Origin of the sequence: Actinocorallia herbida (assembly GCF_003751225.1) — a bacterium.
Taxonomy (GTDB): Bacteria; Actinomycetota; Actinomycetes; order Streptosporangiales; family Streptosporangiaceae; genus Actinocorallia; species Actinocorallia herbida.
In genome coordinates this window covers 9,358,132-9,800,715 of record NZ_RJKE01000001.1, presented here as the reverse complement: position 1 = coordinate 9,800,715, position 442,584 = coordinate 9,358,132, and the positions used below count along the sequence as shown (strand labels likewise).

The 442,584-nt window shown below is 71.1% G+C and carries 421 protein-coding genes, 9 tRNA genes and 1 pseudogene (1 of these 431 only partly in view); 142 read left to right on the top strand and 289 right to left on the bottom strand.

Translation table 11 applies throughout. The features are described from left to right. The 3 genes and pseudogenes from EDD29_RS47535 to EDD29_RS45150 form a co-directional block, all read right to left on the bottom strand. The coding region (locus EDD29_RS47535; protein WP_246053343.1) for a hypothetical protein at positions 1-432 on the bottom strand (432 nt) is incomplete at its 3' end. Between the two features lie 31 nt (positions 433-463). Then, positions 464-880 (bottom strand): annotated as a pseudogene (locus tag EDD29_RS48280) (DUF2637 domain-containing protein); the annotation flags it as partial. Further along, entirely contained in the window at positions 877-1,437 is a 561-nt protein-coding gene (locus EDD29_RS45150; protein ID WP_148086312.1) for a hypothetical protein, read from the bottom strand. The gene EDD29_RS45150 and the pseudogene EDD29_RS48280, both read right to left, overlap by 4 nt. A gap of 189 nt (positions 1,438-1,626) precedes the next feature. Between EDD29_RS45150 and EDD29_RS44820 the strand changes: the two genes are divergently transcribed. After that, positions 1,627-1,953, top strand: a complete 327-nt coding sequence (locus EDD29_RS44820; protein ID WP_148085817.1) for a hypothetical protein — start codon at positions 1,627-1,629, stop codon at positions 1,951-1,953. 60 nt (positions 1,954-2,013) lie between these two features. On the opposite strand, the gene EDD29_RS45145 is transcribed toward EDD29_RS44820, so the two are convergent. Continuing rightward, the gene (locus EDD29_RS45145) at positions 2,014-2,367 is read right to left on the bottom strand and encodes a hypothetical protein (RefSeq protein ID WP_148085816.1); all 354 of its coding nucleotides are present in this window, start codon (positions 2,365-2,367) and stop codon (positions 2,014-2,016) included. 399 nt (positions 2,368-2,766) lie between these two features. On the opposite strand from EDD29_RS45145, the gene EDD29_RS45140 reads away from it, so the two are divergent. Next, positions 2,767-3,285, top strand: coding sequence for a hypothetical protein (locus EDD29_RS45140; RefSeq protein ID WP_148085815.1), 519 nt, complete (start codon positions 2,767-2,769; stop codon positions 3,283-3,285). A gap of 19 nt (positions 3,286-3,304) precedes the next feature. Here the strand turns inward: EDD29_RS45140 and EDD29_RS44810 are convergent, their stop codons facing one another. After that, positions 3,305-4,072, bottom strand: a complete 768-nt coding sequence (locus EDD29_RS44810) for an Rv1352/Rv1906c domain-containing protein (protein ID WP_123661551.1) — start codon at positions 4,070-4,072, stop codon at positions 3,305-3,307. A 428-nt stretch (positions 4,073-4,500) separates the two neighbouring features. Between EDD29_RS44810 and EDD29_RS44805 the strand changes: the two genes are divergently transcribed. After that, positions 4,501-5,379 carry a helix-turn-helix domain-containing protein gene (locus EDD29_RS44805; RefSeq protein WP_123661550.1) on the top strand — a complete coding sequence of 293 codons (879 nt, stop codon included), beginning with the start codon at positions 4,501-4,503 and terminating at the stop codon, positions 5,377-5,379. Beyond that, positions 5,376-5,570, top strand: a complete 195-nt coding sequence (locus tag EDD29_RS44800) for a DUF397 domain-containing protein (RefSeq protein ID WP_123661549.1) — start codon at positions 5,376-5,378, stop codon at positions 5,568-5,570. Before EDD29_RS44805 ends, EDD29_RS44800 begins: the two co-directional genes overlap by 4 nt. Here EDD29_RS44800 and EDD29_RS44795 read toward each other — a convergent pair. From EDD29_RS44795 to EDD29_RS44775, 5 genes are all read right to left on the bottom strand, one after another. Continuing rightward, on the bottom strand, positions 5,560-6,348 hold the full coding sequence (locus EDD29_RS44795) for an SAM-dependent methyltransferase (RefSeq protein WP_123661548.1): 789 nt from the start codon (positions 6,346-6,348) through the stop codon (positions 5,560-5,562). The genes EDD29_RS44800 and EDD29_RS44795 overlap by 11 nt on opposite strands. 219 nt (positions 6,349-6,567) lie before the next feature. After that, a tRNA-Ala gene (locus EDD29_RS44790) sits at positions 6,568-6,641 on the bottom strand. A gap of 95 nt (positions 6,642-6,736) precedes the next feature. Beyond that, the gene (locus EDD29_RS44785; RefSeq protein ID WP_123670178.1) at positions 6,737-8,320 is read right to left on the bottom strand and encodes an SPFH domain-containing protein; all 1,584 of its coding nucleotides are present in this window, start codon (positions 8,318-8,320) and stop codon (positions 6,737-6,739) included. Further along, entirely contained in the window at positions 8,302-9,645 is a 1,344-nt protein-coding gene (locus EDD29_RS44780) for a protein kinase domain-containing protein (RefSeq protein ID WP_281281011.1), read from the bottom strand. Before EDD29_RS44780 ends, EDD29_RS44785 begins: the two co-directional genes overlap by 19 nt. A 267-nt stretch (positions 9,646-9,912) precedes the next feature. Then, entirely contained in the window at positions 9,913-10,455 is a 543-nt protein-coding gene (locus EDD29_RS44775) for a cysteine hydrolase family protein (protein ID WP_123670176.1), read from the bottom strand. A 155-nt stretch (positions 10,456-10,610) separates the two neighbouring features. Here EDD29_RS44775 and EDD29_RS44770 point away from each other — a divergent pair, with 155 nt between their 5' ends. Beyond that, positions 10,611-11,225: a TetR/AcrR family transcriptional regulator gene (locus EDD29_RS44770; RefSeq protein ID WP_123670175.1), complete on the top strand. Its 615-nt coding sequence runs from the start codon at positions 10,611-10,613 to the stop codon at positions 11,223-11,225. Here EDD29_RS44770 and EDD29_RS44765 read toward each other — a convergent pair. From EDD29_RS44765 to EDD29_RS44740, 6 genes are all read right to left on the bottom strand, one after another. Then, positions 11,222-12,040, bottom strand: coding sequence for an ABC transporter ATP-binding protein (locus EDD29_RS44765; RefSeq protein ID WP_123670174.1), 819 nt, complete (start codon positions 12,038-12,040; stop codon positions 11,222-11,224). The genes EDD29_RS44770 and EDD29_RS44765 overlap by 4 nt on opposite strands. Further along, positions 12,037-13,092 carry a FecCD family ABC transporter permease gene (locus tag EDD29_RS44760; RefSeq protein WP_123670173.1) on the bottom strand — a complete coding sequence of 352 codons (1,056 nt, stop codon included), beginning with the start codon at positions 13,090-13,092 and terminating at the stop codon, positions 12,037-12,039. Before EDD29_RS44760 ends, EDD29_RS44765 begins: the two co-directional genes overlap by 4 nt. After that, positions 13,089-14,132 (bottom strand): FecCD family ABC transporter permease, encoded by a 1,044-nt coding sequence (locus EDD29_RS44755; RefSeq protein ID WP_123670172.1) that lies wholly within the window; start codon positions 14,130-14,132, stop codon positions 13,089-13,091. The genes EDD29_RS44760 and EDD29_RS44755 overlap by 4 nt, the downstream gene beginning before the upstream one ends. Further along, on the bottom strand, positions 14,129-15,163 hold the full coding sequence (locus tag EDD29_RS44750) for an iron-siderophore ABC transporter substrate-binding protein (protein ID WP_123670171.1): 1,035 nt from the start codon (positions 15,161-15,163) through the stop codon (positions 14,129-14,131). Before EDD29_RS44750 ends, EDD29_RS44755 begins: the two co-directional genes overlap by 4 nt. 154 nt (positions 15,164-15,317) lie before the next feature. Beyond that, a complete protein-coding gene (locus EDD29_RS44745) occupies positions 15,318-15,530 on the bottom strand; it encodes a hypothetical protein (protein WP_123670170.1) in 213 nt (70 codons plus the stop codon). Then, positions 15,527-15,748, bottom strand: a complete 222-nt coding sequence (locus tag EDD29_RS44740; RefSeq protein ID WP_123670169.1) for a hypothetical protein — start codon at positions 15,746-15,748, stop codon at positions 15,527-15,529. Before EDD29_RS44740 ends, EDD29_RS44745 begins: the two co-directional genes overlap by 4 nt. A gap of 210 nt (positions 15,749-15,958) precedes the next feature. Here EDD29_RS44740 and EDD29_RS44735 point away from each other — a divergent pair, with 210 nt between their 5' ends. Further along, positions 15,959-16,771 (top strand): helix-turn-helix domain-containing protein, encoded by an 813-nt coding sequence (locus EDD29_RS44735; protein ID WP_123670168.1) that lies wholly within the window; start codon positions 15,959-15,961, stop codon positions 16,769-16,771. Continuing rightward, positions 16,768-16,959, top strand: coding sequence for a DUF397 domain-containing protein (locus tag EDD29_RS44730; RefSeq protein ID WP_123670167.1), 192 nt, complete (start codon positions 16,768-16,770; stop codon positions 16,957-16,959). Before EDD29_RS44735 ends, EDD29_RS44730 begins: the two co-directional genes overlap by 4 nt. Here the strand turns inward: EDD29_RS44730 and EDD29_RS44725 are convergent. Further along, complete coding sequence (locus EDD29_RS44725) at positions 16,956-17,750, bottom strand: helix-turn-helix transcriptional regulator (protein ID WP_211360183.1); 795 nt, start codon at positions 17,748-17,750, stop codon at positions 16,956-16,958. The genes EDD29_RS44730 and EDD29_RS44725 overlap by 4 nt on opposite strands. A gap of 114 nt (positions 17,751-17,864) precedes the next feature. On the opposite strand from EDD29_RS44725, the gene EDD29_RS44720 reads away from it, so the two are divergent. Continuing rightward, complete coding sequence (locus EDD29_RS44720) at positions 17,865-18,125, top strand: helix-turn-helix transcriptional regulator (protein ID WP_123670166.1); 261 nt, start codon at positions 17,865-17,867, stop codon at positions 18,123-18,125. Further along, on the top strand, positions 18,122-18,781 hold the full coding sequence (locus tag EDD29_RS44715) for a hypothetical protein (protein WP_123670165.1): 660 nt from the start codon (positions 18,122-18,124) through the stop codon (positions 18,779-18,781). The genes EDD29_RS44720 and EDD29_RS44715 overlap by 4 nt, the downstream gene beginning before the upstream one ends. Before the next feature lie 34 nt (positions 18,782-18,815). Here EDD29_RS44715 and sepX read toward each other — a convergent pair whose 3' ends face one another. The 6 genes from sepX to galU form a co-directional block, all read right to left on the bottom strand. Beyond that, complete coding sequence (gene sepX, locus EDD29_RS44710; RefSeq protein ID WP_123671081.1) at positions 18,816-19,502, bottom strand: divisome protein SepX/GlpR; 687 nt, start codon at positions 19,500-19,502, stop codon at positions 18,816-18,818. 202 nt (positions 19,503-19,704) lie between these two features. Continuing rightward, the gene (locus tag EDD29_RS44705; protein ID WP_211360434.1) at positions 19,705-20,310 is read right to left on the bottom strand and encodes a GNAT family N-acetyltransferase; all 606 of its coding nucleotides are present in this window, start codon (positions 20,308-20,310) and stop codon (positions 19,705-19,707) included. Between the two features lie 36 nt (positions 20,311-20,346). Continuing rightward, complete coding sequence (locus tag EDD29_RS44700; protein WP_123670164.1) at positions 20,347-20,835, bottom strand: MogA/MoaB family molybdenum cofactor biosynthesis protein; 489 nt, start codon at positions 20,833-20,835, stop codon at positions 20,347-20,349. Continuing rightward, positions 20,832-21,377: a cyclic pyranopterin monophosphate synthase MoaC gene (gene moaC, locus EDD29_RS44695; RefSeq protein WP_170201825.1), complete on the bottom strand. Its 546-nt coding sequence runs from the start codon at positions 21,375-21,377 to the stop codon at positions 20,832-20,834. The genes EDD29_RS44700 and moaC overlap by 4 nt, the downstream gene beginning before the upstream one ends. Next, the gene (gene glp, locus EDD29_RS44690; RefSeq protein WP_123670163.1) at positions 21,374-22,573 is read right to left on the bottom strand and encodes a molybdotransferase-like divisome protein Glp; all 1,200 of its coding nucleotides are present in this window, start codon (positions 22,571-22,573) and stop codon (positions 21,374-21,376) included. The genes moaC and glp overlap by 4 nt, the downstream gene beginning before the upstream one ends. A gap of 31 nt (positions 22,574-22,604) precedes the next feature. Then, entirely contained in the window at positions 22,605-23,510 is a 906-nt protein-coding gene (gene galU, locus EDD29_RS44685) for a UTP--glucose-1-phosphate uridylyltransferase GalU (RefSeq protein ID WP_123670162.1), read from the bottom strand. A 34-nt stretch (positions 23,511-23,544) separates the two neighbouring features. Here galU and EDD29_RS44680 point away from each other — a divergent pair, with 34 nt between their 5' ends. The 4 genes from EDD29_RS44680 to EDD29_RS44665 are packed head-to-tail and all read left to right on the top strand — an operon-like array spanning position 23,545 to position 27,102. Next, complete coding sequence (locus EDD29_RS44680; RefSeq protein WP_123670161.1) at positions 23,545-24,150, top strand: 5-formyltetrahydrofolate cyclo-ligase; 606 nt, start codon at positions 23,545-23,547, stop codon at positions 24,148-24,150. Positions 24,151-24,160: 10 nt separating this feature from the next. Next, entirely contained in the window at positions 24,161-25,144 is a 984-nt protein-coding gene (locus EDD29_RS44675; RefSeq protein WP_123671078.1) for an NAD(P)-dependent oxidoreductase, read from the top strand. A gap of 60 nt (positions 25,145-25,204) precedes the next feature. Then, the gene (locus EDD29_RS44670; protein WP_123670160.1) at positions 25,205-26,719 is read left to right on the top strand and encodes a potassium/proton antiporter; all 1,515 of its coding nucleotides are present in this window, start codon (positions 25,205-25,207) and stop codon (positions 26,717-26,719) included. A gap of 56 nt (positions 26,720-26,775) precedes the next feature. Beyond that, positions 26,776-27,102, top strand: a complete 327-nt coding sequence (locus tag EDD29_RS44665; protein WP_123670159.1) for an FmdB family zinc ribbon protein — start codon at positions 26,776-26,778, stop codon at positions 27,100-27,102. A gap of 94 nt (positions 27,103-27,196) precedes the next feature. Here the strand turns inward: EDD29_RS44665 and EDD29_RS44660 are convergent, their stop codons facing one another. Next, positions 27,197-28,204 carry a M15 family metallopeptidase gene (locus EDD29_RS44660; RefSeq protein ID WP_246053748.1) on the bottom strand — a complete coding sequence of 336 codons (1,008 nt, stop codon included), beginning with the start codon at positions 28,202-28,204 and terminating at the stop codon, positions 27,197-27,199. Between the two features lie 215 nt (positions 28,205-28,419). Between EDD29_RS44660 and EDD29_RS44655 the strand changes: the two genes are divergently transcribed. Continuing rightward, positions 28,420-28,492 (top strand) — tRNA-Arg (locus tag EDD29_RS44655). A 229-nt stretch (positions 28,493-28,721) separates the two neighbouring features. Further along, positions 28,722-29,183 (top strand): hypothetical protein, encoded by a 462-nt coding sequence (locus EDD29_RS44650; protein ID WP_148086311.1) that lies wholly within the window; start codon positions 28,722-28,724, stop codon positions 29,181-29,183. Between the two features lie 219 nt (positions 29,184-29,402). Here the strand turns inward: EDD29_RS44650 and EDD29_RS44645 are convergent, their stop codons facing one another. Continuing rightward, positions 29,403-30,221, bottom strand: coding sequence for a helix-turn-helix domain-containing protein (locus EDD29_RS44645; protein ID WP_123670156.1), 819 nt, complete (start codon positions 30,219-30,221; stop codon positions 29,403-29,405). Between the two features lie 310 nt (positions 30,222-30,531). Between EDD29_RS44645 and EDD29_RS44640 the strand changes: the two genes are divergently transcribed. Next, the gene (locus EDD29_RS44640) at positions 30,532-31,104 is read left to right on the top strand and encodes a sigma-70 family RNA polymerase sigma factor (protein ID WP_123670155.1); all 573 of its coding nucleotides are present in this window, start codon (positions 30,532-30,534) and stop codon (positions 31,102-31,104) included. Between the two features lie 198 nt (positions 31,105-31,302). Beyond that, positions 31,303-32,931 carry an alpha/beta hydrolase gene (locus tag EDD29_RS44635; RefSeq protein ID WP_123670154.1) on the top strand — a complete coding sequence of 543 codons (1,629 nt, stop codon included), beginning with the start codon at positions 31,303-31,305 and terminating at the stop codon, positions 32,929-32,931. 68 nt (positions 32,932-32,999) lie between these two features. Here EDD29_RS44635 and proS read toward each other — a convergent pair whose 3' ends face one another. Continuing rightward, positions 33,000-34,448 (bottom strand): proline--tRNA ligase, encoded by a 1,449-nt coding sequence (gene proS / locus EDD29_RS44630; protein WP_281281010.1) that lies wholly within the window; start codon positions 34,446-34,448, stop codon positions 33,000-33,002. A 414-nt stretch (positions 34,449-34,862) separates the two neighbouring features. Between proS and EDD29_RS44625 the strand changes: the two genes are divergently transcribed. The 8 genes from EDD29_RS44625 to EDD29_RS44590 all read left to right on the top strand — a co-directional run bounded on the left by EDD29_RS44625 (position 34,863) and on the right by EDD29_RS44590 (position 44,498). Next, positions 34,863-35,651 (top strand): ABC transporter permease, encoded by a 789-nt coding sequence (locus tag EDD29_RS44625; RefSeq protein WP_246053340.1) that lies wholly within the window; start codon positions 34,863-34,865, stop codon positions 35,649-35,651. Positions 35,652-35,661: 10 nt separating this feature from the next. After that, positions 35,662-36,468, top strand: a complete 807-nt coding sequence (locus tag EDD29_RS44620; protein ID WP_246053339.1) for an ABC transporter ATP-binding protein — start codon at positions 35,662-35,664, stop codon at positions 36,466-36,468. A 44-nt stretch (positions 36,469-36,512) separates the two neighbouring features. Continuing rightward, positions 36,513-37,025 carry a YbhB/YbcL family Raf kinase inhibitor-like protein gene (locus EDD29_RS44615; RefSeq protein WP_123670152.1) on the top strand — a complete coding sequence of 171 codons (513 nt, stop codon included), beginning with the start codon at positions 36,513-36,515 and terminating at the stop codon, positions 37,023-37,025. A gap of 235 nt (positions 37,026-37,260) precedes the next feature. Next, positions 37,261-37,644: a hypothetical protein gene (locus EDD29_RS44610; RefSeq protein WP_123670151.1), complete on the top strand. Its 384-nt coding sequence runs from the start codon at positions 37,261-37,263 to the stop codon at positions 37,642-37,644. A gap of 47 nt (positions 37,645-37,691) precedes the next feature. Continuing rightward, entirely contained in the window at positions 37,692-38,831 is a 1,140-nt protein-coding gene (gene plsX / locus EDD29_RS44605) for a phosphate acyltransferase PlsX (protein WP_123671075.1), read from the top strand. Then, complete coding sequence (locus EDD29_RS44600; protein ID WP_123670150.1) at positions 38,828-41,209, top strand: HAD-IC family P-type ATPase; 2,382 nt, start codon at positions 38,828-38,830, stop codon at positions 41,207-41,209. Before plsX ends, EDD29_RS44600 begins: the two co-directional genes overlap by 4 nt. 72 nt (positions 41,210-41,281) lie before the next feature. Then, positions 41,282-43,036, top strand: a complete 1,755-nt coding sequence (gene argS, locus EDD29_RS44595; RefSeq protein WP_123670149.1) for an arginine--tRNA ligase — start codon at positions 41,282-41,284, stop codon at positions 43,034-43,036. A gap of 106 nt (positions 43,037-43,142) precedes the next feature. Further along, complete coding sequence (locus tag EDD29_RS44590; protein WP_170201824.1) at positions 43,143-44,498, top strand: sensor histidine kinase; 1,356 nt, start codon at positions 43,143-43,145, stop codon at positions 44,496-44,498. A gap of 3 nt (positions 44,499-44,501) precedes the next feature. Here EDD29_RS44590 and EDD29_RS44585 read toward each other — a convergent pair whose 3' ends face one another. The 5 genes from EDD29_RS44585 to deoC all read right to left on the bottom strand — a co-directional run bounded on the left by EDD29_RS44585 (position 44,502) and on the right by deoC (position 50,035). Next, positions 44,502-45,170, bottom strand: a complete 669-nt coding sequence (locus tag EDD29_RS44585) for a L,D-transpeptidase family protein (protein ID WP_170201823.1) — start codon at positions 45,168-45,170, stop codon at positions 44,502-44,504. Positions 45,171-45,329: 159 nt separating this feature from the next. Further along, the gene (locus EDD29_RS45135) at positions 45,330-46,454 is read right to left on the bottom strand and encodes a hypothetical protein (protein WP_148086310.1); all 1,125 of its coding nucleotides are present in this window, start codon (positions 46,452-46,454) and stop codon (positions 45,330-45,332) included. A 292-nt stretch (positions 46,455-46,746) separates the two neighbouring features. Next, a complete protein-coding gene (locus EDD29_RS44570) occupies positions 46,747-47,592 on the bottom strand; it encodes an aldehyde dehydrogenase family protein (protein WP_123670144.1) in 846 nt (281 codons plus the stop codon). A 103-nt stretch (positions 47,593-47,695) separates the two neighbouring features. After that, positions 47,696-49,126, bottom strand: a complete 1,431-nt coding sequence (locus EDD29_RS44565; RefSeq protein ID WP_123670143.1) for an aldehyde dehydrogenase family protein — start codon at positions 49,124-49,126, stop codon at positions 47,696-47,698. A 3-nt stretch (positions 49,127-49,129) separates the two neighbouring features. Then, entirely contained in the window at positions 49,130-50,035 is a 906-nt protein-coding gene (gene deoC / locus EDD29_RS44560; protein WP_425455004.1) for a deoxyribose-phosphate aldolase, read from the bottom strand. 127 nt (positions 50,036-50,162) lie between these two features. On the opposite strand from deoC, the gene EDD29_RS44555 reads away from it, so the two are divergent. Then, on the top strand, positions 50,163-51,044 hold the full coding sequence (locus EDD29_RS44555) for a phenylalanine 4-monooxygenase (RefSeq protein WP_123670141.1): 882 nt from the start codon (positions 50,163-50,165) through the stop codon (positions 51,042-51,044). A gap of 6 nt (positions 51,045-51,050) precedes the next feature. On the opposite strand, the gene EDD29_RS44550 is transcribed toward EDD29_RS44555, so the two are convergent. The 6 genes from EDD29_RS44550 to EDD29_RS44525 all read right to left on the bottom strand — a co-directional run bounded on the left by EDD29_RS44550 (position 51,051) and on the right by EDD29_RS44525 (position 59,420). Then, positions 51,051-51,524, bottom strand: a complete 474-nt coding sequence (locus tag EDD29_RS44550; protein WP_123670140.1) for a hypothetical protein — start codon at positions 51,522-51,524, stop codon at positions 51,051-51,053. A 324-nt stretch (positions 51,525-51,848) separates the two neighbouring features. Continuing rightward, positions 51,849-54,065: a LuxR C-terminal-related transcriptional regulator gene (locus EDD29_RS44545; protein WP_148086309.1), complete on the bottom strand. Its 2,217-nt coding sequence runs from the start codon at positions 54,063-54,065 to the stop codon at positions 51,849-51,851. A gap of 98 nt (positions 54,066-54,163) precedes the next feature. Further along, complete coding sequence (locus EDD29_RS44540) at positions 54,164-54,895, bottom strand: class I SAM-dependent methyltransferase (RefSeq protein ID WP_123670138.1); 732 nt, start codon at positions 54,893-54,895, stop codon at positions 54,164-54,166. Positions 54,896-54,944: 49 nt separating this feature from the next. Beyond that, on the bottom strand, positions 54,945-55,697 hold the full coding sequence (locus tag EDD29_RS44535) for an IclR family transcriptional regulator (protein ID WP_123670137.1): 753 nt from the start codon (positions 55,695-55,697) through the stop codon (positions 54,945-54,947). Positions 55,698-56,059: 362 nt separating this feature from the next. After that, the gene (locus tag EDD29_RS44530; protein ID WP_123670136.1) at positions 56,060-57,208 is read right to left on the bottom strand and encodes an acetyl-CoA C-acetyltransferase; all 1,149 of its coding nucleotides are present in this window, start codon (positions 57,206-57,208) and stop codon (positions 56,060-56,062) included. Between the two features lie 196 nt (positions 57,209-57,404). After that, the gene (locus EDD29_RS44525; protein ID WP_123670135.1) at positions 57,405-59,420 is read right to left on the bottom strand and encodes an MFS transporter; all 2,016 of its coding nucleotides are present in this window, start codon (positions 59,418-59,420) and stop codon (positions 57,405-57,407) included. 168 nt (positions 59,421-59,588) lie between these two features. Here EDD29_RS44525 and EDD29_RS46115 point away from each other — a divergent pair, with 168 nt between their 5' ends. Further along, positions 59,589-59,747, top strand: coding sequence for a hypothetical protein (locus tag EDD29_RS46115; protein ID WP_170201822.1), 159 nt, complete (start codon positions 59,589-59,591; stop codon positions 59,745-59,747). 65 nt (positions 59,748-59,812) lie between these two features. Next, a complete protein-coding gene (locus EDD29_RS44520; RefSeq protein ID WP_123670134.1) occupies positions 59,813-60,493 on the top strand; it encodes a class I SAM-dependent methyltransferase in 681 nt (226 codons plus the stop codon). A gap of 21 nt (positions 60,494-60,514) precedes the next feature. Here EDD29_RS44520 and EDD29_RS44515 read toward each other — a convergent pair whose 3' ends face one another. The 3 genes from EDD29_RS44515 to EDD29_RS44505 form a co-directional block, all read right to left on the bottom strand. Next, a complete protein-coding gene (locus tag EDD29_RS44515; RefSeq protein ID WP_123670133.1) occupies positions 60,515-62,704 on the bottom strand; it encodes an ATP-binding SpoIIE family protein phosphatase in 2,190 nt (729 codons plus the stop codon). Between the two features lie 78 nt (positions 62,705-62,782). Continuing rightward, positions 62,783-63,484 (bottom strand): iron-dependent transcriptional repressor DtxR, encoded by a 702-nt coding sequence (locus EDD29_RS44510; protein WP_123670132.1) that lies wholly within the window; start codon positions 63,482-63,484, stop codon positions 62,783-62,785. A gap of 93 nt (positions 63,485-63,577) precedes the next feature. Then, the gene (locus EDD29_RS44505) at positions 63,578-64,678 is read right to left on the bottom strand and encodes a citrate synthase 2 (RefSeq protein WP_123670131.1); all 1,101 of its coding nucleotides are present in this window, start codon (positions 64,676-64,678) and stop codon (positions 63,578-63,580) included. 155 nt (positions 64,679-64,833) lie between these two features. On the opposite strand from EDD29_RS44505, the gene pdxH reads away from it, so the two are divergent. From pdxH to EDD29_RS44480, 5 genes are all read left to right on the top strand, one after another. Beyond that, positions 64,834-65,487: a pyridoxamine 5'-phosphate oxidase gene (gene pdxH, locus EDD29_RS44500; protein ID WP_246053742.1), complete on the top strand. Its 654-nt coding sequence runs from the start codon at positions 64,834-64,836 to the stop codon at positions 65,485-65,487. Next, positions 65,484-66,752, top strand: a complete 1,269-nt coding sequence (locus EDD29_RS44495) for an MFS transporter (protein WP_246053337.1) — start codon at positions 65,484-65,486, stop codon at positions 66,750-66,752. The genes pdxH and EDD29_RS44495 overlap by 4 nt, the downstream gene beginning before the upstream one ends. Positions 66,753-66,763: 11 nt before the next feature. Further along, positions 66,764-67,876, top strand: coding sequence for a phosphoserine transaminase (gene serC, locus EDD29_RS44490; RefSeq protein WP_123670129.1), 1,113 nt, complete (start codon positions 66,764-66,766; stop codon positions 67,874-67,876). A 134-nt stretch (positions 67,877-68,010) separates the two neighbouring features. Beyond that, positions 68,011-68,946, top strand: a complete 936-nt coding sequence (locus tag EDD29_RS44485) for a hypothetical protein (RefSeq protein WP_123670128.1) — start codon at positions 68,011-68,013, stop codon at positions 68,944-68,946. A 24-nt stretch (positions 68,947-68,970) separates the two neighbouring features. After that, the gene (locus EDD29_RS44480; RefSeq protein ID WP_123670127.1) at positions 68,971-70,809 is read left to right on the top strand and encodes a hypothetical protein; all 1,839 of its coding nucleotides are present in this window, start codon (positions 68,971-68,973) and stop codon (positions 70,807-70,809) included. 36 nt (positions 70,810-70,845) lie between these two features. Here EDD29_RS44480 and thpR read toward each other — a convergent pair whose 3' ends face one another. From thpR to EDD29_RS44455, 5 genes are all read right to left on the bottom strand, one after another. Beyond that, positions 70,846-71,406, bottom strand: coding sequence for an RNA 2',3'-cyclic phosphodiesterase (gene thpR / locus EDD29_RS44475; protein WP_123670126.1), 561 nt, complete (start codon positions 71,404-71,406; stop codon positions 70,846-70,848). A gap of 14 nt (positions 71,407-71,420) precedes the next feature. Further along, a complete protein-coding gene (locus EDD29_RS44470) occupies positions 71,421-72,998 on the bottom strand; it encodes a TerD family protein (RefSeq protein ID WP_246053336.1) in 1,578 nt (525 codons plus the stop codon). Positions 72,999-73,048: 50 nt separating this feature from the next. Beyond that, positions 73,049-73,621 carry a TerD family protein gene (locus EDD29_RS44465; protein ID WP_123670124.1) on the bottom strand — a complete coding sequence of 191 codons (573 nt, stop codon included), beginning with the start codon at positions 73,619-73,621 and terminating at the stop codon, positions 73,049-73,051. 77 nt (positions 73,622-73,698) lie between these two features. Further along, a complete protein-coding gene (locus tag EDD29_RS44460) occupies positions 73,699-74,928 on the bottom strand; it encodes an MFS transporter (RefSeq protein ID WP_123670123.1) in 1,230 nt (409 codons plus the stop codon). Positions 74,929-74,966: 38 nt separating this feature from the next. Then, positions 74,967-75,401 carry a MarR family winged helix-turn-helix transcriptional regulator gene (locus EDD29_RS44455; protein WP_123671073.1) on the bottom strand — a complete coding sequence of 145 codons (435 nt, stop codon included), beginning with the start codon at positions 75,399-75,401 and terminating at the stop codon, positions 74,967-74,969. A 103-nt stretch (positions 75,402-75,504) separates the two neighbouring features. Here EDD29_RS44455 and EDD29_RS44450 point away from each other — a divergent pair, with 103 nt between their 5' ends. Continuing rightward, positions 75,505-75,774, top strand: coding sequence for a DUF2530 domain-containing protein (locus EDD29_RS44450; RefSeq protein WP_123670122.1), 270 nt, complete (start codon positions 75,505-75,507; stop codon positions 75,772-75,774). 26 nt (positions 75,775-75,800) lie between these two features. On the opposite strand, the gene EDD29_RS44445 is transcribed toward EDD29_RS44450, so the two are convergent. Continuing rightward, on the bottom strand, positions 75,801-78,761 hold the full coding sequence (locus EDD29_RS44445; RefSeq protein ID WP_123670121.1) for a sacsin N-terminal ATP-binding-like domain-containing protein: 2,961 nt from the start codon (positions 78,759-78,761) through the stop codon (positions 75,801-75,803). Between the two features lie 8 nt (positions 78,762-78,769). Beyond that, on the bottom strand, positions 78,770-79,606 hold the full coding sequence (locus EDD29_RS44440; RefSeq protein WP_425455003.1) for a DUF3027 domain-containing protein: 837 nt from the start codon (positions 79,604-79,606) through the stop codon (positions 78,770-78,772). A gap of 145 nt (positions 79,607-79,751) precedes the next feature. On the opposite strand from EDD29_RS44440, the gene EDD29_RS44435 reads away from it, so the two are divergent. The 6 genes from EDD29_RS44435 (at position 79,752) to EDD29_RS44410 (ending at position 86,024) form a co-directional block, all read left to right on the top strand. Then, positions 79,752-80,375: an HAD family hydrolase gene (locus EDD29_RS44435; RefSeq protein WP_246053335.1), complete on the top strand. Its 624-nt coding sequence runs from the start codon at positions 79,752-79,754 to the stop codon at positions 80,373-80,375. A 110-nt stretch (positions 80,376-80,485) separates the two neighbouring features. Next, on the top strand, positions 80,486-80,881 hold the full coding sequence (locus EDD29_RS44430; protein WP_123670118.1) for a cold-shock protein: 396 nt from the start codon (positions 80,486-80,488) through the stop codon (positions 80,879-80,881). A gap of 33 nt (positions 80,882-80,914) precedes the next feature. Continuing rightward, complete coding sequence (locus EDD29_RS44425) at positions 80,915-81,517, top strand: TetR/AcrR family transcriptional regulator (RefSeq protein WP_170201821.1); 603 nt, start codon at positions 80,915-80,917, stop codon at positions 81,515-81,517. A gap of 50 nt (positions 81,518-81,567) precedes the next feature. Next, positions 81,568-83,844, top strand: coding sequence for a helicase-associated domain-containing protein (locus EDD29_RS44420; RefSeq protein WP_123670117.1), 2,277 nt, complete (start codon positions 81,568-81,570; stop codon positions 83,842-83,844). A 112-nt stretch (positions 83,845-83,956) separates the two neighbouring features. Continuing rightward, complete coding sequence (locus tag EDD29_RS44415) at positions 83,957-84,340, top strand: hypothetical protein (RefSeq protein WP_211360182.1); 384 nt, start codon at positions 83,957-83,959, stop codon at positions 84,338-84,340. Positions 84,341-84,389: 49 nt separating this feature from the next. Next, positions 84,390-86,024 (top strand): DNA repair helicase XPB, encoded by a 1,635-nt coding sequence (locus EDD29_RS44410; RefSeq protein WP_123670116.1) that lies wholly within the window; start codon positions 84,390-84,392, stop codon positions 86,022-86,024. Positions 86,025-86,035: 11 nt separating this feature from the next. On the opposite strand, the gene EDD29_RS44405 is transcribed toward EDD29_RS44410, so the two are convergent. Next, the gene (locus EDD29_RS44405) at positions 86,036-86,974 is read right to left on the bottom strand and encodes a GlxA family transcriptional regulator (protein WP_123670115.1); all 939 of its coding nucleotides are present in this window, start codon (positions 86,972-86,974) and stop codon (positions 86,036-86,038) included. Between the two features lie 86 nt (positions 86,975-87,060). Between EDD29_RS44405 and EDD29_RS44400 the strand changes: the two genes are divergently transcribed. After that, the gene (locus EDD29_RS44400; protein WP_123670114.1) at positions 87,061-88,356 is read left to right on the top strand and encodes an MFS transporter; all 1,296 of its coding nucleotides are present in this window, start codon (positions 87,061-87,063) and stop codon (positions 88,354-88,356) included. A gap of 40 nt (positions 88,357-88,396) precedes the next feature. Here EDD29_RS44400 and EDD29_RS44395 read toward each other — a convergent pair whose 3' ends face one another. Then, a complete protein-coding gene (locus EDD29_RS44395; RefSeq protein WP_211360181.1) occupies positions 88,397-89,809 on the bottom strand; it encodes an FAD-binding protein in 1,413 nt (470 codons plus the stop codon). A gap of 199 nt (positions 89,810-90,008) precedes the next feature. Here EDD29_RS44395 and EDD29_RS44390 point away from each other — a divergent pair, with 199 nt between their 5' ends. Both EDD29_RS44390 and EDD29_RS44385 read left to right on the top strand, forming a co-directional pair. After that, positions 90,009-90,638, top strand: coding sequence for a class I SAM-dependent DNA methyltransferase (locus EDD29_RS44390; protein ID WP_123670112.1), 630 nt, complete (start codon positions 90,009-90,011; stop codon positions 90,636-90,638). Between the two features lies 1 nt (position 90,639). Then, entirely contained in the window at positions 90,640-92,145 is a 1,506-nt protein-coding gene (locus tag EDD29_RS44385; RefSeq protein WP_211360180.1) for an ATP-binding SpoIIE family protein phosphatase, read from the top strand. Here the strand turns inward: EDD29_RS44385 and tsaD are convergent. The 13 genes from tsaD to glmS form a co-directional block, all read right to left on the bottom strand. Further along, positions 92,142-93,170 carry a tRNA (adenosine(37)-N6)-threonylcarbamoyltransferase complex transferase subunit TsaD gene (gene tsaD, locus EDD29_RS44380; protein WP_123670111.1) on the bottom strand — a complete coding sequence of 343 codons (1,029 nt, stop codon included), beginning with the start codon at positions 93,168-93,170 and terminating at the stop codon, positions 92,142-92,144. The genes EDD29_RS44385 and tsaD overlap by 4 nt on opposite strands. Continuing rightward, positions 93,167-93,622, bottom strand: a complete 456-nt coding sequence (gene rimI, locus EDD29_RS44375) for a ribosomal protein S18-alanine N-acetyltransferase (protein WP_211360179.1) — start codon at positions 93,620-93,622, stop codon at positions 93,167-93,169. The genes tsaD and rimI overlap by 4 nt, the downstream gene beginning before the upstream one ends. Beyond that, the gene (tsaB, locus tag EDD29_RS44370; RefSeq protein ID WP_123671069.1) at positions 93,619-94,299 is read right to left on the bottom strand and encodes a tRNA (adenosine(37)-N6)-threonylcarbamoyltransferase complex dimerization subunit type 1 TsaB; all 681 of its coding nucleotides are present in this window, start codon (positions 94,297-94,299) and stop codon (positions 93,619-93,621) included. Before tsaB ends, rimI begins: the two co-directional genes overlap by 4 nt. Before the next feature lie 27 nt (positions 94,300-94,326). Next, positions 94,327-94,995: a hypothetical protein gene (locus EDD29_RS44365; protein ID WP_123670110.1), complete on the bottom strand. Its 669-nt coding sequence runs from the start codon at positions 94,993-94,995 to the stop codon at positions 94,327-94,329. 152 nt (positions 94,996-95,147) lie between these two features. Beyond that, a complete protein-coding gene (tsaE, locus tag EDD29_RS44360; protein ID WP_123671068.1) occupies positions 95,148-95,585 on the bottom strand; it encodes a tRNA (adenosine(37)-N6)-threonylcarbamoyltransferase complex ATPase subunit type 1 TsaE in 438 nt (145 codons plus the stop codon). Between the two features lie 20 nt (positions 95,586-95,605). Continuing rightward, entirely contained in the window at positions 95,606-96,730 is a 1,125-nt protein-coding gene (locus tag EDD29_RS44355) for an alpha/beta fold hydrolase (RefSeq protein ID WP_123670109.1), read from the bottom strand. A 55-nt stretch (positions 96,731-96,785) separates the two neighbouring features. After that, the gene (gene alr / locus EDD29_RS44350) at positions 96,786-97,898 is read right to left on the bottom strand and encodes an alanine racemase (protein ID WP_123670108.1); all 1,113 of its coding nucleotides are present in this window, start codon (positions 97,896-97,898) and stop codon (positions 96,786-96,788) included. Positions 97,899-97,961: 63 nt separating this feature from the next. Beyond that, positions 97,962-99,506, bottom strand: coding sequence for an NAD(P)H-hydrate dehydratase (locus EDD29_RS44345; protein ID WP_123670107.1), 1,545 nt, complete (start codon positions 99,504-99,506; stop codon positions 97,962-97,964). 68 nt (positions 99,507-99,574) lie between these two features. Then, complete coding sequence (locus tag EDD29_RS44340; RefSeq protein WP_123670106.1) at positions 99,575-99,928, bottom strand: holo-ACP synthase; 354 nt, start codon at positions 99,926-99,928, stop codon at positions 99,575-99,577. Positions 99,929-99,946: 18 nt separating this feature from the next. Beyond that, on the bottom strand, positions 99,947-100,960 hold the full coding sequence (locus tag EDD29_RS44335; protein WP_148086308.1) for an ABC transporter permease: 1,014 nt from the start codon (positions 100,958-100,960) through the stop codon (positions 99,947-99,949). 1 nt (position 100,961) lies between these two features. After that, positions 100,962-101,672 carry an ATP-binding cassette domain-containing protein gene (locus EDD29_RS44330; RefSeq protein ID WP_123670104.1) on the bottom strand — a complete coding sequence of 237 codons (711 nt, stop codon included), beginning with the start codon at positions 101,670-101,672 and terminating at the stop codon, positions 100,962-100,964. A gap of 37 nt (positions 101,673-101,709) precedes the next feature. Continuing rightward, positions 101,710-102,669 (bottom strand): hypothetical protein, encoded by a 960-nt coding sequence (locus EDD29_RS44325; protein ID WP_123670103.1) that lies wholly within the window; start codon positions 102,667-102,669, stop codon positions 101,710-101,712. A gap of 77 nt (positions 102,670-102,746) precedes the next feature. Beyond that, positions 102,747-104,588: a glutamine--fructose-6-phosphate transaminase (isomerizing) gene (gene glmS / locus EDD29_RS44320; protein ID WP_123671067.1), complete on the bottom strand. Its 1,842-nt coding sequence runs from the start codon at positions 104,586-104,588 to the stop codon at positions 102,747-102,749. A gap of 83 nt (positions 104,589-104,671) precedes the next feature. On the opposite strand from glmS, the gene coaA reads away from it, so the two are divergent. From coaA to EDD29_RS47530, 3 genes are all read left to right on the top strand, one after another. Next, positions 104,672-105,613, top strand: coding sequence for a type I pantothenate kinase (gene coaA / locus EDD29_RS44315; RefSeq protein ID WP_123670102.1), 942 nt, complete (start codon positions 104,672-104,674; stop codon positions 105,611-105,613). 129 nt (positions 105,614-105,742) lie between these two features. Then, positions 105,743-107,029 (top strand): MFS transporter, encoded by a 1,287-nt coding sequence (locus tag EDD29_RS44310; protein ID WP_123670101.1) that lies wholly within the window; start codon positions 105,743-105,745, stop codon positions 107,027-107,029. Between the two features lie 89 nt (positions 107,030-107,118). Next, a complete protein-coding gene (locus tag EDD29_RS47530) occupies positions 107,119-107,745 on the top strand; it encodes a helix-turn-helix domain-containing protein (protein WP_246053334.1) in 627 nt (208 codons plus the stop codon). A gap of 72 nt (positions 107,746-107,817) precedes the next feature. Here the strand turns inward: EDD29_RS47530 and EDD29_RS47970 are convergent, their stop codons facing one another. After that, positions 107,818-107,970 carry a DUF397 domain-containing protein gene (locus tag EDD29_RS47970; RefSeq protein ID WP_123670099.1) on the bottom strand — a complete coding sequence of 51 codons (153 nt, stop codon included), beginning with the start codon at positions 107,968-107,970 and terminating at the stop codon, positions 107,818-107,820. 65 nt (positions 107,971-108,035) lie between these two features. Continuing rightward, positions 108,036-108,779, bottom strand: a complete 744-nt coding sequence (locus EDD29_RS44290) for a GntR family transcriptional regulator (protein ID WP_123670098.1) — start codon at positions 108,777-108,779, stop codon at positions 108,036-108,038. A gap of 108 nt (positions 108,780-108,887) precedes the next feature. Here EDD29_RS44290 and EDD29_RS44285 point away from each other — a divergent pair, with 108 nt between their 5' ends. Both EDD29_RS44285 and EDD29_RS44280 read left to right on the top strand, forming a co-directional pair. Continuing rightward, a complete protein-coding gene (locus EDD29_RS44285) occupies positions 108,888-109,436 on the top strand; it encodes an ATP-binding protein (protein WP_170201820.1) in 549 nt (182 codons plus the stop codon). A gap of 162 nt (positions 109,437-109,598) precedes the next feature. Next, positions 109,599-110,066: a hypothetical protein gene (locus tag EDD29_RS44280; RefSeq protein ID WP_148086307.1), complete on the top strand. Its 468-nt coding sequence runs from the start codon at positions 109,599-109,601 to the stop codon at positions 110,064-110,066. Positions 110,067-110,069: 3 nt separating this feature from the next. On the opposite strand, the gene EDD29_RS44275 is transcribed toward EDD29_RS44280, so the two are convergent. The 9 genes from EDD29_RS44275 to EDD29_RS44235 all read right to left on the bottom strand — a co-directional run bounded on the left by EDD29_RS44275 (position 110,070) and on the right by EDD29_RS44235 (position 117,479). Next, entirely contained in the window at positions 110,070-111,203 is a 1,134-nt protein-coding gene (locus EDD29_RS44275) for an ABC transporter ATP-binding protein (RefSeq protein ID WP_123670095.1), read from the bottom strand. Positions 111,204-111,209: 6 nt separating this feature from the next. After that, positions 111,210-112,025, bottom strand: coding sequence for a carbohydrate ABC transporter permease (locus tag EDD29_RS44270; protein WP_123670094.1), 816 nt, complete (start codon positions 112,023-112,025; stop codon positions 111,210-111,212). Next, on the bottom strand, positions 112,025-112,960 hold the full coding sequence (locus tag EDD29_RS44265; protein ID WP_123670093.1) for a carbohydrate ABC transporter permease: 936 nt from the start codon (positions 112,958-112,960) through the stop codon (positions 112,025-112,027). The genes EDD29_RS44270 and EDD29_RS44265 overlap by 1 nt, the downstream gene beginning before the upstream one ends. After that, the gene (locus EDD29_RS44260; protein WP_123670092.1) at positions 112,957-114,201 is read right to left on the bottom strand and encodes an ABC transporter substrate-binding protein; all 1,245 of its coding nucleotides are present in this window, start codon (positions 114,199-114,201) and stop codon (positions 112,957-112,959) included. Before EDD29_RS44260 ends, EDD29_RS44265 begins: the two co-directional genes overlap by 4 nt. Before the next feature lie 121 nt (positions 114,202-114,322). After that, entirely contained in the window at positions 114,323-114,937 is a 615-nt protein-coding gene (locus EDD29_RS44255; protein ID WP_123670091.1) for a GTP-binding protein, read from the bottom strand. Beyond that, positions 114,918-115,313, bottom strand: coding sequence for a DUF742 domain-containing protein (locus EDD29_RS44250; protein ID WP_123670090.1), 396 nt, complete (start codon positions 115,311-115,313; stop codon positions 114,918-114,920). The genes EDD29_RS44255 and EDD29_RS44250 overlap by 20 nt, the downstream gene beginning before the upstream one ends. Positions 115,314-115,321: 8 nt before the next feature. Beyond that, complete coding sequence (locus EDD29_RS44245) at positions 115,322-115,747, bottom strand: roadblock/LC7 domain-containing protein (RefSeq protein WP_123670089.1); 426 nt, start codon at positions 115,745-115,747, stop codon at positions 115,322-115,324. A 492-nt stretch (positions 115,748-116,239) separates the two neighbouring features. Further along, the gene (locus EDD29_RS44240) at positions 116,240-116,815 is read right to left on the bottom strand and encodes a single stranded DNA-binding domain-containing protein (protein WP_148086306.1); all 576 of its coding nucleotides are present in this window, start codon (positions 116,813-116,815) and stop codon (positions 116,240-116,242) included. Between the two features lie 199 nt (positions 116,816-117,014). Beyond that, the gene (locus EDD29_RS44235) at positions 117,015-117,479 is read right to left on the bottom strand and encodes a hypothetical protein (protein WP_148086305.1); all 465 of its coding nucleotides are present in this window, start codon (positions 117,477-117,479) and stop codon (positions 117,015-117,017) included. 513 nt (positions 117,480-117,992) lie between these two features. On the opposite strand from EDD29_RS44235, the gene EDD29_RS44230 reads away from it, so the two are divergent. Beyond that, positions 117,993-118,814 carry an SAM-dependent methyltransferase gene (locus EDD29_RS44230; RefSeq protein WP_123670086.1) on the top strand — a complete coding sequence of 274 codons (822 nt, stop codon included), beginning with the start codon at positions 117,993-117,995 and terminating at the stop codon, positions 118,812-118,814. A gap of 3 nt (positions 118,815-118,817) precedes the next feature. On the opposite strand, the gene EDD29_RS44225 is transcribed toward EDD29_RS44230, so the two are convergent. Beyond that, positions 118,818-119,834 (bottom strand): hemolysin family protein, encoded by a 1,017-nt coding sequence (locus tag EDD29_RS44225; protein ID WP_123670085.1) that lies wholly within the window; start codon positions 119,832-119,834, stop codon positions 118,818-118,820. Beyond that, positions 119,831-121,144, bottom strand: coding sequence for a hemolysin family protein (locus EDD29_RS44220; RefSeq protein WP_123670084.1), 1,314 nt, complete (start codon positions 121,142-121,144; stop codon positions 119,831-119,833). The genes EDD29_RS44225 and EDD29_RS44220 overlap by 4 nt, the downstream gene beginning before the upstream one ends. Positions 121,145-121,337: 193 nt before the next feature. Between EDD29_RS44220 and EDD29_RS44215 the strand changes: the two genes are divergently transcribed. Next, positions 121,338-121,892, top strand: a complete 555-nt coding sequence (locus EDD29_RS44215; RefSeq protein WP_148086304.1) for a hypothetical protein — start codon at positions 121,338-121,340, stop codon at positions 121,890-121,892. A 193-nt stretch (positions 121,893-122,085) separates the two neighbouring features. Continuing rightward, a complete protein-coding gene (locus tag EDD29_RS44210; RefSeq protein ID WP_123670082.1) occupies positions 122,086-122,979 on the top strand; it encodes a sulfotransferase in 894 nt (297 codons plus the stop codon). 63 nt (positions 122,980-123,042) lie between these two features. Here the strand turns inward: EDD29_RS44210 and EDD29_RS44205 are convergent, their stop codons facing one another. The 4 genes from EDD29_RS44205 to EDD29_RS44190 form a co-directional block, all read right to left on the bottom strand. After that, positions 123,043-123,717: a response regulator gene (locus tag EDD29_RS44205; RefSeq protein WP_123670081.1), complete on the bottom strand. Its 675-nt coding sequence runs from the start codon at positions 123,715-123,717 to the stop codon at positions 123,043-123,045. Positions 123,718-123,889: 172 nt separating this feature from the next. Beyond that, positions 123,890-126,751, bottom strand: coding sequence for a sensor histidine kinase (locus EDD29_RS47520; protein WP_246053332.1), 2,862 nt, complete (start codon positions 126,749-126,751; stop codon positions 123,890-123,892). A 110-nt stretch (positions 126,752-126,861) separates the two neighbouring features. Continuing rightward, positions 126,862-128,370: a DUF6297 family protein gene (locus tag EDD29_RS44195; protein ID WP_148086303.1), complete on the bottom strand. Its 1,509-nt coding sequence runs from the start codon at positions 128,368-128,370 to the stop codon at positions 126,862-126,864. A gap of 11 nt (positions 128,371-128,381) precedes the next feature. Continuing rightward, positions 128,382-129,011, bottom strand: coding sequence for an ABC transporter ATP-binding protein (locus tag EDD29_RS44190; RefSeq protein ID WP_123670079.1), 630 nt, complete (start codon positions 129,009-129,011; stop codon positions 128,382-128,384). Between the two features lie 130 nt (positions 129,012-129,141). Between EDD29_RS44190 and EDD29_RS44185 the strand changes: the two genes are divergently transcribed. After that, the gene (locus EDD29_RS44185) at positions 129,142-129,480 is read left to right on the top strand and encodes a tetratricopeptide repeat protein (RefSeq protein ID WP_123670078.1); all 339 of its coding nucleotides are present in this window, start codon (positions 129,142-129,144) and stop codon (positions 129,478-129,480) included. A gap of 66 nt (positions 129,481-129,546) precedes the next feature. Here EDD29_RS44185 and EDD29_RS44180 read toward each other — a convergent pair whose 3' ends face one another. Beyond that, positions 129,547-131,073 (bottom strand): alpha/beta fold hydrolase, encoded by a 1,527-nt coding sequence (locus tag EDD29_RS44180; protein WP_123670077.1) that lies wholly within the window; start codon positions 131,071-131,073, stop codon positions 129,547-129,549. A gap of 151 nt (positions 131,074-131,224) precedes the next feature. Here EDD29_RS44180 and EDD29_RS44175 point away from each other — a divergent pair, with 151 nt between their 5' ends. Then, positions 131,225-131,581: an Imm51 family immunity protein gene (locus EDD29_RS44175; RefSeq protein WP_170201819.1), complete on the top strand. Its 357-nt coding sequence runs from the start codon at positions 131,225-131,227 to the stop codon at positions 131,579-131,581. Between the two features lie 52 nt (positions 131,582-131,633). Here the strand turns inward: EDD29_RS44175 and EDD29_RS44170 are convergent, their stop codons facing one another. The 11 genes from EDD29_RS44170 to kdpF form a co-directional block, all read right to left on the bottom strand. Beyond that, positions 131,634-132,590: an FAD-dependent oxidoreductase gene (locus EDD29_RS44170; RefSeq protein ID WP_425455022.1), complete on the bottom strand. Its 957-nt coding sequence runs from the start codon at positions 132,588-132,590 to the stop codon at positions 131,634-131,636. A 365-nt stretch (positions 132,591-132,955) separates the two neighbouring features. Further along, complete coding sequence (locus EDD29_RS44165) at positions 132,956-133,741, bottom strand: SDR family oxidoreductase (protein ID WP_123670074.1); 786 nt, start codon at positions 133,739-133,741, stop codon at positions 132,956-132,958. A 46-nt stretch (positions 133,742-133,787) separates the two neighbouring features. Further along, the gene (gene lysA, locus EDD29_RS44160) at positions 133,788-135,125 is read right to left on the bottom strand and encodes a diaminopimelate decarboxylase (protein ID WP_123670073.1); all 1,338 of its coding nucleotides are present in this window, start codon (positions 135,123-135,125) and stop codon (positions 133,788-133,790) included. A gap of 47 nt (positions 135,126-135,172) precedes the next feature. Then, positions 135,173-135,421: an Lrp/AsnC ligand binding domain-containing protein gene (locus EDD29_RS44155; protein ID WP_123670072.1), complete on the bottom strand. Its 249-nt coding sequence runs from the start codon at positions 135,419-135,421 to the stop codon at positions 135,173-135,175. Then, positions 135,418-135,765 (bottom strand): SAV_915 family protein, encoded by a 348-nt coding sequence (locus EDD29_RS44150; RefSeq protein WP_483902884.1) that lies wholly within the window; start codon positions 135,763-135,765, stop codon positions 135,418-135,420. The genes EDD29_RS44155 and EDD29_RS44150 overlap by 4 nt, the downstream gene beginning before the upstream one ends. A gap of 94 nt (positions 135,766-135,859) precedes the next feature. Beyond that, a complete protein-coding gene (locus tag EDD29_RS44145; protein ID WP_123670070.1) occupies positions 135,860-136,540 on the bottom strand; it encodes a response regulator in 681 nt (226 codons plus the stop codon). A 411-nt stretch (positions 136,541-136,951) separates the two neighbouring features. Then, entirely contained in the window at positions 136,952-139,480 is a 2,529-nt protein-coding gene (locus tag EDD29_RS44140; protein ID WP_123670069.1) for a sensor histidine kinase, read from the bottom strand. A 75-nt stretch (positions 139,481-139,555) separates the two neighbouring features. After that, positions 139,556-140,455, bottom strand: coding sequence for a potassium-transporting ATPase subunit C (locus EDD29_RS44135; protein WP_123670068.1), 900 nt, complete (start codon positions 140,453-140,455; stop codon positions 139,556-139,558). Beyond that, the gene (kdpB, locus tag EDD29_RS44130) at positions 140,455-142,563 is read right to left on the bottom strand and encodes a potassium-transporting ATPase subunit KdpB (protein WP_123670067.1); all 2,109 of its coding nucleotides are present in this window, start codon (positions 142,561-142,563) and stop codon (positions 140,455-140,457) included. The genes EDD29_RS44135 and kdpB overlap by 1 nt, the downstream gene beginning before the upstream one ends. Continuing rightward, positions 142,563-144,227, bottom strand: a complete 1,665-nt coding sequence (kdpA, locus tag EDD29_RS44125) for a potassium-transporting ATPase subunit KdpA (protein ID WP_123670066.1) — start codon at positions 144,225-144,227, stop codon at positions 142,563-142,565. The genes kdpB and kdpA overlap by 1 nt, the downstream gene beginning before the upstream one ends. Further along, a complete protein-coding gene (gene kdpF / locus EDD29_RS44120) occupies positions 144,228-144,317 on the bottom strand; it encodes a K(+)-transporting ATPase subunit F (protein WP_123670065.1) in 90 nt (29 codons plus the stop codon). A gap of 439 nt (positions 144,318-144,756) precedes the next feature. Between kdpF and EDD29_RS44115 the strand changes: the two genes are divergently transcribed. Further along, the gene (locus EDD29_RS44115; protein ID WP_123670064.1) at positions 144,757-145,158 is read left to right on the top strand and encodes a hypothetical protein; all 402 of its coding nucleotides are present in this window, start codon (positions 144,757-144,759) and stop codon (positions 145,156-145,158) included. Positions 145,159-145,299: 141 nt separating this feature from the next. Here EDD29_RS44115 and EDD29_RS44110 read toward each other — a convergent pair whose 3' ends face one another. Then, complete coding sequence (locus tag EDD29_RS44110; protein ID WP_123670063.1) at positions 145,300-145,794, bottom strand: YajQ family cyclic di-GMP-binding protein; 495 nt, start codon at positions 145,792-145,794, stop codon at positions 145,300-145,302. Positions 145,795-145,923: 129 nt separating this feature from the next. Between EDD29_RS44110 and EDD29_RS44105 the strand changes: the two genes are divergently transcribed. Both EDD29_RS44105 and EDD29_RS44100 read left to right on the top strand, forming a co-directional pair. After that, a tRNA-Tyr gene (locus tag EDD29_RS44105) sits at positions 145,924-146,005 on the top strand. Between the two features lie 134 nt (positions 146,006-146,139). After that, positions 146,140-146,472 (top strand): DUF2516 family protein, encoded by a 333-nt coding sequence (locus tag EDD29_RS44100; RefSeq protein WP_123670062.1) that lies wholly within the window; start codon positions 146,140-146,142, stop codon positions 146,470-146,472. A gap of 12 nt (positions 146,473-146,484) precedes the next feature. Here the strand turns inward: EDD29_RS44100 and EDD29_RS44095 are convergent, their stop codons facing one another. The 3 genes from EDD29_RS44095 to EDD29_RS44085 all read right to left on the bottom strand — a co-directional run bounded on the left by EDD29_RS44095 (position 146,485) and on the right by EDD29_RS44085 (position 148,715). Further along, positions 146,485-147,201, bottom strand: a complete 717-nt coding sequence (locus tag EDD29_RS44095; RefSeq protein ID WP_170201817.1) for an SGNH/GDSL hydrolase family protein — start codon at positions 147,199-147,201, stop codon at positions 146,485-146,487. Positions 147,202-147,445: 244 nt separating this feature from the next. After that, on the bottom strand, positions 147,446-148,327 hold the full coding sequence (locus tag EDD29_RS44090; RefSeq protein WP_123670060.1) for a M56 family metallopeptidase: 882 nt from the start codon (positions 148,325-148,327) through the stop codon (positions 147,446-147,448). A gap of 37 nt (positions 148,328-148,364) precedes the next feature. Then, complete coding sequence (locus EDD29_RS44085) at positions 148,365-148,715, bottom strand: BlaI/MecI/CopY family transcriptional regulator (protein ID WP_123670059.1); 351 nt, start codon at positions 148,713-148,715, stop codon at positions 148,365-148,367. 155 nt (positions 148,716-148,870) lie between these two features. On the opposite strand from EDD29_RS44085, the gene EDD29_RS44080 reads away from it, so the two are divergent. Both EDD29_RS44080 and EDD29_RS44075 read left to right on the top strand, forming a co-directional pair. After that, positions 148,871-150,382 carry a CocE/NonD family hydrolase gene (locus EDD29_RS44080; protein ID WP_123670058.1) on the top strand — a complete coding sequence of 504 codons (1,512 nt, stop codon included), beginning with the start codon at positions 148,871-148,873 and terminating at the stop codon, positions 150,380-150,382. Positions 150,383-150,486: 104 nt separating this feature from the next. Further along, on the top strand, positions 150,487-150,735 hold the full coding sequence (locus EDD29_RS44075; RefSeq protein WP_123670057.1) for a YxiG-like protein: 249 nt from the start codon (positions 150,487-150,489) through the stop codon (positions 150,733-150,735). A gap of 178 nt (positions 150,736-150,913) precedes the next feature. Here the strand turns inward: EDD29_RS44075 and EDD29_RS44070 are convergent, their stop codons facing one another. Further along, the gene (locus EDD29_RS44070) at positions 150,914-151,870 is read right to left on the bottom strand and encodes an asparaginase (RefSeq protein ID WP_123670056.1); all 957 of its coding nucleotides are present in this window, start codon (positions 151,868-151,870) and stop codon (positions 150,914-150,916) included. A 53-nt stretch (positions 151,871-151,923) separates the two neighbouring features. Here EDD29_RS44070 and dtd point away from each other — a divergent pair, with 53 nt between their 5' ends. Next, the gene (gene dtd, locus EDD29_RS44065; protein ID WP_123670055.1) at positions 151,924-152,349 is read left to right on the top strand and encodes a D-aminoacyl-tRNA deacylase; all 426 of its coding nucleotides are present in this window, start codon (positions 151,924-151,926) and stop codon (positions 152,347-152,349) included. A 46-nt stretch (positions 152,350-152,395) separates the two neighbouring features. Here the strand turns inward: dtd and EDD29_RS44060 are convergent, their stop codons facing one another. The 4 genes from EDD29_RS44060 to EDD29_RS44045 all read right to left on the bottom strand — a co-directional run bounded on the left by EDD29_RS44060 (position 152,396) and on the right by EDD29_RS44045 (position 155,123). Continuing rightward, positions 152,396-152,821 (bottom strand): hypothetical protein, encoded by a 426-nt coding sequence (locus EDD29_RS44060; RefSeq protein WP_123670054.1) that lies wholly within the window; start codon positions 152,819-152,821, stop codon positions 152,396-152,398. A 111-nt stretch (positions 152,822-152,932) separates the two neighbouring features. Next, complete coding sequence (gene ygfZ / locus EDD29_RS44055; RefSeq protein ID WP_246053331.1) at positions 152,933-153,877, bottom strand: CAF17-like 4Fe-4S cluster assembly/insertion protein YgfZ; 945 nt, start codon at positions 153,875-153,877, stop codon at positions 152,933-152,935. Continuing rightward, complete coding sequence (locus EDD29_RS44050; RefSeq protein ID WP_123670052.1) at positions 153,874-154,290, bottom strand: Fur family transcriptional regulator; 417 nt, start codon at positions 154,288-154,290, stop codon at positions 153,874-153,876. Before EDD29_RS44050 ends, ygfZ begins: the two co-directional genes overlap by 4 nt. Positions 154,291-154,589: 299 nt before the next feature. Continuing rightward, positions 154,590-155,123 (bottom strand): heme-binding beta-barrel domain-containing protein, encoded by a 534-nt coding sequence (locus tag EDD29_RS44045; protein WP_123670051.1) that lies wholly within the window; start codon positions 155,121-155,123, stop codon positions 154,590-154,592. Positions 155,124-155,357: 234 nt separating this feature from the next. Between EDD29_RS44045 and EDD29_RS44040 the strand changes: the two genes are divergently transcribed. After that, positions 155,358-155,963, top strand: coding sequence for a TetR/AcrR family transcriptional regulator (locus EDD29_RS44040; RefSeq protein ID WP_170201816.1), 606 nt, complete (start codon positions 155,358-155,360; stop codon positions 155,961-155,963). A gap of 71 nt (positions 155,964-156,034) precedes the next feature. On the opposite strand, the gene EDD29_RS44035 is transcribed toward EDD29_RS44040, so the two are convergent. From EDD29_RS44035 to EDD29_RS43930, 22 genes are all read right to left on the bottom strand, one after another. Continuing rightward, on the bottom strand, positions 156,035-159,925 hold the full coding sequence (locus tag EDD29_RS44035; RefSeq protein ID WP_123670049.1) for a DNA-directed RNA polymerase subunit beta': 3,891 nt from the start codon (positions 159,923-159,925) through the stop codon (positions 156,035-156,037). Positions 159,926-159,937: 12 nt separating this feature from the next. Next, on the bottom strand, positions 159,938-163,408 hold the full coding sequence (gene rpoB, locus EDD29_RS44030; RefSeq protein ID WP_123670048.1) for a DNA-directed RNA polymerase subunit beta: 3,471 nt from the start codon (positions 163,406-163,408) through the stop codon (positions 159,938-159,940). Between the two features lie 432 nt (positions 163,409-163,840). Next, the gene (locus EDD29_RS44025) at positions 163,841-164,638 is read right to left on the bottom strand and encodes a hypothetical protein (protein ID WP_123670047.1); all 798 of its coding nucleotides are present in this window, start codon (positions 164,636-164,638) and stop codon (positions 163,841-163,843) included. After that, positions 164,635-165,105, bottom strand: a complete 471-nt coding sequence (locus EDD29_RS44020; protein ID WP_148086300.1) for a hypothetical protein — start codon at positions 165,103-165,105, stop codon at positions 164,635-164,637. The genes EDD29_RS44025 and EDD29_RS44020 overlap by 4 nt, the downstream gene beginning before the upstream one ends. A gap of 14 nt (positions 165,106-165,119) precedes the next feature. After that, positions 165,120-166,490 (bottom strand): MCE family protein, encoded by a 1,371-nt coding sequence (locus EDD29_RS44015; protein WP_123670045.1) that lies wholly within the window; start codon positions 166,488-166,490, stop codon positions 165,120-165,122. Further along, entirely contained in the window at positions 166,487-167,689 is a 1,203-nt protein-coding gene (locus EDD29_RS44010; RefSeq protein WP_123670044.1) for an MCE family protein, read from the bottom strand. Before EDD29_RS44010 ends, EDD29_RS44015 begins: the two co-directional genes overlap by 4 nt. Further along, on the bottom strand, positions 167,689-168,957 hold the full coding sequence (locus tag EDD29_RS44005; RefSeq protein ID WP_170201815.1) for an MCE family protein: 1,269 nt from the start codon (positions 168,955-168,957) through the stop codon (positions 167,689-167,691). The genes EDD29_RS44010 and EDD29_RS44005 overlap by 1 nt, the downstream gene beginning before the upstream one ends. Positions 168,958-168,965: 8 nt before the next feature. Continuing rightward, positions 168,966-170,039, bottom strand: coding sequence for an MCE family protein (locus EDD29_RS44000; protein WP_123670042.1), 1,074 nt, complete (start codon positions 170,037-170,039; stop codon positions 168,966-168,968). Then, on the bottom strand, positions 170,036-171,082 hold the full coding sequence (locus EDD29_RS43995) for an MCE family protein (protein ID WP_123670041.1): 1,047 nt from the start codon (positions 171,080-171,082) through the stop codon (positions 170,036-170,038). The genes EDD29_RS44000 and EDD29_RS43995 overlap by 4 nt, the downstream gene beginning before the upstream one ends. After that, positions 171,079-172,347, bottom strand: a complete 1,269-nt coding sequence (locus EDD29_RS43990; protein WP_123670040.1) for an MCE family protein — start codon at positions 172,345-172,347, stop codon at positions 171,079-171,081. Before EDD29_RS43990 ends, EDD29_RS43995 begins: the two co-directional genes overlap by 4 nt. Further along, positions 172,348-173,163 (bottom strand): MlaE family ABC transporter permease, encoded by an 816-nt coding sequence (locus EDD29_RS43985; RefSeq protein WP_123670039.1) that lies wholly within the window; start codon positions 173,161-173,163, stop codon positions 172,348-172,350. Next, entirely contained in the window at positions 173,163-173,984 is an 822-nt protein-coding gene (locus tag EDD29_RS43980) for an MlaE family ABC transporter permease (RefSeq protein ID WP_123670038.1), read from the bottom strand. The genes EDD29_RS43985 and EDD29_RS43980 overlap by 1 nt, the downstream gene beginning before the upstream one ends. After that, complete coding sequence (locus EDD29_RS43975; RefSeq protein WP_123670037.1) at positions 173,985-175,016, bottom strand: ABC transporter ATP-binding protein; 1,032 nt, start codon at positions 175,014-175,016, stop codon at positions 173,985-173,987. A gap of 428 nt (positions 175,017-175,444) precedes the next feature. Next, a complete protein-coding gene (gene rplL, locus EDD29_RS43970) occupies positions 175,445-175,828 on the bottom strand; it encodes a 50S ribosomal protein L7/L12 (RefSeq protein WP_123670036.1) in 384 nt (127 codons plus the stop codon). Positions 175,829-175,894: 66 nt separating this feature from the next. Further along, positions 175,895-176,446, bottom strand: a complete 552-nt coding sequence (gene rplJ / locus EDD29_RS43965) for a 50S ribosomal protein L10 (protein WP_123670035.1) — start codon at positions 176,444-176,446, stop codon at positions 175,895-175,897. A gap of 363 nt (positions 176,447-176,809) precedes the next feature. Then, entirely contained in the window at positions 176,810-177,619 is an 810-nt protein-coding gene (locus tag EDD29_RS43960; protein WP_123670034.1) for an SCO4651 family lipoprotein, read from the bottom strand. Positions 177,620-177,767: 148 nt separating this feature from the next. Beyond that, a complete protein-coding gene (locus EDD29_RS43955) occupies positions 177,768-178,562 on the bottom strand; it encodes an SCO4651 family lipoprotein (protein WP_170201814.1) in 795 nt (264 codons plus the stop codon). 236 nt (positions 178,563-178,798) lie between these two features. Then, complete coding sequence (gene rplA, locus EDD29_RS43950) at positions 178,799-179,515, bottom strand: 50S ribosomal protein L1 (RefSeq protein WP_123670032.1); 717 nt, start codon at positions 179,513-179,515, stop codon at positions 178,799-178,801. A 96-nt stretch (positions 179,516-179,611) separates the two neighbouring features. After that, the gene (gene rplK, locus EDD29_RS43945) at positions 179,612-180,043 is read right to left on the bottom strand and encodes a 50S ribosomal protein L11 (RefSeq protein WP_123670031.1); all 432 of its coding nucleotides are present in this window, start codon (positions 180,041-180,043) and stop codon (positions 179,612-179,614) included. 192 nt (positions 180,044-180,235) lie between these two features. After that, a complete protein-coding gene (gene nusG, locus EDD29_RS43940) occupies positions 180,236-181,027 on the bottom strand; it encodes a transcription termination/antitermination protein NusG (RefSeq protein WP_123670030.1) in 792 nt (263 codons plus the stop codon). A 55-nt stretch (positions 181,028-181,082) separates the two neighbouring features. Next, a complete protein-coding gene (secE, locus tag EDD29_RS43935; RefSeq protein WP_123670029.1) occupies positions 181,083-181,325 on the bottom strand; it encodes a preprotein translocase subunit SecE in 243 nt (80 codons plus the stop codon). A 103-nt stretch (positions 181,326-181,428) separates the two neighbouring features. Further along, positions 181,429-181,501, bottom strand: a tRNA-Trp gene (locus tag EDD29_RS43930). Between the two features lie 156 nt (positions 181,502-181,657). Here EDD29_RS43930 and EDD29_RS43925 point away from each other — a divergent pair. Next, positions 181,658-182,680, top strand: a complete 1,023-nt coding sequence (locus tag EDD29_RS43925) for an adenosine deaminase (RefSeq protein WP_123670028.1) — start codon at positions 181,658-181,660, stop codon at positions 182,678-182,680. On the opposite strand, the gene EDD29_RS43920 is transcribed toward EDD29_RS43925, so the two are convergent. From EDD29_RS43920 to EDD29_RS43885, 8 genes are all read right to left on the bottom strand, one after another. After that, on the bottom strand, positions 182,677-183,738 hold the full coding sequence (locus EDD29_RS43920; RefSeq protein ID WP_123670027.1) for a UDP-N-acetylmuramate dehydrogenase: 1,062 nt from the start codon (positions 183,736-183,738) through the stop codon (positions 182,677-182,679). The two genes, EDD29_RS43925 and EDD29_RS43920, sit on opposite strands and share 4 nt — an antisense overlap. A gap of 104 nt (positions 183,739-183,842) precedes the next feature. After that, positions 183,843-184,268 (bottom strand): MaoC family dehydratase, encoded by a 426-nt coding sequence (locus EDD29_RS43915; RefSeq protein WP_123671066.1) that lies wholly within the window; start codon positions 184,266-184,268, stop codon positions 183,843-183,845. Between the two features lie 2 nt (positions 184,269-184,270). After that, on the bottom strand, positions 184,271-184,708 hold the full coding sequence (locus EDD29_RS43910; RefSeq protein WP_123670026.1) for a MaoC family dehydratase N-terminal domain-containing protein: 438 nt from the start codon (positions 184,706-184,708) through the stop codon (positions 184,271-184,273). A gap of 176 nt (positions 184,709-184,884) precedes the next feature. Further along, positions 184,885-185,049, bottom strand: a complete 165-nt coding sequence (rpmG, locus tag EDD29_RS43905) for a 50S ribosomal protein L33 (protein ID WP_123670025.1) — start codon at positions 185,047-185,049, stop codon at positions 184,885-184,887. 82 nt (positions 185,050-185,131) lie between these two features. Next, a tRNA-Met gene (locus EDD29_RS43900) sits at positions 185,132-185,205 on the bottom strand. A 109-nt stretch (positions 185,206-185,314) separates the two neighbouring features. After that, positions 185,315-185,387: transfer RNA gene (locus EDD29_RS43895), tRNA-Thr, on the bottom strand. 42 nt (positions 185,388-185,429) lie between these two features. Further along, positions 185,430-186,977: an alpha/beta hydrolase gene (locus EDD29_RS43890; protein ID WP_123670024.1), complete on the bottom strand. Its 1,548-nt coding sequence runs from the start codon at positions 186,975-186,977 to the stop codon at positions 185,430-185,432. 72 nt (positions 186,978-187,049) lie between these two features. Next, positions 187,050-187,736, bottom strand: coding sequence for a FadR/GntR family transcriptional regulator (locus tag EDD29_RS43885; RefSeq protein WP_123670023.1), 687 nt, complete (start codon positions 187,734-187,736; stop codon positions 187,050-187,052). Positions 187,737-187,797: 61 nt separating this feature from the next. On the opposite strand from EDD29_RS43885, the gene EDD29_RS43880 reads away from it, so the two are divergent. Then, positions 187,798-188,985: a CynX/NimT family MFS transporter gene (locus EDD29_RS43880; RefSeq protein WP_123670022.1), complete on the top strand. Its 1,188-nt coding sequence runs from the start codon at positions 187,798-187,800 to the stop codon at positions 188,983-188,985. Here the strand turns inward: EDD29_RS43880 and EDD29_RS43875 are convergent. Further along, positions 188,982-190,358 carry a sensor histidine kinase gene (locus tag EDD29_RS43875; protein WP_170201813.1) on the bottom strand — a complete coding sequence of 459 codons (1,377 nt, stop codon included), beginning with the start codon at positions 190,356-190,358 and terminating at the stop codon, positions 188,982-188,984. The genes EDD29_RS43880 and EDD29_RS43875 overlap by 4 nt on opposite strands. A gap of 132 nt (positions 190,359-190,490) precedes the next feature. After that, on the bottom strand, positions 190,491-191,636 hold the full coding sequence (locus EDD29_RS43870; protein ID WP_246053330.1) for a methyltransferase: 1,146 nt from the start codon (positions 191,634-191,636) through the stop codon (positions 190,491-190,493). A gap of 123 nt (positions 191,637-191,759) precedes the next feature. Between EDD29_RS43870 and EDD29_RS43865 the strand changes: the two genes are divergently transcribed. Then, positions 191,760-192,161 carry a nuclear transport factor 2 family protein gene (locus EDD29_RS43865; RefSeq protein WP_342774474.1) on the top strand — a complete coding sequence of 134 codons (402 nt, stop codon included), beginning with the start codon at positions 191,760-191,762 and terminating at the stop codon, positions 192,159-192,161. 70 nt (positions 192,162-192,231) lie between these two features. Here the strand turns inward: EDD29_RS43865 and EDD29_RS43860 are convergent, their stop codons facing one another. Genes EDD29_RS43860 through EDD29_RS43840 form a run of 5 tightly spaced genes read right to left on the bottom strand, consistent with a single transcriptional unit; the run spans position 192,232 to position 196,655 of the window. Continuing rightward, positions 192,232-192,948 (bottom strand): ABC transporter permease, encoded by a 717-nt coding sequence (locus EDD29_RS43860; RefSeq protein ID WP_123670020.1) that lies wholly within the window; start codon positions 192,946-192,948, stop codon positions 192,232-192,234. Next, on the bottom strand, positions 192,945-193,856 hold the full coding sequence (locus EDD29_RS43855) for an ABC transporter ATP-binding protein (RefSeq protein ID WP_123670019.1): 912 nt from the start codon (positions 193,854-193,856) through the stop codon (positions 192,945-192,947). The genes EDD29_RS43860 and EDD29_RS43855 overlap by 4 nt, the downstream gene beginning before the upstream one ends. Continuing rightward, complete coding sequence (locus EDD29_RS43850; RefSeq protein ID WP_123670018.1) at positions 193,856-194,782, bottom strand: ABC transporter permease; 927 nt, start codon at positions 194,780-194,782, stop codon at positions 193,856-193,858. Before EDD29_RS43850 ends, EDD29_RS43855 begins: the two co-directional genes overlap by 1 nt. Next, positions 194,779-195,672 (bottom strand): ABC transporter ATP-binding protein, encoded by an 894-nt coding sequence (locus tag EDD29_RS43845; protein ID WP_123670017.1) that lies wholly within the window; start codon positions 195,670-195,672, stop codon positions 194,779-194,781. The genes EDD29_RS43850 and EDD29_RS43845 overlap by 4 nt, the downstream gene beginning before the upstream one ends. 32 nt (positions 195,673-195,704) lie before the next feature. Next, a complete protein-coding gene (locus EDD29_RS43840; protein WP_123671063.1) occupies positions 195,705-196,655 on the bottom strand; it encodes a DUF389 domain-containing protein in 951 nt (316 codons plus the stop codon). Between the two features lie 97 nt (positions 196,656-196,752). On the opposite strand from EDD29_RS43840, the gene EDD29_RS43835 reads away from it, so the two are divergent. Further along, entirely contained in the window at positions 196,753-197,391 is a 639-nt protein-coding gene (locus EDD29_RS43835) for an HNH endonuclease family protein (RefSeq protein ID WP_123670016.1), read from the top strand. 17 nt (positions 197,392-197,408) lie between these two features. Here the strand turns inward: EDD29_RS43835 and EDD29_RS43830 are convergent, their stop codons facing one another. The 4 genes from EDD29_RS43830 to rplM all read right to left on the bottom strand — a co-directional run bounded on the left by EDD29_RS43830 (position 197,409) and on the right by rplM (position 200,542). Further along, on the bottom strand, positions 197,409-197,786 hold the full coding sequence (locus EDD29_RS43830; protein ID WP_148086299.1) for a luciferase family protein: 378 nt from the start codon (positions 197,784-197,786) through the stop codon (positions 197,409-197,411). A gap of 217 nt (positions 197,787-198,003) precedes the next feature. Further along, positions 198,004-199,344, bottom strand: coding sequence for a phosphoglucosamine mutase (glmM, locus tag EDD29_RS43825; RefSeq protein ID WP_123670014.1), 1,341 nt, complete (start codon positions 199,342-199,344; stop codon positions 198,004-198,006). Positions 199,345-199,481: 137 nt separating this feature from the next. Beyond that, positions 199,482-199,988 (bottom strand): 30S ribosomal protein S9, encoded by a 507-nt coding sequence (gene rpsI / locus EDD29_RS43820; RefSeq protein WP_123671062.1) that lies wholly within the window; start codon positions 199,986-199,988, stop codon positions 199,482-199,484. A 110-nt stretch (positions 199,989-200,098) separates the two neighbouring features. Next, positions 200,099-200,542: a 50S ribosomal protein L13 gene (rplM, locus tag EDD29_RS43815; RefSeq protein ID WP_123670013.1), complete on the bottom strand. Its 444-nt coding sequence runs from the start codon at positions 200,540-200,542 to the stop codon at positions 200,099-200,101. 325 nt (positions 200,543-200,867) lie between these two features. On the opposite strand from rplM, the gene EDD29_RS43810 reads away from it, so the two are divergent. Continuing rightward, complete coding sequence (locus EDD29_RS43810) at positions 200,868-202,613, top strand: hypothetical protein (RefSeq protein ID WP_123670012.1); 1,746 nt, start codon at positions 200,868-200,870, stop codon at positions 202,611-202,613. A gap of 66 nt (positions 202,614-202,679) precedes the next feature. Further along, complete coding sequence (locus tag EDD29_RS43805) at positions 202,680-203,933, top strand: hypothetical protein (RefSeq protein WP_123670011.1); 1,254 nt, start codon at positions 202,680-202,682, stop codon at positions 203,931-203,933. Between the two features lie 30 nt (positions 203,934-203,963). Here the strand turns inward: EDD29_RS43805 and truA are convergent, their stop codons facing one another. The 8 genes from truA to infA form a co-directional block, all read right to left on the bottom strand. Further along, a complete protein-coding gene (truA, locus tag EDD29_RS43800; protein WP_123670010.1) occupies positions 203,964-204,839 on the bottom strand; it encodes a tRNA pseudouridine(38-40) synthase TruA in 876 nt (291 codons plus the stop codon). A 181-nt stretch (positions 204,840-205,020) separates the two neighbouring features. Further along, positions 205,021-205,521, bottom strand: a complete 501-nt coding sequence (gene rplQ, locus EDD29_RS43795; protein WP_123670009.1) for a 50S ribosomal protein L17 — start codon at positions 205,519-205,521, stop codon at positions 205,021-205,023. A gap of 67 nt (positions 205,522-205,588) precedes the next feature. Continuing rightward, complete coding sequence (locus EDD29_RS43790; protein ID WP_123671061.1) at positions 205,589-206,605, bottom strand: DNA-directed RNA polymerase subunit alpha; 1,017 nt, start codon at positions 206,603-206,605, stop codon at positions 205,589-205,591. A gap of 125 nt (positions 206,606-206,730) precedes the next feature. Beyond that, positions 206,731-207,357 carry a 30S ribosomal protein S4 gene (rpsD, locus tag EDD29_RS43785; protein WP_123670008.1) on the bottom strand — a complete coding sequence of 209 codons (627 nt, stop codon included), beginning with the start codon at positions 207,355-207,357 and terminating at the stop codon, positions 206,731-206,733. A 16-nt stretch (positions 207,358-207,373) separates the two neighbouring features. Then, positions 207,374-207,778 (bottom strand): 30S ribosomal protein S11, encoded by a 405-nt coding sequence (rpsK, locus tag EDD29_RS43780; RefSeq protein WP_123670007.1) that lies wholly within the window; start codon positions 207,776-207,778, stop codon positions 207,374-207,376. Positions 207,779-207,860: 82 nt separating this feature from the next. After that, entirely contained in the window at positions 207,861-208,241 is a 381-nt protein-coding gene (gene rpsM, locus EDD29_RS43775; RefSeq protein ID WP_123670006.1) for a 30S ribosomal protein S13, read from the bottom strand. A gap of 170 nt (positions 208,242-208,411) precedes the next feature. Continuing rightward, positions 208,412-208,525, bottom strand: a complete 114-nt coding sequence (rpmJ, locus tag EDD29_RS43770; RefSeq protein WP_106402415.1) for a 50S ribosomal protein L36 — start codon at positions 208,523-208,525, stop codon at positions 208,412-208,414. 67 nt (positions 208,526-208,592) lie between these two features. After that, complete coding sequence (gene infA / locus EDD29_RS43765; RefSeq protein WP_123670005.1) at positions 208,593-208,814, bottom strand: translation initiation factor IF-1; 222 nt, start codon at positions 208,812-208,814, stop codon at positions 208,593-208,595. 307 nt (positions 208,815-209,121) lie between these two features. Between infA and EDD29_RS43760 the strand changes: the two genes are divergently transcribed. Further along, entirely contained in the window at positions 209,122-209,667 is a 546-nt protein-coding gene (locus tag EDD29_RS43760; protein WP_123670004.1) for a hypothetical protein, read from the top strand. Between the two features lie 40 nt (positions 209,668-209,707). On the opposite strand, the gene EDD29_RS43755 is transcribed toward EDD29_RS43760, so the two are convergent. The 30 genes from EDD29_RS43755 to EDD29_RS43610 all read right to left on the bottom strand — a co-directional run bounded on the left by EDD29_RS43755 (position 209,708) and on the right by EDD29_RS43610 (position 229,456). Continuing rightward, positions 209,708-210,136: a DUF1707 domain-containing protein gene (locus EDD29_RS43755; protein ID WP_246053329.1), complete on the bottom strand. Its 429-nt coding sequence runs from the start codon at positions 210,134-210,136 to the stop codon at positions 209,708-209,710. 68 nt (positions 210,137-210,204) lie between these two features. After that, a complete protein-coding gene (gene map / locus EDD29_RS43750; protein ID WP_123670002.1) occupies positions 210,205-211,020 on the bottom strand; it encodes a type I methionyl aminopeptidase in 816 nt (271 codons plus the stop codon). 29 nt (positions 211,021-211,049) lie between these two features. Continuing rightward, positions 211,050-211,691, bottom strand: a complete 642-nt coding sequence (locus tag EDD29_RS43745; RefSeq protein ID WP_123670001.1) for an adenylate kinase — start codon at positions 211,689-211,691, stop codon at positions 211,050-211,052. Next, a complete protein-coding gene (gene secY / locus EDD29_RS43740) occupies positions 211,691-212,989 on the bottom strand; it encodes a preprotein translocase subunit SecY (RefSeq protein WP_123671060.1) in 1,299 nt (432 codons plus the stop codon). Before secY ends, EDD29_RS43745 begins: the two co-directional genes overlap by 1 nt. Positions 212,990-213,158: 169 nt before the next feature. After that, the gene (gene rplO / locus EDD29_RS43735; protein ID WP_123670000.1) at positions 213,159-213,605 is read right to left on the bottom strand and encodes a 50S ribosomal protein L15; all 447 of its coding nucleotides are present in this window, start codon (positions 213,603-213,605) and stop codon (positions 213,159-213,161) included. Then, complete coding sequence (gene rpmD, locus EDD29_RS43730) at positions 213,602-213,787, bottom strand: 50S ribosomal protein L30 (RefSeq protein WP_123669999.1); 186 nt, start codon at positions 213,785-213,787, stop codon at positions 213,602-213,604. The genes rplO and rpmD overlap by 4 nt, the downstream gene beginning before the upstream one ends. Further along, a complete protein-coding gene (rpsE, locus tag EDD29_RS43725) occupies positions 213,784-214,422 on the bottom strand; it encodes a 30S ribosomal protein S5 (RefSeq protein WP_123669998.1) in 639 nt (212 codons plus the stop codon). Before rpsE ends, rpmD begins: the two co-directional genes overlap by 4 nt. 34 nt (positions 214,423-214,456) lie before the next feature. After that, positions 214,457-214,843: a 50S ribosomal protein L18 gene (gene rplR, locus EDD29_RS43720; protein WP_123669997.1), complete on the bottom strand. Its 387-nt coding sequence runs from the start codon at positions 214,841-214,843 to the stop codon at positions 214,457-214,459. A 2-nt stretch (positions 214,844-214,845) separates the two neighbouring features. Continuing rightward, positions 214,846-215,382 carry a 50S ribosomal protein L6 gene (rplF, locus tag EDD29_RS43715; protein ID WP_123669996.1) on the bottom strand — a complete coding sequence of 179 codons (537 nt, stop codon included), beginning with the start codon at positions 215,380-215,382 and terminating at the stop codon, positions 214,846-214,848. 18 nt (positions 215,383-215,400) lie between these two features. Then, the gene (rpsH, locus tag EDD29_RS43710; RefSeq protein ID WP_123669995.1) at positions 215,401-215,799 is read right to left on the bottom strand and encodes a 30S ribosomal protein S8; all 399 of its coding nucleotides are present in this window, start codon (positions 215,797-215,799) and stop codon (positions 215,401-215,403) included. Between the two features lie 237 nt (positions 215,800-216,036). Further along, a complete protein-coding gene (locus EDD29_RS43705) occupies positions 216,037-216,222 on the bottom strand; it encodes a type Z 30S ribosomal protein S14 (protein ID WP_123669994.1) in 186 nt (61 codons plus the stop codon). 4 nt (positions 216,223-216,226) lie between these two features. Then, positions 216,227-216,796: a 50S ribosomal protein L5 gene (gene rplE, locus EDD29_RS43700; RefSeq protein ID WP_123669993.1), complete on the bottom strand. Its 570-nt coding sequence runs from the start codon at positions 216,794-216,796 to the stop codon at positions 216,227-216,229. A 2-nt stretch (positions 216,797-216,798) separates the two neighbouring features. Further along, positions 216,799-217,101, bottom strand: a complete 303-nt coding sequence (gene rplX / locus EDD29_RS43695) for a 50S ribosomal protein L24 (protein ID WP_123669992.1) — start codon at positions 217,099-217,101, stop codon at positions 216,799-216,801. Continuing rightward, on the bottom strand, positions 217,101-217,469 hold the full coding sequence (gene rplN / locus EDD29_RS43690; RefSeq protein WP_123669991.1) for a 50S ribosomal protein L14: 369 nt from the start codon (positions 217,467-217,469) through the stop codon (positions 217,101-217,103). Before rplN ends, rplX begins: the two co-directional genes overlap by 1 nt. Positions 217,470-217,624: 155 nt before the next feature. Beyond that, positions 217,625-217,900 (bottom strand): 30S ribosomal protein S17, encoded by a 276-nt coding sequence (gene rpsQ, locus EDD29_RS43685; RefSeq protein ID WP_123669990.1) that lies wholly within the window; start codon positions 217,898-217,900, stop codon positions 217,625-217,627. Then, positions 217,897-218,124: a 50S ribosomal protein L29 gene (gene rpmC / locus EDD29_RS43680; protein ID WP_123669989.1), complete on the bottom strand. Its 228-nt coding sequence runs from the start codon at positions 218,122-218,124 to the stop codon at positions 217,897-217,899. Before rpmC ends, rpsQ begins: the two co-directional genes overlap by 4 nt. Further along, the gene (gene rplP, locus EDD29_RS43675) at positions 218,124-218,540 is read right to left on the bottom strand and encodes a 50S ribosomal protein L16 (RefSeq protein ID WP_106402397.1); all 417 of its coding nucleotides are present in this window, start codon (positions 218,538-218,540) and stop codon (positions 218,124-218,126) included. Before rplP ends, rpmC begins: the two co-directional genes overlap by 1 nt. 5 nt (positions 218,541-218,545) lie before the next feature. After that, entirely contained in the window at positions 218,546-219,385 is an 840-nt protein-coding gene (rpsC, locus tag EDD29_RS43670) for a 30S ribosomal protein S3 (RefSeq protein ID WP_123669988.1), read from the bottom strand. Next, on the bottom strand, positions 219,385-219,756 hold the full coding sequence (gene rplV / locus EDD29_RS43665; RefSeq protein ID WP_123669987.1) for a 50S ribosomal protein L22: 372 nt from the start codon (positions 219,754-219,756) through the stop codon (positions 219,385-219,387). The genes rpsC and rplV overlap by 1 nt, the downstream gene beginning before the upstream one ends. 29 nt (positions 219,757-219,785) lie before the next feature. Further along, entirely contained in the window at positions 219,786-220,067 is a 282-nt protein-coding gene (gene rpsS, locus EDD29_RS43660; protein ID WP_123669986.1) for a 30S ribosomal protein S19, read from the bottom strand. Between the two features lie 8 nt (positions 220,068-220,075). Beyond that, entirely contained in the window at positions 220,076-220,909 is an 834-nt protein-coding gene (gene rplB / locus EDD29_RS43655; protein ID WP_123669985.1) for a 50S ribosomal protein L2, read from the bottom strand. Positions 220,910-220,947: 38 nt separating this feature from the next. Further along, complete coding sequence (gene rplW, locus EDD29_RS43650) at positions 220,948-221,247, bottom strand: 50S ribosomal protein L23 (protein ID WP_123669984.1); 300 nt, start codon at positions 221,245-221,247, stop codon at positions 220,948-220,950. Then, positions 221,244-221,849, bottom strand: a complete 606-nt coding sequence (rplD, locus tag EDD29_RS43645) for a 50S ribosomal protein L4 (protein ID WP_123669983.1) — start codon at positions 221,847-221,849, stop codon at positions 221,244-221,246. Before rplD ends, rplW begins: the two co-directional genes overlap by 4 nt. After that, positions 221,846-222,502 (bottom strand): 50S ribosomal protein L3, encoded by a 657-nt coding sequence (gene rplC, locus EDD29_RS43640; protein ID WP_123669982.1) that lies wholly within the window; start codon positions 222,500-222,502, stop codon positions 221,846-221,848. The genes rplD and rplC overlap by 4 nt, the downstream gene beginning before the upstream one ends. Before the next feature lie 8 nt (positions 222,503-222,510). Beyond that, positions 222,511-222,819, bottom strand: a complete 309-nt coding sequence (rpsJ, locus tag EDD29_RS43635; RefSeq protein ID WP_012854632.1) for a 30S ribosomal protein S10 — start codon at positions 222,817-222,819, stop codon at positions 222,511-222,513. Between the two features lie 218 nt (positions 222,820-223,037). Beyond that, positions 223,038-224,231 carry an elongation factor Tu gene (gene tuf, locus EDD29_RS43630; RefSeq protein WP_123669981.1) on the bottom strand — a complete coding sequence of 398 codons (1,194 nt, stop codon included), beginning with the start codon at positions 224,229-224,231 and terminating at the stop codon, positions 223,038-223,040. Between the two features lie 90 nt (positions 224,232-224,321). Next, complete coding sequence (fusA, locus tag EDD29_RS43625) at positions 224,322-226,433, bottom strand: elongation factor G (protein WP_123669980.1); 2,112 nt, start codon at positions 226,431-226,433, stop codon at positions 224,322-224,324. Positions 226,434-226,476: 43 nt separating this feature from the next. After that, entirely contained in the window at positions 226,477-226,947 is a 471-nt protein-coding gene (gene rpsG, locus EDD29_RS43620) for a 30S ribosomal protein S7 (RefSeq protein ID WP_123669979.1), read from the bottom strand. Next, positions 226,947-227,321, bottom strand: a complete 375-nt coding sequence (rpsL, locus tag EDD29_RS43615; protein ID WP_123669978.1) for a 30S ribosomal protein S12 — start codon at positions 227,319-227,321, stop codon at positions 226,947-226,949. The genes rpsG and rpsL overlap by 1 nt, the downstream gene beginning before the upstream one ends. A 572-nt stretch (positions 227,322-227,893) precedes the next feature. Beyond that, positions 227,894-229,456, bottom strand: a complete 1,563-nt coding sequence (locus EDD29_RS43610) for a hypothetical protein (RefSeq protein WP_123669977.1) — start codon at positions 229,454-229,456, stop codon at positions 227,894-227,896. 165 nt (positions 229,457-229,621) lie between these two features. Here EDD29_RS43610 and EDD29_RS43605 point away from each other — a divergent pair, with 165 nt between their 5' ends. Then, positions 229,622-229,987, top strand: a complete 366-nt coding sequence (locus tag EDD29_RS43605; RefSeq protein WP_123669976.1) for a DsrE family protein — start codon at positions 229,622-229,624, stop codon at positions 229,985-229,987. On the opposite strand, the gene EDD29_RS43600 is transcribed toward EDD29_RS43605, so the two are convergent. The 3 genes from EDD29_RS43600 to EDD29_RS43590 form a co-directional block, all read right to left on the bottom strand. Continuing rightward, complete coding sequence (locus EDD29_RS43600; protein ID WP_123669975.1) at positions 229,981-230,277, bottom strand: hypothetical protein; 297 nt, start codon at positions 230,275-230,277, stop codon at positions 229,981-229,983. The two genes, EDD29_RS43605 and EDD29_RS43600, sit on opposite strands and share 7 nt — an antisense overlap. 98 nt (positions 230,278-230,375) lie before the next feature. Beyond that, positions 230,376-231,095 (bottom strand): type 1 glutamine amidotransferase, encoded by a 720-nt coding sequence (locus EDD29_RS43595; protein WP_123669974.1) that lies wholly within the window; start codon positions 231,093-231,095, stop codon positions 230,376-230,378. After that, entirely contained in the window at positions 231,085-232,317 is a 1,233-nt protein-coding gene (locus EDD29_RS43590; protein WP_123669973.1) for a MurT ligase domain-containing protein, read from the bottom strand. The genes EDD29_RS43595 and EDD29_RS43590 overlap by 11 nt, the downstream gene beginning before the upstream one ends. 520 nt (positions 232,318-232,837) lie before the next feature. On the opposite strand from EDD29_RS43590, the gene EDD29_RS43585 reads away from it, so the two are divergent. The 3 genes from EDD29_RS43585 to EDD29_RS43575 all read left to right on the top strand — a co-directional run bounded on the left by EDD29_RS43585 (position 232,838) and on the right by EDD29_RS43575 (position 239,372). Continuing rightward, positions 232,838-235,381: a hypothetical protein gene (locus EDD29_RS43585; protein ID WP_123669972.1), complete on the top strand. Its 2,544-nt coding sequence runs from the start codon at positions 232,838-232,840 to the stop codon at positions 235,379-235,381. An 89-nt stretch (positions 235,382-235,470) separates the two neighbouring features. Further along, entirely contained in the window at positions 235,471-236,562 is a 1,092-nt protein-coding gene (locus tag EDD29_RS43580; protein ID WP_123669971.1) for a hypothetical protein, read from the top strand. A 5-nt stretch (positions 236,563-236,567) separates the two neighbouring features. Continuing rightward, positions 236,568-239,372 carry an ATP-binding protein gene (locus tag EDD29_RS43575; protein WP_123669970.1) on the top strand — a complete coding sequence of 935 codons (2,805 nt, stop codon included), beginning with the start codon at positions 236,568-236,570 and terminating at the stop codon, positions 239,370-239,372. 2 nt (positions 239,373-239,374) lie between these two features. Here the strand turns inward: EDD29_RS43575 and EDD29_RS43570 are convergent, their stop codons facing one another. From EDD29_RS43570 to EDD29_RS43535, 9 genes are all read right to left on the bottom strand, one after another. Continuing rightward, positions 239,375-241,159: a coiled-coil domain-containing protein gene (locus tag EDD29_RS43570; RefSeq protein WP_148086298.1), complete on the bottom strand. Its 1,785-nt coding sequence runs from the start codon at positions 241,157-241,159 to the stop codon at positions 239,375-239,377. A 195-nt stretch (positions 241,160-241,354) separates the two neighbouring features. Continuing rightward, positions 241,355-242,437, bottom strand: a complete 1,083-nt coding sequence (locus tag EDD29_RS43565) for a hypothetical protein (RefSeq protein WP_123669968.1) — start codon at positions 242,435-242,437, stop codon at positions 241,355-241,357. A gap of 106 nt (positions 242,438-242,543) precedes the next feature. Further along, the gene (locus tag EDD29_RS43560; protein ID WP_123669967.1) at positions 242,544-242,852 is read right to left on the bottom strand and encodes a DUF1416 domain-containing protein; all 309 of its coding nucleotides are present in this window, start codon (positions 242,850-242,852) and stop codon (positions 242,544-242,546) included. A gap of 32 nt (positions 242,853-242,884) precedes the next feature. Next, positions 242,885-243,724: a sulfurtransferase gene (locus EDD29_RS43555; protein WP_123669966.1), complete on the bottom strand. Its 840-nt coding sequence runs from the start codon at positions 243,722-243,724 to the stop codon at positions 242,885-242,887. Continuing rightward, positions 243,724-244,158, bottom strand: a complete 435-nt coding sequence (locus EDD29_RS43550) for a DUF4395 domain-containing protein (protein ID WP_123669965.1) — start codon at positions 244,156-244,158, stop codon at positions 243,724-243,726. Before EDD29_RS43550 ends, EDD29_RS43555 begins: the two co-directional genes overlap by 1 nt. A gap of 80 nt (positions 244,159-244,238) precedes the next feature. Beyond that, positions 244,239-244,304, bottom strand: a complete 66-nt coding sequence (locus EDD29_RS48275) for a putative leader peptide (RefSeq protein WP_413774902.1) — start codon at positions 244,302-244,304, stop codon at positions 244,239-244,241. Between the two features lie 122 nt (positions 244,305-244,426). Beyond that, positions 244,427-244,738 (bottom strand): thioredoxin family protein, encoded by a 312-nt coding sequence (locus EDD29_RS43545; protein WP_246053717.1) that lies wholly within the window; start codon positions 244,736-244,738, stop codon positions 244,427-244,429. Between the two features lie 140 nt (positions 244,739-244,878). After that, positions 244,879-245,580: an LmeA family phospholipid-binding protein gene (locus EDD29_RS43540; protein WP_123669963.1), complete on the bottom strand. Its 702-nt coding sequence runs from the start codon at positions 245,578-245,580 to the stop codon at positions 244,879-244,881. A 72-nt stretch (positions 245,581-245,652) separates the two neighbouring features. Further along, positions 245,653-245,907, bottom strand: a complete 255-nt coding sequence (locus tag EDD29_RS43535; protein WP_123669962.1) for a MoaD/ThiS family protein — start codon at positions 245,905-245,907, stop codon at positions 245,653-245,655. Between the two features lie 172 nt (positions 245,908-246,079). On the opposite strand from EDD29_RS43535, the gene EDD29_RS43530 reads away from it, so the two are divergent. Together EDD29_RS43530 and EDD29_RS43525 are read left to right on the top strand one after the other, a co-directional pair. Then, positions 246,080-246,793: a winged helix-turn-helix transcriptional regulator gene (locus EDD29_RS43530; RefSeq protein ID WP_123669961.1), complete on the top strand. Its 714-nt coding sequence runs from the start codon at positions 246,080-246,082 to the stop codon at positions 246,791-246,793. Between the two features lie 318 nt (positions 246,794-247,111). Beyond that, the gene (locus EDD29_RS43525; RefSeq protein WP_170201812.1) at positions 247,112-248,758 is read left to right on the top strand and encodes an alpha/beta hydrolase; all 1,647 of its coding nucleotides are present in this window, start codon (positions 247,112-247,114) and stop codon (positions 248,756-248,758) included. A gap of 181 nt (positions 248,759-248,939) precedes the next feature. Here the strand turns inward: EDD29_RS43525 and EDD29_RS43520 are convergent, their stop codons facing one another. Then, a complete protein-coding gene (locus EDD29_RS43520; protein WP_123669959.1) occupies positions 248,940-250,739 on the bottom strand; it encodes a bifunctional metallophosphatase/5'-nucleotidase in 1,800 nt (599 codons plus the stop codon). A 155-nt stretch (positions 250,740-250,894) separates the two neighbouring features. Here EDD29_RS43520 and mshD point away from each other — a divergent pair, with 155 nt between their 5' ends. From mshD to EDD29_RS43485, 7 genes are all read left to right on the top strand, one after another. Continuing rightward, positions 250,895-251,734 (top strand): mycothiol synthase, encoded by an 840-nt coding sequence (gene mshD, locus EDD29_RS43515; RefSeq protein WP_123669958.1) that lies wholly within the window; start codon positions 250,895-250,897, stop codon positions 251,732-251,734. Positions 251,735-251,905: 171 nt separating this feature from the next. Further along, entirely contained in the window at positions 251,906-253,012 is a 1,107-nt protein-coding gene (pstS, locus tag EDD29_RS43510; RefSeq protein ID WP_123669957.1) for a phosphate ABC transporter substrate-binding protein PstS, read from the top strand. A 137-nt stretch (positions 253,013-253,149) separates the two neighbouring features. Then, positions 253,150-254,121: a phosphate ABC transporter permease subunit PstC gene (gene pstC, locus EDD29_RS43505; RefSeq protein WP_246053716.1), complete on the top strand. Its 972-nt coding sequence runs from the start codon at positions 253,150-253,152 to the stop codon at positions 254,119-254,121. Further along, a complete protein-coding gene (gene pstA, locus EDD29_RS43500) occupies positions 254,118-255,017 on the top strand; it encodes a phosphate ABC transporter permease PstA (RefSeq protein WP_123669955.1) in 900 nt (299 codons plus the stop codon). Before pstC ends, pstA begins: the two co-directional genes overlap by 4 nt. Before the next feature lie 20 nt (positions 255,018-255,037). Beyond that, the gene (gene pstB / locus EDD29_RS43495) at positions 255,038-255,814 is read left to right on the top strand and encodes a phosphate ABC transporter ATP-binding protein PstB (RefSeq protein WP_123669954.1); all 777 of its coding nucleotides are present in this window, start codon (positions 255,038-255,040) and stop codon (positions 255,812-255,814) included. A gap of 273 nt (positions 255,815-256,087) precedes the next feature. After that, entirely contained in the window at positions 256,088-256,705 is a 618-nt protein-coding gene (locus EDD29_RS43490; RefSeq protein WP_123669953.1) for a DUF47 domain-containing protein, read from the top strand. Then, positions 256,702-257,868 carry an inorganic phosphate transporter gene (locus EDD29_RS43485; RefSeq protein WP_123669952.1) on the top strand — a complete coding sequence of 389 codons (1,167 nt, stop codon included), beginning with the start codon at positions 256,702-256,704 and terminating at the stop codon, positions 257,866-257,868. Before EDD29_RS43490 ends, EDD29_RS43485 begins: the two co-directional genes overlap by 4 nt. Positions 257,869-257,936: 68 nt before the next feature. Here the strand turns inward: EDD29_RS43485 and EDD29_RS46110 are convergent, their stop codons facing one another. The 3 genes from EDD29_RS46110 to EDD29_RS43475 all read right to left on the bottom strand — a co-directional run bounded on the left by EDD29_RS46110 (position 257,937) and on the right by EDD29_RS43475 (position 263,383). Next, positions 257,937-258,107, bottom strand: a complete 171-nt coding sequence (locus EDD29_RS46110; protein ID WP_170201811.1) for a hypothetical protein — start codon at positions 258,105-258,107, stop codon at positions 257,937-257,939. 170 nt (positions 258,108-258,277) lie between these two features. Continuing rightward, positions 258,278-262,843 carry a hypothetical protein gene (locus tag EDD29_RS43480; RefSeq protein ID WP_148086297.1) on the bottom strand — a complete coding sequence of 1,522 codons (4,566 nt, stop codon included), beginning with the start codon at positions 262,841-262,843 and terminating at the stop codon, positions 258,278-258,280. Between the two features lie 18 nt (positions 262,844-262,861). After that, positions 262,862-263,383 (bottom strand): gamma carbonic anhydrase family protein, encoded by a 522-nt coding sequence (locus EDD29_RS43475; RefSeq protein WP_123669950.1) that lies wholly within the window; start codon positions 263,381-263,383, stop codon positions 262,862-262,864. A gap of 211 nt (positions 263,384-263,594) precedes the next feature. Between EDD29_RS43475 and EDD29_RS43470 the strand changes: the two genes are divergently transcribed. Further along, positions 263,595-264,557 carry a hypothetical protein gene (locus EDD29_RS43470; protein WP_123669949.1) on the top strand — a complete coding sequence of 321 codons (963 nt, stop codon included), beginning with the start codon at positions 263,595-263,597 and terminating at the stop codon, positions 264,555-264,557. Positions 264,558-264,584: 27 nt separating this feature from the next. Here EDD29_RS43470 and arfB read toward each other — a convergent pair whose 3' ends face one another. Continuing rightward, positions 264,585-265,025, bottom strand: coding sequence for an alternative ribosome rescue aminoacyl-tRNA hydrolase ArfB (arfB, locus tag EDD29_RS43465; protein WP_123669948.1), 441 nt, complete (start codon positions 265,023-265,025; stop codon positions 264,585-264,587). A 90-nt stretch (positions 265,026-265,115) separates the two neighbouring features. Between arfB and EDD29_RS43460 the strand changes: the two genes are divergently transcribed. Then, a complete protein-coding gene (locus EDD29_RS43460) occupies positions 265,116-265,949 on the top strand; it encodes an oxygenase MpaB family protein (RefSeq protein WP_123669947.1) in 834 nt (277 codons plus the stop codon). 145 nt (positions 265,950-266,094) lie between these two features. Here the strand turns inward: EDD29_RS43460 and EDD29_RS43455 are convergent, their stop codons facing one another. From EDD29_RS43455 to EDD29_RS43440, 4 genes are all read right to left on the bottom strand, one after another. Continuing rightward, on the bottom strand, positions 266,095-266,919 hold the full coding sequence (locus EDD29_RS43455) for a S1C family serine protease (RefSeq protein ID WP_246053328.1): 825 nt from the start codon (positions 266,917-266,919) through the stop codon (positions 266,095-266,097). 235 nt (positions 266,920-267,154) lie between these two features. Further along, on the bottom strand, positions 267,155-267,919 hold the full coding sequence (locus EDD29_RS43450) for a crotonase/enoyl-CoA hydratase family protein (RefSeq protein ID WP_123669946.1): 765 nt from the start codon (positions 267,917-267,919) through the stop codon (positions 267,155-267,157). Positions 267,920-267,934: 15 nt separating this feature from the next. Continuing rightward, entirely contained in the window at positions 267,935-268,708 is a 774-nt protein-coding gene (locus tag EDD29_RS43445) for an SDR family oxidoreductase (protein ID WP_123669945.1), read from the bottom strand. A gap of 156 nt (positions 268,709-268,864) precedes the next feature. Further along, positions 268,865-270,154: a glycoside hydrolase family 1 protein gene (locus tag EDD29_RS43440; protein WP_246053327.1), complete on the bottom strand. Its 1,290-nt coding sequence runs from the start codon at positions 270,152-270,154 to the stop codon at positions 268,865-268,867. 137 nt (positions 270,155-270,291) lie between these two features. Here EDD29_RS43440 and EDD29_RS43435 point away from each other — a divergent pair, with 137 nt between their 5' ends. Further along, the gene (locus EDD29_RS43435) at positions 270,292-271,446 is read left to right on the top strand and encodes a pentapeptide repeat-containing protein (RefSeq protein WP_170201810.1); all 1,155 of its coding nucleotides are present in this window, start codon (positions 270,292-270,294) and stop codon (positions 271,444-271,446) included. 49 nt (positions 271,447-271,495) lie between these two features. On the opposite strand, the gene EDD29_RS43430 is transcribed toward EDD29_RS43435, so the two are convergent. From EDD29_RS43430 to EDD29_RS43400, 7 genes are all read right to left on the bottom strand, one after another. Further along, the gene (locus EDD29_RS43430) at positions 271,496-276,247 is read right to left on the bottom strand and encodes a DNA repair ATPase (RefSeq protein WP_123669943.1); all 4,752 of its coding nucleotides are present in this window, start codon (positions 276,245-276,247) and stop codon (positions 271,496-271,498) included. Then, entirely contained in the window at positions 276,244-278,211 is a 1,968-nt protein-coding gene (locus EDD29_RS43425) for a flotillin family protein (protein ID WP_123669942.1), read from the bottom strand. The genes EDD29_RS43430 and EDD29_RS43425 overlap by 4 nt, the downstream gene beginning before the upstream one ends. 90 nt (positions 278,212-278,301) lie before the next feature. Beyond that, entirely contained in the window at positions 278,302-278,877 is a 576-nt protein-coding gene (locus tag EDD29_RS43420) for a hypothetical protein (protein ID WP_123669941.1), read from the bottom strand. A gap of 112 nt (positions 278,878-278,989) precedes the next feature. After that, a complete protein-coding gene (locus EDD29_RS43415; protein ID WP_123669940.1) occupies positions 278,990-279,565 on the bottom strand; it encodes a hypothetical protein in 576 nt (191 codons plus the stop codon). Between the two features lie 39 nt (positions 279,566-279,604). Continuing rightward, entirely contained in the window at positions 279,605-281,263 is a 1,659-nt protein-coding gene (locus EDD29_RS43410; RefSeq protein ID WP_123669939.1) for a thiamine pyrophosphate-binding protein, read from the bottom strand. Between the two features lie 3 nt (positions 281,264-281,266). After that, positions 281,267-282,037: a cyclase family protein gene (locus tag EDD29_RS43405; protein ID WP_123669938.1), complete on the bottom strand. Its 771-nt coding sequence runs from the start codon at positions 282,035-282,037 to the stop codon at positions 281,267-281,269. A 108-nt stretch (positions 282,038-282,145) separates the two neighbouring features. Beyond that, the gene (locus EDD29_RS43400; protein WP_246053326.1) at positions 282,146-282,946 is read right to left on the bottom strand and encodes an SAM-dependent methyltransferase; all 801 of its coding nucleotides are present in this window, start codon (positions 282,944-282,946) and stop codon (positions 282,146-282,148) included. Positions 282,947-283,102: 156 nt separating this feature from the next. Here EDD29_RS43400 and EDD29_RS45130 point away from each other — a divergent pair, with 156 nt between their 5' ends. After that, positions 283,103-283,336, top strand: coding sequence for a hypothetical protein (locus EDD29_RS45130; protein ID WP_148086296.1), 234 nt, complete (start codon positions 283,103-283,105; stop codon positions 283,334-283,336). Here the strand turns inward: EDD29_RS45130 and EDD29_RS43395 are convergent. The 6 genes from EDD29_RS43395 to EDD29_RS43370 all read right to left on the bottom strand — a co-directional run bounded on the left by EDD29_RS43395 (position 283,296) and on the right by EDD29_RS43370 (position 289,030). Next, a complete protein-coding gene (locus EDD29_RS43395) occupies positions 283,296-284,267 on the bottom strand; it encodes a histidine kinase (RefSeq protein WP_246053325.1) in 972 nt (323 codons plus the stop codon). The two genes, EDD29_RS45130 and EDD29_RS43395, sit on opposite strands and share 41 nt — an antisense overlap. A 657-nt stretch (positions 284,268-284,924) precedes the next feature. Continuing rightward, on the bottom strand, positions 284,925-285,344 hold the full coding sequence (locus tag EDD29_RS46105; RefSeq protein WP_170201809.1) for an HNH endonuclease signature motif containing protein: 420 nt from the start codon (positions 285,342-285,344) through the stop codon (positions 284,925-284,927). 232 nt (positions 285,345-285,576) lie between these two features. Next, a complete protein-coding gene (locus EDD29_RS43385) occupies positions 285,577-286,623 on the bottom strand; it encodes a CU044_5270 family protein (protein WP_281281009.1) in 1,047 nt (348 codons plus the stop codon). After that, positions 286,620-287,210: an RNA polymerase sigma factor gene (locus EDD29_RS43380; RefSeq protein ID WP_211360178.1), complete on the bottom strand. Its 591-nt coding sequence runs from the start codon at positions 287,208-287,210 to the stop codon at positions 286,620-286,622. The genes EDD29_RS43385 and EDD29_RS43380 overlap by 4 nt, the downstream gene beginning before the upstream one ends. Positions 287,211-287,369: 159 nt before the next feature. Further along, positions 287,370-287,442, bottom strand: a tRNA-Glu gene (locus tag EDD29_RS43375). A gap of 49 nt (positions 287,443-287,491) precedes the next feature. Next, positions 287,492-289,030 carry a metallophosphoesterase family protein gene (locus tag EDD29_RS43370; protein WP_123669933.1) on the bottom strand — a complete coding sequence of 513 codons (1,539 nt, stop codon included), beginning with the start codon at positions 289,028-289,030 and terminating at the stop codon, positions 287,492-287,494. Between EDD29_RS43370 and EDD29_RS43365 the strand changes: the two genes are divergently transcribed. Continuing rightward, the gene (locus EDD29_RS43365) at positions 288,951-289,292 is read left to right on the top strand and encodes a metallopeptidase family protein (protein WP_123669932.1); all 342 of its coding nucleotides are present in this window, start codon (positions 288,951-288,953) and stop codon (positions 289,290-289,292) included. The two genes, EDD29_RS43370 and EDD29_RS43365, sit on opposite strands and share 80 nt — an antisense overlap. A 96-nt stretch (positions 289,293-289,388) precedes the next feature. After that, a complete protein-coding gene (locus tag EDD29_RS43360) occupies positions 289,389-290,669 on the top strand; it encodes an MFS transporter (RefSeq protein ID WP_123669931.1) in 1,281 nt (426 codons plus the stop codon). Here the strand turns inward: EDD29_RS43360 and EDD29_RS43355 are convergent. Beyond that, positions 290,647-290,961 (bottom strand): PspC domain-containing protein, encoded by a 315-nt coding sequence (locus EDD29_RS43355; protein ID WP_123669930.1) that lies wholly within the window; start codon positions 290,959-290,961, stop codon positions 290,647-290,649. The genes EDD29_RS43360 and EDD29_RS43355 overlap by 23 nt on opposite strands. Positions 290,962-291,074: 113 nt before the next feature. Here EDD29_RS43355 and EDD29_RS43350 point away from each other — a divergent pair, with 113 nt between their 5' ends. Both EDD29_RS43350 and dapD read left to right on the top strand, forming a co-directional pair. Beyond that, positions 291,075-292,229, top strand: a complete 1,155-nt coding sequence (locus EDD29_RS43350; protein WP_123669929.1) for an acyl-CoA dehydrogenase family protein — start codon at positions 291,075-291,077, stop codon at positions 292,227-292,229. 59 nt (positions 292,230-292,288) lie between these two features. Next, positions 292,289-293,251 carry a 2,3,4,5-tetrahydropyridine-2,6-dicarboxylate N-succinyltransferase gene (dapD, locus tag EDD29_RS43345; RefSeq protein WP_123669928.1) on the top strand — a complete coding sequence of 321 codons (963 nt, stop codon included), beginning with the start codon at positions 292,289-292,291 and terminating at the stop codon, positions 293,249-293,251. Between the two features lie 28 nt (positions 293,252-293,279). On the opposite strand, the gene EDD29_RS43340 is transcribed toward dapD, so the two are convergent. Both EDD29_RS43340 and EDD29_RS43335 read right to left on the bottom strand, forming a co-directional pair. Further along, a complete protein-coding gene (locus EDD29_RS43340) occupies positions 293,280-294,593 on the bottom strand; it encodes a dipeptidase (RefSeq protein WP_123669927.1) in 1,314 nt (437 codons plus the stop codon). Positions 294,594-294,768: 175 nt separating this feature from the next. Further along, complete coding sequence (locus EDD29_RS43335; protein WP_123669926.1) at positions 294,769-296,001, bottom strand: MFS transporter; 1,233 nt, start codon at positions 295,999-296,001, stop codon at positions 294,769-294,771. Positions 296,002-296,103: 102 nt separating this feature from the next. On the opposite strand from EDD29_RS43335, the gene EDD29_RS43330 reads away from it, so the two are divergent. The 4 genes from EDD29_RS43330 (at position 296,104) to EDD29_RS43315 (ending at position 299,292) form a co-directional block, all read left to right on the top strand. Then, complete coding sequence (locus EDD29_RS43330) at positions 296,104-296,475, top strand: ArsR/SmtB family transcription factor (protein WP_123669925.1); 372 nt, start codon at positions 296,104-296,106, stop codon at positions 296,473-296,475. Positions 296,476-296,562: 87 nt separating this feature from the next. Then, on the top strand, positions 296,563-297,288 hold the full coding sequence (locus tag EDD29_RS43325; RefSeq protein WP_123669924.1) for a Clp protease N-terminal domain-containing protein: 726 nt from the start codon (positions 296,563-296,565) through the stop codon (positions 297,286-297,288). A 61-nt stretch (positions 297,289-297,349) separates the two neighbouring features. Then, a tRNA-Lys gene (locus EDD29_RS43320) sits at positions 297,350-297,424 on the top strand. Between the two features lie 230 nt (positions 297,425-297,654). Further along, entirely contained in the window at positions 297,655-299,292 is a 1,638-nt protein-coding gene (locus EDD29_RS43315) for an ABC-F family ATP-binding cassette domain-containing protein (protein ID WP_123669923.1), read from the top strand. Between the two features lie 314 nt (positions 299,293-299,606). On the opposite strand, the gene EDD29_RS43310 is transcribed toward EDD29_RS43315, so the two are convergent. After that, positions 299,607-300,869: an alpha/beta fold hydrolase gene (locus EDD29_RS43310; RefSeq protein ID WP_123669922.1), complete on the bottom strand. Its 1,263-nt coding sequence runs from the start codon at positions 300,867-300,869 to the stop codon at positions 299,607-299,609. Positions 300,870-300,929: 60 nt separating this feature from the next. Between EDD29_RS43310 and EDD29_RS43305 the strand changes: the two genes are divergently transcribed. Both EDD29_RS43305 and EDD29_RS43300 read left to right on the top strand, forming a co-directional pair. After that, positions 300,930-301,829, top strand: a complete 900-nt coding sequence (locus tag EDD29_RS43305) for a LysR family transcriptional regulator (protein WP_123669921.1) — start codon at positions 300,930-300,932, stop codon at positions 301,827-301,829. A gap of 92 nt (positions 301,830-301,921) precedes the next feature. Next, positions 301,922-302,545: a hypothetical protein gene (locus tag EDD29_RS43300; RefSeq protein WP_123669920.1), complete on the top strand. Its 624-nt coding sequence runs from the start codon at positions 301,922-301,924 to the stop codon at positions 302,543-302,545. Between the two features lie 304 nt (positions 302,546-302,849). Here EDD29_RS43300 and EDD29_RS43295 read toward each other — a convergent pair whose 3' ends face one another. From EDD29_RS43295 to topA, 4 genes are all read right to left on the bottom strand, one after another. Then, positions 302,850-304,523 (bottom strand): S8 family peptidase, encoded by a 1,674-nt coding sequence (locus tag EDD29_RS43295; protein WP_123669919.1) that lies wholly within the window; start codon positions 304,521-304,523, stop codon positions 302,850-302,852. A gap of 85 nt (positions 304,524-304,608) precedes the next feature. After that, positions 304,609-305,760 (bottom strand): DNA polymerase III subunit delta', encoded by a 1,152-nt coding sequence (locus EDD29_RS43290; RefSeq protein ID WP_123671056.1) that lies wholly within the window; start codon positions 305,758-305,760, stop codon positions 304,609-304,611. Between the two features lie 85 nt (positions 305,761-305,845). Then, a complete protein-coding gene (gene tmk, locus EDD29_RS43285; RefSeq protein ID WP_123669918.1) occupies positions 305,846-307,846 on the bottom strand; it encodes a dTMP kinase in 2,001 nt (666 codons plus the stop codon). Positions 307,847-307,874: 28 nt separating this feature from the next. After that, the gene (topA, locus tag EDD29_RS43280) at positions 307,875-310,589 is read right to left on the bottom strand and encodes a type I DNA topoisomerase (protein WP_246053324.1); all 2,715 of its coding nucleotides are present in this window, start codon (positions 310,587-310,589) and stop codon (positions 307,875-307,877) included. A 231-nt stretch (positions 310,590-310,820) separates the two neighbouring features. On the opposite strand from topA, the gene EDD29_RS43275 reads away from it, so the two are divergent. Further along, positions 310,821-311,018 carry a DUF5703 family protein gene (locus tag EDD29_RS43275; protein ID WP_123669916.1) on the top strand — a complete coding sequence of 66 codons (198 nt, stop codon included), beginning with the start codon at positions 310,821-310,823 and terminating at the stop codon, positions 311,016-311,018. 99 nt (positions 311,019-311,117) lie between these two features. On the opposite strand, the gene EDD29_RS43270 is transcribed toward EDD29_RS43275, so the two are convergent. Beyond that, complete coding sequence (locus tag EDD29_RS43270; protein WP_123669915.1) at positions 311,118-311,678, bottom strand: hypothetical protein; 561 nt, start codon at positions 311,676-311,678, stop codon at positions 311,118-311,120. A gap of 720 nt (positions 311,679-312,398) precedes the next feature. After that, positions 312,399-313,691 carry a M20/M25/M40 family metallo-hydrolase gene (locus tag EDD29_RS43265; protein ID WP_123669914.1) on the bottom strand — a complete coding sequence of 431 codons (1,293 nt, stop codon included), beginning with the start codon at positions 313,689-313,691 and terminating at the stop codon, positions 312,399-312,401. 205 nt (positions 313,692-313,896) lie between these two features. Between EDD29_RS43265 and EDD29_RS43260 the strand changes: the two genes are divergently transcribed. The 3 genes from EDD29_RS43260 to EDD29_RS47965 all read left to right on the top strand — a co-directional run bounded on the left by EDD29_RS43260 (position 313,897) and on the right by EDD29_RS47965 (position 315,574). Then, a tRNA-Leu gene (locus EDD29_RS43260) sits at positions 313,897-313,984 on the top strand. A gap of 205 nt (positions 313,985-314,189) precedes the next feature. Beyond that, positions 314,190-315,263 carry a hypothetical protein gene (locus EDD29_RS43255; protein WP_123669913.1) on the top strand — a complete coding sequence of 358 codons (1,074 nt, stop codon included), beginning with the start codon at positions 314,190-314,192 and terminating at the stop codon, positions 315,261-315,263. Between the two features lie 47 nt (positions 315,264-315,310). After that, the gene (locus EDD29_RS47965) at positions 315,311-315,574 is read left to right on the top strand and encodes an RNase H family protein (RefSeq protein ID WP_281281008.1); all 264 of its coding nucleotides are present in this window, start codon (positions 315,311-315,313) and stop codon (positions 315,572-315,574) included. Positions 315,575-316,037: 463 nt separating this feature from the next. Here the strand turns inward: EDD29_RS47965 and EDD29_RS43245 are convergent, their stop codons facing one another. Further along, on the bottom strand, positions 316,038-317,144 hold the full coding sequence (locus EDD29_RS43245; protein ID WP_123669912.1) for a hypothetical protein: 1,107 nt from the start codon (positions 317,142-317,144) through the stop codon (positions 316,038-316,040). 173 nt (positions 317,145-317,317) lie between these two features. Here EDD29_RS43245 and EDD29_RS43240 point away from each other — a divergent pair, with 173 nt between their 5' ends. Continuing rightward, entirely contained in the window at positions 317,318-317,887 is a 570-nt protein-coding gene (locus EDD29_RS43240) for a hypothetical protein (RefSeq protein ID WP_123669911.1), read from the top strand. An 81-nt stretch (positions 317,888-317,968) separates the two neighbouring features. Here EDD29_RS43240 and EDD29_RS43235 read toward each other — a convergent pair whose 3' ends face one another. The 4 genes from EDD29_RS43235 to EDD29_RS43220 form a co-directional block, all read right to left on the bottom strand. After that, positions 317,969-319,675 carry a proline--tRNA ligase gene (locus EDD29_RS43235; RefSeq protein WP_123669910.1) on the bottom strand — a complete coding sequence of 569 codons (1,707 nt, stop codon included), beginning with the start codon at positions 319,673-319,675 and terminating at the stop codon, positions 317,969-317,971. Between the two features lie 168 nt (positions 319,676-319,843). Next, positions 319,844-323,356, bottom strand: coding sequence for a WD40 repeat domain-containing serine/threonine protein kinase (locus EDD29_RS43230; protein ID WP_148086295.1), 3,513 nt, complete (start codon positions 323,354-323,356; stop codon positions 319,844-319,846). 122 nt (positions 323,357-323,478) lie between these two features. Next, positions 323,479-324,120, bottom strand: a complete 642-nt coding sequence (locus EDD29_RS43225) for a TetR/AcrR family transcriptional regulator (RefSeq protein WP_170201808.1) — start codon at positions 324,118-324,120, stop codon at positions 323,479-323,481. Between the two features lie 56 nt (positions 324,121-324,176). Further along, on the bottom strand, positions 324,177-325,499 hold the full coding sequence (locus tag EDD29_RS43220) for a cytochrome P450 (RefSeq protein WP_246053322.1): 1,323 nt from the start codon (positions 325,497-325,499) through the stop codon (positions 324,177-324,179). A 128-nt stretch (positions 325,500-325,627) separates the two neighbouring features. Here EDD29_RS43220 and EDD29_RS43215 point away from each other — a divergent pair, with 128 nt between their 5' ends. Continuing rightward, on the top strand, positions 325,628-326,281 hold the full coding sequence (locus tag EDD29_RS43215; RefSeq protein WP_170201807.1) for a TetR/AcrR family transcriptional regulator: 654 nt from the start codon (positions 325,628-325,630) through the stop codon (positions 326,279-326,281). Here the strand turns inward: EDD29_RS43215 and EDD29_RS46620 are convergent. After that, positions 326,274-327,752 carry a hypothetical protein gene (locus tag EDD29_RS46620; protein WP_211360176.1) on the bottom strand — a complete coding sequence of 493 codons (1,479 nt, stop codon included), beginning with the start codon at positions 327,750-327,752 and terminating at the stop codon, positions 326,274-326,276. The genes EDD29_RS43215 and EDD29_RS46620 overlap by 8 nt on opposite strands. A 97-nt stretch (positions 327,753-327,849) precedes the next feature. After that, positions 327,850-328,347, bottom strand: a complete 498-nt coding sequence (gene soxR, locus EDD29_RS43205; protein ID WP_211360175.1) for a redox-sensitive transcriptional activator SoxR — start codon at positions 328,345-328,347, stop codon at positions 327,850-327,852. Positions 328,348-328,403: 56 nt separating this feature from the next. On the opposite strand from soxR, the gene EDD29_RS43200 reads away from it, so the two are divergent. After that, positions 328,404-329,825, top strand: coding sequence for an MFS transporter (locus tag EDD29_RS43200; RefSeq protein ID WP_123669906.1), 1,422 nt, complete (start codon positions 328,404-328,406; stop codon positions 329,823-329,825). After that, the gene (locus tag EDD29_RS43195) at positions 329,822-330,808 is read left to right on the top strand and encodes an alcohol dehydrogenase catalytic domain-containing protein (protein ID WP_123669905.1); all 987 of its coding nucleotides are present in this window, start codon (positions 329,822-329,824) and stop codon (positions 330,806-330,808) included. Before EDD29_RS43200 ends, EDD29_RS43195 begins: the two co-directional genes overlap by 4 nt. A 10-nt stretch (positions 330,809-330,818) precedes the next feature. Here EDD29_RS43195 and EDD29_RS46100 read toward each other — a convergent pair whose 3' ends face one another. Beyond that, positions 330,819-330,971 carry a hypothetical protein gene (locus EDD29_RS46100; RefSeq protein WP_170201806.1) on the bottom strand — a complete coding sequence of 51 codons (153 nt, stop codon included), beginning with the start codon at positions 330,969-330,971 and terminating at the stop codon, positions 330,819-330,821. Between the two features lie 344 nt (positions 330,972-331,315). Here EDD29_RS46100 and EDD29_RS43190 point away from each other — a divergent pair, with 344 nt between their 5' ends. Together EDD29_RS43190 and EDD29_RS43185 are read left to right on the top strand one after the other, a co-directional pair. Continuing rightward, the gene (locus EDD29_RS43190; RefSeq protein ID WP_123669904.1) at positions 331,316-331,927 is read left to right on the top strand and encodes an ATP-dependent Clp protease proteolytic subunit; all 612 of its coding nucleotides are present in this window, start codon (positions 331,316-331,318) and stop codon (positions 331,925-331,927) included. Positions 331,928-331,929: 2 nt separating this feature from the next. Beyond that, positions 331,930-332,532, top strand: a complete 603-nt coding sequence (locus EDD29_RS43185) for a ClpP family protease (protein ID WP_123669903.1) — start codon at positions 331,930-331,932, stop codon at positions 332,530-332,532. A gap of 52 nt (positions 332,533-332,584) precedes the next feature. On the opposite strand, the gene EDD29_RS43180 is transcribed toward EDD29_RS43185, so the two are convergent. Further along, positions 332,585-332,932 carry a helix-turn-helix domain-containing protein gene (locus EDD29_RS43180; protein ID WP_123669902.1) on the bottom strand — a complete coding sequence of 116 codons (348 nt, stop codon included), beginning with the start codon at positions 332,930-332,932 and terminating at the stop codon, positions 332,585-332,587. Positions 332,933-333,216: 284 nt separating this feature from the next. On the opposite strand from EDD29_RS43180, the gene EDD29_RS43175 reads away from it, so the two are divergent. Next, on the top strand, positions 333,217-334,041 hold the full coding sequence (locus EDD29_RS43175; RefSeq protein ID WP_281281045.1) for an aldo/keto reductase: 825 nt from the start codon (positions 333,217-333,219) through the stop codon (positions 334,039-334,041). 404 nt (positions 334,042-334,445) lie between these two features. On the opposite strand, the gene EDD29_RS43170 is transcribed toward EDD29_RS43175, so the two are convergent. Further along, complete coding sequence (locus tag EDD29_RS43170; protein WP_170201805.1) at positions 334,446-335,363, bottom strand: alpha/beta hydrolase family protein; 918 nt, start codon at positions 335,361-335,363, stop codon at positions 334,446-334,448. A gap of 966 nt (positions 335,364-336,329) precedes the next feature. On the opposite strand from EDD29_RS43170, the gene EDD29_RS46095 reads away from it, so the two are divergent. The 5 genes from EDD29_RS46095 (at position 336,330) to EDD29_RS43140 (ending at position 341,444) form a co-directional block, all read left to right on the top strand. Then, positions 336,330-337,142, top strand: coding sequence for a putative protein N(5)-glutamine methyltransferase (locus tag EDD29_RS46095; protein ID WP_170201804.1), 813 nt, complete (start codon positions 336,330-336,332; stop codon positions 337,140-337,142). A 228-nt stretch (positions 337,143-337,370) separates the two neighbouring features. Further along, on the top strand, positions 337,371-338,234 hold the full coding sequence (locus tag EDD29_RS43155) for a hypothetical protein (RefSeq protein ID WP_123669897.1): 864 nt from the start codon (positions 337,371-337,373) through the stop codon (positions 338,232-338,234). Positions 338,235-338,460: 226 nt separating this feature from the next. Then, complete coding sequence (locus tag EDD29_RS43150) at positions 338,461-339,429, top strand: hypothetical protein (protein ID WP_123669896.1); 969 nt, start codon at positions 338,461-338,463, stop codon at positions 339,427-339,429. A 316-nt stretch (positions 339,430-339,745) separates the two neighbouring features. Further along, complete coding sequence (locus EDD29_RS43145; RefSeq protein ID WP_123669895.1) at positions 339,746-340,501, top strand: EI24 domain-containing protein; 756 nt, start codon at positions 339,746-339,748, stop codon at positions 340,499-340,501. A 91-nt stretch (positions 340,502-340,592) separates the two neighbouring features. Then, positions 340,593-341,444 carry a sulfotransferase family protein gene (locus tag EDD29_RS43140; RefSeq protein WP_123669894.1) on the top strand — a complete coding sequence of 284 codons (852 nt, stop codon included), beginning with the start codon at positions 340,593-340,595 and terminating at the stop codon, positions 341,442-341,444. On the opposite strand, the gene EDD29_RS43135 is transcribed toward EDD29_RS43140, so the two are convergent. Then, positions 341,432-342,448, bottom strand: a complete 1,017-nt coding sequence (locus EDD29_RS43135) for a PucR family transcriptional regulator (protein ID WP_123669893.1) — start codon at positions 342,446-342,448, stop codon at positions 341,432-341,434. The two genes, EDD29_RS43140 and EDD29_RS43135, sit on opposite strands and share 13 nt — an antisense overlap. 89 nt (positions 342,449-342,537) lie before the next feature. On the opposite strand from EDD29_RS43135, the gene EDD29_RS43130 reads away from it, so the two are divergent. Both EDD29_RS43130 and EDD29_RS43125 read left to right on the top strand, forming a co-directional pair. Beyond that, the gene (locus tag EDD29_RS43130; protein ID WP_123671053.1) at positions 342,538-343,458 is read left to right on the top strand and encodes a proline dehydrogenase family protein; all 921 of its coding nucleotides are present in this window, start codon (positions 342,538-342,540) and stop codon (positions 343,456-343,458) included. 145 nt (positions 343,459-343,603) lie between these two features. Then, positions 343,604-345,046 carry an MFS transporter gene (locus tag EDD29_RS43125; protein WP_246053321.1) on the top strand — a complete coding sequence of 481 codons (1,443 nt, stop codon included), beginning with the start codon at positions 343,604-343,606 and terminating at the stop codon, positions 345,044-345,046. Between the two features lie 79 nt (positions 345,047-345,125). Here the strand turns inward: EDD29_RS43125 and EDD29_RS43120 are convergent, their stop codons facing one another. Together EDD29_RS43120 and EDD29_RS43115 are read right to left on the bottom strand one after the other, a co-directional pair. After that, entirely contained in the window at positions 345,126-345,317 is a 192-nt protein-coding gene (locus tag EDD29_RS43120; protein ID WP_123669891.1) for a DUF397 domain-containing protein, read from the bottom strand. A gap of 15 nt (positions 345,318-345,332) precedes the next feature. Continuing rightward, entirely contained in the window at positions 345,333-346,220 is an 888-nt protein-coding gene (locus tag EDD29_RS43115; protein WP_246053320.1) for a helix-turn-helix domain-containing protein, read from the bottom strand. A 182-nt stretch (positions 346,221-346,402) separates the two neighbouring features. Between EDD29_RS43115 and EDD29_RS43110 the strand changes: the two genes are divergently transcribed. After that, positions 346,403-346,783: an ATP-binding protein gene (locus EDD29_RS43110; protein WP_123669890.1), complete on the top strand. Its 381-nt coding sequence runs from the start codon at positions 346,403-346,405 to the stop codon at positions 346,781-346,783. A 278-nt stretch (positions 346,784-347,061) separates the two neighbouring features. Here the strand turns inward: EDD29_RS43110 and EDD29_RS43105 are convergent, their stop codons facing one another. Together EDD29_RS43105 and EDD29_RS43100 are read right to left on the bottom strand one after the other, a co-directional pair. Continuing rightward, positions 347,062-347,886, bottom strand: coding sequence for an NAD-dependent epimerase/dehydratase family protein (locus tag EDD29_RS43105; RefSeq protein ID WP_123669889.1), 825 nt, complete (start codon positions 347,884-347,886; stop codon positions 347,062-347,064). A gap of 58 nt (positions 347,887-347,944) precedes the next feature. Next, positions 347,945-348,646 carry a TVP38/TMEM64 family protein gene (locus EDD29_RS43100; protein WP_170201803.1) on the bottom strand — a complete coding sequence of 234 codons (702 nt, stop codon included), beginning with the start codon at positions 348,644-348,646 and terminating at the stop codon, positions 347,945-347,947. A gap of 95 nt (positions 348,647-348,741) precedes the next feature. Between EDD29_RS43100 and EDD29_RS43095 the strand changes: the two genes are divergently transcribed. The 6 genes from EDD29_RS43095 to EDD29_RS43070 all read left to right on the top strand — a co-directional run bounded on the left by EDD29_RS43095 (position 348,742) and on the right by EDD29_RS43070 (position 354,463). Beyond that, complete coding sequence (locus EDD29_RS43095; protein WP_246053319.1) at positions 348,742-349,320, top strand: helix-turn-helix transcriptional regulator; 579 nt, start codon at positions 348,742-348,744, stop codon at positions 349,318-349,320. 68 nt (positions 349,321-349,388) lie between these two features. Further along, on the top strand, positions 349,389-350,993 hold the full coding sequence (locus tag EDD29_RS43090) for a peptide chain release factor 3 (RefSeq protein WP_246053318.1): 1,605 nt from the start codon (positions 349,389-349,391) through the stop codon (positions 350,991-350,993). Positions 350,994-351,077: 84 nt separating this feature from the next. Beyond that, complete coding sequence (locus tag EDD29_RS43085; protein WP_123669887.1) at positions 351,078-351,959, top strand: ABC transporter ATP-binding protein; 882 nt, start codon at positions 351,078-351,080, stop codon at positions 351,957-351,959. A 40-nt stretch (positions 351,960-351,999) separates the two neighbouring features. Further along, positions 352,000-352,743 carry an ABC transporter permease gene (locus EDD29_RS43080; protein ID WP_123669886.1) on the top strand — a complete coding sequence of 248 codons (744 nt, stop codon included), beginning with the start codon at positions 352,000-352,002 and terminating at the stop codon, positions 352,741-352,743. Next, entirely contained in the window at positions 352,743-353,861 is a 1,119-nt protein-coding gene (locus EDD29_RS43075) for a sensor histidine kinase (RefSeq protein ID WP_246053710.1), read from the top strand. Before EDD29_RS43080 ends, EDD29_RS43075 begins: the two co-directional genes overlap by 1 nt. Continuing rightward, positions 353,858-354,463 (top strand): response regulator transcription factor, encoded by a 606-nt coding sequence (locus EDD29_RS43070; RefSeq protein ID WP_170201801.1) that lies wholly within the window; start codon positions 353,858-353,860, stop codon positions 354,461-354,463. Before EDD29_RS43075 ends, EDD29_RS43070 begins: the two co-directional genes overlap by 4 nt. A 64-nt stretch (positions 354,464-354,527) precedes the next feature. On the opposite strand, the gene EDD29_RS43065 is transcribed toward EDD29_RS43070, so the two are convergent. Continuing rightward, positions 354,528-354,725 (bottom strand): DUF397 domain-containing protein, encoded by a 198-nt coding sequence (locus EDD29_RS43065; RefSeq protein WP_123669884.1) that lies wholly within the window; start codon positions 354,723-354,725, stop codon positions 354,528-354,530. 164 nt (positions 354,726-354,889) lie between these two features. Next, positions 354,890-355,774 (bottom strand): helix-turn-helix domain-containing protein, encoded by an 885-nt coding sequence (locus tag EDD29_RS43060; protein WP_123669883.1) that lies wholly within the window; start codon positions 355,772-355,774, stop codon positions 354,890-354,892. 513 nt (positions 355,775-356,287) lie between these two features. On the opposite strand from EDD29_RS43060, the gene EDD29_RS43055 reads away from it, so the two are divergent. Continuing rightward, the gene (locus tag EDD29_RS43055) at positions 356,288-357,286 is read left to right on the top strand and encodes a hypothetical protein (protein WP_148086294.1); all 999 of its coding nucleotides are present in this window, start codon (positions 356,288-356,290) and stop codon (positions 357,284-357,286) included. A 50-nt stretch (positions 357,287-357,336) separates the two neighbouring features. On the opposite strand, the gene EDD29_RS43050 is transcribed toward EDD29_RS43055, so the two are convergent. The 5 genes from EDD29_RS43050 to EDD29_RS43030 form a co-directional block, all read right to left on the bottom strand. Further along, complete coding sequence (locus EDD29_RS43050; RefSeq protein ID WP_123669881.1) at positions 357,337-357,822, bottom strand: ATP-binding protein; 486 nt, start codon at positions 357,820-357,822, stop codon at positions 357,337-357,339. Positions 357,823-357,879: 57 nt separating this feature from the next. After that, positions 357,880-358,722, bottom strand: a complete 843-nt coding sequence (locus EDD29_RS43045; protein WP_123669880.1) for a Scr1 family TA system antitoxin-like transcriptional regulator — start codon at positions 358,720-358,722, stop codon at positions 357,880-357,882. A gap of 77 nt (positions 358,723-358,799) precedes the next feature. After that, entirely contained in the window at positions 358,800-361,295 is a 2,496-nt protein-coding gene (locus tag EDD29_RS43040; protein WP_123669879.1) for a DEAD/DEAH box helicase, read from the bottom strand. 14 nt (positions 361,296-361,309) lie between these two features. Beyond that, positions 361,310-362,137 carry a patatin-like phospholipase family protein gene (locus EDD29_RS43035; protein ID WP_123669878.1) on the bottom strand — a complete coding sequence of 276 codons (828 nt, stop codon included), beginning with the start codon at positions 362,135-362,137 and terminating at the stop codon, positions 361,310-361,312. Between the two features lie 22 nt (positions 362,138-362,159). After that, positions 362,160-362,855, bottom strand: coding sequence for a hypothetical protein (locus tag EDD29_RS43030; protein ID WP_148086293.1), 696 nt, complete (start codon positions 362,853-362,855; stop codon positions 362,160-362,162). Positions 362,856-362,998: 143 nt separating this feature from the next. Here EDD29_RS43030 and EDD29_RS43025 point away from each other — a divergent pair, with 143 nt between their 5' ends. After that, positions 362,999-363,805 (top strand): GntR family transcriptional regulator, encoded by an 807-nt coding sequence (locus EDD29_RS43025; protein ID WP_123669876.1) that lies wholly within the window; start codon positions 362,999-363,001, stop codon positions 363,803-363,805. A gap of 94 nt (positions 363,806-363,899) precedes the next feature. Here EDD29_RS43025 and EDD29_RS43020 read toward each other — a convergent pair whose 3' ends face one another. Genes EDD29_RS43020 through EDD29_RS43010 form a run of 3 tightly spaced genes read right to left on the bottom strand, consistent with a single transcriptional unit; the run spans position 363,900 to position 366,546 of the window. After that, entirely contained in the window at positions 363,900-364,871 is a 972-nt protein-coding gene (locus tag EDD29_RS43020; RefSeq protein ID WP_281281007.1) for a serine/threonine-protein kinase, read from the bottom strand. After that, a complete protein-coding gene (locus EDD29_RS43015; protein ID WP_246053316.1) occupies positions 364,832-365,836 on the bottom strand; it encodes a lysylphosphatidylglycerol synthase transmembrane domain-containing protein in 1,005 nt (334 codons plus the stop codon). The genes EDD29_RS43020 and EDD29_RS43015 overlap by 40 nt, the downstream gene beginning before the upstream one ends. Next, the gene (locus EDD29_RS43010) at positions 365,833-366,546 is read right to left on the bottom strand and encodes a PIG-L deacetylase family protein (RefSeq protein WP_123669874.1); all 714 of its coding nucleotides are present in this window, start codon (positions 366,544-366,546) and stop codon (positions 365,833-365,835) included. The genes EDD29_RS43015 and EDD29_RS43010 overlap by 4 nt, the downstream gene beginning before the upstream one ends. Positions 366,547-366,674: 128 nt before the next feature. Here EDD29_RS43010 and EDD29_RS43005 point away from each other — a divergent pair, with 128 nt between their 5' ends. After that, positions 366,675-367,934, top strand: a complete 1,260-nt coding sequence (locus tag EDD29_RS43005) for a glycosyltransferase family 4 protein (protein WP_246053315.1) — start codon at positions 366,675-366,677, stop codon at positions 367,932-367,934. On the opposite strand, the gene EDD29_RS43000 is transcribed toward EDD29_RS43005, so the two are convergent. After that, entirely contained in the window at positions 367,901-369,475 is a 1,575-nt protein-coding gene (locus EDD29_RS43000; RefSeq protein WP_123669872.1) for an acyl-CoA synthetase, read from the bottom strand. The genes EDD29_RS43005 and EDD29_RS43000 overlap by 34 nt on opposite strands. A 247-nt stretch (positions 369,476-369,722) precedes the next feature. On the opposite strand from EDD29_RS43000, the gene sigE reads away from it, so the two are divergent. Beyond that, positions 369,723-370,286, top strand: a complete 564-nt coding sequence (gene sigE / locus EDD29_RS42995; RefSeq protein WP_123669871.1) for an RNA polymerase sigma factor SigE — start codon at positions 369,723-369,725, stop codon at positions 370,284-370,286. A 177-nt stretch (positions 370,287-370,463) separates the two neighbouring features. After that, entirely contained in the window at positions 370,464-371,153 is a 690-nt protein-coding gene (locus EDD29_RS42990; RefSeq protein ID WP_123669870.1) for an alpha/beta fold hydrolase, read from the top strand. On the opposite strand, the gene EDD29_RS42985 is transcribed toward EDD29_RS42990, so the two are convergent. Beyond that, positions 371,150-372,469, bottom strand: coding sequence for a sensor histidine kinase (locus EDD29_RS42985; protein WP_123669869.1), 1,320 nt, complete (start codon positions 372,467-372,469; stop codon positions 371,150-371,152). The genes EDD29_RS42990 and EDD29_RS42985 overlap by 4 nt on opposite strands. A 628-nt stretch (positions 372,470-373,097) precedes the next feature. On the opposite strand from EDD29_RS42985, the gene EDD29_RS42980 reads away from it, so the two are divergent. Beyond that, positions 373,098-374,360, top strand: coding sequence for a PucR family transcriptional regulator (locus EDD29_RS42980; protein WP_246053314.1), 1,263 nt, complete (start codon positions 373,098-373,100; stop codon positions 374,358-374,360). A gap of 102 nt (positions 374,361-374,462) precedes the next feature. On the opposite strand, the gene EDD29_RS42975 is transcribed toward EDD29_RS42980, so the two are convergent. Continuing rightward, positions 374,463-375,041, bottom strand: a complete 579-nt coding sequence (locus EDD29_RS42975) for a peroxidase-related enzyme (protein ID WP_170201800.1) — start codon at positions 375,039-375,041, stop codon at positions 374,463-374,465. 104 nt (positions 375,042-375,145) lie between these two features. Here EDD29_RS42975 and EDD29_RS42970 point away from each other — a divergent pair, with 104 nt between their 5' ends. Continuing rightward, positions 375,146-376,366: an SfnB family sulfur acquisition oxidoreductase gene (locus tag EDD29_RS42970; RefSeq protein ID WP_123669866.1), complete on the top strand. Its 1,221-nt coding sequence runs from the start codon at positions 375,146-375,148 to the stop codon at positions 376,364-376,366. Positions 376,367-376,468: 102 nt separating this feature from the next. On the opposite strand, the gene ccrA is transcribed toward EDD29_RS42970, so the two are convergent. Continuing rightward, a complete protein-coding gene (gene ccrA / locus EDD29_RS42965; RefSeq protein ID WP_123669865.1) occupies positions 376,469-377,785 on the bottom strand; it encodes a crotonyl-CoA carboxylase/reductase in 1,317 nt (438 codons plus the stop codon). 32 nt (positions 377,786-377,817) lie between these two features. Continuing rightward, positions 377,818-384,069 carry a type I polyketide synthase gene (locus EDD29_RS42960; protein ID WP_246053313.1) on the bottom strand — a complete coding sequence of 2,084 codons (6,252 nt, stop codon included), beginning with the start codon at positions 384,067-384,069 and terminating at the stop codon, positions 377,818-377,820. A gap of 190 nt (positions 384,070-384,259) precedes the next feature. Here EDD29_RS42960 and EDD29_RS42955 point away from each other — a divergent pair, with 190 nt between their 5' ends. Further along, positions 384,260-385,804: an MFS transporter gene (locus tag EDD29_RS42955; protein WP_170201799.1), complete on the top strand. Its 1,545-nt coding sequence runs from the start codon at positions 384,260-384,262 to the stop codon at positions 385,802-385,804. Continuing rightward, on the top strand, positions 385,789-387,030 hold the full coding sequence (locus tag EDD29_RS42950; RefSeq protein WP_123669862.1) for a glycosyltransferase: 1,242 nt from the start codon (positions 385,789-385,791) through the stop codon (positions 387,028-387,030). The genes EDD29_RS42955 and EDD29_RS42950 overlap by 16 nt, the downstream gene beginning before the upstream one ends. Before the next feature lie 68 nt (positions 387,031-387,098). Here EDD29_RS42950 and EDD29_RS42945 read toward each other — a convergent pair whose 3' ends face one another. After that, a complete protein-coding gene (locus EDD29_RS42945) occupies positions 387,099-387,767 on the bottom strand; it encodes a slipin family protein (protein WP_123669861.1) in 669 nt (222 codons plus the stop codon). Positions 387,768-388,194: 427 nt separating this feature from the next. Here EDD29_RS42945 and EDD29_RS46090 point away from each other — a divergent pair, with 427 nt between their 5' ends. Continuing rightward, entirely contained in the window at positions 388,195-388,635 is a 441-nt protein-coding gene (locus tag EDD29_RS46090) for an ATP-binding protein (protein ID WP_170201798.1), read from the top strand. 21 nt (positions 388,636-388,656) lie between these two features. Here the strand turns inward: EDD29_RS46090 and EDD29_RS42935 are convergent, their stop codons facing one another. From EDD29_RS42935 to EDD29_RS42915, 5 genes are all read right to left on the bottom strand, one after another. Next, on the bottom strand, positions 388,657-389,685 hold the full coding sequence (locus tag EDD29_RS42935) for an alpha/beta hydrolase (protein WP_123669860.1): 1,029 nt from the start codon (positions 389,683-389,685) through the stop codon (positions 388,657-388,659). 1 nt (position 389,686) lies between these two features. Continuing rightward, complete coding sequence (locus EDD29_RS42930) at positions 389,687-390,718, bottom strand: alpha/beta hydrolase (protein ID WP_170201797.1); 1,032 nt, start codon at positions 390,716-390,718, stop codon at positions 389,687-389,689. Next, a complete protein-coding gene (locus EDD29_RS42925) occupies positions 390,708-393,176 on the bottom strand; it encodes an MMPL family transporter (protein ID WP_123669858.1) in 2,469 nt (822 codons plus the stop codon). Before EDD29_RS42925 ends, EDD29_RS42930 begins: the two co-directional genes overlap by 11 nt. A 52-nt stretch (positions 393,177-393,228) precedes the next feature. Further along, positions 393,229-395,010, bottom strand: coding sequence for a fatty acyl-AMP ligase (locus tag EDD29_RS42920; RefSeq protein ID WP_123669857.1), 1,782 nt, complete (start codon positions 395,008-395,010; stop codon positions 393,229-393,231). A gap of 187 nt (positions 395,011-395,197) precedes the next feature. Continuing rightward, positions 395,198-396,985 carry a hypothetical protein gene (locus EDD29_RS42915; protein WP_148086292.1) on the bottom strand — a complete coding sequence of 596 codons (1,788 nt, stop codon included), beginning with the start codon at positions 396,983-396,985 and terminating at the stop codon, positions 395,198-395,200. A gap of 119 nt (positions 396,986-397,104) precedes the next feature. Between EDD29_RS42915 and EDD29_RS42910 the strand changes: the two genes are divergently transcribed. Continuing rightward, on the top strand, positions 397,105-397,845 hold the full coding sequence (locus tag EDD29_RS42910) for an IclR family transcriptional regulator (protein ID WP_123669855.1): 741 nt from the start codon (positions 397,105-397,107) through the stop codon (positions 397,843-397,845). A gap of 88 nt (positions 397,846-397,933) precedes the next feature. On the opposite strand, the gene EDD29_RS42905 is transcribed toward EDD29_RS42910, so the two are convergent. Beyond that, complete coding sequence (locus EDD29_RS42905; protein WP_123669854.1) at positions 397,934-399,055, bottom strand: hypothetical protein; 1,122 nt, start codon at positions 399,053-399,055, stop codon at positions 397,934-397,936. Positions 399,056-399,382: 327 nt separating this feature from the next. On the opposite strand from EDD29_RS42905, the gene EDD29_RS42900 reads away from it, so the two are divergent. After that, a complete protein-coding gene (locus EDD29_RS42900) occupies positions 399,383-400,087 on the top strand; it encodes a hypothetical protein (RefSeq protein WP_123669853.1) in 705 nt (234 codons plus the stop codon). An 81-nt stretch (positions 400,088-400,168) separates the two neighbouring features. Here EDD29_RS42900 and EDD29_RS42895 read toward each other — a convergent pair whose 3' ends face one another. After that, positions 400,169-401,260, bottom strand: coding sequence for a CapA family protein (locus tag EDD29_RS42895; RefSeq protein WP_123669852.1), 1,092 nt, complete (start codon positions 401,258-401,260; stop codon positions 400,169-400,171). Between the two features lie 112 nt (positions 401,261-401,372). Next, positions 401,373-402,227: a CapA family protein gene (locus EDD29_RS42890; RefSeq protein ID WP_123669851.1), complete on the bottom strand. Its 855-nt coding sequence runs from the start codon at positions 402,225-402,227 to the stop codon at positions 401,373-401,375. Positions 402,228-402,286: 59 nt separating this feature from the next. Here EDD29_RS42890 and EDD29_RS42885 point away from each other — a divergent pair, with 59 nt between their 5' ends. Beyond that, positions 402,287-403,459: an aminotransferase class V-fold PLP-dependent enzyme gene (locus tag EDD29_RS42885; RefSeq protein ID WP_246053312.1), complete on the top strand. Its 1,173-nt coding sequence runs from the start codon at positions 402,287-402,289 to the stop codon at positions 403,457-403,459. On the opposite strand, the gene EDD29_RS42880 is transcribed toward EDD29_RS42885, so the two are convergent. Both EDD29_RS42880 and EDD29_RS42875 read right to left on the bottom strand, forming a co-directional pair. Beyond that, positions 403,456-404,295 (bottom strand): hypothetical protein, encoded by an 840-nt coding sequence (locus EDD29_RS42880; protein ID WP_148086291.1) that lies wholly within the window; start codon positions 404,293-404,295, stop codon positions 403,456-403,458. The genes EDD29_RS42885 and EDD29_RS42880 overlap by 4 nt on opposite strands. 111 nt (positions 404,296-404,406) lie before the next feature. After that, positions 404,407-405,027 carry a TetR/AcrR family transcriptional regulator gene (locus tag EDD29_RS42875; protein WP_246053311.1) on the bottom strand — a complete coding sequence of 207 codons (621 nt, stop codon included), beginning with the start codon at positions 405,025-405,027 and terminating at the stop codon, positions 404,407-404,409. Positions 405,028-405,201: 174 nt separating this feature from the next. On the opposite strand from EDD29_RS42875, the gene EDD29_RS42870 reads away from it, so the two are divergent. Next, complete coding sequence (locus EDD29_RS42870; protein ID WP_123669847.1) at positions 405,202-405,630, top strand: Fur family transcriptional regulator; 429 nt, start codon at positions 405,202-405,204, stop codon at positions 405,628-405,630. A 16-nt stretch (positions 405,631-405,646) separates the two neighbouring features. Here EDD29_RS42870 and EDD29_RS42865 read toward each other — a convergent pair whose 3' ends face one another. Continuing rightward, positions 405,647-406,639 carry an alpha/beta hydrolase gene (locus tag EDD29_RS42865; protein ID WP_148086290.1) on the bottom strand — a complete coding sequence of 331 codons (993 nt, stop codon included), beginning with the start codon at positions 406,637-406,639 and terminating at the stop codon, positions 405,647-405,649. A gap of 167 nt (positions 406,640-406,806) precedes the next feature. Continuing rightward, positions 406,807-408,012 (bottom strand): phospholipase D-like domain-containing protein, encoded by a 1,206-nt coding sequence (locus EDD29_RS42860; protein ID WP_170201796.1) that lies wholly within the window; start codon positions 408,010-408,012, stop codon positions 406,807-406,809. Between the two features lie 164 nt (positions 408,013-408,176). Here EDD29_RS42860 and EDD29_RS42855 point away from each other — a divergent pair, with 164 nt between their 5' ends. After that, positions 408,177-410,273 carry a molybdopterin-dependent oxidoreductase gene (locus EDD29_RS42855; protein ID WP_123669844.1) on the top strand — a complete coding sequence of 699 codons (2,097 nt, stop codon included), beginning with the start codon at positions 408,177-408,179 and terminating at the stop codon, positions 410,271-410,273. Positions 410,274-410,323: 50 nt separating this feature from the next. On the opposite strand, the gene EDD29_RS42850 is transcribed toward EDD29_RS42855, so the two are convergent. Next, complete coding sequence (locus EDD29_RS42850) at positions 410,324-410,554, bottom strand: hypothetical protein (protein WP_148086289.1); 231 nt, start codon at positions 410,552-410,554, stop codon at positions 410,324-410,326. A gap of 295 nt (positions 410,555-410,849) precedes the next feature. Here EDD29_RS42850 and EDD29_RS42845 point away from each other — a divergent pair, with 295 nt between their 5' ends. After that, positions 410,850-411,779, top strand: coding sequence for a Rieske (2Fe-2S) protein (locus EDD29_RS42845; protein WP_246053310.1), 930 nt, complete (start codon positions 410,850-410,852; stop codon positions 411,777-411,779). Positions 411,780-411,786: 7 nt separating this feature from the next. Here EDD29_RS42845 and EDD29_RS42840 read toward each other — a convergent pair whose 3' ends face one another. The 3 genes from EDD29_RS42840 to EDD29_RS42830 form a co-directional block, all read right to left on the bottom strand. Then, positions 411,787-412,032: a hypothetical protein gene (locus EDD29_RS42840; RefSeq protein WP_246053309.1), complete on the bottom strand. Its 246-nt coding sequence runs from the start codon at positions 412,030-412,032 to the stop codon at positions 411,787-411,789. 23 nt (positions 412,033-412,055) lie between these two features. Beyond that, entirely contained in the window at positions 412,056-412,811 is a 756-nt protein-coding gene (locus EDD29_RS42835; RefSeq protein WP_123669841.1) for a sulfite exporter TauE/SafE family protein, read from the bottom strand. 82 nt (positions 412,812-412,893) lie between these two features. Beyond that, a complete protein-coding gene (locus EDD29_RS42830) occupies positions 412,894-413,682 on the bottom strand; it encodes an ABC transporter ATP-binding protein (RefSeq protein WP_123669840.1) in 789 nt (262 codons plus the stop codon). A gap of 87 nt (positions 413,683-413,769) precedes the next feature. Between EDD29_RS42830 and EDD29_RS42825 the strand changes: the two genes are divergently transcribed. Further along, the gene (locus tag EDD29_RS42825) at positions 413,770-414,498 is read left to right on the top strand and encodes a hypothetical protein (RefSeq protein ID WP_123669839.1); all 729 of its coding nucleotides are present in this window, start codon (positions 413,770-413,772) and stop codon (positions 414,496-414,498) included. A 54-nt stretch (positions 414,499-414,552) separates the two neighbouring features. Here EDD29_RS42825 and EDD29_RS42820 read toward each other — a convergent pair whose 3' ends face one another. The 4 genes from EDD29_RS42820 to EDD29_RS42805 form a co-directional block, all read right to left on the bottom strand. Further along, on the bottom strand, positions 414,553-416,154 hold the full coding sequence (locus EDD29_RS42820) for a protein kinase domain-containing protein (protein ID WP_123669838.1): 1,602 nt from the start codon (positions 416,152-416,154) through the stop codon (positions 414,553-414,555). A 66-nt stretch (positions 416,155-416,220) separates the two neighbouring features. Further along, complete coding sequence (locus EDD29_RS42815; RefSeq protein WP_123669837.1) at positions 416,221-416,895, bottom strand: RDD family protein; 675 nt, start codon at positions 416,893-416,895, stop codon at positions 416,221-416,223. Positions 416,896-416,949: 54 nt separating this feature from the next. Beyond that, on the bottom strand, positions 416,950-417,273 hold the full coding sequence (locus EDD29_RS42810; protein ID WP_123671045.1) for a DUF2752 domain-containing protein: 324 nt from the start codon (positions 417,271-417,273) through the stop codon (positions 416,950-416,952). 164 nt (positions 417,274-417,437) lie between these two features. Next, positions 417,438-418,205, bottom strand: a complete 768-nt coding sequence (locus EDD29_RS42805) for a PP2C family protein-serine/threonine phosphatase (RefSeq protein WP_123669836.1) — start codon at positions 418,203-418,205, stop codon at positions 417,438-417,440. Positions 418,206-418,586: 381 nt separating this feature from the next. On the opposite strand from EDD29_RS42805, the gene serB reads away from it, so the two are divergent. Beyond that, complete coding sequence (gene serB / locus EDD29_RS42800; RefSeq protein ID WP_123669835.1) at positions 418,587-419,774, top strand: phosphoserine phosphatase SerB; 1,188 nt, start codon at positions 418,587-418,589, stop codon at positions 419,772-419,774. Between the two features lie 53 nt (positions 419,775-419,827). Here the strand turns inward: serB and EDD29_RS42795 are convergent, their stop codons facing one another. From EDD29_RS42795 to EDD29_RS42775, 5 genes are all read right to left on the bottom strand, one after another. Beyond that, on the bottom strand, positions 419,828-421,900 hold the full coding sequence (locus tag EDD29_RS42795; RefSeq protein WP_123669834.1) for an FUSC family protein: 2,073 nt from the start codon (positions 421,898-421,900) through the stop codon (positions 419,828-419,830). Positions 421,901-421,938: 38 nt separating this feature from the next. After that, the gene (locus EDD29_RS42790) at positions 421,939-422,400 is read right to left on the bottom strand and encodes a SixA phosphatase family protein (RefSeq protein ID WP_246053308.1); all 462 of its coding nucleotides are present in this window, start codon (positions 422,398-422,400) and stop codon (positions 421,939-421,941) included. 179 nt (positions 422,401-422,579) lie between these two features. After that, positions 422,580-424,853 (bottom strand): sodium-translocating pyrophosphatase, encoded by a 2,274-nt coding sequence (locus EDD29_RS42785; RefSeq protein ID WP_123669833.1) that lies wholly within the window; start codon positions 424,851-424,853, stop codon positions 422,580-422,582. 132 nt (positions 424,854-424,985) lie between these two features. Further along, entirely contained in the window at positions 424,986-425,351 is a 366-nt protein-coding gene (locus EDD29_RS42780) for an ATP-binding protein (RefSeq protein ID WP_123669832.1), read from the bottom strand. 5 nt (positions 425,352-425,356) lie between these two features. Further along, positions 425,357-425,704 (bottom strand): STAS domain-containing protein, encoded by a 348-nt coding sequence (locus EDD29_RS42775; protein WP_123669831.1) that lies wholly within the window; start codon positions 425,702-425,704, stop codon positions 425,357-425,359. Between the two features lie 196 nt (positions 425,705-425,900). On the opposite strand from EDD29_RS42775, the gene EDD29_RS42770 reads away from it, so the two are divergent. Continuing rightward, on the top strand, positions 425,901-428,141 hold the full coding sequence (locus EDD29_RS42770) for a DEAD/DEAH box helicase (RefSeq protein ID WP_246053307.1): 2,241 nt from the start codon (positions 425,901-425,903) through the stop codon (positions 428,139-428,141). 608 nt (positions 428,142-428,749) lie between these two features. Here EDD29_RS42770 and EDD29_RS42765 read toward each other — a convergent pair. The 9 genes from EDD29_RS42765 to EDD29_RS42725 form a co-directional block, all read right to left on the bottom strand. Next, complete coding sequence (locus EDD29_RS42765) at positions 428,750-430,216, bottom strand: Ig-like domain-containing protein (protein ID WP_148086288.1); 1,467 nt, start codon at positions 430,214-430,216, stop codon at positions 428,750-428,752. Between the two features lie 223 nt (positions 430,217-430,439). Continuing rightward, on the bottom strand, positions 430,440-430,898 hold the full coding sequence (locus EDD29_RS47960) for an Rv3654c family TadE-like protein (protein WP_425455021.1): 459 nt from the start codon (positions 430,896-430,898) through the stop codon (positions 430,440-430,442). 468 nt (positions 430,899-431,366) lie between these two features. Continuing rightward, positions 431,367-431,753, bottom strand: a complete 387-nt coding sequence (locus tag EDD29_RS42755; RefSeq protein ID WP_211360174.1) for a TadE family type IV pilus minor pilin — start codon at positions 431,751-431,753, stop codon at positions 431,367-431,369. A gap of 29 nt (positions 431,754-431,782) precedes the next feature. Continuing rightward, the gene (locus EDD29_RS42750) at positions 431,783-431,956 is read right to left on the bottom strand and encodes a DUF4244 domain-containing protein (protein ID WP_123669827.1); all 174 of its coding nucleotides are present in this window, start codon (positions 431,954-431,956) and stop codon (positions 431,783-431,785) included. Positions 431,957-432,062: 106 nt separating this feature from the next. Beyond that, positions 432,063-432,704, bottom strand: coding sequence for a type II secretion system F family protein (locus tag EDD29_RS42745; protein WP_246053306.1), 642 nt, complete (start codon positions 432,702-432,704; stop codon positions 432,063-432,065). A 253-nt stretch (positions 432,705-432,957) separates the two neighbouring features. Continuing rightward, complete coding sequence (locus tag EDD29_RS42740; protein WP_148086287.1) at positions 432,958-433,638, bottom strand: type II secretion system F family protein; 681 nt, start codon at positions 433,636-433,638, stop codon at positions 432,958-432,960. 271 nt (positions 433,639-433,909) lie between these two features. Further along, positions 433,910-435,091, bottom strand: coding sequence for a TadA family conjugal transfer-associated ATPase (locus EDD29_RS42735; RefSeq protein WP_123669824.1), 1,182 nt, complete (start codon positions 435,089-435,091; stop codon positions 433,910-433,912). Positions 435,092-435,147: 56 nt separating this feature from the next. Next, the gene (gene ssd / locus EDD29_RS42730; protein ID WP_170201794.1) at positions 435,148-436,131 is read right to left on the bottom strand and encodes a septum site-determining protein Ssd; all 984 of its coding nucleotides are present in this window, start codon (positions 436,129-436,131) and stop codon (positions 435,148-435,150) included. Between the two features lie 664 nt (positions 436,132-436,795). Then, positions 436,796-437,551, bottom strand: coding sequence for a Fic family protein (locus EDD29_RS42725; protein WP_123669822.1), 756 nt, complete (start codon positions 437,549-437,551; stop codon positions 436,796-436,798). A gap of 150 nt (positions 437,552-437,701) precedes the next feature. On the opposite strand from EDD29_RS42725, the gene acs reads away from it, so the two are divergent. The 4 genes from acs to EDD29_RS42705 all read left to right on the top strand — a co-directional run bounded on the left by acs (position 437,702) and on the right by EDD29_RS42705 (position 441,419). Further along, positions 437,702-439,624 carry an acetate--CoA ligase gene (gene acs / locus EDD29_RS42720; protein ID WP_123669821.1) on the top strand — a complete coding sequence of 641 codons (1,923 nt, stop codon included), beginning with the start codon at positions 437,702-437,704 and terminating at the stop codon, positions 439,622-439,624. Positions 439,625-439,740: 116 nt separating this feature from the next. After that, entirely contained in the window at positions 439,741-440,139 is a 399-nt protein-coding gene (locus tag EDD29_RS42715; RefSeq protein ID WP_123669820.1) for a phage holin family protein, read from the top strand. Then, entirely contained in the window at positions 440,129-441,001 is an 873-nt protein-coding gene (locus tag EDD29_RS42710; protein ID WP_123669819.1) for an alpha/beta fold hydrolase, read from the top strand. Before EDD29_RS42715 ends, EDD29_RS42710 begins: the two co-directional genes overlap by 11 nt. A gap of 1 nt (position 441,002) precedes the next feature. Continuing rightward, positions 441,003-441,419 (top strand): DUF309 domain-containing protein, encoded by a 417-nt coding sequence (locus EDD29_RS42705; protein ID WP_123669818.1) that lies wholly within the window; start codon positions 441,003-441,005, stop codon positions 441,417-441,419. Positions 441,420-441,428: 9 nt separating this feature from the next. Here EDD29_RS42705 and EDD29_RS42700 read toward each other — a convergent pair whose 3' ends face one another. Beyond that, positions 441,429-442,584, bottom strand: the 3' portion of a protein-coding gene (locus EDD29_RS42700) for a MarP family serine protease (RefSeq protein ID WP_246053305.1). Its footprint extends 56 nt past the window's final position; only the last 1,156 of its 1,212 coding nucleotides appear in the window; the start codon falls outside the window, past its right edge — the gene reads right to left on this strand; it ends in the stop codon at positions 441,429-441,431.

Here is a 442,584-nt window from a genome sequence, read left to right as displayed (position 1 = left end):
CGGTCGCCGTGGGTGGCGAGGTAGACGATCGGATGGTGTAGCCCGTTGAGCAGAGCGCTCAGGTCTGCTCGATCGCCCTCGCGTCCGGCGAGTGCTCCGGTCGGTCGGGCGGTCGGGGCGGTGCGGGAGGATCGGGCCCCCGTGGTGGCAGATCACCGGCCGCGCGGCGGTGGTGCTCTGCCGGAGGTTGGCCATGTCCTGGACGGCCTGCAGGATCCAGGCGCGGACCGCGGTGGGCCGGTCCATGGCGTGCAGGACCGAGGTGGGGATGTCGCCTTCGGCGAGCTGGTGCAGGAGGGCCAGGGGGACGTGCTTGCGGGTGCTCCTCCAGGTCTTCTTGCCGTGCCAGGCGATGAGGACGGTGCGTGCGTAGAGCACGACGGCTTCGCGGGCGAGTGCCTCGCGGTAGGAGGTGGTCTCCCAGGCGACCATGCGAGAGCGGGATGCGGGCGGTGCGGATCGGGGCGACAAGGTAGCGGGCCCAGCGGATCCGGTCCATGAGGGCGCCGTCGTCGGGCAGGACGTGGCGGCGGGCGGCCTCGAAGAAGACCGCGGAGATGGCGGGGAGGACGGCGTGTAGGGCGCGAGCCCAGGGGTCGTCGCCGGGGGTAACGGCCCAGTTAGCGGCGACGGTGCCAGCGGTGATGCACCAGGCCGTCGAGCGCAGGAACAGGGACGGGCGGAGCGAGTCGAGGAGCAGCAGGGCCGGGATGGCGAGGTCGAGCCCGAGGGGCAGGACGATGCCGGGCGTGAAGAAGTGGAGTTCGGCCCAACGGGAGAGGTTGGAGAAGGAGCTGAAGAAGCCGATACCGGCGACCGCGGTGCCGAGGGCGACGGCGATGAAGTACCGGACGTTGAGGCGGCGGAGGCGGAGTTTCACTGGTCGTCTCCGTCTTCGTAGCGGCCGGTGCCGATCGAGCTGGTGAGGTGGGGGGCGAGCAGGACGAGGAGCGAGGCGCCGGTGGGCGCGCTGAGCAGGAGGAGTGTGGTCATCGGTTCTCCTGGCGGGGGCAGGCGTGTGCCGGGCCGCTGCCTCGGCGGACGCGCCCCGCGTAGTTGTGGTGGTCGGTGAGTAGGGCGGTGGTGGTGCAGCCGCAGGGACTGACGGCGACGAGGGTGGACAGCAGCACGCGGAGGGTGTGGGCGTTCATGACGGGGGTTCCGCCGGGCAGGTGTGCGGGGGTCGACCTCGGTGATGATGCGGCCGGCCTTGGTGGGGTCGTCGGTGAGCCAGGCCCGGGTGATGCAGGTGCAGTCACGGGCGATGGCGATGACGACGCCGATGCTGGGGGTGAGGAGCTGCTCGGCGAACTCGGCGATGGCGTCGAGGTGCCCGGCCGCGGTGGTGGTGGTGATGCCGCGCCTGGTGACGGATTGGCAGGCGTTGGGGGTGATGCCGAGGACGTGGCTGAGCAGGACGGGCAGGACGTTGGGCATGGCGGACCTCCCTGGGACGGGCGTTTTCCCTGGTGGGCGGGGGTGCTGCCTGATCGTTTTCAGCGGGGGCCTTGCGGACAGCAGCGCCTAATGGGTTATTGTGCAGACAGCATAAGCAAAGTGTTCAGACACTTTCAAGCCTGGAGGAGCCAGATGACCAACCACGTGCTCACGTGGGAGCATGAGCGCATGCCGAGACCAGCGACCGGAGAGACGCCCCGCCGCGGGCCCTTCCGCATCGAGGACTCGGTCTGGAAGCCCGCCGTCGAACGGGCCACCGGCGATGGCCTGACGATGACCGACGTCGTCAAGGCGCACCTCGCCCTCTACGGACGCGAACTCCCCGAGGGCGCTCCCGAGGCAGACCCCTGGACCGTGATCAACTTCGTGGTCCAGCACACCGGCCTGCAGCTGCGGCCCGGCCTGGACCTCGACGCCGCGGCCGACGCCTGCGCCGAGTTCCTCCGAGCGCTCGGCGTCCGCGCAACGGTCGACGAGGCCGGCAAGTCCTCGTAGCGCTCCCGCGCCTTCTCCCCCATCTGCACAGCAGCAGGAGCTTCTCTTTCCGCCCCGCGATCACCAGGGGTTTCTCAGCATGCCCGCATTCCTCCGCCCCATCGGCGCTGCCTGATGGGCTACGAACTTCGCCGCTGGCTGGCGGACCGGCTCCCCCCGGAGACGTCCTCCGGCGAGCGCCTTCTCGCGCTCGAGATCGCCGACCTGGCGAACGACCACACCCGGCGCGCGTTCGGCGTCGAGACCCTGTCCAAGCTCGTGCACCGCACGGGGTTCGCGGACATGAAGCAGGTCGGCAAGGTGCTCGGCAAGCTCGCGGCCCGCGGGATCGAGCTGCGCGCTCCGATCCTCGGCAAGGACGGCCAGGCCGTACGCGACAAGGCCGGCCGCCTGCTGTTCGCCGCAAAGGGTCACGGTCTTGAGTTCGTCGTGCCGACGGCGGAGTCTTGCCCTGCCCTCGTTAGGTCCCCTGCCTGGGGAAGCTTCGAAGGTCCCCGAACCGGGGGAGCTGACGAAAGGTCCCCCGACTGGGGGGGCTTTGGCGAGCAGAGGGATTCTTCTGACCTCGATAGCTCCCCTGTCGAGGGGAGCTATGACGGGGAAGGTCCCCCTGCGGGGGATCAAAGGTCCCCCGCAGGGTCCCAAAGCTCCCCCGCCTGGTCCTCAAAGGTCCCCCGTCAAGGGGACCCTTCTCCTCAGTCTCCTCAGGTCACCTCATCTCTCTCGCGAGACACTCACGTCCCGCACGAGGAGGCCGAGAGAGACGATCTTGAGGACCGACCCCTCAGCCCAGACCGGCTCACCACACGGCTCATGTCCGAGCACAGCGGCACCGCCGAGGAGGTGACTGCGGTCCTGGCCCTCGCCCGGCGCGACGGCATCCGCAATCTCGTCGCCTGGATGAGCACCCCTGCAGGGCAGGAGGACTTCCCCCGCCGCCTCGCCGAGCTGCGTGCCCGGCCTCTCGTCCGCGAGCGGCCTTCATGCGGACACCGTGACTCCGTCGATCCGGTTGGCGGAGGCTGCCTGCTCTGCGGGATCAAGACCGCCAGGGCGCAGCCCAGCCCCTCCGTCGCCGCCGATCACGATGCCGACGACGCTGCGGGCCGGGCGCTCCTGGAGCAGTACTTGGCCCGGGGCCGCACAGAGCGGGAGCGCAAGAACCAGCAGAGCAGCGCCCGCACGCGCAGGCCCTCAGCCCTTGGCGAGGTCCTCGCTTTCTCCCCTGAGGTCTGGCAGGAACGCGAGGCCTCCCTCGCCGCCGAGGACGGGTGCCGCCCGCTCCCCTACACCGATCCCGCCGCCCAGTGCGAAGGTCAGGAGACCGCGTGAAGGGAGTCCAGTGCCCAGCTCAGGCCTTCACCCAGTAGCCGCAGCCCTCGGAGGTGAACCCTCCATCGCTGGCCAGGACCGTCACCGTCACCCCGCCCGGCGCGTTCGTCACGAAGTCGTTCGCCAGCCGACCGCCACTCGAGGTCGACCGCTCCCAGTAGCAGTCCGAAGCCTTGCCGACGGTCCGGTAGGTGCCGGGCCGGATCGTGGTGCGGAAGCTCCCGATCTCGTCGTCAGGCTGCTCTGCGGTGACCTCGTACTGGCCGTCGTCGAAGCCGCCAAGTGCCTTCATCAGCATCTTGCTGTACTTCGGGCACAGCACCTCGACCGCGGTTTGGCCCAGGCCATCGGGCGGGTCTTCGATCCAGCCTTCGAGGGTCGGCCGCCTGGAGTCGAGGTCGGATTCGCCTTCGGTAAGCGCGCTGTCGACATAGCGCGGCTGGCCGCAAACCTCCCGGCCTTCGTTGGCGAGGCTGAGGTCTCCGACGGGACCGTCCGTACCGAGGTATGCCTCGTAGATCTCGTCGTCACCGGCGGCTCGCACGGCATCGACGAACGCTCTTTCCTTTTCAGGGAGGGTAACTGGCTCGCTAGCGGGGTCGAGGAGCGCGTCCAGCTCACGCGTGGGGCTGGGTGGGGTGGTGGGGGTGTCGCTCGTCGCGGAGGCTTGGTAGAAGATCGCGCCGATCCCGACTATGCCGAGCAGGGCAACGCCGACGATGGCCGGGAGGGCGGTCGGCCGGCGTTGACGTGGCTTGGTGGGGTGCTGCTGGGGGCTCTCCTGCACGAGCTGCTCCTGGCCGCCGGGCGGGTCGGCTGGGGGGCATCTGGACCCGCGCTGTGGCTGCATCTTGGCAGGGGCTGGCAGGCTACGTCTTGCGGATCAACCGTGCATGCACGATCGTGCTGGCCGGAATGTGGCTCTGGAGAGGGTTTGGCCTGGTCACCACGCGTGCATGTACGGCGTGTTTGGGACGCATGGCCCTACCAGGACAGGCAGGCGCCTTCGGTGAGAATCTCCCAGGGAGTAGAGTTCCCGGCAGACGCGGCGAGCCTCTCGGGCCACGAGGAGTCCCTGGTGAAGGGGCCTGGCTCGCCGCGTCTTTCCCGGATTTCCGGCGGATCTCCGAATCCTGACGGCATGCCCTACTATGCACCGCAGCTGAAAATCTGTCTAGGGACAGATCCGGCTACTTCTGGTGAAACGAGCGATACATGCCGACACGTAACATGAGACGGAGACGCCTCGGCAAAGCCCTTGAGGAGCTCCGACAAGCGACCGGACGAACTCCCGAGGACGTGGCCGAGGCCTGCGGCTGGCACCCCAAGAAGATCATCCGCTGGGAGGCCGGCGACGTCATCAAGCCGATGCTCAGCGGGGCAAGCGGCGGCATCCTGGACCTGCTCGATGAGCTCGGTGTTCACGACCAGGCCGAGCGGGACCGCATCGCCCAGCTCGTCGCCGACGCCCGCCAGCCCGACTGGTGGGACCGCGACGAATACCAGCCAGCCCTGACACCCGGCTTCATCACCCATTTGCGAAGCGAAGACGAGGCCGCAGAGATCCGCACATGGGAGCCCCGGCTCATCCCCGGCCTCCTGCAATGCCGTTCATATATGGAAGCCCAGATTGATGTCTACGAGGACACTGCGCCCGAGAAACGGGAAGCTCTCATCGCGCTCCGCCTTGAACGCCAGCGTCGCCTATTGCGCGGAGAGCACAAGCTAGAGAGCCTGTGGGCGATCATTGACGAGGCTGCGATCAGGCGTCTTGTCGGCGGAGTCCCCGTGATGAGGGAGCAGATAGCCCACCTGATCGAATGCTCTTGGCTCCCTAACGTGCAAGTTCTGGTGAGCCCGTTCAAGTCGGGGGCGATGCGCGCCTCGGAGCCGTTTACGATCTTCTCATCTCGCGTTCCGACCGATCCCGAGACTGTCAATGTCGAACTTCTCACGCAGACCAATGCCTGGTTCGATGATCCACAGCAAGTAGCCTCTTACTCTAATCTCTTCATCGCTACCACGAGGGCTGCGCTTGATCGGGAAAAGACAAGAGAACTACTCAAAGGATGGATGGGTGAGCTAGGGGGATGAGCGCAATTTTCACTGGATGGCGGAAGGCTTCCGCGAGCGGCGAAGGCAATTGCGTTGAGGTCGGGGCGATCGTCGATGCCCCTCGCAGGGCCCGCGACGTGCTGATCCGCGATTCGAAGAACCCAAGCGGCGGGAAGCTCTGTGTTGCTCCCGCCGCCTGGGGTCGCTTCTTGGGCAGCCTCAGGACTTGATGGCCACTGCGCCGAGCACCGGGAGGCTCCGCTCCTCCACCGCCGGCGCGTGGTCGGGCCGCCAGTGCTGAGGCGGCACCAGGCCAGGGTCTAGTACCTCCAGGCCGTCGAGGAAGCCGCGGATCTCCCCTCCGGTCCGCGGCCAAATCCCCCCAGCGAACGTCCCGGCGAAGACCGCGTTGAGCCCGTCCAGGAGCTCCGGGTCAAGGCCGTCGAGGCAGGCATGCGCGAGGACGAGGGAGCTTCCTGAGGGCACGGCGTCCATGTAGGCCTTCGTCGCCTGCAGGGGCTCGTCTCCGGGCACGTAGTGCCAGAGGTTGGACGCCAGGACGCATACGGGCCGGGTGAGGTCGAGGATCCGCTGAGCCTCCGGTGAGCCGAGGATGACGTCGACGTCGCGGCTGTCGGCCTCCAGGTAGGCGGTGGTGGCGCTGTTGAACAGGGCGCCGCCGACAGCGCGGATCTCAGGGTCCGCATCGGTGTGCAGCCACTGCCCGGGGAACAGGTCGTGAAGGTTCTTGCCCTCCTTCAGCGGCTTGCCCGCGCCCAGGTTCAAGAACTGGTCGACGCCGGTCTGACTGACGATGTGGCTGACAGACCTGAACGGGAACTCCTCGTCATCGGGCGCCGCGCCGGGGACTTTGGGCCAGCGCCGTGCGAACTCGGCGACGGTCTGGTGGTCTCGGCTGCGGTTGCGGCCGCCGCGGGCTGCGTCGGTCATGCCGGCGACGCTGTTGAGGCTGGTGTCGATTTCGTGCGGGGGGTACGGGTCGTCCATGCAGTGACCCTAGGCAAGGTGAGCCAAGTCACACAATGCTGGCCCCTGTGTTGTCCGTGTTGTCCGATTCCCCGGGGACGAGTGGGGACGGAGTGGGGACGAAAGACGTCGGGAATCCGACAGGAATGCAACAGGAATCCGCAAAGGATGGCATGAGAAAGCCCCCGGGGCCGTAGCGTTTCCGCTGGTCACGGCCCTCGGGGGCTTCTTTACCTCAGGTGGAGATGAGGGGATTCGAACCCCTGACCCCTTCGATGCGAACGAAGTGCGCTACCGGACTGCGCTACATCCCCTAGGAACGGGTTAACCTTAGCAAACATCCGGAGTGGTTGGCGCATCGGGCGTTGGCCGTGGGGTGGGGCGGTTCTGGTGGGGGTGGGGGCGGGGGTCAGGTTTCGTCCTCCAGTTCGGTGGCTTCCAGTTCGGTGTAGTCCGGGTGGGGGTCGACGGTGTGGTTGGCGCGGCGGGCGAGGTTGAGGACGAGATCCTTGATGTTGGCCAGGGGGATGCCGCTGCCCAGGCCGGTCGCGTCGCCCATGACGACGTCGGGGACGGGGATGTCCGCCAAGAGCGCCAGGACGCGTTCGAGCTGGACGTGCTCCTTGCCGAACAGTTCGATGAGCCGGCGCTGCTCGTCGTGGGAGACGCGGTTCTCCTCGTCGCGCAGGCGGAGCTTCTGGGCCTCGATGTCCACGATGATGCGCTCGTTGTCGCGGCGGAGGTTGAGCAGCTCGGTCAGGGCCTCCTCCTTGCGCCGCTTCTCGGCGACCAGGGCGATCTCCCGGCGCATCCTGTTGACCTCGGGTTCGTCGCACTCGAACTCCTCGAGCGTCGTCTCCAGCGCGATCACCCCGGTCGGGCCGAGCGCCTGGCGGACGTGGTCCTTCAGTTCGAGGCCCACCTCGTTGTAGCGGGTGATGAACTCCTGGATCCGGTACGTGGCCGCGATCCCGCGGAAGTAGCCGACGACCGCGGCGCCCAGCTCCTTCTCCACGAACTGCTGGACGGGGATCCGGCCGGCGGCGGCGCGCGCGCTGGCCCCGCCGCCCAGGTCCCCGAAGCGGCGGACGAGCCGGGGCGCCGCCTCGGGCGGGATGCGCAGCGTCTGCTTGAGGCTCATCCGGACCGTGTGGCCCTGGACGTCCAGGACGATCTGGTCGAGCGAGGCGTCCAGGTTGTCGGCGGACCTCCGCTCGGCCGTCCACTGCAGCACCAGCACCCGCGAAGGGATCTTCACCACGTGCGCGAACCACGGATTGATCGCGTAGGTGCCCCCTTCGTCCAGCGTCTCGCTCTGGACGCCGACCTGGCCGCCGCCCTCCAGGAACCGCCAGGGGAGCTGGAAGCCCCAGTGCCCGCCGACGCCGCGCCCCGTCTCGTTCCAGTCGCCGGGCGGGCGCTGCCCCAGGCGGGTGATCACCACCCCGGTCTCGCCGACCTTGACGTCGACCTCGCGCAGGTCGGCGGCGACGATGCCCTCCCGCTCCTCGCCGCCGAGCGTTTCGACGGTGAGGACATCGAAGATGAACGGGTTGATGGCGTAGTGGCCGCTGGTGAGCACCTCGAGCTGCGGCCCGCGCTGGCCGCCGCCGGCCAGGAAGCGCGCGCCGTCCTGGAAGCGGTCGCACTCGACGTACGCGGCGAGCGGCTCGTGCGGCGGACGCTGCGCCCCCGCCTTGGCGACGACGAGGCCGACGGTGCCTATGGGGACGTACGTCTGCGGAACGAACCGGACGTCGTAGAGACCCCATGGCAGCCAGGTGCGGGTGTTCTCGTTCAGGATGCCCGCCTGGGGCCCTGGACCGTCGAGGTGACTCACCCGGGGGTCGTCCCGGTTCGAGCGGATGCCGAACCGGCGGACGACGAGACCGACATGGCCGTCGGGCACCGTCCGCGTCCCCGTGACCACGGCTGCGGCGGCGAACGCGAGGACGAGCAGGGCCAGGAACACGATCACAGCGATCTCTCCCATCTGCGGAGGCGGGCGTGGACGGCCAGCACGTTCGTGGTCCAGACCCGGAACCAGCCCTGGTCCTGGCTCTGCGCCTCCTCGCGGCGCGGGCTGCGCAGGGTGGGGTAGAACGGGCCGGAGTCATCGGCTCGCCGGGCGAAGGCCGGATAGGGCGGGTAGGGGTCGTCGCCGTCGCGGCGCCAGCCCAGCGCGAGGGCGATCTTGCGAAAGTCGCGCGAGCCGCCGAGGCCTTCGGCGGCGAGGCGGGCGAGCTGCGCCCGGAATCCCCAGGCCGGCGCGGCCGCCGCCCACAGCGCGTCGAGCTCGTTGAGCAGCTCGGCGGGGACGTCCTTGGCGCCTTCCTCGCGGAGCCAGCCCTGGGTTCCCCGTCCGGCGGCCTCCAGGAGCACCTCGGTCGTCCGGCCGTCCGCCTCGGTGTGCCGGCCTTCGGCGAGGAGGCGGCGCAACTCGTCCAGCCCTTCCCCCACGGCGGGAGATTCCTGGACGGTCTCGGCCGGCGCGGTCCTGGTCGGATCGAGGGCGGTGATCATCTCCTGGACGGGCGGGGGCCAGCCCTTGGGGATGTCGGCGGCGTCCAGGAGGGCGAGCAGTTCGCCGAGCGCAGGGCGGTCGGCCGGGACCGGCGCGAGGCACGCCGCGACGATTCCGTGCAGTTCGCCGGTGAGTCCGTCCAGCCGTGGGGGTTCATTGACGATCGCGTATTGCACCGCCTCACGCGCCTCCCGTTCGAAAGGCGTCCCGCCCGTCGCGGCGAAGGTGAGCACCGAGCCCAGCGAGAAGACGTCCGAAGCATGAGTGATGTCGCGGGTGTGGCCTTTCACCTGTTCCGGTGACATATAGGCAGGCGTTCCCGGTTGTCTTCCGTCCGCCGTGAGGGTGCTCGCGTCGGTGAACCGCGCGACGCCGAAGTCGATGATGACCGCCCGGTCGGCGGCGAGCAGGATGTTCCCGGGCTTCAGGTCCCGGTGCACCAGCCGCGCCGCGTGGACGGCGGAGAGGCCCCGCACGAGGTCGGCGCCCAGCCTCCGCACGTTCCACGGGCTGAGCGGCCCGTGGTGCAGCACCGCGTCGCGCAGGGACGGCCCCTGGACGAACTGCGTGGCCATCCACGGCCGCCTGGCCCCGGGATCGGCGTCCAGCACCTCCGCCGTGTACCGCCCCCGCACCCGCCGCGCCGCCTGCACCTCACGCGCGAACCTCCGCCGGTACTGCGGATCGCCGCTCCGTTCCCCGGCGATCTGCTTGACCGCGTCCCATCCGCCCGCCGACCCGACCCGTCGGCCGAGGAAGACGACCCCCATTCCCCCCTCCCCCAACCGCCCCACCAGCCGATAAGGACCGATAACCTCCGGATCTCCCACCCACAACGGCTCCACCCCGCCTCCCCAATAACCTCAAATCCCCTCTCATCGTAAACGACCGAATCCCACCCCGATAACAAATAATCAAATCCAAAAAATACCGGAAATGCGCCATATGACATATTTCCCAGCACCAAGTCCCGCATCTTGCCGGACGACCGGCCGTCCACGTGACGAGCGGGCGGCCGCCGGCCCCGTCGGCGACTGCCCGCTCGGTTGAGCGCGGTTCGGTCAGGGCGCCCAGGTGGCGGTGTCCATGACGTCGGCCTGCATGGGGAAGACCTTGGTGGTGAGGACGGTGTGGACTTCGGGGTCGGCGTCCAGGCAGGCGTCGGCGAGGACGGTGAGGGTGTAGTCGAGGTCGGCGGCCTCGCGGAGGGTGGAGAGGACGACGCCACCGGTGGCGATGCCGGTCAGGACGAGGTGGGTGATGCCCTGGGCGCGCAGGAGGAGGTCCAGGTCGCTGCCGGAGAAGGCGCTGACGCGGCGCTTGACGACGATGGGGTCGCCGGGCTCGGGGGCGACGTCGGGATGGACGTCGCTGAGGGCGGGGTCGGGGGCGGAGGGCATGCGCTTGAGGCCGCCGAACATCCGGTTCTGCGGAGCGACCTCGGGGTAGCCGGGGCGGAAGCCGACGGTCACGTAGATGACGGGGAGCCCCGCGGCACGCGCCTTCGCGATGGCCTCCTGGAGCCGCGGCAGGTACGCCGGGTCGGGGAAGCGGGCGACGACGACGCGCTGGACGTCCATGACGAGGAGGGCCTGCTGGGCCAACGGAATACGCCTCCGACCTGGGCTGAACTATGTAATCAGTTGATGACTTGCGCACGTTAGCGCCGCCCGGGCGGGTATGTCAACGGATGATTACTTGACCGGAAAGGCTGCGGCTATGCTCATGCCCGGTCCGTCGCGCGAAAGGAGGACGTCCGATGGCCGACGCATCCGGAGCGCCCCGTAGGCGCGATGCCGCCGCCACGCGCCAGGCGCTCCTGGAGGCCGCGCGCCGCAGGTTCACGCGGCTCGGCTACGACGGGACGACGCTGCGGGAGGTCGCCGCCGACGCTGGGGTCAACCTCGCGCTCATCAAGCGCTACTTCGACTCCAAAGAGGGCCTGTTCAAGGCGGCCATCGCGAGCACGCCACGCGCGCTCGGCGGCCCGGCCGGGGTCCCCGGCGACCGTGCGCGCCTCGCCGACGCGCTGAGCCGCCAGCTCTCCGCCGACGCCTGGCCCGAGTTCGGCGAGCACCCCGTGCTGATGCTGCTGCGCGTCTCCGGCGACGAACAGGTCGACGCCCTGCGCCGCGCCGCCCTCCAGGACTTCACCCGCCAGATCCTCGACGGCTCGGGGACCGGCCCCGAGAAGGACCCGGAGAGGCTGCTTCGCGCGGAGCTCCTGGTGGCCCTCGGCGTGGGCGTCGCCGTCATACGCTCGGCCGTCGGCCTCCAGCCCTTGCGCGACGCCACGCCCGACGCCCTTCGGGGCCCGCTCCGCGACGTCATAGACGCCCTTCTCGGCCCGGAGAGCGAACCCGTCGAGGGCTAGGCGCCGGGAGCCTCCGCAAGGATGTGGTGGCGGCCGATCGGGAGCATCAGGGGCCGGCCGGAGACCGGGTCCTCGATGATGCGGCTGTCCAGGCCGAAGACCGTGCGGACGCATTCCTCGGTCAGGACCTCGTCCGGGGTGCCGGCGGAGTGGAGTCCACCGTCGGCGAGGGCGATGAGGTGGTCGGCGTAGCGGGCGGCGAGGTTGAGGTCGTGCAGGACCATGACGATCGTGGTGCCGCGGTCGCGGTTGAGGTCGGTCAGCAGGTCGAGGACCTCGACCTGGTGGCTCGCGTCGAGGAAGGTCGTCGGCTCGTCCAGGAGCAGGAGGTCGGTCTGCTGGGCGAGGGCCATGGCGATCCAGACGCGCTGGCGCTGCCCGCCGGAGAGCTCGTCGACGGCCCGGTCGGCAAGGTCGGTCGTCTGGGTGGCCTCCAAGGCGGCGGCCACGGCGACATCGTCCTTGTCGTTCCACCGGGAGAAGATCCCTTGATGGGGGTGGCGGCCGCGTCCTACGAGGTCGAGCACGGTGATGCCCTCCGGGGCCACCGGCGACTGCGGAAGGAGCCCGAGCGTACGGGCCAGTTCCTTGGCGTTCATCCGGTGCACCTCCTTGCCGTCCAGGACGACGCGGCCTTCACGGGGCGGGAGCAGCCGGGACAGCGAGCGCAGGAGCGTCGACTTCCCGCAGGCGTTCGCGCCCACGATGACGGTGATCCGGCCGGGCGGGATCGCGAGGTCGAGGGACTCCACGACGAGGCGGTCGCCGTAGCCGAGCGCGAGGTTCTCGGCGGCGAGGGTGTGGGATGTGGTCATAGCGAGCCTCCCGCCCGATGCGAACGGACGATCAGGTAGACGAGGTAGGGGGCGCCGAGGACGCCGGTGACGACGCCGACGGGGTAGCGGACGTCGAAGGCGTACTGGCCGATGAAGTCGGCGGAGAGCACGAGTAGGGCGCCGACGAGCCCTGCGGGCACCAGCAGCGAGCCGCCCGCGCCGACGAGACGGGCCGCGATGGGCCCGGAAAGGAAGGCGACGAAGGCGATGGGGCCGGACGCCGCGGTGGCGAACGCGATGAGGCAGACGGCAGCGACGATCAGGACGATCCGGGCGCGTTCGACCCGAACGCCGAGGGCCGAGGCGGTGTCGTCGCCGAGCTGCAGCGAGTTCAGGTCGCGCGCCTTCGCCAGCAGGACCGGCGCCAGGGCGAGGAGCACGACCAAGGCGGGGACGGTCTGCTCCCAGCCGACTCCGTTGAGGCTGCCGGTCAGCCAGCGGGTCGCCTCGGCGAGGTCCCATTCGGCGGCCTCGGACAGCACGTAGGAGGTGACGCTGTCGAGCATCGCGGAGATGCCGATGCCGATGAGGATCAGGCGGGTGCCGACGACCCCGTCGCGGAACGCCAGCGTGTACACGAGCAGCGCGACGACGAGGGCGGAGACGATCGCGATGACCGACACCTGGGCGCCGCCCAGCGACCACGACACGATCGCGATGGCCGCCGCCGCGCTCGCGCCGGAGCTGATGCCGATGATGTCGGGGCTGGCGAGCGGGTTGCGGAGCATCGTCTGGAAGGTCACGCCCGCGATGCCGAAGCTGAACCCGGCGACGACGGCCAGGACGCCGCGCGGCAGCCGGAGACGTCCGACGGTGAAGGTCGCGCCCGGCACCTGTTCGCCGAGGACGACCCGCCATACGTCTCCGGGCGGGTAGAACGTCCGGCCGACCATCAGCGTCACCGCGAACCCGAGGGCGACGAGGGCGGCGAGCAGGCCGATGACGGCCCGCCGCCGCGCCGCGCGCCTGCGGCGGCCTTCGGCGACGGCCTTGACGACGGCGGGCGGCGCTGCCAGGGCTGGGGCGCTCACAGCTCACGCACCTTCTGACGGCGGACGATGTGGATGAAGAACGGCGCGCCGATCAGCGCGGTGATGATGCCGACCTCGATGTCCTGCGGCCGGGCCACGACGCGGCCGACGACGTCGGCGGCGGTGAGCAGGGCGGCGCCGGTGATCGCGGAGAACGGCAGCAGCCACCGGTGGTCGACTCCGACGAGGAGCCGGCAGGCGTGCGGGACGACGAGCCCGACGAACGCGATCGGCCCTGCGACGGCCGTCGCGGACCCGCACAGCACGACCGCGCCGAGCGCGGCGCAGCCCCGGATGACGGCGACGCGTTCGCCGAGTCCCGCGGCGAGTTCGTCGCCGAGGGCCAGGGAGTTCAGGCCGCGCGCGGACAGCAGGCAGATCAGGAATCCGGCGATCAGGAACGGCAGCACCTGCCCGATCCGCTCGTAGGATCCACCGCCGACGCCGCCGATCTGCCAGAGCCGGAAGCTCTCGGCGATGTCGTTGCGGGGCAGCACGACGGCGCTGACGAGGCAGGCGAAGGCGGCCGAGGTGGCCGTCCCGGCGAGCGCGAGCTTGAGCGGAGTCGCGCCGCCCCGGCCGAGCGACCCGACGACGTAGACGAACACCGCCGACGCCCCGGCCCCGGCCATCGCGACCCAGATGTACCCGGTCGGCGAGCCGAGCCCGAAGAACGCGACGGCGACGACGACGGTGAGGGAAGCCCCCATGTTCACGCCGAGGATGCCCGGGTCGGCCAGCGGGTTGCGCGTCACGCCCTGCATGACCGCTCCCGCGAGCGCGAGCGCCGCCCCGATCAGGACCGCGAGGAGCGTCCGCGGCACCCGTTTGGCGACCGAGGCCTCCTCCAGCGTCCCGGTGGCCCCGCCGAGCCCCGCCCACACGTCGTCCCACCCGACGACCCGCGACCCGAAGGCGACCGACGCGAACATGACCGCGCCCAGCACCACGAGCCCGACCACCAGCCAGAGCACGCGCACGCGCGCCGGACGCCGCACGATGGCGGTGTCCGGCGCGCGCGATGCGTCCACCGCGGTCATTTGACCTTGTCGGCGGCGCCGGCGAGGGCCTTGACGTAGTCCTCAAGGACCCACGAGATGGAGAGGGGAGTCGGGTTGGCGGCGGTGCCGAGGGGCTCGGTGCTGGGGAGCAGGTAGGCCGAGCCGCGCTCGATGGCCGGGATCTTCGACAGGAGCGCGTCCTTCTGGAAGATGTCCAGGAGGCCGCCCTCGGCGGAGTCGTAGCCGGTGATGATGTCGACGTCGTCGAACACGTCGATCTGCTCGGCGCTGATGGTTCCGGCGAACTGGCCGTCCTTCGACGCCTCGACGATGCTGTCGGCGACCTTCAGGCCGAGGTCCTCGAAGAAGAGGGTGCGGGTGTCGGCCCTGGTGTAGAAGCCGATCTCGCTGACGTCACCCGGGTCGACATGCGTCATGAACATGATCGACTTGTCCTTGAGCTGCGGGTACTTGCCCACGACCTCGGTGATCTCGCCCTCGATCGAGGTGATGAGCTTGTCGCCCTCGGCCTCCATGCCCATCGCCTTGCTGTTCAGCTTGATGCTGTCGCGCCACGCGGTGCCCCAGGCGATCTCGGGGTAGGCGACGACGGGGGCGATGTCGCTGAGGGTGTCGTAGTCCTGCTGGGTGAGGCCCGAGTAGGCGGCGAGGATCACGTCGGGGTTCGTGTCGGCGACGGCCTCGAAGTCGATGCCGTCGGTCTCGTCGAACAGCACGGGGGTCTCGGCCTTGAGCTCGTCGAGGCGCTCCTTGACCCAGGGCAGGAGGCCGTCCTTGTCGTCGTCGCCGAAGTTCGCGGCGGCCATGCCGACCGGGACGACGCCGAGGGCCAGCGGCACCTCGTGGTTGGCCCAGTTGACGGTCGCGACGCGCTCGGGCTTCTCGGTGATCGTCGTCGTGCCGAGCGCGTGCTCGATCGTGATCGGGTAGGAGGCGGCCGCGGGGGCGGCGCTCGCGTTGTCGTCCTTGGTGTCCGAGGATCCGCCGCAACCCGCGACACCGGCCAGAAGGGCGGCCGTCACGAGGACTCGGCCGAGGGGGCGCTTCATCCGTACTCCACTTATCAGTCCACTGGGTGCCGGCCCTCGCGTGTCGCGGGACTCTTCCGCAGAGCGGTGCACCGTCGTCCCGGCAGGCCCCGAGTTAGGTAAGCCTTGCCTTGGCTGAACCCTAGGAGAAATGACCGAGTTGTCGCAATCAAGCTTATGAGACACCCGATATCGCGATCGGGACACTCCCATCGCGACGAGAACGCCGCGCCCGATGATGCCGCCCCTTCGGCTGAAGGTCCTCATAGACCACGGCCCCCAACATGACGGAGAACAGCCCGGCCACCGCCGCCAGCGCGACCGCCCCGGCGAGCCCGAACGGCGTCGCCACGACCGCCTCCAGGAAGTCGAGGATGCGAAGGCTCATCGCGCACTCTCGATCCGCGCCTGCCCCGCCAGCGCCTCGGCCAGCCCCTCGACGTCGTCCTCGATGAGCGTCATGGCCAGACCGGCGCCCAGCTCCTGCGAGCTGAGGTCGTACCGGTCGGCGCGCGTCGCCATGAACGACGCCCCCTGGGCGGTCGGCCGGATCATCCACGCGGGGTACTCGCCCCGCAGCTTCGCGAGGTCCAGCGAATCGCTCATGCACGTCCCTTTCTCAGGTCTCCGGCGTTTCGCTGACGAGCCTGGCATGCCGGGGTTACCGTCGGCTACGCAACAAGCACCCCCTGTGACGCAACCGCGCGAGCGCCGCACGCACCCCCGACGCACGCAACCCGCAACCCGCCGACGCCGACCACGCAACCGGCAGGCAACCAGCAGGCAACCAGCCGCAACCGACCGAAGGAGCCGAGGATGACGGCCGTAGGAGGCAGCGAGACATCGGGCCTGCAAAGAGCCTTCGCAGACGAGCTGACGGCGCGCAGAGAGGCCGCCGACATGTCCCGCGCCAAGCTCGCCGAGGTCCTCGGCTGCACCCGCCAGTGGCTCGACAAGGTCGAGACCCTGAAGAGCTCCGCGTCTTCGGCCCTGGCCGACGACCTCGACACCTACTTCGCGACCGGCGGCAGCTTCCGCCGCCTGTGGAACCGCTTCGACGACGCCCGCAAACAGGGCCTGATCCCCCGGGGCTATCGCCCGATCATCGACGCGGAGCAGTCCGCCAACAGGATCAGCGTGTTCGAGCCCGTTGTGATCACGGGGCTCATGCAGACGGAGGACTTGGCACGCCTCATGCACCAGTCCGCCGAGCGGCCTGAGCAGACCGACGAATTGGTCGCCATCCGCATGGAACGTCAGCGGCTGCTCGACAGGCCGGACGCACCCTGGTTCACGCTGGTCATGCGCGAGGCGGTACTGAGGGATCTGCCCAAGGCACTCAAGGAACAGCAGTGCAAACACCTGCTCGACCGCCTGGAGAATCCAAAGATATCCATCCAGATCGTGCCCAGGGAAGAGCCCGCTTTCACCGCTGCGGGGTTCCACCTCCTCTCCTTCGAGGATGAGCCTGACGTCGCCTACCTGGACGCGGCCGGAGGTCACGGCCAGATCGTCTCCGACTTCCGCGAAGTAGGTCTTCTCGCCGTACTCTTCAACCGGATCAGGGCGACCGCTCTGTCCGCGCGAGAGTCCGCGCGGCTGATCCATTTGATCTCGGAGGGCAAGTGAGCACACCCGACCCGACCCCGGCTTGGCGCAAGAGCAGCCGCAGCGACGGCTCTGGGGCTTGTGTCGAGCTGGTGGAACGCGGCTCCGCCATCGCGATCCGGGACTCCAAGAATCCTGGGAACGCGCACCTCACGTTCGGCCGTACGGCCTTGCGCGTCCTCGCGCGGGGGCTGCGCGGTGAGCGCTAGCTCGCCGTGTCCGCGCAGCGGAAGGTGCCCGGGGTGAGGCCGGTGGTGCGGCGGAAGGCGGCGCCGAAGGCGCTGGCGGAGCGGTAGCCGACCTCCTCGGCGACGACGTCGACCTCCCAACCGCGGGTGAGGAGTGCCACCGCGTGCTGGGCGCGGACCGCGGCGACCCAGCGGGCGAAACTCGTGCCGGTCTCGGTGTTGAAGGCGCGGGTGAGGGTGCGGGGGCTGACGCCGAGGTGGCGGGCCCAGTCCGTCAGGGTGCGCTGGTCTCCGGGGACTTCGCGGATCGCGTCGGCGATGGGGCGCAGGAGGTCCGACGTGGGCATCTGGAGCAGCAGCTCACGCGGCGACGGCGCGAGGACGTCGAGGACCATCGCCTCGGTCACCGCACGCGAGCGGTCCGGCAGCGACCCGTCGGCGAGGCGTTCCAGCAGGAGCCGCAGCAGCGGGGTGATCTCGACGGCGACGGGCGCGTCGGCGAGCGGCGTCATCGTGCCGAAGCCGAAGAAGTTCGCGCGGCACAGCGTTCCGGCGATCGCCGAGCCCGAGTGCAGCACCCCGGCGGGCATCCACATGCCGAGCGTCGGCGTGATCGTCCAGACCCGCTCGCCCACGACCGCGGTGGACGCGCCCCGCTCGTTCCACAGCAGCTCGTGGAACGGATGGGAGTGCTCGTTCCAGGTCGTGTCGCGGGCGATGAGCTCGCGCCAGCCCAGGATCACGAACGGGACCTCGACCGGCCCGGCCGCGAGCGCGGGCAGCGTGCGGGTCTCCCTGCTCATGACGGTCATGACAGGAAGTTAAACGACATCAGGGGCGTACCTCCACCTCAGCACCCACACCCCTCCCATCTCATTGTGAATCTGCGATGGAATGTAGTACAACTGCTATCAACGATCGAAGAGATGCGAGGCGTGATGTCCGTCGGCAGGAAGGACGAAGGAACCGTCCACAACCGGATCCCGATGCTGCGGGCCGAGCGCGGCGTCTCGCGCCGCGACCTCGCCACCGCCCTCGGCGTCCACTACCAGACCATCGGCTATCTAGAGCGCGGCGAGTACAGCCCCAGCCTTCACCTGGCCCTGCGCATCGCCGCCTACTTCGAGGTCCCCGTCGAGGTGATCTTCTCCCTCGAACCCTTCCCACGGATCGGGAGCACTTCATGACGCACGAAGAACGGCAGGCGAACCACGACCACCGAGGCCCCTCCTGGTGGCACGAGCAGAAGGCGAAGGCACGCCTTCGGCGCGCGGAGAGCATGCGCGTCCTGGACGCGGAGCTGGACCAGCGCATGCCCGCGCGGTACCGCAAGCGGCGCACGCGGCGCGCGCTGGCGGTCGCGGGCGGCGCCTGCCTGGCACTGCTCTGGGCGGACGCCGCGGCCTCCTGGGTGCTGGCCCCGAGCGACACCGCGATGATCGTCAACTTCGTCATCCTCGGCGTGCTGCTGGTGGCGGGCTTCCCGCTGGGCGGCGCGCTCATCGCGCTCACCCGCGGCATGACGTCGCGGCCCGAGCGGGAACTCGACGAACGGGAGCGGACCGCCAGGCTCCGCGCGTTCTCGACCGCGCACCGGTGCACGACCGTCGTCATGGCCGTCGCCCTCGTCGTGACGATGTTCGCCAACGAGGGACGGGACTCGCGGATCCCGGCCGCCGCGCTGTTCCTCATCCTGTTCGCCCTGCTGGGGACGCACGCCCTGCTGCCGCTCGTCGTGGCGACCTGGCAGGCCCCCGATCCCCTGGTGGACGAGGACGAGGACGGCGACGGGTTCGGCGACGGCGATGGCGACTCCCCCGACGCGCCCCCGCTTCCCGGCTGAGGCGGCCACCCGGCCGGCCCCGGCCCGGAGGGATTCAGTTGCCGACGGCCCTCGGCTGGTCGGCGAACTGGTCGAAGACCTCGACGGGCTCGGGGCGCGCGGCGAAGGGGAGGATGTCGGCGTTCGGGCGGAGTGCCGCGGCCTGGCGGGCCGCCGCCTCCGCGGCGCGGCGGGCCGCGGCGTCGGCCGCCGCGTCGGCGCGGCGCTCGGCCGCGCGGACCGCGTCGATGCGGGTGGCGGTGCGCAGGAGGGCCAGATGGGCGGCGAAGAGAAGGAACGGTGGGAGGGCGATCCACCAGGGGGCGAGGGTGAAGAGCGCGGAGAGGAGCGAGACCGCGGTGAAGAGGGTGAGGGTCGTGGTGTTGCGGCGGCGGCGGGCTATGACGGCCGAGCGGCGGGCGCGGCGGTGGCCATGGGTGAGCGGCTGACGGGCGGGGCGGCGGACGGGCTCGGGGACGTCCAGGTCGTCGTCCGGCTCCTCGGATCCGGCGGCCTCGACCGTCGGCTCCGGGGCCTGGAATCCGGGCTTCCGGCCCGTGACCTCGACGGACTCGGCCTCGCCCTGCTCGAACGGATAGTCGTCGTACTCGGCGGCCTGGGGGCGGCGGCCCAGCAGCCGGGTGAAGCCGGAGGACGCGTCGGAGTCGCGGTGCAGCCACATCGGCACGAGCACCACGGCCCAGACGGCGACGATCGCCAGGTAAAGGAGGGTGCTGCTCATCGACATCCCTCCCGGACCGGCTCTGGGCGAGCACTCCCGGGAGCGATGCGGCTCCGGGAAGTTGGCATGCTCACGTCCGTGACGGTAGGACCGGGGTCAGGTCTTGACGAGCACTGGGGGCGGTGTGTCGTGAGATCTCTCCAGTGATGACCCGTTCTTGAGCGAAGTTTTCTCGATCGTGAGGATCATCCGGGGTTTGCCGTTAGTGCCGTGCGCTCCTCGCCCGCCATCGGGCGGCCAGTCCGTCCGGTACGTCCTCAGACGTCAGGGCGTAGCAGATGTGGTCGCGCCACGCCCCGTCGATGTGCAGCTGGCGACGGCGCACCCCCTCGTCGCGGAAGCCGAGCTTCTCCACGACCCGCCGGGACGCGGCGTTCTCGGGCCGGATCGCGGCCTCCACCCGGTGCAGCCCGACGGTGAAGAAGGCGTGATCGACGGCGAGGGCGACGGCGGTCGGGGTGATGCCGCGCCCGGCGTAGGCGCGGTCGACCCAGTAGCCGACCTGGGCGCTGCGGGCCGAGCCCCACACGATCGCGCCGACCGTGATCTGCCCCACGAAGACGTCGTCGTAGGTGACGACCCAGGGCAGCGAGAGCCCGTTGCGCGCTTCCCGCCGCATCGTGTGGATCATGCTGTAGTACGGGCCGAGACCGCTGCGGAACAGCGGCGTCTCGGGGTTGGTGGGCTCCCAGGGCCGCAGCCACTCGGCGTTGCGCACCCTGACGTCCCGCCATGTCGCCGCGTCCCGCAACCGCAGGGGCCGCAACCCCACCGGCCCTTCGGTCAACGTGACCGGCCAGCCTCGCATCCGTTCCACAATCACCATGATTGCGCGGCGAAGGGCCTATCCGCCATCCGTCGGGCGCGGATGGTCTCCACCGTGGATCTGCGAGACGGCGTGGGAGAGCACCGGGCCGAGCACCGCCATGCCCTCGCGGACCCCGCCCGTCGAGCCGGGAAGGTTGACGATGAGGGTGCGCCCGGCGGTCCCCGCCAGGCCCCGGGAGAGGATCGCGGTCGCGACGGACCCGCGCTGCCGGATCGCCTCGGCGATGCCCGGGATCTCCCGTTCCAGCACCGCACGGGTCATCTCAGGCGTCTGGTCGGTCGGGGTGAGGCCGGTGCCCCCGGAGGTCACGACGACGTCGTAGGCGTCCTCGACGGCCTGCCTGAGCACCGTCAGGACGGCCTCCCCGTCGGGGACGACGCGGGGGCCCTCCACCTGGCAGCCCCACTCGCGCAGGAGTTCGGCGAGCAGCGGGCCGGAGCGGTCCTCGTAGACGCCGCCCGCCGCGCGGGTGGAGATGGTCACGGCAAGCGCGCGCACGGTCATGTGTCCTTGTCTTCGTCGGCTTCGTCGGCTTCTTCGGCTTCTTCGGCTTCGTCGGCTTCTTCGTCGGCCTCGTCGGCCGGCCGGTTCCAGGTCCCGGTCTTGCCTCCGGTCTTCTCCACGACCCGGACGTCGGTGATGACCGCGGCGGGATCGACCGCCTTGACCATATCGATCAGGGCGAGGGCCGCCACGGTGACGGAAGTGAGGGCCTCCATCTCTATGCCGGTCCTGTCCGCCGTCTTGGCGAACGCCTCGATGGCGACCCCTTCGTCGGTCACCTCCAGGTCGACCTTCACGCCGTGGATGGGGATCGGGTGGCACATCGGCACGAGGTCGGACGTCTTCTTCGCGCCCATGATCCCGGCGATGCGGGCGACGGCCAGCGCGTCGCCCTTCGGGACCGCGTTGTCGCGCAGGGCGGTGACGCATTCGGCGGACAGCCGGACGAAGCCGCGGGCCGTGGCGGTGCGGACCGTCACGTCCTTGGCCGAGACGTCGACCATGCGGGCCGCGCCAGAGGAGTCGAGATGGGAGAACTTCACGAGGGCAGCCTAAGGACTTCGATCTCGGCACCCGCAGGAAGCTCCGCCACATCGGCCGGAAGGACGATGAGGCCGGACGCGGAGGCGAGCGCCGCCGTCTGGTGCGAACCCTGCGCGGAGGCCGGCCGGACCCTGTACCTGCCGTCGGCGAACGTCAGCTCGGCGCGCAGGTACTGCTGGAGTCCTACGACCCCGGTCAACGGCGTCTCGGAGACCGCCGTCACGGACGGGAGCCCTTCGGGCGCGAGTCCCTGGAGGTAGCGCAGCGCCGGACGGACGAACACCTGGAACGACACGTAAGCGCTGACCGGGTTGCCGGGAAGGGTGAAGATGGGGACTCTCCCGTCGAGGAGGCCGAAGCCCTGCGGCTTGCCGGGCCGCATCGCGACCTTCTCGAACTCGACCTCTCCCCCTCGGGAGAGCACCTCCTTGACGACGTCGTACGCGCCCATGGACACACCGCCGGTCGTGATGACGACGTCGGCGTGCGCGAGCTGCTCGTCGAGGGTCGCCTTGACGGTGTCGGGATCGTCGCGCACGAAGGACTTCCGCACCGCGACGCCGCCCGCCTCGGTGATGGCGGCGGCCAGCATGAAGCTGTTGGAGTCCCAGATCTGGCCGTGCGCCAGCGGGGTCCCCGGGTCGCGCAGCTCGTCGCCGGTGGACATGACGACGACCCGGGGGCGGGGCCGCACCCGCAGGCGGGCGCGGCCCGCCGAGGCCGCGATGCCGATCTGGGGAGCGCCCAGCGGCGTGCCCGCCACCAGGACCACGTCGCCGCGCCGCACGTCGTCGCCCGCCCTCCGGATGCTGGTCCCGACCGGGGCGCCCCGGTCGATCCGCACCTCGCGCGCTCCGCCGTCGGTCCACTCGACCTGGACGACGGTGTCGGCGCCGTCCGGGAGCGGGGCGCCGGTCATGATGCGCGCCGCGGAACCCGGGCCGATACCCGTCGCCGCGAGGTCTCCCGCGGGAATGTCGGCGACGACGGGTAGCGTCACGGGGAGCGTGGCGAGGTCGGACGCGCACACGGCGTAACCGTCCATCGCGGAGTTGTCGAACGGGGGGAGGTCCACGGATGCGGACACTTCCTCGGCGAGCACCGTCCCGGCCGCCTCCAGCAGCGGAAGCTCCAGCGGGGGCAGGGGCGTGAGCCGGGCGACGATCGCGGCGAGGTGGTCGGAGACGCTTCTCATGCCCCCATGTATTTCACGCCGGAGGCGCTTTTCACGAAGAGCGGTCGGCCACGAACTCCTGGAGCCAGCCCAGGAAGTCGGCGCCGAGGTCCTCCCGCTCGGCCGCGAACTGCACGACCGTGCGCAGGTAGTCGAGCTTGTCGCCGGTGTCGAAGCGGTTGCCGCGGAACAGCACGCCGCGGACGCCGCCGCCGTTCTCCGAGGGCATCGTCGCGAGCGTGCGCAGTGCGTCGGTGAGCTGGATCTCACCACCGCGGCCGGGCGGGGTCTTGGCCAGGACGTCGAAGACCTCGGGGTCCAGGACGTAGCGGCCGATGACGATCCAGTTGCTCGGGGCGTCCTCGACGGAGGGCTTCTCGACCAGGTCGGTGACCTCGACGACGTCGTCCTCGACGTTGGCGGAGATGGCGGCGCAGCCGAACTTGTAGACCTGGTCGGCGGGCACCTCCATGAGGGCCACGACGCTGCCTCCGTACTGCTGGCGCACCTCGATCATGCGCTTGAGCAGCGGGTCGCTGGAGCCGATGAGGTCGTCGCCGAGCAGGACCGCGAAGGGCTCGTTGCCGACATGCTGGGCGGCGCAGTGCACGGCGTGGCCGAGGCCCTTGGGCTCGCCCTGGCGGACGTAGTGGATCTGCGCCAGCTCGGCGGACTCCTGGATGGAGGCGAGCCGCGCGGTGTCGCCCTTGTGCCGGAGGGCCTCTTCCAGCTCGTACGCGCGGTCGAAGTGGTCCTCGATGGAGCGTTTCGACCGACCGGTGATCATGAGGACGTCGGAGAGCCCTGCGGACACGGCCTCTTCGACGACGTACTGGATCGCGGGCTTGTCCACGATCGGCAGCATTTCCTTGGGCGTCGCCTTGGTCGCGGGCAAGAATCGGGTGCCGAGTCCTGCTGCGGGAACCACTGCCTTGGTTACGGGTGAGATGTCGGCCATAGGAAAAACCCTAGTCAACTGAAGGGAGTGTCGGGTGCAGGAAGACGTTAAGCCCTCGTTGCGAACCCATATACGTCATGCGAGGAGTGTCATACCCAGTCTCGAACAAGACCAGGCAAGCTCCGCGATACGCGACGTCCTCCTCACGGTCCCCGAGCTGGAGATGGCTTCGTCAATCGCAGCATATGTCTCAGTCGGTAACGAACCGGGCACGAGAAGCCTGCTGTTCGCGCTCTGGAAGCGTGGATCGTACGTACTCCTCCCTGTCGTCCGCCCTGACGGGGAATTGGACTGGGCCTCGTACGAAGGACCGGATTCACTGCGCGAGGGCCCCTACGGCCTTCTGGAGCCCACGGAGCCGGTACGTGGCGTCGACGCGATCAAGGCCACCGACGTCGTCCTCGTCCCGGCCCTCGCCGTCGACCGGCACGGCAGGAGGCTCGGCCGCGGCGGGGGGTTCTACGACCGGGCGCTGGCCCGCGTCGGCCCCGCGATCCTGACGGTCGGGGTCGTCTACGACGCCGAGTTCCTCGAAGAGGTGCCCGCCGAGCCGCACGACGTCCCGGTCCGCGCGGTCGCCACGCCATCGGGTTTCCACAGGCTGGGGACAGGGCCGGGAAACGTCGGCGCCGTCCCCTAGGGTGCGGTCCATGTGGAGGATCGCGGCGCTGCCGCCGCTGCCGGTGGAGCTCATCGACGCCCTGTTCGCCGAGGTGAGGGCGCACGCCGAGTTCGTCGTGCCGCGCACCCGTGACACCGCGGGCCTGCACGAGGCGCTCGCCGAAGCCGACGCCGTCGTCGGCGACTTCACCGGCGCGCTGGCCATGGACGCCGCCGCGGTCGCCGCCGCGCCGCGCCTGGTGTTCGTGCAGATGCCGCAGGTCGGCGTCGACAGCTGCGACCTCGACGCGCTGACCCGGGCCGGCGTCGCCGTCGCCAACACGCCGGGCGCCAACACCCGGGCCGTCGCCGAGTGGGCCGTCGGCGCGGCGTTCGCGCTCTGCCGCAGGCTCGCCTGGGCCGACCGGCGGATGCGCGAGGGCGGCTGGCCGCAGCTGGAGATCGGCGGCCGCGAACTGCACGCCCAGCGCGTCGGGATCGTCGGCCAAGGGGCCATCGGGGCCGAGGCCGCGCGGCTGTTCAGCGCGCTGGGCTGCCGGGTCTCCTACTGGAGCCGCACGCCCAAGCCGGAATCCGTCGCCGCCTACCTGCCGCTGGAAGAACTCCTCGCCGTCAGCGACATCCTCGTCGTCGCGCTGCCGCTCGCCCCCGAGACCGCCGGGCTCCTCGGCCCCCGCGAACTCGCGCTGCTGCCACCGGGCGCGCTGCTGGTCAACGTCGCGCGCGGCGGCATCGTCCCCGACGCCGCGGTGCTCGCCGCGCTGGAGTCCGGCGCGCTCGGGGGCGCCGCCCTCGACGTCTTCGAGACCGAGCCGCCGCCCGCCGGCGATCCGCTGCGCGCCCAGGAGAACGTCCTGCTGTCCCCGCACGCCGCGGGCGCCAGCGGTCAGGCCCAGATCGCCATCATCGGCGAGGTCGTGGCCAACCTCACCCGGCTCGTCCGAGGAGAGCCGGTCCAGCACGTCCTGAACGGCCTCGGCCCCCGCGTCATCCGCCGCCCGGCCGCCCCCTGAACGCCACGACGTCTCATCCCTCCTGATCCGTTCGGGATAATTGCCCGACGGAGGTGATCTGTGGGGCTTGACGAGTGGCTCGCGTTCGGCGCGGTGATGGTCCTTGTGGCGATCGTGGCGGTCCGGCTGTCGTACCGGCTCGGTCTGCCGAGTCTGCTCGCCTACCTCGGCCTCGGGCTCCTCCTCGGCGAATCCGGGCCGATCGGCATCCAGTTCGACGACGCCCAGCTCGCGCAGACCCTCGGGCTCACCGCCCTCGTCATCATCCTCATCGAAGGCGGCCTCACCACCAACTGGCGGCACGTGCGCGGCGGCGTCCCGGCCGCGCTGTCGCTCGCCATCGTCGGCACCTCGCTCAGCATCGTCATCGTCGCCGCGGCCACGCACTACCTGCTCGGCGCCGACTGGCGCATCGCGCTGCTGCTCGGCGCCGTCCTCGCCCCGACGGACTCGGCGGCGGTCTTCTCCGTGCTGCGCAGGCTCCCGCTGCCGCCTCGGCTCGCCGGCATGCTGGAAGCGGAATCCGGCTTCAACGACGCGCCCGTCGTCATCCTCGTCGTCATGCTCAGCAGCGTCGAGCACGACGCGACGGGCCCGGGAGAACTCTTCGGGGTCCTCTTCTACGAGCTCATCGTCGGCGGGCTCGTCGGCCTCGCCATCGGCTGGGCGGGCGCGCGGGTCCTGCGCGGGGTCGCCCTCCCGGCGTCCGGCCTCTACCCGCTCGCCGTGATGTCGCTCGGATTCGCCGCCTACGGCGGTGCGACCATGCTGCACGCGTCGGGCTTCCTCGCCTGCTACCTGGGCGCGCTCGTCCTCGGCAACTCCAAGCTGCCGCACCGGCCCGCGACCCTCGGCTTCGCCGAAGGCGTCGCCTGGCTCGCCCAGATCGGGCTGTTCATCATGCTCGGCCTCCTCGCCTCGCCTTCCGAGCTGCCCGGACAGCTCGTCTTCGGGGTCGTCGCCGGGCTCATCCTTTCCTTCGTCGCCCGTCCGCTGTCCGTCCTCGTCGCCACGACCGGGTTCGGGGTGAGCTGGCGCGAGAAGGCGTTCCTGTCGTGGGCGGGCCTGCGCGGCGCCGTCCCGATCATCTTCGCCACGGTGCCGATGACCGAGCACGTCGCGGGCGCGGACGCGCTGTTCTCCGCGGTCTTCATCATCGTGGTGATCTTCACCATGATGCAGGGGCCGACCCTGCCCTTCCTGGCCAAGCTGCTGAAGATCACCGACGAGGCCCACGCGACCGACCTCGGCGTCGAGGCGGCCCCGCTGGAGGAACTGAAGGCCGACCTTCTCCAGGTCAAGATCCCCGACGACTCCAAGCTCTCCGGCGTGGAGGTCTTCGAACTCCGGCTGCCCAAGGGCGCACAGATCACGATGGTGCTCCGGGAGACCGTCGGCGCAGGTCATCTGGTGGAAAAGCACAGCTTCGTCCCCGGTGACCACACCGTCCTGCAAGGCGGCGACCAGCTCCTGGTCGTCACCACCGCAGAGGACCGCGACGAGGCGGAACGGCGGCTGCGCGCGGTGAGCAGGCGGGGCAAGCTGGCGGGCTGGTTCGGAGAGCGCGGAGACTAGACGTACTATTGGCAGTCGGCGATGCCGAGTGCCAATAGTGTTGCGAAGGAGTGACCGTGCCCACGTACCAGTACGCGTGCGCTGATTGCGGCGAGGGGCTGGAAGTCGTCCAGAAGTTCTCCGACGACGCCCTGACCGAGTGCCCCAACTGCGGCGGCAACCTCCGCAAGGTCTTCTCCGCCGTGGGCATCGTGTTCAAGGGCTCCGGCTTCTACCGCAACGACAGCCGCGGCTCCGGCAAGTCCACGACCCCGGCGACGACCTCCGCGGAGAAGAAGACCGAGACGAAGACCGAGTCCTCGGCCCCGGCCAAGGCCGAGTCGTCGTCCTCGACCCCGTCGACCTCCTCGTCGTCCAGCGCGTCCAGCACCCCGTCCGCTTGACGGACGGGGCGGCCGGCGCCTGAAGAAATGCGCATGTCCCTCCGGGGATGTGCGCATTCGGCGTTTCCAGGCCCCGACCCGCCCCGGAAGGACGTCAGCGGTCCTCGGTGCCGAACTCCCAGTGCCACGGCTCGAACGGGCTGCTGTAGGCCCAGGACGGGTGGAACCAACCGTAGGTGCCCGCGTTGGCTTCCAGCCAGTTGAACTGGAGCGACCCCGACGTCTGCACCCCGCCGCACAGGTCGAGCGCCTGGCCGAGACCGTGGTTACTGTGCCCGGGAATCGCCGCGAAGCCGGGCCTCTCGTAGTAGAGGCGCTGCTGCTCGGCCAGATCCCGGTAGGCGTCCCGGACGCACATGTCCACGCCGAACCGCTTCTTGTAGGCCGCGTTGAGCTTCACGAACGCCAGGGCCGCGTCCGCGCGCAGCAGGTAGCCCTTCTGCGGGACCTTGCAGAGGTACTTGCCGGGGATGAGGCCATTGGGGAACTTCGTGGAGTCCTCGACGAGGCTCGTGTCGCACATCAGCGTCAGCTCGGTGTCGCGGTCGAGGTCGAGGTTCTTCAGCATCTTGGTGAGCTGGCCGTTCAGCTCCTCGATCCGCTTGAACAGCGTCTTCTGCTGTTTCTTGATCTTCGCCTGGTCGAGGTTGGTCTGCGACTGGAGGTTCTGCGCGTCGTCGGCGAGCCCTTCCCTGCGCTCCCTGAGCTCCTCCGCCGTGTCGAGCAGCGCCTCGTCGGCCCCCGCGAGGAACGCCACATCGGCGGAACCGTGCAGTGCGGCCTCCGCCCCTCCCGGCCCGAAGATCGACAGCGGCCCGGACGCGGCCGGCGCCTGATAAGCCGAGTTGGCGAGCTGCGCGAGCGGCCCCCGGATCTTCTCGAACTCCGCGTCGGCCTCCGCGAGCTCCGACAACGTCCCCCTGAGCTTCTTCTTGGACTGCTTGACGTCCTTACGCAGATCCTTGAGCTCCTGGTCCAGCCCCTGAAGCTCGTTCCGCGCCTTGGTCGCCTCTTTCCGCAGCCCCTCCACCTGATCGATCGACGGCTTCACCGCCGCCACTCCCGGCGACCCCACGACCACAATGAGCAACAACGACGCCACCGCCGCCCACACCAGCCTCACAAACCGAGAGGTCGGCACAGGTCCCCTCCGACGAACGTCTCCCAAACAACAACGCCCGAACCCTACTACTCCCTCACCCAAGCCCCGACCCGTTCCGCGCCCCCGCTTCCGCCCCTCCCCCGCCCCGAACCCGGCAGCCACACCCCCGCCAAACCCTGTAAGCTTTCCCCCGCCGAGTTCCTCACACCCGGCACGGCCCCGTAGCTCAGGGGATAGAGCATCGGTTTCCTAAACCGTGTGTCGGAGGTTCGAATCCTCTCGGGGCCGCTTCCTTGAACAGCGAAAACCCCCGTCCTACCAGCGCGAATGTTGGAAGGCGGGGGTTTCGTCGTGCGTCACGGAGTGCCACGCGAGGACGTCCTGGGCGGGCGGGATCGCCTTCGGCGGCCGCCGCGGCCGGGTGGGCCGGGAGGCCGCCGTGATCTTCGGGCATCCGTGATGGGGCGACGGCGGGGTGGGGGTTACGCTGTCGGCCGTGTCGGCAGGAGATCCGGTGATGGCGAAGCCGCCTGCGGTGTGGAACGCGATCGGCGGGCTTCGTCGTGAGATCGAATCCGCCGAGGTCGTCGGCGGTATGTCGGCCGACACCGCCTGGCGGGCTTTTCTGCGGTTCGCGCGGCTCCGCTACGACGTCGCGGAGGTTCCCGATGCCGATGGCCTGCTCTTCCAGTACGGAACGCACGCGGTCGCCGGAGCGAGGACGTTCGTCCTGAACTTCACCGGGCAGTTCGAGCTCACCGACTCCGATGGCGGGCACGACCATTACCTCCATGTCCGATGCGATCTGGAGTACGAGGCGGCCCCTGCCCTGGAGAGGCTCGGGACATACAGCGCGTGGTTCTTTCACGACAGCGGCGAAGACCTGACGAACTGGTGCGAATCCCTACGGGGCTCCCCTGTCTGGAGCGAGGTCGACCGGCTCCCGGTCGGGCTCACGGTGTCCGCCGACCGGGTCTAGCCGGGGCGTCCGGGAGATTCGGCGACACGCTCCGCCGGCCTGCGGCGAAGGCGAAGGGTCTGATGGTTCGGAGGGCGTCCTGTCAGTAGGAGGCTCGTATGGCTCGATGTCGACGACGTCCAGCGCCGCGATCACCTCTTGAGCGCTCCTCAGTCCTTCCTCCGACGAGCCCGTGAACCGAACTCGATCTCCGCCAGGCGCTCGGGGAGTCGTCGGGGGTCACAGGTGGGGGGTCAGGTGGGCGGGGGTGGTGGCGGGGGGGTGGGCCAGGACGCAGAGGTGCTCCATGGTCTGGAGGTGGGTGTCCAGGGAGGTGGGGGTGTCGTGGTGGGTGGAGGTGGTGAGGGTGTGGGTGAAGGCGGTGTCGGGGAGGTCGGGGTGGGGGAAGCGGAGGAGGGTGAAGGGGCCTGAAGTGGCGGGGTGGGCTCCTGCGGAGAAGGGGAGGATTTGCAGGATCACCCCCTTCAGCGTCAGGAGGTGGGCCAGTTGGGCCTTGTGGATTTCGGGGGAGCCGACGGGGCGAAGGAGGACCGATTCGTCCAGGACGGCCCAGAGGCGGGGACCGTCGGGGCGGAAGAAGGCCTGCTGGCGGCGGCGGACCACGGTGACACGGGCTTCCAGTTCGGCTTCGGAGGCCTTGGGGTGGGAGACGCGCAGGAGGGCGCGGGCGTAGTCCTCGGTCTGGAGGAGGTCCGGGACGAACTGGGGAGCGAAGACCCGCAGGAGGGAAGCGGCCTCCTCCAGCCCCAGGTAGGTCGTCATCCACGGGGGGATGAGGTCGGAGTACTCCTGCCACCAGCCGGGGCGGTTGGCCTCGGCGGCGAGTTCGAGGATGGGGAGGCGCTGCGCCTCGTCGGTGACGCCGTAGAGGGTGAGGAGGTCGGCGATGTCGCGTTCCTTGAAGCCGACCCGGCCCAGCTCCATCCGACTGATCTTCGACTCGGACGAGCGGATCGCGTAGCCCGCGTCGGCCCGGGTGATGCCGCCGGCCTCGCGGAGCCTGCGCAGACGTCCGCCGAGCTGGATGCGACGGGTCATCGAACCGGAACTCAATCTGCCGACCGCCCTCCACCGCCCCGAGGTGACCCGCCGGCTCGGATCGCGCGCCCAACGCGGCCGATCACCGGTGCACGTGCAGATGCACGCCCGCGGAAGCCTACCGAAAGCGCGGTGCGACGTCCATGGAACGCCGTTTCCCCGTTGAGACGCCGCCCCAGGCCAAGATTTTTGTCTGATAAATCATAATTTGAAGCTTTTTACCCCTCTTTTGTAGGTCGGTCACCCTCCCAGTGGTGGACTGGATGAGAGGTACGCGCCGAAACGGCGACCGGGGCGAAGAGGAGGGTTGATGACGACCACGATGACAGAGAAGACCGAACGCTACGAGCGGGACGTACTGCCCTTGGTCGATCCCCTTTACGCCAGCGCGGTGCGCATGACGCGCAACAGCGCCGACGCCGAGGACCTGGTCCAGGAGACACTGACCAAGGCCTATGTGAACTTCCATCAGTTCCAGGAGGGTACGAATCTCAAGGCCTGGCTGCACCGGATCCTCACCAACAACTTCATCAACTCCTACCGCAAGAAGCAGCGCGAGCCGCAGCGCACCGGCTCGGACGAGCTCGAGGAGTGGCAGCTCGCACAGACCGAGTCGTCGGTCTCCGGGCTGCGGTCGGCCGAACACGAGGCACTCGACCGCATCCCCGACGCCGACGTGGTCGCGGCACTGCGCGATCTGCCCGCGGATTTCCGGAACGCCGTCTACCTCGCCGACGTCGAGGGCTACGCCTACAAGGAGATCGCCGAGATGATGGGCACTCCCATCGGCACGGTGATGTCCCGGCTGCACCGCGGCCGCAAGCAGCTGCGCACGGCGCTCGCCGCCCATCAGCCGGGGGTCCCGCGCGCAAGGGCCGCCTGACACCCCGGAGCACGACGAACGCCGAGGCCGGTCCGATCGGACCGGCCTTACCGCTGTCCAGGGGCGATCCGTTAGCCAACGGAGACCGCGGGGCGGGACTGTGAGGAGCTTCTAGCCCTAGGATTCTCGGATCTTTTGCGGGATTTGCCGGTTTTTTCGGTGCTCGCTCTCCCCCCATCCGAGGAGTACCCCCCGACCATGCGCCGTCGTGCCCTTGTGGTGGCCGCCTCACTCGCGAGCGTCCTCTCCCTCGGAGTGGGTCCCGCGCTCGCGGATCCGCCCCCCGCCCCCTCCCCCGCGGCCGACACCGCCGTCAGGCTCCCCGCGCAGAAGCTCTCCTGGCAGAAGTGCTTCACCAACGCCGCGGCCAAGTACGCCAGGCTCCAGTGCGCCAAGGTGAAGGTCCCGCGCGACTGGGCCAAGCCGAACGGCCCCAAGATCACGATCGCGATCAGCCGGCTCAAGGCGCGCGCCAAGCCGAAGGGCGTCCTGTTCACCAACCCGGGCGGTCCGGGCGCCGGGGGGCTGCTGACTCCGCTCCTGTTCGTCGACGCCAAGCGCAACCGGCTGATGGACGCCCAGGACATCATCGGCATCGACGTGCGCGGCACCGGCTACAGCGCGCAGGCCCTGTGCCAGGAGCTGCCGGAGCCCCCGACCGACGCCAGGAACCGCTCCGCCGCGAACACCGAGCTGATGCTGGGCTACGGCACGAAGCTCGCCAAGGCGTGCCAGAAGGGCGGCGGGCTGCCTTCCCGTTATGTGACGACGGCCCAGACCGTCCGGGACCTCGAGTACGTCCGGCGGTCCCTGCGGACGTCGAAGGGCGCCGCGGTCGGCAAGATCAACTGGCTGGGCTACTCGGCGGGCACCTGGCTTGGCGCGCACTACGCCGCGGCCTACCCCAAGCGGACCGGACGGTTCGTGCTCGACTCGGTCGTGCAGTTCGCCGGGTCCTGGCAGCAGCACAACTACCTCCAGCCGGTGGGCTTCCAGCGCAGGTTCGCCCAGGACTTCGCCAAGTGGGCGGCCAAGCACAACGCCGTGTTCGGCCTGGGCGCGACCGCGGCCGACGTCGTCGCCCGCTATGAGGCGATCCGTACGGAGATCGGCAAGCTGGGCGGCGTCGATGTCGAGACCGTCGACGGGTACACGTTCACGCTCTACCCCAGCGACCTCGACGACATGATCGCCTTCTCGATCTACGCGAAGTTCCAGTTCACCTCGCTCGCGATGGACCTCCAGACGCTGTCCGGGATCCTCGCGAACCCCGCGCGCAGGCTGCCGGCCGAGCTGCACAGCGTCGTCGATCCGTCGACGAGCGAGATCGCGACGTTCTACGGCACCCAGTGCAACGACACCAAGTTCACCGGGACCCCCGCCCAGCACGCGGCGAAGACCGCACAGATCGGGGCGAAGCACCCGCTGATCGGCTACAGCGTGATCAGTGATCCGTGCGCGGCCTGGAACCGGCCCGCGGGCATCCCGCTCAAGCGGCCGGGCAAGGGCCTGCCGAAGATGCTGCTGGTCCAGTCGCGCAACGACCCCGCGACGCCCTACGAGGGCGCGGTGAAGGCGCACCAGCGGTTCAAGAACTCCCGGCTGGTGACGGTCAAGAACGAGGGCGACCACGGCATGTACGCCTCGGGCAACGCCTGCGTCGACAAGATCGTCGACGCGTACCTGATCGACGGCGTCTACCCCAAGGCCGACCGCTCCTGCGCGGGGACGCCCATCCCGGCCCCTGAGATCTGGCGGACCGGCGCCCCCTCCAGCAATCCCCTCCAGCACCTCAAGGAGCTCACCGAGGTCCTCAAGCCCGTCTGACCCCCGACGAGACGCCGAAGGCCGGCCCCCGCAACCGGGGACCGGCCTTCGTGTCGTTCACAAGGCGATCAGTACGACTTGCTGAAGATCACGCGCTTGCCGTAGGCGGAGGGGGTGCCGCACTTCACGCAGGCGCCCTCCGCGGCCTCTCCCGCGGCGGGGATGCAGCGGGGGGTCGCCGCGGTCTCGGCCTTGATCTCGTCCTCGCAGGAGGTCTGGCCGCAGTGCAGGGCGAGCGCCCAGCCGCCGGCGACCTGCTCGGTGAAGGCGTCCCAGGTGTCGACGGCCGCGGTGTGCGCCTCGCGGAACTCCTCGGCCCGGCGCAGCAGGAACGCCTGGAAGTCCTCGAGGATCGCCGGGACGCGCGCGGCGACCTCGCCGAGCGGGATCTGCTCCTTGCCCTGGCCCTCGACGGTCGGGAGCCGCCGCGCGAGGGTGACGACGCCGCCGTCGATGTCGCGCATGCCGAGCTCGAGCCGGACGGGGACGCCGCGCATCTCCCAGTCGTTGAACTTGAAGCCCGGGGAGAGCTGGGGCCGCTTGTCGTCGACATGGACGCGGACGCCCGCGGCCTTCAGCTCGGCGGCGAGCTCGTGCGCCTTGGCCGTGGTGGTCTCGGCCTGCTCCTTGCGGCCCAGCGGCACGATGACGACCTGATAGGGGGCCAGCCGCGGAGGCAGGACGAGTCCCTTGTCGTCGCCGTGGGTCATGATCACGCCGCCGATCATGCGGGTGCTCATGCCCCAGGACGTGGTGTGCGCGAGCGTCAGTTCGCCGTTCTCGTCCTGGTAGTCGATCTCGAACGCCTTGGCGAAGTTCGTCCCGAGGTAGTGGGAGGTGCCGGCCTGGAGGGCCCGGCCGTCCCGCATCATGCCCTCGATCGTGTAGGTGCGCACGGCGCCGGCGAAGCGCTCGCCCGGGGTCTTCTCGCCCGGCACGACGGGCATCGCGGCGAGTTCGCGGGAGACCTTCTCATAGGCGTCCAACGCCCAGAGGGTCTCGCGCATCGCGTCGTCCTCGTCGACGTGCGCCGTGTGGCCCTCCTGCCAGAGGAACTCGGTGGTCCGCAGGAACATGCGCGGGCGCATCTCCCACCGGACGACGTTCGCCCACTGGTTCAGCAGCAGCGGCAGATCGCGGTGTGAGTCGATCCACTTGGCCATGTACTCGCCGATGACCGTCTCGGACGTCGGCCGGACGACCAGGGGCTCCTCGAGCTGCTTGCCGCCCGCGTGCGTGACGACGGCGAGCTCCGGGGAGAAGCCCTCGACGTGCTCGGCCTCGCGCTTGAGGTACGACTCCGGGATGAACATCGGGAAGCAGGCGTTCTCGTGGCCCGCCTCCTTGATCTTCGCGTCGAGGTCGGCCTGGATCAGTTCCCAGATCCGGTACCCGTACGGGCGGATGACCATCGTGCCGCGGACCGGCCCCCGGTCGACGAGGAGCGACTGGAGCACCACGTCGTTGTACCAGGCGGAGAAATCTTCGGATTGCGGAGTTACACCTTCTCGACTCACGGCCCAAAGGCTACTGGACCGGAGGCCCCGCCGTACGTCCGCGGGCGCACCCCGCCCGACCAGGCCGTTCGACGGGCCCGATACCATGACCGAGAACACTGCTTCACTCGGCGTTCACAACTCCGACATAACGGTCTGACCAGGCCGTCGAAGGAAAGATCTACCGGGGGCGGATCACATGTCGGCTAATGTCCCATGCGCGCCTGTACCTGCAATAGGCTCAGCGCCATGAGTCACCCGGAACGGCCCGCAAGCGGCCCCACCGGCAGTCTCACGGCACCCCCCGCATCCCAAGGGAAGTCCGGCGAGTCACTAGCCGCGTTCGCCGCTCGCCATGGCCTGACCCAGAGCGCCGCGCGCCCCCCTCTGGGTCTCTATCTGAGCCGGCTCTGGGGCCGGCGGCATTTCATCTGGATGTTCGCCTCATCCAAGAGCAAGGCCATGTACACCTCGTCAAGGCTCGGGCAGCTTTGGCAGGTTCTGACGCCGATCCTCAACGCCGGTGTCTACTTTCTCATCTTCGGGCTGCTGCTCGGGACCCATAAGGGCATCCCGGACTATGTCCCCTGGCTGGTCACCGGCGTCTTCCTGTTCTCCTTCTCTCAGCGCTCGGTCACTTCGGGCGCCAAGTCGGTGGGCACGAACCTCTCGCTGATCCGCGCGCTGCACTTCCCGCGGGCCTCGCTCCCCCTGGCCTACACGGTCGTGGAGTTCCAGCAGGCGATGGTCGCCCTGGGCGTCCTGTTCGCCCTGGTGATGGCCTTCGGCGTCATGCCCGCCCTGAGCTGGCTGATGATCATCCCGGTCGTGCTGCTGCAGCTGCTGTTCAACGTCGGCCTCGGCCTGATCGTCGCCAGGCTCGGCGCGTTCTCCCGCGACATCTCCCAGCTCATCCCGTTCATCAACCGGACCTGGCTGTACGCCTCCGGGGTCATCTTCTCGGTCGCGAGCCTCTCGGAGCGCTCGGACTTCATCAAGGAGAACCCCTGGATCACCGACATCCTCGAGGCCAACCCCGGTTACGTGTTCGTCGAGCTGGCGCGGCAGGCCCTGCTGCCCGCCTATGTCGCGCAGACCGACCCGCAGGTCGCCATGAGCGACCCGGGCCTGCTGTGGATCTACGCGATCGCCTGGTCCGTCGTCGTGCTCGTCGGCGGCTTCTACTGGTTCTACCGGGCCGAGGAGAGGTACGGACGTGGGTAGGGGTGTCGACGTGGCCGAGAAAGAGCAGGTGAACCACGTTCCGCCGCCGGTGGTCATCGACCCCACCCGGCAGCCGATCGTGGTCGTCGACGACCTGCACATCAAGTACAAGGTCTACGGGACCGTCAAGGAGAAGGGCACCGGGGCGAGCGCCCTCGGCCGTCTCCTGCGCGGCCGTAGCCGTCCGCAGATGACGGAGATCCACGCCGTCCGCGGCGTGTCCTTCGTGGCCTACAAGGGCGACGCGATCGGCGTCATCGGCACTAACGGATCCGGCAAGTCGACGCTGCTGAAGGCCGTCGCGGGGCTGCTGCCCCCGGCGACGGGCGGCGTCTTCACCGACGGCCAGCCGTCCCTGCTGGGCGTGGGCGCGGCGCTGATGAAGGACCTCACGGGCGAGCGCAACATCATCCTGGGCTGCCTGGCGATGGGCCTCACGCCGGACGAGACCAAGGAGAAGTACCAGGAGATCGTGCAGTTCGCCGGACTGCGCAAGGGGTTCATCAAGTACCCGATGAACACCTACTCCTCGGGCATGGGGGCGCGGCTGCGGTTCGCGATCGCGTCCGCGCGCACCCACGACGTGCTGCTCATCGACGAGGCGCTGGCCACCGGCGACGCCAAGTTCCGGCGGCGCAGCAAGCGCAAGATCGAGGAGCTGCGCAAGAACGCCGGCGCGGTGTTCCTCGTCGCCCACCAGCTCGACGTCGTGGCCGAGACCTGCAACCGGGTGCTGTGGCTCGACGACGGCCAGCTCGTCATGGACGGCACGCCGGAAGAAGTGATCGCCGCGTACACCGAGGCGATCAACAAATAGCTCACTAAAGTGGCCTCCATCACCGGATGATGGAGGCCACTCTCATGCCCGCACCACTTCCGTTCGACTTCCTCCCGGAGGTCCCGTCCTTCGAGGTGACGAGCACCGACGTCACCGACGGGGGGACCCTCTCCGCCGCCCAGGTCTTCGACGGCTGGGGCCACTCCGGCGGGAACGTCTCGCCGGGGCTCGCCTGGTCGGGGTTCCCCGAAGGCACCCGGAGCTTCGCGATCACCGTCTACGACCCTGACGCGCCCACCGGCTCGGGCTTCTGGCACTGGCTGCTGTGGGACGTCCCGGCGCACGTGACGGAGCTGCCCGCGGGGATCAAGGCCGAGGACCCGATCGGGATCCAGGGCCGCAACGACTACGGCGACAACGCGTTCGGGGGCGCGGGGCCGCCCCCCGGCCCTGCCCACCGCTATGTCTTCGCGGTCCACGCGCTCGACGTACCGTCCCTGGGCGTCCCGGCGGAGGCCCCGGCCGCGCAGGTGGGCTTCAACATCACCGCGCACACCCTGGGCCGCGGGTACCTCGTGGCGACCTACGGGATCTGATCGGGGTCACGGGGAACGGGCACACGGGCGCTCGCCCCGGCCCGGTGCGGTCGAAGTCATCGCCCCGGGACGACCGCCCGTGTGCGTCCCTACTCCGACCCGGCTGCAAGGTGACGAAACAGGTGATCCCACGATGCACCGGGCCGCTATCAATCGGCTATCGGCCGGGCAATGGGCCGGAAAAGATGATCGTCTTCGCGTGTGGTGACCGACTGCGAAGGTGACATCATCGAGCGTGAACAAGAAGATCCTCGCCATCGCCGTCGCCGTGGCCGCGTGCGCCGGCGCCGCCGTCCTCGCCGTCGTCCTGCTCAAGGGCGGCGGGCACCGCTACGAGAACCAGGCCGCGATGCTGAAGGCGGTGCCCTCCGCGGCGAAGGCCGAACTCGGCACCCGGGGGCAGCCGCTCGCCGGTGAACTGGTCTGCGAGAGTATGGAAGGCGCTTCCGCGGAGAAGCTGCTGGTCAAATGCACCGGGGAGACGACGGCCAAGAAGCCGGTCCAGGTCTTCGGGGCGGCGCTGGCGAAGTCCGCGCGCGAGTACTACACGATTCTCGTGGGCGGACGGCCTCTGGTGAAGAACGCCTCCTGCCTGGGGGCGGACTGCGCGGCCGATTAGGTCAGACGTGAAGGAGAGGCCCGTTGCTGCCGGTGGTGCTGGACTGCATGGGAGGAGACCACGCGCCCCGGGAGGTGGTGGCCGGCGCCGTCGCGGCGGCCAGGGACCACGGAGTGCCGCTGATCCTGGTGGGCCCGGCCCGGCGGATCCGGGCCCTGCTCGCCGAGTACGGTGCCGGCGATCTCGGCGGTCGTGCCGCCGCCGGGCTGTCGATCGTGCACACCGACGAGTCGCTCGAGATGGGCGAGGGCGCGCTGGCGTCCTGGCGCAAACCGCGCTCGACCATCGCGATCGCGTGCGAGCTGATCAAGCACGGCAAGGCGGGCGCGCTGGTGTCGGCGGGCTCGACCGCGGGCGTGGTGGCGACCTCCGCGGTCCGGCTCAAGACCCAGCACGGCATCCTGCGGCCCGCGCTGGCGGTCACCCTGCCGACGATCCCGCGCCCGACGGTCCTGCTGGACGCGGGCGCGACCGCCGACGCCAAGCCGGAGATGCTCGTGCAGTTCGCGCATCTGGGGACGGCGTTCGCGCAGATCCGGCTCGGGATCGAAAGGCCGAGGGTGGGCCTGCTGACGATCGGGGCGGAGCCCGGCAAGGGCAACAAACTGACGAAGAAGGCCCATGAGCTGCTCGCGGCGTCCCCGCTGGAGTTCGCGGGCAACATCGAGGGCCACGACCTGCTGCGCGGCAGCGTCGATGTGATCGTCGCCGACGGGTTCACCGGCAACATCGCGCTGAAGACGATGGAGGGCACCTTGCGCGTCGCGGTGGGCGAGCTGAAGCGGGCGCTGTCGTCGAGCCGCACCGCGAAGCTGGGGGCGGTGCTCCAGCGCCGGGAGCTGCACGCGCTCACCGACCGGTTCGACAGCGACACCTACGGCGGCGGGGTGCTGCTCGGCCTGAACGGGGCGGTGGTGGTCGCGCACGGGGCGGCGACGGCCAAGGCGATCGCCGCGGCCTGCAAGCTGGCGTTCGACCTGTCGGAGGGCAGGCTGATCGACCGGGTGAAGGACCAGCTGGGGGCGGCGGCCAAGCCGTCGCGATTCCGGTTCGGGCACCACCCGGAGGCGAAGGGGGACGGTAAAGCCGTCGAGGGCAGGTCCACCGAGACGAGGCCGGATCTCAGAGCCGAGATCAGGGAGCCGGTGCCGGAGCCGCGCGAACAGCCCCCCGGCGACGGCGCGTGACCCTCGCCGAGCGGTCGGCGACCGGCCTCACCGCCGCGGAGGTCGCCGAGCGCGGGGCCGCGGGCCTGGTCAACCGGGTGCCGCGGCGCAGCAGCCGCAGCGTCGGGGAGATCGCGCGGGCGAACGTGCTCACCCGGTTCAACGCGCTGATCGGCACCCTGTTCGTGCTGGTGCTGGTGTTCGGGGACTGGCGGGACGGCCTGTTCGGCGGGATCATCCTGGCCAACACGCTGATCGGGATCGTCCAGGAGCTGCGGGCGAAGCGGACGCTGGACCGGCTCGCGGTGCTGGGCGAGCAGCGGGTGCGGGTGGTGCGGGACGGCCGGACGACCGAGGTCGCGCAGGCCACGGTGGTCCAGGACGACCTGGTGGTCGTCCGGGCCGGGGACCGGATCGTCGTGGACGGCCCCGTGGTGGACTCCCGGGCGCTGGAGGTCGACGAGTCGCTGCTGACGGGCGAGGCGGAGCCGGTGGCGAAGCTGCCGGGCGACGAGATGCTGTCGGGGAGCTTCGTGGTCGCCGGCGGCGGCTCGTTCGTCGCGCGGAAGGTGGGCGGGGAGGCTTACGCGGCGCGGCTGGTGGCGGAGGCGAGCCGCTTCAAGCTCGCGAAGTCCGAGCTCCAGGCGGGGATCAACAGGTTCCTCAAGTACGTGACCTGGCTTCTGGTGCCCGTGGGGGTGCTCCTCACGATCAGCCAGTTCCTGTCGACCCGGAGCCTGTCCGAGGCGGTCGTGGGGGCGGTCGCCGGGGTCGTCACGATGGTGCCGGAAGGGCTGGTGCTGATGACGAGCATCGCCTTCGCCGTCGGGGTGGTGCGGCTGGGGCGGCGGCGCTGCCTCGTCCAGGAGCTGCCCGCGATCGAGGGGCTGGCCCGGGTGGACGTGCTCTGCCTGGACAAGACGGGGACGCTCACCGAGCCCGGGATGGACCTGGAGGAGGTCGTCCCGCTGAAAGCGGGGCTGCCCGTGGACCGGGCCCTGCGCGCGCTGGTGGCCGCGGACCCTTCACCCAACCCGACGCTGACGGCCATCGCGGCTTCGCTTCCGGACGAGTCCGGGGCTCCGTGGGAGGCGGGCGAGATCGTGCCGTTCTCCAGCGCCCGCAAGTGGAGCGGCACCTCCTTCGGGGAGCACGGCGACTGGGTCCTCGGCGCCCCCGACGTCCTGCTGGCGCCGGGCTCCGCGGCGCTGAAGGAGGCGGGGAGGCTGGGCGCGACGGGGCGGCGGATCCTCGCCCTCGTCCACGGCCCCGAAGGGCGCCTGGCGGATCTGGCGCGCGACTCCGCGGTGTTCGCGGAGTCTGCGGCCCTGGAGCCCGCGGCTCTGATCGTCCTGGGGCAGCGGATCAGGCCCGAGGCGAAGGGCGCGCTCGCGTACTTCGCGCGCGAAGGCGTGGCGGTGAAGGTGCTCTCGGGGGACGACCCCGTCAGCGTCGGCGCCATCGCGGCGTCCTTGGGCGTGCCGGGGGCGGACCGCCCCTATGACGCCCGGGAGATCACCGAGACCGACATCCAGGACGTCCTGGAGAAGCACACGGTCTTCGGAAGGGTGTCTCCGCAGCAGAAGCGGGCGATGGTCCGGGCGCTCCAAGCGCGCGGCCACACGGTGGCGATGACGGGCGACGGCGTCAACGACGTGCTGGCGCTCAAGGACGCCGATCTGGGCGTCGCCATGGGATCGGGCAGCGGGGCGACCCGCGCGGTGGCCAAGGTCGTGCTGCTGGACGACAGCTTCGCCACGCTCCCGCACGTGGTCGCCGAGGGGCGGCGGGTGCTGGGGAACATCGAGCGGGTCGCGAACCTCTTCCTGACCAAGACGGTCTACTCGATCCTGCTGTCGGTGCTGGTCGGGGTCGTCGGAGTCCGGTTTCCGTTCCTGCCCCGGCACCTGACGCTCATCAGCGCGCTGACCATCGGGATCCCCGCGTTCGTCCTCGCGCTCGCGCCGAACCTGGAGCGGGCCCGTCCCGGGTTCGTGCCGCGGGTGCTGCGGTTCGCGGTCCCGGCGGGGCTGGCGCTCGGCGGCGCGACGTTCGCCGGGTACCTCCTGGCCATCGACGACCCCAGCACCGAGTTCGCCCAGGACAGCACGACCGCGACGTTCGCGCTGTTCCTGCTGTCGCTGTGGGTGCTGGCGCTCATCGCGCGGCCCTACACCTGGTGGCGGGTGGCGCTCGTGGTGACGATGGGCACGGCGTTCCTCGTGGTGCTCGCGGTGCCCGGATTGCGGGAGTTCTTCGCGCTCCAGCATCAGAACGCGCACAATGACGCGATAGCCCTGCTGATCGCGGTAGTGGCCGGCCTGCTGCTGTCTCATGCGCTGCGCCGGGATTGGTATGACCTGGCCCTGAATTACCTGCGGCGGCTCACGCGCCGGTAAGCGCGGGAAAGATCGTCCCCGCCCTGTGGATATCCAGTCGAGCGGCCCGCGCGAGGTCGCTAACCTTGGAACATGTCCGATCCACAGCTCGTCCTCGCCGCCCGGGTGCAGGCCGCGATCGTCGACGCCTACGGCGTCGAGTACGCGCACACCGACCCGGTGATCCGGCCGTCCCAGTTCGCCGACCTTCAAGCCAACGTGGCGCTGCCCTTGGCCAAGAAGCTGGGCGAGCGACCCCGGGACGTCGCGGACGAGATCGTCAAGCGGCTCGACGTCGCGGGCCTGTGCTCGGCCGTGGAGGTCTCCGGACCCGGCTTCATCAACCTGACCCTGGCCGACGAGTGGATCGCCGGCCAGGCCACCCCGATGGTCGGCGACCCGCGGGTCGGCGTCCCGGTGACCGACCGGCCGCAGGTCGTCCCGGTCGACTACTCCGCGCCGAACGTGGCCAAGGAGATGCACGTCGGGCACCTGCGCACCACGGTCGTCGGCGACGCGTTCTGCCGGGCCGCGGAGTTCCGGGGCCACCACGTCATCCGGCAGAACCACATCGGAGACTGGGGCACCCCCTTCGGCATGCTCATCGAGCACCTGCTGGAGATCGGCGAGGAGGAGGCCGCGGCCGAGCTGCGGACCGACCCGAACGTCTTCTACCAGGCCGCCCGCGCCAAGTTCGACGCCAGTGAGAAGGGCGAAGGCCACGGCGACTTCGCCACCCGCGCCCGGCGCCGGGTGGTGCTGCTCCAGTCCGGCGACCAGGCCACGCTGACGATCTGGCGGCGCATGGTCGACATGTCGAAGGTGTACTTCAACAAGATCTACGCCGAGCTCGACGTCACCCTCGCCGACGCCGACCTCGCGGGCGAGAGCAAGTACAACGACATGCTCGGCGCGGTCTGCGACGACCTGTACGAGCAGGGCATCGCGGTCGTCGACGACGGCGCCCTGTGCGTCTTCCTCGAGGGCCACATCGGCCGCGAGGGCAAGCCGGTGCCGCTGATCATCCGCAAGAGCGACGGCGGCTACGGCTACGCCACCACCGACCTCGCCGCGCTGCGGTACCGCGCCCAGACCCTGCACGCCGACCGCGTGGTCTACGTGATCGGCGTCCCGCAGGCGCTGCACCTGAAGATGGTCTACGAGACCGTCGAGAAGGCCGGATGGCTGGGCCGGACCCAGCCGTTCCACGCGGGCATCGGCAACGTGCTGGGCACCGACGGCAAGATCCTGCGGACCCGCTCGGGCAAGCCGATCAAGCTCGCCCAGCTGCTGGAGGAGGCGGTCGAGCGGGCCGCCAAGGTCATCGAGGACCGCGGGTACGACGCGGCGACCCAGGCCGAGATCGCCCAGGCCGTCGGGATCGGCGCGGTCAAGTACGCCGACCTGTCGGTGGCCCGCGACAGCGAGTACGTGTTCGACTTCGACCGGATGATCGCCCTCACCGGCAACACCGGCCCGTACCTCCAGTACGCCGCCGCCCGGATCAGGTCGATCTTCCGGCTCGCGGGCAGCAGCCCCGAGGCCGTCGACAGCCCGATCGTCATCACCCACCCGGCCGAGCGCGCCCTCGCGCTGCACCTGCTGGGCTTCGGCGCGGCGATCGACGCGATGATCGAGGACGTGGCGCCGCACAAGCTCGCCGCCTACCTGTACGGCGTCGCCGACGCCCTCACCGGGTTCTACGAGAACTGCCCCGTGGTCAAGGGCCCGGACGGCCCTGTCCCAGCGGAGGTGCGGGAGCCGCGCCTCGCCCTGTGCGCCCTGGCCCTGAACACGCTGGTCACCGGCCTCGGCCTGCTGGGCATCACGGTCCCCGAGCGGATGTGAGTGATCACGCGAGTGCACCCGGTGATTAACCGGGTGCACTCGCGTGTTTTACTGGATGTTAGATCCCCCGTGCACGGCATGCCCAGGCGACCACGGGGGGTGCAGGGTGAACCGCTGGTCCATCCGGACCCGGCTGACGGTTCTCGCGGCGACGGTCACCGCCCTGCTCTGTCTCGGCATGGGCATCCTGCTCACGCTCGTGCTGCGCAGCCGGGTCGTCGAGCTGCGCCGGGAGAACGTCGCCAACTCCGCCCTCGGCGTCATCCAGCTGATCAAGCGGGACACACTGCCCGAGGAGATCCCGAAGGTCGGGCCGCTCTCCGACGTGGACGGGCTCCAGGTCGTCAACGCCCAGGGAAAGGTCGTGGCGGGCACCGGGAACCTCGCCGCACTGCCCCGGGTCTCCTCTCTCACGCCGTCGATGGCGAACCCGCACCAGTCCGAGACGGTCTGCGGGACGTTGACGCCGGGCTGCAGGTCGGTCGTGGCCCTGCGGGTCTTCGAGGACCAGGGCGACTGGTTCATCTACGTCATCGACGACCCCGTCCCCTGGTACATCAGCCCTTCCTACGTCGCCCAGCTCGGGGTGGTCGCCCTGATGCTCGTCGCGCTCACCGCGGCGGGCGCGGCGCACACCGTCCGGGTCGCGATGGAGCCCATCACCGATATCCGCGCGCAGGCGACCCGGATCGCCCGCGACATCGGCGAGGGCCGCGGCCGCGGCATGCGGCTCCCGGTGCCGGAGCACGACGACGAACTGCGCGCGATGACCAAGGCCGCGAACCTGGCGCTCGCCCGGCTGGAGGCCACGATCGACCGGGAGCGCGAGTTCACCGCCAACGCCTCGCACGACCTGCGCTCCCCCATCACCGCGATGCGCGCCGAGCTGGACGGGGCGATGCTCTACCCCGACGAGGCCGACTGGCCGGAGACCGCGGAGAAGCTGACGGCGGGCCTCGACCGGCTGTCGGCGCTGGTGGAGGACCTGCTCGTGCTGAGCCGGCTCGACGCGGGCACCGAGGTGGGCAAGGAGCCGGTGGACCTCGCCGAGCTGGTCCGCGCGGAGATCGCGCGGCGGCCGGAGGACCCGCGGGTCCGGATCGACGCGCAGCCGGTGCTGGTGACGGGCGTGCGCGTCCACCTGGCCAGGCTGTTCACGAACCTGCTGGACAACGCGGTCCGGCACGCCAAGGACCGGGTGGTCGTGCGGGTCCGCCCGGACGGGATGCAGGCCGTCCTCGAGGTCGTCAACGACGGCGACACCGTGCCGCCGGAGATGCGCGAGGCGATCTTCGACAGGTTCACCCGCCTCGACGCCTCCCGCAGCAAGGACACCGGGGGCAGTGGACTCGGCCTGGCCATCTGCCGCCAGATCGCGCGCGCCCACAACGGCTCCGTGACGGCCGCGGACGCCGACACGGGTTCCCGGTTCGTCGTCCGGCTTCCGAGGGCGGCAGGGTGACGCTCAGCGCTTCCTGACGTACACCGGGGTGCCGACGGGAGCCATCTTGTAGATGCGCTTGGCGTTGTGCAGGGGGATGCGGATGCAGCCGTGCGACGCGTGCCGCGCCGGGACCTCCGTGGAGCCGTGCATGGCGATGCCGCCGACGAAGTACGCCGGGTAGTACATGGCCCCGAGCCGCCCGGTGTGCCAGCCCTTGACGCGGCGGGTCACCCGGAAGTCGCCGGTCGGGGTCCGGGCGAAGCCGCACACGCCGTGGTCGCAGTAGGACCTGTTGGCGCCGGTCGAGACGTGACTGATGAGGACGGGTCTGCGGCCCTCCCACACGACGAGGATCTGCGGCCGAAGGCGGATCTCGACCCTGCGCCCGTGCGCCGGGACGAGCGGGCGGATCCTGCGCGGGTGCCAGAGCGCGCGGCGGGTCTTGGCGCCGATCCTCGCGGACGGCTTGATCCCGTTGACCTTCTGGAACGCCCAGACCGCCGAGCGGGTCTCCTTGCCGTACCGGCCGTTGACGCGGCCCGGCGCGTACCCGAGCTCCTTCAGCCGCCTCTGGAGGACCCGCACGTCCCTGCCCGCGTCGTGGAACCCGGTCTCGGCCGCCGCCGATCCCCCCGGCACCAGCGTGAGCAGCACGGTCACAGATCCGACGGCGGCGATCCCCAGGCGCATGATCATGACGCTAGGCCGCCCTCCGCCCACCGCAACCCCGCCACACCGCCCACGCCAAGCCTTTACCCCCGCCCACCGCCCGGAACGCCGCGCGGCCCCCGCCTTGGAGGGGCGGGGGCCGCGCGGGACGCGCCGGCGTCTTCAGATCCGCAGACGCCTTCAGGTGCGGCTGAAAAGGCCGGAGAGGCCGCGCAGGACCGTGGACTCGCCGTCATTGGCCTCCGCCATCTCCTCCTTGATGACCTCGGGGTCGCCCGGCACGATCTCGTGCGCCTCGGTGCGGCGGGTGCCGCGGGTCCGCACGACGGGGCTGCGCGTCGTCGTGGCGGTGGCCGCGCGCGAGCGGGTCGCGGCGGGCTTGCGCGCCGCGGTGGTGCGGGTAGAGGCGGCGCGCGTAGTGGTCTTCGCCCGGGTGGCCGCAGGCTTGCGGGTGCCCGTGGTCGCGGCCTTGCGCGTCGTCGAGGCGGCCCGGGTCGTGGTCTTGGTGCCGGTGGCCCGGGTGCCCGCGGCCCGCGTCGCGGTCGTACGGGTCGCGGGCTTGCGCGCCGCCGCGGTCCGGGTGGACGCCGCCCGGGTGCCGGTCGCCCGGGTCGCTGCGGGCTTGCGCGCCGCGGCCGTGCGGGTGCCGGCCGCGCGGGTCGTGGTCTTGGCGGCGGCGCGGGTGCCGGTGGCACGAGCCGTCGTCGCGCGGGCGGCGGTGCCCGAGGTGGCCTTGACGGTCTTGAGCGCCTTGGCCGCGTCCGACATCGCCTTGGCGGCCGTCGCCATCGACTTCGTCGCCGACTTCATCGCGGTCATCGCGGTGTTCATCGACTTGGCCGAGGTCCCGGCCCTGGTGGCCGCGGCCGTCAGCTTGGTGGTGGCCGAGGTCATCTTGGTCGCCGCGGAGTTCACCTTGGTGGCGGCCCTCGCGGGCGTCAGGCCGGCGGCCGCCCTGGTCGTCGTGGCGCGCGTCGTGGTGCTGCGGGCCGCCGTGGTGCGGGTCGCGGGCTTGCGGGCCGCGGCCGTGCGGGTCGCGGGCTTGCGCGCCGCCGTCGTCCGCGTGGTGGTCGAGCGGGTGGCGGGCTTGCGCGCCGCCGCGGTCGTCCGCTTGGCCGTGGTGCGGGTCGCGGCGCCCGCACGGGACGCGGTGGTCCGCGAGGTGACGCGGGTGCCCGTCGTCTTGGCGGCGGCGCTGGTGCGCTTGGCCGCGGGTTTCCTTGCTGCCGTCTTCGTGGCGGCGGACGTGCGCTTCGTCGTAGAACTACGGCGAGTGGTCGCACGCCTCGTTGTATTGGTAGCCACTGATCCATCCCCCCGTAGTGATCAGGTACCGGGGAGATAGCCCGTGACCTGCGGCTTTAAACCGCAGAACGGCAAAATACCCACGCCGCGCCCACGACGGAGACAACCGCCATCACGCGGACAGCCCACGCGGCGTAGCGGAAAACAGCGCATCAAGCCGCCACGGTTTTTGTCCGGCGCGCGCACGCCGGACGGCGCGGCCGCACCGGGACGAACACGGCGCGCACCCGGTGCCCGGCCGCGCGATGAGCGCGGCCGGGCACCGGGGCGGGACGACCTTCGCCGGGTCCGGTCAGACGCCCAGCGGGTGCCAGACCGTGCGCGTCTCCAGGACCGCGGTCATGCGGCGGGTACCGGGATCGGCGGTCCAGTCCTCCTCGGCGGGGCGCAGGACGCGCTTGAGGTTGCCCGCGGCGGCGCGCTCGCAGTCGGCGGCGAGTTCCGGGGACGCGCCCGCGAGGTCGATCGCGTTGACGTCCATGTGCCCGGCCAGCCACGGCGCCAGTTCCTCGCGCACGCCGGTCAGGATGTTGACGACACCGCCCGGCAGGTCGGAGGTCGCCAGCACCTCGGCGAACGTGACGGCCGGGAGCGGCGCGTCGGCGACGACCACCGCGGTGCTGCCCGTCGCGATGACGGGCGCGAGCACCGACACCAGGCCGAGCAGCGGCGCGTCCCGCGGCGCGAGCACCCCGACGACGCCCGTGGGCACCGGCGCGGAGACGTTGAGGAACGGCCCGGCGACCGGGTTCGTCCCGCCGGCGACCGCCGCGATCTTGTCGGTCCAGCCCGCGTACCAGACCCAGCGGTCCACCGCGGCGTCCACCTCTGCCTCCGCGGCCTCACGCGCCAGGCCGCCCGCGCGCAGCTCCTCGACGAACTGGGCGCGCCTGCCCTCCAGCATCTCGGCGATCCGGTAGAGGATCTGGCCGCGGTTGTAGCCCGTGCGGGCCGCCCAGCCGTCGGCCGCCTTGCGGGCCGCCACGACGGCGTCGCGGACGTCCTTGCGCGAGGCGTGCGCGGCATGGGCGAGGAACTCCCCGCGCGCGTCGTTCACCACGAAGGACCTGCCGGACTCCGATCGCGGGAAGGCCCCGCCGATGAACAGCTTGTAGGTCTTGCGCACTGCCAGCCGCATCGGCCCGCCGTTCCCTTCGTCTCGCGGCGGCGCGGGCGCCGTCGCACTCCCGGCCGCATCCTTGCGCTCCTCGGCACGGCGCGCCTTCGCGCGCCGCTTCTTGTCAACTCTGGGCAAGGTAGGCCTCCAGCCCCTGCCTACCGCCCTCGCGCCCGTGACCGGACTCCTTGAACCCGCCGAACGGCGACGCCGGGTCGAACTGGTTGAACGTGTTGGCCCACACGACGCCCGCACGGAGCTTGTCGGCCACCGCGAGGATCCGGGAGCCCTTCTCCGTCCAGATGCCCGCGGACAGCCCGTAGGGGGTGTTGTTGGCCTTCTCGACGGCCTCGGCGGGGGTACGGAACGTCAGCACCGACAGGACGGGCCCGAAGATCTCCTCGCGGGCGATCCGGTGGCTCGCCGCGACCTCGGTGAAGACCGTCGGGGCGAACCAGAAGCCGCGCTCGGGCAGGTCGCACGAGGGCGCCCACACCTCGGCGCCCTCGGCGGTGCCCGCGTCGACCAGCTCCCGGATGCGGGCGAGCTGCGCGGCGGAGTTGATCGCGCCGACGTCGGTGTTCTTGTCCAGGGGGTCGCCGACGACCAGCGTCGCCATCCTGGCGCGCAGCCGGGCCAGCAGCTCCTCGGCCACCGACTCCTGCGCCAGCAGCCGCGACCCGGCGCAGCACACGTGCCCCTGGTTGAAGAAGATCGCGTTGACGATCCCCTCGACCGCCTCGTCCAGCGGGGCGTCGTCGAAGACGATGTTGGCGCCCTTGCCGCCCAGCTCCAGGCCGAGCCGCTTGGACGTGCCCGCGACCGACCTGGCGATGCTCTTGCCGACCGCGGTGGACCCGGTGAAGGCGACCTTGTCGACGCCCGGGTGCTCCACGAGCAGCCGGCCCGTCTCCCCCGCGCCCGTCACGATGTTGACGACGCCCGGGGGCAGCTCGGCCTGGCGGCAGATCTCCGCGAAGGCCAGGGCGGTCAGCGGGGTCGTCTCGGCGGGCTTGAGCACCACGGTGTTGCCGCACGCCAGCGCCGGGGCGATCTTCCAGGCCAGCATGAGCAGCGGGAAGTTCCACGGGATGACCTGCGCGGCGACGCCCAGCGGGGTGGTGCCGTACCCGGCGTGCTCCAGCTTGTCGGCCCAGCCCGCGTGGTAGAAGAAGTGCGCCGCGACCTGCGGAAGGTCGAAGTCGCGGGTCTCCCGGATGGGCTTGCCGTTGTCGAGCGACTCCAGGACGGCGAGTTCGCGCGAGCGCTCCTGGATCAGCCGGGCGATCCGGAACAGGTACTTGGCCCGTTCGGCCCCCGGCATCGGCCCCCAGACGTTCTCGAAGGCGGTCCGGGCGGCGGCGACGGCCCGGTCGACGTCCTCGGCCCCGGCCAGGGCCACCTCGGCGAGCACCTCCTCGGTGGCCGGGTTGACCGTCTCGAAGGTCTCCTTGGCGGCGGTGAACGCGCCGTCGATGAACAGGCCGTAGTCCGCGCGCAGGTCCACCACGGAGGTCGACTCGGGCGCGGGCGCGTAGCCGTCGGCGAAGGTCATTGATCAGTCCAGGGAGAAGTAGTCGGGGCCGGAGTAGACGCCGGTGGCGAGCTTCTCCCGCTGCATGAGCAGGTCGTTGAGCAGGCTCGACGCGCCGATCCGGAACAGGGCGGGGTCGAGCCAGCGCGGCCCGGCGACCTCGCGCACCTGGACGAGCATCTTGAGCGCGTCCTTGGTGGTGCGGATGCCGCCCGCGGGCTTCACCCCGACGATCCTGCCGCGCTCGGCGGCGAAGTCCCGGACCGCCTCCAGCATCACCAGCACGACGGGCGCGGTCGCCGCGGGCTGGATCTTGCCGGTGGAGGTCTTGATGAAGTCGGCCCCCGCGAGCATCGCCAGCCAGGACGCCCTGCGCACGTTGTCGTAGGTGGCCAGTTCGCCCGTCTCCAGGATGACCTTGAGATGGGCGTCGCCGCACGCGTCCTTCACCGCGGTGATCTCGTCGAAGACCTTCGCGTAGTCGCCCGCGAGGTAGGCGCCCCGGTCGATCACCATGTCGATCTCGGTGGCGCCGTCCAGGACGGCCTGCCGGGTGTCGGCGAGCTTCACCGCGAGCGGCGCCCGGCCGGACGGGAACGCGGTCGCGACCGAGGCGATGCCGACGCCGGTGTCCGCGAGCGCCTCGACCGCGACCTTCACCAGGTCGGGGTAGACGCAGACGGCCCCGACGGTCGGCGCGCCGGGCGCCGTGTGCACGGCCTTCCCGCACAGCGCCCTGACCTTGCCGGGGGTGTCGGCGCCCTCCAGGGTGGTCAGGTCGACCATGGAGATCGCCAGGTCGATCGCCGCGGCCTTCGACTCGTTCTTGACCGACCGGGTGGCCAACCGCGCGGCGCGCGCCCGCGCCCCGAACTCGTCGACTCCCGGCAGCCCGTACAGGACCCGCCGAAGCTCTGTGGTACTCGTCACCTGACACAGCATCCGCCATCCGGGCGCTCCGGCCAAATCTGCCCCCCGAACTGCGGAGATCCGGACAAACCTCTCGACGACTCAGCCGGGAGGTTTAGGGGAATCACCAAAGAGGGGGTGAAGCAACATGTTCGAGGAAGCTCAGTACTTCGCACCCGTCAAGCAGGACGAGCACGGCGGGGTGACGGTCGAACTCGGCCGCGATCACCCGGGGTTCGCCGATCCGGTTTACCGGGAGCGGCGGAACGCGATCGCCCGGCTGGCGCTGGAGTACCGCAAGGGCGATCCGCTGCCCGAGGCGACCTACACCGACGAGGAGCACGAGGTCTGGCGGCTGGTGTCGGCGGAGCTCGACGCCAAGCACCGGCGGTACGCGGCCGCGGAGTACCTCGCGGCCAAGGCGCGGCTCGGGCTGCCCGCGGACCGCATTCCGCAGCTCCAGGAGGTCACCGACGGCCTACGGCCGCTCACCGGGTTCGGATACCTGCCCGCTGCCGGGCTGGTGCCTCTGCGGGAGTTCTACGGCTCGCTGGCGGATTCCCTCTTCCACGCCACGCAGTACATCCGGCACCACAGCACGCCCTTCTACACGCCGGAGCCCGACGTCCTGCACGAGGTGCTCGGCCACGGCAACGCGCTCGCGTCCGACCGGTACGCGGCGCTGTACCGGGCCGCCGGCAAGGCGGCGCGACGGGTGGAGACGCCCGAGGCGCTGGAGTTCGTCTCCAGGGTCTTCTGGTTCACCATGGAGTTCGGGGTGATCGCCGAAGGAGCCGAACTCAAGGCGTACGGCGCAGGAATCCTGTCGTCCTACGGCGAGATCGAGGAGTTCCGCTCGATGGACGTCCACCCGCTGGACCTGCGCGTCATGGGCGCCACCGACTACGACATCACCAAATACCAGACCGACCTCTTCCGCGCCGAGTCCCTGGACCACCTGGAAGACGTCGCCGGTACCTTCTGGGACACCTGCACCGACGACTCCATCAGGTCCCTGACGCGCGCCTGAGGGCGCTCAGCCCACCTTTTTGAGGGTGCCGTCGTAGGAGGGTGCGTTCTCGGCGAGGTCGTCCTGGTCGGCGTACCACTGGTGGCGGAGGCCCTTGGCGATCGCGGTGAGGCGGACTATGCCGGATTTGTTAGGGGTGCAGTTGGGGGTCTGCTCGTCGAGGCGGAGTTCGTGCTTGCCCGCCTTGACGTACCGGACGGTGCCGGTGCACTGGATCTCGCCGTTCTGGTAGTACTGCACCGACCCGGTGTCCGCCCCTCCGGGGAGCGCGAGCTGCACCTCCCAGCCCTTTTCGTCGGTGGCCAGGGCGCCCCGCCAGGTGCCGGAGTAGGCCCGGGGGAAGGCGCCGGCCGCCTTCGGGGAGGCGACGAGGTTCTGGGTGGGCGACCGGCTTTCCCGGCGCTCGTCGTCATCGCTCAGCACCGCGAACAGCCCGACCCCGGCGAGGACGGCGCAGGCGCCGACGGCGACCCCCGCCACGAAAGCCGTCCGCGGGCTCGGGCGGCGGTGCCGGACGCGAACGCCGGGGGGCGGCTGGTGCACGTTCTGATCTCCCGGGGGCTGGAGCGCTACCAGCCCAGTATGGACCCGGCGGCCGGGAAACCCCCTCCCGTCTCTCGGCCGCCGGGCCGTCGGACCACACGGGAACTTGTGGCCGGCCGCGCAGGGACGGGGTCCGGGGAACCCGTCCTGAGGAGGGGCGGACCCGCCTTCCGCGGCCGAGATCCAGTCTGGGCTACCGAGACCCGTCCGCGCATCGGTAGAACTCCCGATATGGCGCGCGGTCTCAGCAACGAAACAGGCTTATCGCCCGCCGCGTCCGATCCAGGCGGCGACCTGGGCGCGGGAGCCGAACCCGAGCTTGCTCAGGATCTGCTCCACATGGGAGTCGACGGTCTTCTTGGCGATCGTCAGCCGCTCGCCGATCTGCCGGTTCGACAGGCCCGCCGCGACGAGCAGCGCGATCTCCCGCTGCCGGGGCGTCAGCGCGGGCCGCGAAGCCGCCTCACCGTCGCCCAGGGCGTAGGCGACGGTCTCGTCCAGGGACCGGCGGGTGCCCGCGGTGAAGGCCGTGTGGAAGGCGCGCGGACCGAGGAGCTCACGGGTCTTCGCCTCGCACACCGCCCTGTCCTCGACGTACTCGGTGAGGCCGGGGCCCATCCCGTAGTCGTCGCGCATGCGCTGGACCCCGCCGAGCAGCGCGGCCGCCCTCTCCGGGTCGTCCTGGGCGAGCGCGATCGCGGCGAACGCGTCGACGGCCATGGCCACGCCCAGGTGGTCGGACAACCTCCGCTTGACGACGACCGCGGCGCGCAACCGGGCCCCGGCGAGATCGGCCCGGCCCACCGCGAGTTCGGCCATCGCCTGCATCCAGTCGCCGAACGAGCGGGCGTAGACGTCGCCGCTGCGCGCGCACAGGGCGCGCTGCTCCTCCAGGAGCACGATCGCCTTCTCCGGGTGGCCCGTGCGCAGCAGGCAGGCGGCGTGCCCGACCATGCTGAGGGCGAGGCCGGGCATGGCGCCACCGGCCTCGGCGAACAGCGCGCAGCCGCGGGCGTACCAGCCCAGGGCCGCCTCCAGGTCGCCGACCGTGAACAGCGCGTTCCCGCAGTTGTAGGCGAACCACCCGCGCTCCTCCGGGGCGGCCCGCTCCGAGGCCTCCGCCCACAGGCCGAAGACGGATTCCGGCGGCAGCACGCCGAGGAAGGCCGACAGCCAGTGCCGGACCGTCCTGACGTCCGTGCACGACGGGCGCCTCTCCAGCACCTTGTCGAGGTAGTAGGCGCCCTCCCGGACGTACCCGCAGGCGACCCACAGGTACCGCAGCCGCCGGGCGAGCTCGTACCCGGCCTCCTCCTCTTCGGGGTCCGCGAGGCTGAAATCGAGGGCCGCGCGCAGGTTGGAGAACTCGGCGTTCATCCGGTCGAACCAGGCGTACTGCTCGGCGCCGGCCCAGCCCTCGTCGAACCGCCGGGCCATCTCCAGGAAGTGGTCGCGGTGCCTGCGCCGCAGCGCCGGCTCCTCGCCGAGCCCCGCGAGCCAGGTCGCGCCGTACTCGCGAACGGTGTCGAGCATCCGGAACCGCTCCCCGCCCGGCTCCCGGACGACGATCGACTTGTCGACCAGCCCGGCGAGCACGTCGAGCACCGCCTCGGCGGGCAGGGTGCCGTCGGCGCAGACGTGTTCGGCGCCCTCGAGGTCGAAGTCGCCGTTGAACACCGACAACCGCGCCCACAGCAGCCGCTCGCGCGGCTCGCACAGCTCGTGGCTCCAGCCGACGGCGGTCCGCAGATTGCCGTGCCTGCCTTCGCGGCCCGGCTCCTCCAGCAGGCGGAACCTGTCGTCCAGGCGGGCCACGAGCTGCCGGACGGTGAGGGTGCGCAACCGGACCGCGGCGAGTTCGATGGCCAGGGGCAGCCCGTCGAGCCGCTCGCACAGCGCGACGGCGAGATCGCGGTCCCGGTCGAAGCCGGGGTCCGCCTCGGCGGCGAGGGTGTGGAAGAGGGTGACGGCGTGGTCGCCCGGCGGCAGCGGCGCGAGCGCCAGGGTGCGTTCGCCCGGCACCCGCAGCGGCTGCCTGCTGGTGGCCAGGACGCGCAGGCCGGGCGCGGCGGCGAGGAGGCCGGAGACCAGTTCGCCGCACGCGCCGACCAGGTGCTCGCAGGTGTCGAGGACGAGCAGCGCCCGCCGCCCGGACAGATGGTCGCGCAGCACGGCCACGGGTGCGCGCAGGTCACGGTCGCGCAGGCCGAGCCCGGCGCGGACCGCGTAGGCGAGCAGTCCCTCGTCGCGCAGGGCCGACAGTTCGACGAACCAGACCCCGTCCGGGGCGGCGTCCGCCAGGTCGGCGGCCGCCGCGAGCGCCACCCGGGTCTTGCCTACGCCGCCGACCCCGGTCAGGGTCAGCAGTCTGCTCCCGGCGAGCAGCCTGCGGACGTCGGCCACCTCGCGGCGGCGCCCGATCAGCCGGGAGGCCGGGGCGGGAAGATTCCCGGCAGCGACAGGCGATGGTTCGTGCACCGGCTCACCTCAGACTCCGTCCGGGGTTTTCCGCGCATCGTATCCCGCCGGAGCGCTGCGGCACCGGCCGATCACCTACAGTTTCCGGTGCCGACTGGTCATCCCGGGACGCGGGCGACCGCGAAGACGGTCTGCCCGAACGGGGGCCGGACCAGCCGTTCGATGAACCGGGTGGTGGGGATCACCGTCCGGTCGTAGATCTTGACCAGGCGCGGGTCGGGGTAGCCGACGCCGCCGCGGCGGACCGCGGCCCACCAGGCGATGCCGCCGAGGAAGTTGATCGGCTTCAGCACCTCGGCCTCCAGACCGGCCCCGGCGATGGTCGCGCCGAGCGTCTTGGGGGTGTACCGGGTGACGTGGCCGACCTTGCGGTCGAAGTCCCCGTACAGCTGCATGTAGCCGGGCACCCAGATGACGATGCGGCCACCGGGCTCGACGACCGCGGCGAGGTCCTTGAGCGCCTGGACGTCCTCGGCGATGTGCTCGAGGACGTTCATCATCACGACGGTGTCGACCTTCTGGCGGATCTCGACCTTGGCCGGGAGCGCCAGCGAGAGCACCTCCACGGCGCCGTCGTCGGCGTACCGCTTGGTCAGCTGCTCGACGCAGTACGGGTCGTTGTCGCTCACGGCGAGGTAGTCGAGCCGTCCGGCGAACTGCTCGGAGAAGTGGCCGAGTCCCGACCCGATCTCCAGCAGCGACCGTCCGACGTGCGGCGCGACCATGTCGTATTCGTACTTGCGGTAGTTGCGCGCCTCGTCCCCGCCCAGGTGGTTCTCGAGGGCGCCTTCGCCCGCGGCGGGCTGGACCGGCTGGATGTTCTCGGACACGTCATGGAGCCTACAGTCAGGGCCCGGTCCTCGCCCCTCCTCCGGGGTTTCAGGCGAGCGTGAGCGCGCGCCCGACTTGCGCGGCCGCGCTGCGCAGGACCGCCGCGTCGGCGGCGACCCGGCCGAGCCGCTGGGGCCGGCACGACACGCCCAGCGCGCCGACCACGACGCCCTGGGCGTCGGTGACGGGCACCGCGGCGCAGCCCGTGCCGAGCGCGTACTCCTCGCGGTCGACCGACAGGCCGTCCAGGGTGAGGGCGTGCTCCAGCCTGGCGCGCTCGGTGATGGTGTTGCGGGTCAGCGACACCAGCGGGTGGCGCGCGAGGTAGTCGCGGCGGTGCTCGTCGTCGAGCTGGCCGAGCAGGCACTTGCCGATCGCGGTGGCGTGCGCCGACTCGTCGAAGCGGACCCACTCGTCGACGCGCGGGGTGCGCGGCGAGTCGGCGATGTCGATGAGCCGGATGCGGTCCTCCTCGTGCACGGCGAGGTAGGCGGCCGCCCCGAGGGTCTTGCGCAGCGCGTCGAGGATCGGGCGGACCCGGCTCAGCACGACCTGGCCGTGGCCTTTGCCGTGCAGTTCGCCGACCCGCTCCCCCATGACCCAGGCCCCGTCGGGCAGCTTGACGATGTAGCCCTCATGGGCGAGCGTGCGCAGCAGGTGGTAGGCCGTCGCGAGCGGCAGCGTGGTCTCGCGGGCGAGCTGCTTGGCCGGCGCCCCGGAGGGATGCTCGGAGATGCACTCCAGAAGATGGAGCGCGCGCTGAACCGACGCGATCAACGTGGGTCTGCGTGTCTCGTTCATCACGCAAAGCGAACACCGTGCCGAGCAGGACGGTCAAGCGGTTTCGCCAACTCCGTCCCGAACGGTGTCCTCAGCCTCTTCCACGCCGGGCAGGATCGGGGGCACCGACTTCCGCTTGCGCGTCTTGCCCGCCAGGCGGCGGGGGGTCGGCGCGGCGGCGCCGGGGTCCGGGGTGGTCGCTGGGGTGGTCTCGTCCGACATGGGTCACGACCTTAGCGGCGAATCCGTCTCGCCCTGGTGAAGCGATGGTGCCCTGCGGACAAAGACCGCGGGGGTGAAAGCCCGGAGGCCGGGACGGAATCCGTCCCGGCCGCCGTGTGCGCTCACGATACCGGTGCTCGCGCGCCGGGAACGTCGTCGTACTAGAGGCGCTCGATGATGGTGGCGTTGGCCTGGCCGCCGCCCTCGCACATCGTCTGGAGGCCGTAGCGGCCGCCGGTGCGCTCCAGCTCGTGCAGCAGCTTGGCCATGAGGATGCCGCCGGTGGCGCCCAGCGGGTGGCCGAGGGCGATCGCGCCGCCGTTCGGGTTCACCTTGGCCAGGTCGGCGCCGAGCTCCTTCTGCCAGCCGAGGACGACCGGGGCGAACGCCTCGTTGATCTCGGTGACGTCGATGTCGTCCATCTTCAGGCCCGACTTCTTGAGGGCCTTCTCGGTCGCCGGGATCGGGCCGGTCAGCATGTAGACCGGGTCCGAGCCCGCGAGGGCGAGGGTGTGGATGCGGGCCCGCGGGGTCAGTCCGTGGGTGCGCACGGCCTCTTCGGAGGCGATGAGCAGCGCGGACGCGCCGACCGCGATCTGGGAGGAGACGGCCGCGGTGATGACGCCGCCCTCGCGCAGCGGCTTCAGGCCCGCCATCTTCTCGAGGGTGGTGTCGGGGCGGGCGCACTGGTCGCGCTCGACGCCCGCGATCGGGGCGATCTCGCGGTCGAAGTAGCCGGCCTCGATGGCCTTGCCCGCGCGGATGTTGGACTCGAGGGCGAACGCCTCGAGGTCCTCACGGGACAGGCCCCACTTCTCGGCCATCAGCTCGGCACCGCGGAACTGGGAGATCTCCTGCTTGCCGTAGCGCTCGCCCCAGCCCTCGCCGTACGGGAAGCCCGCGACGGCGCCGTCGGCGGTGAACGGCACGGACGCGCCCATGGGCACGGCCGCCATGTTCTCGACGCCGGCCGCGATGACCAGGTCCTGGGTGCCGGACAGGACACCCTGCGCGGCGAAGTGGATCGACTGCTGCGACGAGCCGCACTGGCGGTCGATGGTGACGCCGGGCACGCTCTCGGGCAGGCCTGCGGACAGCCACGCGGTGCGCGCGATGTCGAGGGTCTGCATGCCGACCTGCATGACACAGCCCATGATGACGTCCTCGACCGCGGACGGGTCGATGCCCGTGCGCTCGACGAGGGACTTGAGCACGTGGGCGCCGAGGTCGGCGGAGTGGACTCCGGCCAGCGCGCCCTTCTTGGTCCCGACGGGGGTACGGACCGCTCCGACGATGTACGCCTCGGCCACTGCGCCTCCAAAGCTCTAAGGGGTGGGTTCCGTCCCATTGAACCGAATGGGGTTCGGTCAGAGATAGCTTACCCGCCGGTACCCCGCAAGTCGAAGGTGACCCCGGACACGGGCCGGAAAACCCCCGAAAACCCCTGGACAGGCGCCAGAAAAGGCCCTGACCTGGGGCGAAGGGCCTTCCGTAGGTCCCGCGGCCCTACCGGGGCAGCCCGGAGCGCTCCCGGGACAACTCCGCGAGGTCTCCCGAGGTGCCCAGGGACTCCTTGCTCATCCGGTCCAGCAGTTCGGTGAGCTCGGGATGCCGGTCGGGATCCCACCCTTCCAGAAGGTCGTCGAGGCCGCGGCGGCGGGTCTCCCAGACCCGCTCGGCGTACGCGCGGCCGGTGTTCGTGATCGCCAGGACCTCGCCCTCGCGGTCCACCAGCCCCTCGGCGACCAGCTCGTCGACGTAGTGCCGCCCGTGGGAGCGCGTGGTGTCGGCGTTCCCGGCCAGCTCGCGGCCGGTGATGCTGCCCGCCTGGGCGATCCGGCAGAGCGCCCAGATGCTGCCCGCCGGAAGGTCGAGGCCGCTGCGCGCCGCGAGCTGGGCGTACAGGACGCGGGCCTCGGGGTCGCGGCGCAGCAACCGGGCGAGGCACAGTTCGAGTTCCGCGCGCGACGACCGGGCCGAGGGCGCGCCCATGCTCTCGCCCATGCCCGCCTCGCGGGTGGCGGTCTTCAGGGGCACCTCGCGCAGGAACCAGCTCGCGATGAACGCGGTCGCGGCGACGGGCACCGCGCACAGGAAGACCGTCTGGATGGAGTCCGAGTACGCGCCGAGGATCGCCTCGGCCTGCGGGGCCGGAAGCCGCCGCAGGACCGCCGAGTTCTCCTGGACCTGCGCCGGATCGACGCCGGGCGGGAGAGTGATCCCGCGCAGCGCCTGGGCCACGTTGGTCGCGAGCTGGTTGCTGAAGATCGTCCCGAACACCGCGACGCCGAACGAGCCGCCGATCGAGCGCAGGAACGTGTTCCCGGACGTCGCCGCCCCCAGGTCCTCGTACGGGCTCGAGTTCTGCACCGCGATGATGAGCACCTGCATCACGCAGCCGAGGCCGACGCCGAGGGTCGCGAAGTACAGGCTCTGCTCCAGCACCGACGTCTCGGGCGACAGCCGCGAGCACAGCGCCAGCGCGACGGTCATCAGCCCCGTCCCGATGATCGGGAAGGGCCGGTAGTGGCCCGTGCGGGTGATCAGCAGCCCCGACGTGATCGACGCGACCAGCACGCCGGCCATCTGCGGCAGCAGGCTGAGCCCCGACATCGTCGGCGACTCCCCCTTGACGACCTGGAGGTAGACCGCGAAGTAGGTGACCGAGCCGAACAGCGCGAACCCGATGACGAACGCGAGGAACCCCCCGACGGAGAAGACCGGGTTGCGGAAGAGGTGCAGCGGGAGCACGGGCTCGGCGGCCCGCCTCTCCACGGACCACCAGACGACGATCAGGACGACCGCCGCCGCGAACAGCCCGATGATGACCGGGGAGTTCCACGGGTACTCGGTGCCGCCCCACGTCGTGCCGAGCACCAGGCAGACCGCGGCGCCGGCGATCGCCGCGGTGCCCGCGTAGTCGATCCGGTGCCGGGTCCCGTTCTTCTTGCCGTGCAGCACCACCGACACCAGCACGAGGGCGACGACCCCGATCGGCACGTTGACGTAGAACACCCACCGCCACGTCAGGTTGTCCACGAAGAAGCCGCCGAGCAGCGGCCCCGCGACGCTCGCCACGCCGAACACGCCGCCGAAGAAGCCCTGGTACCTGCCGCGCTCGCGGGGCGGCACGACATCGCCGACGATCGCCATGCCGAGCACGATCAGGCCGCCGCCGCCGAGCCCCTGGAAGGCGCGGAACACGATGAGCGACAGCATGTTCCAGGCCGCGCCGCACAGCACCGACCCGACGAGGAAGATGATGATCGCGGAGATGTACAGCCGCTTGCGCCCGTACTGGTCGCCGAGCTTGCCCCACAGCGGCGTCGAGGCGGTGCTGGCCAGCAGGTAGGCGGTGACGACCCAGGCCAGGTGGTTCAGCCCGCCGAACTCGCTGACGATCGTCGGCAGCGCGGTGGAGACGATGGTCTGGTCGAGCGCGCCGAGCAGCATGCCGAGCATCAGCGCGCCGATCACCACCCACACGCCGCCGCGCGAAGCCTCCCCCGTCTGCCCGCCCATCGCTTCCTCCCGACCGGACGCCTACCCTGCGGCGGTTCCGGGACAATCCCCGCAGGCCGTCAAGATTCCCCCGACCCGACCCGCGCTCAGCGGGCGGGGCGCCCCGGCGAAGCCGGTTCTCAAGCGCCCCTCCCGCTGAGCGCCGATAAATCCGTCTACTGTGGGCGCATGGACGGGATCGTCACCCTGGTTTTGCTCGCCATCCTCGCGACCTTCTGCATCCGCTGGGCAGCGGTCAAGCTGCGGCTGCCCGCACCCATGGCGAGCTCGGTCGCCATCGTCTTCGTGCTCGTGGTCCTCGGCTTGTGGGGCGAGACACTCAAATAACGGCGAACCGCCCAGCCCTCGGCTACGTCTCATCGTGTTGACCATGCCCTGGGGAGGGAGCCGCCGTGTCGACCACAGCCGCCTCAGCCGGGACCCTTTCCACGTTCCTCGTCCGGCTCGCCGACTTCGCCGAGCCGTCCCCGCACGACGACGTCCTCGACGTCGCGTGCGGACCGAGCCTGATGGCGCACGCGCTGGAGGGACGGGTCGGCCGGATCACCGTCGCGGGGATCGGGCCCGAACCGTCGGGACAGGGGTTTCCCGCCGATCCGTCCGCGCTGCCGTTCGCGGACGGGTCGTTCTCGCTCGTCACCGCCCGTTTCGCCCTGCACCGCCTGACCGACCCGGCCGCCGCCCTGCGCGAGATGCTGCGCGTCTGCCATCCGTCGGGCCGGATCGTGCTGGCCGACCTGGCCCGCACCAACCTGTCCAGCGACCACCGCGACGCCCTGGAACGCGTCCGCGACCCCGGATTCCGGAGCATCCCGCGCATAGACGGACTGCTGGCCATGGTCGAGGGGGCGGGCGCCCGGATCACCGGGATGGACCTGCTCAGCGTCGAGCGCCCGGCCGCCCCGTGGCTGGAGGCCGCGCCCAGCCCCGCGATCGCCGAACGGCTGCGCGAGGTGCTGCTCGCCGAGGTCGACGGCGGGCCGAAGACCGGGGCGAAGCCACGGGTCATCGGCGGCGAGCTGTGGTTCACCCAGACCTGGGCGCATCTCGTGGCCCGGCCCGCCGGGGCGTAGCCGCCGAGGGCGGGCCGCCGCTCAGTCGAGCGGCAGCTCGAACCAGACGGCCTTGCCGTTGGGTGTGGGGCGCGAGCCCCAGCGGGCGGCGATCTGGTCGACCAGGTACAGGCCGCGGCCGCCCTCATCGGTCTCGCCCGCGTTGCGGATGCGGGGGAGGCGGAGGTCGGGGTCGAAGACCTCGACCCAGAGGGCGCGGGCGCCTCGGCGGAGGCGGAGGCGGAACTCCGGCTTCACCGGCTCGGGGCGGCCCAGACCGCCGCTGAGGTCCCAGTCGTCCTCGTCGAAGGAGAGTTCGGGAGCGCCGACCAGGGCGCGTTTCTGGGCGGGGACGTTGGTGGCGTGCAGGACGACGTTGGTGACGATCTCCGACACCAGCAGGCAGGCGGTCTCGGCGGCGTCGTCGCCCAGGCCCCAGGCGGTGAAGGTGTCGGACGCGAGCCTGCGCGCCTCGGAGACCATGATCGGCTCTGCCGGGAAGGTGCGCTCGCGCACCGCGAGCTCCTCCGGCGCGGTCCGGATGACCACCAGCGCCACGTCGTCGTCGATCTCGCCGGGCACCGCGGAGAACACCGCGTGCGCGACGCCCTCGACATCGCCGCGCGACGCCCGGGAGACCGCGGCCCGCACGAGGCCGCGGGACTCCTCGCCGGTGAAGAACGAGCCGTCCGCCTTGGGCCGTCCCTCGGTGAGGCCGTCGGTGTAGAGCACCAGCATGCTGCCGGGCGCCAGGACGACGGTCTCCTCCTCGAAGGCGGCGTCGCCGCCGAGGCCCGCGTGGCGCATGCCGAGCATCGCGCCGGTCGACCTGCTGAAGTCGAGGTCGCCGACGATGTCGCCGACGGCCAGCAGGGGCGGGTGGTGGCCCGCGTTGGCCCAGGTCAGCTCGCGTGACCAGGCGTCGTAGACGAAGTAACTGCACGACACCACCGGTGGGCGCGGGGTGTCGGGACGGGCCATGCCGCGCGTCCACTCGTCCAGCTTGCGCATGATGTCGGCCGGGGACTTGTCGTCCTGGGCGAAGGCGCGCAGCGCGGCGCGCAGCTGCCCCATGACGGCCGCGGCACGGGCCCCGCGGCCCTCCACGTCGCCGATGACGATGCCGACCCGGCCGGCCGAGAGCGGGATCACGTCGTACCAGTCGCCGCCGACCTGGGTCTGCACGCCCTGGCCGTGGGACTCCAGCGGCGGGGCGGGCTCGTACCGCCAGGCGATCTTCAGTCCGTCGAGGTCCGGGGGTCGCTCGCCCGGCAGGAGCTGGCGCTGGAAGGCGAGCGCGGTCTGGCGCTCCTCCTCGAACAGCAGCGCGTTGTCGATCGACAGCGCCACCCGGGACGCGATCGCGCCGACGAGGGTGCGGTCGAACTCGTCGTAGTGCGGGTCGGGACGGCGGCCCAGGTTCGACAGGGCGAGGCTCATCACGCCGAGCACCTCGCCGCGCGCCACCAGGGGCGCCGCGATCATCGAGGTGACGCCGAAGGCGCTGTCCGGGCCCGTGGACTCGGCGAGGACCGCGTCCCTGCGCCGGATCGCCTTGGCCGCGTGGTCGTCGTAGGGGTAGTCGACCTGCTCGCCGGGCTCGGCCCAGGTGCCGGGCGGGGGCGTCCAGTCGCGCGCGTGCGCGGCCACCCTGCGCACCAGCTTGTCGCCGGTCACCAGGTCGATGAACAGGTGGTCGGCGAACTGCGGGACCAGGGTGCCGGCGACCGCGCGCAGCGTCACGTCGAGTTCCAGCGACGCGGCGAGGCGGGTGCCGATGCGGTCGAGCAGGCCGTACCTGTCCTGTTCGCGCTGGTTGCTGCGCAGCGCCTCGCGGGCGAAGATCGCCACCCCGTCGATCGAGCCCGACGGATGGCGCAGCGGGACGGCCTGGGCGCGCGTGTACACGGGCGTGCCGTCGTCGCGCAGGTTGCAGAAGGTGCCCTCCCAGACGCCGCCCTTGAGGACATGCCTGGCCAGGTCCATGGCCTGGTCGTGGTCCTCCTCGGCGATGCCCAGCGAGAGCACGCTCTGCCCGATGAACTCGTCGCCGCCGAAGCCGAACAGCTTCTTGGCGAAGGCGTTGATCGAGATGATGTTGCTGAAGCGGTCCGTGACGATGACCGCCATCTCCATCTGGCTGAAGACCGTCTCCGGCGGCAGCTCCGCGTCGAAGCCGGGTGCTCCGGCCATGGCCCGCGCCCCGTCCTCGGCGGCACTCCACTGGCTCATCCGCTCACCTCCGGCGCCCATTCAACGATGAACGCCGAGCATGCGGCGGGAAAAATATGGAGATCGTCGGCCAAGATGTCAGAGCTTCGCGACGAACACGTGCTCGGCGATACGCCGTGGCAGCTCTGTCTCAGGACCGTCCCCGGAGTCGTCACAGATAACTCGCACACCATCGTCGTCGCCTACCGCGAGAGTCACCTCGCGTCCGGGTTGTATCCCGATCTGCTTGAGTTTAAGCATTTGATCGTGATCCGCCTGGACCTGTTCACCGATCCGCCGGATCACGGCCGCCTGTCCGTCACGTGTGGCGGCGGTCGTCATGGCCGTCACGGGCTCCGCGGAGGCCGCGGCGCGGCCGCCCAGCTCCTCCAGCCCGGGGATCGGATTGCCGTGCGGGCACGCCGTCGGGTTGTCCAGCAGGGCGACCAACCTGGCCTCCACCTGCTCGGACATGACGTGCTCCCACCGGCAGGCCTCGGCGTGCACGTCCTCCCAGGGCAGGCCGATGACGTTCACCAGCAGGCATTCGGCGAGACGGTGCTTGCGCATCACCCGGACGGCGAGTTCACGGCCGGATTCGGTCAGCACCAAGTGCCGGTCGCCCTCGACGCGGAGCAGACCGTCGCGTTCCATCCTGGCCACCGTCTGGCTCACGGTCGGGCCGCTCTGTGAGAGCCGCTCGGCGATCCGTGCCCGGAGCGGGACGATGCCCTCTTCCTCAAGCTCGAACACCGTGCGGAGATACATCTCCGTAGTGTCGATCAGTCCGTGTGAGCTCAAGGTCCCTCCACTCTCCAGCTGGCAGTCTACTTCGCAGCCGCCCCCCGGATGCCCGAGTCTCCGGGCTTTGTTCAGCGTTTTGGGCCGACCGGGTTATTCCGCGTCGCCCGGAAGGCCCGCCACGGCATGGATCGGACGGTCGCCGGGTCCGACATAACGCGCGCTGGGACGGACGAGGCGGCCCGTTCGCTTCTGCTCGAGGATATGCGCCGCCCACCCCGCGGTCCGCCCGCAGGTGAACATCGCGGGCATCATCGCGGTGGGGACTTCGGCGAAGTCCAGGATGACCGCCGCCCAGAACTCCACGTTGGTCTCGATCGCCCGGTCGGGCCGCCGCTCCCGCAGGACGGCCAGGGCCGCGTCCTCCAGCTCCTTGGCCGCCGCGAAGCGGGGCGCGCCCAGTTCCCGGGCGGTCCTGCGCAGGACCCTGGCCCTGGGGTCCTCGGCCCGGTAGACCCGGTGGCCGAACCCCATGAGGCGGTCCCCGTGGTCCATGATCGCGGTGACGACCCCGCGCGCGTCGCCGGTCCGCTCGACCTCCTCGATCATCGGCAGCACCCGGGCGGGCGCCCCGCCGTGCAGCGGCCCGGACATCGCGCCGACCGCCCCGGAGACGGCGGCCGCGGCGTCCGCGCCGGTGGAGGCGATCACCCGGGCGGTGAAGGTCGAGGCGTTCAGCCCGTGCTCGGCGGCGGAGACCCAGTAGGCGTCCAGGGCCCTGACGTGACTCGGGTCCGGCTCGCCCCGCCAGCGGACCAGGAACCTCTCGGCGACCCCGTCCGCGGCGTCCACGACGCGCTGGGGGACGGCCGGGAGGACCGGACCGCGGGCGCTCTGCGCGGCGAAGGACAGGGCGAGGGACGACACGCGGGAAAGGTCCGCCCGGGCCTCCTCGTCCGAGATGTCCAGCAGGGGCCGCATCCCGTAGACCTGCGACAGGGTCGGCAGCGCGGCCTGGACGTCGACCCGGACGTCCCCGGACCGCAGCGGCAGCAGATGCGGCTCCGCCGGGGCCAGGCCCGGGTCGAAGGAATCGTCCACGAGCAGGCCCCAGACCTTGCCGTAAGGGACCTTCCCCACGAGCCCTTCGATGTCGACGCCCCGGTAACGCAGGGCGCCGCCCTCCTTGTCCGGCTCGGCGATCTCGGTCTCGAAGGCGACCACGCCCTCCAGCCCTGGCTTGAACTCACTCATGCGGCCCTGCCTTTCCGGTGCCCCAAGGCGGATCCCTGCGCTCGGCATCCCGGCCATTGGAACCCGTGGCGGGCCCGCCGGGAACCCCTCCCTCATGCCGACCACTACCCCCGCATGCCCGGGCCGTCGCACCGAGGATGAGAAGCTTGACCATCGTGGATCGTTCTCTCGCGGACCCCGCGCACCTCAGAATCTCCTACGACCGGGGCGAACTCGCCGAGGAGTCCGCGCCCGCGGAGCCCTTCGCGCTGTTCACGAGCTGGTTCGCGGACGCGGTGAGCGCGGGCCTCCCCGAGCCCAACGCCATGGTCCTGGCCACCGCCTCGGCCGACGGGGAACCCCGCGCGAGGACCGTCCTGCTCAAGGGCTTCAAGACCGACGGGTTCCGCTTCTTCACCAACCACTCCTCCCGCAAGGGCAGGGACCTCGCCGCCAACCCCCGGGCGAGCCTGCTGTTCCCCTGGCACCCGATCCACCGGCAGGTGATCGTCGGCGGGTCGTGCGAGCCGCTGCCCCCCGAGGAGTCGGCCGCCTACTTCCGGTCTCGGCCTTACGGGTCGCAACTCGGCGCGTGGGCCTCGCACCAGTCGGCGGTGATCGCCGACCGGGCGGAGTTGGAGAATCGGTTCGCCGAATCGGCCGGCAGATGGCCGGAAGCGGACAGCGTGCCCGTGCCCGACTTCTGGGGCGGCTACCTCGTGGTACCCGACTACGTCGAGTTCTGGCAGGGCCGCCCCGACCGGCTGCACGACAGGCTCCGCTACACCCGGGAGAGCGAAGGCTGGCTCCGGGAGCGGCTGGCCCCGTGAAGCTCCTGCTCGACGTCACCCCCCTCCGCAATCCCGCCTACCGGCGGCTGTGGATCGGCAACGGGGTCTCCTTCATCGGCTTCCAGGTCACCGGGGTCGCGGTGCCCGTCCAGGTCTGGCACCTGACCGCGTCGTCCTTCTGGGTGGGCATGCTCAGCATGGTCACCCTCGTGCCCCTGATCGTCTTCGGGCTGTGGGGCGGCGCCGTCGCCGACCACATGGACCGGCGCAGGCTCCTGATGTGGTCCTCGGTGCTCACCTGGGTCGCCACGCTCGCCCTGCTCGCCCAGGCGGTCCTGCGGCTCGACCAGCTGTGGATCATCATGCTGGTCACCGCCCTTCAGTCGACCGGCTTCGCCGTCTCCTCGCCCACCCGCGGCGCGATCATCCCCCGGCTGTTCGACGCGGCCCAGATCCCCGCGGCGAACACCCTCACCTACACCTTCACGCAGGCCGCGACCCTCGCCGGGCCGCTCCTCGCGGGCGTCATCCTCGCCACGGGCTCCTATGCGTGGGCCTACGCGCTGGACGCGGTGCTCTTCACCGTCATGCTCTGGGCCGCCTTCCGGCTCCCGTCCATCCCGCCGCAGGCGGGGGCCGCCCACGGCACCCCGGGCCTGCGCTCGGTCCTCGACGGGCTGCGGTTCCTGCGGAGCCAGCCGGTGCTGCTGCTGTCCTTCGTGGTGGACATCATCGCGATGGGCGTGGCGATGCCGCGGGCGCTGTTCCCCGAACTCGCCCAGACCCGGTTCGGCGACAGCCCGGACGGCGGCCCGGCCGTCGGCTGGCTGTACGCCGCCATCGGGATCGGCGCGGTGCTCGGCGGGCTGTTCTCCGGCTGGATCGGCAGGGTCCGCCGCCAAGGGCTCGCGCTGATCGTCGCGGTCGCGGCCTGGGGCGTCGCGGTGGCGCTCGCCGGGCTCCAGCAGTCCCTGTGGCTGGCGGTCCTGTTCCTGGCCTTGGGCGGCGTGGCGGACCTCGTCTCGGCGGTCTTCCGGCAAACGATCCTCCAGACCTACGCGCCGGACGAGATGCGCGGCCGCGTGCAGGGCATCTTCACCGTCGTCGTCGCGGGCGGGCCGCGGCTCGGCGACCTGCGGGCCGGCCTCATGGCGGTCGCCTTCGGCGCCGGAGTCTCCTGGGTCCTCGGCGGGATCGCCTGCGCCGTCCTCGTGCTCGTCGTCGGCGCCGTGTTCCCCGCGCTGGCCAGGTATCACGCGCCCGGCGGCGGACCGGAGGAACGATCCCCGGCGCAGGTCACGTAGGCTGTTGCGACGTGAGCGACATCGTCATCCCCGCTGAGATCAAGCCCGCCGACGGCCGATTCGGCTGCGGCCCGTCCAAGGTACGGCCCGAGCAGCTCAAGGCGCTGTACGAGTCCGGCAGCACCTACTTCGGCACCTCGCACCGGCAGAAGCCGGTCAAGTCGATCTTCGGCCGGATCCGCTCCGGGCTGAGCGACCTCTTCCAGCTCCCCGAGGGCTACGAGGTCCTGCTCAGCAACGGCGGGACCACCGCGTTCTGGGACGCCGCCGCGTTCGGCCTGGTCCGGGAGAAGTCCCAGCACCTGTCGTTCGGCGAGTTCTCCTCGAAGTTCGGCAAGGTCGTCGCGGGCGCCCCGTGGCTGGGCGAGCCGACGGTGATCTCCGCCGAGCCCGGCAGCCACCCGCAGGCCCGGCCCGAAGAGGGCGTGGACGTCTACGCGCTCACCCACAACGAGACCTCGACCGGCGTCGCGATGCCGATCAAGCGGGTCGTGGACGACGAGTCCCTCGTCTTGGTCGACGCCACCTCCGGCGCGGGCGGCCTGCCCGTCGACGTCTCGGAGACCGACGTCTACTACTTCGCCCCGCAGAAGTGCTTCGCCGCCGACGGCGGCCTGTGGGTGGCGCTCGTGTCGCCCAAGGCGCTCGCCCGGATCGAGGAGATCGCCTCCTCCGGCCGGTACATCCCCGAGTTCTTCAACCTGAAGACCGCGGTGGACAACTCCGCCAAGGACCAGACCTACAACACCCCCGCCGTCGGCACCGCGCTGCTCTTCGCCGAGCAGATCGAGTGGATGAACGGCAACGGCGGCCTGGCCTGGACGACCGCGCGGACCGAGGACTCCTCCTCGCGCCTGTACGGGTGGGCCGAGAAGTCCGAGGTCGCGACCCCGTTCGTCACCGACCCCGCGCAGCGCTCGCAGGTCGTCGGCACGATCGACTTCGCCGAGGGCGTCGACGCGGCCGCGATCGCCAAGACGCTGCGCGCCAACGGGATCGTGGACACCGAGCCGTACCGCAAGCTGGGCAAGAACCAGCTGCGCGTCGGCATGTTCCCCGCGATCGAGCCGGACGACGTCGAGGCGCTCACCGCCTGCGTCGACTACGTGCTCGAGCGGCTGTAGCGGACCGGGCACCCCAGGTCAGGGCATCCCGGACTCGGCAATAGGCTCGATGGCGTGTACCGCCCGACTCGCTGGCTCCTGCCGACCCTCCTGATCCTGCTCGTCCTTGCGGTGGTCCTGGGTACGTTCCTGCGGTGAGCCTTTTCACCAGCGCGCTGCTCGCCGCCGTTCTCCCCCTGGGGAACGGCGGCGACGCGCGAGTGGAGTTCTCCTTCACCGACGACCGGATCACCGAGTCCTCGGGACTCGCCGCCTCGACCCTGCATCCGGGGATCGTCTACACCCACAACGACTCCGGGGGCGAGGCGCGGGTCTACGCGGTCGACGCGAAGACCGGCGCGACCAAGGCCGTCCTGACCTTCGAGGGCCTCACCGCCCGCGACTGGGAGGGGATGGCCCTCGGCAAGGACGAGAAGGGCCGTCCCGCCCTCTACCTGGCCGACATCGGCGACAACCTGCACGGCGCCTGGCCGCACGTCGCGGTGTTCCGGATCCCCGAGCCCGCGAAGCTGCGCGACACGACCCTCCGCGTCACGGCCTTCCGGTTCACCTACGAGGACGGGCCGCGCGACGCGGAGTCGCTGCTCATCGACCCCCGCGACAACCGCCTCTACATCGCCTCCAAGCGCCTCGGGGGCGGCACCTTGTACAGGGCGCCCAAGAAGCTGCGCACGACCGGCATGAACGTCCTCAAGGCCGTGGGGGACGCCCCCTCGTTCGCCACCGACGGCGCGTTCGCCCCCGACGGCAGCACGTTCGTGATCCGCGGATACACCTCGGCGACCGTCTACAAGGCGCCGGGCGAGCGGGTCGACCGGATCTCGCTGCCCGTCCAGGAGCAGGGCGAGGGCATCACCTACACCCCCGACGGCAAGGCGCTCCTGATCAGTTCCGAGGGCGCCGACCGCGATGTGTGGCGGGTCCCTCTTCCCGAGGACGCCCTCCCTGAACCCTCCCCGACGGCTGAAACCGCCAATAAGGAAACTTCAGGAACTAATAAGGGCGTCGGATTGTTGCTTCTGGTTGGCGTCACGATGGCAGCGGTCTTCTTCGGGCGCAGACGAAAGTGAGTGGAGCGTGTCACTATTCCTTCCGTGGACCACGAGCTCGTCGGCCTGAGGGCCGAGGGCCGTCGCCCGCCCGGCGGCGCGCCCTTCGCCCTGCTGGCCTTCGCCGTCGCGCTGATCCCGCTCAAGCCCTCGTGGCTGTGGGCGTCCCTCGTGCTCGGCTTGGCCGCGCTGCCCTTGGTGCTGCCCGGCCAGCGCCCCGGACCCCGCTGGCGGCTGTCGCCCGCGGGGCTCCAGCTGATCGGCCGGGACGGCGGGATCGTCCAGTCCTATGAGCCCGGACGGGTGCAGGAGCTGTCGATCAGCGCGGACGAGCAGGTGCTCACCGTGCACCACAAGTTCGGCACCACCCAGCTCGGCACCCTTCCCGAGATGGGCTTCGAGCCGCACGCGTTCTTCGTGACCGCCCGGCGCGCCGGGATCCCCGTGCACGTCGTGGACAACGACTTCGCGCCCGACCCCGACGAGGAGCAGGACTACCTCGACGTCGAGGCGGCCCTGATGTCCGCGGTGATCGAGGCCGCGGAGCCGTCCGGCGGGCCGGTGACCCTGACGTCGCAGAGCGAAGGGGCGTCGCGGCTGCGCGCCGCGCTGCTCGGCGGCACCGCGGTCTGCCTGGCGTGGCTGATGGTGATCGTCTCGGCCGTCCAGGGCGTGGAGAGCGTCTCGGCGCGCTTCGGCGCGGGCCTGTGGGCGCTCGGCGGCACGCTCGCCGCCCTGGCCGTGCGGCGGCGGCTGCGCCGGACCTCGCCGGTGCACTGGGCGATCTCCGACGAGGCGGTCCAGGACATCCCCGCGGAGACGATCGGCGCGCTGCTGCTCGGCCCCGGCCCTGAGCTCAACCCGCTCAGCGGCGAGCCGGAGTACGCGCCGCTCACCGCGGTCGTCTTCGACCACAGGCTGCGGGTGATCGGCCAGCTCAACGCGCGCGGCATGGACGAGTTCCAGCTCGCGCACACCCTCGACGAGCACGGCTACCGGGTCGTGTCCACCGCGCCGGCGGCGATCCGGCCCTCGGAGTACGGCCTCGACGGGCTCCCGGAGATCTTCTCCCAGGTGCCGGGAGGCCGCCTGGTGGTCGGCGAGGACGGGCTCGGCTGGGCCGACATGGCCGGGGACGTCATGCTCAAGATGCCCGCCGACAGGATCGGCGTGGTGGAGCTGCTCACCGTGGACGGCCACGCGTGGCTGCGCGTCTACGACACCGATGGCGAGGAGTTCCTCGCCGCCCCGCTGAAGGCGCTGCGCATCGCCAGGACGGATCTGCGCGAGAAGGCGCGGGCGGTGGGCCTGCCCGTCACCGACGCCGAGTACGACGCCTACCTGAGCGCCGCCTTCCACGGCGCGGTCTCCACGATCGCCGCCGAGGACCCCTCGCCGCTGCCGACCCCCGAGAGCGGGCCGGGCGCGCTGCTCGACGTCACGCCGCGGGCCCGGCTGTGGGCCTACGGGGTGACCGCGGCGATCGCGCTCCTGGTGACGGTGACGATCGCCTGGGTGATCCTCGGATTCCGGCCGGTGATGGCCTGGTCGGTGCCGCTCGGGCTGCTGGTCGGCTTCCTCGGCGCCTGGTTCTACGACCGCAATCGCTCCCAGCTGCGGGTGTCGATGCACGGGATCGCCTCGGTGACCCGGCTCGGCAGGACCGACTGGAGCCTGCGGCGCGAGACCGTCGGCGGGGTCGGCATCGACCACTCCGGCGAGGGCGTTCCGCGGCTCGTCGTGTGGAGCCCCGCGGGCCGGGTGCTGCGGCGGGTCTCGTTCGCGCCCGACCTCGCCGAGCTGCGCCGCGCGTGCGAGCGCTACGGGCTGCCTTGGGGCCCGCCCGACGGCGCGGGGTCCGCGGCTCCCCCGCCGGAGATCTGAGGCGCTGACAAACCGCTGAGGGCCCGATGGGGGCCATCAGGCGTCGGCGAAGGGCAGTTCCCGCAGGAGCGTGTGGCCCGGCCTCGGAAAGTGGCTGATCATCAGGTCGACGGCCTCGGGGGTCCACGGCCGTCCGGCGAAGTCGCCCAGCAGAGCGGCGTGGCCGCGCAGGTCGCGGGGTTCGCGGCTGCGGGCCAGCGTCAGGTGCGGACGGAACTCCCGCTCGTGCCCCTGCGGCTTGAGGCCCGCGCGCGTCCCCGCCTCGGTGCAGCGCTCGGCCAGGGCGGCCAGCTCCGCGAGATCGCCTTCGACGCCCGCCCACAGGACCTTGGCTCGGCCGGGCGCGCGGGTGGGGAAGGCGCCCGCCCCCGCCAGCTCCAGGCGCGGCGCCGGGCCCGCCGCGACGGCCGCGGCCAGCAGCCCGGGCAGCGCCTCGGCCGCCGCGTCGTCGGCCTCGCCGTAGAAGGCGAGGGTCAGATGCCACTGCGTGCGCGAGGCCCAGCGCAGCCCGGGATGGGCGCGCTTGACCTCGGCGACGACCCCGGCCAGGGCGTCCAGCACGTCGGACGGCGGGTGGATCGCGGCGAACAGGCGCATGTTCCCCTCGGCGATCAGCCGAACACCCGGGCGTGGGCGTTCAGGACATGGCTGAGCAGTGCGGGGGGCCGGTCATGTGCGCCGTCGGGCAGCAGGTCGGGGGTGAGGGTCCAGGAGCCGCCCACCCACGGGTCGGACAGGGTGCCCCCGGACGGCGGCAGGGTGCTCCCGGCCATCTTGATCCGCATCGCCCTGACCGACTCGTCGGTGGGCGTGTCGGTCTCCACGAGCAGGACCGGGACGGCGAGGGGAGGTCCCTCGGTGGCCAGCCGGATCAGCCGGTCGCCGTGCTCCTCCAGCGCCGCGCCGACGTCGAAGACCACCACGAGGCGGACCGGGGGAGCGCCGTCGAGGAACATCTGCTCCTCGCCGCCGACCGCGCGGAGGTCGACGAGGTCGAGCAGCCGGTCGAGCCGTCTTCCCGCCTCTGCGCCGACCGCGACGCCGCCGCCGCACAGGAGGTCCCGGCTCGGCCCCGGCAGCCCGTTCAGCCAGCCCGCGCCCGACAGTCCCGTCGGGTCGATCACGTCGAGGGCGACCGCGCCGGGCGGGACCGCGGCGAGGAACCGGGTGACCAGCGACCAGGCGAAGGCCGCGGCGTCGCCGGGGGCGGTGCCCCGGTCGATCCACACCGGACGGCCGAACGGCACCCGAAGGATCAGCGGGATGCGCAGGGTGGACACCTCGTCGGCGTCCAGGTGGCCGAGGAGCAGGCCCTGGCCGACCTGGTCCGAAGGCTGCCAGGTGAGCCACGACGGCCCGGCGAACGGCGACACCTCCGCGCCGACCACTCCCTCGTGGACGGCGAGTTCGGTGGCGAGCTGGGCCATGTCGGCGGTCAGCCGCTCCATCCCGGCGTCCATGAGCTCCTGGGCGCGGCCGCGCGGCGCCTGCCCGGTGACCTCCTGGTCCCGGACGCCGAGCGCGTGCTCCAGCGAGCCCCGGTAGGAGTCGAGCGAGCGGCTGGCGTCCTCCCAGACCATCCAGACCCGGTCCACGAACGGCACGGCGCCGTCCTGCGGCGCGTCCTGCGACCCGTTCTGCGGCGCGCCCCCGAAGGGATCGGACGCGAAGGGATCGGACGCGATGGGATCGGACTCGACGGGATCCGGCGTGCCGGGATCGGGCATGACGGGATCGGGCAGCGCACGCGGCTGCGGGGACTCCTGCGGACCGGGGTCGGCCACCTCGACGCCGTGGTCGGCGAGCAGGGCGGCGAGTCCCCCGGCGTAGCCCTGGCCGACGGCCCTGACCTTCCACTCGCCGGCGCGGCGGTAGAGCTCCAGCGCGACGAGCGCGGTCTCCTCACCGAGCCCGCCCATCGCGAACGTGTGCCCGTCCACCAGGACGGTCGGGGCGGGAACCGTCGCGAACGGGGCGCCGTCGCCCAGGCTGAGCGCGACGAGCACGGCGTGCACATCCCGCGGCAGGGCCGCGAGGTCGATCTCCAGGGCCTCCTGGCTCCACCGCACCCCGGGACCGGCCGGGGCGTTGTAGAACACCAGGTCGTCGTCGGTGCGCACTCGCAGATCCCGGCCGACGAGCAGGGCGCTCAGATCGGCCGGGACCGCGCAGGTGTGCGTGACGGTCAACCGGGAGGCTCGAAGGGGGGCGTTGGCCCCTCGGACGAGGGCGGTCACTGTCAGGCGTGCGCCGCGATCGCCGGGAGCATGTCCTGGAAGGTCCGGCCCTGGCTTGGTTCGCCGATCGCGCCGAGCTTCCACTCCTGGCCGTGCCGGTAGAGCCGGGCCATCACCATGCCGGTGTGCGCGCCGCCCCCGGTGAGGGTGTAGCGGGCGAGCTCAGTGCCCGAGGTCTCGTCGACCAGGCGGCAGAAGGCGTTCTGCACCTGGTTGAAGTTCTGGCCCTGGAAGGAGCTGACGGTGAAGACCAGCGAGGTGACGTGGACCGGCACCCGGGAGAGGTCCACGATGATCGACTCGTCGTCGCCGTCGCCCGCGCCGGTGAGGTTGTCGCCGGTGTGCCGGATGGAGCCGTCACGGCTGGTCAGCTGGCCGAAGTAGACGACGTCGGCGACCTGCTGGTCGGCGAAGACCACGACCGAGGCGTCGAGGTCGATGTCCTGCTCGCGCGAGCCGAAGAACCCCTTCTTCTTGATCGCGTCCCAGCCGAGGCCCATCCGGACCAGCGTGAGGCCGCCCCCGCCCGGCTTGCTCAGCGAGATCCGCTGGCCTTTCTGCAAGGAAACAGTCACTGCTCCGCCCCTTCATCGCGTCTGCACCGGGACCAGCTTTTCAAGCGGCCGGGTCGGTTGTCACCTGGCTGATGAGACTATGCGTTGGCACCGACGGTTTCCTTCTCGATCTCCGCATCTTCCGCAGCCCCGCGGCGCAGCAGGATCGCCGCGAACCCCGTGAGCACCGCCACGGTGCCGCCGAAGACGATCGAGACCCGGCCGCCGAACTCGCCGGCCATCCAGCCGACGAACGGCGCGGTGATCGGGTTCACACCCATGAAGACCAGCATGTACAGGCCCATCACCCGGCCGCGCATGTCGGCGGCGACGCCGAGCTGCATCGTCGCGTTGGCGGCGGTGGTGAAGGTCATGAGCAGGACGCCGGTCGGCACCAGCATCGCCAGGAACAGGGGCCAGGTCGGCATGATCCCGACGAGGACCGCGGCGACGCCGAACAGCAGGACCGAGCCGTAGAGCAGCCGGTCGTTGGGGCGCACCCGCCGGGCCGCGAGCAGCGCGCCGGTGACCGAGCCGACCGCCATCGCGGTGCTGGCCAGGCCGAACTGGGACGCGCCCATGCCGAAGTCCTTGGTGGCCACCAGCGCCGTGGTGATCTGGAAGTTCATCGCGAATCCGGCGACCAGCGCGATGGTGACGAGGATCATCACCAGATCCGGCCGGTTGCGGACATAGCGCAGTCCCTCGCGGAGCTGGCCCTTCTGCCGGGGGACGGGTGGATGGGTGTGCAGCTCGCTCTCGCGCATCCGCCACAGCCCGTAGAGGACCGCGCCGAACGACGCGAAGTTGATCAGGAAGACCGGGCCGGTGCCGATCATCGCGATGAGCACGCCCGCGACGGCGGGTCCGACGACCCGGGCGCCGTTGAAGGTCGCGCTGTTCAGGGCGACGGCGTTGGGCAGGTCGTCCTTGCCGACGAGCTCGCTCACGAACGCCTGGCGGGCCGGGTTGTCGAACACCGTGGCCACGCCGAGCCCGAACGCCAGGACGTACACATGCCAGACCTGGGCGATTCCCCCGACGTCGAGCAGGCCGAGTACCAGCGCGGGCAGCGCCAGGCCGACCTGGGTGGCGGCGATGAGCTTGCGGCGCGGGATGCGGTCGGCGACCACGCCGCCCCAGAGCCCGAACAGCAGCATCGGCAGGAACTGGAGCGCGGTGGTGATGCCCAGGGCGGTGCCGCTGCCGTGGGTCAGCTGGAGGACCAGCCAGTCCTGGGCGATGCGCTGCATCCAGGTGCCGGTGTTGGAGATCACCTGCCCGGACAGGAAGTACCGGTAGTTGCGGTTGCGCAGGCTGCGGAACATCCCGGCCCGCGGCGCCCGCCGCTTCGGCTCCGGTGCCGTCAGCTCCGGCTGAGCTTGTCCAGGACCGGTGCCGCCTGTTCCAGCGCCGCCCGCTCCCCCGGCGTGAGCTCCGCCAGCCGCTGCGCCAGCCAGGCCTCCTTCAGCCTGCGGTGCTCGACGAGCAAGGAGCGCCCGGAATCGGTGAGGGCGAGCACCACCTGGCGTCCGTCGGTCGGATGCGCCCGCCGCGCGACGAGCCCCGCGGACTCCAGCGACGCGACGGTCCGCGTCATCGACGGCGGTTTCACGTGCTCGTGCTCGGCCAGCGCACGCGGGGTCATCTCCCCGTGCTTGCCCAGGGTCGCGAGCGTCGAGAACTGGGTGAGCGACAACTCGCTCCCGGCCTGTCGGCGCAGTCGCCTGGACAGCCGGGCCACCGAGATCCGCAGTTCCGCGGCCAGCCCGGCGAAGTCGGTCGTCTTCGTTGGTTCCATCGTCAACATCATTAGCAAAAGTCATTACTCTTGCTAACGATACTCCTCTCCCGGCGATTCCCCCAAGAGGGGGGTGGACGGCTTTCCCGGATAGTCTGACCGCATGTCACGCCCGCACCCGCCGCAACCGGAGCCGATCACGACGGACAACGTCCGGATCGCCGCCGCGGGCACGGTCGCCTGGGTCGTCGCGTTCGTGGTGCTGCTGATCGTCCGGCTGCCCGAGGAACACCGCTGGTGGCTGTGGGTGTGCGTGATGGGCACCGTCATCGGCGGCTTCGCCTGCGCGTACCTGCCGCGGTTCGAGCGCAAGCGCACCTCGCCCCGCGCCGAGACCGCCGACGCCGACCCGCCCGAGGGCGCGTCCGGCTGACCCCCGCGGCCGGGCCGGTCCTCGGCTCAGTCCAGGTCGGCCTCGGCGAGCAGGTCGCCCGCCTCCTCCGGCGCGGTGAGCAGCGCGGCGAGCAGCAGCCTGTCGCCCCAGCGGCCCATCTCCCAGGCGATCGCGCGGGCCAGGCCCTGCGGGGTCGCCGCGTGCGGCGCGCCGTCGTACCACCACGCCACCGCACGCCCGTCGACGACCAGTGCGTCATGGTGCAGGTAGGTCTCCGGCGCCTCGGGGAACAGCGCCCGGACATGGCCCGGCACCTCCCGCTCGACGCCCTCGCCCGCGATCTCCCCGGGGATCTCCTCCGACGCCACGCCGAGATCCAGCAGGTCGGCCAGGGCCGCGGCCCGGTCCAGCGGCAGCAGGACCAGCGGCTGGCCCTCCAGCAGCGGAAGCGCGTAGGGCACGTCGACGACGATCGCGTCCTCGGCCGGGACGACCTCGGGCACTCCCCCGGACAGGGCGCGGACCTGCGAAGGCGGCGCCGCCCCCTCGGTCCCGGCGAGCCACGCCCAGAGGGCGCGCAACTGCGGCCGGGTGACGGGCAGGGCGGGGTCGGCGAGCCGGTCGAGCAGCTCGTCCGGAGGCACATCGGCAAGGGCGGCCCGGACTCCTAGCGCGCGGGCGAACCCGGCATCGAGACCGGGAGGCGCGGGCGCATATAGGCCGTCGAGGAGGGGATCGGCGTCCTCGGTCCGGCGCGGCCCGCCGAGCACCTCGTGCTCGGCGAGCCACCAGGCGGTGTAGGACGGCGCGGTCTGCCCGTCCATGAACCGCACGGGCTCGATGATCGCCTCGCGGTAGGGCGGCCGGGACAGCAGCGTGAGAGCCGCCTCCCAGTCCTTGACGAGTTCGAGGTCGCGGACCGCCACCAGCTCCGGAATGTGCCCGGCAGGCAGGTCCCAGTCTTCTGCACCGTCGAGATCGAGGTCTTCGGGATCGGCGTCCTGCGCGCGCAGGAGGGCGAAGCCCCGCAGCACGCCCACGGCCGCCAGTGCGTCCTCGCCGTACTCCTCGATCAGCTCGGCGGCCACGACCCCGAAAGGCGAGTCCTCGCCCATGACGTCGCGGAGCGGGGCGTCGGGGAACATCAGCTCACCCGCCGGATACAGCTCTCCGTCTTCCGCGGGCAGCGCCAGCTCGGCCAGCCACGGCTCACCCGGCGTGATCAGGCCCCTGGCCAGGGACAGGACCGCGTCGGCGACGGCCTCGGGATCCTCGGCGTCCATCGAGCCCTCCACCGCGGCGCGCACCGCGGGGTCGGCGAGCACCTGCCGCGGCCCCGCCTCGACCGCGCCCAGGCGCAGCAGGAGCGGGTGCTCGGCCTCGGGATCGGCGACGCGCAGGCCCAGCACCTCAAGGTGCTCCGGCGAAGGCAGGTCGCGGCCCAGCAGCACGCCCCTGGGGCCCCTGACCAGCCGACCGTCGCTGAGCGGGACCGGCAGCGCGCCGAGTTCTCCGGCGTCGGCCGAGGCCAGCGCGGTGTAGATCTGCCGCCACCAGGACGGCTCGCGCTCGACCGCGGCGAGCGCGTCGGCGACGTCGGCGAGGCCCATCCGGCGCACCCCGAGCGCGCGCAGCGCCCGGTGCCCCGCGGGCCAGCCCGTCGGCAGCAGCCCGGGGACCACGCCCGTCAGCGCCGCCACGACGGGCGGGGGCGCGTCCACCACGACGGCGTCACGGCCCCTGACCCGGGCGCGGCCGTCCTCGGCGAGCGGCAGCAGCGGCCGGTCGGGCAGCGCGGCGAGGACGGCGGCGCGCAGTGCCCCGTCCAGGGCCGACGCGCCGACGGGGCCGGGCACGAGATCCAGCGCCTCGGGGCCGGTCGCGCCTCCGACGAGCTCGGTGTACGCCTCGGCGGCGCGGGCCACGAGGAAGTCGGTGAGCGGTCCCGGCTGGACGTGCCGCCGGTCCGGCGCGAGCGGGAAGCCCGCGATGAGCAGGGCGGGAAGGTCGAGGCCCTCGTCGCTCGGAGTGGGCGCGTACAGCACGCCGGGGCCCTTCGGCGGGCCGTCCAGCGGCCCGCGCGGCTCGGCGCGCACCGCCCAGCGCACCGACCAGTAGGGCCGGGCCCGCTCTTCGGTGGGGCGGTCGGCCAGCAGCTCGGGCGGGATGCCGCCCTGGTGCGCCACGGTGCGCCACTCGGTGACCGACGAGCCTTCCCCGCCGGTCTCCACGATCACCACGAGGCCGTCGCCCGCCTCGGACGCCTGGAGGACCCGGCTGCGCCCGTCCACGGTCACCGTGACCATGCCGAGCGCGGGCAGGCCGAGCATCAGCTCGGGGCCGAACTCCTCGAGCCCGGCGCGGACGCTCCGCTCGGCGGCCTCGTCGCGCAGCGGGAGCGTCACCTGGGTCGTGTGGCCCTCGGGCGGCGGGGCCGACGACGCGAAGGGCAGCCGCAGCACCGGCACCTGGTTCCCGCGCCGGGCGATCTCCTCGGCGAGTTCGGGGACCACCTCGACGAGCTGGAGGGTCTCCTCCGCCGACCAGGCCACCGAACCCGTCAGCGAGGAGATCGACGGCCGGTCGCAGACCGAGACGACCGCGGCGAAGCCCACGCCGAACCGCCCGGCGGTCGCGCGCAGGGCGTCTTCGCCGCTTTCCGGGACGCCGCCCTGAGCGGGGGTCTTCGTGGAGGCGCGCAGCGTGGACAAAGACTCGACGGCCGCCGCGGTGAGCGGCGCGCCGGTGTTGGCCGCGGTGAGGACGCCCGCGTTCAAGGTCAGGTGCAGCTCGCCGGGCACGCCCGCGCGGACCGCCGCGTCGGCGGCGTTCTGCGCGAGTTCGATCACCACGCGGTCGCGGTAGCCGCCGAGCGCGTGGTCCTCCTCGGTGTTGGCGTCCTCCCGGAAGCGCGCCGGGGACGCGGTCCACGCGGCGAGGACGCGGGCGCGGATCCCGGCGGTGCCGAACGGGTCGAGCGGATCGGCCGGGGTGGTGGCGCCGGCTTCCGCGGCGGGGTCGGTCATCCCGGCCCTCAGCCGTCGCCGTCCCGCTCCGCCGCGGCGGGCGGCGCGTCGGCGGCTTCCGGCTCGGCGGGCTCGTCCTCGTCCTCGGCCACCTGCGCGGCCGCCACCGCGAGTGCCGTCTCGGCCCCGGGAGTGAAGTTGGGCATGGAGTCGAAGCTCAGCTCGTCGAGGATCAGCGGCGGGGCCTCGGCGGCCGACGGCACGTGCACGGCCTCGGAGTGGCCGCCGCAGCCGTGGTCGGCGGCGACGACGCGGCCGTCGTCGGGCACGTAGGCGTTGGCGCAGACCCCGAACAGCAGGCGCAGCTCACCCGACAGCGGGATGAAGAAGCCGCAGGTGCTGCACGGCGCGGGCGCGGCGGCGGCGATCGGCGCGGCGGGGCCCGCGGTGCCCTCGTACCAGCGCTCCGCGGCCTGGTCGCGGCCCTCTGCGGACAGCACGCGGGCCCGGCCGAGGCCGAGCTCCCACTGCGCCTCGACGTCGCCGTCGACCTCGTCGGCCTCGGTGAAGCCGGGCGCCAGGCGCGCGTCGTCCTCGGCGGTGGGCAGGAGGTCGCCGGGGCCCATGTCGCCGGGGCGCAGCCGCTCCAGCCAGGGCACCCAGGGAGGCGGCATGATCGCCTCGTCGCCCGGCATGAGGGCGGTCTCGGAGATCGTGATGTTCTTGGCGCGGGACGCACGGGTGACCGTGACGGCCCAGCGCCAGCCCCTGTAGCCGGAGTCGGTGCAGGCGAAGTAGTGGGTGACCACACGGTCGCCTTCCACCGCCCAGCCGAGGTGCTCGCCGACCTCCGAAGGCTTGGCCGTCTCTTTCGCCGCCTCCAGAGCTGGCTCGACGGCCTGCACACATGCCGTGTCAGCGGCAGGGGTGCGGCTGCGGCGGGAAGCGGCGGGGTGGAGAGAGGTCACACACCGATTGTCGCTCATCCCGAGGTATGGCCGTGCACGCGCCCGCCGTCGGAGTCGGCCGCGCCGCCTATGCTGACGCGTTATGAGGGTGGGCTATGACGGGATGACGACGGGAATGATCGGGTTCGATCTCGACATGACCCTGGCGGACACCCGCCGGGGCATCGGCGCGGTCTACGCCGCCCTGGCCGCCGAGACCGGCGTCGCCATCGACGTCCCCGTGGTGACCGCGCGGCTCGGGCCGCCCCTGGACATGGAGCTCGCCCACTGGTTCCCGGCCGAGCACATCCCGGAAATGGTGGAAAGGTTCCGCGCCCTCTACCCCGACCTTGCCATTCCGGCGACCGATCCGATGACGGGCGCCGCCGAAGCCGTCCAGGCGGTGCGCGCCGCCGGAGCCGGGGTCCTCGTCGTCACCGCCAAGAACCGGCCCCACGCCGTCGCGACCCTGGCCCACCTCGGGCTGGAGGCCGACCTGGTCGTGGGCGGGCTCTGGTCGTCGGCCAAGGGCGCGGCCCTGCGCGAGCACGGCGCGCACACCTATGTCGGCGACCACACCGCCGACGTCGACGCCGCCCGCACGGCCGGGGCGTTCAGCCTCGCCGTCGCCACCGGCCCTTTCACCGCCGAGGCCCTGACGGCCTACGGAGCCGATCACGTCCTCCCCGACCTGACGTCGTTCCCCGCCTGGTTCGCCGCGCGTTGAGAGGGCTCCGGCGAGGGGAAGGATCGGCCGATAAGGTGTATCGCCCTTTCGCTGTAAGGCATTAACCTTGGAGATCCCAAGCACCCGCAGCCAAGACACAGAGGTCAACCGTGCCCACTGGCAAGGTCAAGTGGTATGACACCGACAAGGGTTTCGGCTTCCTCACCCGCGATGACGGCGGTGAGGTGTTCGTCCACTCCTCCGCACTCCCCTCGGGCGCCACGACGTTGAAGCAGGGCCAGCGGGTCGAGTTCGGCGTGGTGGAGGGCCGCAGGGGGCAGCAGGCGTTGTCGGTGCGCGTACTGGACACCCCGCCTTCGGTGGAGAAGACGATCGCGAAGGCCAAGCGCAAGAAGCCCGACGACATGGTGAACATCACCGAGGACCTGATCAAGCTCCTCGACCACGTCTCGGAGACGTATCGGCGCGGCAAGCACCCGTCAAGTGCGGAGGCGAAGAAGATCGCGACGGTGCTGCGCGCCGTGGCCGACGACATCGACGTCTGACCTGCCCTAGGCTTTTAGGGGAGGATCTAAGGCATGAGCACATCGACGCGCGAGCGGATCGTGGCCGAAGCGCTGCGTCTCTTCGCCGAGCGCGGATACGCGGCGACCTCGGTGGCCGAGATCGAGGCCGCGGCCGGCCTGTCACCGGGCGCCGGTGGCCTGTACCGGCACTTTCCTTCCAAGCAGGAGGTGCTGACCGCCGCCGTCCGGGAGCACATCGAGCGCACCCGGCACCAGGTGGTCACGGTCCTCGCCGAGTCCGAGCAGTACAAGGGCCGGCCGCTGGAGCTGCGGCTGCGCATGACCTGCGTCGCGGGCCTGGAGAAGATGCGCGAGGAGAAGGAGCTGGTGCGGGTCCTGTTCCGGGACCTCGACCAGTTCCCCCACCTCGTCGCCGACATGCGCGACGGCGTCGTGAACCCGCTGTACGAGGGCATCGCCCAGTGGATCTCCGCCCAGCCCGAGTTCGCGGGGGTCGACGAGGACTGGGACGCCATCGCGGCGATCCTCGGCGGCTCGGTCGTCAACTACTGGCTGGCCAACGAGTCGCTTTACGAGGCGCCGATCAAGACCGACGAGAAGCGCTTCACGTCGGCCTGGGCGCGGCTGGCCCTGGGCCTGCTGCCACGGCCCTGAAAACGCGCGCAAGGCAAGGCGGGGCAGGGGCACGGGGGACCGCAACGGACGTGGACAGCTACGGGGACTGGCTGCGCGGGCGCACCGACGAGGAGTTGGCGGCGCTCGTGCGGGCGCGCCCTGAACTGATCTCGCCGGTCCCGGCCGACCTCGGCGCGCTCGCCGCCCGCGCGGCGGCGCCCACCTCCGTCTCCCGGGCGCTGGACCGGCTCGACCGGGGCGCGCTCGCCACGCTGGAAGCCGCCATCGTGCTTCCCTCCGCGACCATGACCGCGCTGAAGAAGGCGCTCGGGCCCCGGGTGCCCGAGGTCGTCGACCGGCTGACGGAGCTCGGGCTGCTGTGGCCGGGGCGGCGCAGGTCGCACCAGGTCGCGCCCGGGGTGCGGGCCGCGCTGCGCGAGCCCGCGGGGCTCGGGCCGCCCGCCCGCGAGGCCCTCGCGGTGCTCCCGCTGGACAGGCTCGTCCCGCTCGCCGCCGATCTCGGCCTGTCCACCTCGTTCGCCAACGCGGTCGGCCTCGCCGAGGTCGTCGCGGAGCGGCTCGCCGACCCCGCCGCGCTCATCGACGACGCGGGTCCCGAGGCGCGCACCGCGCTCGACCGGCTGGTCTGGGGGCCGCCGTCGGGGCGGATCGAGAACGCGCGCCGCACCGTGCGGCTCGACACCGCGGCGAGCCCGATCGAGCGGCTGCTCGCCCGCGGCCTGCTCATCGCGACCGACGAGCGGACCGTCACGCTGCCCCGCGAGGTCGGGCTGTACCTGCGCGGCGGCACGCTGTTCCGCGCCGACGTCCTCACCGAGCCGCCCCTCCAGGGCCCCGAGCGGGCGCGGCGGCTCACCGACCAGATCGCCTCGGGCCAGGCGTTCACCGCGCTGCGCCTGATGGAGGGGCTCCTGGACGCGTGGGGGCTCAACCCGCCGCCGGTGCTGCGCAGCGGGGGCCTGGGGGTGCGCGACCTCAAGGCCGCCGCCGTCCTGCTCGACGTGCCGGAACAGGACGCCGCCCTGCTCGCCGAGCTGGCCCTCGCCGCGGGCCTGCTCGCCAGGGACGCCGAGTGGACCCCGACCCGCTCCTACGACCTGTGGATGCTGCGCGGCGCCGCCGAGCGCTGGGCCGACCTCGCGGGGGCCTGGCTGGACACCGACCGGGTGGCCGGACTCGCCGGCGGCAAGGACGATCGCGACAAGACCGTCAACGCGCTGTCCGACGAATCGATCAGGACCCACGCGCCGCGCGTCCGCCGGGAGACCCTCGCCGCGCTGGCCGAGGGCGTCGCGGCCACCGAGGAGTCCGTCCTGGAGCGGCTGGCGTGGCGCACGCCCCGCCGCACGGGCGGCCTCCACTCCCGGCTCGTCACCTGGACCCTGCGCGAGGCCGCCTTCCTCGGCGTCACGGGGTTCGGCGCCAAGGCGTCCTACACCGACGCGCTCCTCGCCGGGAAGGACGTCACCGAGCCGCTCTCCGCGCTGCTGCCGGAGCCCGTCGACCATGTGCTGCTCCAGGCCGACCTCACCGCCGTCGCGCCCGGCCCCCTCGTGCCAGACCTGGCCCGCGAACTCGCCCTCACCGCCGACGTGGAGTCGACGGGCGGGGCGACGGTCTACCGGTTCTCCCCCGAATCCGTCCGACGGGCCATGGACGCGGGCCGGACCATCTCGGAACTGATCGACCTGCTGACCAGGCACAGCGCCACCCCCGTCCCGCAGCCGCTCGCGTACCTGATCGAGGACGTCGGCCGCAAGCACGGAAGGCTCCGGGTAGGCACCGCCCTGTCCTACGTGCGCTGCGACGACCCCGCCGTCCTCGACGAGATCCTCGCCGACCGCAGGGCCGCGACGCTCCGCCTGTACCGGCTCGCCCCGACCGTCCTGGCCTCCCGGCTGTCCCGGCAGGACCTGCTGGAGGCGCTGCGCTCGGTCGGGTTCTCGCCGGTCCCCGAGTCGGCCGAAGGCGGCCTGGTCGTCACCCGGGCCGACGCGCACCGCACCGAGACGCCCGCCCGGCCGCCCCTCGAGCACGACCAGGCGGTCGACGCCGAGATGGCCATCGCGGCCGTGCGCGCGCTCCGCGCGGGCGAGGAGGCCGCCGCCATCGGCGCGCCCGACGGCGAGCCGCCCAGGACCCCCTCGATGGCGACGATCGAGCGGCTGCGCGCGGCCATCGGCACCCGGGTGTGGATCGGCTACCTGGATCAGCAGGGACAGGCCACGAGCCGGATCATCGAGCCCGTCAGGGTCGACGGCGGCTACCTCACCGCCTACGACCGGACGAAGGCGTCGGTGCAGCGGTTCACCCTGCACCGCATCACCGGCATCAAAGACGTGTGAGACTTCCCGCAACCAACCGCTACGCTGCAGAGTCAAACCCCCCGAACGACCCTTCAGCGAACGAACCATCCGCGTTCCCCCCGCTGAGTCCACGCGAGAAGGTGCTGCTCCCGTGAGCTACGGCTATCCCAATCCCGACCCGGGCTCCTACGGCTACGGCATCCCCGGGCATCCGAACCAGTACGGCGGCTACGGCCCGCCGCCTCCCCCGCCGAGCAACGGCGCCGCCATCGGCGCGCTCGTCGCCAACATCATCCTCACCATCACCTGCTGCGGGCTGTTCGCGATCCCCGGCATCGTGACCGCCGCGATCGCGATGGGCAGGTACCAGACCGACCCCGTCTCGGCCCGCAAGCTCACCACGGCGAGCTGGATCATCTTCGGCGTGGCGATCGTGCTCGGCATCCTGCTCGTCATCGTCTACGTCTTCTTCCTCGCGAGCTTCTCGGAAGGCGGCGGCAGCGATTGGGTCGACAACGGCGGTCAGCGGATCTAGGGCGGTGCGGAACACCGGTGGGGCCAAAGATGTTGCAGGATGAATGCCCATGAACGCTGGCCCGTTGATCGTGCAGTCCGACAAGACGCTCCTGCTCGAAGTCGATCATGAGCGCGCGGCGGACTGCCGCCGGGCGATCGCGCCCTTCTGCGAACTGGAGCGCGCGCCCGAGCACATCCACACCTACCGGGTGACGCCGCTCGCGCTGTGGAACGCCCGCGCCGCCGGGCACGACGCCGAGCAGGTCGTCAACGCCCTGATCGAGTTCTCCCGCTACCCCGTCCCGCACGCCCTCCTGGTGGACGTGGCGGACACCATGGGCCGCTACGGAAGGCTCCGGCTGGAGAAGCACCCGGTGCACGGCCTCGTCGTGATCTCCACCGACCGGGCCGTCCTGGAGGAGGTGCTGCGGTCCCGCAAGATCAAGCCGATGCTCGGCGACCGGGTCGCCGAGGACACCGTGGTCGTCCACCCCTCCGAACGCGGCTCGCTCAAGCAGGCGCTGCTCAAGATCGGCTGGCCCGCCGAGGACCTCGCCGGATACGTCGACGGCGAAGCGCACAAGATCGACCTCGCCGAGGACGGCTGGACCCTGCGCAACTACCAGAAGGACGCCGCGGAGGCGTTCTGGCAGGGCGGATCCGGCGTCGTCGTGCTGCCCTGCGGGGCGGGCAAGACCACCGTGGGCGCCGCGGCGATGGCCCACGCGGGCGCGACCACCCTGATCCTGGTGACGAACACCGTCAGCGTGCACCAGTGGAAGCAGGAGCTGCTGAACCGGACCTCCCTGACCGAGGAGGAGATCGGCGAGTACTCGGGCTCCAAGAAGGAGATCAGGCCGGTCACCATCGCGACGTACCAGATCATGACGTCGCGGCGTAAGGGCGTCTACGGGCACCTCGAGCTCTTCGACGCCCGCGACTGGGGCCTGGTGATCTACGACGAGGTGCACCTGCTGCCCGCGCCGATCTTCCGGATGACCGCCGACCTCCAGGCGCGCCGCCGCCTCGGCCTCACCGCGACCCTCGTGCGCGAGGACGGCCGCGAAGGCGACGTCTTCTCCCTCATCGGCCCCAAGCGCTACGACGCGCCTTGGAAGGAGATGGAGCAGCAGGGCTGGATCGCCCCCGCCGACTGCGTCGAGGTCCGGGTGACCCTGACCGACTCCGAGCGCCTCGCCTACGCGACCGCCGAGCCGGAGGAGCGCTACCGCTTCTGCGCGACGACCGAGACCAAGACGCGGGTCGTCGAGCGGCTCGTGGAGTCCCATCGCGACGAGCAGGTCCTGGTGATCGGCCAGTACATCGACCAGCTCGACGAACTGGGCGAACGACTCGACGCGCCCGTCATCAAGGGCGAGACGAAGATCAAGGACCGCGAGAAGCTCTTCCAGCAGTTCCGCACCGGCGAGATCTCCTGCCTCGTCGTCTCCAAGGTCGCCAACTTCTCCATCGACCTCCCCGAGGCCTCCGTCGCCATCCAGGTCTCCGGCTCCTTCGGCTCCCGCCAGGAGGAGGCCCAGCGCCTGGGCCGCGTCCTGCGCCCCAAGGCCTCCGGCAAGACCGCCCGCTTCTACTCCGTGGTGGCCCGCGACACCCTGGACCAGGACTTCGCCGCCCACCGCCAGCGCTTCCTCGCCGAACAGGGCTACGCCTACCGCATCACCGACGCCGACGACATCTGATGCCGAAAGGCTCAGTGGCGGAAGGAGCGGCGGTAAGAGAGGGGGGAGAGGCCTACGGCGGTGTGGAGGTGCTGGCGGAGGGTCACGGGGGTGGTGAAGCCGGAGAGGCGGGCCACCTCTTCGATGGGGAGGTCGGTGGCTTCGAGGAGTTCGCGGGCGTGGGCCAGGCGCTGCTGGGTGAGCCAGCGGGCGGGGCTCATGCCGGTCTCGTCGCGGAAGCGGCGGGTGAAGGTGCGGGGGCCCATGCCGGCGCGGGCGGCGAGGTCGGGGACCGAGACGGGGCGCGCGAGGTGGTGCAGCGCCCAGGTGCGGGCGGGGGCGGTGGACGTGCCGGACGGCTCCGGGATGGGGCGTTCGATGAACTGGGCCTGGCCGCCGTCGCGCATGGGGGCGGTGACGCAGCGCCGGGCGGTCCGGTTGGCGACGTCGGCGCCGTGGTCGCGCCGGATGACGTGCAGGCACAGGTCGATCCCGGAGGCGACGCCGGCGGAGGTGAGGATGTCCCCCTCGTCGACGAACAGCACGTCGGGATCCACCTCGACGGCGGGGAACAGCTCCGCGAGCCGGGCGGCGTTCCGCCAGTGGGTGGTGGCCCGGAGACCGTCGAGGAGGCCCGCGGCGGCGAGCACGAAGGCCCCCGTGCAGATCGACATGATCCGGGCGGAGCTCCCCCGCAGCGCGTCCCTGACGGGTTCGGAGATGACCCCGTCCATCACCGCGCCCCCGTGCACTCCGGGGACGACGACCGTGTCGGCGGTCGCGAGCAGGGACAGATCGTGGTCGGGGACGATGGCGTATCCGGCCTGGCACCGCACCGGGCGACCGCCGTCGGTGCAGGTCAGGACCTCGTAGTCGGCCGGCCCCCGGGCCGCCCAGAAGACCTGTCCCGGCACCCCGACGTCGAGGGTGGCGAAGTCGTCCATGACCAGTACCGCGACACGATGGGGCATGCCGCAGATCTTACTGTCCCGAATCTTGCGTTAGTTGTCCTTTGGGACACTCACGGGCATCCGCCCGGGTCGGCGAGACTTCCCGCATGAAGTTGCACAGAGCGTGGATCGTCGGAGGCGTCGCCCTCGTCGCGATCATGGGCGCGGCGGGGTTCCGCGCCACCCCCGGCGTCATGATCAACCCGCTGCGCGAGGAGTTCGGCTGGTCCAGCGGGACGGTCTCGCTCGCCGTCTCGGTGAACCTCGTGCTGTACGGGGTCACCGCGCCGTTCGCCGCCTCGCTCATGGACCGCTTCGGGATGCGCCGGGTCGTCGCCGCGGCGCTCGCGCTCATCGCCGCGGGCAGCGGCCTGACGGTCTGGATGACCGAGAGCTGGCAGCTCGTCGCCCTCTGGGGGGTGCTGGTCGGCCTCGGCACGGGGTCGATGGCCCTGGTGTTCGCCGCGACCCTGACCGACCGCTGGTTCACCCGCCGCAAGGGCCTGGTGATGGGCGTCCTCACCGCGGGCGGTGCGACCGGGCAGCTCGTCTTCCTGCCGCTCCTCGCCGCGCTCGCCGAGGGCCCCGGATGGCGGACCGCCTCCGTCGTGGTGTCGCTCGCCGCGCTGGCCGTGGTCCCGTTCGTCTGGTTCCTGCTGCGGGACTCCCCCGAAGAGGTCGGGCTCACCGCCTACGGCACCGACGTCCCCGTCACCCGGGTCAGGCGGGAGGGCGCGGCCGGGCACGCCCTGCGCACGCTGCGCGAGGCCGCCCGGCACCGCGGCTTCTGGTACCTCGCGATCGGGTTCTTCGTGTGCGGGGCGAGCACGAACGGCCTGATCGGCACCCACTTCATCCCGGCCGCGCACGACCACGGCATGCCCGAGCAGGCCGCGGCGGGCCTGCTGGCGGTCATCGGGATCTTCGACGTGGCGGGCACCATCTTCAGCGGCTGGCTCACCGACAGGTTCGACCCGGCCAAGCTGCTGCTCGTCTACTACGGGCTGCGCGGGCTGTCCCTGCTCGTCTTCCCGACCCTGCTGGCGTCCGGGAACCCGCCGAGCGCGACCTCGCCCGGGATCGTCCTGTTCATCGTCCTGTACGGGCTCGACTGGGTGGCCACGGTGCCGCCGACCGTCGCGCTGTGCGCCCGGCTCTTCGGCGCGGACGGCGCGATCGTCTTCGGCTGGGTGTTCGCCTCGCACATGATCGGCGCTGCGGCGGCGGCCGTCGCCGCGGGCGTCCTCCGGGACGAACTCGGGGCCTACGACGCGGCCTGGTACGGATCGGCGATCCTCTGCCTGCTGGCGGCGGGTGTCTCGGCCGCGCTGCGGGCCAAGCGCGCGGCTCCCGGCCTGGCCCCCGAGGAGGACCCCGACGGCAAGGCGCTCACGGACGCCTGACGAGGCGGGGCGCCCACCCCGGGCGCCCCGCCCGCGCCGGCTAGAAGACGCCCTGGCCGGGGGCGAGGATCTTCGACGGGTCGTACTTGGTCTTGGCCGCCTTGAACGCGGGCCAGGCGGGCCCGAAATGGGCCTTCCAGTCGGCCTTGCTCATCGGGTTGGACCCGATCGGGTACCAGCCGCCGCCGCGCGCCCGGGTCTGCTCGTAGAAGGCGCGGTTGAGCGCGGTCATCGCGGCGGGGTCGGCCGAGCCGGGCGACGAGGTGCGCAGCAGGGAGAACAGGAAGGCGTGCTCCTCCCCCGCCGAGCCGAGCCGCAGCAGCGGGGCCTTCACCTTGGCGGTCGGGATGGGGTAGAGCAGCAGGACGGCGCTGAGCCCGATGTTCGCGGGGGTGAGGCCGGGCAGCGCGGCGGTGACCAGCTCGTCGACGGCCGAGGCCGCGACGATGCTGTCCAGCCACGGGTGGGGCCGCTGCCACTCCCCGATGGCCTGGAGGATCCCCACGATCGGGGTGATCCGGTCGGCGAAGTCCCAGTAGGTGAGGTCGTCGATCGTGACGGACGTATGGGTGAGGTCGCCGATGAGGGCGGCGTCGTCGGCGGGGGTCGCGTCGAAGGCGACGGCCTCCATCATGAAGGTGTGGCCGCCCTCGACGACGGCGAGCGAGCCTTCCAGGTAGTCGAACCGCCCGTCCTCGGCCATCGCGATCTGCGCGGCGGTGAGGTCGGCGACGCTGCCGTAGTAGAGGTTGTAGCGGCGGACCGTGGCGGGCGCCGGGACGAGCCGCACGACCGCCTCGGTGATGATGCCGACCTGGCCGAGGCCGCTGCGGGCGGCGTCGAAGAGGTCCTTGCGCAGGGTCGGCGAGCAGCGCAGCACGTCGCCCTTGCCGGTGACGACCTGGAGTTCCAGCACGTTGTCGACCTGGGCGCCGTGGTGGATGACCGCGCCGCCCACCCCGCCCGCCGACAGGGTGCCGCCGACGGACAGGCCGAGGTAGTCGGTGAGGGTCGGCGGGGTGAGTCCCTGGGCGAGCGCGGCCTGGACCAGCGCTCCCCACAGGACGCCGCCGCCGACGACGGCCCGGTCGGCGCGGATCCGGATCCCGTCGAGCGGCGCGGTCTCGATGACGAGGCCCCCGGCCACCTGGGACTGCCCGTTGGTGGTGTGGCCCTGTCCACGTCCGGCCACCTTGAGGCCGCGCGCCCGGCAGAACTTCACCATCTTGGCGATGTCGCCGACCGAGCCCGGTTCGAGGACGGCGAGGGGGGTGCGGCTGACGATGTGTCCGAAGTCGTCGGCCGCGGCAGCCAAAGACGCGGCGTCGGTGCGGAGCGTGCCGTCGAGGGACGGGATGGCGTCGAAGGGGCCGCCGGCGTGCGCCGCGGTCACCCAGTTCCGGCTGACGGGGTCGAGCCCGACGACCAGGGCGCCCGCGACCAGCCCGGTCATGATCGAACGGCGGCTGATGGCGTGAGATTCGCGTTCCTGCATTGGAGAAGCCTCCCTAGGAAGATCCACTTTGGGAATCTTCGCAAGAAAGCCACATCACATAAGGGCGATTCGGGAACTTCTCCCTATTGGCTACAAAGACCTCTAAAGTGTCCACCCAGATCACCCGTCACCCGAGCCGACCCAGGGACCCCGCACCGTGACCAAGTGGGCTGAACGAGAAAGACGCCACGCCGCGGCCTTCGACGTCATCGGCGCCCGGTACGACGAGGCCTTCCCGCACAAGGAGGGGCAGCTCGCCGCAGGCTCCTGGCTCCTGGACCGCCTCTCCCCCGGCTCGCACGTCCTCGACCTCGGCTGCGGGACGGGCCTGCCGTCCGCCGCGCAGATCGCCGCGGGCGGGCACCGGGTCACCGGCGTCGACCTCAGCGCCGAGATGGTCAGGATCGCCGGACTGAACGTGCCCGAGGGCGAGTTCCGGCAGGACGACCTGCGCGACGTCACCGGCGAGTTCGACGCCGTCGTCGCGTTCTTCGTACTGCTCATGCTGCCGGTGCCCGGCATCCCCCGATCGCTGGAACTGATCCACCGCCTCCTCAAGCCGGGCGGGCTGTTCTGCCTCTCGATGGTCGAGGCCGACCTCGAGGAGTTCCCGATCCCGTTCCTCGGCCAGGAACTGCTCGTCTCCGGGCTGCTGCGCGACGAGCTGCGCGAGGCGGTCGAGTCCGCCGGGTTCGAGATCGAGGAAGAGAACGTGCTCAGCTACGCGCCGGCCACGACCCAGGCCGTCCCGGAGATCCAGCTCTTCTACAACTGCCGCCGGGTGTGACGTGAGCGAGACCGCCGAGAGCCTCAAGGAGCGCCTGGCGTTCCTCGGTGCCGCCGCCGCGCGCATCGGCACCCGGCTGGACCCCGCCGAGACCGCGCGGGCGCTGGTCGGCGCGCTGGTGCCCCGACTCGCGAGCAGCGCGACCGTCTACTTCGCCGAGAGCCTGTTCGGCCAGCGCGCGGAGTTCGGCGACGACCTTCGCCTGGTCGCCGGACCCAAGCAGCCCGAGGAGGCGGCTCAGCGGGCCGTGGCGTTCGGCGCCGCGGTGCACGAAGGGCGGCTGGTGGCCCTGCCGCTGCGGGTCCGCGGCAGGACACTGGGCGCCGTCCTGCTCGAGGCCCCCGGCGCCGACGAGATCGACGCGCTGATGACCGAGCAGCTCGTCGCCCAGGCCGCCCTGGCCGCCGACAACGCGCACAGGTACCGGCAGGAGGCGGCCGCCGCCGACACGCTCCAGCGCAGCATGCTGCCCAACCGGCTGCCGCGCTTCGCCGGGGTCGAGATCACCCACCGCTACCTGCCTGCCAGCGATCACGCCAGGGTCGGCGGCGACTGGTTCGACGCGATCGGGCTGCCCGGCAGCCGGGTCGCGCTCGTCGTCGGCGACGTCATGGGGCACGGGATGCGCTCCGCCGCGATCATGGGCCAGCTCCGCACGTCGGTGCAGACCCTCGCCGCCCTCGACCTGCCGCCCGACCAGGTGCTGCGCCAGCTCGACGGGCTGGCCCAGGGCCTCGGCGAGAACCACCTCGCCACCTGCATGTACGCCGTCTACGACCCGGTGGCCCGGCGCTGCACGTTCGCCAACGCCGGGCACCTGCCGCCGATCCTCGTCCACGCCGACGGCCGCGCCGAACTCCTCGAAGTGCCCGAAGGGGTGCCGATCGGCGTCGGCGGCGTCGCGTTCGAGCCGATGGAGGTGCCCGTCCACGACGGCGACCGGCTCGTCCTGTGCACCGACGGGCTCGTGGAGGTCCGCGGCCAGGACATCACCGAGGGCCTGGAGCAGCTCCGCGCCACGCTCGACTGCCGCCGCCTCACCCTCGACGCCCAATGCGACGACGTCCTGCGCAACCTCCAGATCGACGACCGGAGCGACGACGTGGCGGTCCTCATGGCCGATCTCACCGGCATTCCGGCCGCGAACGTCGCCCGGTGGATGCTGGAGCCGCGCCGGACCACGCCGTCGCGCATCCGGCGGCTCATCCGCGCGACCCTCAAGGCCTGGGACCTCGCCGACCAGATCGAGATCACCGAGCTGCTGGCCACCGAGGTCGTCACCAACGCCGTCCGGTTCGCCACCCGGCCGATCGAGCTGCGGCTCGTGCAGACCGAGCATCTGCTGGTCGAGGTGATGGACGACGAGTACACGCTGCCGGTCCTGCGGGACGCGCACGAGGACGACGAGGGCGGCCGCGGCCTCCAGCTCGTGTCGCGCCTCGCCCGGCGGTGGGGGGCGACCCGCACCGCCTCCGGCAAGATCGTCTGGTTCGAGCTGGGCGTCTAGAGCCGGACCGTCGTCACGGGCAGCGAGGAATCGGCGGGAATGTCCAGCCGCGAGTCCTCCAGACCCGCCGCGACGAGTTCCGCGCCGAGCGCCGCGACCATCGCGCCGTTGTCGGTGCACAGACCGGGCCGGGGCACCCGCAGCCGGACGCCCGCCTTCTCGCAGCGCTGCGCGGCCATCTCCCTGAGCCGCGAGTTCGCCGCGACGCCCCCGCCGATCTGGAGGTGGTCGACCCCGTTGTCCTTGCAGACCGCGATCGCCTTCCGCGTCAGCACGTCGACCACGGCCTCCTGGAAGGACGCGGCCACGTCGGCGATCGGCACGGACTCCCCGGCCCGCTCCTTCGCCTCGACCCAGCGCGCCACGGCGGACTTCAGGCCGGAGAAGGAGAAGTCGTAGGTCCCGTCGTCGATCTTGCCGCGCGGGAACGCGATCGCGCGCGGGTCGCCCTCCCTGGCCCTCCGGTCGATGATCGGACCGCCGGGGAAGCCCAGGTCGAGGACCCTGGCGACCTTGTCGAACGCCTCGCCCGCCGCGTCGTCGACGGTCGAGCCCAGCGAGCGGACGTCCCGGGCCACGTCGGGGACCAGCAGCAGCGAGGAGTGCCCGCCGGAGACCAGCAGCGACACGCACGGCTTGGGCAGCGGCCCGTGCTCCAGCTGGTCGACCGCCACATGGGCGGCCAGGTGGTTCACCCCGTACAGGGGCTTGCCGAGCGCGAGGGCGTACGCCTTGGCGGCGGCGACGCCGACCATCAGCGCGCCCGCGAGCCCGGGGCCCGCGGTGACCGCGATGGCGTCGAGGTCGCTGAGCGCCACCCCGGCCTCGGCCAGGGCCCGCTCGATCGTCGGGGTCATCGCCTCGAGGTGGGCGCGGCTGGCGACCTCGGGCACGACCCCGCCGAAGCGGACGTGCTCGTCGACGCTGGAGGCCACCGTGTCGGCGAGCAGGGTGTGCCCGCGGACGATGCCGATGCCCGTCTCGTCGCAGGAGGTCTCGATGCCCAGCACCAGGGGTTCGGTCACGGCTCGTCCCTCCGCATCATGATCGCGTCCACGCCGGACGGCTGGTAGTAGCGCTTGCGCACGCCGATCCGGACGAAGCCGAACCGCTCGTACAGCCTCTGGGCCGGCTCGTTGTCGGCCCGCACCTCCAGGAACACCCTGCGGCACCCGCGCCGGACCGCCTCGGCCAGCAGCTCGGTCAGCAGGGCGGCGCCGAGGCCCCGGCCCTGGCTGGCGGCCGAGACGCCGATCGTCTGCACGTCGCCGTCACCGCCGACGGCGGCCAGGCCCGCGTAGCCGACGACCGAGCCGTTCTCCTCCAGCACGATGTAGTGCCGGGTCCCCGGCATCGCGGCGAGCTCCTCGCGGAGCATGCCCTCGGTCCAGGACTCGTCGCCGAACAGCTCGTGCTCCAGCACCATCGCCGCGGGCAGGTCCGCGGTCGACATCGGCCGGATCCCGGTGTCGCTCATTGGCTCGCCTTCTTCCGTGCGCCGATCTCCTGGGCGTCGGGGCGGCGCAGGTAGAGCGGTTCTGGCGGCAGCAGCGGCAGTCCGGCGCGGCCCGACAGCCTGCTGATCGCGATCTCCGCGATCGCCCCCGCCGACGGCAGGAGCGGCGCCCGGTCAGCGGGACCTTCCCGCTCCTCGAACACCGCGGAGTACAGCGCGGCGCCCTCGCCGATCGCGGGCAGCCCGGAGGCCGCGGCATCGGCGGCCGGGCCGACCGACGGCTCGGTCACCCGCCGCTCGAAGGAGTCGTAGCGCGCCCAGTAGACCTCTTTGCGGCGCGCGTCGGAGGCCACCACGAAGGGCTGGGTGCGGCGGCTCGCCCAGGCGAGGGCGTCGAGCGTGCAGACCCCGTGGACGGGGAGGCGCAGCGCGTTGCCCAGGGCGTCGGCGGTCGCCAGGCCGACCCGCAGTCCCGTGTAGGGGCCGGGGCCGACGCCGACCGCGATCGCGTCGAGGTCGCCCGGGGACGCCCCGGCCTCGGCGAGGACGCGGGAGATCGACGGGGACAGCACCTCGGCGTGGCGCTGCCGGTCCACCCCGGCGACGACCGCCACGGGCCGGGCGGCGGCGCCAGGGAACCACTCGTAGAGAGCCGCGGTGACCGCCGAGGTCGCGGTGTCGAAAGCCAGTACCAGCACGACCGTCAAGCCTATACGGAGGCCGGGTCAGGCCGATCCCATCTTCTTGATCGCCTCGATGGCCTTCGTCGCCGCCTCGGTCGCCCCGTCCACGCAGTCGCCCTGGTCCAGCGGCGTGTCGTCGTCCTTGCTCCCGCCGTAGGAGACGGTCACGAGGACGTTGCCGACACGGGCGTTGACGACGGCCTGGGAGAACGCGGTCTCGGTGAAGTACAGCACGTAGGCCTGATCGCCGACCTCGTCGAGATCGTCGAAGTCGCGCAGGCGCTGGCTCGGCAGGAGGTTGTCGCCGGACTTGTCGCTCTCGTGCTCCTCGGTGAACATCCCCTCGGCGTCGGCCACCGGGTCGGCGCCGGGGACGCTGCGCAGCTCCAGGGACAGCTCGCGGGGATCGTCGCCGAGCCCCACGTCTCCCCAGGTGCAGCGGACCGAGGTGTCGGTGTCGGTGGCCGACGCCGGGGTGGGCTCGCCGCCGGGGACGAGCTTCTCGGGGGCGTCGGCGAGGACGGAGCACGCGTCCGGCGGGCCCTCCAGCGGGACGAACCCGCCGTCCTCGGCGCCCGACGGGGCCGCCTGATGGTTCGTGCCCGGCGCTAGTTGCGTGGGGTCTCCGCTCGCGTTACGCAGGATGAACAGACCGGCTATCGCGCAGACCACGAGCACGCCGGTGAGCGCACCGGCGAGCAGGATCGCCATACTCCGCTCAGAACCGGTGCTTCTACGCCTCTGACCACCCACTGGAGGACTCCTATACCCGTCTTGTCCCGGGAAAGTGCGCTCTTACCAAAGATGTTCGCTAGAGGTTACGGCACGCAAACGAGAAACTGCGAGTACCAGGGCATACCTATCTAATCTGGAACGATCCCGTTCAGTTCAGACCCGGCCCAGCGGCCCCCCACGCCGGTGATCGTCACGTCGCGGGACTCGGTGTCGCCGACCCGGCTCATCCGCACTTCGAGACGATCTTCGGCAAGGCCCTCGACCAGGCCCTCGCCCCACTCCACCACGGTGACCGCGGCCGCGAGGTCGGCGTCCAGGTCGAGATCGTCGACCTCGGCGAACCCGCCGAGCCGGTAGGCGTCCACATGGACCAGCGGCGGCCCCCCGGCCAGCGGCGGGTGCACCCGCGCGATGACGAAAGTGGGCGATGTCACCGGGCCGCGCACCCCGAGGCCCTCCCCGATGCCCCGGGTCAGCGTGGTCTTGCCCGCGCCGAGACCCCCCGTCAGGACCACGAGGTCCCCCGCGCGTAGCAGCCCGCCCAGGGCCAGGCCCAGGGAGTGCATCCGCTCCGCCGTGTCTATCCTCACCGCTCCTCCTTCACCGGCTCGTCCTCGACGCCCCGCGCGGGCCCCGGCACCCGGGGCGGGGCCGCCGTGACCCGTCCCGCGAGCGCCCGGACCGCCTCGGTCACCCGCGCGTGGTGCTCCATCGGCAGCAGATGCCCCGCGGGCTCGACCGCCACGTACACCACGTCCGTCAGGCCCGCCGCGATCTCCGCGCCGTGCGCCGCCGGGGTCAGCAGATCCGCGTCGCCCGTCATCACCAGCGCCGGAACCCGGTCCAGGACGGCCAGGGCGGCGCGCTTGTCGTGCCCGATCAGGGTCGGGTAGAACTCCGCGATCACCTCGAACGGGGTCGCGCGGACCATCCGCTCCACGAAGTCCACCACGGTCGGGCTGATCGTCCGGTCGGCGAAGCCCATACGGCGGATCACCCAGAACGCCAGATCCGCGCCGATCGCGCGGGAGGAGTCCACCAGCGCGCCCCGGCGGCCCAGCCCGCGGATGACCCGCGGCGCGAGCGGCTGCGCCACCTTGGCCAGGATCAGCGGCAACCCGAGCGTCATCTGCTGGATGTCGCCCATCGAGGTGTTGACCAGCGCGACCCCGCGCACCCTGCCGCCGAACTCCTCCGGATGGCGCTCGGCGAACGCCATCAGCGTCATCCCGCCCATGGAGTGCCCGACGAGCACCACGGGCTCGTCCCGGCCGACCGTCGCGCGCAGCACCGCGGCGAGGTCCGCGCCGGTCTGGTCGATGGTCGCCCGGCGCGGGTCGCTGCGCCCGGACCTGCCGTGGCTGCGCTGGTCCCAGGTGATCCGCCGGAACCCCGTGAGATCGCGCCGCTGGTAGTGCCAGGTGTGCAGGTTCAGGCAGTAGCCGTGGCAGAACACCAGGGTCGGGGTGCCCGGCGCCGGAGGCGTCTCGGGCTCCTCCACCTCGACGTACAGGGGCAGCCCGTCGTCGGCGAGGACGGTCAGGGCGTCTCCGCGCGGCTCCCCGAAAGGCTCGGCGGCCTCCGGGTCCGGCTGGGCCCTGACCCGGCCGACCGCGTACTGGCGGGCCGCGACCACGGCGCCCACGCCGGCCGCGCCCACCCCGGCGACGGCTCCGGCGATCCCGAGTCTTCTCTTGCTCCGTCCGTCCAAAGTCGTCCTCCCTGCGGGGCTGGGTACGGAAGGCCGCGGGCTCAGGCCGCGGCGGTCAGTCGGTGTGCACGCGCGGGACCCGGCCGCCCAGCCGGGTCACGATCTCGTAGGAGACCGTGCCGACGGCGTCGGCCCAGTCCGTCGCGGTGGCCTCGCCGCGGTCACCGGGGCCGAACAGGACGACCTCGTCGCCCTCCTCGATCGGATCGTCGCCGACGTCCAGCACGAACTGGTCCATGCAGACCCGTCCGGCGATCTTCCGGCGGCGGCCTGCCGCCAGGACCTCCAGCACGTTGCTGCCCGAGCGCGGGACGCCGTCGGCGTACCCGGCGGGGACCAGTGCGACCGTCGTCTCCCGGTCGGTGATGTAGAGGTGGCCGTAAGACACGCCCGACCCTGCGGGGACGCGCTTGGCGACCGTCACCGTGGAGGTGAGGGTCATCGCGGGGCGCAGGCCGGGATCGGGCAGCGCGGGCGCGGGGTTCAGCCCGTAGATCGCCAGGCCGGGACGGATGAGGTCCCAGCGCGTCTCGGGCAGGTGCAGGGCCGCCGAGGAGTTCGCCAGATGCCGTAGCTCGGGCCGGACGCCCGCGCGCTCGGCGTAGCCGACCATCTCGGCGAAGGCCGCCGTCTGCCGGGCCACCGACGGGTGCTCCGGCTCGTCGGAGCAGGCCATGTGCGACCAGAGCCCGATGATCCGGACGGCCCCCTCGGCCTCGGCCTTCAACGCGGCCTCGACCAGCGCGGGCCAGCCGTCGCGGGTCTGCCCGCCGCGCGACATCCCGGTGTCGGCCTTCAGATGGATCCGGGCGGGGACGCCCTTCGCGGCGGCGGCCGCCGCGACCGCGCGGACCAGCCCGACCGAGCCGACGCCCAGGTCGACCCCGCCCGCGATCGCCGCGGCGAAGTCGGTGTCCGGCGGGCAGACCCCGGCGAGCACCGGGGCGGTGATCCCCGCCGCGCGCAGCGCCAGGGCCTCGTCGGCGAACGCGACGCCGAGCCAGGACGCGCCGGCCTCCAATGCGGCCTTCGCCACCGGGACGGCCCCGTGCCCGTAGGCGTCGGCCTTGACCATCGCCATCACGGGCCGGCCCGCGGCCTCGGCGAGCAGCCGCACATTGTCCCGGATGGCCGAGAGGTCGACCAGCGCGCGCGTCGGATGCGTCATGGTCCCCAAGTCTGCCGCACCCGGCGGGGAGCTCGGGCAAGACCGCGCGCGGGTCGGCGCAGCTCAGGACAGTTGCGCGAACGCCTCTGGCAGCGCGGCGAGAACGTCCTCCGCGGTGATCGGCGCGGGCGCGAGGCCGCGCCGGGGCGCCGCGGCGATCCGGGCGGCCAGTCCGTGCAGGTGGGCGGCCCAGGCCCCGGCGTCGGCGGCGTCGACGCCCTGCGCGAGCAGCGCCCCGGCGAGGCCCGACAGGACGTCTCCGGAGCCCGCGGTGGCCAGCCAGGGCGTGCCCGTGAGATTGGCCCGGACCTGGCCGCCCGGATCGGCGACGAGCGTCGTGGAGCCCTTGAGCAGGACCGTCACACCGAGGCCGGCGGCCGCGGCGCGGACATGGACGAGCCTGCGCGCCTCGATCTGATCGCGGCCGACGTTCAGCAGCCGGGACAGCTCGCCCGCGTGCGGGGTGAGCAGCGTCGGGGCCCGGCGGTCCAGCAGGGCGCGGCGCACCCCGGCCGGGAGCCCCGCGAGGACGGTGAGCCCGTCGGCGTCGACGAGCACGGGCACCTCGCTGCGCAGGGTGGCCTTGACCAGGCGTTCTCCTCGCGCGTCGACGCCGAGGCCGGGGCCGACCACCCAGGCCTGGACCCGGCCGACGGCGTCGAGATCGGGCTCCGTGTCGTCGCCCGGGGCCGCCTCGGGCAGGACCGTGGTGACGGTCTCCGGCCAGCGCGCGTCGACCAGCGCGACCACCCGGGCGGCCGAGGCGAACCGGACCATGCCCGCGCCGCCGCGCAGCGCCGCGCCGACCGAGAGCAGCGCGGCCCCGGTGAACCGCGCGCCCCCGGCGATCACCCCTACGACGCCGCGCCGGTACTTGTCGGTCTCCGCCTCCGGGCGGGGCGGCCTGACGTCCGCGGTGGCCGGGGCGATGACGGCGGGCTCGGGCAGCCCGGTGAGGCCGATGTCGACGAGTTCGACGACCCCCGCGTGCGCGGCCCCCGGATCGATGAGCAGGCCGGGCTTGAGCGTGCCGAACGTGACCGTCACGTCGGCCCGGACCGCGGTGTCGGCGACCTCGCCGGTGTCGGCGTCGACCCCGCTCGGGATGTCGCACGCCACCACCGCGGCCTCCTCGGGCAGGGCCCTGACGAGTGCCCCGTACAGGCCGCGCAGGGCGCCCCGGCCTCCGATGCCGGTAAGGCCGTCGATCACCAGGTCGGTGCCTTCGAAGGCCCGCCTGGCCGCCGAGGAGGGCGCGGAGCCTTCTCCCGGGGACAGCAGGGACTCCAAACGGGCGTAATCCAGGACGCGGCCTCCAGCCGCCCTGAAATCGGCGAGCCCTTCGGGATGCGTCTTCTGCGCGGCCAGCGCGGCCGTCACGTGGGCGCCCCTGCGCGCCAGGCGCGCGCCCGCGTACAGGGCGTCGCCTCCGTTGTCCCCGCTGCCGACGAGCAGCAGCACGCGGGAGCCGTAGAGGCCGCCGAGCAGCTGCGCGCACACGGCGGCGAGCCCCGCCGCGGCCCGCTGCATCAGCGTGCCCTCCGGCAGCCGTGCCATGAGCGCCGCCTCAGCGGCCCGTACCTCGTCCACCGCGTGCGCGTACCGCACCGCCGCCTCCTGCGAAAAGGGATGAAGGGATGTCTCGCCCGTGGGCCCGTCTCCGGCGTCCTACCCGCTCAGCCCGCCTCGGCGATCACCATCGCGGTCGCGATCCCGCCGTCGTGGCTGAGCGACACATGCCAGGCGGTGATCCCGAGCGGGTCGGCGACCGCCGAGATCGTGCCCGTGACGTGCAGGGACGGCCGGCCCGCCGCGCCCCGCCGGATCTCCGCGTCGGTCCACAGCAGCCCGCCCGGTGCGCCCAGCGCCTTGGCCAGCGCCTCCTTGGCCGCGAACCGCGCGGCCAGGGACCGCACCGGAAGATCCCGCTCACCCTCGGTGAACAGCCGCTCCCGCAGCTTCGGCGTCCGCGCCAGCGCCGCCCCGAACCGCGCCACGTCCACCACGTCGATCCCCACGCCCACGATCACCCCCCGAGCGTACCGATCTCAGGGCAGGCGGGTCCTCGGGGCGGGATCGCGCATCGGCAGGCGCAACCTGCGGACGGTCAGGGCGACCGCGCCCGCGGCGAGCACCAGGTCGAAGCCCAGGCCGTAGTGCCAGACCGGCTTCAGCCCTTCGCCGCCCGGAGTCCCCTCGTCGGCCGAGGCCGCCTCGCTGTAGGCGTCGTAGATCACCTCGTCGGCCGCCAGGTCGCGGACGTCGAAGCTGATCATCGCGAGGAGGTCGAGGTCCGGCTCCTGCTGGGCGCAGCGGTCGATGCTCAGACCGGGTCCGGCGGGCACGCAGAGCATGCGGCTCTTCTCCTTGGGCACGGCGTCGGCGACGGTGACGAACGGATTCGCCGCGAGCAGCCACCAGGCGCCCCCGTCGTCCTGGTCGCCCGGATCCCCCGGCGTCAGGGGCCGGAACGCGGAGGTCGGCCAGTAGGCGATCAACGTGCCGAAGACCAGCCCGAAGACCGTCAGACAGGACAGCAGGACCGCGGTGACCGTCCGCGCGGCGACGGCGGAGAAGAACTGGCCGATCGCGCACACCACGCCGATGAGAAGCGCGCTCGACCCGAAGGACACGAGCGCGCGGAGCCCTCCGAAACCGTCCTGGACCAGGGGCCGGGCGAGGAACGGCGCGGTCAGCGAGAGCAGCAGCACACCGCTGCCCCAGGACGCCAGCAGCTTGCCCAGCGCGAGGTCCGCGGGAGTCAGCCGGGTGAGCTGGAGCAGCGCCAGCGTGTCCCTTTTGTGCTTCCCGTTGACCGACCGGGCACCGAGCGCCGACGCGGCGCACAGGACCGGCAGCAGGACGAGGAAGAGCAGCGTGCCTGAGAACGCGCGGTCGAGATCGGCGGCGTCGATCTCGCCGGCGAGGGCCCGGTGCAGGACGAAGGCGGTGAGCCCCACGCCCGCGGTCCAGAGGGCGAGCAGCCACCTCCAGCGGACCGAACGCATTCTGGCGCGCGTGTCCAGCCCGGCGACCAGCAGTACTCCCCGTGCACTCGGCATTTCAGCGCACCTCTCGCGGACCGAGATCCGGGAACGGGCCGGAGGCCGGCCGTTCACCCACCGCGCGGCCCCGGTCCAGGAGGACGACCCGGTCGGCGAGGCCGGCCATCTCGGTGAGCGCACCGCCGGACAGGAGGATCGCGGTGCCCTCCTCTGCCGCCAGCCGCAGCAGCAGGTCGCGCAGGGCCGCCCGAGCTGCGGAGTCGAGGCCGGAGAGCGGCTCGTCGAGTAGCAGCACCCTCGGCCGGTGCACCAGCGCGCGGGCGAGCCCGAGCCTCTGTCTCTGCCCGCGTGGAAGCGCGTGGACGCGCTCACGCGCCTGGCCGGCGAGCCCCGTGAGCGCCAGGAGTTCGCCCGTGCGGACCGCCACGTCGCGGGCGTGCAGCCGGTGCGCCGCGCCGAAGAGATCGAGGTACTCGACGACCGTGAGCCTGTCGTGGACGCCGAACGTGTCGGGCAGCCAGCCGAGTGCCGCCCGCGCCTCGGCCGGCCTGGCCACGGCGTCCACCCCGGCGATCTCGACCCGGCCCGTGTCGGGCGCGAGCAGCGTCGCCAGGACGAGCAGCAGCGTGGTCTTTCCCTCGCCCTTCTCCCCGACGAGGCCGGTCACCCGGCCGTAGGGGACGCTCAGATCCACCCCGGCGAGGACCTGGGTCCTCCCGAACGCGTACGCGACCCCGGTCGCCCGCACCCCGACCCCGATGTCCGCCATGCGAGCAGCCCTCCCGCCGAAGATCCACCGTGCTGGGTCAGACGCCGGAAGGGCCGGAAAAGTTCTGTCGCGGTGCTCGGACGGGACGCCGGAGGCGCCTTACGGTCAGGGTGAGCGCGCCGGCGGCGAGGGCCAGATCGATGCCCAGGCCGTAGGGCCAGACGGGGTTCAGGCCGGGGCCTCCCCGCCCTTCGTCGAGATCGACGTAGGCGCCGTAGGACTCGTAAGAGCGGTCTTCGGCCCTCAGGTCGCGCATGAGGAAGCTCATCTGGGACAGCAGGTCGCCGCCGCCCTCCCGCTCGCAGTGCTCGACGTTCGGTTCCACCCGCGCGCAGACGATCCGCGAGGAGTCCAGGGGCGCGGCGTCGGCGAGGACGATCAGCGGGTTCGCGGCGAGCAGCCACCACGGGCCGCCCTCTCCCTCGTCGGGCACCGCCGGGGGCTGGAGCAGGAAGCTCAGGAAGTAGGCGAGCACGGTGCCGAAGACCAGCCCGCCGACCGTCAGCGCCGACAGCAGGGCCGCGACGCCGCGCCGCCCGGCCGTCGAGCAGAGCCGGCCGAGCGCGCAGACCACGCCGACGAGCAGTCCCGCCACCACGAGGCAGGCCAGTGCCCGGAACGGCCCCACGGCCCCGGTGAGCACGGACACGGCGAGGAAGGGCACGGTCGGCGCCAGGAGGACGAGGCCCGTGCCCCAGGACGTCAGCAGCCCGCCCAGCGCCGGGGCGGGCAGGGAGCCCGAGCCCCGTCCGCCGCCGACCTGACGGGTGGCGAACACCGGCGCGGCGCACAGGACCAGCAGGAGGACGAGGGGCACCAGCGCCCCGCACACCCCGGCGTGGAGATCCGCGCCGTCGACCTCGGCGCCGAAGGTCCGGTAGAGGACCGTCGCCAGCAGGCCCACGACCAGCGTCCAGCCTGCCAGCAGGGCCTTCCAGCGGCCTTTGCGCACGCTGGCGCCCAGCTCCTGTCGGGCCACGAGCAGCGCCCCGCGCATGAGAACGCCCTCCCGTCGAAGATCCACCGTGGTGGGTCAGATGACGGGAGGGCGCGGAAAGTTCTGTGCGGCGTGATCTACTCCACGGTGACGGACTTGGCCAGGTTGCGCGGCTGGTCCACGTCGTGGCCCTTGGCCGTCGCCAGCTCGCAGGAGAACACCTGGAGCGGGATCGTGGTGACCAGCGGCTGGAGCAACGTCGGCACCGCAGGGACCTCGATCAGCGTGTCGGCGTAGGGGGCCACGGAGTCGTCGCCCTCTTCGGCGATGACGATCGTGCGGGCGCCCCGGGCGCGGATCTCCTGGATGTTGGAGACGATCTTGTCGTGCAGCACGTCGCGGGCACGCGGCGGCACCACCACGATCACCGGCAGGCCGTCCTCGATGAGCGCGATCGGCCCGTGCTTCAGCTCACCGGCGGCGAAGCCCTCGGCGTGCATGTAGGCGAGCTCCTTGAGCTTCAGCGCGCCCTCCAGGGCGACCGGGAAGCCCACATGGCGTCCGAGGAACAGCACGGACTTCTCGTCCGCCAGGGAGCGGGCCAGCTCGCGGACCGGCTCCATGGTCTCCAGGACCTTCTCCACCTTCTCCGGCATGGAGCCCAGCAGCTGGACCATGGCGAAGACCTCGTCGCCCCACTTGGTGCCGCGCACCTGCGCGATGTACAGGGCGATCAGGTAGACCGCGACGAGCTGGGTCAGGAAGGTCTTGGTCGCCGCGACGCCGACCTCCGGGCCGGCGTGGGTGTACAGGACGCCGTCGCACTCACGCGGCATCGTGGAGCCGTTGACGTTGCAGATGCACAGCACGCGGGCCTTCTGCTCGCGCGCGTGCCGGACCGCCATGAGCGTGTCCATCGACTCGCCCGACTGGGAGATCGCGATCACCAGGGTGCTCTTGGTGAGGATCGGGTCGCGGTAGCGGAACTCGCTGGCGAACTCCACCTCGCACGGCACCCCGGCCCAGTGCTCGATCGCGTACTTGGCGATCATGCCGGCGTGATAGGACGTGCCGCACGCGATGATGATGATCTTGTCGATCTCGCGGAGCTGCTCGTCGGTGATGTGCATCTCGTCGAGGTGCAGGCGGCCGTCGGCGCCGATCCGGCCCAGCAGGGTGTCGGCGACGGCGCGCGGCTGCTCGGCGATCTCCTTGAGCATGAACGCGTCGTAGCCGCCCTTCTCTGCGGCCGACACGTCCCAGTCGACGTGGTACTCGCGGACCTCGGCCGGGCGGCCGTCGTAGTCGGTGACGGTGACGCCCTCGCGGCGCAGCTCCACCACCTGGTCCTGGCCCAGCTCGATCGCGTCGCGGGTGTGCTCGATGAACGCCGCGACGTCGGAGGCCAGGAAGTTCTCCCCGACGCCCTTGCCGACGACCAGGGGCGAGTTCCGGCGGGCCCCGACGACCACGTCCGGGTCCTGGGCGTCGACCGCGACCAGGGTGTAGGCGCCCTCCAGGCGGCGGCAGACGCGGCGCATGGCCTCGGCCAGGCCGTGCTCGCCCACCTCCTCCTCCAGAAGGTGCGCGACGACCTCGGTGTCGGTCTCGGACTCGAACACGTGCCCGCGCTCGGTCAGCTCGGCGCGCAGCTGCGCGAAGTTCTCGATGATCCCGTTGTGGATCACCGCGACCCGCCCGGCGCAGTCGACGTGCGGGTGGGCGTTGACGTCGTTCGGCGCGCCGTGGGTGGCCCACCGGGTGTGCCCGAGCCCCACCGTGGAGGCGGGCGGGGGCTCTTCCTCCAGCACCTTGCGGAGGTTGATCAGCTTCCCGGCCTTCTTGGCCGTGGCGAGCCGCCCCTCCACGACGAGCGCGATGCCCGCCGAGTCGTATCCCCGGTACTCAAGCCGCGCCAGTCCGTCAACGACGACCTGCTCGGCCTGCTGACCACCGACGTAACCCACGATTCCGCACATGAACGCCACACTATCTGTCGATCCGTCAAAGACTGGAGCCCGCCGACCTGCGACGGCGACCCCTCTGGTTACCCTCGTCACCCATGAACGCGCCCTGGGAACCGATCCCCAGCCCCTACGTCGAGTTCTCCCGGGAGGCATGGAGACAGCTCAGGGCGAACACCCCGCTCACCCTGACCCAATCCGACGTCGACGAGCTGCGCGGCCTCCGCGATCCCATCGGCATCGACGAGGTCGAGGACGTCTACCTGCCGCTGACCCGGCTGCTGAACCTCTTCTTCACCGGGGACAGCGGCCTGCGGGACGCCCTGAGCACGTTCCTCAACGAGTCGGTGCGGCCCACCCCGTTCGTCATCGGGGTCGCGGGGAGCGTCGCGGTGGGCAAGTCGACGGTTGCGCGGCTCCTCCAGGCGCTGCTCGCGCGCTGGCCCGAGCACCCCCGTGTGGAGTTGGTCACCACCGACAACTTCCTCTACCCCAACGCCGAACTGCTGCGGCGCGGGCTGATGACCCGCAAGGGCTTCCCCGAGTCCTACGACCGGCGCGCCCTGCTGCGCTTCATCTCCCGGATCAAGGCCGGGGCCAAGGAGCAGTCGATCCCCGTCTACTCCCATCTGGAGTACGACATCCTGAAGGGCGAGCGGCAGACGGTCCGCACCCCCGACATCCTGATCTTCGAGGGCATCAACGTCCTCCAGGTCCCGCCGACGGGCTCGCTCAGCGTCTCGGACTACTTCGACTTCTCGATCTACGTCGACGCCAAGGTCGAGCACATCCGCGAGTGGTACGTCGAGCGCTTCCTCGCGCTGCGCCGCACCCGGTTCTCCGACCCGCGCTCCTACTTCCACGCGCAGGCCAGGGCGCAGAGCGACCCGGAGGCCGTCGCGTTCGCGCAGAGCATCTGGCGCGAGACCAACGAACGCAATCTCACCGAGAACATCCTCCCCACGCGCGCCCGCGCGACCCTCGTGCTGCACAAGGGGCCCGACCACGCCGTCCAGCGCATCCGCCTCAGGCGGATCTGAGCCCGTCTCCCACCCCTGGGACGGCTGTTCGCGGACGGCCCGGCCGGGCCCTTCCCCCTCTGCCTTCTACGACGCGGGCGGCCGGAAAAAGGTTGGCCCCGATCGCGACCGCCCTGCTACGAAGGGACGATGTCCGATCCGCTCTCGTCTCCGGCGAACGTCGAGTCGGGGGCGTCTTGGCGCGCCCTCGCCCCCCTGCGCACCCCCGCCTACCGGCCTCTGATCGGCTCGGTGGCGCTGTCCCTCGGCGCGGCGGGAATGTGGGCCGTCGTCCTGGTCTTCCAGGTGATCGCGATCAGCGACAGCGCGCTCGCGCTGTCGGCGGTCGCGCCGGGCCTCACCGCGGGGATGCTCGTCTTCTCGCTGGCGGGCGGGATCGCCGCCGACCGGCTGTCCAAGCGCGCGGTGCTCGTGGCGGTGCAGGCGCTGAACACAGCGGCCACCGCGGCGATCGCCGTGCTGTCGCTGACCGGCACGATCAGGCTGTGGCATCTCGCCCTGGCGTCGGTGGTGCTCGGCGCGGCGACGGCGTTCTATTACCCGGCTTACACGGCCTACCTCCCGTCGATCCTGCGGGAAGGCGACCTCCTGGCCGCGAACGGCCTCGAAGGCGCCCTGCGCCCGGCCCTCCAGCAAGCGGGCGGCCCGGCACTCGCCGGAATCCTGGTCGGCACCTATTCGCCGACCGCCGGAGCCGTGATCGTCACCGCCTTGTACGCGGCGGCCTTCGTCCTCGTCCTCTTCCTCCCGAAGGAGCCTCCGGCGAAGCCCGGGAAAGGCGATGCGGGGAAACCGAGCATCTTCGGCGAACTGCGCGAGGGCTTCGCCTTCACCCTGCGCACCCCCTGGCTGCTCTGGACGCTGCTGTTCGCGTGCCTGGCCGTCATGGTCGTCATGGGCCCGGTGGAAGTCCTGCTCCCGTTCCTGGCCCGCGACTCCTTCGCCGACGGCGAGCGCATGTACGGCCTGCTCCTCACCGCCTTCGGCACAGGCGCCGTCCTAGGCTCCCTCGCGGTTTCGTCATGGCGCCTCCCCCGCCGCTACCTGACCACCATGATCCTCGGCTGGGGTCTGGGCAACCTCCCTCTGGCCGTCCTCGGCTACACCGACTCCTTCTGGCTGATGGCGGCCGCCCTCTTCGTCGCCGGCCTCACCGACGGCTGCTGCATGGTCATCTGGGGCACCCTCCTCCAACGCCGGGTCCCCCCGCACATGCTCGGCCGCATAGCCAGCCTGGATTTCTTCGTCTCCCTGGCCTTCCTCCCCTTGTCGATAGCCCTGGCAGGCCCCCTGGCCCAGATCGTCCCCGTCCCCGTGATCTTCCTATTCGCAGGCCTCCTACCCCCCGTCTTCGCCGTGATCGCCGTCCTCGCCGGCCGCCTCCCCACCGACGAGAAAGCCCACCCCCTGACCTGACCCCTCACCGAGCCCATCCGCTCCCCGTCACCCGGGCTGGTTTTCTCAATCCATCCGACTTACCATCGAGGGTATATATCTTTGACGGTATGTTCGAGATCGCTCTGGAGCCTGCGGTGGAGACGTGGTTGGAGGGGCTGCCGTTCGGGCACTTCCAACGAGTGATGGCCAAGGTCGACCTCTACCTCGTGGAGAAAGGCGGGGTGGCCGATGGCGACCACGCGGATCACCTTCTGGAAGCCGGGCAGCCCGGCGATCGTGCTGCTCACGGTCTTCGCCAAGGCCCGCAACGGACCCCAGCACGACGACGTGAACCGAGCCGTCAAGGCCAAGAGAATCTGTCAGACGGAACACGACATGACCGTCACCCACACTTTCGACAGGAGATCGTGATGGCCGGACACAGCACCTGGGACACGCTCAAAGCCAAGCGGCTCCGGGGGGAAGCCGCCCAAGAACACCCGGAGTACACCCAGGCCGTCCGCGATATCGACCTCGGAAACAAACTCCGCGAGATCCGCACCAGCAGGAATCTGACACAGGCTGAAGTCGCCAAGAACGCCGGAATCACCCAGCCGGCGCTGTCCCGCATCGAACTCGGCGGAGGCGTGCCCACCCTCGACATGCTCGACCGCATCGGCCGAGCCATGGGGGTCCGGTTCGTGATCTCTGTGGGCGACTCCCAAGCCGACCCCATCGACCTCCTCGCCGGCTGACCGACGACCTCTCCCCTACCCTCGGCACGCCCGCCGCGCCGAGACACCCGAATGTCTTCGACGAGGCGGGGTTCAGCGGCGCTTGAGCCGACCCGCGAAGGTCGCCCACCCGCGCTTCGAGAAGGAGAGCTTCGAGCCCCCGGGGTTCTTGCTGTCGCGAACGGCCATGCGGCGTTCGCCCGGCACACCCAGCTCTACAGACCTCCCGGCAGATACTGAACATATGCGGCACCGGGGTCTGAGGGGTTTGGGCGGTCTTGTCGGCCTTATCGCGAAAGGGGGCAGGTGGTTCAGGGTTCGACGGGGATGACGTAGGCGAGTTCGTAGCGGTCCACGGGGACGATGATGTCGGCGGTTTCGACGGGGCGATCACCGGTGTAGGTGCGCTGGATGACGATGACGAGGGCGCCGGTGGGGATGCCGAGTTCGGTGGCCTCCGCGGTGAGGGCGGCGCGTGCGGTGACGACCTCGGTGGCGACGTCCACGTTGACGCCGATGGCGCGCATGCGTTCGGTCACTCCTCTGCCCGCATAGGGGCCGTCCTCGGGAAGCATGACGTCGGTGCCGCCGGTGAGGGCGAGAGGTTCCCAGCTCGTGGAGAGCATGACGGGCTCGTCGTCGGCGAGGAAGGTGTAACGGGTCCGCATGACCGCGTCCCCCTGCGCGATCGCCAGCCGTTCGGCGATGGCCGGCGGCGCCTCGGCCGTCTCCGACGCCGCGCGCCAGCCGCCGCTCTTGCGCTGCGCGGCCATATCCGCCCGGAAGGGCGACCCATCCCGCGACTCCCGGTACCAGCTCCTCGTGAGACGGCGAAGCTCCGGCTTCTCCCGCACGTAGGTCCCGCTCCCGGACCTCCCGACGACCAGCCCCTCGGACGCGAGAAGCCGCAAAGCCTGCAGAGCGACACTGTCGGCCACCCGGTACTCGGCCGCGAGAGCGGCCCGTGAAGGCAGCCGGGCCCCGGGCTCCAGCTCCCCGGACACGATCCGCTCCCGCAGTTCATCGGCGATGCGCTGATACGCGGGCTGAACCACGGCTCTCTCCGATCCGAACGGGTTTGTCGCCACAGCTTGACAAGCTGTACACACCGCTCGCAAGCTATGCGCACAGCTTTCCAAACTGTGCCCGCAGATTGGCGGTGCGTGACCGTGCAGACTGAGCAGGCGGCCTCCGACGCTTTGTCGAATGCCGAACAGCCCGGACGATCCTTCGTCGCGTTCGCCCGGCTGAAGCCGGGCAACCAGATGCCGAAGCGGGCCCGGGACTGGGTGACGGGTGTGGCCGCATCGCGCGTGGCGACGGACGTGCTCGACACACTGCGACTCCTAACGTCCGAACTCGCCACGAACGCGCTACAGCACGGCTTCGCCACAGGCATCGTCCGGGTGGCATTGCTGACCTGCCCGCAGGGGCTGCGCGTCGAGGTCACCAACGACGGCGACGGAACCCCGGCACCCCGGAGTGCGGCCGAGGGAGACGAGGACGGGCGGGGGCTCTTCCTCCTCGACGCGCTCGCGCGTGCCTGGGGCCATGACCGCAGGGCGAACGGCAAGGGACCGTGGTCTGGTTCGAGATCGACGCCCCGGCGTGCGCGTAGCGCGCTGCGACGTCGCGCCCCACATCAACGGAAAACGGCCCCGGCCGCTGCTGCGACAGCGGGTGCTCCGGGGCATCGGCCGGAAAGGGCCTGACTCATGCACGATCGTAGTACCGCAACCGGCGACGCACGGCTCGGGCAGGCGGGGCCGAGCCGTCCCGTGTCCATGCCGACGCCTCCGCTTCGGGCGCCGATGGCCGTCGGCCGCTCCGGGTCGTGGATCTCGGCCGATGCTCCGCTCGGGAAGGTCGTCGCGATGGGACGGGGTCGCGCGCAGCCCGTCACGGTCGGGATCCTGCGCCGGTCGTACCCCGAGGTCGTCAGCATCTGGTGGGGCAAGGCCACCTGCGTGTGGCGGGCGCTCGTCCACGTCGACGGGCTCGACACGTGGGCCATCGGCGAGACGCTCGACCGGCTCGGAAACGCGCTGTGGGCGCTGCTGCGCGGCCGCCACCGGCTCAGCGCCCCGCCCCGGTCCGCGGCGGGCGGGCGTCCCGTCGCTTCGGTGGGGACCGTCCCCGCCCTGCCGGAACCCCCCGTGTGCGGCGCCGACGCACCCGTTCCTCCCGCGTCGGCTTCGCGCCGGGCCGTTCCGGTCCCGAACTCCCTCGGCACCGATGACTACTGGCCCGGCGTTCCGGCACGGCGCGACCCCGGGCCGCGTCGTCCGGGCCTTCTCGTCCGGTTCGGCGGGCGGGTCCGGGGACGGCGGGCGGCTGCCTGACGGTCAGGTGAGGGAGCGGCCGGTGTCGGGGGCGAACAGGTGCAGGGCGTCGGGGTCGTAGACGAGGTCCAGGGGTTCGTTCTCGCGGGCCGGGGAGTCCGCGTCCAGCCTTGCGACGAGTTGGGGCGCGGCCGACTGGAAGAGGTCGGCCTTGCGGGTGTCGGGGAGGTTCAGGTAGGCGAATTTCTCCGCGCCCAGGGATTCGACGATGTCGGTGCGGGCGGTGAAGGACAGGAGCTCGCCCTGCTGGGAAGGCCGGGAGATCCGGGCGTCCTCAAAAGCCTCCGGGCGGATGCCCAGAACCACCTCGCGCGAGGCCCTGTGCGCGTCCAGGGCGGCATGGAGGCGAGAGGTGAGGGGGATCTCACCCAGAGGCGAGTGCAGGGCTCCGGCTTCTACGTGAGCCGGAAGGAGGTTCATGGCGGGAGAGCCGATGAAGCCCGCGGTGAAGAGGTTGACGGGAGTCCGGTACAGCTCGTCGGGGGTGCCGATCTGCTGTACCTCGCCCTTGTCGAGCAGCACTATGCGGTCGGCCAGGGTCATGGCCTCGGTCTGGTCGTGGGTGACGTAGACGGTGGTGGTGCCGAGGCGGTTCTGGAGGCGGGAGATCATGGTGCGCATCTGGACGCGGAGTTTGGCGTCCAGGTTGGACAGCGGCTCGTCCATGAGGAACGCCTTGGGGTCGCGGACGATCGCGCGGCCCATCGCGACGCGCTGGCGCTGGCCGCCCGACAGGTGCGCGGGCCGACGGTCGAGCAGATCTGAGATGTCCAGGATGCGGGCGGCCTCCGCGATCCGCCGCGCCGCCTCCGCCTTGTCGGTCTTGGCCAGGCGGAGCGGGAACCCGATGTTCTCCCGGACGGTCAGGTGCGGATACAGCGCGTAGGACTGGAAGACCATGGCGATGTCCCGGTCGCGCGGCGCCCGCTCGTTCACGCGGGTCCCGTCGATGCGCAGCTCGCCGTCCGAGATCGGCTCCAGCCCCGCGATCATGTTCAGCGTCGTGGACTTCCCGCACCCCGACGGCCCCACGAGGATGACGAACTCGCCGTCGGCGATCCGGAGGTCGAGCGCCTGGACGGCGACCGTGCCGTCCGCGAACCGCTTGGTGACCCCGTCAAGGACGATCTCTGCCACGACGGCCTATCCCTTCACCGCGCCGGACGTCAGCCCCGAGACGATCCGGCGCTGGAAGAACAGGACGAAGACCACGATCGGAATGGTGATGACGACGGCCGCCGCGGCGATCGATCCGGTCGGGTCCTCGAACTGGGACGCGCCGGTGAAGAACGAGATCGTCGCGGGCGCGGTGCGGGCCCTGCTGGAGGACGTCAGGGAGATCGCGAACAGGAAGTCGTTCCAGCAGACGATGAACGCGAGGATCGCGGTCGTCACCACGCCCGGCATGGCCAGCGGCGCGATGACCAGCCGGAATGCCTGGAAAGGGGTGGCTCCATCAATTTTCGCCGCCTTCTCCAGATCCCAGGGGATCTCCCGGAAGAACGTGGCGAGCGTGAAGATCGTCAGCGGGAGCGCGAACGTGATGTACGGGAGGATCAGGCCCGGCCAGGTGTCGAACAGGCCGAGCGACCGTTCGATCTGGAACAGCGGCGTCACCAGCGAGATCTGCGGGAACATCGAGACGAGCAGCGACACGCCGAGCACCGCGGCCCGCCCCGGGAACGCCAGCCGGGCCACCGCGTAGGCGGCCATGGTCCCGATGACGATCGCGATGGCGGTCGAGATGAGCCCGATCCCGATCGAGTTGGCGAGGCCGCGCGTGAACTCGCCGTCGGCGAAGATGCCGCGGTAGTTGTCCCAGGTCCACCGGGTCGGCCAGAACGAGCCGTCGGTGACCGTCGCGGGGTCCTTGCCCGACAGCGAGACGATCCACGCGACCGGGACCAGCGCGTAGAGCAGCACGAGGGCGTTCAGCGCCGCCCACCCGCCGCGCCCCATCAGCGCACCTCCCCTGGCGCGCTCGCGCCGAGCCCCTTGACGAACACGAACGCGACGAGCGCGACGACACCGAAGATCAGCACCGACATCGTCGAGCCGATGCCGAGGTTCAGTCCCCCGATCAGATTGTGATAAGCGATCACTGACACCGAGCTCGTGTCCTGCGCCCCGTTGGTGAGCACGTAGATGTTGTCGAAGACCCGGAACGCGTCGAGCACCCGGAACAGCAGGGCCGCGACGATCGCGGGCCGCATCAGCGGCAGGGTGACGAGCCGGAACCGCTGCCACGGGCCCGCCCCGTCCATCGCGGCGGCGCGCAGCGCGTCCTCCGGCACGAGCGCGAGCCCGGCCATCAGCAGCAGCGCCATGAACGGGGTGGTCTTCCACACCTCGGCCAGAATGATGACCCCGAGCGCGGGCCAGTGCTGCGTGAGCGGCGCCGACCCCTCGGGCAGCAGCCCTGCGAGCCAGCCGGTGCCGGGCGTCCAGGCGTACTTCCAGCCGTAGGCCGCGGCGACGGTGACGATCCCGTACGGGATGAGCACGACGGTCCGGACGAGCCCGCGGCCCAGGAGCGTCCGGTACATCACCAATGCCAGGGCCATGCCGAGCACGAGCTCCAGCGCGACGCTCACGACCGTGACGAGCAGGGTGACGCCCAGGGCGTTCCACCAGAACGGGCTGGCCAGGACCGTCCCGTAGTTGGCGAGGCCGATCCACGCCTTCTCGCCGGGGAAGCGCAGGTCGTAGCGCTGGAACGACAGCAGCACCGAGTACACGACGGGCCAGGCGGCCACCAGCAGCATCACCAGCGCGGCGGGCGCGCACAGCCATAGGCCGAGCCTGCGCTCGGCGCGCTGCCCTTCGCCCAGTACGGCCCGGCCCTTACTGACGACTTCTCTCGCATCCCCCTCCGCGATGCCGCCTTCGCTCACGGAAGCACCCCCTTGCTCTGCAGCGCGTCCCCGATGAGCTCCTTGAGCGTCGCCAGGGTGCGCGGCGGGTCGATCGCCGCGGGCGGCGAGAGCGTCACCGCGGTCACCGTCGAGACGTTCTGGTAGGTCGGCGTCTTCGGGCGCGGGGCCGCCGTCCGCAGCGCCTTCAGGATCGCGTCGCGCATCGGATAGGCCTCGGCCATCCCTTCCGCCCGGTACACGGCCTCGATCGTCGGCGGGAGGCCGTCCTTCGTCGCGGCGATCCGCTGGCTCTCCGGATCGCGCAGGCACAGCGCCGCCGCGAACGCCGCCTCCGGATGCGCCGAGAACCTGCTGACGGCGAAGTTGGCCCCGCCGAGCGGCGCCCTCCCCGGCCCGTCGAGGCCCGGGTAAGGCGCCCACTTGAAGTGCTTCACCATCTCGGGGCGGTCGGCGGCCATCGCGGCGTACACGAACGGCCAGTTCAGCTCGTAAGCCGCGCGCCCGCCTTCGACCGCGAGCCGCGCGTCGTCCTCCTTGGTGTTGGACAGCGAAGGGTCGGCCGCTTTCGACCGGGCGAAGGCGCGCATCACCCCTAGCGCCCGTTCCGCGGGCGGGCCCAGCGCGACCTGCTCGCCGTCCGGACTGAGGATGCTGCCTCCGGCGGACTCCACCAGGCTGTTGAACCAGACGACGAGGCCCTCGTACTGCGCGCCCGTCACCTCTCCGTAGTGCGGCTTGCCTTCGCCGGCCAGCCGTGCGGACTCCTTCATCAGCCCGTCCCAGGTGGCGGGGGGTTCCGGCATGAGGTCGGACCGGTACCAGAGCAGTTGCACGTTCGTCGTGTACGGCGCGGCGTAGAGCGCGCCGTGCCAGCGCGCGGTCTCCAGCGGCTGTTTCAGGGTCCCCTGCGCGGCCTGCTCCGCGTGGGCGCCCTTCCACTCCCTGATCCACCCCGCCTCCGCGAGCTCGGCGGTCCACGTCACGTCGAGCCCGAGCACGTCGAGCCCGGGATCCCCGGCCGCGAGCCGCCGCACGAGCTGCTCCCGCTGGTCGTCCGCCCCGCGCGGCAGCGTGTTCAACGCGATCCGGTACGCCCCCTTCGCCTCCCGGTCGCACCGTTCGACGATCACCGCGAGGTTCTCCTGCGGCGCGTTGTAAAGGTTCACCACGGGCACCCCGCCAGAGCCGCCCCCGCACCCCGCGGCCCCCGCCGCGAGCACCGCGCACAGGACGGCGCGGCTCCGCCTTCCCCAGCGCATCCCACCCCCGAGGTCACCGAGCGTGTCGTCGCGCTTACCTTGACCGCTCGGCCCCCGCGGCAAACCTCCGGAACGCCGAACGCCCCCCGCGCGATCGCGCGGGGGGCGTCCTCATAGCTGGTCAGTAAGGCGGGAGGGCGGGGGTGGGTTGGGCGGCGCCGGCGTCCTGGATCGCGAGCTCGATGAGGGCGATCAGGACCTCCTTGACGGACTCGCGGCGGCGGACGTCGCAGGGGACGACGGGGACCTTGGCGTCGATGTCGAGGGCGTCGCGGATGTCGTCGGGCGAATGCCTGGCCGCGCCGTCGAAACAGTTCGCGGCGACGACGAACGGGATGCCCCGGTGCTCGAAGAAGTCGATCGCGCCGAAGCAGTCCTCCAGGCGCCGGGTGTCGGCGAGGACGACCGCGCCGACCGCGCCGAAGGCGATCTCGTCCCACATGAACCAGAAGCGTTCCTGGCCCGGGGTGCCGAACAGGTACAGCCTGAGGCCGTCGGCGAAGGTGAGTCGGCCGAAGTCCATCGCGACGGTGGTGGTGGTCTTGCGTTCGACGCCGGTGAGGTCGTCGACGCCTGAGCCGACGTCGGTGAGGTCCTCCTCGGTGCGCAGCGGACGGATCTCGCTGACCGCGCCGACGAGGGTGGTCTTGCCGACGCCGAAGCCACCCGCGACGAGGATCTTCAGCGCCACGCGCGGGTCGTCGGCGCCGCCCGGCTCAGAGTTCTCGTAGGCCATTCAGGACTCTCATCAGTAGCCGGGCGTCGTGCCGCCCGGTGGGGGTCTGCTGCTGCTGCGGGACCTCCTGCAAGAGGCCGTGCTCGCACAGGTCGCCGAGCAGGACGTGGACGACCTTCAGGGGAAGGTCGATCTCCGACGCGAGGTCCGCGATGGTGATGGGCTTGCGGCACATGGCGAGCAGCCTGTGCTGCTCGCTGGTGAGGCGCATGTGGTCGCGCACCGGATTCCAGGTCGCGACGAGGATCGTCACCAGGTCGAGCCTGATGCCCGACGTCCTGGTCCTGCCTCTCGTGATGGTGTACGGGCGCACGAGCGGGCCGGCGTCCCGGCCGACCCAGCGCTCCTTGGGGCCGCGTTCTCTCGGACCGTCCATGGGTCCTCCTACCTGTAGCCCGCGGCCGGGCGGTGCTCTTGGACGCGGGGCGCCGCGGCGAGGTGCTGGCGGACGCGCTTGATGAGCATCGCCATCTCGTAGGCCACCAGGCCCGCGTTCTGCCCGGCGCCGGCCAAGACGGCGAGGCAGCTTCCGCTGCCCGCCGGGACGACGAAGAAGAGCTTGTCGTCGATCTCGATCACGGCCTGCCGGACCTGGCGCGCCTTGAAGTGGTCGCGGGCTCCGTTGGCGAGGCTGTTGAAGCCCGCCGAGAGCGCGGAGAGGAATTCCGCGTCGGCCCTGGAGACACCGCGGGACGCGCCCATCATCAGGCCGTCACGGGAGAGCAGGACCGCCTGGTGCACCTGCTCGACACGCTCCACCAGGTCGTCGAGGAGCCAGTTGAGCTTGGCGGTGGATTCGGGGTGGGTCATGGTTCCTGCCCGTCGTAGTGCTCGGTCGCCGGAGGGCGTCGGTCATCTCCCCTGCCGCTCGCCCACGGCCGTACGGTGCCGCACCCGACCGACCTGTGTGGACCAGCGAGGCAACCGCGGACAACTCTGGCTCAGGGTGTTACAGACGCATCTCGCCACGCCATGATTGCCATGCTTCGCCCGGATATCAACGCTTGCGCCCCACTCGATAGGGACTTTTCGTAAATACTCCTCAGTAACCTGGACTTGCCACGTTCCAGAAGCCGCTTCTGGCCGCGTCCGGCAGGGGGAGGAGGTGACCCCCTCGCGACGGGACCGCCGCGCCGCGACACGCCGGGAACCCGCGCCGTCAGAGCTTGAATCGGACGTCGAATTCGATGACACCGCTGTCACCGTTCTCGCCGGAGAACGAGCAGGTGCGGCGGCCTCCCGCCGCAGGTGACTTCGAGATCCGGCGCGGGACCCGCCGTGACGGATCCCGCGCCGAACGTTCTAGCGCTTGTACCAGATGTCGGCCTTCAGCGAGCCGGTCTCGTCCTTGAGCGTGAACCAGAGGTGCAGCGACTTCGTGCCGCAGGTGAACTTGCCGGCCAGCGGCGCGATCGGCTCGGCCTCGTTCTTCTTGTAGGCCGGCACCAGCTTGTAGGTGTCAGAACCGGGCACGCCCTTGGCACCGCTGGTGGCGGTCGCGGTGCCCTTGGCGGAGGAGCCCTTGTATCCGAAGGTGCCGCTCTTCTTGCCCTTGAAGGCGCCGTTGAGAGTGAACGACTTCTTGTACTGGGCCCAGATGGACACCTCGCCGTCGTCGAACTTGCCTGTCGCGTTGACCTTCGCGGACTTGGCGAAGTCGTACTTGACCGAACCGGCCTTCACCGTCAGCTTCGTGCCCTTGCCGCCCGAGCCCTTGAGGCTGAAGCCGTCGTCGGTGCCGGAGAAGGTGTGCTTGGTGAGCGTCCACGTGCCGAGCGCGCACGCCTTGGGCGCGGCCGACGCCGCACCGGGCGCCGCGACGACGCCACCGGCGACGAGCGCCACGGCGATTCCTACCTGACCGAGTTTTGCGAGCATGGCGAACCTCCAGGATCCGGGGGGAAAGTATCCGGAGGGAATTTACTACCGTTTTATGTCAGTGAACGCACTTTTCACTACTGAACATTGCGTGACTTCTGCCTCGCCGGACGACGACGGCCGCCCCCGGGCGGGGGCGGCCGTCGGACGTCGCGTCGTGTTCGCGTCGTCGTGTGTCGCCTTTTGTCGTGGCCGCCGGTCAGGAACGCCGGAACCAGGTGTCGAACCTCGACGAGTCCGTCGCGGACTTCGTCGCCAGGACGAGGTGAAGGGTCTTGCCGGTGCAGGTGAAGGCGCCGGAACCGAGGGCGATGGTCTCGGGCTTGCCCTTCTGGTAGTTCGGGGCCAGCGGGTACGTCGCGTCCGGAGTGCTCCTCCCGGCCTTGCCCGTGCGGGCGCTCGCGTCGCCCCTGGCCTTGCGCACGTCGGCCTGCAGCAGGCCCTTCCTGTTGCCCTTGACGGACGACGGGACGGTCAGCCGTCCCGTGTACCGGCTCCACATGGCGACCGCCGCGCCGTTGCGGGTGCCCTTGCTGGTCAGGGGCTTGGAGCCGCGGAAGTCCCACGCCAGGGACTTCTTGGCGACCTTCAGCCGCACCCCCTTGCCGCCCGTCCCGGTGAAGTCGTAGCCCTCCCCCTTGGCGGTGAAAGCGTGCTTCACCATCGTCCATTCACCGATGGCGCACGCCTTCGCGGCCGCCGAGGCGCCCCCCGGCACTCCCGCGATCGCACCGGCCGCCACCGCCGCGATCGCTGCCCCGCGCACAACATGTCCGAACAAAACGTCCCCCTCCGTCGGATGGCATGCCCGCAGAAACCTAGTACAGGCGGTGTTCCGCGACCGTCGATTTACCCGACGATAAGAAAAGCACTGCCCTATAGGAGGGTCATTGCGGGCGCGGTCACCGAATTGGTGGTTGATCCATCCGGAAACCGTCGACGCAGGTGGAACCCAGGTCGCCATGCTGGAATTCGGCGTTGTATATCGGGATTCTTCTGATGCTGCGGACGACGCGGGTCCGCGGCGATCCCGGGCGCGGCGCACTCGGTCGCGGCGCTCTCCGACCCGGCGCTTTCCGGTTGTCAACGTGATGTGGCGCGAACCGGCCACGTCTGCGGAGAGTCGGATGGTTCGTTATAGGTTGCGGTACTGCGCTAGGAGACGGGGGTGCGAGAGATGGTCGACGAAGAGGTGAACGAAAAGCGAGCCGCGCGAGATCTCGACCGCGCGACCGCGAACATCGCCCGGATGAACGACTACTTCCTCGGCGGCAAGGACAACTTCGCCGTCGACCGGGAGACCGCCGACGCGCTGCTCGCCCTCGCCCCGGAGATCAAGCCGATGGCCGAGGAGATGCAGGACTTCCGCCGCCGCCTCGTCCGGCACCTGCTCGCCGCGGGCGTCCGCCGCTTCCTCGACTTGGGCTCCGGGCTGCCCACCCGGGACGCCACCCACCAGATCGCCCACTCGGTCGACCCGTCGGCCCGCGTCGTCTACGTCAACGACGACCTCGTCGTCCTCGCGCACGCCCGCGCGCTGCTCGGCGGCGCCGCGGGCACCGCGGTCGTGGACGGCTCCGTCGTACGCCCCCGCGACCTGCTCTCCGAGCCCGCGGTCGGCTGCCTGCTGGAAGGCGGCGAACCCGTCGGGGTGCTGGCGCTCGGCACCCTCCAGTTCATCCCCGACGTGGACGGGCCGCTCGACGGCGTCCACACGCTGATGGCGGCCATGCCGTCCGGCAGCCACCTCGGCCTGTCACACGTCGTCTTCGACGGCCGGCCCGACCTCGCCGAGCCGATCGTGCAGATCTACCAGGCGGTCCTGTCCACCGAGGAGCCCGGCGCCCGCACCACCGCGGACGTGCTCCGCTACTTCGACGGGCTCGAACCCGTCGAGCCCGGCCTGGTGCACCTGCCGCACTGGCGGCCGGACAACCCGCTGGCCGCGCGGGCCGCCGAGCCGGGGTTCATGATCGGCGGGGCGGCCCGCAAGCCGTGACGGCTAGGCCGGCGCGAGCAGCCGGGTGAGCAGGTCGTCCAGGCTGATCATGCCGGTGATCTCGCCCGCCTCGTCCCGGACCAGCGCGAGCTGGCTGCGGTGCAGCCGCAGATCGGTGACGGCGTCGGCCACCGCGATGTCGTGCCGCACCACCGGGATCGGATGCGCCATCGTCCCGGCCGCGGGTGCCGCGCCCTTGGCCCTGGCCAGGTAGGCCTCCCGCGCGTGCACGACGCCCGTCACCTCGCCGTCCGCGGTGCACAGCAGGAGCCGGGTGACGCCCGAGCGGGTCGACACGTCGATCACCTCCTGCGGCAGCGCGTGCGCCGACACGGACACCGCGTCCGTCAGCCGGATCACCAGGTCGCCCAGGCCCGTCCGGGGCGCGTCCAGGGCGCGGCTGAGGAGGCTGCGGTCGGCCTCCTCGATGAGGCCGAGCCGCCGGGACTCCTCCACGAGATGCCTGAGCTGCTCGGGGGTCCGCGAGACCTCCAGCTGGTCACGCGGCTCCACCCTGACCAGGCGCAGCAACCCGTTCGTCACATGGTTGAGCGCGGTGAGCAGCGGCCGGAACAGCGACGTGAAGCCGCGGAACGGCACCGCGAGCAGCAGCGCGGAACGCTCCGGCCGCGCGATCGCCCACGACTTCGGGGCCATCTCCCCGACGACCATGTGCAGGAACGTCACCAGCGCGAGCGCGATCACGAACGAGACCACGTGCGCGACGCCGTCGGACAGCCCCGCGTCGTGGAACACGGGGGTGAGCACCTCGGCGATCACCGGTTCCGCGACCACACCGAGGCCGAGCGAGCAGATCGTGATCCCGAGCTGCGCGCCCGCCAGCATCAGCGACAGCTCCCGGATGCCCGCGACGGCCTGCGCCGCGGCCCGGCTGCCGCCTTCGGCGGCCTGCTCCAGTCTGGGCCGCTTCGCCGCCACCAGCGCGAACTCGGCGGCGACGAAGAAGCCGTTGCCCGCCAGCAGCAGGACGGTGAGGACCAAGCCCGTGGTGAGGCTCATCGCGCGCCCTCCCTGACCGGCTCCGCGGCCGCGACGGGCACGGACCGCAGTCTGATCTTCTCCGCGACATGGTGGTCGACGGAGATGACCTCGATCGCCAGGCCGTCCGCCTCGATCAGGTCGCCGGGACCGGCGATCCGGCCGAGCCGCTGCTGGAGCAGGCCGGCCACGGTGTCGTAGTCGCCCTCGGGCAGGTGCAGCCCGGTGAGCTGCGCGATCTCGTCGATCCGCAGGCCCGCGTCGGTGTGCCACCAGCCGTTGATCACCCGGGCGAGCGGCTCGTCGCCGTCGTCCTCGTCGGAGATCTCGCCGACCAGTTCCTCGGCGACGTCCTCCAGCGTGATCAGCCCGGCGAAGCCGCCGTACTCGTCGATCACACAGGCGATCTCGTCGCCGCAGGCCCGCATCTGGGCGAAGACCGCGGGGAGCGCCAGGCTGGTGGGCACCACCAGGGCGGGCCGGGCGAGGTCGCCCGCGAGCCTGGGGTCGCCGTCGGGCACCGGCATCAGCTCCGGCAGCCCGATGACTCCGACGATGTCGTCGACGCGCTCGCCGACGACCGGATAGTGGGTGTGGCCCTGTCTGGCGATCACCTCGGTGATCTCCGAGATGGTCGCCGACGCCTCGATCGTGGTGACGTCGACGCGCGGGACCATCGCGTTGCTCGCGGTCCGGTCGGAGAAGACCAGCGCCCGCTCCAGCAGGTCCACGTGATCGTGCGCGAGATGCTTCTCGGACTCGCCGATGATGTGCCCCAGCTCCTCCAGCGTCGCGCCGTGGTGCAGTTCCTCGACGGGCTCGATGCCGACCGCGCGCAGGAGCCGGTTCGCCGCGGAGTCGAACAGCACGATCACCGGGCGGGCCAGCTTGAGGTACACCAGCGTCGAGGGCGCGAGGACCCTGGCCAGCGTCTCGGGCTTGGCGAGGGAGAGGTTCTTGGGGAAGAGCTCGCCGAGGATCATCTGGACGACGATGGCGAGCACGAACGCGATGCCCAGGGAGATCCCGGCGGCCATCGCCTCGGGCACCCCGAGCGGGCCGAGCAGCGGTTCGATCACTCCGGCGATCGCGGGCTTGGCGATGAAGCCGACCACCAGCGTCGTCACCGTGATGCCGAGCTGGGCGCCCGACAGCATGAACGACAGGTGCTCGAGCACCTTGACGGCTCTCGCCGCCTTCTTGTCACCTTCCCTGGCCGCCTCTTGCAGGGCGAGCCTGTCGGCGGTGACGTAAGCGAACTCCTGGGCCACGAAGTACCCCGTGGCTGCGGTCAGCAGGACGACCGCGAGAAGACCGAGCGCGACCGTCACCGGCCCACCTCCCGAGCCTTCGGCCGCCCCCGTCTATGACCGGGGTCCGAGTCCACGGACACCAGCCCTCCTCTCCATGTTGTCTCGCTGCCCAGGATAAACGGACGGTCGCCCCTCGTGGTTACGACTGATCGTCCGTCTTCTGCAACGCCCGGGGCGCCGGATTCCGTCCCAGAAGCGGGAGGTGATCGTCATGGCGGCAGCGCGCCGGGCAAGGTCGTTCCGCCGGTGGTCCTGGCGGCGGTGGGCCGCGGTGGCGGCGGCGGTGCCCCTGGTGGCCGCGGGCGGGTTCGCCGGGGGTGTGCGGGCCGATCTGGTCCCGCGCCCGCTCGGGTGGCCGGAGGCGCTGAGCCCGCCGATCCTCGACGCACGGGGCTGCCCGACGGGCGTGGGCGACGCGCAGATCGACTGGGTGCCGTTCCTGTGGTTCGACGGGCGGCAGTACACGGCGTGGGGACCGGAAGGAAAGCTCGAACTCGTCGAGCCCGGGCGAGTGTCGGGGGCACTCGGCGAGATCACGTGCAGCGTGCCGTCGACGGGATCCGCCGATCTCGCCATGGAGCCGCACCCTTATCCCGATGGGTCCGCGCCGTTCGTGCCCGTCGGCACCCCGGTCCACGGGCTGCGCGGCCTTCCCGTGAAGTGCGCGGTCGCGATGGAACTGCACGGGAAGATGACCGTTTATCACGCGATCGCCGAGAACGCGGACCGGCCGAAGGAAGGTTGCTCCAGAAACCGGGTCTCATAGGCCGATACGGACGGCCCGGAAACCGGACGTTTGACAATTAACCACAACATGTCAAACGAACCGCGTCGTAATAGTGTGAAATTTATCAGTAACGTGGCTAGACCGGCGTCCGGCATCCGAGATTTGATGATCACGACGCGAAGTCTCCTCGCGCGCTCCCCCGTGTGCCCGCACCACACATCCGGAGGCCTACTTGATCATCTTTGTCAGCGGCTTCAACCGCAGCGGCACCACGGTGCTGCTGGAGGCGGTCGCGGCCGCGTCCGGAGGGACACCCTTCACCGTCGGCGACCTCATCCGGCACGGCTCCCCCGGCCTGTCCTCGCGATTGACCGCCCTCGTGGAGGCGCCGGAACCCGTCGACCGGGGCGTCGACGCCAGGCCCGTCACCGGCGCCACGCCCGAGGAGTACGGCTGGCTTCTCGTCGACCAGAAGGTCTCCTCGCGCCTCACCTCGCGCTTCCATCCGCGCGGCGCCGGCCTGCTGCGCCGGATCGCCGCGGAGATCGAGGAGCGCGCGGGCGTCGCGGTGCTGAAGAACCCGTCCGACACCGGGCGTGAGGCGCTGCTGCTCGAAAGCTTCCCCGACGCGAAGATCATCCTGTCCCGCCGCCCCCTCTCCGGAATCTACGGCAGCGCCGACCGCGCCCTCGCCCGCGGCGCCCGCAGCACCGCCTACGGCATGGCGCTCACCGACCGCAGCCTGTTCGTGCGCCTCGCCATCCGCGCCCAGCTCACCCGTCCGGGCGCCGCCTTCCTCTCCTTCCTCGGCCGCTGGAACCTGCGCCTGCGCGTCTTCGGCATGCTGCGCGCCACCGCCCGCCTCCCCCTCGACCGCGTCGCCTTCCTCGACTACGAGGAGCTCGTCCACGACCCCGAGACGGCCGCCGTCTGGGCCGCCCACGTCCTCGACCCGGACCGCCTCGCCAAGGAGTTCTCCCGCTCCCACTCCTTCCCCGGCAACCCCAGGCCCCCTTCCTCCCGCCTGGACCGCTACCTCGACGCCCGCTGGCACCGCCTCTGGACCGCCTCCCGCACCCGCCAGCTGTCCGAAGGCATCCTCCCCATCCCCGCCCACCACTCCTGACCTCCCCCGAACCCGACCTCCACTCGGGCCGGACACCGGACACCGGAGACGGGCGCTGACGGGTCAGGGCTGGTAGCGGTAGCCCATGCCCGGTTCGGTGAGGAGGTGCCGGGGGTGGGCCGGGTCCGGTTCGAGCTTGCGGCGGAGCTGGACCATGTACTGCCGCAGGTAGTGCGTCTCCCGCAGGTACGAAGGGCCCCAGACGGTCTTGAGCAGATGCTGCTGGGTGACCAGCTTGCCGGGATTGCGGAGCAGGACCTCCAGCAGGTGCCATTCGGTGGGAGTGAGCCGCACCGCCCCGTCCGGGCCCGCCGCGGTCTTGTCCGCGAGGTCGACCTCCACGTTCCCGATGCGGGCGCGCGCCGCGGTCTCCCCCTGCGCGGTCCGCCGGGTCACCGCGCGGATCCGCGCGATCAGCTCCTCGATGTTGAACGGCTTGGTCACATAGTCGTCGGCCCCCGCCTCCAGCGCGTCGACCTTGTCGCGGCTCCCCGACCTCCCCGACAGCACGATCACCGGCACGTCGGTCCACCCCCGCAGACCGTGGATCACCTCGACCCCGTCGAGGTCGGGCAGGCCCAGGTCCAGCACCACGAGATCCGGCTCGAACGTGCCCGCCAGCCGCAGCGCCCCCGTCCCGTCCTCGGCCGTCTCCACCTCGAACCCCCGCGCCCGCAGATTGATCCGCAGCGCCCGCACCAGCTGCGGCTCGTCATCCACCACCAGCACCCGCGTCATGGCCCCTCCCCCACCCGCAAATCCCCCGCCACCTCACCTTATTCCCCGCCCCATCGCACCCCCACTCCGCATCCGCCCGGCTTTGCGAGCGGGCGGACCGCCCGGCGCTGCGGCGGATCGAGGGAGAGACCACAGAATCGCCGCCTGCCTGTATCTCCCCGTGGGTGGACCGTCAGGTGACGGCGGTGTCGTGGGGTGGGGGTGGGGAGATCGCCGGGAGAGAGACGATCATGGTGAGGCCGCCGCCCGGAGTGTCCTCGGGGATGAGGGCGCCGCCCATCGCCTCGGCCAGGCCGCGGGACAGCGCGAGACCGAGGCCGACGCCCCGGTGATCGCCGCCGCCGCGGTCGTCGAGCCGCTGGAACGGAAGGAAGACACGTTCCCTGTCGGCGGCGGGCAGACCCGGGCCCCGGTCGGCGACGCGCAGCTCCACCCGGTCCCGGATCGTCCCCGCGGTGATCAGCACGGGGGCGTCCGGTGGGCTGTACCGCAGCGCGTTCGCCACGAGGTTCACCAGGATCCGCGCCAGCAGGGACGGGTCCGCGAGGACCTCGGGCAGGTCCGCGGGCAGGCCGACGCGCACGACGCCCGGTGGCGCACCGAGTTCGTCCAGCGCGCGGGGCACCGCGTCCTCCAGCGCCACGGGACCGACCATCATCCCGAGCGCGCCCGCCTGGAGCCTGCTCATGTCCAGCAGGTTCGCCACCAGCCGGTCGAGGCGGTCGAGTGACGCGGCGGCGGTGTCGGCGAGTTCGGCCCGTTCCTCGTCCGTCCACACCACGGTCGGCGAGCGCAGGCTCTCCACCGCTGCCTTCGCCGAGGCCAGCGGGGTGCGCAGGTCGTGGCTGACGGCGTTGAGCAGGGCCGAGCGCATCCGGTCGACCGCCTCCAGGGGCCGGGCCCGCTCGGCCTCGGCCTCCAGCCTCCGCCTTCGCAAAGCGGCCCCCGTCTGCACCGCGAACGCCTCAAGGATCCGCCGATCCCCCGCAGGCAGGATCCGCCCCCGCAACGCCAGCACCAGCCCCTCCTCCACCACCACCTCCGTATCCGCCTCCCCCGGCTCCGTACACGGCCTCCCCCCATCCGTGGCCACCACCCGCCACCCCCGCCCCCCACCCGAAACCCCATCAAAGCCTGTCACCCCACCCGAATCCGCCAGCCCGACCTCGACCGCGCTGGGACGGCCCCCCACAGACCCGGCTGACGCCTTCGTCGCCCCACCCGAAGACACCGGCCCGACCTCGGGCTCGCTTGGGCGGACCTCCGCAGGAGCGCCCGCCGACCCGTCCTGCGCGTTCGGCGGGCCGGCGTGGGGAGTGCTCGGGCCGTCCGTCGTGGAGGGAGGCGTCGGCGTGGTGGGCGGGTTCGGTGCGTCTCGTGGCGATGGACGGATCGGCGGCTCGGGTGTGGGAGAGGTGGGGCCGCGGTGGGTGGGGGCGGGTTCGGGGACGCGTTCCAGGAGCGTGGCGGACTCCAGGGAGAAGGTCTCGCGGAGGCGGTGCAGGAGGAGGCCGACGGCGTGCTCTCCGCGCAGGACGTCTCCGGCGAGGGTGGACAGGAGCTCGGCGTCCGCGCCGAGACGGGCGGCCTCGCGGGAGCGCCGGGCCGCCAGGTGGACGACCGTGCTGACGCCGACCGCGACGAGGATGAACACCACGAGCGCGATGAGATCGTCCGGGTCGGCGATTCCCGGGGCGTGGAACGGCTCGGTGAAGTAGTAGGTGAGCAGGCCGAACCCGCCGACGGCGGCGAACAGCGCGGGCCACAGCCCACCCGTCAGCGCCACCGCCACGACCGCCGCGAGGTAGAAGAGGATGTCGCTCGGCAGCCCCAGCGACCCGCGCAGCGCGGACAGGCCCCAGGTCAGCAGGGGCAGTCCCACCAGCGCCAGCAGGAACCCCAGCGCCTTCCGGCCCGGCGCGAGCCCGGCCGGGGCGGCCCTTGGACGGCTGCGGCCGACGTGCTCGTGCGTGACCATGTGCACGTCGATCGGCCCCGACAGCGAGGTGGTGGTCACCCCGACGCCCGGCGACAGGAGCTGCGCGAACCTGCCGCGCCGTGACACGCCCAGCACGAGCTGGGTCGCGTTCACCGCCCGCGCGAAGTCCAGCAGCGCGCGTGGCACGTCGTCTCCCACGACCTGGTGGTAGGTCGCCCCCATGCTCTCGGCCAGCTCCCGCAGCCGTGTCAGGGAGGCGGGCCCGGCCCCCGCGAGGCCGTCTCCCCGGGTGACGTGCACGGCCAGCAGATCGGCGCCCTTGCCGCGCGCGGCGATACGCGCGGCGCGCCGGATCAGCGTCTCGCCCTCCGGCCCTCCGGTGAGCGCCACGACGACCCGTTCACGCGCCTCCCAGGTACCGCCGATGCCGTGGGCCGCCCGGTATCCGGCCAGCTGCTCGTCGACCTTGCCCGCGAGCCACAGCAGCGCGAGCTCGCGCAGCGCCGTCAGGTTCCCGACACGGAAGTAGTTCGACAGGGCCGCGTCGACGTTCTCCGGGGCGTAGATCTCCCCGTGCGCCATCCTGCGCCGGAGCGCCTCCGGCGCCATGTCGACGAGGTCGATCTGATCGGCCCGGCGCACCACCTCGTCCGGCACCGTCTCGTGCTGCGCCACCCCCGTGATCTGCGCGACGACATCGTTCATCGACTCCAGATGCTGGATGTTCACGGTGGTCACCACGTCGATCCCCGCCTCGAGGATCCGCTCGACGTCCTGCCACCGCTTCGCGGCTCCGGCGCCCGGCACGTTCGTGTGCGCCAACTCGTCGACCAGCGCCACCCGGGGCGCCCGCGCGATGACCGCCGCGACGTCCATCTCGCTCAATACGGCGCCGCGGTACCCCACCTCGCGGCGCGGGACGACTTCGAGCCCTTCGGCCATCGCGAGCGTGCGAGGCCTGTCGTGCCCTTCCAGATACCCGATGACGACATCGGTCCCCCTCTCAAGCCTGCGCCGCCCCTCCGCGAGCATCGCGTAGGTCTTGCCCACCCCGGGAGCGGCGCCCAGAAAGATCCGCAACTGCCCCCTGGCCATGCCGAAATGCTATGCCGAACACCGCAACCCACGCTTCAGGCCCTGTGGGCAACTCCCCGATCCCCCACCAGGTCAGGCCGCACGCGGGGTGGTCCGCCCGACGGCGGCGGTCAGGCGGTGAGCGCTCGGGCGCCGCGGCGCGCTGCCCAGAGCGCCGCGAGCGCGGTGCCGGCCGCGAGCCAGGCCGCGCCCGCGGGGCCGCCGGGCAGCGCGACGAGGGCGATCACCGTGAGCGTGACCGGCCCCGCGCCATGCCAGAACGCGACCTGGAAAGGGACGCTGTTGCCGAAGGGGGTGTCGATCCCCGTCAAGGCGGCCTGAGGGAGGAAGCCTCGGTAGGCCCCGGCCAGGGCGGTCGCCACCGCGGCCGGGAGCAGGAGGGCGACACGGGCGAGCCCGGCCGGATCCGCGCCCAGGCCCGCCAGGGCGGCCGCGCCGACCGCGGTCAGCGTCCCGGCGACGGCCAGCGGGGTCAGCCCGAAGGCCAGCGCCAATGTTTCTGGACGCAGCGGCAGGTATCTGGTGCGGCCGGGGTCCCCCGCGCAGGACCGCGCCCCCTCCGTCAGCGCCGACACCGCGAGGTAGAGCAGCCCGCAGGACGCGGCGACGCCCGCCGGCCCCGGCGACTGCGCCGCGAGGAGCGCGAGCACGGTCAGGACCGCCGACCTGAGCAGCCGGTCGACGTCCCGAAGGAGCGTGACGAGATCGCGCCAGGCCGGGGCGAGCACAGGCAGCGTCGGCAGCGGAACCCGGACGGAGGCCGAGAAGTCGGCGCGCGCCGTCTCTCCGGTCCCCGCGGCCCAACCGGGGTCGACCAGCCACAACCCGGCCTTGAGTCCGCCCGTCAGCTCGGCGCCCCGCCTCAGCTCACCGAAGGTGCGCGACGAAAGGCGCCGCGCCGCGAAGACGAGCGCGCAGACCGTCACGACGGCCAGTGCGGCGAGCCCCGCCCAGGCGGACGGCTCCCCGACGACGCCCTGCGCCGCCCAGCCCCAGGGACCCGACCACAGAGCGCCGGACGCGCCGGGCACGCCCTTCCACGCGAGGGCCGCTGCACTGGCGAGCAACAGGAGCAGCGCCGCGTACCAGGAGCGTCGTATCCAGGTCGGCCCCGACGCTCTGAGCGCCGCGCTCAGGGTGCCAAGGAGAGCTCCCGCGAGCGCGCTGGTGGCCAGGGCCGCTCCCGGCACCGGAGGCAGCGGTAGAACCGTCCGCCACAGGACGAAGAGCACGATGAGGCACAAGGCCGCGCCCGCCGCGGCGCGCACGGCGACGCCCCGGGCGAACGCCGAACCGAGCACCGTCTCCCACCGGACGGGCGACGGCAGCACCCAGTCGATCACCGCCGCGTCCACCGAGACGGGCCCGCGCAGGACGCCCTCGCGCACCGATCCCCAGAGCACGGCCAGTGCCGTCACGGCCACCGCGAAGGGCGCCAGCGCCACGGCCCGCCCAGGATCCGCCGTGCTCTCCAGCGCGTCCCGGACCGAGGCCCACGCCGTCGGCCCTGCGACCGCCGCCACGAGCACGCCCACATAGACCTGGTAGGCGACGCCGCCTCGCCGCGCCCGCCTGCGCCCGCCGCGCACCAGCGCGAGCACCGCCCTCGTCTCATCCAACGCGGGCGGGGTCATCCGGGATCTCCGAGGTCGATGGTCGTGGAGGCTGCGGCGAGGAGTTCGGGGCTGTGGGTGGCCGCCAGGATGGCGGTCCCCGAGGCGCGCCGTGCGGTGAGGGTGTCGACCAGCCAGGCGCGGGCCCGGGCGTCGAGGTGTCGTTCCGGCTCGTCCAGGAGGAGCAGGCGGGTCTCCTCGGGGATCAGGACGGCGGCGATGCCGAGGAGCTGGCGCAGGCCCCTGCTGAGCTTGTAGGGGCTGACGTCGGCGTGGTCGGTGAGGCGGCAGGCGTCCATCGCCCAGGCCGTCCGGGCCGCTGCGCGGTCGCGCAGCCCGTGGCCGACCGCGACGAGCATCAGGTGCTCGCGGACCGTCAGGTCGGGGAAGGCGCTGACGTCGTCCAGCACGCCCACGCGGGCACGGAACCACCGCTCGGACCGGCGCGGTCTACGGCCCCAGACGGCGACCTCGCCTTCGTCGGGCAGCTCCTCCCCGCAGATGAGCCGCAGAACCGTCGACTTCCCTGAGCCGTTCCCGCCGCGCAGGACGGCCATCTCGCCCTCGCCGACCTCGAACGCCACAGGGCCGACCCGTCGTCCACCTCCGAAGTCCCGGACCAGCCGGTCCGCCGTCACCACGCCCATGCGCCCATCCCACCACGCGCGCCGGCGCCGTGGGTATGGGCATCCAGCGCCGTGGCCCCGACGGCCCCGGCCTCGGGGGCGGAAATATCCCCGGAAGGATCCTCGTTGAGTGCCGGTGAGAGGAGGGACGATGAGGATCGTTCCCGTTTTCCCCGGGGTGGGTTCGGAAGCCGAGCGCTGGGACCAGGCGAACCTGCTCTTCGAGGCCAAGGACTACCGCACGGCGATCGACCTGCTGAAGCCGCTGGTCGAGGAGTTCCCTGCGCAGTCCGGCACGAGGCTGCTCTTGGCGCGCGCCTACTTCCACACCGCTCAGCTGCGGCGTGCCGAGGCGGAGCTGCGACGCGTCCTGGAACTCGAGCCCACGGAGGCGTACGCGCACCTCATGCTGGGCCGCACCCTCGAACGGCAGAGCCGGGACGCCGAGGCGGCCCCGCACCTGCGGATGGCCGAACTCTGGGGCCTGTGACGCCCCACCTCCCCGCCGACGCGCTGATGGCCCGCCTCCTTCACGGAGGCGGGCCATCGGCGTCGGTCAGCCGCGCTCTCCCGGGACGGACAGCGGCACCGAGATCTTCGCCTCGAGCTCGACGGTCCCGGCCGAGCGCTGCCAGTCGAACAGCCCGGTGATCGGCACGATCTGGAGGACGAGATCGGATCCCGGCGTCAGGGTGTGCGCGATCGCCTCGAGGTCCCTGGTGACCGTGTGCCGACGCCCGTCGAGCACGACGGGCAGCGGCGTCGCCTGGTTGCCGACGACCTTGCCCGTCCTGCGGTCGACGATCTGCGCGAACAGCGCGGTCTTCGCCTTCTTGGCCTCGCCCTTGTAGTGCACGGTCAGCCGCGGGGAGCCGACGGTCTGGGCGGACCCGGACGGAGCCGGGATGGGCACGTTCACCGCTTTGTCCGCCGGTTCCGCAGCCATGACGTAGGACGGGAACGGAAGTCCGCTCTCGGACTTCTCTTCCTCGCGCGTCAGGTACGGGTAGATGTCGGCCCGGGAGAACTTCAGGGAGCCCGATCCCCGCGCGTCCAGGGATCCGGCCGAAGCGAGCGGGTAGGACGACGCTCCCCGGTAGACCCCGTACTGGTCGATGTACTCGAAGGCGGGTCCGGTGTCGGCCTTGCGGTCGCCGTTCAGGTACCTGTCGAGCCAGGCGAGGGTGGCCTTCTGGAGGTGGTCGTCAGGGCCGTCGTCCGTGGCGCAGCGGCCGTGGCCGCCGCAGAACCAGATCATCTTCGCGGGCGCCCCGTTGCCCTTGACCGTCCGGTAGGTGGCGATGCCCTCCCGGAGGGTGAAGAGCGTGTCCACGGTGCCCTGGAGCACGAGGGTCGGGATCTCGATGCGCTCGACGAGGTGGGCGGGACCGTGCGCGCGGAACCAGCGCTCGACGTCGTCGGGGATCTTCCCGCTCGCCAGCCCCGTGACGCAGCCCTTCTGGACCTGCCAGGAGAGCTTGTTCCCGTTGAGGAATCCTCCGCTGCACAGCAGCGTCCCCCAGCCGGCGCGGAAGATGCCGTCGGTGTACAGGGTGTCCACAAGGCTGTTGAAGGCGATGCTGGGGACGATCACGTCCACGCGACGGTCCAGGCCGGCCGTCACGAGCTGGATGGCGCCGCCGTAGGAGCCGCCCGTCATGCCGAGCCTGGGGTCGCCCTTCTTGTCCAGGCGTACTTCGGGCTGCTTCGCGATCCAGGTGATGAGCCGCTTCATGTCGCGGCCTTCGACGCGCGGATCGTCGACGTTCGCGCTGCCCTCGGAGCCGAACCCTCGGGCGTTCCAGGTGACGACGTTGTAACCGGCCTTCAACAGGTAGCCGAGCTGCCCGTCCTTGCGGTCGGTCTCTCCGCGGCCCGCCCATCCGTGGCCGAGAAGGACCACAGGGCGGCGCTCGCCCTTCTTCAGTCCCGGCGCGCGGAAGAAGTGCGTGGTGATGCGGACTCCGTCGAAGCTGCGTACCTTCACCGTCCGCTGCGCGGGCGCAGCGTGCGCGGGAGCGGCGGGGATAAGAGAGGCCGCGGTGAGCATGGCCGCGACAGCGGCCGAAAGGCGGCGTGCCATAGGTGACTCCTGGGGGGTGGTGAGCCGAACCGGCCCCCCGACCCGATCATTACCCGAGAGTAGGGTTCGGCCGCCGCACGTTCAAGAGCCCGAGATCGCCCTCTCTCCGTCCCACCGGGAAGTGACGGACCCCTCCTATAAGGTCGGCGGCGTGACCGATCGTTCCACCTACGCGCCTTTCGTCTTCTTTGAGTACGACCACAGGCCGGGCACGTACTGCCTCATGCTCAGCGACGACTGCATGGCGGACACCGCACCCGTCTTCAAGGAGTGCGACCGCGAAGGCGACGGCGGCGGCTGGAACGGCGTGGCCCGCTCGAGCCTGGAGTCCCGGTCCCCCGACCTCGCGCCCCTCATCACCCTGGAGTCGGAGCCGAACATGTTCGTCGCCCTCTCCGAAGACCCCTTCGCCCTCCAGACCCTGGCCCGCTACCTCCAGGAGGCCTTCCAGACCCCGCCGATCCTCCGCGCCCTGATCAACACCGCGTCACCCGCCTGGTTCGCCTGAGCCGGCTCCGGCGAACCAGGCGCGAAGCGCCCGCCGCTTCGCCCGTCCGTCCTCAGGTGTCGAGGGCGTGCGGGAGGCCACGGGCGAAGCGGCGGGCGTCGATCCGCTTCAGGCCGTCGAGCTGTGGCGGCTGGTAGAGGGGCCAAAGGGTGGGCGCGGCGGCGGCGGAACCGGCCTCTTGCAGGAGGGCGGCCACGGCCCTGCGGGCCGACTCGTTGGCCGACTCCATCGTGGCGAGGTCGGTGTGCGTGCGCAGGTAGTCGCCGGCCAGGAACAGGTTCGGTACGCCGGTGCGCGCCTCGGGCCTGTCACGCCAGCTCCCGATGGTGTTGACGGTGAGGAGCTCGTCATTGGAGTTCTGGCCGGTCGCGGCGTTCCAGGTGATCGCCGGGTCGATGAACCAGGAGTGCAGGATCGCGTCGGGCAGGACCGTGGCCCCGGTGTCCTCCAGGTGTGCCTTCATCTGCGCCCAGCACTCGGCGATGATCTGCGCCGGAGAGCAGCGCTTGGCGGGCTTGCCGTAGACCATGCCGGGGGTGTCCCAGTCGGAGACGTCCAAGGAGAGGCAGTCGGCTACCGAGCCGTCTCCGTAGTCGGCCTTGAAGTCCCTGTCCCAGAGACTGCTCTGGAGCACCGCCGTGATCTGCCAGGGCGAGTCCATGAAGCTGAGCAGTTCACCCAGGCCGCGTGGGCTCTCCCGCAGGTAGAACTGGACTCCGTTCATCCAGTCCGTCCTCAGCCTGCCGACGCCCTCCAGGGACGGCGCGAGCCGCAGCAGCTCCGGCGACCACAGGCGCACCGCCCGGTCCGGCGGCACCGCGCACACGAACCAGTCGGCATCGATCCGGTGCGCGGTTCCCGCGGCGTCGACGGACCTGGCCGACACGATCCGGCCGCCCGCCAGGTCGAAGCCCTCGACCGTCCGGTCCATGACGAACCGGACGCCGCGCTCCTTCAGCAGCGCCACCCACGGGTCGATCCACGCCTCGTTCGTCGGCCCGTTGAGCATCCGGGCGATGGCCGCGTCGTCGCCGTCCCGGCCGAGGCCGACGGCGGACAGCAGGAAGGCCTGGCCCATGTTCCCGACCGTCCGGGCGTAGGTGACGCGGTGGCCGCGCGCGACGAGCTCGCGGATGATCTCGAGACCGGGCAGGACGTGGCTGATGGCGGGAATGCCGATCATGGCGATATGGGCCATGGGATCACTCATTTCAGGGCTACGGGCGTGATCGGAAGCCGGTGCGGCAGGCGGGCGCGGCACCGGGAAGGCACGGCGGGCACGTGGCCCGCGGCGGGATCAGCCGTAGATCTGAATCTGCATGACCCGACCGTACCCGTCGGCCTCCGGGTGTCCGCAACCGGTTTTCCGGACCGTCAGTAGGCCTCGGCCTGGCCGCCGTCGATGGCGATCGTCGTGGCGTTGACGAACGACGCCTGGTCCGACAGCAGGAACGCGACCAGGTGGGCGACCTCCTCCGGCCTGCCGAAACGGCGCATCGGGTTCCTGCCGACGAGCTGGGCGCCCGCCTTCTCCGGATGCTCCGGGTCCATCTGCCTGAGCGAGTTCTCCACCATCGGCGTCAGGATCGCGCCGGGGGCGACCGCCGTGACGGTGATCCCATATCTGCCGTACTCGATGCCGGAATTGCGGGTCAGGCCCACGACACCGTGCTTGGACGCGGCGTAGCCGGACTGGTCGCCCACGCCGCGCAGGCCGCCCACCGAAGCCGTGTTGACGACCGAGCCGTGGCCCTGCGCGCGCATCTGCGCCAGCACGTGCTTGAGTCCGAGGAAGACCCCGCGCAGGTTGATCGCCACGACCCTGTCGAACTCGGCCTCGGAGTAGTCCTCCGTGAGGTTCTGCCTGCCTTCGACGTCCGCGTTGTTGAAGAACGCGTCGATCCTGCCGAACGTCTTCACCGTCTCGCTGACGTACCGCTCCACGTCGCGTTCCTTGGCCACGTCCGCGACGATCTGGACGATGTCGGTGCCCGTCGCCGCGGCCATGACGGCGTGGGCGGTCCCGGCGAGGCCGTCCGCGTCGACGTCCACCAAGACGAGCCGTGCCCCTTCTGCGGCGACCTGCACGGCGGCGGCCCGGCCGAGGCCGGAGCCGCCTCCGGTGATGAGGACGACCTTGTCGGTGAACCTGGCGGTCATGGACCCTTCATCCCCCGGCTCGGTTCACGGTGCCCTCTTCAAAAGGTCATCCGACGTCCCGTGCGAGCAGGTCGTCTTCGGTCTCCCTCCGAACGAGGAGCCTTGCCCGTCCTCCTCGGACGGCCACCACCGGGGACCGTCGGACGAGGTTGTAGTTGGAGGCCATGGCGTGGTGATAGGCGCCCGTGCACGCGACGGCCAAGACCTCGCCCAGCCTTAGATCCGCGGGGAGCGACGCGTCGGGGACCAGGACGTCTCCGGCCTCGCAGTGCCTGCCGACGATCGTGACCGGGCGGTTGTTCGCGGTGGTGGTGCGCCCGGCAAGGCGGACGGTGTAACGCGCCTGGTAGAGGGACGGCCGAGGGTTGTCGCTCATACCGCCGTCCACCGTCACGAACACCCTTCCGGACGCGGCGCGCTTCACGCCCACGACCCGGTAGAGCGTCACCCCCGCGCGGGCGACGATGGCGCGGCCCGGCTCGATGGTGAGCCTCGGCGTCGGGTAGCGGTGCCGCGCGCACAGGGTCGTCAGGGCGGCCTGGACCGCCGCTCCCACGTCGGCGGGCTCCAGGCCGGGGTCTCCGGCGCGGTAGGGAACGGCGAAGCCTCCCCCCAGGTCGAGACGGTCCAGGACGACGCCGTCCGTGGCGCGCAGGCGGACGAGGAAGTCCATGACCCGGTCCAGCGCGCGGACGTAGCGGCCGAGGTCGGCGATCTGGGAGCCGATGTGGCAGTGCACCCCGGCCAGGCGCAGCCGGTGCTGGCCGAGGATCCGGTGGGCCGCCTCGGCGGCGGCGCCGGAGGCCAGGGAGAACCCGAACTGCTGGTCCTCGGTGCCCGTCGTGAGCGCGGCATGGGTGCCGCCGTCGATCCCGGGCACCACGCGCAGCAGCACGGCCTGCGGACCGCGGAGCCCGCTCGCGGCCTGGACGGCCAGGCGGGAGATCTCCGCGGCGGAGTCGACGACGATCGTGCCGACCGCGTAGGAGAACGCGGCCCTCAGGTCCTCGCCCGTCTTACCGTTCCCGTGCAGCAGGATCCGGTCGGCGGGGAACCCCGACCTGCGCGCGACGGCGAGTTCCCCCGCCGAGCTCGCGTCCAAGGAGAGCCCTTCCTCACGCACCCACCTGAGCAGGCCCGTACAGGACATCGCCTTGCTCGCGTAAGCCACCTCCCCGCCGGGGAACGCCGCCCGGAACGCTCTGCAGCGCTCGCGTACGTCGGCCTCGTCCAGCACGTGCAGGGGTGTGCCGAACCTGCGGGCGAGGTCGGTGGCGCGCACTCCCCCGATCTCGAGTTCGCCGTCCGCGGCGAGCCGCGCGCGCAGTGGCCACACCCCTGCTTCCAGCCGCCCGGTCTCCGGGACCGCCTGTTCGGTCTTCATTGCCTGTTCCTCCTCGATGGTCCTTCGTTCCTGCGCGGCGGCCGCGCTCAGGGCGGCGCGAGCTCGTGGAGGACGAGCGCGGTGTGCGTGGTCTGCGCGCGGCCGCGGCGGCGCAGCGAGGCGAGTTCCCGGTTGAGTGCGGCGAGGTCGGGGCAGTCGACGCGGAGCGTGTAGTCGTCGTCTCCGGCGATCGCCCACACCGTCCGCACCGAGGGGCGGCGCAACGCCCACCGCTCGAACTCTTCGGCGGCCGCGCCGTCGGCGAGCCTGACCCGGACGAGCGCGACGACGCTCACGCCGCGCTCGGCGAGGGGACGCGGAGTTCGCGGGTTCCGGGGGCGAGGACGGCCTTGTCGAGCGCGCCGGCGACGTCGACGCGGATCTCGGCGACGCCGAGCGGGGCGAGCATCGCGCGCAGCGCTTCCGGGGCCAGCCGGATCGCGGGGTGCCCGGCGCCGAGGACCCGGTCGAGGGCTTCCCGTGTGGTGAACGCCAGGGCGACCCGCCCGCCCTCGGGGAGGCTGCCGAAACGCAGCGTCACCGAGCCCGACGCGTTGTTACCGACGGGTATCCACAGGGGCCGTTCGCGCTGCGGGATTTTTCTTGCTGGGATGGGGTCCATGAGGACGACGCTAGACACGAGAAGCGCGTATTTCCGGAGGTCATACGCCTTAAATACGGGCGGACCGCCTGATTCCTACGGATCCCTGACAGGGTCCGTCGGCGCACCGCGGTCACGGCTGGAAGCGGTAGCCCATGCCCGGTTCGGTCAGCAGCTGGCGGGGGCGGCTCGGCTCGGGCTCCAGCTTGCGGCGGAGCTGGGCCAGGTACTGGCGCAGGTAGTGCGACTCGCGCACATAACCCGGCCCCCAGACCTCGGCGAGGAGCTGCCGCCCGCTCACGAGCTTGCCGGGGTGGGAGGCCAACACGTCGAGCAGCCGCCACTCGGTCGGCGTCAGCCGCACGGCGGGCACGCCCTCGTCGGCGGTCACCGTCCTGGCCTCCAGGTCCACGGTGTGCCCGCCGATCCGCACGGTGCGCCGCGTCCCGTCCGAGTGCCGCCGCCGCGTCACCGCGCGGATCCGCGCGATGAGCTCCGCCATGCCGAACGGCTTGGTGACGTAGTCGTCGGCGCCCGCCTCCAGCGCCCGCACCTTGTCGCGCCCCTCCGCCCGGCCCGACAGCACGATCACGGGGACCGCGCTCCAGCCGCGCAGGCTCCGCAGCACCTCCATGCCGTCCAGCCCGGGCAACCCGAGATCGAGCACCACGAGATCGGGCGCCATCGCCGCGACCGCCCGCAGCGCCCCCGTCCCGTCGGCCGCCGTCTCGACCTCGTAGCCGCGCGCCCGCAGGTTGACGCGCAACGCCCGAAGCAACTGCGGCTCGTCGTCGACCACCAGAACCCGAGTCATCGAACACCTCTCAGAGCACAGAAGGAACCACGAACAGCGCAGGCGGCACCGCCCGCACGTGCGGGCGGTGCCCAAGGCGGCCCAGACCCCGCACAAGAGCCGGACCACACCAAGTACGAACGGCAGCCCGCCCATCAGAGCGAGCCCGTCGTAGCGCGGACCGGCCCCGCACAAGAGTCGGACCACACCAAGCACGGACGGCAGCCCGCCCATCGGAACGAGCCCGTCGTAGCGCGGACCGGACCCCGCACAAGGGCCGGACCACACCAAGTACGGACGGCAGCCCGCCCATCAGAGCGAGCCCGTCGTGGCGCGGACCGGACCCCGCACAAGGGCCGGACCACACCGTTTGGGGGCGGGGACCGTCTGTAGGGGCGGGCCCGTTGGTGCGGGTCGGCCGGGCGGCATGGGTCAGGGCGTCGCGGGTGGGGTTGTCGGGAGGGAGAGGATCATGGTGAGGCCGCCGCCCGGGGTGTCCTCGGGGATGAGTTCGCCGCCCATCGCCTCGGTGAGGCCACGGGACAGGGCGAGGCCCAGGCCCACGCCGGTGTGGTTGTCGCGGTCGTCGAGGCGTTGGAAGGGCAGGAAGACTCGGTCGCGGTCGCCGGGCGGGATGCCGGGGCCGCGGTCGGCGATCCTCAGCTCCACCCGGTCGCGGATCGGGCTCGCGGTGACCAGCACCGGCTCGTCCGGCGGGCTGTGCCGCACCGCGTTCGCGAGCAGGTTCACCAGGACCCGTTCCAGCAGCGCCGGGTCTGCCTGGACCTCGGGGAGATCCGGATCGAGGGCGATGAGGACACCGCCGGTGCCCAGGTCGTCCAGCGCGGACGGGACGAGTTCGGCCAAGGAGAGGGGGCGCACGGCCATGCCCAGGACACCCGCTTGAAGGCGGCTCATGTCCAGCAGGTTCACGACCAGGCGGTCCAGCCGGTTCAGCGACAGCCGCGCGGTGTCGAGGAGTTCCGCCCGCTCGTCGGGCGTCCAGGCGATCTCCTCGTTGACCAGGCTCTCCACGGCGGCCTTCGCCGAGGCCAGCGGGGTGCGCAGATCGTGGCTGACGGCGTTGAGCAGCGCGGTGCGCATCCGGTCGGCGGCCTCCAGCGGCCGGGCCTTCTCGGCCTCGGCCTGGAGCCGCTGCTGGCGCAGCGCGCCCGCGGCCTGCACCGCGAACGCCTCGAGCACGCGCCGGTCCCGCGCGGGCAGGGGCCTGCCCCGGATCGCCAGGACGAGGCCCTCGCCGACCGCGATCTCGGTGTCGCCCTCCCCCGGTGACGTGCAGGGCCGGCCGCCGACCGTGGCGACGACCCGCCAGTCGGCCGGGTCGCCGCGGCTGTCGGGGGTCGCGGGCGCGGCGCGCTCCAGCAGCGTCACCGCGTCCAGCCCGAACGTCTCGCGGAGCCGCCCGAGCAGGCTGTCCAGCGCGCGCTCCCCGCGCAGCACGTTGCCCGCGAGCGCCGACAGCGTCGCGGCCTCGGCGCCGAGCGCGGCCGCCTCGCGGGTGCGCCGGGCCGCGGCGTCCACGACCCCGCTCACCCCGAGCCCGACCAGCACGAAGACGGCGAGGGCGATGAGGTTCTCGTTCGCCGAGACGGTGAAGCGGTGGATCGGCGGGGTGAAGAACCAGTTGAGGAGGAGGAACCCGGAGAACGCGGTGAACAGCGCGGGCCACATGCCGCCGATCAGCGCCACGCCCACGACCGCGGCGAGGAAGAACAGGATGTCGCTGGGCAGGGTCAGGACGTCCCCGGCGAGGTCGAGCCCGACCGTCAGCAGGGGCAGCCCGGCCAGCGCCACCGCGAAGGCGGCGATGCGCCGCCGCGCCGACAGGCCGCGGTCCGCGGCGGAGCGCCGCATCCCGCGGTGCGCCTGCTCGTGGGTGACCATGTGCACGTCGATCGAGCCCGACAGCGCGGTCGTCGTCACGCCGATCCCGGGGCGCAGGAGCTGGGCGAACCTGCCGCGCCGCGACACCCCGAGGACCAGCTGGGTGGCGTTGACCGCACGCGCGAAGTCCAGCAGCGCCCGGGGCACGTCCTCGCCGACGACCTGGTGGTACGTCCCGCCCAGCCCTTCGACGGTCTCGCGCTGCCGGGCCAGGTGCCGGGGCCGGGACCCGCCCAGGCCGTCCCCGCGCGCCACGTGCACGGCCAGCAGGTCGGCGCCCTTGGTGCGGGCGGCGATCCGGGTGGCGCGGCGCAGCAGCGTGTCGCCCTCCGGACCGCCGGTCAACGCGACCACGACGCGTTCGCGGGCCTCCCAGGTCCCGCCGATGTCGTGGGCGCTGCGGTAGCTGTCGAGCTGGTCGTCGACCCGCCCGGCGAGCCACAGCAGCGCGAGTTCGCGCAACGCGGTCAGGTTCCCGACCCTGAAGTAGTTCGACAGGGCCGCGTCGACCTTCTCGGGCGCGTAGATGTTGCCGTGCGCCATCCGGCGGCGCAGCGACTCCGGCGCCATGTCGACGAGTTCGACCTGGTCGGCGCGGCGCACGACCTCGTCCGGGACCGTCTCGCGCTGCGGCACGCCGGTGATGCCCTCGACGACGTCGTTGAGCGACTCCAGATGCTGGATGTTGACCGTGGTGATCACGTCGATCCCGGCGTCGAGCACCTGCTCGACGTCCTGCCAGCGCTTGGCGTGGCCGCTGCCGGGGACATTGGTGTGCGCGAGTTCGTCGATCAGCGCGACGGCCGGGGCGCGCCGCAGCAGTTCGGCGACGTCCAGCTCGCTGAACTCCGCGCCCCGGTACGGGACGGTCTTGCGCGCGACGATCTCGAGGCCGTCGAGGAGCGCGGCGGTCTTCGGCCGACCGTGCGTCTCGACGTACCCGACGACGACGTCCGTGCCCCGGGCGAGGCGGCGCGCGCCCTCGGACAGCATCGCGTAGGTCTTGCCGACGCCCGGGGCCGCGCCGAGGTAGATGCGGAGTTTCCCTCGTGCCATGGCGTCCTTCCTTCCTCGTCCGGACGGGCCGCCCAGCGCGCGCTGGGCGGCCCGTGTCCTACGGCCTGGTCCGTCTCAGCCCTGGAAGGGCGCGGTCCGGTCCAGCGCGGTGTTCAACTCCAGCACGTTCACCACGGGTTCGCCCATGAAGCCGAGGGCACGGCCCGTCGTGTGCGCCTCGATGAGCTCCTGGACCTCGGCGACGGGCAGACCGCGGGTCTCCGCGACGCGCCGCGCCTGGATTTTGGCGTAATCGACCGAGATGTGCGGGTCGAGCCCGGAGCCGCTGGCGGTCACCGCGTCGGCGGGCACCGCGGGGGCGGCGGGGGCGTCACCGCGGACGGGCACGATCTGCCCGGTCGAGTAATCCTCGCCGTACGTCGCGCACTCGACCTTGACGCCCTTGTACTCCGCGACGAAGGGCACGGCGGGGCATGCCTCGTTGACGCTGACGACCTCGGTCGGCCGGGAGACGACCCCGGACGCGTCCCGCGGCCCCAGCACCGACAGGACGGCGCCGACGCCGGCCTCGGTGCAGTAAGGCCGGGAGCCGTCCACGCCCTCCAGGGCGCCCACTTCGACGCTGCGGGTGCACACCGTCGTCAGCAGGGAGGTCCTGGCGTTCTCGTCCTCCTTGCCCGCCGCGACCAGCGCCGGGTCGGGCAGGGTGTCCACGACGTCCTCGGGGCCGAGATTGCTCGCGGACGTCGCCATCGGGTCGTAGCCGTCGCCCGCGTTGGACGCCCGGCTCTGGAAGTACTGCTTGAGCGGGTTGCCTTCGGCGTCGGTGAACGACTGGCCTATCAGTGCGCTTCCGGAGGAGATAAGGGAACCGTCGGCCTTGTCCCTCAAGCCGGGCACCTGCGCGATCGCCGTGATGGCGAGCGGGTAGGCGAGGCCCAGGACGACGGTGAAGACGACGAGCGCCCTCAGCGCGGCGACGTGCTGGCGGAGCCAGCCGGGCAGTGTGTTCATCAGGAGATCCCCGGGACGAACTGGATGAGAAGGTCGATGATCTTGATGCCGGCGAACGGGGCGATGACGCCGCCGAGCCCGTAGACCAGGAGGTTGCGGTTGAGCAGCTGCGACGCCGACGAGGGCCGGTACCGCACGCCGCGCAGCGCCAGCGGGATCAGCGCGATGATGATCAGGGCGTTGAAGATGACCGCCGAGAGGATCGCCGACTGCGGGCTGGCCAGCCGCATGACGTTCAGCGCCTCGAGGCCGGGGAAGAGCACCACGAACATCGCCGGGATGATCGCGAAGTACTTGGCGATGTCGTTGGCGATCGAGAACGTGGTGAGCGCGCCGCGCGTGATGAGCAGCTGCTTGCCGATCTCGACGATCTCGATGAGCTTGGTCGGGTCGGAGTCCAGGTCGACCATGTTCCCGGCCTCCTTGGCGGCGGAGGTGCCGGTGTTCATGGCGACGCCGACGTCGGCCTGGGCGAGGGCGGGGGCGTCGTTGGTGCCGTCCCCGGTCATCGCGACGAGCCTGCCGCCGTCCTGCTCGGCCTTGATGAAGGCCATCTTGTCCTCGGGCTTGGCCTCGGCGAGGAAGTCGTCGACGCCGGCCTCCTCGGCGATCGCCTTGGCCGTCAGCGGGTTGTCGCCGGTGACCATGATCGTCTTGATGCCCATCGCGCGCATGTGCTCGAAGCGCTCGCGCATGCCGGACTTCACGACGTCCTTGAGCCGGATGACGCCGAGGACCCTCGCCTTGCCGTCGAGGAACTCGCCGACGACCAGGGGCGTGCCGCCGCTCGCGGAGATGCCGTCCACGACGTCGCCGAGCGCGGGCGAGACCTGCCCGCCGTTGCCGCGCACCCAGTCGGTGACGGCGCTGGCCGCGCCCTTGCGGAGCTGCCTCCCGTCGAGGTCGACGCCGGACATGCGGGTCTGCGCCGCGAACGGCACCCAGGTCGCGTGCGCGAGTTCGCCCGGGTGGCGTTCACGCAGGCCGTGCGCCTCCTTGGCGTGCACGACGATCGACCGTCCTTCCGGCGTCTCGTCGGCGAGCGAGGAGAGCTGGGCGGCGTCGGCCAGGTCGGCGTCCGAGACCCCGCCGACGGCGATGAACTCCGACGCCTGCCGGTTGCCGAGCGTGATCGTGCCGGTCTTGTCGAGCAGCAGCGTGTTGACGTCGCCGGCGGCCTCCACGGCCCGTCCCGACATGGCGAGGACGTTGCGCTGGACCAGCCGGTCCATGCCCGCGATGCCGATCGCCGACAGCAGCGCCCCGATCGTCGTCGGGATGAGGCAGACGAGCAGCGACACCAGGACGATGCCGGTCACGCCGTTCCCGTCGAGCGCCGCGCTGTCGGCGACGCCCGGGTTGTTGGCCTTCGAGAAGATCGCGAGCGGCTGCATCGTCGCCACGGCCACCAGGAAGATGATCGTGAGCGCCGAGAGCAGGATGTTGAGCGCGATCTCGTTCGGCGTCTTCTGCCGGGAGGCGCCCTCGACCAGCGCGATCATCTTGTCGATGAACGACTCGCCCGGCTTCTGGGTGATCTTGACGACGATCCGGTCGGACAGCACCTTGGTGCCGCCCGTCACGGCGCTGCGGTCGCCGCCCGATTCCCGGATGACGGGGGCGGACTCGCCGGTGATGGCCGATTCGTCCACGCTGGCGATGCCTTCGACGACGTCGCCGTCACCGGGGATGATCTCCCCTGCCTCGACGACCACGACGTCGCCCTGGCGCAGCTCGGCCGCGGGCACCTCTTCGGCGGCCGTCGCGGCGTCACCGGGCTTCCAGGAGCGCAGTCGCCGGGCGACGGTGTCCTTCTTGGCCTTGCGCAGCGTGTCCGCCTGCGCCTTGCCACGGCCTTCCGCGACGGCCTCGGCAAGGTTCGCGAAGACCACGGTGAGCCAGAGCCAGACCGCGATGAGGACGGCGAAGACCGAGGGATCGGTGACGGCCAGGACCGTCGACCAGACCGCGCCGATCTCCACGATGAGCATGACGGGGTTGCGCCACATCACCCGCGGGTCGAGCTTGCGCAGGGCCCCGGGCAGGGAGGTGACGAGGAGTTTCGGGTCGAGCAGGCCGCTCTGGACCCGAGTGGGGGCGGCGGACATCACAGGTGGATCCCTTCCGCGAGGGGCCCGAGGGCCAGCGCGGGGAAGAAGGTGAGGGCGACGAGGATGAGGGTGACGCCCGCGACCATGCCGACGAACTGCGGCCGGTGCGTGGGCAGCGTGCCCTGGGAGGCCGGGACGGGCGTCTGACGGGCCAGCGACCCGGCCAGGGCCAGCGCGAGGATGATCGGCAGGAACCGCCCGAAGATCATCGCCAGCCCCAGCGCCACGTCGTAGAACGGCGTGTTCACGGTGATGCCCGCGAAGGCCGACCCGTTGTTGTTGGCCGCCGACGTGAACGCGTAGAGCACCTCCGACAGACCGTGCGGGCCGGAGTTCAGCATGCTCGCGCGCGGTCCTGGGAACGCCATCGCGATGGCCGTCCCGACGAGGACGAGGACCGGCGTGGTGAGGAAGTACAGCGAGGCGAGCTTCATCTCGCGCGCGCCGATCTTCTTGCCGAGGTACTCCGGCGTCCGCCCGACCATGAGCCCGGCGACGAACACCGTGATGATCGCGAGGATGAGCATGCCGTACAGGCCGGAGCCCACACCGCCGGGCGCGACCTCGCCGACCATCATGTTGAGCATCGTCACCGCGCCGCCGAGCGAGGTGTAGGAGTCGTGGAAGGAGTTGACGGCGCCCGTCGAGGTCAGGGTGGTCGCGGCGGCGAACGTCGCGGAGTTCGAGACGCCGAACCGCGTCTCGGTGCCCTCGGTCGCGGCGGCCACGGCTTCCGGCACGGTGCCGTGGTGGGCGATCTGCGCGGCGTTCAGCGCGATGACGCTCAGCAGGGCGAGCGTGCCCATGACCGCGAGGATCGCGTAACCCTGCCGCTTGTCGCCGACCATCCGGCCGAAGGTGCGGGGCAGTGTGAACGGGATCACCAGCAGCAGGAAGATCTCGAACCAGTTCGTCCAGGCCGTGGGGTTCTCGAACGGGTGGGCGGAGTTGGCGTTGTAGAAGCCACCGCCGTTCGTGCCGAGTTCCTTGATGACCTCCTGCGACGCCACCGGGCCGCCGGTGATCGTCTGCGAGCCGCCGGTCAGCGTCGCGACGCTGTGCGGGTCGGCGAAGTTCTGGATCGCGCCGCCCGCGATGAGGACGAGCGCGCCGACCGCGGCGATCGGCAGCAGGACGCGCAGGACGCCGCGGGTCAGGTCGACCCAGAAGTTGCCGAGCTCGGACGTGCGGCGCCGGACCAGCCCGCGCACGAACGCGATCGCGACGGCGATGCCGACGGCCGCGGAGACGAAGTTCTGCACGGCCAGCGCCGTCATCTGGACGAGGTACCCCATGGTGTTCTCACCGGAGTAGGCCTGCCAGTTGGTGTTGGTGACGAAGCTGATCGCGGTGTTCCACGCGACGTGCGAGGTGACGTTCTCGAAGCCCAGGCTGAGCAGCAGGTGGCTCTGCAGCCTTTGCAGCCCGTAGACGACGAGCACGGAGACCAGCGAGAAGGCGAGCACGCTCTTGGCGTAGACGCTCCACGTCTGCTCCCCGTCGGGATCGACGCCCACCGCCTTGTAGACGCCGCGCTCCAGACGCGAGTGCTTGGAGGACGTGAAGACGCGGTGCATGTAGTCGCCCAAAGGCACGTGCACCAGCGCCAGGGCAAGGATGAGGGACCCGATGAAGAGGATCCCGGCGGTCGTGGAGCTCATCTAGAACTTCTCCGGACGCAGCAGGGCGATGACGAGGAGGACGACGAGCCCGATGGCCAGCACCAGGCCGACGATGTTCTCTGCGCTCACAGCCGGCCCACCGCCTTCACCACGAGGCCGAGGACCGCGAAGACCGCGAGGGTCAGCGCGATCAGAGCGAGATCTGCCATGACTTCTCCTGGAACGGCCCGGGGACCGGGCTCATTGAGTTCTTGCCATCGCAGACAACACCCGTTTTTGCCCGTTCTGACGTCCCCTGACGGCTTCCCTACGGGACCCTCGCGGAATCTTGACGCGTTCCCTACGCGACCCCCTTCGGAACCCTGTACGGCCGATCTGGGACCGCCCCCGATGGCCCCTGGCCGCGTTCGCTCAAGATTCCCGGCCGCACCGGGACCGGAGGCCCATGCCGGGGTGTCACGTCCCCCAAGACGATGGCTGCGCGCGTCTCCGTGAGGGCGGTAGGGACTGCGAGGCCCAGCGGGAGCCTTCGGCGCGCTCGAAGTGCGGTACGCCCGGGAGGCGGAAGATGAGCACATCAGGAGAGATCGACGTCAGGTTCAACCCCGTGATCGGCTGGGGCTTCGTGGCGTCGGCGATCGTCATCGCCGGCGCGACGGTCGCGGTGATCGAAACCGCGGGGATCCGGGGGTTCATCCCCGTTCTCACGCTTCTGGCGCTCGGGGTGCGTTTCCTGACGCAACGGCATCTCGCCTATGACCCCTCCACCGGGACGCTCGTCGCGGGCTCCGGCCGGGCGGCGCGCACCTTCCGGCCTCGCGGGCCGGAACGGCTCGTCGTCGAAGGCGGGCGCATCTACCTCGTCAAGGCCGACGGCGACCGCAAGAAGGTCCCCGCCACCCGGACCTGGGCCGACCGGCCGCAGTGGGACCGGGTCGTCGAGGCCATCGAGGCCGAAGCGGCGGCCTAGCGCCGCGGCCGCGGGACGCGCGGACCTCATCCGGGCGGGAGTGTCGGCCCGCCCGGGGCCGTCCGCGCCCGCGCCGCGGCACGCCGGGATCGGCGGCGGGCGGACCACCGTCCGCCGCCCGGTCCGGCGCCACCCGCTCGCTCAGCGGTAGTTCACGAACTGAAGGGCGACGTCGAGGTCCTCCTTGCCCTTCAGGAGCGCGATGACCTCCTGGAGCTCGTCGCGCTTCTTGGAGCTGACCCGCAGCTCCTCACCCTGGATCTGGGCCTTGACGCCCTTGGGACCCTCTTCGCGGATGATCTTGCTGATCTTCTTCGCGTTCTCCTGGGAGATCCCCTCCTTGAGGTTCACTCCGATCTTGTAGAGCTTGCCCGAGGCCTTCGGCTCCCCCGCGTCGAGGATCTTCAGCGACAGGCCGCGCTTGATCAGCTTCTCCTTGAACACGTCGAGGACGGCCAGCGCCCGCTCCTCGCTGTTCGCCTGGATCTCGATGGCCTCACCCGACCAGCGGATCCCGGCGTCGACATTGCGGAAGTCGAAGCGGTTCCCCACCTCCTTCACCGCCTGGTTCAGCGCGTTGTCGGTCTCCTGCTTGTCCAGCTTCGACACGATGTCGAACGAACTGTCCCCAGCCACACCCAGCTCCTCACCTTCACCAACCTTGATCCCCCCAGTCTCTCAGCCCCCGCCCCGGCCCCGTCCCACAACCCGCGTGCCGACCACTCCCCGGATCCGCTAGTATTTCTGACGTCGCAAGCGACACACGGCGGTTTGCCCGAGTGGCCAAAGGGAGCAGACTGTAAATCTGCCGGCTCAGCCTTCGGTGGTTCGAACCCACCAGCCGCCACTTGCGAACGAAGGGCCCCTGACCAGGGAACTGGTCAGGGGCCCTTCGCTGTGTGGTGGGGGCTTCGCGGGGGAGGGCGGGGTGGGGAATCTTTTGTAGTGTGGCGGGAGGGCTTGAGGAAAGGTGATGCGGCGATGAACTTGGTTCATGGTGGGTTGCAACTGGTCTTCTACGTGCTCGCGATCATCGCGTTCGCGCTGGAGGCGTGGGCGCTGATCGACGCGACGCGGCGGCCCGCCGACGCGTTCCCGGCGGCGAACAAGCAGACGAAGAAGCTCTGGTTGATCATCCTCGGTGTCGCCGTCTTCTTCGGGCTGCTCGCCGTGGTCGGGCAGGTGACGACGCTCGGGATCTTCGCGATCGCCGCGTTCGTGGCCGCGGTGATCTACCTGGCGGATGTGCGCCCGGCGGTGAAGGAGTACGGGTCCGGCGACGGGCGCAGGATGGGGCCGTACGGGCCCTGGTAGGCCGTCGGCCGGTCAGTCTCCCGGATTCTGGACGCCGAGGGCGGTGAGCGACGCGGCGACGCGGTCGGCGAGGTAGGCGTGCCCGTCGGCGGTCGGGTGGGCTTCGTCGCGGCCGATGTAGGCGGGGGCGTTGCCCGTGCCGTCGCTGACGTCGCCGGTGAACCATTCCTCGGCGAGCGGGTCGACGAAGGGGACCGCGCCGGCCGCGGCGGCGTCCCGGACCGTGTCGCGGACGGCCAGGGCGCGGTCCGGCGGGGTGCCGCCCCAGATCGGGCCGATGACGACCAGGGAGACGCCCGGCCAGGTCGTCCGCACGTCGTCGAGGAGGCCGTGGACCGCCGCGTCGAGGGCGGCCGGGGCGGGGTCGCGCAGGGCGTCGTTGTGGCCTCCGACGATCAGTACGAGGTCGGGCGCGGGACGCCAGCGGAGCTGGTCGGCGAAGAGCCTGCCGAAGTTCTTGCCGATCTTGCCTTCGGCGAGGAATCCCGTGCCCGGGTACCCGCCGATGACGGGCTGCCAGCCCAGCTTCCGTGACAGGACTCCCGCATACGTCTGCTCGGCTTCCACGTCCCGGTATCCGGCCGTGTAGCTGTCGCCCAGGAACAGCACGACGGGAGCACGCGCGGGCGGGGGCGCGGGCGCCTCAACGGTGTGCGCGCCCGCCGGGGTTCCGGCCCCTCCGGCGCACCCGCTCAGCGCGAGTGCCAGCACCGATCCGAGCAGCGTCACCCGCAAATCGCCACACTCCCGGCCAAAATCCCCGGAACCCGACCGGGTATAGCAAAAAACTCTACCGGGACGATCGGGACAGAGTGCCCGAATTCGCGGAACTGTCCGCGGCCGTCCGCCGCACCGCCTTCATCGCCTGAAGCCCCGGCGTACAAGGGCTTTCAGAAGTTGTCCACAGGCCGCTGAGCGATCTTGAAAAGAAGTGTGGAGACTGGGCTGACCTGGCCGGGAGAGCGGCCGGAGGTCAGTAGATGGTCCAGAGCCCGAGCGGGGCAAGGACCAGGAGAAGGGAGGAGAGCAATGCGGCGGAACGCACCATCGTGGACCGCGGCGCGGGGTGCAGCAGGCGCTGGACGCGCGCCATGACCGCCCCGCCCTCATGGGCGACGGCCAGGGCGCACGAGGGGGCCGAGGCCGAGGGGGCCGTGGCGAAGCGGATGAGCGCCTTGGCGAGTTCCTTGGGCGAGCGGTGCCGCAGGGCACGGTCGTCGGCCCGCATCTCGATGAGCAGCGCCACCGAGTCGAGGATCCGCGCGACGAAGCCGATCCGCGGAAGGGAGGTGAAGGGCAACAGCACCAGGTCATGGCGCTCGCGCGCGTGGGCGAGCTCATGGGCGAGGACCGCTTCCAGCTCCCCGTCGTCGAGTAGCTCCAGCGTGCCCGCGCTGATGACGATCTTCGAGCGCATGCCCGGGACGCAGTAGGCGGCGGCGTCCGGATGGTCGACGACCAGGGCGCCCTTGCGGCGGCCTCGGTCGGCGATCAGCCGCAGCAGCGCGCGGTGCCGGGCACGGGCGCGGACGACACGGAAGCCGGCCAGCAGCAGCGAGCCGATCAGCGAGCCGGCGAGCGCCATGCCCGCGAGCAGCGCGATCTGGCGCGGCAGCGACAGATGCAACCCGTCATCGGGAAGGAGGAACAGGCCATGCAGGACACCGCGGCCCAGCGGCTCCAGGGCGAAGCCCAGCAGGGTGCCGATGGAGGCGAGACCCCAGGCGAGGCCGAGCGCCTGCCACAGCAGAATGCCTGTGCGCGGGGTGCGCCAGGTCCATTCGGCGCGGGCGAGAAGGCCGGCCGCGGGCACCGTCACCAGTGCGATGAGCGCGAGCCCGACCCAGATGCTCATGGGATGGCTCGCGGACTCTGGTGGGGGGACGGCGTGGTCACTCGAGCTCCTCTAGGACGCGCCGGAGCGCGGCCGCCTCGTCGCCGCTCACCGAGCGGGCGAAATGGGCGAGAGCGGCGTCCCGGTCCCCGCTCATGGCCAGCGCGCCCAGCATGAGCTCGGCGACATAGCCCTCGCGGGACTCGGCGGGGCGGTACGCCCAGGCACGGCCTGAGCGCTCGCGGACGAGGAAGTCCTTCTTGGCCAGGCGGTCGAGCACGGTCATCACCGTGGTGTGGGCGAGGTCCCGATCGGCGAGCGCGCGGCTGACGTCGCGCGCCGTGGCCGGTTCCTCCCGTGCCCAGAGGATCTCCATCACGGCGCGTTCAAGCTCTCCCAAACCCTTCACAAGACGGATTCTACCTCCCGGTCACTACGCCCCGTAGTAGCCCTCTGTTAAGCACATATTAGATCCCATGTTCTATAACAGAACGCCCTATTCCTCACAAGTAAGCGGTTCTTTACTTCTGGAGACGTTACCGACGAGTAAAGAGGAGGTGCCGCGTGCGCGGAACGACCACCCTCGCCGCCATCGTCGCGGCGATGCTGCTCAGCGCCCTGGCGGCCGCGCCCCCGGCCGCCGCGGACGCCGGGTACACCTCGGCCTACCGGACGATCCCCGGCCACGGGGGCACGCCGCTCAAGGCCCTGGTCTACCGGCCGAAGGGCGAAGGCCCGTTCCCCCTGATCGTCATGCCCGCGAGCTGGTCGCTCTTCCACGCCGAGTACGCGGGCGCGGCCGCGAAGTTCGCCGAGGCGGGCTACACGGTCGTCGCCTACACCTCGCGCGGCTTCTGGGACTCCGGAGGCCGCATCGAGATCGCGGGCCGGCCCGACGTCGGCGACCTCAGCAAGGTCATCGACTGGTCGCTCGCGCACACCAGGGCCGACCGCCGGAAGATCGGCGCGGCGGGCATCTCCTACGGCGCCGGGATCTCCCTGCTCGGGGCGGCCCACGACCCGCGGATCCGGGCGGTGTCGGCGATGAGCGGCTGGGCCAGCCTGCCCGACTCGCTCTACCAGCACGAGACGGTGAGCGAGCAGACCGCGGCGCTGCTGCTGTCGGTCGGGCACGTCACCGGCAAGCCGGGCGCGGACTACCTGACCGTCCAGGACGGCTACCTCGAAGACAGGTTCGGCACCGCGGTCGAACTCGCCTCGATCAGGGGCGCCGCCAATTACGTCAAGCGGATCAACGCCTCCAAGCCCGCGATCATGCTCGCCAACGGCTGGCAGGACGGCATCTTCCCGCCGGCCCAGTACGTCGACTTCTTCAACCGGCTGAAAGTGCCCAAGCGCCTGACGTTCCAGGCGGGCGACCACGGCACCCCCGAGGCCCTGGGCGCGCTCGGCCTGCCCAACGAGACCTGGACCCAGACCCGCAAGTGGTTCGACAGGTACCTGCGCGGCCGCAAGAACGGCATCGGCGCCGCCGGTCCGGTCGCGCTGAAGCCGAACAACGGCGGTTCCTGGAGCTACTTCCCCTCGTGGAGCGCGCAGACCGAGCGGACCCGTCGCTACCCGCTGCCGGCGGGGCGCACGAAGATCGCCGCGGGGGTCAACACCGTCGCCGACAGCGGGATCGTCGAGGCCACCGGGATCGCGGCGCAGGCCGGGATCCACTGGACGATCAAGCCCGCCGAGGTGGACCGCGCGCACGCCCTGGTCCACCGCATGCCTGCCGTCAAGGCGCGCACGGTCGTCAGCGGCGCGCCCGTCCTGCGCACGACCCTGACCCCGTCGGCGCGCAAGACGACGATCTTCGCCTACCTCTACGACGAGGCCCCGGACGGCCGGGCCCGCCTCGTCACCCATGTCCCGTACAGCCTGCGCGGCGCCACCCCCGGCCGGCCACGGGCGCTGACCCTGCCCCTCCAGCCCATCCGCTGGAAGCTCGCCAAGGGCCACCGCCTCACCCTCGTCATCGACACCGTCGACCCCCGCTACCGCACCACCGCGGCCAGGGCCACCACCACGACCCTCACCGGCGGCTCCCTCACCGTCCCGTTCGGCTGACTCCGAAGCACCGGACAGGCCCTCCCCGGGACCCGCCCCGCCCTTCCCCGGGGCGGGCACCGGCGGCCGTCCGCCGGTACGGCCGCCGACGCGGTCGCCGTCCGGTGCCGCCTGGCGCCTGCCAGGCGGCACCGGACGGCTTCCGTACGGCACAGGGGGCTGCCGGGCACCTGGCGGACGACCTGGGCTGCCGGCGGGCGCTCCTGGAGACATGGGCCAAGGAGGTCTCCGCGCTTCAAGAAGCCCTGGACGCCGTCTTCGACCGCGCCGTGATCCGCCACGGTTCCGTGGACCACCCGCGCGACCACGAGATGGTCGTGCACACGGCTGCCGATCCGCGCACCGCATCCTGACCCTCGCGCGGCGACCCGCCCCGGCTCTTCCCCGACCGGACCCCGGATCTGCGAGGGCACCGTGCGGAATCCGTGCGGCGCGAGGTGGGCCGCACGAGCACCGGGGCGGAAGGGGGAGCCGCCCGGCGGCGCGGAGTACGAGCGGAAGGGGAGCCGGATGACCGCGGGCGGGGGTGGGTCAGCGGAGCGCGGGGGTGGGGTGGATGGCGCCCACTACGCAGGGGCCGCCGGTTATGGGGGTGGTGGAGAGGTGGGTGAGGCGGGGGGAGGCTGCGCCCAGGAGGTTGAGGAGGGCGATGGTCACGGGGGTGCGGGCACGGGAGGCGCCGTCGTCGATCTTGACGATCCCGGAGGCGCCGTCGGGGAGGCAGAAGGCGTCCACGCCTTCGGCGCCGGATTTGACGATGAGGCCGGGGACGTCGGCCATGAGGTCGTACTCGTCGCGGCGGGTGCCGGAGGTCCATGCCGGGTGGGCGCGCATCGCGGCGGCGACGCGGCCCTCGGGGGTGTCGGGCGCGGCCTTCCCCAGCCTGTGGAAGGCGCGGGCCAGGGCGAGGGGGCTGAGGCCGAAGAGGGGTGCGCCGCACCCGTCGACACCGACCATGGCGACGTGCTCCCCCGCGAACTCCTCAAGGGTCTCGCGGACCGCGCGCTGGAGGGGGTGGGAGGTGTCGAGATAGGAGTCGATCGGCCAGCCGTTCTCCCGGCAGGTCGCCAGCATCGCCGCGTGCTTGCCCGAGCAGTTCATGTAGCGGCGGCCCGCCTCACCTCCGTCGCGGACGAGGGCGCGCTCGGCCTCGGCGTCCAGCGGCCAGTCCGGCGGGCAGCCGAGCGCCTCGAACGTCAGCCCCGCGGTCGCGAGGATCCGCGCGACGCCCTCGACGTGGAAGGACTCGCCCGAGTGGCTGGACGCGGCGAGGGCGAGGAGTTCGCCTTCGAGGGCGAGCCGGTGCCGGAGCATCGCGACCGCCTGGAACGGCTTCACCGTCGACCGCGGGAACACCGGCACGGTGACCGGCCCGAGCGCCCGGACGACCTGCCCCTCGGCGTCCAGCGCCACCGCGACGCCCCGGTGCCGCGACTCCACGACGCCCGACCGCTCGACCTCGACCAGCACCGGGTGCGCACCGTTCATGCCCCAAGGTTAAGCGGTCGGGCCCGGCGGGATCCGCGTGGGAGACTGCTGTCATGCGTGCGGTGGTGCAACGGGTCAGCGAGGCGGCGGTCCGGGTCGACGGCGAGGTCGTCGGACGGATCGACGAGCCGGGCCTCATGGTCCTGGTCGGCGTCACCCACGACGACGACCCGGCCAAGGCCGCCAAGCTCGCCGCGAAGCTGTGGGGCCTGCGCGTCCTGGACGGCGAGAAGTCCTGCTCCGACGTGGGCGCACCGCTCCTGGTGATCAGCCAGTTCACCCTCTACGGCGACACCCGCAAGGGCCGCCGCCCGTCCTGGCTGGACGCCGCCAAGGGCGATGCGGCCGAGCCGCTGGTCGACGCCGTCGTCGCGGAACTCAGCCGGCTGGGCGCCCACGTGGAGACGGGCAGGTTCGGCGCCGACATGAAGGTCTCCCTGGTCAACGACGGCCCGATCACCCTCGTCATCGACCTCTAGCCGGGACCCGGGTGCGGGCCCGCGCGTCACGAGGCCGAGGGCCGGCTCACCAGAACAGCCCCCAGAGCATCCCGGCGAGCGAGATGACCAACCCGGCGAAAGCCGCGTACAGCACGTACCGGTCCTGCTGGTCCAGCCGGTGCCTGACCTTCGGCGCGACGAGCACCACGCCCGTCGCCCGATTCGGGTCCGAGAGCTTCGGCTTGTAGAACGGGTTCGTCAGCCCGATGAGCTGCCAGAGCCCGTCGTTCTTGATGGCCTGGTCGTGGGCGTCGTGCGCGAAGGCCCGCCCGCGGACGCGCTTGATGCACTCGTTGCCCTGCCGCGTCTTCACCCGGCAGCGGGTGCGGACCAGGCAGATCTCGTAGAAGCTCCACAGCAGCAGCGTCAGGAGCAGAAGCCGCCAGTTCCAGGTGAAGACCCCGAAGCCGAGGAGCGCGGCGAACAGCAGCCACCACGCGATCTGCTCCACGTCTTGGCCGGACGCCCGACGGGACGACTTACGGGAAACCATGACCGCGTACCGCCTTCGTTCGGAAGGGCTACCTCGATCTTCTCTTTATCCCATATCGACCGTCGGCAATCACCTGCGACGCCCGCGCAGCGCCGGGTCGATGGTGACGTTCGCACCGGTGTCCGGCGAGACGATCACTTCCTGGGCCGCCGCGATCCCGTCGACGACCAGCGGGGCGTCCACCGGGACGGTGCGCTTGACCAGCGCGAGGGCGATCGGCCCGAGTTCGTGGTGGCGGGCCGAAGAGCCGACGAAACCGATCTGGCGGCCGTCGGCCTCGATCGCGGCGCCCCGCGCCGGCAATCTGTCCTCGCCGCCGTCGAGGTGCAGGAACACGAGCCTGCGCGGCGGACGGCCGAGGTTGTGGACGCGCGCGACGGTCTCCTGGCCGCGGTAGCAGCCCTTGTTGAGGTGCACCGCGGTGTCGATGAAGCCGAGCTCGTGCGGGATGGTGCGGTGGTCGGTGTCCACGCCGAGGCGGGCCTTGTGGTCGGCGATCCGCAGCGCCTCGTACGCCCAGATCCCGGCGTCCGCGCGATCGTGCGCCGAACCCGAGGGAACGATCAGGCTGGTCGTCCCCGCGACGTCGGGGAGGCTCAGCGGGCCTTCCAGCCCCGCCCCGGTGACGACGACGTACTCGGCGGAGACGTCGGCGACCTCGACGCGCAGCAGGAACCGCATCCGGTCGAGGAAGGCGGCGAGAGAGGGGGCGGTGCCCGGCTCGACATGCGCCCAGACCGCCTCGCCGTCGTCGACCAGCTGGAGGTGGTGCTCGATGTGCCCGTTGGGCGACAGCAGCAGCGCCTCGGTGGCCTGGCCGGGCGCCAGCGCGCTCAGGTGCTGGCTGAGCAGGCTGTGCAGCCAGGAGAGGCGGTCGGGCCCGCTGACCCGTACAACGCCCCGGTTGGACCGCACGATGGCCGCGGCGCCGCTCTCCAGCCCCTTCTGCTCGGCATAGGGGTCGCCGAAGTGCGCGGCGAGCGCCTCGTCCGGGGGATCCGCGTGGAAAGTCATGAACGGCACTCCCTGCATCGGCCGAAGACCGTCAGATGGGGGACGTCGGTCTCGAACCCGTGGCCCGCTTCGAGTGCCGCGACGAGACCCGCCGCGACGGACGGGGACACGTCCTCGACCTTCCCGCATCCGCGGCAGCAAAGGTGGACATGATCGGCCTCGGTGGCCAGATGGTAGTTGGGTGGCCCGTGCCCGACATGAGCGTGTTTGACCATCCCGAGCTCTTCCAGGAGCTCCAGCGTCCGGTAGACCGTGGAGATGTTGACGCCCGTCGCGGTCCGCTGTACCTGGGCGCAGATCTCCTCAGGGGTCCCGTGCTCCAGCACGGCCACGGCCTCCAAGACGAGCTGGCGCTGCGGCGTGACCCGGTACCCGTGCGCCCGCAGCTCCTCCTGCCACGTCGTCTCACCCATGCCACGATCCTATGTCCGGAAAAACCGTTTGCCTGCACGCGGGAACGTCGCATAGTTTCGGTCTCACGCAGGAAAGGAGGTGGTCCACGAAATGATTTCTTCGAGGACTTGCGAGGTGGCTGCTCGCTAGGAGCGCCCCAGCGGGACAAGCAGTCTCCTGGCGAATCTCCAGCAGACACCGGGTCCCCGGACCGCCGTCCAGTCCTGACGGCACCCGCCCCAACGGCGGAAGGTCCGGGGATCTCCCCTTTTTCCGGCCCGTGTTCTCCGGGCCCGCGCGCGGTGCTCCTCCGGCCCGCTCAGCCCTGCTGCGGCGGGGCCTTCTTCAGCTGGGCCGACATGTGGACCTGGAGGGGGTGGCCCATCGCGGCCATCTCGTAGACCCAGCCGAGGTCGCGGTCGTCGGTGCCGTCCTGGGCCGGGAACAGGCCGTAGAGACGCTTGCCGCCGGTGATCTCCTTGGCGGTCTCGGTCCGCGCGACGACGTCGGTGACCAGCTCGACCTTGTTGAAGGTCACCTCGCCGGTGTAGATCTCCTGAACGCCGGTCGGGTGCGACAGCAGCACCTCCACGTTCCGGCCGCCGCCCGGCACCCGCCAGAACCCGGTCTCCATGGCCAGGGCCTCGCGCTGCTTGAACTCCTCGTCCAGCCGCCAGGTGCGGCTGGTGTAGATCAGGTACGGCTTGCCGATGTGCGTGAAGGAGATCTGCTGGGTGAAGCGGAACTGCTCGATGGTCGGGTAGTCCCCCACGCCATCGCCCTCCCACGTCCCCACCAGCCACTCCAGGGACTTCAGGTCGGGGTGCAACTCATGCTCGAACACGATCTCCATGTGACCAAGCGTAGCGTTCTCCGACGGTGCTCACCCCAGCCGTCCCAGGACCCTGATCAGCCCCAGACAGCCCAGCGCGACGAGCGCGCACACCCCGGCCACGACCACCACGTTCGCCAGACCCATGGCCCCGACCCTAGCCGTCCGCGGCCCGGCCCGGCCGTCGCCCCGCCCGACGACGCACCGTGATCGCGTTGTTATCCTGCGAGAGAGGCGACCGAGGGGGTGCAGCAGGTGACCGAGCCGACATCGGAGGCCGGACAGCGGCTGCTCTCCGCGGCTCTCGGCCTGTTCGCCGAGCTGGGCTACGACCAGACCCCCGGCCAGCTCGTCGCCGACGTGGCGGGGCTGCCGGTGGCGTCGATCCGCACCGAGTTCGGCGGGAAGCGGGAGCTGTACCTCGCGGTGATCAAGCACGTCCACGAGGAGGAGCAGGCCCTCCTGGACCGGATGACCGCCACCTACACCCACGACGCCGCGGGCATCCACCGGCTGATCGACCAGTACTTCGACCACTTCGTCGACCATCCGCGCGAGGCCGCCCTGTGGATGCAGCGCCGGATGCACGACGCGGCCGACCTCCGCGACATCGAACGCCTCTACTCCTCTCCCCAGATCCACGCGGTCTCCCAGCTCACCGCCGATCTCGTCCGCCCCGACATCGACATGGAACTGGTGATCTGGGGCATCGTCTGGTCCGTCCAGACCTTCGTCTACGGCGGCATCCCCGACCTCGACGGCGGCCGCTCCAGCACCTCCGACCGCCGCGCCGTCGCCCGATTCCGCCGCCACCTCCACACCTCCATCGGCCCGCTCCTCCGCGACGACACCCACGCCTGAGCCGTCGGTGGGCCCCGGAAAGGGGAAGGGCCCCGTCCGTGTGGACGGGGCCCTTCCGGGTGCTGAGGGGATCAGCGGTTGTACTGGCCGAAGTCGTACTCCTCCAGCGGGACGGCTTCGCCGGAGCCCGTGCCGAAGGTGTACTCGCCGGCGTCGTCGTAGGAACCGACGCTGTAGACGGCGGCCTTGGCCTCCTCGGTGGGCTCGACCCGGACGTTGCGGTACTGGGGCATTCCAGTACCCGCCGGGATGAGCTTGCCGATGATGACGTTCTCCTTGAGGCCCAGCAGGGAGTCGCTCTTGGAGTGCATGGCGGCCTCGGTGAGGACGCGGGTCGTCTCCTGGAAGGAGGCGGCCGACAGCCAGGACTCGGTGGCGAGCGACGCCTTGGTGATGCCCATCAGGACCGGACGGCCCGCGGCCGGGCTGCCGCCTTCGGCGACCACCGAGCGGTTGGTCCGCTCGAAGATCGGCCGCTCGACGAGGTCACCCGGGAGCAGCGAGGTGTCACCGGCCTCCAGGATGTTCACGCGCTTGAGCATCTGGCGGACGATGATCTCGATGTGCTTGTCGTGGATCGACACGCCCTGCGAGCGGTAGACCTCCTGGACCTCGTGGACCAGGTGGAGCTGGACCGCGCGCGGGCCGAGGATGCGCAGCACCTCGTGCGGGTTGACCGCACCCTTGATCAGCTGCTGGCCGACCTCGACGCGGGCGCCCTCGAAGATGCCCTCCTCGAAGCGCGAGCGCATCGAGACGGGGTAGGCGATCTCCTCGGAGCCGTCGTCCGGCACGATCACGATCTTGCGGGTGCGCTCGGTCTCGTCGATCTTGACGCGGCCGGCGACCTCGGTGATCGGGGCGACACCCTTGGGGATGCGCGCCTCGAACAGCTCCTGGACACGCGGCAGACCGTGCGTGATGTCGCCACCGGCCACACCACCGGTGTGGAAGGTGCGCATCGTCAGCTGGGTGCCGGGCTCACCGATGGACTGCGCGGCGATGATGCCGACGGCCTCACCGACGTCCACGCGCTTGCCGGTGGCCAGCGAGCGGCCGTAGCAGGCGGCGCAGACACCGATCTTGGCCTCGCAGACCAGGGCGCTGCGGGTCCTGACCTCTTCGACGCCCGCCTCGATGAGGCGGCTGATGACCGCGTCGGACAGGTCGGTGTCGGCCGGGAAGATGATGCTCCCGTCGACCTCGACGTCCGTGGCGATCGTGCGTCCGACGAGGCTGGACTCCGAGGTGCCCAGCTTGATCAGCGAGCCGTCCGCGGCGCGGTCGTTCTCGGCGATCCGGAACGGGATCGTGCGGTCGGTGCCGCAGTCGAACTCGCGCACGATGACGTCCTGCGCGACGTCCACCAGACGACGGGTCAGGTAACCCGAGTCGGCGGTGCGCAGCGCGGTGTCGGCCAGGCCCTTACGGGCACCGTGCGTGGAGATGAAGTACTCCAGGACGGTCAGGCCCTCGCGGAACGAGGACTTGATCGGCCGCGGGATCGTCTCACCCTTGGGGTTCGACACCAGACCACGCATACCGGAGATCTGCCGGACCTGCATCGGGTTACCGCGAGCACCGGAGTTCACCATCATCCAGATGGGGTTGTCCGGGTTGCTCTTGAACTCGTCCATCATGTCGTTCGCGACCTCGGTGGTCGCGTGCGTCCAGATCTCGATGAGTTCCTGGCGGCGCTCGTCGTCGGTGATCAGACCGCGCTCGTACTCGCGCTGCACCTTCTCGGCGCGGCGCTCGTAGCCCTCGAGGATGCCCGCCTTGTTCGGCGGCGCGATGACGTCGTCGATGGAGATCGTGACGCCGGAGCGGGTCGCCCAGTGGAAGCCCGCGCTCTTGAGGGCGTCCAGCGCGGCGGCGACCTCGACCTTGGGGTAGGTCTCGGCCAGCTCGTTCACGATGCCGGACAGCTGCTTCTTGCCCACCTCGTAGTTCACGAAGGGGTAGTCCGCGGGCAGCGTCTCGTTGAACAGGGCGCGACCGAGGGTGGTCTCCAGCCGGTAGGGCTGGCCCTGCTCGTAGGACTCCGGCGCGACCCAGCCGCGCGGCGGCACGACGTCCTTGAAGCGGATCTGGATCTTCGCCTGGAGCGAGAGCTCGTTCCGGTCGAAGGCCATGATCGCTTCGGACACGTTCGAGAAGACGCGCTTCTCGCCGACCGCGCCGTCCCGCTCGCCGGTCAGCCAGTACAGGCCGATGACCATGTCCTGGGTGGGCATGGTGACGGGCTTGCCGTCCGACGGCTTCAGGATGTTGTTCGTCGACAGCATGAGGATCCGGGCCTCGGCCTGGGCCTCCGCGGACAGCGGCAGGTGGACCGCCATCTGGTCGCCGTCGAAGTCGGCGTTGAAGGCGGTGCAGACCAGCGGGTGGATCTGGATCGCCTTGCCCTCGACGAGCTGCGGCTCGAACGCCTGGATGCCGAGCCGGTGCAGCGTGGGCGCACGGTTCAGCAGGACCGGGTGCTCGGTGATGACCTCTTCCAGCACGTCCCACACGACCGGGCGGGCCCGCTCGACCATCCGCTTGGCGGACTTGATGTTCTGCGCGTGGTTGAGGTCGACCAGCCGCTTCATGACGAACGGCTTGAACAGCTCCAGCGCCATCTGCTTGGGCAGACCGCACTGGTGCAGCTTGAGCTGCGGGCCGACGACGATGACCGAACGGCCCGAGTAGTCGACGCGCTTGCCGAGCAGGTTCTGCCGGAACCGGCCCTGCTTGCCCTTGAGCATGTCCGAGAGCGACTTGAGCGGGCGGTTGCCCGGTCCGGTCACCGGACGGCCGCGGCGGCCGTTGTCGAACAGCGCGTCGACGGCCTCCTGGAGCATCCGCTTCTCGTTGTTCACGATGATCTCGGGCGCGCCGAGGTCGAGCAGACGCTTGAGGCGGTTGTTCCGGTTGATCACCCGGCGGTACAGGTCGTTCAGGTCGGAGGTGGCGAAGCGGCCACCGTCGAGCTGGACCATCGGCCGCAGGTCCGGCGGGATCACCGGGATGCAGTCGAGCACCATGCCGAGCGGGCTGTTGGTGGTGTTGAGGAACGCCGAGACGACCTTCAGCCGCTTGAGCGAACGGGCCTTCTTCTGGCCCTTGCCCGTGCGGATGATCTCGCGGAGCCGCTCGGACTCCTCGACGAGGTCGAAGTTCTGGAGCCGGGCCTGGATGGCCGCGGCGCCCATGCCGCCCGAGAAGTACTTGCCGAAGCGGTCCCGCATCTCGCGGTACAGCATCTCGTCGCCCTCGAGGTCCTGGACCTTGAGGTTCTTGAACCGGGTCCACACCTCGTCGAGGCGGTCGATGCCGCGCTGCGCGCGGTCGCGCAGCTGCTTCATCTCGCGCTCGGCGCCCTCGCGGACCTTGCGGCGCTGGTCGGCCTTGGCGCCGGCCTGCTCCAGCTCGGCGAGGTCCTCCTCCAGCTTCTGCTGGCGCTTGGCGAGGTCGCTCTCGCGCCCCTGCTCGAGCTGCTGGCGCTCGACGGAGACGTGCGCCTCCAGCGTCGGCAGATCGCGGTCACGGCGCTCGGTGTCGACGCTCGTGATCATGTAGGCCGCGAAGTAGATGATCTTCTCGAGGTCCTTCGGGGCGAGGTCGAGCAGGTAGCCCAGCCGCGACGGAACGCCCTTGAAGTACCAGATGTGGGTGACCGGGGCGGCGAGCTCGATGTGGCCCATCCGCTCACGGCGCACCTTGGCGCGAGTCACCTCGACGCCGCAGCGCTCACAGATGATGCCCTTGAACCGGACGCGCTTGTACTTGCCGCAGTAGCACTCCCAGTCCCGGGTCGGACCGAAGATCTTCTCGCAGAAGAGTCCGTCCTTCTCGGGCTTGAGGGTCCGGTAGTTGATGGTCTCGGGCTTCTTCACCTCGCCGTGCGACCACTGACGGATGTCGTCGGCGGTCGCCAGGCCGATGCGGAGCTCGTCGAAGAAGTTGACGTCAAGCACTGGCTACTCCTCTCAGACTTCCTCGACGCTGGACGGCTCGCGCCGCGACAGGTCGATGCCCAGCTCTTCTGCGGCCCGGAACACGTCCTCGTCGCTGTCCCTGAGCTCGATGTTCATGCCGTCGCTGGACAGCACTTCCACGTTCAGGCAGAGGGACTGCATTTCCTTGATGAGGACCTTGAAGGACTCGGGAATGCCGGGTTCCGGGATGTTCTCGCCCTTGACTATTGCCTCGTACACCTTCACGCGGCCGAGGACGTCGTCGGACTTGATGGTCAGGAGCTCCTGGAGGGCGTAGGCGGCACCGTAGGCCTCCAGCGCCCACACCTCCATCTCACCGAACCGCTGGCCACCGAACTGCGCCTTACCGCCCAGCGGCTGCTGGGTGATCATCGAGTACGGGCCGGTGGACCGGGCGTGGATCTTGTCGTCCACGAGGTGCAGCAGCTTCAGGATGTAGATGTAACCGACGGAGATCGGGTCCTTGAACGGCTCGCCGGAGCGGCCGTCGAACAGCCGCGCCTTGCCGCCCGGGCCGACCATGCGGTTGCCGTCGCGGTTCGGGATGGTGCTGTCCAGCAGACCCTGGACGTCCTCCTGGTGCGCGCCGTCGAAGACCGGCGTCGCCGTGTTGGTCCACGGCTCGGCCGACTCCAGGCCGATGGCCTTGAGCTGGCGCTTCCAGTCGGCGTCGTCGCCCTCGATCTGCCAGCCGCGCGAGGCGACCCAGCCGAGGTGGGTCTCCAGGACCTGGCCGACGTTCATACGTCCAGGAACACCGAGCGGGTTCAGAACGATGTCGACCGGGGTACCGTCCTCGAGGAACGGCATGTCCTCGACGGGCAGGACCTTGGAGATGACGCCCTTGTTGCCGTGGCGGCCGGCGAGCTTGTCACCGTCGGTGATCTTGCGCTTCTGGGCCACGTAGACGCGGACCAGCTCGTTCACGCCGGGGGGGAGCTCGTCGCCCTCCTCGCGGGAGAACACGCGAACTCCTATAACCTTCCCCGACTCGCCGTGAGGCACCTTCAGGGACGTGTCGCGGACCTCGCGGGCCTTCTCACCGAAGATCGCGCGCAGCAGCCGCTCCTCGGGGGTCAGCTCGGTCTCGCCCTTGGGCGTGACCTTGCCGACGAGGATGTCGCCGGTGACGACGTCGGCGCCGATGCGGATGATGCCGCGCTCGTCGAGGTCGGCCAGGACCTCCTCGGAGACGTTCGGGATGTCCCGGGTGATCTCTTCGGGGCCGAGCTTGGTGTCGCGGGCGTCGACCTCGTGCTCCTCGATGTGGATCGAGGACAGGACGTCGTCCTGCACGAGGCGCTGCGACAGGATGATCGCGTCCTCGTAGTTGTGGCCTTCCCACGGCATGAACGCCACGAGGAGGTTCTTGCCCAGCGCCATCTCGCCCTGGTCGGTGCAGGGGCCGTCCGCGAGGACCTGGCCCTGCTCGACCCGCTGGCCCTCGTCCACGATCGGCTTCTGGTTGAAGCAGGTGCCCTGGTTGGACCGCTTGAACTTCGCGACGCGGTAGGTCTGGCGCGTCCCGTCGTCGTTCATGACGGTGACGTAGTCGGCCGAGACCTCCTCGACGACACCCGCCTTCTCGGACGTGATGACGTCGCCGGCGTCGGTCGCGGCGCGGTACTCCATGCCGGTGCCGACCAGCGGCGCCTCGCTGCGCAGCAGCGGGACGGACTGGCGCTGCATGTTGGAGCCCATGAGCGCGCGGTTGGCGTCGTCGTGCTCGAGGAACGGGATCATCGCGGTGGCGACCGAGGTCATCTGGCGCGCCGAGACGTCCATGTAGTCGACCTCGCTGGCGCGTGCCAGTTCGGTCTCACCGCCCTTGGTGCGGACCAGGACGCGGGGCTCGGCGAAGGAGCCGTCACTGTTGAGCAGCGAGTTGGCCTGCGCCTTGACGAAGCGGTCTTCCTCGTCGGCGGTCAGGTAGTCGATCTGCTCGGTGACCTTGCCCTCGGTGACCTTGCGGTACGGCGTCTCGATGAAGCCGAACGGGTTCACCCGGCCGAACGCCGCGAGCGAGCCGATCAGGCCGATGTTCGGGCCTTCCGGGGTCTCGATCGGGCACATGCGGCCGTAGTGCGACGGGTGGACGTCACGGACCTCCATGCCGGCGCGCTCACGGGACAGACCGCCCGGACCCAGCGCGGACAGGCGGCGCTTGTGGGTCAGACCCGCGAGCGGGTTGGTCTGGTCCATGAACTGCGACAGCTGCGAGGTGCCGAAGAACTCCTTGATCGACGCCACGACCGGGCGGATGTTGATCAGGGTCTGCGGCGTGATCGCCTCGACGTCCTGGGTGGTCATCCGCTCGCGGACGACGCGCTCCATGCGGGCCAGGCCCAGGCGGACCTGGTTCTGGATGAGCTCGCCGACCGAGCGCAGGCGCCGGTTGCCGAAGTGGTCGATGTCGTCGACCTCGACGGGGAGGTTGCGGCCGTCGGAGGCGGTGAACTCCTCCTCGCCCGCGTGCAGCCGGACCAGGTACTCGATCGTGGAGACGATGTCGTCCTCGGTCATGGTGCCCTGGGTCATGTCCAGGTCGAGGCCCAGCTTCTTGTTGACCTTGTACCGGCCCACCTTCGCCATGTCATAGCGCTTGGGGTTGAAGTACAGGTTGTTCAGCAGGGTCTGCGCCGACTCCTTGGTCGGCGGCTCGCCCGGACGCAGCTTGCGGTAGATGTCGAGCAGCGCCTCATCCTGGTTGGCGGTGTGGTCCTTCTCCAGGGTGATGTTCATCGACTCGTAGGAGCCGAAGCGCTCACGAATGCGCGCCTCGTCCCAGCCCAGCGCCTTGAGCAGGACGGTGACGCCCTGCTTGCGCTTGCGGTCGATGCGCACTCCGACGTTGTCGCGCTTGTCGATCTCGAATTCCAGCCAGGCGCCCCGGGACGGGATGACCTTGCAGCCGTAGATGTCCTTGTCGGACGTCTTGTCCAGCTGGCGGTCGAAATAGACACCGGGGGAGCGCACGAGCTGCGACACGACGACGCGCTCGGTCCCGTTGATGATGAAGGTGCCCTTCGGGGTCATGAGCGGGAAGTCGCCCATGAACACCGTCTGGCTCTTGATCTCACCGGTGGTGTTGTTGATGAACTCCGCCGTGACGAACATCGGGGCGGAGAAGGTCATGTCCTTGTCCTTGCACTCGTCTACCGAGTACTTGGGCGGCTCGAACCGGTGGTCCCGGAACGAGAGGGACATGGTCCCGGAGAAGTCCTCGATGGGACTGATCTCCTCGAAGATCTCTTCGAGACCCGACTGGGTCGGTACATCCTTACGGCCGGCATCCTGAGCTGACTTGACCCGGTTCTTCCAGCGCTCGTTCCCGAGCAGAGTGTCGAACGACTCTGTCTGGAGAGCAAGGAGATCCGGGACTTCCAGCGGCTCATTGATGCGCGCGAAGGAGACGCGGTTCGGACCGGTCAGGGTCTTCGAGGCGTTGCGCGAGGCTGCCAAGAGTGGTCCTTCCGAGGGCTCGCGGCGGTACGGGCGTGCACGCCAATGCATCCCCGAAAACCCGTGATGCTCGGTTGACCAACGATCTTGTGATGACCGGCGGCTGGACCAAGATCACGGCATGGTTGCACGGAGGATAGCTAAAGGGCAGCGCAAAGGGGCAGTGTAGCCGACTGCCACACCGCTTGCAAGCCTACATTCGCTATGCACATCACAGTTGCCTCGCAGCATCGTCCTTCGAGGCGGCCAAGTCAAGGCCGCACAGGGACTTTTCGGGCTCTGGCCAGCAGTGACAAGCCTCATAGTTTAGAGACGTGGGTCACATGGAATAACCACAAACCCGCAGGTTCCGAAACGGCGAAGGACCCCTCGGGTTGAGGGGTCCTCCACGGCAGGGGAAAAGATCTTTGACCAGCCGAGTTCCGGCTTCCGTCAGCCGAGGACCTCGAGCTTGGACACCAGCCACTCGCCGTCCTTGTCGACCATGGTCAGCCGTAGGCGGTGCTGCTCGATGTGCGCCTCGGCGTCCTTGCTCGTGGTCTGCTGGTTGAGGAACACCAGGACCGTCACCGAGCCGTCGTCCTTGATCGCCTCGACGCCCGCCTTGCTCGTCATCCCGACGGTGACGGCCTCCTGCGTGGGCGCGGTCTGGAGCAGCTTGGCGGCGCTCGCCTCGTACGCCTTGTGGAAGTCGCCGGTCGTCTCGTCCAGGACCTGGTCGATGTCCTGCTCGATCGTCCGGTAGTCCCACGAGGAGATGTGCTGCGCCGACGCGGCCGCCGTGCGGACCGCCTTGTTGATCTGGTCCTCCGACAGGGTGCTGCGGCTCCCGGTCCACAGCCAGGCCGTCGATGCCCCCAGGGCGACCACCAGGACGCCCAAGACGGCCAGGACCCACAACGGGACTCCCGGGCCGGAGGAGGCGCGCGCGGGCTTCTGCGCGGACTTGGCGGCCTTCTTCGCCTTCTTCTCGGCGGCCTTCGGCGGCGCGACGACCTCGGCCTCATCGGCTTCGGCCTCGCCGGCCTCATAGGTGTCCTCGACGTCCTCGACGTCCTCGGCCGCGGACGCGTCGGTCCCGTCCTCGGCGTCGGTGGCGCCGGAGGCGGAGTCCGCCTCCGCGGCGTCGGCCAGGGAGAGCTGGCCGTCGACCTCTTCGACCTCTTCGACCTCCGCGGTCTCCACGGCCTCGGTCTCGGTCTTCTCGGCGGTGTCGGTCACTTCGCTCACAGCGCCACTCCGAACTTCGAGACGAGCCACTTGCCGTCGACCTTGGTGACGTCGAGGACGAACCGCATGTAGCGGGGGGTGCCTTCGGGGACCGACGGGCTGGTCACCAGCGCCGACACCGCGACGATCACCTCGGCGGAGTCCGCGTCGCCGCCGGTGAGCCCGGCGCTGAGGATCTCGGCCTCGGAGGTCGCCTGGGTCTTGGTGACCTCCTCGATGAAGGTCTTGGAGTTCGTGGCGTACTGGTCCTTGAAGGTGCCGGTCGTGCCGGCCAGCACCCGCTGGATGTCGTCACTGATCGTCTTGTAGTCGAGCGTCATCATGTTGAGCGCCGTCTGGCGGGCGGCGTTGACCGCGCCGTCGCGGTCGCGGTCGGCCTCCGCGGCGGCCATCTTGTCCAGGCCGAGCACGATCGTGCTCGCCAGGAGCGCCGCGGTGAGCAGTGCGAGCACCACCGCCGCGGCCATCCGGAAACGGCCGCCTAGGACAGCGGGCCGAGCAGCAGCCACTTCCATGACTCCTCCCCCAAGAGGTTCTGGGCTCCCCCGGAGGAACCGATCGTGTAGGTGACGCCGTCAGGACCGGTGTACTTGCCGGAGGTCGGATCGTAGCCGGTGACAAAGACGGAATTCGAGGAGTTTGTCTGGTAAACGATGTCTTCGTCATCGTCTGACACGTTCTGTCGGGTGCTCGCCGCGGGCGGCTCGCCCGCGCCGTCCAGCGCGCCGGGGGGAAGCGCGACGTTCGGGCGGGGCTTGGGCGTGTTCTTCGAACCGCGGACGCTGACCGACTTGTCCTTGGACGTACAGCCGATGTCGGTCCTGGCCGGAAGGTCCTTGGTCTGCTGCGGCCAGCGCGGGTCGGTCTTCTCGTAGCCGGCGGTGCAGGGCGCCGGGTCGTCGATGTTGAGTGCGAGGCCGAAGTGCTGGTAGCCGTCGCCCGGCATGACGGTCTGCGCGCCCGCCACGGTGAACGGGAACATGATCAGCATCGAGCGGATGCCGTCCTGGCGGGCGGTCAGCACCTGGCCGGTGCTCGTGAGGTTGGCCAGCAGGACGGGCAGGTCGTCCGACAGGCCGTCGATCAGCGCGTCGGCCTGGTCCACCGCGGGCTCGACCGCGTCGATGTCGGCCCGGATCGACGGGTCGTCCTCGCGGATCGAGTCGGTGAGCAGCGCGAGGTTGCGGGCGAAGGTCTGGATCGCGCCGCCGTTGTCGCGCTGGGAGTCCAGGAAGGTGCCGCCGCTGTCGAGCAGCCGGGAGGTGGTCTCGAAGTTCTCGTCCGCCTCCTTGATGATCTTCCCGCTGTCGTCGAGGATCGACTGGAGGTCGCCGCCCGCGCCGTTGAAGGCGAGGTCGAGTTCGTCGACGATCGTCTGGAGGTCGTCGACGTTCACCGAGGTGACCGTGTTGTCGAGGTTGCGGAGCAGATCGGCGGTCTTCACCGGGACCCGCGCGTCGGTGATCGTGTACGGGGCGCCCTCGTCCAGGTACGGGGCCTTGTCGCTGCGCGGCTGGAGGTCGATGTACTGCTCGCCGACCGCCGAGCGGTTGGCGACGACCGCGACGGTGTCGCGCGGGATCCGGTACCCCTTGTCGATGACGAGTTCGATCTTCACCCCGCCTTCGACGAGGTCGATCGGGCCGACCTTGCCGACGGGCACGCCCTGGTAGGTGACCTCGGAGTTGGTGAACGCGCCCCCGGAGTCCGGGATCTGCACGTACGCCTTGTAGGTCTGGTTGAACAGGCCCCCGCCGACGCCCACGTACCGGACCAGCGTGTAGCTGACGCCGAGGACGGTGACGATCAGGAAGACCACGAGCTGGATCTTGACGCCGCGCTTGAGGATCACGACAGGCCTCCCATGAGCAGGGACTGGACGGCCGGGTCCACGTCGCCCATGCCGATGGACGGCAGGATCGACGTGCCGCTCCCGGCCTCGTCACCGACGCCCAGGACGCCGGGCGGGGTCTGGGTGACGCTGATGCCGGGCGGGCTGACGAGATCGCGCAGCGCCTCGGCCTGCTTCTTGAGCGACTTGTCGAGCGCCTTGTCGTACTCGGTGCCGGTCAGCAGGTTGTGCGCGAGCTCCTCGATGTCCAGCGAGACCGTCATGTTCATGTTCGCGAAGTCACCGCGGACGGTGTTGGAGAACGCGTCCGAGAACGGGAACGTGAGGATCGTGCCGAGGTGCTCGGGCAGCTTGTCGCCGGTCTTGTTGAGGTTCTTCAGCACCGGCTGGAGGTTCTTGAGGTTGGTCAGCAGGTCCCGCTTGGAGTCCCTGATGACCTTGGTGCTGATGTCGCCGAACTTGTCGAGCCCGACCAGCATCTTGGTCAGGTCCTTCTGGTTCTGTTCCAGGATCGCGATCGCCGGCTCGGTCTTCTCGATCGTGTCGGCGATGGTCTCCTTCTCGGCGTCCAGCTTCACCAGCAGATCGTCGATCTTGTCGAGCGCGTCGGTGATGGTGTCGCGCTGCCGGTCGAGGGTGCCGACGAACGTGTCGATCCGGCGCAGCACCGACTTGATCGACTCCTCGCGGCCGGACATCGCCGCGTTCAGCTCCTTGGTGATCGTCGAGATCTGCTCGATGCCGCCGCCGTTCAGCAGCATCGACAGCGCCGACAGCACCTCCTCCACCTCGGTGGAGGAGGACGTCGCGACCATCTCGATCTCGTCGCCGTCGCCGAGCTCGCCGGTGGCGCCCTGCTCCGGCGGGCTGATCGCCACGTACTTCTCGCCGAGGAGGCTCGTCTGGCTGATCGTGGCGACCGCGTTGTCGGGGAGCTTCACCGAGTCGTTCAGCCGGACCGTGACGCGGGCGCGCCAGCCGTCCAGGGTGATGTCCTCGACCCTTCCGACGTTGACGTCGTTGACCTTGACCGTCGACTGCGGGACGAGGTCGAGCACGTTCTCGAACTCGATCGACACCTCGTAAGGGTCGTCGCCGAGGTCGGGGCCGCCCGGAAGCGGGATCGACTGCACGCCCTGGAAGCCGCAGCCGGCGAGGGCCAGCGACGTCCCGGCGAGCGCGAGCGCGAACCGTCTCATCAGTTGCTACCTCCGAGCAGCAGGCCGCCGAGGGTCGGGTCGGTGGAGGTGGACACACCGTTGTCGAGCCCCTTGCCGTCCTTGCCCTTGCCGTCCTTGCCCTGCTTTCCGGAATCAGACTTGCCGGGCTTGCCGTTCGGCCCGTAGGCGTCCGGCGGAAGCGGCTCGGGGTTGTAGGTGGTGGTCATCGCCGTGATCCAGGAGATGTCCAGGGACAGGTCGATCGGCAGGCCGCCGCTGATCGGCGCGAGCGTGTCCAGGCACTCGTCGGCGGGGGTGCCGAGCGAGTAGGCCAGCGAGCAGATCCAGTCCGCGGGGTTCTTCAGCATCCGGAAGTTCGTGCGGGTGTGCAGCGTGCCGGAGATCGGGTCGTAGGCGCGCGTCATGTTGCTGATGCCGATCGGCGCGGTCTCCAGGAACTCCCCGAGCTCGTCCTGCCGCTCGACGAGGATCGCGGTGACCTCGGCGAGGTCGTGCACGTCGTCCGACAGGGCCTCGCGGTTGTCCTTCACGAACTTCGTGACGTTGTCGAGCGTCGGCGCGAGGATCTTGAGCGCCTGGCTCAGTTCCTCCTTCTCGCCGTTCAGCTGCACCGACACGTCGGAGAGGTTCTGGGTGAACCTCCGGACCGCGTCGTCGTTCTCGGCGAGCGCGGAGGTGACGCCCTCGAGGTTCTGGATGGTCGCGGTGATGTCCTCGCGGTTCTCACTGAGCGTCGAGAGGACCTTCGCCGAGTCGTCGAAGGTGTCGCGGAGGTCGGCGCCGGTGCCGTCGAGGTTGTTCGCGGTGACCTCGAGCAGCCGCGACAGCGACCCGTCGGCGTTCGCGCCGTCGGGGCCGAGGGCCAGCGACAGCTCGTTCAGGCTCGCGGCGACCTGGTCGACCTCGACCGGGACGTCGGTCTGGCCGAGGGGGTAGGTCCCCCCGTCCGCCATCGCGGGACCGCTCTTGTAGACCGGCGTCAGCTGGACGAACCTGTCGGACACCAGCGACTGGGAGACGACGACGGCCTTGCCGTTCGCCGGGACCTTGTACTTGGACGCGTAGTTCAGCACGACCTTGACGGACGTGCCCGCCGGCGTCACGGACTCGACCTCGCCCACCGGGATGCCGAGGATGCGGACGTCGGCGCCCGCGTAGAGACCGACGGCGTTGGCGAAGTAGGCGGTCACGCGGTTGCGCGGTTCGCCGGGCCAGAACAGCACCACCGCCGTCACGGCCAGGGCCACGACCACGAGCGGCGCCAAGGCTTTGAAGAAGGTTCGCACGGGGGACCTCACGGGAGCAGCGGGAGCAGGCCGTCGGCCGACTCGGGCTTGGAGTTGTTGCCGGACTTGCCCTTCTTCTTGCCGGTCTTCTTGCCGTCCTTCTTGTCGGTCGAGGGGTCACCGATGGACACCGGGACCGGCAGCAGGTTCTGGATGTAGCTGTCGAACCAGCGGCCCTGGCCGGTCGCGTCGGTGAACTGCCTGCCGTACACCGCCATGAGCTGGATCGTCCGGTCGAGGTTCTCCCGGTTGTCCAGGAGAATGCCGGTGACCTTCTTGAGGTTGGCCAGCAGCGGCTTGATCTCGTCCTCGTTCTCGTCGATCAGCGCGTTGAGCTGCTGGGCGAGTTCGTAGGTGTTGACCAGGAGCTCATGGATCGTCTGGCGCCGCGCCTTGACGGCCTGGAGCACCCGGTCGCCGTCCTGGACGAGCTGGACGAGGTCGTCCTGCCGCTCGTGCAGGACCCCGGTGACGTCCTTGGCCCGGTCGATCAGCTCGGTCAGGTCGTCGTCCCGGCTGGAGATCGTCTCGGAGATCCGGCGCAGGCCCCGCAGGGACGCCTTGATCTCCTCCGGCGAGTTCTCGAAGGTCTCCGACAGCGTGTCGAAGGACTGCGCGAGCTGGTCGGTGTCGATGTCCTCGACGGTGGTCGCCAGGTCCGAGATCGCCGGGACCACCTCGTAAGGGGTGGTGGTCCGGGAGATCGGGATCGCCTGTCCCGGCCTCTGCTCGGCCCTGCCGCGCGGGTCGAGCGCGAGGAAGTGCGCGCCGAGCAGGGTCTTGATCTTGATCTCGACCCTTGTCGCGTCGCCGACGTGCACGTCGTCCTGCACCTTGAAGTCGACCTTGACGTGGTCGCCTTCCAGCTCCAGGCCCGTCACCTTGCCGACCTTGACGCCGGCGATCCGGACTTCCTCGCCCTCCTTGAGGCCCGCGGCCTCGGCGAAGTTCGCGTGGTAGGTCGTACCGCCGCCGATCACCGGAAGGCTGTCGAGGTTGAGCGCGAGCGCGACGCCCGTCGCGATCCCGGCCAGCGCCACGGCGCCGAGGACCGCGGGGTTCCTCTCTCTGAACGGCCTCACTGCTTGCACCTCGCGTTGTCGTTGACGAGCTTCGGCGTGTAGTACGCCGGCGCGCCCGGGAGCACGATCCGCGCGTCCATCGAGCAGAGGTAGTAGTTGAACCAGGAGCCGTAGGAAGAGGTGCGGCCGAGCTTCTCCAGCCGCTCCCGGGTCTCCCCGAGGTTCGTGTCGAGCACCTTGCCGTTGTCGGCGAACGTACGGGTCAGCTCGTTCAGCCCGTCGATGTCGGTCTTCAGCGACGGCCTGGCGTCCACGAGGAGGTTCGCGGTCACGTCGGACAGCGTGTTCAGCGAGTCCAGCGCGTCGAAGATCGCGGTCCGGTCGCCCGACACCCCACTGACGAAGCCGTTGAGCTCGCGGACCAGCCGGTTCGTCTGGTCGGTGCGGTCCGAGACCGTCCCGAGGACCTCGCTCAGGTTCGTGATGACGCGGCCGATGACCTCGTCCCGATCGGCGAGCGTGTTCGTCAGCGACGCCACATGCGACAGGAGGCTGTTGATGGTGCCGCCCTCGCCCTGGAGGACCTTGATGATCTCCATGGACAGCTGGTTGACGTCACCGGGCTCCAGCGCGCTGAACAGCGGCCGGAAGCCGTTGAACAGCACGGTCAGGTCGAGCGCCGGGGTCGTCTGGCCGAGCGGCAGCGCGTCGCCCGCCTTCAGCATCTCGCCCGGCGTCCCCGCGCCCTCCGAAAGGGCCAGGTAGCGGGTGCCGATGAGGTTGCGGTACCGGATCTGCGCCCTGGTGCTCTTCGGCAGGCCCGCCACGAACGGCCCGGTCTGCTCGACGGTGAAGGACACCAGCGCGTGCGTGCCGTCCTTCAACTCGATGCCCGTCACCTGGCCGACGCGCACGCCGGACACCCGGACCTCGTCGCCTTCCAGCAGGCTCGTCGCGTCGGTGAAGACCGCCCGGTACTCGGTGGTCGGCCCGAAGGCCCGGTTGGCGATCGCCACGCCGAGCATGCCGGTCAGCAACGACGCGACGGCGACGAACACCAGCAGCTTCACGCCCGCCGTGGCGGTGCGCCTGTTCTCACTCACTTGAGGGTCACCACCTTGCCGCCGACCAGGGGGCCGAGCAGCAGCGTCGCGAAGTCGGGGACCTCGGAGGCGTCCTGCTGGAGCGTCGGCGCCGCGACCGCCTTCACCAGGTCCTCCTGGCTCATGTCACTGCCGGGCTGCACGAACATCTCCGACATGCCGCGCTGCTTCCACCAGATGTCGTCCTCGGTGCCGTCCAGCGCCACGTAGTCGGGGAACGGGACCTCGGGGTTCGGCAGGCCGTAGCACCGCGGCTTGCGGTAGTCCTTGGCCTCCGGCAGGTCCAGCGGGTACTTGTAGGCCGGGCGCGGCTTCACGATCTCGATGTAGAGGTTCGAGGAGGGCCGCTTGTTGTCGCCGAACGCCTCGTTCGCGCGCGGCGCCATGACGTCGATGCCGTCGAAGATGCACGGGAACGACGGGGAGTACGTCGCGAGGAGCTGGAGCACCTGCTTGGACGCGATGTTCACGCCGACGATCTTGTTGCCGTTGTCGAACATGAACCGGGTGCCCTTGTCGGCCACCGCGGTGACCGCGGGGATCAGCGACTCGATGGCCGCCTCCTTCTCCACGATCGTCCCGGACGTCACGTTGATGTTGCGCAGCGCGCGCATCAGGTCGGGGGTGGCGTTCGCGTACACCTGCGACACGTCGCCCGCGGCCTCGAAGTCGTAGAGCAGCTGCTTCAGCTCCGGGTTCACCTTGCCGAGCAGGCCGTCGAGCTGCTCGAGGGTGTCGCCGAGCTGGTCGCCGCGGCCGTCGAGGGCCGTCGCGATCGCGTTGAGCGTCGCGTTCAGCTTCGCCGGCTCGACCGCCTGGAGCAGCGGCAGGACGTCGTCGAGGACCTTGTTGATCTCGACGGTCTCCTGCGAGGTGTCCTGCGCCAGCACCACGCCGTCGCGCACCGGCTCGCCGGGCTGGGCGGGCACCGCCAGGTCGACGTACTTCTCGCCGAACAAGGTCTTGGGCAGCAGCCGCCCCGTCGCGTTCGACGGGACGAACCTTGCCTTGTCGTCCTGGATCGCCAGCTCCAGCACCGCGCCGTCGCCGTCGGCGGAGATGGAGCGCACCTCGCCGACGATGAGGCCGCGGATCTTCACGTCCGAGTGCTCGAGGAGCTGGAGCCCTGCCCGGTCGGTGGTGAAGCGCACCTTCACGACGGGGGTGAACGCCTTCTGGTAGAAGGCGACGCACAGGGCGAGCAGCAGCGCGCACACGACAAGGAAGGCGACTCCGAGAGATCGGAGCCTGATCTTCTCGCTCATCTACCCCGCCACTCTCACGCTCGTGGTGGTGCCCCAGATCGCGAGGCCGAGCAGCAGGTCCAGCACGTTGATCGCGACAAGGCTCGTGCGCACCGAGCGCCCCACCGCCACGCCGACGCCCGCGGGGCCGCCGGAGGCGTGGTAGCCGTAGTAGCAGTGGATCAGCATGACGAGGGTCGCGAAGATGAGGACCTTGCCGAACGACCAGAGGATGTCGTAGGGCAGCAGGAACAGGTTGAAGTAGTGGTCGTAGGTCCCGCCGGACTGCGCGAAGAAGACCGTCACGATCACCCTCGTCGCCACGTAGGACGACAGCAGGCCGATGACGTACAGCGGGATCACCGCGATGAGGCCGGCCACCAGGCGCGTCGACACCAGGAACGGCAGCGACGGGACGGCCATGACCTCCAGCGCGTCGATCTCGTCGGAGATCCGCATCGCGCCGAGCTGCGCGGTGAAGCCGCACCCGACCGTCGCCGACAGCGCGAGCGCGCTCACCAGGGGCGCCAGCTCGCGGGTGTTGAAGTACGAGGCGATGAAGCCGGTGAACGCCGAGGAGCCGATCTGGTCCAGTGACTTGAAGCCCTGGAGGCCCAGCTCCGCGCCGGTGAAGAAGGTCATGAAGCCGACGATCACCGCCGAGCCGCCGATGACGGCGAGGCCGCCGGTGCCGAGCGACACCTCCGCGAGGAGCCGCAGCACCTCGGTGCGGTACCGGGTGATCGCCTTGAAGAACCAGGCGAACGCCCTCCCGTAGAACGACAGCTGCCTGCCGAGGTCGTCCAGCCGCTCCAGCGGCTTGCCGAGTGCCGACATCACATGCCCTTCGCGGGGACGAGCTGGAGGTACAGCGCCGAGATGAGCGTGTTCTCCAGGAACAGCAGCATGAACGTGATGACCACCGTCTGGTTCACCGCGTCGCCGACGCCCTTCGGGCCGCCCTGCGCGTTGAGGCCCTTGTAGGCGGCCACCAGGCCCGCCGTCAGGCCGAACACGAACGCCTTGAACTCCGCCTGGTACAGGTCGGGAAGCTGGGCGATGCCGCTGAACGAGGCGAGGTAGGCGCCCGGCGTGCCGCCCTGGAGCATCACGTTGAACACGTAGCCGCCGACGATGCCGACGACGCTCACCAGGCCGTTGAGGAACAGCGCGATGAACGCGCACGCGAGGGTCCGCGGGACGACGAGGCGGTGCAGCGGGTTGATGCCCAGCACCTCCATCGCGTCGATCTCCTCGCGGATCTTGCGCGCGCCGAGGTCGGCGCACATGGCCGAACCCGCCGCGCCCGCGATGAGCAGCGCCGTGACGATCGGACTGACCTCGCGGACGATCGCGATGACGCTGGTCGCGCCGATGTACGACTGGGCGCCCAGCTGCCGGACGAGCCCGCCCATCTGAAGGGACAGGATTCCGCCGAACGGAATGGCCACCAGGACCGTCGGAATCACCGTGACCCCGACGATGAACCAGGCCTGCTGGATGAACTCGCGCCATTGGAAGGGCCGCTGGAACAGGGCCCGGAACACGTCGAGCGTCAGGGCGAAGAACCGCCCCGGCTCTTTCACCAGGAGGTTGAACGCGCCATCGGCGACCGGGCGCAGCCCCGAAGGAGCTGCGCCGTGTCGTGCCGTTTTCATCTACAGGCCTTTCCCGACGGGTCCGGCCGCGTCGGCGGTGGTGGTGCCCATGCTCGCCACGTAGCGCGGCCATTCCTGGATCCAGTCACGGCCGAGGTCGTCGATGAACGACCCGGGCGGCGGGGTCACGCCGTTGGCGCGGAGCCAGGAGCCCGGCGCGTGCTGGGTGGGGCGCACCCGGCCGTCAGAGGGCATCAACTGGGCGGCGATCGGGGGCAGCTTGCCGGGGTCGCTGCCGAGCTTGGCCTCGGCCTCCAGCTCGCTGACGTCCTTCTCCTCGGACATGCCGATCGGGCCGACGCGGCGCGCGTTGAGGAACTGGCGCACGACCGGCTCCTCCGACGACAGCAGCATCTCCCGCTGGCCGAACATGATCAGTTCGCGGCGGAACAGCAGCCCGATGTTGTCCGGGACCGTCCGCGCGGTGTTGATGTCGTGCGTGACGATGAGGAACGTCGCGCCGATCTGCGCGTTGAGGTCGACGATGAGCTGGTTGAGGTAGGCGGTGCGGACCGGGTCGAGACCCGAGTCCGGTTCGTCGAAGAGGATGATCTCGGGGTTCAGCACCAGCGCGCGGGCCAGGCCGGCGCGCTTGCGCATACCGCCGGAGATCTCTCCGGGGAGCTTGCCCTCGGCCCCGAGGAGGCCGACCATCTCCATCTTCTCCAGGACGATCTTGCGTACCTCGGTCTCGGACTTCTTCGTGTGCTCGCGCAGCGGGAACGCGATGTTGTCGAAGAGGTTCATCGAGCCGAAGAGCGCGCCGTCCTGGAAGAGGACGCCGAACAGCTTCCGGGTCTCATAGAGCAGATCCTCGGGAAGCTGCGGCAGATTTCGGTCGCCGATCCAGACATTGCCGCGCTCGGGCTTGAGCAGCCCGACGAGGGTCTTCAGGAACACCGACTTGCCCGTGCCAGACGGGCCAAGGAGGACAGAGATCTCACCTGCGGGCAGCGTCAGCGAGACGTCTTCCCAGATGGTCTGTCGGCCGAAGCGCTTGGTCAGCCCTTCAACACGGATTTCGACGCCCACTCGTCACCTCTCGTCCAGCCGGGGGGATTCCGGAACCATGAGCGAGTAGCAGCTCCGTCGTCACGCGGTGTCATCTCGGCGTGACTACCGGCCAGTAGCTTGTGTCCGGTTTCACTAATCTAGTGCGGAATCACCAAAAGGGAAGGGCCGGGACCCCGTTTTCGAGACGGAAGACGACGACGTAAGACAATCGTTACTTACGACACTCCAGTGATTATTGCGCAGTGACAAAACACGCCGCGTAGATGTGCGCGCACGCCACATACCTCGCGCACAGGCGCACAGGCACGCCCTCCGTGCGCACCCCGGCGCGCGAACCCCGGGCGTGACCGACGTCACCCGGATTCACCGCACCGCGGCGAACGAAAAACGGCCGGCCACCCCCAGCGGGGCGACCGGCCGTTCGAGCGCTCGCGGAGCGCGGGGCCTTACTTGACCGAGACGGTGGCGCCGGCGGCCTCGAGGGCGGCCTTGGCCTTGTCGGCGGTCTCCTTGTTGACCTTCTCCAGCAGCGGCTTGGGAGCGCCGTCCACCAGGTCCTTGGCCTCCTTGAGGCCGAGGGAGGTCAGGCCACGGACTTCCTTGATGACCTGGATCTTCTTGTCACCAGCGGCCTCGAGGATGACGTCGAACTCGTCCTTCTCCTCGACCTCGGCGGCGGGAGCGCCGGGGCCCGCGGGGCCGGCGATCGCGACGGGCGCGGCGGCCTTGACGTCGAAGGTCTCCTCGAACAGCTTCACGAACTCAGAGAGCTCGAGAAGGGTCATCTCCTTGAACGCGTCGAGCAGCTCTTCGGTGCTGAGCTTCGCCATGATTCTTCCTCCGGTATGGCTTATTACTTCAGGTCTAAATGACCACGGGGGTCAGAGGTTCCGGCCTTATTCGGCCGGAGCCTCCTCGGTGACGGTGTCGGCACCCTCGGCGCGCTTGGCGCGCAGGGCCTCCGCCAGCTGAGCGGCCTGCGTCGGCAGCGCGTTGAACAGCGCCGCGGCGTTGCCCATCGAGGCCTTCATCGCACCCGCGAGCTTCGCGAGCAGAACCTCGCGAGACTCGAGGTCGGCCAGCTTGGTGACCTCGGCGGCGTCCAGCGACTTGCCGTCGAAGTAGCCGCCCTTGATCACCAGCAGCGGGTTCGCCTTCGAGAAGTCACGCAGGCCCTTGGCGGCCTCGACCACGTCGCCCTTGACGAACGCGATGGCAGAGGGACCCTGGAGCAGAGCGTCCAGACCCTCGATGCCGGCGTCCTTCGCGGCGATCTTGGTCAGCGTGTTCTTCACGACGGAGAACTTCGTCGTGTCACCGAGGCTGCGGCGCAGCTCCTTGAGCTGAGCCACAGTGAGCCCGCGGTACTCGGTCAGCACGGCGGCGCTGGAGCTGGAGAAGTCTTCCTTCAGCTCAGCGACGACCGTGGACTTGTCCGCCCTCGCCATGGGACTCCTTCATTTCACGGTTGACCACTCCCCGCTCACGCGGAGAGCCGACCACCGGAAAAGATCCCTGAAACACACAAAGCGCCCCGGCGCAGATGCACACGGGGCGTCACAGGAACTCAATCATGTGAAACTCGGGTCCACCTACGCGGGCCGCCCTGAGTTGCCTCAGGACTCTTCGGTTGCCATGCGGCAACGACCGGCGGTCTTCGGTTGCACCACAGACTACGGCAAGCCCGCCCACATGCCAAACCGAGCCCGGCCCACCCGGAGCCGCGCTCCCGGGCGCCGACCTGCCCGCGGACATGATCGAGGGCCCGGCGGCGCGCCCGCCGGGCCCCAGGGGACATGCCTCGCGAGAGGTCAGGGGACCTTGATGTCGCCGACCTGGTCGGCCGGGGGCGCGGCCACCGACACGTCCGAGCCGTAGTCGCGGAAGATCACGGTGACGTCGAAGGTCTTGCCCTCGCTGGTGGTCACGTGCGTGACGACCTTGCGCGGCAGGTTCTCGGCGTCGGACCAGAGGTCGAACGCCAGCTCCTCCGAGCCGTTGCTGAGCTGCTCGGCGGCCTGCTTCAGCTCGGGGTCGTACCGGGTGATCGCCTTCTTGACGTCGACCGTGCCCTGGTAGTGGACCGTCGCGACGCCGTCGATCTCCTCCTCGCCGACGCGCTTCACGTCGGTGGAGTCGGAGATGATCTTGGCGAGGTTGCCCGGGTCTGCCTGCTGGAACTGCTGGACCAGCGCGTCGGCGTCGAAGCCCGCGGCGCTCGCGGCGGCCCCGGCCGAGATCTTCATCCACGGCTTGCCGCCGCCGAGGAACTGCGAGAGCTGCTGGTTGCGGACGAACACCGTCTCGTCGAGCAGCACCACCTTGGTGCCCGCGGCGGGGACGTCCACCCCGGCGACGGAGAAGGTGTCCATGTCCACCGAGAAGGCGGGGGCCGGCTTCAGCCGGAACGACCCCGTCGCGTGGGCCTTGCCGGCCCCGGCGATGGTCAGCTCGGCGGTGAAGGTCTCGACCTTGTCCGCCTCCACCGCCACCTGGTCGAGGGCCGTGACCGCACTGACGTTCTCCGCCGGGAGCGCGGAGTCGGACGCCGAGCCGGAACACGCGCTGAGCGCCAGAACGAGGGAGGTGCCTACCGCGGCACCGGCAACGAGCTTCTTCATGCCACGCAGTCTGCCCGTCCTTTACCCGAAGCACATCCCCCGCCGGAACCAACCCGGAGCCCCGCCGCGTCAGCCTCACGAAGTACGGGCTCCCCCCGAACGGGCGAGGGCCCCGGAATCCGGGGCCCTCGCGCGGCATCGCCCCGGCTCAGGAGGCGGGGGCCGCGGCGATCTCGCCGGCGGGAGGCGGGGTGATCGTCACCGGCTTGCCGAAGTCGCGGAAGAGCATCGTGAGCTCGGCCGGGACGCCGTCTGCGGTGATGGACGCGACGGCCTTGCGCATCAGGTCGTCACCGTCCACCCAGATCTCGAAGGAGACCACGCCGTCTGCGCCGAAGTTCGCGGCGGCCTCCTTCGTCGCGGGGTCCGCGGCGAGCGCCGCGGTGTCGACGGTGCCCTTGTAGTGCACGGTCTGCGTGCCCTCGACGGTCTCCTCGCCGACCCGGACGACGTCGGATGACGCCGCGAACAGCGTGGCGAGCGTGTTCGGGTCGGTCTGCTGGATCGGGCCGAGCGCGTCACCGGCGCCGGCCGCGGCCGCGGCGTCCGCGAGGTCGACCTTCATCCACGGCTTGCCCGGAACGATCTCCTCTCCGCCCATGTTCATGTACATGATCTTGTCGATCAAGACCATGGTGATCGCGCCCTCGGCCCCCGCTTTCATCTCCAGCGACACCGCGGCGGTCGGCTTGACCTGGACGTGCCCGACGCCCTTGACCGTCGTCCCCGCGGAGACGACCGTCAGGTCCATCGCGAAGGAGTCCACGGCATTGGTGCTCGTGGCGACCTTCCGCACCGCCTCGACCGCGCTCGCGGGGGCGGCGGGGGCGGCGGCCGAGGGGGCCTCGGCCTTGCCGTCCTCGGGGGTGGACTCGGCGGAGCAGCCCACGAGCCCGAGGACGAGACATGTACCGGCGACGGTGCCGGCAACCCACTTCTTCATGTCCGGATCATCCGTTTCGGACATCTCAAAGATCACTCGAACGGCTCTTGGTTCAATAACGAATAACCGCCGACTTACTCCAGTCTCATCCAGGTCGCGGAACTCTTCGGCGTCGGCCCGAGGCCGACCCCCCGTCCACGGCTTTCCGAAACGCGAAAGGCCCGCGGGGGTGAACCCCCGCGGGCCTTTCAGGTGGCGCGGTGTCCTTCACCGGAGCGAAGGACGGGCGCCGGAAATCACTCGCCGTCGAGCTCCGCGGTGAAGCCGCGGGTGATCGACGGGTCCACCGGGATGCCGGGGGCCATCGTCGAGGTGACGGTGACCTTCTTGAGGTAGCGGCCCTTCGCGGCGGACGGCTTGAGACGAAGGATCTCCTCGATCGCGGCCGCGTAGTTCTCCACGAGCTGGCGGTCGTCGAAGGACGCCTTGCCGATGATGAAGTGGAGGTTCGAGTGCCGGTCGACGCGGAACTCGATCTTGCCGCCCTTGATCTCGGTGACGGCCTTGGTCACGTCCATCGTCACGGTGCCGGTCTTCGGGTTCGGCATGAGGCCACGCGGGCCGAGCACGCGGCCGAGTCGGCCGACCTTGCCCATCATGTCCGGGGTCGCGACGACGGCGTCGAAGTCCAGGAAGCCCTTGGAGATCTGCTCGATCATGTCGTCGGAGCCGACGAAGTCGGCACCCGCGGCGCGGGCCTCGTCGGCCTTGGCGCCACCGGCGATGACCAGCACGCGGGCGGTCTTACCGGTGCCGTGCGGCAGGTTGACGGTGCCGCGGACCATCTGGTCGGCCTTGCGCGGGTCGACGCCGAGGCGGGTGTTCACCTCGATGGTCGGGTCGAACTTGGTGACCTTGGTCTCCTTGGCCAGGCGGACCGCGTCGAGCGGGCTGTACAGCTCGTCGGCGTTGATCTTGTCCGTGGCGGCCCGGTAGGCCTTGCTGCGCTTCATACTGCTCCCCTTTCACGGGAGTTCGTGGTGTTAGCGGACCGCGCAGGTCCTACCACTGTGCTGACGGGCCGCGCCGTGCGGCGCGGCCCGGGGAAACTACTTGACCTCGATGCCCATGGAGCGGGCGGTGCCGGCGATGATCTTCGCGGCGGCGTCGATGTCGTTGGCGTTGAGGTCCTTCATCTTGAACTCGGCGATCTCACGGAGCTGGGCCTCGGTGATCGAGCCGACCTTGGTCTTGTGCGGGACCGCGGAGCCCTTGTCGATGCCGGCGGCCTTCAGGATCATCTGCGGCGCCGGGGGCGTCTTGGTGACGAAGGTGAAGGAGCGGTCTTCGTAGATGGTGATCTCAACGGGGATCACGTTGCCGCGCTGGGCCTCGGTGGCGGCGTTGTACTGCTTGCAGAAGTCCATGATGTTCACACCGTGCGGACCGAGGGCGGTACCGACGGGCGGCGCGGGGGTCGCGGCACCAGCGTTGAGCTGGACCTTGACGATCGCACTGACCTTTTTACGCTTCGGAGGCATGTTCGCCTTCCTTGTCCGTTCCGTTTTGTTTCGGCTCCGACTCCTGTACTCACAGGCAACATCCCCGGCTGGAACGTGAGCCGGGGATGTTGGAGCCCTTGAACCCCTACGCCGAAGGCGCCGGGGAGACTATATGAGGGTACCTGCCCCTCGGGTCCTCAAGACCCGAGGCGTGCGGAGCACCATGTCAGGTCAGATCTTCGAGACCTGGTTGAAGGACAGCTCGACCGGGGTCTCACGACCGAAGATCGAGACGAGCACCTTGAGCTTCTGGGTGTCGAGGTTGATCTCGTTGACCGTGGCCGGGAGCGTCGCGAAGGGGCCGTCCATGACGGTGACGGACTCGCCGACCTCGAAGTCGACGGTCGCGGCGGCCTTCGCGGAGGCGGACTTGGCGGCCTGCGCCTGCTCGGGGGCCTCGGGCGCCAGCAGCTTGGCGACCTCCTCGAGGCTGAGCGGCGACGGCTTGTTCGACAGGCCCACGAAGCCGGTCACGCCGGGAGTGTTGCGGACGGCGCCCCAGGACTCGTCGGTCAGCTCCATGCGCACCAGGATGTACCCGGGCAGGACCTTCTCGTTGACCTTCTGGCGCTTGCCGCCCTTGATCTCGGTGACCTCGTGCTGAGGCACCTCGATCTGGAAGATGTAGTCCTCCATGTTCAGGGTCGTGGTGCGGGTCTCGATGTTGCTCTTGACCCGGTTCTCGTACCCCGCGTAGGAGTGGATGACGTACCAGTCGCCCGGCAGCATCCGCAGTTCGCGCGTGAACTCGGCGATCGGGTCGACCACGGGGGCGGGCTCGCCTTCCTCGGCGGCCTCGGCTTCCTCGTCGGCGTCCTCTTCGGACTCCTCGGCGTCGACCTCGTCGAGCTCGACCTCTTCAGCCCCGGTGTCCTCCGCCTCAGCGTCCTCTCCCTGCGGGAGAACCTCATCCGACAGCGGCTCCTGCGGGAGCTCGTCGTGGAACTGCGAGGACTCGGACACGTCGGTGGCTCTCTCTCTACGGGGACGGGTGGTGGAGCGCTTCGCGCGGCTCTTCTCAGGCGAAGAGGGCGAAGATGCCCTTCTGGAGTCCCCAGTCGAGCAGCGAGACGAGGCCGATCATGACGAGGACGAAGACCAACGACACGATCGTGTAGTTGATGAGCTCCTTGCGGGTCGGCCAGATGACCTTGCGCAGCTCGCCGATGACCTGGCGGATGAAGAGGGCGGGGCCGGTGCGCTTGCGCTTCGCAGGCTTGCCCTTGTCCTCGGTCGCGGCGTCGCGGATGTCAGTCGCCATCTCACCCTCGTTCGGATTGATCGTCCGACACGGCGTGGTATCCGCCGCGCGTGCATTCACTTTATGCGCGCTCACGTGCGGCTGGGAACGTGAAGCTGCTCCGCAGGGCAAGAGGGACTCGAACCCCCAACCGCCGGTTTTGGAGACCGGAGCGCTACCAATTGCGCCATTGCCCTACAGCGGGCGTGCTTGCGCACCGCCCCGCTAGGCCAGCAGCATACGTGCCTGAGCGCGCCACGTCGAACCGGAGCCCGCGCGTCGCGTCTAGTCCTTCCGGGTGGTTCCGCCCACAGAACCCCATGAACCCCTGTCTGATCAGGCAGGATTGGCAGATGGAGCGCCGTGATCTCGCTTTGCTGCCCAAGGCACATCTGCATCTGCATTTCACCGGTTCGATGCGGCACAGCACCCTCGTGGAGCTGGCGCTCCGGCATGGCGTGCGCCTGCCCGAGGCGCTCGTGTCGGAGTGGCCGCCCGCACTGCGCGCCACCGACGAGCGCGGCTGGTTCCGCTTCCAGCGGCTGTACGACCTCGCCAGGTCGGTGCTCCAGCGGCCCGACGACCTGATCCGGCTCGTCCTGGAGACCGCCGAGGACGAGGCCGCGGAGGGGTCGGGCTGGCTGGAGATCCAGGTCGACCCGTCGGGCTATCAGAGCCGTTTCGGCGGGCTCACGCCCACGCTGGAGCTGGTCCTGGAGGCCGCGCGCCGGGCCGAGGAGGCCACCGGGGTCGGCATCGGCGTGATCGTCGCGGCGAACCGGACCCGGCATCCGCTGGACGCGAAGATCCTCGCGAGGCTCGCCGCGCAGTACGCCGGCCGGGGCGTCGTCGGCTTCGGGCTGTCGAACGACGAGCGGCGCGGCAGGCCGTACGAGTTCGAGGGCGCGTTCCGCATCGCGGCCAGGGCCGGGCTGCTGCTGGCGCCGCACGGCGGGGAGCTGCAGGGCCCGGAGTCGGTGCGGCCTTGCCTCGAACTGCTGCACGCCGACCGGCTCGGCCACGGAGTGCGCTCCGTGGAGGATCCGCGCCTGGTCGAGCAGATCGCCAGGCTCGGGGTGACCCTGGAGGTCTGCCCTGCGTCGAACGTGTCGCTGGGGGTGGCCTCCAGTGCCGCGGAGGTCCCGGTGCGGACCCTGTTCGAGGCGGGCGTGCCGATGGCGCTGGGCGCCGACGACCCGCTGCTGTTCGGTTCGCGGCTGGTCACCCAGTACGAGCTGGCGCGCAGCGAGCACGGCTTCACCGACGAGGAACTCGCCGCGCTCGCCCGGTCGTCGATCCACGGCTCGGCCGCGCCCGAGGCGGTCCGCAAACGGCTGCTGGCGGGCGTGGACGACTGGCTCGCGGCGCCCGCCTAGCGCGCGGTGCCCGGGGTGTCCTCGTCGAGGCTGAGGCCGATGAAGACCGGCTCGTTGACGAGAGTCACCCCGAAGGCCGCCCGGACCCCTTCGCGCACCTCGCGGGCGAGGGCGACGAGGTCGGCCGCGGTCCCTTCGGCGCCGGGATTGGTGAGCGCGAGGGTGTGCTTGGTCGACAGCCGGACGGGCCCTCGGGCGTGGCCCCTGGTGAATCCCGCGCGGTCGATGAGCCAGGCCGCCGAGGTCTTGGTGCGGCCGTCGGGCTCGGGGAAGGCCGGGAAGCCCTCCGCGCGCTCGGTGAGGAGGGCGAGTTCCGCGGGGGTGAGGATCGGGTTGGTGAAGAAACTGCCCGCGCTGCGCGTGTCGGGGTCGGCGGGGTCGAGGACCATGCCCTTGCCCTTGCGCAACTCCAGGACCGCCGCGCGCACTTCGGGCAAGGGCGCGCACTCGCCCGCCTCGACGCCCAGGCGCCGCGCGAGCTCGGCGTACTTGACGGGGCGGGACTCTCCGGTCTCGGCCAGCGCGAAGGTGACAGAGAGCACGACGTGCCTGTCGTCGCCCTTGAAGGCGCTGTGCCGGTAGGTGAAGGCGCACTCGTCTGCGGCCAGGGTGCGGATCGCGTCGTCCTTGCGGTCGTAGACGCGGACCTCGGTGATCGTCTCGCTGACGTCCTGGCCGTAGGCGCCGACGTTCTGGATCGGGGTGGCGCCGACCCGGCCGGGGATGCCGGACAGGCACTCCAGCCCGGCAAGCCCCGCGGCGACGGTCCTGGCGACGAGCGCGTCCCAGTCCTCGCCCGCCTCGGCCCGGACGGTGCCGCCGTTGATCGCGACACCGCGGGTGGCGACCCGCACGACGGTGCCGGGGAAGCCCGCGTCGCTGACGACGAGGTTGCTGCCGCCGCCGAGGACGAGGACGGGCTCGCCCTCCCGGTCGGCGGCGCGCACCGCGGCGACGAGGTCGTCCTCGGTGGTGACCTCGACGAAGGTGCGGGCGGGCCCGCCGAGGCGCAGGGTGGTGTATCCGGACAGGAGGACGTCCTGGCAGTGGACGTTCATGTCTCCCCCTCGGTCGCACGGGCTGGGCGGGGCGAGCCCGGTGGGGCGGGCTCGGGCGGGGCGCTGCGCGCACGCGTGACGCCGCGTGCGCGCACGACCCGGTCTCAGGCTAGCCGGACGACGGCCTTGGCCTGGCTCAGCACCTTCTGGTCGCCGGAACGGGCGGTGAGGCCGACGACGACCTTGTTGTCCGCGAGCTTCTCCTCGACGACCCCGCTGATCACGATGGTGGTGCCGGCCTGGTGGGGGACGGGGACCATGCCGGCGAAGCGGACGCCGTAGTCCAGGACGGCGCCGGGGTCGCCGACCCAGTCGGTGACGAACCTGCCGCCCTGGGCCATGGTGAACATGCCGTGCGCGATGATGTCGGGGAGGCCGACGGACTTGGCGAAGTGCTCGTCCCAGTGGATGGGGTTGAAGTCACCGGACGCGCCCGCGTACATCACGAGGTTGAGCCGCTTGACGTCATAGGTCTGCGCCGGGATCTCGGTGCCGACCTCTACCTCGTCGTACTTGACGGTAGCCGCCATGATCACGCCCCCCGCTCGACGATGGTGTTGTACGTGGTGACGACGAGCTCGCCCTGCGCGTCCCGGATCTCGGTGACGATCTTCAGCAGCTCGTTGCGGCCGGCCTTGCGGATGTCGGCGATGGTCGCCTGCGCGGACAGGGCGTCCCCGGCGACGATCGGGCGCTTGTACTCGAAGCGCTGCTCGCCGTGCACGACCATGGCGTAGTTGAGACCCAGCTCGGGGTCGGAGAAGTAGTCGCCGCCGAGGGAGAACGCGATCGGGAACGTGGGCGGGGCGACCACGTCGGGGTGGCCCGCGGCCTGCGCCGCCTCGGGGTCGCGGTAGATCGGGTTGCGGTCGCCGATCGCGTCGGCGAACTCGCGGATCTTCACCCGGGAGACCTCATAAGGAGGACTGGGCGGAAAGGTCCGCCCGATGAAATCGGTGTTGAGTGCCATGCCGCTTTCCTTCCGAGTCTCTTCGGACCTCGGTTCCCGAGGGGGTGGCAGGGGAACCGTTCGCGCCTAGTGGGGAAGGTTACAGAATGACGTTCGGCCCGTCCCCGGCGGGTGCGCCTGGGAACGGGCCGAATTAGGCAAGCGCTCGGTTTACCGAGGCGCCCGGAGACCTCGTGTCAGCGGGTCTCGCGGTGCGGGCGGTGGCACCGGCAGTTGGGGCAGTACTTCTTGAGGTCCAGGCGGTCCGGGTCGTTGCGCCGGTTCTTCCGCGTGATGTAGTTGCGGTGCTTGCACTCCTGGCAGGCCAGCGTGATCTTCGGCCGAACGTCGGTGGCAGCCACGATGGAGTGCCTTTCTGTTCAAGGGATTCGGACATACTGATCCGACCACGTCCCGGGGGGACTTTGATGTGATCGGATTTTGTAGCGAGGGCCGGACTTGAACCGGCGACACAGCGATTATGAGCCGCTTGCTCTGCCTGACTGAGCTACCCCGCCATGACATACCGCTGGCGGTACCGCTTAAGAGTACCTGATCCAGAGGTCGCCCGAAACACAGGGAACGCCCGGCCCGATGCGGGCCGGGCGTCACTTCCGTGTTTCTTCGAGCCCCTTTACGGAATCGAACCGTAGACCTTCTCCTTACCATGGAGACGCTCTGCCGACTGAGCTAAAGGGGCTTGCGTCGTGCTCGCAGGGAAAACAATACACGCTCCCGACCCCTAGTGCGAACCGGATAACGGGCGGCTCCGGCCGGGTGCCGCCGAGGCCGTATCCCGTCCCGTCCGGCCTGCCCTTTCCGCCTGGTCCGCGGGGTATTCGTCATCGTGCGCGCGGTCCCGGCAGGCCGTTCCGCCCCCGGGCAGCGCGCCGCTCAGCAGGAAGGTGTCGACGACCCCGCGGGTGCAGTCGCCCATCGGGTAGAACCCGTGGCCGCCCGACTCGTTGACGACCAGCGCGCTGCCGTCGAGCCTGCCGTGCAGGGCCCGCGCCCAGTGGACGGGCGTCGCGGCGTCGTGGCTGTTGTGCACCAGGAGGATCGGGGGCGCCCCGAGGGCGGTGAGCGCCCTGCCCGCCTCGGGCAGGGAAGGCACCGGCCAGTCGACGCAGGCGAGCCATTGGGATTCGACCTGCCTGCCGAACAGGGGCGCGACGGTCATCGCCTCGTCGCCCGCGCGGGCCGCGGCCTGTGCGGTGCGCTCCTCGGGGCGCAGGTGCGGGCAGAGGACCGCGTGGTAGCCGGCCGGGACGGTGTCCGCGCGGCCTCCCGGCTCGGCCTGCTCGGTGGTGAGGGCGCGCAGGGCCGAGCCGTCGCCGCGCAGGGCCTTGGCCAGCGCCTCGGCGACCTTGGGCCAGGACGCCTCCCGGTAGGTGGCCAGTTCGATCACCCGCAGCAGTTCGCGGCTGGTGACCGGGGTGCTGCCGGAGGCCGTCCGCAGGGGCCTCCGGTCGACCCGGGCGACCATCCGGCCGACCCGGGACAGGATGTCGTTGCGGTCCGCGCCGAGCGGGCAGCCGCCCTGCTCGACGCAGGTGGCGACCATCACGCCGAACGCGGTCTCGAATCCGACGGCCTGGGCCGACGGGTCGCCGGGCCAGCCGGTGGGGTCGGCGACGGAGTCGAGGGCCATCCGCCCGACGGATCTGGGGAACAGGTGGGCGTAGAACTGGCCGAGGACCGTGCCGTACGAGGCGCCGTAGTAGTTCAGGGAGTTCTCACCGAGGACGTGCCTGACGACTTCGAGGTCGCGGGCCACGTCGGGGGTCCGGACGTGGCCGATCCGCCCGCCCGCGGTCGCCGCGCAGCTCATCGCGAAGGCGCGGGCGTAGTCGCCGGTGGACTCTGCCTGGTCCATCGCGGTCGTCGCCGCGCAGGAGACGGGATCGCTTTCGCCCACTCCCCTGGGGTCCATGCCGACGATGTCGTAGCGCGCGCGCAGGTCGTCGGAGAAGAAGGAGCGCGCGCGGAAGGTGAAGGCGAGGCCGGAGGATCCCGGCCCGCCCGGGTTGGTGACGAGGGAGCCGATACGCCGTGTGGAGTCGGCCGCGGGCAGCCGGTTGAGCGCGAGCGCGAGGCTGGGCCCGGCGGGGTCGGCGTAGTCCACGGGCACCTTGACGCGGGCGCACGAGAAGGAAGGGTCGTGGGCGCAGGGCGTCCACAAGGGCCGTTGGGAGTAGAAGTCGCGCAGGGGGTCGGCGGGCGGGGGCGCGAAGGCGGGGATCCAGGCGATCGCCAGCCCCGCCAGAGCCAGCCAGACACGCACGCCCATCCGGCTTCCCCCGAAGCTGTCCGATCGTGAATTTCCCCCTACGGTGTGTAGTGATTCCCGCGCTTTGTCCGGTTAAGCCTGGGAGTCCCGGCTTGCCGCGTCGAACAGTGCCCACTCCCGGGCGGCGGCCTCCGGGTCGCCCGCGCGGATGGCCTCCACGAGCCTGGCGTGGTCGACGTGGCGGTCGGGGGTCAGCTCACCCGAGAAGAGGTCGCGCAGCTCGGCCCGGAAGAAGTCGCCGAGGTCGGCGTAGATCCCGTTGAGCGCCGGGTTGTGGGCCGCCTCGACGATCGCGTGGTGCAGGGCGGCGTCGATCTGGACGAAGTCCTCCAGCTCCCCGGTGCGCTCGGCGTGCGCCCAGGCCCGCTCGCGCCGTTCCAGCAGTTCGTCGAGCCGGGCGAGGTCGGCGTCGGTCCTGCGCAGGGCGGCGAGGCCCGTGGCCGATCTCTCCAGCATCATCCGGAGTTCCTTGACGTGCGCGTGCCCGACGTCGGCGAAGCTGCGCCGCATGACCCCGGCGAGCTCGCTGGTGGCCACCACGTAGGTGCCGGAGCCTTGGCGGATGTCGAGGAGCCCGTTGTGGGCGAGGGCGCGGACCGCCTCGCGAAGGGTCCCGCGCGCCACCCCGAGCTGCTCGGCGAGTTCGGGCTCGGTGGGGATCCTGCTGCCCACCGGCCAGCGGCCCTCGGTGATCTGCTCCCGGAGCTGGGCGGCGACCTGCTCGAAGAGCGGTGCGCGCCGTGCGGACGACAACGTCATGGGGGCATGGTCCCATCCGGCCGGTCGAAATAATTCATCCAATCATTCTATGATTGCCCCCATGACGCTCGCCACCCCCCTGCGCCGTGCCACCGCGGCCGGACCCGTCGTCGCCCTGATCCTGCTCGTGTCGTTGAACCTGCGGCCGGGCGCCACCACGGTCGGCCCCCTCCTGCCCGAGATCAGGGCCGGCATCGGCCTCAACGGCTTCACCGCGGGACTGCTCACCGCCCTGCCCCCGCTGTGCTTCGCCGCGTTCGGGCCGCTCGCCCCGCGGATCGCCCGCCGGTTCGGCGCGGCCGGGGCGCTGGGCGTCGGCATGCTCATGCTGGCCGCCGGGATCGCGGTCCGGTCCCTCGCCGGAGGGCCCGCGGTGTTCCTGCTGTGCACGATGCTCGCGCTGGGCGGGATCGCGATCGCCAACGTGCTGATGCCCTCGGTGGTCAAGCGCGAGTTCCCCCAGCGCGTCGGCCTGATGACCGGCATCTACACCGCCGTCCTGACCATCGGCGCGGCGACGGGCGCGGCGCTCGCCGTGCCGGTCGCCGAGGCGCTCGGATCGTGGCGGAGCGGCCTGTCCGTCTGGGGCGTCATCGCGCTGGTCGCGCTGATCATCGCGGTGCGCTGCCGTGGACTGACGGCCAGGACCGACGGGGGTCCCCGCACGCTGCCGCCGCTGCGGCGCAGCCGGACGGCGTGGGGGCTCGCGGTGTTCTTCATGGTGAACGCGACCGCGGCCTACTTCACGATGGGCTGGATGCCGCAGATCTACCAGGACGCCGGGTTCTCGCCGAACACCGCGGGCCTGCTGCTCGCCCTGTGCATCGCCATCGGCATCCCGCTCGCCTTCGTCATGCCCGTGCTCGCGACCCGGCGGCCGAACCAGCGCGCGCTGGTGGCGGTGTTGCTCGGCACCGGCGTGATCGCGTACGGCGGGCTCGCCTTCTGGCCCTCGACCATGCCCTGGCTGTGGGCGCTGCTGAGCGGGATCTCCCAGTCCGCGTTCCCGCTGGCGCTAGCGCTGATCGGCCTGCGGGCGCGGACCGACGAGGGCGTCACGCTGCTGTCGTCCTTCGCGCAGAGCACCGGCTACCTGTGCGCGGTGCCCGGGCCGATCATCATGGGCGTCGCCTACCAGTGGACGGGCGGCTGGGAGGTGCCGCTGCTCTTCCTGATCGCGCTGCTGGTCCCCGCGCTCATCGGCGGGCTCCGGGCGGCCTCCCCGCATGTGCTGGAGGACGAGCTCTAGACCTCGGTCTCCGGGCCTCCCGGTTCCGCCGGGGGCTCGGCGAGCGGGAGGCGCATCTCGAAGCGGCCGCCCGGGCCGTCGACGACGCCCAGGGTGCCGCCGAAGTTGTGCGCGATCTCCCGCGCGATGGGCAGGCCGAGGCCCGTCCCACCGGTGTCGCGGTCGCGGGACTCCTTGAGCCTGGCGAACCGTTCGAAGATCCGTTCCCGATACTCCTCCGGCACGCCGGCCCCGTCGTCGTAGACGCCGAGCACCGCCTGCGGGCCGTCCGCCCGGACCTGGACGCGGACGCCCTCCCGGCCGTGCCGCTCGGCGTTGGCGAGCAGGTTCTCCAGCACCCGGGACAGACGCAGGCCGCTGCCGCGGACCCATATCCCGTCGGCGAGGTCCGCGGTGATCGGGAGCCGGTCGGTCATCCGCTGGGCGATCTCGTCCCGGACGAGACCGCCGAGGTCGAGGGTCACGCTGGGCGGGGCCGCGCCCGCCTCGAGCCGGGCGAGCTCCAACAGGTCCTCGACGATCGCGCTGAGCCGTTCGACGTCGTGGACCGCCTCGCTGACGTCCTCCTTCCAGGGGTAGTCCTCGTCTTCTCCGTCCAGTACCTCAAGGCGGGTGAGCAGGCCCGCGATGGGGTTGCGCAGGTCGTGGGAGGCCTCGGCGACGAACCTCCGCTGCCGGTCGGTGGCTTGCTCCAGCCGCCCTAGTGTGGCGTTGACGGTCTCGGCCAGCTCCTGCACCTCTCCCCCGCCGCTGTAGTGCACCGGGACGCGCCGGGAGAGGTCGGAGGCGGTGATCTCGGCCAGTTCGCCGGTGATCTCCTCGACGGGCCGCAGGGCCGCGCCGATGGCCGTCCAGGTGCCGAGGCCGATCAGGCAGATCAGCGCGAGCAGCAGGATCAGCGCCCGCGCGCCCAGCGCGGCGCCGTCGTCATTGAGGAGGCCGGGCAGCTCGACCGCGGCGTAGACCGTCACCGGCTGCCCGTAGGCCGACTCCCCGACATGGAAGCCGACGACGTAAAGGCAGTGATTGAAGTTCTGCGGGCACGCCGTGGTGTCGATCCTGATGTCGTCGGCGTCGGCGGGCCTGGCCGTGGAGACGGGCGGATCGCCGTGCAGCCGGAGACTGGCGGCCAGCACCTCGTTGTGGGCCCCGACGACCTGGACGAGGTCGGTGTGCGCGGTGTTGATCCGCGGGATGGGGTCGCCGAGCCGCTCGGTGACCGCCTTGATCGCCAGGGATCTCGCGGTGTGCGAGGCGGTCTCCGCGGCCTCGCCGACCGAGCGCTGGCGGATCAGCGCGAGCACCAGGAGCAGGCAGATCGAGAGGACGACCGCGGCGGCGCCCACGGCGATCGCGGTGACGCGGCCGCGCACGGAATGGAACGCCCTCGCCCAGATACGGGCGAAGCGTCCTTTCCATGAGCCCCCGTCCACGCCACCCCCGATGTCACGCATCGCCCGAAACGGGGTGTACCCGCAGGTCAGGGCGGGTGAACCCGGTGTCCGTCAGCGGCGGCGGATCGCGCGGAGCACCGTGAACTTGGGGTTGGCCGCGGCGACGGTGCAGCCGCCGAAGATCCGCCGGAGGGCCGCATGGTGGCCGAGATGGCGGTTGGCGACGACCCAGAGCTCGCCGCCGGGGGCGAGCGCGCGGCGGGCGCCGGCGAACATCCGGCGGGCCGCGGCGTCGGTGGTGGCCTGATGGGAGTGGAAGGGAGGGTTGGTGAGGACGAGGTCGCAGGAGCCGGGTTCGAGGTCGCCGATCCCGTCGGCCGCGGTGAAGACGCCCCCGGCGACGCCGTTGGCGGCGAAGGTGGCGCGGGCCGATTCCACGGCGGCGTAGGACTCGTCGGTGCAGACGACCTCGGCGCCGGGGTGGGTGAGCGCGGCGGCGAGGCCGAGGACTCCATTGCCGCAGCCGAGGTCGACGATCCGGCGGGCGCCGGGCCGGACGGGCAGGTGGTGCAGCAGGAACCGGGTGCCGATGTCGAGGCGGTCGGCGCAGAAGACCCCCGCGTGGTTGACGACCGTGCGACCGGAGACGGGTCCGGCGTCGCCGTCGAGCACGTAGGTGAGCGGCCAGGGGTCGGGGCCTGGATCGAGGTCCGGGTCGTATTCGGCGAAGATCAGCCGGGCCTTGCGCTCGGCGAGCGAGGTGCGAGTGGGCCCGATGACCCGCTCGAACAGGCGAAGGGTCGAGGTGTGGATCTCCTTGACCAGGCCGGCGCCGAGCACCGTCGCGCCGGGGACGAGGGCGGGGCGCAGCGCGCGCAGGCCGTGCTCCAGCGCGGCGAGGCTCTTGGGCACCCGGACGAGGAGCGCGCCCGCCTTCTCCGGCAGGGGATCGCCGGGGGCGCGGAACGCGACGGCGGCCGGGTCGATCCCGTTGCGGGCGAGGTTGGCCAGGGCGGCGCGGTGGCCGAGGAAGGAGTCGGTGCGGGAGACCGGCCGGTCGGCGGCGAGCGCGGTCGCGAGGGCGCCCCATCGGTCGCCGAGGAGCACGACCTGACCTTCGGGTGAGATCTCCCTTCCGGCGAGGTGACGCAGCAGATACTCGTCCGCGGCGTCCCAGGCGCGCAAGGTGTCGCGTTCGTCTTCGGGGTACCGGCCGAGGTCCAGCTCACCCCGGGCCGTCGTCAGCCGCTCCAGCACCGGCCCAGGTTAGCCGCCCGCCTGCGGTGGCCGTGCTCGGGTGCCCCGAGATCAAAGCTGGACAAACGCGTATTTACGCCAATAATTACCCACTGTCTGGCAGGTAGCGAACGAATCTCAGAGGTGGCCGCGTTGCATCCCTTCCGTGCAGCAGTCGACAAAGGCGACACCGAGGCCTTCGCGGCCCTACTCGCCGAAGACGCGGTCTTCAACAGCCCCGTCGCCTACAAGCCGTACCGGGGCAGGGAGACCGTGGCCGCGGTCCTGCGCGCCGCCTTCGGCGTCTTCGAGGACTTCCAGTACGTGCAGGAGATCTCCGACCCCGCCGCGGGCTCCCACGCCCTGGTCTTCAAGGCGCGGATCGGGCCCACCGAGGTGCACGGCTGCGACTTCCTGACCACCGGCCGGGACGGCGCCATCACCGACTTCACCGTCATGCTCCGCCCCATGTCCGCCGTGCACGCCATGTCCGAGGCGATGCGCCCCCAGGTGGAGGGCATCTCCCGCGAGACCGCGGGCTGCTGAACGCGCGCGGGCCCCGCACCGCGGAGCGCGGTGCGGGGCCCGGGACGCCTCGGAGAGACGGCGGCGAAGGCTAGTCGGCGGAAGCCAGGGTCAACGTGCGGAGCTTGGAGATCGCGAAGGCCAGGGCCACCACCGTGGTGATCACCGACAGGATGAGGCCCGTGGTCACCGACGAGCCGATGTCGACCGTGGTGGCCGAGGTGAGGGCGTCGACGGTGGACAGGCCCCAGCTTTGGACGGAGAGGTTCCGCGACCCGGCCACGAAGCCGCCGATCATGGATTCCCACACCAGCGCGTAGATGAGCCCGATCGTGACGGCGTTGCGGCTCACCACGGCCAGGGCCAGGAAGACGGCCCCGTAGACCACGCCGCTCTGGAGGGCGCCGACGGCGAACGCCCAGGGGACGTCCGAGCCGGGGCCGAGCATGAGCACGCCGGCCAGCCACACGGGCAGCGCCGCGAAGGCCGCGAGCAGGCCGACCGCGCACACGTACTTGGTGAGCACCACCGACGTGCGCGCGATGGGCTTGGTGAGGACGTACATGATCTGGCCCTCGTCGATCTCGGGGCCGATGACGCCCGTCCCGACGATCAGCGCGAGCAGCGGGAGCAGCACCACGATGCCGAACGCGTGCAGCACGTCCGTGGCGGTCTGCAAGGTGTCGTAGCCGGTGGCCGCCAGCCCCGTCGCGAGCGCCAGCAGGACCACGGGCAGCAGGAACAGCAGGATCGCGCGGCGGCGGCCGAGCACACCGCGCAGGGTCAGGGCGACGATCGTCGAGTTCAATTTTCCACCAGGTAGCTGAAGACGCTTTCGAGGGACTCGTCCGACGGGGATACCTCGCGCAGCCGCACGCCGGCCTCCTTGGCCAGGCGCGGCAGCAGCCGGGTGAAGCGCGCGAAGTCGCCCGCCTCCACCTCCAGGCCCTGGTCGGTCACCCGCACGGCGGTCGCCGAGCCGTCGGCGATCACCGCGGCGGCCAGGGCCCGGTCGTCGGAGGAGCGCAGCGAGAACAGGTGGGCACGGTCGGTCATCAGCCGGCGGATCTCGCGGAAGTCGCCGGACGCGGCGTGCCGCCCCGCGACGACGACCTCGATGTGGGTCGCGAGCCGCTCGACCTCCTCCAGGATGTGCGAGCTGAACAGGATCGTGCGCCCCTGGTCGGCCATGCCCCGGATGAGGTCCATGAGCTGGAGCCGCTGGCGCGGGTCCATTCCGTTGAACGGCTCGTCGAGCAGCAGCACCGCCGGGTCGTGCACCAGCGCCGAGGCCATCTTGATGCGCTGCTTCATGCCCTTGGAGTACGTGCCGATCTGGCGGGCGGCGGCGTAGTCCATCTCCACGAGCCCGATCGCCCGCTTCGCCGCGGCCTTCGGGTCGGCCAGCTTGTGCAGCTTGGCCATCGCGAGGATGAACTGATCGCCGGTGAGGAAGTCGTAGGCGCTCTCCCGCTCCGGCACCAGGCCGATCTGCCGGTAGACCTCGGGGTGGCCCCAGATGTCCTGTCCGTCGATCTTCAGCGTGCCCGTCGACGGGCCGAGGAAGCCGCCCATCATGTGGATGAGCGTGGACTTGCCGGCGCCGTTCGGACCGAGCAGGCCGGTGACGCCGGGCCCGATCGTCATCGAGATCCCGTTGACGGCGACGACGTTGCCGTACCAGCGCGAGACGTTCTCCACGGTGATGACGGCCATCACGCGCCCGCCTTCCGGAACCGGGCGTGCAGCGCGGCCAGCGAGCCGGCGACGATGAGCACGCAGAACAACAGGAAGACGACGCCGGCGCCGTCCGGTGGGGAATAGATGATCGGGGCCTCGGCGGCGCCGAACAGGGACACCTGGGTGCCGTAGACGAGCTTGACCGGGGTGAACAGGTTCATCCATCCGGCCAGCTCATAGGCGCCGCGCGTGTCGGCGATGCCCTGCACGATCCCCACGATCGCGTTGGACATCAGGTAGAGGGCGATGACCGCGGCGACGCCGAAGCCGCGTCGCGGGGTGAAGGCCGCGACGAGCAGCGCGAAGGACGACAGGACCAGGGCCAGCAGCAGCGCGCCCACCAGGGCGAGCGCCCACTGCCCGGTGGCCTCGGCGACGGTGGCGATGTCGGCGGCGTCGCGGAAGGACCCCTCCTGCGAGGCCGCGTCGACGATGCCCGGCCGGGTGAAGAGGTACCCGACGTACATGAGGGTCATGGGCAGCGCGGTCAGCAGCAGCAGCGCCGTGGTGAACGCGCCGAACTTCGCCAGGACGAAGTCGCGCGGCCCGACCGGCCGCGAGAAGTACAGGGGGACGACCCGGTACCGGATCTCCCGGGACGCCGCCACCGGGGCCTGCGCGGCGAGGAAGATCGCGATGAGCGGCTGGAAGCCGTAGCCGTACGCCTGGAGCGGCACGATGAACTCGGCCTCTTTCACGACCGCCTTGACGACGATGTCGGCGAGCGCGGGCAGCATCAGCATGGCCAGCAGCGCGAAGGGGATGATCTTGGCCTTGGCGCCGCGGCCGAATCCGAACAGGGTGCGCAGGTTGTGGACGTACAGCGCCCGGACGGTCTGGGCGTGGCTCTGGCGCGGGCCGTCGTAGTGGCGGTACCCGATGTCGTGGATGGCGGTGCTCACCGCTGGAACACCTCCTCGATGTGGTGGCGCGCCTGCTCCATCCGGATGAGCGCGAGGTCAAGGTCGACGACGCCGTCGCGGATCACGTCGTAGGTCTCCTCCCCGTCGAGGCGCACCACGAGCGTGCGGCCCTCGGGCCGGACCTCGAGGCCGCGTTCGGCGAGGCGGGCGCCGAGTTCGTCACGGCCCTCCTCGACCTCGACGACGAGCATGCCGCTGGTCTCGGTGAAGGAGGAGACCGCCGACGAGCGCAGCAGCTTCCCGCCGTCGATGATCACGACGTTGTCGCAGATCCGCTCCAGCTCGCCCAGCAGGTGCGAGGTGACCAGGACGCTGATGCCGAACTCGGCGCCGATCCGCCGGATCAGGCCGAGCATCTCGTCGCGGCCGCGCGGGTCGAGGCCGTTGGTGGGCTCGTCGAGGAAGACCAGGCGCGGGTCGTGCACGAGCGCCTGGGCGAGCTTCACCTTCTGCCGCATGCCCGTGGAGTAGCCGCCGATCGGGCGGTACCGCTCCTCGTACAGGCCGACATGGCGCAGCACGTCGGCGGCGCGCTCACGGGCGGCCGTCGCGGGCAGGCCGGACATCCGGGCCATGTGGACGACGAACTCGGTGGCCGACACGTCGGGGGGAAGGCACTCGTACTCGGGCATGAAGCCGACCTGGCGGCGGATCTCCGCGCCGCCCGTCGCGATGTCATGGCCGAGCACCTCGGCGGTGCCGGACGTCGGCTTCTGCAGACCCAGCAGGATCTTGATGAGGGTCGACTTGCCCGCTCCGTTCGCGCCGACGAGCCCGGTGACGCCGGGCTCGACGCCGACGCTGAGCGATTCCAGCGCGGTCACGCCGGGGAACCTCATCGTGAGGTCCCGGATGGTGATGATGGGCATGAGGCAAGGCTAGGGGGGTTCGGGCGAGCGCGTCATCCCTCCTCGGAACGACCCATACCCCTCCGTAGGACGAGCTTCCAGCACAACCACTGCACGACGAACGTGACGATCCCGGCGATGATCATGCCGCCGATGTTCACGCCGAGCTGGAGCACCGACCCGCGTACCTCGGAATAGTGCCCGAGCGCGAGCGCGACGGCGAGGTTTCCCGCGGCCGGGACGGTGGTCACCGAGATGAAGACGCCGACCAGCGCCTCGGCCTTCCCGGACGTCAGCGAGAGCACCCCGGCGATGCCCGCGAGGATCGCGACGAGGAACGACCACCGGTCCGGGCTGTAGACGAATCCGGTGAGCGGGCGGTCCGCGGGGAGTTCCGCGAGGTCCAGGAAGCCCGTGAACCGGCCGATCCGGGTGCACACGTAGGTCACCGCGATCGCGAGCACGAAGCCGACGACGAGGGTCAGGTTGGCACGCCGCAGCAGTTCCCAGCGGGCCGTCAGCAGCGCGAACGCGATCGCGGCGATGGGCACGAACTCGGGGCCGAGCACCATCGCGCCGACGACGAGGATCGGCGAGTCGAGCAGGGCGGCGATTCCGGCGAGCATGGTCGCGAGGACGAGGAAGGCGCCGAACGTCCAGGTGAGCCGGGAGCCGTCCTGGAGATGCCGGAAGACCTGGTCCCACACGACGGCGTCGTCACCGTGGCCGGGTGCCCGCTCCTCCGCCTCCGCGGCCGCGTCGGAGAGGGCGAGGTCCACTTCGGAGGCGGCGATCGACCCCGTCCTGGCGATCCCGCGGGCCTTGAGCGCGGTCAGGACGTCGTCGGTGGCCTCGCGGGCGACGTCGCACAGGACCACGTCCCCCGACGGCACCCGGGCCGCGCCGGGCAGCACGACGACATTGGTCACCCCGACGTGCAGGGCGAGTTCCGCGACGACCGCGTCGGTCTCATCGGGCGGCACGATCGCGCGCACATGCAGCATGCCGCCCATGCTGCCGCAGCCGGACCCTCCCGCGTAATCTGACAATTCCCCCGAACCAGGGCCAATGCCCACAGAAAACTGAAGAGGTGTTCCCCCCATGCTCCGCGTGGCCCTCGCCGCGGTATGCGCAGGTCTGACCCTGACCTCCTGCTCGGTCTCCCTCACCGCCCCCGACCGCGAGCCCGTGAACGCCGACGCCCCCGAGAGCACCGTCGACCTCGAAAGACTGCGCGTCGCCGAGGAGGTCGACGACGGATCGTACGAGCGCAAGGCCTTCGGCAGTTCCTGGAAGGACGTCGACGACAACGGGTGCGACACCCGCAACGACATCCTCGCCCGTGACCTCGTCGAGGTGGAGAAGCGCGACGACTGCGTCGTCCTGTCCGGCGTGCTGAAGGACGACCCCTACGGCGACGGCTCCATCGACTTCACGCGCTCGCGGCCCACCGAGATCCAGATCGACCACGTCTACCCGCTCGCGCTCGCCTGGCGGATGGGCGCGTCGAAGTGGGACAAGGCGCGGCGCGAGGAGTTCGCCAACGACCCGCGCAACCTCCTCGCCGTCGGCGGCCGCGCCAACCAGCGCAAGGGCGACTCAGGCCCCGAGGAGTGGCAGCCGCCGCAGGACTTCCGCTGCGACTACGCGAGCCGCTTCACGCGGGTCGCCCTCGCCTACGACCTGCCCGTCACGGCAGGCGCCGAGGACGGGCTCGCGACGATGCTGAAGTCCTGCTGAGCCTCAGCGCGCGGTGCTCATGGGACGGCGAGCCGGTGCCGGGCCACCCGGCACCATGGACCGTTCCCCTCTTCGGTGCGCCGGGCCTTGATCGCGACGCTGAGCAGCGTCAGCAGCAGCTTCACGTCGCTCTCCCCCTCCAGCCGCACCCGGATCGCGGGGCCGTCGGGGATGATCCGGCCCGCACACTCCAGCGCGGGGCGGATCCGGTCGACGCTCGCGCGGCCGACCAGCAGTTCGGCGTCGTCGTCATGGAGATGTGCGACCTGGCCACCGTCGACGGTGAGGGCGACGCCCACTCCGCAGTCGGCACGTTCCACCCGAAGGTGCGGCCAGGAACGGGTCAGCGAGATCACTCGCTGGGAGAAGGGACTTTCCGCGGGGGCGTCGTCCATGGGGCCATGGTGACCCCGTCCGGCGGGCGCCCGGAACCACACACACCCAAATCGTTATCGTCGGATTCGTCGAATGTTCAGCCGACCTCGCGAACCTGGGATTCTCACCGGAAAAGGCCGCGGGAGAGACGCACAGGAATGCCGCGAAGTGCCGACCGCAAAGAGGCTTCGGCAGGGGCTGAGCGGACGGCTTCGGCCGCCCGCGCCTCCCGCTCCCCTACAGATGCGTCCTGACCGCCTCGGCCAGCCGCTCGGCGACCGCGTGCGCCTGGTCCTCGGCCGCGGCCTCCACCATCACCCGGACCATCGCCTCGGTGCCCGACGGGCGGATGAGCACCCGGCCCGAGTCGCCCAGCTCCGCCTCGGCCGCGGCGACGGCGGCGGCCAGTTCCGGCGACGACGCCGCGCGCTCCTTGGCCACCCCGCGCACGTTGATGAGGACCTGCGGCAGCCGCGTCATGCACTTGGCCAGCTCGTCCAGCGGACGGCCCCGGCGGGCGACCGCGGCCAGCAGGTGCAGCCCGGTCAGCACCCCGTCTCCGGTCGTGCCGTGCTCCAGCATGATCACGTGGCCGGACTGCTCGCCGCCGAAGCCGAACGCGCCCTCGCGCATCGCCTCGAGCACGTACCGGTCGCCGACCGCGGTCTCCACGACCGTCAGGCCCTGCTCGCGCAGCGCGATCTTGAAGCCCAGGTTCGACATGACCGTCGCGACGACCGTCGCCGACGGCAGCCGGCCGGCGTCGTGCAGTTCGAGCGCGAGGATCGCCATGATCTGGTCGCCGTCCACGACCTCGCCCGACGCGGTCACCGCGAGGCACCGGTCGGCGTCCCCGTCGAAGGCGAGGCCCGCGTCGGCCTCATGCGCGGTGACCGCGGCGCGCAGCCCGTCCAGATGGGTCGAGCCGACCCCTTCGTTGATGTTGAGGCCGTCGGGCTCGGCGCCGATCGCCACGACCTCCGCGCCCGCCCGGCGCAGCAGGTCGGGCGCGAGGCCCGCCGCGGCGCCGTGCGCGCAGTCCACGACTACGCGCAGCCCGGCCAAGGAGACCCCGACCGTCGCCAGAAGGTGGTCGGCGTAGCGGGAGACCTCGCCCTCGGCCTCGCGGACCCGGCCCACGCCCGCGCCCGTCGGGCCCTGCCAGTCCTCGCCGAGCCTCGCCTCGATCTTGTCCTCGATCTCGTCGGCGAGCTTGAACCCGCTGCGATCGAAGAACTTGATCCCGTTGTCGGGCGCGGGGTTGTGCGACGCCGACAGCATCACGCCCAGGTCGGCGCCCAGCTCCCGGGTCAGGTAGGCGACCGCGGGGGTCGGCAGCACGCCGAGGCGCAGCACGTCCACTCCGGCGCTCGCCAGGCCCGCGACGACCGCGGCCTCGAGGAACTCGCCGGAGGCACGCGGGTCCCTGCCCACGACGGCCACCGGGCGATGCCCTTCGAACGCACCGGCGTCGCCCAGCACCCGCGCCGCCGCGATGGACAGGTCCATCGCCGACCGCGCCGTCAGGTCCCGGTTCGCCAGGCCGCGTACCCCGTCGGTACCGAACAGCCGACCCACGTCAAGATCACCCTCAATCCCAGTAGAAATACGCAGAAGCGGCGGACACCACGTCCTGCACCTTCGTGCATCGTGATGTCCGCCGCCCAGACACACAAGCCGCCAAGAGAAGCGGGCCTGCCAAGCAGCGAGCCTGATTAGCGCTTGCTGTACTGCGGAGCCTTACGGGCCTTCTTGAGACCGGCCTTCTTACGTTCCTTGGCCCGCGGGTCACGGGTGAGGAAGCCGGCCTTCTTCAGCGCGGGGCGGCTGTCGGGGTCGGAGAGCTGGAGCGCCCGGGAGATCCCCATGCGCAGGGCGCCGGCCTGACCGGTGACACCGCCGCCGTTGATGCGCGCGATGACGTCCCACTGGCCCTCGAGGCCGAGCGTGACGAAGGGCTCGTTGATGAGCTGCTGGTGCACCTTGTTGGGGAAGTAGCCCTCGAGGGTGCGGCCGTTGATGGTCCAGTTACCGGAGCCGGGGACGATGCGCACGCGGGCGATCGCCTCCTTGCGGCGGCCGGTCGCCGAAGCGGGGCCGGTCGCGGCGGGCACCCGCACGACGACCTCTTCGACGACGACGGACTCGGTGGTGTACTCCGAAGGAGCGTCCTCGACGTCGAACTCGACGTTCTCGGTCTCGGTCTCGGTGGTCTCAGCCACGTTCTTCAATTCTCCTGTCTGGTCTTCTAAACCGGGGCGGCGGACCCTGCCTAAGCTCTCAGGGCGCCCCAGCGGCCTCTTTTTGATGCGGGGGCTGGCATGAGCCAGACCTACTGGGCGATCTGCCCGATCTCGAACGCGACGGGCTGCTGAGCCCCGTGCGGGTGGTTCGGACCGGCGTAGACCTTCACCTTGCCGAACTGGGCGCGGCCCAGCTTCGTCTTGGGAAGCATGCCCTTGATCGCCTTCTCGACGGCGCGCTCCGGGAACTTCTCGAGCAGGTCCTTGTAGGCCACCGCACGCAGACCACCGGGGTAGCCGGAGTGGCGGTAGGCCTTCTTCTGCTCGAGCTTCTTGCCCGAGAGCGCGATCTTGTCGGCGTTGACGATGATGACGAAGTCACCGGTGTCAACGTGCGGCGCGTAGATCGGCTTGTGCTTGCCCCGAAGCAGGATCGCGACCTGGCTGGCAAGGCGACCCAGCACGACATCTGTCGCGTCGATGACGTGCCACTGACGCTCCACGTCAGCGGGCTTAGGGGTGTACGTGCGCACGGCGTAAGCCTTCTTTTTGTCGACTGTCGGAAACGGCCCTTCAGACGTTCTGTAGCGGCCATGCTCGGCGGCGAAAGGCCGCACTCCTGGCATGTCCGTACCTCAGACGGGCCTGTCAGTGCCGGATGTTGTGACGCCGGAATCGGCTCGCGGATCTCTCAGGACCCGCGCCCTATCAGGCAACCCGACACATACGAACGCCCAGCATATCCGAGCTTGGGAGCATGCGGCAAAGCGGCTGCGCACGCGCGGTCCCGCGTGCCATCGTTGGAGTCAGCGCCGGGCTGTAAGGGCAACTGACGATTCGACCGATAGGCTCAGCATCATGGGTTATCCGGGTGACAGCAACCAGCAGCGGCCGTCCTGGGACAGCGATCCGCTCGACGCCTCCGAGGACGACTGGTCCCGGCACCCCTTGAGCGCCCCCGTTCCCCCGCAGCAGCCCCCGCTCCCGCCCGAAGAGCAGCCGAGCGAAGGCACCGCGTCCTGGCACGGTCCCGAATCCGGCGCCGCATGGGCCGGCGAGCAGCCCGGCGGCGCGTGGCTCGAGGGCGCCGCGGCCCGTCAGCAGGGCCCTTTGGACGACAAGCCCTGGCCGGAGGCCCCGCAGGGCGGCCAGCCCGAGAACCCGCTCGCCGCGCCCTCCGCCGGCTACGCCGACCCGGCTGTCGCGGGCTACGGGAACAACTCCTGGCAGCCGAGCCCGGAGGCCGCCTATGACGGCCCGAGCGGACCGCAGCAGTCCCCTTGGCACGACGGCGTGGGCGCCAGAGGCGCGGGCCCGGGCGTCCCCGCCCCGTCCGGCGAGCCCGCGGGCGGCTACGACAACCCGACCATCGCCACCCCGCCGCCTGCGGCCGAGGGCGGCACCGGCACCTACGCGCTGCCGCAGTACGGCGAGCCCCAGCGCTTCGAGCAGGAGGCCGGCTCCGGGCCGTACCAGCAGGTCGCCGAGCAGGACCCTTACGCGCGCGAGGCTTACGCCCAGGATCCTTACGCGCAGGACCCGTACGCCGCCCCCCAGGGCGCCTACGCCGCCGACCCCTACGGGGACGAGGCGCGCCACGACGCCGAGCGCTTCGGCGGCGGCGCCACGGCCAGCGGCAGCTACGAGGTCCCGCGCTACGACGCCGACCGGTCGTTCAGCGGCGCCCAGGCCGTCCCGCCCCCCGCGGGCTGGGGCGAGCCGCGCGCCGAGTCCGTGCCCCCCCAGCAGGCCAGGGCCGCCCAAGGCGACTCGCCCTACGACCGCGGCGAGCAGTGGCAGCCCGACGGCGCGCGCGAGGAGATCGGCAGCGAGCGGCGCGGTGGAGGCGGTGGAGGCGGTCGCAAGGGCCTGATCATCGCGGGCGGCCTCGTCGCCGCGGTGGTCGTCGCGGGCGCCGGCGCCTACGCGCTCACCCGCGGGGACGAGAAGCCCCCGGGCGGCGGCGCGATGCAGACCGGCGGACAGAACCCGGTCCCCGGAGACTCCGCGGACCCCGGCACCGGCGCCTCGGCCGAGCCCTCGCTCCCGGTCTCCGCGGGCCTGCTCAAGTCCCGCAAGACCGACCCCAAGCCCCTCAAGCCCGGCGAGGTCTTCGCCAAGGACAAATTCACCGTCCAGGGCACCACGTACGTGATGCACATCCGCAAGGTGTCCAAGGACTGCTCGGCGGCGGTGCACGGAACGGCGCTCCAGAGCGCCCTGAAGAAGGGCAAGTGCACCCAGTTCCTGAGGGCGACCTTCGCCACCAAGGACGGGCGCATGATCGGCACCGTCGGCGTGGCGAACCTGGCGACCTCGCAGGCCGCGGCGAAGGCCGAGAAGGCCGCAGGGGACAAGGACGCCTACGTCGTCGCGCTGCCCGGCAAGGGCGTCACGGCCAAGATCGGCCAGGGCGACGCGCTCGGCGCGGCCTGGACCCGCGGGCACTACCTGATCATGACGTGGGTGCAGACGCCCAACGGCAAGCCCGTCCCCGCCAAGAGCAAGAAGCGCGCCCGGATCTTCGCCCAGAACACGGTGAACGGCAGCAATCTCGGCCCGGCGCTGCATTACCGCGACGCCATGGGCAAACCCCCCAACTGATCGGCACACCCGTGATTTCCCGGCGAACCCTCCGCATCTGCACCGGGTTGACTACCCTGTACGACCATGTCCGGTCCTGACGACACCCGGCCCGGGTCCGAGGCCGCGGAGACTCCCCTGTCTCCTCCCGCCTCGACGCTCCCCGCCGAAGGTCCGCCCGCCGCCCCCTGGTGGGCACCGGTGATCCCCCCGGCCGAACCACCGGCCGGGGCGCCACCGGTCGGCGTCCTGGCGGCCCCGGTGCCCGGCTCCCTCGACGCCGTCGGGTCCCCGGAGTCCTCCGGCGATTTCCTCACCGGCACGATCGTGCCCAAGAGCCCGGAGATCCCGCCCGCCGAGGCGACGATCACCGGCGAGATCCCGCGCTGGACCCCGCCCTCGGCCCCGCCTCCCGCCCCGTCCTCCCCCGCCGATCCGACCACCTCCGCAGGTGGCACGACGGTCGTCGGCATGGCCTCGCGGCCCGCCTTCCCGACCCTCGCCGGCCCTTCGGCCGTCCCGCCCGAGACGCCGGAGCCCGCCCCCGCCTTCGAACCCGCCCCGGTCCCGGCCCCCGCCGAGACCGATGCCGCCGACGAGGCCCGGACGCCCCCGCGCTCAGCCCGCCACGGGGCGCGCAAGCGCAGGAGGGCGCCCCTGTACGTCGCGCTCGCGCTCGTGCCGACCCTCGCCATCGCGGCGCTCGCCTACGCCGTCCTCACCGGCGGCGACGACAAGCCCCCCGTGGCGCTCCCGACCGTCACCGCCACCGTGACGGCCCCCGCCCCCCAGCCGACCGAGACGGAGACCGCCTCGGTCTCCGGTGTCCCGTCCGTCGACTCGGCCGACACCGATCCCGAGCCGCTCACCATGGACGAGGTCTTCCCCGACCGGAAGATCACCCTGGACGGCCAGAAGTACGCCATCGACCGCAAGTCGCTCAACCTGCGCTGCGACTACGCGGCGACGGGCGCCATGGCCAAGGGGCTCATCAAGAACGACTGCCAGATGGTGGTGCGCTCGACGTTCGTCGGTCCGGGCGGCAAGACCGGCGTGACCGTCGGCGTCGTGGCGATGCCGAGCAAGCGGATCGCCATCAACGTGCAGAAGGCGGGCAGCCCCGCCCGCAAGGGCGAGTGGTTCGTCGGCCTGCCCGGCAAGCACACCAAGCAGGTCGGCGCCGCGAACGGCTTCGCGGCGAGCACCACCTACGGCAGGTACATCCTGTACGTCTACGTACGCCATCTGGAGGGCCGCAAGCCCGCCAAGGCGGACCAGACCTTCGCCAAGGTCGCCACGGCCTTCATCGGCTACGTCAACGCCCCACTGCGCGCGCGCTGACCCGCCGCGTCCGCCGGACCGAGCCCGGACCTACCTGACGACCGGGTGGGCCGCGCGCTCGGCGGGCGCGGGCTCCGGCGTCGGGGCGGCCAGGGTGCGCACCCTGCGGGTCTCCTGGGCGCGCGCGGCGAGCTTCCCGTTCTCCGGGTAGACGATCTCCACGAGCGCGAGGCCGTGCGCGGGCGCGACCTTCACCGCGGAGTCCCGCACCCCGGCGAGCAGCACCTCCGCGGGCCACTCGACCGGCTTGCGGCCGTCGCCGACCGACAGCAGGGCGCCGACCAGCGCCCGCACCATCGAGTGGCAGAACGCGTCGGCCTCGACGGTCGCGACCGCGAGCCGCGCACCGCGCCGCTCCCACTCGTAGCGCAGCAGCCGCCGGATCGTCGTGGCGCCCTCGCGCTTGCGGCAGTAGGCCGCGAAGTCGTGCTCGCCGACGAGCAGGGCGGCCGCCGCGTTCATCCGGTCGACGTTCAGCGGCCGGGGGTGCCAGACGGTGTCGTGCCGGTCCAGCGGCGGGAGCCCGGTCGGCTCGTCGCTCACCCGGTACTCGTAGCGCCGCCGCAGAGCGGAGAAGCGCGCGTCGAAGCCGTCCGGGGCGATCTCCACCCCGGTCACCCGCACGTCCGGCGGCAGCACCGCGGCGAGCCGTCGCGCGATCGCACCGCTGATCTGCTGGTAGTTCGGGTAGGGGATGACGACGTGCGCGACCTGGCCGGTCGCGTGCACGCCCGCGTCGGTGCGGCCCGCCACCGTCAGCACGGGCGGCGGGTCCAGCCGCATGATCTTGGCCAGGGCGTCCTCGATGACCCCCTGGACGGTCCGCTGCTCGGGCTGCCTCGCCCAGCCCGCGAAATCCGACCCGTCATAAGAGATGTCGAGCCGGAGCCTCACCAACGACGTCATGTCCCCGTTTCCCGCAGTTCGGTGTACTCGTACTCGAAGGTACTAGTTCGTAATCAGTGTCCTCGGCGCCCCGCGGCCGGGGGGTCGGAGCGCGGCACCCGCCGGAGAAGACCAGTGTCTCAAACGAGACGGGCCCGCCGCCCCGGAACGGGGAACGGCGGGCCCGAATCAAGCGGGGCCTTTACTTGGCCTCGTCAGCCTTGTCCTCGGTCGCCTCGGCGGACTCCGCCGGGGTCTCCTCGGCGGCCTCGGCCGGGGTCTCCTCGACCTGCGGCGCGACCTCTTCGGCCGGCGCGCTGGTCTTGCGGACGGTCACGCCCGAGACCTGCTCGGCGACGAGCTCGATCACGGCCATCGGCGCCTGGTCGCCCTTGCGGGGACCGATCTTGGTGATCCGGGTGTAGCCACCCGGACGCTCCGCGAAGTGCGGGCCGATCTCGGTGAACAGCTTGTGCACCACGCCCTTGTCGCGGACGGTCTGGAGCACCAGGCGACGGTTGGCGATGTCGCCCTTCTTCGCCTTGGTGATCAGCTTCTCGGCCAGGGGGCGAAGGCGACGGGCCTTGGCCTCCGTGGTCGTGATGCGGCCGTGCTCGAACAGCTGAGTCGCCAGGTTCGACAGGATCAGCTTCTCGTGCGCCGGGCTACCGCCGAGGCGGGCTCCCTTTGTGGGCCTGGGCATGGCACTTCCTTCCTGCTCCAGCCGTGTCAGGTACTGGAGTCAGCAGTTATCTCGGGGTACTGCGGTACTAGTACTGCTCGGTCTCGGCGAACGACTCGTCGTCCCCGTCGCCATAGGCGTCGGCGGCGGCGGTCGGGTCGAATCCGGGCGGGGAGTCCTTGAGGGACAGCCCCATGTCGTGCAGCTTCTGCTTGACCTCTTCGATCGACTTGGCGCCGAAGTTGCGGATGTCCAGCAGGTCCTGCTCGGAGCGCGCGACGAGCTCGCCCACGGAGTGGATGCCCTCGCGCTTGAGGCAGTTGTAGGAGCGGACCGTGAGGTTCAGCTCCTCGATCGGCAGTGCCAGATCGGCCGCCAGCGCGGCGTCCGCGACCGACGGGCCCATGTCGATGCCCTCGGCCTCGACGTTGAGCTCGCGGGCGAGGCCGAACAGCTCCATCAGGGTCTTGCCGGCCGACGCGACGGCGTCGCGCGGCAGCATGCAGTGCTTGGTCTCCACGTCGAGGATGAGCCGGTCGAAGTCGGTGCGCTGCTCGACTCGGGTGGCCTCGACCTTGTAGGTGACCTTGAGGACCGGGGAGTAGATGGAGTCGATCGGGATCCGGCCGATCTCCTGCCCCGGCTGCTTGTTCTGCACCGAGGAGACGTAACCGCGGCCGCGCTCGACCGTCAGCTCCATCTCCAGCTTCGCCTTGCCGTTCAGCGTGGCGATCTTGAGGTCGGGGTTGTGCACCTCGACCCCGGCCGGCGGCGCGATGTCCGCGGCGGTGACGTCACCCGGGCCCTGCTTGCGCAGGTACATGACCACCGGCTCGTCGTGCTCGGAGGAGACGACGAGCTGCTTGAGGTTCAGGATGACGTCGGTGAGGTCCTCCTTGACGCCCGGCACGGTGGAGAACTCGTGCAGGACGCCCTCGACGCGGATGCTGGTGACGGCGGCGCCGGGGATGGAGGACAGCAGGGTGCGCCGCAGCGAGTTGCCGATGGTGTAGCCGAAGCCCGGCTCCAGCGGCTCGATGACGAAGCGGCTGCGGTAGTCGTCGACCTGCTCTTCGGTGAGAGCCGGACGCTGTGCGATGAGCATGATGCCCACTTTCTGTCGGGCCGCCCGCTATTTGACGGCCTTGACACCTAACAGGGTGCCCCCGACGGGCGCCGAAGCACCTGCCGGGGGCGGGAGAGTTCTCTCCGGAGTGATCCCCGAGGGGATTACTTCGAGTAGAGCTCCACGATCAACTGCTCCTGGACCTGCGTGTCGATCTGCTGACGGACCGGCAGGGTGTGCACCAGAACGCGCATCTTGTCGGCGACGACCTCGATCCAGGCCGGAACCTGGTGGGCCTCGGACTCGGCGCGGGCGACCACGAACGGGGTCATCTCGGTCGACTTCGCGCGGACCTCGATGATGTCCTTCTCGGACACGAGGAACGACGGGATGTTGACCTTCTTGCCGTTCACCAGGATGTGGTTGTGGCGGATCGCCTGGCGGGCGGCGTCGCGGGACTTCGCGAAGCCGGCGCGGTAGACGACGTTGTCGAGGCGGCGCTCGAGCAGCGTGAGCAGGTTCTCACCCGTCTTGCCGGTCTTGCGGGTCGCCTCTTCGTAGTAGTTGCGGAACTGACGCTCCAGCACACCGTAGATGCGGCGGGTCTTCTGCTTCTCGCGAAGCTGCAGCTGGTACTCGGACTCCTTGGTCCGACCGCGGCCGTGCTCACCCGGAGGGTAGGGCCGGCTCTCGATCGGGCACTTGGCGCCCAGGCACTTGCTGCCCTTCAGGAACAGCTTGGTCTTCTCGCGACGGCAAAGCTTGCAGTCGGCACCTGTGTAACGAGCCATGTCTCAATCTCTCCGATCAGACCCGACGACGCTTCGGCGGGCGGCAGCCGTTGTGCGGCACGGGCGTGACGTCCTGGATCGAACCGACCTCGAGGCCGGTGGCCTGGAGCGAGCGGATCGCGGTCTCACGGCCGGAGCCGGGACCCTTAACGAAGACGTCGACCTTGCGCATGCCGTGCTCCATGGCGCGGCGGGCGGCGCTCTCGGCGGCCTGCTGAGCGGCGTACGGGGTGGACTTGCGAGAGCCCTTGAAACCCACGTGGCCGGACGAGGCCCAGGCGATCACGTTCCCGTTGGGGTCGGTGATGGAGACGATGGTGTTGTTGAACGTGCTCTTGATGTGGGCGTGCCCGTGAGCGACGTTCTTCTTTTCCTTGCGGCGCAGCTTCTTGGGTGCGCCCTGGCGGCTCTTAGGAGGCATTGCTCTTCTTCACTCCAGAGGTCATCGGACCGGTCGTCGGCGGGGCGCCCCAGCCTTGCCTGGCTGGCGGAGCCCCTAAGGCCTACTTCTTGCCGACCTTCTTCTTGCCGGCGACGGTCTTCTTCTTGCCCTTGCGGGTGCGCGCGTTGGTCTGCGTGCGCTGACCGTGGACCGGAAGGCCCTTACGGTGACGGATGCCCTGGTAGCACCCGATCTCGATCTTGCGGCGGATGTCGGCCTGCACCTCGCGGCGCAGGTCGCCCTCGATCTTGTAGTTCGCGTCGATGTACTCGCGCAGCGGGATCAGCTCGGCGTCGCTGAGCTGGTGCACCCGCAGGTCACCGGAGATGCCGGTGGCGGCGAGGGTCTCGAGCGCACGGGTGCGACCGATACCGAAAATGTAGGTCAGCGCGACCTCCAGGCGCTTTTCGCGCGGAAGGTCGACACCGGCGATGCGTGCCATCGGGCAGTGTCCTTTCGTTCAGGCGGAGGTCCTACCGACCGCGTCCCCGTCCCTGCCCAGGGCGGGCCCCGGCCTCCGACCGGGGGTCACTCGCCCGTATCCCACGCGAGGCGTGAGACGTGGCGAACTGCGGCGGTTGTTGAGTTGTGTGGAGCGCGTTAGAGAGAGCCTCAGCCCTGACGCTGCTTGTGGCGCGGGTCCTGGCAGATCACCATGACGCGGCCGTGCCGGCGGATGACGCGGCACTTGGAGCAGATCTTCTTGACGCTCGGCTTGACCTTCATGAGGGTCTCCTGACGTGTTCGCAGGGTCATTCCCGTCTGCCACGACGGGAAAGGCAACCCTTACCGGTTACTTGTAGCGGTAGACGATCCGGCCGCGAGTCAGGTCGTAGGGAGAGAGCTCCACTACCACCCGGTCATCGGGGAGGATCCGGATGTAGTGCATCCGCATCTTGCCGCTGATATGCGCGAGGACCTTGTGCCCGTTGTCCAGTTCCACCCGGAACATGGCGTTCGGGAGAGACTCGACGACAACGCCCTCGATCTCGATGGCGCCTTCCTTCTTGGCCATGACCTCCGCGCTTCGCTGCTCGGTTTCGTCTGTTCCCCGCGACGACACGCGCCCGCTACCGCCTTGACGGCGACGACGGGCTGATGTTCCTCGCGGAGAAGTCCAGGACAGGTCCCCCAAGGGGGAACGTCCACGACCCGGACCGCCCAATTCGAAACTGCGTTCGATATATGAGCACATGACGGGTCTGATACTGGACCGAATAGCGAGTCTACGCGACGCGCCCGAGAATGCGAAATCGGCGACCCGCCGCCCTCACGGCCCTTACCGGCTTTCCCAGCGCGGGCCGGGCGGGTACGTTGCTGCCATGGTGGCTTATGACTTCGAACTGGTCCTCAGCAGACCAGTCTTCGAGCATGAGCTTGACCCGCTCTTCGAACGGACCCAAGGGTACGTCACCGTCTCGTTCGTGAAGTCCTCCGCCGAGGTCACCGGACCGGCCAGCGCCAGGTGCAGCTGGGAGGCTCCGTCCCTGGCCCAGGCCATGATCGAGGTCGTCACCGAGGTCGAGGCCGCCGCGCCCGGCATCATCGTGCGCCGGGTCGAGGCCGATCCGCTGCTGGCCCTTCGCGAGATCGCCGAGCGCGTCGGGCGGACCGTCGAGTCCGTCAGGCTGGCCTCCACCGGCCAACGCGGCCCCACCGGATTCCCGCCGCCGGAGCAGCACCGGCTGTGGCGTTGGTCACTCATCTCGGCCTGGTACGGCATCGCCGACCCGGCGCTGGACGAGGCGGCGCCGACCACCCGGGCCGTCAACGGCTGGCTCGCGCTGCGCGAGGTGGTCCCGGAGCTCGCGCCCGACCCGCGCAGCCTCGTGAAGGCGCTCACCCACGCGATCCGCGCGACGGCCTGACGGCGCCGGTCACGGGGAGACGGACGACGGCGGTGGTGGTTCAGCGGTCTTCGGAGCGCCCGCCGCCGAACAGCGTCTGGGCCAGCAGCACCGCGCCCCAGGGACCCGCGACCCAGAGGAACCAGGGGAATCCGACGCCGCCCGAGGCGACCGAGGCGACCAGCCAGATGCTCATCAGCACGAGGTTGACCGAGGCGTACGTCGCCCACTCGGCCCGTAGTCCCTTGCCCTGGCGCGCGACCTCGCCGCCCTTGCGGGTCGCCACGGCCGTCTCCGACGCAGGGATCGGCAGGTCGTACATGTCCTTGGCCGGGAGGTCCGCCGTCAGCGCTTCGAGATCGCCGATCGTCTTGGCCGCGTACGCGTGCTCCAGGCGCTCGTTCAGCTCTTCGAGGTTCAGCCTGCCCTGGGCGTAGTTGTCGCGCAGGATCTCCGCGAACCGGTCGCGGTCCCGGTCAGAGGCCCGCATCTCCGGATTCGACGGCATCGCTGGTCACTTCCCTCAAAGCCGAGTGGCTCGATCGTGCATGATCGGGCTCAGGCCAATTCTGCGATGCGCTCCCGCCACCCATCAAGTGCCGTCAGCACCTGGGGTCCGTCCGCGGTGATCGCGACCGTGTGCTCGAAGTGCGCCGAGGGGCTGCGGTCCGCGGTGACGACGGTCCAGCCGTCCTCCATCTCCTCGGTGTGCGGCTTGCCGAGGTTCACCATCGGCTCGACCGCGAACACCATGCCGGAGACCAGCAGCATGCCGCCGCCCTTGCGCCCCACGTTGGGGATGAACGGCTCCATGTGCATCTCGGTGCCGATGCCGTGCCCGCCGTAACCCTCGACGATGCCGTAGCGGCCCTGGGAGCGCACGTAAGACTCGACCGCGTGCCCGATGTCGCCGAGGTGCCCGCCGACCTTGCAGGCCGCCATACCGCGCCACAGCGACTCCTCGGTGACGTCGAGGAGGCTCGAGACGTCCGGGGCGATCTCGCCGACGGCCACGGTCACGGCGGCGTCGCCGTGCCAGCCGGCCACGATCGCGCCGCAGTCGATCGAGACGACGTCGCCCTCGCGCAGCACCTTGTCGGCGCGCGGGATGCAGTGCACGATCTCCTCGTTCACCGAGGTGCACAGGGTGGCCGGGAAGGGGGTGATCGGCCCGGGTACGCCGATGAAGGATGGGATGCCACCGCCGCCGCGAATGTTGTCCTCGGCGATACGGTCCAGGTCCAGCGTGCTGACGCCCGGCTTCACCGCCGCGGCGACCAGGGCGAGCGTCTCGCCCACCAATCGCCCGGCGACCCGCATGAGCTCGATCTGCTCAGGCGACTTCACCTGGATGCGCGTCCGCCTTCTGAACACCCGTCCCCCCTGCTGCCCTGCTAGTAGGTCTACGCGCGCAGCGCGCCGAGCGCGCGGCCGGTGACCTCTTCGACGGTCCCGGTGGCCTGAATGCCCACCAGGATCCCTTCCTTGTCGTAGAACTCCACGAGCGGCTCGGTCTGTTCCTTGTAGACCTCGAGCCGGTGCCGGACGACCTCTTCCTTGTCGTCATCGCGCTGGAAGAGATAGCCGCCGCAGTCGTCGCAGATGTCGTCGCGACCCTCGTCGAACTCCACATGCCAGATGCGGCCGCACTGGCCGCAGGTCCGCCGGCCCGAGAGCCGCCGCACGACCTCTTCCTCGTCGACCACCAGCTCCAGGACCTTGTCCAGGGCCAGGCCGCCTTCGGCCAGGATCGTGCGCAGGGTCTCGGCCTGCGGCACGTTGCGGGGGAATCCGTCCAGCAGGAACCCACCGAGGGCGTCCTGCTGGGAGATACGGTCCCGCACCATGGCGACCGTCACCTCGTCGGGGACGAGGTCGCCTTTGTCCATGTACTGCTTGGCGAGGACGCCGAGCTCGGTTCCGCCGCTCACATTGGCGCGGAAGATGTCACCTGTCGAGATCTTCGGGACCGACAGATGGGATGCGATGAACTGGGCCTGAGTTCCCTTGCCCGCTCCCGGGGGGCCCACGAGCACGATACGCACTAGCGGAGGAAACCTTCGTAACTACGCTGCTGGAGCTGAGATTCGATCTGCTTCACGGTGTCCAACCCAACGCCGACGATGATCAGGATGCTGGTGCCACCGAACGGGAAGTCGTTCGCCGCCTGGATCAGCGAGAACGCCACCAACGGAATGAGGGCGACCAGACCCAGGTAGAGCGCGCCGGGGGCGGTGATCCGCGTGAGCACGTAGTCGAGGTACTCGGCGGTCGGCCGCCCCGGACGGATGCCCGGGATGAAACCACCGTACTTCTTCATGTTGTCGGCGACTTCAGTGGGGTTGAACGTGATGGCCACGTAGAAGTACGTGAAGAACACGATGAGTGCGAACGTGACCGCCATGTTCACCGGGTTGTCCTGCTGGAGGTAGGGCAGGAGGTACTTCCCGAGGAACTCGCTGTTCGGCCAGAGCTGACCGGCGAGCTGCGGCAGGTACAGCAGCGACGAGGCGAAGATCACGGGGATGATGCCCGCCTGGTTGACCTTCAGCGGGATGTAGGTCGAGGTGCCGCCGTACATGCGGCGGCCGACCATCCGCTTGGCGTACTGCACCGGGATGCGGCGCTGCGCCTGCTCGACGAAGACGACGGCGGCGACGATCGCGAGACCGACCAGCAGGACGATCGTGAAGACGAAGCCGCCCTTGGTCTGGAAGATGTTGATGAACTGCTGCGGGAACGAGGCGACGACCGTGGTGAAGATGAGGATCGACATGCCGTTGCCGATGCCGCGGTCGGTGATGAGCTCGCCCAGCCACATGATGACACCGGTGCCGGCGGTCATCACGATGACGATGGTGACGACCGTGAACAGCGAGGTGTCGTACAGGATGTCCACCGACTGCCCGGTGAACAGGTTGCCGGTCGAGGCCATCGCGACGATGCCCGTCGACTGCAGGATCGCCAGCGCGATCGTCAGGTACCGGGTGTACTGGGTGATCTTCGTGGTGCCGGCCTGGCCCTCCTTCTTGAGGGCCTCCAGGCGTGGGATCACCACGGTCAGCAGCTGCAGGATGATGCTCGCGGTGATGTACGGCATGATGCCGAGCGCGAAGATCGAGAGCTTGAGCAGCGCGCCGCCGCTGAAGAGGTTGATCAGCGAATACAGGCTCGCGTTGGCGCCGGATTCGGCGGCATCGATCGCGGTCTGTACCGCGCCCACGTTGACGCCCGGGGTCGGGAGCAGTGAACCGATCCGGAACACCACGATGATCATCAACGTGAACAGTAGCTTTTTGCGCAGGTCGGGCGTCTTGAATGCCCTAACAACAGCGGTGAGCACCATTCCTCCTGCGCGTTTACGACCTGTTCAGACGGCCGGGGCGGCCGCGATCCAAACCCTTGCACGGGTCCCTAGTGGGACCCGTCGAATGCTAACAGCAGACGCAGCCGGGGCCGACCCTCCAACGATGGACGGTCAGCCCCGGTTCCGCATCTCGTACAAGAGACCGTCAGACCTGCTCGGCGGTCCCGCCGGCGGCGACGATCTTCTCCTTGGCGGAGCCGGAGAAGGCGTTCACCTTCACCTGCACCGCGACGGAGATCTCGCCCGTGCCGAGGATCTTCACCGGACGGCCGGCGCGGACCGCGCCCTTGGCCGCCAGGTCCTCGGCGGTGACCTCTCCACCGGAGGGGTACAGCTCGCCGAGCTTGTCCAGGTTCACGACCTGGAACTCGACCCGGTTCGGGTTCTTGAAGCCCTTGAGCTTCGGAACCCGGCGGATCAGCGGCATCTGGCCGCCCTCGAAACCGACCCGCACGGTGTTCCGGGCCTTGGTGCCCTTCGTACCGCGACCGGCGGTCTTGCCCTTGGACGCCTCGCCCCGGCCCTTGCGGACCTTCTTCTTGTGGGCGCCCGGAGCCGGCTTGAGGTCGTGGACCTTCAACGCCTCGCTCATGATTCGACCTCCTCCACCTTCACCAGGTGGGCAACGGTGCGGATCAGGCCGATGACCTCGGGCTTGTCCTCCCGAACGACACTCTGGCCGATCTTCTTGAGGCCCAGGGTCCGCAGCGAGTCCCGCTGGTTCTGCTTCTCGCTGATCACGGACTTGATCTGCGTGATCTTGAGCTGGCTCACGAGTTCACCTCGACCTTCGCGGCCTCGAGACCGGCGGCACGCGCGCGCAGCATGGCGGCGGGAGCGACGTCCTCGATCGGCAGGCCACGCTTGGCCGCGATCTCCTCGGGGCGCTTGAGCTGCTTGAGCGCCGTCACCGTCGCGTGGACGATGTTGATGGCGTTCGAGCTGCCGAGCGACTTGGAGAGCACGTCGTGCACGCCCGCGCACTCCAGGACGGCGCGCACCGGACCACCGGCGATGACACCGGTACCGGGGCTGGCCGGCTTGAGCAGCACGACGCCCGCGGCGGCCTCACCCTGGGTGAGGTGCGGGATGGTGCCCTGGATCCTGGGGACCTTGAAGAAGTTCTTCTTGGCCTCTTCGACGCCCTTGGCGATGGCCGCGGGGACTTCCTTGGCCTTGCCGTAGCCGACGCCGACCGTGCCGTTGCCGTCGCCGACGATCACGAGGGCGGTGAAGCTGAAGCGACGACCACCCTTCACGACCTTGGCGACGCGGTTGATCGCGACGACGCGCTCGATGTAAGACGTGCCCTTGTCGGCGCCACCGCGGCGGTCGTCACGGCGTCCGTCACGACGGCCGTCACGACGCTCGCCGCCCTGGCCGCCTCCGCGACTGGGAGCAGCTGCCATTAGTGGTTCCTCTTCTCAGACTGGGTCCTGGAGGTCACAGTGCGAGACCCCCCTCGCGGGCGCCGTCCGCGACGGCGGCAACGCGACCGTGGTACTTGTTGCCCGCCCGGTCGAAGACGACGGCCTCGACACCGGCGGCCTTGGCGCGCTCGGCGACGAGCTTGCCGACTTCCTTGGACTTCGCGGTCTTGTCGCCCTCGGCCGAGCGCAGCTCGGCCTCCATGGTCGACGCGGAGGCGACGGTCTTGCCCAGGGTGTCGTCGACGACCTGGACGAAGACGTGCTTGGTGGAGCGGGTCACGATGAGGCGCGGACGCGTAGCCGTGCCGACGACCCTCTTGCGAACCCGAAGGTGACGGCGCTTGCGGGACGTCGCCCGCTTGCTCGTGCCCTTCCGGAACAGGCCCTTGGTGCCAGCCATGACTACTTACCAGCCTTTCCGACCTTGCGGCGGATCTGCTCACCCTGGTACCGCACACCCTTGCCCTTGTACGGGTCGGGCTTGCGCAGCTTGCGGATGTTGGCAGAGATCTCGCCGACCTGCTGCTTGTCGATGCCCTCGACCTTGAACAGGGTCGGCTTCTCGACCGTGAAGGTGATGCCCTCAGGCGCCTTGATCAGGATCGGGTGGCTGTAGCCGAGGGAGAACTCGAGGTCCCTGCCCTTGGCCACGACGCGGTAACCGACGCCCTGGATTTCAAGGGTCTTGGCGTACCCCTGGGTGACCCCGACGATCATGTTGAAGATCAGGGTGCGGCTCAGGCCGTGGAGGCTCCGAACCGTGTTGATGTCGTTCGGACGGGTGACCGAGACCACACCGTCGTTCAGCTCGACCGCGATCGGCTCAGCGATCACTTGCTCAAGCGAGCCCTTCGGGCCCTTGACCGAGACCTTCTGGCCCTCGATCTTGACCTCGACTCCGCTGGGAACGGAGATGGGCAGACGTCCAATGCGAGACATTGTCTGTTTCTCCTTCCGCTACCAGACGTAGGCGAGGACTTCGCCGCCCACGCCGCGCTTGCCGGCCTGCTTGTCGGTCATGAGTCCGGAGGACGTCGAGATGATCGCGACGCCCAGTCCGCCCAGGACCTTCGGCAGGTTGTCCTTCTTCGCGTAAACCCGGAGACCGGGCTTGGAAACGCGCTTGATACCGGCGATGGAGCGCTCGCGGGTGGGACCGAACTTCAGGTCCACCACGAGCTTCTTGCCGACTTCGGCATCCTCCACGTGCCATCCGGTGATGTAGCCCTCCTGCTGGAGGATCTCCGAGATGTGCGCCTTGATCTTCGAGTACGGCATCGACACGCTGTCGTGGTATGCCGAGTTCGCGTTACGCAGACGCGTGAGCATGTCTGCGATCGGGTCGGTCATCGTCATGGCCGCTTGGCCCTCCTCGCTGCGGTTTCCAGCTGCCCCGGCTCCTCCCGCCTCACGAGCGGGGAGCGCAGGACCCTACGGACCTACAGCGTGGTCGTGGGCGCCGTCAGGGACGCGCGCCCGGTTTGTTGTACGTACGGTACGCGATCCGCGCCGTGACCGCGCAATCGGCGGTCACGGCACGAGATCCGCGTGGTGTCCCGTGTGGCCCGGGAACCCCGGGCCGGGTCGCCGTCCTTACCAGGACGACTTGGTGATGCCGGGCAGCTCGCCCCGGTGCGCCATCTCACGGAAGCAGACACGGCACAGGCCGAACTTCCGGTAGACCGAGTGCGGGCGACCGCAGCGCGAGCACCGGGTGTAACCCCGGACGCCGAACTTCGGCTTGCGAGCAGCCTTGGCGATCAGAGCCTTCTTCGCCATCTTCTCAGGCCTCCTTGAACGGGAAGCCGAGGAGCTTCAGCAGCGCCCGGCCCTCTTCGTCGTTGGTCGCGGTCGTCACGATGGTGATGTCCATGCCACGCTGCCGGTCGACCTTGTCGACGTCGACCTCGTGGAACATGACCTGCTCGGTCAGACCGAAGGTGTAGTTGCCCCGGCCGTCGAACTGCTTGGGGTTGAGACCCCGGAAGTCGCGGATGCGCGGCAGCGCGAGCGACAGCAGCCGGTCGAGGAACTCCCACATGCGGTCGCCGCGCAGCGTGACGTGCGCACCGATCGGCATGCCCTCGCGCAGCTTGAACTGCGCGATGGACTTCTTCGCCTTGGCGACGGCGGGCTTCTGACCGGTGATCGCGGTCAGGTCCTTGACGGCGCCTTCGATCAGCTTGGCGTCGCGGGCGGCCTCACCGACACCCATGTTCACCACGATCTTGGTCAGACCGGGGATCTGCATGACGTTGGCGAAATCGAACTGCTCCTGCAGCTGCGACTTGATCTCTTCCCGGTAGCGCAGCTTGAGCCGCGGCTGGGGGATCTCGACGGAAGTCTCGGTCATGTTCAGATCTCCTTGCCGGTACGACGGGAGATCCGGACCTTCTTGCCGTCGTCGTTGACCGTGTAGCCCACGCGAGTCGGCTTGCCATCCTCGACCAGCGCGACATTGCTGACGTGCAGCGGCGCCTCGACGGTGACGATCCCGCCGCCCTTGCCCTGGGCGTCGACCTTGGTGTTCTTCTTGATGAGGTTCGCACCCTCGACGGTCACGCGCTCGCGCGTGGTGTCGACGGCGATGACCTTGCCGGTGGCGCCCTTGGACTTACCGGCGATGATGACGACCTCGTCGCCCTTGCGGATCTTCATTACAGCACCTCCGGCGCGAGCGAGACGATGCGCATGAACTTCTTCTCGCGCAGCTCGCGGCCGACCGGGCCGAAGATACGGGTGCCCCGGGGGTCCCCGCCATCCTTGATGAGGACAGCCGCGTTCTCGTCGAAACGAATGTAGGAACCGTCGGGACGACGGACTTCCTTGCGCGTGCGAACGACGACGGCCTTGACCACGTCGCCCTTCTTCACGCCGGCCGCGGGAATGGCGTCCTTCACCGTGGCGACGATGATGTCACCGATGCCCGCATAGCGCCGACCGGAGCCACCGAGCACACGGATGCAAAGGATCTCCTTCGCACCAGTGTTGTCGGCGACCTTCAGTCGCGACTCCTGCTGGATCACTTCTAACTCCTGTTGGTTCTCACCGGTTCTCCGGTCTGCGCCGGAGCCTGGTGGATCTGCCCTTCCGGAATCGGCCCGGGAGGGGGAGTGCGGGGAGCTGCCGCGGCACGGGACACGCCCGGCGGCCGGGGCAGCTCGGCCCCCCGCAGGTCCAGTTACTTGGCCTTCTCCAGGATCTCGATGACGCGCCAGCGCTTGGACGCCGACAGCGGACGGGTCTCCATCAGGCGGACCCGGTCGCCGACGCCACAGGCGTTGGCCTCATCGTGAGCCTTGTACTTGGTCGTACGGCGGATGATCTTGCCGTACAGACGGTGCTTGACGCGGTCCTCGACGGCGACGACGACGGTCTTGTCCATCTTGTCGCTCACCACAAGGCCCTCACGGACCTTGCGGTTCGCCCTCGCGGCGGTCTCGGTGGTCTCGCTCACTTCTCGCCCTCCTCGGCAACGGTGACGATGCCGAGCTCGCGCTCCCGCATCACGGTGTAGATGCGGGCGATCTCTCGCTTGACCGTCCGCAGCCGCCCGTGGCTTTCCAGCTGACCGGTCGCCGCCTGGAACCGGAGGTTGAAAAGCTCCTCCTTGAATTCCTTCAGCTTGGTCACCAGCTCGTCCTCGGGCTGGGTGCGCAGGTCTTCGGCCGTGTTCGCCATTACTCGCCCACCTCCCTCTTCACGATCCGGCACTTCATCGGCAGCTTGTGGATGGCGCGGGTGAGCGCCTCACGAGCGATCTCTTCATTCGGGTAGGACAGCTCGAACATCACCCGACCGGGCTTGACGTTCGCGATCCACCACTCGGGGGAACCCTTACCGGAACCCATGCGGGTCTCGGCCGGCTTCTTGGTCAGCGGGCGGTCCGGGAAGATGTTGATCCAGACCTTGCCGCCACGCTTGATGTGGCGCGTCATGGCGATACGAGCGGACTCGATCTGCCGGTTGGTCACGTAGTGACCCTCGACAGCCTGGATGCCGTACTCGCCGAACGTCACCTTCGTACCGCCCTTGGCCATACCACGGCGCTTCGGGTGGTGCTGCTTACGGTGCTTGACCCTGCGAGGGATCAGCATGGAACTCAGCTCCCCTCAGGCGCCGGAGCAGCCTCGGGGGCGGCCGGCGCGGTGTTCTCGTTCTGACGCGGGGCGCGCTCGCCACCACCGCGACGGGCGCCGCCACGGGCCGGGCGGTCGCTGCGGCCACCGCGGCGGTCCCCGCCACGACGGTCGCCGCCGCCACCGGCGCCGGCACCGGCGCGCTGGGCGGCCGCCCGCTGCTCGCGCTCGGCGCGAGTGGCGGCGGCGTCACCCTTGTAGATCCAGACCTTCACGCCGATGCGGCCGAAGGTGGTCCGGGCCTCGTAGAAGCCGTAGTCGATGTCCGCGCGCAGGGTGTGCAGCGGCACCTGGCCCTCGCGGTAGAACTCCGACCGGGACATCTCCGCGCCGCCGAGACGACCGGAGCACTGGACCTTGATGCCCTTGGCGCCGGACTTCATCGACGACTGGATCGCCTTGCGCATGGCGCGACGGAACGCGACACGGCTGGACAGCTGCTCGGCCACGCCCTGCGCGACGAGCTGCGCGTCCATCTCGGGGTTCTTGACCTCGAGGATGTTCAGCTGGACCTGCTTGCCGGTCAGCTTCTCCAGGTCGCCCCGGATGCGGTCGGCCTCCGCGCCGCGGCGGCCGATGACGATGCCCGGCCGGGCGGTGTGGATGTCCACGCGGACGCGGTCACGGGTGCGCTCGATCTCCACCTTGGAGATGCCGGCCCGGTCCATGCCCTTGGTGAGCATGCGCCGGATCGCGACGTCTTCCTTGATGTAGTCCTTGTAGAGCTTGTCGGCGTACCAACGGCTCTTGAAGTCGGTCGTGATACCGAGTCGGAACCCGTGCGGGTTGATCTTCTGCCCCACTACCGGGCCCTCCTTGTCTTCTTGACCGGCGCGCCCTCATCGACGGACTCGACGACCACGGTGATGTGGCTGGTGCGCTTGTTGATGCGGTAAGCGCGACCCTGCGCACGCGGCCGGAACCGCTTCAGGGTCGGACCCTCGTCAACCCAGGTGCGGGAGACGACGAGCGTGTCCTGCCCCAGGTTGAAGTTGTGGGTGGCGTTGGCGATGGCGCTGTTCAGCACCTTGCCGACCGGCTCGCTGGCTGCCTGAGGGGCGAAGCGCAGCACAGCCTGAGCCTCCGCGGCCGGCAGGCCACGGATGAGGTCCACCACACGGCGGGCCTTCCTGGGCGTGACGCGGATGAACCGCGCCTGGGCCCTGGCTTCCATGACTGTTCCTCTCGTGTGATTGCTGCGCTTCAGCCTCGACGGCTGCGGCGGTCTTCCTTGACGTGGCTGCGGAACGTGCGGGTGAGCGCGAACTCGCCCAGCTTGTGTCCGACCATCGACTCACTGACGAACACCGGGACGTGCTTGCGGCCGTCGTGCACGGCGATCGTGTGACCGATCATCTCCGGCACGATCATGGAGCGCCGCGACCACGTCTTGATGACGGTGTGGGTCCCCTTCTCGTTTTGCGAGTCCACCTTCTTCATAAGGTGGTCGTCCACGAAGGGGCCCTTCTTCAGGCTACGTGGCATGACGACTCCTACCGCTTCTTGTTGCTGCGACGACGGACGATCAGCTTGTCGCTGGGCTTGCCGGGCTTACGGGTCCGGCCTTCCTTCTGGCCCCACGGGCTGACCGGGTGGCGTCCACCAGAGGTCTTACCCTCACCACCACCGTGCGGGTGGTCGATCGGGTTCATGGCGACACCGCGGACGGTCGGGCGCTTGCCCTTCCACCGCATACGGCCGGCCTTGCCCCAGTTGATGTTGGACTGCTCGGCGTTGCCGACCTCACCCACCGTCGCGCGGCAGCGGACGTCGACCTTGCGCATTTCGCCGGACGGCATACGCAGGGTCGCGTACATGCCCTCCTTGGCCAGGAGCTGGGCGCCGGAGCCCGCGGAACGGGCCAGCTTGGCACCGCCGCCCGGACGCAGCTCGATGGCGTGCACCACGGTACCCGCGGGGATGTTGCGCAGCGGAAGGCAGTTGCCGGGCTTGATGTCGGCGCCGGCGCCGTTCTCCACCGCGTCACCCTGACGCAGGCCCTGCGGGGCGAGGATGTACCGCTTCTCACCGTCCGCGTAGTGCAGCAGAGCGATGCGCGCGGTCCGGTTGGGGTCGTACTCGATGTGCGCGACCTTGGCCGGGATCCCGTCCTTGTCGTGGCGACGGAAGTCGATCACACGGTAGGCGCGCTTGTGCCCGCCACCCTGGTGGCGGGTGGTGATGCGGCCGTGGTTGTTACGGCCGCCCTTCTTGGGGAGCGGTCGCAGCAGCGACTTCTCCGGCTCGGACCGCGTGATCTCGACGAAGTCGGCCACGCTGGAGCCACGACGACCCGGAGTCGTCGGCTTGTACTTACGGATGCCCATCTTTTTCGTTCATCCCATCCAGTTCGGAACCCCGGCCCTTAGGCCTGGGGGCCGAAAATGTCGATCCGCTCGCCCTCCGCCAGGCTGACGATCGCGCGCTTGGTGTCCTTGCGCTTGCCGTAGCCGTGGCGGGTGCGCTTGCGCTTGCCCTGCCGGTTGATCGTGTTGACGCCCGTGACCTTGACGCCGAAGACCTCTTCCACCGCCTGGCGGATCTGGACCTTGTTGGCGCCCGGCGCGACGACGAAGGTGTACTTGCCCTCGTCGAGCAGACCGTAGGACTTCTCGGACACGACCGGCGCGAGAAGGATGTCCCGGGGGTCGTAGATGTTGCTCACTTGTCGCTCCCCTTGGCGTGGGCGACGAAAGCCTCGTAGCCCTTCTCGGTGAACACGATGTCGTCATTGACCATGACGTCGTAGGTGTTCAGCTGGTCGGCGACGATGACGTGCACGGAAGGCTCGTTGCGCAGGGACTTCCAGGTCAGCTCGTCCTCGCGGTCCAGGACCACCAGGACGCGCACGGCCGAGGTCACCTCGCGCAGCGCCTTCACGGCGAGCTTCGTCTTGGGGGCGTCCCCCTCGACCAGGCCGTCGACGACGTGCACCTGACCCGCGCGGGCCCGGTCGCTCAGGGCGCCACGCAGAGCGGCGGCCTTCATCTTCTTCGGCGTCTTCTGGGTGTAGTCGCGCGGCTGCGGACCGTGGACGATGCCACCACCGGCGAACTGCGGCGCACGGGTCGAGCCCTGACGGGCGCGGCCGGTGCCCTTCTGGCGGTACGGCTTCTTGCCACCGCCGCTGACCTCACCGCGGGTCTTGGTCTTGTGCGTGCCCTGCCGCGCCGCGGCGAGCTGCGCCACCACGACCTGGTGGATCAGGGGAACGCTGACCTTGGCCTCGAAGATCTCGGGGGCCAGCTCGACGTTGACCTTCGTCACGACTGGGTCTCCATCTTCTTCACGGCGTTGCGGACCAGCACCACGCCGCCGTTGGGGCCGGGAACAGCACCCTTGATGAGGATGAGGTTCTTCTCGGCGTCCACGGAGTGCACGGTGAGGTTCTGGATGGTCTTGCGGACCGAGCCCATGCGGCCGGCCATGCGCAGACCCTTGAACACGCGACCGGGGGTCGCGCAGCCACCGATGGAGCCCGGCGAGCGGTGCTTGCGCTGCACGCCGTGGCCCGCGCCCAGACCGGCGAAGCCGTGGCGCTTCATGACACCGGCGAAGCCCTTGCCCTTGCTGGTGCCGGTCACGTCGATCTTCTGGCCGGCCTCGAAGGTCTCGGCGGTGACTTCCTGACCGAGGGTGTACTCGGCGGCGTCGTCCGTGCGGACCTCGACGAGGTAGCGGCGCGGCGTGACGCCGGCCTTCTCGAAGTGGCCGGCGGCCGGCTTGTTCACCTTGCGCGGGTCGATCTGCCCGAAACCGAGCTGCACGGCGTTGTAGCCGTCGTTCTCGGTGGAGCGGACCTGGGTCACGACATTGGGCCCGGCGAGGACGACGGTCACCGGAACGATCCGGCCCTCATCGTCATAAACCTGGGTCATGCCGAGCTTTTCGCCCAGGACGCCCTTCCTGTTGACGCTCATCGTGTTCCTTAGAGCTTGATCTCGATGTCCACGCCCGCGGGGAGGTCGAGCCGCATGAGCGAGTCAACCGTCTTCGGGGTGGGGTCGATGATGTCGATCAGCCGCTTGTGCGTGCGCATCTCGAAGTGCTCGCGGCTGTCCTTGTACTTGTGCGGCGAGCGGATGACGCAGTACACGTTCTTCTCGGTCGGCAGCGGCACCGGTCCGGCGACCTTGGCGCCAGTCCGCGTGACAGTCTCCACGATCTTCTTCGCCGAGCTGTCGATGACCTCGTGGTCGTAGGCCTTGAGCCGAATGCGGATCTTCTGTCCCGCCATGGTGCCCTCGGTGTCCTTTACTGCTCAAGCGGCGAGCTGTGGACTCTCTCCGCTATAACCTCCCGCTCTCGCGAGAGGCGGGCTGACGTGTCAAATGCGAGTGCTCGCGCACTCGCGGCGTGCCCCTAACCGAAAAAGGGCCAGAGGCAATGATATGTGACCGCGGGGGTACCTTCCGCACAGGCGGGGCACTCCCCCGCGGTCACATAGGTGATGTCTTACTTGAGGATCTTGACGACGCGACCCGCGCCGACGGTCCGGCCACCCTCACGGATGGCGAACTTCAGGCCCTCCTCCATGGCGACCGGCTGGATCAGCTGGACCGTCATGTCGGTGTTGTCGCCCGGCATGACCATCTCGGTGCCCTCGGGGAGGTTCACCACGCCGGTCACGTCGGTCGTCCGGAAGTAGAACTGCGGACGGTAGTTGTTGAAGAACGGGGTGTGGCGGCCGCCCTCGTCCTTGCCCAGGATGTAGACCTGCGCGGTGAACTCGGTGTGCGGGGTGTTGGTGCCCGGCTTGATGACACACTGGCCGCGCTCGACGTCCTCGCGCTTGATGCCGCGCAGGAGCAGACCGACGTTGTCGCCCGCCTGGCCCTGGTCGAGGAGCTTGCGGAACATCTCGACACCGGTGACGGTGGTCGAGGTGCTCTTCTCCTTGATGCCGATGATGTCGACGACCTCGTTGACGTTGACGACACCGCGCTCAATGCGGCCGGTGACGACGGTGCCACGGCCGGTGATCGAGAAGACGTCCTCGATCGGCATCAGGAACGGCTTGTCGGTCTCACGCTCGGGCTGCGGGATGTTCTCGTCCACGGCCTTCATGAGCTCGAGGATGGAACCGGCCCACTTCTCGTCGCCCTGGAGCGCCTGGTAGGCGGAGACGCGCACGACCGGGACGTCGTCGCCCGGGAACTCGTACTCCGACAGGAGCTCGCGGACCTCGAGCTCGACGAGCTCCAGGATCTCCTCGTCGTCCACCATGTCGCACTTGTTCAGGGCGACGACGATGTAGGGAACGCCGACCTGGCGGGCCAGGAGCACGTGCTCCTTGGTCTGCGGCATCGGGCCGTCGGTGGCGGCCACGACCAGGATCGCGCCGTCCATCTGGGCGGCACCGGTGATCATGTTCTTGATGTAGTCCGCGTGACCGGGGCAGTCGACGTGAGCGTAGTGCCGCGACTCGGTCTGGTACTCGACGTGCGCGATGGAGATGGTGATACCGCGCTCGCGCTCTTCCGGCGCCTTGTCGATGTCCTCGAACGCGGAGGCCGCGTTGAGGGTCGGGTAGGCGTCGTGCAGCACCTTGGTGATCGCCGCGGTAAGGGTGGTCTTACCGTGGTCGATGTGTCCGATGGTGCCGATGTTTACGTGCGGCTTCGTCCGCTCGAACTTGGCCTTCGCCACGAGGTTCTCCTCAGTGATTCTGACGTACGTACTGGTCCAACCCCGCTGGTGCGGGGATGAGCATGGCTTTGTGGTGCCGGAGACCTGGAGCTACTCGCCCTTGGCCTTGGCGATGATCTCCTGCGCGACGTTCCCGGGAACCTCGGCGTAGGAGTCGAACTGCATGGTGAAAACAGCCCGGCCCTGGGTCTTGCTGCGCAGGTCACCCACGTAGCCGAACATCTCCGACAGGGGCACGAGCGCCTTGACGATCCGGGCGCCGTGGAACTCGTCCATGGCCTGGATCTGGCCGCGACGGCTGTTGAGGTCGCCGATGACATCGCCCATGTTGTCCTCGGGCGTGGTGACCTCGACCGCCATCATCGGCTCGAGCAGCGTGGCGCCGGCGCGACGCGCGGCCTCCTTGAACGCCATCGAACCGGCGACCTTGAACGCCATTTCCGAGGAGTCGACCTCGTGGTAGGCGCCGTCGAGGAGGGTGACCTTCACACCCACCATCGGGTAGCCCGCGAGAACACCGAACTCGGCGGCCTCCTGGCAGCCCGCGTCCACCGACGGGATGTACTCCCGCGGGATGCGGCCACCGGAGACCTTGTTCTCGAACTCGTAGCCATCGCTGCCTCCGCCGAGCGGCGACAGGGTGATGATCACTCGACCGAACTGGCCGGAGCCACCCGTCTGCTTCTTGTGGGTGTACTCGACCTTCTCGACGGTCTTGGTGATCGTCTCGCGGTAGGCCACCTGCGGGCGACCGACGTTGGCGTCGACCTTGAACTCGCGCTTCATCCGGTCGACGAGGATCTCCAGGTGGAGCTCGCCCATACCGGAGATGACGGTCTGGCCGGTCTCCTCGTCGGTGCGCACCGTGAAGGACGGGTCCTCCTCGGCGAGCCGCTGGATCGCGGTGCCCAGCTTCTGCTGGTCGGCCTTGGTCTTGGGCTCGATGGCGACGTGGATGACCGGCGCCGGGAAGCTCATCGACTCGAGGACGACCGGGTGCTTGTCATCGGCCAGCGTCTCACCGGTGGTGGTCTGCTTGAGGCCCATGACCGCGACGATGTCGCCCGCGCCCACGCGGTCGATCTCCTCGCGCTTGTTCGCGTGCATCCGGTAGATCTTGCCGATCCGCTCCTTCTTGTTCCGAACGGAGTTCAGAACCGAAGAACCGGCCTCGAGCACGCCCGAGTAGACGCGCACGAAGGTCAGCTTGCCCAGGTGCGGGTCGGACATGATCTTGAACGCCAGACCGGAGAAGGGCTCGTCCTCGCTCGGCTTGCGCGCGATGACGGTCTCCTCGTCGCCCATCTTGTGGCCCTCGATCGCCTCGACGTCCAGCGGGGACGGCAGGTAGCGAACGATGGCGTCGAGAAGGGGCTGCACACCCTTGTTCTTGAAGGCGGTGCCACAGAACACGGGGGTGAGCTTGGCGCCCAGAGTGGCGCGGCGAACACCGGCGCGGATCTGCTCCACCGAGGGCTCCTCGCCCTCGAGGAACTGCTCCATGAGCTCGTCGTCGTTCTCGGAGAGCGTCTCGATGAGGGTGGCGCGCGCCTCTTCGGCGGCGTCGAGGAGGTCCTCGGGGATCTCCACCTCGTTGTACATCTCGCCCAGCTTGGCCTCGGCGTTCCAGACCAGCGCCTTCATGCGCACCAGGTCGATCACACCGAGGAAGTCCGCCTCGGCGCCGATCGGCAGCTGCATGACGAGCGGAACCGCGTTGAGGCGGGTCACGATCATGTCGACGCAGCGGTGGAAGTCGGCGCCGGTCCGGTCCAGCTTGTTGACGAAGCAGATGCGCGGAACGCCGTAGCGGTCTGCCTGCCGCCACACGGTCTCGGACTGCGGCTCGACGCCGGCCACGCCGTCGAAGACGGTGACGGCACCGTCCAGCACGCGCAGCGAGCGCTCCACCTCGACGGTGAAGTCGACGTGACCCGGAGTGTCGATGATGTTGATCGTGTGCTCAACGTCTTCGACAGGCCACTTGCAGGTGACGGCAGCGGAGGTGATGGTGATGCCCCGCTCCTGCTCCTGCTCCATCCAGTCGGTGGTCGCAGCGCCGTCGTGGACCTCGCCGATCTTGTAGCTCATCCCCGTGTAGTAGAGGATGCGCTCGGTCGTCGTGGTCTTGCCAGCGTCGATGTGCGCCATGATCCCGATGTTGCGGACCTTGGAGAGGTCTACACCGGTCTTAGCAGCCATTGTGCTCGCGTCCTTGCTCTCGTGTGGGTTCAGCCGACCGCTGTTACCAGCGGTAGTGGGCGAAGGCCTTGTTGGACTCGGCCATCTTGTGGGTGTCCTCGCGCTTCTTGACCGACGCGCCCAGACCGTTGCTGGCGTCCATCAGCTCGTTCATGAGGCGCTCGGTCATCGTCTTCTCGCGGCGGCCGCGGGAGTAGGTCACGAGCCAGCGCAGCGCCAGGGTGGTGCTGCGGGCCGGCCGGACCTCGACGGGGACCTGGTAGGTCGCGCCGCCGACGCGGCGGGACTTGACCTCGATGGTCGGCTTCACGTTGTCGAGCGCGCGCTTGAGGGTGACGACCGGGTCGTTGCCGGTCTTCTCGCGGCAGCCTTCGAGCGCGTTGTACACGATGCGCTCGGCGATGGAACGCTTGCCGTCCAGCAGGATCTTGTTGATCAGGCTGGTGACCAGCGGCGAGTTGTACACCGGGTCAGCGATCAGTACGCGCTTGCCCGCGGGGCCCTTACGCGGCATTAGCTCTTCTCCTTCTTCGCGCCGTAGCGGCTGCGCGCCTGCTTGCGGTTGCGGACACCCTGGGTGTCGAGCGAACCGCGGATGATCTTGTAGCGAACACCCGGCAGGTCCTTCACACGACCGCCGCGCACCAGCACGATGGAGTGCTCCTGCAGGTTGTGTCCGACACCGGGGATGTAGGCGGTGACCTCGATGCCACTGCTCAGGCGGACACGGGCGACCTTGCGCAGCGCCGAGTTCGGCTTCTTCGGCGTGGTGGTGTAGACGCGCGTGCAGACACCGCGGCGCTGGGGGCTTCCCTTCAGCGCGGGCGTCTTGGTCTTGGTCACCTTGTCCTGGCGGCCCTTTCGGACCAGCTGCTGGATTGTGGGCACCGCTCTCCGTCTTCCTTCGTCGTACCGGGCCCGGCCTCCGCGACCGGGTGAACGCGGCTTTTCCGCGCTCTGTTTTGTATGCGCGAGTCACACCCGGAATTTCTCGTCCGCGCATAACCCTGATCAGCGCCCTTTGGGGGGCCTCTGACCTGCTGGTTTGCCTGATCCGCCGACCCCCGAGGTCGGGCGTGTCGCCACGACCGTGACCCGTCCGGCCCCTACGGGACCCGGTCGTGCCAGGGGGAAGAGATCCGCGCCGCTCCCAGGGACCTTTGAGGTACCCGCCGGAGCGCACGCACGCGTAACCCACGATGCCGCGGGCACGAAGATAGAGCGTACCCAACGCCTAGGGCGAGGTCAAAGCGAATACGCCATTACCGGGAAAGGGCTGCCCTGCGCAACCTTCGCGGGGCCGAACCGCGGACGCTTCACCGTGAAGAACGGGACGGTCCCGGGGGGAAGTTCCCGGGAAGGCGGGGTGAACCCGCGGCAACGAAGAGACCCGTATGACCGGAGATCATACGGGTCTTCGCTTGATCCGTCACGGCGGGGGCCGCCGGATCCGTCCGGCGTCACATCGCGAATGCGATGACGATCACAATGACCGCGACGAGCGCGACCAGGCCGAGCCAGATCCAGATCTTGTTGTCCGAGCGCTCGACGAGCGCCTCCTCACCCGCGTGGGCGGGCTTCTGCTCGCCGTACTGCTGCGGGTAGGCCTGGCCCTGCTGGGCGGGCTGGCCCTGCTGCTGACCCTGCTGGCCGTAGGGCTGCTCGCCGTACTGCTGCGGCTGCTGGCCGTAAGCCTGCTGCCCGTACTGCTGCTGGCCGTACTGGCCCTGCTGGGCGGCGGGCTGGCCCTGCTGGGGCTGGCCGTAGCCCTGCTGGGACTGCTCGCCGTAGCCCTGCTGCTGGCCCTGCTGCCCCTGCTGGCCGTAGGGCTGGCCGTAGCCGCCCTGCTGCGCCTGCTGCTGGCCGTAGCCCTGCTCGGCGCCCTGGCCGTACTGCCCTGCGTAGGGCTGCTGGCCGTACTGGCCCTGCTGGGCGGCGGGCTGGCCCTGCTGGGACGGCTGGCCCTGCTGGCCGTAGGGCTGCTGCTGCCCCTGGGCGGTCTGCGGGCGGTCACCGAAGGAGAACGCCTGGGTGGCGTCCGGGTCGGCCTCCGGCTGGGCCGGGGGCTGCGGGGCGGCCTGGGCGGGCTGCTGCTGGTAGGCGCGCGCGTCGAAGTCCAGGATGGTCTCGCCGCCCGCGGCGGACGCGGGGCCCGCCTGGCTCGCGGCGCCCCAGGGCCGGTCTTCGCGGACGGTCTCCTCGACCGGCGGCTGCGGCTTGTTGGTGACCAGCGGGATGTCGCCCGGATAGGGCCCAGGACCCGGCTCCGGCGCCGGTGTGCCCAGCCCCGGGATCACCGTCGTGGCGGGCGCCTCGCCGACCGGCGGGCGCAGGTCCTCGCGGCGCGGCAGGACGGTGGGGGCGGTGCCCCACGGGTCCTCGAGCTCGGGCGCCGGCGCGGGCTGGGCGGCCGGAGCCGCCTCCCCCGCCACCGGGTTCCGGTCGCCGGACGCGCCGGGGCTGCCGTAGGCGGGCGCCGACGGGTAGGCCGACCGGGGCTCGGCGGGCGGCGGAGGCGGGAACGCGCTCTGCGGCTCCGCCGGAGGCTGGTAGGTCTGCGGCTCCGCCGGGGCCTGGTAGCCCTGCGGCTCGGCCGGAGGCTGGTAGGCGGGCGCGCCACCGGGCGCGGCCCATGCCGACGGCGGGGCCTGCGGCGGCTGCGGGACCTGCGGGGCGGGCGGCTGCCACGCGCCGGGCTGCTGCTGGCCATATCCCTCGGGCTGCTGCCCGTACGCCTGCTGCCCGTACGCCTCGGACGGCTGGGCCGGCCGGCCATAAGGCTCGGCGGGCTGGCCGTACTGCGGCGGGGCGGCGGGCTGGCCGTAGGGCTGCTGCGGCGCCGGGGGCGCGGGCGGCTGCGCGGCGGGCTGCTGCGGACGCAGCTGGGGCGCGCCGAACACGACGGTGCGCTCACCCGCGGGGCGGGTGGGCGGATCGACTTGGTCGGGGGTGCCGGTGCCGGACTGGTCGGCCGATGCCGGCTCCTCTGGCGACGGCCACTGGGGGCCGTTCTGCTCGGTCATCGGTGGACTCCTTATCGGCTCTCGAATACCACGCGACCAGTCACAGAGTGCCCGGTGCGTCTGCATAGGGCAAATCCCCGGCGGCCCGGTCAAGATTGTTTACGTCCCGATTGCCTAAAGATCTCCGCTTTAGCCCAACGGAACTGGGGAAAGTAGGCTGCGGCCATGACTCGCTCTCTGGTGATCAAAGTGACCGCGGGGGCCGACTCCCCCGAACGCGCCAACCAGGCGCTGACCGTGGCCGCCGCCGCGGTGGCCAGCGGCGTGGCGGTCTCGCTGTGGCTGACGGGCGAGGCCGCCTGGTTCGCGGTGCCCGGCGGATCCGAGCGCTTCCCCGCGCTCGAGCACGCCACCCCCGTCACGGACCTGCTCGAGGTCGTCAGGGCCGGGGGCAGGGTCACCCTGTGCACCCAGTGCGCGGCCCGCAGGGGCCTCACCCAGGACGACCTGCTGGAAGGCATCCGTATCGCGGGTGCTCCGGCCTTCGTGGAAGAGGTCACCACGGATGGGGTTCAGGCGCTCGTCTACTGAGCGGCGCCTTCCTCCTCGTCCTTGGGGGCGTGGTGCTCGCGGGCCTCGACGTGGATGGCGGCCTCCTCGGCCGGCCTGTCGTCGTCGTCCCGCTCCCCCGCGCGGCTCTCCCGCCGCAGCCACGCCGTGATGCCGATCTCGCCCCGGTCCTCGTCGGTGATGACGCGGTCTCGGGGCGGATCCTCCTCGTACTCGCGCAGGAGGTCGGTCTGGTACTGCTGGTCGTCGTCGCCGAGGTCGGCCCGCGGTGTCCGATCCCGGCCGCCGTCCTGCTCCCGCCCACCGTCCATGGCACCCCTCCCGGATCGCCTTGCCGTCCCGCGCAGGGGACGTCATTAAGGTCAACGCCCGGAAGGGGTGTTTTCGTGCCCGGCGCCTTACCCCGGCCTCAGGACGGGGTGGGCAGGACGGCCCGGAGCCGCTCTTCCCGCAGGCGTCCGGCCCAGCTGTCGTCGATCGGCTCGAGCCGCCGCTTGACGGCCCAGCTCAGCAGGAGGTCGGCCAGGCCGGGGTTGCGGACCAGCGCCGGACCGTGCATGTAGGTGCCGACGATCCTGCCGTTGTAGGCGCCTTCGTAGCCGTCGCCGTTGCCGATGCCGACGGCGACCCTGGCCAGCGGCTTGGCGGCGGGGCCCAGCCGGGTGACGCCCTGGTGGTTCTCGAAACCGGTGATCATCGGGACGCCGAGCGCCGGGTCGACCTCGCCCGCCAGCTCGCCGACCGCGCGGACGTCGCCGCGGCCGCTGCGGATGTCGAGCAGGCCCATGCCGGGCACGGGCTGGCCCTCTTCGCCGCCGAACTCGTGGCCGAGCAGCTGGTAGCCCGCGCAGACCGCGAACACCGCGGCGCCGAACTCCACCGCCTTGTGCAGGCCGCCGTCGACGCGCAGCCGCTGGGCCGCGAGGATCTGCGGCCGGTCCTCGCCACCGCCGAGCAGGTAGATGTCGCCGTCGACCGGGACCGGCTCATCCGAATGGACCCGCACCGTGCGCGGGATGATGCCGCGCAGCCGCGCCCGGCGCTCCAGGACGATGACGTTGCCGCCGTCGCCGTAGGTGCTGAGCAGGTCGGGGTAGATCCAGACGATCTTGATGGTCTCAGAGGGCACGGCCGTACCTCGTTCGGATGTCCTGGAACGCTGTGTAGTTGGCGATCACGTCGAGCTTGCCCGGCGGCACCGCCAGGACGGCCTGCTCGATGTCGTCGACCATGCGGAAGTCGACCTCGGCGGCCTCCAGGCGGGTGGCGAGGTCGAGCCTGCGCTCGCCCGTCGCCCAGACCGGGCGGCCCTTGAGCACGCGGTAGTCGACGTCCCACAGCCACGAGGTGTCCCGGCCGTCGGGGCCCTGGGCGTTGATCGACAGGACGACGGGGCCGGGCGCGGGCTCCAGGACGTCGAACGCCTCCAGCCAGCCCGCCGGGTTCTTGGCGAGCAGCAGCCGGATGTCGCGGCCCTGGTAGGAGACCGTGGTGTAGCGGCCGGCGACCGAGGCGACCTTGCCGAGCAGCGGCAGGGCCTGCTCGGCCGGGATGCCGAACAGCGAGACGACGGCCAGGGCCATCGCGCCGTTGGAGCGGTTGGCGCGGCCGGGGAGCTGGAGGTCCAGCGCGTAGGTGTGGCCGCCGGGGGCGGTCACCCTGTCACCGTGCAGGATCCAGTCGGGCTTCGGACGGGCGAAATGGCACTGGCGGCACGCCCAGTGGCTGCCGTCGCGGTCGAGGGGTCCGCCGCACTCGGGGCAGCACCAGGAGTCCTCCTTCCAGTGCTGGCCGACGGCCACCCAGGTGACCTTCTTGGCGGTGGAGGCGCCCCAGGTCACCAGCGGGTCGTCGCAGTTGGCGACGACGTGGGTCTCGGCGCCGTCCAGGGCCTTGCGCCACTTGCCCGCGAGCTGCCAGATCTCGCCCGCGCGGTCCATCTGGTCGCGGCTGAGGTTCATCAGCAGGACGACGTTGGCCCGGGTCTCGCGCAAGACCAGCGGCACGTACTTCTCATCGCACTCCAGCACGCCGTACTGCGCGCCGGGCGCTGCGGCCAAGGCGCTGACGTGGCCGGTGGGCATGTTGGCGCCGAAGGCGTTGGTGGCGACCTCGCCGAGCCCGCTCATCGCGCTGGCGATCAGCCGGGTGGTGGTCGTCTTGCCGTTCGTTGCGCTCACCAGAACGAGCTTGCGGTCGGCCGACAGGCGGGTGAGCAGCTCGGGGTCGAGCTTCAGCCCGATCTTCCCGCCGATCACCGATCCGTCGCCGCGCCCGGCAAGCCGCGACATGCGGGAAGCGGTCCGCCCGAGGGCGACCGCCAGCTGCGACCGCAGCGGAAGATCACTCATCGAATCTCTTTCCCCTATAAGCCCGACTCCAGCCGAGCCTAGTGGCTGGCGCGGCCATTCCCGTCTCTCCGAGGGTAAACCGGCTACTGTCGCACGCTGAGCTACGGTACGACTACTGATTGCAGTACTGTGACGAACGCCGCACGGTGCCGCGAGCCGCAGCTAGACATGCACGCCAAATGCCACATGTGCCGAGGAATCTTCCTTGCGCCCCTACTCGCGTGAGGGACAGGGCAGAATCACCGGGTAACGACGTGAAGAAGGGTTGAGCGCCATGCGGTGTCCGTCCTGCGCTGTGCAGGCGCCCGAGGGGCAGCCGTCGTGTGCCCACTGCGGTACGCCCCTCCCCGCCGCTTCGGGCGCATCCTCTGCTCTGGCTGGAGCCTACGCGGCACCGACGAGCAGCACGGAGAAGACGATCATGTTCGACAAATGGCCCCCCGAGTCCGAACCCGAACCGCCGGCGCCGTCCCCGCCCCCGCCCTACGGGGCGCCTGGAGCCGGGGGTGCGTCTCCCGGCGTGTACGGGACGCCTCCCTACGCGGCCCCGTTCGGGGTACCCGAGCCCGCGCCGGAGGCGATGCCTCCGTTCGGCGGCGACCCCTTCCCGCCGCAGCAGTTCGCACCCGAGCCCTTCGCGCAGGACCATCCCTTCACGCCCCCCGCGGCGTCCACCCCCGGCAGGCCGATGACCACGGACGGCGCGTTCACCCCCGGTCAGGGATTCCCCGCACCGAATCCCTATGCGGACGCCCCCTACGGCGACAACCCCTTCCTTCCCGACCCCGCCCCGTCAGCCGACCGCTTCCCCGGCGACACCGGCTTCCCGAGCAACCCGGGTCTCCCCACCGGCACGGGTCTTCCGAGCGACACCGGTTTCCCTGGCGACCAGAACCCGGGCGGCACCGCGTTCCCCGGCCCTCCCGGCTTCCCGCACGACCAGGGCCCGAGCGACACCGCGTTCCCGGGCAACCCGGGATTCCCGAGCGGCCAGGGCCTGAGCGATCCCGGATTCTCCGGCGGCGCCGGGTTCCCTGACGCCTCGGGCTTCCCGGGGGACCAGGGTTCGCCGAGCGGCACCGGGTTCCCCGGCGACCACGGCCATCCGAACGACGCGGGCCTCCGGGCCGACGTGGGATTCCCCGGCAGTTCGGGCTTCCAGGGCGGATCCGGATTTCCGGGCGGCACCGGTTCCTCCGGCGGTGACGGGTTCCCGAACGGCCCCGGATTCGGCGGCGACCAGGGTTTCCCGGGCGACACCGGTTTCACCGGCGAGGCGGGTCTCCCGCACGACTCGGGTCCGCTGAGCGGCACCGGGTTCCCGGGCGAGCCCTCGTTCCCTGGCGACGCCGCGTTCCGGAGCGAGGGCTCCTTCCCAGGTGACGCCGTGTTCCCGGGCGAGGGCTCGTTCCCCGGCGGCCCCGGCTTCCCGGGTGAACCGGGTGCGCCCGGCGGCTTCCCGGGCGACGGCGGCTTCGCCGGCGGTGGCGGGTTCTCCGGCAGCGCGGGATTCGGCGGCGACGCGGGGTTCCCGAACGCGTCCCCGTTCCAGGAGAGCGCGCTGTCCAGCGGCGAGCACGGGTTCCCGGGCGAGGGGATCCAGAGCACGTCGGCCCACTCCTCCGACGGGGCCCTGTCCGCGGGCGGCCCGTTCGGCGGGGAATCCTTCGGCGCCGATCCCTTCGGCGGGGAGCAGGGGCCCGGGATCGCGTCCGGCGAGCGGGTCTTCCCCGGTGGCGCCGACTCCTTCCCGCCGGGCGCCCTGCCCGGCGACAGCACGTTCGCCATCGACCGCAGGACCCTGCCTTCCGGGTTCGGGTCGGACGGCACGCCGCCACCCGGCGCCACCTTCGCGGCCGCGGTCTACGACCCGTCGCCCGCGACGCCGTTCGCCGGGGCGCCCGACTCCGGCAGCCCGTTCGACGCGCAGGACCCGTTCGGCGGATACCCGCCCGCGTCCGACGGTCCGTCCTCGGCGGGCTTCGGTTCCGCTTACGACTCGACTTTCGCCATGTCGCCCGGGGCGCTGTCTTCCGCGCCTCCTCCGCCCGCCGAGGACCCGGGCGAGGCCACCCAGTGGTGGACCCCGGCGCTGGACGGGCCGTCCGGAAGCACTCCCCTGCCTCCGGCGGCCTCCCCTCACGCCCTCGCACCGGCTCCCGAGCCGGCCCAGCCCGCGGCGCCGGTCGTGCCCGACTCCTGGTTCGCCGAGCCCGTCGCGCCCGGCAGGTCCGCCGCGCGGCCGCAGCCGCCCGCCCCGCAGCAGCCGCAGCCGCAGCAGCAGCCGTCCCCGTTCCCCCCTCCGAACATGCCGTACGCGCCGCCGCCCATGCCCGGCCCGTACACCTCCGAGCCCGGCGTGCAGTCCTGGACGCCCCGCGAGGAGCGGCCGCTGTGGGACCACGACGGCCCCATGCCCATGACGCGCTCGCACCGGTCGGCCCCTGAGCCGGGCCGAAAGAAGCCCGCGCAGCGGCCCCTGCTCGTCGGGGTCGCCCTACTGGTGGCCGCGGCCGTCACCGCGGTCCTGTTCGTCGCCTTCGACGGCGACGACCCCGAGGAGAAGACGTTCGTCCCGCAGAAGACGTCCGACCCCGTGGCCGCGGACTCCTCGGCCGACCCGGGCGCGACCCGTCAGGCCAAGCAGGTCAACGCGCTGCTGAACGCCAGTTCCAAGAGCCGCAGCCAACTCGGGTCGGCGCTGGAGAGCGCGAAGAAGTGCAAGCAGCTCCCCGACGCGGTCGCCTCGATGCAGCAGATCTCCCAGCAGCGGCAGCAGCAGTTGCAGAGGGCGCAGGCGCTGAAGCTCGGCAAGCTGCCGAACCGGAACAGGATGCGGTCGACGCTGGTGCGGTCGATGCAGCTGTCGCTGGACGTCGACAACGCCTTCCTCGCGTGGGCGAACCGGAACACGGGCTGCAAGGGCAAGACACCGACGAACGACCCCGACTACCAGCGCGGCAACACCCTGTCCGCGCAGGCCAGCACCGCCAAGAGCGACTTCCTCGCGGTGTGGAACAAGGTCGCGCCCACGCACGGACTGGAGAAGCGGCAGCACTTCTGAGGCGGCGAGCGACGAAATGCCCGGCGTGCTGGCGCTAATCTGAGCTGCGACGTATGCCTGGTCTGATCACTCCCCCTGGAGCGACCGCGATGCAGTGTCCCGAATGCCGGAGCGAGACGCCGGGGTCCCTCGGCAGGTGCACCCGCTGCGATGCCGAGCTCCCGCAGGCCGAGGAGATGCCGTGGACCCCGCAGATCTCCGGTGAGCCGTGGCCGCCGGAGCCGTGGCAGCCCGACCCCGCCGTGCGCTCTTCCTGGCGGCCGCCCGAGCCCGTCGCCGAGGAGCGGGCCCCGTGGCCGGATCCGGTACCGCCGCAGGCCGCGGCGCCCGCCGAGGAGCGGCCCGCCGATCCGCAGGCCTGGCAGTCCGGCGGCGCGCCCTGGGCCGAGCAGCCCGACAAGGGGTGGGGCGGTTCGGGCCGACCCGAGGTATGGGGCGGCCCCCCGCAAGGGAACCCGCAGCCTTCCGCGCCTCCCTCCGAAGGGCCGCCGCCACGGCAGTACCAGGGCGGGGACTGGCTTCCCGACGAGGGTCCGCGCTGGCGCGGCCCGCTGGCGGCGGGCCTGGTCGCCGCGCTGCTCACCGGCGCCATCGTGGTCGGCTACCTCTTCTGGAAGCAGGATTCCGGCGAGGTCGACCTGTCGCTCAACGGCGGCCAGGGCACTGAGCAGGCCGCCCCGTCCGACGGCAAGGACTCCGGCGACGCCGCGCCCGAGGGCGAGGAGGGCGAAGGCGACGGCGCCGAGACGCCCACCGGTGACGCGGCCGCCCAGGCCGAAGCCGTCGACGGGCTCCTCGACGACATGGCGGGCAGCCGCGGCAAGCTCGCGGGCATCGCGTACTCCTGCGCGAACATCGAGACGGAGAAGTCGGCCTTCACCGAGGTCGTGGACGAGCGGAAGGCGCAGCTCTCCGGCGTCGCCGAGCTCGACACCGCGGCGCTCCCGCAGGGCGCCGAACTCAAGACCGCGCTCGAAACCGCGCTCCAGGCCTCGGTCGACGCCAACTCCGCGGCCCTGGAGTTCCTGGAGGACGGCGGGACCTGCGACGGCGGCAAGCCGGACGCCAGCCTGAAGGACGTCAACGACAAGGCGACGGCGGCCAAGGACGACTTCATCGCGCTGTGGAACCCGGTGGCCGAGGCACAGGGGCTCCCGACCCGGGACTCCGGGAAGATCTGAGCCCGATGGCCTCGGCGGGGCCCGCGCCCGGGCCGTGGATGCGGATCGACGCGGTGCCCGCGGCGCAGCGCACCGCGTCACCCGAATGGGACTTCCTCACCATGCTTCCCGCCGCGCTGTCGGCGGCGCAGCAGGGCCGGCCGTTCGTCGCGGGCTGGATGTCGCGCGGCGGCGGCACCCCGCTGGAGCTGGTCACGAACGCGGTCTCCGGGGACGGCGGGCTGCTGTTCCCCAACGGGGCGCGCGGCATCCCGTACTCCGGCGACTGGCTCGGCGAGGCCGACCGGCTGGTGTGGGCGCGCTGCCCCGGCCGTCAGGCGCCGCCGCTGCCCTCGCCGCCCGCCGAGGGCGCGTCGCTGTTCGAGTCGATGCTGGTGACGCTGCTGGGCCGTCCGTTCGGCTGGCTCGTCGCCGCCGAGCCGCGCACCGAGCCCGAGCTCGACGAGGAGGTCCGGGCCGTCCGGCACGAGCTGCGCATGGCCCGCCGCGACGAGCAGGGCGGCTTCGAACGGCTGGAGCGCCGCCTCGCCGAGCTCGACGCGTACCGCGAGGGGGCCCTCTGGGACGTCCGGGTGCTCGCGGGCGCGGCGAGCCACGCCGATCTGGAGCGGGTCGCGCCCGTCCTGGTCGGCTCGGTGGAGCTGGGCCACCACCCCTACCGGCTGCGCACCGGCCGGGGCGCGCACACACTGCGCGAGGCGCTGGCGGGCGCGGAGGACGGGTTCCCGTTCTCGGCGACGGCCGGGGTGCTCGCGCCGCTCGCCGGGCTGCCGCGCCGGGAGGTGCCCGGCGTGCGGGTGCTGGACTCCGGGTCGTTCGACGTGACGTCGGAGACGCCGCCCGGCGGTCTGGTCCTCGGCGACATCCTCGACGGGCGGGACAGGCCCGTCGGCGCGTTCACGGTGCCGTTGGAGACGCTGAACCGGCACGCGTTCGTCACCGGGGCGACGGGTTCCGGCAAGTCCCAGACCGTCCGGCACCTGCTGGAGCAGCTGACGGCGGCGGGGGTGCCCTGGCTGGCGATCGAGCCCGCCAAGTCGGAGTACGCGGCGATGGCGGGCCGGATCGGCGCGCCGGTGACCGTGGTGAACCCGTCGGATCCGGCGGCGGTGCCGCTGTCGGTGAACCCGCTCGCGCCCGAACCCGGCTATCCGGTGCAGGCGCACATCGACATGGTCCGGGCGCTGTTCCAGGCCGCGTTCGCGGCGGACGAGCCGTTCCCGCAGATCATCGCGCAGGCGCTCCAGCGGGTGTACGAGGAGAACGGCTGGGACGTGGTGACGGGCGCGGGCAGGCCCGGCGCGCACGTCCGCCCGGCCGTCCCGACCCTGGAGCAGCTCCAGCGCGCGGCCCTGGAGGTCATCGACGACGTCGGCTACGGCAAGGAGCTGATGGCCGACGTGAAGGGGTTCGTGGACGTCCGGCTGCGGTCCCTGCGGATCGGTTCGGCGGGCCGGTTCTTCGAGGGCGGGCACGACGCCGACATCAGCCGGATGCTGCGCGAGAACGTCGTCCTGGCGATCGAGGACGTGGCCAACGACGAGGACAAGGCGTTCCTCATGGGCACGCTCATCATCCGGGTCGTGGAGCATCTGCGGATGCAGGCGCGCGAGGAGCGTCCGCCGGGGCTGCGGCACGTCATCGTCATCGAGGAGGCGCACCGGCTATTGCGGCACCGGGAGCACTCCAGCGCGCACGCGGTCGAGCTGTTCGCGGGGCTGCTCGCGGAGATCCGCGCGTACGGCGAGGGCATCGTGGTGGCCGAGCAGATCCCGGTGAAGCTCATCCCCGACGTCGTGAAGAACACCGCGTTGAAGATCGTCCACCGGCTTCCGGCCTTCGACGACAGGCATGTGGTGGGTTCGGCGATGAACCTCGACCCCGACCAGTCGCGCGAGGTGGTGTCGCTGCGGCCCGGTGTCGCCGCGGTGTTCGCGGACGGGATGGACCGGCCGCTCCGGGTCCGTGTCCCGCACGGGGAGGGCAGGGAGCGCAGGATGCCGGGTCCGCCGCCGCCGATCGCCGGGCGGCGGTCCGCCGCGTGCGGGCGGGAGTGCCGTGCCGGCCGGGCGTGCTCGCTGCGGGAACTGCGCGAGGCGGAACTGCTGGCGGGCCGGGCCGAGCAGGCGTGGCTGCGGCTGTGGGCCGACGTCCTGGTCCTCGCGCACCTGGTGAACCGGCCGCTGCCCGAGGTGCCCGCGGATCTGCGCAGGGCCTGGCAGCGGCTCGCGGTCCGCACCCGGGAGTGCATGCTCGCCACGGTCGTCGACCGGACCATCGACCGCCGCGCCAGGGCGCTGCGCGACACGTTCGACCCCGCGGACCTGACCTGGACCGTCACCGCCGCGGCGGGCGCGCTGCTCGGCGGCGCGGTCGCGACCGAGCCGCCCGGCCCCGGATTCGTCATCCCTCAGCTGCGCTGGCTGCACGAGATAGACAAGCTGCTGCCCTTGGACGTCCCCGACCCGGACGCCCACGCCCCGGCCCCTCCCCTGGACTACGTCCTGCCCGGCCTGCGCTCCCGCGACCCGGCCGTCAAGATGGGCCACCGGCTGCACGCGCTCCGCCGCCATCCCCTGTCGATGGACCTCCCCGCCAACCGCCCCGTCGCCCTCACCGCCCTGACGGGCACCCTCCCCGACCCCTTCGAGTCCGACCTCGAAACCGTCTCCGTGGGCCTCCCGTCCGACGCCCACCTCGACCACCTGACGACCTCCCTGAACGCCCCCTGGCTCCCCGCGATCCTCTCCTGGCCCGACAGATTCATCGACCCGCCCGAGGAGGCGCGCTCCGACCCGCACGACCTCTAGCGTCAGGCGCGGGCGGGGTCGTCGGGGAGGGGTTCGGCGGTGGGGAGGGTGATGATGCCGGGGTTGGCGTCGACGAGGTGGATGGTGCCCTCGTGGGCGAAGACCATGGCGGTGGGAGGGAGGTCCTGGAGCTGGCGGCGTTCGGGGCGGAGCTCGCGGGTGTGCTGGGGGGTCGCGGTGCCGGCGACGGTGCCCGGCCAGGGGCCGGTGCGGATGGCGTCGAGGAGGGTGGGGCCGGCCTGGGCGGGGACGGCGACGGGGGCGGTGAGGATGTGCTCGTCCTGCTTGCGGCGTGCGTAGGCGATGGTGCTGGGGTAGGGGCCGGTGGGCTCCTCGGGCGACGCCTTCTCGGTGGCTTCGGCGAGCAGGAGGCGCGGGTCGGCGCCCAGGTAGGCGGCGGCCGCCGCGGCGTCGTCCGCGTTGCCGAGCCGCATGAAGCCGACGGCGCTGTTGCCCCGGCCGAGCCGTTCGCGGACGTGCGGCGGGACCGTCCGGTAGAGCAGGACGAGTCCGGTACCGGTCGTCTCGCAGGCGTCGGTGAGCCTGTCCAGGACGTCGCCGCGGAGCTTCTCCGCGCCGCACAGGAACAGGGTGTGGCCCCACGGGTGCTGGGCGGGCGACTGGCGCAGCAGATGGGTGAGCACGGTCGCGACGTAGGTGCCGAGGACCTTGTTGGTGAGGACGCCGGCTTTGCGGTCCAGGGACACGACGCGCAGCCGCGCGGGAGGCAGGTGGACGGTCTCGGCGCCGAGGTCGTCGAGTTTGCGGAGCTGCGACTCGAGGGTCCACGCGCGCTCCAGCACGACGCGGTCGGCGGCGGTCCTGCCGAACAGGGTGGTGAGCCTGTCGAGCTGGCTCTCGGTGAGCAGCCCGGCGCGCAGGTCGTCGCGGGGGTCGCCGACCTGGCCGAGCGCGCGGAGCGCCGCGGTGATCTGGCTGATCCGGGGCGCGCCGCCCAGGACGGAGATGACGCGTTCGAGGATCGAGTTGTCGATGGAGGTGTCGCGGACGGTCGACTCGGCCTCGGTGGCGTTGACGACGACGGACAGCACGTCGGCGAGGGCCGAGGGGGTGAGTCGCGCGCCGAGGTCGAACCGGCGGAGGTCCGCGGGCAGCACCCAGACGAGGGGGTCGTCGGCGGCGGCGCGCAGGAGGTCCCTGGCGACCGCGCCCTCCGACAGGTCGAGGACGGTCACCTGGGCGCCCGCCGCGAGCCTCGCCGAGCCCATGAGGGTGACCGCGGCGCCCCATCCGGCGAGGGTGCCTCCGGCGACGTCGACGCGGTCGACGCCGGGCGGGACGGGCACCGGATGCCATTCGAGCTGGTTCTCGTAGGCGGCGCGCTGCTCCTCCCAGCGCACGCGGGCGCGGACGTAGCCGTCCTCGGCCTCGGCGCGGCGCCGCTCCACCCTGGCGAGGTCGCGGTCGCGCCTGGCCGCCTCGGCGCGGCGGCGGATGCGCATCGCCTGCTCGCCCTGCCAGACGGCCCAGCCGGTGATGCCCGCGACGACGGCGCAGGCGAGCAGCCCGACGAGCGCGAACGGCCACGGGAGCCAGTCGAGCACCCCGAGGGCGAGCAGGAGGACGGCCGCCGCGCCCGAGGCGCCCGCGGTGTACTTGAGCGGCCGGTTGAGCAGGGTCTGGCCCTCGTACCGCTCGGCCGCCTCCTGCCAGGTCGGGGCCGCGCGCACATGCGGGGACGGAGGCCGGGGGGCCGGCCCCGGGTCGGGGTGCGCCTGGGCGTAACGCCAGCCGACGAAGACCCGGTCCATAACCGTGCGGTCCACCTCACGTCGTCCACGTCCGGTGTCCTCTGTTCGTGTGGAGGTTTCCAACTCGTCACAGACTAAGAAGGTTGCCCGTTCCCCGCCCGGAGTTCAACGGAACAGGACGGGAGCCTTTAGGCCAAGTCGGGCACACGACACATTCCACCTGGGATCCGCGATACCGTCCGGCATCGGACGCCACCCCGCCGTCACCGGTCACTGGAACTTGAGGACGTTGCTCAGCTCCGTGCCCAGCTCGGCGGAGGCCTTGTCAGCGATGCCCCCCTTGTCGGTCTTGCCCATGTCCGAGCGGTAGGCCATCGTGAACAGCGCGAGGTTGCCCTCGATGTGGACCTGGTACCAGGTCTGCACCGGCGACGTGCCGAACGACTTCACCCCGCTGCCCTTCTTCGGGGCGATGAGGTACGGGAGCTTCCCCGCGCGCTTGAGCGCGGCCGCCGCGTCGGCGTTCTTCAGCGGCATGATGACGACGGTCACGACCGCGTCCTTCTTGGGGCTGCTGTAGACCGCGCCCTTGTACCGCCCGATGCAGGGGTTCTTCTCGAGCACCTTGCGCAGTGCCTTCGGCGCGATGGACGGGCACTTGCCCGAGGAGGTCCCCGCCCTGGTGTAGGTCGTGCCGAACGCCGTCTTCACCGACGCCTTGAGGATGTCGGGGACCTGCTTCGGCGTGGAGTCCGCGGGCAGCGTCGGCACGTCCACCGGCGGAACCGACACCGTGGGGATGGGCGGCACGCTCACCGAGGGCATCGTGACCTCGGGCACCTTGGGCGCCGGGTCCTCCCCGTCCAGCACCGTCAGCGCGACGGCCCCGGCGCCGAGCACCACCACGACCGCCACGATCGCGCCGAGCGCGATCAACAGGCCGGTTCTGGACTTGGCCGGAGGGTGCGGCGGCGCGGGGAACCCGCCCTGGCCGAACGGCTGCGGGGTGCCGGGCCCCGCGAAGGGCGCGCCGTACGGCGGTGCGAAGGGCGGAGGGGTGCCCGGCGCCTGGGCGAACGGCTGCGGCGCTCCCGGCGGGTACGCGAACGGCTGCGGCGTACCGGGCGGGTAGGCGAACGGCGGGGCCGTCCCCGGCGGCGGCTGGGGCGCCGCGGCGGGCGGCTGCGGGACCTCGGGCCCTGCCTGCGGGGCACCGGGCGGCTGCGCGAAGGACGGCGGCGCGCCCTGCGGCTGACCGGGCTGCACCAGCGGAGTGCCGAGGTGCGTCTCCTCGCCGGGAGCCTGCGGCTGCTGCTGGTACCCGAACGGGTCTTGGTTGCCGGGGTTGGCCATACGAACGCACTTTACCTTTCGTTGACGCGGCGCCCGACCCGCCTCGACGCGGAAAGGCCCCGCGACGCGGTGCGCGTCACGGGGCCTTCCTTGCGAGCGGGTCGCCTCAGATGGCCACTTCGAGGCCGGCGATGGAGCCGGTCTCCGCGGTCACCGAGGAGTCCACGCTGACCCCGCCGGGGGCCAGGACGCGGACGGTCCAGGAGCCGTCGGCGGCGAAGAAGCGGAAGATGCCCTCTTCGCTGGTGACGACCTCGGCGGTGAACTCACCGCTGGAGTCGAGGAGCCGGGCGTAGGCGCCCGACACCGGGGTGCCGTCCCGCAGGACGGTGCCCTGGATGACCGCCTCGTTGTTGAGGTCGACGGTCGCGGGAAGGTGAGCGGTCTGGGCCGGGGCGGCGCATCCCTGGGTCATGACTGTTCTCCCTTGGAGCTTTCGAACCGGACTTACTTGGCGGGGCCGAGCTCGATCGGCACGCCGACCAGCGAGCCGTACTCGGTCCAGGAACCGTCGTAGTTCTTGACGTCGGGCAGGCCCAGCAGCTCCTTGAGCGCGAACCAGGTGTGCGAGGAGCGCTCGCCGATGCGGCAGTAGGCGATGATCGGCTTGGCGAGGTCGACACCGGCCTCGGTGTACAGCTCGCGCAGCTCCTCGTCGGACTTGAAGGTGCCGTCGTCGTTCGCGGCCTTGGACCACGGGATGCTGCGAGCGGTCGGCACGTGGCCGGCGCGCTGCGCCTGCTCCTGCGGCAGGTGCGCCGGGGCGAGCAGCTTGCCGGAGAACTCGTCGGGGGAACGGACGTCGATCAGGCCCTTGGTCCCGATCGCGTCGACGACCTCGTCGCGGAACGCGCGGATCGCGAGGTCCTGCGCCTTGGCCTTGTAGTCGGTGGCCGGGCGGGACGGGACGTCCTTCACCAGCTCGCGGGAGTCCAGCTCCCACTTCTTGCGGCCGCCGTCGAGAAGCTTGACGTTCTCGTGGCCGTAGAGCTTGAAGTACCAGTACGCGTAGGCCGCGAACCAGTTGTTGTTGCCGCCGTACAGGATGACGGTGTCGTCGTTGGCGATGCCCTTGGAGGACAGCAGCTGCTCGAAGCCGACCTGGTCCACGAAGTCGCGGCGGACCGGGTCCTGCAGCTCCGTCTGCCAGTCGATCTTCACGGCGCCACGGATGTGACCCTTGTCGTAGGCGGAGACGTCCTCGTCGACCTCGACCAGCACGAGGCCGGGGGCGTCAAGGTTGGCCTCGACCCAGGCGGCGTCCACAAGGACGTCGTTGCGGCTCATTAAGGAACCTCCTCAGAGATTTTCTTCTTCGGCGTGACACGCTTGATGATCAGAAACATTTCGCACCCGAGGCAGAACGAGAACGCGGCGTTCAGGAACGCCGCCCCGAGTGCGAAGGCGGTGGCTGTGATGCCCAGCCACGTGGCTCCCAGGCTGTATCCGGCCACGCCCACCAGGGCGAACACGAGACCGACACCCTGCGCGAAGCGCGGTGGGGCCTCGTCTTCGAGCTCTCCCGGCGGGCCCAAGCGCGGCCGTACAAGGTTGGCGAAGACCAATCCGTACGGATGGTGACGCAAGCCGAAGAAGACTCCGATAGCGAACACCACGGCCTGAGCGGCGAGAAGCACCCAGTTTCCGGTGAGGAGCACGGCCAGCAGGACGATCGAGGTGAGGACGGCAGCAAAACGCTGCCCTCGCGGGTCGACTTTCATGTTGGGTCGCTCCCTCAGGAAGCAGAAGTGCGGGCACCTGGACGGTGCGGGTTTCCCCGCGACAGCGGCTACGGCTGTTCTCAGGCCATGCGACAGAGCGCTGTGGCGACGCGGCAGTAATCGACTGCCCGTCGCTTCGTCAGCATCTGCTCTGTCCAGTAACGCACGGACCCGATGTTACGAGCCTTCCCGCCAGATGTCACCCCCGTCTCGCATGACGAGACGATTACCACGCGGTTAGGAGATCGTTTCGGCAGGTCAGCGAGGGTCACATGGTGCTGGAACGTCCCAATGCGGCGATGACATCGGCTTTGCGGGGCTGTCCGGAAGCCCGTTGCACGATGGCGCCCGCGCCGTCGAGGACGAAGACGGTCGGGGTCTTCAGGACGCCCAGCTCGCGGACGAGGTCGAGATGGTCCTCGGCGTCGATCTCGATGTGCCTGACCCCGTCGACCATGCCCGCGACCTCCTCGAGGACGCGGCGGGTCGCGCGGCAGGGCGCGCAGAAGGCGCTGGAGAACTGGAGCAGGGTCGCCCGCTCCCCCAGCTCGAATTCCCACGCACGGGGCCGCTCGGTCATCTTCTGGGCTCTCAGTCGTCCGGTCCGCCGCTGCCAGACCAAGCCGAAGACGGTGCACACGGCGAGGGTCGCCACGGCGACGAGGGCTCCGGTCATGCCCGAAATCTATGCGACGGGCGTGACCGATCGTCTCGGCGGTGTTACACGGCCCGGTCGAGGGGGATGTTCGTCGCTTCGCCGGTGACGCGAAGTCCGTCGGCCACGGGGGAGACCGCGGTGATCTTGGCACCGAGCGGCAGGCCGGCGATGGGGATCGTGTAGGTGAACATGTCCTTCACGGCGGCGAGCGGCACCTGGACGCCGACCGCGGTGACCTTCTCCGGCACGATCGCGACGCCCTTGGCGGTCACCTTGAGGGAGACGATCAGGTCGATCGGCACCTCGCCGATGATCGGGGCCTGGTAGGTGCCCTTGGCCAGGACGTTGCCGTCGGCGCTCTGGGAGACCGAGGTCACCCCGCGCGCGGCGAGCTGCTTCTGCACGACGCCGTAGGGGATGACCGCCGAGGCGACCGCGCGGTCTGCGGTGAGCGAGGAGGAGTCCCCGTTCACCAGGTCGGCGAGGGGCGCGTTGAGGCCCTCCAGCCGCACGTCGACGTCCTGGAGGGTGATGCCCTGGTCGGTGTAGTCGCCGATGGCGACGTCCACGGAGTCGTACTTGCCGGACAGCGCCTGGGTGAGGAACGGGAAGCCGCCGAAGGACACGGCCGGCTCGTTCGTCAGCCGGTACTGGACCGCGACCTGCCGTGCGATCTCGGCCTCCGCGCGGGACTCCGCGAACCGGTCGGCCCCGAAGGCCCCGGCGAGGACCAGCACGAGTAGGACGAGCAGCACCTTGCGCATCAGGCCTCCGGTTCCCTCGGGCGTACAACCAGTGGGACGAAGGCTAGTGGGGGAAAAGTTCTTGATGTGACGTCAACCACCGGCGAAGGGCGGCAGCACCTCCAGCACACCGCCCTCGGGGAGCGCGACCGACACGTGCGGACGGACCCCTACCGGCGCGCCGTCCAACAGGAACGAGCTGCGCACGAGGACACGGCGAAACTCGTCATCCCGCCCAGAACAGGCGTTTTCCAGCGCTTCCGCGACGTTCTCGGCAGCGTAAGGTTCTTCGGGGACACCGGCGGCGGCCTTGGCCGCGGCCCAGTAGCGGATCACTCCGTTGGCCATCGTCCAAGGATCTCATTCATGTATCGCCCGTAATGAATCGGTCGGCCGACCATTGCCGGTTTCGAGGGCTCGTATAAGCTTCTAGCGAAGGATCCGGGCGATGAGGCCCCCGGGTCCTTGACGTCTTTAAGGGGAGTTTCCACCCCCGAAGGGCAAGAGAGGGAGGCGGCCGTTGAGCAGCTTGCTGTTGCTCACCAACGCGCTGGAACCATCAGATGAGGTTCTTCCGGCGTTGGGTTTGCTCTTGCACTCGATCCGCGTCGCGCCGGCGGAGGCGTCCGCCCTGATCGACGCACCACCCGCCGACGTGATCCTCGTCGACGCGCGCCGTGACCTGGTGCAGGCCAAGAGCCTGTGCAGGCTACTGCGCACGACCGGTCTTGACTGCCCGCTGCTGGCCGTCGTCACCGAGGGCGGCCTCGCCGCCCTCACCCCCGAATGGGGACTCGACGACGTCCTCCTGCAGGCATCGGGCCCGGCGGAGGTCGAGGCAAGGCTCCGACTCGCGATCGGCCGTTCGTCGGCCGGTGAGGCGGAGGACCAGCCCGGCGAGATCCGCTCGGGTGATCTGACCATCGACGAGGCGACCTACACCGCCCGGCTCCGCGGCCGGGTGCTCGATCTCACGTTCAAGGAGTTCGAGCTGCTGAAGTACCTCGCGCAGCACCCGGGCCGGGTCTTCACCCGCGCCCAGTTGCTCCAGGAGGTCTGGGGATACGACTACTTCGGCGGCACCCGCACCGTGGACGTCCACGTGCGCCGCCTGCGCGCCAAGCTGGGCGCGGAGTACGAGTCCCTGATCGGCACCGTCCGCAACGTCGGCTACCGCTTCGTCCCCGACCACCGCCCTGGTGACCAGGAAGAAGCCCTCGCCGGCAAGAACTAGAGATGATCTCGCCACTGGCCGCTGGAACGTTCCTACCGACCAGTAGCCCGGCCATCGCATTCGAGAGGCCCCCGCGCGACGCGGCTCGGGGGCTCTTCTCATGCCCCGGCCCCCGCGTCCCCTGGTCGTGACTTTGGTCGCGGGGCGGACTCGAAGCGGTGACTTTCGCGTGGCTTCTATATACGTGCGGCTTATGTCCGTGGAATTCTCCTGAGATCTTGAGTGGAGGGCCCCCGGCCGGTTGCGGTCGGGGGCCCTCCCGCTTGTTCGCGAGGAGGATGAATGCGGCGTGCCGTAGCGAAGTGGGCAGGGCCCCTCTTGAGTCTGGCTCTCCTGGGAACCGCCCTCAGTCCGACGGGCGCGGCGGCCGCCGATCCCTTCCGCGGGCTCGCCCCGCAGAAGATCAAGTGGGAGAGCTGTTTCGGGCCGATGAGCTCGGCCCCCCCGGCCTATGCCCGGCTCGAGTGCGGCACCCTCAAGGCCCCCCTCGACTGGCGGAAGCCGAACGGCAAGAAGATCACCCTCGCCGTCTCCCGGCTCAAGGCCAAGAGCGGCAAGCCCAAGAGCGTCCTGTTCACCAACCCCGGCGGACCGGGCGGCTACGGCCTCGACCTGCCGCTGCTGTTCGTCGCGGTCGACCGCGAGCGGATGCAGCGGAACGTCGACATCATCGGGATCGACGTGCGCGGCACCGGCCTCGGCACCCAGGCCGCCTGCAAGAAGCTCACCTGGTCCATGGCCGACCCGCGCAAGGCGGCCGGCGCGAACGCGCTGCTCGCCGCGGCGAAGAAGAACGCGGCGGCCTGCCAGAAGGGCGCGAGCAAGTCCCTGCCGTCCAGGTACGTGACGACCTGGCAGACGGTCCACGACCTCGAGTGGATCCGGCGCAGCATGCGGAACTCGGCGGGCGCCGAGGTCAAGAAGATCGACTGGCTCGGCTACTCCGCGGGCACCTGGCTCGGCGCGCACTACGCGCGCTACTTCCCCGAGCGGGCCCGCCGGTTCGTCCTCGACTCGAACGTCGACTTCACCTCCACCTGGCAGAAGGCGCGCGTCCGGCAGTCGAAGGGCTTCCAGGACCGCTTCGTCAAGCAGTGGGCGCCCTGGGCGGCCAAGTACGACGCGACTTACGGGCTCGGCAAGACCGCGTCCGCCGTCGTCGCCCGGTACACGAAGGTCCGCGCGGCCCTCGTAGAGAAGGGTCCCATCAAGATCGAGTACGAGCTCGAGGGCAGCGGCGGGCTGACCTACACCGAGATCGTCGACGGACCGAGCCTGGACTACTCGATCGCCGCTTCGATGTACATGAAGATGGCGTTCCCGTACGCCGCGGACTACCTGGCGTACGTGTCGTCGGTGGTGTTCCCGGCCAACGCGCGCGCCCGCACGGAGCGCGCGCCGCAGGCCAAGGACCCCTACGCCGGGCAGGACCCGACGTACTTCAACATCACGTGCAACGACGCGAGGTTCACCGGCGAGCCCGCGGACCTCAAGGCCCAGGCCGCCGCCGAGGGCGAGAAGTACCCGCTCCTGGGCTACTACCTCGTCGACGAGCCGTGCCAGTTCTGGAAGCACCCGGCGCGGAACCCCGTGCTCAAGCACCTGACGGGCAAGAAGGGCCCGCGCCTGCTCATGATCCAGTCGGCGCTGGACCCGGCGACGCCGATGGCGGGCGCGCTCGCGGCCCACCGCAAGTACCCCAACAGCCGGCTCGTCACCGTCGAGAACGAGGGCGACCACGCGATCTACCTGAGCGACAACCCCTGTGTCGACAGGATCGTCGAGAACTACCTGATCGACGGCAAGTACCCGAAGAAGGGCACCTCCTGCAAGGGCGCGCCGCTTCCCTCGGCCGATGACGCGGACGAGGTGCCGATCATCGCCATGGGACGCGCGGTCAACCCGCTGTACCGGCTCGCGCAGATCTCCGAGCAGGTCCGCCCCCTGTACTCCCTCCCGAGGTAACCCCCCAAGGGTCTGCTCCCCCCGGGGAGCGGACCCGCCCGTGAAGGCCGGCTCTCCGCTCGGAGGGCCGGCCTTCGCGCGTCCCCGGGCCGGACCTGACGAGCCCGATCAACGGGAAGGCCCCCGCGCCCGGAGAAGGGATCCGGGTGCGGGGGCCGCGCGGGAACGGACGGGACGGGCCTCAGCCGAGGGTGATGCGACCGGTGGCGGGCGGCGCCACCGGGGAGTTCGCGGTGAGGTAGGCGGTGAAGGCGTCCAGGTCGAGCGGGCCGCTCCACAGGTTCGTGCCCTGGGTGAACACCGAGAAGGCGTCGCCGCCGCCGACGAGGAAGTTGTTCGCCGCGACGCGGTAGGACGCGGCCGGGTCGACGGCGACACCGTCGATCTTGATGCCGCTCACCCGGTCGCCGAACGCGTTGCCGAGGGTCGCGGTGTAGTTCAGGCTCGCCGACGGCAGGAGCACCGCCGTGCGCGCCGCGGTCCACTGCTGCTCGAGCAGGGCGTCGAGCTGGGCCCCGGTGAGCGTCACGACCTGCATGAGGTTGTTGAAGGGCTGGACCGCGAACGCCTCGCCGTAGGTGACGACGCCGTCGGGCGCGTAAGGCAGGTCGGCACGGACGCCGCCCGGGTTCATCAGCGCGATCTGCGCGCCGCCGTCGGCCTTGGTGGCGGCGAGCTGGCCGTCGGCGATGAGGTCGCCGAGCGTGCTCTCCCCGGCCGGGGTCGCGGCGCGGGTCAGGTCCGCGGTGATCGTCCCGACCTGCTGGTTGGCGACGTCGGCGACCCTGTCCTTCCAGGTCTGCACGAACGCGGTGGTCTCGGCGTCGGCCGGGATGTCGCGGGTGACGATCTGGTTGTCGACGGTCACCGAGGACCTGTCGATCTCGCCGGACTTGCGGAAGATCTCGAGGTCGACCTGGGAGATGACCCGGCCGAACGAGCCGCCCTGGCTGTAGAGCCGGTCATTGCCCGCGGGGTCCTTGACCGTGCAGACGTACGCCTGATGCGAGTGGCCGGAGAGGACGAGGTCGATCTCGGGGTCGACCTTCGCGGCGATCTCGGTGCCCGCCCCGGCGCTGCCGTCGGGGTCGGTGGTGGTCGAGCAGGTGTCGGGGGACTTGCCCGACAGCACGTTGTCGCCCTCGTGCATGAGCAGGACCTGGGCGTCGACGCCGAGTTCCTTCAGCAGCCGGGAGCCGAACTCCGCGGACTTGACGACCGGGGCGAACTTCAGCCCGGCGATGCCCGCGGCGGTGACGATCGTCGGCGTGGTCTCGGTGACCGCGCCGATGAAGCCGACCTTCTGGCCGTTGATCCGGCGGACCGCGATCGGCGGGATGGCCGGGACCCCGTACTTGCGCAGCAGCGCGGAGAGCTTCTTCCTGTCGACCTTCTTGAGCAGCTCCATGCCGGGCAGGTTCGGCAGCTTCGTGCCGTCCTCCAGCAGGACGTTCGCGCCGATGTAGCTGTACTCCGCGCCCTTCCAGGGCCCGGCGGGGGACGCCCCGTCGACGGGGTGGGATCCGCCCTTCATGATGCGCTTCAGCTCGGTGTAGCCCTCGTCGAACTCGTGGTTGCCGACCGAGGACACCGTGACGCCGAGGTTCCCGAGGAACTCGACGCTGGGCTCGTCGTGGTAGGCCGCCGAGATCAGCGGGGTGGCCCCGATGAGGTCGCCCTGGGCGACCTTGAGGGTGTTGGCGTCGGTCATCCGGTCCATCCACGCCGCGACGTAGGCGGCGCCGCCGGCTTCGACGGTGACGCCGTTCTCGTCCACGAACCTGCCGGACGAGCCCGTCGGGGGCTCCAGGTTTCCGTGGAAGTCGTTGAGCGCGAGCAGGCGGACGGGGACGGAGTCGTCCTTCGGAGGCTTCGGCTTGGCCTCGGCCGCGGGGGCGGTGACGGTGGCCAGCAGCGCGGCCGCGACACCGCCCGCGACCAGGGCGTTGCGGAGGCTGCGCGTCCTTCTGGAGGGCATCATGCAGATCCTTCTGGAGTCTGGAGACGGGAGTCCACTGAAGACACTAAAGATCTCCGTCATACGTGTCACTTGGAGATTGATGAGAACATCGCCGAGTGCACGGAGTGCGGCCTGGTGGTGACGTACGAACGGACTGACGAATAAGCTGGCGATCTATGGTCGTCGTGCATGAGTTGTCAGCCGAGCAGTCCGCCGCCGTCCTCGATCTGGCCGAGCGGGCCGCCGAGGCCGACGGGGTACCGCCCCTGTCCGAGCAGACCCTGCTTGCCGTGCGGCACGGCGGCGGCGAGCACCACCTCGTCCATGAGGGCGCGGAGCTCGCGGGCTACGCCTTCGCCGAGGCCGGGTCGGCCGAGGTGGTCGTGGACCCCGCGTTCCGCCGCCGCGGTATCGGTAGTCGGCTGCTCGCCGAGCTGCCCCAGGACGTCCGGATATGGGCGCACGGCGAGGTGCCCGGCTCCGCGGAGCTGGCCGCCTCCCAGGGCCTCCGGCCCGTCCGTACGCTCCTCCAGATGCGCCGCGCGCTCACCGAGCCGATACCGGTGTGGCGCATCCACGCCGGGTACACCCTGCGCACCTTCCAGCCCGGCGACGCCGCGGGCTGGCTGCGCCTCAACGCCGCGTCGTTCGCCTCCCACCCCGAGCAGGGCCAATGGACCGAGGAGGACCTCCGGCGCCGGATGGCCGAGCCGTGGTTCGACCCGAAGGGCTTCTTCGTGGTCACCAAGGACGACAAGCTCGTCGGCTTCCACTGGACCAAGGTCCATCCCGACGGGATGGGCGAGGTGTACGTCGTCGGGGTCGATCCGGCGCAGCAGGGCGTCGGCCTCGGCCGCACCCTGACCCTCGCCGGGCTCAACCACCTCAAGGGCCTCGGGCTGGACACCGTGCTTCTCTACGTCGACGGCGAGAACACCAGCGCCGTAAGGCTTTACGAGTCCCTCGGGTTCCGCCGGTACCAGGTCGATGTCCAGTTCGGACGCTCGTTCACCTGACGGCAACGCCAAATCGAGACATTCTTCCCGAAGCATCCCAACGCTGTTCACTCCCCGTTCACCTGGACCGCTCCGAGCCGTTCACCTGGCCTTCCTACCTTCATTCCTGACGGTGACCCCACCTCCCTGACCTAGCACGGGGATCACCGCAGTGACCTGGAGGAACAACCCGTGAAGAACGGCATCCGGCTTGCGGCCCTCGGCGGCGTCATCCTGACCGGCGCTCTGGCGCTGTCCGCCTGCGGCTCCGACGACAACGCCAATGTGGACCCCTCGGCGGCGCCCGCGGACGGCAACTGTGTCGAAGCCACCGTTAACGCCGCAGGTTCGAGCGCGCAGAAGAACGCGATCGACGAGTGGATCAAGAACTACACCGCGAACTGCGCCGGTGCCGTTCTGAACTACAACCCGAGCGGCTCGGGCGCGGGCATCGAAGCCTTCAACGGCAAGCAGGCGTCCTTCGCGGGCTCCGACTCGGCCCTCAAGCCCGAAGAGGCCACGGCCGCCCAGACCCGCTGCGCCGGCAACACCGCGCTGAACCTGCCGATGGTCGTCGGCCCGGTCGCGGTGGCCTACAACCTGGAGGGCGTCGACGGCCTCCAGCTCTCCCCCGTGACCCTGGCGAAGATCTTCGCGGGCGAGATCAAGAAGTGGAACGACCCGGCGATCGCCGCGGACAACCCCGACGCCAAGCTGCCGGACGAGGCCATCACCACCGTCCACCGCGCTGACGAGTCGGGCACCACCGACAACTTCACCAAGTACCTCACGGCCGTCGCCCCCGACGTCTGGAAGTTCGAGGGCGGCAAGGTGTGGACCGCCCCCGGCGGCCAGGGCGGCACCAAGTCCGACGGCGTGACCACGCTGATCAAGCAGTCCAAGGGCGCCATCGGCTACGTCGAGATGTCCTACGCCGAGAACGCGGCCCTCTCCACCGTCAAGGTGCAGAACGGCGCGGGCGAGTTCACCGAGCTGACCGCCGAGAGCGCCTCCAAGACCATCGCGGGCGCCGAGGTCACCGGCACCGGCAACGACCTCGCGCTGAAGATCGACTACGCGACCAAGACCCCGGGCGCCTACCCGATCGTCCTGGTCACCTACGAGATCGCCTGCGAGAAGGGCCTCACCGGCCCCGAGGGCGAGTTCGTGAAGTCCTTCCTCACCTACACCGCCTCCGACGCCGGCCAGGCGGCCCTGGAGGGCCTCGGCTACGCGCCGCTGCCCCAGGAGATCATCACCAAGGTCCGCGCCTCCGTCGAGGCGATCGCGGTCTCCTGAGCGACCGGGCCTCGTAGAACGCGAGCAAGGCACTGAGCGCCGAGAACGACCGAAGCCCCTCCGCCGAGACCGGCGGAGGGGCCTCACCCCGTTTCAGGGAATTGGCAAACTCCGAGGGAGGAGCTGGTGTGACCAGCATCGACGAAGTCCAGAGCCGGGCCGTCGGCGCGTCGCGGAACAGAAGGGCGATCAGCACGGGCAGGCGGGGCGACAAGGTCTTCCGGGGCGCCGCCCTCGGATCCGGCATCTTCGTCCTGGTCATCATGGGCGCCATCGCCGCCTTCCTGATCTGGAAGGCCATTCCCGCGCTCCAGGCCAACGAGGGCAACTTCCTGACCGACACCGAGTGGCGCGCCAACGGCGATCCGCCGCGGTTCGGCATCGCCCAGCTCGCCTTCGGCACGATCATGTCGGCGTTCCTCGCGCTGCTCATGGCCACACCCGTCGCCATCGGCATCGCGCTTTTCATCTCGTTCTACGCGCCGCGCAAGCTCGCCGACGGGCTCGGCTTCATCGTGGACCTCCTCGCGGCGGTCCCGAGCATCATCTACGGCCTCTGGGGCCTGCACTTCCTGGTGATGAACGCCGACCCGGTGATCGAGTTCCTCAACACCTACCTCGGCTGGTTCCCGCTCTTCGCGGGCGAGAACGTCGGTGGTCAGTCGATCTTCATCGGCTCGGTGGTCCTGGCGATCATGATCCTGCCGATCGTCTCGTCCATCTCGCGCGAGGTCTTCCTCCAGGTCCCGACCCCGCACATCGAAGCGGCCCAGGCGCTCGGCGCGACCCGCTGGGAGACCATCCGGCTGTCGGTCCTGCCCTACGGCCGCTCCGGCGTCATCAGCGCGATGATGCTCGGCCTCGGCCGCGCGCTCGGCGAGACCGTCGCCATCGCCCTGGTGCTCTCCACGGTCGCCGGGATCAACTGGCACATCCTGGAGCCCGGCGGCAACACCTTCGCCGCCAACATCGTCCGCACCTTCGGCGAGTCCGGCGACATCGGCCGCAGCGCCCTGATCGCGTCCGGCCTGGTGCTCTTCATCATCACGATGATCGTGAACATGGCGGCCCGCGCCGTCGTGTCCCGCCGCAAGGAGTTCACCGAATGAGCGCGCTCGCAGCCAACACCGCCAAGACCGGGCAGGCGATCCCGACGACGTCGATGGGCCGCAAGCTCAAGGACCGGGCAGTCCTCGTCGCGGTCTACGTCGCCTTCGCGCTCGCCGTCATCCCGCTGATCAGCCTTCTGTACAAGGTCATCAGCGAGGGCGCCCAGGTCATCAGCGCCGACTTCCTGCTGAAGTCGATGAACGGCATCGGCGGCCGGGACTCCGGGGGCGGCATCTACCACTCCCTGGTCGGCACCCTGGAGCAGGTCGCGCTGGCCAGCGTCATGTCGATCCCGGTCGCGGTGCTCACCGCGATCTACCTCGTCGAGTACGGCCAGGGCAAGCGGCTCTCCCGGACGATCAGCTTCTTCGTCGACGTCATGACGGGCATCCCGTCGATCGTCGCGGGCCTGTTCGTCCTCGCCTTCTGGATCCTCGTCCTCGGGTTCGAGGTGTCCGGCTTCGCCGGCGCGCTCGCCCTCGCGGTGCTGATGATCCCGACCGTCGTCAGGTCGGCCGAGGAGATGCTCAAGCTCGTGCCGAACGAGCTGCGCGAGGCGTCCTACGCGCTCGGTGTGCCCCGCTGGCGGACCGTCACCAAGGTCGTGCTGCCGACCGCCTTCACCGGCATCATCACCGGCATCATGCTGGCCATCGCCCGCGTCATGGGCGAGACCGCCCCGCTGCTGCTGACGATCTGGGTCACCAAGGTGATCAACTTCAACCCGTTCAGCGGCGCCCAGTCGTCCCTGCCCACCTACATCTGGGAGCAGGCCAGCGACCCCAACCAGGTCGCGGTCGCCCGCGCCTGGGGTGCGGCCCTCGCCCTCATCTTCATCATCATGGTCCTCAATCTCGGCGCCCGCCTGCTGGCCCGCCGGACCTCGATCCGATAGCTGACAAGGAGTACCGCACCATGGCCAAGCGGATCGAGGTCTCGGGCCTCAACGCCTACTACGGCGGCTTCCTCGCCGTCGAGGACGTCTCCATGACGATCGAGCCCCGCTCGGTCACCGCCTTCATCGGGCCGTCCGGCTGCGGCAAGTCGACGTTCCTGCGGACGCTCAACCGCATGCACGAGGTCATCCCCGGTGCCCGCGTCGACGGCAAGGTGATGCTCGACGACCAGGACCTGTACGGCCAGGGCGTCGACCCGGTCGCGGTCCGCCGCGTCGTCGGCATGGTCTTCCAGCGGCCGAACCCGTTCCCGACCATGTCGATCTACGACAACGTCGCGGCCGGCCTCAAGCTGAACGGCGTCAAAGGCAAGTCACAGCTCGACGACATCGTCGAGTCCTCGCTCAAGGGCGCCAACCTGTGGAACGAGGTGAAGGACCGGCTCGCCAAGCCGGGCGCCGGCCTGTCCGGCGGGCAGCAGCAGCGGCTGTGCATCGCCCGTGCGATCGCGGTGCAGCCGCAGGTCCTCCTGATGGACGAGCCGTGCTCGGCGCTGGACCCGATCTCCACCCTCGCCATCGAGGACCTGATCGCCCAGCTCAAGTCGCAGTACACGATCGTCATCGTGACCCACAACATGCAGCAGGCCGCGCGCGTGTCCGACAAGACCGCGTTCTTCAACATCGCCGGGACGGGCAAGCCCGGCAAGCTCATCGAGCTGGACGACACCTCGAGGATCTTCACCAACCCCACGGAGAAGGCCACCGAGGACTACATCACCGGCCGCTTCGGCTGAGCTCCGGCGGCGTCCCATCCCTCGGGACGCCCCTCGCTCCTGGTGAGAAGGCCCACACCGCACGGCGGCGTGGGCCTTCTCCGTCATCAGGTACGGCACGGGCGGGCGGAGACCGCAAAACGCGAGTGTCGCGGCGTGTGCTCAACGACGATCATTGGTAACCATCACAGGGGGAGTGCGGTGGACACGAACGAAATACTGGGTGAAAGTTCGTCAAGGTGGTGAACTGCGCCTACGATCACACGCGGATAGTTCCCGCACTAGGAGAAGAACGTGCGCTTGCGTCTCACACCTCGTGAAGACGGCTTCTACGATCTGTTCGCCGACTCGGCCAACAACATCGTGACCGGGGCCCGTCTTCTCGTGGAACTCATCAGCGACGGCGCTGACCGAGAGGCCATCGCGGAGAAGATGCGCGCCTGCGAGCACGCGGGTGACGAATGCACTCACGCGATCTTGCACCGACTCAACGAAAGCTTCATCACCCCGTTCGACCGCGAAGACATCTACAACCTCGCGTCGCAGCTCGACGACGTCATGGACTACATGGAGGAGGCGGCCGACCTCGTCGTCCTCTACAAGATCGACAAACTGCCCTCGGACGTGCTCCGGCAGGTCGAGGTTCTGGAGCGTGCCGCCGAACTGACCGCCGAGGCGATGCCGCGGCTCAAGTCCATGCGGGAGCTGAACGAGTACTGGATCGAGATCAACCGCCTGGAGAACGAGGGCGACCGGATCCACCGGAGGCTGCTCGCCCGCCTGTTCAGCGGTGAGTACGAGCCGCTGGAGGTCATGAAGCTCCAGCAGGTCGTCGACCGGCTGGAGGACGCGGCCGACGCGTTCGAGCACGTCGCCAACACCATCGAGACGATCGCGGTCAAGGAATCATGACCACGAAGGGCCCCGGCCCGGGGCTCGCCGAAAAGGCCGACGAGGTGCCGCCGGAGTTCGCCACCGGCTCCAGCACCAAACAGGCCCGCACCACCTGGGTGTCGATCATCGGCGCGGTGGTCACCATCGTCGTCGGCATCTATTTCGTGTTCTACCTGGGGCCGTCCACCGAGACCATCGCGCTCGTCTCGGTCGTCGCGGTGGCCCTCGGCTTCAACTACACCAACGGCTTCCACGACGCGGCCAACGCCATCGCCACCTCGGTGTCCACCCGGGCGCTGACCCCGCGGGCGGCGCTGCTGATGGCCGCGGTCATGAACCTGCTCGGTTCGTTCGTGGGCGTGGGCGTGGCCAAGACCATCGCCGACATCCTCCCCGACCTCAAGGGCGTCAGCGGTCTCGCCGTCGTGTTCGCGGCACTGGCCGGCGCCATCATCTGGAACCTGATCACCTGGTGGTTCGGCCTTCCCTCGTCCTCGTCCCACGCCCTCATCGGCGGTCTCGTCGGCGCGGGGCTCGCCGCCGCGACCACGGTCGGCTGGGACAAGGTCATCGAGAAGGTCGTCATCCCGATGATCATCTCCCCGTTCGCGGGATTCCTGCTGGGCTACCTGTTCATGGTCGGCATCATGTGGGCGTTCCGCCGGGCCAAGCCCGCCAAGGTCAGCCGCGGCTTCCGCATCGCGCAGTCGCTGTCGGCCGCGGCCATGGCCTTCGGGCACGGCCTCCAGGACGCGCAGAAGACCATGGGCGTCATCGTGCTGGCGCTGGTCGCGACCGGCTACCAGACCGATACCGAGTACGTGCCGCTCTGGGTGATCCTGGTCAGCGCCGCGGTGCTGTCCATCGGCACCTACGCGGGCGGGTGGCGCATCATGCGGACGCTCGGCCGCAAGGTGATCGAACTCGACCCTCCGAAGGGGTTCGCCGCGGAGGCGACCGCTTCGTCCATCCTCTACATCGCGGCGATGGGCTTCCACGCACCCATCTCCACCACCCACGTGATCTCCTCCGCGATCATGGGCGTGGGCGCGACCAAGCGGCTGTCGGCCGTGCGATGGGGAGTCGCGGGCAACATCCTCGTCGCGTGGATCCTCACCCTGCCCGCGGCGGGCCTCATGTCCGCGGTGGTCTTCTGGGTACTGAAGATCTTCGGGGCCTGACCTCTCCGGCCAGGCCCCAGGCCCTTCCCCGAGCCCGCACCTTCCCCGGGTGCGGGCTCGGGCGGGCGTCACCGGCGCTCGACCGCCGGTTCCTCGCATACGCCGAGCACGATGTCGATCTCGGCCTCGGTGAGCCGCCTGTCCGCCACGGCGACGGCGCTCAGCAGTTCCGACACCAGCTCGATCTCGCCCAACGCGACGTCGTCGTGCAGCCGCCGGTCGAGTTCTGACAGACGCATCGTGCACCTCCTCCATGGCCCCGCTCCGGGCTCAAGGCTACGCGGCGGCGCCGTGGGATCCCATGACCCAAGCGGGCTAGCCCGGGGCTATTCGCATTACCGTCGGCCTAGCCCCCACGGGTGCCGTCCGAGGTGACCGGGTCCGGCCGGACCAGGGAGTTCGGGCCGCGCTAGTCCCCCTCGGGGCGGCGGGTCTGCTGGAGGTCGCCGAGCATCCGCTCCAGGCCCGACTCGGGCAGGTCGCGGGTGGTGAGGCGGGCGACGGTCAGGGCGTCGGCGCCGGTCAGCCCGGAGATCCGGCGGGCCTGGCGGGCGACCGTGTCGTCGAACCAGGTGTGCACGGTCCGGCCGAAGGCGAACTGCTCGCTGTCGCGGAAGCGGGCGAACCGCGTCATCAGCTCCAGGCGCAGTTCCTCGTCGACCATGTAGAGCTTCTTCTCGGCGAGCTTCACGAACAGCTGGACGAGTTCCCGGTCGGACGGCGGCGTGAAGTCCACCCGCTCGAACGTGGCGGCGATGTCGGGATTGGCGGTGAGGAACGGGTCGATGTCCGTCGCGGCGAGCACCAGCATGTAGGGGTGCTCGCGCAGGCCGCGGAACAGCTCGGCGACGGCCTCGGGGGTGAGCCCGTCGGCCTTCTGCACGAGCAGCACGCCGCCCTCGGCCTGCCGGACGATCCCCGCGGTGCGCAGCTCGGTCTCCAGCGTGTCGCGGCCGACGATGTGCTCGGGGCGGCACTGGATGAGGTGGCCGGACGGGAGCACGCCGAGGGCGCCGAAGATCCCCGCGAGCAGCCCCGCGACGGTCGCCTTGCCGGTGCCGGGCGGCCCCTCGAAGATGAGGTTGACCGGGGCCTCGGCCTCACGCGCGAGGCGTTCGATCTCGGCCTTGGCCGTCTCCAGGCCGATCATGTCGGCGAGGAGGTCGAGGTAGCCGTCGACGTCGCCGCCGGGGTGCAGCGCGGGCTCGATCGACTCGGCCACACCGGAGAAGTCGGCGGCCTCCAGGACCAGGCGCTCGCGGGCGCCCCCGCCGCGGCCCAGAGCGCGGTTGTAAGCCCGTTCCAGGTACGTCTCGACCAGGCGGGCGCCCGTGAGGTCCCCGGGGCCCCTGAGGCGCACCAGGTCCTCGCGGACGGCGGCCCAGGCGACGGTGTCGAGGGACGCGCGGCGCTCGTCGGCCAGGACCCGCAGCAGGGTCGTCCGCTCCTCGATGTCGCGCAGCTCCGGCAGCTTGTAGACGCGGAAGACGCGCGCGAGCTCCGGGTGCTCCTCGGCGATCCGCCGGTAGGAGCGCGGGTCGCAGGTGGCGATCAGCGGGGTGCGGGCGCGCGCCCGGACCGTCCGCAGGGTGCGCAGGAAGACCGCGGGGTCGTTGGCGTCCAGCAGCGCGACGTCGAGCCGCTCCAGCAGGACCGCCGAGCCGCCCGGGTCGAACAGGGTCGCCAGCCGCTCGAGCGCGAGGCCGCGCAGGTCCTCGGCGTCGCGGACGACCAGGGCGCCGTCGGAGACGATGCCGGAGATCATCCGGGCGAGCCTGCGCTGCCCGGTGTGCGGGGTGCCGACGAGCAGCACCGACACCGCGACCGGGCCCGTGTAGGCGGGCTCCATCCGGGTCGCGGCCGGACCCGGGCCCCCGTCGAAGCGGGTCGCGGCACCGGCGCCCGCGTCGAACACGGTGGCCTGCGGGTCCGCGGGACGGCCCGGGTCGAACATCGTCGCGTTCGGATCGAACGCCGCGCCGCCGCCCCGCGCGGGCCGGTCCAGCATGGTCGCCGGCGGCTCGCCGGAGTCCCCGGCCGGACGGCGTGCGCCGCCCTGGTCGAGCATCGTCGCCTGCGCGTCGAAGGGCGCCTCGGCGGGGCGGCGCGGGCCGCCCTGATCCATGGACGTCGGCGCGTCGGCGGGCGTCCCCGCCGGACGGCGCGGGCCGCCCTGATCCAGCATCGTCGCCTGCGGGTCGAAGCCGGCGTCGCCGCCCCGCCCCTCCCCGGCCCGGTCCGGCCCGGACGCCTGGGCGTCGGCGGGTTCCCCTGCCGGACGGCGGGGGCCGCCCCGGTCGAGCATCGTCGCCGCCGGGTCGAAGCCGGAGCCGTCGCCCTGCCCGTCCGGGACCGTGGGGTCGGACCCGTCATCGAGACCCAGGGCGCCGGGCGGCGCGACCATCGTGCGCGGCGGCTCGGCGGGCTCCGCGGCGGCGGGGCCGAAGGCGCCCGGCGGGGCCACCATCGTGCGCGGCGGCTCGCCCGGCTGCGCGGACGCGGGGCCCGGCTGGGCGGCGGGGCCGAAGGCGCCCGGCGGCGCGACCATCGTGCGCGGGGGCTCGGCGGGGCCGGGCTGCGGGCCGCGCGCCTCGCGGAGCAGCCCGGCGACGTCCTGGTCGAGCATGGTGAGCGGGCTGTCGGGCGTGGGCGCCCGGTAGACCTGCGTGGAGTCGGCCGCGAACACGGGCGCGGGCAGCGCGTCGAGGAACGCCGCGGCGTCGTCGCGCGGGTCGTGCACGAACGTGACGCCGCGGCGGGTGACCGTCGCCGCCTCGGGGGGTCCCTCCGGCGGCGGCGCGATGTCGCGGACCGGACGGGCGGGGACCGGCGCGTAGTCGAGGAAGTCCCCGACCATGGTCTCCGACATGACCTGGGTGCCGTGCACGGGCGCGGCGGGCGTAGGCCGGGACTCGGCCTGCGGGGTGGGCACGGGCGGCTGGCTCGGCCCGTCGGGGCGGTCGAAGCCGATCGGGCCGGTGCTGTAGGCGTCGGGCTGGGGGCCGGGTTCTCCGCCGCCGAGCAGCCGTCCGCCGAGCCGACGGGCCCTGCCCCACGCCTTCTCGAACACCTTCCCGGCGTTCTGCGCGAGTTCCTCGGCCGTCGGACCGCGCTGGGCCGCCCCCGGCCGACGCACCCCGGGCTCCGCGGGCTGCGCCTGCTGGTCGAGCGCCGCGGCCTGATCCTGCGGCCCTGCCGCGCCCTGGTCGCCCTGCGGCCCCCACGGCGCGTTCTGCTGCCCCTGCGCGGGCCCGCCTTGCGGCGTCCCCTCCGGCCCCCCGGCCTGCGGTGACCACGGGGTCCCCGCTCCGGCAGGCTGCTGCGCGCCCCACGGCGCGCCGGGCTGCGGCTGCTGCTGGCTCTGCCGCGGATTCCACCCGCCTTGCGCGGGCGCGTCCTGCGGCTGCCCCTGCTGCGGGCTCCACGCGGCCTGCGCGGCCGCGTCCTGCGCCTGGCCCTGCTGCGGATTCCATCCGGCCTGGCCCGGCGCGTCCTGCCCCGGACCCTGCGGGCTCCATCCGGCCTGGGCGGGCGCGTCCTGCGGCTGCGGGCGCTGTCCCGTCCCGGCGGACGGCTGGGCGCCCCACGCCTGCGGGGGCGGGGCGGGCGTGGTGGCGGTGGCCCGCTCGACGCCGACGAGTTCGGCGAGCACCGCGATCGCGGCGGGGAATCCGCGCGGCCTGGCCGGGATGCCCCCGCCCAGGCGGCACCAGGCGAGGTCGAGGGCGCACAGGGCGGCGAGCACTTCCTCGCGCTGCGCGGCGGTGCCCGCCCGCAGCGGCTCGGGCAGCCGGTTGGCCTCGGGCCAGAAGCGGCGGCGCAGCGGATGCCCGGCCTGCGCGACCATCGCCTGGACGGTGAAGCGCAGCTCGGGGTCGAGCCAGCGGGACACCTCCTGCACGACGTCCTGCCGGACCACCGAGAGGTCCGCGGCCAGCAGCGCCGCGGCGATCAGCCGCGGCTCGACGAACGCGGCGCCGCCCGGCTCCCCCGCGGCGGCGACCAGGGTCTGGGCGAAGTCGTAGAAGGCGTGCCGGAAGCCGTCGCCGGGCGAGCTCTCCACCCGCAGCGCCGAGGTGAGGTGCGGCGGGCACCGGGTGATCCACAGCTGCGCGACCGCGACGTCGCCGTGCGGCAGCGCGCCGTAGTCCACCTGCGGGTCGGCGAGGGTGCTGCCGAGGATCGCCAGCAGCGCCTCGGCGCGCGCGGCGAACCGCGGCTCCTCGCGCAGCACCGACGCGGTCGCCCACATCGTGCGCAGGACCACCACGGCGGCCTCGACGCGGTGCGCGCGCAGCCGCTCGACATAGAGGGAGGCGAGTTCGGCGAGGGTCGGCGGGGTGAGCCAGCGCGGGCCGTCGATCCGCGGCAGCGGAGCGGTCCGGTAGGGCTCCCACAGGCCGAGGAGCTTGGCGTCCTCGCGCGCGTCGAACACCGGCGCCGCGGCGCACCACAGCACGGTTCCCCAGCACGCGGCGACGGTGCTGGGCACGGTCGGGAGGAAATCCGCGATCCAGCGCGCGGGGTTCTCGGGCAGGGGGTGGTCCTGCGCGTTCAGCGTCGCCGCCGACTCCAGGGTCGCGCGGACCCGTCCGGTCAGCGCGCCGAGGTCGGCGCCGAACGGCGGCAGCACGGCCGCCGCGCGCGCGGTGAAGTCGGGCCCGATCGGCACGACGTGCGGGGGCGGCGGCGAGCCGGGCTGCGCCTGCTTCCCCGAGCCGCGCACGTGCGCGGCATAAGGCGGCGGGCACAGGTACCACTGCGTGTCGCCGGGATGCTTGCGATACCAGCGCGCCCACGCCCCGAACAGCCACTGGGTCCCGTCGGGCAGCTCGACCACCTGCCCGGCGAGCGCGTGCTCCCGCTGCCCGGGCCGGGCGCTGGGCCACCAGCTCGCGCCGACGACATCCCGCACCGCCTGCTCGGCGGCGCCGAACGGATCGTCCCGCCGCTGTTCTCCCGGTCCCCATGCCACGCGGGCCATGCTAATTGATTACCTCCATTCGACCCCTCGGTGCTGGCGCGCCTTCTCCATGTAGTGGGTGGAGGTGTGCTCCAGGATGAGGCGGTCGTCGTCGTTCAGTTCCCTTACGACGCGCGCGGGGGCTCCCGCGACGAGAACTCCGGAGGGGAATTTCTTGCCGGGGGTGACGAGGGCGCCGGCGGCGACGAGGGTGTGGGCGCCGATGCGGGCGCCGTTGAGGACGATCGCGCCGATCCCGATGAGCGCGCCGGTCTCGACGTGCGCGCCGTGCACCATCGCCTTGTGGCCGAGGGAGACGCGGTCTTCGAGGATCGCGGGCGAGCCCGGGTCGGAGTGCATGCAGCTGAGGTCCTGGATGTTCACGCCGTCGCCGACGATGACGGCCTCCTCGTCGGCGCGCAGGACCGTCCCGTACCAGACGCTCGCGTCCGCGCCGAGGCTGACTTTTCCGACGACGACCGCGCCCGGCGCGATCCAAGCTGTCGGGTGGATTTCCGGCTCATATGCGCCCAGTGCGCCCAAGAACGTCATGAGCCGTATTGTGTCTGGTTCGGGGTGCGGACCCCGACGGCGACCCGCAATTCACGCGAGTACCGGCGTTTCGGTTGCGCGAACAGGTCAGACCGGACCAGAGTCAGCCTTGAAGCCTGTACTGAAGCCAGTATCAGGGGTCACCCCAGCGCCCCTAACCGAACCGACACCAGCAGATTCCCCGGTCACGGGGCCGACCGCCTGAGGCATCATGAGCAACGAAGCAGAGATCCTTCCGAATCTTCTCCGGGACGAGCAGTTCGAGATCGTGATGCGGGGCTACAACCGCCGTCAGGTCGACGAGATGATCACCCGGTACCAGAACCAGATCCGCGACCTCGAGGCGCGCCTCCAGCGTTCGCTGGACGACGTCGAGCGCACCCGCCGGGAGATGGTCGAGGTCCGCGAGGCCCGCAAGCCCACCGGTGACGACCTGAGCGACCGGCTCCGCCAGATCATCAACCTGGCCGAGGACGAGGCCAAGGAGAAGATCGCCCAGGCCGAGGACACCGGCAAGCAGATCCGCGAGGCCGCCGACAAGGACTCCAAGCGCATCATCGACGACGCCCGAGGCCAGGCCGAGCGGGACGTCGCCACCGCGCAGGACAAGGCGGGGCAGGTGCTCAACGCGGCGAAGAACGAGTCGGAGAAGGTGCTGACGGCCGCGAAGCACGAGGCCGAGCAGACCGTCACCAGCGCCCGGCTCGAGGCCGAGCGCACCCTCACGCAGGCCGAGCGCCGCTCCACGGTCATCAACGAGGACGCGACCGAGCGGCTGAACCACGTCACCAAGAACCACTCGCAGGCGCTCCAGCGGCTGACCGAGATCAGCCACACCCTCAGCGCGCTGCTGCGCGCCGAGAACGAGGCGGGTCCGCTGGAGAAGATGGTGGACGACGCGGTCGCCAAGCCGGTCCGCAAGCCCGCCCCGGCCCGTCCCGCCGTGTCCGCCGCGCCCGCGCCGGAGCCCCGGCCGACCCAGACCGCGCCGCTGCCGCCGGTCCAGGCCGAGCCCGTCGAGCAGGTGAAGCCGCTCGCGGCCCCGTCGGCCTCCGCGGTGTCGGCCACGCCGCCCGCGTCGGTGTCGGCCTCCGCGCCGTCGCTCTACAAGGACGAGGACGAGCTGCGCCCGTCGCCGCTGACGAGCCCGCTCTCGAACGACCTCGGCATCTGACCGGTGCTCCGCTAGCCGGACGCCGCTCTACCAGTCGCGCCGCCGGCCCTCCTTGAGGGTCGAGCGGCGCTTCTTGCTTTCCAGCCGCCGCTCGACCGCGCCGCGCGAGGGCCGGGTGGCCTTACGGCGCTTGGGCGGCGGGGCGAGGGCGGTGCGCAGCAGTTCGGTGAGGCGGTCGCGGGCGGCCTCGCGGTTGCGCAGCTGGGAGCGGAACTCCTCGGCCCGGATGGTCACCGTGCCGTCGACGAGGCGGCCGGCGAGGCGGCGCAGCGCGCGGTCGCGCAGGGACTGCGGCAGCGACGGCGACCCGGCGACGTCGAAGGTCAGCTCGGCCGCGGTGGACGAGGTGTTGACGTGCTGGCCACCTGGGCCGGAGGAACGCGAGAAGCGCCAGCTCAGCTCCGCCTCGGGGAGCTCCACCGAGACGTCGCGCGTGACCTCGATGAGGAGGGGACCGTTGGCGGACATGACCCCATTATCGGAAACTCCCGGGACGCGCGCGACGCATTAAACCGTGGGCCACTGGAAGTACTGCAAGTACTTACTTACACTCGACCCATGAGCGAACCCGGTCTCTTCAAGGACGGCGACGTCATCCGGCGCGTCACGCAGGAGGGCATCCTCCTGCTGGGCGGAGGCGTGGCCTCCATCCTCCAGACGTCCCACCCCGGAGTGGGCCAGGGCGTCCACGACCACAGTTACACGTTCGACAACCCGTTGCTACGGCTGCGCGGCACCATGGAGTGGCTGACCGCCGTCCACTTCGGGACACGCGAGGAGGCCGAGCGCGTCAGCGCCTTCGTCGGCAAGATGCACGACAAGGTGAACGGTCCCGGCTACGACGCCCAGGACCCTGACCTCAAGGTCTGGGTGGGCGCCACGCTCTTCGACGTCTCCGCGCGGCTCTACCAGGCCCTCTTCGGCCGCCTCCCGGAGGCCGAGCTCGAGGAGTACTACCAGCAGACCCGGATCTACGCCCAGATCCTCGGCGCGCCCGCCGAGCTCCAGCCCGCCGACCTCGCGGAGTTCCGGGCCTACTACCGGGCGAAGGTCAAGGAGTTCGAGCTGACCCCGGCGTCCAAGGAGGTCGCCCGGCTCGTGCTGTATCCGAAGGCCCCGTGGTACCGCCGTCCTGCGCTCGTGGCGGTCCGGTTGGCTTCCGCGGGCCTCATGCCGGAACCCCTGCGGAGTGCTTACGGCTGGGCCTGGTCGCCCGCGCGCGAACGCCGCTTCCTCGTCCTGATCAACGTGCTCAGGCTGGTCTATCCCCGGTTGCCGCTGTCGCTTCGCACGGCGCCCCGGGAGATGTTCCTGACCTCGCTGCGGCACCGGCTCGCCAAGGCCGAGCGGGGAAGGCCGCGCAAGAAGATCCGCTCGGCCGACGCGGCCTGAGCCCCGGCGGGGAAGACCGGCAAAGGGAAGGGCCGGGCCCGCGCGTCGAACGACGGGGATCTACGACGCGCGGGTCGGCCCGGATGACGACGGGATCGGAAGCTCCACCCCCCAGTGGCCCCCGATCCCGTCGGTCTCGGTGGCGTCAGTCGGTGACCGACGCCGAGCTTGTGATGATCTGGTCCGTGACCGTCCTGACCAGTTCCGCCGGAATGGCGAACCCGACGCCGATGCTCCCGGCCTCGGTGCCCGTCGTGGCGATCGCGGTGTTGATCCCGACGATCGCGCCGGTGCCGTCGGCGAGCGCGCCGCCGGAGTTGCCCGGGTTGATCGCGGCGTCGGTCTGGATCGCGTTCTGGATGACGGCTCCCCCGGTCTCCTGGACCGCCCGGTTCAGCGCGCTGACGATGCCCGCGGTGACCGAGCCGTCGAGCCCGAGCGGGCTGCCGATGGCCACCACGGTGTCGCCGGCGGCCAGGTTGCGGCTGTCGCCGAGCGTCGCCGGGACCACCTGGCCTACGCGGGACGCCTTGATGACGGCCAGGTCGTTGTCGGCGCTGGTGCCGACGACCCTGGCGGGCGAGGTCTTCCCGTCGCTGAACTTGACGGTGATCCCGGTGGCGTCGGCGACGACGTGGTCGTTGGTGACGATCATCCCGTCGGCCCGCAGCACCACGCCGGAGCCGGTCGCCTGCGCGCCCGGCGAGTTCGCGGTGATCGACACGACGGAAGGCTGCACGTTCGCGGCGATCTCACTGATCGTGGTGTGCGCGGCGACCCCGTTCGCGACGGTCACGGCGGTCGTGCCCCCGGTGATCGACATCGCGCCGACGGCGCCCGCGGCCCCTCCGGCGAGGGCGAGGGACAGGGCGAGGCCCATGCCCACCAGCGCGCGGCCGGTCCTGGGCCCGCGCCGGGGCCTGACTGGACGCAACCTGTAGCCGACGTGCTGCGGCATCTCCTCGGTCACGTGTCCCCCCGGCCGGCCTGTGCGGAGCCGGACGCGGTTTCGCCCGACACATCACACAATGCGGGGAAAACCTGAAAGATTCCTTAACCAACTGTGGGCGAAGGTAAAGAATTCCGCTCCACTCGGCCCGCGCACCTGACGATCCGATGACCGGAACCGGGTCCCGGCCCGGGAAACGGCGCAGGCCGCGCCCGGGTGGGCACGGCCTGCGGCAGAACCTGCGGAACAGGAGAGGTTACTCTCCGCTCCAGTTCGGCTTGCGCTTCTCGGCGAAGGCCCGGGGGCCCTCCTGCGCGTCCTTGGAGCCGAAGATCGGGTTGGAGATCTCGCCCTGCTTGTCCCACATCTCCGCGGTGGACCACTCGGCGGACTCAACGATGATCTTCTTGGTGGCGGCCAGCGCCAGCGGGGCGTTCTCCGCGATCTTCGCGGCGAGCTCCTTGGCGGTCTCCAGCGCCTTGCCGGGCTCGGCGATCCGGTTGATGAGACCGAAGGCGGCCAACTGCTCCGTGCCGTAGAAGTCGCCCGTCAGGGCCATCTCCATGGCGATGTGGAACGGGATGCGCTTGGGCAGCCGCATGAGGCCACCGGCGGCGGCGACCAGGCCGCGCTTGGGCTCGGGCAGACCGAACTTGGCGGCCGAGGACGCCACGATCATGTCCGCCGACAGCGCGATCTCGCAGCCGCCCGCGAGGGCGTAACCCTCGACCGCCGCGATCAGCGGGGTCGCCGGGGGCTTCTGGACGATGCCCGCGAAGCCCCGCTCGGGGGTGAAGGGCAGCTCGCCGGTCAGGAAGCCCTTGAGGTCCATGCCGGAGCAGAACGTGCCGCCCGCGCCGGTGATGATGCCGACGGCGAGGTCCTTGCGGCTGTCCAGGAGGTCCAGGGCCGCGCCGACGCCCTTGGCCACGTCGCCGTTGATGGCGTTCTTGGCCTCGGGGCGGTTGATGGTGATGACGAGAACGCCACCGTCTTCTTCAACGAGAACTGCGTCGCTCATGTGTGACCCTGCCTCTTACTTCGGCTGGAAGCGGATGCCGCCGTCGAACCGGACGGTCTCGCCGTTCATGTAGTCGTTCTCGATCAGCGCGATCGCGAGGTGCGAGAACTCCGACGCCTTGCCCATGCGCTTGGGGAAGGGGACCGGCGCGTACAGCTTGGCCTTGAACGCCTCGGCGGCCTCGCCCTCACCGTAGATGGGGGTGTCGATGATGCCGGGGCAGATGGTGTTGACGCGCACGCCGATCGCGGAGAGGTCGCGGGCGGCGGGCAGGGTCATCGCCACGATCGCGCCCTTGGAGGCGGAGTAGGCGAGCTGGCCCGTCTGGCCCTCGAGGGCGGCGACGGACGCGGTGTTGATGACGACGCCGCGGGCGCCGTCGGCGTCGGCGGGCTCGGTGGCGCCCATGGCGGCCGCGCCGAGGCGCATCAGGTTGAAGGTGCCGATCAGGTTGATCTGCACGACCTTCTCGAACGAGTCGAGCGGGTGCGGGACGTTGCCCTTGCCGACGGTCCGGGTGGCCCAGCCGATGCCGGCGCTGTTGACCACGACGCGCAGCGGCGCGCCGGTGTCGACGGCGGCCTGGACGGCGGCCTGGACCTGGCCCTCGTCGGTGACGTCCGTCTGGACGAAGACACCGCCGACCTCGTCGGCGAGCGCCTTGCCCTTGGCCTCGTTGAGGTCGGCGATGACGACCTTCGCGCCCTTGGCCGCGAGGTCACGGACGACCGCTTCGCCGAGACCGCTCGCGCCACCGGAGACGACGGCGGAGACTCCGTTCAGTTCCATGAGAGCACCTTACCTGAGGAAACCGAATATCGTTCGGTTGATGTTACCCACTGGTCAGGCCCGAAGAATAGCCACCCCCCACTTACTGCCACCAGGGCGGCCCGGCCAATCCTCGATGACGCCCTCGGCGACCCCTTCGCGAAGCCCCTTCCGGACTCACGCGGGCGGCGTCGGAAGGGTCTCCAGACAGCTCGGCAGCGCGCCCTCCCACGAGCACCACGCGGGCGGGATCACCGGGGTGTACCCGGCCGGGACGCCCCGGTCGGCGATGATCGTCCGGTAGGTCGGCACCGCGTCGGTGGGCCGCCGGACCAGGCCGGGGTCGCCCGCGACGTCGACGGTGTAGAGGCCGAAGCGCGGCCGGTAGGAGCCCCACTCGTAGTTGTCGGTGAGGGACCAGTAGTTGAAGCCCATCATCTTCACGCCGTCGCCGATCGCGCGCTGCACCCAGTACAGGTGGTCGCGCAGGTGGTCCGAGCGCGTGTAGCCGTCGGCGCGCGCCTTGCCGTCATCGGTCGGCATCCCGGCCTCCACGACGTACACCGGCAGGTGCGGAAGCCGCCGCTGGTAGTCGCGCAGGACGTAGTACAGGCCCTCCGGCTCGGCCTTGACCTTCCAGTAGGCGCCGGTGGCGGCGTTGATCGCCGAGAGGTTGAAGACGCTCGCGCCGTAGTAGTAGTCGACGCCGATGAAGTCGAGCTTGTCGGTGACCTGGGTGAACAGGGCCTGGTCGAAGAGCCCGTTGAGCACGTTTCCGTAGGCGATGTTGGTGGACACCATCGCGGCGGGGTCGGCGGCGTGGATGCGGTCGTAGGCGGTCCGGTGGGCCCGCACGAGGTTCTTGCGCATCTTCGGCACGTCGAGCACGGACAGGCTGCCCTCGGTCAGCTCGTGGACGACGTACTGGCTCGCCTCGTTGAAGGTGATCCACACGACGCCCAGCCCTCGGTACCGGTCGGCGACGAAGTCCACGAACCGCAGCCAGTCGTCGGCCGTCGCGGCGTTCGCCCAGCCGCCCTGGTCGGCCACCCAGCCGGGGTGCACCCAGTGGCTGAGGGTGATCATCGGGCGCATGCCCTCGGCCCGGATCGACGCGATCAGGTCGTCGTAGTAGGCGACCTCGGCCCAGTCCCAGGAGCCCTTCACCGGCTCGACCCGCGCCCACTCGACCGACGTGCGGAAGATCCCGACGCCGAGGTCGCCGGCGCGCTCGACGTCCTCCCGGTAGCGGTGCCGGAAGTCGACCGAGTCCCGGTAGGGCTCCTTGTCCTCCGCGTAACGCGTCCAGTTGCTGTCGGGGAAGCTGCCCTCCGACTGGTAGCCCGAGGACGACACCCCCCACAGGAAGTCCGCCGGGAACCGCGGCACCGCGCTGTCCGCGCGGGCGGGCATTCCGACGAGCAGGGAACCGAGCACGACCGCCAACACGCACCACGTCCGACCCACAGCACACCCCTTTCGTGCCCGGAACGTACGACGCCTCCCGTCTCAGGTGAACCCGTCCGGCCACTTCCGGACCCCGTCCGGGACCCTCACGCGGGGGGCACTTCCCCCGACGCTCCGTGCGGAGTACAACTCGGAGTGTGGAGCTGCATCCCGGGGGGAACCTGGATCTGCGGGGCACGACCGTCGACGCGGCGACCTGGGACGCCGTCCGCGCCGCGGCCACCGGACCGGACGGGGTCGTCCGGCTCGGCCGCTGCCGCCTCGATGACGCGCGGCTTGACTGCGCCGACTTCCACGGGGTGGTGTTCGAGGGAGACGTGTCCTTCGACCGCGCCGAGTTCCGCCGCGGCACCGCGTTCCGCGACGCGGTCTTCACCGGGAACGCCGGATTCCACGAGGCGGTGTTCCACCGGGGCGTCAGCTTCGACCACGCGGTCTTCCTGCGGCACGCGGGCTTCACCGGCACCCGGTTCAACGGCGACGCGCTGTTCACCTGCGTGCGCTGGCACACCGACGTGGCCTTCACCGGTGCCTGGTTCGTCGGCGCCGCCGACCTCGACCGGGCCTCCTGCGCCCGCGACGTGCAGGCGCAGGAGACCAGGTTCAGCTCCCCGATCTCGTGGCGCCACGGATCGGTCGAGCGGCATCTGCTGCTGGACCGGGCGGCGTTCCGCGACTGCGCCTGGCTCGGCCCGCTCACCGTCGGGGGCCGGATCAGCCTGAACTCCGCGCGGGCGTCCCGGACGCTGCGGCTCACCGCGACCGCGCCGCAGGTCAGCATCCGCAACGCGATGCTGCACGCGACGACGCTGCGCACCCCCGCCGACCTGTCGCACACCACCGCGACCGAACTGCACCTCCAGGGCGACGGCCCGCTCACCCTCACCGGGACCGTCGCCGACGCGGCCCGGCTGACCGGCGTCGACCTCGGCGCGTGCCTGTTCGAGTCGGCCGAGCTCGCGGAGCTGGCGCTGCGGGACTGCCGGTTCCCGGGCCGCCTCGCAGAGGAGCCCGCGGCGTGGACCGCCGACCTGTACCGCCGGCTCGCCGAGGCGACCGACGACCCCGAGCAGGCGCGCGAGTTCCGGTACCGGGCCGTGGAGATCTACCGGAAGTCCCATCCGTCGCCCTGGTGGCGTTTTCTCCTGGCGGTGTGCCGGGTGACGTCCGGATACGGCCACGATCCCGTCCGGATGCACGTCACCCTCGCGGTGCTGCTCGTGGCCTGCCTGCTGATGGCGGGGCTCGGCATCGAGGAGGGCACCGGCCTGGTGCATCTGGCCCATCCCTGAGCCCGGCGCGAGTGGGTTCAGGGATGGGCTCGAGGACACGCCGGGGCCGTCAGGGGCGGTCCTCCAGGGCCGCCTGGATCGCGGCGAGCCGGTCGGCCAGCAGGCCGAGGGCGCCGACCGCGCGGGCGACGGGGTCGTCCTCGGCCGCGCCCAGCGCGCGGGCCCGCAGGAAAGCGGCCTTGACCTCTTCCCAGCGCCGCTCCTGCTCGGCCGTCAGGGTGCCGCGCAGTTCGGCGAGCTTCAGCAGGTTCGCCTCGGCCCCGGACGTCAGGGTCTGCGCCTCGCCCGCGTAGTGGTCGTCGATGAGCGCGTCGAGCTCGGCGTCGTTCAGCACCGGGACGATCCGCTCGGCCAGCTTGTTCATGTTCCGGTAGGAGCCCTGGAGCTGGAAGCGCGGCTCGGTGCGGCTCGCGTCGGCCTGCGCCGCCGAGGCGATGTAGGCCCGGTTGTTGGCGAGCACCACCCGCTGGACCCGGAGCATCTTGCGCAGGACCGCGAGCACCTGCTCCAGCTCGACCCGCCCGTAGGGGTGGGCGAGCCGGTCGGCGCGGACCTCCGCGTCGCCGGAGGCCATCCGGACGAGCAGCTCGACGTCGGTCCGGTCGCGGGACGACAGCGGCGCGAGCACCGGGTTGGAGGTGAGGGCGTTCTCCACGTAGGAGAGCGCGAAGACCTCGTCGCGGCCGGCGAGCACGTCGCCGAGGTTCCACACGTCGGCCCGGTTGGCGAGCATGTCGGGGATCTTGAAGCGCTGCCCCGACTCGGTGTACGGGTTGCCCGCCATGCAGACGGCGAAGCGCTTGCCGCGCAGGTCGTAGGTCCTGGTACGGCCGTTCCAGACGCCCTCGATGCGGCGCTGGGCGTCGCACAGGGAGATGAACTTCTGCAGCAGCTCGGGTGAGGTGTGCTGGATGTCGTCCAGGTACAGCAGGACGTTGTTGCCCATCTCCAGCGCGAAGTTGATCTTCTCCACCTCCTGCCTGGCGGTGGCGTCGGGGGCGTCCGCCGGGTCGAGCGAGGTGACCTCGTGGCCGAGCGCGGGCCCGTTGACCTTGACGAACACCATCCCGAGGCGGGAGGCGACGTACTCCATCAGGGTCGTCTTGCCGTAGCCGGGCGGGGAGATGAGCAGCAGCATGCCCATCTGGTCGGTGCGCCGGGCCGCGCCCGCGGCGCCGAGCTGCTTGGCGAGGTTGGCGCCGATGAGCGGCAGGTAGACCTCGTCCAGCAGGCGGTTGCGGACGAACGCCGACATGACCTTGGGCTGGAACTCCGACAGCCGCAGCCGCTCCCGCTCGTGTTCCACGAGCTCGTTGCGGCGGCGCTGGTAGGCGCGGAATCCCGGCACCCGCTCTTCGGCGAACCGTCGTGTGCGCGCTAGGAACTCGTCCAGACGCAGGTCAAGGCGGCCGCCCGTGATGCGCGGGTGAGCGCCGAGGAGCCCTTCGACGGCTCCGGAGACGCCCGTCGCGGCGTCGCGCCTCGGCAGGTCGGGGCAGAGCTCCAGGGCGACGGCCTCGGGCAGATCGTCCGCAGGGACGTCCTTGCCTTCGACGTACGCGTGCAGCCACGCCTCGACGAGCTGCTCCCGCTCCCGCAGGCCGGGGAGAGCCGCGAGATCGCGGTCGTAGGCGTCGCGGCGGCCCCCTAGCGTCCGGTGGAAGCCGTCGAGCAGCTCCCGCGCGGCCTTGCCGGTGACGAACGACCCTTCGGCGAGCTCCGCGACGAGGTACTCCCCCGCCTCGTGGGCGTGGTCGCCGCCGATCCGCTCGGCGAGTTCGGCGGCCAGCTCCGCCAGCGCCGGAGCGGCGCCGAACACGGCGCGCGCCCGGCTCAGCGAGGCGGCCCTGACCCGCCAGCCCTCCCGGTCGCCTTCCGCGGCGCGGTGCGCCCAGAACAACTGGGCGGCGGCGCGGGCGGGCGGAGTGAACCTGAGCAGGCCCGCGCCGTCCCGCAGCTCCACCAGGCGCTCCAGGATGAGCGCGGCGTCGTGGTCGTGCACCCCGCGCTCGTAGCCTTCGTCGTACCGTTCGGCCGCGGCCTCACGGACCTTGTCGGCGAGCGCGTCTCCGGCCTTGACCTGGTCCAGGAGGGACCCGGCGAGATATTCGGCCCGGTACACGTCCCCGGTCTCCGACACCATGGACTGCGTCCAGTACGGGCGGGTGTCCTCGAAGCCGGGATCGGCGACGGGCGCCCGGTAGTCCGTGCCCGTCACGGTGAAGGCGAGGCCGCCCTCGTGCGGGACGAGGGTGAGCTCGGTCGGCTGGTCGTCGACGGTGAAGCGGTGCTCGCCGAGCTTGATCGTGTCGCCGTCGAACAGGTCGAGCCTGTCGCGCAGGGCGCGGCCCGCCTCTTGCCGGGCCGCCTTGACCCGGCCGTCCAGCTCGTCGGCCCGGACGGGGTCGCCCAAAGTGCGCAGTTCGGCGGCCGTCGCGTGGAGTTTCGCGACCATGGTGTCGGTCGCGAAAAAGGTGTTGACCTCCTCCAGCGACCCCAGGCCCGCGACCCGCCTGCCGACCCCGCCCAGCACCCGGTCGGCCGAGGCGACAAGCCGGTCGGAGCGTCGTGTCCGCTCGTCGAGCAGGGCCTGTTTACGCGAGGAGAACGCCTCGTAGACGTCCTCGCGTTTCGCCGAGAGCTCGCCGAGGAAGTCATCGAACTCCGCGAAACGCGATTCGAGCGCCTCGATCTGGAGCAGCAGCCTGCCGAGATGCTCGTCGCACGACCGCGGGTCGGCCGCGGCCGCCAGCGCCGCGGTGACCGCCTGGCCGAGCAGCGTGAACTCCGCGGCGAACGCGGCCCTGCCCTCGACCTCGAGCAGGTCCCTGCGGCGGCCCTCGAGGATCGCGCGGGCCCGGTTGACCCCGCCGAGCACCTCGCCGATCCCGGCCAGGACCCCCGTCCGGACCGTCGCGTCCGCGAACTCCAGCGATCCGACGATCTCGGTGACGCCCTCCAGGGCCGTCGCCTGCGCGGTGAGCCTTTCGGCGACCGGCACGGCCTCCGCCACCGTCCCGAGCGCGCCCGCCCGGTCCGCGAGCTCCCGCACCTCGGCGCGGTAGCCGTCGAACGCCTCGGGCCGGCCCAGGAACTCCACCGCCCGCTGTGCGGCCGAGGCGAGATCGTCGGTGAGGCCCGCGGCGAGCGCGTCGAGGCGCTCCCGGTCCACGTGGCGCAGCTCGCGCAGGGTCACCAGGTGGCCTTGCCTGGCGCGGAGCGCGGCGAGGCGGCTTACCCAGTCGTCGGCGCTCGCGGGGGTCTCGCCCCTGACCCTGCGGACGAGCGCGGCGATCTCGGCGGCGGCCTCCTCGACCGCATCGGCGGCCCTGGCCGTCAGCTCCCGAACCGACTCGAACTCCTCGAGCACCTGCGCCGCGGTGGTCCTGACCTCGCCGAGCGGCTCGGCGAGGCCGTGCTCGGCCAGCCAGTGGTGGTGGTCCGCGGCGCTGGCGCAGGCCGCGATCAGCGCCTCGAACACCTGCGTCGTCGGCGTCATCTCCGCGGCCATGCGGGCCACCGACAGGCAGTCGGAGATCCCCCTGACGAGGTCGGCGTTGCCGATCCGCTCCAGCGGGCCCGACCCGACCGGAGCCGCCTCGTCCGGCTTGAAGGGCGTCTCCCAGATCTGCATCGGGTGCGACCTGGCAGGCTCGTCGGAGTCCGCCCGGAAGACGATCAGGGTCCCGTCGTCGAACAGCGAATAGCCGTGGCCGACGATCGGGGCCGCGACCTCCTTGCGGATGACGTTGTAGGGCAGCAGGAGGGTGCGGCCTTCGGCGCGGTTGTGGAAGACGTACATGACGTCCTCCCCGTTGCCCGCCTTGATGAGCCGTTCGAACTCCAGCCCCTCGGTGGCCGTGTCGAACGTCTTCACCACGTCGGTCTCCAGGTAGAAGCCCCCCGGGAAGATGATCCCGTGGTCCTCCGGGAGCCTCCTGCACGCCTGGCCCATGCCGTCCAGCCTGACGACGGTCTTGGTCCGCGTGTTGAAGACGAGGTGCCGGACGACCTCCTCGTTGTAGGGCCGGATGCGCAGAAGGATCAGCGCGCCGACCCTGGCGTAGGAGATGTCCGCGTCGGCGAGGGACTGCAACGGCTCGTCCACGGGCTCGCTGTAGACGCCCTCGCCGGTCTCGGTGTTGTTCTCGATCTTGATGGTGAGGTCGCCGCCGACGGTCTCGACGAACACCTCGCCCTGGACGGAGATGTGCGGGTGGCGGCCCTCGACGTGGTCGGCCCGGGTCGCCCGGGTCCAGGCGAAGTCGAACGCGGGCGGGTAGACGTTGTCGCGCTCGCCCCGGTTGTCCAGGTACGCCCCGTCGGCCGACCAGCGCAGCACCCGCTGGTCGGTGCCGGTCCGGAACACCGCGAGGAGCTTGCCGTCCAGCAGGCGCAGCTGCATGAGCCGGGCATCGCGGTAGTACCGGTACAGATCACCGAAGTCCTTGACGAACCCCGGCTCGGCGAGCAGCGGCAGGTCCACCGGGGCGAAGGCGAACGTGTCGCCGTCCCGGCGGTAGGCGTGCGCGGAGAACACGTCGGCGACCGCGGTCTCCGGCCGCATCCCCACGTACACGTTGTAGCCGAACAGCATCACCCCGCCCACCGCGACGATGTCGCGCGGCACGCAGTGGTTCTCGGTCCGGATCCGCTCGGTCCCCACCAGCCGCAGCTCCGCGCCCCCGAAGACCGCGGTGCGCTGCCCGTTCAGCGCCGCCGCCCGCTCCTTCAGGACGGCGGCCTGGGCCGTCAGCCGGGACCTGAGGACCTCATAGGTCCCGGCGTCGAGTTCCGTCACTTGCCCTTCCCGTTCACCCGCTCCAGGACCTCGCCGACGAGCCCGGTGACGAGCTCGCCGGTGAGCGGCGCGTTCTCCACGAACGCGTCGGCGCTCTTGCCCAGCGAGATCGAGCCGACGAGCTTGTCGAGGAAGACGCTGTCGCCGCCGACGATGTCGATGTCCGCCGACTCCAGGCCCTTGGCGAGCACCTCGGCCTGCGCCTTGGCGACCTCGCGCTGCATCTCGATCCCGGCCAGGCGCAGTTCCTTCTCGGCCTCCAGGGTGAGGCGGAACTCCTCGTGGCCCCGGCTCGCCTCGGTGAGCGCGGCCATCGCCGCGGCCTTCTCGGTGAGGCCCTCGGCCTCGCCCTTCAGCTTCTCGCGCAGCGCGTCGGCCCCGGCCAGCGCGATCTCGCGATCGGCGATCGCCTGCGCCCTGCCGAGCTGCTCGGCGCCCGCGGCCTCGGCCAGCGCCTTCTCCCGCGCGACCTGCGCCTGCGCGAGACCCAGCTTCTCCGCGCCTTCGGCCTCGGCCAGCGCCTTCTCCCTGCGCACCTGGGCCTCCGCGCGGCCCTCGCGCTCGATCGCCTCGGCGCCGCGCTCGCGGACCACCGCGTCGGCGAGGCCCTCGGCGGCGGCGTCGGCCTGCTTGCCCTCGGCCAGGCGGATCATCGCCCGCGCCTCGAGCTCGGCGGCCTGCTGCTTGGACTCGGCGAGGATGATCGCCTCGCGCGCCCTGAACCCGGCGGCGGTCTCGGCGGCCTCGGCGGCCTTGATGTCCTTGACCAGGTTCTCCTGCGCCTCGGCCTCCGCGGCGATGATCGTGGCCTGGCGCATCCGCTCGGCCTCCTCGATCACCCGGACGCGCTTGATGTTCTCCTCCTGCTCGACCACGGTCTTCTCGACCGCGACGCGCTCGCGCACGACCTCGGCGATGTCCCGCTTCTCCACCTCGACCTCGCGGTCCTTGGCGATGGTCGCCAGCTCCGTCGCCCGGTCCCGCGCGACGACCTCCAGCAGCCGGTCCTTCTCGATCCGCTCGGACTCGACCGCCACGACGCGCTTCTTGTTCAGCTCGGCGACCGCGACCTCGCGGAGCCGGTTCTCCTGCTGGACGCCCAGGGACTCCTCGGTCTTGATGGCCGCCGTCTCCGAGCGCAGCCGCTCCTCGGCCCGCACCCGCGCGGTCTCGGCCTCCTCGCGGGCCCGGACGGTCTCGATCTCGCGCCGCTGCCGGATCTCCGCGTCCTCCTTGCGCCGCTCCAGCTCCAGGACCGCCTCACGGGCGTCCACGTCCTGGCGGGTGATCTCCTTCTCCTCGTTGCGCTGGAACTCGTTGGTGCGGATGTGCTCGATCGCGGTCAGTTCGGTGATCTTGCGGATGCCCTGCGCGTCGAGGATGTTGTTGCGGTCGAGCTGGCCGACCGGGGTCTGCTCCAGGTAGTCGATCGCCGCGTCCTCAAGGCTGTAGCCGTTGAGGTCGGTGCCGATGACCTCGATGATCTGGTCGCGGAACTCGTTGCGCATCGTGTAGAGGTCGACGAAGTCGAGCTGCTTGCCGACGGTCTTCAGCGCCTCGGAGAACTTGGCGTTGAACAGCTCCTGGAGGGTCTCCTGCGACGAGGCCCGCGTGGTGCCGATCGCCTGGGCGACCTTCACGACGTCCTCGACGGTCTTGTTCACCCGAACGAAGAAGGTGATCCGAATGTCGGCGCGGATGTTGTCGCGGCAGATCAGCCCTTCCCGTCCGGTCCGGGCGATCTCAATGGTCTTGACCGAGATATCCATGAACTCGGCCTTGTGCAGGACCGGGAGCACCACGGCCCCGGTGAAGGTCACGTCGACCTTCTTGACCTTCGAGACGATCAGCGCCCTGCCCTGCTCCACCTTCCGGAAGAGCCTGCTGATGATGAAGATCATGCCGACGACGATCAGGAGGACGACACCCGCCAGGACGGCGATGCCGGTCGTCACTGTGTCCATATGACTGCCCTTCGCTCAAGGGGGTCCGGCGCGGACCGGCCGGGAGTCCGGCCCGCGCGCGGTGAAACCTTCGCTGCGGCGGAGCGCCGCCTACACGTCTTTGCGGTGCGGGTCGAGCGCGGCGTCGTAGGGCATGACCCAGAAGTACTCGCCCGCCGCGTCGTAGTCGAAGATGAGTGCGGCGTCGCCCGCCCCGAGCGGCTCACTGCCCACCCGCCGCACCTGGACCAGGGCCGTCGACCCGTCCTCCGCGCGCACCTCGGCCTGGCCGAAGCGCTCGGTCACCGTGCCGGTCCGCACCACGCACAGGCGGCCGACGAAGTCGTGCCGCGACGGCACCGGGGATTCCGGCAGCACGTAGCGCAGCGGGTTGAGGAGGAGCCGCGCCGCGAGCCAGCCGCCGGCGAGGGCGCCGACGACGACGAGCGGGTTCGGCCCGAGCCAGGACGTCCCGGCGAGGCACAGGAACCAGGCGACCGCGACGAACAGCGAGATGATCACCGAGGTCGGAATGCCGCGCAGCCCGAGCGCGCCGAGCAGGTCGGTGTCATCGGCGAGCGCGTCGAGCCCCGCGATGGCCAGTACCCAGTACAGGACGACGATGCCGAGCAACACCGTGAACACCACGGTGGGCATTCCCAGTGCGATCTCGGCGAACTCCTTCATGCCCGGTCAGACGCACTCGCGATCAAGGCGGTTCAATCCGGGACGAAGTTTCCTTGGCTTTCTCTTCCGACATGTGCCGTATGACGCGTATGCCGGTTGAAGGCCCGCCATGTCACGATCCCGGGCGTTTCGTCAGCATGAAGTTCTCGCAGCGGGTGGGCGTCCCGGTGAAGGTGAGGGCGCCGTCGGGCTCCCGGCGCGGAGTACCGCTCAGGTCGACCATGGCATAGCCGGCAGGCCGCGAAATCCACCTCGTTCCCTTGAACGTCACGACGCCGTCGGCCAGGTCCCCGCTCATGGCGTAGCTGCCGTGGGGATCCCCCACCGGATCGCTCCCCCGGTAGAAGACGAACTCCGCCTCCAGCGCCTGTCCTGCGGGCTGCACGGTCAGCTTCAGCGCCCGCGCCTTCCCCGAGCACGTGTAGCCGCCCGTCCAGGTGCCGACCAGCTCGTCCGCGGTGATCGCGGTCCGCCTCGGCGGAAGCGGGCCCTGGTCCCGCAGCAGGACGGCGGGCGCGAAGGCCACGAGCAGCGCCGAGAGCACCGCGATCAGGGCCACGGCCCCGCCGATGACCGCGGCGACGACGACCGCCGGAGAGCGCCGCGGCGGAGGCGGCGGGACGGGCGCGAGCGCGTAAGGGCAACCGGGCGCGTGCCCGTAAGGGGCGCCGCAAGAGGAGCAGGGCATGGGCGGGGAGACGGCCTTTCGTGGGGAGCGCGACGCGGGTCAGTGGCCCTTGAAGGCCTCCGCGAGCCACCACGACGGCTCGCCGTCGGCGACCTTGGCGTCGATGAGCAGGGGGCGGTCGCGCGGCCCGGCGAGCCAGTCGGCCACACCGGAGAGGTCCTCCGGGCCGCGCACGGTCACCGCGGCGAAGCCGTACCCGCGCGCGACGGCCGAGAGGTCGGCGTCCGGGAACGTCACGAACCCGGCGTCGGCCTCGGTCCTGCCGAAATGGTGGATCTCCGCGCCGTAAGCCGCGTCGTTGTAGACGATGACGACCATCGGCAGGCCGAGCCGGACCACGGTCTCCAGCTCGGCGGCGGCCATGAGCAGGCCGCCGTCGCCCGTCCCGCACACCGGGAGCCGTCCGGGCTGGGCCAGCGCCGCGCCGATCGCCGACGGCAGCCCGAGCCCGACGGACTGGAACGCCTGGCTGAAACAGAGCCCGAACTCGTCGGGAACGTCCAGGAACATGGTCGGGTAGCCCAGGAAGTTGCCCGAGTCGACGGCGAGGACCCGGTCGCGGTCGAGCATCCGGTCCAGCGCGATGGTGAGGGTGCGGGGGTCGATCCGCCCGGGTGTCGCGGACCCGGTTCCCGGGGCCGTGCCGAGGTCCTCGTACGGCACCTTCCGCCAGCGGCCTTCGCCCTCGATCCGCGCGCGCACCTCTTCTGTCCGGTAGCTCTCCTTGGCCCCGTCGGCCGCCAGGGCCGCGGTGACGGCCCGCGCGGTGAGCGCCGCGTCGCCGACCACCCCGAGGTCGACCGGCCGGTGCCGGCCGGGCGCCAGCGGATCGAGGTCCACCTGGACGACCGTGGTGTCCGGCCCGACGAGTTCGCCGTGCCGCATCGTCCACATGTTGAGCGCGCAGCCGAACGAGACGAGCAGGTCCGCCCCGCCGATCAGCTCGGCGGCCAGCGGCGTGCTGAAGCCGCCCGACACGTCGAGGTCGAACGGGTCGCCCTGGAACAGGCCGCGCGCGACCGCCGACGTCGCCAGGAGCGCGCCCGACGCCTCGGCGAGCCTCCGCAGCTCCGGGCCGGCGCCGCGGCCGCCCCGGCCGGCGATGAGCACCGGCCTGCGTGCCCGCGCGAGCAGCCCGGCGAGCCGCGCGACGTCCGCGGCCGACGCCTCGGGCGCGTCCTGCGGCACGTGCGGCGGCGTGTCCGGCTCCGTGCTCTCCGCGGCCTGGACGTCCAGCGGCAGGTTCACCAGCACCGGGACGCCCCGGGCCAGCGCCGTCCGGTGGGCGAGCACGATGTCGCGCACCGCGCTGCCCGCGGTGATCCGCATCGACACCGCGCCGACCGACTCCACCAGCCGGTCCTGGGCGATCCGGAAGTTCGAGTGCACCGCCGCGGCCGCGGGCTCCGCCGCGAGCACCAGCATCGGCGTCCCGCTCTTGGCGGCCTCCCCGATCCCGGTGACGGCGTTCGTCAGCCCGCAGCCCTGGTGCACCGTGAGCACCGGGACGGTGCCCGACAGCCGAGCGAACGCGTCGGCCATCGCGGCCGCGCCGCCCTCGTGCCGGGCCGCGGTGTACCGCACGCCCCGCTCGACCAGCCCGCGGGTCACCGCGTAGTTGCCGCTGCCGATCACCCCGAACGCGTGGGCGACCCCCAGCTCGGCGAGCTTCTCCGCGACCCGCTCATGCACCTTCATGGCTCAGGCGTCCACCAGCGCCAGCACCCGCGCGGGCGAGCCGGAACCGCCGACGATCGGCAGCGGCGCCGCGATGAGCAGCGCGCCGCGCGGCGGCAGCTCGGCGAGGTTGCGCAGCTGGGTGAGGCCGTACTTGTTCGCGCCCAGCAGGTACTGGTGGCACGGGAAGGCCGGGTCGAACGAGTGCGCGGCGCCCGCGTCGGTCCCGACGGTCTCGACGCCGAGGCCGATGATCCGCGGATCGTTCGCGAGGAACTCCGCGCACTCGACGGACACGCCGGGGGTGATCGGGCCGTGCTCGGTCGGGTTGAGGAACTTGTGCGCGTCCTCCCCGTAGACCGACCAGCCGGTGCGCAGCAGCAGCCACGTGTTGTCCGGCAGGACGCCGTGCTCGGCCTCCCACTCGTGGATGTCCTCGACCGTCAGCAGGTAGCCGGGGTACTCCTCGACCTTCGCGGTGACGTCGATGACGCAGGCCTGGCCGAACAGGCGGCGGGCCGGGACCTGCGAGACGTCCTCGCCGTCCCTGCCGGTGATCCAGTGGACCGGGGCGTCGAAGTGGGTGCCGGTGTGCTCGCCGCACGCGAAGTCGTTCCAGTACCAGGCCGGGCCCCGGTCGTCGTACCGGCTGATCTCGGTCCGGCTGAACTGGACGGTGTTGGCGAAGGGCTCGGGGAGCTGGAGGATCGGCGTCCCCTCGTGCAGCGGCGACGTGAGGTCCACGACCTTGACCGAACCGTCCAGCGCACCCAGCAGACCTGCGACGACACCCATTGACCCACTCCTTGGCGAAACACTATGAGCGGGACATATCGAATCACTTGCGCGGGCTTCTCACCAGTGCGAACGCCCGGCGCGTCGCGGGCCGGGGCGCCGCGGTGATCATGAGAGCCGGCCGACCGCCGCCCAGACCGGGGCCTGCTCGACGGGCCGGGGCGCGGCGCCGGGGTCCGGCCGCCACCGGACGGCGTAGACGACGCCGGGCTCGACCGGCTCGAACCCGTCGAGGAAACGGGCCACCTCGGCGCTGTCGCGCAGGAACAGGCCGCTGCTGGACCGCCGGGCGTAGGCGTCGGTGAACTCCTTGGAGTCCGGGCGGTCCTCGGCGTTGGTGCCGTGGGTCAGGGCGAGGTAGCTGCCGGGCGGAAGGGCGTCGCGCAGGATCCCGACGATCCGGAACGGGTCCGCCTCGTCGTCGAAGAAGTGCAGGATCGCGCTGAGCAGGACGGCCACGGGCTTGCCGAAGTCGAGGAACCCCCTGGCCTCGGCGAGGATCGCCTCGACGTCGGCGAGGTCGCCCGCGAAGACCGTGACGTTGTCCGTCCCGGAGAGCAGCGCCCTGCCGTGGGAGAGCACGATCGGGTCGTTGTCCACGTAGACGACCCGGCAGGCGGGGTCGACGGCCTGGGCGACCTGGTGGACGTTCTCCTGCGTCGGCAGCCCGGCGCCGATGTCGAGGAACTGCCTGATCCCGGCCTCGCCCGCGAGGTAGCGCACGGCGCGGCCCAGCCAGGCGCGGTTCTCCACGGCGGTGGCCTGCGCGAACGGATACATTTCCGTCAGCATCCCGACCACTTCCCGGTCGGACTCGTAATTGTCCTTGCCTCCCAGCAGCGCGTCGTAGATGCGGGCCGAGGAGGGAACTGTGGGGTCCACCCCACGCGGCGCGGTTTCTTCCGTCACGGGGTGATCATAAACACCCAACCGACAAAACTCACTCTTTTCAATTTTCCCGACATTCTTGACGGGCATGCGGTGAAGGTCGGTGACCGGACACTCCCGGTCGGGAACGTTCCGTATTCACCTCGGCACGGCGAGATAAGTGGCAGTCTTTTACCCGTGCAGACGGGTTACACCGACGACGGGCAACTGCTGCTCCTGCTCACCGGGGCATGGCAGCTGCTGACCGGCCGCGCCCGTGCGGCCGATCCCGACGCGCCGCCGGACGAGCTGATCGCGTTCTGGTCGGATCCGGCGATGGAGTCGGTGGCGCCCCGGGCGGCGCTCTGGGCCCCCGAACCCGGGGAGCCCGTCACAGAACCCGGGCGATCCGCTCCAGGGGAGCGGTCATGAGGGACGCGTCGAAGGGCACCACGGCGGCCTCGTAGCCCTCCCAGCGCAGCGTCCGCATCCAGTCCCAGCTCGCCGCGAGCTCCCCGTCGATCACCGCGAGCTGCGCGCCGATCGCCGGCGCCGCGCGGTGCCGCAGCACGAGGTTGCGCCACTGGCCGAGCCAGCGCCGGAAGTCCTCCATCATCCCCTCGGCCGCCGCCGCGAGCTGCGCGACCCCGTGCAGCCCTTCGTTGACCCGGCGCACATGCCCGGCCATCTCCAGCGCCCCGGCCGCCGCCGCGTCGCACAGCAGCGGCACCGAGCCCAGCGACGCGCCGGGCGACAGGCCGTCGTGCACCTCGGCCGCGAACGCCGCGGACATCTCCGCGTGCACCCGGGCCAGCGCGATCCAGAACCGCAGCCGGGCCACGTCGCCGCGCAGCCGCGACAGCTCGGGTCCCAGCCGCTCCAGCGCCAGCACCGCCTCGCCGATCGGCTTCGCCATCACCCGTGCCACGTTCGCCAGGACCGGCACGTCGACGGCCACCTCCGAGGCCTCCTGCGCCGCGGCGACGGCCCGCTCCAGCCGGCGCGCCACCTCCAGCACCTCCTCCGACGCCCCGGTCAGCTCCCCGCACACCCTCTGGTACACCGCCAGGCGCCCGACCAGCTCCCCCAGCACCCCCTGGAGCTCCTCGGTCCCGCCCAGCACCTCGCCGATCGCCCCGCGCGCGTCGGGCCGCGCGTGCGCCCGCACCGACCCCGCCCCGCGCGCCGCCACCTCCGCGGCCGCGGCCTCCACCATGAACGCCTCATAGGACGCGTACCCGTACCCCAGCAGCTCTTCCTCGATCACCTTGGCCCCCGCCTCCGCGGCGTCCCTCCGGCTCCCCCCTCCGCGCCGCACGACCTCCTCCGCCCGCGACGCCTGCGCGTAGACCCGCTCCGCCACCTCCCGCAACCGCGTCCGCGGCACCACCCTGACCGACAGATATTTCTCACCTACCGGACAGATAGTGGCAAATACCCAATACTCCCCGCCCTGCTTCGTGGAATTACGAACATAAACCCCAACCGCCCTTCCCCGCCCCAACCTCTCCCACACAATCCGAAACACCCCACCGGGCATCCCCCGATGCCGCACCAGACTGTGCGGCTCCCCCACCATCTCCCCCAGCCCATACCCGGACACCCGCGCGAACACCGAGTTCCCCTCCCTAATGACCCCCTTCCCATCCGTCACCGAAAAGAACAACTCCCCGTCCCCCAACATCGCCCCTCTTCTCCTCTCGCCACCAACCCCTCAAACCCCCAAATCTAGCCCCTCCCCCACCACCCCACCAATTCCCTGCCGCCCACCCCCCGAAATGCCCGAATTCCCCACCCCAAAGGACCAAAGCCCCCTACCCCGAACCCCCCACCCGGCCCACAAACCCGCTGCCCGCCCCCTGCCGTCCGACCCCGACGGCCGCCCCACCGGACGGCGGCCCCGAGACCACCCGGCCGCGGATTCCGCCACCGCCGGTCCGGGGTGGCGGCCCGGGCCGCTTCGGCCTCATCAGGGCCTCGCCCAGAGCGCTCCCTTGCGGCCTCTCACCGGGCGGCGGGGTCAGTCTTCGGATGCCTCAGTGCGCTCGCCGGGCGCGCTCTCGTCCGGTTCGTCCAGCGCCTCGCGGTGCAGCCCGCCCACCTTCTCGAGCAGGCCCTCGACCATGGCCCGCCGACCCGCCCCGCGCGTCTTGACGGCATGACAATTCGGACACAGCGCGATCATCTGCTCGGGGTGGTCCCGCCCGTCCTTGGCGATCTCCCGCACGTGGTCCACCTCCAGGATCGGATGGCCGCGATCCGTCACCCCCGGCGCGTCGCGCTCGCAGAACTCGCATCTCCCCCGACTGCGCTCCAGCACCGCCCGGCGCGCGGCCCTGGAGCGGACGTGGCCGTACGTCCGCCGCTCACGCCGGCGCCCCGGCTCCTCCCTCTTCTCCGTCAGCCCGACGAGCCTGCCGTACTCCTTCCGAAGAGCCACCCCCGCGAGCGGCCACCACCGGGATTCTGGCCCATCCGGCACGTCCGTACCGTCGCCCGAGTGCGTCGAACTCCGCGAGTACCGCCAGGACCGCGGCGCGGTCCACCTCTGCCAAGGCCATCGCCCGACAGTAGCCCGAAGGCTTGGGAAGGGGAGATCAGGGACATAGGGATCGCTTGCCGAAAGGACTGTAAAAGCCCCAGATCTTGGGATCCGGGGCTTTCGGGGTGGGTCAGGGGCGGGTGCCGGGGGAGTCGACGATGGCGGAATCGAGGTAGACGTTGCTGTAGAGGAGGTCACCGTCTTTGACGCCGGGGGGAAGGACGGCGGGGGCGGAGGACTTGTCTCCGGTCGGGTGGAAGTCGCTGTGGAGGTCGTAGAGGGTGCGTTCGCCGAGGAGCTCGAAGGTCTCGGCGTCGAAGACGAGTTCCTGGCGGACCGTGTTGTAGGTCTGGCCCACGGCGATGCCGGTGCGGCCCTCCAGGTCCGTCACGCCCTCGGAGAGGTCGACGCCGGGGATGCCGGCGGCGGCCTTGAACAGCGCGGCGAGCGACGCGCCGGGGATGCGGCGCTCGCGGACGGTGTCGCCCAGGGTGTGGAACGCCTGCACGTCCGCCGGGTTGCCACCGCGGGAGCGCTCGTACAGCCACGCCTTGGCGGCGGCCGGGTCGGTGGGCACGGTCGTCAGATAGGCGGCGCCGTTGTTCGCGCAGCCGGTGGGCGGCTCGGACAGGTCGGATCCCCCGGCGCCTTTCTTCACCTCGCCTTTCGTCGCCTCGCCTTGCGGCCGGTCGCACAGCCACTCCCGGATCGGGGAGCGTCCGTCCGTCGTGCGCTGGTCGAGGTAGCCGGGCTGCGCACCGCTCGCCGACAGCCAGACCTCACGGACGGTGTCGAACGCGGGCTGGGCCGGGAGCTCGGTGCCCACGACGGTCTCGGCCTGGTGGCTCTTGGACGAGAAGTAGAGGTACTGGCCGGGTCCGGGCTTCGGGTCGGGTTCTGCGGCCGCCGCCTCCGACGCCTCGGTCAGCACCTGCTCGGCGCTGACCAGCCGAAGGTCGGGCGCGCCGGGCGCGCCGAAGGAGGGCGCCGGGGCCTCCTGGACGCCGGTGCCCGCCACCGCGATGGCGACGGCGGCGGCGCCCGCGAGGACGGTCGCGAGGCCGCCACCGAGGATCAGCCGCCGCCTCGGGGAGCGACGTGGTGTGGTGATCTCGTTCATCAGGTGCCGCCTCCGGGTCGATGGCCCAGACAGGTCCCGTCGGTCCGGAATCGTCATGACAGTTCCTCCCTGAGAGTGGTCTCGCCCGTTCTGTGTCCGGGGCGCGGCACCGGTTCCCGAAGTCTTTCCCTCGCCCTGCTGAGGCGCGACCGGACGGTCCCGACGGGGACGCCGAGCGCCGCGGCCGCCTCCGCATAGGACAGTTCCTCCCAGACGCACAGCACGAGGACGTCCTGGTATCTCCGCGGCAGCGCGGCGATCCCGTCGAGGACCGCGCGCATCCTCCGCTGGTCGTCGATCCGCCCGGCGACGTCCGCGCTCTCGTCCTCGACGGGCATGTGCGGGAGCCGGCCGAGCGCCTCCCGGTGCCGCCGCAGCGACCGCCGGTGGTTCCGCACCACATTGGTGGCGACCCCGTACAGCCACGGAAGCAGCGAGTCCCGCTCCAGCCGGACCGACGCGCGGCGCCGCCACGTCTCCAGGAACACCACCGACGTCAGGTCCTCCGCGACCGCCCAGTCGGCGGTCCGCCGGAAGCAGTAGTTGTAGACGGCCCGGTGGTGCCGGTCGAACAGCACCCCGAAGGCCTCCGCCCGCCCACCCCGCGCCTCTTCCCACAGTCCCGCGTCCGTCAGTTCGCTCACACCCGCCCCGTGTCCGCACCGCCGCCCGGGTTCCCGCCGACCGCGCAACGATCGGATCACGCGCCCCCGCACCCGCCCGCGGACACCTCCGCGCCCTGCGACCCGACCCCGGACAAACACAAAAACCCCGGACGAATGTCCGGGGTTGTGGTGGTTGGGTACCCCCAACGGGATTCGAACCCGTGCTACCGCCTTGAAAGGGCGGCGTCCTAGGCCACTAGACGATGAGGGCTGGTCTGGGAAGCAGTGTACGGGACGGGGGCTGGATAGGCGTAATCGGATTAACGGCTGGGAGTGGTGGTCGGCTGAGGGGCGGCGGGAGCGGTGGCCAGGTGGCGTTCCACCTGGACGGATTGCTCGCCCAGGCCGCCGAGGGTGAAGTCGTCCCAGGCCTGGAGTGCCCGGGTGGTGCGGTTCAGGTAGAGGATGCTGAGGTTGATCTTGGTGGGGTCCTCGTGTTCGAGGCCGCGCAGTCCCGCGGCGCCGGTGCTGCCCTGGACGAACAGGCGGGTGCCGCCGGGGAGGATCTCGGTGGCCCGCTGGTGGGTGTGGCCGGCGAGGACGAGCGGGGTGAGGCCGTCGAGGGCGCGGGCCTGGACGGGGTCGTGGACGACGGAGATCGCGGGCGGGGTGCCGAAGCCGCGGAGGGTCTCGGCGTTGAGCAGGCCCTGCGCCTCCAAGGCGGAGGACGGAAGGGCGTCGTCCTCGTTGGTCTTGTCGGGGGTGAAGCGGGGGTCGCCCGCGCCGTAGATCGTCAGGCCGGCGACCTCCTGGGCGCGGTCGTCGAGGACCACGGCGTTCTTGATCTTCGAGACCGCGGCCTCGGTGCCCTTGGAGTCGTGATTGCCCCGGACATAGACATAAGGGACTTTCAGCGTGTTGATGTTGGCGACGAAACGGTCCTCCGGCCGGGAGCCGTGGTCGGTGAGGTCACCGGAGTCGATGATCACGTCGACCTGGAACTGCTCGCTGATGTTGCGGATGACGTCCCAGGCGAGCGGATTGAGATGGATGTCGGACACGTGCAGGACGCGCACGGTGTCAGGGTCCGGCGTGTAGACGGGCAGCGTGCTCGTCGTCGCGTACAGCTCGGACACGTTCGCCACGAGTTTGGCGAGCATGCCCCGGTACTCGTCGAACCTGTCGATGACGGCCTGGGCGTCGCCGACGAGCTGCGGGGCGTTCGCCAGGAGGCCCGTGTACCGGGGCTCGGCGACGGACGACGGTCGGAAGGTGCCCCAGGCGACACCACCGAAGGCCGTCATCAGCAGGAGGGATCCGAGAGAGGCCGCCAAGGCACGTCGCCAGTCCCGGTACAAGGCGAGCGCCAGAAGGGCGGTCAGGACGAGGGCGGCCAAGACAGCGCGCACAGCCATCCAGATGACGCCCCGGCGGATCTCGTCCGTGACGGTCTTCTCCAGGGTGTCGATCGCGGCCGGGTCGTTGATGAACGACTGGGTGGCGGCGGGCCTCAACCGGGTGATCTGCGCCTTCAATAGGAGAGGCCCCGCGTGGGAGTCGAGGCGGAGGGCGCCCAGGGGCGGCACCTCCACCTCGGTGCCTCCGGACGGCGAGAACGCGAGGCTCAGGGAGGCGTCGGCGGGTCCGACGGGGGTCTCGACGCGCCCGCCGAGCAGCAGCCCGGCGAGGGTTCCCGCGACGGCGACGGCTATAAGGGAACTCCAACGCGCGGTGCGTCGGTTGAAGACACTGGAGACGACCGCGGAAAGGAGCCGACGGATGGTGGAGGCGACGGAGGCGGAGTTCGAGGAGTTGGTTTCGGAGGCCTTGGACACTATTCCTCCGCGATTGACGTCCATGATGAAGAACGTCTTCGTGGTCGTGGTGGACGAGGCGCCGGAGCCGGGCCTGCTCGGCCTGTACACCGGCATCCCCCTGACGGAACGGGGCGACTGGTACGCAGGAGTCCTGCCCGACCGGATCGAGATCTACCGTCAGGAGCACCTGGCGATCTGTGACGATCACGACCAGCTCCGCGAGGAGATCGCCGTCACCGTGGTGCACGAGATCGCCCACCACTTCGGCATCGACGACGAGCGGCTGCACGCGCTCGGTTGGTGAACCCCGCGAAAGCCCTGGGAATTTCAGCACATTCGGTCACATGCTGACGACGCTACGTGATTTGATGTCGAGAAATCGACATGTGGCGGGCAGAGCATGGGCAGGCACAGACGGCCGACGGAGCCGCGGATCACCTACCGCGAGATCTTCGCCGAACCGGAGTTCCGACGTCTTTGGGCAGCACAGACCCTCAGTTCGCTAGGCGACCAGCTGGCTCAGGTGGCCTTGGCTGTCCTCGTCTACGACCGTACCCAGAGCCCACTTCTTACGGCGCTCACCTACGCGCTGACTTACCTGCCGCCCATCATGGGCGGGCCCGTGCTGTCGGGCCTCGCCGACCACTTCCCCCGGCGCAGGGTGATGGTCGTCAGCGATCTCGTCCGGATGGCGCTCATGGGCCTGATGGCGGTGGACGGGATGCCTTTCGCGGGGCTGTGCGCGCTCGTCTTCCTGACGATCCTCATGGCCTCGCCCTTCTCCGCGGCCCGGGCGGCGCTCCTCCCGGACATCCTGGAGGGCGACAAGTACGTCCTCGGGGCGGCGATCACCAACATCACCCACCAGGCGTGCCAGATGCTCGGGTTCGTCGCGGGCGGCGCCCTCGTGGCGTTCGTGGGGACGCGGGAGGCCCTGGTCGTCAACGCGCTGACGTTCCTGGTGTCGGCGGCGGTCCTGATCGGCCTGCGGCACCGTCCGGCGCCCGCGCGCACCCTGTCGCGGCTGCGCCTGTGGGGCGGCACCCGAGAGGGCGCCCGCATGGTCTTCGGCGACCGCACCCTGCGCAGCCTCGTCAGCTTCGCCTGGCTGTGCTCGTTCTACACGGTCCCCGAAGGGCTCGCCGCGCCCTACGGAGCGACGTTCGGGGCGGACCCGCTCTACGTGGGCGTCCTGATGGCGGCGATGCCCACGGGCATGGTCGCGGGCAGCTTCTTCTTCTCGCGGTTCGTCCGGCCCACGGGGCGGATCAAGGCGATGGGGTGGATGTCGATACTGGCCTGCGCGCCGCTCGTCGTCTGCGCGCTGGATCCGGCCTTCCCCGTGACGGTCCTGCTGTGGGCCCTGTCCGGGGTCGGCAGCGCCTACCAGGTGGCGGCCAACACCGCGTTCGTCTCGGCGGTGCCCCCGGAGGGCCGGGGGCGGGCGTTCGGGCTCGCCCAGTCGGGGATCCTCGCCGGGCAGGGGCTCGGCATCCTCGTCGGCGGGGCGCTCGCGCAGGTGATCGGACCGCAGACCGTGGTCGCGCTCGCCGGCATGGCGGGGCTGTCCACGGCCGCGATCCTGGCCCTCGTGTGGACGAGGGTGCGCGGGGACGTCCTGGGCGTGGTGCTCGGCCCGGCCGCCCCCGCGGCGAAGGTCACTGCTCCTTCTTCTTGCTGAGCGGGTCGTTCTGCTTGATCGCCTCGGAGGCCTTGTTCATCGCGTCCTGCACCTTGGGCTTGTTGAACCAGCGCTGGGCGATGGAGGTGTCCTCGCCCTGCGCGGGGACGAGGATCCAGGCGAGGACGTAGAGGACGGGGACGGCGAAGCCGAAGCCCACGGTCGCGCCGACGACGGAGACGCCGGCGATCGCGAGGCGGGTGACGTTCAGGTCGAGGTTGGTCCGCTCGGCGATCGCGGCGCAGACACCGGCGAGCATCTTGTTGTCGGTCTTGCGGTAAATGGCGGTCATGACTTAAGAGTGCCCTCCGGCCGCCCCTGCCCACATCCGGGGCGGTCCCTGACCCCACCCTGAGAAGGCGCCCTGAGTAAGCTCGCGGGCGTCACACTCCGGGAGGAAGCGCCATGGACGTACTGCGGGTAGACGACCAGCTCACCCAGGACGAAAGGCTCGTGCGCGATACGGTCCGCGCCTTCCGGAACGAAGCCGTCGACCCGTACATCGCCGAGTGGTTCGAAAGCGGGAACCTCCCCGTACGCGAGCTCGCCAGGGCCATGGGCGGGCTCGGTCTCTTCGGGATGCACCTTCAGGGTTACGGCTGCGCGGGGTCCGGCGCCGTCGCCTACGGGATCGCGTGCAGGGAGCTGGAGGCCGCCGACAGCGGGCTGCGCTCGTTCGTGTCCGTGCAGGGCTCCCTGGCGATGGCGGCGATCCACAAGTACGGCTCGGAGGAGCAGAAGCAGAGATGGCTGCCCGGCATGGCCGCGGGCGAGCTGATCGGCTGCTTCGGCCTGACCGAGCCCGACCACGGCTCCGACCCCGGCTCGATGCGCACCCGCGCCCGGCGCGACGGCTCCGACTGGATCCTGAACGGCGCCAAGATGTGGATCACGAACGGCTCCGTAGCCGACGTGGCCGTCGTCTGGGCGCGCACCGAGGAGGGCGTCAACGGGTTCCTCGTGCCCGCGGGCACCCCGGGGTTCACCACGTCGGACATCAAGCGGAAGCTCTCGCTGCGCGCGTCCGTCACCTCCGAGCTCGCTTTCGCCGACGTCCGCCTGCCCGCCGACGCGCTGCTCCCGGACGCCAAGGGGCTCAAGGCGCCGCTCGGCTGCCTGTCGGAGGCGCGGTTCGGGATCGTCTTCGGCGCGGTAGGCGCCGGACGGGCCTGCTACGAGGCCGCCGTGGACTACGCCAAGTCCCGCGAGCAGTTCGGCCGGCCCATCGCGGGCTTCCAGCTGACCCAGGAGAAGCTCGCGTGGATGGAGGTGGCCCTGGGGCAGGCCGGGCTCACCGCGCTCCACATCGGCCGGCTCAAGGACGCGGGGAAGGTCACCTCGCAGCAGGTCTCGTTCGGCAAGCTCGCCAACGTCCGCGCCGCCCTGGACGTCGCCCGGCAGGCCAGGACGATCCTGGGCGCGAACGGCGTCACCCTGGAGTACCCCGTCCTGCGCCACGCCAACAACCTGGAGTCCGTGCTCACCTACGAGGGCACCCAGGAGATCCACACTCTGGTGCTCGGCGAGGCGATCACCGGGATCTCCGCCTACCGCGGCTGACGGCCGGGGCAAGCCGGACCGGGGCCTTCGCCGCCTCCGGAGTTCACTACCCTGGGCCCGTGAGCTCTGTAACTTCCTCCGGCGCCGCAGCCGTCGGTCTTGCCACCATCGCCGAAGACGGGACCGTGCTCGACACCTGGTTCCCCGCCCCCTCCCTCGCCGAGCCCTCGGGTCCGGCCGGGACCGTCGTCCTGGAGGGCGCCGAAGCGGGCGACCTCGCCGCGGCGGTCCGTACCGACGCGCGGCGCGGGGTGAAGGTCGTCGCGGTCCGCACCGTCATCGCGTCGCTGGCCGACGCCCCCGTCGACGCCCATGACGTGTACCTGCGCCTGCACCTGCTGAGCGCCCGCCTGGTCCGGCCGCACGGCCTCAGCCTGGACGGCGTCTTCGGCCTCCTGGCGAACGTCGCCTGGACGTCCGCCGGGCCGGTGCTGCCCGAGCGGCTCGAAGCCGCCCGGCTCGCCGTGCGCGCCGAAGGCGGGCACCTGTCCGTGTACGGGATCGACAAGTTCCCCCGGATGACGGACTACGTCGCCCCCTCCGGCGTCCGTATCGCCGACGCCGACAGGGTCCGCCTAGGCGCCCACCTGGCTTCCGGCACGACCGTGATGCACGAGGGCTTCGTCAACTTCAACGCGGGGACGCTCGGCGCGTCCATGGTCGAGGGCCGGATCAGCGCCGGGGTCCTCGTCGGCGACGGCAGCGACGTCGGCGGCGGCGCGTCGATCATGGGCACCCTCTCGGGCGGCGGCAAGCAGATCATCTCGCTCGGCGAGCGCTGCCTGCTCGGCGCCAACTCCGGCGTCGGCATCTCGCTCGGCGACGACTCGGTCGTCGAGGCGGGCCTGTACGTCACGGCGGGCACCCGGGTGACGCTGCCGGACGGCAAGGTCGTCAAGGCCCTGGAGCTGTCCGGCGCGAACGGGGTCCTGTTCCGCCGCAACTCGCAGTCCGGCGCCGTCGAGGTCGTCCCCCGCAAGGGCACGTGGGGCGGCCTCAACGAGGCGCTGCATGCGAACTAGGCCGTAGGACGGTTCACCGGGGCGCTCTTCAGGTGTAGTCGCGCAGGAAGAGCGCCTCGGCGACGGCCAGGTTCGCGATCTCCGACGGGTCGACGCTCTCGTCGGGCGCGTGGATGCGGGCCGCAGGCTCCTCCACGCCTATCAGCATGATCTCCGCCTTGGGGAACGTCCGATGCAAGGCGGGGCACAGAGGGATGGACGCTCCGTCCCCCATCGTGGCGACCTTCTTGCCATAGGCCTCGCACAGCGCCGCCGTCATCGTCGTGTAGGCACGGCCTCCGGTACGGGCGAGGAAGGGGCTGCCGACCCCTTCGGTCTCGATCTCGACCCTGGCGTGCCAGGGCGCCGCCGCGTGGAGGTGCGCGACCAGTGCGTCGCAGGCCGCGGCGGGGTCGATGCCCGGCGGGACCCGCAGGTTCAGGCGGGCGCGCGCGGTGGCCTGCACCGACGCGGTCGACCCGACGACGGGCGGGCAGTCGATGCCGAGCACGGTGAGCGCGGGTCTGGCCCACAGCATGTCCGAGACCGTCCCGGTGCCCGCGACCCCGACGCCGTCGAGGATGCCCGCGTCCTGCCGGAACCGCTCCAGCGGGTAGGGCGCGCCCTGCCAGCGCTGGTCGGCCTTCAATCCGCGGATCGTGGTGTTGCCCGCGGCGTCCCGGAGCGTCCCCAGCGTGTGGATGAGCGCGGCGAGCGCGTCCGGCGCGGCCCCTCCGACGGTCCCCGAGTGCAGGGCGCTCTCCATCGTCGTCACCGTGACGACGAGGCCGGCGCGGCCGCGAAGGCTCGTCGTGAAGGTGGGGATGCCCACCGCGGCGTTGCCCGTGTCCGCGATGACGATGGCGTCCGCCTCGAACAGTTCCGGGTCGTAGGCGAGCAGCCTCTCTAGACCGCCCGTGCCCTGCTCTTCGCTTCCCTCGATGACGACCTTGACCCCCACGGCCGGTTCCACGGCGCGCAAGGCGGTGAGGTGCATGACGAGGTTGCCCTTGCAGTCCGCCGCCCCCCGCCCGTACCAGCGGCCGTCGCGCTCCGTCAGCCGCCACGGGTCCGTCGTCCACCCTTCGCCGGGCGGTTGCACGTCGTAGTGGGCGTACAGAAGGACGGTCGGCGCCCCTTCGGGCCCCGGCCGGTGCCCTACGACGGCGTGGCTCCCGTCGGGCGTCTCACGGAGCTTGCACGGCACGCCCGCCTCGGTGAACGCGTCGGCCGTCCAACGAGCGGCCTCCAGGCACTCCTCCTCGGGGAACTGCCGGACGTCGGCCACAGACCGGAACGCGACCAACTCCTCCAGATCGCGTCTAGCCCTGCCCATCAGCTCCGCGACCCGTGCTCGCACCATGCCGTACTCCCCCCGCGAGTCCGTCAGTCCGGCCCTACCCCGGGCATCTTCCGCGCAATCCCGGCATGATCGCCCCCGGCCCTTGCCCTGACGCTTCCCATACGTCCGGGCCCTTGATCAGGCGAGGCCGGGGGGCTTTCTCCAGGTCGAACCCCTTGCCGGTCACCTTGCCCGGTCACCTCGGGACGGCGGCCTCCCCCGTCCGGCCTCGGGCGCTCAGGACCAGCCCTCCGCCGACCACCGCCAGGGCCATCAGCACGGCGCCGAAGGCGGTGGCGCCGACGGCCAGGCCGCTCGCGTCGCTGAGGTACCCCGCGGCGACGGGCAGGATTCCGGCCGGCACATAGCCGCCCACGTTGAGCGCGGCGTTGGCCTCGGCCAGGCGCCGTGGCGGGACGCCGGAGTTGAGCAGGGACAGCCCGCCCAACTGGCCCATGCCCTGGCCCGCCCCGGCGAGCAGCGCCGCGGCGACGAGCAGCGGGACCGACGCGGTGTGCACCGCGGCGATCAGGAAGGCCAGGGCGCCTACGGTGCTTCCGGCCCCCGCCAGGAGCACGTCGAGGCGGCTCATCCTCTGCACGGCGAACTGGACCGCGGTGGCGGACAGGAACATCGCGAACGCCATCGCCCCGGCGACCACCCGGCTGGTGCTGCCGAGCAGCCCGGAGAGCAGGGAGGGGCCGAGGGACAGCACGAACGACGTCGCGGTGATGCCCGGCGCGAAGACCGCGATGCCCAGGACGAGGTGCCTTCTGCTGTCACTCGGGACGCGCGGGAAACGCACCCACGTCGACTCGCCTCCCGTCGAGGCGGGCCGAGGCAAGGGCATGCGCAGGACGACCACCATGGCGGTGGCCAGGAGGACGGCTTCCACAACGAAGACCGTGACGGTCGGGCCGGGCAGGGTCTCCGACAGCACCCCCGCCAGGAGCGGTCCCAACCCCGCGCCGAAGACCATCGAGCAGGACGCCAGGAGCGCGGCGAGGCGCTTGCGGTCCGGGCCCGCCACGTCGGTGACGGCCGCCATTCCGGCCGAGACGACCGCGCCCACGGCGATGCCGGTGAAGAGCCGGGCCACGATCAGCGCGGCCACGCCGGGCGCCGTGGCGAAGGCGGCGCAGGCGGCGAGGGCGAGGCCGAGCGCGGGCAGCAGTACCCGGGCCCGGCCGATCCGGTCGGACAGCACGCCGGAGACGAGCAGCGAGCCGAGCAGGCCGACGATGTAGGCGGCGAAGATCACGGTCAGCATGCCCTTGGAGAAGCCGAGGTCGCGCTGCCACAGCACGTAGAGCGGGGTCGCGGCGTTGGACAGCACGAAGACCGCGGTGACCGGCCAGGCCGCCAGCCAGACCCACCGGGTCGGCACGGACCGTGCGGGCGCTCCTGGCAAGGTCGAAGTCTCAGGCATGGGCGCTCCTTGTACGAGATAACTCGAACTAGTACGAACGGAGTCGAACATAACACGCTGTACGATTGGACTCGTACAGCGATTTCACGACAGGAGCCGTCCATGCCGTCCGCCGCGACCGCCGCCAGAGAACTGCCGGAACCCCCCGGCCTGCCCGCGCCGCTGCCGGAGCCCACGGTCGCCGACCTGCGCCTGGAGGCGGTGCTGGGCGCGCTCAGCGACCCGCTGCGCCTGCGGATCGTCCGCAAGCTCCTGCTGGAGCGGGAGGAGTTCGACCACCCCTGCGGCTGGCTCGGCCTGGACCGGCCCAAGTCCTCGCTCACCCACCACTTCAAGGCCCTGCGCGAGGCCGGCCTCATCCGGCAGCGCCAGTACGGACTGGAACGCCGCAGCCACGTGCGCGTCGGGGACCTCGACGCCCGCTTCCCCGGCCTGCTCGGCCTGGTCGCGGACTGGACGCCGGACGGCCCCTGAGCGCGCCCCAGGAGGCCCACGGGACGCCCTTCGAGCGGGCGTCAACCACAGGTTGACGACGTGCGTCCGTCAACCTATGGTTGACGCATGAGCGAGAACGAACCCGTGCAGATCGAGTACCCCGTCCGCCTCGACGACCTGATCGACGCGATCAAGAAGGTCGACGCCGGCGCGCTGGGCCAGCTCCGCAGCGCCGTCATCGCCGGGGAGCACCTCGGCGAGATCGCCGATCACCTCATCGGCCACTTCGTCGACCAGGCCCGCCGCTCCGGCGCGTCCTGGACGGAGATCGGGCGGAGCATGGGCGTCAGCAAGCAGGCGGCGCAGAAGCGGTTCGTGACCAAGCCCGATGACGAGCCGCTGGACCTCAGCCAGGGCTTCGAGCGGTTCACCCCGCGCGCCAAGAACACCCTGATGGCCGCCATGCACGAGGCGCACCGGGCGGGCAACGCCGAGATGCTGCCCGCGCACCTGGCCCTCGGGCTCCTCGCCGAACCGCAGGCCCTCGCGGCCAAGGCGATCGTCGAGCAGGGCGTCACGCCCGACTCCGTGCGCGCCGCCCTCACCGCCACCCTTCCCCCGGCCGTCCCGGAGGTGCCCGAACTCATCCCCTACGACGCCCAGTCCAAGAAGGTCCTGGAGCTCACCTTCCGCGAGGCCCTCCGCCTCGGCCACAACTACATCGGCACCGAGCACGTCCTCCTGGCCCTCCTCGAGGTCGAGGACGGCACCGGCCCCCTCCACTCCGCGGGCGTCACCAAGGACGCCACCGAGGCCCGCATCACCGCCTTCATCGAGGCCCTCAAGTCCTGACCCCACCCCTCCGGAACAATCCACTGCCACCGACCGAGGCGAGATCGGTATGATGCTCGACGGGTCGTTAGCTCAATGGCAGAGCTCCGGACTTTTAATCCGTAGGTTGTGGGTTCGAGTCCCACACGACCCACCAGCGCAAACGCCCCGCGGACGACATCGTCCGCGGGGCGTTCGTCATCCGTCCCTCTACTGAGGGCCGAGCGTCGGACGTGTTCGCGGGGGGAAGGCGGAGACGCCTGTTGCGTTGGTCGTGGGTTCGGGTCCCGCATGACCCGCTCGTCGGTTGTGGGCCGGACGGCTGGGGGGCGGGGTTGTCCACAGGGGTGTGGGCGGGATGTTCGGGGGGCGGGTAGCGTTCCGGGCATGAGCGCGACGATCGTGGTGAAGGGGCTGGCGGCGGGGCATGGGGACCGGGCGCTGTTCTCGGGGATGGATCTTGTGGTGGCGCCCGGGGAGGTCGTCGGACTCGTCGGGGTGAACGGGGCCGGCAAGAGCACTCTGCTGCGCACGCTCGCGGGGGAGCTGCCCGCGGAGGAGGGCTCGGTGCGGGTCAATCCGGCGCATGCCACGGTCGGTTATCTGCCACAGGAGCCCGAGCGCAGGGCGGGCGAGAGCGTGCGGGGCTTCCTCGCGCGGCGTACCGGAGTCGCCGAGGCGCAGGCCGCGTTCGACGCCGCCACCGAGCGGTTCAGCGCGGGTGAGCCGGGGGCCGACGAAGAGTACGCGGCGGCCTTGGAGCGCTGGCTGGCGCTCGGGGGCGCCGATCTCGACGAGCGCGCCGAGGAGGTCGCCGCGGACCTCGGCCTGTCGGTCGGCCTCGACCAGGAGATGACCTCGCTGTCCGGTGGGCAGGCCGCCCGCGCGGGTCTGGCGAGCCTTCTCCTCAGCCGCTACGACGTCTTCCTGCTCGACGAGCCCACCAACGACCTCGATCTCGACGGCCTGGAGCGGCTGGAGAAGTTCGTGACGGGCCTGCGCGCGGCCACCGTCCTGGTCAGCCACGACCGGGAGTTCCTCGCCAGGACCGTCGACCGCGTCGTCGAACTCGATCTGCACCAGCAGCAGATCAACGTCTACGGCGGCGGCTACGAGGCCTACCTCGCCGAGCGGGAGATCGCGCGGCGGCACGCCCGCGCCGACTACGAGGAGTACGCCGACAAGCTCGGCTCGCTCAAGGACCGCGCGGTCCAGCAGCGCAACTGGATGGACAAGGGCGTGCGCAACGCCCGCCGCAAGGCCCCCGACAACGACAAGATCGGCAAGCGGCACCGCGCGGAGACCAGCGAGAAGCAGGCCGCCAAGGCGCGGCAGACCGAGCGCGCGATCGAGCGGCTGGACGAGGTCGCCGAGCCGCGCAAGGAGTGGGAGCTGCGCATGGAGATCGCGGCGGCCCCGCGCTCCGGCGCCGTCACCGCGACCGCCCGCGACGCGGTCGTGCGCCGCGGCGGCTTCACCCTCGGCCCGGTCACGCTGGAGATCGGCTGGGCCGAGCGGGTCGCCATCACCGGCCCGAACGGCGCGGGCAAATCCACCCTCCTGGCCGTCCTCCTGGGCCGGCTCACCCCGGACGAGGGCTCCGCGTCGCTGGGCCCCGGCGTCGTCGTGGGCGAGGTCGACCAGGCCCGTCGCCTCTTCGAGACCGGTGCCCCTCTGCTCGACGCCTTCCGCGCCCACGTCCCCGACCTCTCCCCGGCCGACGCCCGCACCCTCCTCGCCAAGTTCGCCCTCAAGGCCGACCACGTCACCCGCCCCTCGGCCACCCTCTCCCCCGGCGAACGCACCCGAGCCGCCCTGGCCCTCCTCCAAGCCCGCGGCGTCAATCTCCTCGTCCTCGACGAACCCACCAACCACCTGGACCTCCAGGCGATCGAACAACTCGAATCCGCCCTCTCCACCTACCCCGGCACCCTCCTCCTCGTCACCCACGACCGCCGCATGCTCACCGCGGTCGAAACCACCCGCACCCTCCACGTCGAAGCAGGCAAGATCACCGAACTCTGACCGTGCCGGGGCCACGTCCAGGAGTTGCGGCGGACCTCCCGCAGGCCGCGGATCACCTCCACCGAACAGCTGACGCTGCGCGGTCACCCCCTTCCTGCCGGAATCGGATGAACGCCGACGGAAGCTCGGCTGGAACGCCGACCGCGGGCAGGTCGTCGAGCTGCTGCGCGCCGTCGCCAAGGTCCGCAACGAACGGATGCGCTTCAGCGCGGACGAGACCGACGGGGCCGGGTACCGGGCGATCCATGACCTGCTCGACCTCCAGATCGTCGACCCGCGCCCTCAGAAGACGTCTCCTCCGCCGCTGATCGTGGTCAGGGGTGGAGGAGGGATTTCAGGTGGGTGAGGACCTTGGGGGATTCGCGGAGGCCGTCGTGGGCGTGGTCGGGGGTGACCCAGGGGGTGAGGCCCTTGATGGCGGAGGCGGTGGTGAGGGACATGTCCCGATCGACGTACATGTCGTCGGCGTAGATGGCGGCGGCCACCGGGACGGTGTTGCGGGCCAGGGCGGCGGGGTCGTAGAGGGCCGGCCAGTCGGTGAAGGCGGCCAGGGAGTGGGCGGCGTCGCGGAGGGGGGCCAGGGAGGCGTCTTCGGCGAAGAGCCAGGGGTAGATCATCTCGCCGGTGAAGCGGAAGGGGGCGGAGCCGTCGAACTCGGGGAAGTCGGCGCGGACGCGGTCGGCGGCCCAGTCGGTGGCGGTCCCCTGGGCGTAGATGGCCTCGTGGAGGAGGGCGTACAGGGGGTGCTCGGCAAAGGAGAGCTTGGCTTCCAGGCGGCGTAGGAAGACCTCGGAGAGGAGGGACGGGGCCGCGAAGGCCTCCTCCAGGAGGTAGTGGAGATCGTCGAACTCGGCCTTGGTGCCGAAGCCGAGACCGGCGGTCTGGAAGCGGCGGACGGTCAGGCGCTCTCCGGACGGAAGGCGGACATCGTCCGTGCGCAGGATGTCCGCGACGCGCAGGGCGATCTCCTCATCGCCCGGGTAGCGGGCGAAGAAGCCTTCGTTGTGGGCGAGGACCCGGGGGTAGGCGGCCCGGTAGACGTCGTCGGCCGTCGCGGTGAGGGACGGGAGGCCGCCTGTGATGAAGACCTCACTCAGGCCCTCGGGCGCGAAGGAGAGGTAGGTGGTGGCGCAGAACCCGCCGAAACTCTGCCCGAGGACGCTCCAGGGGCGTCCGCCGGTGAGGCGGGCGCGCAGCAGCTCGGCGTCCTTGACGATCGAGTCGGCGCGGAACAGGCGCAGCCGGGCCGCCGCGTCGGGGCGGCCGGCGAGGGTCTGGCGGGTGAGCGGGGTGCTGCGGCCGGTGCCGCGCTGGTCGAGGAGGACGACGCGGTAGTCCTGCGCGGCGGCCTCCACCCAGACGGGCAGGCCGCGGGGCGCACGGTGGCCGGGGCCTCCCTGGAGGTAGAGGAGCCAGGGCAGCCCGTCGTTCTCGCGGGACTCGGCGACGATCTCGCGGGCGAAGAGCGCGATCCGCTCGCCCGCGGGCGCCGCGTGGTCGAGGGGCACCTCAAGGAGATGATCTATCAGTACATATCCCGAGTGGCGGTGGATCACCCGCTGATCGTGCTCTGTCATCGCCTCTAGGTACCTGTCCTTTATGTGTATATTTTTCAGGTTAATGGAGGAGGGCAGGTCATGCAGCTAGAGCTCAGGCATCTGCGCACCCTCTGCGCGATCGCTGACGCCGGGAGCCTCAGCCGCGCCGCCACTTCCGTCGGGGTCTCGCAGCCCGCGCTGACGGCGCAGCTGCACCGGATCGAGGAGTCGTTGGGCGGCCAGTTGTTCCAGCGCGGCAGGTTCGGGGTGCTCCCGACGCCGTTCGGCCAGTTCGTGCTGACCCGCGCCAGATCGGTGCTGCTCACCGTCGAGGAGCTGATCACCGGCGCGTCCTCGCCGGAGAACCGGGCGACCCTGCGCATCGGCGGCTATGCGACGCCGCTGCTCACCGGGCTCGTCCGCCGGCTGTTCGCCGAGCCCGACGCCTCGATCACCGTGCACACCGAGTACTCGCCGCGGCTGCTGCTCGACCTCCTGGCCGCCAAGCGCCTGGACGCCGCAGCGCTCGTCGACTACCCGGGGTACGAGCCGCCCGTGCCGTCGTCGGTGGAGGTCAGGCCGATCGCGATCGAGCCGATCCACGCGCTGGTGCCCGCCGCGCACCCGCTGGCCGAGGCCGCCGAGATCGGCCTCGCCGACCTCGCCGACGAGGACTGGGTGCTCACCCCGTCCGACGGGGTCGGCTGGCACGAGTACGTCTACACGACGTGCGAGGAGAGCGGATTCACCCCGCGCGTCCGGCACATGATGACCGAGCAGCCCATGACGCGGACCCTTGTCGCCGACCACGGGGCGGTCACGCTCTGCCAGGCGACCGCCGTCGCGACGCCCGGGGTGGTGATCCGGCCGCTGAAGGGCGCGCCGCTGCGGCTGCGGCACGTCGTGGCCTGGCGGACGGACGGCCCGATCGCGCACCGTTCCGGGGAGTTCGTGGCGATGGCCGTGGCCGCCCATGAAGAGGCGTCCCGGCGGGCCTGACCAGAAGTCCCAAGGCGGACGGGACGGGGACCCCTGGGCGCCCGGTGGTCCCGGCGGCGATGCTCTCTTCAGGAAGAGGGAGTGAGTCGATCATGAACATGGGACGGGGCCTCGCGATCCTGCTCGGCGCGGGACTGCTCACGGGGTGCACGGCGAGCGTCCAGCCCGCGGGGACGAAGACGAGCCGCCCGGAGGCGACGCGGAAGTCGGGATCCACCGGCCGGCCGACCTCGGGCACCGCGGGGTCGCCTTCGCAGCCCGCGGAGCGGCGGGTCGTGCTGCCCGCCAAGGCGGGCGGGCTGAACCGGGTGCAGGGCCAGGGCCAGCTGTCGGACATCCCCATCGATCCGGGCGAGATGACCCCCGGCATGAACCTCGTGGCCGCCGAGTTCGTCACGCCGGGCGGCTCCGTGGAGAACGCGGTGCTGGTCGTGGCCGTCGACCACGTGCCCGAGGACACCTCGCAGCGCCGCGAGCACCTGTGGCGCGGCCTCCTCGACCGGATCGGCTGGACCGAGGGAGCCTCCGCGGAGCCCTTCCCGCCCGGCCCGCTCGGCGGATCACTGGAGTGCTTCCTGGCCTCCCTCGCCGAGACCGGCCAGGTCGTCTGCGGCTGGGCCGACGCCACCACCGCCGGCGTGGCCCTCTTCCCCGACAGCGACCTCCAGACCGCCGCCGCCACCTTCGCCGCCATGCGCGCCGACCTGGAGCGGTGAAGACCCTCCCGCCGCCCGCACGGCGGGAGCCCGAGGCGGGCCAGGGACCCTTCCCCCGTGACCTGGCCCGCCCATGCTCAAGGTCCCAGAACCCCGAAAGCGCTTCCGCTCAGCCCACGGCACGCCCCATCCCCTGCGGAGCCGCCCATGAGCGCTTCATCTCAGGCTCGGGGCCAGACCCTCTGAGGAGTCCCTTAGAGGGGTTCCAGCCCGGCCCTCGGCCACGGGCCTCGACGAGGAACCACACCGGTGTGATCGGGCGCCGGGATCCCCAGCGCCCGATCACCGCCGCGGCGAAGCCGGCCTAAGACACGGCGTCACGGGCGTTCGTCAGGCCCCTGCCGAAGAAGCCGTTGTCGGCTTTGGTGCCTTCGCAGGTCTGGGTGGTGCTGTCGGTGGTCGTGCCGCCGAGGTTCCACGTGTAGGTGTAGGTGGCGGGGTCCGGGCAGGGTTGCGGGACCGCGCTCGCCAGGAGGCGCTTCTCGACGTCGTCCGGGTCGAGGGTGAGGCCGCCGTGCACGGGGTCCTCGGCGCCGAAGCGGCTGACGATCAGGGCCGCCACACCCGCGACGTGCGGGGCGGCCATCGAGGTGCCTTGCAGGGACGCGTAGTAGGCGTTGTCCTGTTTGACCACGTACGGGACGGCAGGGGTGCCGTCGCGGCGGATCGTGCCCGCCGCCTTGCCGACGTTCTCGGGGTAGGCGGCCCAGATTCCGATCTCGTCGTCGACCTTGCCGTCGGGCGTGTCGACCTTGTCGCCGCCGGGCGCCGCGAGCTTGATGTAGCCGAGGCCGAAGCTCGAATAGTAGGCCTTGCGCCCGCTGATCCCGGTCGCGGAGACGGGGATGACGTGCTGGCCCTCGGACGGCTGGGACACGCACGAGGGCGGGATCCGGCGCGTCGTGGGCTCCTCGCCCCGGACCGAGGCGAAGTTCGGGCTCGTCGAGTCGGTGAGCACCTTGGTGTAGTCGACCTGGTCGTTCCCGGCCGCCGCGATCAGCGTGACGCCCTTGTCGTGGGCGTAGCGCAGGGCGCGGTTCACGGCCCGGATGACGGTCCGCTGCTGGGCCTGCTGCTCCAGGGTGGCGGTCGGGTCGTTCGGGCAGTTCCACGCCCAAGGGTCGAGATAGTAGGACATGTTGACGACGTCGATGCCGTTGTCCGCGGCGTAGACGAGCGCGTCGAGGGTGGGCTTGAGGAAGAACTGGCCGGAGTCCTGCCCGGTCCGCAGGTTCACGAGGGTGACGTTCGGGGCGACGCCGGTGATCCCGACGCCGTCGTCGGGGGCGGCGATCGTGGACGCGATGTGGGTGCCGTGCTCGTTCTCGTCGATGTCGGCGGGGTCCACGCAGTCCTTGTCCGGCTCGGTCGCGCAGGGCCCGTCGATCGTGACCCCGTTGGCGTCCTCGGGGATGTCGGTGGTGAAGTTCCGGCTGAGCGCCCGGTCGAAGTTGGGCGCGATGTCGGGGTGGGAGGCGTCGATGCCGGTGTCCATCACCCCGACCAGGACGCGTTTGTCGCCCTTCGTCACGGCATGGGCTTCCGCGGTCTGGATCTGCCGCATGTCCCACTGCCGTTCCGCGACGGGCTTGCCGAGGCCCTTCGAGCCCGTCGCGCTCGGCTCCGGTGCGGCCGCGGCGGCGAGGTCGCCTGCGTCCGCGGCCTCGTTGTCCTTCGGCACGGCGGCGACCGGCCGGTTGGGCGCCACGCCCGCCAGCGCCTCGGCGCGCAGGACCGCCGGGACGAACCCGGTGTCCGCGGTCCGGACCGTGGCGTAGCCGATCTGGGTGTTCTCCTCCAGCACGGTCCCGCCCGCGGCGCGTACCGCCGCGCGGGCCGTGCCGGCCGACGTGTCGTCGGCGTACAGGACGAGGAACTCCCGCTCCCCGGGGATGGCCGGTCCCGCGTAGGCGGGCCGGACGATCAGGCAGGCGGTGACGGCGGCCACCGCGGTCGTGGCGGTGAGCACGCGCCGCATCGCACCTCCCGGGGTAAACGAGCTTCTCCCCGGAACGCTACCGATCATCTTCCCAAACCGGTTCCTGGCAGAGGAATCGGACAGGTCAGCCGGTGCGCAGCTCCATCATCATCGCCTCCACGGCGAGCAAAGGATTGACGTTGGCGGCGAGCCTCTCCCGGCATTCCATGATCGAGTCCAGGCGTCGGAGGGTGCCTTCCGGGGGCATTCGCCGGGCCTGCTGATCGAGTTCGCGGCCGCGGTCGCCGTTGACGAGCGGGATGGTCGCGCCGAACTGGAGCGCCAGGACGTCCCGGTAGAAGGAGGCGAGGTCGAGCAGCGCGCGGTCGAGCGCGTCGCGCTTCAACCGGGTCGCCCGCGACTTCTGCCGGTCCTCCAGCTCCTTCATCGCGCCCGCGGTGCCGCGCGGCATCCGCCCCTTGGCGGATTCGCCGAGCGCCTGGCGCATCGCGGAGGTCTCGGACTCGTTGAGGTCCTCGGTGATCGCCTTGGCCTCTTCCTCCGCGGTCTTCACCAGAGCCTCGGCGGCCATGACGGCGGCGCCGACCGCGGTGATCCGGGCGGGCACCGCGAGCACATCGCCGCGGCGGCCGCGGGCCGAGGCGTCGGCGGCGAGCTGCCTGGCGCGGGCGATGTCGCCCTGGGCGGCCTGGGCGCAGACCTGGGCGAGGTCGGGGTCGATCCCGTCGCGCTGGACCAGCAGCGCGGTGACGGCTTCGGCCGACGGGGTGCGCAGGGTCACCAGACGGCAGCGGGATCGGATCGTCATGACGAGGTCGTCCGGGGAGGGGGCGCACAGCAGCCACACCGTCCTGGGCGGGGGTTCCTCGATCGCCTTGAGCAGGGCGTTGGCGGCGGCCTCCGTGGCCCGGTCGGCGTCCTCGAACAGCACGATCTGCCAGCGCCCGCCGCTCGGCCTGGCGGCGGCCCGCAGCACGAGTTCGCGGGTCTCACGGACGGAGTAGGAGAGCCCCTGCGGCCGGACGACCTCCAGGTCGGCATGGGTGCCCGCGAGCACCTGGTGGCAGCCCGCGCAGTAGCCGCAGCCGGCGGGCTCGGCGGTGCACTGGAGGCCCGCGGCGAACGCGGTGGCCGCGGCCTCGCGGCCCGAGCCGGGCGGCCCGGTGAACAGCCAGGCGTGGGTCATCCCGCCCGCGCCCTCGCGCGCAGCCTCGACCGCCGTCTGGAGCTGCGCGGCGACCGGACCCTGCCCCACCAGTTCGTCGAACACCGTCACCACGCCAGGCTATTGCACCTCGCGGGCGCTCCGGGGCGGGTCGCCGAACCCGTCGGGGGCCCGGACGGCGGCCGGGCCCCTCGGCTCACGCGTCCTTGATCGCCGGGAAGGTCGAGGTGATGTCCTCGGTCGAGGCCGGGATCGGGTCGGGGAGGATCGCGCGGACGCGGGCCCGGATCTGCCGGGTGATCTCGTCCTGGTCCTGGGAGGCGTCGACGACGAGGTAGCGGTCGGGTTCGGCGTCGGCGAGGGCGCGGAACCCGCGGCGCACCCGCTCGTGGAACTCGTGCGGCTCGGACTCGATCCGGTCGGCGGGCGAGGCGAACCGGTTGAGGCCGACCGACGGGGGCACGTCGAGCAGCACGGTCAGGTGCGGGACGAGGTCGCCGGTCGCCCAGGCGTTGACGTCCCGGATCTCCTCGACGGCCTGCTCCCGCCCGTACGCCTGGTAGGCCAGGGACGAGTCGACGTACCGGTCGGTGATGACCACCGCACCGTTCTGCAGCGCGGGCCGGATCACCGCGTCGACGTGCTGGGCCCGGTCCGCGGCGTACAGCAGGGACTCGGCCCGGTCGGACAGCGCGGTGGTCTCGCGGTCCAGCAGGATCGCGCGAAGGCGCATTCCGACCTTGGTCGCGCCCGGCTCCCGGGTCGTCACCACGTCGAACCCGTGGTCGCGCAGCCAGATGGCGAGCAGCCGCGACTGGGTGGTCTTGCCCGCGCCCTCACCGCCCTCGAAGGCGATGAACAGGCCGCGCTCCCTCTTCTTGCCCGGGGTGGGCGGTACGTAGGCCACGCCCTGAAGCGCACCATAGAGATCGGCCTTCAGCGGGATGCCGCGCCGGTCGTCGGTGAGGCGGAAGGCGCCGAGCCCGGCGAGCAGCGTGACGACGGCGCCGATGAGCAGCACCTCCGCGGTGCCCTGGACGTGGTAGGTGAGGTCGCCGAGGGCGAGGGTGTGCTGTCCGAGGGCGCCGGACGCCGCGGGCGCGAGCACCGCGCTCACGGTGAGGACGACCCGGATCAGCGAGCGCAGGTAGGAGGAGGTGCGTTCGCGCAGATCGTCCCGGATCTCCGCGAGGGCGACCGCCTCGGCCGTGGCGCCCGCGACGCCCGCGCCGAACCCGACGAGCCCGGCCAGCACGAACACCGCGACGAGTTCCTGGATCAGCGCGGCGGGCACGAGGACGAACGCGGTCGCCAGCACGGCGAGGCCGAAGATCCGGCGGCGGCTCAGGTCGCGCAGGATGCGCGGGCCGAGGAACATGCCGGACGCCAGGCCGAGGAAGACCGCGGCGAAGAGCATCCCGTACCCGGCGTCCCCGGCGCCCAGCGCGTCGGCGGCCGGCCGCAGCACGCCGATCAGGAGGCCGCCCGCCAGGGACGCCCCGGCGAGCCCGACCACGAGGCCGCGGACGAGCGGGGTGCCTCCGGCGTACTTCCAGCCGTCGAGGATCCGCCCCGGAAGGGACGGCACCGAGACGGGGTACCGGGAAGCGCCGGTCTTCAGGGTGAACGCCACGACGGCCCCCACGAGGAAGACCCCTGCGGAGACGTACAGGGCCAGATCCGGCCCGGGGAGGAAGAGGTCGGCCAGCAGCGCCGTGACGGCGAACAGTACGCCCGCCACAGGGGCCGCCCCGTAGACAGTCCATACGGCGAGGCTCTTGGCCTGCGGATACAGCCGCGGAGGCACGAGGGCGGGAACCGTCGCGTCGTCGGCGGGCCTGCGCAGCAGCGAAGCCATCTCGGTGAGGAACGCCGCGGCGAACAGCCACTCAAGGCGACCCACGAAGGGGACCGACAGGAGAAGGGCGAACCTTACGACGTCCGTGGCGAGCATGACCGCACGGCGGTCGAGCCGGTCGGCGAGCGCGCCCGCGACGGGACCGAACAGCAGGACCGGCAGCAGCTTCGCGGCCAGCACGCCGCCGACCGCGTACGCCTGCGCGGCATAGGAGCCGGTCAGCGCGTGCGCGGCAGCGGTGAGAGCCAGGAGGCTCAGCCAGTCCCCCAGGCTGGACAGCGAGACCGCGATCCACAGCCGGCGGAACGGCTTGATCGACAACACGCCTGGATTGTTCATGCCAGGCAGGGTATCGGCGCCGGTGTCCCTATGCCTGCGACTTGGCCCTCGTGGTAGTGGACTTCGCCTTGGCCGTCGTCTTCGTCCCGGTCTTCGCCGTGGTCTTCGCCGCGGCGGGCGTCCGCTTCCGGGCAGGCTTGGGCCCGGCGGCGGCGACCTTCTCGCGGCGTTCCGCGAGCAGTTCCGCGGCCCGCTCGATGGTGATCGCCTCGACCTCGTCGCCCTTACGGAGCGACGCGTTGGTCTCGCCGTCGGTGACGTACGGGCCGAAGCGGCCCTCCTTGACCGTCACCGGCTGCTTGGAGACCGGGTCGTCGCCCAGCTCGCGCAGCGGCGGCGCGGCGGCCCTGCGGCCCCGCTGCTTGGGCTGCGCGTAAAGCGCCTTGGCCTCGTCGATCGTGACGGTGAAGATCTGGTCCTCGCTCGTCAGCGACCGGGAGTCCGTGCCCTTCTTCAGGTACGGGCCGAACCTGCCGTTCTGCGCGGTGACCTGCTCGCCGTCCAGATCGCCGACGACCCGGGGCAGCGACATGAGCTGGAGCGCCTGCTCCAGGGTGATCGTGTCCAGGGACATGTCCTTGAACAGCGAGCCCGTGCGCGGCTTGGGCGCGCCCGCCTTCTTGCGGCCCGACGCCGTCGTCGTCAGCTCCTCAGGCAGGATCTCGGTCACATAGGGACCGAACCGCCCGGACTTCGCGACGACCTCGAACCCCGTCTCCGGGTCGCGGCCCAGCGACCTGTCGCCGCTCGGCTGCGCGTAGAGCTCGTCGGCCTTGGCCTTGTCCAGCTCGTCGGGGGCGAGTTCCTCGGGGATGTTGACACGGACGCCGTCACGGTCGAGGTAAGGCCCGTACCTGCCTACCCGGATCATCGTGCCGGGATCGTCCTTCACCGGGAAGGACGAGATCTCCTTGGCGTCGATGTCGCCGAGGTCGCTGACCAGCTCCTTGAGCCCGTGCTCACCGTGGTAGAACCGGTCGAGCCACGGCACCCGCTCGGCCTCGCCGCGCGCGATCGAGTCGAGCGACTCCTCCATCTGCGCGGTGAAGTCGTAGTCCACGAGGTTGCCGAAGTGCTTCTCCAGCAGCTGGACGACGGCGAACGCCAGGAACGCCGGGACCAGCGCCGTGCCCTTCTTGAACACGTAGCCGCGGTCGAGAATCGTGCCGATGATCGAGGAGTAGGTCGAGGGCCGGCCGATCTCCCGGTCCTCCAGCTCCTTGATCAGCGACGCCTCGGTGTACCGGGCGGGCGCCCGGGTCGAGTGGCCCTCGGCCTCCAGCGTGTGCGGGTCGAGCACGTCGCCCTCGGTGAGGACGGGCAGGCGCGACTCCTGGTCGTCGGTGCCCGACTCCGGGTCGTCCGCGCCTTCGACGTAGGCCTTGAGGAAGCCGTGGAACGTGATCGTCCGGCCCGACGCGCCGAATTCGGCGGCCTCGCCCGTCGAGGACTCGCCGAGGATCCGCACCGAGACCGACTGGCCCGCCGCGTCCTTCATCTGGGACGCGATCGTGCGCTTCCAGATCAGCTCGTAGAGCCGGAACTGGTCACCGGTCAGCCGCGTCTCGGCGGGCGTCTGGAAGGTCTCGCCCGCAGGGCGGATCGCCTCGTGCGCCTCCTGCGCGTTCTTGACCTTCGCGGTGTAGACACGCGGCTTGTCCGGCACGTACTGCGGGCCGTACAGGGCGCTCGCCTGGGAGCGCGCGGCGGTGATCGCGGTCTGGGACAGCGTGATGCTGTCCGTACGCATGTAGGTGATGAAGCCGTTCTCGTACAGCCGCTGGGCGATCTGCATCGCGTACTTGGGCGAGAAGCCCAGCTTGCGGCTCGCCTCCTGCTGCATGGTCGTGGTCCGGAACGGCGCGTACGGCTTGCGCGTGTACGGCTTCTGCTCGACGGAGGTGACCTTGAACGGGCGGCCTTCCAGGCGCCCGGCGAGTGCCCTGGCGAACACCTCGTCGAGCTGCCGGGCGTTGCCCTTGACCTTGCCGAGGGAAGTGAAGTCCCTGCCCTGGGCGACGCGGGTGCCGTCGATGGAGACGAGCTTGGCCGTGAAGCGGTTGGGCTCTTCGTCCCGTCCGGTACCGAGATCCGCGCTGATGTCCCAGTAGTCCGCCGGGACGAACGCGATCCGCTCGCGCTCCCGCTCGACCACGAGCCGCGTGGCGACGGACTGGACCCGACCCGCCGACAGCTTCGGCATGACCTTCTTCCACAGGACCGGGCTGACCTCGTAGCCGTACAGGCGGTCGAGGATGCGGCGGGTCTCCTGGGCGTCGACGAGCTGCAGGTTGAGGTCGCGGGTGTTGGCCGCGGCGGCGCGGATCGCGTCGGGGGTGATCTCGTTGAAGACCATCCGGTGCACCGGCACCTTGGGCTTGAGCACCTCCTGGAGGTGCCAGGCGATCGCCTCGCCCTCCCGGTCCTCGTCCGTCGCCAGGAAGAGCTCGTCGGCCTCGCTGAGCAGCTTCTTCAGCTTGGCGACCTGCTGCCGCTTGTCGGCGTTGACGATGTAGACCGGCTCGAACTCGTGGTCGACGTTCACCCCGAGCCGACCCCAGGGCTCGGCCTTGTACTTCGCCGGCACCTCGGCCGCGTTCTCGGGGAGATCCCGGATGTGACCGATGCTGGACTCGACCACATAGCCATTGCCGAGGTAGCCCGCGATCTTCTTCGCCTTCGCGGGCGACTCGACGATCACCAGACGGGTGACTCCCGACCTGCTGCCGTTACTGGCTGGCACAGCTCTCCGACCTATCCGTATCGCGTCGAACGCTTCGTTTCCGACTTGACGTCACTCATGGCGCCTTCATCCCGACGGTACCCCCGATGACGCCCGTCCCCTGCCGAGCGGGGTTCCCGCCCACCACGCGACGATAAACCCTCGACAGGATGACACGCCTCAACGTCATGAGAGACCAGGCTCTTCCCGAAGGGTTCATCTCGCCGCTCCCGTCTGGCATGCTGGCAGGTGATGGTGGAGTACACCTATCTCATTCTGAATCTGCCGCGAGGGACCACGCGTGAGGCCGCCCGGCAGGTCATGACCGAGCACGCGGAATACGGCGGCTGGGAACTCCACACCGTGCGCGTCCATCGTGACGGAAGACGCAGGATCCAGCTCCGCAAGAAGATCATTCGGGCGCGCAGCACCCTGCACCAGCCGGCTTGAGTATCGGCAAAGCCACAAAGACCGACAATTTACCCGGGGGCTCCGTCCGCCCCGGGCCGCGCTCCCGGGACGGACGAAGCGTTCTCACCGGGGAGTCGCTCAGCGGCCGCCCACCGGGCCGCCCGGAATCGGCAGGGCCCCGCCGATCGGCGAGATGACCCAGGCGCCGCGTTCCGGCGCGCCGGGGGCCGAGCCCGCGGAAGAGGGCCTGGCCGGGGTCCAGCCGCTGTGCCTGCCATAGAGCCGCGGACGTTCGGGCTTCGGCTTCCAGGGCTCGATACCGGCCGCCGCGGGAGCGGACCAGGAGACCTGACGGACGGCCGGGGCCGGGGTTTCCGCGATCGGCCGGGCCACCGGTTCGCGGCAGGCCGCGGTGGCGGTGCCCAGGACGGCCACCGCGTTGCCGCAGAGGGTGGTGCCCTGCTGAGCCCCCGGGGAGCAACTCGCGGCGGCGGTGCCCAGGACGGTGATCGCGTTGCCGCAGATGGCGACGCCTTGCCCTTCCCCGGCCGGTGCGGTGGAGCAGCCTGCGACCGCGGTGCCCAGGACGGCGATGGCGTTGCCGCAGAGGCTCACGGGGGAGGCGGCGCCGGGGCCGCCGGTGCAGGTGCCGGACACGGTGCCGAGGACCGCGACGGCATTGCCGCAGACCTCGAGCACGGGAGGGGCAGCGGGAGGACACTTCCCGGGCGACTTGGTGCAATCCCGGGGCTCGGTGGTCTGGGCGTCGCCTTCGGGTGTCGCTCCGGCCTGGGGTTCCGGGTGGTGGCAGGGCGTGGCGCGGCCCGAAGGCTGGGCGCAAGGGGTCTGCGCCGGGCTCGGGGCGGGCGGGCACTCGGCGCGCGATCCGGAGCGGTGGTGGCCCGGTACCGCGCAAGGCGACGGCGCAGGGCCGCCGACGCAGTGGGCGGCCCGGCAGTCGGCCTCAGGCACCGGGTGAGGGGTCGGCACCACGGGAGCGACAGAGGCACCCGGATGACGGACCTCGCAAGGCTCCCCGCACAGGCCGGTGAGGGAGACCGGGAGAAGCGAATCCTCGGCGCCGCCCTGGCTCGTGCCAGGAGAGGCCGGGGCGGCGGCCGAGGTTCCGGGGGACCCGTCTCGCCCGGGGGTCTGGGCGGAGACGGCCGAGGGGTGCTGGAAGGCGCCCGTACCGAGCGCCAGGGCGCAGACGGTCAGGAAAACTCGGCTGACGCGCTGGGTCCGCGTACGCATGGGGCTCCCGGGAAGATCACGGATCGGATCGCGGGCCGTGCGTCCGGGCCGCCCCCGCCGTCCGGACACACGAGCTCCGCCCGTAGGGAAGGGGTGACCTCTCCCCTACGGACGGTAACGCTAGCACCACGCACTACCCATCGAGAGCCATAGAAAACATAAAAGTTATGCGTTGTCCAGGAAGCGGTCGAGAACGCGCACGCCGAACTGGAGGCCGTCGACGGGAACGCGCTCGTCGATGCCATGGAACATTCCGGAAAAATCCAGATCAGCCGGAAGGCGCAGGGGCGCGAACCCGTAGCAGCGCATTCCGAGGGTGGCGAACGACTTGGCGTCCGTGCCCGCACTGAGGCAGTACGGCACGGGGATCGCCCCCGGGTCCGCCCACGTCAGGGCCTCCTCCATCGCCCCGACGAGATTTCCCTCATATTCCGTTTCGACGGCGATGTCGTAATGCACGAATTCGCGCTCGACCTTGTCGCCGAGCAGCGCGTCGACCGTCTCGAAGAACTCCCGCTCATAACCGGGCAGAAACCGTCCGTCGATCTGCGCCTCGGCGTGCTGCGGAATGACGTTCGTCTTGTACCCGGCGTCCAGGCGGGTCGGGTTGAGGGTGCTACGGAGCGTCGCGCCGATCATCCGCGCGAGCGTCCCCAGATGCGGCAGTGACGCCTCGGGGTCCTTCGGGTCGAAGTCCACCCCGTACGCCTCGCACGCGGCCTCCAGGAACCGCCGGACGGTCGGCGTCAGCTGGAGCGGGAACTGGTACTGCCCGATCCGCGCGACGGCCTTCGCCAGCTCCGTCACCGCGTTGTCATCGTGGATCATCGACCCGTGCCCGGCCGTCCCGACGGCCTTCAACCGCATCCAGGCGAGGCCCTTCTCGGCGGTCTCGATCAAGTACAGGCGCCGGTCCCCCGGCACCGACAGGCTGAACCCGCCGACCTCGCCGACGGCCTCGGTGCAGCCCTCGAACAGGTTCGGGTGCTCGTCCACGAGGAAGTGCGCGCCGTACTTCCCGCCGGCCTCCTCGTCGGCGAGGAACGCCAGGACGATGTCCCGCTTGGGCCGCCGCCCCGTCCGCGCCCGGTCCAGCACCGACGCGAGGATCATCGCGTCCATGTCCTTCATGTCGACGGCCCCGCGCCCCCACACGCACCCGTCGGCGATCTCACCCGAGAACGGGTGGTGCGTCCAGTCCGACGCCTGCGCCGGCACCACGTCGAGATGCCCGTGCAGCAGCAGCGCGTCCCTGCTCGGCTCGGTCCCCTCGATCCGCGCCACCACACTCGTCCGCCGCTTGGCGGACTCCAGCACCGTCGTCTTGATCCCGACCCCTTCGAGCTTCTCCGCGACGTACTCCGCCGCCACCCGCTCCCCGGGCCCGTCCACCTCCCCCGTATTGGACGTGTCGATCCGGATCAGCTCCCGGCAAAGCTCGACGACCTCGTCCTCCATGGCTTCCCACCCTCCCGACTGGCACCTCCCCCCATCCTCCCAGCGCCCCCACCCCCACCGTCCACCCCCGCTCAACCCCTCATCCACCCCACCCGAAACCCCCCGATCCACCCCCTCCGAAGCCCCGTAAAGATCCGAATCGCGCCCACCCCGCCCCAGTGGTATGGTTCTTCTCGCCGCCGCGCTTACCAGCGCGGAGACACTCGTCCGGGTGGCGGAATGGCAGACGCGCTAGCTTGAGGTGCTAGTGCCCTTTACGGGGCGTGGGGGTTCAAGTCCCCCCTCGGACACCAAAGAAGACCCTGTTCGCGGGGTCTTTTTTCATGTCCGGAACGCCTTGGCGGGGACGCTGGGGGTCGGGTGGGGCCGGATTGCGGGCTGTTCGAACCGAAGCGTCCGGATGGCACTCGAATGGCGTGGCATCGCTGTGTGCGGGGTGGGGCGTCGCGCGGCGCTGTCGGTGCTCCCGCCCCCGCCGTGTGCCTGGAGGTCGAACAAGTGAACAAGACTCTGATGATCGGGATGTCGGCGGTCGCCGCCGGGGCCCTGCTGGCGTCCGGGAATCCGGCGACGGCGCAGGGGCCCGAGCCGAAGCACACGTTCACGCGGTTCCTGCCGTCGGACTTCGCCGGCGACGACCAGGTGACGCTGACCAAGGCGCTCGGGCCGGACGACGTGTGGATGTTCGTGACCGTGTACGAAGACCGCGTTCCCCGGGTGCTCGGACGGCACTGGGACGGGACGAAGTGGAACGAGGTCGTGCTCCCCGAGGGCGTCGGCTTCGTGAACGGGATCGCGGGCGGCGCCGCCGACCTGTGGATGGTCGGCGTGGGGAGCGAGAACACGACGACCTCGGACAACCTCGTCCTGCACTTCGACGGGCGGACCTGGGAGATCGTCAAGCGGATCCCGCGGTTCGACCACGCGCCGGACGGCCTCGCCGTCCTGCGCGACGGCTCCGTCCGGTTCTTCGTGGCGACGAACAAGGTCACCACCGTCTGGCGCTACGACCGCGGCACCTGGACCAGCACCACCGCCGCCAAGCGGCGCATCGCGGCCTCCACCCTGCCCAACGGCACCATCTGGGCCGTCACCCGCCCCGGGATCAGGCCGGGCCACTTCGACGGACGCACGTGGACGACGGTGAAGGCCCCGTCCCGCGCCCTCCTCGGCTGCACGAAGACCGACCCCTGTGACGGCGTCGACGCCGAGGACCTGGTCGCGCTGTCCCCGGACACCGTCGTGATGAGCGTCTCCGTCCGGCGAAAGAACGGCGGCCAGCGCTTCTCCGTCGTCCGCTGGAACGGCAAGAAGTGGAGCGTCCTGTACCGGACGGGCGCGGACTCCGTCGCGTCCCTGACCCCCGACGGCAAGGGCGGGTTCTGGGCCGTCCGGGACAAGCCCCACACCGACGTCGCGCAGCACTACACCAAGGCCGGCAAGCTCGTCTCCTACGGCTTCGACCTCCCGCGCAAGTGGCTCTCCTACGACCTGACCGTCGGCCCCGGCGGAGGCGTCATCGCCTACGGCTCCAACTTCAGGAAGGCGATGGCCTGGAAGCTCGCCAAGTAGGGCGGACGGCGAGGGATCCGGTCAGGACGACCAGGCGACATCGGCTGATGCGCCCCGCCAGGAGTGCTCCAGGAGGCGGCGCGGAAGGGCCGCCGACGGGCGGGCCGGATGCCCGGTCGGCCGCCAGAACTCGCCTTCTTGGCCTCACTCAGTGGATGGCGAAGTGGAAGCGCGACAGCTGGCGGATCTCCGAGACGAAGGTCGTCGAGAACGTCGGCCTTGGAAGGCTGGAAGCCGCCACCGCGACGCACGAGGTCACCTGGAAATGGGTCGAGGGCCACTCCGGAGTGCGACAACGAACGAGCCGATGAGCTCGCCGCGCAAGGCCGGGAGGACTCCCGGGCGGCCGTTGCAGCTCCCGAAGGATCGGCCTCGCACCGCGGACGGGCGAGGCATCCACGACCTGATCGTCGGGCAATGCGTCGAGACGCAGTGCGCTCCCGTACCGACAGGCCTCGTCGCCCGGGTCGCCATCACCGCGAGAGGCCGGAGCACGCATCGGGTATCCGACTGCCCCGGCCTCCTCGACGGGCACCGCCACGCCACCTGGCGCGGCCACGACACCCGCGAACCTGAACTCGCGCCCCTCCGCAGCGCACGGTCCAAGGGCTACGCGCCCCGCGAACGCCGTCTGCCCAACGCGTGACCGACAAGCCACGAGGGCCCGTCCAGATGGCGTCGATGCCACGATGCGGGACGGGACTTGGAATCAGGACGATCCTGGATCCCCGCGGGGTGTTCCCGGGGCCCTGGTGGATGTCGGGTCTTCTTGGGTCAGGAGCAGGGGGCGATGGTTTCGGGGGTGGGGGTGTCGGTCGGGATGTTGACTACCACGCGGCGGAATTGGAGGAGGCCGGCGGTCAGGGTGACGAAGCCCTGGGGGCCCGTTGAGGGCCTGCACGCGGCGTTGACGTAGACGCGGCGGTCCAGGCGGGTGCCGTTGCGTGTCAGGGTGAATCCCTGGTTGGGGTATTCGGTCACGCGGAAGTTGAGGGAGACGTTGTCGTCGCCGATCGTCGCGCTCACCGTGTTGTTGATGGACGGGGCGGGGAAGATCAGCGGGTCGGCCGCGCGGTAGGACAGGGTGACGTTCGTGCCGGAGCCGCTCGCGGAGCCCGTCGCGGTGTCGGCTTCGGACCGCTGGCAGTGTTGCGGCGTGGGGTTTCCCCGCCTGGTGATCAGCCAGTGCCGCGTGGTCACCCCGCCGGCCGGGCCCACGGGCCGGACGTTGGTGACCGCCTGTCCGTCCCAGTCGAACTCGACGCCCCCGGTGACCCGGTGACTGCCCTCGTAGCCGATGTGGGCGTCGCCCTGGAAGTACGACTCCTGCTTGACGAGGTCGGGGAATTTCCCGCAGTCGTCCACGAGGTCGCGCGTCGAGATCGAGTAGGGCACCACGTGGTAAGGGTCGACGACCTTGTCCGTGGGTATCCACGATTTCATTTCGAGCAGGAAGTGGTCCTTGGGCGCTTCGACCTGTGCGGTGTAGGGATTGAAGGTGCACGAGGGGACCGAAGGCGAAGTGGGGGTTCCGGAACCGGTCACGGAGACCTGGTAGACGCCGGCCTTCGCGTATTCGTGGCTGCGGGTGAACCCCTCGGACCCGTAGGAGACGTTCTCGGTCGTGCCGTCCCCCCAGTCGACGCGGGAGGTCCAGGCGCATCCTGTGCCGGACACCGTGTAGGTGATGGCGAACGTCCTGTCCTGCAGACAGATGGCACCGGGGGCGGTACAGGCCGCCGCGTTGACCGCGGCCCTGGCGGCCGGGCCCGCGGCGGCCGGGCCGGCGGACGGTTCGGCGGCCGCCGCCGGAACGGCGAATACCGGCGACACGAGGACACCGCAGATTCCGGCCGCGATCGAAGCGCGTGTGAACGCCATGGCGAGTCTCCAATGATCGGGGGGCGCCGAAGGAGCCCGAGGGACCGGCGGACCCACCGCCGAACCGACCCTTGATCTCCACGGCTCGGGCCGAGCGTAGATACCGGTGGGAATCCGGTTTCCGTCGGACGAGGGAGACGCGTCCTCCAACGCCGGGTGGTACTGCTGGTGGGATGAGGGGATTTGCTCGGCGGGAGTTCGAATTGGTGCTGCTGCGCCGGATGGCGGACTACCAGCCCGACCTGGTCTGGGAGGCGGTGCGGGCGCTGGAGGGCACGCGCACCGAGATGCGGGAGGTGAACGCGCGGTGGCAGCGGATGCTGCGGTCGCGCGCGTCTCCCGGTGCGCGGCAGAGGTTCGAGGCGGTGTTGGGGCCTCCCGAGGCGGTGATGGAGCGGCGGCTGGGGGACGTCGATTTCGCGGCGTCGCACTGGACGCTGCCGCTCTGGCCCGACCTGCGGTTCGAGGTGCTGACGGCGCGGAACGGCGCGGTTCTGCAGGAGTGGTTGGTCAGGGCCGACGGGGTGCCGGTCCCCGCGCTGGACTCGGTCGACGACCTGACGCCCTGGTCTTGCGTCGTCGCCGACCTGGACCTCCGCTTCGGCCCCCTCGCCCACCGCGAGGGCGAAGGCCCGAGCCGCTGGACCGCCTCCTTCACCACCCCCGACGGATCACGCCATGTCGCCCACTTCGTCTGGGGCCTCCTCCAGACGGTCGCGGAGGCCGGGCCCGCGCCGCGGTAGCCGGTTCCCGGCCGTCACGCCGCGCCGGCCGTCGGGACCGCGCCTCTCGAAGACCCGGCGGCGGTTCGCCGGACGGGCCGCTCAGCGTGGTTCGCGCAGCAGGCCCTGGACGTGTGCGACGGCTTCTGGCAGGGGGACTCTGAGGGTTTCGCCGGTGGCGCGGGTGGTGAGTTCCACGGTGCCTTCGGCCAGGCCGCGTTTGCCGACGGTGAGGCGGTAGGGGATGCCGACCAGTTCGGTGTCCTTGAACTTGACGCCGGCGCGTTCGGCACGATCGTCGATGATGACCTCGGCGCCGGCGGCGAGGAGGGCGGTGTAGAGGTCTTCGGCGGCCTTGGCGGTGTCGGGGTCGTCGGACTGGGCGATGACGATGGCGACCTGGAAGGGGGCCACGGACAGGGGCCAGACGATGCCCTTGGCGTCGTGGTGGCGCTCGATGACGGCCGCCATGGCGCGCTCCACGCCGATGCCGTAGCTGCCCATGATGACGGGGGTGCGCTCGCCCTTGTCGTCGAGGACCTCGATGCCGAGGGCGTCGGCGTACTTGTAGCCGAGCTTGAAGATATGGCCGACCTCGATGGCCTTGCGCACCTCGAGAGGGCTTCCGCACCGGGCGCAGGACTCGCCTTCGGCGACCTCGCGCAGATCGGCCCAGGTGGTGACGGCGATGTCGCGCGCGACGTCGACACCGCGCAGGTGCACGTCGTCGGTGTTGGCGCCGGTGAACATGTCGGTGCGGCCGCGCAGCGCCTCGTCGGCGAGGACGGGCGGGCCGGTGACGCCGACCGCGCCGAGGCTGCCGGGCAGGGCGCCGAGTGCCTCCTGGATCTCCTCCGGGCGGGCGGGGCGCAGGGCCGTCGCGCCGGTGGCGTCGCTGAGCTTCTGCTCGCTGAGGGGGTGGTCGCCGCGCAGCAGGACGAGGGTGAGCGCCTCGTCGAGGACGTAGACGAGGGTCTTGATCTGCCGGTCTCCCGTGGCGCCGAAGCCGCGGGCGAGGTCCTCGATGGTCCGGACGCCCGGGGTGGCGAACCGCTCGGGGCTCGCGGGGCCGGGCTCGTCGGCGGTCTCGGGGAGGCGGGAGACGGCCTTCTCGATGTTGGCCGCGTAGCCGCAGGACGGGCAGTGCACGACGAGGTCCTCGCCGACCTCGGCCGGGCACATGAACTCCGTCGACGCCGACCCGCCCATCGCCCCCGAGGACGCCTCGACGGGGATCGCGGGGATGCCCAGCCGCCGGAAGATCCGCACATAGGCGTCGTGGTGGCGGTCGAACGCGGCGTCCAGGCCCTCGGCGGCGAGATCGAAGCTGTAGGAGTCCTTCATGGTGAACTCCCGCGTGCGCATCAGCCCGGCCTTGGCGCGCGGCTCGTCGCGGAACTTGGTCTGGAACTGGTACCAGATCTGCGGGAGCTGCTTGTAGGAGCTCAGCTCGGTCGCGAGCGTGCCGAAGATCTCCTCGTGGGTCATGCCGAGAGCGAGATCGGCGCCTTTGCGGTCCTTGAGGCGGAACATCTCCTCGCCCATGACCTCCCACCGCCCGCTGCGCTCCCACACCTCGCGCGGGTGCATCGCGGGCAGCATGAACTCCTGCGCGCCGATCCGGCTCATCTCCTCGCGGATGATCCCGATGACCTTCGCGCGGACCCGCACCGCGAGCGGCAGCAGCGAGTAGTGCCCCGCCATGAGCTGCCGCACGTATCCCGCGCGCAGCAGCAGCCGGTGGCTCGGTGCGTCCGCGTCCGCCGGATCCGTCCGCAATGTAGGAATGTGCATCTGCGACCAACGCATGACCGGCCACCCCGCCCTCGTTCGCTGCGCCGCCGGCGTCCGCGGCCCGCGGCGATCTCCCGAAATCCTAGCCGCGCCCGACCATCCGCCCAAGAAGTTATCCACAGGCCGGGGTCCGGGTCCGCCCAGGTCACGGCGGCCGTGACGGCTCGGGCGACCCGCCGGGCGTCAGCAGGTCGAGCGGTAGGGGGCGGTCGGGACATAGGTGGCCCATTCCGCGCGGGTCAGTTCGCCCGCGCGGGCGCAGAGGGCGGCGCGGAGCGGCTCGACGGCGATGAGGTCCGCTCGGACGCGGCCTTCGGCGTCGGTGCTGACGATGTGGGAGGAGTCGGGGGTGAAGGCCAGGGAGCGCGCGTGGCTGATGGTCGTGTACCGGGGGTCGACATAGTGGCCGGTGAGGGGGCTGCCCAGGAGACGCTTGCCGGCGACGTCGTAGAGGCGGATGCGGCCCGCGCCGTCGGAGACCGCGAGGAGGCCGTCCCTGGAGAAGGCCATGGTGGCCGGGTCCGAGCCGATGTTCGCGCCGTCGCCAGGGGTGAGCGTCCGGCCGTCCCAGAAGCGGACGGTGTCCTCCTCGGCCGCGGCCACGACGCCGTCGGCGCTGATGGCTCGCGCGGACTCGAGCGTCGTCGGCGGGAGGCGGCGTTCGCCTGTCGCGACCTCCACGACGCCCTGGTCGAGGGCCGAGACGACGGTCGAGCCGTCCGGGGAGAACAGCACCTTCGGGTCGCCCGAGATGCTGTGGCCCGCACCCAGGTAGCCCTGCGTCGAGACGCCCTTGGACGTCGCGCGCAGGGTTCCCGAGGCCACGTCCCAGAAGTCCAGGACCGTCGGGTTCTCCCCGTCGAAGGTGAGCGTGGCGAGGGTGCGGGCGTCCGGGGAGAAGGCGAGCGGCTGTTCCTGCACGAACTTCCGGCCGGTCGCGAGGGAGCGCAGCTTGGTCCCGGAGCGCAGGTCCCACAGGTCGAGGCGGCCGTCGCCGCGCGCGTCGGCGAGGAGCGAGCCGTCATTGGACAGGGCGTAGTGGGAGCTTTCCAAGGCGCCGATGGGGAGGGAGCGGCGCTTCTCCCGGGAGAGCGCGTCGTACACGTCGAGGGTGTCGAAGGACTGGACGATGAGCGTGCGTCCGTCGGCGCTGAGCCCGGCCTCGGTGCTGGTCCGGAGGTCACTGAGCCGGCCGGGATCCTGCACGGCGTGCAGCGACAGGACGTTGACGCGCATGCGGGCGTCGACGCAGCGCAGGGTCCTGCCGTCGGGTCCGAAGACCCGGGTGCGGCAGCCGTCGGACCCGAAGCGCAGGACCGGGGTGCCGGACATCCCGGTCAGATCCCACACGGTGTCCCCGCGGGACAGGTAGCGGCTGTCCGGGCTGAACGAGAGCAGGCCGGACACCTCCGACTTCGGGATGGTCAGGTTCCGGATCTCCTCCTTCTCCCAGTTGACGACCCAGAGGGCCGCGTGGTCCTGCTCCAGCACGAGGAGCTTGCCGTCCGGGCTCACGGCGAGGTCGCTGATCGGCGCGCCGCCGAGGTCGAGGCGCGGCAGCTTGATGCGCTCGCCCGTGCCGGCGTTCCAAGCCTCCAGGGCGGCCTTCCGGGCGCCGACGAGGTTGCCGCCCCTGGTCAGGTAGGCCACGTTCAGCGGGTAGGGCCGCTCCACGACGGTCTCGCCGGTGAGCGTGTTCCGCACCAGGGTCCGGTCCCGCTGCATGGACAGCATCCGGGTGCCGTCCCCGTTGATCTCGACGAACGGCTCGGGGACCGTGAAGGTCCGGGGCCGTGGCTTTCCCGTGGCCACGTCGTAGAACTCCACGAGACCGTCCTCGTGGAGCACGGACACGACCTTGCCGTCGCCGCTCAGGGAGAGGCTGCTGCTGTCGTAGCGGATCGGCGTCCCCGCGACGGGGAAGGCGGCGACCACCTTGCGCGCGTCGATGTCGAGGACCTTGACGCCCGCCGCGTCGGCGTAGGCGAGGAGCCTGCCGTCAGAGCTGTAGGACGTGCCCCGAAGGGTGTCGAAGCCGGATGGCGCGAAGGAGTCTCGTTCCCGCTGGTGGTAGAGGGTGATGAGGGCGCTGCGGCTCTCGGGCGCGTCCGGCGCGAGCGACGCCGCCGCGACGGCGAGCCGCTGGGCCGTCACCGGGTCGATCCGGCGCAGGGAGACCGCGGCGGCGGCGAGCCCGGAACCGACCGCCTCGTCGCGTTGCAGGGAGACCGTGATGTTGCGTTGCGCAAGGTCGCGGCTCTGCGCGACGGCGAAGGCCGCGGTGCCGGAGGCGACGAGGAGCAGGATGCCGAGGGTCGCGCTCAGAAGGCCGCGGATGCGGGCGCGCCTGCGGGCGCCCGCTACCGAACCGTCGAGGTAGGCCCGTTCCAGGAGGGAGAGGGTGAGGTGGCGGCGCCCCGCGACGGTGCCGGTGACGGCCTCGTCCAAGGAGGTGCCCTGGAGGAGGTCGCCGGATCTGCGGCCGTGCTCGTCCCAGCGGCGGGCGGCGTCGGCGAGCCCCTGGTGGGCGACCAGCGCGTCGCCCTCCTCCGCGGCCCAGGAGCGCAGCCGCGGCCAGGCCCGCACGAGGGCCGGGGTCGCGAGGCCGAGGCCGCGCCCGTCCTCGACGACCAGGCCCGCGGCGGCCAGCGCGCCGATCGCCCGGTCCAGCGCGGGCGGGGCGGTCTCGGCGTCCTGGAGCGCGGCGCGAGGGACGGTGCGGAACGTGCTCGGCGTGGTGCCGACCATCCGCAGGAGGACACGTGGGACCGCAGACCGCGCCTCCGAGTCGAGGCCGGTGTACGCGTGTTCGGCGAGGTCGCCGAGGCTCGGCGCGGGAGGGGGCGCGGGTAGGGACGACGCCGCCTTCTGCCCCGCTTCGAGCGCGCCTCCTTCGGAGGTCCCGTCTGCGATCAATCCGTCGAGGAGGGCGCGTGCGCTAGGTCGTTTCTCCGGGTCCTGGTTAAGGGCGCTCTCCACAAGGGGCCGCAAGGAGGGCGGCAGAGGGTGGAGCTCGGGTTCCGCGTTGAGGACGCCGTGGATGATCGACGGGAGGCTGTCGCCGGCCACGAGCGGCCGGGCGGTCGCGGCGTAGAGCATGATCGCTCCCCACGCCCAGACGTCGACGGCCTCGGTGGCCCGCTCTCCCCGGAACAGTTCGGGCGCCATCCACCGCGGGGTCCCTTTGAGCCCGGTGGCGCTCTGGGACATCTCCTCGGTCCTCGCGATGCCGAAGTCGATGACGCGTGGGCCGTCAGGGCCGAGGAGGACGTTGGCGGGCTTGAGGTCCCGGTGGATCACGCCCGCGGCGTGGACCGCGGTGAGCGCGGTGGCGATGCCGATGCCGAGCCGCCGGAGGGCGTCGGGGGTGAAAGAGCCCTCCCGCTCGACGCGGCCCTGGAGGTCGGGACCCGCGACGAACTCGCTGACGAGGTAGGGCGGTGTGTGGTCGAAGTCGGATTCGATGACGCGGGCGGTGCAGAAGGACGCGACCTTCCCCAAGGCCGCGGCCTCCTTGCGCAGGTGGACGCGGTCGGCGCCGCTCACCGTGGCGGCGTGCAGCGCCTTGACGGCCACCCGGACCCCGTCGGCGTCGTAGCCCACGTACACGACGCCCTGGCCGCCCGCGCCGAGTCTCCCGGCCAGCCAGTAGGGGCCCAGATGCCTGGGGTCGGCGGGGAGCAGGGGTGCGACCACAGGGGCCTCTTCTCTGACGGCGGGGGAACCGATTTCAGATAGACAGCACCGTATTTTTAAACCCCAAGAGCACCACACGGCAACTCGGGCCAGCCGAAAAGGGCGTTTTACCCCAGAAGAGACTAGGAAGGGCCGGTGCCCTTGCCGAAGAGGCCCGCGTTCCACAGATCGTGAAGGAAGGCCATCAGATCGGGACGAATCGCCCGCAGGCCCTCGATGTCGTTCTCCGCGATCGGGGCGCCGGCCTGGGTGATCATGGTGGAGACGAGCATCCGGCAGGTGCGCAGACCCTGTGCATCGGTGACACCCAGGACCTGGGCGTTGAGGGCGGCCATCTCCTCGTGCATGGCGCTGCGGTGGGCGACTGCCACGGGCCCTGCCGCGTAGATCTCCACAAGGCAGACCCGCGCGAAGGGCAGTTCCTCCTCGAGCATCCTGAAATAGGCGTCGAGCGCGTACTCGGTGCGCCTGAGCGCGTCGCCGCCTTCGCCGAACTCCGCGACGGCCTGGGCCACCCGGGTCCGCAGGATCTCGTTGGCCCGGTCCAGGGCCGCGATGAAGCAGTCGGCCTTGGAGGAGAAGAGCTTGTAGAAGGTCAGCCGGGAGACGCCCGAGCGTTTCAGGACGTCCTCGACGGACGTGGCCGCGTAGCCCTTCTCCGTCAGGACCTCGGCCATGGCGCGGGTCAGCCGCTCACGCTGGAGCCGCGCCACCTCCTCCAGGGGCAGCGCGTTACGGCCCCGGGGCAGCCCTCGCGTCGACATCGCTCCAGGGTAGGCCAGCCGGGCCCCCGATGGACGTTCCATCGGGGGCCGAGGCTTCAGGCCGATGGCGCGGTGAACGTGCAGGGGAGGCGCTTGAGGCCGTTGATGAAGCCGGACTGGAGGCGGTCGGGCTCACCGTCGGTGCGGATGTCGGGGAGCCGGGTGAACAGCTCGCGGAACATCAGGGTGATCTCGCGGCGGGCGAGGTTCGCGCCGAGGCAGTAGTGCGGGCCGGGGCCGCCGAAGGCGATGTGCGGGTTGGGCGAGCGGGTGATGTCGAAGGCGTCGGGGTCGGTGAAGACCGTCTCGTCCCGGTTCGCCGACGGGTAGTACAGGGACACCCGGTCGCCCGCCTTGAACCGGTGGCCGTTCAGCTCGTAGTCGCGGGTGACGTTGCGGCGCATGAAGATGACGGGGCTGGCGTAGCGGATGATCTCGTCGACCGCGGGCGCGATCCTGCCGTCGAAGTCCTCGAGCAGCAGGGCGCGCTGCTCGGGATGGTCGGTGAAGAGCTTGAGGCCGTGCGCGATGGCGTTCCGGGTGGTCTCGTTGCCCGCGACGACGAGCAGCAGGAAGAACGCGCCGAACTCCTGCGGGGTGAGCGCCTCGCCGTCGACGTTCGCGTTGACCAGGGCGGAGGTGAGGTCGCCGTTCGGGTTCTTCATCCGCGCGCGCCCGAGGCGCGCCGCGAGGCGGTGCAGCCGCCATCCGGCCAAGGACATGGTGCCGAGGGTGCGCAGCATCCCTGCGGTGCTCATCTTGGCGACGCCCGAGCTGTAGTCGACCTCGGCGCCGATGTACTCGGGGTCGGTGTAGCCGACGGTGATGTTCGTCCACTTCACCACGCGCGGGTAGTACTCCGGCGGAATGCCGAGCATGTCGCAGATGACCTCGGTGGGAAGGCGGACCGCGACCTTGGCCACGAAGTCGCCGGGGCCCGACGCGATCAGCTCGTCGACGATCCGGGTGGCGCGGCCGGCGATGTCGTCCTCGAACTTGGCGATCATCTTGGGGCTGAAGGCACGGGAGACGACGCGGCGGATCTTGGCGTGCCGCGGGTCGTCCATGTCGATCATCGACTTGAAGTAGCGCTCGACGACCCGGGGCAGGTCGGTCGGGCTCGTGGCGCTCGGCTCGCTGCTGAACACCTCGGAGTTGCGGCTCGCCTCGGCGACGTCCGCGTGCCTGACGAGCGCGTACGTACCGGGGCTCTGCCCGACGATCGGCATCTTCGGAAGGGTGAAGAAGCGCGGCCCGGGGGCGGACCGCAGGACCTTGAAGGCCTCGGCGCGCTCGTCCAGCGGGCGCCTCCAGAACCTCAGGTCCGCGAGGTTGATCTCCTCGAGAGCCAGCTCTCCCGCAGCGTTGTCCGTGGTCACCGACGACCGACCTCCTCGACGCACAAACCAGATCGTTCCAACTTCTGGTGATGGGGCACACCAGAAATTCTGGTGCCAACGATGACCAGAATTCCGGGGGCCGTCAAGGGGTGCGGCAGAATCAGACCGTGACGTCCCAGCACCGCACCCGCCCCTACCGGGGGGTCCCCGCCGAGGAACGCCGCGCGCAGCGCCGCGCGGCGCTGATGGAGGCCGGGCTGGAGCTGCTCGGCACCCGTGGCTGGGCGGCCACGACGGTGCGCGGCGTCTGCTCGCTCGCGGGCCTGAACGACAGGTACTTCTACGAGAACTTCGCCGACCGCGACGCGCTGCTCCTCGCCATCGTCGACGAGCAGGCCGCGCTCGGCACCGCGCGCATCCTCGCGGCGGCCGAGGAGTCGACCCACGGCGGCCTGCCCGACCTGGCGCGCGCGTCGGTGACCGCGACCGTCGACTTCCTCACCTCCGACCCGCGCCTCGCCCGCGTCCTCGGCCACGAGTTCCCCGCGCACCCGCTGCTCCAGCAGCGCCGCGCCGAGATCATCGGCAACCTCGCGAAACTGTTCACCGGACGGACCCAGACGGTGCTGGGCGATTCGCCGCTGTCGGACACCGACCTGGCGCTGACCGCGTTCACCCTCACCTCTGGGCTGTGGGACCTCATCGCGGCCTGGCTGCGCGGCGACATCCCCATCGACCGCGACCACCTCGTCGACTACACCGTCGCGCTCCTGCTCACCACGACGGACCTCGCCGCGCCCCTGCACAGAAGGCTCACCTGACGGGCGGGCCGCCTTCGCGAGGCATGCCGACGGCCCGTCCGACGAGGTAGGCCGCGGCGACACCGAGGCCGCCGAGGAGCACCGTCGCAAGGGCGGCGATCCGGAAGTGGTCGAGGACTCCCATCGCCCACGCGGACAAAGGCAGAAGCGTCAGGACTCCCGTCACCAGCGCGACGGGGGCCGTCGCCTTCGCACGACGGGCGTCCGGCGTGGTGATCACGGCGACCGTGAGCAGGACGAGGCCCGCGACGACAAGGCCCAGCGCCACCGGGGCCGCGAGGACGGCGAGCAGATCCAGCGAGTGCAGCATGACGCCCAGGGCCGCGCCCAGCACAGTGAGCGGAACCCCCCACTTGAGCGCCGGGTCGGCGCGCAGGCCCGCGCCGAGCGCCAAGGCGAGCACGATCAGCCCGGTGAAGGCCGCGCGGTACCTGTAAGCCCGGCTGTCGGCCAGTTCCGGGACCTGCCATTCGGCTACCGGGGCGAGGCGCCTATCGACGATCTTAGGGAAGCCGAGCCTTCGCCAGTCGCCCTCGACGTTCCGGAGCGCGAGGCCGTCACCGAGGTTGGCGACCGCCACAACATGGCCGCCCGGAACCTCCTGTACGGCGAGGTCGCTGCTGGCGATCCGCGGATCGAGCCCTCGGCCGAGTGCCTCACGCCGCAGGAAGTCCCGTCGGCCTTCGGAGATCTCCCAGGACGTCCGCCAGGTCCGTCCATCGAGGGTCTCCTGTACCGCGAGCCTTCCGGAGACCACCCGGTAACAGTGGGCGGGCTCCGAAGGGACACACGCGCTCTTCTGAAGGACGAGGTCCGGCCCAGGGCTCGGCGTAGCGGACATGGAAGGAGAGACAGGGAAGGTGGGAGGGACGGGGACCGTCCAAGGCCGCTCCGAAGGATCGGCGGGCTCCCAGGTCCTGCCCCCGTCGCGCGAGGCGACCGCGACACCGTCGCTGACGACGAGGCGGCCGTCGACGACCCGGACGTCGGTGAGCGAGCGGTGCGGCGGGGCCGAGGTGGCGGCCGTCGCCAGGACGGCCAGGGGAACCACGACGAGGACGCGGACGAACCGGATCGGGGGCGCGCCGTCCTCCCTCCCCCGGGTCCGCAGGTGGACGGCCCAGCTCAGGCCGAGGGCGGGCAGCGCGAGGAGGTCGGTGGGGTCGGCGAGGACGACCGACGGCCCGGCCACGGCCGTCCACAGCGCCGAGGCGGCGTCCGCGCCCGCGGAGGTCGCCTTCACCAGGGCGAAGCCGATGCCGGTGAGGACGACGGACCAGGCCGCCGTCCGCCTTCCCGCCCAGCCCGACACCGCGAAGGCGAGGGCCAGAAGCGCGGGGGCGAACACGAGGCCCGCGACGTCGCTCAGCTTGCCCGTCAGGACGCCGGGGAAGGCGGGCTTCAGCAGGTGGTCGTTGAGGGCGAGGACCGCCACGGCCCCGGCCGTCACCGGGTGTCCCGCCCAGGCCAAGGCGGATCCCTGAGGTGTCTGCGGGCGCGTCCGTAGGCGCGTGGGGGGCATGTGCGCTGACCCTACGCGGGCGCCGTACGGCCGGGAAGGCCCTGCCTCAGGCGGACCGGCACCCCTGCGGCGCGCAGGCGTCCGGCTGCCGAGACGGCCAGCGGGCGGGGCCCGGACCTTTCTCGGCGAGGACGTCACCAGGGTTGTTCAGGGCGCAGGAGTTGATGCTGAGGCAGCCGCAGCCGATGCAGTCGTCGAGGGTGTCGCGCAGAGCCTGGAGGGCGGCTATCCGGGCGTCCAGGCGGGCCCGCCACGTCGCCGAGAGGCCGGCCCAGTCCTCACGGGTGGGCGTACGGCCCGACGGAAGGGAGTCCAGCGCCTCCCGGATCTCGGCGAGGGAGATCCCCAGGCGCTGGGAGGTGCGGATGAAGGCGAGCCGCCGCAGGGTGCTGCGGAGGTAGCGGCGCTGGTTGCCCGCGGTGCGCTCGGCGGTGATCAGCCCCTCGCGCTCGTAGAAGTGCAGGGCCGAGACGGGTACGCCGCTGCGCCGGGAGGCGTCCCCGACGGTCAGCAGGTGCGCCGTGTCCATCTCGCCGTTCCCCATGATCGCCTCCAACGGACCCTTGACCTCAACTTTGGTTCAAGTTCTACCTTCACGGCATGGACTTCTTCAAGCGGTCGCGCCGCCGCCCGGCTCCGGCGCACCCGGCGGAACGGGCGGGCGTCCTCCGCGGCGGGTTCCTCTGGGTGACGATCGGGTCATGCGCGCTGGTGTTCCTCGCCGCGTTCGAGAACATCGCGGTCACCGCGGTGATGCCCGCGGTGAGCGCCGGCCTCGACGGCGCGCGCTGGTACGCGCTCGCCTTCGCCGGGCCGCTCGCGACCGGCGTGATCGGGATGGTCGCCGCCGGGCTGTGGGCCGACCGGCGCGGGCCGATCGCGCCGCTGTACACCTCGGTCGGGCTGTTCGGCGCGGGACTGGTGGTCTGCGGGCTCGCCCCGGCGATGGAGGTCCTGGTCGCCGGGCGGCTGCTCCAGGGCCTGGGCGGCGGGGCGATCACCGTCGCCCTGTACGTGGTGGTCGGCCGGATCTATCCCGAACGGCTCCAGCCGAAGCTCTTCGCGGGCTTCGCCGCCTGCTGGATCGTGCCCGCGCTGGTCGGCCCGGCGATCGCGGGGACGGTCGCGGAGCTGCTCGGCTGGCAGTGGGTGTTCCTCGGCGTGGTCGGCCTGGTCGCGGTGGCGATGGTCATGGTCGTGCCCGCGCTGCGCGGGACGGGCGGCCCCCAGGCGGCCGAGGAGGGCGGAAACCGCGGATTCGGGCTGCTCGGGTGGGCCGCGCTCGCCGCGGCCGCCGTGCTCGCGCTGAACCTCGCGGGCGGCCTGCCGCGGGTCGGTGGCGCCCTCTCCGTGGTCGCGATCGCGGTCGCGCTGGCCGCGGTCCGGCCGCTCCTGCCGCGCGGGACGCTCACCGCGCGGCACGGCCTGCCGAGCGTCATCCTCACCCGCGGCCTGGTCTCGGCGGCCTTCTTCGGGGGAGACGTCTACCTGCCTTACCTGTTGACTGAAAAGTACGGCTTCGCACCCGCCTTCGCCGGGCTCACCCTCACCGTCGGCGGCCTCGCCTGGGCGGGCGCCTCGACCGTCCAGGGCCGGCTCGGCGACCGGATGAGCCACGCCGCGGGGGTGCGGATCGGATCGGCGCTCGTCCTCGGATCGCTGCTCGGCATCCTGGTCACCGTGGCGCTGGCGCTGCCCGCCGCCGTCGCCATCGTCGCCTGGGGCATCGGCGGCGCGGGGATGGGCCTGATGTTCCCCCGGTTGAGCACCCTGATGCTCGGTCTCTCCGCCCCTGCGGAGCGCGGCTTCGCCTCCTCCGCGGGAGCCATCGCCGACTCTCTCGGCGGCGCGCTCTCGCTGGCCGTGGGCGGACTCGTCTTCTCCGCCGCGTTCGGCGGCTTCACCGGAGTCTTCGCCCTCTCGACCGCCGTCGGCCTCGTCGCCGTCGTCGTCGCGCAGAGGGCGGCGGCACCCGCCGGCCTTCCGGCATCCGACAAGCGAACCATGGAGGTTGCAGCGTGAAAGCGATCGTGCAGCGGAAGTTCGGCCCCGCCGACGTCCTCGTGCTGGAAGAGACCGAGGCGCCTGTGCCCGGTCCAGGGCAAGTGCTCGTGAGGGTGCGCGCGGCGGGCGTCCACGCCGTCGACGCGTCGATCCGCGAAGGCCAGGGTCCCCCGACGCTCCCGAAGCCGAGCCTGCCCATGACGCCCGGACGTGAGGTCGCCGGGACCGTCGAAGCGGTCGGCGCGGACGTCGCGGACACCTGGACCGGCAAACGGGTCGTGGCCCACGTCGGCCCCTTGAGCGGCGGTTACGCCGAATACGCGCTCGCGCCTGCGGCGTCCCTGCACGAGTTGCCTGACGGGGTGTCCTATGCCGCGGCGGTGGCCGCGATAGGCACCGGACGCACTGCGCAGCTCGTCCGCCGCTCGGTCTCTTCCGGGCCCGAGGACGTCGTCATCGTGACGGGGGCGTCAGGAGGGCTGGGAAACCAGCTCGCCTATCTGGCGCTCTCGGCGGGCTCCCGTGTCATCGCCCTTTACGGCGGAGAGTCCAAGCGGGAGGCCGTCGCCGGGATCGCCGGACGGGACGGGAGCCGCCCCGCGATCGTCGACACCTCGGCCGAAGACTGGACCGAAAGGCTGACGGCCGCCGTCGGCGCGAAAGGCGCGACCGTGGTCTACGACGGCGTGGGCGGTCCCGTCGCGCGCGCCTGCTTCGAGGCGCTCACGCGCGGCGGACGCCACATCATCTACGGCTGGTCCAGCGGCTCCGCGCTGACGGCGACGGCCCAGGACGTCGTGGACAGGTCGTTGACCCTCACCAGCGCCCTGGGCGCGCCCATCACGGACCTGCGCGCGCTGGAGACGCTGTCGCTGGAGGCGGTCGGCCGGGGCGAGGTCGTCCCCCTCGTGACCGAGTTCCCGCTGGCCGAGGCCCCCGCGGCGCACACCGCGATCGAGACCAGGACCTCGCGGGGCAAGGTCGTCCTCGTCCCGGCCTGACCCGCCCGGGTCACCAGCCGCGCGACCTCCTCCCGGCGTGCGGCCGGCGCCGGAAGGTCCCCCAGCTCAGCCCCTGCCCGCCTTCCGCGGGCGGGGGCTCCGGAGTCACCGCCTCCTCCGCCTCGACCTCCGACACGAGATCCGTCACGTGTTCCTCCGGCACCGCGGCCCTCCTCCGCTCGCAACCGATGGGCAGGCAGGACTTACCCGTGTCGCCGCCCTTCTCCCATCGGAACCCGGCGCGGCCTTGCGCGCCAGGCCCGGTCGCGGGCCTCATCGGGCCACCCTTCGGGGAACCGTTGTTCTCGGTCGTCTACGCGAGGGTCGGCTCGGCGGCCGACACCGGGGACGTGCTCCAGCGGACGGACGAGCGAGCTCAGCTGAATCCGCCCGGATCCCGCCACGAGAAATCTGCCGTCGGCAGATATGCCTTTCGGTGCCTTTACCCACTGCCTATCGTCGGACTCACGAACGGTATTTCCGATCGGTTCGGCGACAGGAGGAAAAATGGCGGAAACGATGGACGGGCTCGTCGGCGGCATCGACGACCAGCTCGCCACGAGACTGCTCTACCAGCGCATCGTGGTCCTGGGCGCCGAGGTGGAGGACCGGATAGCCAACCGGATCTGCGCACAGCTCCTGCTGCTCTCAGCAGAGGACCCGCGCCGCGGCATCAGCCTCTACATCAATTCCCCGGGCGGATCCGTCAGCGCCGGACTCGCCATTTACGACACCATGCGCCTCATTCCGAACGAGGTGAGCACACTGGCGCTCGGCCTCGCGGGGAGCATGGGGCAGTTCCTGCTCAGCTCCGGCACCCCCGGCAAGCGCTACTGCCTGCCCCACGCCCAGATCCTCATGCACCAAGGGTCGGCGGGGTTCGGCGGCACCGCGGCCGATGTGGAGATCTACGCGAGCCACCTCGAACGCATCGGCACCCTGCTCACCCGGCTGACCGCCGAACAGACCGGCCGGCCGTACGAGACCGTCGAGCGCGACAGTGCACGGGACCGCTGGTTCACCGCGGAGGAGGCGCGCGCGTACGGCCTCGTCGACCACGTGGTGGAGCGGATGGAGGACATCCGTCCCGCTCCCCTCACCCACCGGACGGGGCTGTGACGATGAGCCAGTACACGATCCCGACCGTCGTCGAGCGGACCGACCGCGGCGAACGCGCCTTCGACATCTACTCGCGGCTGCTGTCCGACCGGATCGTCTTCCTCGGCACCGAGATAGACGACGGCGTCGCCAACGTGGTGATGGCCCAGCTGCTGCACCTGGAGTCCGAGAGCCCCGACACCGAGATCGGTCTCTACATCAACTCCCCCGGCGGCTCCTTCAGCGCGCTGACGGCCATCTACGACACGATGCAGTTCGTCCGCCCCGACGTCGCCACCTTCTGCATGGGCCAGGCGTCGTCGGCCGCGGCGGTCCTGCTCGCCGCGGGGGCGCCGGGCAAGCGCGCGGTCCTGCGGCACGCGAAGGTGATGCTGCACCAGCCGTCGAGCCAGTCGCGCGGCACCCTTCCGGACCTGGCCATCCAGGCGAGGGAGGTGGCGCGGGTGCGCGCGGAGATGGACGAGATCCTTGCGCGGCACACCGGGCACCCCGCCTCCAAGATCCGGCGGGACACCGACCGCAGTGTCACCTTCGACGCGTCCGAGGCGGTCGCCTACGGCCTCGCCGACGTCGTCATCTCCAGCCGCAAGGATCTGCCGGTGTGAGCGCGCTGGGCGGCCGTCGTGCTGTCGGCCGCCCAGCCTGCCGAGCCGCGGGTCAGGCCGCCAGGCAGAACACGTCGCCGGGCCCCGCGCGGCGGGCCGCAGGACGCATGATGACGGGGGCGCGACGGGCGCTCATGCCCCGTCCGACCTCGGTGAGGACCTCGCCGAGGTCGACGCTGAGGGCCTCACAGACGGAGGCGAGGACCTCTGAGGACGCCTCCTTACGGCCCCGTTCGACCTCCGACAGGTAGGGCATGGAGATGCGGGCGTGGCGGGCCACGTCAGCGAGGGTCCTGCCCTGCTCGCGGCGCAGGCGGCGCAGTTCGCCGCCCAGCAGGTCGCGCAGCAGCGGTCGTGCGGCGGGCTCCCCGCCCGGCCCGTCCTTCACCAGTTCCAGCATTCGCGGTACTCCCCTGCCCTCGGCGGCCCGCTCGGCGAACCGGCTCGTCGGTCCTTCCTAACCCGGGAGCCGCGGTACGGGAACCCGGTTTCGCATCTGGCGAAGCAGCGGACGAAGACCGGTCGGGGGGTTTACCGGATTCTTGAGTGGGGCTCGCCGTGCCGTGACCGACCGGCCGCCGATGCCGGAAAGCCCTGTGACGTCGAGGATCCGGAAGTTGTCCACAGGCGCTCACGATGCCTCGTGACGTTCCGTGCTTGAGTTGTGGCATGGACGAGAACACGCTGCAGACCGTCGCACTGAACAACGGCGTCACCATGCCCCGGCTGGGCTTCGGGGTGTGGCAGGTCGGCGACGACGAGGCGGTCACCGCCGTCGGCCTCGCGCTCGACGCCGGGTACCGCAGCATCGACACGGCGAGCGCCTACGGCAACGAGCGGGGCGTCGGGCGGGCGGTGCGCGCCGCGGATCTGCCCCGGGACGAGGTGTTCGTGACCACCAAGCTGTGGAACGCCGACCACGGCCACGACGCGGCGCTCAAGGCCTTCGACACGAGCCTCGCGAAACTCGATCTCGAGTACGTCGACCTCTACCTCGTCCACTGGCCCATGCCCGCGCGCGACGACTATGTCGACACCTGGCGCGCACTGGAGCGGATCGCCGGGGAGGGCCGGGCGCGTGCCGTCGGCGTCTCGAACTTCGCGGTGCCGCACCTGGAGCGGCTGGCCGCGGAGACCGGGCTGGTCCCCGCCGTCAACCAGATCGAACTGCACCCTTACTTCACCCAGCCGGAGCTGCGGGCCCACCACGCCGCGCACGGGATCGCCACGGAGGCCTGGAGCCCGCTCGGCCAGGGCCGCGGCCTCCTCGACGACCCGGTCCTCGGCCGCATCGCCGCCGCGCACGACCGCTCCCCAGCCCAGGTCGTCCTGCGCTGGCACCTCCAGAGCGGCAACATCGCCATCCCCAAGTCCGTCACCCCCTCCCGCATCAAGGAGAACCACGCCCTGTCCGACTTCACCCTCACCCTCGAGGACATGGACTCCATCGACGCCCTCGACCGAGACACCCGCTACGGCCCGGACCCACTCCGCTTCAACGCCTCCTGACACCCGCCCGAAAACAGAACGGAGGCCGGTCGGAAACCGGCCCCGCATCAGTCGGAGCCCGCGCGCACTGAACCGCCGCCCGCCGCTGGGACAAGGTCGGTCAGCGCCCACGCTCCCGTTCGGCGCTCGAGCGAGCCGGTCGGAGTCCGCGCGCTGAACCGCCCTCCGCCGCCCAGGCGAGGTCGGTCAGCGCCCACACGCGCCCACGCTCCCGTTCGGCGCTCGAGCGAGCCGATCGGAGCCCTTGCGCTGAACCGCCGTTCGATACCTGGGTGCGAGCCGGTCAGCGCCCATTCCGGGGCCGGTCGGAAGACCGGCGCCGGAATGGGCGGTGTCGGGGCGTACGGCGGTGCTGCTGTTCGGTGCTGGGGCGGGGGCCGGTCTGGGACCGGCCCCCGGGGCGATCAGGAGTCGCCGGTCACGGTGACGTAGGGGTCGGCGGCGTCGCCGGTCTGCCAGATGTACTCCTCGGCGGCGTCGTCGCCGAAGGCGGCGAGGAGGAACCGGGCGGACCAGCGGGCGGCGATCTCGATGCTCTGGGCCTGGGTGAGGGTCTGGCCGGCGACCTCGGGGTCGGCGCCGGCGGGGTTCTGCACGTCGGTGATGCCGTAGTGGTTCGCACCGGTGATCCGGACGATCTGCTTGGGGTCGTCCTGGACGCGCCCGTAGGTCTCCTCGGCGTCGGCGGGGAGCGCGACCCCGTCCTGGAGGCCCTGGACGAGCTGCACCGGGATCTCGTTGTCCACGTCGGCGAAGGCGCCGGTGAGGAACGACTTGTTGTTGGTGCCGAACAGCGACGCGGCCTTCACCTCCGAGGGCCGGTCGTAGACCAGCCCGGTGCAGAAGGGGAAGACGCACTTGCTCTCGGCGACCGACAGGCCGGCGGCCCCGCCGAACGAGTGGCCGAGCAGGCCGATCCGGCTGAGCCGGAACCGGTTGAGCAGGGGCGAGGCCGACCTGTCGTCCTCCTCGCCCATCCAGTCCGCCGTCGCGGCGGCCTGGGACTGCTCCGGATAGAAGTCGAGGTCGAAGAACAGGAGTCGGCGATGGTCGGGCACGACCACGATGAAGCCGTAGGCCGCGACGGCCTCCGCGTAGTCGGCGTAGAAACCGCGCCCGACCTGCGCCCCTTGGAGCATGAGCGCGACGGGCAGCCTCCCGGAGATCCCGGTCGGGTAGTACACGTCGGCGGTATCTCCTCCGACGGTGGTCGTGTACGAGGCGACGGCGGGCACCGCCTGCGCGGGCGCCCCGGGCGCCCCCACCAGCACGGCGCCCAGAACGGCGGGCAGAACGGCTCGGGCCAGAAGTCGAAGCCCCACATTCTCTCCTTCTATCGGAACATCGTTTCTCCCACGAAGACAAAGTTCCGCGATCGGATACGCCATAGTCAATCCCCGGGCACCCGGACAGCCACTTCCGGCCACCCCTGGGAGGGCCGGGGCCGGGACGCCCGGCCGGGGGCAAAGAGGGAGGCTGTGTACTTCTGTAGACGAAGGGGGTCATGAGGCGCAGCGGGGGAGATCTGATGGGGGAGGGCGGGGAAGGCCCGGCGGTCGCCGAGGGGCTGGAGGCGGTCTCCGACGCGGCGGTAGCCGACGAGCTCGCCGTCGAGCTCGACCGCGCCGGAGTCGACCGTCTCCAGGCAGTTCACACAGCGCGGGAAGGTCGACCTGCCCGCACCGGAGGGTCCGATGAGCGCGGCGTCGGGAGTACCCCTTGGCACGACCACCCCAAGGGGTACTCCCTACGTGGAGTACGAGGTGCCGAACCCGGCGGCCTCGGCCGCGATGCGCCACCGGTGCGCGGACCTCGACGACTTCCAGATCCAGCTCCGCGAGCCCGGCGATCTGGTCTCGCCGCGGCGCAGGTTCCTCGAGGAGTTCGGCGAGGGCGTCCACCACCTCGGTTTCGAGGCCCCTGACCTCGTCGCCGCCGAACGGCGCGCCCGCGCCCAGGGCCTGGGCGCGATCGCGCGAGGACGGCACCGGCTTCTGCCGGCTCGGCACCCGGGCGGGCGCGGGCGTCGTCCTGGAACTCCGCCGCGCCCGGGCCCGAGCCACCCGGAATCCCGGTCCCGCCCCGGGTCGGAGCGGGGTTCCGGGGCGGGGCATGATCGGGGTAGCGTGACCTTGTCCGGCCGGACAGGCGGACGTGGAATGCGGACCGGGAGAGGGGGTGAGTCGCATCAGCGGTCTTCGTCGGTGCGGGCACTCCCCGGTCGGGCACGCGATGGCGCCCGCGTAGGACGCGTTAGGGAGTGCCCCGGAAACAACCGGAAGGTACCCATGTCGACACTGCCGTCAGATGTGTCATTGCTCGCCGGAATCACCGCGTCGCTGCGGAAGGCCGGCTGTGTGTTCGCCGAGGAAGAGGCGGCGATACTGGCCGCCTCGGCGCGGTCCGCGGGAGAGCTGCGGGCCATGGCCGCGCGGCGGGCGGACGGGGCGCCGCTCGAACATGTCGTGGGGTGGGCGGAGTTCGCCGGTCTGCGGATCGCGGTCGCGCCCGGGGTGTTCGTGCCGCGCAGGCGGACGGAGTTCCTGGTCGCGGAGGCGGCCCGGCTACTGCCCGAGCACGCCGTCGTCGTCGACCTGTGCTGCGGCTCCGGGGCGCTCGGCGCCGCGCTGCACGCCGCGGGCAAGGGGGTCGAACTGCACGCCGCGGACATCGATCCCGCGGCGGTGGCCTGTGCGCGCGGGAACGTCCGCGGCACCGTCCACCAGGGCGACCTCTTCGAACCGCTGCCCGCACGACTGCGCGGACGGGTCGACGTCCTCTTGGCTAACGTTCCTTACGTCCCGTCCGATCAGATCGCGCTGCTGCCGTCTGAGGCCCGTGACCACGAGGCCCGCACCGCCCTCGACGGCGGACCCGACGGCCTCGACGTGCTGCGCCGCGTCGCCGCGGCCGCCCCGCGCTGGCTCGCTCCCCGAGGCCGCCTGCTGGTCGAGACCGGCGAACACCAGACCTCCGCCGCCGTCGCCGCCTTCACCGCCCACGGCCTCACCGTCCACGTCGCCTCCGCGCCCGACTACGACGCCACGGTCCTCATCGCCACCCTCCCCCGACCCCACCCGGCGCACGCGGAGGAGGCGTGAACGAGGGCTCGTGGGGTGCGGGGTGACGGGGTTCGGAGGTGAAGTTTCGGGGTGGTTTGGTGGAGGGTGGGTGGCGGTGGGGTGGCGTTAAAGGGGATTGGTCCGGCGGGGCGGGCGGTCTGGGGTATGGGCTGAGAAACTGAGCTATATGGTGCGATGCGGAGTACCTGCGTCTGATTCCTGGAGGGGAAGATTTCCGCCGCGCGTCTGGCTGCCTGCCTTGCCCTTGTGCTGTTCGCGCTGAACGGGTGCTCCGACAACGCCGCGCCACCGGAGGAGGGGCTTCCGGGACTCGGGGCGGTGTCGGCCATCACGAAGGACGAGGAGATCCGGCTTCCGCTCGACTACTTCTCGCCCGACGCCCGGGAGAACGACGACATCGTCCTCGCCGAGGAGTATCTGGGGCGCAAGTGCATGGGGGGCTTCGGGCTCACCTACCCGGCGAAGCCGCTGCGGCAGGCCGCCTATTCGAGCATCGTGCACCCCGGGCTCTTCGGGCTCATCGATCCGGCCCTCGTCAAGTACGGATACGGTCCCGTGCTCGCGCCGGACGGCTGGGACGAGCCGACGGCGCCGGTCCAGACCCGTCCGGCGAGCGCGGTCGAAGAGGACGTGTGGACGGGCAGGGTCAAGGAGTACGAAGGAAAGGCGGTCCCGCAAGGGGGCTGCCTCACCGAAGGGCGAAAGCAGCTCGGCGGTACGGCCGACCTGTTCTGGCCGAAGAACGAACTCGAGGCCGAGGCCGTGAAGCTCGCCGAGAAGGATCCCCGCACAGCGGAGGTCACGCAGGCGTGGTCCGCGTGCATGCGGGACGCGGGCTACTCCTACGCGTCGCCCGCCGAGGCGGCCTCCGACGCGCAGTGGCTGGTGCCCGGCCCGCCGAGCCCCTCGGAGGTCTCCGCCGCGGCCGCGGACGTCGGCTGCAAGACCCAGGTGAACTACGCGGGCATGCGCATGGCGGTCCTCACCGCCTACGAGATGCGGCTGGTCCGCCTGCACAAGGCGCGGCTGACGACGCACAAGCTCGAGCTGTCCCTGCGGCTGGCCAAGGCCCAGGAGCTCCTCGGCCGCGCGGACGTCGACGACTTCTGACGGTGTCCGTTTCCCGCCGCAGGGAAACGGACACCGACCGACTCCGGCACCACCCCTGACCTCAGCCTTCACCTGGGTCAGGGTGCCAACCATTGCCTAAAACCGGAACGCCGTCATAGCCTGCGGAACAGTGTTCCCATATGACCACCCGGTCGTGGAAACATCCGGACCAGTTGGGCGCGTCTGGTCGGGGCTTACCCCTATGCCCTATCCCGCAGGAGAGACAGTGCAGATCAAGTTCTCCCGGGTCGCCGCGGCCGTCACCGCCGCCGTCGGCACCCTCCTCGCCTCGGTCGTCGCCGCCCCCTCGGCGAGCGCCGCGACGGCGTGCTCCGGCTACTCCTCCGCCACCACGGCCTGCGTCATCGAGTCCGCCTCCATCGGCGGCACGAGCTACGACGTGACCTGGTACCTGCCGACCGGCACCGCCTCGGCCCTGATGCTCGTCCAGCACGGCTTCAGCCGCTCGTGCGCCAACCAGCGCGGCACGAGCAAGGCCATCGCCGAGAAGGGCGTGATGGTCTTCTGCGTCGACGCCGACATGACCGGCGGCAACCCCGCGCTGGGCGCCACGCTCGGCGACACGCTCGCCGCCCGCGCCCTCACCCCGCCGAGCGGCAAGGCGCTGCCGGTGAACTACGTCGTCGGCGGGCACTCCGCGGGCGGCCACTTCGCGTCCGAGGTGGGCGCGCAGATCGCCGCCGACGGCTACGGCGGGCTGAAGGGCGCGATCCTCTTCGACGCCGTCGCGAGCAGCGACTTCACCGCGAACCTCCAGGCCATCTCCGCAGGCGCGACCCGTCCCGTCCTGCAGATCGCGGCCCGGCCCAGCGTCATCAACCTGTTCAACAACTCCTTCGGCGCCCTCGCCGACCTCGGGGCCGGCTTCGTCGGCATCCAGCTCGTCTGGACCGGCTACCTCTCCGGCACCCCCTACGGCGGCAGCTGCCACATCGACTCCGAAGGCGAGAACACCGACGCCCTCGGCGTCGCCGGCGCCCTGTGCTCCCCGAGCACCACGCAGACCTCCCGCCTGCGCGACTTCGCTTCGGCCTGGGCCAAGGACCTCGCCACCGGTACCTACACGTCCTCGTACTACTGCGCCGACGCCGACGTCCTCACCACCTGCGGCACCAAGGCCCTGACCGTCCTCGGCGGCACGCTCCCCTACGCCGCCGTGATCCCCAACTCCTGACCTTTTATGGTCGTTCCTTAGTCGCTCCGGTGATCGGGCGTTCGGGATCCCTGCGCCCGATCACACCGGGGTGATTCCCCTTCATGGCCCGTGGCCGGGGGCCGGGCTGGAACCCCCTCTTGGACTCCGCAGGGGGCGTGGCCTGCGCTGAGGCGGAAACGCCTTCGGGGCGGGTGGAGCCGCTTTCGGGGACGAAGGGTGCGTTCCGGAACTCCGGGGTGGTCTGGGGCGTCGGATCGGGGCGGGGATCTCCCGCGCGGGGGACAATGCGCGGGGCGGCGCGGGTCGGCGCCGGCGGCGACGAGAAGGCGGAGTGATGATCGACGGAGTGCGGTATCTCGGGCGCGGGATCGGGTGGGTGGCCAAGAGGCCGTCCCAGTGGGTGTTCGGGCTCATTCCGGCGGTGCTGACGCTCTTGCTGTTCGGGTGGCTGCTGGTGTGGTTCGGGTTCAAGGCCGATGATCTCGCCGCGTGGCTCACCCCGTTCGCCGACGGGTGGGCGGCCGGGCTGCGCGACGCGGTCCGGATCATCGCCGGGGTCGCGCTGTTCGCGGGCGGCGCGTTCGTTTCGCTGCTGCTCTTCACCGCGGTCACGCTGATGATCGGCTCCCCGTTCTATGAGGAACTCTCCCTGCGCGTCGAGCGTTCTCTCGGTGGGCAGGTCCCCGAGTCCGACGAGCCGTTCTGGCGGAGCATCGTGCGCGGGGTGAAGGACGCGGCCGTCCTCGGCGTCATCGCGCTGGGTCTCGGTGTCGTGTTCTTCGCGCTCGGGTTCATTCCCGTGATCGGGCAGACGGTCGTGCCGATCGTGGCGCTGGTCGTCTCCGGGTACTTCCTGGCGGGCGAGCTCACCGGCATCGCGATGGACCGCCGGGGACTGCGCCGCAAGGAGCGGTTCGCGGTGCTGCGCACGGTCCGGGGCCGCACCCTCGGCTTCGGCGCGGCGACGGCGGTGGTGTTCCTCATCCCGCTCGGCGCCGTGCTGTTCATGCCCGGCGCGGTCGCCGGGGCCACTCTGCTGGCCAGGGACGCGTGCGAAGACGACACATCACCGGGTTACAAGGTTGCATGAACGATCGATGATTCTCTGGAACTTTTCGCCATATTTTCGTCGTGTCCGGTAGCGTGCTTCGGGCAGGAACAGGTCGACCCCGAGGTGAGGGATGCAGGACGGACGGCGCGACAACGCGATGTACAAGGCGCTCCGGCGCAGGGGAGCACACCTGCTAGAGGCCGTACGGCCTCCGGGAGTGGCGCTCAAGCGGAAGGCGCCATTGCCCGACCGGTCCGCCTCGCGTCTCGTCGATTCGCCGGTCTTCCTTCTCTCATCGGTACGGTCGGGGTCGACCCTCCTGCGCGTCCTGCTGAACAGCCACTCGCGCATCCGGGCCCCGCACGAGCTGCACCTGCGCACCCTCAAGGTGGAGCCGAGCCGCGAGTTCTCCGAGGACGTCATGGACGCGCTGGGGCTGACCCGCACCGAGCTGGAGCACCTGCTGTGGGACCGGATCCTGCACTATGAGCTGGTCAGCACGGGCAAGGACGTGATCGTCGACAAGACCCCGGCGAACGCCCTGATCTGGCAGCGGATCTCCTCGGTCTGGCCGAACGCCCGCTACGTCTTCCTCCAGCGGCATCCCGCGTCCGTCGTGGAGTCGGTGCTGAACCGCCGCAAGAACGCCGACCGGGCCGAGGTCGTCAAGGAGGTCCTCGACTACGTCACCGGTGTCGAGGAGGCCCGGCGGATGCTCGACGGCGTCACCGTGAAGTACGAGGACCTCACCGCCGATCCGGCGCGCGAGACCCAGCGGATCTGCGCCTACCTGGGCCTGCCCTGGGAGGAGTCGATGCTGGACTACGGCGCGAAGGACCACGGCCCGATCCGGCCGGTCTTCGGCGACTGGAGCAAGAACATCAAGTCCGGCAAGGTCCAGCCGGCCAGGCCGCTTCCCCGCGAGGAGGACGTGCCGGCCGATCTGCGGGACATCGCCCGCGCCTGGGGCTACCTGTCCTGAGCCCCGCGCAGCCTGGCGGCCTTCAGTGACGTGTGCAGCAGCAGCCTGTCGGCGCCCGAGTCCAGGTCGAGGCCGGTGAGTGCGGTCACTCGGCCCAGCCGGTAGTAGAGGGTCTGCCGGTGGATCGTGAGGGCCGCGGCCGTGCGCTGGGCGTTGCCCGCCTCGTCCAGGTAGGTCTCGACGGTCTCGCGCAGCGCCGCGTGCGCCGGGTCGAGCAGCGGCGCGACGGCCGGGTCGGGCTCCGGGAGCGCCGTGAGCATCCGGTACGGGCCGAGATCCGCCCAGGCCGCGACCGGCCCGCTGACCGTCCGCGCCACCCGGTGGGCGAACTTCGCCTCCTCCAGGGCTTCCCTGGCCAGCGCGAAGCCGCGCCGCGGCCCGCTCACCCCCGCGATCACACCGAGCCGGGCGGCGGTCTCCCGGGCTTCGGCGGCCCGCAAGACGAGCACGTCCCCTGTGCCGAGCACCCCGGCGGGGATCTGCGCACCAGGGGCGTACAGCACCGCGTACGCGGTGCCCGCCAGCGGATGCCCCGCGAGCATCGCGGCCGCGGCGGCCCGCTCCTCCTGCGCCGCCGACAGCAGGCCCTCCAGGGCCCGCGACGGACTCGCGGCGAGTTTCGCCCCGGACTCGGCCGCCAGCTCCATCGCGGCGCCGAGCCGGGGGTCGTCGAGACCGATCTCACCCTCGTCCAGCAGCCACAGATACCCGTAGGTGACGCCCCGGTGCCGCGCCGGTAGGCACAGCCGCGCCTTGGTCCCCGCGACGGGGTCGGCGGGCGTCCTCAGCGGCACGGTCGCCCGGGCGATGCCGAACGACTCGAACCAGGCCCTGACCCGGGCGTCGGAGCCCCGTCTCAGGATGGACCCGAGCCGCACGGGGTCGAGGTCCCCATGCTGGGCCGCGAAGGCCACCAGCCGGAAGTCGCGGTCCTCCAGGGTGGCGGGGGCGCCGAGCAGATCCGAGACGGCGTCGGTCAGCTCCTGGAAATCCCTCTCGTACACATGTCCAAAGTACTCGTGACCGTTGTCGATGGCCGCCGCGCGTGGCCCTGCCTAGGGTCGGGAACATCCGCGAAAAGGAGGTGTCCCTCGTGCTCGGTCCGATCCTGCTCTCCGCCGCCCGCAGCCAGACGCTGCGTCGTTTGGTCTCGGCGAGCCCGCTGACCCGTCCCGTCGTCGACCGGTTCGTGGCCGGGGAGACCCTTCCCGACGCGCTCGGCGCGGTCCGCGAGGGCGCCGCCGACGGCATCGACGCGACCTTGGACTTCCTCGGTGAGGACATCACCTCCGAGGCCGAGGCGCTGGCCAACCGCGACGCCTACCTCCGGCTGCTGGAGGCCCTGGGCACCGAGGGCCTCGCCGCCCGGGCGGACGTGTCGGTGAAGCTGTCGGCGTTCGGCCAGTCGCTGCGCGAGGACCTGGCGCTGGAAGGGGCCCGGCGCGTCGCCGAGGCGGCCCGCGCGGTCGGCAGCACCCTCACCCTGGACATGGAGGACCACACGACGGTCGACTCCACCCTCGGCATCCTCGGCGAACTGCGCAAGGACCACCCCGAGACGGGCGCGGTCCTCCAGTCGTACCTCTTCCGCACCGAGGACGACGCCAAGGCGCTCGCCCACGAGGGCTCCCGGGTCCGGCTGGTCAAGGGCGCCTACAAGGAGCCCGCCGAGGTCGCCTTCCAGCACAAGTCCGAGGTCGACCGGAACTACGTGCGGCTGCTGAAGATCCTCATGGCGGGCGGCGGCTACCCGATGATCGGCAGCCACGACCCGCGCATGATCGAGATCGCCAAGACCCTCGCCACCCGCAACGGCCGCACCATCGACTCCTACGAGTTCCAGATGCTCTACGGCATCCGGACCGAGGCCCAGCACAAGCTCGTCAACGAGGGTCACCGGGTCCGCGCCTACGTGCCCTACGGCGGCGACTGGTACGGCTACTTCATGCGCCGGCTCGCCGAGCGCCCCGCCAACCTGGTGTTCTTCCTGCGCTCCTTCACCACGCGTTCCTGACGTCGAGGACACGCGCAGCACCATGACACCGAGTGACAACTCGTTCACTCGACGCCATAACGGGCTACCCGGGAGTGTGCACCGGGGGCCGAGCATGTTACTTAACCAAAGTAACTATTTCGCTCGACCCCCGGCAGGAGCCCCCTTGACCAGCACGGTCCCCGACGCGCCCACCACCGAAGAAGACCGACAACCCACGCCGGGCGAGGGAACGGCGCCTGCGGGCAGGTCCGTCTGGATCACCCTCATCGCCCTCGCCCTCGCCGGATCCGTCGTCTCCATCCAGCAGACCCTCGTCATCCCGCTGCTGCCGACGATCTCGGCGACCTTCGACGTGGCCGTGACCGACGTCACCTGGCTGTTCACCGCCTCGCTGCTGGCCGGCGCCGTCGCCACGCCGCTGCTGTCGCGGTTCGGCGACATGTACGGCAAGAAGCCGATGATGCTGCTGACCCTCGGCCTCCTCGCCGCCGGGTCCGTCATCTGCGCGCTGTCGGCCGACCTCGGCGTCCTCATCTTCGGCAGGGCGGTCCAGGGCGTCAGCGCCGCGATGATCCCCCTGGCCATCGGCACGATCCGCGACACGTTCCCGCGCGAGCGCGTCATGAGCGCGATCGGCATCGTCAGCGCCACCCTCGGCGTCGGCGGCGCGGTCGGCATGCTCATCACCGGCCTGATCTCCAGCCACACCCCCGACCACCACCCCGTCTTCTGGGTCGCCGCGGGCGCCGCGGTCCTCGCGTTCGCGCTGGTGGTCCTCGTCGTGCCGAACGGCGGGGTACGGCACGGCGGCAGGCCCGACCTCGCCGGAGCCGCGCTCCTCGCCGTCGTGCTCGTCTGCCTGCTGCTGGCCATCAGCCAGGGCAACTCCTGGGGCTGGACCTCGCCGCGGGTGCTCGGGCTGTTCGCCGCCGCGCTCGTGCTCGGCGCGGGCTGGGTGGTGCTGGAGACGAAGGTGGCCGAGCCGCTGGTGCGGATGAGCATCCTCATCGGCCGCAAGTCGCTCTCCGCGAACATCGCCTCGGTGTTCCTCGGCTTCTCCATGTACGGGTCGTTCACGCTCATCGCGGCCCTCGTCCAGGCCTCGCCGGAGAAGGTCGGGTACGGCCTGGGTGGAACGGTCCTCACCGTCGGCCTGGTGGCGCTGCCGAACACCGTGGCCATGGTCGGCGCCTCTTTCCTGTGCGGCCGCCTCGCGGCCCGCATCGGCGCGGCCTACACGCTCGCGCTCGGCTCGGCGGTGGCGGGGGCGTCCTACCTCACCTTGGCGCTGTGGCACTCGACGGTGCGGGACTTCCTCATCTTCAACTTCCTGCAGGGCCTCGGCTTCGGCATCGCCTACGCCTCGATCGGCACCCTCGCCGTCCAGCATGTCCCGATGGACTCCAGCGGCATCGCCAGCGGCATCAACGTGCTGGTGCGCACCGCCGGAGGCAGCGTCTCCGCCGCGATCGGCGCGGCCATCCTCACCGGCGGCGGCCTCGTGCCGACGATCGGGGACTACGTGCTGTGCCTGTACATCGTGCTCGGCGGATCGGTGGGCGCGGCCGTCGTGGCCGCCGTCCACGGGTTGCGCCACCGCGACTGACCGCGGCACCGCCCCCTGTTCCACCGCAGCGCGGCGCCCGCCTGGGCGCCGCGCCGGGGCGGATTCCCGTTCAGCGCCTTCAGAGGGCCTTCACCGCGGAGACGAACGTGCGGAAGGACGGGCGGGCGAACGCCAGCGCGGGAGCCTGGGGGTTCTTGCTGTCCCGCACCCCGACAGCCGTGGTGCGCGCGGCCGAGCCGACCTCCACGCAGGCGCCGTTCTGGGCGCTGTGGCTGCTCTTCCGCCAGGCGACGCGAGAGTTGTCCGACATCTTTTGACTGTTCCTTCACGGGTTGGGTCCGCGCGCGTCGTCGCCCTCGTCGATGATCTGCCGAATGACTTCCACCGATGATTCCGGGGACAGCGCCGCCGCGCGGAGTTGATCGTAAATCTCCGTGTATTCCAGGAGATCCGCGGCTTCTTCAAGATAGATCGAGCCGCGGCGGAACTGAAGGTACACGATGGAGGGATCGCGTCGGGCCGGAAAGTTCAATATATGAAAACTTCCGTCGACGGCCGCGTGTGCGCCTGCCGAGAAAGGCAGGATCTGCAATGTCACATTACGGGGCTCGCACAGGTCGATCAGCCTCATGAGCTGGTCTTTCATCACCTGCCGACCGCCGACGAGGCGGCGCACGGCCGTCTCGTTGAGAATGATCCACAATCGTGGGGCATCCGGACCCCTCAGCCTTTCCTGGCGCTTTGTCCGGACTTCTACTCGGCGATCCTTCTCCGTCGCGCTTTCTTCGGGAAGAAGTGGATCGACCCGCAGGAGCGCCCGGAAATAATCCTCGGTCTGAAGCAGGCCGGTGATCAGTTCGTGCTCGTAGATGAGGATGTCGGACGCTTCCTCTTCCAATCCGACATAAGTCTCGAACCAGATGGGAATGGAAGAACGCGGCTTCTGCCACCAGCCGCGCAGCCGGCTCTCTCGCGCCAGGGTCATCAACTGCTCCGAATGCTCGTCGGCGAGGCCGTAGTAGAGGCACAGGGCCCGCACGTCGTTGACCTTCGGCGCGTGGCTGGCCTGTTCGATCCGGTAGACCGTCGTGCGCGGCACGTTCGAACCCTTCGCCACTTCGTCGAGGTTCGCCTGGCGCTCGGACCTGAGTTTGCGCATCACGGCGGCCAGACGCCGTCTGCGTACCGTCGGACTTGTCCGTCCCATCACCATGTGGACACTCCCGCGTACCTCGTCCTGGACCCGGGGGAGGCCCAGTTTGGAATATTCCAGCGAAGCGCTTTACATGACGCCCCGTCGCGTCCCACACTCAGAGCGTAGCGACACGGATAGCGCTGCGGGCGCGGATCTCAGGGGGTTCCGGCTATGGACCGGCCGAAGTTGAGAGCACGACAATGCTGACGGCCACGCGCGTCACGATGCCGGGGGTGCCCGAGCAGGCACGGGTGGCGCGCAGATGGCTCGCGGGATGGCTGGGTGAGGAGCACCCGGCCCACTACGCCGCGATCCAGCTTCTGTCCGAGGCGTTCGGGAACAGCGTGCTGTACGCGCTCCCGGGCGGCCAGATCGAGCTGGGGGCGGAGCTGGGCGACCAGCAGGTGCGGGTGGAGGTGGTGGACGCCGGCGGGGGCGGCGACCCGGTGCCGGGCCAGGACCCGGCGGGCGACGCGGAGAGCGGCAGGGGGCTGTTCATCCTCGACGCGCTCGCCAAGGAATGGGGCTGGGAGCGCCTGCCGGACACCCGGCTGCGCTTCTGGTTCACCGTCGGCTTCTGACCCGCCGCCGCGTGCCGGGGCTCCCGCATGCGGGAGGGTGCGGAACCCGGGCCGCGCGCGTCATGGGGGCCGCGCGGGCCGGAACACGCAGGTGCGGGTCGGGAGGCCGCGCGGATGCCGACGTGCGGGCATACCGAAGGCGGGCACGTCGAGAACGGGCGCGGCATCTGCCTCGCCCGTGTCCTCGGCCCGCGACGGTGTGCGGCCGCCGCGCCCTTCGCCGCGGCCGGGACCGGTCCACGGGGCGTGCGCCCCGGACGGGCCCGGCCGGCCGGGGGCTAGAACAGGCCGGTGCGCCAGGTCGGGTGGGCGGGGGCCCAGCCGAGGGACTTGGCCTTGGCGTTGGAGGCGGGACGGCCCGTCGCGGCGGCGTGCCTGCCCGCCTTGGGCTCGGCGGCGCCCAGCGCCGCGGCGTAGCCCGGCACCCAGTCATCGGCGGTGGCGGGATCGTCGTCGACGATGTTCACCGGGCCCGCCGCCCAGTCGAGGGCCGCGACCGTGGCGTCGGCGGCGTCCTCCACGTGGACGAACGAGGTCCAGGCCGGGCCGCGCGACAGTTCGCCGTCCCGCACCTTGGCCGCGAACTCGCCGTCGGCGGCGTACCAGGTGCCCGGGCCGTAGAACGCGCCATAACGCAGCACGACGCCCCGCGGCATCTCCGCGACGGCCTCCTCCAGCGCGACGACGCTCTTGTACGGCGGCAGGCTCGGGTCGAGGTCGTCGGTCTCGACCGCCGCCGCCTCGCCGCGCACGTACAGCCAGGCGATGCTCTGCGCGATCATCGTCTCCACGCCCGCCGCCTTGGCCGCGTCGACGAGGTTGCGGGTGCCGTTGATGCGCAGCAGCCCGTTGGCCTCGAAGTCGCGGTCGGACAGATCGGTGAGCTGGTGAATGACCACGTCCGGGCGCTCGGCCTTGACCGCCTTCTTGAGCTTGCGCGCGTCGAGGACGTCGACGATGACGGGGTGGGCGCCCATCTCCTCGATGTGCCTGCCGCCCTCGCGCCGCCGCGACGTGCCGGACACCTCGTGTCCGGCCGCGATGAGCTTCGGCACCAGGGCACGGCCGATCACACCGTTGGCTCCGGCAAGAAAGATCTTCATTTCGGGGGGACCTCCAGGAGTCTCACTTCTGTGTGGTCACCTGCGGACCAAGCCCAAGCTATCCCGTCTTGACGCTGTCTGGCGACCACCGCGTCCCGGGTTTGCGCACTCGGTGTAGTCCCATGGTCACCACAAGGCTCAGCAGTCCCAGGCCGGTGAGCACGGCGAGTGCGGTGGGCACGGCGTCCTCGCCGAAGACGGCGGCGCCCAGCGCGGCGTAGCCGAAGGTCGAAGGAACCGCGCCGATACCGGAGCCGATGAGGAAGTCGCGGTAGCGCGCGGCCGAGGTGCCGAAGGCGTAGGAGACGAGCCCGTAGTTGGAGACCGGCAGGAACCTGACCGTGATGACGCCGAGGATTCCGTTGCGGCCGAGCCATCCGTCGATCCTGGCGAGCCGCGCCGCGACGCGTCCGCGCCATCCGTCCGGACGGGCGGCCAGGACCGTGTCGACGTACTCGCGGCCGAGCAGCCTGCCGATGAGGAACGCCGTGCTCGCGCCGAGCAGCGCCCCGGCCAGCACGTAGGCCATGCCGGGGCCGAGGCCGAAGAGGAGCCCTGAGACGAAGGCGAGCGCGGTGCGCGGGAACATCGCCATGATCAGCAGCGTGCTGCCGAGGACGGCGAGCACCGGCCCGAGCGGGCCGGCGTCGGCGACCGCCGCGGTGATGCCCGCGCGGTCGGGCAGCGCGAAGGCCGACAGTGCGGCGGCGGCGAGCACGCCCGCGACCAGCAGCGCGAAGCGCACGGCCGGTCTCTTCAAGGCGGCTCTCCCGCCACGCGCCTGAGGCGCGGGTGCGGAAACCGGGCTGTTCATGGTGGTAGCAGCGTAACCGCCGAGTGCGGCAGACTGCGCCGGTGACCTCGGTGACCCGCGCTGACCTCATGGCCCGCTACGGCGTCGGCCGCAGCACCCTGGAGAAATGGTTCAGGGAGCGCGCCGAGAACGGCCATCCCGAGCCGGACGGGGCCGGCGGCCGCACGCTGACGTGGGACGCCGACGCCTGGCACGCCTGGTACACCGCGCGGGAAGCCTCCCCCGCCGCGCCCGAGGGCCTGTTGTCCCGGGAAGGGCTCGCCGCAAGGCACGGGCTGTCCAAGCACGCGTTGAAGGAGCTGTGGGCGGCCCGAGAGACGAACGGGCACCCTCAGCCCGCACTCGTCAAGGGGAAGGCCCTCTACTGGGACGGCGACGCCTGGGCGGCCTGGTACCGCGCTCTTCCCACCGGGCCGGAGCCCGACCCCGACGCGTTGGTCACCCTCGCCGAGGCAGGGCGCCTGCTCGGCTTGTCCCCGGGTTCGGTGACGGTGTACGCGAGCCGTCCTCCGAAGGGCTGGCCCGCACCGGTGGAAGAGGTGGCCCTCGGCGGAGGAAGGGTGCGCCGTCTCTACCGACGGGATGACGTGCTCTCCTACCGCCGTGCCCAAGATCGCTGACCGGACCGAGCAAGCCCGCGCTGACCTTAGAGTGGGAAGGCTGGCTAAGGTCCGGAGAGGGGTACAGGGTGTCCACCGTCAAGGCGAAGATCGACGAGGTCTCGGCAGAGGCCGCGCGGCGGCGCACCTTCGCGGTGATCAGCCACCCGGACGCCGGAAAGTCCACGCTCACCGAGGCGCTGGCCGTCCAGGCCGCGGCGATCTCGACCGCGGGCGCGGTGCACGGCAAGGGCGACCGCGCCGGCGTCACCTCCGACTGGATGGAGATGGAGCGCAGCCGAGGCATCTCGATCACCTCGTCGGTGCTGCGGTTCGATTACCACGGCGCGCTGCTGAACCTCCTGGACACCCCGGGCCACGCCGACTTCTCCGAGGACACCTACCGCGTGCTGTCGGCCGTCGACGGCGCGGTCATGCTGCTGGACTCCGCGAAGGGCCTCGAGGCGCAGACCCTCAAGCTGTTCGACGTCTGCAAGCACGGCAACGTGCCGATCCTGACCTTCGTCAACAAGTGGGACAGGCCGGGCCGTGAGCCGCTGGAGCTGCTGGACGAGGTCGAGCAGCGGATCGGCCTGCACGCCGCCCCGCTGAACTGGCCGGTCGGCATCGCGGGCGACTTCCGCGGCCTGATCAGCCGGGCCGACGGCTCGTTCACCAAGTTCGTGCCGGGCATCGGCGGCGCCAAGGCCCAGGCCGTCCGGATGTCGGCGGAGGACGCCGCGGCCGAGCTCGGCGACGTCTGGGAGACCGCGATGGAGGAGCTCACCCTCCTCACCGAGATCGGCGCGGAACTCGACGAGGAGGCCTTCACCGGCGGGATCTCCACGCCCGTCCTGTTCGGCGCCGCGCTCCCCCAGTTCGGGGTGAGCGCCCTGCTGGACGCCCTCACCACCTACGCCCCGCCGCCCGCCGCCCGCAAGGACGCCGAGGGCGACCGCCGGCCGCTGGACACGCCGTTCTCCGGCCAGGTCTTCAAGGTCCAGGCAGGGATGGACAAGGCGCACCGCGACTCGCTGGCCTTCATCCGGGTCTGCTCCGGCCGCTTCGAGCGCGGCATGACCCTCACCATGGGTTCGACCGGCCGCGGCCTGGTCACCAAGCACGCCCAGACCGTCTTCGGCCGGGACCGCACGACCGTCGACACCGCCTACCCGGGTGACGTCATCGGCCTGCCGAACACGCACGGCCTGACCGTGGGCGAGTCCCTGTACGAGGGCAGCCCGGCCGTCTCCTACCCGGCGATCCCCGCGTTCGCGCCGGAGCACTTCATGGTGTGCCGGGCCAAGGACGTCGGCAAGTACAAGCAGTTCCGGCGCGGCATCGAGCAGCTCGACAGCGAGGGCGCGGTGCAGGTGCTGCGCAGCGACATCCGCGGCGACCAGGCCCCGGTCCTCGCGGCCGTCGGCCCGCTCCAGTTCGAGGTCGTCGCGCACCGGATGGAGCACGAGTTCAACTCGCCGGTGAACCTCAACGGCCTGGACTTCTCCGAGTGCCGTCTGACCGACGCCGAGTCGGCCGAGCAGCTCGCGAAGATGCGCGGCGTCGAGGTCTTCAAGCGCTCCCTCACCGGCGATCTCGTCGTGCTGTTCGCCGACAAGTGGCGCCTTCGCGCGATCGAGCGCGAGCACCCGGACCTCAAGATCGAGCAGATGCTCGCCGCCGGCCAGTACTGAGGCCCGCGCACTGACATTTGTCATGCCGACCCGGTGATCGGCGGCACTGACCCGCAGGGTGCCCCGGTTTCTACCGTAAGGGGCATGGAAGCGATCAGATTTTCGCAGGTGCACAAGTCCTTCGGGTCGGTGCGAGCGGTCGACGGGCTCGACCTCGAGCTCCCGGCCGGGGGGAGCGTCGCGCTGCTCGGGCCGAACGGGGCGGGCAAGAGCACCTCGATCGGCATGCTGCTGGGGCTGGTCAAGGCGGACTCCGGCACGGTCGACGTGCTCGGCGCGACCCCTGCCGAGGCCGTCGACCGCGGGTGGATCGGGGCGATGCTCCAGGAGGCGGAGCTGCCCGAAGGGCTGACCGTCAAGGAGATCGTCGCCTTCGTGGGCGGGCTCTACCCCGAGCCGCTGCCGCTGGGCGAGGTGCTGGAGATGGCCGACCTCACCGACCTCGCCGGACGCCGGGTGACGCGGCTGTCGGGCGGGCAGGCCCAGCGGGTGCGGTTCGCGATGGCGATCGCGGGCGCCCCGCGCGTCCTCGTGCTGGACGAGCCGACCGCGGCGATGGACGTCGAGTCACGCCGCGCGTTCTGGACGGGAATCCGCGGATACGCCGCCTCCGGCCGGACCGTCCTGTTCGCCACCCACTACCTGGAAGAGGCCGACGAGAACGCCGACCGGGTCGCCGTGATCGCCCGGGGGCGGGCGGTCGCCGACGGCACGCCCGCGGAGATCAAGCGGCTCGCGGGCGGCCGGAGGGTCCGGTTCACCCTCGGCGACCAGCCTTCCGCGGGCCTCGACCGGCTGCCCGGCGTCGTCGAGGTGCTGGTGCAGGGCCACTCGGCCGTGCTGCGCACCACGGACTCCGACGCCACCGCCGCCGCGCTGTTCACCGAGAGCGGCCTGCGGATCAAGGACCTGGAGATCACCGGGGTCGGCCTCGAAGAGGCGTTCCTGACCCTCACCTCCTCCTGACCCCTCCCCCGGAACCCCCGCACCCCCTTAAGGACCTGTGATGCTCTCCTACCTGCGCCTCGAAATCGTGCGCGCCCTCCGCGACCGCCGCTTCCTCTTCTTCACCCTCGCCTTCCCCGTTCTCCTGTTCCTGCTGCTGTCCAGCGTCTACGGCGGCGACGGCCAGACCGACGACGCCACCGGGCTGACGGCGGCGCTGTACATGATGGTGGCCTTCGGCTCGTACGGCGCGATCGGCGCCGCGCTGAACTCCACCGGGCCCCGGCTGGCGCTGGAGCTGCGCGGCGGCTGGCTGCGGCAGCTCCGGCTCACCCCGCTGGCCGCCTGGAAGGTGATCACCGTGCGGATCCTCACCGCCCTCGTCGTCTCGCTTCCCTCGCTCGCCCTGGTGGGCCTCGCGGCGGCGGTCTTCCAGGACGTCCGCCTGCCGGCGCTCCGCTGGGCGGTGCTCCTCGTCGTCCTCGCCCTCGGCACCCTCCCCTTCGCCGCGCTCGGCGTCCTGATCGGCACCGCGGTCAAGGCGGACCTGGCCCAGCCCGTCACGCTGATGCTCTACACGCTGATGGCGATCGTGGGCGGCCTGTGGCTGCCGGTCTCGCAGCTCCCGGACTTCCTCCAGGACGTCGCGCCCTGGACCCCCGCGAACCGGATGGGCCGCCTCGGCTGGGACCTCGTCGCCGGGCACGCCCCGGACGCCGCGACCCTGGGGGTCCTCGCCGGATGGACCGTCCTGCTGGGCGCCCTCGCCATCGTCGCCTACCGCCGCACTACCGTGTCCGCGTGATGTCCACCTTGTCCGGCCTGCTTCGTCTTGGGTCCGGGGCGAAACGGAAGAGGGTCGCCTCTGTCCGTCTCGTCCGGGCCCTCGGCCTTTCCCTGGGATTCCTCTACGCCCTTCCCCAGGTCCACCAGATCGCCGTGCTCGGCGGCGCGCGGGGCCTCACGGCGATCGTGGTGTTCGTCCTGTTCACGCTGCTGTACTTCGGGCTCGGCCTGTACCGCGACGCCTGGCAGCGGGCTCGTCCGGTCCTGCGCTGGACCCTGTACGGTGCGTTCGTCGTGCTGTGCGCGGCGGCACCCTTCGTCTTCGGGCCCGGGATGGACGGCACCCCCGTGTACGCGGGCGTCATCTCGGCGCTCCTCCTGTCCGGGCGGCCCGCGATCGCGGCGGTGTGCCTCGCCGCGGCAGGCGCCGCCGCCGTCGCGATCCGGGACGGCGCCGACACCGACACCGTCCTGATCTTCGCCGGGACGACGTTCGGCCTCGGCGTGCTCCTGCTGAACTACCGGCACTCGCGTGAGCTCGTCGGGCAGCTCCGGGCCGCGCGCGCCGAGGTCGCCGTGCTGGCCGCCGCCGAGGAGCGGCTGCGGATCGCCCGCGACCTGCACGACCTGCTCGGCCACAGCCTGTCCCTGATCGTGCTGAAGAGCGAGCTGGCGGGACGGCTGGCCGACCGCGACCCGGCCGCCGCCGTGCGCGAGATCCGGGACGTCAACGCGGTCGCCCGGGAGTCCCTGAGGGACGTGCGCGAGACCGTCACCGGCTACCGGAAGCGGACCCTCGCCGAGGAGCTCGACTCGGCGCGCGGCGTGCTCACCGCCGCAGGAGTGGAGCCGGTGCTGCGGACGTCGGGGACGCCGCTGCCGGAACCCGCGGACGCGCTGTTCGCGTGGGCCGTCCGCGAGTGCGTCACCAATGTGGTGCGGCACGCACGGGCGACCCGCTGCGAGATCACCGTGTCGGCGACGCGGCTGGAGGTCGCCGACGACGGAAGGGCGAGCGCACCCGTGGTCGCCGGGAACGGGCTCGACGGCCTGCGCGAGCGCGCCGCGGAGCTGGGCGGCACCGTGGAGACCTCGGTGCGCCGCCCCGGCGGATTCGTCGTTAGAGTCGGCCTGTGATCCGAGTGCTGCTCGCCGAAGACCAGGCGATGGTGCGCGGCGCCCTCGCCAGCCTGCTGTCCCTGGAGGACGACCTCGAGGTCGTCGCGACGGCCGGGGACGGCGCGGAGGCCGTCGCACGCGCGGTGGAGCTGCGCCCGGACGTGGTGCTGCTGGACATCGAGATGCCGCGGATGGACGGGCTGACGGCCGCCGCCGAACTGCACGGCAAGGTCCCGGAGTGCCGGGTGGTGATCCTCACGACGTTCGGCCGGCCCGGCTACCTGCGCCGCGCGATGGAGGCGGGCGCCGCCGCGTTCCTGGTGAAGGACAGCCCCGCCGAGGAACTCGCCGCCGCGATCCGCCGGGTCCTGGCCGGAGAGCGCGTCATCGACCCGGCCCTCGCCGCCGCCGCCCTCAGCTCCGGCCCGAACCCGCTGACGTCCCGGGAGGGCGACGTCCTGCGCGCCTCCCGCGACGGCTCGTCCATCGCCGACATCGCCCGCCTCCTGCACCTGTCCGAGGGCACCGTCCGCAACTACCTGTCGTCCGCCATCGGCAAGACCGGCACCCGCAACCGCATCGAGGCCGAAGAACGGGCCCGCCTGCACGGCTGGCTGTGACCCCGGCCCTTCTTCTCGCGGAACGTCCCGCAGGCCACGCGCCGGCCCGCGGGGGTTCCCTGCCCTACTCCTCGCGCAGGCCGTCGATCAGATTCGTCCAGGCGCCGGGCGGCAGGCCGAGGAAGGGACCTCGGGGATGGTACGAATCACGAACCATGATCATGCCGTCACAGGGCGCGACCTCGACACAGTCCGGCTGGTTCCCGCTCGCCGAACTCTTGCGCCAGGGAAGCCTGGAAAGACGATCCGGCTGAGCGGCCATCCGGCGCTCCTCCCATTTTCTCGCGGTGTGCCCCCGTGCTCCGAGAATTCGGAAGTGCTGACACGGAATGAGTCAGGGCGCACAACGACCCATCCCGTGGAAGATTGTCTAAGAAACTGGATGATTTGACCAGAATCTTCCACAGGATGTCGAGAGAAATACCGCTATGTCTCGTCGAGCTCGGCGGCCACCTCCAGCATCAGTTCCAGGGACTTCTCCGGCGGCAGGGCCTCGTCAATGATCTCGGCATAGAAGCCGCGGTAGTCATTGACGAAGTCGGGGTCGGAGGCGAGCTGGCTGGCGCCCTTGGGGCCTTCGATGTAGAGCACGTCGTCGAGCGGACCGTCGAACTCCAGCAGGTTGAACCCCAGGACGCGCAGGCCGGGGTGGTAGCCGGCGCTGAACGGCACGACCTGGAAGGTGATGCGCGGATCAGTGTTCGCGCGCTCGACCGCGTGCCGGATCTGCCGCTGCTGCACGCCGGGGTCGCGGTTGACGCCGATCTGCCGCCGGAGCACCGCCTCGTCGACGATGTAGTGGCACCGCGGCTGATCCGCGCGCTCGGCGAGATGCCGCTGGCGGTCGAGCTTCAGCCGGACGCCCGGGCTGTTCAGGGCGACGCCCGGCTCGGAGCCCGCGTCGGGCTGGAGGACCTCGGCGTAGTCCGGAAGCTGGAGCAGGCCGGGAAAGACCGCGGAGTGGTAGTTGCGGAGGTACGACGCGCCCGACTCGTATCCCACGAAGGTCAGGTACTGGTCTCCCAGCATCCCCCGGTACCCGGTCCACCAGCCCTGGGATCGCGCGCCGCGCGCCAGTTCCTGCAGGCGCTCCTGTTTGGACTCCGACGCCACTCCGTAATGGACGAGCAGGGCGGTCAGATCAACGCGGGTGATGCCGGTTTTGCCGCCTTCGATCCGGATCAGCTTCGACGGATGCCACTCCAGGGCCACCGCCACCTGCTCCTGCGTGTATCCGGCGTCTTTCCGCGACCGCACGAGCTCTTCTCTGAGCAGCGCACTCTCCACCACCGGGCCCTGTCCACTGGGCATGAAGACCGATCACCCTCCGTAATTGCGATGGATAGCGAAATGCCAGGTAGCACATCGCCATCCCACACCCCCGGACCGTCATTGGTACGAGGTGGTTGACATACGTTCTCAGGATCCTTGCACAGCCACCATCAACGGCGGCGTCAAACCGCTGCCTAATCTGGTTACGATCTGATTCATCACGGTATGATGACTTCCACGATGCAACCTAGCAGATGATGCCATGGCAGCCCCGAACCAAGATCATCTCACTTACCGCAGCCACCGACGGAACCACCGAACGCCCCGCACACGTCGTAACGAGAACGACACTCCACCCGTATCGGATCAGAACCCGTCCCGGCTCTCCCGGAGCACTGTGCAGCCGAGGGAGCACATATCGTCGCCCCGAAGCCGACCGCCCCACCCTTCCAGCGCATTCCCTGTCGCCAAACCGAGATGCGCGCCGAAGGGCGGGGCGATCCATTCATCCGCAGTACTCGAACGGGAACTCACATGAGCCAGCCTTCCGACTTGACCTGCGCAATCGACCCTTCCGAGCACATCCAGTCTACGCGCGGGCACACGACCCCGACCAGTGCCGGAAAATCTCACGAGAGGTTTCCGGCACATGTCCGGGCCGCCTATCCCGTCGCTTCGGCGGCCCTCCCCGGAGAGCCGGCCTCCGCGCTCCTGCGCCGTCTGCCCGGCTCGCCGACCCTGACGGACGGAAACGCGCCGCCCCGGCGCGACGCCCCGCTCTCGGCGCTCCTGCGACGGCTGCGGCGGCTGCCGTGGCCGGAACAGGACGCCGCCGCGCTCTGGAGCCGCCTCGCGGCGAACTGGCCCGCGGTCCCACGGGAGGACGGCATCCGGGCGTTCGTGCGCCCGCGGGTGCGCGACCTGGTCCCGGCCGCGAGCCCCGAACCGGTGCTGCGGGGCTCCGTCGTCACCGTCTCCTCGCCCGGTCCCGGCGTCTTCACGGGGCAGAACTGCTCCATCCTCATGATCGACATCACCGGGTTCAACCAGGGGTGCCGCACCGACATCGACCGGCTGGACCTGCGCGACGTCATCTACCGGGGGTTGCGGGCCGGGTTCGAGCGGGCCGGGATGCCGTGGGCGGACTGCCATGTGGAGGACAGGGGAGACGGCGCCCTCGTCGTCGTCCCGCCGCACATCCCGACCCGGCTGCTGCTGCGGCCGCTGGCGGACCTCGCCGAGATCGTCCACCGGCACAACCTCGACGCGCTCCCCGGCGGACGGCTCACGGTCCGGGCCGCGCTGAACGTGGGGCCCGTCGTCGCCGACGCCCAGGGCCTGGTCGGCGGCGAGATCAACGGCACGGCCCGCCTCCTGGACGCGCGCGTCCTGAAGCGGCGGCTCGCCGAGAGCGGCGGCGCCGTCGGCGTCATCGTCTCGCGGTTCGTGTACGACACCGCGGTCCGCCCGCTGCCGTCCTTCTGCGCGTTCTACCCCGTGCGCTTCCAGGTGAAGGAGACCCGCGCGACCGGGTGGGTCGCCTTCCTGTAGCCGGACGGGGCCGGCGCCGTCCTCCGGCGGCGCCGGCCCGCCGCGCCTACTCAAGGGCAGGCGCACCCGGGGACCGTCCAACGTGTGACGGTTTGGTCGGGATGTTCCTCGACCACGACGGAGCCCTCGCACAGCATGACGACCAGGGGAAGGCCCCGGCCGCTTTCGGCCAGCTCGTCGAAGTCCAGATCTCCGAAGCCCGGATCGGCCGCCGGATCGGCGAGGCGGCGCATCTCGGTGACGGTCCCCTGGGTGAAACCGACGTGGCCGGACGGCGGCATGCGGTGCACGAGCCTGCCGGTGAGGAAGCCCGCGACATGGCCCACGGTGAGGGTGGCGTCGCCGGGCAGGCCGTGCACCACGCAGTTGCCCAGCAGTTCGGAGACCACGACGAGGTAGTCGTCCCGCGCCCCGCACGCGTCGGGCAGGGTGCGCCGGACCCACGACCGGGCCTCGGCCACCCGGGCGGCCTCGGTGAAGAAGGTACGCTCAGCCGCACCCGGCGGGGCGGTCACGAGTCCTTCGTCGAAGGTCATGGCTCACAAGGTAAGGAGCGGTGGCACAGCCGGTCCAGCCGGTTTCTCATCGTTTCTTCACGGCATCGCCGCCTCGATGAGCGCACGCGCCTCACGGCCGTAAGCGGACGCCTGGGCAAGCCGTTCGAACGTTCCCAAATACGCCTGTACGTCGCTCGGCTGGCGGTTCCGGATCTGTCCGGCGACCAGATCGGGACGAACCTCGCGTGCGTCATAGATCCAGAAGCCCTCCCACGGCCATACCGCCCGCGGCGCGCGCAGCGGCAGCACGCCGAGCACCACGTTGGCCGACCGCCCGTCGGTGAACGCCAGCAGCCGGCCGAGCTGGGCGCGCATGCCGGCGGGCGGCAGCATCGGCGCGTGCAGGGCGGCCTCGGAGACGATGAACGAGAACGTCTTCGTGCCGTCGCCGAGGTGGCGCTGGTGGGACTGCCGCTCCCGGGTGGCGTCGGCGACGTCGTCGGGGATCTGCCGGAACCGCATGATCGCGGTCAGATGGGCGGTGGTGTAGTCGCGGGTCTGGAGCAGCGACGGGATCGGCGCGTGCTGGAAGATGCGGAACTCGCGGGTGTCCTCGTACAGGCCGTGGAACGAGCTCTGCACGGTCCGCAGCCCGCCCTGCTCCATCCGCCGCCACTGGATGTACAGGCCGTCCAGGTTGCGGACCGCGGCGATCAGCTCGGGGATCTGGTCGGGGTTGCCGGTCGCCTGGCACCAGACCCGGATGTCCTCTTCCGTAGGCGTCTGACGGCAGTTCTGGATCTTGGAGACCTTCGACTTGACCCAGCCCACCTCCGCGGCGAGTGACGTCACCGTGTGGGGCGACTGGGTCAGCAGCTGCCTCAACTGCGAGGCGAGGATCTTCGATGCCTCGTCCGCGCGCTCCTTGGTCGTCGGCATGTTCCCGACGGTACGCCGGTTGTTTCTCTTTGTCCCCGGCTGTTTCCGACCCGTAGCGAGAAACCCGTGCACGCCCGTCAGTCGAGCCGCGCGAAGTCCTTGACGTGCAGGACCGCGGTGCCCGTCTCGTCGGAGGCGGCGAGGTCCACGTCGGCGGTGAGCGCCCAGTCGTGGTGGCCCGCGGGGTCGGCGACGATCTGGCGGACGTGCCAGACGCCGGCCTCCTCGGTGATCTTGAGGAACGCGGGGCCGCGCGCGTCGGCGCCGGTCGGGAGCTCGTCGTGCTCGTCGAAGTACTCCTCGACGGCGTCCTCCCAGTCGGCGTGGTCCCAGCCGGTGCCGAGACCCTCCAGCTCGCGGTAGGAACGGCGGGCGGCGAGCTGGAGGTGACGGAACGCCGCGTTGCGCACCAGCACGCGGAACGCGCGCGGGTTCGCGGTGACCGCGTTGGTCTTCTCCTCCAGCGGCTGCTCGGCGTCGAGCGTGGGGTTGGCGAGCTGCTCCCACTCGTCGAGGAGGCTGCTGTCGACCTGCCTGACGAGTTCGCCCAGCCACTCGATGAGGTCCTGGAGCTCCTCGGTCTTCGCCGCGTCCGGCACGGTCTGGGCGAGCGCCTTGTAGGCCCCGGCCAGGTACCGCAGCACGATGCCCTCGCTGCGGGCCAGCTCGTAGTGGTGCACGTACTGGGAGAAGGTCATCAGCCGTTCGGACAGGTCCCGCACGACGGACTTCGGCCGGAGCGGGTGGTCGGCGACCCACGGGTTGCCGCGCGCGTAGATCTCGAAGGCGCCGTCGAGGAGGTCTTCCAGGGGCTTGGGGTAGTCGACCTCCTCCAGCAGCTCCATGCGCTCCTCGTACTCGATGCCGTTCATCTTCATCTCCGCGACCGCCTCGCCCTTGGCCTTGTTGAGCTGGGCGGCGAGGATCTGGCGCGGGTCGTCGAGGGTGGCCTCGATGACGGAGACGACGTCGAGCGCGTACGCGGGCGCCTCCTTGTCGAGCAGTTCGAGCGAGGCGAGCGCGAAGGTGGACAGCGGCTGGTTGAGCGCGAAGTCCTCCTGAAGGTCGACGGTGATGCGCACCCAGCGGCCGTCGGCGTCGGGGACGGTGAGCTCCTCGACGATCCCGCCCGCGCGCAGCGACCGGTAGATGGCGATGGCGCGGGAGATGTGGCGGCGCTGCGCGGCGCGGTCCTCGTGGTTGTCGGTGAGGAGCTTCTTCATCGCCTGGAACGCGTTGCCCGGCCGGTTGATCACCGACAGCAGCATGGTGTGGCTGACCTCGAACCGAGAGGTGAGCGGTTCGGGCTCCGCGGTCTGGAGGCGGGTGAAGGTCTCCTCGTCCCAGGAGACGAAGCCCTCCGGCGGCTTCTTGCGCACCAGCTTGCGCAGCTTCTTGGTGTCGTCGCCCGCCTTGAGCACGGCCTTGTGGTTCTCCACGATGTGGTCCGGCGCCTGGCACACGACGTAGCCGACGGTGTCGAAGCCGGCCCGCCCGGCCCGCCCGGCGATCTGGTGGAACTCACGAGCGCGCAGCCGGCGCACCCTGCGGCCGTCGTACTTGGACAGCGCGGTGAACAGCACGGTGCGGATCGGCACGTTGACGCCGACGCCGAGGGTGTCCGTACCGCAGATGATCTTCAGCAGCCCGGCCTGCGCGAGCCGCTCGACCAGCCGCCGGTACTTGGGCAGCATGCCCGCGTGGTGCACGCCGATCCCGTGCCTGACCAGGCGCTCCAGGGTCTTGCCGAACGAAGTGGTGAAGCGGAACCGGCCGATCAGCTTGCCGATCTCGGCCTTCTCCTCCTTGGTGCAGACGTTGACGCTCATCAGCGACTGCGCCCGCTCGATCGCCGCCGCCTGGGTGAAGTGGACGACGTAGACCGGGGCCTTCTTCTCCATCAGGAGGTGCTCGATCGTCTCGTGCAGAGGCGTGAGCTTGTAGGCGTACTCCAGCGGGACCGGCCGGGTCGCCGAGCGCACGACCGCCGTCGGACGGCCGGTGCGGCGGGTCAGGTCCTTCTCGAACATCGCGACGTCGCCGAGGGTCGCCGACATGAGCAGGAACTGGGTCTGCGGCAGCTCGAGCAGCGGGATCTGCCAGGCGACACCGCGATCGGGCTCGGCGTAGAAGTGGAACTCGTCCATCACGACGAGGCCGATGTCGGCCCGGTCGCCCTCCTGGAGCGCGATCGCCGACAGGACCTCGGCGGTGCAGCAGATGATCGGCGCGTTCGGGTTGACCGAGGCGTCGCCGGTCATCATGCCGACGTTCTCGCTGCCGAACTGCTCGACCAGGTCGAAGAACTTCTCCGACACCAGCGCCTTGATCGGCGCGGTGTAGAAGCTGCACTCGTCGCGGGCGAGCGAGGCGAAGTGGGCCCCGGCCGCGACGAGGGACTTGCCGGATCCGGTCGGCGTCGCCAAGATCACGTTGGCGCCGGTGACCAGCTCCATCAGGGCCTCCTCCTGAGCCGGATAGAGGCTCAGGCCGCGCTGCTCGGTCCACCCGGCGAACGCCTCGAACGCCTTGTCGGGATCGCCGTCTTCGGGAAGCAGGTCGTGGAGGTTCACCCTTCCATGATGGGTCATCCCCAGACCGCGCCGACCTCCTCGGCGACCTCGGCCGCCTGCGCCCTTCCGGCCTCGAAGGCGGGCACCCAGAGACGGCCGTCGAGGATGTCCACGCCGAACAGCTCGATCGCCGTCCGGTTCGGTCCGATCGTCGCGATCTTGGCGTCGCCCAGCGCGGCGATCTCCCTGGCCAGCACGGGCCTCGGCGTCATGTGCGCCATGGGCTCGACGATGACGATCTGGTCATGGCCCGCGGCGAGGTCGGCGTTGCTGACCGAGCGGACCCCTCCGTCCATGTAACGGCGGCCGTTGATCACCACGGGCGGGAAGACCGCCGGGACCGCGCAGCTCGACGCGACGGCCAGGGGCAGCGGCACCCCGGACGCCCCCGTCCAGATCTGGAAGGCGCCGTCCGCGGTGTCACAGGCGGTGATCCGCAGATCCCGCGCGGGCCACTCGTGGCTGGACAGCCGCTCGCCGATCTGGGCGAGCCGCGCCCCGTCCCCGGTGACGGTCAGCGCGAGCTCGCCGACGCGGCGCCGCGCCTCCTGCGGGTCGAGGTCGGGATCGCCGTACATGAGGGCGAAGGCCTGCATGACCTTCTCCATGTCGATGGCCTCGGCCTCCGCGGCCTCGGCTTCGGCCTCGGCCACCGCGGCGATCTCGGTGGCGAGATCGACGCCCTGGGCGACCATGGTGCCGACGACGGAACCCGCGGAGGTGCCGACGATGAGGTCGGCCTCCCCGAGGTCGACCCCCGCCGCGCGCAGGCCCGTGACCAGGCCCGCCTCCCATCCGATGCCGGCGATGCCGCCGCCGGCCAGGACCAGTGCTCTGCTCATGCCCCCCAGTGTCGCGCAGAGGTCACGCGTCGATCCAGGCGGGGTCGTGCGGCAGAGCACCCATTCCGGGCGCGAACGACCCCTCGGGGAAGCACGCCCAGGCCCGGGTGTTGGTCTCCTTGACCTCGATGGAGACCGGCCGGTAGCGGTCGGCGAAGCGGAGTCCGGAGACCACCTCGCCGAAGACGAAGGCCGAGACGATCACGCCGAGGTCGGCGGTGGTGGCGGCCAGTTCCTTCTTGAAGTCGGGCGCGTCGAGGGCGCGGTGCAGCTGGTTGGCGGCCCGGCCGACGAGACCCCGCCCGTCGTGGATGACGTGCCCGGCGTCGACGGACATGCGCATCCGCAGGCGGGACGCCTCGGCCGCGCGCCGGTTGTGGTCGGCCAGGAGCTTGTGCAGGTGGCCGACCAGCGGGTCGATCAGCTTGACGGTGGGCAGCCCGGCGGGCAGGGCCATGAGGATGCCGTCGCCGCGGTCCTCCCGGTGGCTCTGCACCCACGGCAGCCTGCCCTGGTCGAACGCCTGTTCGACCAGCGTGTACATGGTGTCGCGCAGGTAGAGCATGTCCTCGTGACTCCGCGCCAGGTCCCCGAAGGCGCAGATGTCGAAGGCGAGCAGCGCGTGCAGGCCGCCCTCCGGACGGACCCGGCCACCCCGGGCGCCGTCGGTGCAGGTGGTCGGAGAATTCCCTCGTCTAGTTTGGTGAGACCGCTTCATTACCCAGCCATCCCCTGGTTCTGCTTCTCAGGTGTTGCCCCCAGAACGTGGATAAGACGCAACAAACCGGCGATCGGCTCCATCCCAATGGTTGGGATGTTTGGATTGAGTTCGACAAAGCGACTCCGAGGAGGAACGAATCCATGTCCGGGCCGCTCTGGCGCGACATCTCCGAGACGCTGCGCAGCCGCATCGAGTCCGGTGAGCTGGCGCCCGGCGCCCAGCTCCCGACCGAACAGGACCTCATGGAGGAGTTCGGCGCCGGCCGCAACACGGTCCGCCAGGCCCTCCAGCCCCTGATCCAGCGCGGCATGGTCACCGCCCAGCCCGGCCGCGGCACGTTCGTCACCGAGAAGATCGACCCGTTCGTCACCACGCTGACCGAGAACCCCAGGACGGGCTTCGGCGGCGGCGAGGGCGCCGCGTACATGTCGGAGGCGAGCCTCCAGCAGCGGCTGGCCCGCAACGGGCCGATCAAGGTCGAACTCCAGATGGCGACCCCGTACATCGCCCGCGGCCTCGGCGTCGAGCCGGGCACCCCGATCGTCAGCCGGCATCAGGAGCGGTTCATCGACGGGCGGCCGTGGTCGCGGCAGTCCTCGCACTACCCGATGACGCTGGTCGAGGCCGGGGCCGCGCTGCTGCTCCAGGCGGTCGACATCGACCAAGGCCCGGTCGCCTACCTCGAGGACGTCCTGGGCATCCGCCAGGTCGGCTACCAGGACCTCGTCCTCGGCCGCCCCGCCCACCCCGACGAGGCCGCGTTCTTCCGGCTGTCCGGACCCGGCAGCCTGGTCTTCGAGCAGCGCCGCACCGCGTTCAGCATCGACGGCCGCCGCATCCGCCTCACCGTCACCGCCTACCCCGCCGACCGCAACCGCTTCCTCATCAATGAGGGGATCGTCCCCGAAGACGCGATGAGCCCCCCGCCCTCGAAGGAGCGGAGCTGAACGGCTCATCGCGTCTTCGATCGGCCGTGGCCGACACAGCGCGCTGAGCCCCCCGCCGGTGACGGCGGGGGGCTCAGCGGAGTCCGTGTTCTCCTTAGGCTCTGGCCGCGGCGCGGACCGGGCGGAGCAGGTCCAGCAGGCGCGGCCCGGGGTGCCCGAGCTTCTCCAGCATCCGCGCGGTCTCCGCGGCGGTGAGCCGGTCGGCCGGGTCCTTGCGGAGCAGGCCGTCGATGACCGGACGCAGCGGGCCCGCGTTGCGCGGCGGCGTGTGCTCGTCCACCAGGACGGCGAGCATCGACGCGAGCGCCCCGGCACGTCGGTAAGGCGGACGCCCGTCTACGGCGGTGTAGAGCGTGACGCCCAGGGACCACAGGTCTGAAGCCTCCGTGAGTCTGTCGTTGCGCGCCTGTTCCGGCGACACGTATGCCGGGGAGCCCTCGAGGACTTTCAGGTCGGTGTCCTCGGTGTGGATGGCGAGCCCGAAGTCGGTGAGGACCACGCGTCCGTCGGGGCACACCAGCACATTGCTCGGTTTGACGTCCCGGTGCAGGAGTCCGGCCGCGTGCGCCGCGCGCAGCACCGCGCACAGCTGACGGCCGATCTCGGCGGCCCGGGCCGGATCCAGCGGGCCCTCCTCGTCGATGACCTGTTGCAGGTTGGGCGCGTCGACGAACTCCATGACCAGCCATGGCCGACCGCCGGCGACGAGCACGTCGTGCACCGCCGCCGTGCCGGCATGGCTGAGCCGCGCCATCGACCGCGCCTCCCGGGTGAGCGAGCGGCACAACTCACGCCGCCGCTCGGTGTCCGCCCCCAAGGGGAGCAGTATCTCTTTGACCGCGACCACCCGGTCGAGGACTTCATCGTGGGCGCGCCACACTACGCCCATGCCTCCACGGCCTCGCTCTTCAAGCAGCCGGTAACGCCCCGCGACAAGAATTGGTCCGACCCCCGTCTCGCACGTCCAGCACGCTCTCTGTCTTCTGCTCTTGCCCGTTTTGCGAGGATGGAATGGTCGGGTGATCTTCAAGACTCGGGCAGTTTTCGGCCGCGTCGCGACAGCCACCAGGCCCAGACGAGGCCGCCGAGCGGGATTTCCACGACATACGTGAAGAAGCTGTACAGCAGCACGGCGGTGGCCGCCGCGGACGCGTCGAGCCCGAAGTGCACGAGCACCGCGGCGGTCCCGGTCTCCGAGACACCGGTCCCGCCGGGGGTGAGCACCACGCTCGTCAGCACCCGGTTGAGCGCGAAGGCCGCGACGGTCTCGGCGAGCCGCGGCGGCTGCCCGACCGCCCACAGGCACGCGTAGAACAGCACGCCTTGGAGCAGGAGGTATCCCGTCATGCCGAAGGTGAGGGTCTTCCAGCCGGTGCGCAGCACGTCGAGGGTCTCGGCGCGGATCCGCAGCAGGGACGCGCCGAGGCCGCGCAGCAGGGCCGCCGCGCGGTGCGGGACGTGGTCGGCGAGCGCGCGCAGCCGGGCGTCGACCCAGCGCGCGACCCCCTCGAACCGCAGCGCGACACCGAGGAGCACCGCGCACCCGGCGAGCAGCGCGCCCGCCGACGCTGCAGCGGCGCCCAGCTCGCGGTTGGGCGCCTCGCCGATGGCCAGCAGGGCGGCGATGCCGACCGCGGGCAGCAGCAGCCTGCCGAAGACGTTCCAGACCCCGCTGACCAGCGTCGAGACCGCCACGGACGCGGCCGGGAACCCCCAGCTCCCGGCCATCGCGAAGGTCGCGGCGACCCCGGCCGCCCCGCCGAACGGGAGCAGGTTGCTGACCGCGCTGCCCGCCGCGTTGAGCTGGAACGCCTGCCCGTGCCGCAGGCCCGGCAGCGAACCCGTCAGGACGAACGTGTACAGGCCGAGCCCGGCGAGCCACAGCACCACGAGCAGGGCGGCCTGGCCCGGGCCGAGCGCGCCGAGGCCCGCCGCGATGGCCGTCCAGTCGGCGCCGACGAGCCGGGGCATCACCGCGATCAGCCCGACCGCGAGGGCCAGCGAGGCCGCCGACAGGACGAGCCTTCTCACCGCCGCACGTAGTACTCGGTGCCGAGCGCCAGCCTGAACAGCGGCCCTGGCAGCCTGCACAGCACGGCCAGGAGGCGAGGGCCGCCGGTACCTTGGCTGGCGTGCGCGGCCATCGCGGCGCGCTTCGCGGCGGCGAAGCGGCGGACGTCGACGCGATGGCTGATCATTGAGCCGGGTGTGTATGCCTGCCTCCAGCCGTCCAGCGGGAACAGCGCTGCCAGCGGGCGCAACCACCGCCACAGCCGGTCCCGGTCCACCGTCGCCTCCAGCACCACGGGGGTGCCCGCGGCGCGCGCGGCGGCCACCCCCACGCGGTGCACCTGCACATGGTCGGGATGGCCGTAGCCGCCCCGTTCGTCGTAGACCGTCAGCAGGTCGGCGTCCTCCTCCGCGAGGATGCGCGCGAGCATCGCGGCGGGCTCCTCGACCGGGCGCGTGGCGAACCCGCCGGGCGCGCAGCCGTCGAGGCCCGAGTCGGGGTAGCCGAGCGGGACGACCCGGGCGCAGCCGAGGATGCGCGCGGACTCTTCGAGCTCGCGCAGCCGCAGCGGGCCTAGCGCGCGGGTGCGCAGCCCTGAACGGCCCAGCTCCCCCGCGGTCGCGACCACGAGGACGACCCGGTTGCCTTCCGCCGCGAGCCTCGCCATGAGGCCCGCGGTCAGCAGCGCCTCGTCGTCGGGATGGGCGTGGAAGAAGACGCAGGTGCGCATGAAGCGGAATCTGCCCTGCGCCTTGTGAAGATCAGGCCGTGCCGGGGTCAAGTCTGGGTCAGAGCGGACGCCGCAGACCGGTTCCGGCGCGCGCGCTCCCGAAACTCACGAAGGTGAGGATTCTCCATGTGAGCGACTGCTTCCTGCCTCGGCTCGGCGGGATCGAGGTCCAGGTGGACGAACTGGCGGCGGCGCAGCGCGCGGACGGGCACGAGGTGGCGGTGGTGACCGCGACCCCCGGACCGGACTTCGCGGGCCTGCTGCGGGTAGGTCCCCGGGTCCCGTGGGGCCTGCCCGTCGGCGGTTCGCTGCGGCCGGTCCTGGAGGAGCTGAAGCCCGACGTGCTGCACATCCACGCGGGCGTCGTGTCGCCGTTCGCGTGGCGGGCCCTGGCGACGTGCCGGGACGTGCCCGCCGTCGTCACCGTGCACAGCCTGTGGGGACGGCCCACGGGGCTCGCCTACCGGCGGCTCATCGGCCCCGACGTGGCGGTCACCGCGGTCAGCGAGGCGGCCGCCCGGCCGATCCGCCGCGCGCTGGGCGCCGACGTGCGGGTGGTCCCGAACGGCATCGACACCGCGCCGTGGCGGGCGATCCGGCCGTGGCTGCCGACCGGCGCCGTGCACGTGGTCGCGGTCGGCAGGCTCGCCCCGCGCAAGGAGCCGTTCACGCTGCTCAAGGTGCTGCGCGAGGCGGGCAGGCGCGTTCCGATCCGGGCGACGATCGTAGGCGACGGCCCCGCCGCGCGCGGGGTCCGACGCTTCCTGCGCGAGCACCGTATGGCGCACTGGGTGCGGGTCACCGGCCGGCTCGACCGGTCGGAGGTGCGCGAGGTGCTCGCCTCCGCCGACGTGTTCGTGGCGCCCGCCCGGCGTGAGTCCTTCGGGCTCGCGGCCCTGGAGGCGCGGCTCGCGGGGGTGCCCGTCATCGCGCACGCGGGCTCGGGCGTCGCCGACTTCGTCGCGCCCGAGCGCGAGGGGCTGCTCGCCGGGTCGGTCAAGGAGCTGACCGAGGCGCTGATCCGGCTCACCACCGACCACGAGCTGCGGCACCGCATCGCCGCGCACAACGGCGCCACGGTGCCCGAGCGCTGCACCTGGCCCGCGGTCCTCGCGGCGTTCGACGCGCTCTACGAGAGCCGCAGAGCCGCCGCGCCCACGAACCGCCCCGAGCACGCGCGGATGCCGGAGCAGGACTACGCGGCCCACAGCGCGGTTCCGGCGGACCGTCCCGAGGACGCGCGGGTACCGGGGCCGCAGGAGCCGGACCTGGACGAGGTCGTTCCGCCGGGCGTCCCGCGGACCGGCCGCCCCGAGGACGGCGAGGGCCCGCCGGCGCCCGGCGGACGGGGGCCTCAGACGCCGAGCACCGACCGCGCCCACTTGTAGTCGGACTTGCCGACCGCGGTCCGCTGCACCTCACCGACGATCTGGAGCTGGCGCGGCATCTTGTAGCCGGCGATCCGGTCGCGGCAGTGCGCCACGATCTCCTCGAGGGTCAGGCCCTCGTGGCCCGGCGAGACCGCCACGACCGCGGCGACGCGCTGGCCGAAGCGCTCGTCGGGCACGCCCACCACGACGACGTCGTAGACGCCCGGGTGCTCCTTGACGGCGACCTCGACCTCTTCGGGGTAGACCTTCTCGCCGCCGGTGTTGATCACCAGGGAGCCCCTGCCGAGCAGGACGACCGAGCCGTCCTGCTCCAGGCTGGCGAAGTCGCCCGGCACCGACCAGCGCACGCCGTTCTCGTCGGTGAAGAACGTGGTGGCGGTCTTGGCCGGGTCGTTGTAGTAGCCGAGCGGGATGTGGCCGGTGCGCGCGAGCTTGCCGATCTCGCCGGGCTTGACCGGCTTGAGGTCGTCGTCGAGGACGGTGATGCCCTCCTTCATCATGAAGCGCGCGGTGCCCTCCTTGCCTGCGACGGCGGGGCCGCAGGCGCCGGTCTCGGAGGCGCCGTAGTTGTCGAGGAACATGCCGGTCGCGAGGTGCTGGCCGAGGGCCGCCTTGGCCACGTCGGTGAGGGGGGCGCCGCCGGAGCCGATGGCGAGGAGGCTGGAGATGTCGTGGCCGCCCTTGTCGAGCTCGGCGGCGAGCGGCCTGCCCATGACGTCGCCGACGATCATGAGCACGTTGGCGCCCTCGTCCTTGACGATGCCCAGCACCTTCGCCGGGTCGAAGGAGTGGTCGTTCAGCAGGACGAGCCGGTTGCCGCTGAGCAGCGACATCATCGCCACCCACTGGCCCGCGCCGTGCATGACGGGGGCGCAGTTGAGCACCGTCGCGCCGGGCGCCGCCACGCGCTCCTGGATCTCCTCGGGCGTGCCGATCGGGTCGCCGAGGGAGTTCCCGCCGCCCATCGCGCCGAAGAAGATGTCCTCCGACCGCCACTCGACGCCCTTGGGGTAGCCGGTGGTTCCGCCGGTGTAGATGATGTAGCGGTCGTCGTTGGAGCGCGCGGGAAAGTCGTCGTCTCCGGACTGCGCGGCCAGGGCCTCCTCGTAGCCGACGGCGTCGGGGATCTCCTGGTCGCCGCCGTCCTCCAGCACCACCACGTGCCGCAGCAGCGGGAGCTGGGCGCGGTCGAGCCGGGCCAGCAGCGAGCGCTCCCCGACGACCGCGACGGACCGGGAGTCGGTGAGCACGTGGTGCAGTTCGCCCGCGACGTACCGGTAGTTCACCGGGATCGGCACCGCGCGGATCTTGAAGGCGCCGAAGAAGGTCTCCAGCCACTCGGCCCGGTTCCACGAAAGGATCGCGACGTGGTCGCCGGGACCCACGCCCTGGGCGGCGAGGTGGTGGGCGATCTTGGACGCGCGGGCGTTCAGCCCCCCGTAGGTGAGCCGGACGTCTCCGGCCACCAGGGCCTCCCGGTCGGGTGCCGCGGCTTTCGCCAGCAGCTCTAGAAGATCAGCCAGGTTGTACGTGGACATGGGTCTCCTCCCGGGGGTGATCGCGCGAGACGTGCGGCCATCCTCGTTTCGATTGGGTTAACCGGCAATACCCCCCATCACCCCCACAACGAGATTCGAATCACAATTCGGACTCGCTACCAGGGCGCTGAGCTGGGGTCTAGTGCGGAAAGGACGGAACCCCGACCCGTACCCCTTAACGGCGCTCTTATGGACCAGTGGGCAGGGTAGATAACGATTCAGCAACCAGCTAGCAGGGGGCCATGACGTGAGCACACCGGTTGCCTGGACGCCGCCGAGTTGGGAACAGATCGTCACCGAGCACTCCGGCCGAGTGTTCCGGTTGGCCTACCGGCTGACCGGCAACAGGCACGACGCCGAAGACCTCACCCAGGACGTCTTCGTCCGGGTCTTCCGATCCCTGTCGTCCTACACCCCGGGCACCTTCGAAGGCTGGCTGCACCGGATCACCACGAACCTCTTCCTCGACGGCGCCCGCCGCCGCCAGCGCATCCGTTTCGACGCCCTCTCCGACGAGGCGGCCGCCCGGCTGCGCAGCGGAGAGCGCGGCCCCGCCCAGATCATCGACGACGCCGCGCTCGACCCCGACGTGCAGAGCGCGCTGGACTCCCTCGCACCCGAATACCGCGTGGCCGTCGTCCTGTGCGACATCGAGGGCCTCACCTACGAGGAGATCGCCGCCACCCTGGACGTCAAGCTCGGCACCGTCCGCAGCCGCATCCACCGCGGCCGGGCCCAGCTGCGCATGGCGCTGGAGCACCGCAAGCCACGCGCCGCCGAGCAGGACCGCGCGATCCCCGCGGGGGTCTGAGCCCCGGTCCGCCCGGCCCGCCGGGCCGTGCGGTTCCGGCCGAAGGTTAGGGACGGCCGGAACCTGCCGCTAGCCCGACCATGGGGTGTGTCCTAGCGGAGACAGGTGGGTTTCTCCGGGGTTTCTTGTGATCGGCCGCCTATGACCACCCGGTCTTGGCCGGTTATGTTCCCTCCCATGGACATGGTCTTCGCTCGGCGCGGGTCAGGCCCGCCGCTCGTCGTCCTGTGCGGCACGGGGTCCCGCGGCCGCGCCTGGGAGCCGGTCATCGGCATCCTCGCGGCCGAACGGGAGGTCCTCCTCGCCACCGTCCCGCCCGGCGACCTCGACGCCACCACCACCGCCCTCGCCCTCGCGATCACCGGCCTCGACCGCCCGCACATCGCGGGCTGGGGCTTCGGCGGGCTCGTCGCCCTGGAGGCCGCGGAGCGCGGCATCGTCTCCTCCGCGACCGCCATCGCCCCCACCGGGTTCGCCGAGGCGTCCCGGTCCTCGCTCCTCCTGGCCGCCGCCCGGCGCTGCGCGGCCCTGCCCGGCATGCTGCTGGAGCGGCTGGTCGCCCCGCCCGTCACCGGATCGCTGCCCTACCGCGCCGGGTTCGGCGGGCCCCCTCCGGTGCCCGACGACGGCTCCGCCTTCACCGGCGACCTCGCCGACGTGCCCGTCACCCTGGCCTGGGGCACCCGGCGCGGCGGCGGCGCCCCCACCTGTGCCCGCTCGGCCCACGCGCGGCTCCCCCATGTCACGCACCTGCGGCTGCCCGGCTGCGGCCGGATCCCCATGGCCGACGCCCCGCGCATGGTCGCCGAAGTGATCCTCACCGCCACGGCGGCCGCCGAGCGGCAGCGGGTGGCGATCGCGGGCTAGAACCGCGCGATCGGCAGCCGGAGGACGAAGCAGGCGCCGCGGACGGTGTCCTCGGCCGCGAGATCGCCGCCATGGGAGCGCGCGATGTCGCGGGCGATGGCCAGGCCGAGTCCCGTGCCGCCCGCGTTCCTGCTGCGGGCGGTGTCCAGCCGGGAGAAGCGGGCGAAGATGCGCTCGCGGTCCTCCGGCGGGATGCCCGGTCCGTTGTCGCACACCTTCATGACCGCCTCGGCCCCCTCGCGGCGCACCGACACGGTGATGTCCCCGCCGCCGTAGCGCTCGGCGTTGTCGAGCAGGTTGCCGTAGAGCCGGGCGAACTGGAATCGCACCCCGTGCACCCGCACCCCGTCCTGGGCGTTCACCTCGACGCCCTTGCGCGACTCCAGGCGGGCCAGCTCCCCGAGGTCGAAGTCCTCGGCGACGGATGTGCCCGCGCCGAGCTGGGACAGCAACAGCAGGTCGGTGATGATCGCCTCGAGCCGGTCGGTGTCGCGCAGCGCGGCCTTGGCCACGTCCTGCCAGTCGGCGTCCTCGGGGTGCAGGAGCGCGCCCTCGAGGTTGGCGCGCAGCCCCGCGATGGGGGTGCGCAGCTCGTGCGAGGCGTCGGAGGCGAACTGGCGCTGGCGGTCCACCGCCCGCTCCAGCCGCTCCAGGGTCGCGTTGGACGTCCTGGCCAGCCGCACGATCTCGTCGTCCCCGTTCGGGACGGGCACCCGCCGGTGCAGGTCGGACGCGCTGATCTCCGCGAGCTGCCGCCGGATCGCCTCGATCGGCCCGAGCGTCCGCCCGACGATCACCCAGGTGGCCCAGGCCGTGAGGGCGGACAGGCCCACGACGCCGAGGCCGATGAGGAAATTGAGGCCGATACCGGTCATCGCGCTGGGCAGCGGCACCGCCGCCACCACGAAGTCGGAGTCGCTGTAGATGGTCGTGCGGAGCGCCACCACCTCGGCGCAGGGCGCAGCGGGCGGGCACTCCAGCCGCTGGGCCATCCGGTTCTCCGAGGGAGGGCGGAGCTGGCTGAGCGGGGGCTTGTTGCGGGCGTCGGCGGTCCCGGCGATGACCTTTCCGCTCTCGTCGATGACCTGGATGAGGTGGACGCCGGCCGCGGACGGGATCGGGTCGGTGAGCCGGTCCGCCCGGACATCCGCCGAGACCCGGCGCGCGGCGCGCTCGGCCGCCTCGACGATCTGGGTCTGGATGTTGCGCCGGAACAGACTGGTGACGCCGATCGCGAGCAGGCTGAAGACCAGGCCGGACAGCAGCGCGGCCACCACGGTGTCGCGCGCCCTGATGGAGCGCGGCCACCACCTCATGCGCACCCCCGATGCCCTGCCCCCGACGACCGCGGCGCCCCGCCGCGGCGACCCGATCCCGATCCTTGACTCCGCCCCTGGTGTGCCTACCCGGACGAACGGCCGTCCCAACCCATCGCGTCCCGACCCGTCACGCATGGTGACATCACCGACTGTACTGAATCGATCACGGATATGGGGGCGGGGACGCAGAACGTGGTCCACCTGCTGAGACGGACGGCCGCCCGGTGAACTTTCGATGAGACCTCGCCGCGATGGCCCACGGGGACTGACTCGCCGGGTCAGCATGGCGTTATGCGAATATCGGCGACGGGCGGGGGGTGCGCGGACCATGATCAGGTAACGAACGTTACCAGATTGGAACATCACACCGCAGACCCCCATTCTCCTGGGAAGTCGGTCATATTCTGGCGACCCGGACGACCCCCACCGGAAAGAGCGCGGAAGTTGCCAAGGGCTCGCGACCGATCCTGGCCCTCCCCGGACCTACACTGGCGGTCTGGTGAACCACCAGAGCATGATTTACACCACAATCTCTCAGGTGAAATTGCGTCGTGATCATTGACGTGATCACGACGATCGATCTGCCCCAGGGCGCGCGGGGCCAATGCCGGATGGAGGTCACCGCGTGACAGCAGAAGTGGGCATCCCCTCCCGCACCGGGCGTGCCGGGCGGGGCCCATGGTCGGACATTCCACGCGAACTCGCCGAACACGTTCTGCCGCACCTCGACCTGGTAGCCGAAGAGATCATCAAGGAGATCCGGTTCCAGGTCCGCGAATACTCCAGGGGTGAGGGCCCCTACGCGTCTACCCTCCGCACCGTCGTCGAGCGCGCGCTCACCCACTTCGTCGACCGGGTCGCCCAAGGCGGACCGCACCCCGACCCGGACTTCTTCGAGGCCATCGGCCGCGGCGAGGCCGGCGAGGGCCGCAGTCTCGACCCGCTCCAGGCCGCGATGCGCGTCGGCGGGCTCGTCGCCTGGCGGCGGCTCTCGGAGAACGCCTGGGAACTGGAGCCCCGCGTGATCACCGCGCTGGGCGAGGCGGTCTTCGTCCACCAGGACGACATCGCCCGCCAGGCCGCGGAAGGTTACCGGCTCGCCCAGGCCGACGCCGCGGGCGAGATGCAGCGCCGCCGCCGCAGGCTGCTGGACATGCTGCTGTCCGGCGGCGCCGGCCACGACGCCATCGCCGACCTCGCCGCCGCCGCCCACTGGCCGATGCCCCGCACCGTCGCGGCCGTCGCCCTCGACATCCGCCACCAGGACACCCGTCCGCCCGCGTTCCCGCCGGACGTGCTGGTCGACCTCGGCCGCACCCAGCCGTCCCTGCTCATCCCCGACCCCGACGGGCCAGGGCGCAACCAGCTCGTCGACCGCGCCCTCTCGGACTGCTCAGGCGTCATCGGCCCGACCGTCCCGGTCACCGAGGCCGCCCACTCGATGCGGCTCGCCCGCGCCATGCTCCAGCTCGGCCAGCGCGGCGTCATCGACGCGGAAGGCGTCGTGCGGTGCGTCGACCACATGTCCACGCTCATCCTGTTCCAGGACGAGCAGCTGCTGAAGTCGCTCGCCGAACTGCGCCTGGCCCCCCTCGCGCACCTGCGCAGCAGCCAGCAGGACAGGCTCGCCGAGACGCTCCTGGCCTGGCTCCAGTCCGGCCGGAACGCCAACGAGGTGGCGATGCGGCTGCATGTCCACCCGCAGACCGTCCGTTACCGCCTCCGCCAGCTCGAGGAGCTGTTCGGCGACCAGCTCCTCGACCCCGATCTCCGGTTCGACCTGGAGATCGTGCTGCGGGCCCGCAGGCTCCAGCAGTCCGTCGCGCCGGTCCCGACCGCGCCCGACCAGGCGGTCGCGGGTGAGGTCATCAGCCTCCGCCGCGTCTAGCCGCCGGAACACGCCGAACGACGAAGGCCACCGCTCATCGCGGTGGCCTTCGTCGTCTCTCTCCCCCATGCCCTCGGAAGGGTCCCCGGTCCGCGGGGAGGGTCAGCGCTGGAAGAACTCCTCGTCGGGGCGGGTGCCGATGCCGATGGTGAGGCGGTTGGTGTAGTTGAAGAAGGACGTGACCTCGATGACCTCGACGATCTGCTCGTCGGTGAGGCCGTGGTCGCGCAGGCCCAGGACGTCGGTGTCGTTGACGTGCGACGGGTTCACGGTGAGCTTGACCGCCAGGTCCACGATCGCCTGCTCGCGCGGGCCGAACCCGATGATGTGGTGGTCGTCGGCGATCCGGTGGGCCAGCTCGCGGTCCTTGAGGGCGGCGGCGAGGCCGGCGCGGTGGTTGGCCTTGCAGTAACCGCAGCCGTTCTCGTGCGAGACGACGACGGAGATGAGCTCCCGCTCCTGGATGGTGAGCGTGCCCCCGTTCGGGTCCCACAGCGAGTGGTAGAAGGTCAGCAGCCGCTTGAGGGTCTCCGTGTTGTGGGCGTAGCTGTTCAGGTAGTTGGGGACGCGGCCCTGCTTCTTCTCCGCGTCGACGAAGAGCTCCTCGACGTCCGCGGGGAACTTCGACCGGTCCGGGGTCCCGAACCGGGACAGGCGGGGCTCGGCTACTTCGAACGTCATGACTGACTTTCTCCTTGCTGCTGTTCCCATCTTCCCTACCGATAATGTAGGAATGAAGGGGAACTTGGCAAGTATGTAGCTATAACCACAGAAGGTGACGAACTATGACAACCCAGACGGCAGTGGCCGCGCCGCCCGCGCTCACCGACGAGACCGCCCCCGTGGTCGCCGCCGAGGTCGCCGACCGCGTCCGTCCCGGATCCGCGGAACGCGACAGGGAAGCCCGGCATCCCGCGGCCGAACTCGCCGACCTCGCCGCGACCGGACTGCTCGGCATCGCCGTCCCCGCGGCCTACGGCGGCGGCGGGGTACGGCCCGGCACCGTCGCGGAGGTCTTCCGGCTCCTCGCGGTGGGCGACGCGGCGGTCTCTCAGCTCCTGCTCTCGCACTTCGTGCTCGTCGAACTCCTCAAGGCCGCGGGCTCGGACGCGCAGAAGGAGTTCTTCTTCGGCGAGGCGGTCCGGGGCGTCCGGTTCGGCAACGCCACGGCCGAGCGCGGCACCAAGCACATCTTCGACCGGAAGACCGCGCTCACCGCGGACCCGGACGGCGGCCACCTGCTGAACGGGCAGAAGTTCTACACCACCGGCGCGCTCGCCTCGGGCTGGATCGGCGTGGCGGCCTCGACCGACGGTGACCAGTCCCAGCCCGTCCTCGCCTTCGTCCGCCCCGACGACGAGGGCGTCGAGTTCGCCGACGACTGGACGGCCTTCGGCCAGCGCCCGACCGCCAGCGGTTCGATCACCTTCACCGACGTGCGCGTCCCGGCCGACCGGGTCCTCGTGCTCGGCCCCGTCCCGGCCGACCCGCCGCCGCAGACCCTCGGCGCCTACGACCAGATCCTGCACGCCGCGATCGACGTCGGCATCGGCCGCGCCGCGCTGGAGGACGGCGCCGCGTTCGTCGCCGAGCGCAGCCGCCCCTGGTTCGAGTCCGGCCACGACCGCGCCGCCGACGAGCCGCACACCCTCGTGCACTTCGGCAGGCTCACCACCCGCCTCCACGCCCTCGAGGCCCTGTTCGCCCGCGCCGGCGCCGTCCTCGACGCCGCCTACGCGGCCCCCGAGCTCACCGACGAGAACACCGCCGCCGCCTCACTCGCCGTCGCCGAGGCCAAGGCCTTCGCCCAGGACATCTCCGTCCAGATCGCCACCGACATCCTCGAACTCGCCGGCACCAGCGCCGCCGACTCCCGCCACGGCCTCGACCGCCACTGGCGCAACGTCCGCGTCCACTCCCTCCACGACCCCGCCCGCTGGAAGCACCACCACATCGGCAACCACCTCCTCAACGCCGTGAACCCCCCGCGCTACCCCCTCCTCTGACCCGCGAAACGGCCCTCGTCCGGGAGACCGGGACGAGGGCCGTCGGCGTTCGTCCGCGCTCGGCGCCCGTCCGCGGCATTCCGGACGGGGCGGCGCGGGGAATCACGAGCGGTAGAGGTTGATCTTGTCTTCGCCGATCTTCTCGCGCAGTTCGCGGTCGTCGATGCCGAGCCCCTCGGAGGGGGCGGCGCACAGGAGGGCGACCTTGCCGGTGTGCTGGTTGGTCTGGACGGCGCGGGTGGCGTCGGCGGCCGTGTCGAGGTCGAAGACGCTCGACAGGGTGGGGTGGATCATGCCAAGGCTGATGAGGCGGTTGGTCTGGACGGCCTCGTGGTAGTTGAAGCCGTGCGAGCCGATGATGCTCTTCAGGCGCATCCACAGGAAGCGGTTGTCGTACTCGTGCCGGTAACCCGTCGAGGAGCCGCAGGTGACGATCTTGCCGCCGCGCTTCGCGACGTAGACCGAGGTGCCGAAGGTCTCGGCGCCCAGGTACTCGAAGACGATCTGGGGGTCCTCGCCGACGAGCGAGCGGATCGCCTCACCGAGGATCCGGCCCGCCTTGCGGTTGCGGAAGCCCTCCGGGCCGAGACCGAGCTCGTTGCGGTTGATGACGTGCTCGGTGCCCTGGCGGCGGACCAGGGCGGCCTTGTCCTCGGAGCCGACGACCGCGACGGGGATGCCGCCGCCGTTCTTGACGAGCTGGGTCGCGTACGAGCCGAGGCCGCCGGTGCCGCCCCAGACCAGGACGACGTCGCCCTGCTTCATCTGGGCGCCGTGCGAGCCGACGAGCATGCGGTAGGCGGTCGCCGCGCACAGGGTGCTCGCCGCCGACTCCTCCCACGACAGGTGGGCGGGCTTCTTGATGAGCTGGTTGGCCTTGACGACGCAGTACTCGGCGAGCGAGCCGAAGTTGGTCTCGAAACCCCACGCGAGCTGTGACTCGGTCATCATGCCGTCGTCGTAGGAGGCGTGGTCCTCCTCGTCGACGTAGGCCGGGGAGATGACGACCTTGTCGCCGACCTTCCAGTTCTTCACGCCGATGCCGGTGCGCACGACGACGCCGGAGCCGTCGGAGCCGAGGATGTGGTACGGCAGGTCGTGCCGGGCTCCGCCCGGGCCGGACCGGCCGAACTTCTCCAGGAAGGCGAAGGTCGGGACGGGCTCGAAGATGGCCGACCAGACGGTGTTGAAGTTGATGGCCGCCGACATCACGGCGACGACGCACTCGTCCGGCGCGATCTCCGGCATCGCGACCTCGCCGACGTGCAGGGACTTGCGCACGTCCTTGTCGGTCTGGCCCTCGAAGATCCCGACCTCGTCGCGCAGGGTGTACGCCGCCCGGAACGACTCCGGAAGGTCGGTGTTGAGCAGCTCCTCGGGGGAGGCGCCGTTGATCACGGCCTGGAGCAGGTCAGACATGTGGTTTTCCTCTGGTGGGCGCGCGCCGTGTACTAGTGGGCCAGTTCACCGGCCAGATGCGCCGCGATGAGATGTACACCGGGCGGGTCCAGCAGGTTGAGGTGGTGCGTCCCGGTGACCTCGACGATCTCCAGCGCAGGGCAGAGCGGCCCGAGCCCGTTGGTCTCGTCGAGATCGACGTAACGGGCGTCCTGGACGGCCCACGGGGTGGGCAGGGGCGCCTTGTAGAGGATCACCCGTCCCTCGTAGGGCTTGTAGGCGTACCTCTCCAGCGTCCGGGTGTCCTGGTGCGAGGTGAGCTGGTGGTGCAGTACGGCGGGCGGCAGGGACGCCATCACGGGTGCGGCCCGTTCGGCGACGAGGGCGAACATCTCGTCCTCGGTCTTCCCGGCGAGCTCCGCGTACTCCAGGTTCACCTCCGTCCCGTACGTCTCGGTCAGGTAGGCGGCGAATCCGGCGAACCTCTTGGCGAGGTTGTCGGCGTCGTCGTCGGTGGGCAGCGGGACGCCGCCGTCGAACAGCGCGACGAACTCGACCTCGTGCCCGGCGGCGGTGAGCTGCCGTGCGGTCTCGTAGGCGAGGGTCGCGCCGAACGACCAGCCTCCGAGCCGGTAGGGGCCGGACGGCTGGGTCTTGAGGATGTGCTCGACATAGCGCGCGGCGCGTTCTTCGACGCTGGGGGCGTCCTCCCAGCGTTCGAGCCCGTAGAACGGCTGCGCGGCACCGATGAGGGCGGCGAGCTGCTGGTAGCAGCCGGTGGTGCCGCCCGCGGGGTGCGCGGCGAAGAAGGGCCGGCCCGCGCCGAGCGGCTGGAGGGGCCGCACGGTCTGCCTGGCCGCCTCGTCCTCGACCGCCCGGATGACGTCGGCGACGCCCTGGGCGGTCGGTTCGGCGAAGAGCGCGGCCCGGTCGAGCGTGGTGTGGAGTTCCGCCTGAAGGGTCCGGTGGACGAGATCGGCCTGGTGCTCTTGGCCGCCGAGCGCGAAGAAGTCGTCGACGACGCTGACGCGGGCCAGCCCGAGCTGTTCCTCGAAGAGGCGGGCGACGAGGCGTTCGGCGGCGTCGCGGGGCATCACGTAAGCGCTGTCGTCGGCTCCCGGCGCGGCCGCGGCGCCGCCGAGCCCGAGTTCGCCCGCGGCCCACTCCTCGAAGACGTTCACGCTGGCGCCCTGGAGGAGGACGGCGGGCGGGACGGTCAGGCCGAGGTCGTGTTCGATGGCGCTCTTGATCCGGATGGCGACCAGGGAGTCGAGGCCGAGTTCGGTGAGCGGGATCGCCGGGTCGAGGCGGCCCGCGTCGAAACCGAGGATCGCCGAGACGCGGGTGAGCACCCGGGTGCGCAGGGCGGTGCGGGCGGCGTCGGGGTCGAGGGCGCGCAGGCCGTCGGGGCCCGGCCAGTCGTCGGTGTCGGCGGCCTGGCCCGCGGCCTCGACGAGCGCGGCGTAGAAGGGCATCCGGCGGATCTCGGGGAAGAGCTCGACGGCCTTGGCGGCGTCGAACCGCAGGACGCCGGTGGCCGGCCGGTCGAAGGCGAGGAGCGCCTCGAGGGCCTCTACGCCTTCGGCGGGCGTCAGCGGTTCGATGACGGTGACACCGGCCTCGGTGGCGCCGCCGACCTCGGCCCAGGTGCCCCAGTTCACGGTGGTCGCGGCCCGCCCGTGGGCGCGGCGGTAGGCGACGAGGGAGTCCAGCGCGGCGTTGGCGGCGGCGTAGGAGCCCTGTCCCGGCGAGCCGAGCAGGGCGGCGGCCGAGGAGTGCATGAGGAAGAAGTCGAGGTCTTCGGGGACCGCCTCGTGCAGCCGCCACGCGCCCGCGACCTTGGCCGTCCACACCCTGTGCAGATCCTCTGGGCCCACCTCCGCGAACAGCCGATCGGCCATCGCGGCGGCGCCGTGCACGACCCCGCGCAGGCGCGTCCCGCCCTCGGTCGCGGCGGCGACGAGCCGGGCCGCGACGCCCTCAGAGGCGACGTCCCCGAGCACGACGGCCACCTCGGCGCCGGTCGCGCGCAGCCGGGCGATCTCCGCCTCGGCCTCGGCGTTCGGCCCCGAGCGCCCGGAGAGCACGATCCGGCCGGCACCGCGTTCGGCGAGCAGCCGGGCGGTGACCAGGCCGATGCCGCCGTAGCCGCCGGTGATGATGTACGCGCCGCCCTTGCGGACCGCCTTGCGCGGCTTGCCTTCGGGCAGGGACGCGGCGGCGAGGCGGGCGCTGTAGCGGCGGCCGGAACGGTAGGCGATCTCGGTGTCGGTGGTCCCCGCGGCGATCTCCCGGCTCAGCACGTCTTCCGCGGTGTCCGCGACGTCGAGATCCAGGTGGGTGGCGCGCAGGCCGGGCTGCTCGAACCCGAGAACGCGGACCAGCGCGGGCAGGAAGCCCTGGCCGGGGCGGCCCGCCTCGCCGGCCAGGACGGGCCTGGCCCCGTGCGTCACGAGCCAGAGGCGCTGCGCGGTCATCGCCCGGACCGCCCCGGCGACGGCGAGGACCAGCGCCTCGTCGGCGAGGTCGGCGGGCGGGACGAGGGCGACGTGCCGGGTGTCCGCGGTGATCTGGGCCCGGATCGCCGCCTCGGCGTCGGCCCAGTCGATCCCCGTGACGGTGACGAGCCCGTCGGCCTCGCCGTCGGACTCGTCGAGCGGGATCTCGGTCCAGACCGCCTCGACGAGCTTGGCCGACAGCGGCACGGGCACGTCGCGCCGGGCGAGGGTGACGCCGGAGGCGACGAGCAGGGGGTTGCCGTCCTCGTCGGCGAGAAGTATCTCGCCTGTGGCGGCGGCCCCGGTACGGGTCACCGAAGTCCGGCACAGGCCGCCCCGGTGGGTGGGCCCGTAGACGCGAAGCTCTCCAATGGCCTCGACGACGAACCCGTCTTCACCGGTCTCGGCGACGAGCTGCTTCAGGCACCGGTCGAAGACCTCGGGGTGCAGCCGGTAGTGGCGGCTCCCCTTCGTCGCGCCCGTCACCGCGGCCCATCCTGCTACGTCGGCCTTATCGGGGGCTTCCGCGACCTCGTCCGCGGGGACGGTCTCCGCGGTCGCCAGGGAGGCCCACACACCCGCGGGAGTGCGGACGTGGACGGCGACCAGGCCGTCGGCGTCAAGGGTCGTGCTCAGCTCCGCCTCGCCGTCGACGGCGTGCAGGCGGCCGAGTTCAAGCGCGCGCACGGCAACGCCGTTGAGATCCGCGCCGTTGAGATCCGCGCCGCCGAGATCCGCGCCGCCGAACTCCGCGCCCGCGGCGAGTGCCATCTCGGCGAGCGGGGCGGCCGAAAGATACGGGCCGTCCCACGCCGCCTTGCCCTGCCAGGCGTGCCTGTCCTCGCCGGGCAGCTCGACGTGCGCGCCGAGCAGCGGGTGCGTGTCGGAGCCCGCGACGCGCCGGGTGCCGTCCATCCAGTACCGCTCGTGCCGCCACGGCGCGCGCGGCAGCGTGACGAGCCCTCCGTCGCGCGGCCCGGTGACCGGGTGCCCGTGCACGGCGAGGGTCGCGAGCTGCGCGTGGAAGGTGAGGGTGTCGTCGGTCTCCTGGCCCTTGGGGGCGCGCTTGAGCGAGTGCAGCACCTGCGCGCCGGAGCCGTCCAGGGTCTCCCCGACGGCCATCGCCAGGATCGGGTGCGCGTTCAGCTCGATGAAGGTCCGGTGGCCGTCCTGCGCGGCCGCGGTGACGGCGTCGGCGAGCCGGACGGGGTTGCGGAGGTTCGCGGCCCAGTACTCGGCGTCGAGCGGCGCGGAGCCGTCGAAGAGCTTGCGCGGGTCCTCCAGCGCGGTGGTGTACATCGGCACCTCGCCGACGCGCGGCGCCAGCTCGGCGAGCTGGGCGCGCAGGTCGGGCAGCAGCGGGTCGACCTGCGGGGAGTGCCCCGCGCCTTCGGCCTTGACCTGCCGGGCGAGGTACCCCCGGCCGGACGCCCACGCGAGCACCGCCTCGATCGCGTCCGCCTCACCCGTCACCACGGTCTGCTTCGGCGACGACAGCACGGCCGGGTGCACGGTGGGCCCGTCGTACTCCTGGAGTTCGTTCTGGCCGCAGCCGACCACGGCCATCCCGCCGCCGCCGACGAGCGCGGTCATCAGCTTCGAGCGGCGCACGATCACCTTGACGCCGTCGGCGAGGGTGAGCGCCCCGGAGACGACCGCCGCGGCGACCTCGCCCATCGAGTGCCCGATGACGGCGGAAGGCTCGACCCCGTAGGAGCGCCAAACGCGGGCCAGGCCGACCTGGACGGCGAAGAGCACCGGCATGATCTCGTCGGGCCCCTCGGGCATCCTGCCCTCTTCGAGGAGGTTCCAGAGGTCGAGCCCGGCCTCTTCGGCGAACAACCCGTCGAGGTCGTCGATGGCCTCCGCGAACGCCGACTCCTCGGCGAGCAGAGACTGCGCCATGCCTGCGCGCTGGGCGCCGTACCCGGAGAACACGAAGACGGGCCGGGACGCGGTGCTGACGGCGGTCCCGGTGACGACGGCGGGGCTGGGGGTTCCGTCGGCGAGCGCGGTGAGCCCGGCACGCAGGCCGTCGAGGTCGCGCGCGACGACCGCGGCACGCGCCCTGCCGCGCGGGTCGCGCCTGCGCAGGGTCGCCGAGACGTCGGGAAGGGCCGCCGAGTCGTCCAGGGCGTCCAGCAGGGCGCGGGCGTAGCCGGGCAGGCGGTCCGCGGCGACGTCGGAGAGCGGGAACATCCGGACCGGGACGGGCTCGGCGGCGACCGGCTCCGGCGCGGGGACCGCTTCAAGTCTGATGTGGGCGTTCGTCCCGCCGAATCCGAAACCGGAGACGCCGGCGCGGCCCGGTCGCGCGTGCTCGGGCCACGGCGTGCATGTGTCGGCGACCTTGAGGTTCAGCTCGCCGAACGGGATGTGCGGGTTGGGCTCGCGGTAGTGCAGCGACGCGGGGATCGTCCCGTGGTGCAGCGCGAGGACCGTCTTGATGAGCCCGGCGGCGCCCGCCGCGGCCTCCATGTGGCCGAGGTTGGACTTCACCGAGCCGAGCAGCAGCGGCTCCGTCCGGTCGCCGCCGAGCACCTCGCCCAGCGCGCGGGCCTCGATCGGGTCGCCGAGGAAGGTGCCGGTGCCGTGCGCCTCGATGTAGTCGACGTCGCGGTCGCCCGCGTACAGGTCGCGCAGCAGGGCCTTCTGGGCGTCGGCGTTGGGCGCGACGAGCCCGTTGGAGCGGCCGTCGGAGTTGACGCCGGTGCCGGTGACGACGGCGAGGACCCGGTCCCCGTCACGCTGGGCGTCGGCGAGCCGCTTGAGGACGAGCACGCCGCAGCCTTCGGCGCGGACCATGCCGTCCGCGGAGGCGTCGAACGCCTTGCACCTGCCGTCGGAGGCGGTGCCTCCCGCGGCGTCGAACGTCATCGTGATGGTCGGCGAGAGCAGCACGTTCACGCCGCCCGCGAGGGCCACGTCGCTGTCGCCGGCGCGCAGGGACTGGACGGCGAGGTGGGTGGACACGAGCGAGGACGAGCAGGCGGTGTCCACGATCATCGAGGGCCCGCGCAGGTCGAGCAGGTAGGACAGCCGGTTCGCGACGATGCTCAGGGCCGCGCCGGTGGCGGTGAACGCCTCGAGGCGGGTGAGGTCGGACGCGGTGAGCCCGGCGTACTCGGGCGCGGACACGCCGATGAACACGCCGGTGCGGGTGCCGCGCAGCCCGGCGGGGGCCAGGCCCGCGTGCTCCAGGGCCTCCCAGGCGACCTCCAGGACCAGCCTCTGCTGGGGGTCCATGACGGCGGCCTCTCGCGGGGTGATGCCGAAGAAACGCGCGTCGAAACCAGCGATATCGTCGAGGAAACCGCCGCGCTTGGTCACGCTCGACAGGAGGTCGGATATCTCCGGGGAACCGTCGTCGAAGGCGTCCCAGCGTCCGTCGGGGACCTCACCGACGGCGTCGCCGCCATCGGTCAGGAACCGCCAGAACTCCTCAGGTCCGTCGATCCCGCCCGGGAAGCGGCAGCCGAGGCCGACCACGGCCACCGCCTCGTCGGCGCGGTGCGCGGACACGACGGGCAGGGGCGCGGCGGGCGCGGGCTCGGCCCCGCTCAGCGCGGCGGCGATGCGGGAGATGGTGGGGTGCTCCCACACCAGGGTCGCGGGCAGTGAGCGGCCCAGCAGCTCCTCGAGTTCGCCGGCGATGGCCACGGCGTCCCTTGAGGCCAGACCGAATTCCTCCAGCGGACGGTCCACATCCACCGCGTCGGGAACCAGGTCCGCGCGGTGTGCTATCTCATGCACGAGGAAGTCTCGGATCTCACCCTGGAGCTGTGAATCCCCGGTGCCTTCGGACATGAGCTCCCCCATCATGGGCATGGACCGGTGCGAGCGACCACCTTGTCCCAGTTTGGGCACATCCCTCTGCGCACGCGGACCAAGAATCTCGGGGGTTCCTTATCACCCCCATGACAAGAGGTTTCCGCCCACCATATGGGTGAATTGGGGCTAAATGGGACGGGACAGGTATGGGTGGACGTTGGCGGTCGTGGCCGTCAGCGCCTTCATGGTGACCTTGGACAACACGGTCACCAACATCGCCCTGACCACCATCCGCAAGCATTTCGACGTGGGCCTCTCGGCGGTCACCTGGGTCACCACGTCCTACATCCTGATCTTCTCCTGCCTGATGATCGCCGGCGGCCGCCTCGTCGACGTCTACGGCGTCCGCAGGACCTACACGATCGGGATGAGCGCGTTCACCCTCGCCTCCCTCGGCGCGGGCCTCTCGCAGGAGCTCTCCCACCTGATCGCGTTCCGCGTGCTCCAGGGCGCGGGGGCCTCCCTCGCGCTGCCCGCGACGCTCGTCATGGTGATGAACAAGCGGACCGACAAGCAGAAGTCGCTCGGCAACCTCGTCTTCATCCTCACCGGCACCGTCGCGTCCGCGCTCGGCCCCGCCATCGGCGGCCTCATCACCGACGCGTTCAGCTGGCACTGGATCTTCCTGATCAACGTCGTGCCCGGCATCGTCGTCATCGCGCTCGGCCAGCTCGTGCTGGAGGGCCAGACCGACAACGGCCCGGAGAACGTCGACCTGCCCGCGGTCCTCACCTCCGCGACCCTCCTGTTCGCCATCACCTATGGCGTCCACTCGGGAAGCAATCCCAAGATCGGCTGGACGGATCCGAGCGTCCTCGCCGTCTTCGCCCTCGCCCTGATCTCGCTCTTCTCGTTCATCCTGGTCGAGAAGTGGGCGCCCAACCCCATGATCAACACCGAGTTCTTCCGGAACCGGGTGTTCTCGGGCGCGATCGCGGGCCAGATCCTGTGGGGCATGGGGTTCTCCGGTGTCCTCACCTACTCCGGGAACTTCGTCCAGGAGGTCCTCGGCTGGTCGGCGTCCCAGGCGGGCGCGGTCTTCATCCCGCCCGCCGTCATCATCGGCCTGGTGACGCCCGTCGGGTTCTGGCTGTCGACCAGGTTCGGGCCCCGCATCCCCATCTCCATGGGCATGGTGTCCATGTCATGCGGCCTCATCGCCTTCTCCGGGCTGAGGCAGGGCGACGACTTCTACGACCTCCTGCCCGGCATCGTCCTCGTCGGCGTGGGCTCGGCGCTCACGATGCCGCTCGGCCTCTACGCGCTGAAGGCCGTGCCCGAGAGCAAGACGGGCGTCGCGGGCGGGCTCATCAACGTCGGCCGCGAGATGGCCGCCGCGCTGGGCATCGTCGTGCTCGGCGCGCTGCTCAACGCGATGGAGAACTCGGCCAAGGCCGAGGGCAAGACCGTCGTCGAAGCGCAGGAGCAGGGCTCGTCGGCGGCGCTGATGCTCGGCGCGGCCCTCGTGCTGATCGGCGCGATCATCACCGTCAGCACCCTCCAGCGCAAGAGCGAGCTCGCCGAAGTGCCCGCGGGCACGCCGCAGCCCTCCCTCGACGCGTCCTCGATCACTTCCGGGTCCTTCCCCGTCATTCCGGACTGGTGGGGCACCAACCGAAAGGCGGGCATCCCGTCCGCATGGCCGCCGCCCCCGCCTTACAGTCCCTATGAGGCGACTTCGGAGGAGGACCGCACATGGGCCGGAAAGTAGTGATCTTCGCTGCCGGTTCGCGGGGCGACCTGCAACCGTGCGTCGCGCTCGGCCGGGGGCTCGCCGACCGGGGCGACGAGGTCAGCCTCATCTCCAGCGCCGCCTACCGGGACCTCATCGAAGGCGCGGGACTCGGCTTCCGGGAGCTGTCGATCGACCCGGCCGGGATCGTCGACTCCCCCGAGGGCCAGGAACTGCTGAGCGGGGGGCGCAACCCCGTCAGATTCCTGCGGAACATGAAGCGGATCGCCGCGCCGCTCGCCGAGAGACTCCTCGCGGAGGTCACCGACGGCACCGACGGGGCCGACCTCGTCCTCGCGCCCACCCTCGGCTTCCTCGGCGCGCACATCGCCGAGCACCGGGGCATCCCGCACGCCGTCATCCACTTCCAGCCGTCGCAGCCGACCGGGCGCTTCCCGCACCCGTTCGTGCCGCGCGCACGCCTCCTCGGCCCGTACGCCAACCGGCTGACCTACGAGGCGCTCGACTTCGTCACCTGGCAGCTCACCCGGCCGTTCATCAACACCTGGCGCGCCGAGCGGCTCAAGCTCGCGCCGCTGTCCCGGGTCGGTCCGCAGCGCGCGGCTCGTTCCGCGCTGGTGCTCTGCGCGTTCAGCTCGGTCGTGGTGCCGCGCCCCGCCGACTGGCCCGACAACGTCAGGCTCACCGGTTTCTGGTTCCTCGACCAGCCGCAGTGGACACCGCCCGCGGAGCTCACCGCGTTCCTCGACGCGGGGCCGCCGCCCGTCTACGTCGGATTCGGCAGCATGCAGCCCGGCGACCCGCACGAGACCGACCTGAAGGTCCGCACGGCGCTGCGCCTCGCCGGACTGCGCGGCGTGCTCCAGGGCGACCCCGCCACGTCCGAGGACGACATGCTCGTGGTGAAGGACGTCCCGCACTCCTGGCTGTTCCCCCGCATGGCCGCCGCCGTCCACCACGGCGGCGCGGGCACCACCGCCGAGTCCCTGCGCGCCGGGCTCCCCACGCTCGTCTGCCCCTTCTTCGGCGACCAGCCCTACTGGGGCGACCGAGTCCACGCCCTCGGCGCCGGCCCCATCCCCCTGCCCGTCCGCGACCTCACCGTCGAGACCCTCACCGCCCGCCTCCGCTCCCTCACCACCACCCCGGCCCACCGCGCCCGCGCCCAGGACCTCGCCGCCTCCCTCAACGCCGAGGACGGCGTGGCCCGGGCCTGCGAATCCCTGGACCTCCTCCAGCACTGACGGCGTCCCGTCCCGCGTCCCACGCGAAAGCCGCCCAAGAGGCCCTGAGGGCTTCCTGGGCGACCGGTTCAGCCGTCGGCCGGGGTGGCCCTGGAGTCGAGGACGATCCTGGTGCCCGGGGTGGTGGCGGCCGTCTGGAGGGTGCGGAGGTGGAGGAGGGACGGGTGCTCTTCGAGAAGGCGGGCGGTGTTGGCGAGGGAGCGGAGGGCGGCGGCCTCGCTGCGGGCGCGCTCGAGGTCGGCCTTGCCGCGCTCGCGGGCGAGGACGGTCTCAAGGGCGGCCTTGCGGAGCTCGCCCGGCAGCATGAGGTCGCGGACGACCGCCGCGCTGACGTGCAGGCCCAGCTCCGGGATTTCGCCGGTGAGGCGTTCCGCGACGGCCGTGAGGAGCGCGGCGCGGTCGGCGAGGAGGTCGTCCAGCCGAGCCGCCGCGACCACGGCGCGGACCGAGTCCTGGATCCTGCCGTAGAGCACGTGCTCGGAGTTCTTGGCGCCCATGACGAAGGCCTGCGGGTCGGTGACCGCCCAGGTGGCCGCGACGCTGAGCCGCAGCGACAGGGCGTCGAGGGTGAGCAGTTCCTGCCCCGTCACGTGCATGATCCGGGGCCGGAGGTCCACCTCGAGGGTCGTATGCCGCTTGCGCGATCCGACCCGGTGCCGGCCCGGCGCCAGCACCCGCTGGAACCTGCCGTCGCGGTAGAGGAGCTTGCGCTCCCAGTCCATGACCGTCACCAGCATCCGCTGCCTCCTTCGTTTCCCGCGCCCGGGGGGTGACGTGAAGGACGCCCCCTCTCCGGCCGCGGCCGCGCGGCGGGGGCTTCCTCCGAGGGAAGAGCCCGCAGGGCCGCGCGCCCGCGTACGGCCGGGGAAGGGGCGCCATGAGGAGTCGAACCTCGGGGACGGTGCCCCTACCAGGATGGATGGGACCGGAGCGACACGGGGCACGCGATGCGGAGATTCCGCTGCGCCCCTTGTCCGGTGTCCCTCACCCGTTCATCGTGACAGTTCCGGTGCCCTGCGGCCACGCATTTATCGCCCGTCCCGTCCCGACCGATGCCGTTTCGCCGGGATGCCGCTTGCGCTCGGACGGGACGGGAATGACCGCTGGGACCGGCTGGTTCGACGGGACGGGGGACTCGGGGGAGTCGTCTGGAGGGGGTGCCTGGTGGCGGGGCGTGAGGAAGGGCTCGGCGAAGACCACGGAAACGGGAACGGCCACGGGAAGCGGCTCGGGGTGCTGCGGGTGCCCGGTGAGGTCAGGGCGCCCGGCAGGGTGCGGCGGTGGGTGCGGGGTCTCCTCGCGCAGGGCGGGTACGCCGACGACGGGGATTCGACCGAGGTGGTGGCCTTGCTGACGTCCGAGGTGGTCACCAACGCCGTCCAGCACGGGCCGCGCGGCGGGGAGATCAGGGTCGCGGTATGGCGGGACGGCAAGCGGGTGCGGGTGGAGTGCGCGGACTCGGGCGGCGGCGTGCCCGTCGCCCGGGACGCGGCGGACGGCGACGAGGACGGCAGAGGCCTGATGCTGCTCGACGGCCTGGCCAGGGACTGGGGCAGCCGCACGGGCGAGTCCGGCACGTCGGTCTGGTTCGAGGTGGACGCCTGACCGACGTGCCGGGGAGCCCGCTCAGTACTTGCGCGCCTTGATGGCCTTCATCGCCTTGGGCCAGGAGCGCTTGAGCTCGATCTTCCAGAACGGCCAGGAGTGCCGGCCGCCCGAGTAGATGTGCGCCGTGTACTTGATGCCCAGGGCGTCGAGCCGCTTCTTGAAGTCCATCGTGCTCATACCGACGAAGTACTCCGAGATGAGCCCGGCGTCGCTCGGCAGCAGCATGCCGCTGCCGGTCGAGAAGTAGATGCCCGTGCCCCTGAGGCTCTCCGCGAGCGACCAGGGGTCGTGCGCCTCCCAGTTGGCGCGGTCGTCCACCGGGTCGCCGTAGATCAGGTCGGGGTCGGTCCTCGGCGAGTTGATCGTGTTGAGCGCCTCGGGGATGCCGGGCGACAGGATCGACAGGAGGCCGCTGTAGGCGGCGACGAATTTGAACCGGCCCGGGTAGCGCGCGGCGTAGGTCATCGCGCCCTGACCGCCGGACGAGTTGCCGATGACGGCGCGGCGGGTGCCCGTGTGCATGTTGCGGTTCATCAGCTGGAAGACCTCCGTCATATGGAAGGTCTCCCACTCGGGCGGTCCGCCCGCGCCCTTGTTGTACCAGTTCGTGTACGAGCCGTTCGCGCCCTCGGGCAGGACGACGATGGCGTTCCACTTGGCCGCGAGCTGCCCGATCTGGGAGCTGCGCGTCCACGACTTGTAATCGGCGTCGCCCCCGCCGTGCAGCAGGTACACGACGGGCCAGGTCTTCTTGGTCTTGAACTTCCAGCCCTTGGGCAGCAGCAGCCTGACCTTGCGGGTCTTGCCGCCGAGGCCCTTGGACCGCACCGACACGTCGAGCTGCCGCTTGTTCTTGGTGACCCACTTGTAGGCCGTGATGGCGCTGCCGTTGTCGGCCTTCTTGAAGGAGACCTTCTTCTTGGCCGACGCGGCCGACGCGGCGGGCACGGCGGCGGCGGGGGCCGCGGAGACCGAGCCGGCGGACAGGCCGAGCGCGAGCGCGAGGGCGGCGAGGGCGGCGGGGAGGGAGCGGGAGGGGGTGCGCATGTCAGTACTTCTTGGCCCCGATGGTCTTCATGATCTTCGGCCAGACGAAGTTCGTCTCCCGGCGCCACGCGGGCCAGTTGTGCCGGCCCTTCTTGTACAGGTGCGCGGTGAAGGGGATGTTCAGTTCCTTCAGCTTCGTCTGGAAGTACTGATCGCTGTACCCGGTCCATTCCTCGGCGATGAGGCCGATGTCCCACGGGTCGAGGTCCTGCGGGTCGCCGGGACCGGGCTCGCCGTCCAGTCCCGAGGAGAAGAAGATCTTGGTGCCGCGCAGCTTCGCGGCGAGGTCGTACGGGTTGTGCTTCCGCCAGTTGGCCGCGTCGGCCGGGTAGGAGCCCCAGATGGCGTTCGGGTCGGCCCCGTTGCCCGAGTTGATCTGGGAGAGGAACTGCGGGATGAACGGCGCCCTGATGTGCAGGAGGCCGCTCAGGGACGCGGCGTACTTGAACTTGCCGGGGTAGCGGGCCGCGTAGGTCATCGCGCCCTGGCCGCCGGACGAGTTGCCCATCACCGCGGCGGAGGCGCTCGCCCGGAAGTTCTTCTGCATCAGCGGGATGACCTCCTTGATGTGGAAGTCCTCCCACTTCGGCGGGCCGCCCTTGCCGTAGTTGTACCAGTTCGTGTACGAGCCGTTCGCGCCCTCGGGCATCGCCACGATGACGTCGTACTTCGCGGCGATCGACTCGATCGAGGTGCTGCGCGTCCACGACTTATAGTTGTCGTGGCCGCCGTGGTACAGGTACACGATCGGCCAGGTCTTCTTGGACTTCTGCGACCACTTCTTCGGCAGCAGCAGCCTGACCTTGGGGTTGACGCCCGGGAGCGACGGCGTCTTGATGGTGACGTCAGCCTGGCGCTTGTTCTTGCTCACCCAGGTGAACTTCGTGATCGCCGCGCCCGACGGGGCGGGCTCGAACGTCAACCGGGGGGCCGCCGAGGCCGCGCCGGGCACGAGCCCGACGGTCAGGACGACGGCCCCGATGAGGCCGCCGGATCTCAGGTGCCCGAAACGGCGCCGGGTATCACCGCGCATGATCATCCTCCACCTCGCGCCAGTGCCAGCCCGACCCGGACGGGTCGGCCACGATCTCACGCCGTCGTCCGGGCTGTCCGCCCGGGTGCCGGCCGCCGCCCGTCCACACGTAACCGCCGCCCTGCCGGGGGACGATGCCGCGCGTCGGGCGTCCGTTCTGTCCGTTCAGCGCCGGACCTGTCGCCGATGTCACACCCGGCCCGCCCTTCGCGGGCGCGGCGCCCGGGAGGTCGATGTCGTGCACCTCGCGCAGGTCGATCGCCGCGTGCAGCTTCTTCAGCGGGCCGGGCAGCCACCAGTTCGCGTCGCCGAGGAAGCGCATGGTGGCCGGGACCAGCAGCGAGCGCACCAGCGTCGCGTCCACGATGACCGCGACGAGCAGCCCGACGCCCAGCTCCTTCACCGTGGTGATCTTCGCGGTGGAGAACGCCGCGACCACGACGACCAGCAGCACCGCGGCGCTCGTGATGATCCCTCCGGTCTGCTGGAGGCCGCGCGCGACCGCCCTGCGGTTGTCGTGGCTGCGGTCCCACTCCTCGCGGATGCGGCTGAGCAGGAAGACCTCGTAGTCCATCGACAGGCCGAAGACGATCGCCAGCACGAGGATCACCGAGTTGGCGTCCAGCGAGCCCGTCGGGGTGAACCCGAGCAGCCCGGCGAGGTGCGCGTCCTGGAACGCCCAGACCATCGCGCCGAAGGAGGCGCCGATGGACAGGAGGTTCATGATGACGGCCTTGAGCGGCAGCAGGATCGAGCCGAACGCGGCGAACAGCAGGATGAAGATGGCCACCCCGACGAACGCCGCGGTCTTGGGCAGTGACCGCGCGAGGCTGTCCATGAGGTCCATCTGGACCGCCGTCGAGCCGCCGACGACGATGTGGTTGATCGCCTCGGGCCGGTTCTGCGGGGTGTCGAGCGCCCGCAGGTCCCGCACGAGCTGCTTGGTCGCCTCGTCGTTGGCCTCGCCGGTGTAGGTCACCTGCATCCGGACGAGCCCGTCGCGCTGGCTCTGATTGGTGAACTGCGCGGCCGTCACGTTCGGCATCGCCGCGACCTTGTCGCGGAAGTCGGCGAGGTTCTTGGGGAGCTCGTCCCTTCCCTGTTTGAAGTTCTTCGGCACGAGCGCGCCTTCGAGCAGCACGTCGATCGGGTCGAGCACCCCGCCGGAGAAGTTCGCCTGGACGGTCTCGACCACGACGCGGGCCGGCATGCCCTCGGGCAGCGAGCGGATGTCGGACAGCCCGAACTGGACGTGCAGGAACGGCGTGACGAGCGCGACGAGGATCGCGGAGGTCCCCAGGAAGTATACGAACGGGCGCTTCATCACGCTGTGCCCGAGCTTGTACCAGGCGCCCTCCTCGTCGGGGCGCGGCTTGCGAGCACGCCGCTTGCGCCACGGCATCTGCCCGAACTCGATCCTCGGACCGAGGATCGACAGCATGCAGGGCAACACGACCAGCGACATGATCAGCGCGACGACGATGACCGCGTTGCCCGCGATGCCGATCGACTTCAGGAACATCTGCGGGAACAGCAGCAGGCCCGCCATCGACGCCATGACGGTGACCGCCGAGAACATGACGGTCCGGCCCGCCGTCGCCATGGTGATGCCCATCGCGGTCGGCCCGTCGCGGCCCTTGGCCAGTTCCTCCCGGAACCGGTTGATGATGAACAGCGAGTAGTCGATCGCGAGGCCGACCGCGAGCATGCTGACCAGCGACGTCGTCAGGCTGGACACGTCGACGACCATGGTCGTCGCGCGCATGACGGCGAGCGCGCCGAGGATGGAGAAGATGCCGACGAGCACGGGCTGGAGCGCCGCGGCGACACTGCCGAACACGATGATGCCGATGATCAGGACCAGCGGCAGCGAAATCACCTCGGCCCGGGTCAGATCCTCCATCATCTGGGTGAGGAAGTCGTTGCCGATCTGCACCGCCCCGCCGACCTGGACGGTCATGCCGGGCGCGGTGATGTGCTTCTTGACCTCCTCGAGGTCCGCGACCTTGGCGGCGTCGGCCTTCAGCGGGTCCTTGTCGCCCTGGAGGTCGAGCATCACCAGGGTGCTGTGGCGGTCGTGGGAGATGATGTTCTCCCGGCCTTCCCTGGCCTCCTTGGTGCTGCCCTCGATGTGCCAGTAGCTGAAGATCTTCTTGACGTTCGCCTTCGGCAGCCGACCGATGGTCGACAGCACCGACTGCATGTACTCGGGGTCGGTGACCTCGTACTTCTCACTGCGGTAGACCAGCATGACGTCGGGGTTGGCGCCGCCCCAGACCATCGACGCCGTCCGGTTGACCGCGGTCGAGTCGGCGCCCGGGTCCTCGAACCCGCCGGACTTGAGCACGCCGGGGCTGAAGACGCCGAGGCCCCAGTAGCCGGCCCCGAACGTGATCAGCACGGATAGGAGCAGCACCAGCCAGCGGAACCGATGGACGAAGCGTCCCCAGCCGTACATTTCGGTCGTTCTCCTGCCTTGCTGTGCTGACGCCCCTGAACGGGGTGCGGTCCTAGCGCGCGAGCCTGTCGGCCGTCCGGACGAGGTCGCCGTCCAGGTAGCGGGTGCGCGTCGCGGCCCGGGCCACCTTCCCGCTCGAGGTACGGGACAGCGAGCCGGGCTCGATGAGGACGAACTCGTGGATGTGCATCTCGTGCACCTGGTTGACCTTGGCGCGCACGGCCCGCTCCACCTCGGCGAGGTCGAGTTTGGCCACCGGAAGCCGCCGGTTGCGCTCCGCCACCACCACGAGCCGCTCGGTCTCCTCGCCCGACACGGCGAAGGCCGCGACGTAGTCGGGCCGGATCGCCGGAGAGGCCGCCTCGGTCGTCACCTCGACGTCCTGCGGGTAGTGGTTGCGGCCGTCGACGATGATGAGGTCCTTGATCCGGCCGGTCACGTACAGCTCGCCCGCGTGGACGCCGCCGAAGTCACCGGTGCGCATCCAGCCGCCCGCGGGGATGCCCTCGGCGTCCTCGATCACCGCGCCGAACGTCTCGGCGCTGCGCTCGGGGTTGTTCCAGTAGCCGAGGCCCACGTTCGGGCCGTGCACCCAGATCTCGCCGACGACGCCGTCGGGCCGCTCCCGCCGCGTCTCGGGATCCACGACCGCGACGTACTGTCCCTGCGGCGCGCCGTTGGAGACGAGCGACTGGGCCTTGTCGGCGTCCGACGGGACGATCCGGCCCTGGGTGAGCGCCTCGCGGTCGACCTTGAGCATCCGGGCGGGGACGCTCGGGTCGGGGTTGGTGACGAAGCTGCCGGACACGAAGACCGTCGCCTCGGCCAACCCGTAGGCGGGCCGCAGGACGCCGGGCCGCAGGCCGACGGGCGCGAACGCGCGGGTGAAGTTCTCGACCGTGGACGGCCGGATCGGCTCCGCGCCGTTCAGGCAGACGTTGAGGCCACTGAGGTCCAGACCCTCGAGGCTCTTGGCGTTGGCCTGGCCCGCGACGTAGTCGTAGGCGAAGTTCGGGCCCGCGGTGTAGACGTTCGGGCATTCGGAGATCAGCCGCATCCAGCGGATCGGCCGCATGAGGAACGACATCGGATCGGCGAGGATCACGTGGTTGCCGTGCACGAGCGGCAGCGCCAGCGCGGTGACCAGGCCCATGTCGTGGAAGAGCGGAAGCCAGGTGACGGCCTCGCACGTCTCGATCTCCGGCGGGTCCCAGGACGTCCAGAGCTGGCGGGCGTTGGCGGCGAACCCGCCGTGGGTGATCTCCACCCCGGCCGGTGCGCTGGTGGAGCCCGACGTGTACTGGAGGTAGGCGAGATCGTCCGGGGAGATCGAAGGCAGCTCGTAGCCTTCTCCGATGCTCTCGTCGATCTCGTCCGACAGGACGATCCCGCGCGGCCGTGGCACGTCGTGCTCGTCGAGGAACTTCTCGACGTACGGCAGCGCGGCGGCCGTCGTCACGATGACGGCGGGGGCCGAGTCGGAGTAGGCCCTGACCAGGCGGTCGGCGTTGCCCGGCAGGTCAGGGGAGAACAGCGGGACCGCGATCACCTGGGCGGCGAACGCGCCCGCCATCGAGGTCAGGTAATCGAGGCTCTGCGGGAGCAGCAGCGCGGCTCGGTCGCCGGGCTCGGCGTACTCGAGGAGCGACACCGCGACGGCCCTCGCCTTGCGCCAGGCCTCGGCCCAGGACAGCGTGTGCTTGGCCCCGTCCCGGTCGGACGAGTAGTCCACGAAGGTGAAGGCCTTGGCGGCGGGCTTGGTCACGGCGTGCTCGGCCAGCAGCCCTACGAGAGGCCGGCGGTCTAGGTCGGGGAGCAGCGAACCCAAGGCCATGAAGGACTCCAGGGGGGCGTGGGTATGACTTCGTGAGGCTACCGGAACGCCCTCCGCAAGGGTCACTAACCGCCAGGACGATTCGATTCAGGACCTTTTGTTATCCGGATGACAAGACGGGGATGAATCGCTCCCTACCTGCGGCTTTCCGAGCGGAGCCCTCGCAGACCCATTTTCCGGTCATCACTCAGCGCCTTCCGCGCCGACGCAGCGGGTAACCGTCGTGCAGCGACAGGCGCCGCCGCCAGGCGCCGATCGCCACGGTGCACCACAGCAGCAGCACCTCCCCGACGACCGCGACGGCGAGGACCGTCAACCAGGCGGACTTCTCCTTCGGCTCCGCCCAGGCGTCCGCGGTGTCGAGCGACATCGCGGCGTGCTCGACCAGGTGCGGCGTCGGGGCCGCGGGCGCCGGGACCTGGGCCGGCGCCGGGGCGAGCCCGGGGAGCGCCCTGGCGGGCGGCGCCACCGACGGGGTCACCACGGGCAACCCGTCGATCCCCCCGGACGCGGTCGCCATGGGCGGCGCCGCGTCGAACCCGCCCGGCCCCTCCGCGACCGGCGGCGCCACCTGGGGCTGCGGCGCCTCGGGCACCCGCGGCACGACCGGCCCGCGCGGCAGGTTCTCCGGCAGGACCTGCGGGCCGGGCTGCGCCCCGGGCTGTGGGACGACCTGGGGCAAAGAGATCGCGGGCGGAGTCACCTGGACCGGCTCGGTGACCGCCGGCCCCTGCGGCTCGGGCAGGAACTGCTCGACCGGGACCTCCAGGGCGGGCCTCCCCGAGGCGCTCGGACCGAGCTGGCCGGGCGGAAGCGTGATCGACGGCCCGGACACGGCGCCGTTCCCGGCCTGCTGGGCGGGCCTGCCGGAGGACTTGGGCGGCGGGTCGGCCTTGAGGCCGGTCGAGGGCTGCACGGCGGGCCTGGCGGAGGGCCTGCCGAAGGGCGTTCTGGTGGGCGTGGGCGCCGGGCTGGTCGTGGAGCTGGTCGTCGGGCCGATCGCGGGCTCGGCGGCGGGCCGACCGGCCTCCTCCCCGGCCGGATCGGCGTTCGTCCGGACAGGCGTAGGGCTGGACGTCGGTTTGGGGGACTCGCCTTCGGCGGCGGAGTCGGGCTCTTCCTTCCGGGGCTCCTCCGCCTCCCCGTCTCCGGAGTCTCCCGCTCCGGCGTTCGCGAGGGGCGCCGGATCTGCCCCGGACGGCGCGGCGTCCTCCCCGGCGGCGTCGGGGAACGCGGCGGCGTCATCGAAGCCCGTGTCCTTGATCCAGTCCAGGTCGGGTTCCTTCGCGCCGGCGACTTCGGCAGCGGAATCTTCCGCGTCGGCGGCGGAATCATCGGCGGCGGTGGTGGCGTCGGGCTCGGCCGTGCCGTCCGTCAGGTCGTCCGGCATCTCGGCCGCGTCGGGTCCCCGGACCAGGCCGCCGTCGACGACGCCTTCGAGGCCATCGCCTACGAGGTCGTCGCCTACGCCGTTCTCGGCCGGGTCCGGGCCGTCCGTGGGCGTCGGCACGGGTTCCAGGACCGGCACGCTGCCGGAGGCGGGGTCGGCGGTCACGATCGTGCCCGCGGCGTTGGCCGCGGACACCGCGGCCGTGAACCGGCCGGGCGTGCCCGTCTCGCGGACGCCGAAGCGCGGCAGCCGGACCGTGCCCTTGACGGAGCCGGGACTGCAACTGAGGCCCGTCGGCACCGCGACGCAACTCTCGGGCTTCTCGGCCCACTCGGCGTCGGCGCCTTCGGCCGAGACCGACAGCCGCACGTCCTTGGCGACGCCCTCGGGCACGCTCAGCGAGACCTCGTAGTAGTGCACGTCCGCGGCGCGGCCGAGCGCCGCGGCGACCGCCTCGACCTCGACCTTCCGCGCCCCGGACGGCCGGTCCTCGGCCGTCTCGCCGCTGCTCCAGGCCGCCATCGGCCAGGCCAGCAGGCCCGCGGACAGACCCGCCGCGACCGCCGTGCTCCGCGTCCGTCCCACGCTTCCTCCCCCGTAGATGATCATTTGGGGGGCGTGTGACTCCATGCCCGGCTCGCACCGCCGATAACCCCCCGCCCCCTCTTTCGGTGGGCGAAAAACGGTTTCCGTACACTGACGGCATGACTGTGCGTTCGCTGGAGCGGGCCTTCGAGCTGCTGGAGCATCTGGCGGACGCGGGCGGCGAGATGGCGCTGACCGAGCTGACCGAGCGGTCCGGACTGCCGATGCCGACGGTCTACCGGCTGATGCAGACCCTCGTCGGGCACGGGTACGCCCGCCAGGAGGCGTCCCGCAGGTACGCGCTGGGCCCCCGGCTGATCCGGCTCGGCGACAGCGCGTCCCGGCTGCTGGGCACCTGGGCGCGGCCCGTCCTCGCCGCGCTCGTCGACGATCTGGGCGAGACCGCCAACATGGCGGTGCTGGAAGGCGACGAGGTCGTCTACGTCGCGCAGGTGCCGTCCCGCCATTCGATGCGCATGTTCACCGAGGTCGGGCGGCGGGTCCTGCCGCACTGCACGGGGGTGGGCAAGGCCCTGCTGGCCCAGCTCCCCGAGGAGGTCGCGCGGGAGATCGTCGGCCGGACGGGGATGCCCGCCCGCACCCCGCGCACCTTCACCGACCCCGACGCGCTCATGGCCGAGCTCGCCCTGATCCGCGCCCGCGGCTACTCCATCGACGACGAGGAGCAGGAGCTCGGCGTCCGCTGCGTCGCGGTGCCGCTCCCGCAGACCCCCGCGCTCGCGGCGCTCTCGGTGTCCGGGCCGAGCGGCAGGATGACGCCGGAGACCGTCGAGAAGGTCATCCCGGTGATGCGCGACGCCGCCGCGGCCTTCGCCGTCGAGCTCGCCGCGCGCGACTGACCCTGCCCGGTGAACATGGCCCGGACGGCTCCGGGAACACGAAGGCCGCGCGGCCCCGGGTAGGGACGGCGCGGCCTTCGCGCGGAGATCAGCCCAGCGGATTGGTGGGCAGGCCGACCTGGCCCGCCTGTGTCTGCAGACCGGGCAGCCCGGGCAGACCGCCCAGCTTGCCTCCCGCGCCCGCCGGGTTCACCGACTTGGCCGCGGCCCCGATACCCGTGAGGCTGCCCGCGATCGCCTTCATCAGCGGGTTGCCAGGCCCGAGCAGCATCGACGCGGGGGTGCCGAGCGCGATCGGGTCGTCGTCGGCGCGGCGCTCGGCCGCGGCGAACTCGGCGCTGCGGTCCGGCACGCCCTCGCCCACCGCGTCGGGCGCGCCGTTCGCGGTGCGGCCGAGCGGCGAGATGCCGCCCACCAGCTGGCCGACGATGTCCTTGTTCCCCTTGGCGCCGGTGAGCTGGCCGACCAGGTCGCCGCCGCCCTTGATCGGGGCGCCGCCCTTGATCGCGGGCTTGCTGCCGCCGCCCTTGCCCTTGCCCTTGGTCGCGTTGCCTCCGACCACTCCGCCGAGCAGGTCGCCGACCGGGTTCTTGCCGCCGAGCGCGCCGTTGAGCAGGCTGCCGACGGGGTCGGCCGGGGAGGGCATCCGGGCCGACGACGTGCAGCGGGAGACCGCGAGGTCGGTGGGCTCGCCCGACTCGTCCACGAGGCGCATGCCGACGACCTCGCCGCCGAGCGCGTCGCTGGTCTGGTGGTTGAGGATCGCGTAGGCGCCGTCGGCGAGCGGGATCCTGGTCCCGGCCGCGGGGGCCTCGGGCAGCCGCTTGCCCGCGAGCCTGCCGTTGATGACGGTGGCGCCCGACAGCTTACCGTCCGGGGCGGCCGTGCACCGGCTGCCCAGGTTGGTGAGGTTGAGCGCGTTGGGCTTCGCGCTGACGCCCGACAGCAGTGAGGTGACCTGCTGCGTGCCGTTGGCGAGCTGCTGGACGACGCCGAGGCCCCCGGCGACGCCCATCCCGTCCTTGCGGACCTGGACCCCTTCGACGATCTTCACCACGGGTCGCGCCTGATTGGCGACCAGTCCGGTGCCCTGCGCCAGGATCGCGGCGGGGCCGCCGTCCTTGGCCGCCGCTGCCGGCGCCGCGCCGATCAGGGCGAGCACCGGCGCGAACGCACTGGCGCAGACCAGGGCCTTCGTCGAGTTCTTCATTTCCCATCCCCCTGCGGACTCGGTCACACCGCCTTTCCGACGGCACCATCGGGCCGGACGTTAGTACAGGTCAGGGCCTGGGGAAAGGGAAACGACACGTTCCTTGAACATGCCGTGAAGCCTTTCACGGAATGAGCATCGCCCGCCCATTCTGGCATTTCCCCCAATGATTCCCCACTCCCTTTCTGGCTTATCCCGACAAGTCCACGCGGAACCCGGAGCCGTCGGGGGGTGGCGCAGGAGGGCACTGGAAGGCCAAGCTCTTACCTATCCTTGAGCGGTGGCATGCCTTGGCATGACCCGCGACGATCCCGGAGGACCAGGCAAGTGGCTACCAAGAGCAAGGCGGGCGGCGGCGACGCGAGAGAACGCGTGGCCAAGATGCGCGCCGCCGAGAAGCGCGCGGAGCGCGTCCGGTGGATCATCACCTTCGCGGTGGTGATCGTCGTCGTCGGCGCCCTCGGCGGCGGCGCCTTCTGGGCGATCAATCGGGACAAGGCGGCGCAGGAGGAGAAGCACAACAAGGCGAACCAGGCGCGTGTCGAGGCCGGCCCGCCGTGGGCCCTGCCCGACGACCCGATCAAGCGCGCCGAGGAGCTCGGCCTGGACGTCAAGCTGGGCATGGAGGGCGACGCCAAGCACATCCACGCCCACCTGTCCCTGTTCGTGAACGGCGAGCAGCAGCAGGTCCCGGCGAACCTCGGCATCGACGCCGCGGGCAACATCGCCGAGCTGCACACCCACGACACCCGCGGGGTCCTGCACGTCGAGTCCTACAGCCCGGACAAGGTCTTCAACCTCCAGCAGGTGTTCGACCTCTGGGAGATCCCGCTGTCGAAGACCGGGATCGGCCAGTTCAAGACCGACGCCACCCACACCCTGAAGCTCTACGTGGACGGCAAGGAAGTCCAGGACGCCGCGCAGGACATCACGCTGGAGTCGCACCGCGAGATCGCCGTCGTCTACGGCACCGCGGAGCAGAACAAGAACGTGACCGTGCCCGCGACCTTCGCCTTCGAAGACGGCGAGTGACGCCGTAGCGCGCTAGAGCGGACGCTCAGACAGGCACCGACCGGGCACGGCTCCCTCACCGGGGGCCGTGCCCGTCGCGGCTCAGGCGGCGCCGGGGCCCGCGGCGAGACCCGTGCAGTCGCGCAGGGCCTTCCAGCGGGCCACCTCGGCCTTGGCCGCGGCGCCCTTGAGCGGGATCGGCAGGCCGGAGGAGATCCTGGCGGGCTTCCAGGCCGCCTTGAGGATCTTGCCGCCCTTGGCCTTCAGCACCAGGACGCCGGAGGCCGCGGTCGCCCCGCCGGCCGAGCTGAACACGAAGTTCCCCAGGCCGTAATGGACATAGCTGCCGCGCAGGTACCCGCCCGCCAGCGGCACGTGCGCGTGCCCGCCGACGACGACGTCCGCGCCCGCCTTGACGAGCTGGTCGGCGAGCTCCTCCTGCCGGGGCAGCGGGCACGTCGCCAGCTCCTGCCCCCAGTGCAGGTAGACCACGACGAGGTCGGACCCCTTGCGGGCCGTCTCGACGGCCTGGACCATCCGGTCGACGTCCTTGGCCGAGGCCAGGCCGCCCTTCTCGTCGGTCGCGGTCCACGCCGCGATGAGGTGGTCGTCGAGAACCTGGGTCGCACCGAGGACCGCGATCTTGTTGCCCTTGATCTCGGTCCGGTAGGGCGCGTAGGCCTCGTCGGCGTCCTTGCCGATGCCGAGCGTCGGGAACTTGGACTTCTTGATGGCCTTCAGCGAGTCGGCGAGACCGGTCTCCATGAAGTCCATGCCGTGGTTGTTGGCCATGCTGACGGCGTCCACGCCCGCCGCGCGCAGCGCTTTGAACGCGGTCGCCGGGGCGCGGAAGGTGAACTCCTTGCCCGGCGCGGGCGTACCCCCCTCGGTGATCGCCGTCTCCAGATTGACCATCGCGAAATCGGCCTTGCGCAGGGTCGCCGCGACGGGCCCGAGCGCGGTCTTGGGGGTGGCCAGCCGGGCGCGCAGGTAGTCCTCGAAGTGGACATCGCCGCCGAACGCCAGCGTGATGGCCTCCTGGACGGGCTCCTCCGGCTCGTTCGAGGCGGCGCCCTCCGCCTCCGCGGTAGGCCGGGTGCCTCCTTCGGCCTCCGACTTGTCCTCGGCGCTGCTGCACGCCGCCGCACTCAGGGCGAGCGCCACGACGGCCGCCGACATCAACTTCGCCCGCATGTAGGGACCTCCAGCGACGGGTGACCTCTGCCGCCGACAGGATGGCAGAGCCTGATCTCCCTTAGGTGACGCCGTGCGGAGGCCGTGTGTTCACCCGATCAGGCCACGGAGATCACTGCTTGAGGCCCGCGCACCCGGTGAGCGCCTGCCACGCGGTGTAGGCGTTCTGGGCGGCCTCGTCCTTGAGCGGCGCAGGCAGGCCGGGAGCCTCGATCGCGGCCGGGGCCCAGTCGGCGCCGGTGACGATCGAGCCGCTGAACGTCAGGGTGAGCACGCCGGTCTGCCCGGTCGGCCCGGCGGCGTCGAAGTCGGGCGTGATGAAGGAGCCGAGGCCGTAGTGGACGTACTTCTCCTTGAGCAGGCCGCCGCCCTGGAGCACCCCGGCGCCGCTGCCGACGACGGCGTCCGCGCCCGCGTCGATGTACTTCGCCGCCTCGCTCTTCTGCGCGTCGTCCGGGCAGCTCTGACCCTTCTCGCCCCACTCGCTGTAGACGACGACGGCGCTGTACTTGCCGTCGGCGTCCTTGATCGCCTGGATGAGGCGGTCGTCCCCGGCGACCTTCTGCTCCGCGCCGAAGAACGCGACCTGGCCGCCGTTGACGTTCGCGACCAGCGGCTCGAAGGTGCCGCCCATCACCGGCATCGTCGTGTCCGCCGGGACCTCGGCCGCGCCGACCATCGCCGCGTCCACCCCGGCGGCCTGGAGCGCGGGCAGCGCCTTGACGTCCGAGGCGTGCACCACGGTCACATCGGCGGCGCCGAGCTGCGGAGCGGCCGTCGACAGGGCCTTCGCCGGGTCGTCGAGGCGGCCGGCGAGATCGCCGGTGAAGGAGACGTCGCCCGCGAACGCGAGGGTGAAGACCGCCCCCGCCGTGCCCCGGTCGGCCTCGGACGCGGTGTCCGTGCCGGACGACGCGCATCCGGCGAGGGCGAGCAGGGCTCCAACGGCGATCAGTCTGCGCATCATCCCCCTAGAATGCCGGGCTCCCTATGCTGGTTCGAACCACCCCCCTGGAGAGGACGAGCGTGGACATCGACCTGATCAGGCAGCACACACCGGGCACGCGGCACGCCATCCACCTGAACGCGGCCGGCTCCGCGCTGCCACCGGAACCCGTCCTGACGACGGTTGTCGCGCATCTCACACTGGAGTCGGAGATCGGCGGCTACGAGGCGGCCGACGCCGCCGCCGAGGACCTCGCCGGCTCCTATGCCGCGCTCGCCGAGTTGGTCGGCGCCGAACCCGCCGAGATCGCCTTCACCGAAAGCGCCACTCGCGCATGGGATCAGGCTTTCTACGCCATTCCTTTCAAACCCGGCGATCGCATCCTCACCACCGAGAGCGAGTACACGAGCAGCGCCCTCGCCTACGCCCAGGTCGCCCGGAGGCACGGGACGGTCACCGAGGTCGTGCCCGACGACGCCGACGGCACCATCGACCTCGACGCGCTCGCCGCGGCCCTCGCCCGGGGCGGCGTCCGGCTCGTCGCGCTGAACCACATGCCGACCCATGACGGGCTGATCAACCCGGCCGCCGAGGTCGGCGCCCTGGCCCGGGAGCACGGCGCCCTGTTCCTGCTGGACGCCTGCCAGTCCGTCGGCCAGGTCCCGGTCGACGTGCGGGAGCTGAACGCCGACCTGCTGTCGGCGACCGGGCGCAAGTTCCTGCGCGGGCCGCGCGGCACCGGCTTCCTCTACGCCAGGGCCGAGATCCTGCCGCTGCTCGACCCGCCCGTGGTCGACCTGCTGGCGGCCGACCTCACCGGCCCCGACGACTTCGCGTTCCGGCCCGACGCGCGGCGCTTCGAGAGCTGGGAACGGTCCGTCGCGAACCAGCTCGGGCTCGGGACCGCCGCCCGGTACGCGCTCGACCTGGGGCTCGACGCCATCGCGGGGCGCGTCCAGGGCCTCGCCGCCCGGCTGCGCACCGGACTCTCCGGCCTGCCCGGGGTGACCGTGCACGACAGGGGCGCGCACAAGAGCGGCATCGTGACCTTCGGGCACACCGTGCGGGAGGCGGGCGAACTCGTCACGGAACTCGCGGCGCGCGGAGTCGTCACCCGGGTGTCGGAGCAGACCTTCCGCTACGACGGCGGGGCCCATCCGCCCGCGCGGGTGCGTGCCTCGGCGCACTACTACAACACCGAGGACGAGATCGACCAGGCCGTCGCGACCCTCGCCGAGGTGCTGGGGGGCTAGCCGACGCCCGCCGCCAGGGCCAGATCGTCCTGGTAGGGCGTGGTGGCGTAGTGCTTGCGGAACCAGTCGGTGAGGGCGCCGTCGACGCTGACCGCGGCGGCCACCGGCGGGCGCGGCTCCAGGCCGGGGGCGTCGGCGAGCGCGTGCCCCATCCGGAAGGTCGCGGCCTCAGCGGTGGTCAGGCCCGCGTCGGCGAGCAGATCGCGCAGGGACATCACCTCCGAGGTCGGCACCAGCAGGTCGGTGCCGCCGCTGACCAGCAACACCCGGGGGTCCTGCCGGACGACCTCGGCGGCCCGCCCGGCGATTTCGAGCCGGGCGGCGACGGCCCGGGTCTCGGCGTCCCACGGGTAGGGGCCGAGCCGCTGCTCGCGCGCGGCGACCGCGCGCGTCGGGCTGGAGACCGGGGCGAGCAGGGCCGCGGCGGAGACCTCGACCCGCCGCTCGGCGAGCGCGAGCAGCGCGATGAGCGCGCCCTCGCCATGGCCGACCAGGCCGATCGCGCCGTCCCCGCAGCCCAGCAGGGCGCGCAGCGCGGCGACGCACTCGGGCAGCTCTGCGGCGGCACGTTCCACGGTGCCGCCCAGCAGCCGCACGTAGTCGCGGTCGGCGACGTCGCCGGGCAGCCGCAGCCCCAGGTAGACCCGCCACACCGGCACCGAGGTCATGGGCAGCGCCGCCGCCATCGCGGCCTCCGTGCGCGGTGGGTCGAACGCGTGCCAGGCCACGATGAGGCCCTCGGCGGGCGGAGAGTCCACCGCGGTCGGCGGTAGCGCCACAAAGGGGACACCGCCGACAGAGCCGCTGCGCGGCCTGGCGATTTCGTCACCGGTCATGAACCCATGGTGACAGGATGGACGGCCATGGGACACGCCAAAGAAGTAATGTCCGGGAATCATGGGTTTCGACCGCCATAGCGGTCTTCTGCTGGGTGAACAGTAGATAGATCACTGTTCGAGGTAGCCGGACAGGTACGTCTGGATAAGCCCCTTGGCCTCGCCGATCACCGCGTCGTCGCCGTCGGCCGCGCGGCGGAAGGCCATCTTGATCAGCGCGTCCGCCGACTCGACGGTGATCGCGAACGCCCGCTCCAGCTCCGGGCTGTCGGCGACCCCCGTCGTCTGGACGATCAGCTCGCGCAGCCGGTCGGCCACCACCGCGTTGTTGTCCTCGGACTCGTCGAGCAGGTGCAGGTCGGCGACGTCGCCGAAGCGCAGCACCCGGAAGCCCGGCACCGTCCGGTGCATCTCCACGAAGATGTCGATCGCGCGGCCGACCAGCTGGGACCAGCTCCGGGCGGGCAGTTCGTCCAGCAGCACCCCGATCCGGTCGCCGAACTCCTCGAGGTTGCGCAAGGCGAGCGCCTGGGCCACCGCGCGCTTGTCGGGAAAGAACTGGTAGACCGATCCGATCGCCACCCCCGCCCGTTGGGCGATCCTGGTGGTCGACAGACCGTCGTACCCTGCCTCGTCAAGAATCTCGGCGCAGGCGTCGAGCATCCGCTGGACCCGCTCGGCCGAACGGCGCTGAGCGGGCTTACGCCGCAGTGGGGTCCCCGTCTCCGTCACCGCTCCATCATCCCCCGGAGGGGTATGCGCCGCATCACCAGCCTGTCCGGTTGGCATGGCTTCGTCCTGGGGTTTGTACCTTGGAGGGTAAAGCGGACTCCGCCACCGGCTCACCGAGGCGCCGGCGACCGGTGAAGCCTGCCCGTTTCCTTGACTTGATCGTGTGGTGGAGAGATGGACGTGACCGCCAAGGCGGACTCCGCGGCGCAGCTGCGCGGCGCCGGACTGAGAGTGACGTCCGCGCGGGTGGCGATCCTGGAGACGCTCCGGTTCGCCCGGCATCTGACGGCCGAAGAGGTCGCGGGGAAGGTACGCGAACGGGTCGGCCATGTGTCGAGTCAGGCCGTCTACGAGGCGCTCAACGCGCTGACCGACACCGGGCTGCTGCGCCGGATCGAGCCCGCGGGCTCGCCCGCCCGGTACGAGTCCCGGGTCGGCGACAACCACCACCACCTCGTCTGCCGCAGCTGCGGGGCGGTCGCCGACGTCGACTGCGCGGTGGGGCACGCGCCCTGCCTGGAGCCCGCGAACGCGGCGGGCTTCGCCGTCGACGAGGCCGACGTCATCTACTGGGGGCTCTGCCCGGCCTGCCAGGCGGCGTAGGCGCCGCCCCGCGGGCTCAGGCGCCCAGGGCCCGCATGATCAGCGGCCAGGCCGCCTTGTACTCGCGATCCCAGTAGGGCCAGGCGTGCATGCCGTCGCCGTAGAGGTTGACGGTCGCGGGGATGTCCATGGCCTCCAGGCGGGCCGCCATGTCCTTGGCGGTCAGACCGACGAGCTTCTCCCCCGTCGTCCCCGCCGCGTAGTGCTTGACGACCTCGATGACGTCGCCCTTCTCGTCATAGATGACGTCGGGGCCGGGGTCGAGCGGCCCCGGCAGGCCCGTGGTGCCCGAGGAGATGTAGATCCCGGTCCCGCGCAGCGCCGCCGCGTTGACGTACGGGTCGTGCTCCAGCCAGTTCCAGCGGTCGAACAGCGGGTCGCCGAGCTTGTCGAACGGGTCGGCGACCTCGCCGACGACCATGTCCGACAGCAGCATGATCGCCGGGACGCCCGGCTTCGTGGGGTGGAGCATGCTGCTGAACGCCGCGACGTAGTCGTAGAGGCCGGGGTTGCGGGTCGCGTACATCATCGCGCCCGACCCGCCGGAGGAGATCCCCATCACGGCGCGCTTGGCGCCGCCGTGGAAGTTCCGCTCGACGAGCTGGCGGACCTCCTGGGTGTGGAAGGTCTCCCACTTGGGCGAGCCGCCCTTGCCGCCGTTGTACCAGTCGACGAATCCCTGGCTGTGCCCCGACTCCGGCATGACGACGATGACGTCGGCGCCCGCCGACGTCTTCTCGATGTCGGTCTTCTCGGTCCAGATCGTGTACGTGTCGGGTCCGCCGCCGAGGACGTAGAGCACGGGCCAGGTCCGGTCGGCGTTCTCGGTCCAGCCCTCGGGGAGGAGGATCCGGACCTTGGGGTCCATGGCGGTGACCGACGGCGTGTCGACGGTGATGTCCACGGTGCGCGGGCCGATCCGCTCGGTCGCGACGATCTTCGCGCCGCCGTCGGCGGGGACGGGGGCGGCGGCCGCCGCGGGAACGGCGAGCAGCCCTGTCGCAGCCACCGAAAGGGAGGTCAGGGCGCAGATCAGAACCCGACCGAAATTCTCAAGCTTCACCGTGCGGCACTCACCGTTCACCCACCCCTGCCAGGGTTCCCTCACGGTTACCGTGAAGTAGAGCGCAACATATCGGACATAGGCCCGGGCGGGACAGATCAGTGCGTTGCGGTTCAGTCGCCTTCCCACCACGGTTTCGCACAGGTCGGGAAGAGATGGCGGTCGAAGTCCGTCCGGTACTGGTCGTGCACCCGGGCGTCGGTGATCCGCAGCACCGTCTCGTCGTTGCGGCGCAGGTCGTAAGGCATGTAGTTGAGGCTGCCCGTGAAGACGGCCTTCCGGCCCGTCACGCCCTCGAAGCTCCCCGCGCCCGCGTCGATCGCCAGGTACTTGGAGTGGACGGTCATCGGCTCGGTGCACTCCCGCGCCGCGTCGACGCCCTCCCGCACGTACTCCTCCATCCGGATCGCGGCCTCCGGGTTCGTCCCGAGCATCCCGTAGACGAGGTCGACCCGGCAGTGCCCGCCCGGTTCCGCGCGCAGCAGGGCGAGCCGCTCGGCGACCGGGCGCAGCCCGAACTTGAACATCGCGATCCGGATCCGGGTCGGCCGCTTCGGATCCGCGCTGCACCGCACCTGGCCGAGCGCCTCGGAGATCGGGTCGCCGTATCCGGCGCTGGGGGTCGTGTAGAGCGCGTGCTTACCGCTGACGACATGGGTGAAGGCGTCGTCGGGCGGCGGGAGCACCCGGTCGACGCCCCCTCGCAGCCGCTCGAAGTAGTCCCCGTAGACGGCGTAGAGCCCCGGGTCGGCGACGGAGTAGGCGTTGTTCCAGAACTCCGTGCGCTCCTCCAGCGTGAGGTTCGCCGAGCTCTGCACGACGACGTCGGGGGTGGCGCCGACCTTGGAGAACAGGAAGAACTTGTTGTGGTGGATGCCCGTCCCGAGGCAGCCCCAGCTCTTCCGGCACTCCGCGGCCCACGAGCCGTCGGTGAACCCCGGCCGGTGGCCGCCGATCTTCTTGCGCAGCAACTTGAAGTACCCGCGCGCCTGGCTGTCCGAGGAGTTGTTGGTGACGATCTGGACCGTCACCCTGCGCTTGTCCTTCGCCCGGACCAGGGCATCGGTGATCGCGTCGTCGCGCCACAGGTACATCGCGGCGCGGATCGTCGAGCCCGGCGCGGCGTGGTCGATCAGGTCGAGGAGGCGGTCGCGGATCGCGTTCTCCCGGCCGGGGCCCGCGGCCGTCGGATGGCTGAAGACCGCGCCCTCGGGCGGGCGGTAGCCGGTGCGCGACGCGTGCGCGGGAGACGCGCAGAGGGGGATCGCGCCGGCCGCCGCGGCGGCCAGCGGGAACGCGAGGGATCTCAGGAGCGGCACGCGCAAGATCATCCCTCCCGCCCCGTGGGCGACACGGGGTCCCTGTCCACCCTTGACCCGCCCTTGGCTCGGTGCGGAATCGCGGCCCCCGGCACTGTGCGCCGGCCCAGGATCAGGTGCCGGACCCTGTCAGACACCCCGTGGTAAGTGGTTACATACCGAGCATGAGCCGCATCGCGACGAGGACATGCCCCCTGTGCGAGGCCCTGTGCGGGCTGGAACTCACGCTCGAGGGCGACAAGGTGACCAAGGTCAGAGGCGACCGGAACGACCCGTTCAGCAAGGGCTTCATCTGCCCCAAGGGCGCCAGCTTCGGCAAACTCGACAACGATCCGCACCGGCTCGCCGCCCCCCTCGTCGACGGGGCCGAGGCCACCTGGGAGGAGGCCTTCCAGGAGGTCGGCCGGTCCCTCCGCCGGGTCATCGACACCTATGGCAAGGACGCCGTCGGCGTCTACTACGGCAACCCCAGCGCGCACAGCGTCGCCGGATCCCTGTACGGCACCGCCGTCATCAAGGGCATCGGCACCCGCAACGTCTTCAGCGCCAGCACCTCCGACCAGATGCCCAAACACGTCGCCGCCGGATACGTCTTCGGCGACCCGCTGGCCATCCCGGTCCCCGACCTCGACCGGACCGGGTACCTGCTCATGCTGGGCGCCAACCCGCTGGAGTCCAACGGCAGCCTCTGCTCGGCGCCGAACTTCCCCGGCAGGCTCAAGGCGATCCGCGCGCGCGGCGGCCGCATCACCGTCATCGACCCGCGGCGCACCCGCACCGCCGAACTCGCCGACGAGCACGTGCCGATCCGGCCGGGCGGCGACGCCTGGTTCCTGTTCTCCCTGGTCGACACCCTGCTCGGCGACGGCCTGGCCGAGCCGCGGCACGAGGTCGCCAACCTGGACCGGCTGCGCCACCTCGCCGCCGAGTTCACCGCCGAGGCCACCGAACCGCTCACCGGCATCCCCGCCGCGACCACCCGGCGGATCGCCCGGGAGCTCGCCGCCGCCGAGACCGCCGCCGTCTACGGCAGGATCGGCACCTGCACCCAGGAGTTCGGCACCCTCGCGAGCTGGCTCATCGACGTGCTGAACATCCTCACCGGCAACCTCGACCGGCCGGGCGGCGTCATGTTCCCCAAGGCCGCCCACTCCTTCGGCAGGCGCTCGCGGCCCTACCGGACCGGGCGCTGGCACAGCCGGGTGCGCGGCCTGCCCGAGGCCAACGGCGAACTGCCCGTCGCCGCGCTCGCCGAGGAGATCGAGACCGAGGGCGAAGGCCAGATCAAGGCGCTCATCACCATCGGCGGCAACCCCGTGCTCTCCGCCCCCGGAGGCGACCGGATCGGCCGCGCGCTGGAGAACCTCGAGTTCATGGTCAGCGTCGACCCGTACCTCAACGAGACCACCGCGCACGCGAACGTCGTCCTGCCCCCTCCCCCGCACACGCGGTCCCCGCACTACGACGTCGCGCTGCTCTCGTTCGCCGTGCAGAACTACGCGCGCTACTCCCCGCCCGTCGTCGACCGGGGCGACCGGCCCGCCGAGTCGGAGATCATCGCGCGGATCGCCGGGGAGATCCTCGGCGTCACCCCCGAGCAGCTCGACGAGACGGTGATCCAGTCCACCTTGAAGAAGGCGGGCCGCGAGGACCTGCGGGCCGAACTCGGGCCGCCGAACGCCGAGACCCGGCTGGACATGATGGTCCGGCTCGGCCCCTACGGCGTCACCCTCGACGACCTGGTCGGCGGCAGGCTCATCGGCCCCCTGGAACCGCGTCTCGCCGAAGTCCTCGTGCTGGACCGCATCGACATCTGCCCCGACCTGTTCGCCGCCGACGTCGACCGGATGCGCGCCTCCCGGACGTCCGACGGCTTCGTCCTCATCGGCCGCCGCCACCTGCGCTCCAACAACAGCTGGATGCACCAGATCGACGGGCTGACCGGCGGCACCAACACCTGCACGCTGCGGCTGCACCCAGACGACGCCGCCGACCTCGGCATCGCCGCGGGATCCCTGGTCACGGTCGCCTCCCGGACGGGCTCGCTGGAGGTCGAGGCCGAGCCGAACGACGAGATCATGCGCGGGGTCGTCAGCCTCCCGCACGGGTGGGGCCACGCCAGGCCGGGGACCCGGCTCGGCATCCCGGCCGGGCGGGCGGGCGTCAGCGCCAACACCCTCACCGACGAGTCGACCATCGACGTGCTGTCGGGCAACGCGGTCTTCAACGGCGTGCCCGTCACCGTCACCCCGGTCGGCTGACGCGTCCGGCGCCCGTCCCGTCCGCTGGGAGGGGACGGGACGGCGCCGGATCAGACCGTCGCGCGGACGATCTCCACCCGGATCTGCACCCGCAGCTCGGCGGGGGTGTCGGCGTGCACGAGCAGGCGGCAGCCCGCGCGGAGCTGGTCGATGCTGAGGGGGCGGCTCGCGGTGCGGAAGGCCCACCAGCGGCCGGTTCCGCTGCGCCAGGCGCGCCAGCCGGGGAAGTCGGTCTCGATCCGGGCGGCTTCGGTCTCGTCGTCTGGCCGTCGCGTGCTCATGGCCTGCACCAGGGTCGGGGGACGGGGGCTCGGAAGGGCCACCTCGACCACGGTAAGCGATGGGGCGACTCCAGGGGAGTAGCGCCCTTTGTCAGGATTCGGCCAGGAGGGTCCGACCTGTATCCCCCGCCCGCCACACCCCGCTGACCGGGTGGCGCCGTCCGCCGTCACCGAGCGTGTGGGTTACTGTCGGAACTGTCGGCTTCGCCTGGCGGCCGGGCGCTCCGGCGAAGCCGGGTTCTCAAAGTGCCCGGCCGACAGGCCGAGGAAGTATCGGCAGAGGGGATCTCAGTCGGTGAACCGGGGAAGAGCAGGCAGGCTGATCAACAGGGTGGCCCGGCCCATGCGCCGCGCCGCCTCACGGGCCCATCCGGTGGTCCTCGCCGAGCGGCTGGAGCTCGACTCCCGCGCGGACCTCCGCATCCGGGAGATCACCGCGGTCGTCAAGCGGGTCCTGCCGCGCGGCGCCGTCCGCAACACCCTGCACGGCGTGCCTTTGGGCCACCCCGCGCACGCGCCCCTCACCGACCTGCCTATCGGCGCGTACAGCTCGGCGGTCCTCCTGGACTTCCTGCCAGGCACTCAGCGCGCCAGCAAGGCCCTCATCTTCGCCGGGCTCGCCGCCTCGGCGCCCACCGCCGTCACCGGCTGGGCCGACTGGTCGGCGCTGCACCGCGAGCAGCAGCGCGTCGGGCTCGCGCACGCCGCGACCCAGGGCGCGGCGAGCGTCCTGTTCGGCGCGTCCCTGCTGGCCCGGGTGCGCGGCAGGACCGCCACGGGCAAGATCCTCTCCCTCGCCGGGCTCGGCACCCTCGCCGCGGGCGCCTACCTGGGCGGCCACCTGGCGTTCCGGATGGCCGCGGGCGCCAACCACGCCCCGTCGGCGGCCCATCTCGTCCCGCTCGGCTGGCACGACCTGTGCGCGCTGGACGAGCTGCCCGACGGCTGGCCCGTGCACCGCGCCCTCGGCTACATCGACCTGTTCGTGCTGCGCCAGGGCGACCGCGTGCACGTGCTCGCCGACGCGTGCGCCCACCTGGCCGGCCCCCTGCACCAGGGCCGCATCACCGCGGTCGACGGGCAGACGTGCGTGATGTGCCCCTGGCACGGCAGCGTCTTCCGGGTCACCGACGGCTCGGTCGTCGACGGCCCCGCCACCGCCCGGCAGACCGCGTTCGACACCAGGGTCGAGGAGGACGGCAGAGTCCAGGTACGGCCGATCTGAGGGCTCCCTAGTCGTCGCCCTGGTCGGCGGCGGGGTACTCCACGAGGGCGACCACCCGCCCTGCCATGAACCGGGCGGTGCGCACCGGCGTGCCCGTCCGGGTCACCTCGGCGACCTCGACGAGCCCGCGCCGGTTGACGATCTCCACCCGCCGTCCCGCCTTGGTGGCGACGACCTCGTAGGTACGGGGCGATCCATCGCCCGCCTCGACGACGATCTCTACCCGGTCGCCTTTCACGGGTGCCACCTCCACCGCGGGGAACTCCTGTTCGAGTTCTACCCGAAGACGAGATTCGCAATCGCCGTCAAACCCACACAAACAATGACAGTTCGCAGGGCCCACGGCGGCAGCTTCCGGCCCACCGAGGCGCCCAGGTAGCCGCCCAGCATCGCGCCGACGCCGATGAGCAGGACCGCCCACCAGTCCACGTCCGCGATCAGGATGAAGATGATCGCCGCGGCGGCGTTGACGATCCCGGACAGGCCGTTCTTGATGCCGTTGACCGTCTGCATCTCGTCGACGAGGAAGATCCCGAGCAGCGAGATCAGCAGGATGCCCTGCGCGGCGCCGAAGTAGCCGCCGTAGACCCCGGCCAGGAACACCAGCCCCCACAGCAGGGCGCCGCCGTGCGAGACCGGCTCCTTGCGCCGCTTGGCCACCCACCCGTTCAGCTTCGGCTGCACGACCACCAGCACCAGCGCGATGACGATCAGCACCGGGACGATCATCTTGAACGCCTCGTCCGGCAGCCTCAGCAGCAGGATCGCGCCGATGACCGAGCCGATGAGCGAGGCGCTGCCGAGCCGCAGCAGCAGCTTTGAGCGGCCCGCCAGCTCGCGCCGGTAGCCCCAGGTCCCGGTGATCGAACCCGGCACCAGGCCGATGTTGTTGGAGACGTTCGCCACGACCGGCGGGTAGCCGAGCGCCACAAGAGTCGGAAAAGTGATCAGTGAACCCGACCCCACTACGGCGTTGATGCCGCCGGCGGCGGTTCCGGCCACGAGGATCGCGGCGGCTTCCCACGGTGTCATGGACCTGAATCGTAGAGAGAGACGCCGGTCACACCGTCAGCGGGGTCGGGGTTTGGATCCAATTTTCACTTTAGGGATACATTCAAGCCTGTAGCGCCCGGGCGGACCAGCGCCCGTTCGTCTTCTCCACGCTCAGCGGGAGCCCGAAGCAGGCCGTCAGGTTCTGCCCGGTGAAAACCTCGTCCACCTTGCCCGCGGCGACCACCTGGCCCCTGCGCAGCAGCATCGCGTGGGTGAACCCCGGAGGCACCTCCTCCAGGTGGTGGGTGACCAGGACCATCGCGGGGGCGGTGATCTCGTCGGCGAGCCGCGACAGGCGCGTCACGAGGTCCTCCCTGGCGCCCAGGTCGAGGCCCGCGGCGGGCTCGTCGAGCATGAGCAGCTCGGGATCCGGCATCAGCGCCCGCGCGATCTGCACGCGCTTGCGCTCGCCTTCCGACAGTGTGTTGAAGCGCCGCCGCACCAGCTCCGAGGCGCCCAGCGCCTCCAGCAGCTCCACCGCGCGCGCCACGTCGGAGGAGTCGTACTCCTCCTGCCAGCGGCCGATGATCGCGTACGACGCGGTCAGCACGAGGTCGATGACGGTCTCGTTCGCCGGCACCTTCTCGGCCACCGCCGCGCTGGCGAAGCCGATCCTGGGCCTCAGTTCGAAGACGTCGGTCTCGCCGAGCTTCTCGCCCAGCACGTGCACCGAGCCCTCGGTCGGATACAGCGTGGTGGCCGCGACCTGGAGCAGGGTGGTCTTCCCCGCGCCGTTCGGTCCGATGACCACCCAGCGTTCGCCCTCGTTGACCGTCCAGTCGACGCCATCGAGCAACCTGGCCTGTCCGCGCCGGATCACGACGCCCTCAAGCCTCAGTACCTCACCCATTAAGTCCTCCGCGCCCCACCCTATTGCAGCCGGAAGGGTGCGCACCGGTCCCGCGAGAGCACCGGGACGCCGGTTACTGTTGATGCCATGCCTGACCGCCGCCTCTCCCCCAGCCTGGTCGCCTGGGCCAATGCCTGGCTGACCGGGCACACCGGCCTGGACCAGGCCGTCGACGCGATCGAGCGCACCGGCCCGCACCTGGTCGGCGAGGTCCCCCTGCGGGCCTGGCTCGCCGGCCTGCGCCCGGCCGGGCTCACCGGCCTGCGCCTCGCCCTGCCCGCCCCCGGCGACCCCCTCGGCCTGGCCGGCCCACCCGAGTTCAACACCGCGGCCATCGAGGCGGGCGAGGCCGCCGTCGCCCTGCTCGACGGCACCGCGGTCGGCCTGGTCCCGACCGAGGACCTCCGCGGCTCGTCCTACTGCGGCACCGCCTGGCGGGTCTTCGCCGCCCGCACCGAGCAGCCCGACGTCCCGTCCGTCGCCGAGGCCGACCGCGCCCTCACCGCCGCCATGCGCGAGGTGACGGAGATCATGACCACCATCGACGACATCAACGGCCAGCGCTCCGCGGTGCTCAAGGCCCTGCGCGACGACGCCGACAGCGGCCTCGCCCCCGGCTACCCGGCCCGCGCCCACCGCGTCGATGCCCAAGCCACCCGCCTGGCCCTCATCCTCACCCTCGCCGACCGCACCGCGGGCCACGCCCTCACCTCCCGCCAGGCCCTCGCCCGCGCCGAAGCCCTCACCACCCTCGACCGGGCCATCCGCCGAGCCCACGTGGCCGCTCACAACGCGGTCTTCGAACCCGCCCGCTGACCGCCGCCCGACGCGGCGCGGGTCACCCGGTCGCGCAGGCGCGGAGCGGGGCCGTCAGCGGGTGAGGACCTTCGCGGTGCAGATCTTGTCGGCGAAGGTCTGCTTCTTGGGGTCCCAGAGGGGCCAGAGGTAGCCGATGAAGCAGGTCCACCAGTTGAGGATCTGGGCGAAGACGCGGGCGACGCCTCGGGCCGCTCCCAGGGTTCGGCCGGTCCGCTCGTCGACGACCTGGAGGCGGAGCAGGCCCTTGCCCGGGGAGTAGCCGAGCACCCCCTCCATCGCGCCGTAGAGCAGATAGATCAGGGCCCACACGATGAGCATCGCGGCGGCCTGCGGGTCGGTCAGATCGGCCTCCGGGTCGCCCCCGATGGTCATCACGCCGACGAAGATCACCACGATGAAGAACGCCAGCCCCCAGTCGACGCCGAAGGCGACGGCCCGGCGGAGGTAGGACGGCTCGCGGACCTGAGGGCGGCCCGCCGCCCACGGCTGCTGCGGGTACGCCGGCTGGGCCGGGGCCATCGGCTGGTGCTGCATCGGGACGTGGCCGTAGCCCTGCGCGGACGGGGCCGTCGGCAGGCCGGGAGGGCCCGGCTGCACGAACGGCTGCGGCGTGTGCAGGACGGGCGGCGGGGAAGACTGGGCGAAAGGCGCCTGCTGGAGCGGCGGCTGCTGGGTGTGCTGCGGGTACTGCGGTGCCTGCGGCTGCGGCTGCTGGAACGAGAACGGAAGCTGGGTCCCCGCGTTCGCCGGAGGCTGCGTCCCGGCCTGCGCCGACGGCCTGGTGAACGCCTGCGGCGGCGGGGTGACGGGCGGGGCCGCCGAGAGCGGGCCGCCGAACGTCGCCCCGGGGGCGTCGAAGCGCACCGCCTCGAGACGGGCCAGCGCCTCCTCGGCGGAGGAGGGCCGGGCGTCCCGGTCCTTGGCCAGCAGGTCGAGGATCAGCCGGTTCAGCGCCTCGGGCAGCTCCGGGCGCAGCGTCCGCGGTGGCTCGGGCTCCCGGTACAGGTGCGCGGTGACGAACTCCGGGAGCGTCTGGCAGTCGAAGGGCAGGCGGCCGGTGCACAGCTCGTACAGCAGGACGCCGAAGGAGTACAGGTCGCAGCGGGCGTCCACGTCCGAGCCGGAGAACTGCTCGGGGGCCATGTAGCCCGGGGTTCCGATGACCGAGCCGGTCATCGTGGAGTCGGCGAACCGGGAGATGCCGAAGTCGAGGATCTTCAGGCCGCCCTTGTCGAGCAGCATGACGTTGGCGGGCTTCACGTCGCGGTGCACCACGCCCTGGGCGTGCGCCGCGCCGAGCGCGCCCAGCAGCTCGCGCGCCACCGACAGCGCCCTGTCCCGGGAAAGGCCGCCGTCCTTCAGCGCGTGAGCGAGGTCGTGGCCTTCCAGATACTCCATGACGACGTAGAGCGTCTGCTCGTACTCGCCGATGTCATGGACGACCGTGATGCCGGGATGCGAGAGGCTCGCCCCGATCTGGGCCTCGGCCCGCAGCCGTCGCGCGGCCTCGGCCGTCGGGCTCACGGCGAGGGTCTTGATCGCCACCCGGCGGCCCAGGGTCTGGTCCAACCCCTCCCAGACGGCGCCCATGCCGCCCTGGCCGATCTTGCGGCGCAGCTCGAAGCGCCCCGACAGAACCAGGCCCTCGCGCATGCCCTCCACCTCCCGAGAAGGAACGGGGCGTCCCGAAGGGGACGCCCCGGTGCAGCGTAGAACGCGTCAGTGCGAACGGACGACGACGGTGCTCATCACCTTGTCGGCGAAGGTCTGCTTCTTGGCGTCGAACAGGGGCCAGAGGAAGCCGATGTAGCAGAACCCGTCCAGGATGTGCGCGATCTTGCGCACGAAGGCCATGCCGAAGCCGATCGGCTGCGAGGTCTGCTCGCTGATGAGCCGGATGTTGACCAGCTTCTTGCCGATGGTCTGCCCGGTGGTGCCCTCCTGGTAGACCAGCCAGAGACCGCCGGCGATGGCGATGACCGCGCCGACCAGGATCAGCAGGGTGCCGGCCGCCGAGCCACCGGAGGAAGACACATTGCCGTACTCATCGATGGTCGTGGTGCCCGCGCTGAGGCCGATGCCGATGCCGTAGAAGATCGCGGGGATCAGACCGACGATCAGGCCGTCGACGATGTAGGCGGCGACGCGCGAGCCCCAGTGGGCGTAGTCGCCGATGGCGCCGCCCGCGTAGCCGTACCGCTGCTGCGGCACACCGTGCTGCGGCGGCTGGGCCGCCGCGGGGAACGCCGGCTGCGCCGGGTAGGCGGGGGGCGGCGTCGCCTGGTAGGCCGGCGGCTGCTGCGGCGGGTACTGCTGGCCGTAGCCGGGCTGCTGCTGCTGGCCGTAGCCGGGCTGCTGCTGGCCGTACGGGTCATAGGGAGGGGGAGTTCCCACGGTGTTCTCCTAGGTCTAGGGGTTATGCGAGGGCCGGGGGTATGGCGGGCGTCGTCAGAGGAGTACCCCGCACCTGAACAGCTGCCAGATGCCGGATCCCGTCACTGCCGTGCCGAAGAGCCAGGCACGTGCCCGCGGAGCCACCGAGCGCCACCTGTCCTCGACCCCCAGCGGCGCGACGGCGAACACTATCGCGCCGAGGAAAACGAGGGGGTTGGCGAGGAGTGCCCGGACGGGATGGCCCGATCCGAGCTCGATGAAGACGGTGGTGCCGCCGCAGAAGGGACAGGGGATTCCAGTCAGCGCCCTGAACGGGCAGATGATCCCGGGATCGTGGACCCCGTGTGCCGCGGCGACGAGCAGCGCAGCCGCCGTCATCGCGGTGACCCTCGTGGCGGCGACTCCGAGGGGACGCCGGCGTATCGCCATGACCCCCGTCATGAATGCCTCCACCCGACCTGATGTCCTTAACTGGCCCTTATACCGGCATGACAGGGCGAACCGTCAAGCCGCGGGGCCGTTGCGGGACCAGACCGTTATGGTCAGGCGCCTGCGACCGCTCCCACCATGGTGGGACGCAGGTTTTCGGGGTGAGGTTCCGGTTCGACGACATCCAGTACGACACAGGTGATGTTGTCCGGTCCGCCGTGGTCGCGTGCCGCGGCGATCAGGCGGCCCACCGCGCGCGGCAGTTCCTTCTCCTCGGACAGGATGTCGAAGATCTCCTGCGGGCCGACCGGGCCGGACAGGCCGTCGGAGCACAGCAGGTAGCGGTCGCCGATCTGCGCGTCGCGCGGCGCGAGATCGGGCTCCCGGTCGGGGCCGCCGTCGAGCACCTTGAACAGCATGTGCGACAGATGGGAGTTCTCGCCCGCGTCGCCCCCGTCGGCCAGGAGCTGCGCCAGCGTGTGGTCGCTGGTGATCTGGAACAGGACGCCGTCGCGCAGGAGATAGGCGCGGGAGTCCCCGATGTGGGCCAGCGCGAAGCGGCTCGTGCCGTTCCACAGCATCGCCGTCAGCGTGGTGCCCATCCGGTTCAGTTCGGGGTGCGCGGCGATCTCCTGGCCGAGCGCGCCGTTCACCTCGGAGACCGCACGGGCCAGCGTGACCTGGAGATCGTTCTCCGGCACCGGCGCGTCGTAGCGGCGCAGGGCGTTGATCACCGTCGAGCTGGCCACTTCGCCGCCCGCGTAGCCGCCCATCCCGTCGGCGACGGCAAGCAGGAAGGGACCGGCGTACCCGGAGTCCTCATTGTTCTCCCGGTTACAGCCGATGTCCGAACCCGCTGCGTACCTGATTGCGACGTTCATAGCAGTTTCGATGACGATCTCCTTGCGGCGGTTCGTGCCACCCCCGCGGCCGACGACCCCACGTGCGGTCTGGCATCAGAGTAGTGGGTCAGCGTATCGCGCACCGTTCGCCAGTCCGTTTTCCCCGGCACCGGCACGCCCCCCGAAGAACACCGCGGAGAGCCGCCGGAGACCGTCGCCCCCGTGACATGTGCGCGGACCCGTCGTCCCATGGGTAAGACGCTACATCTCCGCGCGCGCGAGCGGATCAGTCTCAGGTTCGACCCTTGTTCGCCTTCCGTACCGCGTATGGATGACTTGCCGGCGGGAAAACGTCATCCGTCCACATGGTGGACTCGGTGCCCGCTTCGTGGCGACGGACCGGTAGCGTGGGTACCAGCCATGGAACGTACGCTGCTCATCACGCTGACCGGCAAGGATCGCCCCGGGGTGACCTCCCGGCTGTTCTCCACCCTCGCCGCCTTCCCACTGCAGGTCGCCGACGTCGAGCAGGTCGTGATCCACGGCAGGCTCATCCTCGGTGTCCTGGTCTCCCACTCGGGCGACGAGAGCGTCGACGGGGTCCTGGAGGCCGTCAAGACCGTCGCCGACGCCCTCGACATGGATTTCGAGCTGTCCACGGGCGGGTCCAAGTCCGCCAAGCGCAAGCGCTCGCACCTGCACGTCACCGTGCTGGGCAGCCCGCTGACCCCCGCCGCGGTCTCCGGGATCGCCGGGCGGATCGCCGCGCACGGGGCCAACATCGACCGGATCGAGAAGCTCGGCAGCTACCCGGTCACCGCGATCGAACTGCTGATCTCCGGTGCGGACCCCAAGTCGCTGCGCGCCGCCCTCGCCTCGGAGGCCGCGGGCCTCGGCGTCGACGTGGCGGTCCAGCGGGCGGGGCTGCACCGCAAGGCCAAGCGGCTGATCGTCATGGACGTCGACTCCACCCTGATCCAGGGCGAGGTCATCGAACTGCTCGCCGAGCACGCGGGGCAGCTCGACAAGGTCGCCGAGATCACCGAGGCGGCGATGCGCGGTGAACTCGACTTCGCCGGGTCCCTGCGCGAGCGGGTCGCCCTGCTCGCCGGGCTCGACGCCTCGGCCATCGACGAGGTCGGCGCGAAGATCGAGCTCGCCGCGGGCGCCCGCACCCTCGTGCGGACCCTCAAGCGGCTCGACTACAAGTTCGCGATCGTCAGCGGCGGCTTCACCCAGATCACCGACGGCCTCGCCGCCGACCTGGGCATCGACTACGCCTCGGCGAACACCCTGGAGATCGTCGACGGCAAGCTCACCGGCAAGGTGATCGGGCCGATCATCGACCGGGCGGGCAAGGCCGCGGCACTGCGCGAGTTCGCCGCCAAGGCCGGGGTGCCGGTGTCCCAGACCGTCGCGATCGGCGACGGGGCCAACGACCTCGACATGCTCCAGGCCGCCGGGCTGGGCATCGCCTACAACGCCAAGCCCGTGGTCCGGCAGGCCGCGCACACCGCGGTCAACGTGCCCTACCTCGACTCCATCCTGTTCCTGCTCGGCCTCTCCCGCGACGAGGTCGAGGCCGCCGACGCCGAAGACGGCGCCTGACCCGGGCCTCCCGCTCCGCGCCGCCCTGAGGCCGCGCGGCCCGGCGCCGGGCGTCATCGGGCGGTCTCGGCGTCCACCTCGTCCTCGTCCCGGTCGCCGAAGGACTCCGAGGTGAGCCTGCGCAGGGCCGAGCGGACGGCCGCCGCGTGCAGCAGGTCGCGGCGCAGCGGGGTGTCCCCCGGCTCCCCCGACCGCACCTCGGCCCTACGGGCCCTGGCCAGCTGCGACAGATGCGCGTCGAGCTGATCGAGTTCCGCGGCGGCGTCGCAGCGGCCGCCCTCCTCCAGCGTGTCGGCCACGAGGTCGAGCAGCTCGGGGATCGGCCCGGGGTCGACGGTCTCCTCCGGCAGCAGGCCGCGCAAGGTCACCATGTCGTCCCTGACCCGCTGGGCGGTGTCCAGCACCCGCTTGAGCGCGGCGATCCGCTCGGTGTCGGGGGTCGGCTCGGCCGCCAGGCGGTTGCGGGCCTTGACCAGTTCGGCCGACGTGGCGCGGGCCTCCTTGTAGGCGGCTTCGTAGTCGCCCTTCTCCCGGTCGAGCACCTCGGCCATCGCCCTGACCAGCGCGGCGTGCGCCCGCCGGACGGCCCTGACCCGGTCGTCGATCCGCAGCCCGCCGCGCGGCCACAGCAGCCGCCCCGCGGCGAGCCCGATCGCCACACCCGCGACGGTCAGCACCACCCGCAGCGCGGCGACCTCCCAGCCCAGCGGCGCGGCGAAGTCGACGAGCGTCATCATCGTGGGCGTCACGAACAGCACCCACGTGGTCTGCCCGAGGCCGCGGAACCCGAAGGCCAACAGCGCGAACCCGCACACCACGAGCGCCAGCAGGAACTTGTCGTGGACGAGCTGGAGCACCAGCGCCGCGAGCACCCCGCCGGCGAGGACGCCGATGATCCGCGCCCGCGCCCGTTCCAGGGTCTCCCCGTAGGTCGCCCGGGTGGTGACCATCGCCGAGATCGCCAGCCAGTTGCCGTACGGCGGGCGCAGTGCCGCCACCACCGCGAGTGCCACCGCCGTGGTGAAGAACAGCCGTGTGGCGTACCGGAAGGTCGGGGACCTGTCTCCGACGTGCCGGACCGCGGTCCGCCAGCCGCGCAGTGGGTGCGGCGCCCCGGGCAGCGCGGGGCCCGCCCGCTCGAAGGTCAGTTTCCCGGCGAGCCTGGCGGCCGACTCCACGGCCGCGCCGACCCGGCGCACCAGCCGGAGGATCTGCTCCAGCACCAGCAGCCTCAGGTAGAGCTCCTCCGCCCCTTCTCCGGCGTCGTGCCTGGTCCGCCACTCGGCCCGCAGCTCGTCGATCCGCTCGGCGAGCCGGTCCAGGGTGTGCGTCTCGGCGGGCGGCAGGTGCAGGCTGTGCTCGATCGCGTCGGCGAGCACCCGCAGCCGCGCCGCCTGGAAGACGACCGCCTCGTGCACCTCCGGTGGCGGATCCTTCATCCCGTGCAGCAGCCCGTGCAGGGTCACCGCCGCGTGCAGCACCCGCACGAGGGCGTCGATCAGCCGCTCCCGGCGCAAGCCCCGCTCGGTCGGCCGGGTCAGCTCCAGCGCCTGGCGCGCCTCGGTGAACGACTCCGACGCCTTCGTGCGCAGGGCCTCGTCGGTGCGGGGCGCCTCCAGCAGCTCGGCGACCGCCCGGGCCGCCTCCGACACGGAGTTGCGGAGCTGCTTCTGCACCCTCCAGCGGAAGGGCAGCAGCATGAGCAGCAGCATCCACAGCGCGCCCGCGGCCACCGCGGGGACGAAATTCGTCAGATCGGCCCCGTGCGGCTGGGTCGCGGCCACCAGCACCGTCAGCGGGCCGGTGATCCCGATCCAGGGCAGCACCGCGCCGATCGCGGCGACCGAGGGCACCACGGGTACCGACCACCACAGGCCGCCCGCCGCCACCAGCACCCCGAGGCACGCGCCGGCCACGATCACGCCGAAGCTCGCCCACATGCGGCGGGCGGGCAGGGAGTAGGGACCCTTCGGCGCGACGAGCGCGAGCAGATAGGCGCCGAGACCGACCCAGGCGCCCTCGGTGAACGCGCCGAGCAGCGAGCCGACGATGAGCGGGAGCCCGACGCCGATCGCCCCGGTCAGCCCATAGTCGACCGACGCCCTTCGTCTGAGCCCGCCCCACACATGATCATTGTGCGTGAACGCGGCTCAACAGCGGGTCATCACAGGGTCTTGGGCGTCCGGTAGGCGAGCAGCGTGCCGCCATGAGACTCCCAGCTCTCCAGCTCCACCACCCCGAGCGCACACGTCGGGAACTCCGCGACGGGCTCGTCGCCGGTGATCACGACGAGTTCGTGCACCGCCGGGTTGTGGCCGATGAGCAGCAGCGTGCCGACCTCCTCGGGGGTGACCTGCACGAGGGTGCGCAGATCGTAGCCGTCGCCGCTGTAGATGCCCCGCTCGAACGAGACCGGGCAATCCAGGCCGAGGCCCTCGAGGGTCTGCCTGGTGCGCAGCGCGGTGGAGCACAGCACCAGATCGGGGAGGAGGGCCTCCTTCTTGAGGTGCGCGCCCATCGCCGCGGCGTCCCGCAGGCCGCGCTCCGCCAGCGGACGCTCGTGATCGGCGAGGCCGAACCCGACCTCCGCCTTGGCGTGCCGCAGGACCAGCAGCCTCTTGTTCAAGGGGCGACCAGCGCGGCGGCGAGCCACAGGACGGCCATGATGGCCAGCATCGAGCCGAAGATCATCGCAAAGCCTTTTGCACCACTCATGGGCCCCAGATTAGACGCCCTGGAGAAACGCCGGACACCGCCTGTGGAAAACCTCGGTGACCCCGCTCCCACCTGCGCCGGGCCCCGGGCTCAGACCGACGCCGGCACGTCCTCGGCGGGCGCCCCGCCGACCGTCCTGCGCTTGGCCGCGACCACCGCCGTGACGAGCACCGCCACCGCCACGACCGTCACCCCCGTCCGCAGCAGCGGCCGCCCCGCGGACGCGACGACGGCCGGGGCGACGAGCAGGGCCACCAGGTTCATCACCTTGATCAGCGGATTGATCGCCGGGCCCGCGGTGTCCTTGAACGGGTCGCCCACGGTGTCGCCGATGACCGTCGCGGCATGCGCGGGCGAGCCCTTCCCGCCCAGCCTTCCCGACTCCACGACCTTCTTGGCGTTGTCCCAGGCACCTCCGGAATTCGCGAGGAAGATCGCCATCAGAGCGCCGCAGGCGATCGCGCCCGCGAGGAAGGCCCCCAGGGGCGCGTACCCGAGCGCGAACCCGACGGCGATCGGCGCGAGGATCGCCAGGAGGCCCGGCGTGGCCAGTTCCCGCTGGGCGTCGCGGGTGCACAGGTCCACGACCCTGCCGTAGTCCGGCTTCTCGGTGAAGTCCATGATCCCCGGACGGGTCCGGAACTGCTCGCGCACCTCCAGGACCACCCTCGCGGCGGCCCTGCCCACCGCCATGATCGCCAGCCCCGCGAAAAGGAACACCGCGCACGCCCCGATGAGCAGCCCGACGAGCACGTTCGGCTGGTCCACCGACAGGGAGAACTCGGTGAAGACCGGGCCTATCGCTCGGCGGGCCTCGGCCGTGGCCGTCCGCAGCGCCTCCTCGACCGTCGTCCGGAACGACCCGAACAGCGCGGTCGCGGCGAGCACCGCGGTGGCGATCGCGATGCCCTTGGTGATCGCCTTCGTCGTGTTGCCCATCGCGTCGAGGCGCTCCAGGGCCTCGGCCGCCTCGCCCCGGACGTCGCCGGACATCTCGGCGATGCCCTGGGCGTTGTCGGAGACCGGGCCGAACGCGTCCATCGAGACGATCACGCCGACGGTCGTCAGCAGGCCGGTCCCGGCCAGGGCGACGGCGAAGAGCGCGACGGTGGTGTTCCCCGCGCCGATGAGGAAGGCCCCGTAGATGGCCCCGCCGATGAGCAGGGTCGCGTACACGGCCGACTCGAGGCCGAGCGCCACCCCCGACAGCACGACGGTCGCGGGCCCCGTGCGCGCGCTCTCGGTGACCTCCTCAACGGGCTTGCGGCCGGCCTCGGTGAAGTAGCCGGTGAGGATCTGGATGGCCGCCGCCAGCACGATCCCGAGGAGCACCGCCCCGATGGCCACGAGCCGCGGATCCCCCGACGCCCCGACCCCGCCGTCCAGCGCGCCGAATGATCCGGGCAGGTACAACCACGCGGCGATCGCGACCCCCACCGCGGCGAAGACCGCCGACACCAGGAAACCCCGGTTGACCGCGGTCATGCCCGATCTGTCCCCCACGCGCGGCGCCACCGCGAAGATCCCGACGATCGCGGTCAGCACCCCGACCATGGGCACGATCAGCGGGAAGACCAGGCCCTGCGCGCCGAACGCCGCGGTGCCGAGGATGAGCGCGGCGACGAGCGTCACCGCGTAGGACTCGAAGATGTCGGCGGCCATGCCCGCGCAGTCGCCCACGTTGTCCCCGACGTTGTCGGCGATCACCGCGGCGTTGCGCGGGTCGTCCTCGGGGATGCCCTGCTCGACCTTGCCGACGAGGTCCGCGCCCACGTCGGCGGCCTTGGTGAAGATCCCGCCGCCGACCCGCATGAACATCGCCAGCAGCGCCGCCCCGAACCCGAACCCCTCGAGGACGCCCGGCGCCCGCCCCCGGTAGACCAGCACCACGACCGCCGCGCCGAACAGCCCGAGCCCGACCGTCACCATCCCGGACACCCCGCCGGTGCGGAACGCGAGCCGCGTCGCCTCCCGCTCCCCGCGGTCACGCGCGGCCGCCGCCACCCTGACGTTCCCGCGCACGGCGAGCCACATCCCGGCGAAGCCCGTGGCCGCCGAGAAGACCGCCCCGACGACGAAGAAGATCGATCTGCCGATCCGCACCCCGAGCGTGTCCGCGGGCAGCAGCAGAAGAACAAAGGGGATCACCACGACGAAGACCGCGATCGTGCGGAACTGCCGCCGCAGGTAGGCCGCCGCGCCCTCCTGGATCGCGCCCGCGATCTCGCGCATCCGGGCGGTCCCCTGCCCCGCGGCGAGCACCTGCCGGACCAGCCCCGCGGCCACGGCCAGCGCCAGCAGCGCGACCACGGCGACGACGACGAGGAGGAGAAGATCCCCGGTTGAGATTTCCGTCTCAGTCATCAGCGCCGCTCCCGCCCGGCCGCTCGGTGATTCGCCCCGCTTTCCACGAGTCTGATCGGAAATTCCCACGGACAAACGCAGAAATAAGAAAAGGCCCCACGATCACGACATGGGACCTTTTCTAGGGATAAGTCAGCGGGTGGGCCAGCTCATGCTGATCGTCGTGCCTTCCGGGGTGGAGACGATCTCCAGCTCGTCGGCGAGGCCCTTGATCACGGCCATGCTCAGTCCGTCATCCTCCGGTTGGGACTGCGCACGGTCGCTGACCGCGACCGAGAACCGCTCGCCCGCGTCGGTCAGCGCGAGCCGCACCGGCTCCTCCGGGCAGTGCTTCTGATGCGCCTCGACCGCACGCGAGCACGCCTCGCCCACGGCCAGCCGCACCTCGTCCAGCAGCTGCTCGGCGACGCCGGAGCGCACCGCGACGGCCTTCGTCACCATACGGGCGGTTCGCACGTGGATCGGGAGCGCGCTGAACGCGACTTCGACGGTGCCCACGGCGGTTACTTCGCCCGCTTTTCCCGCGCCTCGTCGATCGAGGTGTGGATGCCGAAGACCTTGGTCAGACCCGTGATCCGGAAGATCTTGAGGATCCGCTCCTGGGTGCAGACCAGTTCCAGCGACCCGTCGTGGGCGCGCACCCGCTTCAACCCGCCGACCAGGACGCCGAGGCCCGTGGAGTCAAGGAACTCGACCTTCTCCATGTCGACGAGGAGGTGGAACTTGCCCTTGTTGACGAGGTCGATGAGCTTCTCCCGGAGCTTCGGCGCCGTGTAGACGTCGATCTCTCCCTCCACGTTGATGACGGTGATGCCGTCGTCACTCGTGTAGTCGGTCACCTTCAGGTCCACGGAACCTCCAGCGCATTTGCCGCAAAGTAAGCAATGTAATCGGACGTTGCAGCGTTCGCCCGTCGAAATTCAACCACGCTCCAGCGCCGTGTTCACACGAAATCCTCTGTTCGCGCGGTCTGACCTGCCGATCACGGGGCTTTGAGGGTGTCGGAGCGTTCTCTGCTCCCTTCCCCCGATGACACACTGGAAACCTGTGGCAGCACATCTTCTTCTCGACGTCCTGCGGAGCGACCCCCGGCGCCGCGGGCGGCTGACGCACGTCGAGACGGTCCCGGCCCGCGCGGCGCGCACCGCGCCCTGGCCGTCCTGGGTCCCCGCCTCGGTCGTCTCCGCGCTCGACCTCCCCCATCTGTGGGAACACCAGGCCCAGGCGGCCTCCCTGGCCCACGAGGGCAGCTCGGTGACCATCGCGACGGGCACCGCGTCAGGCAAGTCCCTGGCCTATCTCCTGCCCGCCCTGACCGCGGCCTTCGACGGCGACACCACCCTGTACCTCGCCCCCACCAAGGCCCTCGCGCACGACCAGCTCCGCTCGATCGACGCCCTGGGCCTCGCCTCCGTCCAGGCCGCGACCTACGACGGCGACACGCCCAGCGAGGCCCGCGACTGGATTCGGCGCTACGCGAACATCGTCCTCACCAACCCGGACATGCTGCACTACTCGGTGCTGCCCCGGCACAGCCGGTGGTCGTCGTTCCTGCGCAGGCTCCGCTACGTGGTGATCGACGAGGCGCACGGCTACCGCGGCGTGTTCGGCTCCCACGTGGCGCAGATCATCCGAAGGCTCCGGCGTGTCTGCGCCCGGTACGGGTCCTCGCCCACCTTCATCCTCGCCTCCGCGACCGTCTCCGACCCCGCCGCCTCCGGCGCCGTCCTCACCGGGGTGCCCGTCACCCCCGTCGACGCGGACGCCTCCCCGCGCGGCGCGATGACCTTCGCCCTGTGGGAGCCGCCCTTGGTGGACGGAGACGTCCGCCGCCCCGCGCCCTCGGAGGCCGCCGACCTCCTTGCCGACCTCGTCGCGGCGGGAGCGCAGACCCTCGCCTTCGTCCGGTCCAGGCGCGGCGTCGAAACCGTCTCGCTGGCCGCGCGGGCCGCCCTGTCCGAGGTCGCCCCGGAGCTGCAAGACAAGGTCGCCGCCTACCGGGGCGGCTATCTGCCCTCGGAACGCCGGGAGCTGGAAGCCGCGCTGCGCTCGCGCTCCCTCCTCGGCCTCGCCACCACCAACGCCCTCGAACTCGGCATCGACGTCTCCGGGCTCGACGCCGTCCTCGTCTGCGGCTGGCCCGGCACCCGCGCGTCCCTCTGGCAGCAGGCCGGACGCGCCGGACGCGGCGGACAGGACGCCCTGGCCGTCCTCATCGCCCGCGACGACCCCTTGGACACCTACCTGGTCCACCACCCGTCGGCGATCTTCGGCGTGCCCGTCGAGGCGACGGTCCTCGACCCGGCCAACCCCTACGTCCTGGAACCGCACCTGTGCGCGGCGGCCGCCGAACTGCCCCTCGCCGAGGACGACCTCGCGCTGTTCGGGCCGTCCGCCGGCGATCTCGTCGACGGGCTCACCGCGCGCGGCGTCCTGCGGCGGCGGCCCGCCGGATGGTTCTGGACGCACCGGGAACGTCCCTCGGTCGACCTGCGCGGCAGCGGGCCGTCGGTGATCCAGGTCGTCGAGGGCGACACCGGACGGCTGCTCGGCACCGTCGACGAGTCCTCGGCGCACGGCACGGTCCACGAGGGCGCCCTCTACGTCCACCAGGGCGAGTCCTACCTCGTGGACCTCCTCGACCTCGACGACGCGGTCGCGCTCGTCACGCCCGCTTCGCCCGACTACTCCACCAACGCCCGGTCCCTCACCGACATCCGGGTCCTGGAGGAGGAGCGGAAGACCGAGTGGTCACCGCACGCGAGCCTGCACTTCGGCACCGTCGAGGTGCGCCGCCAGGTCGTCGCCTACCAGATGCGCCGCCGCGCCACCGGCGAGATCATCGGCGAGAAGCCCCTGGAGCTGCCGGAACGGGTCCTGCGCACCAAGGCCGTCTGGTGGACCCTCGCCCCCGAAGTCCTCGCCGCCCACGAGGACTTCGACGCCCCCGGCGCCGCGCACGCCGCCGAGCACGCCTCCATCGGCCTGCTCCCCCTGTTCGCCACCTGCGACCGCTGGGACATCGGCGGCGTCTCCACCGAGCTCCACCCCGACACCTCCCGCCTCACCGTCTTCGTCTACGACGGCCACCCCGGCGGCGCCGGCTTCGCCGAACGCGCCCACGCCCAGGCCCGCCCCTGGCTCCAGGCCACCCTCGACGCCATCCGCGCCTGCCCCTGCGACCATGGCTGCCCCTCCTGCATCCAGTCCCCCAAATGCGGCAACAACAACGACCCCCTCTCCAAACCCGACTCCCGAACCCTCCTCACCCACCTCCTCACCCCCTGACCCCACCACCGCCACGAGCGCCAGAACCCACCCCTCCCCCGGCGACCACCCACGCCCGGACCGCAAGGCTCCGCACCCCGAGAAACGCGATACCCGCGGTGATGCGAGGCGGGTGACGACGACCGAGCGGTACCCCCTCTAAGCGGCGGCAGCCCGGAGGGGCGCCGTCAGCGGCCGATCCCGCTGCCGCTCCGCGGCTCGGCGCTCACCAGGACACCCTTCAAAGCCACGCCGGACGGCCGAACGGTCGACTCCAGCCGGAGAGACCAGCAGAGGGGACCGACGGCGGCGGTCAACGCTCAGGAGACCGGATCGAGCCTTCGGGGGGCGGCGAGGCCGACGAGGGCGTTGAGCTCCTCGTCGTGCTGGCGGGGCTCCGATGGGACCGAGGAGTCCTCGTCGCCGGACGCGGGCGAGGGCCCGCCGACAGGGTCGGCCGGAGCCTCCCCGCAGGACGAGGAGTCCTCTTCGGCGGCCGTCGAGCAGCGATCGGGACGCGGCTTCGGGAGCCGGTCAGCGGCGGCGGTCGACGAGCCGGAGACCGGTTGCGGCTTCAGGGGCGGGCCACCGACGGCCGAGGCACGATCGGAGCGTGCTTCGGGGAGTGGTCAGCGGCGGCGGAGGCGGAGGCCTCGACGGCGGGGGCGGGGGTGTTCCAGGACCTCGGTGAGGTTCGCGGAGGAGGAGTCGGGAGCCGAGTCGGGCTCGCGGGCGGCGGCGAGGCCGATGAGGGCGTTGAGCGCCTCGTCGTACTGGCGGGGCTCCGACGGGACCGAGGAGTCCTCGTCGCCGGACGCGGGCGACGGCGCGGCGACAGGGTCGGCCGGAGCCTCGTCGCGGGACGAGGAGTCGTCTTCGGCGGCGGGAGCCCAGGCGTCGGGGTCGGCGGGGAACACCGCGGGGGTGTACTCGAGGTTGAGTTCCTCGACGATCTCGCCCTCCGTCGCCAGGATCGTGGTGTCCTGCTCGGGTTCGGGGTCCTTCGGCCTGCCGCGCGAGGCCTGTCCCTTCTCGGGGTCCTCGCCCCGTGCGGCGGCGAGGGCCGCCTCGATGCTCTGCCGGTTCGCCTCGACCCGGGCGTGCGCCGACCCCGGCATGACGCGCGGACCGCTACCGGGACCGCCCGCACGAGCCGTCCGCAGCCTGCGCGTCCAGGTCCCGAGATGGGCCGCGCACAGCAGCAGCACCAGCGCGATGGCGAGGCTCTTGCCCCACTGAAGGCTCTCGGACGCCATCGTGCCCGCCGCGGTCCCTCCGTCGTCCAGGAGGATCATGTCGTCGGATGCCGCGGTGTCCGGCGTCGGGTAGACCTCGCTGACCGCCGGTTTCTCGTCGGAGAACACCGAGTCGTCGGGCGCGACCTCCGGGTACTGCGTGTTCGAGGACGGAGGCTCGTAGGTGAAACCGGGGATGGCGGGCGCCGGCGCGTTGCCGTTCCCGGTCCCGTTGCCATTGCCGCTCCCGTTGCCGTTCTGCGGCTGGGCGCTCACCTTGACGGTCTTCGAGGCCGCGCCGGACGGCTCCGCGCCGGAACGCCTGGCCACGACGCTGACGGTCGCGCGGCCGCTCGCCGTCGAGGAGGACGCGAACGTCACGCTGCACCGCGCCCCGCACGCCCCGATCGAGACGTTCTTGGTGCCGAGGTCGCCGGAGACCGTGTAGCCGGTCAGGTCGGGCTCGGGGCCCTTGCTCCACTGGACGGTGACCTTGCTGCCCGACGTGGAAACGCTGAGCCCGCTCGGCCGCAGCGCCGGCACCGCCATGCGGAACGTGCTGTTGGCGGTGTCCCACGGGATCACCGCGTCGACCCGCACCGTGTGGGTGCCGTTGGGCTCCCTACGGCCGTCGATGCGGTAGGTCAGCGTCGCGCTCTTGCCGCTGCCGACCCGCTTGCTGTCGACATAGAGGGTGCCTCCGCCCGCCGCGGTCTTCACACTGACCAACACGGACGGCGACGTGACCACCGCCCCGTCCCCGGGTGTGATCTTGGGCGCGGCGGCTCCCGAAGCCTGCACCGGCGCGGCCCCCAGGACCGCCACCAGCGGAGCCATCACCAGCAGCGCCCTAACCCACACGCGCCGACTCCCTCCGTCACCCGGTCTTGGGCGGCAGCGTATATCACCGATCAGTGGCAAATATCACAGAATGGTGACGAACCCGGCACCACCCAGCCGCTCTCCCCGGCCCTCATGTCCGTTTCCGGCCCCACTTTCCCCTCAGTCAGCATCAGAAATCCACACACCTCGAGATGAAAGATCCCCGACTTCCACGCACTTCTGCGACAAATCTCTACTCCTGTCACCGCGGATCCGCGCGACGCTCTCGCTCCCGAGCGTCATCGACCTCCTCCGACGGAACCGGCGCCGTCCCCGCCCGTGACACCGCCGGAACCGAGAGATCCCACCCCGGAAGCGTCCGCCCTCTGATCACCACCTCCACCTCGACCCGCACGGGCAGCCCCGCCGACCCCTCGACCCGGCACCCCGTCAGCGCCGCCCCCGTCCCCTCGGCGACCCGCCCCGCCACCGCGCACCCGTCCGCGTACCCCCGCGCCGTCCGCGCCGCCGCGGCCAGCGCCGCCACATCCGCCGCCATCTCCGCCCGCTTGCGCATCCCCCGCACGCCACCACCGACCATCACCACGACCCCCACACTCCACACCACCCCCAGCACCGCCATCACCCAGACCACCCCCGCCCCCTTGTCCCTCCTCGTTCCACCCCACCCCCGGCACCCCGCCCCGCCTCCACACCCCACGTCACTCGATCTCCACCTCCGCACCCCCACACCCACCCCTCCCGCCTTCGCCCCGCACCCAACCCGCCCTCATCCCGCACCCAACCCGCTCTCGTCCCGCACCCAGCCCGCACTCAGACCGCCTTCGCCCCGCACCCAGCCCGCCTTCGCCCCGCAACCAGCCCGCCCTCACGCCCTCCCATGTCCCGCTCGCCGAGCGCACCCACACGCCCAACGCCCTCACGCCCCGCCCATCAAGCGCACCCACACGCCCAAGCCCACCACTCGAGCCCTCATGCCCTCACACCCAGCCCACTCCCGCACCCATGCCCGGTCCCATCGATCGCGCCCTTCGCGCCCGCGCACCCGCGGGCTCAGCTCACCCCGCCTCGCCCGCAGCCCACCCGCACGCCCGGCTCAGCCACACGTCCGCACGCTCGGCTCGCCCAGACTCCCGGCCCCCTCGCGTGCTCGCGTTCAGCCTCGCTGTCACTCGGACGGGCTGGGCGGGGACTGGTCGGGAGACGGATAGGGAGGGGCCTCGTTCGGCGGAGACGGGTTGGCCGGGGGCGGGTGTGACTCGGTGAAGGCTTCGGCGGTGACGGTGAAGGTGAGGGGCGGGAAAGGGATTCCGGTGGACGGCGCGTAGGTGGTGGTGAGGGTGAGGCGGGTGGTGTCGGAGGTGCGGACGAGGCTCAGGGTGGAGCGGGGCGGCGCGGCGCGCAGGACGCGGGCGCGCACCGCCTCGAAGGGTTCGCCGCGGGCGGCGGCGCGCGCGCCCGCGTGGGCGGCGTCCACGCAGGTGAGGCGGGCAGCCGCCGCCGCGATGCCCCAGAGGGCGTACGCGGCGACGGCCAGCAGGGCGGGCAGCGACATCGCCACCTCCACCGTCGCCGAACCGCGGCTCAGCCGACGAGCTGGAGTGCCCGGTCGATGATCGCTAACACCAGTTCCTGCACCCTTTCGCTTGACACGATCTTGAACAGCACGCCCGCGAACGCCGCGGCCGCCACCGTGCCGACCGCGTACTCCGCGGTGGTCATGCCCGCGTCCGACCTTCTGCCGCGCAGCTCGCACATCTGACCTCCCGGTCTCGGGGCCGGACCCTCGTCCGGCGTCACCCCAGCATCCACAGATCTCATCAAGATCGTTTACCGGCCTGTGGATAACTTTTTGTCGGCACGATCAGGGCAGCGCGATGCCCTGCGCGATGCCCGCGATCGCCGGGACGATGCCGACCAGCACGAATGCCGGCAGGAAGCACAGGCCGAGCGGCGCGACCGCCTTGACCCCGGCCTCCCGCGCCCGTTCCTCGGCCGCGGCGGACGCGGCGCTGCGCTGGTCCCTGGACAGCCGGGTCAGCACGGGCGAGAGAGGCGCGCCGCCGCGTCCGGCCCGCGCCGCGGCCCGTGCGAGCGGCGCCAGCGCCGGGTCAGACGCCCGCGCGGCCCACGCGTCCGCGGGGTCGGCGCCCAGTCCGACGCGCACCGCGACCGCCTCGAACTCCTCGCCGACAGGCCCGCCGAGCGCCTCCCCGACGGCTTCGACGGCGTCCGCCCAGCCCACTCCCGCGCCGAGACAGGCGGCGAGCAGCTCCACCGCGACGGGCAGGTCCGACTCCAGCCGCCGTCTGCGCCGCCCTGCCTCCGGAGGTTCCCGCCTCCCCCACCACCACCGGCACCACCCCGCCGCCATCGCCCCCGCCAGAATTCCGCCGATCCCCCCGAAGAAGGCCCAGACACCCAGTCCGACGACCCCGCACAGCACCGCACCCCGAACCTCCCCCGAGCCCCGGCCCTCCGCCGCCGTCCCCTCAGGCCCCCGCACGGCCCTCTCCAGCCGCCGCCGAGCCCCACGCCCCGTCCGCACTCCGCCCATCCCGATCCTCTCTCCCAACAAGCCCGCCCACGGCACTACACCCAAAAGCTGAGGCACCTTCAAAAGCCACGAACAACCCGCTCCCACCACATACCGGCTACGACCCGACGAGGAGCGCCCGCACCGGCGCACCGGCGCACCGACGCCTCCGGCGGAGAGCGCCCGCCGCATCGGGTCCCGCCCGCACGCCCACGTCAGCGGGTCAGGGGTGCTGGGCGGCGTTGGCGATCCTGGTGGTCCACAGGAGACCTGCGGTGTCCAGCGCCAAGGCCGCGATGAGGCAGAGGAGGCCGGGAAGAGTGGTGAAGAGGAACGAGAGGGGGTCCGCGCCCAGGGACCAGGACATGGCGAGGCCCAAGGCGGGGAGGACCGCGAGGAGGCGGGCCGTCGTTCTGGCACCGGCGAGCTGGGCGCGGACGGCGCCGCGGTGGGCCCGCTCGTCGCGAAGGGCCGCCGCCAGGCCGTCGATGACGGGCGCGAAGGCGGCGCCGCGTTCGACGCCGATGCTCCAGCACGCGGCGAGCAGCCGCAGCGCCTGTGCTCCTGGCCGGGCGGCCACCTCCCGCAAGGCACGCGGGATGTCCGGGGCCGACGGAAGCCCGGCGAGGGCGTCGCGATGCGGCGCGGGCAGCACCTCGACCGCCGCCGCGAGCGCCTCCTCAGGCGCCCTCCCGGCGACGAGTTCCGCGCCGAGCCCATCGCACAGTTCCACCACCGCCGCCGCCCAGGCCTCGGCCTCCCGCCCACGCCGCAGTTCACGCACCAGCCCCGCAGACCACTCCCGCAGACCTCCCCCCACCGGACCCCCGCGCCCCTCCAGCGCGGACAACCGCCGCGCGGACACCCCGCCGAACGGCAGGACCCCCCAGCCGAACACCCTCACCCGAACACCCCCGAACCGCTCAGAAAAGGAGCGCCCGCCCACCCCGAACAACCCGAAAGGCACCCGCACATGCGAACCCCCGGACTGCCCGGAGAACAGCGCCCGCCCACCCCGAACGGCACCCACGCATGTCGGCCCCCGGGCCGCCTGGAGAGCGAGCGCGCGGTTGCGCCGAACGGCGCGAAACGCGACCGCGCAGGTGGGCCTGCTGGCTGCCCGGAGGATGGGCGGCCAGGTGCGGCTGCGGGTGGTGCTTGGTGTGCGCGTGCGCTCATGCGGCGCGTTCCGGGCGGTCAGCTCGGTGGGCCGCCTCTGGCGGTGCCCAGCCCAGCCGTGTCAGCAGCGGGCCCGCTGCGGGTGCGAAGGACAGGCCCGATGGGGTGAGGCGGACGGCGGGGTGCGCCTCGACGAGGCCGGAGGGCGCCCGGAGGAGCACGGCGATCTGGCTGACGCGGCGCAGCGGGCCCTGCCGATCCAGGTGGACGACGACGTCGAGCGCCGCCGCGAGCTGGCTGTGCAGCGCCTCACGCGTGAGCCCCGCGGCGCAGCCGAGCGCCTCCAGCCGGGCCGGGACGTCTTCCGGGGCGTTCGCATGGAGCGTTCCACATCCTCCTTCATGTCCGGTATTGAGCGCATTGAGCAGTTCAACCGCTTCGCCGCCCCTGACCTCGCCGACCACCAGCCGGTCGGGACGCATGCGCAGCGCCTGGCGGACGAGGTCGTGCAGGGTGACGCCGCCCGCGCCCTCGATGTTGGGCGGTCGCGCCTCCAGCCGGACGACGTGCGGATGGTCCGGCCGCAGTTCTGCCGAGTCCTCGACGAGCAGCAGCCGCTCGGCCGGTGAGGCCAGCCCGAGAAGACAGCTCAGCAAGGTGGTCTTCCCTGTACCGGTGCCGCCCGTGACGAGGAAAGCGAGTCGTGCCCTTACGAGCGCCGCCAGCAGTTCTGCTCCGGCCCGGCATACGGATCCCGCCTCTACGAGTTCGGGCAAGGTGAAGGCACGTCCCCGTGGCGACCGCAGAGACAAGCAGGTGCCTCCAGGTGCCACGGGCGCGAGGACGGCGTGCAGGCGCACGCCCCCTGGCAGCCGCGCGTCGACGTACGGTGCCGCGTCGTCGAGCCTTCTGCCCGCCGCGGCGGCGAGGCGCTGGGCGAGCCTGCGGACCTCCCTGTCGTCGGCGAACCGCACCCCCGTGCGCAACAGCATTCCTCGGCTCTCCACCCACACCTCGTCCGGGCCGTTGACCAGCACATCGGTCACCGACGGATCGCGCAGCAGCGGCTCCAGCGGCCCCGCGCCGACCAGGTCGGCGCGGACCTCGCGGGCGAGGCTGAGCACTTCGGCGTCGCCCAACGCGCGTTCCTCCGCCCGCAGCGCCGCGGCCACCGCGCCGGGTGTGGCGGCGCTCCGGCTCTCGACGAGCCGCCCCCTGACGGCTTCCGCCCAGTTCATGGTTCCTCCAGTCGGGTCTTCGGCCTCCGCGCGTCGCGGAGGAGGCGGCGGCTCCATCAGGCCGCCAAGGGGCCGTCGAGCAGCCGGGCGCACAGGCGGGCGAGCCGTCCCCGCACGGGTGGCGCCGCTCGCTCCAGAGCGGCCGGGACTCCGCGTTCGAAGTCGTAGTGGCCCGAGAGCGGGAGGCACAGCGACTCGGCGACGGCACGGGGCGCCAGGCCGCCGGGCGCCGGCCCGCGGGTGACCAGAAGCGGCTCGTCCGGCCCCGCCGCAACGGACCGGGCCGCGAGGACCCCGCGCACCTCCGCCGGGACGAGCAGGACGGTTCGGTCCGCCGTAAGGGCGAGATCCCGTGGCCGGTCGGTGATGACGAGGTCGTAGGCACGCTGTGCGGTCGCCAGGACGGAGGCGACGACCTCGGGCCGCAGCGCGCACGGCCGGTCGTGTGCGTGGGAGAGCACCGCCACCCCCCGCGCGGACGGGACCTCCTCCTCCAGCGCGCGTGGCGCCAGACGTCCGCGCAGCCCCGCGAGATCCGGCCACCGGGTGCCCGGCGTGCCTTCGAGCCCGAGCAGCGTGTCCAGTCCGCCACCCCCGGCGTCGAGATCGACCAGGAGGACCCGCGCCCCGCCGCGGGCGGCCATCAGGGCCAGGGTCGTGGCGAAGACCGACGCGCCGGCTCCGCCGCGCGCCCCGGTGACGGCGATCCGCCTCCCGAAGGCGCCGGGCAGGCACGCCCTGGCCATACGTTCGGCCAGCCAGTCCTCCTCGTCAGGCAGGACGGCGACGCGTTCGGCGCCGAGGTCCATCGCCCGCCGGAACACCGGGACCGTGGCGGCCCTGGCCAGCATGACGACGCCGCCACGGCGCGGAATCCTGCCCGGTAAATCCGCCCCGACCAGGACAAGAGCGGCATTCTGCAAGGAGCCGCGCGCCTCTGCCGTATCGCGCGCGACCGATACTTCGACGGACGCGGCGGCGGCGAGCCGCCGGACCTCGTCGACCAATCCGGGATTCGTGGAAAGCACCAGTGCGTTCATGGGGAACACACTCCCCGAATCGCGCGGATCCCGCTGAGGCGCCTGTGGATAAGTGCGACGACCCCCGCCGGGGGGGAGAGCGGGGGCCGTCGCGATGGTCCGGCTCCGGGGGGGTAGAGCCGGGCCCATCCTTTGGGGGAAAGTCAAGTGGGACGGGTTTGCGCGGTCCCGTCCGCCGCCGTGTCGGCAGATAGTTCATATGCTGCCCGATCACGGACGCTTCCGTCGAGGATCGGCCCTGATAACCATGAGCTTTTTTCTGGTCCCCTCGGCATGGATCACCGAGGGTGATCGAATTGATCCCGCCGAAGATCACCAGGAAAGCGCACCGAATACCCCAATGGCCCCGTTGGGCGAGCTCCATAACCGCGTCGTGCACGCCCCGGCCGGGAACTGCGGAATTTCCGCATCGCCCCTTGTCAGACGGCCGCGGAAGGCGTAGACCGGAAACACGGACGAAGTGTCCGGCACGGCACCCCGGTACCCACGCGCGAACAGCCACGGAAGGCGCCGCCGCGACGGGCAGAGCCCGATCCGGCGATGACGAATTGCACGCCTGGTAGCCGAGCGTGACGTGAAGGCGGGTGGCGTCACCGAGCACGATCCGGAAGACGCCGCCCGTCACCTCCCGGCGCGCGCCCGTCCAGGGCCCGGAACAGCCGGTTCAGCCGCGCTGCATGGCCTCGCAGAGCGTCTGGGAGTCCCGTGCGCCGTGCACGACCGCGTCGGCGCAGTGCTTGATCCACTCGGCGACGCCCTCTCCGGTCCCGGACAGGTAGCCGTCGAAGGCCTTGCGGTACTCCGCCTCGAGTTCCATGTGCCCGACCTCGGGGGAGACCAGCGCCTTGGGGTCGAGACCGCGGTCGATGAGCGTCAGCCGGGCCGCGGCGCGCGCGACGAGGCCGTCGGCCGAGCCGAACGGCCGAAGGGCGAGCAGTTCCCCGTGGACGATGGCGGAGACCACCACGGCGGGCGCCTTGGACTTCCCCGTGAGCAGGTCGCTCAGCGCGTCGAGGCGGGCCGCCACCTCGCTGGCGGAAGGAGACCCCTCGCTACGGGGCCGTCCCAGCTCGTCGGACGAGACGACGTCACGGGCCGCGAGGACGTGGAGGCGCGCGAAGACCTGCCGGGGCGCGGTCTTCCAGGCCGCACCGAGCGGCCCCATCTCGCCGGAGATCCGCAGCGCGCCCTGGACCAGCGGATGCGTGGCGTGCCCGGCGCGCACCTCCTCCAGGTGCGCCTGGGCGCCTTCCAGCGCCGCCGAGGCTCGCGCGCCGCGCAGCAGCGACTCGGTCGAGACCTCGGTGCTCTTGCGCCGCAGGACGCGGTGCCCGCGAAGCCTGTCGACGGCTTGGCGGGCCGTGTCGCAGGCCTCCTCGACGCCGGGAAGCAGAGAGACTTGAAGAAGAGCGTCGTCCACGGGGCAGAGGTTACACAGGCAGGCGACGTGTCCTGCGTCACGTACTATTTGTAAGGAAACCTTGAAGTAAGTCCGTACTTGACAGCCCACACCGGCTCCCCGATTAAGTGGAAGTCCCCAGGGCATGACCGCGGCACTAAGGAGCACCCCGTGAGCCAGGAAGCGCTGTCGAATCTTTTGCGGGAGAACCGCAGGTTCGCGCCGCCGGCGGACCTCGCCGCGCAGGCGAACGTCAAGGAGTCGGCCTACGCGGAGGCGGCCGACGACCGCCTCGGCTTCTGGTCGCGCCAGGCCGAGCGGCTGGACTGGGCGACGCCCTGGACTCAGGTGCTCGACTGGAGCAACGCCCCCTTCGCCAAGTGGTTCGTGGGCGGCGAGCTGAACATCGCCTACAACTGCGTCGACCGCCACGTCGAGGCGGGCAACGGCGGCAGGGTGGCCTTCCACTGGGAGGGCGAGCCCGGCGACACGAGGACGATCACGTACACCGAACTCAAGGACGAGGTCTGCAAGGCGGCCAACGCGCTCACCGAACTGGGCGTGACCAAGGGCGACCGGGTAGCCATCTACATGCCCATGATCCCCGAGACCGCGGTGGCGATGCTCGCCTGCGCGAGGATCGGCGCCACCCACTCCGTCGTCTTCGGCGGCTTCTCCGTCAGCGCCCTGCGCAGCCGCATCGAGGACGCCCAGGCCAAGCTCGTCATCACCGCCGACGGCGGGTACCGGCGCGGCGCCCCCAGCGCGCTCAAGCCGACCGTGGACCAGGCGGTCACCGACACCGTCGAGAACGTCCTCGTCGTCCGCCGCACCGGCCAGGACGTCGAGTGGACCGACCGCGACCTGTGGTGGCACGACGTCGTCGACAGGCAGTCCGCCGAGCACACGGCGCAGCCGCACGAGGCCGAGCACCCCCTGTTCATCCTCTACACCTCCGGGACGACCGGGAAGCCGAAGGGCATCCTGCACACCACCGGCGGCTACCTCACCCAGGTCGCCTACACCCACTGGGCGGTGTTCGACCTCAAGCCGGAGACCGACGTCTACTGGTGCACCGCGGACGTCGGGTGGGTGACCGGCCACTCCTACCTCGTCTACGGGCCGCTAGCCAACGGCGCCACCTCCGTCATGTACGAGGGCACCCCGGACACCCCGCACAAGGGGCGCTGGTGGGAGATCATCGAGAAGTACCGCGTCACCGTCCTCTACACGGCGCCCACGGCGATCCGCACGTGCATGAAGTGGGGCGACGCGATCCCCGCGGAGTTCGACCTGTCCAGCCTGCGCGTCCTCGGCTCCGTCGGCGAGCCGATCAACCCCGAGGCCTACGTCTGGTACCGCGAGCGCATCGGCGGGGGCCGCATCCCGGTCGTCGACACCTGGTGGCAGACCGAGACCGGCGCGATGATGATCAGCCCGCTGCCCGGCGTGACGCACGGCAAGCCCGGTGCGGCGATGCGCCCGCTGCCGGGCATCTCCGCCGACGTCGTCGACGGCGAAGCCAACCCCGTGCCTGACGGGTCGGGCGGCTTCCTCGTCCTCACCGAGCCGTGGCCGTCGATGGCCCGGACGATCTGGGGCAACCCCGATAGGTTCGTCGAGACCTACTGGTCGCGTTGGCCTGGCCTCTACTTCGCCGGAGACGGGGCGAAGAAGGACGAGGACGGCGACCTGTGGATGCTCGGCCGCGTCGACGACGTCATGCTCGTCTCCGGCCACAACATCTCCACCACCGAGGTCGAGAGCGCGCTCGTCGGGCACCCGAGGGTGGCCGAGGCCGCCGTGGTCGGCGCGAACGACCCCGTCACGGGCAAGGCGATCGCGGCGTTCGTCATCGTGCGCGGCGAGGGCGAGGTGGACGTGGAGGAGCTGCGCGCCCACGTCGGCCAGACCCTCGGGCCGATCGCGAAGCCGAAGCAGGTGCTCATCGTCCCCGAGCTGCCGAAGACCCGTTCCGGCAAGATCGTCCGGCGCATCCTGCAGGACATCGCCGAGGGCCGGGAGATCGGTGACGCGACGACCCTCGCCGACGCCGGCGTGATGGACTCCATCAAAAAGGCGCTCGACATCTGAGATCACCACGGAGTGCCCCGGATCGGTCCGGGGCACTCCGCTGTCTGACCACCCGGATACGATCGGTGAAAGATCGGCGGCGCCACGCGCTCCACACCGTCCAGTAGGGGGTCCCCATGGGTCGATCGAACGTCGAGGAGCAGAGCCTGGGCGAACTCGTGGCCTCGGCCACGGGCAATGTCCAGAAGATCGTCCGCGCCGAGATCGAACTCGCCAAGATCGAGCTCAAGGACGACGCCAAGAAGGCGGCGATAGGCGGCGTGCTGTTCGCCGTCGCGGGCCTGATGGCCGGGATGATCGTCATCCTGCTGTCCATCGCCTTCGCCTATGCCCTGGTCGGCCTCGGCATGTGGCACTGGGCCGCGTTCGCCCTCGTCGCCGCGCTCTACCTGCTGCTCGCCGCGGTGCTCATCCTCATCGGCTGGCTGCGGATCAAGAAGATCGACGGTGCGCGCCGCACCCGTGAGACCCTCTCCGACGGCGTGAAGATGCTCAAGAGAACCCGTGAGCATTGACATCCCAGGCCCCTGGACGCACCGGGACGTGAGCGCCGGGGGCACCCGGTTCCACGTGGCCGAGCAGGGCGAGGGCCCGCTCGTGCTGCTGCTGCACGGCTTCCCGGAGTTCTGGTGGAGCTGGCACCACCAGCTCGAGGCCCTGGCCGCGGCCGGATACCGCGCCGCGGCCGTCGATCTGCGCGGGTACGGGGGGAGCGACAAGCCGCCGCGCGGTTACGACCTCGTCACCCTCGCGGGCGACGCCGCAGGGCTGGTGCGCGCCCTCGGCGAGGCCAACGCGGTGGTCGTCGGGCACGACTGGGGCGGCCTGCTGGCCTGGACGATGGCGGTCTACCACCCGAAGGTGGTGCAGCGGCTCGTCGCGGTCTCCGCGCCGCACCCGCTGCGCGTCCGCCGCGCCCCTCGCACGCCGTGGATGCTCCAGGCCCTGCTCAACCAGGCGCCGTTCCTGCCCGAGCGGCGGCTGACGGAGTTCAACGGGGCGCGCGCGTCCCGTCTGCTGGAGCGCTGGTCGTCGCCGGGATGGCCCGATCCGGTCACCGACCGGCAGGTCAGGGCCGCGGTGCAGATCCCGGGCGTCGCGCACTGCTCGCAGGAGTACCACAGGTGGTTCCTGCGCTCGGTGCTGCGTCCTGACGGCCTGCGTTACGCGCACCGTATGGCCGCGCCCGTCCATGCGCCCACCTTGCACCTGCACGGGGCGCGAGACCCCGCGTTCCCCGCTTCGGTCGCCCAGGGCTCCGGCCAGTACGTCGAGGCCGATTACACCTGGAAGACGATCGACCACGCCGGGCACTTCCCGCACGAGGAGAAGCCCGCCGCGTTCAACGCCGAGCTCCTCGGCTGGCTGGGGCGCTGACATGCGCGACCGCGACACCGGCGGACGCCCCCGCAACGCCCGTCCCCGCGACGCCTACGGCCGTCCGCTCCCGTACGGCGCCGAGGGCGTCCCCACGATGCCGGACGAACTCGACCTCGACGCCGCGGGCACCCTCGCCGAGGCCCGCCGGCTGCTGGCCGCCGACCGCCCGTTCCACGCGCACGAGGTCCTCGAGGCCCGCTGGAAGTCCTGCCCTCCCGAGGAGCGGCCCCTGTGGCGCGCGCTGGCCCAGCTCGCCGTGGGCCTGACCCACGAGCGGCGAGGCAACGCCAAGGGCGCTGACGCCCTTTTCACGCGCGCGACGAGGGATCTGGCGGCGTACACCGGCCCCTCTTTCGGGCTGGATCTCCCCGCGGTCAGCCGGACCGCCGTGTCCGAGCGCGACCTGCGGCTGTGACGGGCCGGGTCAGTCGGCGCACTCGTGGGTGTCGGCGGGCCTCGTCGCGTCCCGCCCGGCCGTCGCGTCCGGCATGACCTCGTCGGCGGTCAGGGCGTAACCGGTGTCCTGGTCGGACATCGCGGCGGCGAAGATGACGCCGAAGACCGCGCCCTCCTCGGTGAGCAGCGGGCCGCCGGAGTTGCCGGGTTCGACCGTGCCGCGCAGGGAGTAGATCTCGCGGGTGACCTGGCTGCTGCGGTAGATGTCCGGGCCCTTGGCCTTCTGCCGCGAGCTGATCTTCGCGGCGCGCACCGTGTAGGGCCGGTTCTTGGGGAAGCCCGCGACGACCGCGGCGTCTCCCCGCTCGGCCTCGGTGTCCCACTTCAGGGCCTTCGCGCGGAGGCCGGGCACATGGATGATGGCGACGTCCCGCGAGGGGTCGTAGAGCACGACCCGACCCTCGAACTCGCGCGAGCCGACCTGGATCGACAGCGACCCCTCGGTGCCCGCGACGACGTGCGCGTTGGTCATCAGCCGCTCGGGCGCGAAGACGAAGCCGGTGCCTTCGATCCGGCGCTGGCGCGGTTCGGTCGCGCAGTCCGGCGCGGTGCCGACGATCTTGGCGATGCTGCGCCGGGCATTGAGCAGGGCGGGCGAGGACTCGACGGACTTGTCGGGCGGGCCCACGTCGACCAGCGGTTCGCCGCCGAGCCCGTTGAAGACCTTCGGGAAGTCGGTGCCGCCGACGAACTTGTCGAACGACTCGGCCCACCGGTCGGCGGCCAGCGGCATGGCCTGGTCGACGCCGCGCAGCACCGCCGAGCTGTGCACCTGCCTGGACAGCGCGCGGATCGGCGACTGGTCGAGCAGCACGACGCCGATGAACCAGGCGACCAGCATGAGCGACAGCACGCTCACCACGGCGCCGCCCGCCGCGTCCAGGGCCCGCGCGCTGTCGCCGGTGACCCGGTTGCGCAGTACCGCGCCCGCCGAGGAGGCGATGAGCTGGCCGAACGTGGCGGCCAGGAAGGCGATGACGATCGCCAGCAGCGCCTGCTGCGCCTCTCCTTCGACGACCCAGGTGACGAGCGGCGGCGCGATGAGCACGCCGAGGACGCCGCCGCCGACGAAGCCGACGAAGCTGAGCAGGCCGACGATGAAACCCTGCCGGTAGCCAGAAACG

Bases quoted from the DNA above. Each gene is read 5' to 3' on its own strand.
- rpsK (WP_123670007.1), bottom strand. From the start codon at position 207,778: ATGCCTCCTAAGAGCCGCCAGGGCGCACCCAAGAAGCTGCGCCGCAAG.
- EDD29_RS43535 (WP_123669962.1), bottom strand. From the start codon at position 245,907: ATGGCCAACGGAGTGATCCGCTACTGGGCCGCGGCCAAGGCCGCCGCC.
- EDD29_RS42810 (WP_123671045.1), bottom strand. From the start codon at position 417,273: ATGACGGCGGCTGCGCTGCTCGTCGCCGCGGCACACGGGGTCCACGAT.
- EDD29_RS42870 (WP_123669847.1), top strand. From the start codon at position 405,202: ATGGACGTGACCGCCAAGGCGGACTCCGCGGCGCAGCTGCGCGGCGCC.
- EDD29_RS44725 (WP_211360183.1), bottom strand. From the start codon at position 17,750: ATGACCGTCATGAGCAGGGAGACCCGCACGCTGCCCGCGCTCGCGGCC.
- EDD29_RS44045 (WP_123670051.1), bottom strand. From the start codon at position 155,123: ATGGAGATCGTGTTCGAGCATGAGTTGCACCCCGACCTGAAGTCCCTG.
- EDD29_RS44455 (WP_123671073.1), bottom strand. From the start codon at position 75,401: ATGGAACCAACGAAGACGACCGACTTCGCCGGGCTGGCCGCGGAACTG.
- EDD29_RS44185 (WP_123670078.1), top strand. From the start codon at position 129,142: ATGAGGATCGTTCCCGTTTTCCCCGGGGTGGGTTCGGAAGCCGAGCGC.
- EDD29_RS43790 (WP_123671061.1), bottom strand. From the start codon at position 206,605: ATGCTCATCGCACAGCGTCCGGCTCTCACCGAAGAGCAGGTCGACGAC.
- rpsS (WP_123669986.1), bottom strand. From the start codon at position 220,067: ATGCCACGTAGCCTGAAGAAGGGCCCCTTCGTGGACGACCACCTTATG.
- EDD29_RS46095 (WP_170201804.1), top strand. From the start codon at position 336,330: ATGTCGACACTGCCGTCAGATGTGTCATTGCTCGCCGGAATCACCGCG.
- EDD29_RS42715 (WP_123669820.1), top strand. From the start codon at position 439,741: ATGGGTCGATCGAACGTCGAGGAGCAGAGCCTGGGCGAACTCGTGGCC.
- EDD29_RS43085 (WP_123669887.1), top strand. From the start codon at position 351,078: ATGGAAGCGATCAGATTTTCGCAGGTGCACAAGTCCTTCGGGTCGGTG.
- EDD29_RS44645 (WP_123670156.1), bottom strand. From the start codon at position 30,221: ATGACCCGTCGCATCCAGCTCGGCGGACGTCTGCGCAGGCTCCGCGAG.
- EDD29_RS43985 (WP_123670039.1), bottom strand. From the start codon at position 173,163: ATGTCGGCACTCGGCAAGCCGCTGGAGCGGCTGGACGACCTCGGCAGG.
- EDD29_RS43835 (WP_123670016.1), top strand. From the start codon at position 196,753: ATGCTCCGCGTGGCCCTCGCCGCGGTATGCGCAGGTCTGACCCTGACC.
- EDD29_RS43550 (WP_123669965.1), bottom strand. From the start codon at position 244,158: ATGAAAGTCGACCCGCGAGGGCAGCGTTTTGCTGCCGTCCTCACCTCG.
- EDD29_RS44090 (WP_123670060.1), bottom strand. From the start codon at position 148,327: ATGAGCATCTGGGTCGGGCTCGCGCTCATCGCACTGGTGACGGTGCCC.
- EDD29_RS43295 (WP_123669919.1), bottom strand. From the start codon at position 304,523: ATGCGGCGCGTGCTCACCGCCACGACCGCGGTGGCCGCCGTCACCGCC.
- EDD29_RS44570 (WP_123670144.1), bottom strand. From the start codon at position 47,592: ATGCGGCTGGCAGTGCGCAAGACCTACAAGCTGTTCATCGGCGGGGCC.
- EDD29_RS44795 (WP_123661548.1), bottom strand. From the start codon at position 6,348: ATGGACGACCCGTACCCCCCGCACGAAATCGACACCAGCCTCAACAGC.
- argS (WP_123670149.1), top strand. From the start codon at position 41,282: ATGTCCGATCCACAGCTCGTCCTCGCCGCCCGGGTGCAGGCCGCGATC.
- EDD29_RS42990 (WP_123669870.1), top strand. From the start codon at position 370,464: ATGGACATGGTCTTCGCTCGGCGCGGGTCAGGCCCGCCGCTCGTCGTC.
- EDD29_RS46110 (WP_170201811.1), bottom strand. From the start codon at position 258,107: ATGCGTCTGTCAGAACTCGACCGGCGGCTGCACGACGACGTCGCGTTG.
- EDD29_RS43810 (WP_123670012.1), top strand. From the start codon at position 200,868: ATGGGTTATCCGGGTGACAGCAACCAGCAGCGGCCGTCCTGGGACAGC.
- EDD29_RS44395 (WP_211360181.1), bottom strand. From the start codon at position 89,809: ATGACCGGGCTGGTCGCGGGCGCCCTGGTCGTCGGGCTCGACCCCGTC.
- EDD29_RS43880 (WP_123670022.1), top strand. From the start codon at position 187,798: ATGACGCTCGCCACCCCCCTGCGCCGTGCCACCGCGGCCGGACCCGTC.
- fusA (WP_123669980.1), bottom strand. From the start codon at position 226,433: ATGGCTGCTAAGACCGGTGTAGACCTCTCCAAGGTCCGCAACATCGGG.
- ygfZ (WP_246053331.1), bottom strand. From the start codon at position 153,877: ATGACTTTCCACGCGGATCCCCCGGACGAGGCGCTCGCCGCGCACTTC.
- EDD29_RS43050 (WP_123669881.1), bottom strand. From the start codon at position 357,822: ATGACCTTCGACGAAGGACTCGTGACCGCCCCGCCGGGTGCGGCTGAG.
- rplC (WP_123669982.1), bottom strand. From the start codon at position 222,502: ATGAGCGTCAACAGGAAGGGCGTCCTGGGCGAAAAGCTCGGCATGACC.
- rplR (WP_123669997.1), bottom strand. From the start codon at position 214,843: ATGGCTGGCACCAAGGGCCTGTTCCGGAAGGGCACGAGCAAGCGGGCG.
- EDD29_RS45150 (WP_148086312.1), bottom strand. From the start codon at position 1,437: ATGCCCAACGTCCTGCCCGTCCTGCTCAGCCACGTCCTCGGCATCACC.
- EDD29_RS43120 (WP_123669891.1), bottom strand. From the start codon at position 345,317: ATGTCGGACAACTCTCGCGTCGCCTGGCGGAAGAGCAGCCACAGCGCC.
- EDD29_RS43145 (WP_123669895.1), top strand. From the start codon at position 339,746: ATGATCGACGGAGTGCGGTATCTCGGGCGCGGGATCGGGTGGGTGGCC.
- EDD29_RS42905 (WP_123669854.1), bottom strand. From the start codon at position 399,055: ATGAAGAACTCGACGAAGGCCCTGGTCTGCGCCAGTGCGTTCGCGCCG.
- EDD29_RS43405 (WP_123669938.1), bottom strand. From the start codon at position 282,037: ATGGGTGTCGTCGCAGGTCTGCTGGGTGCGCTGGACGGTTCGGTCAAG.
- EDD29_RS42935 (WP_123669860.1), bottom strand. From the start codon at position 389,685: ATGCGCACCCCCTCCCGCTCCCTCCCCGCCGCCCTCGCCGCCCTCGCG.
- EDD29_RS44205 (WP_123670081.1), bottom strand. From the start codon at position 123,717: ATGACGCGGGTGCTGGTGGTGGATGACGAGCCGCAGCTGGTGCGGGCG.
- EDD29_RS42805 (WP_123669836.1), bottom strand. From the start codon at position 418,205: ATGAACGTCGCAATCAGGTACGCAGCGGGTTCGGACATCGGCTGTAAC.
- EDD29_RS43460 (WP_123669947.1), top strand. From the start codon at position 265,116: ATGAGCGAACCCGGTCTCTTCAAGGACGGCGACGTCATCCGGCGCGTC.
- EDD29_RS44410 (WP_123670116.1), top strand. From the start codon at position 84,390: ATGAACGCTGGCCCGTTGATCGTGCAGTCCGACAAGACGCTCCTGCTC.
- EDD29_RS44100 (WP_123670062.1), top strand. From the start codon at position 146,140: ATGAACTTGGTTCATGGTGGGTTGCAACTGGTCTTCTACGTGCTCGCG.
- rpsJ (WP_012854632.1), bottom strand. From the start codon at position 222,819: ATGGCGGGACAGAAGATCCGCATTCGGCTCAAGGCCTACGACCACGAG.
- EDD29_RS43830 (WP_148086299.1), bottom strand. From the start codon at position 197,786: ATGGACGACGCCCCCGCGGAAAGTCCCTTCTCCCAGCGAGTGATCTCG.
- EDD29_RS44260 (WP_123670092.1), bottom strand. From the start codon at position 114,201: ATGCGCTGGGGAAGGCGGAGCCGCGCCGTCCTGTGCGCGGTGCTCGCG.
- serB (WP_123669835.1), top strand. From the start codon at position 418,587: ATGGAACGTACGCTGCTCATCACGCTGACCGGCAAGGATCGCCCCGGG.
- EDD29_RS43365 (WP_123669932.1), top strand. From the start codon at position 288,951: ATGGTGGAGGCGACGGAGGCGGAGTTCGAGGAGTTGGTTTCGGAGGCC.
- EDD29_RS43275 (WP_123669916.1), top strand. From the start codon at position 310,821: ATGGTGGAGTACACCTATCTCATTCTGAATCTGCCGCGAGGGACCACG.
- EDD29_RS43355 (WP_123669930.1), bottom strand. From the start codon at position 290,961: ATGACCGCCATTTACCGCAAGACCGACAACAAGATGCTCGCCGGTGTC.
- EDD29_RS43180 (WP_123669902.1), bottom strand. From the start codon at position 332,932: ATGCTGGAACTGGTGAAGGACGGGCCGGGCGGGGAGCCCGCCGCACGA.
- EDD29_RS43540 (WP_123669963.1), bottom strand. From the start codon at position 245,580: ATGCGCAAGGTGCTGCTCGTCCTACTCGTGCTGGTCCTCGCCGGGGCC.
- EDD29_RS43385 (WP_281281009.1), bottom strand. From the start codon at position 286,623: ATGACGATTCCGGACCGACGGGACCTGTCTGGGCCATCGACCCGGAGG.
- EDD29_RS44145 (WP_123670070.1), bottom strand. From the start codon at position 136,540: ATGACTCGGGTTCTGGTGGTCGACGACGAGCCGCAGTTGCTTCGGGCG.
- EDD29_RS43140 (WP_123669894.1), top strand. From the start codon at position 340,593: ATGCAGGACGGACGGCGCGACAACGCGATGTACAAGGCGCTCCGGCGC.
- EDD29_RS43990 (WP_123670040.1), bottom strand. From the start codon at position 172,347: ATGAGCGAGAAGATCAGGCTCCGATCTCTCGGAGTCGCCTTCCTTGTC.
- rplA (WP_123670032.1), bottom strand. From the start codon at position 179,515: ATGAAGCGCAGCAAGGCCTACCGGGCCGCCACGGACAAGATCAACGCC.
- EDD29_RS44715 (WP_123670165.1), top strand. From the start codon at position 18,122: ATGACGCACGAAGAACGGCAGGCGAACCACGACCACCGAGGCCCCTCC.
- EDD29_RS43370 (WP_123669933.1), bottom strand. From the start codon at position 289,030: ATGGACGTCAATCGCGGAGGAATAGTGTCCAAGGCCTCCGAAACCAAC.
- EDD29_RS44700 (WP_123670164.1), bottom strand. From the start codon at position 20,835: ATGACCGTGCGCGCGCTTGCCGTGACCATCTCCACCCGCGCGGCGGGC.
- EDD29_RS43190 (WP_123669904.1), top strand. From the start codon at position 331,316: ATGGCGGAAACGATGGACGGGCTCGTCGGCGGCATCGACGACCAGCTC.
- EDD29_RS44565 (WP_123670143.1), bottom strand. From the start codon at position 49,126: ATGACCTTCGCCGACGGCTACGCGCCCGCGCCCGAGTCGACCTCCGTG.
- EDD29_RS43575 (WP_123669970.1), top strand. From the start codon at position 236,568: ATGGCCTCGGCGGGGCCCGCGCCCGGGCCGTGGATGCGGATCGACGCG.
- EDD29_RS43305 (WP_123669921.1), top strand. From the start codon at position 300,930: ATGCAGCTAGAGCTCAGGCATCTGCGCACCCTCTGCGCGATCGCTGAC.
- EDD29_RS44640 (WP_123670155.1), top strand. From the start codon at position 30,532: ATGACGACCACGATGACAGAGAAGACCGAACGCTACGAGCGGGACGTA.
- EDD29_RS44525 (WP_123670135.1), bottom strand. From the start codon at position 59,420: ATGGGCGGGCAGACGGGGGAGGCTTCGCGCGGCGGCGTGTGGGTGGTG.
- rplO (WP_123670000.1), bottom strand. From the start codon at position 213,605: ATGAGCGAGGCGTTGAAGGTCCACGACCTCAAGCCGGCTCCGGGCGCC.
- EDD29_RS44460 (WP_123670123.1), bottom strand. From the start codon at position 74,928: ATGTTCCGCAGCCTGCGCAACCGCAACTACCGGTACTTCCTGTCCGGG.
- EDD29_RS43245 (WP_123669912.1), bottom strand. From the start codon at position 317,144: ATGGCGTTCACACGCGCTTCGATCGCGGCCGGAATCTGCGGTGTCCTC.
- EDD29_RS43200 (WP_123669906.1), top strand. From the start codon at position 328,404: ATGGACTTCTTCAAGCGGTCGCGCCGCCGCCCGGCTCCGGCGCACCCG.
- EDD29_RS42830 (WP_123669840.1), bottom strand. From the start codon at position 413,682: ATGGGTGAGGTACTGAGGCTTGAGGGCGTCGTGATCCGGCGCGGACAG.
- rpsG (WP_123669979.1), bottom strand. From the start codon at position 226,947: ATGCCGCGTAAGGGCCCCGCGGGCAAGCGCGTACTGATCGCTGACCCG.
- EDD29_RS44745 (WP_123670170.1), bottom strand. From the start codon at position 15,530: ATGAGCCTTCGCATCCTCGACTTCCTGGAGGCGGTCGTGGCGACGCCG.
- EDD29_RS44820 (WP_148085817.1), top strand. From the start codon at position 1,627: ATGCCGAGACCAGCGACCGGAGAGACGCCCCGCCGCGGGCCCTTCCGC.
- EDD29_RS42785 (WP_123669833.1), bottom strand. From the start codon at position 424,853: ATGACTGAGACGGAAATCTCAACCGGGGATCTTCTCCTCCTCGTCGTC.
- EDD29_RS43265 (WP_123669914.1), bottom strand. From the start codon at position 313,691: ATGGAGGACGAGGTCGTCGAGCTTTGCCGGGAGCTGATCCGGATCGAC.
- EDD29_RS45140 (WP_148085815.1), top strand. From the start codon at position 2,767: ATGTCCGAGCACAGCGGCACCGCCGAGGAGGTGACTGCGGTCCTGGCC.
- EDD29_RS43805 (WP_123670011.1), top strand. From the start codon at position 202,680: ATGTCCGGTCCTGACGACACCCGGCCCGGGTCCGAGGCCGCGGAGACT.
- EDD29_RS44450 (WP_123670122.1), top strand. From the start codon at position 75,505: ATGTCACGCCCGCACCCGCCGCAACCGGAGCCGATCACGACGGACAAC.
- EDD29_RS42750 (WP_123669827.1), bottom strand. From the start codon at position 431,956: ATGTGCGAGCTGCGCGGCAGAAGGTCGGACGCGGGCATGACCACCGCG.
- EDD29_RS42930 (WP_170201797.1), bottom strand. From the start codon at position 390,718: ATGCGCGGTGATACCCGGCGCCGTTTCGGGCACCTGAGATCCGGCGGC.
- EDD29_RS43060 (WP_123669883.1), bottom strand. From the start codon at position 355,774: ATGCCCAGTGGACAGGGCCCGGTGGTGGAGAGTGCGCTGCTCAGAGAA.
- EDD29_RS44435 (WP_246053335.1), top strand. From the start codon at position 79,752: ATGAGGGTGGGCTATGACGGGATGACGACGGGAATGATCGGGTTCGAT.
- EDD29_RS44765 (WP_123670174.1), bottom strand. From the start codon at position 12,040: ATGACCACATCCCACACCCTCGCCGCCGAGAACCTCGCGCTCGGCTAC.
- EDD29_RS44635 (WP_123670154.1), top strand. From the start codon at position 31,303: ATGCGCCGTCGTGCCCTTGTGGTGGCCGCCTCACTCGCGAGCGTCCTC.
- infA (WP_123670005.1), bottom strand. From the start codon at position 208,814: ATGGCCAAGAAGGAAGGCGCCATCGAGATCGAGGGCGTTGTCGTCGAG.
- EDD29_RS43980 (WP_123670038.1), bottom strand. From the start codon at position 173,984: ATGAAAACGGCACGACACGGCGCAGCTCCTTCGGGGCTGCGCCCGGTC.
- kdpB (WP_123670067.1), bottom strand. From the start codon at position 142,563: ATGTCCGCCGCCCCCACTCGGGTCCAGAGCGGCCTGCTCGACCCGAAA.
- tsaE (WP_123671068.1), bottom strand. From the start codon at position 95,585: ATGCACTCCCTGGGCCTGGCCCTGGGCGGGCTGCTACGCGCGGGGGAC.
- lysA (WP_123670073.1), bottom strand. From the start codon at position 135,125: ATGAAGACCGAACAGGCGGTCCCGGAGACCGGGCGGCTGGAAGCAGGG.
- EDD29_RS44020 (WP_148086300.1), bottom strand. From the start codon at position 165,105: ATGGCCGCGGCGGTGGTGCTCGCACTGCTCACCGCGGCGCTCCTGGCG.
- EDD29_RS44010 (WP_123670044.1), bottom strand. From the start codon at position 167,689: ATGAGACGGTTCGCGCTCGCGCTCGCCGGGACGTCGCTGGCCCTCGCC.
- EDD29_RS43885 (WP_123670023.1), bottom strand. From the start codon at position 187,736: ATGACGTTGTCGTCCGCACGGCGCGCACCGCTCTTCGAGCAGGTCGCC.
- EDD29_RS44240 (WP_148086306.1), bottom strand. From the start codon at position 116,815: ATGCTCGCAAAACTCGGTCAGGTAGGAATCGCCGTGGCGCTCGTCGCC.
- EDD29_RS43425 (WP_123669942.1), bottom strand. From the start codon at position 278,211: ATGGACACAGTGACGACCGGCATCGCCGTCCTGGCGGGTGTCGTCCTC.
- thpR (WP_123670126.1), bottom strand. From the start codon at position 71,406: ATGCGCCTGTTCGCCGCGATCCACCCGCCGTCCGACGTGCTGGACGCC.
- EDD29_RS44250 (WP_123670090.1), bottom strand. From the start codon at position 115,313: ATGGACGGTCCGAGAGAACGCGGCCCCAAGGAGCGCTGGGTCGGCCGG.
- rplE (WP_123669993.1), bottom strand. From the start codon at position 216,796: ATGACCGAGACTTCCGTCGAGATCCCCCAGCCGCGGCTCAAGCTGCGC.
- EDD29_RS44740 (WP_123670169.1), bottom strand. From the start codon at position 15,748: ATGAGCGATTCGCTGGACCTCGCGAAGCTGCGGGGCGAGTACCCCGCG.
- EDD29_RS43605 (WP_123669976.1), top strand. From the start codon at position 229,622: ATGACTCGCTCTCTGGTGATCAAAGTGACCGCGGGGGCCGACTCCCCC.
- EDD29_RS43420 (WP_123669941.1), bottom strand. From the start codon at position 278,877: ATGAAGGAGTTCGCCGAGATCGCACTGGGAATGCCCACCGTGGTGTTC.
- EDD29_RS47965 (WP_281281008.1), top strand. From the start codon at position 315,311: ATGCGCCCCGCCAGGAGTGCTCCAGGAGGCGGCGCGGAAGGGCCGCCG.
- EDD29_RS43520 (WP_123669959.1), bottom strand. From the start codon at position 250,739: ATGATGCCCTCCAGAAGGACGCGCAGCCTCCGCAACGCCCTGGTCGCG.
- EDD29_RS44050 (WP_123670052.1), bottom strand. From the start codon at position 154,290: ATGGGTGAGACGACGTGGCAGGAGGAGCTGCGGGCGCACGGGTACCGG.
- EDD29_RS43445 (WP_123669945.1), bottom strand. From the start codon at position 268,708: ATGGAACTGAACGGAGTCTCCGCCGTCGTCTCCGGTGGCGCGAGCGGT.
- EDD29_RS42975 (WP_170201800.1), bottom strand. From the start codon at position 375,041: ATGACGTTCGAAGTAGCCGAGCCCCGCCTGTCCCGGTTCGGGACCCCG.
- EDD29_RS44255 (WP_123670091.1), bottom strand. From the start codon at position 114,937: ATGGCCTACGAGAACTCTGAGCCGGGCGGCGCCGACGACCCGCGCGTG.
- EDD29_RS43855 (WP_123670019.1), bottom strand. From the start codon at position 193,856: ATGGCCGTCATCACCGTGGAGAACGTCTCGCGCTGGTACGGCAACGTC.
- EDD29_RS44330 (WP_123670104.1), bottom strand. From the start codon at position 101,672: ATGGCGGACATCGGGGTCGGGGTGCGGGCGACCGGGGTCGCGTACGCG.
- EDD29_RS44170 (WP_425455022.1), bottom strand. From the start codon at position 132,590: ATGCTCAACGGGCCGACGAACGAGGCGTGGATCGACCCGTGGGTGGCG.
- arfB (WP_123669948.1), bottom strand. From the start codon at position 265,025: ATGTCCGCCAACGGTCCCCTCCTCATCGAGGTCACGCGCGACGTCTCG.
- EDD29_RS44800 (WP_123661549.1), top strand. From the start codon at position 5,376: ATGAGCGCAATTTTCACTGGATGGCGGAAGGCTTCCGCGAGCGGCGAA.
- EDD29_RS44425 (WP_170201821.1), top strand. From the start codon at position 80,915: ATGAGCACATCGACGCGCGAGCGGATCGTGGCCGAAGCGCTGCGTCTC.
- ssd (WP_170201794.1), bottom strand. From the start codon at position 436,131: ATGAACGCACTGGTGCTTTCCACGAATCCCGGATTGGTCGACGAGGTC.
- EDD29_RS43110 (WP_123669890.1), top strand. From the start codon at position 346,403: ATGCTGACGGCCACGCGCGTCACGATGCCGGGGGTGCCCGAGCAGGCA.
- EDD29_RS44070 (WP_123670056.1), bottom strand. From the start codon at position 151,870: ATGAACGGTGCGCACCCGGTGCTGGTCGAGGTCGAGCGGTCGGGCGTC.
- rplB (WP_123669985.1), bottom strand. From the start codon at position 220,909: ATGGGCATCCGTAAGTACAAGCCGACGACTCCGGGTCGTCGTGGCTCC.
- EDD29_RS44365 (WP_123670110.1), bottom strand. From the start codon at position 94,995: ATGGCGATCCTGCTCGCCGGTGCGCTCACCGGCGTGCTCGTGGTCTGC.
- EDD29_RS43600 (WP_123669975.1), bottom strand. From the start codon at position 230,277: ATGGACGGTGGGCGGGAGCAGGACGGCGGCCGGGATCGGACACCGCGG.
- secE (WP_123670029.1), bottom strand. From the start codon at position 181,325: ATGGCGACTGACATCCGCGACGCCGCGACCGAGGACAAGGGCAAGCCT.
- rpsH (WP_123669995.1), bottom strand. From the start codon at position 215,799: ATGACGATGACCGACCCGATCGCAGACATGCTCACGCGTCTGCGTAAC.
- EDD29_RS43030 (WP_148086293.1), bottom strand. From the start codon at position 362,855: ATGAAGCGGTCTCACCAAACTAGACGAGGGAATTCTCCGACCACCTGC.
- coaA (WP_123670102.1), top strand. From the start codon at position 104,672: ATGAACGCGCCCTGGGAACCGATCCCCAGCCCCTACGTCGAGTTCTCC.
- EDD29_RS44235 (WP_148086305.1), bottom strand. From the start codon at position 117,479: ATGGTGAAGCACGCTTTCACCGCCAAGGGGGAGGGCTACGACTTCACC.
- EDD29_RS43915 (WP_123671066.1), bottom strand. From the start codon at position 184,268: ATGGCGGCTACCGTCAAGTACGACGAGGTAGAGGTCGGCACCGAGATC.
- rplL (WP_123670036.1), bottom strand. From the start codon at position 175,828: ATGGCGAAGCTCAGCACCGAAGAGCTGCTCGACGCGTTCAAGGAGATG.
- EDD29_RS43240 (WP_123669911.1), top strand. From the start codon at position 317,318: ATGAGGGGATTTGCTCGGCGGGAGTTCGAATTGGTGCTGCTGCGCCGG.
- EDD29_RS43335 (WP_123669926.1), bottom strand. From the start codon at position 296,001: ATGCCTGAGACTTCGACCTTGCCAGGAGCGCCCGCACGGTCCGTGCCG.
- EDD29_RS43565 (WP_123669968.1), bottom strand. From the start codon at position 242,437: ATGGCCAACCCCGGCAACCAAGACCCGTTCGGGTACCAGCAGCAGCCG.
- EDD29_RS43225 (WP_170201808.1), bottom strand. From the start codon at position 324,120: ATGTCGACGCGAGGGCTGCCCCGGGGCCGTAACGCGCTGCCCCTGGAG.
- EDD29_RS42925 (WP_123669858.1), bottom strand. From the start codon at position 393,176: ATGTACGGCTGGGGACGCTTCGTCCATCGGTTCCGCTGGCTGGTGCTG.
- EDD29_RS43185 (WP_123669903.1), top strand. From the start codon at position 331,930: ATGAGCCAGTACACGATCCCGACCGTCGTCGAGCGGACCGACCGCGGC.
- EDD29_RS43025 (WP_123669876.1), top strand. From the start codon at position 362,999: ATGTCCGGGCCGCTCTGGCGCGACATCTCCGAGACGCTGCGCAGCCGC.
- EDD29_RS44230 (WP_123670086.1), top strand. From the start codon at position 117,993: ATGGTCGACGAAGAGGTGAACGAAAAGCGAGCCGCGCGAGATCTCGAC.
- EDD29_RS43450 (WP_123669946.1), bottom strand. From the start codon at position 267,919: ATGAGCGACGCAGTTCTCGTTGAAGAAGACGGTGGCGTTCTCGTCATC.
- EDD29_RS42855 (WP_123669844.1), top strand. From the start codon at position 408,177: ATGAGCCGCATCGCGACGAGGACATGCCCCCTGTGCGAGGCCCTGTGC.
- EDD29_RS43065 (WP_123669884.1), bottom strand. From the start codon at position 354,725: ATGGCCGCTCAGCCGGATCGTCTTTCCAGGCTTCCCTGGCGCAAGAGT.
- EDD29_RS47520 (WP_246053332.1), bottom strand. From the start codon at position 126,751: ATGGCCAGGGGGCAGTTGCGGATCTTTCTGGGCGCCGCTCCCGGGGTG.
- EDD29_RS44755 (WP_123670172.1), bottom strand. From the start codon at position 14,132: ATGACCGCGGTGGACGCATCGCGCGCGCCGGACACCGCCATCGTGCGG.
- tmk (WP_123669918.1), bottom strand. From the start codon at position 307,846: ATGAACAATCCAGGCGTGTTGTCGATCAAGCCGTTCCGCCGGCTGTGG.
- rplV (WP_123669987.1), bottom strand. From the start codon at position 219,756: ATGGAAGCCAGGGCCCAGGCGCGGTTCATCCGCGTCACGCCCAGGAAG.
- EDD29_RS43235 (WP_123669910.1), bottom strand. From the start codon at position 319,675: ATGCGTTGGTCGCAGATGCACATTCCTACATTGCGGACGGATCCGGCG.
- EDD29_RS43035 (WP_123669878.1), bottom strand. From the start codon at position 362,137: ATGAGCAGAGCACTGGTCCTGGCCGGCGGCGGCATCGCCGGCATCGGA.
- EDD29_RS46115 (WP_170201822.1), top strand. From the start codon at position 59,589: ATGGACGGGATCGTCACCCTGGTTTTGCTCGCCATCCTCGCGACCTTC.
- EDD29_RS44535 (WP_123670137.1), bottom strand. From the start codon at position 55,697: ATGAACGAGACACGCAGACCCACGTTGATCGCGTCGGTTCAGCGCGCG.
- EDD29_RS43080 (WP_123669886.1), top strand. From the start codon at position 352,000: ATGCTCTCCTACCTGCGCCTCGAAATCGTGCGCGCCCTCCGCGACCGC.
- EDD29_RS44165 (WP_123670074.1), bottom strand. From the start codon at position 133,741: ATGACCGCCAGGTTCACCGACAAGGTCGTCCTCATCACCGGAGGCGGC.
- EDD29_RS42835 (WP_123669841.1), bottom strand. From the start codon at position 412,811: ATGACACCGTGGGAAGCCGCCGCGATCCTCGTGGCCGGAACCGCCGCC.
- EDD29_RS47530 (WP_246053334.1), top strand. From the start codon at position 107,119: ATGTTCGAGATCGCTCTGGAGCCTGCGGTGGAGACGTGGTTGGAGGGG.
- rpsM (WP_123670006.1), bottom strand. From the start codon at position 208,241: ATGGCACGCATCGCCGGTGTCGACCTTCCGCGCGAAAAGCGCCTGGAG.
- EDD29_RS43010 (WP_123669874.1), bottom strand. From the start codon at position 366,546: ATGCGCACCTGCGTCTTCTTCCACGCCCATCCCGACGACGAGGCGCTG.
- plsX (WP_123671075.1), top strand. From the start codon at position 37,692: ATGGGAGGAGACCACGCGCCCCGGGAGGTGGTGGCCGGCGCCGTCGCG.
- EDD29_RS44785 (WP_123670178.1), bottom strand. From the start codon at position 8,320: ATGGGAGAGATCGCTGTGATCGTGTTCCTGGCCCTGCTCGTCCTCGCG.
- EDD29_RS42705 (WP_123669818.1), top strand. From the start codon at position 441,003: ATGCGCGACCGCGACACCGGCGGACGCCCCCGCAACGCCCGTCCCCGC.
- rplQ (WP_123670009.1), bottom strand. From the start codon at position 205,521: ATGCCCAGGCCCACAAAGGGAGCCCGCCTCGGCGGTAGCCCGGCGCAC.
- galU (WP_123670162.1), bottom strand. From the start codon at position 23,510: ATGGCCGACATCTCACCCGTAACCAAGGCAGTGGTTCCCGCAGCAGGA.
- EDD29_RS42945 (WP_123669861.1), bottom strand. From the start codon at position 387,767: ATGCTGGTGACGGTCATGGACTGGGAGCGCAAGCTCCTCTACCGCGAC.
- EDD29_RS42970 (WP_123669866.1), top strand. From the start codon at position 375,146: ATGACAACCCAGACGGCAGTGGCCGCGCCGCCCGCGCTCACCGACGAG.
- EDD29_RS44280 (WP_148086307.1), top strand. From the start codon at position 109,599: ATGGGACGGGGTCGCGCGCAGCCCGTCACGGTCGGGATCCTGCGCCGG.
- EDD29_RS43890 (WP_123670024.1), bottom strand. From the start codon at position 186,977: ATGGGCGTGCGTGTCTGGCTGGCTCTGGCGGGGCTGGCGATCGCCTGG.
- EDD29_RS42880 (WP_148086291.1), bottom strand. From the start codon at position 404,295: ATGACCGGTGACGAAATCGCCAGGCCGCGCAGCGGCTCTGTCGGCGGT.
- EDD29_RS43560 (WP_123669967.1), bottom strand. From the start codon at position 242,852: ATGACCCAGGGATGCGCCGCCCCGGCCCAGACCGCTCACCTTCCCGCG.
- EDD29_RS44115 (WP_123670064.1), top strand. From the start codon at position 144,757: ATGAGCACATCAGGAGAGATCGACGTCAGGTTCAACCCCGTGATCGGC.
- EDD29_RS43840 (WP_123671063.1), bottom strand. From the start codon at position 196,655: ATGCTGCATGTGCGCGCGATCGTGCCGCCCGATGAGACCGACGCGGTC.
- EDD29_RS42825 (WP_123669839.1), top strand. From the start codon at position 413,770: ATGCCTGACCGCCGCCTCTCCCCCAGCCTGGTCGCCTGGGCCAATGCC.
- soxR (WP_211360175.1), bottom strand. From the start codon at position 328,347: ATGGGGAACGGCGAGATGGACACGGCGCACCTGCTGACCGTCGGGGAC.
- dtd (WP_123670055.1), top strand. From the start codon at position 151,924: ATGCGTGCGGTGGTGCAACGGGTCAGCGAGGCGGCGGTCCGGGTCGAC.
- EDD29_RS43415 (WP_123669940.1), bottom strand. From the start codon at position 279,565: ATGCCCTGCTCCTCTTGCGGCGCCCCTTACGGGCACGCGCCCGGTTGC.
- rplK (WP_123670031.1), bottom strand. From the start codon at position 180,043: ATGCCTCCGAAGCGTAAAAAGGTCAGTGCGATCGTCAAGGTCCAGCTC.
- EDD29_RS44180 (WP_123670077.1), bottom strand. From the start codon at position 131,073: ATGGCACGCCGCCTTTCGGCCGCTGTCGCGGCCATGCTCACCGCGGCC.
- EDD29_RS43925 (WP_123670028.1), top strand. From the start codon at position 181,658: ATGGAGCGCCGTGATCTCGCTTTGCTGCCCAAGGCACATCTGCATCTG.
- EDD29_RS43000 (WP_123669872.1), bottom strand. From the start codon at position 369,475: ATGTCCACGTACAACCTGGCTGATCTTCTAGAGCTGCTGGCGAAAGCC.
- EDD29_RS43910 (WP_123670026.1), bottom strand. From the start codon at position 184,708: ATGGCACTCAACACCGATTTCATCGGGCGGACCTTTCCGCCCAGTCCT.
- EDD29_RS42890 (WP_123669851.1), bottom strand. From the start codon at position 402,227: ATGATGCGCAGACTGATCGCCGTTGGAGCCCTGCTCGCCCTCGCCGGA.
- EDD29_RS44770 (WP_123670175.1), top strand. From the start codon at position 10,611: ATGGCCGACGCATCCGGAGCGCCCCGTAGGCGCGATGCCGCCGCCACG.
- EDD29_RS43045 (WP_123669880.1), bottom strand. From the start codon at position 358,722: ATGCCGACGACCAAGGAGCGCGCGGACGAGGCATCGAAGATCCTCGCC.
- EDD29_RS44515 (WP_123670133.1), bottom strand. From the start codon at position 62,704: ATGAGCCAGTGGAGTGCCGCCGAGGACGGGGCGCGGGCCATGGCCGGA.
- EDD29_RS43755 (WP_246053329.1), bottom strand. From the start codon at position 210,136: ATGCGGGCCTCTGACCGGGACCGCGACCGGTTCGCGGAGATCCTGCGC.
- EDD29_RS43545 (WP_246053717.1), bottom strand. From the start codon at position 244,738: ATGACCGAGCGGCCCCGTGCGTGGGAATTCGAGCTGGGGGAGCGGGCG.
- EDD29_RS43310 (WP_123669922.1), bottom strand. From the start codon at position 300,869: ATGACAGAGCACGATCAGCGGGTGATCCACCGCCACTCGGGATATGTA.
- EDD29_RS42910 (WP_123669855.1), top strand. From the start codon at position 397,105: ATGACTGTGCGTTCGCTGGAGCGGGCCTTCGAGCTGCTGGAGCATCTG.
- EDD29_RS44705 (WP_211360434.1), bottom strand. From the start codon at position 20,310: ATGCGAGGCTGGCCGGTCACGTTGACCGAAGGGCCGGTGGGGTTGCGG.
- EDD29_RS44215 (WP_148086304.1), top strand. From the start codon at position 121,338: ATGGCGGCAGCGCGCCGGGCAAGGTCGTTCCGCCGGTGGTCCTGGCGG.
- EDD29_RS43350 (WP_123669929.1), top strand. From the start codon at position 291,075: ATGGACGTACTGCGGGTAGACGACCAGCTCACCCAGGACGAAAGGCTC.
- EDD29_RS42985 (WP_123669869.1), bottom strand. From the start codon at position 372,469: ATGAGGTGGTGGCCGCGCTCCATCAGGGCGCGCGACACCGTGGTGGCC.
- EDD29_RS43580 (WP_123669971.1), top strand. From the start codon at position 235,471: ATGCAGTGTCCCGAATGCCGGAGCGAGACGCCGGGGTCCCTCGGCAGG.
- EDD29_RS43960 (WP_123670034.1), bottom strand. From the start codon at position 177,619: ATGAAGAAGCTCGTTGCCGGTGCCGCGGTAGGCACCTCCCTCGTTCTG.
- EDD29_RS43360 (WP_123669931.1), top strand. From the start codon at position 289,389: ATGGGCAGGCACAGACGGCCGACGGAGCCGCGGATCACCTACCGCGAG.
- EDD29_RS43610 (WP_123669977.1), bottom strand. From the start codon at position 229,456: ATGACCGAGCAGAACGGCCCCCAGTGGCCGTCGCCAGAGGAGCCGGCA.
- EDD29_RS44225 (WP_123670085.1), bottom strand. From the start codon at position 119,834: ATGAGCCTCACCACGGGCTTGGTCCTCACCGTCCTGCTGCTGGCGGGC.
- EDD29_RS44405 (WP_123670115.1), bottom strand. From the start codon at position 86,974: ATGCCCCATCGTGTCGCGGTACTGGTCATGGACGACTTCGCCACCCTC.
- EDD29_RS44805 (WP_123661550.1), top strand. From the start codon at position 4,501: ATGCCGACACGTAACATGAGACGGAGACGCCTCGGCAAAGCCCTTGAG.
- EDD29_RS43760 (WP_123670004.1), top strand. From the start codon at position 209,122: ATGGTGGCTTATGACTTCGAACTGGTCCTCAGCAGACCAGTCTTCGAG.
- EDD29_RS44310 (WP_123670101.1), top strand. From the start codon at position 105,743: ATGTCCGATCCGCTCTCGTCTCCGGCGAACGTCGAGTCGGGGGCGTCT.
- EDD29_RS42960 (WP_246053313.1), bottom strand. From the start codon at position 384,069: ATGTCCGAAGGCACCGGGGATTCACAGCTCCAGGGTGAGATCCGAGAC.
- EDD29_RS43470 (WP_123669949.1), top strand. From the start codon at position 263,595: ATGAGCAACGAAGCAGAGATCCTTCCGAATCTTCTCCGGGACGAGCAG.
- EDD29_RS44505 (WP_123670131.1), bottom strand. From the start codon at position 64,678: ATGAGTGAGTTCAAGCCAGGGCTGGAGGGCGTGGTCGCCTTCGAGACC.
- EDD29_RS42820 (WP_123669838.1), bottom strand. From the start codon at position 416,154: ATGCGCGAGGGCCTGGTTCTGTCGGGGCGCTTCGAGCTGCGCCGCAAG.
- EDD29_RS43555 (WP_123669966.1), bottom strand. From the start codon at position 243,724: ATGAGCCGCAACGACGTCCTTGTGGACGCCGCCTGGGTCGAGGCCAAC.
- EDD29_RS43325 (WP_123669924.1), top strand. From the start codon at position 296,563: ATGAGCGAGAACGAACCCGTGCAGATCGAGTACCCCGTCCGCCTCGAC.
- rpsE (WP_123669998.1), bottom strand. From the start codon at position 214,422: ATGGCAGCTGCTCCCAGTCGCGGAGGCGGCCAGGGCGGCGAGCGTCGT.
- EDD29_RS42950 (WP_123669862.1), top strand. From the start codon at position 385,789: ATGGGCCGGAAAGTAGTGATCTTCGCTGCCGGTTCGCGGGGCGACCTG.
- EDD29_RS43475 (WP_123669950.1), bottom strand. From the start codon at position 263,383: ATGACGTTCTTGGGCGCACTGGGCGCATATGAGCCGGAAATCCACCCG.
- rplP (WP_106402397.1), bottom strand. From the start codon at position 218,540: ATGCTGATCCCTCGCAGGGTCAAGCACCGTAAGCAGCACCACCCGAAG.
- EDD29_RS44675 (WP_123671078.1), top strand. From the start codon at position 24,161: ATGTGGAGGATCGCGGCGCTGCCGCCGCTGCCGGTGGAGCTCATCGAC.
- EDD29_RS44625 (WP_246053340.1), top strand. From the start codon at position 34,863: ATGTTCGCCTCATCCAAGAGCAAGGCCATGTACACCTCGTCAAGGCTC.
- EDD29_RS43845 (WP_123670017.1), bottom strand. From the start codon at position 195,672: ATGCCCATCATCACCATCCGGGACCTCACGATGAGGTTCCCCGGCGTG.
- truA (WP_123670010.1), bottom strand. From the start codon at position 204,839: ATGACGTCGTTGGTGAGGCTCCGGCTCGACATCTCTTATGACGGGTCG.
- EDD29_RS43115 (WP_246053320.1), bottom strand. From the start codon at position 346,220: ATGGTGATGGGACGGACAAGTCCGACGGTACGCAGACGGCGTCTGGCC.
- EDD29_RS43330 (WP_123669925.1), top strand. From the start codon at position 296,104: ATGCCGTCCGCCGCGACCGCCGCCAGAGAACTGCCGGAACCCCCCGGC.
- EDD29_RS43340 (WP_123669927.1), bottom strand. From the start codon at position 294,593: ATGGTGCGAGCACGGGTCGCGGAGCTGATGGGCAGGGCTAGACGCGAT.
- EDD29_RS44400 (WP_123670114.1), top strand. From the start codon at position 87,061: ATGAAGTTGCACAGAGCGTGGATCGTCGGAGGCGTCGCCCTCGTCGCG.
- glp (WP_123670163.1), bottom strand. From the start codon at position 22,573: ATGAGAAGCGTCTCCGACCACCTCGCCGCGATCGTCGCCCGGCTCACG.
- EDD29_RS44335 (WP_148086308.1), bottom strand. From the start codon at position 100,960: ATGCCGAGTGCACGGGGAGTACTGCTGGTCGCCGGGCTGGACACGCGC.
- EDD29_RS42735 (WP_123669824.1), bottom strand. From the start codon at position 435,091: ATGAACTGGGCGGAAGCCGTCAGGGGGCGGCTCGTCGAGAGCCGGAGC.
- EDD29_RS42755 (WP_211360174.1), bottom strand. From the start codon at position 431,753: ATGTCGCTGCCCGCCCTGCTGGCCGTCGCCGCGTACGCCCTCTGGGGC.
- EDD29_RS42920 (WP_123669857.1), bottom strand. From the start codon at position 395,010: ATGGCCTTGGGTTCGCTGCTCCCCGACCTAGACCGCCGGCCTCTCGTA.
- EDD29_RS44190 (WP_123670079.1), bottom strand. From the start codon at position 129,011: ATGGGCGTGGTGACGGCGGACCGGCTGGTCCGGGACTTCGGAGGTGGA.
- EDD29_RS42850 (WP_148086289.1), bottom strand. From the start codon at position 410,554: ATGAGCACGCGACGGCCAGACGACGAGACCGAAGCCGCCCGGATCGAG.
- glmS (WP_123671067.1), bottom strand. From the start codon at position 104,588: ATGTGCGGAATCGTGGGTTACGTCGGTGGTCAGCAGGCCGAGCAGGTC.
- mshD (WP_123669958.1), top strand. From the start codon at position 250,895: ATGGTCGTCGTGCATGAGTTGTCAGCCGAGCAGTCCGCCGCCGTCCTC.
- EDD29_RS44140 (WP_123670069.1), bottom strand. From the start codon at position 139,480: ATGGCACGAGGGAAACTCCGCATCTACCTCGGCGCGGCCCCGGGCGTC.
- EDD29_RS44135 (WP_123670068.1), bottom strand. From the start codon at position 140,455: ATGAACACACTGCCCGGCTGGCTCCGCCAGCACGTCGCCGCGCTGAGG.
- EDD29_RS44585 (WP_170201823.1), bottom strand. From the start codon at position 45,170: ATGCGCCTGGGGATCGCCGCCGTCGGATCTGTGACCGTGCTGCTCACG.
- EDD29_RS43955 (WP_170201814.1), bottom strand. From the start codon at position 178,562: ATGAAGAAGTGGGTTGCCGGCACCGTCGCCGGTACATGTCTCGTCCTC.
- EDD29_RS43410 (WP_123669939.1), bottom strand. From the start codon at position 281,263: ATGAAGGTGCATGAGCGGGTCGCGGAGAAGCTCGCCGAGCTGGGGGTC.
- EDD29_RS43300 (WP_123669920.1), top strand. From the start codon at position 301,922: ATGAACATGGGACGGGGCCTCGCGATCCTGCTCGGCGCGGGACTGCTC.
- EDD29_RS43485 (WP_123669952.1), top strand. From the start codon at position 256,702: ATGACCACGAAGGGCCCCGGCCCGGGGCTCGCCGAAAAGGCCGACGAG.
- sepX (WP_123671081.1), bottom strand. From the start codon at position 19,502: ATGAGCAGCACCCTCCTTTACCTGGCGATCGTCGCCGTCTGGGCCGTG.
- rpmJ (WP_106402415.1), bottom strand. From the start codon at position 208,525: ATGAAGGTCAAGCCGAGCGTCAAGAAGATCTGCTCCAAGTGCCGCGTC.
- EDD29_RS44555 (WP_123670141.1), top strand. From the start codon at position 50,163: ATGTTCGAGGAAGCTCAGTACTTCGCACCCGTCAAGCAGGACGAGCAC.
- rpsD (WP_123670008.1), bottom strand. From the start codon at position 207,357: ATGGCTCGTTACACAGGTGCCGACTGCAAGCTTTGCCGTCGCGAGAAG.
- alr (WP_123670108.1), bottom strand. From the start codon at position 97,898: ATGACGCATCCGACGCGCGCGCTGGTCGACCTCTCGGCCATCCGGGAC.
- EDD29_RS43105 (WP_123669889.1), bottom strand. From the start codon at position 347,886: ATGAAGATCTTTCTTGCCGGAGCCAACGGTGTGATCGGCCGTGCCCTG.
- EDD29_RS44750 (WP_123670171.1), bottom strand. From the start codon at position 15,163: ATGAAGCGCCCCCTCGGCCGAGTCCTCGTGACGGCCGCCCTTCTGGCC.
- pstB (WP_123669954.1), top strand. From the start codon at position 255,038: ATGGCCAAGCGGATCGAGGTCTCGGGCCTCAACGCCTACTACGGCGGC.
- EDD29_RS43590 (WP_123669973.1), bottom strand. From the start codon at position 232,317: ATGAGTGATCTTCCGCTGCGGTCGCAGCTGGCGGTCGCCCTCGGGCGG.
- rimI (WP_211360179.1), bottom strand. From the start codon at position 93,622: ATGAGCGACACCGGGATCCGGCCGATGTCGACCGCGGACCTGCCCGCG.
- EDD29_RS44245 (WP_123670089.1), bottom strand. From the start codon at position 115,747: ATGACCCACCCCGAATCCACCGCCAAGCTCAACTGGCTCCTCGACGAC.
- EDD29_RS44720 (WP_123670166.1), top strand. From the start codon at position 17,865: ATGCGAGGCGTGATGTCCGTCGGCAGGAAGGACGAAGGAACCGTCCAC.
- EDD29_RS44325 (WP_123670103.1), bottom strand. From the start codon at position 102,669: ATGCGCGGGGCGCTGCTCGTGGCCCGACAGGAGCTGGGCGCCAGCGTG.
- EDD29_RS44445 (WP_123670121.1), bottom strand. From the start codon at position 78,761: ATGACCGACCCCGCCGCGGAAGCCGGCGCCACCACCCCGGCCGATCCG.
- EDD29_RS44650 (WP_148086311.1), top strand. From the start codon at position 28,722: ATGGCGAAGCCGCCTGCGGTGTGGAACGCGATCGGCGGGCTTCGTCGT.
- kdpA (WP_123670066.1), bottom strand. From the start codon at position 144,227: ATGAGCTCCACGACCGCCGGGATCCTCTTCATCGGGTCCCTCATCCTT.
- ccrA (WP_123669865.1), bottom strand. From the start codon at position 377,785: ATGTCTGACCTGCTCCAGGCCGTGATCAACGGCGCCTCCCCCGAGGAG.
- EDD29_RS42895 (WP_123669852.1), bottom strand. From the start codon at position 401,260: ATGCGGGCGAAGTTGATGTCGGCGGCCGTCGTGGCGCTCGCCCTGAGT.
- EDD29_RS43315 (WP_123669923.1), top strand. From the start codon at position 297,655: ATGAGCGCGACGATCGTGGTGAAGGGGCTGGCGGCGGGGCATGGGGAC.
- EDD29_RS43075 (WP_246053710.1), top strand. From the start codon at position 352,743: ATGTCCACCTTGTCCGGCCTGCTTCGTCTTGGGTCCGGGGCGAAACGG.
- rpmC (WP_123669989.1), bottom strand. From the start codon at position 218,124: ATGGCGAACACGGCCGAAGACCTGCGCACCCAGCCCGAGGACGAGCTG.
- EDD29_RS44735 (WP_123670168.1), top strand. From the start codon at position 15,959: ATGACGGCCGTAGGAGGCAGCGAGACATCGGGCCTGCAAAGAGCCTTC.
- pstA (WP_123669955.1), top strand. From the start codon at position 254,118: ATGAGCGCGCTCGCAGCCAACACCGCCAAGACCGGGCAGGCGATCCCG.
- EDD29_RS43705 (WP_123669994.1), bottom strand. From the start codon at position 216,222: ATGGCGAAGAAGGCTCTGATCGCCAAGGCTGCTCGCAAGCCGAAGTTC.
- EDD29_RS44270 (WP_123670094.1), bottom strand. From the start codon at position 112,025: ATGGGGCGCGGCGGGTGGGCGGCGCTGAACGCCCTCGTGCTGCTCTAC.
- EDD29_RS43920 (WP_123670027.1), bottom strand. From the start codon at position 183,738: ATGAACGTCCACTGCCAGGACGTCCTCCTGTCCGGATACACCACCCTG.
- rplX (WP_123669992.1), bottom strand. From the start codon at position 217,101: ATGAAGATCCGCAAGGGCGACGAGGTCGTCATCATCGCCGGTAAGTCC.
- EDD29_RS44615 (WP_123670152.1), top strand. From the start codon at position 36,513: ATGCCCGCACCACTTCCGTTCGACTTCCTCCCGGAGGTCCCGTCCTTC.
- rplJ (WP_123670035.1), bottom strand. From the start codon at position 176,446: ATGGCGAGGGCGGACAAGTCCACGGTCGTCGCTGAGCTGAAGGAAGAC.
- rplF (WP_123669996.1), bottom strand. From the start codon at position 215,382: ATGTCTCGCATTGGACGTCTGCCCATCTCCGTTCCCAGCGGAGTCGAG.